The 371111-nt window shown below is 70.8% G+C and carries 375 protein-coding genes, 2 tRNA genes and 1 pseudogene (1 of these 378 only partly in view); 121 read left to right on the top strand and 257 right to left on the bottom strand.

All coding sequences use genetic code 11. The annotated features are described in order from the left end of the window. Nucleotides 1–411: 411 nt before the first annotated feature. Together AB0N80_RS13105 and rpsA are read right to left on the bottom strand one after the other, a co-directional pair. Nucleotides 412–588, bottom strand: coding sequence for a hypothetical protein (locus AB0N80_RS13105; protein ID WP_363578935.1), 177 nt, complete (start codon nucleotides 586–588; stop codon nucleotides 412–414). A 120-nt stretch (nucleotides 589–708) separates the two neighbouring features. Next, nucleotides 709–2163 (bottom strand): 30S ribosomal protein S1, encoded by a 1455-nt coding sequence (gene rpsA, locus AB0N80_RS13100; protein ID WP_315992894.1) that lies wholly within the window; start codon nucleotides 2161–2163, stop codon nucleotides 709–711. 537 nt (nucleotides 2164–2700) lie between these two features. Here rpsA and AB0N80_RS13095 point away from each other — a divergent pair. Continuing rightward, nucleotides 2701–3642 (top strand): lytic transglycosylase domain-containing protein, encoded by a 942-nt coding sequence (locus AB0N80_RS13095; protein WP_315992895.1) that lies wholly within the window; start codon nucleotides 2701–2703, stop codon nucleotides 3640–3642. Between the two features lie 28 nt (nucleotides 3643–3670). On the opposite strand, the gene AB0N80_RS13090 is transcribed toward AB0N80_RS13095, so the two are convergent. Continuing rightward, complete coding sequence (locus AB0N80_RS13090; protein WP_363578934.1) at nucleotides 3671–6631, bottom strand: DEAD/DEAH box helicase family protein; 2961 nt, start codon at nucleotides 6629–6631, stop codon at nucleotides 3671–3673. Nucleotides 6632–6695: 64 nt separating this feature from the next. On the opposite strand from AB0N80_RS13090, the gene AB0N80_RS13085 reads away from it, so the two are divergent. After that, nucleotides 6696–7814 (top strand): hypothetical protein, encoded by a 1119-nt coding sequence (locus tag AB0N80_RS13085; protein ID WP_363578933.1) that lies wholly within the window; start codon nucleotides 6696–6698, stop codon nucleotides 7812–7814. Nucleotides 7815–7823: 9 nt separating this feature from the next. Here the strand turns inward: AB0N80_RS13085 and AB0N80_RS13080 are convergent, their stop codons facing one another. The 10 genes from AB0N80_RS13080 to AB0N80_RS13035 all read right to left on the bottom strand — a co-directional run bounded on the left by AB0N80_RS13080 (nucleotide 7824) and on the right by AB0N80_RS13035 (nucleotide 17757). Then, nucleotides 7824–9521 carry an AarF/UbiB family protein gene (locus AB0N80_RS13080; protein ID WP_363578932.1) on the bottom strand — a complete coding sequence of 566 codons (1698 nt, stop codon included), beginning with the start codon at nucleotides 9519–9521 and terminating at the stop codon, nucleotides 7824–7826. Between the two features lie 53 nt (nucleotides 9522–9574). Beyond that, entirely contained in the window at nucleotides 9575–10153 is a 579-nt protein-coding gene (locus AB0N80_RS13075) for a PadR family transcriptional regulator (protein ID WP_315992899.1), read from the bottom strand. A gap of 90 nt (nucleotides 10154–10243) precedes the next feature. Continuing rightward, nucleotides 10244–11152, bottom strand: a complete 909-nt coding sequence (locus AB0N80_RS13070; protein ID WP_315992900.1) for a phospholipase — start codon at nucleotides 11150–11152, stop codon at nucleotides 10244–10246. Between the two features lie 413 nt (nucleotides 11153–11565). Next, complete coding sequence (pgi, locus tag AB0N80_RS13065) at nucleotides 11566–13245, bottom strand: glucose-6-phosphate isomerase (protein WP_363578931.1); 1680 nt, start codon at nucleotides 13243–13245, stop codon at nucleotides 11566–11568. A 63-nt stretch (nucleotides 13246–13308) separates the two neighbouring features. Continuing rightward, nucleotides 13309–14025 carry a CoA pyrophosphatase gene (locus AB0N80_RS13060; protein WP_315992902.1) on the bottom strand — a complete coding sequence of 239 codons (717 nt, stop codon included), beginning with the start codon at nucleotides 14023–14025 and terminating at the stop codon, nucleotides 13309–13311. Nucleotides 14026–14055: 30 nt separating this feature from the next. After that, nucleotides 14056–15075 (bottom strand): G5 domain-containing protein, encoded by a 1020-nt coding sequence (locus AB0N80_RS13055; RefSeq protein ID WP_315992903.1) that lies wholly within the window; start codon nucleotides 15073–15075, stop codon nucleotides 14056–14058. A gap of 48 nt (nucleotides 15076–15123) precedes the next feature. Continuing rightward, the gene (locus tag AB0N80_RS13050) at nucleotides 15124–15717 is read right to left on the bottom strand and encodes a hypothetical protein (RefSeq protein WP_315992904.1); all 594 of its coding nucleotides are present in this window, start codon (nucleotides 15715–15717) and stop codon (nucleotides 15124–15126) included. Then, nucleotides 15705–16523: a twin-arginine translocase subunit TatC gene (tatC, locus tag AB0N80_RS13045; protein ID WP_315992905.1), complete on the bottom strand. Its 819-nt coding sequence runs from the start codon at nucleotides 16521–16523 to the stop codon at nucleotides 15705–15707. The genes AB0N80_RS13050 and tatC overlap by 13 nt, the downstream gene beginning before the upstream one ends. After that, nucleotides 16520–16756, bottom strand: coding sequence for a twin-arginine translocase TatA/TatE family subunit (locus AB0N80_RS13040; RefSeq protein WP_315992906.1), 237 nt, complete (start codon nucleotides 16754–16756; stop codon nucleotides 16520–16522). The genes tatC and AB0N80_RS13040 overlap by 4 nt, the downstream gene beginning before the upstream one ends. A 17-nt stretch (nucleotides 16757–16773) precedes the next feature. Continuing rightward, complete coding sequence (locus tag AB0N80_RS13035; protein WP_315992907.1) at nucleotides 16774–17757, bottom strand: 3,4-dioxygenase subunit beta; 984 nt, start codon at nucleotides 17755–17757, stop codon at nucleotides 16774–16776. Nucleotides 17758–17924: 167 nt separating this feature from the next. Between AB0N80_RS13035 and AB0N80_RS13030 the strand changes: the two genes are divergently transcribed. Genes AB0N80_RS13030 through AB0N80_RS13020 form a run of 3 tightly spaced genes read left to right on the top strand, consistent with a single transcriptional unit; the run spans nucleotide 17925 to nucleotide 19878 of the window. Then, nucleotides 17925–18236, top strand: coding sequence for a hypothetical protein (locus AB0N80_RS13030; protein ID WP_315992908.1), 312 nt, complete (start codon nucleotides 17925–17927; stop codon nucleotides 18234–18236). Then, nucleotides 18200–18913, top strand: a complete 714-nt coding sequence (locus tag AB0N80_RS13025; protein ID WP_363578930.1) for a response regulator transcription factor — start codon at nucleotides 18200–18202, stop codon at nucleotides 18911–18913. The genes AB0N80_RS13030 and AB0N80_RS13025 overlap by 37 nt, the downstream gene beginning before the upstream one ends. Beyond that, a complete protein-coding gene (locus AB0N80_RS13020) occupies nucleotides 18910–19878 on the top strand; it encodes a HAMP domain-containing sensor histidine kinase (protein WP_363578929.1) in 969 nt (322 codons plus the stop codon). Before AB0N80_RS13025 ends, AB0N80_RS13020 begins: the two co-directional genes overlap by 4 nt. A gap of 9 nt (nucleotides 19879–19887) precedes the next feature. Here AB0N80_RS13020 and AB0N80_RS13015 read toward each other — a convergent pair whose 3' ends face one another. From AB0N80_RS13015 to AB0N80_RS12985, 7 genes are all read right to left on the bottom strand, one after another. Continuing rightward, a complete protein-coding gene (locus AB0N80_RS13015) occupies nucleotides 19888–20676 on the bottom strand; it encodes an FAD:protein FMN transferase (protein WP_363578928.1) in 789 nt (262 codons plus the stop codon). Beyond that, complete coding sequence (locus tag AB0N80_RS13010; protein WP_363578927.1) at nucleotides 20673–21191, bottom strand: FMN-binding protein; 519 nt, start codon at nucleotides 21189–21191, stop codon at nucleotides 20673–20675. Before AB0N80_RS13010 ends, AB0N80_RS13015 begins: the two co-directional genes overlap by 4 nt. Nucleotides 21192–21201: 10 nt before the next feature. Next, nucleotides 21202–22626, bottom strand: a complete 1425-nt coding sequence (locus AB0N80_RS13005; protein WP_363578926.1) for a ferric reductase-like transmembrane domain-containing protein — start codon at nucleotides 22624–22626, stop codon at nucleotides 21202–21204. A 201-nt stretch (nucleotides 22627–22827) separates the two neighbouring features. Next, a complete protein-coding gene (locus tag AB0N80_RS13000; protein WP_363392338.1) occupies nucleotides 22828–23487 on the bottom strand; it encodes an NAD(P)H-binding protein in 660 nt (219 codons plus the stop codon). Beyond that, nucleotides 23484–24188 (bottom strand): DsbA family oxidoreductase, encoded by a 705-nt coding sequence (locus AB0N80_RS12995; protein WP_363578925.1) that lies wholly within the window; start codon nucleotides 24186–24188, stop codon nucleotides 23484–23486. Before AB0N80_RS12995 ends, AB0N80_RS13000 begins: the two co-directional genes overlap by 4 nt. 128 nt (nucleotides 24189–24316) lie before the next feature. Beyond that, complete coding sequence (locus AB0N80_RS12990) at nucleotides 24317–24745, bottom strand: helix-turn-helix domain-containing protein (RefSeq protein WP_363578924.1); 429 nt, start codon at nucleotides 24743–24745, stop codon at nucleotides 24317–24319. 94 nt (nucleotides 24746–24839) lie between these two features. After that, a complete protein-coding gene (locus AB0N80_RS12985; RefSeq protein ID WP_363578923.1) occupies nucleotides 24840–25667 on the bottom strand; it encodes an SDR family NAD(P)-dependent oxidoreductase in 828 nt (275 codons plus the stop codon). A gap of 191 nt (nucleotides 25668–25858) precedes the next feature. Between AB0N80_RS12985 and msrB the strand changes: the two genes are divergently transcribed. From msrB to AB0N80_RS12970, 3 genes are all read left to right on the top strand, one after another. Beyond that, a complete protein-coding gene (gene msrB / locus AB0N80_RS12980) occupies nucleotides 25859–26317 on the top strand; it encodes a peptide-methionine (R)-S-oxide reductase MsrB (RefSeq protein ID WP_315992918.1) in 459 nt (152 codons plus the stop codon). A gap of 44 nt (nucleotides 26318–26361) precedes the next feature. Then, a complete protein-coding gene (gene msrA, locus AB0N80_RS12975; protein WP_315992919.1) occupies nucleotides 26362–26916 on the top strand; it encodes a peptide-methionine (S)-S-oxide reductase MsrA in 555 nt (184 codons plus the stop codon). Between the two features lie 190 nt (nucleotides 26917–27106). Further along, nucleotides 27107–28342 (top strand): NAD(P)/FAD-dependent oxidoreductase, encoded by a 1236-nt coding sequence (locus AB0N80_RS12970; RefSeq protein ID WP_315992920.1) that lies wholly within the window; start codon nucleotides 27107–27109, stop codon nucleotides 28340–28342. Nucleotides 28343–28391: 49 nt separating this feature from the next. On the opposite strand, the gene AB0N80_RS12965 is transcribed toward AB0N80_RS12970, so the two are convergent. Genes AB0N80_RS12965 through AB0N80_RS12955 form a run of 3 tightly spaced genes read right to left on the bottom strand, consistent with a single transcriptional unit; the run spans nucleotide 28392 to nucleotide 30587 of the window. Continuing rightward, nucleotides 28392–28892: a GNAT family N-acetyltransferase gene (locus AB0N80_RS12965; RefSeq protein ID WP_363578922.1), complete on the bottom strand. Its 501-nt coding sequence runs from the start codon at nucleotides 28890–28892 to the stop codon at nucleotides 28392–28394. Next, a complete protein-coding gene (locus tag AB0N80_RS12960; protein WP_363578921.1) occupies nucleotides 28889–29842 on the bottom strand; it encodes a membrane dipeptidase in 954 nt (317 codons plus the stop codon). The genes AB0N80_RS12965 and AB0N80_RS12960 overlap by 4 nt, the downstream gene beginning before the upstream one ends. Before the next feature lies 1 nt (nucleotide 29843). Next, nucleotides 29844–30587 carry a sulfurtransferase gene (locus tag AB0N80_RS12955; RefSeq protein ID WP_315992923.1) on the bottom strand — a complete coding sequence of 248 codons (744 nt, stop codon included), beginning with the start codon at nucleotides 30585–30587 and terminating at the stop codon, nucleotides 29844–29846. A 117-nt stretch (nucleotides 30588–30704) separates the two neighbouring features. Between AB0N80_RS12955 and AB0N80_RS12950 the strand changes: the two genes are divergently transcribed. Genes AB0N80_RS12950 through AB0N80_RS12940 form a run of 3 tightly spaced genes read left to right on the top strand, consistent with a single transcriptional unit; the run spans nucleotide 30705 to nucleotide 32937 of the window. Further along, nucleotides 30705–31478 (top strand): glycosyltransferase, encoded by a 774-nt coding sequence (locus tag AB0N80_RS12950; protein ID WP_315992924.1) that lies wholly within the window; start codon nucleotides 30705–30707, stop codon nucleotides 31476–31478. After that, complete coding sequence (locus tag AB0N80_RS12945; protein WP_363578920.1) at nucleotides 31478–32311, top strand: endonuclease/exonuclease/phosphatase family protein; 834 nt, start codon at nucleotides 31478–31480, stop codon at nucleotides 32309–32311. Before AB0N80_RS12950 ends, AB0N80_RS12945 begins: the two co-directional genes overlap by 1 nt. After that, nucleotides 32308–32937: a hypothetical protein gene (locus tag AB0N80_RS12940; RefSeq protein WP_363578919.1), complete on the top strand. Its 630-nt coding sequence runs from the start codon at nucleotides 32308–32310 to the stop codon at nucleotides 32935–32937. The genes AB0N80_RS12945 and AB0N80_RS12940 overlap by 4 nt, the downstream gene beginning before the upstream one ends. Nucleotides 32938–33031: 94 nt before the next feature. Here the strand turns inward: AB0N80_RS12940 and AB0N80_RS12935 are convergent, their stop codons facing one another. Further along, nucleotides 33032–34561, bottom strand: coding sequence for a catalase (locus AB0N80_RS12935; RefSeq protein WP_363392358.1), 1530 nt, complete (start codon nucleotides 34559–34561; stop codon nucleotides 33032–33034). 182 nt (nucleotides 34562–34743) lie between these two features. On the opposite strand from AB0N80_RS12935, the gene AB0N80_RS12930 reads away from it, so the two are divergent. After that, nucleotides 34744–34959: a DUF2945 domain-containing protein gene (locus AB0N80_RS12930; RefSeq protein ID WP_315992928.1), complete on the top strand. Its 216-nt coding sequence runs from the start codon at nucleotides 34744–34746 to the stop codon at nucleotides 34957–34959. Between the two features lie 178 nt (nucleotides 34960–35137). On the opposite strand, the gene AB0N80_RS12925 is transcribed toward AB0N80_RS12930, so the two are convergent. Then, on the bottom strand, nucleotides 35138–36577 hold the full coding sequence (locus tag AB0N80_RS12925; RefSeq protein WP_363578918.1) for a cryptochrome/photolyase family protein: 1440 nt from the start codon (nucleotides 36575–36577) through the stop codon (nucleotides 35138–35140). Further along, the gene (locus AB0N80_RS12920) at nucleotides 36574–36729 is read right to left on the bottom strand and encodes a DUF2256 domain-containing protein (protein ID WP_315992930.1); all 156 of its coding nucleotides are present in this window, start codon (nucleotides 36727–36729) and stop codon (nucleotides 36574–36576) included. Before AB0N80_RS12920 ends, AB0N80_RS12925 begins: the two co-directional genes overlap by 4 nt. Nucleotides 36730–36840: 111 nt before the next feature. Here AB0N80_RS12920 and AB0N80_RS12915 point away from each other — a divergent pair, with 111 nt between their 5' ends. Then, nucleotides 36841–36969 (top strand): hypothetical protein, encoded by a 129-nt coding sequence (locus tag AB0N80_RS12915; protein WP_315992931.1) that lies wholly within the window; start codon nucleotides 36841–36843, stop codon nucleotides 36967–36969. 67 nt (nucleotides 36970–37036) lie between these two features. Here the strand turns inward: AB0N80_RS12915 and AB0N80_RS12910 are convergent, their stop codons facing one another. Further along, nucleotides 37037–37528, bottom strand: coding sequence for a pyridoxamine 5'-phosphate oxidase family protein (locus AB0N80_RS12910; protein WP_363392363.1), 492 nt, complete (start codon nucleotides 37526–37528; stop codon nucleotides 37037–37039). A 52-nt stretch (nucleotides 37529–37580) separates the two neighbouring features. Continuing rightward, on the bottom strand, nucleotides 37581–37931 hold the full coding sequence (locus AB0N80_RS12905) for a biopolymer transporter Tol (protein WP_363578917.1): 351 nt from the start codon (nucleotides 37929–37931) through the stop codon (nucleotides 37581–37583). Between the two features lie 229 nt (nucleotides 37932–38160). Between AB0N80_RS12905 and AB0N80_RS12900 the strand changes: the two genes are divergently transcribed. From AB0N80_RS12900 to AB0N80_RS12890, 3 genes are all read left to right on the top strand, one after another. Then, nucleotides 38161–38445, top strand: a complete 285-nt coding sequence (locus AB0N80_RS12900; RefSeq protein ID WP_315992934.1) for a hypothetical protein — start codon at nucleotides 38161–38163, stop codon at nucleotides 38443–38445. Between the two features lie 16 nt (nucleotides 38446–38461). Next, entirely contained in the window at nucleotides 38462–38665 is a 204-nt protein-coding gene (locus tag AB0N80_RS12895) for a cold-shock protein (protein WP_013583139.1), read from the top strand. A gap of 244 nt (nucleotides 38666–38909) precedes the next feature. Then, nucleotides 38910–40025 (top strand): acyl-CoA desaturase, encoded by a 1116-nt coding sequence (locus AB0N80_RS12890; protein WP_315994568.1) that lies wholly within the window; start codon nucleotides 38910–38912, stop codon nucleotides 40023–40025. A gap of 142 nt (nucleotides 40026–40167) precedes the next feature. On the opposite strand, the gene AB0N80_RS12885 is transcribed toward AB0N80_RS12890, so the two are convergent. After that, nucleotides 40168–40770 carry a M15 family metallopeptidase gene (locus tag AB0N80_RS12885; protein ID WP_315992935.1) on the bottom strand — a complete coding sequence of 201 codons (603 nt, stop codon included), beginning with the start codon at nucleotides 40768–40770 and terminating at the stop codon, nucleotides 40168–40170. An 84-nt stretch (nucleotides 40771–40854) separates the two neighbouring features. Then, nucleotides 40855–41358, bottom strand: a complete 504-nt coding sequence (locus AB0N80_RS12880) for a metallophosphoesterase family protein (RefSeq protein WP_363578916.1) — start codon at nucleotides 41356–41358, stop codon at nucleotides 40855–40857. A gap of 57 nt (nucleotides 41359–41415) precedes the next feature. Between AB0N80_RS12880 and AB0N80_RS12875 the strand changes: the two genes are divergently transcribed. Both AB0N80_RS12875 and AB0N80_RS12870 read left to right on the top strand, forming a co-directional pair. Continuing rightward, the gene (locus AB0N80_RS12875; RefSeq protein WP_315992937.1) at nucleotides 41416–42084 is read left to right on the top strand and encodes a response regulator transcription factor; all 669 of its coding nucleotides are present in this window, start codon (nucleotides 41416–41418) and stop codon (nucleotides 42082–42084) included. After that, a complete protein-coding gene (locus AB0N80_RS12870; protein ID WP_363578915.1) occupies nucleotides 42077–43159 on the top strand; it encodes a HAMP domain-containing sensor histidine kinase in 1083 nt (360 codons plus the stop codon). The genes AB0N80_RS12875 and AB0N80_RS12870 overlap by 8 nt, the downstream gene beginning before the upstream one ends. Before the next feature lie 23 nt (nucleotides 43160–43182). Here AB0N80_RS12870 and AB0N80_RS12865 read toward each other — a convergent pair whose 3' ends face one another. After that, a complete protein-coding gene (locus tag AB0N80_RS12865; protein WP_315992939.1) occupies nucleotides 43183–43608 on the bottom strand; it encodes a VanZ family protein in 426 nt (141 codons plus the stop codon). Between the two features lie 113 nt (nucleotides 43609–43721). Between AB0N80_RS12865 and AB0N80_RS12860 the strand changes: the two genes are divergently transcribed. Beyond that, nucleotides 43722–44123, top strand: a complete 402-nt coding sequence (locus AB0N80_RS12860; RefSeq protein ID WP_315992940.1) for a DUF3054 domain-containing protein — start codon at nucleotides 43722–43724, stop codon at nucleotides 44121–44123. A gap of 87 nt (nucleotides 44124–44210) precedes the next feature. Here AB0N80_RS12860 and AB0N80_RS12855 read toward each other — a convergent pair whose 3' ends face one another. After that, the gene (locus AB0N80_RS12855; protein ID WP_315992941.1) at nucleotides 44211–44732 is read right to left on the bottom strand and encodes an ACT domain-containing protein; all 522 of its coding nucleotides are present in this window, start codon (nucleotides 44730–44732) and stop codon (nucleotides 44211–44213) included. A gap of 63 nt (nucleotides 44733–44795) precedes the next feature. Between AB0N80_RS12855 and AB0N80_RS12850 the strand changes: the two genes are divergently transcribed. After that, the gene (locus tag AB0N80_RS12850; RefSeq protein WP_315992942.1) at nucleotides 44796–45074 is read left to right on the top strand and encodes a DUF6412 domain-containing protein; all 279 of its coding nucleotides are present in this window, start codon (nucleotides 44796–44798) and stop codon (nucleotides 45072–45074) included. Nucleotides 45075–45261: 187 nt separating this feature from the next. Continuing rightward, nucleotides 45262–45951, top strand: a complete 690-nt coding sequence (yidC, locus tag AB0N80_RS12845; RefSeq protein ID WP_363578914.1) for a membrane protein insertase YidC — start codon at nucleotides 45262–45264, stop codon at nucleotides 45949–45951. Nucleotides 45952–45970: 19 nt separating this feature from the next. Here the strand turns inward: yidC and AB0N80_RS12840 are convergent, their stop codons facing one another. The 3 genes from AB0N80_RS12840 to AB0N80_RS12830 form a co-directional block, all read right to left on the bottom strand. After that, a complete protein-coding gene (locus tag AB0N80_RS12840; protein ID WP_315992944.1) occupies nucleotides 45971–47209 on the bottom strand; it encodes an MFS transporter in 1239 nt (412 codons plus the stop codon). A gap of 115 nt (nucleotides 47210–47324) precedes the next feature. Continuing rightward, the gene (locus AB0N80_RS12835) at nucleotides 47325–47540 is read right to left on the bottom strand and encodes an SCO4848 family membrane protein (RefSeq protein WP_315992945.1); all 216 of its coding nucleotides are present in this window, start codon (nucleotides 47538–47540) and stop codon (nucleotides 47325–47327) included. 43 nt (nucleotides 47541–47583) lie between these two features. Continuing rightward, nucleotides 47584–47925 (bottom strand): TraR/DksA C4-type zinc finger protein, encoded by a 342-nt coding sequence (locus AB0N80_RS12830; protein ID WP_315992946.1) that lies wholly within the window; start codon nucleotides 47923–47925, stop codon nucleotides 47584–47586. Between the two features lie 52 nt (nucleotides 47926–47977). Here AB0N80_RS12830 and AB0N80_RS12825 point away from each other — a divergent pair, with 52 nt between their 5' ends. Next, nucleotides 47978–48322, top strand: a complete 345-nt coding sequence (locus AB0N80_RS12825) for a DUF2834 domain-containing protein (protein ID WP_363578913.1) — start codon at nucleotides 47978–47980, stop codon at nucleotides 48320–48322. A gap of 71 nt (nucleotides 48323–48393) precedes the next feature. Here AB0N80_RS12825 and AB0N80_RS12820 read toward each other — a convergent pair whose 3' ends face one another. Beyond that, nucleotides 48394–49254, bottom strand: coding sequence for an SDR family oxidoreductase (locus tag AB0N80_RS12820; protein WP_363578912.1), 861 nt, complete (start codon nucleotides 49252–49254; stop codon nucleotides 48394–48396). Nucleotides 49255–49347: 93 nt separating this feature from the next. Here AB0N80_RS12820 and AB0N80_RS12815 point away from each other — a divergent pair, with 93 nt between their 5' ends. The 3 genes from AB0N80_RS12815 (at nucleotide 49348) to AB0N80_RS12805 (ending at nucleotide 51513) form a co-directional block, all read left to right on the top strand. Beyond that, nucleotides 49348–49716, top strand: a complete 369-nt coding sequence (locus AB0N80_RS12815; RefSeq protein ID WP_363578911.1) for a helix-turn-helix domain-containing protein — start codon at nucleotides 49348–49350, stop codon at nucleotides 49714–49716. A 3-nt stretch (nucleotides 49717–49719) separates the two neighbouring features. After that, nucleotides 49720–50775, top strand: a complete 1056-nt coding sequence (locus AB0N80_RS12810) for an FUSC family protein (protein WP_315992950.1) — start codon at nucleotides 49720–49722, stop codon at nucleotides 50773–50775. A gap of 90 nt (nucleotides 50776–50865) precedes the next feature. Continuing rightward, nucleotides 50866–51513: an LON peptidase substrate-binding domain-containing protein gene (locus AB0N80_RS12805; protein ID WP_315992951.1), complete on the top strand. Its 648-nt coding sequence runs from the start codon at nucleotides 50866–50868 to the stop codon at nucleotides 51511–51513. An 87-nt stretch (nucleotides 51514–51600) separates the two neighbouring features. Here AB0N80_RS12805 and AB0N80_RS12800 read toward each other — a convergent pair whose 3' ends face one another. From AB0N80_RS12800 to AB0N80_RS12785, 4 genes are all read right to left on the bottom strand, one after another. Next, a complete protein-coding gene (locus AB0N80_RS12800) occupies nucleotides 51601–52377 on the bottom strand; it encodes an isocitrate lyase/phosphoenolpyruvate mutase family protein (RefSeq protein WP_363392384.1) in 777 nt (258 codons plus the stop codon). Next, nucleotides 52374–53039, bottom strand: a complete 666-nt coding sequence (locus AB0N80_RS12795) for an SDR family oxidoreductase (RefSeq protein ID WP_315992953.1) — start codon at nucleotides 53037–53039, stop codon at nucleotides 52374–52376. The genes AB0N80_RS12800 and AB0N80_RS12795 overlap by 4 nt, the downstream gene beginning before the upstream one ends. A 1-nt stretch (nucleotide 53040) precedes the next feature. After that, nucleotides 53041–53424, bottom strand: coding sequence for a PPOX class F420-dependent oxidoreductase (locus AB0N80_RS12790; RefSeq protein WP_315992954.1), 384 nt, complete (start codon nucleotides 53422–53424; stop codon nucleotides 53041–53043). 86 nt (nucleotides 53425–53510) lie between these two features. Beyond that, nucleotides 53511–53909 carry a YchJ family metal-binding protein gene (locus AB0N80_RS12785; RefSeq protein WP_315992955.1) on the bottom strand — a complete coding sequence of 133 codons (399 nt, stop codon included), beginning with the start codon at nucleotides 53907–53909 and terminating at the stop codon, nucleotides 53511–53513. Nucleotides 53910–54003: 94 nt separating this feature from the next. On the opposite strand from AB0N80_RS12785, the gene AB0N80_RS12780 reads away from it, so the two are divergent. Beyond that, nucleotides 54004–54915 (top strand): 5'-3' exonuclease, encoded by a 912-nt coding sequence (locus AB0N80_RS12780; RefSeq protein ID WP_315992956.1) that lies wholly within the window; start codon nucleotides 54004–54006, stop codon nucleotides 54913–54915. Nucleotide 54916: 1 nt separating this feature from the next. On the opposite strand, the gene AB0N80_RS12775 is transcribed toward AB0N80_RS12780, so the two are convergent. Continuing rightward, nucleotides 54917–55909 carry a PHP domain-containing protein gene (locus AB0N80_RS12775; RefSeq protein WP_363578910.1) on the bottom strand — a complete coding sequence of 331 codons (993 nt, stop codon included), beginning with the start codon at nucleotides 55907–55909 and terminating at the stop codon, nucleotides 54917–54919. 3 nt (nucleotides 55910–55912) lie between these two features. Then, nucleotides 55913–56974, bottom strand: coding sequence for an anthranilate phosphoribosyltransferase (gene trpD / locus AB0N80_RS12770; protein WP_315992958.1), 1062 nt, complete (start codon nucleotides 56972–56974; stop codon nucleotides 55913–55915). A 133-nt stretch (nucleotides 56975–57107) separates the two neighbouring features. Between trpD and AB0N80_RS12765 the strand changes: the two genes are divergently transcribed. The 6 genes from AB0N80_RS12765 (at nucleotide 57108) to AB0N80_RS12740 (ending at nucleotide 63376) form a co-directional block, all read left to right on the top strand. Then, nucleotides 57108–57779 carry a heme-copper oxidase subunit III gene (locus AB0N80_RS12765; RefSeq protein WP_315992959.1) on the top strand — a complete coding sequence of 224 codons (672 nt, stop codon included), beginning with the start codon at nucleotides 57108–57110 and terminating at the stop codon, nucleotides 57777–57779. A gap of 14 nt (nucleotides 57780–57793) precedes the next feature. Further along, complete coding sequence (locus AB0N80_RS12760) at nucleotides 57794–58606, top strand: cytochrome c (RefSeq protein WP_363578909.1); 813 nt, start codon at nucleotides 57794–57796, stop codon at nucleotides 58604–58606. A 44-nt stretch (nucleotides 58607–58650) separates the two neighbouring features. Beyond that, nucleotides 58651–59709 carry a Rieske 2Fe-2S domain-containing protein gene (locus tag AB0N80_RS12755; RefSeq protein WP_363578908.1) on the top strand — a complete coding sequence of 353 codons (1059 nt, stop codon included), beginning with the start codon at nucleotides 58651–58653 and terminating at the stop codon, nucleotides 59707–59709. After that, on the top strand, nucleotides 59706–61550 hold the full coding sequence (locus AB0N80_RS12750; RefSeq protein WP_363578907.1) for a cytochrome bc complex cytochrome b subunit: 1845 nt from the start codon (nucleotides 59706–59708) through the stop codon (nucleotides 61548–61550). Before AB0N80_RS12755 ends, AB0N80_RS12750 begins: the two co-directional genes overlap by 4 nt. A gap of 254 nt (nucleotides 61551–61804) precedes the next feature. Then, entirely contained in the window at nucleotides 61805–62212 is a 408-nt protein-coding gene (locus AB0N80_RS12745; protein WP_315992962.1) for a rhodanese-like domain-containing protein, read from the top strand. Between the two features lie 195 nt (nucleotides 62213–62407). Further along, nucleotides 62408–63376, top strand: a complete 969-nt coding sequence (locus tag AB0N80_RS12740; protein WP_363578906.1) for an alpha/beta fold hydrolase — start codon at nucleotides 62408–62410, stop codon at nucleotides 63374–63376. Between the two features lie 51 nt (nucleotides 63377–63427). Here the strand turns inward: AB0N80_RS12740 and AB0N80_RS12735 are convergent, their stop codons facing one another. The 6 genes from AB0N80_RS12735 to AB0N80_RS12710 form a co-directional block, all read right to left on the bottom strand. Further along, nucleotides 63428–64219, bottom strand: coding sequence for a protein phosphatase 2C domain-containing protein (locus tag AB0N80_RS12735; RefSeq protein ID WP_315992964.1), 792 nt, complete (start codon nucleotides 64217–64219; stop codon nucleotides 63428–63430). Nucleotides 64220–64223: 4 nt separating this feature from the next. After that, a complete protein-coding gene (locus AB0N80_RS12730) occupies nucleotides 64224–64640 on the bottom strand; it encodes a cytochrome c oxidase subunit 4 (protein ID WP_315992965.1) in 417 nt (138 codons plus the stop codon). A 3-nt stretch (nucleotides 64641–64643) separates the two neighbouring features. Further along, a complete protein-coding gene (ctaD, locus tag AB0N80_RS12725; RefSeq protein ID WP_315992966.1) occupies nucleotides 64644–66407 on the bottom strand; it encodes a cytochrome c oxidase subunit I in 1764 nt (587 codons plus the stop codon). A 2-nt stretch (nucleotides 66408–66409) separates the two neighbouring features. Continuing rightward, nucleotides 66410–67288: a cytochrome c oxidase subunit II gene (coxB, locus tag AB0N80_RS12720; RefSeq protein ID WP_315992967.1), complete on the bottom strand. Its 879-nt coding sequence runs from the start codon at nucleotides 67286–67288 to the stop codon at nucleotides 66410–66412. Nucleotides 67289–67454: 166 nt separating this feature from the next. After that, the gene (erpA, locus tag AB0N80_RS12715; RefSeq protein ID WP_056227791.1) at nucleotides 67455–67820 is read right to left on the bottom strand and encodes an iron-sulfur cluster insertion protein ErpA; all 366 of its coding nucleotides are present in this window, start codon (nucleotides 67818–67820) and stop codon (nucleotides 67455–67457) included. A 72-nt stretch (nucleotides 67821–67892) separates the two neighbouring features. Further along, nucleotides 67893–69287 (bottom strand): dipeptidase, encoded by a 1395-nt coding sequence (locus tag AB0N80_RS12710; RefSeq protein ID WP_363578905.1) that lies wholly within the window; start codon nucleotides 69285–69287, stop codon nucleotides 67893–67895. A 46-nt stretch (nucleotides 69288–69333) separates the two neighbouring features. On the opposite strand from AB0N80_RS12710, the gene AB0N80_RS12705 reads away from it, so the two are divergent. Further along, nucleotides 69334–69906, top strand: a complete 573-nt coding sequence (locus tag AB0N80_RS12705; protein WP_315992969.1) for a DUF3043 domain-containing protein — start codon at nucleotides 69334–69336, stop codon at nucleotides 69904–69906. 403 nt (nucleotides 69907–70309) lie between these two features. Here AB0N80_RS12705 and AB0N80_RS12700 read toward each other — a convergent pair whose 3' ends face one another. The 24 genes from AB0N80_RS12700 to AB0N80_RS12585 form a co-directional block, all read right to left on the bottom strand. Continuing rightward, nucleotides 70310–71335 (bottom strand): quinone-dependent dihydroorotate dehydrogenase, encoded by a 1026-nt coding sequence (locus AB0N80_RS12700; RefSeq protein WP_363578904.1) that lies wholly within the window; start codon nucleotides 71333–71335, stop codon nucleotides 70310–70312. A 10-nt stretch (nucleotides 71336–71345) separates the two neighbouring features. Beyond that, nucleotides 71346–71831: a transcriptional regulator NrdR gene (nrdR, locus tag AB0N80_RS12695; protein ID WP_076674915.1), complete on the bottom strand. Its 486-nt coding sequence runs from the start codon at nucleotides 71829–71831 to the stop codon at nucleotides 71346–71348. 10 nt (nucleotides 71832–71841) lie between these two features. Further along, a complete protein-coding gene (hisD, locus tag AB0N80_RS12690) occupies nucleotides 71842–73143 on the bottom strand; it encodes a histidinol dehydrogenase (RefSeq protein ID WP_363392402.1) in 1302 nt (433 codons plus the stop codon). Between the two features lie 166 nt (nucleotides 73144–73309). Continuing rightward, nucleotides 73310–74551, bottom strand: a complete 1242-nt coding sequence (locus AB0N80_RS12685; protein WP_363578903.1) for a hypothetical protein — start codon at nucleotides 74549–74551, stop codon at nucleotides 73310–73312. A 108-nt stretch (nucleotides 74552–74659) separates the two neighbouring features. Continuing rightward, nucleotides 74660–78172 (bottom strand): DNA polymerase III subunit alpha, encoded by a 3513-nt coding sequence (dnaE, locus tag AB0N80_RS12680; protein WP_363578902.1) that lies wholly within the window; start codon nucleotides 78170–78172, stop codon nucleotides 74660–74662. A 235-nt stretch (nucleotides 78173–78407) separates the two neighbouring features. Then, nucleotides 78408–79331 carry an RluA family pseudouridine synthase gene (locus AB0N80_RS12675; RefSeq protein ID WP_315992974.1) on the bottom strand — a complete coding sequence of 308 codons (924 nt, stop codon included), beginning with the start codon at nucleotides 79329–79331 and terminating at the stop codon, nucleotides 78408–78410. Nucleotide 79332: 1 nt separating this feature from the next. Next, nucleotides 79333–79917 carry a signal peptidase II gene (gene lspA, locus AB0N80_RS12670; RefSeq protein ID WP_315992975.1) on the bottom strand — a complete coding sequence of 195 codons (585 nt, stop codon included), beginning with the start codon at nucleotides 79915–79917 and terminating at the stop codon, nucleotides 79333–79335. A 13-nt stretch (nucleotides 79918–79930) separates the two neighbouring features. Further along, on the bottom strand, nucleotides 79931–80551 hold the full coding sequence (locus tag AB0N80_RS12665; protein ID WP_315992976.1) for a DivIVA domain-containing protein: 621 nt from the start codon (nucleotides 80549–80551) through the stop codon (nucleotides 79931–79933). A gap of 133 nt (nucleotides 80552–80684) precedes the next feature. Continuing rightward, nucleotides 80685–80987: a YggT family protein gene (locus AB0N80_RS12660; protein ID WP_298875518.1), complete on the bottom strand. Its 303-nt coding sequence runs from the start codon at nucleotides 80985–80987 to the stop codon at nucleotides 80685–80687. 6 nt (nucleotides 80988–80993) lie between these two features. Further along, nucleotides 80994–81467, bottom strand: a complete 474-nt coding sequence (gene sepF, locus AB0N80_RS12655; protein ID WP_363392409.1) for a cell division protein SepF — start codon at nucleotides 81465–81467, stop codon at nucleotides 80994–80996. A 31-nt stretch (nucleotides 81468–81498) separates the two neighbouring features. After that, nucleotides 81499–82182, bottom strand: coding sequence for a YggS family pyridoxal phosphate-dependent enzyme (locus AB0N80_RS12650; RefSeq protein ID WP_315992978.1), 684 nt, complete (start codon nucleotides 82180–82182; stop codon nucleotides 81499–81501). 67 nt (nucleotides 82183–82249) lie between these two features. Beyond that, nucleotides 82250–83437, bottom strand: coding sequence for a cell division protein FtsZ (ftsZ, locus tag AB0N80_RS12645; RefSeq protein ID WP_076674902.1), 1188 nt, complete (start codon nucleotides 83435–83437; stop codon nucleotides 82250–82252). Between the two features lie 151 nt (nucleotides 83438–83588). Next, nucleotides 83589–84623 carry an FtsQ-type POTRA domain-containing protein gene (locus AB0N80_RS12640; RefSeq protein WP_363578901.1) on the bottom strand — a complete coding sequence of 345 codons (1035 nt, stop codon included), beginning with the start codon at nucleotides 84621–84623 and terminating at the stop codon, nucleotides 83589–83591. A gap of 2 nt (nucleotides 84624–84625) precedes the next feature. Further along, complete coding sequence (gene murC, locus AB0N80_RS12635; protein ID WP_315992980.1) at nucleotides 84626–86038, bottom strand: UDP-N-acetylmuramate--L-alanine ligase; 1413 nt, start codon at nucleotides 86036–86038, stop codon at nucleotides 84626–84628. 157 nt (nucleotides 86039–86195) lie between these two features. Then, complete coding sequence (locus tag AB0N80_RS12630) at nucleotides 86196–87269, bottom strand: UDP-N-acetylglucosamine--N-acetylmuramyl-(pentapeptide) pyrophosphoryl-undecaprenol N-acetylglucosamine transferase (protein WP_363392416.1); 1074 nt, start codon at nucleotides 87267–87269, stop codon at nucleotides 86196–86198. Nucleotides 87270–87365: 96 nt separating this feature from the next. Beyond that, on the bottom strand, nucleotides 87366–88622 hold the full coding sequence (gene ftsW, locus AB0N80_RS12625) for a putative lipid II flippase FtsW (RefSeq protein WP_315992982.1): 1257 nt from the start codon (nucleotides 88620–88622) through the stop codon (nucleotides 87366–87368). A gap of 11 nt (nucleotides 88623–88633) precedes the next feature. Next, entirely contained in the window at nucleotides 88634–90154 is a 1521-nt protein-coding gene (murD, locus tag AB0N80_RS12620) for a UDP-N-acetylmuramoyl-L-alanine--D-glutamate ligase (protein ID WP_363578947.1), read from the bottom strand. Beyond that, nucleotides 90151–91257 carry a phospho-N-acetylmuramoyl-pentapeptide-transferase gene (gene mraY / locus AB0N80_RS12615; RefSeq protein ID WP_315992983.1) on the bottom strand — a complete coding sequence of 369 codons (1107 nt, stop codon included), beginning with the start codon at nucleotides 91255–91257 and terminating at the stop codon, nucleotides 90151–90153. Before mraY ends, murD begins: the two co-directional genes overlap by 4 nt. Continuing rightward, on the bottom strand, nucleotides 91254–92666 hold the full coding sequence (gene murF / locus AB0N80_RS12610) for a UDP-N-acetylmuramoyl-tripeptide--D-alanyl-D-alanine ligase (protein WP_363578900.1): 1413 nt from the start codon (nucleotides 92664–92666) through the stop codon (nucleotides 91254–91256). The genes mraY and murF overlap by 4 nt, the downstream gene beginning before the upstream one ends. 64 nt (nucleotides 92667–92730) lie before the next feature. Next, the gene (locus tag AB0N80_RS12605; protein WP_315992985.1) at nucleotides 92731–94533 is read right to left on the bottom strand and encodes a penicillin-binding protein 2; all 1803 of its coding nucleotides are present in this window, start codon (nucleotides 94531–94533) and stop codon (nucleotides 92731–92733) included. Nucleotides 94534–94538: 5 nt separating this feature from the next. Next, entirely contained in the window at nucleotides 94539–95156 is a 618-nt protein-coding gene (locus tag AB0N80_RS12600) for a hypothetical protein (protein WP_363578899.1), read from the bottom strand. Then, complete coding sequence (gene rsmH / locus AB0N80_RS12595; RefSeq protein ID WP_363578898.1) at nucleotides 95153–96106, bottom strand: 16S rRNA (cytosine(1402)-N(4))-methyltransferase RsmH; 954 nt, start codon at nucleotides 96104–96106, stop codon at nucleotides 95153–95155. The genes AB0N80_RS12600 and rsmH overlap by 4 nt, the downstream gene beginning before the upstream one ends. A gap of 99 nt (nucleotides 96107–96205) precedes the next feature. Beyond that, entirely contained in the window at nucleotides 96206–96637 is a 432-nt protein-coding gene (gene mraZ, locus AB0N80_RS12590; protein ID WP_056227713.1) for a division/cell wall cluster transcriptional repressor MraZ, read from the bottom strand. A 345-nt stretch (nucleotides 96638–96982) separates the two neighbouring features. Then, nucleotides 96983–97363, bottom strand: coding sequence for a DUF3040 domain-containing protein (locus AB0N80_RS12585; protein ID WP_363578897.1), 381 nt, complete (start codon nucleotides 97361–97363; stop codon nucleotides 96983–96985). Nucleotides 97364–97427: 64 nt separating this feature from the next. Here AB0N80_RS12585 and AB0N80_RS12580 point away from each other — a divergent pair, with 64 nt between their 5' ends. Then, nucleotides 97428–98507: a polyprenyl synthetase family protein gene (locus tag AB0N80_RS12580; RefSeq protein WP_363578896.1), complete on the top strand. Its 1080-nt coding sequence runs from the start codon at nucleotides 97428–97430 to the stop codon at nucleotides 98505–98507. A 140-nt stretch (nucleotides 98508–98647) separates the two neighbouring features. On the opposite strand, the gene AB0N80_RS12575 is transcribed toward AB0N80_RS12580, so the two are convergent. Continuing rightward, the gene (locus AB0N80_RS12575) at nucleotides 98648–98992 is read right to left on the bottom strand and encodes an Rv2175c family DNA-binding protein (RefSeq protein ID WP_315992990.1); all 345 of its coding nucleotides are present in this window, start codon (nucleotides 98990–98992) and stop codon (nucleotides 98648–98650) included. Between the two features lie 147 nt (nucleotides 98993–99139). Between AB0N80_RS12575 and AB0N80_RS12570 the strand changes: the two genes are divergently transcribed. Then, nucleotides 99140–100162: a LysM peptidoglycan-binding domain-containing protein gene (locus AB0N80_RS12570; RefSeq protein WP_315992991.1), complete on the top strand. Its 1023-nt coding sequence runs from the start codon at nucleotides 99140–99142 to the stop codon at nucleotides 100160–100162. 54 nt (nucleotides 100163–100216) lie between these two features. Beyond that, a complete protein-coding gene (gene pknB, locus AB0N80_RS12565) occupies nucleotides 100217–102169 on the top strand; it encodes a Stk1 family PASTA domain-containing Ser/Thr kinase (RefSeq protein ID WP_363392431.1) in 1953 nt (650 codons plus the stop codon). Between the two features lie 218 nt (nucleotides 102170–102387). On the opposite strand, the gene AB0N80_RS12560 is transcribed toward pknB, so the two are convergent. From AB0N80_RS12560 to AB0N80_RS12550, 3 genes are read right to left on the bottom strand one after another with little or no spacing between them, the layout of a single operon-like run. Beyond that, nucleotides 102388–103725, bottom strand: a complete 1338-nt coding sequence (locus AB0N80_RS12560) for a class II 3-deoxy-7-phosphoheptulonate synthase (RefSeq protein ID WP_298875462.1) — start codon at nucleotides 103723–103725, stop codon at nucleotides 102388–102390. A gap of 9 nt (nucleotides 103726–103734) precedes the next feature. Then, the gene (locus AB0N80_RS12555; protein ID WP_076674869.1) at nucleotides 103735–104448 is read right to left on the bottom strand and encodes a lysophospholipid acyltransferase family protein; all 714 of its coding nucleotides are present in this window, start codon (nucleotides 104446–104448) and stop codon (nucleotides 103735–103737) included. A gap of 2 nt (nucleotides 104449–104450) precedes the next feature. Continuing rightward, nucleotides 104451–105386: an ROK family glucokinase gene (locus AB0N80_RS12550; protein ID WP_315992993.1), complete on the bottom strand. Its 936-nt coding sequence runs from the start codon at nucleotides 105384–105386 to the stop codon at nucleotides 104451–104453. A gap of 153 nt (nucleotides 105387–105539) precedes the next feature. On the opposite strand from AB0N80_RS12550, the gene AB0N80_RS12545 reads away from it, so the two are divergent. After that, the gene (locus AB0N80_RS12545) at nucleotides 105540–107366 is read left to right on the top strand and encodes an AMP-dependent synthetase/ligase (protein ID WP_363578895.1); all 1827 of its coding nucleotides are present in this window, start codon (nucleotides 105540–105542) and stop codon (nucleotides 107364–107366) included. A gap of 147 nt (nucleotides 107367–107513) precedes the next feature. Here AB0N80_RS12545 and def read toward each other — a convergent pair whose 3' ends face one another. Genes def through AB0N80_RS12530 form a run of 3 tightly spaced genes read right to left on the bottom strand, consistent with a single transcriptional unit; the run spans nucleotide 107514 to nucleotide 114014 of the window. After that, nucleotides 107514–108005 (bottom strand): peptide deformylase, encoded by a 492-nt coding sequence (def, locus tag AB0N80_RS12540; protein WP_315992995.1) that lies wholly within the window; start codon nucleotides 108003–108005, stop codon nucleotides 107514–107516. Further along, nucleotides 108002–110560, bottom strand: a complete 2559-nt coding sequence (locus AB0N80_RS12535) for a MinD/ParA family protein (protein ID WP_363578894.1) — start codon at nucleotides 110558–110560, stop codon at nucleotides 108002–108004. Before AB0N80_RS12535 ends, def begins: the two co-directional genes overlap by 4 nt. Before the next feature lie 46 nt (nucleotides 110561–110606). Next, nucleotides 110607–114014: a pyruvate carboxylase gene (locus AB0N80_RS12530; protein ID WP_363578893.1), complete on the bottom strand. Its 3408-nt coding sequence runs from the start codon at nucleotides 114012–114014 to the stop codon at nucleotides 110607–110609. Between the two features lie 68 nt (nucleotides 114015–114082). Between AB0N80_RS12530 and AB0N80_RS12525 the strand changes: the two genes are divergently transcribed. Further along, nucleotides 114083–114895 carry a ParA family protein gene (locus AB0N80_RS12525; RefSeq protein WP_298875452.1) on the top strand — a complete coding sequence of 271 codons (813 nt, stop codon included), beginning with the start codon at nucleotides 114083–114085 and terminating at the stop codon, nucleotides 114893–114895. Between the two features lie 277 nt (nucleotides 114896–115172). Here AB0N80_RS12525 and AB0N80_RS12520 read toward each other — a convergent pair whose 3' ends face one another. The 3 genes from AB0N80_RS12520 to AB0N80_RS12510 all read right to left on the bottom strand — a co-directional run bounded on the left by AB0N80_RS12520 (nucleotide 115173) and on the right by AB0N80_RS12510 (nucleotide 116956). Next, nucleotides 115173–115718 (bottom strand): MerR family transcriptional regulator, encoded by a 546-nt coding sequence (locus AB0N80_RS12520; protein WP_315992998.1) that lies wholly within the window; start codon nucleotides 115716–115718, stop codon nucleotides 115173–115175. Between the two features lie 96 nt (nucleotides 115719–115814). After that, nucleotides 115815–116501 (bottom strand): MerR family transcriptional regulator, encoded by a 687-nt coding sequence (locus AB0N80_RS12515; protein WP_315992999.1) that lies wholly within the window; start codon nucleotides 116499–116501, stop codon nucleotides 115815–115817. After that, nucleotides 116501–116956 carry an FHA domain-containing protein gene (locus tag AB0N80_RS12510; protein ID WP_315994570.1) on the bottom strand — a complete coding sequence of 152 codons (456 nt, stop codon included), beginning with the start codon at nucleotides 116954–116956 and terminating at the stop codon, nucleotides 116501–116503. The genes AB0N80_RS12515 and AB0N80_RS12510 overlap by 1 nt, the downstream gene beginning before the upstream one ends. Before the next feature lie 546 nt (nucleotides 116957–117502). Between AB0N80_RS12510 and AB0N80_RS12505 the strand changes: the two genes are divergently transcribed. Next, complete coding sequence (locus AB0N80_RS12505) at nucleotides 117503–118150, top strand: copper resistance CopC family protein (RefSeq protein ID WP_363578892.1); 648 nt, start codon at nucleotides 117503–117505, stop codon at nucleotides 118148–118150. 9 nt (nucleotides 118151–118159) lie between these two features. Further along, on the top strand, nucleotides 118160–119557 hold the full coding sequence (gene lpdA / locus AB0N80_RS12500) for a dihydrolipoyl dehydrogenase (protein WP_363578891.1): 1398 nt from the start codon (nucleotides 118160–118162) through the stop codon (nucleotides 119555–119557). Between the two features lie 188 nt (nucleotides 119558–119745). On the opposite strand, the gene AB0N80_RS12495 is transcribed toward lpdA, so the two are convergent. Together AB0N80_RS12495 and AB0N80_RS12490 are read right to left on the bottom strand one after the other, a co-directional pair. Then, the gene (locus AB0N80_RS12495; RefSeq protein WP_363578890.1) at nucleotides 119746–120393 is read right to left on the bottom strand and encodes a CYTH domain-containing protein; all 648 of its coding nucleotides are present in this window, start codon (nucleotides 120391–120393) and stop codon (nucleotides 119746–119748) included. Beyond that, entirely contained in the window at nucleotides 120390–120617 is a 228-nt protein-coding gene (locus AB0N80_RS12490; protein ID WP_315993003.1) for a response regulator, read from the bottom strand. Before AB0N80_RS12490 ends, AB0N80_RS12495 begins: the two co-directional genes overlap by 4 nt. A 236-nt stretch (nucleotides 120618–120853) precedes the next feature. Between AB0N80_RS12490 and AB0N80_RS12485 the strand changes: the two genes are divergently transcribed. Next, entirely contained in the window at nucleotides 120854–121609 is a 756-nt protein-coding gene (locus tag AB0N80_RS12485; protein WP_363578889.1) for a glutamine amidotransferase, read from the top strand. A gap of 24 nt (nucleotides 121610–121633) precedes the next feature. On the opposite strand, the gene AB0N80_RS12480 is transcribed toward AB0N80_RS12485, so the two are convergent. The 6 genes from AB0N80_RS12480 to AB0N80_RS12455 all read right to left on the bottom strand — a co-directional run bounded on the left by AB0N80_RS12480 (nucleotide 121634) and on the right by AB0N80_RS12455 (nucleotide 125402). Further along, the gene (locus tag AB0N80_RS12480) at nucleotides 121634–122371 is read right to left on the bottom strand and encodes an NAD(P)H-hydrate epimerase (protein ID WP_363578888.1); all 738 of its coding nucleotides are present in this window, start codon (nucleotides 122369–122371) and stop codon (nucleotides 121634–121636) included. After that, nucleotides 122364–123425 carry a YhjD/YihY/BrkB family envelope integrity protein gene (locus AB0N80_RS12475; protein WP_363578887.1) on the bottom strand — a complete coding sequence of 354 codons (1062 nt, stop codon included), beginning with the start codon at nucleotides 123423–123425 and terminating at the stop codon, nucleotides 122364–122366. The genes AB0N80_RS12480 and AB0N80_RS12475 overlap by 8 nt, the downstream gene beginning before the upstream one ends. 82 nt (nucleotides 123426–123507) lie before the next feature. Beyond that, nucleotides 123508–123996, bottom strand: coding sequence for an A24 family peptidase (locus AB0N80_RS12470; RefSeq protein WP_363578886.1), 489 nt, complete (start codon nucleotides 123994–123996; stop codon nucleotides 123508–123510). A gap of 13 nt (nucleotides 123997–124009) precedes the next feature. After that, entirely contained in the window at nucleotides 124010–124306 is a 297-nt protein-coding gene (locus AB0N80_RS12465) for a DUF1905 domain-containing protein (RefSeq protein ID WP_315993008.1), read from the bottom strand. Nucleotides 124307–124446: 140 nt separating this feature from the next. Continuing rightward, entirely contained in the window at nucleotides 124447–124839 is a 393-nt protein-coding gene (locus AB0N80_RS12460) for a DUF2809 domain-containing protein (protein ID WP_363578885.1), read from the bottom strand. Then, nucleotides 124836–125402, bottom strand: a complete 567-nt coding sequence (locus AB0N80_RS12455; RefSeq protein ID WP_363578884.1) for a mismatch-specific DNA-glycosylase — start codon at nucleotides 125400–125402, stop codon at nucleotides 124836–124838. The genes AB0N80_RS12460 and AB0N80_RS12455 overlap by 4 nt, the downstream gene beginning before the upstream one ends. Nucleotides 125403–125458: 56 nt before the next feature. Here AB0N80_RS12455 and AB0N80_RS12450 point away from each other — a divergent pair, with 56 nt between their 5' ends. Continuing rightward, nucleotides 125459–126253 carry an alpha/beta hydrolase gene (locus AB0N80_RS12450; protein WP_315993011.1) on the top strand — a complete coding sequence of 265 codons (795 nt, stop codon included), beginning with the start codon at nucleotides 125459–125461 and terminating at the stop codon, nucleotides 126251–126253. Nucleotides 126254–126465: 212 nt separating this feature from the next. On the opposite strand, the gene AB0N80_RS12445 is transcribed toward AB0N80_RS12450, so the two are convergent. Continuing rightward, nucleotides 126466–128499 (bottom strand): glycosyltransferase family 39 protein, encoded by a 2034-nt coding sequence (locus AB0N80_RS12445; protein WP_363578883.1) that lies wholly within the window; start codon nucleotides 128497–128499, stop codon nucleotides 126466–126468. A 175-nt stretch (nucleotides 128500–128674) separates the two neighbouring features. Beyond that, a complete protein-coding gene (locus AB0N80_RS12440) occupies nucleotides 128675–130387 on the bottom strand; it encodes a cellulase family glycosylhydrolase (RefSeq protein WP_363578882.1) in 1713 nt (570 codons plus the stop codon). A gap of 168 nt (nucleotides 130388–130555) precedes the next feature. On the opposite strand from AB0N80_RS12440, the gene AB0N80_RS12435 reads away from it, so the two are divergent. From AB0N80_RS12435 to AB0N80_RS12420, 4 genes are all read left to right on the top strand, one after another. Further along, nucleotides 130556–131026, top strand: a complete 471-nt coding sequence (locus AB0N80_RS12435; RefSeq protein ID WP_076674833.1) for an Lrp/AsnC family transcriptional regulator — start codon at nucleotides 130556–130558, stop codon at nucleotides 131024–131026. Beyond that, nucleotides 131023–132417 carry an aspartate aminotransferase family protein gene (locus AB0N80_RS12430; RefSeq protein WP_363578881.1) on the top strand — a complete coding sequence of 465 codons (1395 nt, stop codon included), beginning with the start codon at nucleotides 131023–131025 and terminating at the stop codon, nucleotides 132415–132417. The genes AB0N80_RS12435 and AB0N80_RS12430 overlap by 4 nt, the downstream gene beginning before the upstream one ends. A gap of 254 nt (nucleotides 132418–132671) precedes the next feature. Continuing rightward, a complete protein-coding gene (locus AB0N80_RS12425; protein WP_363578946.1) occupies nucleotides 132672–134033 on the top strand; it encodes an APC family permease in 1362 nt (453 codons plus the stop codon). Nucleotides 134034–134203: 170 nt separating this feature from the next. Then, complete coding sequence (locus AB0N80_RS12420; RefSeq protein ID WP_363578880.1) at nucleotides 134204–136219, top strand: glycosyltransferase family 39 protein; 2016 nt, start codon at nucleotides 134204–134206, stop codon at nucleotides 136217–136219. Between the two features lie 33 nt (nucleotides 136220–136252). On the opposite strand, the gene AB0N80_RS12415 is transcribed toward AB0N80_RS12420, so the two are convergent. Continuing rightward, entirely contained in the window at nucleotides 136253–137809 is a 1557-nt protein-coding gene (locus tag AB0N80_RS12415) for a S8 family peptidase (RefSeq protein WP_363578879.1), read from the bottom strand. A gap of 23 nt (nucleotides 137810–137832) precedes the next feature. Continuing rightward, nucleotides 137833–139176 carry a hypothetical protein gene (locus tag AB0N80_RS12410; RefSeq protein ID WP_363578878.1) on the bottom strand — a complete coding sequence of 448 codons (1344 nt, stop codon included), beginning with the start codon at nucleotides 139174–139176 and terminating at the stop codon, nucleotides 137833–137835. A gap of 279 nt (nucleotides 139177–139455) precedes the next feature. Between AB0N80_RS12410 and AB0N80_RS12405 the strand changes: the two genes are divergently transcribed. From AB0N80_RS12405 to AB0N80_RS12395, 3 genes are read left to right on the top strand one after another with little or no spacing between them, the layout of a single operon-like run. After that, complete coding sequence (locus AB0N80_RS12405) at nucleotides 139456–140937, top strand: DUF3375 domain-containing protein (protein ID WP_363578877.1); 1482 nt, start codon at nucleotides 139456–139458, stop codon at nucleotides 140935–140937. Then, a complete protein-coding gene (locus AB0N80_RS12400) occupies nucleotides 140930–141688 on the top strand; it encodes a DUF4194 domain-containing protein (protein ID WP_363578876.1) in 759 nt (252 codons plus the stop codon). The genes AB0N80_RS12405 and AB0N80_RS12400 overlap by 8 nt, the downstream gene beginning before the upstream one ends. Beyond that, nucleotides 141685–145029 carry an SbcC/MukB-like Walker B domain-containing protein gene (locus AB0N80_RS12395; protein ID WP_363578875.1) on the top strand — a complete coding sequence of 1115 codons (3345 nt, stop codon included), beginning with the start codon at nucleotides 141685–141687 and terminating at the stop codon, nucleotides 145027–145029. Before AB0N80_RS12400 ends, AB0N80_RS12395 begins: the two co-directional genes overlap by 4 nt. 42 nt (nucleotides 145030–145071) lie before the next feature. Here AB0N80_RS12395 and AB0N80_RS12390 read toward each other — a convergent pair whose 3' ends face one another. Continuing rightward, the gene (locus tag AB0N80_RS12390) at nucleotides 145072–145803 is read right to left on the bottom strand and encodes a hypothetical protein (protein ID WP_363544015.1); all 732 of its coding nucleotides are present in this window, start codon (nucleotides 145801–145803) and stop codon (nucleotides 145072–145074) included. Between the two features lie 308 nt (nucleotides 145804–146111). Here AB0N80_RS12390 and AB0N80_RS12385 point away from each other — a divergent pair, with 308 nt between their 5' ends. Beyond that, nucleotides 146112–147887, top strand: a complete 1776-nt coding sequence (locus tag AB0N80_RS12385; protein ID WP_363578874.1) for a Na+/H+ antiporter — start codon at nucleotides 146112–146114, stop codon at nucleotides 147885–147887. Between the two features lie 122 nt (nucleotides 147888–148009). On the opposite strand, the gene AB0N80_RS12380 is transcribed toward AB0N80_RS12385, so the two are convergent. The 3 genes from AB0N80_RS12380 to AB0N80_RS12370 form a co-directional block, all read right to left on the bottom strand. Next, nucleotides 148010–149035 (bottom strand): hypothetical protein, encoded by a 1026-nt coding sequence (locus tag AB0N80_RS12380; protein WP_363578873.1) that lies wholly within the window; start codon nucleotides 149033–149035, stop codon nucleotides 148010–148012. 155 nt (nucleotides 149036–149190) lie between these two features. Further along, nucleotides 149191–149859 (bottom strand): response regulator transcription factor, encoded by a 669-nt coding sequence (locus AB0N80_RS12375; protein WP_363578872.1) that lies wholly within the window; start codon nucleotides 149857–149859, stop codon nucleotides 149191–149193. Beyond that, entirely contained in the window at nucleotides 149856–151061 is a 1206-nt protein-coding gene (locus AB0N80_RS12370) for a sensor histidine kinase (RefSeq protein ID WP_363578871.1), read from the bottom strand. Before AB0N80_RS12370 ends, AB0N80_RS12375 begins: the two co-directional genes overlap by 4 nt. Before the next feature lie 133 nt (nucleotides 151062–151194). On the opposite strand from AB0N80_RS12370, the gene AB0N80_RS12365 reads away from it, so the two are divergent. Both AB0N80_RS12365 and AB0N80_RS12360 read left to right on the top strand, forming a co-directional pair. Continuing rightward, complete coding sequence (locus AB0N80_RS12365; RefSeq protein WP_363392478.1) at nucleotides 151195–151902, top strand: ABC transporter ATP-binding protein; 708 nt, start codon at nucleotides 151195–151197, stop codon at nucleotides 151900–151902. Beyond that, entirely contained in the window at nucleotides 151899–153200 is a 1302-nt protein-coding gene (locus AB0N80_RS12360) for an ABC transporter permease (RefSeq protein WP_363578870.1), read from the top strand. Before AB0N80_RS12365 ends, AB0N80_RS12360 begins: the two co-directional genes overlap by 4 nt. 93 nt (nucleotides 153201–153293) lie before the next feature. Here AB0N80_RS12360 and AB0N80_RS12355 read toward each other — a convergent pair whose 3' ends face one another. Both AB0N80_RS12355 and AB0N80_RS12350 read right to left on the bottom strand, forming a co-directional pair. Further along, entirely contained in the window at nucleotides 153294–153689 is a 396-nt protein-coding gene (locus AB0N80_RS12355) for a ribonuclease inhibitor (RefSeq protein WP_363578869.1), read from the bottom strand. 328 nt (nucleotides 153690–154017) lie between these two features. Beyond that, entirely contained in the window at nucleotides 154018–154365 is a 348-nt protein-coding gene (locus AB0N80_RS12350; protein WP_363578868.1) for a YnfA family protein, read from the bottom strand. A 161-nt stretch (nucleotides 154366–154526) separates the two neighbouring features. On the opposite strand from AB0N80_RS12350, the gene AB0N80_RS12345 reads away from it, so the two are divergent. The 5 genes from AB0N80_RS12345 (at nucleotide 154527) to AB0N80_RS12325 (ending at nucleotide 156446) form a co-directional block, all read left to right on the top strand. Continuing rightward, nucleotides 154527–154715 carry an alternative tryptophan synthase beta-subunit gene (locus AB0N80_RS12345; RefSeq protein ID WP_363578867.1) on the top strand — a complete coding sequence of 63 codons (189 nt, stop codon included), beginning with the start codon at nucleotides 154527–154529 and terminating at the stop codon, nucleotides 154713–154715. Between the two features lie 102 nt (nucleotides 154716–154817). Next, the gene (locus AB0N80_RS12340) at nucleotides 154818–155063 is read left to right on the top strand and encodes an alternative tryptophan synthase beta-subunit (RefSeq protein WP_315993028.1); all 246 of its coding nucleotides are present in this window, start codon (nucleotides 154818–154820) and stop codon (nucleotides 155061–155063) included. Nucleotides 155064–155384: 321 nt separating this feature from the next. Next, nucleotides 155385–155531, top strand: a complete 147-nt coding sequence (locus tag AB0N80_RS12335) for a hypothetical protein (protein ID WP_315993029.1) — start codon at nucleotides 155385–155387, stop codon at nucleotides 155529–155531. 91 nt (nucleotides 155532–155622) lie between these two features. Further along, on the top strand, nucleotides 155623–155964 hold the full coding sequence (locus AB0N80_RS12330; protein ID WP_363578866.1) for a hypothetical protein: 342 nt from the start codon (nucleotides 155623–155625) through the stop codon (nucleotides 155962–155964). A 107-nt stretch (nucleotides 155965–156071) separates the two neighbouring features. Then, a complete protein-coding gene (locus tag AB0N80_RS12325; RefSeq protein WP_315993031.1) occupies nucleotides 156072–156446 on the top strand; it encodes a hypothetical protein in 375 nt (124 codons plus the stop codon). Between the two features lie 228 nt (nucleotides 156447–156674). On the opposite strand, the gene AB0N80_RS12320 is transcribed toward AB0N80_RS12325, so the two are convergent. Then, on the bottom strand, nucleotides 156675–157193 hold the full coding sequence (locus AB0N80_RS12320) for a hypothetical protein (RefSeq protein ID WP_363578865.1): 519 nt from the start codon (nucleotides 157191–157193) through the stop codon (nucleotides 156675–156677). Between the two features lie 187 nt (nucleotides 157194–157380). Here AB0N80_RS12320 and AB0N80_RS12315 point away from each other — a divergent pair, with 187 nt between their 5' ends. Together AB0N80_RS12315 and AB0N80_RS12310 are read left to right on the top strand one after the other, a co-directional pair. Next, nucleotides 157381–157860, top strand: coding sequence for a hypothetical protein (locus AB0N80_RS12315; RefSeq protein ID WP_363578864.1), 480 nt, complete (start codon nucleotides 157381–157383; stop codon nucleotides 157858–157860). A gap of 111 nt (nucleotides 157861–157971) precedes the next feature. Beyond that, entirely contained in the window at nucleotides 157972–158595 is a 624-nt protein-coding gene (locus AB0N80_RS12310; protein ID WP_363578863.1) for a hypothetical protein, read from the top strand. A gap of 473 nt (nucleotides 158596–159068) precedes the next feature. Here the strand turns inward: AB0N80_RS12310 and AB0N80_RS12305 are convergent, their stop codons facing one another. The 3 genes from AB0N80_RS12305 to AB0N80_RS12295 all read right to left on the bottom strand — a co-directional run bounded on the left by AB0N80_RS12305 (nucleotide 159069) and on the right by AB0N80_RS12295 (nucleotide 161309). Next, on the bottom strand, nucleotides 159069–159362 hold the full coding sequence (locus AB0N80_RS12305; protein WP_363578862.1) for a hypothetical protein: 294 nt from the start codon (nucleotides 159360–159362) through the stop codon (nucleotides 159069–159071). Between the two features lie 16 nt (nucleotides 159363–159378). Next, nucleotides 159379–160509, bottom strand: a complete 1131-nt coding sequence (locus tag AB0N80_RS12300) for a hypothetical protein (protein WP_363578861.1) — start codon at nucleotides 160507–160509, stop codon at nucleotides 159379–159381. Nucleotides 160510–160952: 443 nt separating this feature from the next. Then, entirely contained in the window at nucleotides 160953–161309 is a 357-nt protein-coding gene (locus tag AB0N80_RS12295) for a hypothetical protein (protein ID WP_363578860.1), read from the bottom strand. Between the two features lie 276 nt (nucleotides 161310–161585). Between AB0N80_RS12295 and AB0N80_RS12290 the strand changes: the two genes are divergently transcribed. Next, a complete protein-coding gene (locus AB0N80_RS12290) occupies nucleotides 161586–162353 on the top strand; it encodes a hypothetical protein (protein WP_363578859.1) in 768 nt (255 codons plus the stop codon). Between the two features lie 38 nt (nucleotides 162354–162391). Here AB0N80_RS12290 and AB0N80_RS12285 read toward each other — a convergent pair whose 3' ends face one another. Both AB0N80_RS12285 and AB0N80_RS12280 read right to left on the bottom strand, forming a co-directional pair. After that, a complete protein-coding gene (locus AB0N80_RS12285) occupies nucleotides 162392–162688 on the bottom strand; it encodes a hypothetical protein (RefSeq protein ID WP_363578858.1) in 297 nt (98 codons plus the stop codon). 121 nt (nucleotides 162689–162809) lie between these two features. Next, nucleotides 162810–163193 carry a hypothetical protein gene (locus tag AB0N80_RS12280; RefSeq protein ID WP_363578857.1) on the bottom strand — a complete coding sequence of 128 codons (384 nt, stop codon included), beginning with the start codon at nucleotides 163191–163193 and terminating at the stop codon, nucleotides 162810–162812. Nucleotides 163194–163500: 307 nt separating this feature from the next. Between AB0N80_RS12280 and AB0N80_RS12275 the strand changes: the two genes are divergently transcribed. Continuing rightward, the gene (locus AB0N80_RS12275; RefSeq protein ID WP_363578856.1) at nucleotides 163501–163869 is read left to right on the top strand and encodes a hypothetical protein; all 369 of its coding nucleotides are present in this window, start codon (nucleotides 163501–163503) and stop codon (nucleotides 163867–163869) included. 303 nt (nucleotides 163870–164172) lie between these two features. After that, nucleotides 164173–165069, top strand: coding sequence for a hypothetical protein (locus AB0N80_RS12270; RefSeq protein ID WP_363578855.1), 897 nt, complete (start codon nucleotides 164173–164175; stop codon nucleotides 165067–165069). 11 nt (nucleotides 165070–165080) lie between these two features. Here the strand turns inward: AB0N80_RS12270 and AB0N80_RS12265 are convergent, their stop codons facing one another. Further along, complete coding sequence (locus AB0N80_RS12265; RefSeq protein WP_363578854.1) at nucleotides 165081–165851, bottom strand: tyrosine-type recombinase/integrase; 771 nt, start codon at nucleotides 165849–165851, stop codon at nucleotides 165081–165083. Nucleotides 165852–165945: 94 nt separating this feature from the next. Then, nucleotides 165946–166080: pseudogene (locus AB0N80_RS12260) on the bottom strand (site-specific integrase); the annotation flags it as partial. Nucleotides 166081–166277: 197 nt separating this feature from the next. Here AB0N80_RS12260 and AB0N80_RS12255 point away from each other — a divergent pair. The 8 genes from AB0N80_RS12255 to AB0N80_RS12220 all read left to right on the top strand — a co-directional run bounded on the left by AB0N80_RS12255 (nucleotide 166278) and on the right by AB0N80_RS12220 (nucleotide 170207). Continuing rightward, the gene (locus tag AB0N80_RS12255) at nucleotides 166278–166454 is read left to right on the top strand and encodes a helix-turn-helix domain-containing protein (protein ID WP_363578853.1); all 177 of its coding nucleotides are present in this window, start codon (nucleotides 166278–166280) and stop codon (nucleotides 166452–166454) included. Continuing rightward, nucleotides 166451–166684 carry a hypothetical protein gene (locus AB0N80_RS12250; RefSeq protein WP_363578852.1) on the top strand — a complete coding sequence of 78 codons (234 nt, stop codon included), beginning with the start codon at nucleotides 166451–166453 and terminating at the stop codon, nucleotides 166682–166684. The genes AB0N80_RS12255 and AB0N80_RS12250 overlap by 4 nt, the downstream gene beginning before the upstream one ends. A 66-nt stretch (nucleotides 166685–166750) precedes the next feature. Further along, nucleotides 166751–166948, top strand: coding sequence for a hypothetical protein (locus tag AB0N80_RS12245; protein ID WP_363578851.1), 198 nt, complete (start codon nucleotides 166751–166753; stop codon nucleotides 166946–166948). Then, complete coding sequence (locus AB0N80_RS12240) at nucleotides 166945–167460, top strand: hypothetical protein (protein WP_363578850.1); 516 nt, start codon at nucleotides 166945–166947, stop codon at nucleotides 167458–167460. The genes AB0N80_RS12245 and AB0N80_RS12240 overlap by 4 nt, the downstream gene beginning before the upstream one ends. Nucleotides 167461–167465: 5 nt before the next feature. Further along, a complete protein-coding gene (locus AB0N80_RS12235) occupies nucleotides 167466–167840 on the top strand; it encodes a hypothetical protein (protein WP_363578849.1) in 375 nt (124 codons plus the stop codon). Nucleotides 167841–167908: 68 nt separating this feature from the next. Continuing rightward, nucleotides 167909–168334: a hypothetical protein gene (locus tag AB0N80_RS12230; RefSeq protein ID WP_363578848.1), complete on the top strand. Its 426-nt coding sequence runs from the start codon at nucleotides 167909–167911 to the stop codon at nucleotides 168332–168334. Continuing rightward, entirely contained in the window at nucleotides 168331–169467 is a 1137-nt protein-coding gene (locus AB0N80_RS12225; protein ID WP_363578847.1) for a hypothetical protein, read from the top strand. Before AB0N80_RS12230 ends, AB0N80_RS12225 begins: the two co-directional genes overlap by 4 nt. A gap of 26 nt (nucleotides 169468–169493) precedes the next feature. Next, the gene (locus AB0N80_RS12220; protein WP_363578846.1) at nucleotides 169494–170207 is read left to right on the top strand and encodes a hypothetical protein; all 714 of its coding nucleotides are present in this window, start codon (nucleotides 169494–169496) and stop codon (nucleotides 170205–170207) included. Between the two features lie 99 nt (nucleotides 170208–170306). Here the strand turns inward: AB0N80_RS12220 and AB0N80_RS12215 are convergent, their stop codons facing one another. After that, nucleotides 170307–170960: a hypothetical protein gene (locus tag AB0N80_RS12215; RefSeq protein ID WP_363578845.1), complete on the bottom strand. Its 654-nt coding sequence runs from the start codon at nucleotides 170958–170960 to the stop codon at nucleotides 170307–170309. 26 nt (nucleotides 170961–170986) lie between these two features. Here AB0N80_RS12215 and AB0N80_RS12210 point away from each other — a divergent pair, with 26 nt between their 5' ends. From AB0N80_RS12210 to AB0N80_RS12195, 4 genes are read left to right on the top strand one after another with little or no spacing between them, the layout of a single operon-like run. Further along, nucleotides 170987–173446, top strand: a complete 2460-nt coding sequence (locus AB0N80_RS12210; protein WP_363578844.1) for a phage/plasmid primase, P4 family — start codon at nucleotides 170987–170989, stop codon at nucleotides 173444–173446. Further along, nucleotides 173443–173787 carry a hypothetical protein gene (locus AB0N80_RS12205; protein ID WP_363578843.1) on the top strand — a complete coding sequence of 115 codons (345 nt, stop codon included), beginning with the start codon at nucleotides 173443–173445 and terminating at the stop codon, nucleotides 173785–173787. Before AB0N80_RS12210 ends, AB0N80_RS12205 begins: the two co-directional genes overlap by 4 nt. Before the next feature lie 11 nt (nucleotides 173788–173798). Further along, entirely contained in the window at nucleotides 173799–174128 is a 330-nt protein-coding gene (locus AB0N80_RS12200; protein ID WP_363578842.1) for a hypothetical protein, read from the top strand. Next, a complete protein-coding gene (locus AB0N80_RS12195; RefSeq protein WP_363578841.1) occupies nucleotides 174128–174841 on the top strand; it encodes a hypothetical protein in 714 nt (237 codons plus the stop codon). The genes AB0N80_RS12200 and AB0N80_RS12195 overlap by 1 nt, the downstream gene beginning before the upstream one ends. Before the next feature lie 115 nt (nucleotides 174842–174956). On the opposite strand, the gene AB0N80_RS12190 is transcribed toward AB0N80_RS12195, so the two are convergent. Beyond that, nucleotides 174957–175355: a hypothetical protein gene (locus tag AB0N80_RS12190; RefSeq protein WP_363578840.1), complete on the bottom strand. Its 399-nt coding sequence runs from the start codon at nucleotides 175353–175355 to the stop codon at nucleotides 174957–174959. Between the two features lie 27 nt (nucleotides 175356–175382). On the opposite strand from AB0N80_RS12190, the gene AB0N80_RS12185 reads away from it, so the two are divergent. After that, the gene (locus AB0N80_RS12185) at nucleotides 175383–175994 is read left to right on the top strand and encodes a hypothetical protein (RefSeq protein ID WP_363578839.1); all 612 of its coding nucleotides are present in this window, start codon (nucleotides 175383–175385) and stop codon (nucleotides 175992–175994) included. Between the two features lie 32 nt (nucleotides 175995–176026). Here the strand turns inward: AB0N80_RS12185 and AB0N80_RS12180 are convergent, their stop codons facing one another. Continuing rightward, nucleotides 176027–176590, bottom strand: coding sequence for a hypothetical protein (locus AB0N80_RS12180; protein ID WP_363578838.1), 564 nt, complete (start codon nucleotides 176588–176590; stop codon nucleotides 176027–176029). 135 nt (nucleotides 176591–176725) lie between these two features. On the opposite strand from AB0N80_RS12180, the gene AB0N80_RS12175 reads away from it, so the two are divergent. Continuing rightward, nucleotides 176726–176968 (top strand): hypothetical protein, encoded by a 243-nt coding sequence (locus AB0N80_RS12175; RefSeq protein WP_363578837.1) that lies wholly within the window; start codon nucleotides 176726–176728, stop codon nucleotides 176966–176968. Nucleotides 176969–177074: 106 nt separating this feature from the next. Here the strand turns inward: AB0N80_RS12175 and AB0N80_RS12170 are convergent. Continuing rightward, nucleotides 177075–177148 (bottom strand) — tRNA-Pro (locus tag AB0N80_RS12170). Between the two features lie 139 nt (nucleotides 177149–177287). On the opposite strand from AB0N80_RS12170, the gene AB0N80_RS12165 reads away from it, so the two are divergent. Together AB0N80_RS12165 and AB0N80_RS12160 are read left to right on the top strand one after the other, a co-directional pair. Continuing rightward, entirely contained in the window at nucleotides 177288–177866 is a 579-nt protein-coding gene (locus tag AB0N80_RS12165) for a GNAT family N-acetyltransferase (RefSeq protein WP_363578836.1), read from the top strand. A gap of 42 nt (nucleotides 177867–177908) precedes the next feature. Next, on the top strand, nucleotides 177909–178292 hold the full coding sequence (locus AB0N80_RS12160) for a S4 domain-containing protein (RefSeq protein WP_076674808.1): 384 nt from the start codon (nucleotides 177909–177911) through the stop codon (nucleotides 178290–178292). 240 nt (nucleotides 178293–178532) lie between these two features. Here the strand turns inward: AB0N80_RS12160 and AB0N80_RS12155 are convergent, their stop codons facing one another. Continuing rightward, on the bottom strand, nucleotides 178533–179435 hold the full coding sequence (locus AB0N80_RS12155) for an NUDIX hydrolase (RefSeq protein WP_363578835.1): 903 nt from the start codon (nucleotides 179433–179435) through the stop codon (nucleotides 178533–178535). 80 nt (nucleotides 179436–179515) lie between these two features. Here AB0N80_RS12155 and AB0N80_RS12150 point away from each other — a divergent pair, with 80 nt between their 5' ends. Beyond that, nucleotides 179516–179929 carry a GNAT family N-acetyltransferase gene (locus tag AB0N80_RS12150; RefSeq protein ID WP_363578834.1) on the top strand — a complete coding sequence of 138 codons (414 nt, stop codon included), beginning with the start codon at nucleotides 179516–179518 and terminating at the stop codon, nucleotides 179927–179929. A 157-nt stretch (nucleotides 179930–180086) separates the two neighbouring features. Here AB0N80_RS12150 and AB0N80_RS12145 read toward each other — a convergent pair whose 3' ends face one another. The 31 genes from AB0N80_RS12145 to infC form a co-directional block, all read right to left on the bottom strand. Beyond that, nucleotides 180087–180530, bottom strand: a complete 444-nt coding sequence (locus AB0N80_RS12145; protein ID WP_315993045.1) for a DUF805 domain-containing protein — start codon at nucleotides 180528–180530, stop codon at nucleotides 180087–180089. A 116-nt stretch (nucleotides 180531–180646) separates the two neighbouring features. Then, nucleotides 180647–181084, bottom strand: a complete 438-nt coding sequence (locus tag AB0N80_RS12140; RefSeq protein WP_315993046.1) for a DUF805 domain-containing protein — start codon at nucleotides 181082–181084, stop codon at nucleotides 180647–180649. Nucleotides 181085–181378: 294 nt separating this feature from the next. Further along, nucleotides 181379–182905 carry a ribosome biogenesis GTPase Der gene (der, locus tag AB0N80_RS12135; protein WP_315993047.1) on the bottom strand — a complete coding sequence of 509 codons (1527 nt, stop codon included), beginning with the start codon at nucleotides 182903–182905 and terminating at the stop codon, nucleotides 181379–181381. After that, a complete protein-coding gene (gene cmk / locus AB0N80_RS12130; RefSeq protein WP_363578833.1) occupies nucleotides 182895–183632 on the bottom strand; it encodes a (d)CMP kinase in 738 nt (245 codons plus the stop codon). The genes der and cmk overlap by 11 nt, the downstream gene beginning before the upstream one ends. After that, the gene (locus tag AB0N80_RS12125; RefSeq protein WP_315993049.1) at nucleotides 183625–184758 is read right to left on the bottom strand and encodes a prephenate dehydrogenase; all 1134 of its coding nucleotides are present in this window, start codon (nucleotides 184756–184758) and stop codon (nucleotides 183625–183627) included. The genes cmk and AB0N80_RS12125 overlap by 8 nt, the downstream gene beginning before the upstream one ends. A gap of 55 nt (nucleotides 184759–184813) precedes the next feature. Then, the gene (locus AB0N80_RS12120; protein WP_315993050.1) at nucleotides 184814–185611 is read right to left on the bottom strand and encodes a pseudouridine synthase; all 798 of its coding nucleotides are present in this window, start codon (nucleotides 185609–185611) and stop codon (nucleotides 184814–184816) included. Then, entirely contained in the window at nucleotides 185608–186270 is a 663-nt protein-coding gene (scpB, locus tag AB0N80_RS12115) for an SMC-Scp complex subunit ScpB (protein WP_363578832.1), read from the bottom strand. The genes AB0N80_RS12120 and scpB overlap by 4 nt, the downstream gene beginning before the upstream one ends. After that, nucleotides 186260–187021 (bottom strand): segregation/condensation protein A, encoded by a 762-nt coding sequence (locus tag AB0N80_RS12110; RefSeq protein WP_315994572.1) that lies wholly within the window; start codon nucleotides 187019–187021, stop codon nucleotides 186260–186262. Before AB0N80_RS12110 ends, scpB begins: the two co-directional genes overlap by 11 nt. A 184-nt stretch (nucleotides 187022–187205) precedes the next feature. Continuing rightward, the gene (locus AB0N80_RS12105) at nucleotides 187206–188108 is read right to left on the bottom strand and encodes a ParA family protein (RefSeq protein WP_315993052.1); all 903 of its coding nucleotides are present in this window, start codon (nucleotides 188106–188108) and stop codon (nucleotides 187206–187208) included. Between the two features lie 228 nt (nucleotides 188109–188336). Further along, nucleotides 188337–189128: a DUF4184 family protein gene (locus AB0N80_RS12100; protein ID WP_363578831.1), complete on the bottom strand. Its 792-nt coding sequence runs from the start codon at nucleotides 189126–189128 to the stop codon at nucleotides 188337–188339. 1 nt (nucleotide 189129) lies between these two features. Further along, complete coding sequence (tyrS, locus tag AB0N80_RS12095) at nucleotides 189130–190443, bottom strand: tyrosine--tRNA ligase (protein ID WP_315993054.1); 1314 nt, start codon at nucleotides 190441–190443, stop codon at nucleotides 189130–189132. A gap of 162 nt (nucleotides 190444–190605) precedes the next feature. After that, entirely contained in the window at nucleotides 190606–191514 is a 909-nt protein-coding gene (locus AB0N80_RS12090) for a DUF2510 domain-containing protein (protein WP_363578830.1), read from the bottom strand. A 60-nt stretch (nucleotides 191515–191574) separates the two neighbouring features. After that, entirely contained in the window at nucleotides 191575–192282 is a 708-nt protein-coding gene (locus tag AB0N80_RS12085; protein ID WP_363578829.1) for a hypothetical protein, read from the bottom strand. Then, complete coding sequence (locus tag AB0N80_RS12080) at nucleotides 192279–192926, bottom strand: SatD family protein (RefSeq protein WP_315993057.1); 648 nt, start codon at nucleotides 192924–192926, stop codon at nucleotides 192279–192281. Before AB0N80_RS12080 ends, AB0N80_RS12085 begins: the two co-directional genes overlap by 4 nt. A 51-nt stretch (nucleotides 192927–192977) precedes the next feature. Next, complete coding sequence (gene argH / locus AB0N80_RS12075) at nucleotides 192978–194408, bottom strand: argininosuccinate lyase (protein WP_363578828.1); 1431 nt, start codon at nucleotides 194406–194408, stop codon at nucleotides 192978–192980. Nucleotides 194409–194467: 59 nt separating this feature from the next. Further along, the gene (locus AB0N80_RS12070) at nucleotides 194468–195517 is read right to left on the bottom strand and encodes a heparan-alpha-glucosaminide N-acetyltransferase domain-containing protein (RefSeq protein WP_363578827.1); all 1050 of its coding nucleotides are present in this window, start codon (nucleotides 195515–195517) and stop codon (nucleotides 194468–194470) included. Nucleotides 195518–195573: 56 nt separating this feature from the next. Further along, the gene (gene argF, locus AB0N80_RS12065) at nucleotides 195574–196497 is read right to left on the bottom strand and encodes an ornithine carbamoyltransferase (RefSeq protein ID WP_315993060.1); all 924 of its coding nucleotides are present in this window, start codon (nucleotides 196495–196497) and stop codon (nucleotides 195574–195576) included. After that, complete coding sequence (locus AB0N80_RS12060) at nucleotides 196494–197645, bottom strand: acetylornithine transaminase (RefSeq protein WP_363578945.1); 1152 nt, start codon at nucleotides 197643–197645, stop codon at nucleotides 196494–196496. The genes argF and AB0N80_RS12060 overlap by 4 nt, the downstream gene beginning before the upstream one ends. Before the next feature lie 89 nt (nucleotides 197646–197734). After that, entirely contained in the window at nucleotides 197735–198637 is a 903-nt protein-coding gene (gene argB, locus AB0N80_RS12055) for an acetylglutamate kinase (RefSeq protein WP_315993061.1), read from the bottom strand. After that, nucleotides 198634–199791: a bifunctional glutamate N-acetyltransferase/amino-acid acetyltransferase ArgJ gene (argJ, locus tag AB0N80_RS12050; RefSeq protein WP_363578826.1), complete on the bottom strand. Its 1158-nt coding sequence runs from the start codon at nucleotides 199789–199791 to the stop codon at nucleotides 198634–198636. Before argJ ends, argB begins: the two co-directional genes overlap by 4 nt. Further along, complete coding sequence (gene argC, locus AB0N80_RS12045) at nucleotides 199788–200837, bottom strand: N-acetyl-gamma-glutamyl-phosphate reductase (protein ID WP_363578825.1); 1050 nt, start codon at nucleotides 200835–200837, stop codon at nucleotides 199788–199790. The genes argJ and argC overlap by 4 nt, the downstream gene beginning before the upstream one ends. A gap of 471 nt (nucleotides 200838–201308) precedes the next feature. Next, complete coding sequence (pheT, locus tag AB0N80_RS12040; protein ID WP_363578824.1) at nucleotides 201309–203819, bottom strand: phenylalanine--tRNA ligase subunit beta; 2511 nt, start codon at nucleotides 203817–203819, stop codon at nucleotides 201309–201311. Beyond that, nucleotides 203819–204859: a phenylalanine--tRNA ligase subunit alpha gene (pheS, locus tag AB0N80_RS12035; RefSeq protein ID WP_363578823.1), complete on the bottom strand. Its 1041-nt coding sequence runs from the start codon at nucleotides 204857–204859 to the stop codon at nucleotides 203819–203821. Before pheS ends, pheT begins: the two co-directional genes overlap by 1 nt. 55 nt (nucleotides 204860–204914) lie before the next feature. Then, nucleotides 204915–205811 carry an amino acid ABC transporter permease gene (locus tag AB0N80_RS12030; RefSeq protein ID WP_315993066.1) on the bottom strand — a complete coding sequence of 299 codons (897 nt, stop codon included), beginning with the start codon at nucleotides 205809–205811 and terminating at the stop codon, nucleotides 204915–204917. Beyond that, nucleotides 205808–206464 carry an amino acid ABC transporter permease gene (locus AB0N80_RS12025; RefSeq protein ID WP_315993067.1) on the bottom strand — a complete coding sequence of 219 codons (657 nt, stop codon included), beginning with the start codon at nucleotides 206462–206464 and terminating at the stop codon, nucleotides 205808–205810. The genes AB0N80_RS12030 and AB0N80_RS12025 overlap by 4 nt, the downstream gene beginning before the upstream one ends. Nucleotides 206465–206535: 71 nt before the next feature. Beyond that, on the bottom strand, nucleotides 206536–207435 hold the full coding sequence (locus tag AB0N80_RS12020; protein ID WP_315993068.1) for a glutamate ABC transporter substrate-binding protein: 900 nt from the start codon (nucleotides 207433–207435) through the stop codon (nucleotides 206536–206538). A gap of 136 nt (nucleotides 207436–207571) precedes the next feature. Beyond that, a complete protein-coding gene (locus tag AB0N80_RS12015) occupies nucleotides 207572–208333 on the bottom strand; it encodes an amino acid ABC transporter ATP-binding protein (RefSeq protein ID WP_315993069.1) in 762 nt (253 codons plus the stop codon). Between the two features lie 96 nt (nucleotides 208334–208429). After that, on the bottom strand, nucleotides 208430–209227 hold the full coding sequence (locus AB0N80_RS12010; protein ID WP_315993070.1) for an RNA methyltransferase: 798 nt from the start codon (nucleotides 209225–209227) through the stop codon (nucleotides 208430–208432). 104 nt (nucleotides 209228–209331) lie between these two features. Further along, entirely contained in the window at nucleotides 209332–209715 is a 384-nt protein-coding gene (gene rplT, locus AB0N80_RS12005) for a 50S ribosomal protein L20 (protein ID WP_013583374.1), read from the bottom strand. A 29-nt stretch (nucleotides 209716–209744) separates the two neighbouring features. Beyond that, nucleotides 209745–209939: a 50S ribosomal protein L35 gene (gene rpmI, locus AB0N80_RS12000; protein WP_013583375.1), complete on the bottom strand. Its 195-nt coding sequence runs from the start codon at nucleotides 209937–209939 to the stop codon at nucleotides 209745–209747. Between the two features lie 48 nt (nucleotides 209940–209987). Continuing rightward, the gene (gene infC, locus AB0N80_RS11995; RefSeq protein WP_363578944.1) at nucleotides 209988–210653 is read right to left on the bottom strand and encodes a translation initiation factor IF-3; all 666 of its coding nucleotides are present in this window, start codon (nucleotides 210651–210653) and stop codon (nucleotides 209988–209990) included. 216 nt (nucleotides 210654–210869) lie between these two features. Between infC and AB0N80_RS11990 the strand changes: the two genes are divergently transcribed. Beyond that, nucleotides 210870–211286 carry a DUF1844 domain-containing protein gene (locus AB0N80_RS11990; protein WP_315994574.1) on the top strand — a complete coding sequence of 139 codons (417 nt, stop codon included), beginning with the start codon at nucleotides 210870–210872 and terminating at the stop codon, nucleotides 211284–211286. Between the two features lie 420 nt (nucleotides 211287–211706). Here AB0N80_RS11990 and AB0N80_RS11985 read toward each other — a convergent pair whose 3' ends face one another. From AB0N80_RS11985 to AB0N80_RS11960, 6 genes are all read right to left on the bottom strand, one after another. Next, the gene (locus AB0N80_RS11985) at nucleotides 211707–212516 is read right to left on the bottom strand and encodes an SseB family protein (RefSeq protein WP_363578822.1); all 810 of its coding nucleotides are present in this window, start codon (nucleotides 212514–212516) and stop codon (nucleotides 211707–211709) included. Further along, nucleotides 212500–213246 carry a bifunctional 1-(5-phosphoribosyl)-5-((5-phosphoribosylamino)methylideneamino)imidazole-4-carboxamide isomerase/phosphoribosylanthranilate isomerase PriA gene (priA, locus tag AB0N80_RS11980; protein ID WP_363392548.1) on the bottom strand — a complete coding sequence of 249 codons (747 nt, stop codon included), beginning with the start codon at nucleotides 213244–213246 and terminating at the stop codon, nucleotides 212500–212502. Before priA ends, AB0N80_RS11985 begins: the two co-directional genes overlap by 17 nt. Nucleotides 213247–213292: 46 nt before the next feature. Next, nucleotides 213293–213943, bottom strand: coding sequence for an imidazole glycerol phosphate synthase subunit HisH (gene hisH, locus AB0N80_RS11975; RefSeq protein WP_315993073.1), 651 nt, complete (start codon nucleotides 213941–213943; stop codon nucleotides 213293–213295). Beyond that, a complete protein-coding gene (hisB, locus tag AB0N80_RS11970) occupies nucleotides 213940–214554 on the bottom strand; it encodes an imidazoleglycerol-phosphate dehydratase HisB (protein ID WP_315993074.1) in 615 nt (204 codons plus the stop codon). The genes hisH and hisB overlap by 4 nt, the downstream gene beginning before the upstream one ends. Next, entirely contained in the window at nucleotides 214551–215645 is a 1095-nt protein-coding gene (locus tag AB0N80_RS11965; protein ID WP_315994575.1) for a histidinol-phosphate transaminase, read from the bottom strand. Before AB0N80_RS11965 ends, hisB begins: the two co-directional genes overlap by 4 nt. Before the next feature lie 83 nt (nucleotides 215646–215728). Further along, nucleotides 215729–216079, bottom strand: a complete 351-nt coding sequence (locus AB0N80_RS11960) for a LysM peptidoglycan-binding domain-containing protein (protein ID WP_315993075.1) — start codon at nucleotides 216077–216079, stop codon at nucleotides 215729–215731. Nucleotides 216080–216337: 258 nt separating this feature from the next. Between AB0N80_RS11960 and lexA the strand changes: the two genes are divergently transcribed. After that, entirely contained in the window at nucleotides 216338–217027 is a 690-nt protein-coding gene (gene lexA / locus AB0N80_RS11955) for a transcriptional repressor LexA (protein ID WP_013583385.1), read from the top strand. Nucleotides 217028–217144: 117 nt separating this feature from the next. Then, nucleotides 217145–219031 carry a prolyl oligopeptidase family serine peptidase gene (locus tag AB0N80_RS11950; RefSeq protein WP_363578821.1) on the top strand — a complete coding sequence of 629 codons (1887 nt, stop codon included), beginning with the start codon at nucleotides 217145–217147 and terminating at the stop codon, nucleotides 219029–219031. Nucleotides 219032–219139: 108 nt separating this feature from the next. Here the strand turns inward: AB0N80_RS11950 and hflX are convergent, their stop codons facing one another. Next, a complete protein-coding gene (gene hflX / locus AB0N80_RS11945) occupies nucleotides 219140–220657 on the bottom strand; it encodes a GTPase HflX (protein ID WP_363392558.1) in 1518 nt (505 codons plus the stop codon). A 97-nt stretch (nucleotides 220658–220754) separates the two neighbouring features. Here hflX and AB0N80_RS11940 point away from each other — a divergent pair, with 97 nt between their 5' ends. Then, entirely contained in the window at nucleotides 220755–221399 is a 645-nt protein-coding gene (locus AB0N80_RS11940; protein WP_363392561.1) for a methyltransferase, read from the top strand. Nucleotides 221400–221582: 183 nt separating this feature from the next. Here the strand turns inward: AB0N80_RS11940 and dapF are convergent, their stop codons facing one another. The 4 genes from dapF to miaB are packed head-to-tail and all read right to left on the bottom strand — an operon-like array spanning nucleotide 221583 to nucleotide 225409. After that, entirely contained in the window at nucleotides 221583–222437 is an 855-nt protein-coding gene (dapF, locus tag AB0N80_RS11935; RefSeq protein WP_315993080.1) for a diaminopimelate epimerase, read from the bottom strand. A 58-nt stretch (nucleotides 222438–222495) separates the two neighbouring features. After that, a complete protein-coding gene (locus AB0N80_RS11930; RefSeq protein ID WP_315993081.1) occupies nucleotides 222496–222936 on the bottom strand; it encodes a GNAT family acetyltransferase in 441 nt (146 codons plus the stop codon). Continuing rightward, complete coding sequence (miaA, locus tag AB0N80_RS11925; protein ID WP_315993082.1) at nucleotides 222933–223865, bottom strand: tRNA (adenosine(37)-N6)-dimethylallyltransferase MiaA; 933 nt, start codon at nucleotides 223863–223865, stop codon at nucleotides 222933–222935. The genes AB0N80_RS11930 and miaA overlap by 4 nt, the downstream gene beginning before the upstream one ends. After that, nucleotides 223862–225409 carry a tRNA (N6-isopentenyl adenosine(37)-C2)-methylthiotransferase MiaB gene (miaB, locus tag AB0N80_RS11920; RefSeq protein WP_315993083.1) on the bottom strand — a complete coding sequence of 516 codons (1548 nt, stop codon included), beginning with the start codon at nucleotides 225407–225409 and terminating at the stop codon, nucleotides 223862–223864. The genes miaA and miaB overlap by 4 nt, the downstream gene beginning before the upstream one ends. 171 nt (nucleotides 225410–225580) lie before the next feature. On the opposite strand from miaB, the gene AB0N80_RS11915 reads away from it, so the two are divergent. Continuing rightward, nucleotides 225581–228175, top strand: coding sequence for a LuxR C-terminal-related transcriptional regulator (locus AB0N80_RS11915; RefSeq protein ID WP_363578820.1), 2595 nt, complete (start codon nucleotides 225581–225583; stop codon nucleotides 228173–228175). Between the two features lie 112 nt (nucleotides 228176–228287). Here AB0N80_RS11915 and AB0N80_RS11910 read toward each other — a convergent pair whose 3' ends face one another. The 10 genes from AB0N80_RS11910 to dapA all read right to left on the bottom strand — a co-directional run bounded on the left by AB0N80_RS11910 (nucleotide 228288) and on the right by dapA (nucleotide 238810). Then, nucleotides 228288–229409, bottom strand: coding sequence for a regulatory protein RecX (locus AB0N80_RS11910; RefSeq protein ID WP_363578819.1), 1122 nt, complete (start codon nucleotides 229407–229409; stop codon nucleotides 228288–228290). Continuing rightward, a complete protein-coding gene (recA, locus tag AB0N80_RS11905) occupies nucleotides 229409–230461 on the bottom strand; it encodes a recombinase RecA (protein ID WP_315993086.1) in 1053 nt (350 codons plus the stop codon). The genes AB0N80_RS11910 and recA overlap by 1 nt, the downstream gene beginning before the upstream one ends. A 372-nt stretch (nucleotides 230462–230833) precedes the next feature. Further along, on the bottom strand, nucleotides 230834–231058 hold the full coding sequence (locus AB0N80_RS11900) for a DUF3046 domain-containing protein (protein ID WP_108319447.1): 225 nt from the start codon (nucleotides 231056–231058) through the stop codon (nucleotides 230834–230836). 12 nt (nucleotides 231059–231070) lie between these two features. Then, the gene (locus AB0N80_RS11895) at nucleotides 231071–231379 is read right to left on the bottom strand and encodes a helix-turn-helix transcriptional regulator (protein WP_108319449.1); all 309 of its coding nucleotides are present in this window, start codon (nucleotides 231377–231379) and stop codon (nucleotides 231071–231073) included. 172 nt (nucleotides 231380–231551) lie between these two features. Then, entirely contained in the window at nucleotides 231552–232079 is a 528-nt protein-coding gene (locus AB0N80_RS11890) for a CinA family protein (RefSeq protein WP_315993087.1), read from the bottom strand. Beyond that, nucleotides 232076–232663, bottom strand: a complete 588-nt coding sequence (gene pgsA / locus AB0N80_RS11885; RefSeq protein ID WP_363578818.1) for a CDP-diacylglycerol--glycerol-3-phosphate 3-phosphatidyltransferase — start codon at nucleotides 232661–232663, stop codon at nucleotides 232076–232078. The genes AB0N80_RS11890 and pgsA overlap by 4 nt, the downstream gene beginning before the upstream one ends. Beyond that, on the bottom strand, nucleotides 232663–235377 hold the full coding sequence (locus AB0N80_RS11880; protein ID WP_363578817.1) for a DNA translocase FtsK 4TM domain-containing protein: 2715 nt from the start codon (nucleotides 235375–235377) through the stop codon (nucleotides 232663–232665). Before AB0N80_RS11880 ends, pgsA begins: the two co-directional genes overlap by 1 nt. 50 nt (nucleotides 235378–235427) lie before the next feature. After that, on the bottom strand, nucleotides 235428–235919 hold the full coding sequence (locus tag AB0N80_RS11875) for a GNAT family N-acetyltransferase (protein ID WP_315993090.1): 492 nt from the start codon (nucleotides 235917–235919) through the stop codon (nucleotides 235428–235430). Nucleotides 235920–236079: 160 nt separating this feature from the next. Continuing rightward, the gene (locus tag AB0N80_RS11870; RefSeq protein WP_315993091.1) at nucleotides 236080–237756 is read right to left on the bottom strand and encodes a ribonuclease J; all 1677 of its coding nucleotides are present in this window, start codon (nucleotides 237754–237756) and stop codon (nucleotides 236080–236082) included. A 76-nt stretch (nucleotides 237757–237832) separates the two neighbouring features. After that, nucleotides 237833–238810 carry a 4-hydroxy-tetrahydrodipicolinate synthase gene (gene dapA / locus AB0N80_RS11865; RefSeq protein ID WP_315993092.1) on the bottom strand — a complete coding sequence of 326 codons (978 nt, stop codon included), beginning with the start codon at nucleotides 238808–238810 and terminating at the stop codon, nucleotides 237833–237835. Nucleotides 238811–238905: 95 nt separating this feature from the next. Between dapA and AB0N80_RS11860 the strand changes: the two genes are divergently transcribed. Next, nucleotides 238906–239442, top strand: coding sequence for an NUDIX hydrolase (locus AB0N80_RS11860; protein ID WP_315993093.1), 537 nt, complete (start codon nucleotides 238906–238908; stop codon nucleotides 239440–239442). A 13-nt stretch (nucleotides 239443–239455) separates the two neighbouring features. Here AB0N80_RS11860 and AB0N80_RS11855 read toward each other — a convergent pair whose 3' ends face one another. Genes AB0N80_RS11855 through AB0N80_RS11845 form a run of 3 tightly spaced genes read right to left on the bottom strand, consistent with a single transcriptional unit; the run spans nucleotide 239456 to nucleotide 241519 of the window. Beyond that, entirely contained in the window at nucleotides 239456–240214 is a 759-nt protein-coding gene (locus AB0N80_RS11855; RefSeq protein WP_363578816.1) for an SDR family oxidoreductase, read from the bottom strand. 1 nt (nucleotide 240215) lies between these two features. Next, nucleotides 240216–240713, bottom strand: coding sequence for a dihydrofolate reductase (locus AB0N80_RS11850; protein WP_363578815.1), 498 nt, complete (start codon nucleotides 240711–240713; stop codon nucleotides 240216–240218). Next, nucleotides 240710–241519 (bottom strand): thymidylate synthase, encoded by an 810-nt coding sequence (locus AB0N80_RS11845; RefSeq protein WP_363578814.1) that lies wholly within the window; start codon nucleotides 241517–241519, stop codon nucleotides 240710–240712. The genes AB0N80_RS11850 and AB0N80_RS11845 overlap by 4 nt, the downstream gene beginning before the upstream one ends. A gap of 179 nt (nucleotides 241520–241698) precedes the next feature. Here AB0N80_RS11845 and AB0N80_RS11840 point away from each other — a divergent pair, with 179 nt between their 5' ends. From AB0N80_RS11840 to AB0N80_RS11825, 4 genes are all read left to right on the top strand, one after another. Continuing rightward, entirely contained in the window at nucleotides 241699–242136 is a 438-nt protein-coding gene (locus tag AB0N80_RS11840) for a thioredoxin family protein (protein ID WP_363578813.1), read from the top strand. Then, complete coding sequence (locus AB0N80_RS11835) at nucleotides 242129–242698, top strand: DUF4395 domain-containing protein (protein ID WP_363578812.1); 570 nt, start codon at nucleotides 242129–242131, stop codon at nucleotides 242696–242698. Before AB0N80_RS11840 ends, AB0N80_RS11835 begins: the two co-directional genes overlap by 8 nt. 107 nt (nucleotides 242699–242805) lie before the next feature. Next, entirely contained in the window at nucleotides 242806–243231 is a 426-nt protein-coding gene (locus tag AB0N80_RS11830) for an OsmC family peroxiredoxin (protein ID WP_315993099.1), read from the top strand. Then, nucleotides 243224–244138 (top strand): TIGR01777 family oxidoreductase, encoded by a 915-nt coding sequence (locus tag AB0N80_RS11825; RefSeq protein ID WP_363578811.1) that lies wholly within the window; start codon nucleotides 243224–243226, stop codon nucleotides 244136–244138. The genes AB0N80_RS11830 and AB0N80_RS11825 overlap by 8 nt, the downstream gene beginning before the upstream one ends. A gap of 31 nt (nucleotides 244139–244169) precedes the next feature. Here the strand turns inward: AB0N80_RS11825 and AB0N80_RS11820 are convergent, their stop codons facing one another. The 5 genes from AB0N80_RS11820 to AB0N80_RS11800 all read right to left on the bottom strand — a co-directional run bounded on the left by AB0N80_RS11820 (nucleotide 244170) and on the right by AB0N80_RS11800 (nucleotide 249882). Next, nucleotides 244170–244622 (bottom strand): hypothetical protein, encoded by a 453-nt coding sequence (locus tag AB0N80_RS11820; protein ID WP_363578810.1) that lies wholly within the window; start codon nucleotides 244620–244622, stop codon nucleotides 244170–244172. Then, entirely contained in the window at nucleotides 244619–245431 is an 813-nt protein-coding gene (gene dapB, locus AB0N80_RS11815; RefSeq protein ID WP_363578809.1) for a 4-hydroxy-tetrahydrodipicolinate reductase, read from the bottom strand. The genes AB0N80_RS11820 and dapB overlap by 4 nt, the downstream gene beginning before the upstream one ends. 211 nt (nucleotides 245432–245642) lie before the next feature. Beyond that, complete coding sequence (locus tag AB0N80_RS11810; protein WP_315993103.1) at nucleotides 245643–246245, bottom strand: histidine phosphatase family protein; 603 nt, start codon at nucleotides 246243–246245, stop codon at nucleotides 245643–245645. Nucleotides 246246–246323: 78 nt separating this feature from the next. Continuing rightward, on the bottom strand, nucleotides 246324–247349 hold the full coding sequence (locus tag AB0N80_RS11805) for an aldo/keto reductase (protein WP_363578808.1): 1026 nt from the start codon (nucleotides 247347–247349) through the stop codon (nucleotides 246324–246326). A gap of 235 nt (nucleotides 247350–247584) precedes the next feature. Beyond that, complete coding sequence (locus AB0N80_RS11800) at nucleotides 247585–249882, bottom strand: polyribonucleotide nucleotidyltransferase (RefSeq protein ID WP_315993105.1); 2298 nt, start codon at nucleotides 249880–249882, stop codon at nucleotides 247585–247587. Between the two features lie 305 nt (nucleotides 249883–250187). Between AB0N80_RS11800 and AB0N80_RS11795 the strand changes: the two genes are divergently transcribed. Continuing rightward, complete coding sequence (locus AB0N80_RS11795) at nucleotides 250188–251510, top strand: hypothetical protein (protein WP_315993106.1); 1323 nt, start codon at nucleotides 250188–250190, stop codon at nucleotides 251508–251510. A gap of 148 nt (nucleotides 251511–251658) precedes the next feature. On the opposite strand, the gene AB0N80_RS11790 is transcribed toward AB0N80_RS11795, so the two are convergent. Next, the gene (locus AB0N80_RS11790; protein WP_315993107.1) at nucleotides 251659–253623 is read right to left on the bottom strand and encodes a glycosyltransferase; all 1965 of its coding nucleotides are present in this window, start codon (nucleotides 253621–253623) and stop codon (nucleotides 251659–251661) included. 133 nt (nucleotides 253624–253756) lie between these two features. Here AB0N80_RS11790 and AB0N80_RS11785 point away from each other — a divergent pair, with 133 nt between their 5' ends. After that, entirely contained in the window at nucleotides 253757–254368 is a 612-nt protein-coding gene (locus AB0N80_RS11785; protein WP_363578807.1) for a VTT domain-containing protein, read from the top strand. A 109-nt stretch (nucleotides 254369–254477) separates the two neighbouring features. Here the strand turns inward: AB0N80_RS11785 and AB0N80_RS11780 are convergent, their stop codons facing one another. Beyond that, the gene (locus tag AB0N80_RS11780; RefSeq protein WP_363578806.1) at nucleotides 254478–255239 is read right to left on the bottom strand and encodes a fructosamine kinase family protein; all 762 of its coding nucleotides are present in this window, start codon (nucleotides 255237–255239) and stop codon (nucleotides 254478–254480) included. A 46-nt stretch (nucleotides 255240–255285) separates the two neighbouring features. On the opposite strand from AB0N80_RS11780, the gene AB0N80_RS11775 reads away from it, so the two are divergent. Continuing rightward, a complete protein-coding gene (locus tag AB0N80_RS11775) occupies nucleotides 255286–256068 on the top strand; it encodes a DNA/RNA non-specific endonuclease (protein ID WP_363578805.1) in 783 nt (260 codons plus the stop codon). Nucleotides 256069–256148: 80 nt separating this feature from the next. On the opposite strand, the gene AB0N80_RS11770 is transcribed toward AB0N80_RS11775, so the two are convergent. From AB0N80_RS11770 to AB0N80_RS11760, 3 genes are all read right to left on the bottom strand, one after another. Then, nucleotides 256149–256751 carry a methyltransferase domain-containing protein gene (locus AB0N80_RS11770; protein WP_315993111.1) on the bottom strand — a complete coding sequence of 201 codons (603 nt, stop codon included), beginning with the start codon at nucleotides 256749–256751 and terminating at the stop codon, nucleotides 256149–256151. 276 nt (nucleotides 256752–257027) lie between these two features. Next, nucleotides 257028–257672, bottom strand: coding sequence for an FMN reductase (locus AB0N80_RS11765; protein WP_363578943.1), 645 nt, complete (start codon nucleotides 257670–257672; stop codon nucleotides 257028–257030). A gap of 1 nt (nucleotide 257673) precedes the next feature. Beyond that, the gene (locus AB0N80_RS11760) at nucleotides 257674–258906 is read right to left on the bottom strand and encodes an LLM class flavin-dependent oxidoreductase (RefSeq protein WP_315993113.1); all 1233 of its coding nucleotides are present in this window, start codon (nucleotides 258904–258906) and stop codon (nucleotides 257674–257676) included. Between the two features lie 138 nt (nucleotides 258907–259044). Here AB0N80_RS11760 and AB0N80_RS11755 point away from each other — a divergent pair, with 138 nt between their 5' ends. Next, nucleotides 259045–260112, top strand: coding sequence for an acyltransferase family protein (locus AB0N80_RS11755; protein ID WP_363578804.1), 1068 nt, complete (start codon nucleotides 259045–259047; stop codon nucleotides 260110–260112). A gap of 181 nt (nucleotides 260113–260293) precedes the next feature. Here the strand turns inward: AB0N80_RS11755 and efeB are convergent, their stop codons facing one another. From efeB to efeU, 3 genes are all read right to left on the bottom strand, one after another. Beyond that, nucleotides 260294–261628 (bottom strand): iron uptake transporter deferrochelatase/peroxidase subunit, encoded by a 1335-nt coding sequence (gene efeB / locus AB0N80_RS11750; RefSeq protein ID WP_363578942.1) that lies wholly within the window; start codon nucleotides 261626–261628, stop codon nucleotides 260294–260296. A 2-nt stretch (nucleotides 261629–261630) separates the two neighbouring features. After that, nucleotides 261631–262860 carry an iron uptake system protein EfeO gene (gene efeO / locus AB0N80_RS11745; protein ID WP_363578803.1) on the bottom strand — a complete coding sequence of 410 codons (1230 nt, stop codon included), beginning with the start codon at nucleotides 262858–262860 and terminating at the stop codon, nucleotides 261631–261633. A 64-nt stretch (nucleotides 262861–262924) separates the two neighbouring features. Continuing rightward, the gene (gene efeU, locus AB0N80_RS11740; protein WP_363578802.1) at nucleotides 262925–263899 is read right to left on the bottom strand and encodes an iron uptake transporter permease EfeU; all 975 of its coding nucleotides are present in this window, start codon (nucleotides 263897–263899) and stop codon (nucleotides 262925–262927) included. Between the two features lie 203 nt (nucleotides 263900–264102). On the opposite strand from efeU, the gene AB0N80_RS11735 reads away from it, so the two are divergent. Further along, nucleotides 264103–265119, top strand: coding sequence for a 2-oxoglutarate and iron-dependent oxygenase domain-containing protein (locus AB0N80_RS11735; protein ID WP_363578801.1), 1017 nt, complete (start codon nucleotides 264103–264105; stop codon nucleotides 265117–265119). A 283-nt stretch (nucleotides 265120–265402) separates the two neighbouring features. Here AB0N80_RS11735 and rpsO read toward each other — a convergent pair whose 3' ends face one another. Beyond that, nucleotides 265403–265672, bottom strand: coding sequence for a 30S ribosomal protein S15 (rpsO, locus tag AB0N80_RS11730; protein ID WP_013583433.1), 270 nt, complete (start codon nucleotides 265670–265672; stop codon nucleotides 265403–265405). A 201-nt stretch (nucleotides 265673–265873) separates the two neighbouring features. Between rpsO and AB0N80_RS11725 the strand changes: the two genes are divergently transcribed. The 3 genes from AB0N80_RS11725 (at nucleotide 265874) to AB0N80_RS11715 (ending at nucleotide 268478) form a co-directional block, all read left to right on the top strand. Continuing rightward, a complete protein-coding gene (locus tag AB0N80_RS11725; RefSeq protein ID WP_363392637.1) occupies nucleotides 265874–266095 on the top strand; it encodes a DUF167 domain-containing protein in 222 nt (73 codons plus the stop codon). After that, the gene (locus AB0N80_RS11720; RefSeq protein WP_363578800.1) at nucleotides 266092–267396 is read left to right on the top strand and encodes an MFS transporter; all 1305 of its coding nucleotides are present in this window, start codon (nucleotides 266092–266094) and stop codon (nucleotides 267394–267396) included. Before AB0N80_RS11725 ends, AB0N80_RS11720 begins: the two co-directional genes overlap by 4 nt. 164 nt (nucleotides 267397–267560) lie before the next feature. Further along, the gene (locus AB0N80_RS11715) at nucleotides 267561–268478 is read left to right on the top strand and encodes a DMT family transporter (protein WP_363578799.1); all 918 of its coding nucleotides are present in this window, start codon (nucleotides 267561–267563) and stop codon (nucleotides 268476–268478) included. A gap of 112 nt (nucleotides 268479–268590) precedes the next feature. Here the strand turns inward: AB0N80_RS11715 and AB0N80_RS11710 are convergent, their stop codons facing one another. The 3 genes from AB0N80_RS11710 to AB0N80_RS11700 form a co-directional block, all read right to left on the bottom strand. Next, nucleotides 268591–269151: a YceI family protein gene (locus AB0N80_RS11710; protein ID WP_315993121.1), complete on the bottom strand. Its 561-nt coding sequence runs from the start codon at nucleotides 269149–269151 to the stop codon at nucleotides 268591–268593. 141 nt (nucleotides 269152–269292) lie between these two features. Further along, the gene (locus AB0N80_RS11705; RefSeq protein WP_013583439.1) at nucleotides 269293–269658 is read right to left on the bottom strand and encodes an FKBP-type peptidyl-prolyl cis-trans isomerase; all 366 of its coding nucleotides are present in this window, start codon (nucleotides 269656–269658) and stop codon (nucleotides 269293–269295) included. Between the two features lie 260 nt (nucleotides 269659–269918). After that, nucleotides 269919–271079: a PrsW family intramembrane metalloprotease gene (locus AB0N80_RS11700; RefSeq protein ID WP_363578798.1), complete on the bottom strand. Its 1161-nt coding sequence runs from the start codon at nucleotides 271077–271079 to the stop codon at nucleotides 269919–269921. Between the two features lie 83 nt (nucleotides 271080–271162). Here AB0N80_RS11700 and AB0N80_RS11695 point away from each other — a divergent pair, with 83 nt between their 5' ends. Next, nucleotides 271163–272029, top strand: a complete 867-nt coding sequence (locus AB0N80_RS11695; protein WP_315993123.1) for a fumarylacetoacetate hydrolase family protein — start codon at nucleotides 271163–271165, stop codon at nucleotides 272027–272029. A 244-nt stretch (nucleotides 272030–272273) separates the two neighbouring features. On the opposite strand, the gene AB0N80_RS11690 is transcribed toward AB0N80_RS11695, so the two are convergent. The 4 genes from AB0N80_RS11690 to AB0N80_RS11675 form a co-directional block, all read right to left on the bottom strand. Then, nucleotides 272274–273737, bottom strand: coding sequence for an aspartate ammonia-lyase (locus AB0N80_RS11690; RefSeq protein WP_315993124.1), 1464 nt, complete (start codon nucleotides 273735–273737; stop codon nucleotides 272274–272276). A gap of 114 nt (nucleotides 273738–273851) precedes the next feature. After that, nucleotides 273852–274763, bottom strand: coding sequence for a phosphodiesterase (locus tag AB0N80_RS11685; RefSeq protein WP_363578797.1), 912 nt, complete (start codon nucleotides 274761–274763; stop codon nucleotides 273852–273854). Nucleotides 274764–274929: 166 nt separating this feature from the next. Next, nucleotides 274930–275259 carry a peptidase gene (locus AB0N80_RS11680; RefSeq protein ID WP_315993126.1) on the bottom strand — a complete coding sequence of 110 codons (330 nt, stop codon included), beginning with the start codon at nucleotides 275257–275259 and terminating at the stop codon, nucleotides 274930–274932. Continuing rightward, on the bottom strand, nucleotides 275259–276476 hold the full coding sequence (locus AB0N80_RS11675) for an anion permease (protein ID WP_315993127.1): 1218 nt from the start codon (nucleotides 276474–276476) through the stop codon (nucleotides 275259–275261). Before AB0N80_RS11675 ends, AB0N80_RS11680 begins: the two co-directional genes overlap by 1 nt. Nucleotides 276477–276685: 209 nt before the next feature. On the opposite strand from AB0N80_RS11675, the gene AB0N80_RS11670 reads away from it, so the two are divergent. Further along, nucleotides 276686–278800, top strand: a complete 2115-nt coding sequence (locus tag AB0N80_RS11670) for a S9 family peptidase (protein ID WP_315993128.1) — start codon at nucleotides 276686–276688, stop codon at nucleotides 278798–278800. A gap of 176 nt (nucleotides 278801–278976) precedes the next feature. On the opposite strand, the gene AB0N80_RS11665 is transcribed toward AB0N80_RS11670, so the two are convergent. The 4 genes from AB0N80_RS11665 to AB0N80_RS11650 all read right to left on the bottom strand — a co-directional run bounded on the left by AB0N80_RS11665 (nucleotide 278977) and on the right by AB0N80_RS11650 (nucleotide 286488). After that, nucleotides 278977–279768, bottom strand: a complete 792-nt coding sequence (locus AB0N80_RS11665) for a hypothetical protein (RefSeq protein ID WP_363578796.1) — start codon at nucleotides 279766–279768, stop codon at nucleotides 278977–278979. A 470-nt stretch (nucleotides 279769–280238) separates the two neighbouring features. Then, nucleotides 280239–281267 carry a 6-phosphofructokinase gene (locus AB0N80_RS11660; RefSeq protein ID WP_298875050.1) on the bottom strand — a complete coding sequence of 343 codons (1029 nt, stop codon included), beginning with the start codon at nucleotides 281265–281267 and terminating at the stop codon, nucleotides 280239–280241. Between the two features lie 341 nt (nucleotides 281268–281608). Further along, nucleotides 281609–283768, bottom strand: coding sequence for a DEAD/DEAH box helicase (locus AB0N80_RS11655; RefSeq protein ID WP_363392660.1), 2160 nt, complete (start codon nucleotides 283766–283768; stop codon nucleotides 281609–281611). Nucleotides 283769–284022: 254 nt separating this feature from the next. After that, complete coding sequence (locus tag AB0N80_RS11650) at nucleotides 284023–286488, bottom strand: heavy metal translocating P-type ATPase (RefSeq protein ID WP_363578795.1); 2466 nt, start codon at nucleotides 286486–286488, stop codon at nucleotides 284023–284025. Nucleotides 286489–286668: 180 nt separating this feature from the next. Between AB0N80_RS11650 and AB0N80_RS11645 the strand changes: the two genes are divergently transcribed. Next, the gene (locus AB0N80_RS11645) at nucleotides 286669–288036 is read left to right on the top strand and encodes an MFS transporter (RefSeq protein WP_363578794.1); all 1368 of its coding nucleotides are present in this window, start codon (nucleotides 286669–286671) and stop codon (nucleotides 288034–288036) included. A gap of 153 nt (nucleotides 288037–288189) precedes the next feature. Here AB0N80_RS11645 and AB0N80_RS11640 read toward each other — a convergent pair whose 3' ends face one another. From AB0N80_RS11640 to AB0N80_RS11620, 5 genes are all read right to left on the bottom strand, one after another. Next, nucleotides 288190–289134, bottom strand: coding sequence for a bifunctional riboflavin kinase/FAD synthetase (locus tag AB0N80_RS11640; protein WP_363578793.1), 945 nt, complete (start codon nucleotides 289132–289134; stop codon nucleotides 288190–288192). Further along, complete coding sequence (locus tag AB0N80_RS11635) at nucleotides 289131–289550, bottom strand: hypothetical protein (protein WP_363578792.1); 420 nt, start codon at nucleotides 289548–289550, stop codon at nucleotides 289131–289133. The genes AB0N80_RS11640 and AB0N80_RS11635 overlap by 4 nt, the downstream gene beginning before the upstream one ends. 197 nt (nucleotides 289551–289747) lie before the next feature. Further along, nucleotides 289748–290116, bottom strand: a complete 369-nt coding sequence (locus AB0N80_RS11630) for a hypothetical protein (protein WP_315993135.1) — start codon at nucleotides 290114–290116, stop codon at nucleotides 289748–289750. After that, nucleotides 290113–291006 (bottom strand): tRNA pseudouridine(55) synthase TruB, encoded by an 894-nt coding sequence (gene truB, locus AB0N80_RS11625; protein WP_363578791.1) that lies wholly within the window; start codon nucleotides 291004–291006, stop codon nucleotides 290113–290115. Before truB ends, AB0N80_RS11630 begins: the two co-directional genes overlap by 4 nt. Continuing rightward, entirely contained in the window at nucleotides 291006–291512 is a 507-nt protein-coding gene (locus AB0N80_RS11620; RefSeq protein WP_315993137.1) for a hypothetical protein, read from the bottom strand. Before AB0N80_RS11620 ends, truB begins: the two co-directional genes overlap by 1 nt. A 148-nt stretch (nucleotides 291513–291660) precedes the next feature. Here AB0N80_RS11620 and AB0N80_RS11615 point away from each other — a divergent pair, with 148 nt between their 5' ends. Further along, nucleotides 291661–292539, top strand: coding sequence for an A/G-specific adenine glycosylase (locus AB0N80_RS11615; RefSeq protein WP_363578790.1), 879 nt, complete (start codon nucleotides 291661–291663; stop codon nucleotides 292537–292539). 85 nt (nucleotides 292540–292624) lie between these two features. On the opposite strand, the gene rbfA is transcribed toward AB0N80_RS11615, so the two are convergent. From rbfA to AB0N80_RS11580, 7 genes are all read right to left on the bottom strand, one after another. Then, complete coding sequence (gene rbfA / locus AB0N80_RS11610; RefSeq protein ID WP_315993139.1) at nucleotides 292625–293122, bottom strand: 30S ribosome-binding factor RbfA; 498 nt, start codon at nucleotides 293120–293122, stop codon at nucleotides 292625–292627. A 217-nt stretch (nucleotides 293123–293339) separates the two neighbouring features. Next, nucleotides 293340–296147, bottom strand: coding sequence for a translation initiation factor IF-2 (gene infB, locus AB0N80_RS11605; protein ID WP_363578789.1), 2808 nt, complete (start codon nucleotides 296145–296147; stop codon nucleotides 293340–293342). A 93-nt stretch (nucleotides 296148–296240) separates the two neighbouring features. Beyond that, nucleotides 296241–296492: a YlxR family protein gene (locus AB0N80_RS11600; RefSeq protein ID WP_363392689.1), complete on the bottom strand. Its 252-nt coding sequence runs from the start codon at nucleotides 296490–296492 to the stop codon at nucleotides 296241–296243. Nucleotides 296493–296526: 34 nt separating this feature from the next. Further along, complete coding sequence (gene nusA, locus AB0N80_RS11595; RefSeq protein ID WP_315993142.1) at nucleotides 296527–297516, bottom strand: transcription termination factor NusA; 990 nt, start codon at nucleotides 297514–297516, stop codon at nucleotides 296527–296529. Between the two features lie 120 nt (nucleotides 297517–297636). Beyond that, nucleotides 297637–298239 (bottom strand): cyanamide hydratase, encoded by a 603-nt coding sequence (locus AB0N80_RS11590; RefSeq protein ID WP_363578788.1) that lies wholly within the window; start codon nucleotides 298237–298239, stop codon nucleotides 297637–297639. A gap of 136 nt (nucleotides 298240–298375) precedes the next feature. After that, nucleotides 298376–300871 carry a glycogen/starch/alpha-glucan phosphorylase gene (locus tag AB0N80_RS11585; RefSeq protein ID WP_363578787.1) on the bottom strand — a complete coding sequence of 832 codons (2496 nt, stop codon included), beginning with the start codon at nucleotides 300869–300871 and terminating at the stop codon, nucleotides 298376–298378. 110 nt (nucleotides 300872–300981) lie between these two features. Then, nucleotides 300982–302820, bottom strand: coding sequence for an alpha/beta fold hydrolase (locus AB0N80_RS11580; protein WP_363392701.1), 1839 nt, complete (start codon nucleotides 302818–302820; stop codon nucleotides 300982–300984). Between the two features lie 97 nt (nucleotides 302821–302917). Between AB0N80_RS11580 and AB0N80_RS11575 the strand changes: the two genes are divergently transcribed. Next, nucleotides 302918–303727 carry a DUF1206 domain-containing protein gene (locus AB0N80_RS11575; RefSeq protein WP_363578786.1) on the top strand — a complete coding sequence of 270 codons (810 nt, stop codon included), beginning with the start codon at nucleotides 302918–302920 and terminating at the stop codon, nucleotides 303725–303727. Nucleotides 303728–303748: 21 nt separating this feature from the next. Here AB0N80_RS11575 and AB0N80_RS11570 read toward each other — a convergent pair whose 3' ends face one another. From AB0N80_RS11570 to ispG, 6 genes are all read right to left on the bottom strand, one after another. After that, the gene (locus AB0N80_RS11570; protein WP_363578785.1) at nucleotides 303749–304570 is read right to left on the bottom strand and encodes an aldo/keto reductase; all 822 of its coding nucleotides are present in this window, start codon (nucleotides 304568–304570) and stop codon (nucleotides 303749–303751) included. 165 nt (nucleotides 304571–304735) lie between these two features. Next, the gene (locus tag AB0N80_RS11565; RefSeq protein ID WP_363392710.1) at nucleotides 304736–306532 is read right to left on the bottom strand and encodes a proline--tRNA ligase; all 1797 of its coding nucleotides are present in this window, start codon (nucleotides 306530–306532) and stop codon (nucleotides 304736–304738) included. A gap of 49 nt (nucleotides 306533–306581) precedes the next feature. Further along, complete coding sequence (locus AB0N80_RS11560) at nucleotides 306582–307772, bottom strand: hypothetical protein (RefSeq protein ID WP_363578784.1); 1191 nt, start codon at nucleotides 307770–307772, stop codon at nucleotides 306582–306584. Next, nucleotides 307769–308299: a sigma-70 family RNA polymerase sigma factor gene (locus tag AB0N80_RS11555; RefSeq protein WP_363578783.1), complete on the bottom strand. Its 531-nt coding sequence runs from the start codon at nucleotides 308297–308299 to the stop codon at nucleotides 307769–307771. The genes AB0N80_RS11560 and AB0N80_RS11555 overlap by 4 nt, the downstream gene beginning before the upstream one ends. A gap of 74 nt (nucleotides 308300–308373) precedes the next feature. After that, nucleotides 308374–309558 (bottom strand): benzoate/H(+) symporter BenE family transporter, encoded by a 1185-nt coding sequence (locus AB0N80_RS11550; protein WP_363392713.1) that lies wholly within the window; start codon nucleotides 309556–309558, stop codon nucleotides 308374–308376. A 153-nt stretch (nucleotides 309559–309711) separates the two neighbouring features. Beyond that, on the bottom strand, nucleotides 309712–310863 hold the full coding sequence (gene ispG / locus AB0N80_RS11545) for a flavodoxin-dependent (E)-4-hydroxy-3-methylbut-2-enyl-diphosphate synthase (protein WP_176776587.1): 1152 nt from the start codon (nucleotides 310861–310863) through the stop codon (nucleotides 309712–309714). A 214-nt stretch (nucleotides 310864–311077) separates the two neighbouring features. Here ispG and AB0N80_RS11540 point away from each other — a divergent pair, with 214 nt between their 5' ends. Next, entirely contained in the window at nucleotides 311078–313039 is a 1962-nt protein-coding gene (locus AB0N80_RS11540; protein WP_363578782.1) for a chorismate-binding protein, read from the top strand. 16 nt (nucleotides 313040–313055) lie between these two features. Here AB0N80_RS11540 and AB0N80_RS11535 read toward each other — a convergent pair whose 3' ends face one another. Both AB0N80_RS11535 and AB0N80_RS11530 read right to left on the bottom strand, forming a co-directional pair. Then, the gene (locus tag AB0N80_RS11535; protein ID WP_315993153.1) at nucleotides 313056–313901 is read right to left on the bottom strand and encodes an endo alpha-1,4 polygalactosaminidase; all 846 of its coding nucleotides are present in this window, start codon (nucleotides 313899–313901) and stop codon (nucleotides 313056–313058) included. Further along, the gene (locus AB0N80_RS11530) at nucleotides 313898–315214 is read right to left on the bottom strand and encodes a site-2 protease family protein (RefSeq protein WP_315993154.1); all 1317 of its coding nucleotides are present in this window, start codon (nucleotides 315212–315214) and stop codon (nucleotides 313898–313900) included. Before AB0N80_RS11530 ends, AB0N80_RS11535 begins: the two co-directional genes overlap by 4 nt. An 88-nt stretch (nucleotides 315215–315302) precedes the next feature. On the opposite strand from AB0N80_RS11530, the gene AB0N80_RS11525 reads away from it, so the two are divergent. Beyond that, the gene (locus AB0N80_RS11525) at nucleotides 315303–316967 is read left to right on the top strand and encodes a UDP-N-acetylmuramoyl-L-alanyl-D-glutamate--2,6-diaminopimelate ligase (protein ID WP_315993155.1); all 1665 of its coding nucleotides are present in this window, start codon (nucleotides 315303–315305) and stop codon (nucleotides 316965–316967) included. Nucleotides 316968–317248: 281 nt separating this feature from the next. Here the strand turns inward: AB0N80_RS11525 and dxr are convergent, their stop codons facing one another. Then, nucleotides 317249–318331, bottom strand: a complete 1083-nt coding sequence (dxr, locus tag AB0N80_RS11520; RefSeq protein WP_363578781.1) for a 1-deoxy-D-xylulose-5-phosphate reductoisomerase — start codon at nucleotides 318329–318331, stop codon at nucleotides 317249–317251. A gap of 80 nt (nucleotides 318332–318411) precedes the next feature. Beyond that, nucleotides 318412–319371 carry an FKBP-type peptidyl-prolyl cis-trans isomerase gene (locus tag AB0N80_RS11515; protein ID WP_363392727.1) on the bottom strand — a complete coding sequence of 320 codons (960 nt, stop codon included), beginning with the start codon at nucleotides 319369–319371 and terminating at the stop codon, nucleotides 318412–318414. A gap of 210 nt (nucleotides 319372–319581) precedes the next feature. Between AB0N80_RS11515 and AB0N80_RS11510 the strand changes: the two genes are divergently transcribed. The 4 genes from AB0N80_RS11510 to dhaM all read left to right on the top strand — a co-directional run bounded on the left by AB0N80_RS11510 (nucleotide 319582) and on the right by dhaM (nucleotide 322767). Continuing rightward, nucleotides 319582–320283, top strand: a complete 702-nt coding sequence (locus AB0N80_RS11510; protein ID WP_315994577.1) for a lysophospholipid acyltransferase family protein — start codon at nucleotides 319582–319584, stop codon at nucleotides 320281–320283. Between the two features lie 89 nt (nucleotides 320284–320372). After that, a complete protein-coding gene (dhaK, locus tag AB0N80_RS11505; RefSeq protein WP_363578780.1) occupies nucleotides 320373–321368 on the top strand; it encodes a dihydroxyacetone kinase subunit DhaK in 996 nt (331 codons plus the stop codon). Next, the gene (dhaL, locus tag AB0N80_RS11500) at nucleotides 321365–322009 is read left to right on the top strand and encodes a dihydroxyacetone kinase subunit DhaL (protein WP_315993159.1); all 645 of its coding nucleotides are present in this window, start codon (nucleotides 321365–321367) and stop codon (nucleotides 322007–322009) included. The genes dhaK and dhaL overlap by 4 nt, the downstream gene beginning before the upstream one ends. Further along, complete coding sequence (dhaM, locus tag AB0N80_RS11495; protein WP_363578779.1) at nucleotides 322006–322767, top strand: dihydroxyacetone kinase phosphoryl donor subunit DhaM; 762 nt, start codon at nucleotides 322006–322008, stop codon at nucleotides 322765–322767. The genes dhaL and dhaM overlap by 4 nt, the downstream gene beginning before the upstream one ends. A gap of 40 nt (nucleotides 322768–322807) precedes the next feature. On the opposite strand, the gene AB0N80_RS11490 is transcribed toward dhaM, so the two are convergent. Beyond that, nucleotides 322808–323773: a sugar-binding domain-containing protein gene (locus AB0N80_RS11490; protein ID WP_315993161.1), complete on the bottom strand. Its 966-nt coding sequence runs from the start codon at nucleotides 323771–323773 to the stop codon at nucleotides 322808–322810. 112 nt (nucleotides 323774–323885) lie between these two features. Between AB0N80_RS11490 and AB0N80_RS11485 the strand changes: the two genes are divergently transcribed. The 3 genes from AB0N80_RS11485 (at nucleotide 323886) to glpK (ending at nucleotide 328099) form a co-directional block, all read left to right on the top strand. Continuing rightward, nucleotides 323886–325625 (top strand): glycerol-3-phosphate dehydrogenase/oxidase, encoded by a 1740-nt coding sequence (locus AB0N80_RS11485; RefSeq protein WP_315993162.1) that lies wholly within the window; start codon nucleotides 323886–323888, stop codon nucleotides 325623–325625. 121 nt (nucleotides 325626–325746) lie between these two features. Beyond that, nucleotides 325747–326502, top strand: a complete 756-nt coding sequence (locus AB0N80_RS11480) for an MIP/aquaporin family protein (RefSeq protein WP_315993163.1) — start codon at nucleotides 325747–325749, stop codon at nucleotides 326500–326502. An 85-nt stretch (nucleotides 326503–326587) separates the two neighbouring features. Beyond that, nucleotides 326588–328099 carry a glycerol kinase GlpK gene (glpK, locus tag AB0N80_RS11475; RefSeq protein ID WP_363392738.1) on the top strand — a complete coding sequence of 504 codons (1512 nt, stop codon included), beginning with the start codon at nucleotides 326588–326590 and terminating at the stop codon, nucleotides 328097–328099. Nucleotides 328100–328288: 189 nt separating this feature from the next. Here the strand turns inward: glpK and AB0N80_RS11470 are convergent, their stop codons facing one another. Both AB0N80_RS11470 and AB0N80_RS11465 read right to left on the bottom strand, forming a co-directional pair. Further along, nucleotides 328289–328768 (bottom strand): hypothetical protein, encoded by a 480-nt coding sequence (locus AB0N80_RS11470; protein WP_315993165.1) that lies wholly within the window; start codon nucleotides 328766–328768, stop codon nucleotides 328289–328291. A gap of 46 nt (nucleotides 328769–328814) precedes the next feature. Beyond that, nucleotides 328815–329285 carry an OsmC family protein gene (locus AB0N80_RS11465; protein ID WP_363578778.1) on the bottom strand — a complete coding sequence of 157 codons (471 nt, stop codon included), beginning with the start codon at nucleotides 329283–329285 and terminating at the stop codon, nucleotides 328815–328817. Nucleotides 329286–329421: 136 nt separating this feature from the next. Here AB0N80_RS11465 and AB0N80_RS11460 point away from each other — a divergent pair, with 136 nt between their 5' ends. Beyond that, nucleotides 329422–330405 (top strand): asparaginase, encoded by a 984-nt coding sequence (locus tag AB0N80_RS11460; protein WP_363392744.1) that lies wholly within the window; start codon nucleotides 329422–329424, stop codon nucleotides 330403–330405. A 70-nt stretch (nucleotides 330406–330475) separates the two neighbouring features. Here AB0N80_RS11460 and AB0N80_RS11455 read toward each other — a convergent pair whose 3' ends face one another. The 17 genes from AB0N80_RS11455 to prmC form a co-directional block, all read right to left on the bottom strand. Next, the gene (locus tag AB0N80_RS11455; protein ID WP_363578777.1) at nucleotides 330476–332008 is read right to left on the bottom strand and encodes an APC family permease; all 1533 of its coding nucleotides are present in this window, start codon (nucleotides 332006–332008) and stop codon (nucleotides 330476–330478) included. Nucleotides 332009–332053: 45 nt separating this feature from the next. After that, the gene (locus tag AB0N80_RS11450; RefSeq protein ID WP_315993169.1) at nucleotides 332054–332827 is read right to left on the bottom strand and encodes a protein phosphatase 2C domain-containing protein; all 774 of its coding nucleotides are present in this window, start codon (nucleotides 332825–332827) and stop codon (nucleotides 332054–332056) included. A 118-nt stretch (nucleotides 332828–332945) separates the two neighbouring features. Next, nucleotides 332946–333926 carry an aldo/keto reductase gene (locus AB0N80_RS11445; RefSeq protein WP_363578776.1) on the bottom strand — a complete coding sequence of 327 codons (981 nt, stop codon included), beginning with the start codon at nucleotides 333924–333926 and terminating at the stop codon, nucleotides 332946–332948. A 77-nt stretch (nucleotides 333927–334003) separates the two neighbouring features. Further along, nucleotides 334004–334693: a DUF5684 domain-containing protein gene (locus AB0N80_RS11440; RefSeq protein WP_363578775.1), complete on the bottom strand. Its 690-nt coding sequence runs from the start codon at nucleotides 334691–334693 to the stop codon at nucleotides 334004–334006. A 110-nt stretch (nucleotides 334694–334803) separates the two neighbouring features. Continuing rightward, nucleotides 334804–335553, bottom strand: a complete 750-nt coding sequence (locus AB0N80_RS11435; protein WP_363578774.1) for a peroxide stress protein YaaA — start codon at nucleotides 335551–335553, stop codon at nucleotides 334804–334806. 68 nt (nucleotides 335554–335621) lie between these two features. Further along, nucleotides 335622–335882: a F0F1 ATP synthase subunit epsilon gene (locus AB0N80_RS11430; RefSeq protein ID WP_363578773.1), complete on the bottom strand. Its 261-nt coding sequence runs from the start codon at nucleotides 335880–335882 to the stop codon at nucleotides 335622–335624. Between the two features lies 1 nt (nucleotide 335883). Next, on the bottom strand, nucleotides 335884–337332 hold the full coding sequence (gene atpD, locus AB0N80_RS11425) for a F0F1 ATP synthase subunit beta (RefSeq protein ID WP_315993174.1): 1449 nt from the start codon (nucleotides 337330–337332) through the stop codon (nucleotides 335884–335886). A gap of 22 nt (nucleotides 337333–337354) precedes the next feature. After that, entirely contained in the window at nucleotides 337355–338257 is a 903-nt protein-coding gene (locus AB0N80_RS11420) for a F0F1 ATP synthase subunit gamma (RefSeq protein ID WP_298874924.1), read from the bottom strand. Nucleotides 338258–338281: 24 nt separating this feature from the next. After that, nucleotides 338282–339913: a F0F1 ATP synthase subunit alpha gene (gene atpA, locus AB0N80_RS11415; RefSeq protein ID WP_315993175.1), complete on the bottom strand. Its 1632-nt coding sequence runs from the start codon at nucleotides 339911–339913 to the stop codon at nucleotides 338282–338284. Between the two features lie 62 nt (nucleotides 339914–339975). Further along, nucleotides 339976–340764 (bottom strand): F0F1 ATP synthase subunit delta, encoded by a 789-nt coding sequence (locus AB0N80_RS11410; RefSeq protein ID WP_315993176.1) that lies wholly within the window; start codon nucleotides 340762–340764, stop codon nucleotides 339976–339978. Beyond that, nucleotides 340764–341321 carry a F0F1 ATP synthase subunit B gene (locus AB0N80_RS11405; RefSeq protein ID WP_315993177.1) on the bottom strand — a complete coding sequence of 186 codons (558 nt, stop codon included), beginning with the start codon at nucleotides 341319–341321 and terminating at the stop codon, nucleotides 340764–340766. The genes AB0N80_RS11410 and AB0N80_RS11405 overlap by 1 nt, the downstream gene beginning before the upstream one ends. Nucleotides 341322–341355: 34 nt before the next feature. After that, on the bottom strand, nucleotides 341356–341589 hold the full coding sequence (gene atpE / locus AB0N80_RS11400; RefSeq protein ID WP_043360904.1) for a F0F1 ATP synthase subunit C: 234 nt from the start codon (nucleotides 341587–341589) through the stop codon (nucleotides 341356–341358). A gap of 44 nt (nucleotides 341590–341633) precedes the next feature. Further along, entirely contained in the window at nucleotides 341634–342425 is a 792-nt protein-coding gene (gene atpB / locus AB0N80_RS11395) for a F0F1 ATP synthase subunit A (RefSeq protein WP_315994578.1), read from the bottom strand. Between the two features lie 233 nt (nucleotides 342426–342658). Next, the gene (locus AB0N80_RS11390) at nucleotides 342659–343147 is read right to left on the bottom strand and encodes a hypothetical protein (RefSeq protein WP_315993178.1); all 489 of its coding nucleotides are present in this window, start codon (nucleotides 343145–343147) and stop codon (nucleotides 342659–342661) included. Next, entirely contained in the window at nucleotides 343144–344319 is a 1176-nt protein-coding gene (locus tag AB0N80_RS11385; protein WP_363578772.1) for an MraY family glycosyltransferase, read from the bottom strand. The genes AB0N80_RS11390 and AB0N80_RS11385 overlap by 4 nt, the downstream gene beginning before the upstream one ends. Continuing rightward, the gene (locus AB0N80_RS11380; RefSeq protein ID WP_315993180.1) at nucleotides 344316–345074 is read right to left on the bottom strand and encodes an L-threonylcarbamoyladenylate synthase; all 759 of its coding nucleotides are present in this window, start codon (nucleotides 345072–345074) and stop codon (nucleotides 344316–344318) included. The genes AB0N80_RS11385 and AB0N80_RS11380 overlap by 4 nt, the downstream gene beginning before the upstream one ends. Nucleotides 345075–345125: 51 nt before the next feature. Beyond that, a complete protein-coding gene (gene prmC, locus AB0N80_RS11375) occupies nucleotides 345126–346019 on the bottom strand; it encodes a peptide chain release factor N(5)-glutamine methyltransferase (protein ID WP_315993181.1) in 894 nt (297 codons plus the stop codon). A gap of 162 nt (nucleotides 346020–346181) precedes the next feature. Here prmC and cysK point away from each other — a divergent pair, with 162 nt between their 5' ends. From cysK to AB0N80_RS11360, 3 genes are all read left to right on the top strand, one after another. Then, complete coding sequence (cysK, locus tag AB0N80_RS11370) at nucleotides 346182–347120, top strand: cysteine synthase A (protein WP_315993182.1); 939 nt, start codon at nucleotides 346182–346184, stop codon at nucleotides 347118–347120. A gap of 1 nt (nucleotide 347121) precedes the next feature. Next, nucleotides 347122–347691: a serine O-acetyltransferase EpsC gene (gene epsC / locus AB0N80_RS11365; protein ID WP_363578771.1), complete on the top strand. Its 570-nt coding sequence runs from the start codon at nucleotides 347122–347124 to the stop codon at nucleotides 347689–347691. Between the two features lie 191 nt (nucleotides 347692–347882). Further along, nucleotides 347883–349283 (top strand): amidase, encoded by a 1401-nt coding sequence (locus tag AB0N80_RS11360; protein ID WP_363578770.1) that lies wholly within the window; start codon nucleotides 347883–347885, stop codon nucleotides 349281–349283. Nucleotides 349284–349286: 3 nt separating this feature from the next. Here the strand turns inward: AB0N80_RS11360 and AB0N80_RS11355 are convergent, their stop codons facing one another. The 14 genes from AB0N80_RS11355 to AB0N80_RS11290 form a co-directional block, all read right to left on the bottom strand. Beyond that, nucleotides 349287–349883 (bottom strand): GrpB family protein, encoded by a 597-nt coding sequence (locus tag AB0N80_RS11355; protein WP_363578769.1) that lies wholly within the window; start codon nucleotides 349881–349883, stop codon nucleotides 349287–349289. 64 nt (nucleotides 349884–349947) lie between these two features. Further along, on the bottom strand, nucleotides 349948–351024 hold the full coding sequence (prfA, locus tag AB0N80_RS11350) for a peptide chain release factor 1 (RefSeq protein ID WP_363578941.1): 1077 nt from the start codon (nucleotides 351022–351024) through the stop codon (nucleotides 349948–349950). Between the two features lie 32 nt (nucleotides 351025–351056). Beyond that, on the bottom strand, nucleotides 351057–353246 hold the full coding sequence (rho, locus tag AB0N80_RS11345; protein WP_363578768.1) for a transcription termination factor Rho: 2190 nt from the start codon (nucleotides 353244–353246) through the stop codon (nucleotides 351057–351059). A 153-nt stretch (nucleotides 353247–353399) separates the two neighbouring features. Continuing rightward, nucleotides 353400–354332, bottom strand: coding sequence for a homoserine kinase (thrB, locus tag AB0N80_RS11340; RefSeq protein WP_315993187.1), 933 nt, complete (start codon nucleotides 354330–354332; stop codon nucleotides 353400–353402). After that, complete coding sequence (gene thrC / locus AB0N80_RS11335; RefSeq protein ID WP_315993188.1) at nucleotides 354329–355411, bottom strand: threonine synthase; 1083 nt, start codon at nucleotides 355409–355411, stop codon at nucleotides 354329–354331. The genes thrB and thrC overlap by 4 nt, the downstream gene beginning before the upstream one ends. Nucleotide 355412: 1 nt before the next feature. Beyond that, on the bottom strand, nucleotides 355413–356735 hold the full coding sequence (locus tag AB0N80_RS11330) for a homoserine dehydrogenase (RefSeq protein WP_363392777.1): 1323 nt from the start codon (nucleotides 356733–356735) through the stop codon (nucleotides 355413–355415). After that, nucleotides 356732–358162, bottom strand: a complete 1431-nt coding sequence (gene lysA, locus AB0N80_RS11325) for a diaminopimelate decarboxylase (protein ID WP_363578767.1) — start codon at nucleotides 358160–358162, stop codon at nucleotides 356732–356734. The genes AB0N80_RS11330 and lysA overlap by 4 nt, the downstream gene beginning before the upstream one ends. An 87-nt stretch (nucleotides 358163–358249) precedes the next feature. Continuing rightward, nucleotides 358250–358936 carry a putative mucin/carbohydrate-binding domain-containing protein gene (locus tag AB0N80_RS11320; RefSeq protein ID WP_363578766.1) on the bottom strand — a complete coding sequence of 229 codons (687 nt, stop codon included), beginning with the start codon at nucleotides 358934–358936 and terminating at the stop codon, nucleotides 358250–358252. Nucleotides 358937–359390: 454 nt separating this feature from the next. Then, nucleotides 359391–360167 (bottom strand): DUF2993 domain-containing protein, encoded by a 777-nt coding sequence (locus tag AB0N80_RS11315; protein ID WP_363392786.1) that lies wholly within the window; start codon nucleotides 360165–360167, stop codon nucleotides 359391–359393. A 2-nt stretch (nucleotides 360168–360169) separates the two neighbouring features. After that, nucleotides 360170–361834, bottom strand: coding sequence for an arginine--tRNA ligase (locus AB0N80_RS11310; RefSeq protein WP_315993193.1), 1665 nt, complete (start codon nucleotides 361832–361834; stop codon nucleotides 360170–360172). A gap of 76 nt (nucleotides 361835–361910) precedes the next feature. Further along, nucleotides 361911–362720 carry a transglutaminase family protein gene (locus tag AB0N80_RS11305; RefSeq protein WP_363392789.1) on the bottom strand — a complete coding sequence of 270 codons (810 nt, stop codon included), beginning with the start codon at nucleotides 362718–362720 and terminating at the stop codon, nucleotides 361911–361913. A gap of 78 nt (nucleotides 362721–362798) precedes the next feature. After that, nucleotides 362799–363272 (bottom strand): hypothetical protein, encoded by a 474-nt coding sequence (locus AB0N80_RS11300; protein WP_315993195.1) that lies wholly within the window; start codon nucleotides 363270–363272, stop codon nucleotides 362799–362801. Further along, complete coding sequence (locus tag AB0N80_RS11295; RefSeq protein ID WP_363392793.1) at nucleotides 363269–364417, bottom strand: serine/threonine-protein kinase; 1149 nt, start codon at nucleotides 364415–364417, stop codon at nucleotides 363269–363271. The genes AB0N80_RS11300 and AB0N80_RS11295 overlap by 4 nt, the downstream gene beginning before the upstream one ends. 33 nt (nucleotides 364418–364450) lie before the next feature. Continuing rightward, a complete protein-coding gene (locus AB0N80_RS11290) occupies nucleotides 364451–364705 on the bottom strand; it encodes a DUF6458 family protein (RefSeq protein WP_108319361.1) in 255 nt (84 codons plus the stop codon). Between the two features lie 172 nt (nucleotides 364706–364877). On the opposite strand from AB0N80_RS11290, the gene AB0N80_RS11285 reads away from it, so the two are divergent. Together AB0N80_RS11285 and AB0N80_RS11280 are read left to right on the top strand one after the other, a co-directional pair. Further along, nucleotides 364878–365987 carry a hypothetical protein gene (locus AB0N80_RS11285; protein ID WP_363392796.1) on the top strand — a complete coding sequence of 370 codons (1110 nt, stop codon included), beginning with the start codon at nucleotides 364878–364880 and terminating at the stop codon, nucleotides 365985–365987. A 170-nt stretch (nucleotides 365988–366157) separates the two neighbouring features. Further along, nucleotides 366158–366355 carry a DUF2188 domain-containing protein gene (locus AB0N80_RS11280; protein ID WP_315993198.1) on the top strand — a complete coding sequence of 66 codons (198 nt, stop codon included), beginning with the start codon at nucleotides 366158–366160 and terminating at the stop codon, nucleotides 366353–366355. 53 nt (nucleotides 366356–366408) lie between these two features. Here AB0N80_RS11280 and AB0N80_RS11275 read toward each other — a convergent pair. The 3 genes from AB0N80_RS11275 to AB0N80_RS11265 all read right to left on the bottom strand — a co-directional run bounded on the left by AB0N80_RS11275 (nucleotide 366409) and on the right by AB0N80_RS11265 (nucleotide 367308). After that, nucleotides 366409–366481, bottom strand: a tRNA-Arg gene (locus AB0N80_RS11275). Nucleotides 366482–366607: 126 nt separating this feature from the next. Continuing rightward, nucleotides 366608–366778 carry a hypothetical protein gene (locus AB0N80_RS11270; protein WP_315993199.1) on the bottom strand — a complete coding sequence of 57 codons (171 nt, stop codon included), beginning with the start codon at nucleotides 366776–366778 and terminating at the stop codon, nucleotides 366608–366610. Between the two features lie 80 nt (nucleotides 366779–366858). Then, nucleotides 366859–367308 (bottom strand): hypothetical protein, encoded by a 450-nt coding sequence (locus AB0N80_RS11265; protein ID WP_315993200.1) that lies wholly within the window; start codon nucleotides 367306–367308, stop codon nucleotides 366859–366861. Between the two features lie 100 nt (nucleotides 367309–367408). On the opposite strand from AB0N80_RS11265, the gene AB0N80_RS11260 reads away from it, so the two are divergent. Beyond that, nucleotides 367409–367804, top strand: coding sequence for a DUF5684 domain-containing protein (locus AB0N80_RS11260; protein WP_363578765.1), 396 nt, complete (start codon nucleotides 367409–367411; stop codon nucleotides 367802–367804). Between the two features lie 55 nt (nucleotides 367805–367859). On the opposite strand, the gene AB0N80_RS11255 is transcribed toward AB0N80_RS11260, so the two are convergent. From AB0N80_RS11255 to AB0N80_RS11240, 4 genes are all read right to left on the bottom strand, one after another. Then, nucleotides 367860–368162, bottom strand: coding sequence for a hypothetical protein (locus AB0N80_RS11255; protein WP_315993202.1), 303 nt, complete (start codon nucleotides 368160–368162; stop codon nucleotides 367860–367862). A gap of 266 nt (nucleotides 368163–368428) precedes the next feature. Next, a complete protein-coding gene (locus AB0N80_RS11250) occupies nucleotides 368429–368785 on the bottom strand; it encodes a hypothetical protein (RefSeq protein WP_315993203.1) in 357 nt (118 codons plus the stop codon). Nucleotides 368786–368854: 69 nt separating this feature from the next. Continuing rightward, nucleotides 368855–368992, bottom strand: coding sequence for a hypothetical protein (locus AB0N80_RS11245; protein ID WP_315993204.1), 138 nt, complete (start codon nucleotides 368990–368992; stop codon nucleotides 368855–368857). 38 nt (nucleotides 368993–369030) lie between these two features. Next, nucleotides 369031–369585 carry a MarR family transcriptional regulator gene (locus tag AB0N80_RS11240; RefSeq protein ID WP_315993205.1) on the bottom strand — a complete coding sequence of 185 codons (555 nt, stop codon included), beginning with the start codon at nucleotides 369583–369585 and terminating at the stop codon, nucleotides 369031–369033. 114 nt (nucleotides 369586–369699) lie between these two features. Here AB0N80_RS11240 and AB0N80_RS11235 point away from each other — a divergent pair, with 114 nt between their 5' ends. The 3 genes from AB0N80_RS11235 to AB0N80_RS11225 all read left to right on the top strand — a co-directional run bounded on the left by AB0N80_RS11235 (nucleotide 369700) and on the right by AB0N80_RS11225 (nucleotide 370755). Then, nucleotides 369700–370077 carry a hypothetical protein gene (locus AB0N80_RS11235; protein WP_315993206.1) on the top strand — a complete coding sequence of 126 codons (378 nt, stop codon included), beginning with the start codon at nucleotides 369700–369702 and terminating at the stop codon, nucleotides 370075–370077. Between the two features lies 1 nt (nucleotide 370078). After that, a complete protein-coding gene (locus AB0N80_RS11230) occupies nucleotides 370079–370420 on the top strand; it encodes a hypothetical protein (RefSeq protein WP_315993207.1) in 342 nt (113 codons plus the stop codon). A gap of 170 nt (nucleotides 370421–370590) precedes the next feature. After that, nucleotides 370591–370755 carry a hypothetical protein gene (locus tag AB0N80_RS11225; protein WP_315993208.1) on the top strand — a complete coding sequence of 55 codons (165 nt, stop codon included), beginning with the start codon at nucleotides 370591–370593 and terminating at the stop codon, nucleotides 370753–370755. Between the two features lie 60 nt (nucleotides 370756–370815). On the opposite strand, the gene AB0N80_RS11220 is transcribed toward AB0N80_RS11225, so the two are convergent. Then, on the bottom strand, nucleotides 370816–371111 hold the final stretch of the coding sequence (locus tag AB0N80_RS11220) for a spore photoproduct lyase family protein (RefSeq protein ID WP_363578764.1). The gene runs 775 nt beyond the window's last position; only the last 296 of its 1071 coding nucleotides appear in the window; its start codon lies beyond the right edge, outside the window; it ends in the stop codon at nucleotides 370816–370818.

Raw genomic sequence — 371111 nt, 5'->3', positions numbered from 1 at the left:
ATTTGACAAGTGCACGCTGTTGAGTTCTCAAGGAACGGACGCACCCACAGAAACAGTCACCTAGACCTACCCGTGAGGCAGTTCACTACCTTCACTGACCCCGAACTCCGGAACCACAGTGGGACCTCACGAAGAGATCAACCTCGGATGCCGGCTCGCTGGCCAGAACCAAAACCCTACACCATCCGGTGGAGGATTTGGGATGTTCACCACTTGAGAGGACGCGGGGCCTTTCGGCCGCTCCGCTCTCCCCTGTGGGGCGAACAAGTAATAAGTTACGCCGGATCGACCACGCCGTCGAATCGACACCCCGCCCCGGGCGTGTCGTTGCCGCTTTTTCCCTCGATCATCAGGAAAAACCCGGAGATACGCCGGGACTTCGGTCCGGACGGGATCGAGGGTATCCCGCGATCACGCAGCGAGGTGCAGGACGGCCGGCGCGCCGGCGGCGGCATCCATCGAACCGCCGGTGAACTCGATGCCGCCGAAGAACATCGCGCCGATGACGAGAGCGAAGACGAACAGGATCGCGAGGAAGATCACGGCGACGCCGGCGAGGGTGATCAAGAGCGGAAGTCGAGAAGCCATGACCCCATCCTGCCGTCGGCGGGACCATCGGGCCCGGGGCTTGCGGACGGCCCGGGAAGGTCCCCGCAACGACCGAAGGCCGGCACCCCAGAGGGGTACCGGCCTTCGATGCGGGACGGATCAGCGACCGGAGAGCTTCTCGCGAAGCGCAGCCAGCGACTCGTCGTCGGCGAGGGTGCCCTGGGCGGGCGACTCCGACGAGAAGGACCCACCGAACGAACCGGAGTCCGTCGGGTTGGCCGCCTCGGCCTCGATGGCCTTCGCGACAGCGGCCTTGTGGGCCTCCCAGCGACCCTGGGCAGCGGCGTACTCCTGCTCCCACTGCTCGCGCTGAGCGTCGAAGCCCTCGAGCCAGGCACCCGACTCGGGGTCGAAGCCCTCGGGGTACTTGTACTCGCCGCGCTCGTCGTACTCGGTAGCCATGCCGTACAGCGCGGGGTCGAACTCGGTGCCGTTGGGGTCGACCGACTCGTTGGCCTGCTTGAGCGACAGCGAGATGCGGCGACGCTCGAGGTCGATGTCGATGATCTTGACGAAGACCTCTTCGCCGACCGACACAACCTGCTCGGCGAGCTCGACGTGCTTGCCCGACAGCTCGGAGATGTGCACGAGGCCCTCGATGCCGTCGGCCACGCGGACGAACGCACCGAACGGAACGAGCTTGGTGACCTTGCCCGGCGCGATCTGACCGATCGCGTGGGTACGGGCGAACACCTGCCACGGGTCTTCCTGCGTCGCCTTGAGCGAGAGCGACACGCGCTCACGGTCGAGGTCGACCTCGAGGATCTCGACGGTGACCTCCTGGCCCACCTCGACGACCTCGGAGGCGTGCTCGATGTGCTTCCAGGAGAGCTCGGAGACGTGGACGAGACCGTCGACGCCGCCGAGGTCGACGAACGCACCGAAGTTGACGATCGACGAGACCGTGCCCTTGCGGACCTGGCCCTTGTGGAGGTTGTTGAGGAACGTGGTGCGCGACTCGGACTGCGTCTGCTCGAGCAGGGCGCGGCGCGAGAGCACGACGTTGTTGCGGTTCTTGTCGAGCTCGAGGATCTTGGCCTCGATCTCCTGGCCGAGGTACGGCGTCAGGTCGCGGACGCGACGCAGCTCGATGAGCGACGCCGGGAGGAAGCCGCGGAGGCCGATGTCGACGATGAGACCACCCTTGACGACCTCGATCACGGAACCGGTGACGACACCGTCGTTCTCCTTGATCTTCTCGACGTCGCCCCACGCGCGCTCGTACTGCGCGCGCTTCTTGGACAGGATGAGGCGGCCTTCCTTGTCCTCCTTCTGGAGGACGAGGGCCTCGACGTGGTCGCCGACGTTGACGACCTCGTTGGGGTCGACGTCGTGCTTGATCGAGAGCTCGCGGGAGGGGATGACGCCTTCGGTCTTGTATCCGACGTCGAGGAGGACCTCGTCGCGGTCGATCTTGACCACGGTGCCCTCGATGAGGTCGCCGTCGTTGAAGAACTTGAGCGTCTTCTCGACAGCGGCCAGGAAGTCTTCGGCCGAGCCGATGTCGTTGATCGCGACCTGCTTGGTAGCGGGAGCGGTCGTTGCGGTAGTCATGTAGTGGGTTGTCCTAGTTGGGTGGGTGTCGGGCTCCGACTCCTGCGCCCGTCGGTCCGGCGGACCGGGGCCGTCGGCATCCGCACGCCCGAGGGCGAACGCATGCCACGAGTCGAAGCGAAGCGGATTTGTTCGTGCGATGTCACGGGCCCGCCCGACGAATCGGGTGAAGCCCCACGAGTGACACTCCAGTCTAGCGCACGCTCCCGCCACCGCGGAGACGGCCTCGGCGCCGCACGTATTCGACGTCGCCCATCGAGGCTTCCGGAGCGCCGCGTGACGACTCGGCGGAGGGGAAGCACATCGGCGATTCGCCTCGGATCGGCGCTTTTCGCGGGGGCATCGGAGGGTTTGCGCCCAGGTGCCGTCCAGATTGGCGTGCCAGGCTCCCGGTTTCGTGCCCGCCGAACGCGGGTCGGACGGTGACACCCGCACCGCCCTCCCTCACGTGAAACCGGTTCTATGCGCTCTGATTCGACGTCCCTCACCAATCGTCGCTCCCGTCGCCAAGCCGCCCGCCGCTCCCGCCGTCGTCCTGTGACGACCGCGGGCGCTCTGGTGCTCGGCGTCGTCGCGGCCGCGGCCCTCACCGGCACGGTGCCCGCCGCCACGGCCTCTCCGGCCGATCTGTCGACCGCGACCTTCTCGCTCGCATCGACCACCACCCCCACCGCTCTCTCCGCCGCCCGAGGACCGGAAGCCCAGGAGGCACGCGCCGCGACCACCGCCGCGACCGCCTCGATGCAGGCCGTCACGTCGGTGCAGAACGACATCGCCGCGTCGGGTCTGGACATCGGCCAGCCCGCCGACGTCGACACCGCTGCGCTCGAGAAGGCGACCGAGCGTCTCGAGGCGGCATCCGCTCTTCCCGACACCTTCCTTCCGAACCTCTCCGACGACGTGACAGCGGCGACCACCGCCGTCGACCAGCGCGTCGCCGAGCTGCGCGGCGGCCTCGACGCCGCCGTGGCGAAGAAGGCCGAAGAGGAGGCCGCCGAGAAGGCTCGCCAGGAGGCCGAGGCGGCTGCTGCGGCGAAGGCCGCCGCAGAGAAGGCCGCGGCCGAGGAGGCCGCCTCGAACAGCGGCAGCGGCTCCGGCGGCTCCGGCAGTGGGAGCAGCGGCGGCGGCTCGTCGTGGACTCCCCCGGCGTCCGGCGGCGGCTCGGGCGACAACAGCCCGGGCGGTGCTCAGGCGACCGCGCGCGGCATGCTCGCCGGCTACGGCTGGGGTGACGACCAGTTCTCGTGCCTCGTCTCGCTGTGGAACAAGGAGTCGGGCTGGAACTACCAGGCCTACAACTCCGGCAGCGGCGCCTTCGGCATCCCCCAGGCTCTGCCCGGAAGCAAGATGTCGTCCGCCGGTGCCGACTGGGCCTCCAACGCGGGTACGCAGATCGCGTGGGGTCTCGGCTACATCTCGGGTCGCTACGGCAGCCCGTGCGGCGCCTGGGGCCACTCGCAGTCGGTCGGCTGGTACTGAGCTGAGCGGTGACCGGCTCGCGAACCGGTCACCGCCATTGCCACATCGAGCGCGTCGCGCCGGAGAACCCTCCGGCGCGGCGCGCTTCGCTCATCAGCGCGAGGTTCTCGGGGCCGGAGAACTCGTGCAGCACCGCCGGTCCGACGTGCACCTGCCAGGCACCGTGGAACCGCACGGCGTCGTCGCGACGGCGGCCGATGGCATCCGGGACCGAGAGGAACTGGCGCGCTCGGCCCCGGCCCGCGTGCTCCAGGACCCGGCGCACCCACCACGGCCCTCCCCCGCGGTCGATCTCCAGAACGAATCGGGGCGAGCGGACGGGTCCGCACAACTGCTCGACGGCGTGGGCGAAGGTGCGCTGATCATCGAGTCCGGCCTGCGGCATCCGGACCTCGACGCGGATCCCGTCGCCGCCTGCACCCGTGACCTCGACCGTCGGTGAGGTGGGGCGGGCGGCGACCCTGCCGCTCTCGGACAGCGCGGTCCACACCACCCTCGCGATGCGCATGAGGGTGGCCGGGGCGTCGCGGCTCTGCCGTCGCGTGCGACGCCAGGCACGGCCGAACGAGACGGACAGGAGCACCCCCGTCACGGCCGCGACCGCGGCGAGCGGAGCACCCACCGCCGTCGGCAGGAAGAACGCCAGCACGACGACGGCGGCCGGCAGCGCCACGGAGCCTCCGAGCCAGCGGCCCAGCACGCGAGTGGCGTCGACGGAGGTCGAGAAGGCCGGAGCGCGATGCGGGCGTTCGACGACCACAGCGGCCTCCTCCGTGTCCGCGTAGGGGGTGCCGACGCGCCACGCGGCGCGGGTGTCGGCGCGTGGAGGGACGCCGACGAGGGCATCGACGGCACGCACGGACGAGCCGGGGTCCTTCGCGAGGACGGCGTCGAGAGCCACGCGACGATCGCGATCGAGCGCCGCACCGAGACCGCGCACGACGGAGCCGGGACGATCGGCGTCGAGACCCCAGAGACGGGCGTGCTTGCGACGGAGGCGGGCGGCATCCGGTTGCGCGGAAAGAGAGGACGTGGGCGGCAGGATCGCGGTGACGGTCCAGTTGTGGGCCACTTTTTCCGGCCACTGCGGGTCGAGGCGCAAGGTGCGTCCGCGCAGCTGCTGCGTCGCGGACGCCGTCGCCACCGCGGTGAGGTCGACGAGCGTGTTGACCGCGGGGCAGTCCCAGCCTTCGCCGAAGAGTCCGCGCGTTCCCACCACCACCTCGATCTCTCCCGCGGCGAGCAGGCGCGACGCCGCGCCGGTGACCCCGGTTCCCGTCGTCCCGCGCACCTCGACGGCGGACGGGTCGTCGGCGCAGGGGATGGTCTCGAGCTCGGCGCCGAGCTCGCGGGTGAGGGCCGGAAGGATGACGGGCGCGTGGCGGGTGGAGACGCGCACGGTCGAGGACGTGATGAGGACCGCCCGCAACGCGGCGGTGGCGGCATCCGTCGAGAGGACGGAGAAGGTGCGCACCGCTCCGGCGGACCCGAGCAGGCCGCCGTGCACGTTCCCGTGCGAGACGAAGTCGGTCACGACGAGGGCGCGCAGACGGTCGCCGAGCTGCGCACGCTCGACGGCGAGGATGTCGCAGGCGCCGCGATCCTTGGCGAGAGACGAGGCCAGCACGGTGTCGATGGGGTCGCGGGTGCGCCGCACGCCGCGGTCGGTGAGGGCGTAACCGAAATCGGCGAGGAGGCGGCGCAGACGTCTCCAGTCGGCCTGACGATCGGGGTCGGGAAGCACCCGATCGAGGGCGTAGCGGCCGAGCAGACGCACGGTCTCGTCGGTGGTGGGTGCCCGACGGGCCACCGCGGGGAGCCTCGCCACCAGGGGATCGTCGGGGGCGATCTCCGAGAACATCGCCGCGGCGGCTTCGGCTCGCGCGAAGTCCGCCGAGAACGCCTCGGCCAAGCCCCGGTCGATCCGAGCGAGGTCGGCGCCCACGGACGTCGAGGTGCGGACATCGCGCGGTGCGGACGGCGGAGCGAGCGGATCGGCGATGGGGGCGGTGGCACCGGCGGGCGGCTGCAGCGCGTCGCGGAGGTATTCGCGTCCCGCTCCGACCGCGAACGTCGTGCGCAGCGCCTCGTCGAGGGCCGCGGCGTGCGCGGAGAGGAAGGCGCGTTCCTCGTCGGTCGGCTCGACCGCGTGCACCAGCTCGCGATAGGGAGCGAGATCGCCCTCGCGCACGACCGCGGGCACGGGCACCTCGAGGTCGACCTCGCCGAGGAGGGACACGTAGTTGTCGTACTCGTTCGCGTCGTCGGGGGACGGCAGCGTCGCCGTCAGGCCCACCACGAGCGGCTCCCGGCCCTCCGCGCGGATCCGGGCGACGAGAGCCGCCACGACGAGAGCCCAGTGGTCGAGGAGGTGGTGGCACTCGTCGAGCACGATCGTCTCGACACCGGCCTCGACGAGGCGGTCCATGAGGTCACGGGCGCGCGGGTGCAGCGCCGACGTGAGGGCGGCGGCATCCTGCCGGGCGAGCGTGCGCCGCACGGACCGTGACCGGGAGCGGATGCCACGCCGGTACGCCGCGGGATTCTTCTCGTTCAGGGTGTCGAGCCAGTCGTGCGCCTGATCGGGCGTGCGCTCGTCGCCGACGAGTTCGTCGGCCCACCGGGCGCGGGCGAGGGCGGTGAACGGCTGGGCGGTGTCGATCACGCTCACCGCCTGATACGTCAGGGCAGTGAGGTCGGCGGGCTGGAACGGGTCGTCGGAGACGGTCGCCTCGTCGTGGGCGAGTCCCCGGGCGGCCGCGACCCACTGGGCGCGGATGGCCGTGGTGGGCGCGAACACCACCGCGGGGCGACCGCGACGTGCGGCGAGAAGGAGCCCCAGAAGCGTCTTCCCGGCTCCGGGAGGGGCGATCAGATGGACGGGCCCGCCGGAATCCACGTCCACACGGTCGAGGGCGTCCGCCTGGTAGGCGCGCAGCGTACCGTCGAAGCGCCACGCCGACAGAGGACGGCGCGGTTCGGTCGACACCGCGCCAGTCTAGGGAGGCGTCCGGCGCTCACCGGCGGACCGACACCCCCGGAAAGGACGACGCGTGGATCTTCGCTGGCTGGACGCGCCCGCCGAGGAGGTCGCCGCCGCGCTCGCGGTCGCGGGCGACCGCCCTCGTCCGTCGTGGGTGCCGACGCGCCGTCAGGTGCTGCTGCATGTCAACAACGCCCTCGTGCTGTGGTTCGCCTCGATCGCGCTCGTCGGCATCGGCGTGCAGGTGGACGGCGTGCAGGACGGCCGGGTCACCGGGAACGACGTCGTCGCCTTCGTCGTGGTGCTCGGCGTGCTCGCGGTATGGCTCGTCGGGACGTTCTTGCTCTGGCGCTGGGCGCAGCGGCCGGTCGCGACGCGCACGCGACTGCGCCATGCGCGGCGGGACCTCACCGCCCTCGCGAACGGCTTCTTCCCCCGCCCGAGCGCGGCCGCCACGTTCTCGTCGCTCGTCACGGACCACAGCGTGGGTGTGCGCGAACATCCGCGTTTCGCCAGCGGCGACACCGAGTTCGGGACCGTGCGCGCCCGCGCGTCCCGTGCCCGGGCCTGGCAGTACGTGAGTGTGCGCCTCGCCTCGGCCGTGCCCCACCTCGTCCTCGATTCCCGGACGAACGGTCGCGGCGGTGAGCTGCCGGCATCCATCGACCGCGGCCAGCGTCTGCGACTTGAGGGGGACTTCGACCGCTCGTTCCACACCTACGCCCCGTCGGGGTACGGACCCGATGCGCTCTATGTGCTGACGCCGGACGTGATGGCGGCACTGGTGGACCACTCCCCCGGGTTCGATGTCGAGATGCGCGACGACCGCCTCGTCTTCTTCCGCGGGGCCGACGCCGACTACACGACCGCCGCGGACTGGGAACGGGTGGATGCCGTGCTCCGCCACGTCGTTCCGCGGATCGCCGCGCACGCCGAAAGCTACGTCGACGAGCGCGTGAGCGGCCAGGGGGCCGTGGAGCGCGTCGCCCGCACGCGGGATGCCGACGCATGGCGCCCGCCGCATCCGCTCATCGCCGCGGACGGTCGGAGACTGCAGGCCCGGACCCCGCAGACGGGACTCGGCCCCGTCGTGGCGCGGATCGCCTGGTTCGTCTTCCGCGGCGCGCTCTACCTGGTTCCGCTGGTCTTCGCCTTCGCCGGATTCATGTCGATCGTCGACGGTCGATGACCGCCCGGCTCACAGGCCGTTGCGACGGGCGATGACGCCGGCGAGCAGCGCGTGCGAGAGCGGGGCGATCGAGGCGATCATCAGGAGCGTGCCGAACACGGCCTGCTCGGCCTGCAACAGGATGCCGCCGATCAGCAGGCCGGTGAACAGCACGGCCGACACCACCCGGCGCACCATGCGTTCGAGCTCGAGCACACGACGTTCGATGCGGGGCGTCTGCACCGACACCGACCCGTCCTCGAAACGCTCGATGAGGTTGTCGACACGGCGCGGGAGACGCGCGGTGACTCCGGCGACCGCTCCCATCTCGCGCACGAACGCCTGCACGGTGTTCCCGCTCTCCTCGCGGATCAGGCGCTGGGCGTAGGGCTCGACGGCGTCCCAGATGTTGAAGGCGGGGTCGAGGGCGCTGCACATGCCGCTGGTGAGCGACATGGCGCGCACGATCAGCAGGAAATTCTCGGGGAGCTGGAAGGGCAGCGCGCGCACGACATCGCCGAACTCGATCGCGAAAGCGCGGAACTCCCGGGGGTCGACCTCCTGCAGTTCGGCGAAGCCCATGCCGCCGAACCGCGAGAACAGCTGCGTCATCGCGCGCTCGAGCTGCACGGTGTCGGCGGACGGCAGCAGCACGCCGACGTCGCGGATGCCGTCGACCAGCCCCTTGCCGTCGCGCGAGGCCGCGGCGATGAGCACGCGACGAAGGCCGCGGCGCAGACCCGGGGGCACCTCCCCCATCATCCCGAAATCGATGAAGGTGAAGCGCCAGGCCGGTGTGCCGGCGGCGGTCGTACCCCCGGTCGGGGTGACGAACACGTTGCCCGGGTGGGGGTCGGCGTGGAAGAAACCGTCGTCGAAGAGCTGGTCGAACATGACGGCGGCGAAGCGGGCGGCGACCTCGACGGGGTCGATCCCCGCGGCGCGGAGCGCATCGACGTCGTTGATCTTGATGGCGGTGACGTCCTGCAGGGTGAGGACGCGCCGCGTCGTGCGCTCCCACACGACCTCCGGCACCGCCACCCCCTCTTCGCCACCGAAATCCGCGGCGAAGCGCTCGGAGTTGGCCGCCTCGTGCAGGTAGTCGATCTCCTCGAGGCTCGTCACCGCGAACTCCTCGACGAGCGAGGGCATGTCGACGCGGTCCCGCACGAGGGAGACTTTGCTGAGCCACACGCCGACCTTGCGCAGGGCACGCAGGTCGACGTCGACGATGCGGTCGATCCCGGGCCGCTGGATCTTCAGGACCACGGCTCGCAGGCCGGTCTCGTCCGCGAGGGAGTCGGTCAGGACAGCACGATGGGCCTGACCGAGCGACGCCGCCGCGAGGGGACGCTCGTCGACCGAGGTGAAGGCGCGCTCCAGCGGCATCCCGAGTTCTGCTTCGGCGCGAGCGCGCATCTGCGCGAACGGGACCGCGGGCACCTCGTCTTGCAGCCCCTCGAGCTCCTTCGTGATCTCGGGGGGCAGGACGTCGAGGCGCGACGACATGAACTGGCCGACCTTGATCATGAGGCCGCCGAGGTCGACCGCGAGCACGTGGAAGCGCTGCGCGATGCGCTGGAGCCGACGGGTGCGGCCCCGGGCGGAGATCCACCCGAGGCCGAACCGCGGCAGGAACAGCTCGTACCACCACGCCTGGACGAGATAGCGCGCAGCGAACCGCGTGATGCGGCGGTAGCGGGCCTTCATGAGGGCGTCGTCGGTCATCGATCCTCCTGGATGCCGACGTGCGCCCCGCACGCGTCGAGCTCGGGCAAGCCTCAGCCCTGGGCGAGGATGGAGTAGAGCTTACGACGGGCCTCGTCGAGGATCTCGACCGCTTGCGCGACCTGCTCCTTGTCGCCCGTGCGCGCGACCTGCGCCGCTGCCTGGGCGAGCTCGACGCCCGCCTTGGGCAGCGCCGTCATGCGACCGCTGTCGCGCGAGGTCGCGGACTCCCAGGGCGCGGTGCGCTCGGTCGTCTCATCTCCCGCGGCCGCGCGGCCCTCGGGCGTGAGCGAGTAGGTCTTGCGCCCGTTCGACTCCTCGGACTGCACGAGGCCCTCGTCGGTGAGCAGCTGCAGGGTGGGGTACACCGAGCCGGGGCTCGGCTTCCACGATCCGCCGCTGCGGTCCTCGATCTCGCGGATGATCTGGTAGCCGTGCATCGGCTGCTCGAGCAGCAACGACAGCACCGCGGAGCGCACGTCGCCCTTGTTCATGCGCGGCGACGAGCTGGTCTTCTGCTCGAACTGCGTCCGCAGCTGCTCGAGACCCTCGAGGATGTTGGACATCGGCCACCCGGGGGTGTTGTTGCCGCCGCGTCCGCCGAACGCGTCTCCCAGGAATGAACCACTCATGACGACCTCCTTCGCGCGGACCCGATCTGAGTCAGCGATACATAACGATATATCGCTGAGTGGCCTCGCGGACGGTCGTGCGGGGAATTCTCAGTACCAGTTCACGGCCTGCGAGTGGCTCCACGCGCTGCAGGGAGTGCCGTAGCCGCGCGAGATGTAATCGAGCCCCCACGCGATCTGCGTCGCCGCATTGGTCTGCCAATCGGCGCCGAAGCTCGCCATCTTGCTCCCCGGCAGGGCCTGCGGGATACCGGTGGCCCCACCGTCGTTGTTGTAGGCCTGGTAGTTCCAGCCCGACTCCTTGGTCCACAGCGACGCCAGGCACGAGAACTGGTCACTCCCCCACCCGTACTTCTCCGCGGCGAGCTGCGCGGCGTACGCCTTGGCGCCGTCCGGCGTGTTCACGCGGGCGAGGGCCTCGGCGGCCTCCTGCTGCCGCTGCGCCTCCGCGGCGGCAGCGGCTTCGGCCTGGCGCTGCGCCTCGGCAGCCGCGTCGGCGGCGGCCTTCTCGGCCTTGGCCTGGTCGAGGCTCGTGCGCACCTCGGCGACTCGCGCGGTGACACGGTCGGCCTCGGTCTGGGCGTTCTGACTGAGCGCGGGCACGAGGAGCACGGGGAGGAGGTCGCGGGAACCGAGGCGGTCGACGGCGTCGCTGAGCGCTGCGGTGTCGACGGTGGCGTCACCGATCGACAGGGGCAGACCGGTTGCGGCGACGTCGGCCTGCACGGCGTCGGCGTCGGTCAGGGCCGCCTGCGCGTCGCCGAGAGCCGTGTCGGCGCCGACGGTCACGGCATCCAGCGTCGGGGCCGACGAGACCGGCAGAGCGGAACCGGGCGACGCGAAGGATGCGGCCGAGGCATCCGGCAGCGACACGGGAGCGGCGACCGCGAGTCCGGTCGTGGCGACGAGGCCGAGAGCCAGACCGGCGCAGGTGGCGGCGGTGACGAGGGTGCGACGGGCGCGGTTGACGTGGACGAGCTTCAAATCGGAACGCAGCAAAGAAGGAACTTTCGTCGGGGGCACGCTCGTCGGGATCGAGCGCGGGCTCGTGTCGTCGGGTCGACACAAGTCCCCGAGTGTGGGGGCCGGTTCTGAGCGTTATCTCTTCGTTACCTGAATGGACCGTGGGAGCGCGGGTTCTCCCGATGCGCCGACGGTGCCCGCGGACGCAGCGCGGTGAACCCCGGTGGAGCGGAGGCGCGCCGGTGCCCGCTTCCTGCCTCTGATCGGGTGTATCTCTGAAAGCCTCCAGCCGCCGAGCGCGAAGAGGCGCGACGCCGCCGATGGGCCTGCATCAATCCGCCAGCGGGCCGCCGGAAAAGTCGCGAAAAACTTCCCGAACGGCCCGCTGTAGCGGAGCGAACCGCTGCCGTCGGCCGGGCGCGGGCCCGCACGGCCGCGCCGGGCGCGCGTCAGCTGCGGTGGACGCGGTAGTAGTCGAGCAGCGAGCGCGTCGATGCGTCCTGTGCGGCGAGGGCGTCGTCGTCGCCCTCGATCGCCGGTGCGATCTGCAGGGCGAGCTGCTTGCCGAGCTCGACGCCCCACTGGTCGAACGAATTGATGCCCCAGATCGTGCCCTGCGTGAAGACGATGTGCTCGTACAGCGCGATCAGCTGCCCCAGCACGGAGGGCGTCAGGGCGGGGGCGAAGATCGAGGTCGTGGGCCGGTTGCCCGGGAAGGTGCGTGCGGCCACGAGCGCACCGGTGGTGCCCTCGGCCTCGACCTCCTCGGCCGTCTTGCCGAAGGCCAAGGCCTTGGTCTGGGCCAGGAAGTTCGCGAGGAACAGCCCGTGCACGTCGCGTCCGTCGTCGGCGAGGGGGTACGCCGGGTTGACGAAGGCGATGAAGTCGGCGGGGATCAGACGCGTTCCCTGGTGGATCAACTGATAGAACGCGTGCTGACCGTTGGTACCCGGCTCACCCCAGAACACCTCGCCGGTGTCGGTGGTGACCGGCGAGCCGTCCCAGCGCACGGACTTGCCGTTCGACTCCATCGTGAGCTGCTGCAGGTACGCCGCGAAGCGGTGGAGCTGCTGCGCGTAGGGAAGCACGGCGTGCGACTGCGCGCCGAGGAAGTTGGTGTACCAGACGTTGAGCAGACCCATGAGGACCGGCACGTTCTCGGCGAGGGGCGTGGATGCCACGTGCTCGTCGACGAGGTGGAACCCCGCGAGGAGCTCGCGGAAGGTGTCGGGGCCGAGGGCGATCGCGAGCGACAGACCGATGGCCGAATCGACGGAGTAGCGTCCGCCCACCCAGTCCCAGAATCCGAAGGCGTTGGCGGGGTCGATGCCGAAGGCGGCGACCTTGTCGAGAGCGGTGGACACCGCGACGAAGTGGTGCGCCACGGCCTCGGTGCGGGCGGTATCCGTGTCGTCGATCGCGCCGGCCGCCGCGAGCGTCTCCCAGAGCCAGTCGCGCGCCAGGCGCGCGTTGGTGAGCGTCTCGAGGGTGGTGAACGTCTTGCTCGCCACGATGAACAGCGTCGTCTCGGGGTCGAGGTCGGCGGTCTTCTGGGCGATGTCGGTGGGGTCGATGTTGGACACGAATCGGGCGTGGATGCCGGCGTCGGCGTACGGAAGCAGGGCCTCGTAGACCATGACCGGGCCGAGGTCGCTGCCACCGATGCCGATGTTGACCACGTGCGTGACCTTCTTGCCGGTGACGCCGCGCCACTGGCCCGAGCGGACGCGGTCGGCGAAGGCGCCGAGGCGGTCGAGCACCTCGTGCACGTCGTGGTCGACCTGCTGGCCGTCGACGACCAGGGCGGGCTCGGCCCCTGCAGGGCGGCGGAGGGCCGTGTGCAGCACGGCGCGGTCTTCGCTGGTGTTGAGGTGCGCCCCGCGCAGCATGTCGGCGAAGCGCTCGCGCACGCCGGTCTCGTCGGCCAGCGACAGGAGGGCGTCGAGCACCTCGGCGGTGACGAGGTTCTTCGACAGGTCGACGTGCAGATCACCCATCGTGCGCGACAGGGTACGGGCCCGGTCGTCGTCAGCGGCGAACCAGCCGCGCAGGTCGGGCTGGAACTCGTCGCGCAGGGCGGAGAGGCGGGACCAGGCGGCGGTGGTGGTGGGGTCGATAGGCGCAGTCACGGATCCCACGCTAGCGACCCGCGCGGCCCCGCACAGCGAGGATGACGAATGCAGGGGAAAGCGCTACGACGCGGCGGGGTGGGGAGGAGGGGTGAGGCTCACGGTCGGCAGCGCGATCTCGCGCCCGGCATCCCAGGTCTCGGTCCATCCGAGACGGTCGAACAGCCCGTCCAGCAGCATCGCGGTGAACCCCCACACGATCTGCGGGCCCCCCGCGGTGTCGACGGCGAATGCGGGGCCGCGCCATTCCCGCCCGTCACGACGGATCACCGTCGAGCCCCGCCGCGCCGGGTCGAGGAGATCGGCGACGGGAGCACGGAAGACAGCCGCGGATTCCGCCCGATCGACCGCGTGCACGGGAGTCGGCCGCGCCCACCAGGCGAGCACCGGGGTCACCTCGTGCTGGGAGAACGCCAGAGGGACGGGCGCAAGCGTGCCCAGCACCTGCACGCCCGCCGGGTCGAGTCCGGTCTCCTCGCGCGCTTCGCGCAGCGCCGCGCTCACGGCATCCTCGTCGTCCGGGTCGACGCGGCCTCCGGGGAAGGCGACCTGGCCCGGGTGGGCACGAAGGGTGCTCGCACGGGCGAGGAGGAGCACGTCCAGGTCGCTCGGCACGTGAGCGGCCCGACGTCTGCTCGGGATGCCGTCGAGCACCCCGAACAGGATGAGCACGGCGGCGGCCCGGGCCTCCCCCTCGACCGGCGACGCGCGCAGAGCCGGGGAGATGTCGCCGAGGCCACGCGCGAGGAGGTCTTCGAGCTGGGCGCGGGGCGAGGGCATACGTCGAGGCTACCGAGCGTGACTCCCCCCTCAGCCGTTACAGGCCCAGCCGTCTCCGTCGCGGTCGAGGTCGTACACGTCCGGCCCGACCACGCGAGCGATCCCGTCGAAGTACGACGGGCCGTTGCCCTTCCCTCCCGCGCAGTCGACGTCGGAGTCGATCGGCACACAGGCGTCCGCATAGCTCGGGTGGCATCCGTCGGACCCGGGCAGCTCGGCGGCGGGCGGGGGCGGGTCGTAGGTGCCGACGACGGAGACCTCGGTGACCGCCTCCCGGGTCACGGACTCCCGCAGGAGGGAGCGGGAGGTCTCGACTCCGTCCACCGTCGTCACCCGGAAGACCGACACCTTCTCGCCATCCGCACCGGCGACGTCGATGCGCGATTGCCCACGCGGCAGACCGTTGTCCTCGACCGACGTCCGGCCGAAAGGGATCGCGGATGCCACCGCCACCTCGGAGACGCGCGTCACCGGAGTCGGTGTCGGCTTCGGGGTCGGAGTCGGCGTCGGAGTCGGAGTCGGCTTCGCAGTCGCTCGGGGGGTTGCGGAGGCCTGCGCCGGAGGGACGGAGGACGTCGGCTCTGCGATCGGTGCCGAGGACGAGCGCGGTTCATCGACCGGCTGAAGAAGCGGGGCGGGTTCCGCGACAGTGACCGTCATCGGGGCGGACGTCAGGGCGACGACTGCCAGACCTCCCGTCCCCGCGACGACGAAGGCCGCCACGACGATGGCGGCGACCGCCGCTCCTGTCGAGCCGAAGCGCAGCCACGTCCGAGACCGGGTAGCGATCGCGACCACCCCGGTCACGACGACCGCCAGGGCCGCGACTCCCAGGAGCGGCCACAGCGCGAGGAGGACGGGGAAGGCCAGAACGACGACCAGGACCCAGACCCAGGTCGGGACGCGGCGCTTCCTCGGCGCGGCGGCGAGGGGCGACGTCTGCTGCCGCCCTCCCTCGCCGACCTGGTCCGTCCAGACGACGCCATCCCACCAGCGCCATCGCCGCTGGTCGGTAGGGTCCGGATACCAGCCGGGCTGCGGTTCGCTCATCGTCTCTCCCCCGCCGGCCCGCGCATCGTCGCGCGACCGGTTCCGGGCTCAGTAGAGCAGAGCGGGGGGCCGCGGTCCAGTGTCCATCGCGTCCGCGCCCGTCCAGCCTGTCGGCGGCGTCAACGGGACGGTCGGCACGCCGCCGTTCGCACTCGTGTCCGGGTCCTCGAGGGGCGCATCCACGGGGACGACCATCCACCGAGGGTGCGCCGTGGTCCCCCCGCGGATACGGCGCATCCCGTGGGCGGGCGCTTCGGGCGCGGGAGTCGGCGCGGCGCCGTCGGAGGCGACACCGACCTCCCCCGGCGAGGTGTTCGTCGGAGGGCGTACCGTCGCCTGCTCCTCGATCTTTCTCCTCGTCGCCGCCGTGGCATTCATCCCTTCGACCGACGGCGCCGCGAGCGCCTCGGCGACGATGCGGCGGGGGTCGTACCGACGCGGATCCAGGGCGCGCCACTGCGGGGCGTCGACGGGGACGCCGATCTCCTCGGCCGCGCGCACCCGGGCGGCATCCACCGTTCGACGCAGGTCCCTCACCAGGGCCGCCGCGCGGCCGACGACGACGGGGAGGCGCTGCGGGCCCAGGACGACCGCGGCGATGAGGCCCACGAGCAGGAGCTTCTCGAACGTCAGACCGAACACGTCGGTTCCTCTTGCCTCGTGGAGGCCGTCCCGCGGGCGAGCCTCCGGTCGTGCAGGGCGGCGATGAGCAGCGCGGTCGCGTACAGCGCGGACATCGGGACGGCGACGAGGAACATCGACAGCACGTCGGCGGATGGCGTGGCCATCGCGCTGAACAGCACGATCGCGACCAGGGCGTACCGCCAGCTGCGGACCAGGGTGACGGCGGACAGGAGGCCGGCGAGGTTCAGTACCACCAGCACGACGGGCAGCACGAAGGCGACGCCGGTGGCGACCATGATCTTCAGGACGAAGTCGACGTAGGCGCCGGCGTCGAGGATCGTGGAGTCCTCGCTCGCGGCGAATCCCGTGAGCACCGACACCATGTGCGGGAACAGCAGCACCCCCGTGGCGCACCCGGCCGCGAACAGCGGCACCGCGGCTCCGACCGATCCGAGCACGTAGCGCCGCTCGCGACGGGTGAGCCCCGGCAGCACGAACGCGAACACCTGGTACAGCCAGACGGGGCTGGCGAGCACGACGCCCGTCACCAGCGCGGACCGCAGGCGCAGGTCGAACGCCCCCGTGACGCTGTCGAAGTTGAGGCTCGCGTCACGCTCGGCGGCGATCTGCGCGATCGGGGCACGGAGCAGCTCCATCAGGGGGTCGTAGAGGAACCAGCCGACGAGGGCCCCGATCGCGACGGCGAGCGCCGCCCGCATCGCGCGGCGGGTGGCCTCGTCGAGGTGGGCGGCGACGGGCATGGGGGCCGACCGCGGCGCCTCGGGTCGAGGCGCCGCAGCGGTGGGGGCGGCGACGGTGGTCATGTCGTGCTCGGCGGGGAGGTGACGGGCACGGCCGTGGTCAGCGGGATACGGTCGTCGGTCCGGTCGGCCGGGACGGCACCGGTGTCGGCCCCGGAGTCGCCGACCTCGGTCTTGAGGATGCGCACGGACTGCCCGAGGCTGCGGGCGAGGGCCGGCAGCTTCGCAGCGCCGAAGACGAGCACGATGACGGCGAGCACGATGAGGGCGTGCCAGCCGGTGAGGTTCTGCAGCATGGGAGGGTCCTTCCGGGTCAGCGGCCGCCGGGCATGGCGCCCGCGGTCGGGGTGGTGGTGGTGTCGACGCGGACGCCGAGCGAGACGGTCCAGCCGGTCGCGTTGTCGCCCGAGGTCGTGGCGAGCTCGAGCACTCCCCCGTCGTCGCCGAAGACGTTGTCGCTGTCGAGCGAGACGCGGGAGAGGTTGGACGCCGAGGACGGGTACGTGGCGGTGTCGGCGTAGACCGTCTCGCAGGTGGCCTGCGGCAGGGCGACCTGCGAGGTGGCGATGGCGTTGGATGAATCGGTGATGGCATCCACGTTCGGATACACCTCGAAGTGGATGTGGGGCCAGCGACCGTCGTAGCAGCCGGGGAAGATCGAGGTGAAAGAGACGACGCCGTCGTCACCGACCACCTGCACCCCACGGAGATAGGTCTCGTTCTCGATGCCGGAGGAGTACATCGAGTAGTTCCCCTCGGTGTCGCAGTGCCAGACGTACACGGCGGCCCCGGCGAAGGGCACATCGCCGCCCGCGGTGTCGAAGATCGTGAGGTTCAGCGTCATGGGGACGCCCGTGGCCGTGGCTCCGCCGTCGAGGCTGGAGCGCAGATCGCTGCGCACGATCCCGGACTGCTCGAGCACATCGACGCCGTTCGAGCCGTCGCCGGGGTAGGGCCCGGCGGTCTCGTCGGGGATCTCTCCCGCGGGCAGAGCCGCAGCGGTCGTCGTCGCGGATGCGGAGGGCGTGGGGGTCGCCGAGGGGGTCGTGGTCGCCGTCGGCGTCGCCGTGGGCGTCGCGGTCGTCGCCGTGGACCCGGTCGCCGCCGGCGTGCACGCGGCGAGGGTCGCCGCCCCCGCGCCCAGCACGACCAACCCCAGGATGCCGCGCCGGGAGACGAGCGTGCGGATGTCGAACGGCGCTCCCTGGTCGACGACGGGCTCGTCGGCCCGGTCGAGCAACCGCCCCTCGTAGGTCGGGCCCTCGGGGGTCATCTGGGTCTCGGGGATCCTGCTCACGGTCGCCTCCCGGCTCTCGGTGGGTGTGTCGTCGGATCGAGGATGCGCGGGGCACCCTGCGCGGGCCCTGCGCATTCCTATGAGCCTGCTTTGCGTCAATCGACGCCCTCGATCCACCGGCCCGCCGCTCGCGACGGCGTGTCAGGATGAAGGTCGGGAGGACCGTGATGACGCCGCAGCTGCACGCCGTGACCCTCGTCGTGAACATGCCGATCACCAAGATCGACGCCCTCGACGCCATCGCCTTCGCGGCGGACGGGAACGTCGAGGATGCCGGTACCGCACGGCCGCGCGTGTGGCTCGCCCCGCACGCGTGGGCCGAGGTCGAGATCCCCAAGTTCGCCGACCCGCCGCCGTTCGCGATCGACGTCTACTCCGACACCTCGGGCGCGATCGCGTGGGCGCAGGCTCGCCGACTGCACGCGGCGCTCGAGCGCTTCGGATGGACCGTGCACCCGCCCGTGGCCGGGGCGCGGTGACCACGGCTGCTCCCGCGCCGCGCGCGCGGCTGCTCTACGTCGAGGACGACGCTGAGATCGCGGCCATGACGCTCGAGGTGCTGCGCGAGGTCTACGACGTCACCCACGAGCGCGACGGGCTCGCCGGCCGCGAGCGCGCGCTGCGCGACCGTTTCGACGTCGTCGTGCTCGACCGGCGCCTTCCCGGCTGCGACGGGGCCGAGATCGTGCGCTCCCTGCGCGCCGCGCACATCACGACGCCGGTGCTCATGCTGACGGCCCTGGGCGCGGTGTCCGACCGGGTGGACGGCCTGGATGCCGGCGCGAACGACTACCTGCTCAAGCCCTTCGACTTCGACGAACTGCTCGCGCGGCTCCGCGCACTCCTTCGCGCCTTCCGGGCGGAGGGACGTCGGCGCGAGATGTCCGACTGGACCTACCTCCCCGACACCGGCGTCGCCTACGGCCCGAGCGGGGCGCGCGTGGCCCTGACGGCGACCGAGAACGCCGTCCTCGACCTGCTCAGCCGCAGCCCCGATCACGTCTTCTCGCGCGAGGAGATCGCGGGCGCCGTGTTCAGTTCGCCCGATGCGGTGACCACCGTCGACACCTACGTCCATTACGTGCGCCGCAAGACCGCCACGGAGGTCATCGAGACGGTGCGCGGACGCGGCTACCGCGCGGGGGCCGCTAGGTGAGCGCCGAGGACGACCGTCGGGTCGTCCGACGCGCCGCCCTGCGCGTCGGGGCGCTCGTGGCGGGGGCCTCCGCCGTCGCGATCGCGGGGGGCGTCGGCATCCTGGTCTGGGTGCTCGTGTCGGGCGCGCGCGAGGAGGGGGGTGGGCACCGCCCGGGGTTCGGGCCCCCCGGCGGCGACCGCTTCGTCGTCGATCTCGACGACGTGCTGCCGTGGGTCATCGGGCTCGGACTGGTGGGGGTCGTGGTGCTCGGGCTCGTGGGCTGGGCCGCCGCGCGCTGGTCGGTGGGTCCGCTCGACGACGCGCTCCGCCGCCAGCGCGCCTTCGTGTCGGACGCGAGTCACGAGTTGCGCACCCCGCTCACGGCGTTGACCAGTCGTATCCAGATCGTCCAGCGGCGCCTGCAGCGCGCCGAACCCGCCGACGAGCCGGTCGCGCAGCTGCGTCGTGACGCGCAGGTGCTCGACGACGTGCTCACCGACATGCTGCTCACCGCCGAAGGGGCGGCCCAGACCGGCACCTCCTCGACCGCGGACAGCGTGCGCGCGGCCGTCGCCGGCCTCGACGCGCTCGCCGACGACGCGGGGGTGAATGTGCGCACCGGCGCCCTCGCCGATGTCGTCGTCGCCGTCCCCGCGGTCACGGTGGTGCGCATGTGCACCGCGCTGCTCGACAACGCCGTCGGTCACACGCCCGCCGCCGGGACGGTGACGGTCACGGCCCGCGACGAGGGGGACGACGTCGTGATCCGGGTGGCCGACGAGGGGCACGGGATCGCGGATGCCGACCTCCCCCGCATCTTCGAACGCTTCGCGCGCGGCGCCGAGTCGGGCCGGCGTCGCGGCTTCGGTCTCGGGCTCTCGCTGGTGCGCGAGGCCGCGACGCGCGCCGGCGGACGGATCGAGGTGGAAAGCACGTCACCGGCGGGCACGGTGTTCGCGCTGCGTCTGCCGCGCGCCCGCTGAGAAGCGCGGTCAGCCCGCCACGGCGGAGCGGAACGCCGTCACCTCGACGCCGCCCGCGAAGCGTCTGACGTCACCGTGCTCCCACACCACCCCGGATGCCACGGGTGCCGCCGGCATCCATGCGAAGTCGTCGAGGCCGGCGATCGCCGCGACCGTCGCCCACGCGTCGGCGGTGGCGAGGTCGTCCGCCAGCACCGTCGCGCTGACCGGGCCCGCGCGGCGATCGCCGGTGCGCGGATCGACGAGGTGGGCGCCGCGCTCGGCGGTGCCCGAGGTCGCGACGGCCCCGTCGACGATCTCGACCGTCGCGAGCAGGACGCCCGCGTGCACGGGGTGGGCGATTCCGACCGTCCACGCGTGCTCGCTCCCCGGGGCCGTGCGCAGACGCATGTCTCCCCCGACGTTGAGGCCGACCGCTTCGACGACCCCGTCCGCGAGCAGTTCGTCGAACGCCGCGGCCGCGGCATCCACCGACCACCCCTTCACATACCCGGTCGGATCGAACCAGCCCTGCCAGTGCGCGTCGAAACGACCGCCCGACGCGAGGCGCAGATCGCGGCATCGCACCGCGACCTCGGCGACCCGCGCATCGAGCTCGCCGAGTTCGAGGCCCTCGTCGCGCAGGCGCGAGACGTCGGAGTCCACGCGGTAGGTCGAGAACACGCGCTCGTCGTCGCGCAGGCGGGCGAGGGCCGCGGCGATCGCCGTCTCGACGGCGACGGTGCGGGCGCCCTTGACCGTCAGCGAGGCGACGGTCCCCATCACGGGCTCGGTCACCGTGAACGTCGGCGCCGTCACGATCGGGCCTGGTCGAGGGCGGACTGCAGCGAGGTGCGGTACCCGGTGCTCGTATACGTGGCACCGGAGACCATGTCGACCTGCGCGCTCTGCGCCTGGATCGTCTCCTGCATCAAGGTGGGCAGCGCGCGCGAGTTGATCTGCTGGTCGCGTCCGTTCGACGAGGGGTACTCGGGCACCTGCACGTCGGTGATCGAGCCGCCCGACACCGTGATCTGCACCTGCACCGGTCCGTACCGGGTGTTCGCGGACGAGCCGGTGTACGTGCCGTCGCGGAGTCCGCGGGAGGTGGTCTGGCCGGCCGCGCCGGACGACGAGGACCCGGATGCCGAGGAGCTCGACGACGACGACGACGCGGACGGGGTCGGGGCGGGGGCGGCCGCCGTCGTTCCCGTGGACACGGAAGCGACGTCCGACAGCGCGCCGGCGGAATCCGGGGCGACCGAGGTGCGGTAGCTGAAGAGCAGCACGAGGCCCGTCACCGTGGCCATGACGGCGTAGACGATTCGTTTCATCGGGTCCTCCTCAGACGGTGAAGGCTTCGAGATGGATCTGAGCCGACGGGACGCCGGCACGGCGGAGGTCTGTGCGCACGGCGTCCATCCAGGGACGGGGGCCGCAGAGATAGACGTCGGTGTCGGCGGGACGAGGAGCCACATACCGCACGAGATCGGCACCCGCCCACGCAGCGTGCGACTGCGGGAGCCACGGCGAGGCGGTGGCCGCGCGCGGGCCGGGCAGCGCCGCGTGCCGCAGGCCCCGCTCCCGCTCGAGGCGCTGGATCGCGTCGACGCGGAGCGCGTCGCCCGCGGTGTGGTCGCGCACGAGCAGCGTCGCCTCGCCGGGGGCCCAGCGGGCCTCCTGGAGCAGGGCGACGAGCGGGGCGACGCCGGCCCCGGCGCCGATCATCAGCAGCTCGCGCCCGCGCCGCTCGTCGGTCGTGAGCGTGCCGTAGGGCCCCTCGATCAGCACGCGCGTGCCGGGATGCAGGGCGGCGAGCCGGTGCGTGCCGTCGCCCACCAGACGGGCGGAGATCACGAGCTCGCGGCCGTCGGGGGCCGCGGCGAGTGAGAAGGGGTGCCCGCGCGTCCAGCCGGATCCGTCGAGGAAGCGCCAGACGAAGAACTGCCCGCCCCGGGCGTTCAACGCCCCGAGCCGGCGGCCCGTCAGGCGCACCGACACCCCGCGGTCGCCGTCGCGTTCGACGGCGCTCACCCGGATGCCGTGACGGAGCGACCGGGTCAACGGCATCCCGAGCCGGAACACGATCACCGCGGCGGCCGTGAGAGCCCACATCGTCCACCAGTACACGGTCGCGGCGGGGTTGGCGGTGAAGTCGGCGCCCGTCCACAGCATGTGCGGGATCGCGAGGCCGACCCCGAGATAGCCGTAGAGGTGCAGCAGATGCCACGACTCGTACCGCAGACGACGGCGGGCCCTGCGCACCGAGGTGACCACAACGAGCAGCAGCAGGCCGGTGCCCGCGGTCGCCAGCAGCATGCCCGGGTAGTCCCACACGAACTCCCACGCCTGCACCAGCGGGTTGAGCCCCGCCGAGACCGCATACCCGAGGATCTGCAGGGCGATGTGCGCGGCGAAAAGAGCGAACGACCAGAAGCCGACGATCCGGTGCATGCGGGTGATCCCGTCACGACCGAAGCCGCGCTCGAACAGCGGCACGCGCGCCATGAGCAGCACCTGGTAGAAGAGGAGGTCGGCGGATGCCAGGCCCGCTGCCCGGCCGAGGGCGTTGAGGGTGTCGCCTCCCCCCGCGAGCAGCGCCTGGAGCTCGCCGCCGGAGACCCACACCGCCACCACGATCAGGCTCGTCGCCCACACGACCGTGACGGCTGCGAGGTTCCAGGCGGCCCGGTTGCTCGTGCGCGGCCGTACCGCGCGGCGCGTGGGCACGGCTGCGGGCGGGGCGGTGAGGACGGGTGCTGCGGTCATGCGCTCAGCGTGCCCGCGCGCTCCCCAGACGGCTCCAAGAAAGCGGGCGGGTGGGCGGATGCATAGGGATTACGTAGGTTCAGCGTCGGTACCCGGCGCCAGGGCGCGGCGGGCTCTGTCGTGAGAGGGGCGCGCGGGAGGCTCCCACCCGAGGCGCGACGGGGACGGCCGGGCGGAGAAGCAGCGCCGAGGAGAGCAGGATCAGCGGTCGTTCCAGATCAGCGGCGCCTGTCGGAGCCAGGTGTCGTCTTCGAGGGAGTCGAGGAGGAAGCGGGCGACGTCGGCGCGGCTGATGCTGAACCCCGGCTTCTCCGTGCCCACGAGCGCGGCGCGCGCGGCTCCGCGGGAGGGCGCGTCGGAGAGGGCGACCGAGCGGGCCATCACCCATTCCACGTCGGACGCGCGGATGACCGCATCGACGCCGTGATGATCGGTGTACCCGTGGCGGATTCCGGAGGTCTTGATGAGCCCCTTCATCAGGGGGTTCAACGCGGGCCAGGAATCGCCGGCGCCCTGCGTGGAGGCGACGGCGATCCGGCGGATGCCGTTCTCCGTCATGACCGTGAGGGTGTCGCGGGTCGCGTCGGTCATGAACGCGGGCGGGCTGACGGGTGTGGCCCAGGGGTTGTCGCTGGCGCGCGAGTTGTTCAACGCGCTGACCACCGCGTCGACGCCTTCCGCGGCGCGGCGGATGTCGTCGATGCGAGCGGGGGTTCCGGCGACGAGCTCGACGCCATCGGGTGCCACGAGGGCGTCGGGGTTGCGAACGAGCGCGCGAACGCGATGACCGCGTTCGACTGCCTGGGACAGGACATGGACGCCGGTGCGTCCGCTGCCGCCGAGAACGAGGAGGGTGGTCATGGGCGTTCCGTTTCCGTCGGCGGCGTCGGTTCTGAAGGGGCGGAGGCGATGGTCTGGGCGAGCGCGTGCGCGTAGCCATTCACGGACTGGGCCCCGGACGCGGCCAGTCGACGGTCGAAGACCGCGAACGGCACACCCTGCACGCCCAGACGCCGGCCCTCCTCGATGTCTTCACGGACCGCATCGGCGTACTCGTCTCCGGCGAGCACCTCGCGGACCCGGTCTGCGGAGAGGCCCACCTCGGCGCCGGCCGCCGAGAGAGAATCCGCGGCGAACGGGTTGAGGTCGCCCGCGAAGAACCGGTCCTGCACGAGCGAGAAGAACTCGAGACCGACGCCCTGGTCCTGCGCGAACTGGAAGACGCGGTGGAAGTCGGAGGTGTTCGCGTTCAATCGGTCGACCGAGAACGGCAGTCCCTCGCTCTGTGCGAGAGCCTGGATGCGCCGCTCCGCGTGGACGACGATCTGCGCGTCGCCGCCGTGCGAGCGGATGAAGGCGCTCTCGATCGTCTCAGGGGTCGTCGGGGCACCCGGGTTCAGTTCGAAGGAGCGCAGACGCAGCTCGAATCGGTCTCCGTCGGTGCGCCCGGCGATCGCCTCCTGGAGCCGGTGCTTGCCGACGTAGCACCAGGGGCACCCCAGGTCGCTCCAGACCTCGATCACGACGGGTCGGGACGTCTCAGACGGGTTGTCATCAGTCATGTCGCTTACCTCACTTGTAGTGCGTAGCAACATCATCCGACTGTGGAAGATCGTTCACAAAAGGCACTCCCGTGTGCCCGACGAAGGCGCAGGTGCGCGTGCGAAACCGGCGTGGCCCCGCCGCCGCCTCAGCCGACGGAGGCTGACGTCTCGGCGCGAGAGCCGGCTCGGCCCACACCGATCCGCTCGTGCAGGGCTCTGTTCGCCGCCACCGTCGCGTGGTTCTCCACCGCCCACTGCGAGAGTTGCAGGACGGCTTGCTGCAAAGACTTGCCCAGAGGGGTCACCCGATACTCGACCCTCGGCGGGACTTCCGCGTACGCCCGTCGCTCCACGAGCCCGTCGCGCTCGAGCGCCTTCAGGGTGACCGTCAGCATGCGCTGCGAGACGCCCGGGATGCTCGCCATCAGGTCGGAGTAGCGCAGCGTCCGTTCACCGAGGGTGCTGAGCACCAGGACGGTCCACTTGTCGCCGATGCGATCCAGTACTTCCCTGATGAAGGCGCTGTCCTCGGGCCACATGGCGCAGGGACCCACCGCTTTCCTCTCCGTGGCCATCTCCCGCCTCCTCGACCGACTCACCGTAGCAAGCGGGTGCCCACGCAGGCTTCCGCTTCCCGATCCCCCCGGCACTCTGGCCCGGGTTCTCGCGTCAGTCGGCGAGGTCCGCGAGCGCCGCGCTGCGCTCCCACAGCTGCTTCGCGACGGCGGGGTCGTCGGCGAGCTTGTTGGTCTTCGCGGGCTTGTTGTTCGCGTAGAAGCCGCCCGGCTCCCAATCGACGCCGGGCTTGCCGAGTGCGAGCCAGGTCAATCGCGCCCCGCCCACCGACGTCGAGGTCATCAGGCGCTGCGCCAACGGGCCGCCGTACAGGAACTTCCACGGGCCATTGCTGGAGGCCCCGAAGTTCGACGCGATCACCCCGGGGTGGAAGGCCACCGCCGACAGGCCCTGGTCGCCGAACCGGCGGTTCAGCTCCTTGGTGAACAGGACGTTCGCGAGCTTGGCATTGCCGTAGGCGTTCGTGGAGGAGTAGCGGCGAGCGCCCTGCAGGTCGTCGATGTCGAAGCGCGGGAAGAGCTTCGCCGCGGCGCTGGAGGTCTGGATCACCGAGGCGTCGGAGTCGATGAGGCGCTCGAGCAGCAGGTTCGTCAGCAGGAACGGCGCGAGGTGGTTCACCTGGAACGTCGTCTCGTATCCGTCCGTGGTGAGCGTGCGCTCGCCGAACACGCCCCCGGCGTTGTTGGCGAGCACGTCGATGCGCGGGTACCGCTCGAGGAGGGATGCCGCGAGCTCGCGCACCTGGGCCAGATCGCTGAAGTCGGCGACGAACGAGTCCACGCCGAGCGTCCGCGCGACGCGCGCGGTCTTGTCGGGATTGCGCCCCACCACCACGACCTCCTCGCCGAGCTGCGCGAGCTGCTTCGCGGAGGCGGCGCCGATGCCGTCGCTCGCGCCGGTGATGACGATGGTGCGGGTCATGGGTGCCTCCTGGGTCGTGATGCAGCCACGCTAACGGCGGCCTCGACGTCGACGGCGGGGCTTGCCCCCGGCATCCGGAGTCGTCACAGAACTCACAGGCCGCTCCCAGCCCGGCGGGACCAAATCCGGCACGGTCGACGTTCTCTTCTGTGACGGCCGACACCGGTCGCCATGACGAAGGGACACGAACCGTGAGCACGGAGTACCGGAAGACGTCGGAGGCGCTGAGCCGCCTCACCGACCGCCAGTTCGCCGTCACGCAGGACGACGCGACCGAACCGCCGTTCCGCAACGAGTACTGGGACAACCACGAGGACGGCATCTACGTCGACGTCGTGTCGGGGCAGCCCCTGTTCTCCTCGACCGACAAGTTCGAGAGCGGCTCGGGCTGGCCGAGCTTCACCAAGCCCATCGACGACGTCGCCGTCGTGGAGAAGACCGATCGGACGCTGTGGATGACGCGCACCGAGGTGCGCTCGGCCGGGGCGGACAGCCACCTCGGACACGTCTTCGACGACGGCCCGCGCCAGGCCGGCGGCCTGAGATACTGCATGAACTCGGCCGCTCTGCGCTTCGTCCCCGTCGCGGAGCTCGAGGCGCAGGGCTACGGCGCCTACCTCCCCCTGTTCCGCGAGAGCCGGGCCTCATGAACCTCTCCACCCTCTTCACCCGTGACCGCAAAAGGAGCACCAGCATGACCAGCGGACCTTCCGACACCGGCGAGATCACCCGCCGCCCCGGCACCGAGACCGCCGTCCTCGCGGGCGGCTGCTTCTGGGGCGTCGAAGACCTCATCCGTCGCCAGCCGGGCGTTCTCGACACGCGCGTCGGCTACACCGGCGGGCAGAACGACCACGCGACCTATCGCAACCACCCCGGCCACGCCGAGGCGGTCGAGATCGTCTTCGACCCCGCGAAGACCACGTACCGCGACATCCTGGCGTTCTTCTTCCAGATCCACGACCCGTCGACACTGAACCGCCAGGGCAACGACATCGGCACGAGCTACCGCTCGGCGATCTTCCCGCTCTCGTCCGAGCAGGAGAAGGTCGCGCGCGACACGATCGCCGATGTCGACGCATCGGGGATCTGGCCGGCGAAGGTCGTCACCACGATCGAGCCGGAGGCGCCCTTCTGGGAGGCCGAGCCCGAGCACCAGGACTACCTGATCCGCATCCCGAACGGCTACACGTGCCACTTCGTGCGCCCCGGCTGGGTGCTGCCCAAGCGTGAGGAAGCCTCCGCGTAACGAATCGAGAGGGCCCGGATGCCACGGCATCCGGGCCCTTTCGCGTCCCCCGCGATGGCCTGCAGGCCGTCGAGCGTCCCGGACACGCCGGACGCCCTCGCGCGATGCGGCGTGTTCCGGACACTCGAGGATCCGACGCCGCGCGCGCAAGCCCGACGGCCGGGACGACGGCGCTTCGTAGGCTCTCGGCATGAGCGAGTACGACGTCATCGTGGTCGGTGCGGGCCTCGCGGGGCTGCGCGCGGCGACCCGCCTCGCGGAGGCCGGACGCGACGTCGTCGTCCTCGAGGCCGGGGACGCCGTGGGAGGGCGGGAGCGCACCGACGTCGTCGACGGATTCCGCCTCGATCTCGGCTTCCATGTGCTGAACCCGGCCTATCCCGCGATCCGGCGCTGGGTCGACGTCGACGCGCTGGCGCTGCGGCGTTTCCCCGTGGCGGTCGGCGTGCGACTCGACGACCGGGTGGCGCGGCTCGCGCACCCGCTGCGGCATCCGTCGTCGCTGGCCGAGACGCTGGCGAGCGGACTCGTGCGGCCGACGGATGTCCTCGCCCTCGCTCGGTGGGCGGGTCCGACCGTCCTGACCGCCCGGGCGGCGAAGACCGGCGACGACCGCGCTCTCGCCGAGGCGTGGGACCGGGCGGGCCTGCGCGGACCCCTGCGGGAGGCCGTGCTCGAACCCTTCCTGGCCGGCGTGCTCGCCGACGACCGACAGGAGACCTCCGACGCGTTCGTCCGCCTGCTCATCCGCAGCTTCGCGCTCGGGCGCCCGGGCGTTCCCGCCGCGGGCATCGGCGCCCTCCCCGCGCAGCTCGCCGACGCCGCCCGGCGAGCGGGAGCCGGCATCCGCCTGTCGCACCGGGTGGTCTCGACCCGGCGGCGAGCGCACGGCTGGCATGTGGGCATCGAGGGTCAGGATGCCGTGACCGCCCGCGCCGTGATCCTCGCCACCGGTCTCGACCCGGCCTTGGACGTGTCGCTCGCCGCGCCGCGGGGCCTGCAGACGTGGTGGTTCGCCGCCGACGAGGCACCGACGGACGACGGCGCGCTCCGGGTCGACGGCCGTCGTCGCGGCCCGGTGGTGAACACCGCGGTGATGACGAACACCGCCCCGACCTACGCGCCGCGGGGGCAGCACCTCATCCAGGCGACGTGCGTGTTGCCCTCGGACGCGTCGGAGAGCGGCATCCGTCGCCAGCTCGCCGAGATCTGGGATGCCGACACCCGCCCCTGGCGCCTGCTGCGTCGCGACGACATCGCCCGAGCCCTCCCCGTGCAGGATCCACCGCTGCGACGGCGGCGTCCCGTGCGGCTCGGCGACGGCCGTTACGTCGCCGGGGATCACCGCGACACGGCGTCGATCCAGGGCGCGCTCGTGTCGGGTCAGCGGGCCGCGGAGGCGGTACGGGCCGACCTCGGGCGGTGAACCGGCGTGGCCCCGGTCAGCCGGGGCGCGGTTCGACGTGGACGCTGCGTCATCCCCGCTGAGCCAGCGCCTGCAGCGCTTCGCCGGTCACCCGGCGCGTCGTCCACTCCTCCATCGCCTCGGCTCCGAGGGCACGGTAGAAGCCGATGGCCGGCTCGTTCCAGTCCAGCACCGTCCATTCCAGGCGCGAATACCCGCGCCGCACGCACTCCTCGGCGAGCGCCGAGAGCAGAGCGACCCCGTAGCCGTGCGAGCGGTACTGCTCGTGCACGTAGAGGTCCTCGAGCCAGATGCCGTGCGTGCCCGTCCACGTGGAGTAGGTGAGGAACCAGATCGCGATCGCGCGAATATCGTCGTCGGGGCCGGCCACGACGATCGCGAACGCGCGCGGCTCGTCGCCGAACAGCGTCGCGGTGATCATCGCCGCGGTGTTCTCGACGGCATCCGGCTCCTTCTCGTAGTCGGCGAGGGCCTGGATGCAGGCGAGGATGCCGTCCTCGTCACCGGGTCGGGCACGGCGCAGCACGGCGTCGTCGGGGAATGCGGTCATGCGTGAGCCTCCCAGCTCTCGAGGGCGACGCGGCGGAAGTTCCCGCCGAGCACCGCGGCGATGTCGGCGTCGGCCCAGCCCCGCGCCGCGAGGGCGCCGCCGAGCTGAACGAAGGTCTCCGGCGGCATCCATTCGACCGGTCCCCACGCGGTGTAGCTGGCGTCGTAGAGCTCGGGGCTCGTCGCCAGCACGTCGCGGAAGGTCTCCCAGTCGAAGGAGAAGTCCGTGCTCACGCCCACGTGCGCGATGCCGACGACTCCGACGGCGTGCTCGATGTGGCGCACCATCGCCTCGAGCGTCGGGGTGTTGGGCCCGAGGAAGATGCCGACGCCGGTCACGCCCACCACTCCCCCGGTGTCGGCGACGGCGCGGGCCTGATCGTCGGTGATGTTGCGCGGGTGATCCCACACGGCGCGCAGGTTGGAGTGGCTGAAGACGACCGGTCGGGTCGACACCGCGCACATGTCGAAGGTGGTGCGCGCCCCCACGTGCGAGCCGTCGGGCACCATGCCGCGAACGTTCATCTCGGCGACGAGATCGCGACCCCACGCGGTGAGGCCGTCGTCGATCGCGTCGAGGCACCCGCCGCCGGCGGCGTTGGCGTGGTTGTAGACCGGCCCGAGGGTGCGCACACCCAGGGCCGTGAGAGCGGCCACCGCGCCGAGGTCTCCCCCGAGGGGGGCGACGTCTTCGAGGTCGAACACCACCGCGGTGTCCCCGGCGGCGGCGATGCGGTCGACGTCCTCGACGGATGCCGCCAGCGCGAGCCCCTCGATCGCCTCGACCTGCGCACGGAAGGAGTGAAGGACGGATGCCGCGACCTCGGGGCCGTGCGGGGCGAAGCCGACGTTCAGCGACACCAGGCCGCCCCCGCCGCCGCGATAGCGGTGCAGCTCGGTCAGGTCGGCGGTCTCGACGAGCTCGGCGCACGCGTGCTGGTCCCAGATCACGTCAGGCCCCCACCCGCGCGGCGAGCGCGGGGTCGAGCGCCTCGCGCTCGTCGAACACGAAGCAGTCGCCGCTCCAGTGCGCCGCGCCCTGCGCGTCGAACCACCCGAGGATGCCGCCGTCGAGCTGGTACGCCTCGACGCCCTCGTCCCGCAGGTACAGCGCCGCCTTCTCGCAGCGGATGCCGCCGGTGCAGAAGCTCACGACCGTCTTGCCGACGAGCTCGTCGCGGTGCGCGCTCGCAGCAGCCGGGAACTGGGTGAACCGGTCGATGCGCCAGTCCAGCGCCCCGGCGAAGGTGCCGTAGTCGACCTCGAAAGCGTTGCGCGTGTCGACGAGCACCACCTCGCGACCGTCGTCGTCGCTGCCACGGTCGAGCCACCGGCGCAGGGTCTCCGGGCTCACGGCGGGTGCCCGGCCGTCCTGCGGACGCACCTCGGGGCGATCCATGCGGATGATCTCGCGCTTCACCTTCACCCGCAGTGCGCCGAAGGGCACGGCGTCCGACCAGCTCTCCTTCGTCTGCAGGGCCGCGAAACGCGCATCGGTCCGGAGATCGTCGACGAAACCGCGCACCTCGTCGGCGGACCCCGCCAGGAAGAGGTTGATCCCCTCCTCGGCCAGCAGGATCGTCCCGCGCAGCCCCCGCGCCCCGGCCTGCTCGCGCAGTGCGTCCCGGAGGGCTGCCGGGTCGTCGAGCGGCGTGAACAGGTACGCCGACACGTTCAGGGTGGATGCGGATGCCATGACCTCCACCCTACGAAAGCCCGCACGTGCGCGTGTCATCGTGCGACGCCGGCGTCAAGCCGGGAAACGCCCCGCGTCGATCGCCTAGCGTGGGAAGACTCGTCCCCGGGAGGAAGCGTGCCCCTTGGCCCCGTGCCGTCGACCGTGACCGTCTCCGTGGTCATCCCCGTCCGCGACGATTCCGCGCACCTTCGGCGGTGCCTGGGAGCGCTCGCCGCGCAGACCCTCGCCCCCGACGAGATCGTCGTCGTCGACAACGACTCCCGCGACGACAGCGCCGCCGTCGCGCGCGGCGCGGGGACGCGCGTGGTCTTCTGCGGCGAGCGCGGCATCCCTGCCGCTGCGGCCGCGGGCTACGACGCCGCGCGGGGCGACCTCATCCTCCGGCTCGACGCCGACAGCATCCCCGCGGCGACCTGGGTGGCGAGCATGGTCGAGGCGCTGAAGGACACGGACGTGGATGCCGTCACCGGCGGTGCCGTGTTCCATGACGGCCCGGCGGCCGGGCGCGTGGCGATGGCCCGGGCCTTCCTCGGCACCTACACCGCCTTCGCCGTCCCCGCCCTCGGTCACACGCCCCTCTGGGGGTCGAACATGGCGTTCCGGCGGCGGGCGTGGGAGGACGTGCGTGCCGAGGTGCACCTCGACCCCGAGCTGCACGACGACCTCGACCTGGCCTACCACCTCGGCGAGCGGCACCGCATCCGCCACGTCCCGGGGCACCACATGCGCGTGTCATCGCGGACCGTCGAGCCGGGGCGGTTCGCGCGGTGCTTCCGCCGCGGCGCGGGCACGGTGTTCGCGCACTGGCCGCGGGACTTCCCGGTCGCCCGGTGGGTGCGTGTGGCCCGCCGGCGTGCCGTGCGCCCCCTCAGCGAGGGGGCGCGCTGATGGCCGGCATCCTGTTCCCCGACGTCGAGGCTCCCGACCTGCACGTGATGAGCTTCAACATCCGCCGACGCTTCGACCGCATCACCTGGCCGCCCGCCGACCGCTGGCCGATGCGCAAGCAACGGTTGCGCACGTTCCTCGGCGCGAACCGTCCGCACCTCCTCGGCTCGCAGGAGGCGATGCCCGACCAGGCGCAGTGGGTGCAGGACTCCCTGGGCTCGAGCTACGGGCGCCTCGGTCTCGGGCGCGGCAAGGACCGCGGCGGCGAGGGCACTCCCCTGTTCTACGACCGCGACCGCATCGAGGTGGAGGATTGGCGCCAGGTCGCCCTCTCCGACACCCCCGAGGTGCCCGGATCGACCGGGTGGGGCAACACGATCCCACGTATCGCCGTGATCGCGCACCTGCGCGACCTCGCCACCGGCGCGGGCTTCACCTTCGTCAACACGCACTTCGACGCCTTCTCGCGGCGCGCGCGGCGGCGGTCGGCCACCTGGCTGCACGATCTGGTCGCCGCCGAGGCGGGACCGCTGCTGTTCACCGCCGACGTGAACGCGCACGTGCGCTCGGGCGAGCTCGCCGGCATGTTCGCCGACGCACTACTCGTCGACACCTGGTCGTACGCCCACGCGCGGCGGTCGGCCGAGTGGGGCACATTCAACAACTACGCGACCCCGCGGGTCGGCGCTCGGCGCATCGACGCGCTGCTGGCCACCCCCGAGGTCGGGGTGCGCGCCGTGGGCATCGACCCCCGCCCCACCGGGACGCAGTGGCCGAGCGACCACCTCCCCGTGCAGGCCGTGGTACGCATCCCCGTCGGGAGCCCACGGTGACCGCTCACCGCGCGCCGTCCGAAGAGCAGCGGATGCCGTTGCTCTCGGCGATGTACGCCAACCTCAAGCGCCCGCCGCGCAGCGTCACCGATTGGCTCGCCGACGCGGTGCGCGCGGCGGCGATCGTGATCGTGATCGTCTCGCTGTTCGCCCTGCCGTTCACGGACTTCGCCGTGCTGTCGATGTCACTGCCGGCGGTGATGCTCTCGCGCATGATCGGCCTGCGCTCCGGACTCGACCTCGTCACGTGCGTCACCGTGTTCATCGCGGCCGGCAGCAACGTCATCGACCTGTACCGCGCGTGGACGGGGTGGGATCTGATCGTCCACGCCGTATGCACGGGAGTGTTGGCCGCCGTCGCGCTCGTGCTCCTCGACGACGCTCGGGTGATCGAGCCGACCGGCCGACGCCGAACGCCGATCCTCGTCGCCACGACGGCGGGGCTCGCGCTCAGCGCCGTGTGGGAGATGGTCGAGTGGTTCGGCTACCGCTTCATCACCGACGCCATCTTCGTCACGTACGACGACACCATCGGCGACATGATCGCGGGGGGCGCGGGAGCGCTGATCGCCGGAGTGCTGGCCTCCCGCTGGCGCCTGACGCGCACGGATCGCGCCGCTCTCTGACGCCCCGCCCCGGCGGGACCGCACGGACGCGAACGCGCCGGCCCCGAGGGGACCGGCGCGTTCGCCGTCGACGGTGCCGACTCAGATGGCCGACTCAGATGGTGCCGGCGACGTCCGTTCCCACGAGGTCGCCGTCGGGGTTCGGCTCGCTCAGCTGCTCGCCGGGAGCGGTCGAGTCCTCGAGCGGCGGGAGGCCCGCCTCGACACGCGATCCGGTCTCGGCATCCACGTTCTTCCAGTACTGCACGGCACGATCGCGGACGTCCTTCCGGGTCACTCCCCCGACGTGCCCGACGATCGTCTCGACGAGACGGTCGCGCTCCTCGGCCGACATGACCTCGCGCACGAGGGCACCCGCCTGACCCCAGTCGTCGTCCTCGGGGTGCAGCGTCGCCGCCGACCGCACGAGTTCGCCGTCGCTGTGCCAGCCGCCGTCGCCGGCGCGTCGCGGGTCGGCCGCGGGTCCGCCCACCGAGTTCGGCGCGTAGACGGGCACCTCGGGCGGGTTGTACTCGTAGCGCATCGCGCCCTCCTTCGAGTACGAGTGCACCTCGGCGTGCGGACGGTTCACCGGCAGCTGCTGGTAGTTGGTGCCGACGCGGTAGCGGTGCGCGTCGGCGTAGCTGAAGATGCGCGCCTGCAGCATCTTGTCGGGGCTGCCGTCGATGCCGGGCACGAAGTTCGACGGCTCGAAGGCCGCCTGCTCGATCTCGGCGAAGTAGTTGCCCGGGTTGCGGTTCAGCTCCATCGTGCCGACCTCGATCTCGGGGTAGTCGCTGTGCGGCCACACCTTGGTCAGGTCGAACGGGTTGAAGCGGTAGGTCTTGGCATCCTCGTAAGGCATGATCTGCACCTTCAGCGTCCACGTGGGGAACTCGCCCCGCTCGATCGCCGCGTACAGGTCGCGGATGTGGAAGTCGGCGTCCTGGCCCGCGATCTGATCCGCCTCGTCTTGCGTGAGCGTCTTGTGGCCGAGGTCGGTGTGGAAGTGGTACTTCACCCAGAACCGTTCGCCGTCGGCATTGATCCACTGGTAGGTGTGCGAGCCGTAGCCGTTCATGTGCCGCCAGGACGCCGGGATGCCGCGGTCGCCCATGAGCCACGTGACCTGGTGGGCGCTCTCGGGCGAGAGCGTCCAGAAATCCCACTGCATGGTGTTGTCGCGCAGGTGGCTGCCGGGGAGGCGCTTCTGCGACCGGATGAAGTCGGGGAACTTGATGCCGTCCTTGACGAAGAAGACGGGGGTGTTGTTGCCGACGAGGTCGTAATTGCCCTCGGTCGTGTAGAACTTCAGCGAGAACCCGCGGGGGTCGCGCCACGTGTCGGGGCTGCCCTGCTCGCCGGCGACCGACGAGAAGCGCGCCAGCATCTCGGTCTCGACGCCGGGCTGGAACAACGCGGCCCGGGTGTAGGCCGAGACGTCGCCGGTCGTGCGGAAGGTGCCGAACGCTCCGCCGCCCTTCGCGTGCACGACGCGCTCGGGGACGCGCTCGCGATTGAACTGCGCGAGCTTCTCGATCAGGTAGTGGTCGGTCAGCGCGATCGAGCCGTCGGCTCCGACGCTCTGCGAATGCTCGTCACTGGCGACGGGTGCGCCGCCGTTCGTGGTGGTCGGCTCGGTCATGGCTCTCCTCACGTCGTGGGCCGCGAAACGAAAGGCCCACGCCGACGCTACGCACCCCCTCCGACATCGAGGGGGTGTTGCGCTTCGCGCGCGAAGCACCTACTGTCCGGGGGCTGTCAATCCCCCGCGGACGTCCCCGCGGCCTCGAAACCATGGCCCCACACGAACCGAAGGGACATGACATGTCGAAGGATCTGTCGAAGGGCGATCGCGTCAGTTGGGACACCCCGCAGGGCAAGACGCAGGGCGAGGTCGTGGAGAAGAAGACGAAGGACTTCCAGCACGACGGCCAGAAGTTCACGGCGTCCGAGGACGACCCGGCCTACATCGTGAAGTCGGAGAAGTCGGGCTCGACCGCGGCGCACAAGGGCTCGTCGCTGAACAAGCTCAAGAGCTGACCGCGCGGTCGCGCCGGCGGGCTCAGCGACCACCCCGGTCCTGAGCCCGCCGAAGGACCCGGGCCGCCGCAGAGGCCCCTGAGCCTGTCGAAGGGACCGGGCCCCACACGTCACCCGGTGACGTCGACAGGCTCAGGCACCTCCGCTCCGCGAGACCGTCGAGGACCGGCACCCATCGCTACTCCTTCGCGTCGCGCCGCTTCCTCATCTGCGCCAGCGCGAGCCCCAGCCGGTGGTTGCCCGCCAGCACGTCCTCGTGCCGCTCGAGGAACTCCCAGTACGCCTCGGTGAACGCCGAGTCCTTGGCATCCTGCGCCGACGGCCACCACGAGCCCATCTTCTGCAGATACGCCCCGCCCGAGACGTAGGGCTTGGTGGCGACGAACCCGCCGTCGGCGAACTGGCTCATGCCCATGACGTTGGGCACCATCACCCAGTCGTACGCGTCGACGAACAGCGCGAGGAACCACGCGTTCACCTGCCGCGGCGCGTAGCCCTGCAGGAGGAACCAGTTGCCGAGCACCATCAGCCGCTCGATGTGGTGCGCGTACCCCCACCGGTGCACGCGCTCCAGCACCGTGCGCACCGGGATCGGCAGGTCCTTCGGCATCCGCTCCCCCGAATACCAGTACTTCTGGATCCGCTGCTCGAGGTGCAGCGCGTTCACGTGCTCGAGCTTCGGGTGTGCCCGGTACATGCCGCGCATGTACTCGCGCCATCCGATCACCTGGCGGACGAACCCCTCGACGGATGCCAGCGGGGCGTCCGTGCGGGTGGCTGCGGCGACCACCTCCTCGACGGTCAGAAGCCCGATGTTCAGCATCGGCGAGATGATCGCGTGGAAGAGGAACGGCTCGTCGGCCTTCATCGCGTCCTCGTAGCGGCCGAAGTCGTGCAGGCGCTCCGCGACGAAGACGTCGAGCCAGTCGCGGGAGTCCTCGGGGGTCACCGGGAGCCAGAACTCCTCCGCCGCGCCCGGGTGCCCGGGGAACAGCTCATCGACCTCCGCGATCACCCCGCGCGTGATCTCGTCGTGCGCGAGCTGCGGCAGGGGCGGGATCTCGACGCCCTTCTTCGGCAGGGCCTTACGGTTGTCGGCATCGAAGTTCCAGCGACGCCCCGCGGGCTTGCCGCCGTCCATCAGGATGCCGGTGCGCCGGCGCTGCCAGTGGTAGAAGTCCTCCATGAGCGGCGTGGGGTGTTCCGCGAACCAGCCGTCCACGTCCTCCTCGGGCGTGAGGAAGAGCCCGTCCGAGAGCACGTCCGTGTCGACGTCGTGGTCGGCGCAGATCCGCGCGATGCGCTCGTCGACGGGACGGTTCGGGTCGCTCATCCAGGTCAACCGCGACACGTGGTGCTTCTTCAGCAGGCGTTCGAGGCCCGCCTTGAACGTCAGGTCGTCGTCGAGGGTGATGCGCCGCACGGTCCGGCCCTCGGCCTCCAGCCGCGCCGCCGTGTGCCGCATGGCCGACACCAGCAGCACGATCTTGTGCCGGTGGTACGGCAGCTTCGCGAACCGCGGTGCCGACTCGATGAAGAAGAATTCCTCGACCTCGTCGTCGACGTACGCGGGGTGCTCGGCGAACTGCTGGGTGGCCAGGATCAGCGCGGCCTTCATGCGCTGCGCCTCTGAGCCGCGGCCTTCGACCGGCATCCGCGCGAGCAGTACAGCACCTGGTCCCACTGATCGCGTCCGCTCCAGCGCTTGCGGTCGCTGAACGGGCGGCCGCAATACGCGCAGGGCTTGGAGCGCACTTCGGGTCGTGACATGCCGTCATCGTCGCAAAGCGCCGGGGCCCGACTCGGGGGCTTGCGCTCTCACGACGAACCGTTGCGCGCAAGGCCCGTGCGCCTGGATCGGACGAGTGGTCGGGTGCCGTCATGGACACCTTCGCCGAACGCACCCCCGACACCGCCGACGAGCCCGACGAGCTCGAGACCGCCGACGCACCGTCGGTTCCCACGACCGACGACGACGACACCCCCGTCGACAACCCCTCCGGCGGCTGAGGCCGCCTCTCCCCGCACCCGCGGGTCGGGGCGGTGCCGGTGGATCGGCACCGCCCCGGTCGGGTCGTCAGTCGGTCAGGTCGAACGTCTCGTTCTCGCCGCCTCGCGGGCGATCACCCGTCACCTTCGACGTCACGAGCGCGATCGCCGTCGCGATGCGTCCACCCGCGCTGCCCCAGTACTCCCCCGTCAAGGTCGAGACCTTCAGCAGCGTCACGCCCGGCGCCTCGGGGCCGTCCGGAAACCACGCCTCGACGCTCGTCGACCACAGCTCCTTGAGCTTGGCGAGGTCGTCGACGACCTCGGCCTCCCCCGCGAGCGACAGCCACGTGCCGTCGGTGCTGAACGACAACCCCACCTTCGGGTCCCGACGCACGTGCTCGACGGCGGAGGCGTGCGTCCCGACGATGAACCAGAGATCTCCGTCGGACTCGGTCTCCTGCACGGTGAGGGGGTGAGCGTGCAGGTCGCCGTTCTCGGCCCGCGTGGTGACCATGGCGAAGCGGAACTTCTTCAGCAGTTCGTTGAGCTTCTCCAGCTCGGAAACAGTGGATGACATGACTCTCCCTCGATCGTGGAGGTCCCAGCCCAGCGGTTCGATCCTCGACGCGCTACGTGTTGACGGCGGGCGCACCGTCTGCTCTCGGAGGGGCGAGGCGGTCGAGCTCGGCCAGCGCCTCGCGCGCCCGCGACAGCCGCGCCGCGACCTCGTCGTCCCACCACTTCGGCCCTCGTTCGCCCAACCCGGCCTTGGCCAGCCCCACGCGAGACCGGGCGTCGGCCGTGGCGTCGTCATCCCCGTCGCGTTTCGCCACGCGCACCGCCGCACGCGCCCTCCCCAGGTGGGAGCACAGGGCCGTGGCGAGATCCTCCGGAAGCAACGGGTCCGTCCGACGCCACCGCCTGCCGTCGATGACCAGCCAGCGCTCGTCGTCGGACGCGGCCGGATCGGTGGATGCCATGCGCCCAGTCCAGCGCACCGCGCCGGCCGTCGAAAGTTCCCGGGCGGCGTTCGGGCATCCGTGCTAGCGTGGAGGTATTCGTTCTGGGACTTGCTTCATCGACGCCCGCCTCATCGCTGAGATGCCGGGCGCACGGCGCCGAGCCGTTTCCGACAGCATTCCCTCCCTCACCCATCGCGTGCCTCGCTCGACGGCCTCGGTCCTCGCGTCGCACTCGCGGAAAGTTCTTGTGTCTTTGCTTCACCCTTCGCCACTGTCGTGGCGCCAGGCCGATCTCGACGTCTACGTCGCGACGGCCGGATCCGACTACGCCGGTTTCGTCGGCGCGGCCACCTCGGGCTACGAAGCCCAAGGTCCGCTCGGCGAGAACCTCGGCGTCCATGCGTCCGTCGTCGCGGCTCAGGCCGCGGTCGACGGGCACCGCGTCCGTGTCACCGATTCGGTGCCGCGGCGTCCCCGTCCGCTCCGCACGCGTCGGAGCGGCACCCACGGTCGCATCTGCGGCCCAACATGAATAAAGGAAGAACACGATGGCCACTGGCACCGTGAAATGGTTCAACTCCGAAAAGGGCTACGGCTTCATCGCTCCCGATGACGGCTCGGCCGACCTGTTCGCGCACTTCAGCGCGATCCAGGGCAACGGCTTCAAGGAGCTCACCGAGGCCCAGAAGGTCGAGTTCGACGCTGAGCAGGGCCCCAAGGGCATGCAGGCGGCGAACATCCGCCCCCTCTGAGCTCCGCTCCTCTGCACGAGAGCCGGGCGCGTCGCCGACGCGACGCCCCGGCTTTCGTCGTTCCCGGGCGGCGGCGGCCCGGCCGTCGCGGGGGCGCTCGCACGCGCGGATGTTTCCGTTTCCCGTGAGGCTCCTGCACATGTGGATGTATTCCGGGGCCTTTATACGGCGACCCGTAATGTGAACCTCGGGTCGGGAAGCCGTCGGCCCGACCTCCGCAGAACGCACACCCGAGGAGCAGCAGATCGCTACCCCCGTCGCCGAGTCCCGCCTCGGCCCCGTACGTCAGACCTATTCCGGAACCAAGGAATTCCCCCCGATCACCAAGGCCTACACGGAGCTGTCGCAGGTGGTCCGCGAGAGCGGGCTGCTCGTACGCACCCCGCGGTTCTACGCGGGTGTCGCCGTGGCGATCGTGCTCGGGTTCGCCGGGTGCATCACCGGCTTCATCCTCCTCGGCGACAGCTGGTTCCAACTGATCATCGCCGCGGTCCTCGGCATCCTGTTCACGCAGGTCGCCTTCCTCGCGCACGAGGCGGCCCACCGGCAGATCTTCGCCTCCGGCCCCGCCAACGACCGCCTCGGCCTCTTCATCGGCAACGGCATCGTCGGCATGAGCCGCTCGTGGTGGGCATCGAAGCACACCCGGCATCACGCCAACCCGAACCGCGTCGGCAAAGACCCCGACATCGAGATCGACACGATCTCGTTCCTCGACGTCGACGCCGCCAAGGCGCGCGGCGTGCAGCGCTGGATCACGCAGCGCCAGGGCTATCTCTTCTTCCCACTGCTGGCCTTCGAGGGCATCAACCTCTACGTCCTGGCGCTCCGTCACCTGCTCTCGCGCGGCGAGAACAAGGACCGTTGGAAGGAGCTCGGCCTGCTCGCCCTGCGCCACACGATCTTCATCGCCCCGATCTTCGTCTTCCTGCCGGTGGGCCTCGCATTCGCGTTCTTCGGCGTCTCGGTCGCCGTTTTCGGCATCTACATGGGCGCGTCCTTCGCGCCCAACCACAAGGGGATGCCGGTCATCGAGCCCGGCGCGAAGCTCGACTTCTTCAGCAAGCAGGTGCGCACCTCGCGCAATGTCTCGGGCGGCTGGTGGGCCACGTGGCTCATGGGCGGGCTCAACTACCAGATCGAGCACCACCTGTTCCCGAACATGCCGCGCCCGCACCTCAGCCGCGCCCGCGTCATCGTGCGCGAGCACTGCGCGACGATGGACGTGCCCTACGTCGAGACGACGCTGTTCCAGTCCTACGGGATCGTCATCCGGTACCTCAACCGGGTGGGCCTCGCTGCCCGCGACCCGTTCGAGTGCCCGATGACCTCGGCGGCGCGCCACCTCAACGCGGAGTAATCCCCGTCGAACGACGGCGCCGTGCCCTCCGGGGCGCGGCGCCGTCGTGATCCGCGGCCGGGCTTGTTCGAGCGCGCGGTGAGCGAGGGCGGTGAGAACGCCACCCCTCGACGCACCCGGGTGCACCTTCGGGCGGGCGCCGTCACCCGCGCGCATCCGCGAGCGGCGGAGGACACTCGCCGCCGTCCGTCGTCGCCCGTTCGAAATGCCACCTCTCGTTCGCATAGGTCTGGCAGAGGCCCCATTCGCGGCCGTGCTCGATGATCCACAGCTGGGCGTCCAGCGATCCGATGTCGACGGCGTGCCCGGTCACGTGGCTGGACTGCTCGGGAGTCGCGACGAATTCGCGAGCCACCTCCTCGCTGCCGTAGGTGCGGATCGCCTCTTGCAGGAGCCAGCGCTGATAGGCCTCACTTCGCCATCCGCTGGTGATGTCGAACGAGATCCCGTCGTCGTCGGCCACCTCCGCCGCGGCCCGCAACGCCTCGAGCAGCTCGGCGTCGAGGCGTCCCAGTGCCGGATGCCCGTCATCGGCCGGCGTCAACGGCTCGGCATCCGGGATCATGCCGTCGGCCTCGGTCGGCGGGAACGGAACCGCAGCGCTGATCCCCGCGACGAACGACGACGCGGTCACCGTCGACAGGACGACGAGGGCGGCGATGAGCACGACGATCGCCCCGCCGGCGCCGACGAGCAGCACGAGGAGGCGACGACGGACGGGGCGTGGAGACCGGGACGAACGCATGCCACGAGTCGATCGCGACGACCGTTGCCGGAGCGTATGCCGCCGGGCATACGACGGCGATAGTCCCGTCCGGACCGGTCACGATCAGTCGCGCGAGACCTCGTGCAGGAGCACGTCGCGGACGGCGCCGTCCGACAGCGTCGCCGTCATGACCGTGCACGCCGGTTGGCGGCGCCGATCGGTGGGCGAGCCGGGGTTGAGCAGCCGCAGTCCCGCGGGGGTCAGCGAGTCCCACGGGATATGGCTGTGCCCGAACACGAGCACGTCCGTGTCGGGGTAGGCGGCATCCATGCGCTTCTCCCGCCCCGCGGCGGCGCCCGTCTCGTGCACCACGGCGAGGCGCACCCCGTCGATCTCGGCACGGGCCACCTCGGGCAGACGCGTCCGCAGGCCGTCCCCGTCGTTGTTGCCCCAGACCCCCCGCACGGGTCCGATCGCCGACAGATCGTCGAGCACGCTCTCCTCGACCCAGTCGCCGGCGTGCACGATGAGATCGGCCCGGGATGCCATCCGCCGCACCGCCGTGGGGAGAGCTCGGGCCCTCTTCGGCACGTGCGTGTCGGCGAGGAGCAGAAGTCGCGTCGGCATGCGTCCACGCTACCGACGCATACGTCGGCGATATCCCCGCCCGCCTACGATGACGGGATGCGCGTGCTGATCGTCGAGGACGAACCCTTCCTCGCCGAGGCGATCCGTGACGGCCTCCGGCTCGAGGCGATCGCCGCCGATATCGCCGGCGACGGCGACACCGCTCTCGAACTGCTCGGCTACACCGCGTACGACGTCGTGGTGCTCGACCGCGACATCCCGGGCCCGAACGGCGACGAGATCGCGCGGGACCTGGCTGCCCGTGCAACCGCGCCCCGCGTCCTGATGCTGACCGCGGCCGACCGCCTCGACGACAAGGCGTCGGGGTTCGAGAGCGGCGCCGACGACTACCTGACCAAACCCTTCGTGCTGCGCGAGCTCGTCCTGCGCCTCCGGGCTCTCGCCCGGCGCCCTGCGGCCTCCGCCCCACCGGTGCTCGACCAGGACGGCATCCGCCTCGACCCGTTCCGCCGCGAGGTCTACCGCGACGGTCGATACGTCTCGCTGACGCGGAAGCAGTTCGCGGTGCTGGAGGTGCTGATGACCGCGAGGGGCGGGGTCGTCAGCGCCGAGGCGCTGCTGGAGCGCGCGTGGGACGAGAACGCCGACCCGTTCACGAACGCCGTGCGCATCACCATCTCCACGCTCCGCAAGCGCCTCGGCGAGCCCTGGCTCATCCAGACGGTTCCGGGCGTCGGCTACCGCATGGGTCCGCTCGATGGATGAGCGCGCACCCGGCCTGTCGGTGCGCGTCAAGCTCACGTTGAGCTACGCCGCGTTCGTCGTGATCGTCGGTGTCGCCGTCTTCGCGCTCGGGTTCCTCGTGCTGCGCTTCCTGCCGGAGGGGAACCTCTTCTCCGACAGCGGCGCGTTCACCCCCGCGCGCGGAGACTTGACGGAGGCGTTCGTGCGATACGCCTGGTACACGGTGGCGGGCCTCGCGGTCGTCGGCCTCGGCGGCGGGTGGGTCGTGTCGGGCATCATGCTGCGGCCTCTCACCCGCATCACCGACACCGCCCGCGCCGTGCAGGGCGGCGATCTGGAACGGCGCGTCGCCCAGCCCGGCCGACGCGACGAGCTCACCGATCTGGCCGACACCTTCGACGCGATGCTCGAACGTGTCGGCGAGACCCTCCGCGAGCAGAAGCGGTTCGCCGCGAACGCGTCGCACGAGCTGCGCACGCCGCACGCGACGATGCGCACCATGCTGGAGGTGGCGCGTGCCGATCCGGCCGGGGTCGACATCGACACGCTCCTCGACCGGCTCGACACCACCAACGAACGTGCGATCCGACTCACCGAAGCGCTGCTCCTGCTGTCGCGCGCCGGCAGCACGACGCCTCTGCCGCGCGGCTCCGTCGATGTCGGCTCCGTCGTCCGGGCGGCCGTCGTCGAGGCGCAGTCAAGCGCTCACGACGCCGGTGTCGCGCTGACGGCGCAGACCGCCTCGGAGGTGACGGCCCATGGCGACGAGACGCTCCTCGCCCAAGCGGTGACCAACCTCGTGCGCAACGCCGTCGTGCACAACGTCCCGGGCGGCTGGGTGCGCGTGGGCGTGCACAGCGATGCCGCCGAGGTGTTCGTGGACGTCGCCAACACCGGGGCTCCGCTCACGGACGCCCTCGTCGCCACGCTCCCGGAGCCGTTCGTGCGCGGCGCCGGCCGGACGCGCGGGCGTGGGGACGGGACGGGGCTGGGCCTCGCGATCGTCGCCTCGGTCGCGCGCGCGCATGACGGAGTGCTCGAACTCTGGCCGCGCGAGGGCGGGGGCCTCCACGCGCGGCTTCGTCTGCCGCGCTGATCGCGGCGCGAGCGGCGCGCGCGTCATCGACGTGCGAGCAGCCTGCCCCCGACGACCACGACCGTTCCGATCAGTGCTCCGGCGGTGTTGGCCACGACATCGCTCGGGTCCGGCACACGCCCGGGGATGACGGTCTGCGCGATCTCGATCGTGGCCGACACCGCCGCCCCCAGGACCACGGATGCCGGCGCCCACCGCAGCGGGAGCAGCAGCGCGACCGCCGCACCGAGGGGGATGAAGAATCCGATGTTCACGGCCACATCGACACCCCAGCCGAACAGCACCTCGGTCCACACCGGCGGGAGCCGATCGAGCACATCGAGGGCGAGGGAGCGCGCCGGCCACGCGATCGAGCGCGGCGCGAGCGTGAGCGCGGCCGTCACGGCCAAGACCCCCGTGGCGCCCAGCACGCGGGCGGGGGTGAGCAGCGGTGCGCGGCGATCTGTCATGAGAACCTCCGGGTCGACGAATCACCAGCCCATCGCGCGGCGTGTTGCCCCGGCGTCTGCGGGAGTCGATACGTCGGCGATAGGCGGGCCCGCGAGAGGGCGAGAATGGAGGCGTGCCATCGACCCGCCGCTCCCCCGCCGCCCTCGCTCTCCTCGTGGACGCCGTCCTCGTGACCGTCTTCGCCGCCATCGGGCGGGCGACCCATGACGGCGACGTGCTCGGGCCGTTCGGTTCGGGGCTCGCGACGACGGCCTGGCCCTTCCTCGTCGCCCTCCTCGTCGGCTGGCTGGTGTCACGGGCGTGGCGCGGCCCGGTCGCGCTCGTCCGCACGGGGCTGCCCGTCTGGGCCGTCACGGTGATCCTCGGCATGGTGCTGCGTGCCGTCAGCGGTCAGGGCGTCGCGGTGGCGTTCGTCATCGTCGCGGCCGTCACGCTCGCGCTGTTCCTGCTCGGGTGGCGCGGGATCGCGCGCCTCATCGGACGGGGACGACGGACCGCGACGCGACCGCTCTGAGCCCCACCCGGTCGCTTCGCGTCGGCGCCCCGGTCCTGGCACCCGACGTCCGGAACGCACGCGCCACCGGGATGCCGGACCGAGAGGTCAGGCTTCGTCGGACAGGGTGACGTCGACCTGGATCTCCGTCGCCAACCTCTCCAACTCCGCCACCAGGTCGTCGACGACGACGGTCGCAGCGAGCGTCGCCGTGATCGAGGCCTCGAACAGTCGTCCGCCGGCCATCGCGGCATCCGTCGTCTGCGTCGACATGCGTTCGATACTCGCGCCCTGCGCGCTGAGTGCGGTCGACAGCTCGCGCACGATACCGGGGCGGTCGTTTCCGACCACGTCGAACGTCACCGTGCGCGCGGCAGCGGCAGCGGCGGCGGCAGCAGCTCCGGCGTGCACCGTGACGGCGAGCGTTCCGGCCAGCCCCTCGAGTGCGGCGCGCAGGGCGGCGGCGCCGTCGGCGGCGATCGAGACCTCGACGATGCCGGCGAAAGCTCCCGCCAGCTCGGCGAGCTCGCTGTTCTCCCAGTTGCCGCCGTGGGCGTCGACGATGTCGGCGACGGAGGACACGAGCCCGGCGCGATCGTCGCCGACGATGGTGAGGACGAGGGTGGTCATGGCGACAGCGTAGCGAGCGGCCCGCTGCTACCGTGGGACCACGAGACTCCCGGGGGTGAGCGTGTGATCGCATCGATGATCGCCGTGCTCAACCTCGTGCTCGCCTCCGCCGAGCTGGCCGTGACACCCGGAGGGGGGACACCGCTGCTGGCGGTCGTCCTGGCCGCGGCGGTCGTCGTCACCGCCGTGATCGTGCTCGTCGTCCTCCCGGCGCTCCTGGCCGCCACGGCGCCGCCGAGTCCCCGCCCCGCCGATCCCTCGGCACCGATCGCCCAGAGCGATCCCGATGCCGCCGGCCACCCGCGCCCGCGCGCGCCGGGCCGCACGATCCGCGTCGCCTGATCCCGACCGCCCTGCCGCGTCCCGCGGCATTCTCCGGCGTTCTCTGCGGACTGCGACGCCGGTCGCCCGCGCCCGCCCGGCTCCTGCCGTCGACCGCGCCCCGCGACCGATCCCCGCCGTGATCGACGCACCGATTGGACGCCCCGTGGACCTCTTCGCCCTTCCTCCCCTCGCTTTCCTCCTCGACATGACCACCCGCGCTCTGCTCGCGCTCGCCGCCGTCTTCGACCCGCTCGTGCCGGGCGCCGCCGCCGCCCTCGCGGTCGTCGCCGTGACCGTGATCGTGCGGATGCTCCTCATCCCCGTGGGCGTGTCGCAGGCGCGTGCCGAGCAGACACGCGCGCGCCTCGCCCCGCAGCTGCGCGCCCTGCAGGAGCGGTGGCGGAAGAACCCGGAACGTCTGCAGAGCGAGACGATGCAGCTCTACCGCGACGAAGGCGCCTCCCCCTTCGGCGGCTGCCTGCCCCTGCTCGCGCAGGCTCCGGTGGTGGGGCTGCTGTACGCGGTGTTCCTGCATCCCGTCGTCGGCGGACACGCGAACCTCCTCCTCGCGCACGACCTCTGGGGTGTCCCCCTCGGACGCAGCCTGGTCTCCGCCCTCTCGACGGGAACGGTGGATGCCGCCACCGCCGCCGTGATCGGCGGGATCGTCGTCGTGATCGCCGGGGTCGCCGAGCTCACCCGACGCCTGCTCCGGCCTGCGGTCGACCCCTCCGCGCCGGCCTGGACGGGCGCGATGGTCGGCGCGCTGCAGTTCACCACGGCCGTCGTGGCGGTGTTCGTGCCTCTGGCCGCCGGCCTCTATCTCGCGGTGACCACCGTGTGGACGCTCGCGCAGAGGCTGATCCTGCGCCGTCGCTACCCGCTCCCGGCGTGAGGTCCGGGCGGACGCGGGCTCACACGGTGAGCGGGGCGGCGTCCCACCGCGGCGCAGACGACGCATTGACCGCCGCCATGGCGAGCACGAGCAGCGCCGCGCCCGCGGGAAGAAGCATCGCCGTGGCCACCGACACATCCTCGGCGATCGCGCCGGTCACCGCCGACGACACCGCTTGGGCGAGGGTCAGCGCGGAGGCGAGCAGGGTCATGGTCGAGGCGGTTCGTCCGCGCGGGGCGCGGTGACCGGCGAGGCTGAACAGCGTCACGAGCGAGGGCCCGACGCCGATGCCCATGAGGCACAGCACGATCGTGACGGTGACCACGGATCCGCCGACCGTGTACGCCCCCGCGGACGCGGTGAGGATAGCCGCGAACAGCACCAGGCGCCAGCGCAGCGCGAAGCGCGCGGGCAGGGCCGCGACGGCCAGGGCCAGGACGGCCGAGCCGACGCCCATCACGCCGTAGAGCAGCGCCCCCGCCTCGGGTGCGCCCTGGGCCTCCATGAACGCGGTCAGCGAGGTCAGCGTCGAACCGAAGAACAGTCCGACGCCGAAGACGGCCGCGATCAGCACGAGCATGCGGGGGTGCAGCACGTCACGGAAGGGCGCCATCTCCTCGCGCTCCGACCGTTCGGGTACGGCCCGTCCGGTCGGGTGCAGCGCGAACGCGGTGACGAAGACGAAGCTCAGCACCGCGGCGCCGATGATGGGCGCCCAGGGGGCGACGAGCGCGGCGAGGACGCCGACGACGAAGGGGCCGATGACGAAGGCGGTCTCGTCTGCGGCCGACTCGTACGCCATCGCACGCGAGAAGGTGCGCTCACGGCGCTCGGGGCGCACCCGGTCGCCGATGAGGGCCATCACGCGGCTCCGCGACATCGCGGCGGTCTGCGGGCCGGTGAGACCGATCGCCGTCGCGACGATGAGCAGCAGCGCCTCACCGGGGGCCGATGCCACCACGAGCGGGAAGAGCGCGAGCAGGATGCCGTTGGCCACCCCCACCGGGACGAGCACGCGCCGCTGGCCGTGACGGTCGGCGAGGTCGCCGAGCACGGGGCCCGCGACGACGACGCCGAGGCCGACGGCGGCGGAGGTGAGCCCGCCGAGCGCCACGGAGCCGCGCAGGGCGACGACGATGGCGAGGACGCCGACGGTCATCATCGCGAACGGCAGACGAGCGACGAACGCGACCGGGAAGTACCAGAATCCGGTGTGATGGATCAACGGTCGGTCGACGACGGGGGCGGGGTGGTGCATGAGGATCTCCGGGGCGTGGGGCAGTGCCGCCTTGCCGGTCCGGTAGGTAGATGCACGAGGTGCGGCGGGCGAACCCGCGCGACCAGTCTACCGAAAGGCCTCGACCGGGGCCCGGTCAGCTCACGATCGCGGCGATGGCGGCGAGCACGGACGCGAGGGCGAGCACGAGGGCGACCGCGATGAGCACGGTGTGCACGATGAGGAACGCCGTCGGCTTTCCCGCGGCATCCCGCGCCCGGGGGTCCTTCGCGATGCGCGGGTAGAAGCGCGGCCAGACGACGGCGTTGAAGACGGCGTTGGCGAACAGCAGCACGATCAGCAGGGGTTCCACACGTCGAGCCTAGGCGCCCCCGTCCGCCCGTCGCGCCGCGCGACTACCGCGCGCAGTCGATGCACCGCCGCGCGAACGGCCGCGCCTCCAGGCGGGCGTCCGCGATTGGCCGGCCGCACCGCTCGCACACCCCGAAGGTCCCGGATGCCACGCGCTCGCGCGCAGCGCGGATCTCGGCGCGTTCGGCCTCGGCTCCGCGACGCAGCGCGTCGACCTGGGCCCACTCCCCCGACAGCGTCGATCCCTCGGGGTCGTGCTCGTCGTCGGCTGTTGCGTCGGCGCGGTCGTGACGAAGACTCTCCTCGTCGTCGTGCAGGCGGGAGAGGCGGTGAGCGATCTCCCGCTCCCGTTCCTCCAGCACGCGCCGTGCGGTGTCGGCATCCATGCCTCGACGCTAGCCCCCTCCGCCGACACCGGCGCTGGGGCAGGATCGCGGCATGAGCGAAATCCGACGCCACTGGTCGCCGACCGCGGTCGCGTTCCTCGTCCTGTCCGTCGCCGGCCTGGTCGGCACCTGGACCTTCAACGCCTTCGCCATCGTGCAGATGCGCGACTTCATCGGGGATCTCGTCACGAGCGGACCCGCGGTGTCGTCGATCACGATCGACCTGCTCGTCGTGGCGATCGCCGGGAGCGTCTTCGTGATCGTCGAGGCGCGGCGGCTCGGCATTCGCTTCGCGTGGCTGTACATCGTGCTCTCCGGCGTGACCGCGTTCGCCTTCACGTTCCCGCTCTTCCTGGCCATGCGCCAGCGCCGCCTGACCGCCCTCGAGAACGCGTGAGTCGCCGAGGATCGTCGCCTCCACAGGCGCAGAAGCGACGAATCCCGGCGACTCATGCGAGGGACGAGGGGTCAGCGGGCGGCGAGGCCCTCGCGGAGTCCGTCGACCAGCGGGGTTGTCGGGCGACCGATCAGCTCCGACAGCGTGCCGTCGGTCTGCGAGAGCGCACCGCGCGCGATGGCGTCGTCGATCCCCGCGACGAACGCCGCCGTCCCGGCATCCAGGCCCGCCGCCTGCAGGCCGGCCTCCAGCTGCTCGAGCGTCACCGCCGTGTACGACACCGGACGGCCGAGCACCTCGCCCGCGGCCGCGGCGAGGTCGTCGTAGGTCCACGCCACATCTCCGCCGACCTCGAGGGTGCGTCCGGCGAGCTCGTCGGTGGTCAGGGCGATCGCCGCCGCCGCCGCATAGTCGCGACGGCTCGCGCTGGCGACACGCGCATCCCCGACGGCCGCGACGATCTCGCCGGTGTCGGCCGCGCGGGCCACGGCATCCAGGTAGTTCTCGGTGTACCAGTTGTGACGAAGGACGGTCGCCGACAGGCCCGACGCGGCGATCGCCTCCTCGGTGGCCTTGTGATCGGCGCCGAGCGCGTAGTCGACCTGGTCGACGCGCGGGGCGCTGGTGTAGACGAGGCGCTCCACGCCGGCCGCGCGCGCCGCGTCGATGACATTGCGGTGCCCGGCCACGCGGTCGGCGTCGGTCCCGGAGATCAGCAGCACGCGGTCGACGCCCGCGAAGGCTGCGGCGAGGGTCTCGGGGCGGGAGTAGTCGAGCTCGACGACGCCGACCCCGCGCGCGGCGAGGTCGTCCACCTTCGCGGGCGTGCGGACGCCGGCGACGATGTCGGATGCCGCGACGCCGCGCTCGAGGAGAGCGTCGACGACGAGACGGCCGAGGTGTCCGGAGGCGGCGGTGACGAGGAGAGTCATGGGAGTGTCCTTTCGATCGGTACGCCTCGTGCAACGGCGGCCGCCCGCCCGCATTCCGGAATGCAGGTACCCACTTTCTGGTTAGGTACTCACATGAGCGTCAGTCTTGCCGATCTGCGCGGCCGCAACCCCGAGATCTTCACCGACGGCTGCCCCACCCGCACCGTGCTCGATCACGTGATGGGCAAGTGGGGCATCCTCGTGCTGCTGGCGCTGTCCGACGGCACGCAGCGCTGGTTCGTCCTCCGCCGCAACATCTCCGGGATCAGCGAGAAGATGCTGGCCAGCACCCTCAAGACGCTCGAGGGCGACGGACTCGTGCAACGCACGGCCTACCCCGAGGTCCCGCCCCGCGTCGAGTACGCCCTCACACCGCGCGGACGCGATCTCATGACGCGCGTGATCCCCCTCATGGAGTGGGTCGCCGACAACGCCGACGACATCGTGGCGCGGAAGGACTGACCCGTGCGCATCCCCGACCTGCGCACGGTGCGCGGCAGTCTCACCGTCCGCGCGCCGCGGCGTGTCCCCCTGCTCCAGGTGGCGAAGTCCGCGCTCGCCATCGTGGCGGCGTGGCTCCTGGCGGGCTGGCTCGTGCAGGGTCCGCCCCCGATCTTCGCCGCGATCGCGGCGCTCCTCGTCGTCCAGCCGAGCATCAACCAGTCGTTCACCCGCGCCGTCGAACGCAGCGTCGGCGTCATCGTCGGCGTCCTCATCGCCGCCCTCCTCGGCCTCGCCTTCGGGTCGCAGCCGTGGGTGGCGCTCCTCTCGGCGGGGGTGGCGCTGGCCGTCGCCTGGGCCGCCCGGATCTCGCCGGGCGCGACGAACCAGATCGCGATCAGTGCCCTCCTCGTGCTCGCCCTCGGCACCGCGACCCCGAACTACGCCCTCGACCGCGTCCTCGAGACCCTCATCGGCGCTGCCATCGGCATCGTCGTCAACACCGTCCTCGTCCCGCCCGTGCTCGTGCCCGCGGCCCGCGAGAAGGTCGACGTCCTCGGACGCGAGCTGGCCGCGGCCCTCGAGCGCCTCGCCGACGCCCTCGAGAGGCCGCAGACCCCGGCATCCCTCGAGGGGCTCCTGCTCGAGGCGCGGTTGCTGCGCCCCGTCCGGGATGCCGCCGCCGATGCGATCCGCGAGGGAGCCGACTCGCTGGCCTTGAACCCCCGCAGCAACCGGCACCGCGCGGAGCTCGCGCAGATGGGTGCGCTGCTGGATCGCTTCACCCCGGTGGTGACGCAGACCGTCGGCATGACGCGTGCCGTCTACGACGGTTACGAGAGCTCCATCGTCGACGAGCCGGCGGTGCGCGCGATCGCGGAGCAGTTGCACCGGGCCGCGCACGACGTGCGGTTGGCGTTCGCCCTCGACGCGGGGCCCGAGCGGGCGGTCGACACCGAGCCCGCGCTCACCCGCCCCCTGCAGATCCAGACGCCCTCGACCCTGCACTGGGTGCTCACGGGATCGCTCCTGATGGATCTGCACCGCGTCCACGAGACGCTCCGTGAGACCGAGGACTGAGCCGGACGGCATCCCTGTCCTCTCCGCAAGCCCCCTGAGGATCGGCGCTGTCGCGACCCCGTCGTCCCCCGGCGCTGGTTGACTGGGGCCATGGGTACCGCGATGTTCCCCCTCGGAGCCGTCCTCTTCCCGCACACGCCCCTCGCGCTGCGGATCTTCGAGGAGCGCTATCTCGTCATGCTGGGGCGCCTGCTCGACGAGACCGACCCCGCCTTCGGCGTGGTGCTCATCGAGCGCGGCTCCGAGACCGGCGGCGGCGACCAGCGTTTCGCCCTCGGCACCATGGCGCAGCTCAGTCACGTCGTCCCGCAGGCGGGGCAGATGCAGATCGTGGCGCGCGGGACCGAGCGCTTCGAGATCGTCGAGTGGCTCGACGACGCGCCCTATCCGCGCGCCGACGTCCGCGCCCTCCCCGACCTCGAGTGGAACGACGCACTGATGCCGCTGCTCGAGGAGGCCGAGCGCATCGTGCGGCGCGTGCTCGGCCGCGCCCAGCAGTACGGTGGCACGCGCTGGGATCCCGAGGTCGAGCTGTCGGAGGAGCCGCTCCCCCGCGCCTGGCAGGTCGCCGCGATCGCGCCGCTGGGTGAACTCGACCAGATGGAGCTCCTGCGCTCCGAGACCCTGGGCGGGCTGCTCCGGGCGACCATCGACCTCACCCTCGCGGCCGAGCCGCTACTGAACGACCCGGTGCCCGACGGGGTCATCGTCGTCGACGAGGACGACGACGAGGTCTGACATCGGCGGTCGCCCCGCGGATGCCGACCACGACGCACCGGAGTCCGGAACACCGCCGACGCGGCGTCCCGGACTCCGGTGCGGCGGTCAGTTCAGTTCGCGGACCGTCGACGGAATGACGCCGTCGGCGTAGAGGTCGATCGCGAGATCCTGGAGCGCCGTCAGCGCGACGCGTTGGGTCTGCGGGCCGTACGAGATGCGGGAGACCCCCAGCGCCTCGTACTCGGCGGCCGTGAGGTTGCCCGGGACGCCGATGACGCTCAGCTTCCGCTCCCCGAGACCCTCGACCAGGCGCCGGGTCGTGTCGGCATCGAGCTTCCCGGGCACGAACACCGAGGTGGCACCCGCCGCGAGGAACGCGCGGCCGCGCTCGACGGCATCCGCGATCTTGTCGTCGAGCGGCCGATCCGCACCCTTCAGGAACACGTCGGTGCGGGCGTTGAGCGCGAAGGGGACGCCCTCCGCCTCACCGGCGGCGATCACCGCTTCGACGGCGGCGATGGCCTCGGCGAGCGGCTTCACCCGGTCCTCGACGTTGGCGCCCACGACGCCGACGCCGATCGCCCGGCGCGTCGTCTCGCCCGGATCGCCGAAGCCGGCGTCGAGGTCCGCGCTGACGGGCACGTCGACGGCGGCGACGATGCGTCCGACCATGTCGAGCATGAGCTCGACGGGGATGTTCTCGCCGTCCTCGTAGCCGAAGGTCGCGGCGATCGAATGACCCGCTGTCGCGAGCGCCTTCGTCTCGGGAAGCGCCGCGACGGCCCGCGCCGACACGACGTCCCAGACGTTGACGACGCGGAGGATCTCGGGGGCGGCGTGCAGCCCGACGAGGGTCTGCGCGCGGTCGGCGACGGCGGTCATGCGTCGCTCCCCGCGTGCTCGGCGACGATGGCCTCGGCGATGAGCGTGTCCCCGGCGCCGAAGCGGATGAAGCGCCCGATGGTCGCCGGCTGCACGAGCACGGCGGCGGCCACGGCCGCGACGTCGGCGCGCGAGACCTCGCCCTTGCCCTGCGGTGCGGTGGTGATGCGTCCCGTCGGCGGGTCGAGGGTGAGCGTGCCCGGGCCGAGGATGGTCCAGTCCAGCTCGCTCGCCCGCAGGTGGTCGTCGGCCGCGAGCTTCGCGTCGGCGTAGGCGTAGAACGAGTCGTCGGGGTCGATCCCGTGATCGGGCGTCGAACCGATCCACGACACCATCACGAAGCGTCGCACGCCCACCTTCGCCGCGGCGTCGACCGCGCGCTGCGCGGCGTCGCGATCGACGGCGTAGGTGCGCTCGGCGCTGCCGCCGCCGGCCCCGGCGGACCACACGATCGCGTCGGCGCCCTCGAAGGCTGCGGCCATCTCGTCGGTGTCGGCATTCTCCACGTCGAGCACGAGGGGCGTCCCGCCCGCCTGTTCGATGTCGCCGGCCTGGTCGGGATTGCGGATGACGGAGGTGGCCTCGTCGCCGCGGTCGGCGAGCAGCCGTGCCAGGTGCAGGGCCACCTTCCCGTGCCCTCCGATGATCACGATGCGTTCCATGTCACTGTCCTCCTACGTTGTCGATCGACATCTTCAAGATCACGCGGTCGGCGCGATCGGGCGGCGCCTCCTGCTGCGCGTTGCCGTAGCGCATGCCGAGGAAGACGTAGAACGCGCCCTCGGGGTCGGGCTCCACCTCGATGAGGCGACCGCGCACCTCGATGTAGCGGTACGGGCGCTCGGGGTCGAAGACCATGAGGCTCATCGACGGATTGCGCTGCAGGTTGCGGTACTTCTGGCGCGTCACGGTGTGCGTGAACAGCAGGTGTTCACCGTCGTAGGCGAACCACATCGGGTTCACCTGCACCGTCCCGTCCGGACGGACGGTGCCGAGACTGCCGTAGTTCGGGTTCTCGAGCAGGTCGCGTTGCGCGTCGGGGATCATGCGTGTCCTTTCGCCGAGGATCCGGAATCGACCCTATTCAGCAGCACCGACACGCCCACGCGGGGTTGACGCCCCGCGTGACGCCGTCACGCCACATCGCCGTCGACGTACACCCACCGCCCGCCCCGCCGCACGAAGCGGCTCCGTTCGACCAGCTCTCCGTCCCGGCCGGCCTGCCGCCAGCGCGCGCGGAAGGCCACCACCGCGGCATCCCCGTCCTCCGCCGCGTCCTCGATGATCAGTCCGGTCCACACCGTGCCGTCGTCGACGTCGATGTGATCCGGACGGGTACGGGGATGCCACGACCGGGCGAGGTGCGCCTCGTCGCCGAGCGCGAAGGCGGAGTAGCGCGAGCGCATGAGCCGCTCCGCGCTCGGGGCGGGGGCACCGTCGAGGATCGGCGCACAGCAGTCGCCGAACACCCCGCCCCCGCACGGACACGGCGCCTGCGCCTGTGGACGAGTGGATGCCGACCCGAAAGACATCCCGCCACTCTAGGTCTCGTCCCCGTTCCCTCCCCGCCGTCGAGCCTCCCCGCGCCGATCGCCCCCGAGCACCTCCCGTGCCAGGATCGAGACCGTGACCGACCGCATCATGCTCCTCGACACCGCGTCGCTGTACTTCCGCGCCTTCTACGGCGTGCCCGACAAGGTGAAGGCCGCCGACGGCTCGTCGGTCAACGCCGTCCGGGGCCTGCTCGACATGATCGCCAAGCTCGTCACCACCTACCGCCCCACGCGCCTCGTCGCCTGCTGGGACGACGACTGGCGACCCGCTTGGCGCGTCGACCTGCTCCCGAGCTACAAGGCGCACCGCGTCGTCGAGGCGGTGCCGTCCGGGCCTGACGTGGAAGAGATCCCCGATCCGCTCGAGGCCCAGATCCCCCTCATCCGGGAAACGCTGGCCGCGCTCGGCATCCCCGTCGTCGGCGCTCCCGAGCACGAGGCCGACGACGTCATCGGAACCCTCGCCACCCGGGCCGACGCGCCCGTCGACGTCGTGACCGGCGATCGCGATCTCTTCCAGCTGATCGACGACGCCCGCGGCATCCGCATCATCTACACCGCCCGCGGCATGAGCAACCTCGAGATCGTCGACGACTCCGCGGTGCTCGGCAAGTACGGCGTGCACGCCGCGCAGTACGCCGACTTCGCGGTCCTCCGGGGCGACCCCTCCGACGGCCTTCCCGGCGTGGCCGGCATCGGCGAGAAGTCCGCCGCCTCGCTCCTCGAGGCCCACGGCTCCCTCGACGCCATCCGCGCCGCCGTAGAGGACGGAACCGCGGGCACCCCCGCGCAGCGCGCGAAGATCGCCGCTGCCGCCGACTACCTCGCCGTCGCCCCGACCGTCGTGCGCGTCGCGCGCGATCTGCCGCTCGCTCCCTTCGACGACGCACTCGGGCCCGTCGACGAGGACGCCGCGACGGCGCTCGCCGAGAAGTGGAACCTGGGCTCGTCGATGACTCGCGCCCTCGCCGCCCTACCGCGCTGAATCAGCGCTTCCTCACGAGCCACTCCCGCAGCCGCGGCAGCGGCCACGTCGTCACGATCCGCTCGACGGGCACCCCGAGGGCCTCGGCGCGCGCCGCCCCGTAGTCGAGCAGCGACAGCTGGCCGGGAGCATGGGCGTCGGAGTCGATCGAGAACAGGCACCCCGCCGCGATCGCCTGGGAAAGCATCTCGTCGGGCGGATCCTGCCGCTCGGGCCGCGAGTTGATCTCGACCGCGACGCCCGATTCCGCGCACGCCGCGAACACCGCCTCGGCGTCGAACTCCGATGGCGGGCGCGTCCCCCGCGCCCCCTCGACGAGCCTGCCGGTCACGTGCCCCAGCACGTCGACCCGAGGATCCCGCGCCGCCGCCACCAGACGCGTCGTCATGAGCCGACGCTCCATGCGCAGTTTGGAATGAGCGGATGCCACGACCACGTCGAGCGCGTGCAGCAGCTCGTCCTCCTGGTCGAGGCTCCCGTCGTCCAGGATGTCGACCTCGATCCCGGTGAGCAGCGTGAACCCCTCACCACGGTGACCCCGCACGATCTCCATCTGCGCCCGCAGGCGCTCCGGCGACAGACCGTTCGCGACGGTCAGCCGCGGAGAGTGGTCGGTGAGCGCGAGGTACTCGTGCCCCAACCCGCGGGCCGCGTCCACCATCGCCTCGATCGGGGTCAGCCCGTCCGACCACTCGCTGTGGCTGTGCAGATCGCCGCGCAGCAGCGGGCGCACCGTGTCGCCCCCTACCGCCGCCGTCTCCTCGCGCAGTCTCGACAGTCGCTCGGGCACCTCGCCGGCCAGGGCCTGCTGGATGACGGCGAACGTGGAGTCGCCGATGCCCGGGCGCCGCCGCAGTGCCGGGTCGCGCAGCTGCTCCACGGACAGACCCTCGATCGCGGCGGCCGCCGCGCGGAACGCCTTCGACTTGTACCGCGACGACCTCTCCCGCTCGAGCAGGTACGCGATCTCGGTGAGCGCGTCGAGCGGATCCATGCCCTACTCCGCCAGGTCCTTCGACGTCTGCACCCAGGCGTCGAGCTTCGCGGAGGCTCGACCGTCGTCGATCGCCGCCGCCGCATCGGCCATCGCCTCGGCGAGGCGCTCGAGGATCGGACGCTGCACCTGGGCCGCATCCTGGAACAGGCGGAACGACACGAGCCCCGCCGCGGCGTTCAACAGCACGATGTCGCGGACCGGTCCGGTCTCTCCGCCGAGCACCCGCCGCACCACCTCGGCGTTGTGATCGGGAGACCCGCCCAGCAGGTCGTCGATGTCGGCCAGAGGGATGCCGAGATCCCGCGGGTCGAGATCGTGCTCGTGCACGTCGCCGCGGCTGATCTCCCACACCCGGCTGTGGCCGGTGGTCGTCAGTTCGTCGAGGCCGTCGTCGCCGCGGAAGACGAGGGCGGTAGCCCCCCGAGTCCGGAAGACGCCGGTGATGAGCGGCACCCGGTCGAGGTGCGCGACGCCCACGGCATTGGCCTCGGCTCGGGCCGGGTTGCACAGGGGCCCCAGGAAGTTGAAGACCGTGGGCACGCCGAGCTCGGAGCGCGTCGCCGCGGCGTGACGGAAGCCGGGGTGGAAAGCCGAGGCGAACGCGAACGTGATGCCCGTGCGCTCCAGCGTCTCGGCCACCTTCTCGGGCGCGAGCGTCAGGGCGATGCCCAGCGACGACAGCACGTCGCTCGACCCCGACGCCGAACTCGCGGCACGGTTCCCGTGCTTCACGACGGGGACTCCGGATGCCGCCGCCACCACGGCCGCCATCGTCGACACGTTCACGGTGCCGTAGCGGTCTCCCCCGGTACCGACGATGTCGAGCACCTCGGCCCGTACCGGCAGCGGTACAGCGGCCTCCAGGATGGCGTCACGGAATCCGACGATCTCCTCGACCGTCTCGCCCTTCGCCCGCAGCGCCATCAGGAATCCCGCGAGCTGCGAGGGCGTCGCCTCTCCGGCCATGACCTGCCGCATGGCCCACGTGGACTCCGACACGCTGAGGTCGGTACCCGCGAGCAACGAGGAGAGCAGATCGGGCCAAGTGAAGCGTTCCGCCATGCCATGATCCTTTCACACGCGTGTCGCTCGCCCTCACGGAGGCCCACGGCCGTGGAACCGCCTCCGCACCGGGGATTCCTTGCGGATTCTGAGGCTTCCCTAAGTCTCGACGATGGAATATCCCAGGGTGGGGATGGGAATATCGGCCCTCGGGATCGCGCATAATGGAACGGTGACGACCTCAGCGACGTATTCCCAGGCTGTGCGTGCCGTGAAGCGGCCCGACCCGGTCGCCGTGGGCACGATCGTGTGGCTGGGCAGCGAGGTCATGTTCTTCGCCGGCCTGTTCGCGATCTACTTCACCCTGCGCAGCACCTCCGCGCCCCTCTGGGCCGAAGAGACGCAGCTGCTCAACGTCCCCTTCGCGACCGTCAACACGATCATCCTCGTGCTGTCCTCGGTCACGTGCCAGATGGGCGTGTTCGCTGCGGAGCGGTACCAGCCGTACCGCACGGGCAAGCCCACGGGCTTCCTCAAGTGGGGAATGGTGGAGTGGTTCTACCTCACCTTCATCCTCGGCGCGGTCTTCGTGTCGGGTCAGGTGTGGGAGTACGCGACGCTGGTGGCGGAGGGCATGCCCATCAGTGCCAACCCCTACGCCTCGGCCTTCTACCTCACCACCGGCTTCCACGCCCTCCACGTGACGGGTGGCCTCATCGCCTTCCTTCTCGTGATCGGTCGCGCATACGCCGTGAAGAACTTCGGCCGGAAAGAGATGACCACCTCGATCGTCGTGTCCTACTACTGGCACTTCGTCGACGTCGTCTGGATCGCCCTGTTCTTCGTCATCTACTTCCTCAAGTAAGAGAGCTGCACCACATGGCACGCGAGAAGAAGACTCGTCGGGCATCCGGTCGCCGGAGCCCCCTGGCCGCTGCCGCGCTGATCGGCATCGGCCTCCTCCTGACCGGAGTCGTCTACGCCGGCGCGTCGGCCGCCATGGCCGCGACGTCTACCGTCCCCGAGAGCGAGGTGAACTCGGCGACCGCGGTCGACGAGGGTCAGAAGCTCTTCCAGGCGAACTGCGCCACCTGTCACGGTCTCGACCTCCAGGGCAGCCAGCAGGGTCCTTCCCTGTTCGGCGTCGGCGAGCTGTCGGTCCACTTCCAGGTCTCGACCGGCCGCATGCCGCTGCAGGCCCAGGGCCCGCAGGCTCCCGTGAAGCCGCCGCAGTTCACCGAGGAGCAGATCAACGCGATCGCCGCCTACGTGCAGTCGGCCGCTCCCGGCCCCGAGTACCCCTCGGCCGACCTCGTCGACGGCGAGGGCGATCTGTCGCACGGTGCCGAACTGTTCCGCATCAACTGCGCCATGTGCCACAACGTCGCCGGCGCCGGTGGCGCGCTGACCGAAGGCAAGTGGGCGCCCGACCTCCACACGGTCACGCCCGTCAACATGTACGCCGCCATGGTCACCGGGCCGCAGAACATGCCGGTCTTCAACGACCTCAACCTCACCCCCGAAGACAAGCGCGACGTCATCTCCTACCTGATGTACCTCCAGAAGAACGACTCCCCGGGTGGCTACGCCCTCGGCTCGCTCGGTCCGGTCTCTGAGGGTCTGTTCATCTGGATCTTCGGTATCGGGGCGCTCATCGCCCTGACCGTGTGGATCACGGCGAAGTCCAACTGACCGTCGTCTTCGACATTACGTAAACGCACGAGGAGCACAGCACTATGGCACACGCGGACGACGCACTCGAGCACGAGAGGGCTTCCTGGAAGCCCGGCTCGGGGCTCGCCGTCGCGGTTCCCGACGCCGTACAGAACCCCGGCCTTCCCGGTCACCGTCAGCGCATGACGGACCAGGACCCGGCGACGATGAAGCGCGCGGTCCGCACGGTCTACACGCTGTTCTACTTCTCGGTCGCGGCGAGCATCTGGGCGAGCATCGCCTACATGATCTTCCCGATCGAGTCGGGCGCGCTGATCGACATCCGTTACAACAATCTCTTCATCGGACTCGGCATCGCCTTCGCGCTGCTGGCGATCGGCATCGGCACCATCCACTGGGGCAAGTCGGTGATGTCCGACAAGGAGTACATCGAAGACCGTCACGCCACGCGTGGGCGCGACCAGGTCCGCGAAGGTGCGATCAACGTCTTCGCCGAGGCCGACAAGGACTCCGGATTCGGCCGTCGCGAGATCATCCGCAACTCGATGTTCGCCGCCCTGGCCGCCTCGGTCATCCCGGGTATCACGCTGTTCCGTGGTCTGGCTCCGCAGGACGTCGACCCGGTGACCGCTCTGAGCCACACGATGTGGAAAGAGGGAATGCGCCTCTCGCACGACCCCTCGGGTCGTCCGATCCGCGCCGCCGACGTCACCCTCGGCTCCGCTTTCCATGTCATCCCCGAGGATCTCGCCGGCCTCGGCCACGACGAGGGCTACCTCGAAGAGAAGGCCAAGGCCATCGTCCTGCTCATGCGCATGCAGCCGGAGCAGCTGAACCCCGAGACCAACAACCTGGACTGGTCGTACGACGGCATCATCGCGTACTCCAAGGTCTGCACGCACGTCGGCTGCCCCGTGGCGCTGTACGAGCAGCAGACCCACCACCTCCTGTGCCCCTGCCACCAGTCGCAGTTCGACGTCGCCAACGGTGCGGCCGTCATCTTCGGCCCGGCCGCCCGTCCCCTGCCGCAGCTCCCCATCACCGTCGACGCCGAGGGCTACCTCGTCGCGCAGAGTGACTTCCACGAGCCCGTCGGCCCCAGCTTCTGGGAGCGCTCATGAGCACCGGTACCCACCCCACCGAGAACGTCACGACCGAACCGGCCGTGTACTCCGGGCCGCCTCAGGCCCCGGCCGGCCGCGACGGCAAGCCGCTCGGCGGCAAGTTCGTCGGCGCCGCCGCCAACTACCTCGACGAGCGCACGAGCATGTCGGGCATCGTCAAGGAGCTCGGCCGCAAGGTCTTCCCCGACCACTGGTCGTTCATGCTCGGTGAGATCGCGCTGTGGAGCTTCGTCGTCGTCCTGCTCTCGGGTACGTTCCTGACGTTCTTCTTCCAGGCTTCGATGGTCGAGACGCACTACAACGGTGCCTACGAGCCCATGCGCGGCATCGCGATGTCGGCCGCGATGGAGTCGGCGCTGCACATCTCGTTCGACCTGCGCGGTGGTCTCCTGGTCCGCCAGATCCACCACTGGGCGGCACTCGTGTTCGTGGCCGGTATCGGCGTGCACATGCTGCGCGTCTTCTTCACCGGTGCGTTCCGCAAGCCCCGCGAACTCAACTGGGTCGTCGGCTTCATCCTCTTCATCCTCGCGATGGCCGAGGGCTTCACCGGATACTCGCTCCCCGACGACCTGCTCTCGGGTAACGGCCTCCGCATCATCGACGGCATGATCAAGGGTCTGCCGATCATCGGAACCTGGACCTCGTTCCTGCTCTTCGGCGGCGAGTTCCCCGGAACCGCGATCGTCGGACGCCTGTACACGCTGCACATCCTGCTGCTGCCCGCGATCCTCGTGGCCCTGCTCGCCGTGCACCTGATGCTGATGATCATCAACAAGCACACGCAGTTCGCCGGCCCCGCCCGGACGAACAGCAATGTCGTGGGCTACCCGATGCTCCCGGTCTACGCCTCCAAGATGGGCGGATTCTTCTTCATCACGTTCGGTGTCATCGTCCTGATCGCCGCCCTCGTGACCATCAACCCCATCTGGAACTACGGTCCGTACGACCCGTCTCCCGTGTCCGCCGGTACCCAGCCCGACTGGTACATCGGCTTCGCCGACGGTGCCCTGCGTCTGGTCCCGCCGCACCTCGAGTTCGTGCTCTGGGGCCACACCTGGTCGTGGAACATCATCTTCCCGGTGGCCGTCCTCGGTCTGTTCATCGTTCTGGTCCTGATCTACCCCTTCATCGAGGCGTGGGTCACGGGCGACAAGCGTGAGCACCACATCGCCCAGCGCCCGCGCAACGCCGCGACGCGCACGGCGATCGGCGCCGCGGGTGTCACCTTCTACGCCGTGATGTGGGCGGCTGCCTCGTCCGACATCATCGCGACGCACTTCCACCTCACGATGGAGGGCGTCATCCACACCCTCCAGGCACTGCTGATCCTCGGACCGGTGCTCGCCTACTTCGTCACCAAGCGCATCTGCATCGCGCTCCAGAAGAAGGACCGCGAGATCGCGCTGCACGGCTACGAGTCGGGTCGCATCGTCCGCCTCCCCGGTGGCGAGTACATCGAGGTCCACCAGCCGGTCGACGAGTACGAGCGCTGGAAGCTGGTCGACAACGAGACCTACGAGCCTCTGGTGGTCCGCCCGAACGACAAGGGTCAGATCCCCTGGCACGAGAACGTGCGTGCGTCGGTGTCGCGGTGGTTCTTCGAGGACCGCCTCGCTCCCCTCACGCAGACCGAGATCGACGCGGCGGTGGCTCACCAGCACCACGAGCTCGACCACATCGCGCACGAGGAGGCCGACGAGATCGCCGGTGCCAACGCTCGCGCCGATGAAGACGGTCGCCCTCACAATGAGGTCGGCGGCCGCGTCGAGGTCGAGATCCCGGCCCCCAAGGGCCTCGAGGAGCGCAACCGTCCGAACGACGGCAAGAGCGAGTAACCACTCCTCCCTGACGGAACCCCCGGTGCTACGGCGCCGGGGGTTCCGTCTTTTGCTCCGTCGACCCTCCGCAGGAGGCTCGCGTCCGCGCGACAATCGAGAGGCGCTCCACCCGGGGATTCACCGGATGCCGCCGGCCCCGCCGCGTTCCTGGGTGCTTCGGGGATGAGCGATCGGTCTCCTGGCAGGAAGACGACGACGCCTGGCATCCGAACCTCTCCCCTACGGCGTGGACGCGGTCCTACCGTGGAGCCATGACCGACGCCCTCGACTATTTCCGTCACCGCCTCGCCCACGAAACGGACCCCTCGGATGTCTACGCCGCGCAGAAAGCCGGGGATCGCTTCGTTCTCGTCGACGTGCGCGGGGAAGACGCGTGGACCCAGGGTCGTATCGTCGGAGCCGTCCACATGCCCTACCGCGACATCGCCGCGCGAGCGCCCCGGGAGATCGACCCTGACGTCGAGGTCGTCGTCTATTGCTGGAGCCCGGGATGCAACGCCGGGCAGAAGGGCGCCCTCGCGTTCGCGGAGCTCGGCTACCGCGTCCGCGAGATGATCGGTGGCTACGAGTACTGGGTGCGCGAGGGACAGCCGGTCGAGAACGACCACGGACCGCTCGAGCGCGTCTTCGACCCCACGGTGATGGTTGTACGCACGTGACGCCGGGACGCTCCTGACGGCCGTACGCAGTTGTCGACCGCCCGACGTGGCCGCCGGAAGGACGGGACGGTCGCCGGCGGATCGCGAAATCGGTTACTCGCGACTCGCGCGTCGAGTCGCTGACGATCACGCGCTCCGCGGGGCGACGATGACTCCGACGGCACGACCGCAGGGGATCTCCCGTAGGCTGCGTCGATGCAGCATCCGCCTCTCGACCCGTTCACGTCCGGATACCTCGACAGACCCGACGGCGCACGCCTCTACTGGGAGGTGTCGGGCAACCCTACCGGTCGACCCGCGCTCTACCTGCACGGCGGTCCCGGCGGTGGTCTCGGCAAGGGTGGGTACCGCCGACGCTTCGACCCCCGACTCCACCTCATCATCGGACTGGATCAGCGCGGATGCGGACGCAGCACGCCCTGGGCGTCGGACGATCTCTCCACTCTCGAGACGCAGACGATGACGCACCTCCTCGACGATCTCGAAGCCCTGCGCGAGCACCTCGCCGTGGACCGCTGGCTGCTCCACGGCGTCTCATGGGGGTCGACGCTGGCGCTCGCCTACGCGCTCGAATATCCTCAGCGCGTCAGCGAAGTGGTCAACCTCGCGGTGACGAGCGGTGGCCGGTGGGAGATCGACTGGATCACCGACGGGATGCAACCCGTCTTCCCCGAGGCCCACGCTCGCCTGCGCGAGCCCCTTCGCGCCGACGAGCGCACGATCGAGGGGTACGCGCGTCTGCTGCGCGATCCCGACCCCGCGGTCCGCCGCGACGCCGGCGACCGGTGGGACCAATGGGAGGCGACCCACATGTCACTCGGCCCCCTGGCGGGCCCGGGCCCTTTCCTGCACGACGACCCCCATCAACGACGGAACTTCGCCACACTCGTCACGCACTATTGGGCGCGCGACTGCTTCCTGCCCGGTGATCGTGCCGTGCTCGTCCGCATCGGGGAGCTGGCCGGCATCCCCGGGGTCCTCGTGCACGGGCGGCGCGATATCAGCGGGCCGGCACTCACGGCATGGCGATTGCACCGATCGTGGCCGGGGAGCCGACTCGAAATCGTGGAGGAAGACGGCCACGGTGGCCCTCGCAGCGCGCAGATCGCCCAGGATGCGATAGATGCGTTCGCGCGCGAGGACTCGCGCTCAGACGGGCGCTGACGCGGAGGAGGCCACCTCCGCGGAGGAGACGATCGACAACCGCGTGAGGGGTCAGGCGGTTTCCACGTCTTCTGCGAACCAGCGAGCTGCCGACCCGAAGAAGATCGGTTCCCCGCCGTCGGTCTCATCGTCGTCCACGACGTCGCACACCACCACCGTGACGTTGTCGCGCGTCCCTGCCTCGAGCGCGAGGGCGACTGCCGCCGCCGCTGCGGAGCGGGCGTCGGGCGCCTCGGCGATGAGACGGGCGACATCGGCCTCCGGGACGTAGTCCGTGAGACCGTCGCTGCAGAGAACCCACCGGTCGCCGAGGATCGGGGGCCGTTCCGCCACCGATACGACATCACCCTCGGCGCCGCCGAGCGAGGCGGTGATGATGTTACGGCGCGGGTGCGCCGCGGCAGCCTCGGGAGGGATGATCCCATGGTCGACGAGCGCCTGAACGTAGGAGTCGTCGCGGGTCTCCCGAGTGAACTCTCCGTCGCGAAGGAGGTAAGCGCGGGAATCACCGGTGTGCGCCAGCAGCAACTCACCGCTGACGCTGAGGAAGATGCCGGTGAACGTCGTTGCCATCCCCTCGAGCGCGGGATCGCGTTCGACGTGGGCGCGGATGTCCCAATTGGCTTCACGGATGCGAACCAGGAGGCCGTCGGCATCCAGCCCGCCCCCGCTCGTCGCCACGAGGCGATGGACGAGGGCGGCGGATGCGAGGTCTCCGGACGGACCGCCGCCGACGCCATCGGCGACAGCCGCCCCCCAGGACGCCGCGAAGGCGGCGTCCTGGTTGGTGGGTCGATGGGCGCCGGCGTCGGAGACGGCAGCCGCTCTCAGACGGACGGGCACAGGATCAGCGCGCGAAGTACCCGCGGTAGTACTCGTACACCCAGCCGACGATCGCGACGACGAACACCGCGAAACCGACGGGGACGAGCCAGCTGCCCACGGCGAGGCCGATCACGGCGATCGCCGCAGAGGCCGCGAGGACGATGGGCCACCAGGACCACGGGCTGAACTCGCCCATCTCGGGGTCGCCGTCGTCGATGTCGGCCGTGAGGATGTCCTCCGGGAGGTCACCGCGCTGCGCCTTCATGACACGGCCGATGTAGAAGGCGATCATCGAAGACATGAGCCCGAGGAACGCCAGGGCGACCGTTCCCACCCACTCGACACCGCCGTGCTGAAGCAGGCTCCACACCGTGTAGACCGCCGCGATGACGAACGAGAACACCGCGATGATCCACCAGAGATTGACGTTGGTACGCATGTGTTACTTGACCTCTCCGGCAGCTGCGTCGACGACGGGCGTATCGGGAGCGTCCTTGACCGGACCGACACCAACCGGGATGCCGGCCTCGGGGTGGTTCAAGTCGAAGGCGGGACGCTCGCTGCGGATGCGCGGGATCGAGGTGAAGTTGTGTCGCGGCGGCGGGCACGACGTGGCCCACTCGAGCGATGCGCCGTAGCCCCAGGGGTCGTCGACGGTCACACGCGGCGCCTTGCGAGCCGTGATCCACACGTTGAGCAGGAACGGGATCATCGACGCGCCGAGGATCATCGATCCCACGGTCGACAGCTGGTTCTCCCACGTCCATCCGTCGGCCGCGGCATAGTCCGCGTAGCGACGAGCCATGCCGTCGACACCCAGCCAGTGCTGGATCAGGAAGGTCATGTGGAAGCCGACGAACAGCATCCAGAAGTGCACCATGCCGAGACGCTCGTTGAGCATCTTGCCGGTCCACTTCGGCCACCAGAAGTAGAAGCCGGCGAACATCGCGAACACGACCGTGCCGAAGACGACGTAGTGGAAGTGGGCGACCACGAAGTACGAGTCGGACAGGTGGAAGTCCAGCGGCGGCGAGGCGAGGATCACACCGGTGAGACCGCCGAAGACGAACGACACCAGGAAGCCGAGAGCGAAGACCATCGGTGTTTCGAAGGTGACCGAGCCGCGCCACAGCGTTCCGATCCAGTTGAAGATCTTCACGCCCGTCGGCACCGCGATGAGCATCGTCATCAGGGCGAAGAACGGCAGAAGCACACCGCCGGTGACGTACATGTGGTGCGCCCACACGGCGACAGACAGAGCGGCGATCGCGATGGTCGCGTACACGAGCGTCTTGTAACCGAAGATCGGCTTGCGGCTGAAGACCGGGAAGATCTCCGAGACGATGCCGAAGAACGGCAGCGCGATGATGTACACCTCGGGGTGACCGAAGAACCAGAACAGGTGCTGCCAGAGCAGGACGCCGCCGTTCTCGGGGCTGTAGATGTGCGCACCGAGCACGCGGTCGGCAGCCGCCGCGAAGATCGCCGCCGCGAGGACGGGGAACGCCAGCAGGATCAGGATGCTCGTGATCAGCGTGTTCCACGAGAAGATCGGCATGCGCCACATGGTCATGCCCGGGGCACGCATCGTGAGCACGGTCGTGATGAAGTTGACCGCTCCGAGGATCGTGCCGAAACCGCTGATGCCGAGGCCGAGCATCCAGAGATTGCCGCCGACACCGGGCGAGAAGCTCGCATTCGCGAGGGGCTGATAGGCGAACCAACCGAAGCCGGCCGCACCCTGCGGGGTGAGGAAGCCGGACACCGCGATGGTGGAGCCGAAGAGGAAGAGCCAGAACGCGAAGGCGTTCAGACGCGGGAACGCCACGTCGGGGGCGCCGATCTGCAGCGGCAACAGCGCATTCGCGAAGCCCGCGAACAGCGGCGTCGCGAACATCAGCAGCATGATCGTGCCGTGCATGGTGAAGAGCTGGTTGTACTGCTCTTTGGTCGGGATGATCTGCATCCCGGGCTCGAACAGCTCGGCGCGGATGATGAGCGCCATCACTCCACCGAGCATGAAGAAGATCACCGAGGCGATCAGATACATGTACCCGATGGTCTTGTGGTCGGTGGAGGTGATCCACTTGACGACCAGGTTGCCCTTCTGCTCCACACGCGTGGTGCTGAGCAGTGCGGCTTGACGCGGCGGGAGAGTCGTCGGGCGCGAGGGCCCGGTCCCCTGGAGCGGAAGCGTCGTGGCCATGATCACTCGTTCCCTTCGACGCCGGTGGTCAGGTTCTGCAGACGCGACAGGTCGCTGATGTCGCCCACGTCGCCGGCGCGGCGCAGGGAGTCCAGGTAGTCGGTGTACTCGGCCTCGCTGACGACCTTGACGTTGAAGAGCATCGCGGAGTGGTACTCACCGCAGAGCTCCGCGCACTTGCCTTCGTAGGTGCCTTCACGGGTGGGCGTGAACGACCACTCGTTGTCGCGGCCGATGTACATGTCTTTCTTGTAGAGGAAGTCGATGATCCAGAACGAGTGGATGACGTCGCGCGAGCGGAGGTCGATCTTGACCGTCTTGTTCACCGGCAGGTAGAGCGTCGGCACGTCGTCGAGGTCGTAGCCGTCGGAGGTGGCCTTCGCCTGGACACCCATCGAGTACACGGCGTCGGAGTTGTCTTCCTTCTCGCCGTTGTACTGGAAGTCCCACGCCCACTGCTTGCCGTAGGCCGTGATCGACACGTCGGGGTCGTCGTACTGCGTCTCGAGCGTGTTCTGGTCGCGCGCCGTGAAGGCGAAGAAGCCGACGACCAGGATGAGCGGGACGATCGTGTAGAAGATCTCGATCGGCATGTTGTACCGCAGCTGGACGGGCAGTCCCGACTGACCGCGACGACGGCGGTAGGCGATGACCGACCACAGCATCAGACCCCAGGTGACGACACCCACGGCGAGGAGCACGATCCACGAGTTGACCCACAGGCCGGCGACCATGTCGGTGTGGTTCGTCGCGGCCGGGCCGTCATCGACGAAGCCGGGCAGGAATCCGTGCAGCTGGGACGTGGTGCAGCCCGAGAGGAGTGCGACGGACGCGATCCCGAGAGGGAGCGCGGCCCAGCGAAGGCGACGTTTGGAGGGCACAATGCACCTTTCCGGGTCGTGGATGAAGCTTTGACAGTCTACGGCAACCTCTCACCGTTCTCTGGCCATTCGTCCAGTGCCGAGACATCGGAAACCCCCGGGTTCCACGGTGCGATCCGTGGCCCCGGGGGTCCGTGACGCCGATGTCGGAGGACGTCGACCGAGCTCAGTGGAAGCTGTCGCCGCAGGCGCAGGAGCCCTGCGCGTTGGGGTTGTCGATCGTGAAGCCCTGCTCCGAGATCGTGTCCTTGAAGTCGATGTTCGCGCCGTCGAGGTACGGCACGCTCATGTCGTCGACGATGACTTCGACGCCGTCGAAATCGACGACCTTGTCACCGTCGAGGTAGCGCTCGTCGAAATACAGCTGGTAGATGAGGCCGGAGCAGCCGCCGGGCTGGACGGCGACGCGCAGGCGCAGGTCGTCGCGACCCTCCTGCGACAGCAGGCTCTTCACCTTGTCGGAGGCGGCCGCGGTCAGGCCGACGCCGTGCTCGCGGGTCTCGGCGGAGGACGACAGAGTGGTGTCGGTCATGGCGATGCCCTTCGGGTTGATCGGTCGCGGGGACGAGACGAGTCTACGCCCGTCCCGTCCACGCGGCCCCGATCAGACGGTGCGTTCGTTCAGGCGCGCCAGCAGCAGCGCTTCCGAGACCAGTGCGTTGCGGAACGTGTCGAGGTGCAGCGACTCGTTCGGGCTGTGCGCGCGCGCGTGCGGGTCCTCGACGCCCGTGACGAGGATCTGCGCCGCGGGGAACTCGCGGACGAGATCGGAGATGAAGGGGATGGACCCCCCGATCCCGACATCGACCGACTCGACGCCGTAGCCGTCGGCGAACGCGGCGCGCGCCTCCTCGACGGCCCATCCCCCGGTGTCCACGAGGAAGGAGTCGCCGCAGTCGACGTCGCTGAACTCGAGCTGCGCGCCGAACGGCGCGTGAGCGCGGAGGTGCGCCTGGACCGCGGCGAAGGCCTTCCCGGCATCCTGACCGGGGGCGACCCGCGCGCTGATGACCACACTCGTCTGCGGCGCGAGGGTGTTCGAGGCCGCCTCGACGGGGGTCGCGTCCCACCCGGTGATCGTGATCGACGGCTTGTTCCAGATGCGGCTCAGGATCGAGTCGCGTCCGATGGGGCTGACGCCCTCCAGCAGGCCGGACTCGGCGCGCAGGGTGGCCTCGTCGTAGTCGGGTGTCGGGACGTCATGCGTCGCAAGGCCCTCGACGGCGACGGCGCCGTCGTCGTCCCACAGGGTGGCGAGCAGCTTCACGGTGGCGAGCATGGCGTCGGGGACCGCGCCGCCCATCATCCCGGAGTGGGAGGCGTGGGCGAGGGTGCGCACGGTCAAGGTGAAACGCGCGTTGCCGCGCAGCGACACCGTCAGGCCGGGCGTGCGCTCGTCCCAGTTCCCCGAGTCCGCGACCACGATGACGTCGGAGCGCAGGGTCTCGGCGTTGTCGGCGAGGAACTGGCCGAATGAGCGCGACCCGTACTCCTCTTCCCCCTCGATGAACACGGCGAGGCCGAGGTCGAGGTCGTCGCCGAGCACGTCGGAGACGGCGCGGATCGCGCCGACGTGCGCCATGATGCCGGCCTTGTCGTCGGCGGCACCGCGTCCGTACAGGCGCCCGTCGCGCAGCGTCGGCTCGAAGGGCGGCGAGTCCCACAGCGCCTCGTCGCCGGGAGGCTGTACATCGTGGTGGGCGTAGAGCAGAACCGTCGGTCGACCATTGCGGGCGGCGCGTGAGGCGAGCACGGCCGGCTGCCCCACTTCATCGGTACCGGGGATCGCGGCGCGGGTGACCGCAACCGAATCGAAGACTCCGGTGCCCTCGAGGAGGGCGGCGACCGCCTCGGCGCTCTTCACCAGAGCGCTCTGATCGAAGGCCGGCCAGGCGATCGACGGGATGCGGACGAGGGAGCCGAGATCGGCCAGGGCGGAGGGGATGCCGGCATCGGCTGCTTTTTGCACAGCCTCCTGCCGGGACAGGTCGAGGGTCATGCGGGTAATCTTAAGTCTCCCGACCAGCGAATCACCGAGGTTTCCCGTGGCCAAGTCCCCCGCCCCCGCCCCCAACGACACCCCCGTCGACTCGACGGCGCTCGGATCGGGCAAGGGCCGCGCGACACCCTCGCGCGCCGAGCAGGAGGCCGCGCGCAAGCGCCCCCTGGTCCCCGACACCAAAGAGGCGAAGGCCCGCGCTCGCGCAGAATTGGCTGCGCAGCGCGAGAAGGCCCGCATCGGCATGGCGGCGGGCGAGGAGCGCTACCTGCCGGTCCGCGACCGCGGACCACAGCGCCGGTTCGCACGAGACTTCGTGGATGCCGGCTGGCACCTCGGCGAGGGCGTCATGCCGTTCATGGTGCTCGTGATCGTCGCGACGCTGATCCCCGTGCAGTTCTTCCAGTACTGGTCGTTCGTCGCGCTGTGGATCTTCATCCTTTTCGTCATCGGCGACATGATCATCACCTCGGTCCGCGTCAAGCGCGCCGCGAAGGAGAAGTTCGGCGAGAGCCGCCTCGAGAAGGGCCTCGGGTGGTACGCGGCGATGCGCACCGTGCAGATGCGCTTCATGCGCCTGCCGAAGGCTCAGGTCAAGCGGGGCCAGTACCCCGCCTGATCCCCCGTTTCACGAAGCGGCGCGCCGGAAGGCGCGCCGCTTCGTCGTTGGTCGCGGAATCGCGGGTCATGCGCGGAAGGCGCACCCTCCCGCCGTCGAGTGTCCACGACACGCCGCCGGACGGGCGAGCATGCGGCGTGTCCTGGACACTCGACGGGCTGCGAAAGCGGGCGGAGGCGGCAGGCAGGTGGGCGCATGGCCGCCCCGGCGCGGCGTTGCGCCGTGCCGCGCGTTCAGGACGGCGTGCCGCGCCACGCGCGCGTTCGCACGCCACCGTCGGTCCGGGAGCGCGGCGCGATCCGGTCAGGGGCACCGAGGACGCGGCATCCGGCGAGGGTCAGCGGGCGCGGGGCCCCGGCGGCGACCCGGTCAGCCGCCCGGGAGCCGCGGCATCCGGTGAGGATCAGCGGGCGCGGGCGAGACCGCGATTGATCTGACGCGCCCAGAGGGGACCGCGGTAGAGGAACGCCGTGTACCCCTGCACGAGCGTGGCCCCCGCGGCGAGGCGCTCGCGCACATCGTCGGCGGTGCCCACTCCCCCGGCCGAGATCACGACGAAGTCCGCCGGGACCGCCTCGCGCACCAGGCGGAGCACCTCGAGTGCGCGGCGCTTCAGGGGCGCGCCGGAGAGCCCACCCGCGCCCGCAGCCTCGACCTTCGCGGCATCCGTCGTCAGTCCGGACCGCGCGATGGTGGTGTTGGTGGCGATGAGCCCCGCCAGTCCGGCATCGACGGCGAGACGGGCGATGTCGCTCACCTCGTCGTCGTCGAGGTCGGGGGCGATCTTGACGAGGAGCGGCGTGCCCCCCGCCGCCTCGCGCACGGCGGTCAGCAGCGGGCGGAGAGTCTCGACGGCTTGCAGCCCGCGGAGTCCGGGCGTGTTCGGCGACGAGACGTTGACGACGAGGTAATCGGCCAGCGGCGCGAGCAGACGGGCGCTGCGCACGTAATCGGTCGTGGCGTCCTCCACGGCCACGACCCGGCTCTTGCCGATGTTCACGCCGACGACCGGACGGCGACGGGACCGGCGGAGCCGACGCAGACGTGCGGCCGCAGCGGCTGCGCCGTCGTTGTTGAACCCCATCCGGTTGATGACGGCGCGGTCCGCGACGAGGCGGAACAGACGCGGCTTGGGGTTGCCCGGCTGCGGGAGCGCGGTGACCGTGCCGACCTCGACGTGGCCGAAGCCGAGCGCGCCGAGTCCGCGGCCCATCGTGACGTTCTTGTCGAAGCCCGCGGCCACGCCGAACGGCGAATCGAACGTCAGCCCCAGGGCCTGCACCCGCTGCTCGGGACTGGGCGCGGTGGCACGACGGACGACGGATGCCACGGGCTCCACCCCGGCGACGCGGATGACGAGCGCACCGAGATGGTGGGCGAACTCGGGATCGAGACGCGAGAGGACCGTACGGAAGAGAAGGGGATACATCCCCGCCAGGCTACTGGACGACGTCGCGATCGTCGTTCGCGGGTCGGCCCGCGTGATCGGCGCGCAGCTGGGCGATCGCCGCGTCGAAATCGTCGAGCGAGTCGAAGGCCTGGTACACGCTCGCGAAGCGCAGATAGGCCACTTCGTCGAGCTCGCGCAGCGGCCCGAGGATCGACAGACCGATCTCGTTCGCCTCGATCTGCGACGACCCCGTCTGACGGATCGCCTCCTCCACCTGCTGCGCCAGCACAGCGAGATCGGCGTCGGTCACGGGGCGCCCCTGGCAGGCTTTGCGCACGCCGGACATGACCTTCTCGCGACTGAAGGGCTCGACCACTCCCGACCGCTTGATGACGTTCAGGCTCGCCGTCTCCACCGTCGAGAACCGGCCCCCGCATTTCGGGCACTGACGCCGACGGCGGATGCTCAGTCCGTCGTCGCTCGTGCGCGAGTCGATGACGCGGGAGTCGGGGTTGCGGCAGAAGGGGCAGTGCATGGGGTCTCCCTCAGTCGTCGAACCGCGCGGTCACGGCCTCGCCGTGAGCGGGGAGCGCCTCGGCGTCGGCGAGGGTCACGATGGCATCCCGGACGAGCGAGAGCGCCGCACGGTCGTACTCGATCACCTGCTGCGGGCGGAGGAACGTCGCCGCGGAGAGGCCCGCGCTGTATCGCGCCTGTCCCCCCGTCGGCAGCACGTGATTGCTGCCGGCGAGGTAGTCGCCCAGGCTCACCGGCGTGTAGGGACCGACGAAGACGGCTCCCGCGTTGACGAAGTCCTCAGGGCGTGGATCAGCCAGGTGCAGCTCGAGGTGCTCGGGCGCGTAGGCGTTGCTGAAGGCGGTGGCCTGCGCGATGTCGTCGACGAGCACGACGGCCGACTGCGGCCCGTGGAACGCCGCCGTGACGCGCTCGGTGTGGCGCGTCGAGGCGACGCGGGCGGGCAGAGCGGCGCGCACCGCTTCGGCCAGCTCGGGCGAGTCGGTCACGAGCACGGCCGACGCCTGTTCGTCGTGCTCCGCCTGGCTGACGAGGTCGGCCGCGACGAGGGCCGGAATGGCCGTCTCGTCGGCGACGACGAGGATCTCGGTGGCACCCGCCTCGGAATCTGTGCCCACCCGGCCCGCGACAGCGCGCTTGGCCGAGGCGACGAAGTTGTTCCCCGGACCGGTCACGACGTCGACCGGGTCGAGGCCGATCTCGGCGACGCCGTGGGCGAACGCCCCGATGGCTCCCGCGCCGCCCATCGCGTAGACCTCGGTCACTCCGAGCAGACGGGCCGCGGCGAGGATGACGGGGTGAACGCGTCCGCCGAATTCGGCCTGCGGCGGGGAGGCGAGGGCGACCTCGCGCACGCCGGCGACCTGGGCCGGAACGGCATTCATGACGACGCTCGAGGGGTAGACCGCCTTGCCGCCCGGCACGTAGAGGCCCACGCGGCGCACCGGCTGCCAGCGCTGCGTGACACGGGCGCCGTCGCCGAGCTCGGTCACGACCGGCGCCGGGACCTGGGCGGCGGATGCCGTGCGCACGCGCGCGATCGCCTCGTCGAGGGCGGCGCGGATCTGCGGGTCGAGGTCGCGCAGGGCCTCGTCGAGGTGCGCCATGGGCACGCGGATCGCGTGGTCGCTGACACGGTCGAAGCGCGCGGCCTGCTCACGGAGAGCCTCCTCGCCCCGATGGGCCACGTCGGCGACCAGACGGGCGGCGGTGGCCAGGGCCTCGTCGCGCGCGGCGTCGGCGCGCGGGACGACGGCGAGGAGCTCGGCCGGCGAGAGGACGCGGCCGCGGAGATCGATCGTGCGGAGCATGGGCTCAAGGCTACCGGCCGACCCGGAGCCCTTTCGCGCAGTCCCCAGGGCTCGCAGCGCGCGCTCAGGCAGCCGGCCGGTGGGCCGGAAGAGGGATCCGATCCGCGAGCCGGGTCGCGGACACAGGAGAGGGCGAGGGCCCGGCGACCCCCACCCTCTCGCGACGTCAGCCTCGGGTCACGCCCGACACGTCGTGCAGATAGCCGATCCGGCCGTCATCGTGACGGACGACGAACGTCTCGCCGCGATCCTCGATCACGAGCGCCCACGCCGTCGGCCCGATCCGGAAGATCGGCGTGCCGTAGTCGTCGACGATCTCCCGCTCCTCGGGTGCCAGTGCCCAGAAGGCGTGCGCATGGTGGTGATCGTCGCCCTCGGACCCGTGTCCGGCATCGACGGGCGGCTCGTGGACGGCCTCGCGTCCCGTCTCGTGCGCGGGCACGGCCCCGGTGTCGGCGTGCAACGGCGCGAAGATGTCGGTCGCCGTGTCGTCGCCGCGCGTGGCGGGGAGCACGGAGGTCGCCGGCGCCGCATCGTGGTGCGGCAGGTCGGTGGACCCGGTGTAGCTGCCGGGAGTGGGCGCGTCGGCCTCGGCCTCGGCGGCGGCGGGTGCGGAGACGGGGCGCGGGGCCCGCGGCGCGCGCGGACGGGCGACCACCGGTCGGATGGGACGGGCGTTGCGGTGTGCGGCGATCTCTTCACGGCCGCGGAAATCCGCCGAGAACGGCGGGATCACCGGGGCGAAGACGGTGAGGACGACCCCGGCCAGGAGCACGATGGCCTCCACCCAGATCACCCAGGACCGCGTCCAGATCCCGGTCTGGTCGAAGACCGCCACGGTGTCCCATACCCACGAGACCCACACGAGGGCCGAAACCGTGAAAGCCACCGAGGCGAATTGATCGATGCCGAGCGAGCCGACCCGACGGATGCCCTGCGGAGAAAGTCGACGCAGCACGATCAGGCCGACCGCGACGGTGGGGAGGGCCACCGCGGGAATCCACCACAGCCCGGACAACCACACGTTGCCGCCCCCGATGAGGACGCCCGACGGCGAATCCAGGATGTTCGTGCGGAAGAACGAGACGAAGAAGGCCACCACCCAGACGCCCAGCAGGGCGACCTCACGCACGGAGAACGGCCCGACGCCGTACGACGCGGACTCGGCGCGAGCGGGTGCGACCTGATCGGTGTCCGGACGGACCGGCGCGGAGGAGTGCTCGGGTGCCGACGGGGCGACCGGCGGGTGCTCGGCGGACGAGTCGCGTGCGGAGGTCGTTTCTGCGCCGATCGAGGCGGGAGTCCCGGCCTCGTCGGACGCCGACGACGCGACGGATGCGGTCGTCGGGTCGACGTGATCGCGGTCGGGGTCGGGCTGGGAGGTGTCGTGGGGATACTGATCGTTCACGGGGGTCCTTTCACCCAGGGCGCCGCAGCGCCCGGACATCGTAACCGGCGGGTCTTCAGCGTCTGCTGGGGTTGCGACGCTCCGGTATCTCGACCGGTCGGCGGGGCGTCAGCCGAGGCAATTGGGCCCCAGGAGACCCTTGAGCTCGCCGAACAGGTCGGCGGTCACGCGAACCGGCATCGGCACTTCGAACACTTTCGCCGTGCCCCCCTTGTGCAGCTTCAGGAGCACCTCGGTCGAGCCGGAGTGGCGTCGGAGCATCTGCGCCAACTCACCCACCAGCGCCTCGTTGGCGCGCTGTTCGGGTACGACCAGCGTGAGCCCGCCCGACTCGTCGAGTCCCTCGAGATCGGGGGTGAAGGCGCTCTGGGCATGCAGGTTCAGGCCGTCGTCGCGTCGAGAGACGCGCCCGCGCACGACCAGGATCGAGTCGGCTTGGAGCACGGGGGCGAACTCGGCGTACGTCTTGCCCATGAACATCACGGTCACCTCGCCGTTGAAGTCCTCGACAGTGACCATGCCGTAAGGGTTTCCGCTCTGTTTCGCGACGCGGTGCTGGACGCTGGTGAGAAGACCCGCCACCGTGACCTGATCGCCGTCCTGCACGTCTTCGGACGCGAGGAGATCGTGGATCGATGTCGAGGCGTGCTTCGCGAGGGGCACCTCGAGGCCGGCAAGCGGGTGGTCGGAGACGTACAGACCGAGCATCTCGCGCTCGAAGGCGAGCTTGTCCTTCTTCGTCCACTCGGGCCTCTCGGGCACCTTGACGACCTGCTGGGGTTCGTCCCACAGCGAGTCGAAGTCGAAACCGACCTCGCCGTTGGCTTCCCGGCGCTTGTCGAGCACGGCGCCCTCGCAGGCGTCCTCGTGCACCTCGACCAGAGCGCGGCGCGTGGATCCGAGGGAGTCGAACGCGCCCGCTTTGATGAGCGACTCCACGGTGCGCTTGTTGGCGACGTGCATCGGGACCTTCGACAGGAAGTCGTGGAACGACGTGTACTTGGCATCCTGACGGGCGGCGACGATGCCGTCGACCACGTTGGTGCCGACGTTGCGCACCGCGCCGAGACCGAAGCGGATGTCCTCCCCGACGGCGGCGAAGAAGCGGATCGACTCGTTGACATCGGGCGGCAGGACCTTGATGCCCATGCGGCGGCACTCGTTGAGGTACACCGCCATCTTGTCCTTCGAGTCGCCGACGCTCGTCAACAGGGCGGCCATGTACTCGGCGGGATAGTGCGCCTTGAGGTAGGCCGTCCAGTACGACACGAGACCGTATGCCGCGGTGTGCGCCTTGTTGAAGGCGTAGTCGGCGAATGATTCGAGCACCTTCCACAGCGTCTGCTGCGCGACCTCGCCGAACCCGCGCTCGGTCATGCCGCCGAAGAAGATCTCTTTCTGCTTGTCGAGCTCGCTCTTCTTCTTCTTGCCCATCGCGCGGCGCAGCAGGTCGGCCTGACCGAGCGTGTACCCGGCGACGCGCTGGGCGACGGCCATCACCTGCTCCTGATAGACGATCAGACCGTAGGTGGTGTCGAGGATGTCGGCGAGGGGCTCTTCGAGCTCGGGGTGGATCGGCTCGATCTCCTGCTGCTTGTTCTTGCGCAGCGCGTAGTTGATGTGCGAGTTCACGCCCATCGGACCCGGGCGGTACAGGGCCAGCACGGCCGAGATGTCCTCGAAGTTGTCGGGCCGCATCAGACGCAGCAGCGAACGCATGGGCCCGCCGTCGAGTTGGAACACGCCCAGCGTGTCGCCGCGTGCGAGCAGTTCGTAGGATGCCGCATCGTCGAGATCGAGGTCTTCGAGCACGAGAGGATGCCCGCGGTTGGCTTCGATGTTGTCGAGGGCGTCGTTGATGATCGTGAGGTTGCGAAGCCCCAGGAAGTCCATCTTGATGAGGCCGAGCGACTCGCACGCCGGGTAATCGAACTGCGTGACGATCTGGCCGTCCTGCTCGCGGCGCATGATCGGGATGATGTCGATGAGCGGCTCGCTCGACATGATCACACCGGCCGCGTGCACGCCCCACTGGCGCTTCAGGTTCTCGAGTCCGAGCGCGGTGTCGAACACCGTCTTGGCCTCGGGATCCGTCTCGATGAGCGTGCGGAACTCGCCCGCCTCTTTGTAGCGCGGGTGCTCGGGATTGAACATGCCGTCGAGCGGCATGTCTTTGCCCATGACGGCCGGCGGCATGGCCTTGGTCAGCTTGTCGCCCATGCTGAACGGGAATCCGAGCACGCGCCCGGCGTCTTTCAGGGCCTGCTTCGCCTTGATCGTCCCGTAGGTCACGATCTGCGCGACGCGCTCGTCGCCGTACTTCTCGGTGACGTATTGGATGACCTCGCCGCGGCGGCGGTCGTCGAAGTCGACGTCGAAGTCGGGCATCGAGACGCGGTCGGGGTTGAGGAAGCGCTCGAAGATGAGACCGTGCTGGAGCGGGTCGAGGTCGGTGATCTTCATCGCGTAGGCCACCATCGAGCCGGCGCCCGAACCGCGGCCGGGTCCGACGCGGATGCCGTTGTTCTTGGCCCAGTTGATGAAGTCGGCGACCACGAGGAAGTAGCCCGGGAACCCCATCTGCAGGATGACGTCGGTCTCGTACTCGGCCTGCTTGCGCACCGCATCCGGGATGCCACCGGGGTAGCGATCGTGGAGGCCGTTCTCGACCTCCTTGATCATCCAGCTGCCCTCGGTCTCCCCGGCCGGCACCGGGAAACGCGGCATGTAGTTGGCGGAGGTGTCGAACTCGACCTCGCACCGTTCGGCGATGAGGAGCGTGTTGTCGCACGCCTCGGGGTTGTCGCGGAAGACCTGGCGCATCTCGGCGGCGGACTTGACGTAGTAGCCGTCGCCGTCGAACTTGAAGCGCTTGGGGTCGTCGAGCGTCGATCCCGACTGCACGCAGAGCAGGGCGGCGTGGCTCGTCGCATCGTGCTGGTGCGTGTAGTGGAGGTCGTTCGTCCCGACGAGCGGGATGTCGAGCTCCTTGGAGATCTTGAGCAGATCGGACATGACACGGCGCTCGATCGAGAGACCGTGGTCCATGATCTCGGCGAAGTAGTTGTCTTTGCCGAAGATGTCTTGGAATTCCGCCGCGGCGGCCTTCGCCGCGTCGTACTGACCGAGCCGGAGGCGCGTCTGCACCTCACCCGAGGGGCAGCCGGTCGTGGCGATGAGGCCCTTGCTGTAGGTCTGCAGCAGCTCGCGGTCCATGCGGGGCTTGAAGTAGTAGCCCTCCATGCTCGCCCGCGACGACAGCCGGAACAGATTGTGCATGCCCTCGGTGGTCTCGGACAGGAGGGTCATGTGCGTGTACGCGCCCGAGCCCGAGACGTCGTCGCTCTGCTGCTCGGGGGTGCCCCACCGCACACGGGACTTGTCGGAACGGTGGGTTCCGGGCGTGACGTACGCCTCGATGCCGATGATCGGCTTGATGCCGGCGTCTTTCGCGGTCTTGTAGAACTCGTAGGCCGCGAACGTGTTGCCGTGATCGGTGACCGCGATGGCCGGCATGCCCTGCTTGACGGCTTCTTGGACCATCGGGCCGATGCGCGCTGCGCCGTCGAGCATCGAGTACTCGCTGTGCACGTGAAGGTGAGCGAAGGAGTCAGCTGCCACGCGTCGAGTCTACGTTCGGCCTCCGACATCGGCCCGGGATGTTCGGGGCGGACGCCCAGTCGACGGAGCCCTCCCGGGCGCGTCGCCGGCCGCGTGCGAGCGTGGGCGGCCGAGCAGGGCGACCGACCGTGTCGACGCGGGGGCGCGCCCCGCGTCGGCCGGGAGGCGGCACGAATCTCGCGAACGACGCCGGTTCCACGTGCGGGAGGTCACCGCCGCGCGCCGTCGCGCCGGGTCAGATGCCGTCGCCGAGGATCTCGAGGGCCCGTGCCAGGTCGTCCGGGTAGGGCGACTCGAACTCGACCCACTCCCCCGTTCCGGGATGCGTGAAGGCCAGTCGGTGCGCGTGCAGCCACTGACGTGTGAGCCCCAGGCGGGCCGAGAGCGTCGGGTCGGCGCCGTACAGCGGGTCGCCGGCGCACGGATGCCGGTGGGCGGCCATGTGCACGCGGATCTGGTGCGTGCGTCCGGTCTCGAGGTGGATCTCGAGGAGCGAGGCCCGCGGGAAGGCCTCGAGCGTCTCGTAATGCGTGACCGAGTCCTTGCCGTCGGGGGTCACGGCGAATTTCCACGAGTGGTGCGGGTGACGACCGATGGGCGCGTCGATGGTTCCGGCCAGAGGATCAGGATGCCCCTGGACGACGGCGTGGTAGATCTTGTCGACCTCGCGCTCCTTGAACGCGCTCTTCAGCAGCGTGTAGGCGCGCTCGGCCTTGGCCACGACCATGAGACCGCTCGTGCCGGCGTCGAGACGGTGGACGATCCCCCGCCGCTCGGGCGGGCCGCTCGTGGCGATCCGGAAACCCGCCGCGGCGAGGGCCCCGAGCACGGTGGGCCCTTCCCACCCGAGGGAGGGGTGGGCCGCCACGCCGGCCGGCTTGTCGACCACGACGATGTCGTCGTCGTCGTGCACGATGCCGAGGTCGGGGACGGCGACCGGCACGATCTCGGGTTCGCGCTTGGGCTCCCACTCCACACTCAGCCATGAGCCGGCGCGGAGGCGGTCGGAGCGTCCGGCGGCGCGGCCGTCGACGCTCACGCCCCCGGCGTCGGCGACCTCGGCGGCGAAGGTGCGGGAGAATCCCAGCATCTTGGCGAGAGCCTGGTCGATGCGCGTTCCGTCGAGCCCGTCGGGGACGGGGAGGCTGCGGGACTCCATGTCAGCGCGCGCCGGGGCCGGACGAGGCGTCGACGTCACCGGCGGCCGCCGCGTCGGCGGCGCGTGACGCGCGCGTCTCACGCGTGCCGTCGAGGCGGAGCCCGAACAGCACGAGGATCGCGACGGAGATCATCATCGACACGATGAAGACATCGGCGACGTTGTAGATCGCCGGCATCATCCAGGGCGTCGAGATGAAGTCGACGACGTGTCCGACCGGGAAGCCCGGCTCGCGGAGCAGGCGGTCGGTGAGATTGCCCAGCACCCCGCCGAGCAGCAGGCCGAGGACGACGGCCCACAGCCGCGAGCGCACGCGGCGGAGGGCGAGGAAGACGATGACGGCCGCGACGACCGCGAGAGCGATCGTGAACAGCCAGGTGACCCCTTCGCCGAGCGAGAACGCGGCGCCGGGGTTTCGGACGAGATAGAACTGCAGGGCGTCACCGAGCACCGGGACGACGCGCTCCGGAGGGAGGTTGTCGATGGCGACGGTCTTCGCCAACTGGTCGGCGGCCAGCACCACCACCGCGAGGATCGCGATGACGATGCCGGCCGCCGCCGGTCGCAGAGGAGGTCGACTGCGCAAAGAGTCTGTCGACTTACAGGCCGATCGCCGACACGGGCGTGGAGCCCGACGACGACGCGCTGGTGTCGAGGTCGCGGAGCTGACCCTCGATGTACGAACGCAGCTGCGAGCGGTAGTCGCGCTCGAAGTTGCGGAGCTCGGTGATACGGCCCTCGAGCGTCACGCGCTCCTTCTCGAGACGAGCGCGCTCCTCACGGCCCTTCTGCTCGGCCTCGGCGACGATGGACGCCGCCTGCGCCTGCGCCTCGCCGATGAGCTGGTCGCGCTGGGCCTTACCCTCGGCGACGTGCTCGTCGTGCAGACGCTGCGCGAGCTCGATGATGCCGGCGCTCTGCGCTGCCGGCTCGGCGTCGGACGCCACCGGGGCGGCCGGGGCCGGAGCGGGGGTCTCGACCGGAGCGGGCTCCTCGGCCTTGGGCTCCTCGGCGACGGGAGCGGCGACCGTGGCCGGAGCGGCCTCGCCGGACTCGAACGCGGCGAGCTTGGCCTTCAGCTCCTCGTTCTCGGCGATGGTCTTGCGCCACTCGACGACGATCTCGTCGAGGAAGTCGTCGACCTCGTCGGGGTCGAAGCCCTCCTTGAAGCGCACGTGCTGGAACTGCTTGGTGACGACGTCATCGGGGGTCAGTGCCATGGTGTTTCCTCTTTCGAGAGCTCTGATTCGGAACTGTTGGGGGTGTCGCACCGGGGCGTACCGCTTCGGAACAGCATAGCCGCCGCCCTCCGTCAGTGTCGAAGGGCACTGTCGAGAGGACGGCGGCGGGAGGTCACGCGGCCGCGAGGGACCGCGTCACGCTCAGCAGCATGAAGCAGACGAACATGACGATCGCGAATCCGAAATCGATCGCGATCCCCCCGATGCGCAGGGGTGGGATGATGCGGCGGACCAGCTTGATGGGCGGATCCGTCACGGTGTAGACGATCTCAGCCAACACGAGGGTGGCACCGCGCGGACGCCACTCCCGGTTGAACATCGGGATGTACTCGAGCACGAGGCGCGCGAGCAGCAGCACGATGTAGATGAACAGCAGCGCGCTGAGGATGGAGCCGACCAGGCTCAGGACGGCCACGATCGCTTACTGGGACGCGAACGGCGCAGCCTCGGGGTCGGCCTGCGCGATCGCACCGTCGCCGGAGACGGCGATGTTCTCGGGCGAGAGCAGGAAGACCTTGCTCGTCACCCGCTCGATGCGACCGTACAGCCCGAGCGAGAGTCCGCTCGCGAAGTCGATCAGGCGACGCGCGTCGGCGTCGCTCATCTGCGACAGGTTGATGATGACCGGGATGCCCTCGCGGAAGTTCTCCGCGATCGTCTGGGCGTCGCGGTACTGCTTGGGGTGCACCGTCAGGATCTCGCTGACGGGACCGGCCGAGGGCTGACGCACCACGGCGGGGCGGTGCAGCGGGGTCACCGGAGCGGCCTTCTCGACGGGAGCGGCGGCGGGTGCCGTCTGCTTGCGCGCGATGGGCTGCGGCGCCGTCTCCTCGTAGGTCTCTTCCTCATCGGCGAGGCCCAGGTACACCATCGTCTTCTTCAGCGGGTTCGACATCGCATCCTCCGTTCGATCGTCTGGTCCGAGGCTAGTCGCGCACGGGCCTCGGCCCCGTGATTGCCGAGCCGATCCGCAGGTGTGTCGCGCCCATCGCGATCGCTTCCGGGAAATCGCCCGTCATCCCTGCCGAGATCCACGCGGCATCCGAGACGACGGTGCGGACCGCGTCGGCCGACCGACGGAGCCGCTCGAAAGCGCGCGCGGGCTCCTCGTCGAGCGGAGCGACCGCCATGACCCCGCGCAGACGCAGACTCGGCAGACCGGCCACGTGCGTCGCCAGCGCCTCCACCCCCGCGGGGGCGACCCCTCCCCGGCCGGTGTCGTCGGTGAGGTTCACCTGCAACAGCACGTCGAGCGGCGCGTCGCCGCCGGCCGCATCGAGCGCGTCGGCGATGCGGTCGCGATCGACCGAGTGCACGGCATCCGCCGCCGCCCGGACGGCGCGGGCCTTGTTCGTCTGTGCCTGCCCGATGAAGTGCCAGGTCAGATCGGGGATGCCGGACAGCTCCGCGCGCTTCGCGGTGAGCTCCTGCTGCCGGTTCTCGCCCACGTCGCGCACCCCCAGGTCGTACAGGTCGACGACGAGGGATGCCGGGTGGAACTTCGTCACCACGATGCGGGTGATGCCGGCGGGATCGCGGTTCGCGGCGCGGGCTGCGTCGTGGATGCGCGCATCGACGGCGGCGAGCCGGTCGGCGAGGGCGGTGTCCATGGTGCTCCTTCGACGACGCGAGCGGGCCCGGTGGGGACCGGACCCGCTCGCGTTCGGGGACTGTCTCTTACTTCAGGAAGTCGGGCACGTCGAGGTCGTCGTCGGCGTAGCCGTTGTCGTAGGAGGTCTCGGGCACGCGCGCGGTCACCGGCGCGGGCTCGGGGCGACGCTCGGGAGCGCGCTCCGTGGCGGCCTTCTGCTCTTCGGCGGCGTCGAGGTCGCGGGCGACGTCGTCGGCGGGGATCACCGGGACGACGGGCGCCGAGGCCGGTCGCTGAGCGCCGACGGCGTCGATGCGCAGGGAGGGCTCTCCCCCGTCGAAGCCGGCCGCGATCACCGTGACGCGCACCTCGTCGCCGAGGGTGTCGTCGATGACCGTACCGAAGATGATGTTGGCCTCGGGGTGCGCGGCCTCCTTCACCAGTTGCGCAGCGTCGTTGATCTCGAAGATGCCGAGGTTCGATCCACCCTGGATCGACAGCAGCACGCCGTGGGCGCCCTCGATCGAGGCCTCCAGCAGCGGCGATTCCACCGCGAGCTCGGCGGCCTTGATCGCGCGATCGGCCCCCCTCGACGAGCCGATGCCCATGAGCGCGGAGCCGGCCCCCTGCATCACCGACTTGACGTCGGCGAAGTCGAGGTTGATGAGACCCGGGGTCGTGATGAGGTCGGTGATGCCCTGCACACCGGCGAGGAGCACCTGGTCGGCCGTGGCGAAGGCCTCGATCATCGAGATGCCGCGGTCGCTGATCTCGAGGAGGCGGTCGTTGGGGACGACGATGAGGGTGTCGACCTCTTCCTTCAGACGCCCGACGCCGGCCTCGGCCTGGCTCTGACGACGACGACCCTCGAACGAGAAGGGCTTGGTGACGACACCGATGGTCAGGGCGCCGATCGACTTGGCGATCTTGGCGACGACGGGGGCGCCGCCCGTACCCGTACCACCGCCCTCGCCTGCCGTGACGAAGACCATGTCGGCACCGCGCAGGGCCTCTTCGATCTCTTCCGCGTGGTCCTCGGCGGCGCGACGACCCACCTCGGGATCCGCACCGGCACCCAGGCCGCGCGTGAGCTCACGGCCCACGTCGAGCTTGACGTCGGCGTCGCTCATGAGCAGCGCCTGCGCGTCGGTGTTGATCGCGATGAACTCCACCCCGCGCAGGCCGAGCTCGATCATGCGGTTGACGGCGTTGACGCCGCCCCCGCCCACACCGACGACCTTGATCACGGCGAGGTAGTTCTGGTTGTGGCTCATGCCGGCCTCCGTTTGTCCCCGAACCCGAAACTCTAAACCTCATGTTGAGGGTTAAAGAATTGCCCGGTATGCAATTCCTTAGCTTGAAGGTAGGTCGCGCCGGGGGCACCGTCGGGCCGACACGCGGCGTGTTCCGTTATCGCGTCGAATATCAGCGGACGACGCCGGCCTCGGGCGAGGTGACGTCGTACTCCTTGGCACGATCGGGCGGGCTCTGCGTCATCAGACGGTCGAGCACGATCGCCTTCTCGGCAGACCGGTCGGCGCTCCCCCACACCACACGCGACCCCGTCGCGCCGAGCGTGAGCGTGACGTCATCGGGGGTGGATGCCGAGACGCCGGTGACCTGTGCGCGCACGGCGTCCGGCAGCGCGCGCATGACGCGGCCGGCCGCGTGGAACGCCGCCGACCCGGTGCCGCCGCTGATCTCGAGCAGGGGCTGACCCCCCGGCGCGTCGGGTGTGGTCGACAGTGCCACGCCCGCGGCATCCACCACGGTGAAGCCGGCCGGGGTCTGCAGGGCGCCGATCGGCGTGCGCTCGACGACGTTGACGACGAGGTCGTGCGGCGGTCGCGCCTCGAGCGTGTACGACTCCACGAGCGGGAAGCGCACGAGGGCGGCCTTCACCGCACTGTCGTCGACCATCGCCAGCGGCGTTCCGACCTGGGCGTTCAGAGCCTCGGCGACTGTGGCGGCGTCGAGCTGCGAGGTACCGACGACGTCGATGCGCTCGACGGCGAACAGCGGGCTGTAGGCCGCCCCGGCGGTGCCGAGCACCATCACGAGGAAGGCCGCGCCCACGCCGATCCAGACGCGGCGACGACGACGCTGCCGGACGGTGAAGCGTTTGACCTCGGCCGCCAGGGCGCGGCGCCGGGCGCGCGAGGCCCGCCACACGTCGCGCAGGCTCGTGCCCTCGGCATCCGTCGCCGCTTCCTCGCGAGCGGGCTTGCGGCCCGCATCCGGGATGTCGGCGGGGCGCACGAGCGGCAGCACCGGGGCGGTCTCGGACGCGGGATCGGGATGCCGGGACTCCGGCGCGCGTTCCCCGACGACGGTCGACGGCGCACGGCGGTCGTCGCGAGCCCCCTCGATCGGTTCCCGCAGGGCCCCGCCGTGGTTCCGGGCCGTGGCCGCGGCGCGCTCGGACTCCGGGGGCGGAGGCAGGGGCGAGGGCCGGCGCACGCTCAGACCGCCGGTGCCGTCGTGGTCGTGCGCGACAGGGCGTCGAGCACCTGCGGGATGATCTGGTAGACGTTGCCGCAGCCGAGGGTGATGACGTAGTCGCCGGGCCGGGCGATCTCGGCGGTGTAGTCGGCGGCGGCCTGCCAGTCGGGCACGTAGTGCACGTGCGCGGGGTCGGCGAACGCGCCGCTGACGAGCTCCCCGGTCACCCCGGGTACGGGGTCCTCGCGCGCGCCGTACACGTCGAGCATGACCGTGTGGTCGGCGTGCGACTCCAGCACCTCGGCGAACTCGCGGAACATCTCCTGCGTGCGCGAGTACGTGTGGGGCTGCTGGATCGCGATCAGGCGTCCCTCCCCCACGACCGTGCGCGCGGCCGACAGCGCGGCCGCCACCTCGGTCGGGTGGTGGGCGTAATCGTCGTAGACGCTGACGCCGCGCTCGACGCCGTGGAGCTCGAAGCGACGGACCGTGCCACCGAAGGCCTCGACCGCGCGCGCCGCGTCGGCGAGGGGATGACCCAGCACGCGCAGCACGGCCACGGCGCCCGCGGCGTTCACGGCGTTGTGGGCGCCGGGGACGCGCAGGCGCACCTCGACGCTCTCGTCGCCGGCGGTCAGCGTGAAGGCGACGGGCCCGTCCGTCCGGATGCCGCTGAGCCGCACGTCGGCGCTCTCGTCCTCGCCGAAGGTGACGACGTTCGCGTGCGTGATGCGCTCGCGGACGGCGCGGGCTCCGGGGTCGTCGGCCGAGATCACCACGGCCTCGCTCGCGGCATCCGCGAAACGGGCGAATGCGGCGTCGAACGCGTCGCGCGAACCGTAGTGGTCGAGGTGGTCGGGATCGACGTTGGTGATGAGGGCGACGGAGGTGTCGTAGAGCTCGAACGTGCCGTCGGACTCGTCGGCCTCGATCACGACGAGGTCGTCGGAGCCGGTGCCGCTCGAGGCGCCGAGATCGGCGATCACGCCGCCGTTGACGAACGTCGGGTCGAGCTCGAGGGCGCGCAGGGCGGTCACGATCATGCCGGTCGAGGTGGTCTTGCCGTGGGCCCCGGCGACCGAGACGAGACGGCGCCCCCCGATCAGCCAGTGCAGCGCCTGGGACCGGTGGATGACGTGCAGGCCGCGCTGCTTCGCGGTGACGAACTCGGGGTTCTCCGGCCAGATCGCCCCGGTGTGCACGACCGTGTCGGCGTCGCCGAGGTGCGCGGCGTCGTGACCGACGTGGACGGTGGCGCCGCGGGCGGCGAGGTCGCGGAGGGCCGCGCTGTCGGCCCGGTCGGAGCCGGAGACCCGGATGCCGCGGTCGAGGAACATGCGGGCGAGGCCGGACATGCCCGATCCCCCCACGCCGATGAAGTGCGCGGAGGTGATGGTCTCGGGGATGGGGAGGCTCAGGTCGGGTCTGATCATGGCGCTTGCGAGTTTACGTCGCCCTCCCTGCGCAACGGCCTCGCCGCGCTGGCGCGGACCCCGCTTCCGCACGGCCGGGGCGCCGTTGCCGCGGGGAGGGATGCCTCGGACGAGCGGCATCCCTCGTTCCCGTCGCGCCCGGCGCGAGACGCCGGGCTCAGCGGGCCAGGGCCTCGTCGATCATGGCGATGACGTTCTCGGTTCCCGTGCGGATGCCGGTGCGCGCGGCCGCGTCGCGCATGGCGGTGCGCCGCGCGTCGTCGGCGAGCAGCGGCACGACCTCGGCGCGCACCCGGTCGGGGGTGAATTCCGCGTCGGGGATGAGCAGCGCCGCCCCGGCGCGCACGGACGCGGCGGCGTTGAGGCTCTGCTCGCCGTTGCCGACCGCGTAGGGCACGTAGACGGCGGGGATGCCGAGCGCGTTGATCTCGCTCACGGTCGCCGCACCCGAGCGCGACACGACGAGATCGGCGAGGGCGAACGCGAGGTCCATGCGGTCGACGTACCGGACCACGGCGTAGCCCTCGGCACCCGGGTCGGCAAGGTCGGAGTTCTGTCCGGTGACGTGGAGCAGCTGCCACCCGGCGTCGAGCACATCGCGCCACGCGCCCTCGAACGCGGTGTTCAGCCGCAGCGCGCCGAGGGAGCCGCCGAAGACCAGCAGGGTCGGGCGGTCGGCGTCGAGGCCGAAGTGGGCGGCCGCCTCCGCGCGGAGGGCGGGAGCGTCGAGCTCGACGACCTCGCGACGCAGCGGCATCCCGACCTCGCGCGCCCCGCGGAGCGGCGTGCCGGCGAAGGCGACGCCCACTCCTGCGGCGGTGCGGGCGCCCAGGACGTTGGCGAGTCCCGGCTTGGCGTTGGCTTCGTGCACGACGAAGGGCACCCGCTCGCGGCGCGCGGCGATGTACGCGGGCGCCGCCGCGTAGCCGCCGAAGCCGACGACCGCGTCGACGCCGCGCTGGCGGATCATGCGGCGCACGTCGGCGACCGCGCGGAGGAAGCGGGCGGGGAAGACCGCGGCAGCGCGGTCGGGCCGCCGCGGGAAGGGGACCTTCGCGATGGTGAGCAGCTCGTACCCGCGCAACGGGACCAGGCGCGACTCGAGGCCCTCGCGGGTTCCGAGCACGAGCACGTCCGAGGCGGCGTCGCGCGCGCGCAGACCGTCGGCGACCGCGAGGAGGGGGTTCACGTGCCCGGCGGTACCGCCGCCGGCGAGGAGGTAAGTCGTCACCGTACGACCCTAGTCAGGTCGGGGGCACCGCCTCGCCGCGACCACTCGGGCCGGGTAGCGACGGGGCCGGATCCTCGACGTGTCGCCGTGTGCCCCTCAGCCGCGGCGGCCGGAACGTCGCGCCGGGGCGGCGCGGCGGTTCGAGCGGGACTCCACGACCTCGCGGTGGTCGGGGAGCGTGCGCGCGCACGACAGCAGCACACCGCACGCGATGAGCACCGACAGCAGAGACGTGCCACCCTGCGACATGAACGGCAGCGGGACGCCCAGCACCGGGAAGATGCGCAGCACCACGCCGATGTTCACCAGCGCCTGACCGACGATCCACAGGGTGATCGCGCCGGCGACGATGCGCACGAAGCTGTCGTCGGTCCGTCGGATGATGCGGAAGGCGCCGACGGCGAAGACCGCGAACAGCACGAGCACCACGATGCAGCCGACCAGGCCCAGCTCCTCGCCGATGATGGCGAAGATGTAGTCGTTGGCGGCCGCCGGGAGCCAGTCGTACTTCTCCTTCGAGTTGCCCAGGCCCAGTCCCAGCAGTCCCCCGCTGGCGAGCCCCCAGATCCCGTGCAGCGACTGGTAGCACGAGGTGTAGTAGCAGGAGGCGTCGTCGGGGTTGAACAGGCTCATGATGCGGGCCATGCGGTTCTCGCTGCCGACGGCCGACAGCAGCACCACCGCGATGGCCAGCACCGCCGGGACGATGAACATGCGCAGCTTGATACCGGCGAAGAACAGCGCCCCCAGCACCACGAGCACGAGGATCATCACCGTACCGAGGTCCTTGCCGCCCAGCACGGTTCCGATCACGAGCACCGAGACGGGGACGACGGGGATGAAGACGTGCTTCCACGAGGTCAGCAATCGCCGCTTGCGGTACAGCACCGCGCCCATCCACAGCGCGAGGGTGAGCTTGAGGAACTCGGCGGGCTGGAACTGGAAACCGGCGATCTGCACCCAGTTGCGGTTGCCGTACGAGGCGATGCCGAGGCCCGGGACGTAGACGAGCAGCTGGAACATGGTCGCCAGGATCAGCGCGGGCCACGCGATCTTCTTCCAGAAGCTCATGCGCGCCCGGCTCAGCACGAACATCAGCGGGATGCCGACGACCGCGAACACGCCCTGCTTGATGACGTGGTCGAAGGGGCTCTGCCCGCCGTCGAGGGCGGAGGTGGCCGACAGGACCATCACCAGACCGAACCCCGTCAGCAGCAGGGCCGCGGAGGCGATCAACAGGAACTCGCTCGCGACCGGGCGGAACGCCCGTCCGAGGGAGACGCGCGCGATGAGACCGCTGCGCTCGGGCTGCTCGTCCGGCGTCTGCCGTGGAGGGGGTGCCGTCGTGGTCACGCGTGGTCCCCTCAGTCGGTCGGTCGAGATGCTCCGTCGTCCTGGCCGGCGATCCACGCCCGCACCGCGTCGGCGAACCGGTCGCCGCGGTCGGAGTAGGACACGAATTGGTCGAAGGATGCCGCCGCGGGAGCCAGGAGAACCGTGTCTCCATCCCGGGCCACACCCGCGGCCAGTTCGACGACCTGCGCCATGACGTCTTCAGTCTCGGCGTGGTCGACCTCGAACAGCGGCACCGCGGGGGCGTGTCGCGCGAACGCCGCGATGATGTCGCCGCGCTCGGTGCCGATCACGATCACAGCGCGCACGGAGGCTCCGCGCGCACGCACGAGATCGGACAGGTCGACGCCCTTCAGGAGCCCGCCGACGACCCACACGGCGCCGGGATAGGCGGCCAGCGACGACGCCGCCGCGTGCGGGTTGGTCGCCTTGGAGTCGTCGACCCACGTCACGCCGGCGTGCGCGCCGACGACCTGGATGCGATGCGGGTCGAGGCGGAAGCGTTCGAGGGTGTCGAAGATGTGCGCCGGGGTGACGCCGAGGGATCGGGCCAGGGCGGATGCCGCGAGGATGTTGGCGACCATGTGCGGTGCCGCGAGTCCCCGAGCCGCCAGGTCGGTGACGGTCGTGAGCTCGAGGGCCGAGGTCGCGCGCTCTTCGAGGAAGGCCCGGTCCACCAGGATGCCGTCGACGACCCCGAGATCACTCGGTCCCGGCACGCCGAGGTCGAAGCCGATCGCACGGGCGCCCTCGACCACTTCGGCGTCTTCGACCATGCCGCGGGTGGCGAGGTCGGCCTTGTTGTACACGCAGGCCACGCGGGTGCGGGCGTAGACGCCGGCCTTGGCGTCGCGGTACGCGTCGGCGCCGCCGTGCCATTCGAGATGGTCGTCGGCGAGATTGAGGCACACCGCCGCGTGGGGCGAGAGCGCATCGGGGCCGGTCTGGAGGTTGAGGTACCAGAGCTGGTGGCTGGAGAGCTCGACCACGAGCGCGTCGAAGCCGCCCGGGTCGCGCACGGCATCGAGCACCGGGGTGCCGATGTTGCCCACGGGAGCTGCGCGCAGACCCGCCGTGACCAGCATCTCGGCGGTCAGGCGCGTGGTGGTGGTCTTTCCGTTCGTGCCGGTGATGAGCACCCAGTCGGCCGGTCGCCCGTCGGCTCGGACGACCTTGTCGCGCACGCGCCACGCCAGCTCCACGTCGCCCCACAGGGCGATGCCCTGTTCCTGCGTCCAGCGGATCAGGGGGTGGTGCGGCGGGAAGCCCGGGGAGGCGATGACCACCTCGGGCGCGAAGGCGCTCAGCTCGGCCGGGACCGCGTCGAGCGGCCCCTCGTGCAGGCGCACGCCCAGGACCGGCAGGAGGCGACCGTACTCGGCATCCGCCCGTTCGGTCACCACGAGCACCTCGGCGCCCAACTCGGAGAGGGTGTCGGCGACGGAGAACCCCGTCACCGACAGGCCCAGCACGGCAACGCGCAGGCCCTTCCAGTCGGCGTGCCAGCTGGTGAGGGAGGAGAGGTCGGTCATACGCGTGCGAGCCATTCGACGTAGAAGAATCCGATGCCCGAGACGGCGAGCAGGCCCGCGATGATCCACATGCGCACGACGATGGTGACCTCGGGCCACCCCCGCATCTCGAGGTGATGGTGCAAGGGGCTCATGAGGAAGAGCCTCTTGCCCTTGGTGATCTTGAAGTAGGCCCGCTGGAGGATCACCGAGCCCGACGCGATCACGTAGACGCCCGCGATGAGCACGAGCAGCAGCTCGGTGCGGGTGAAGATCGCCAGCGCCGCGATGACGCCGCCGATGGCCATCGACCCGCAGTCGCCCATGAAGACCTTGGCCTTCGGGGCGTTCCACCACAGGAACCCGACGAGCGCCCCCACGAAGGAGGCCGACACGATGGCGAGGTCGAACGGGTCGCGCACGGCGTAGCATCCGGCCTGCACGGTCGGATCGAGCACGTCGGCGCACATCTGCTTGTTCTGCCAGAAGGCCATGAGGCTGTACGCGCCGACGACGAAGATGCCCGAGCCCGCGGCGAGGCCGTCGAGTCCATCGGCGACGTTGACCGAGTTGGATGCCGCGGTGCCGATGAGCGAGATCCACGCGAGGTAGAGCAGCCAGCCGAGGACCGGGCCCAGCGCGAACAGCGAGAGCACCTGGATGTCGCGGAAGACGGAGATGTACTCCGACGCGGCCGTCTGACCGAACGTGTTCGGGAAGTTCAACGCGACGATCGCGAAGGGCACCACGACCAGCACCTGGCCGAGGATCTTGCGCCACCCCGACAGGCCGAGGCTGTTCTGGTGGCGCACCTTCATGTAGTCGTCGATGAAGCCCACGACGCCGAAGCCGAGCATGAGCCACAGCACGAGAAGCCCGGAGACGGTGGGCGGGTTGTTGCCGGCGTAGGAGCCGATGAAGTAGCCCACGATCGTGCCGGAGATGAAGATCGTGCCACCCATGGTGGGCGTGCCGCGTTTGGCGCCGTGCGAGGGGTTGTGCACGTTCTCGGGCGTGCGGATGACCTGGCCCCAGCCCCACTTGCGGAACCACCGCAGGAACACCGGGGTGAGGAAGAGGGTGAAGGCGAGCGAGATCGCCGCCGACGTCAGAAGTGATCTCACGCGAACAGCTCCCCGAGTCGATCGCCGAGGTGGCGCAGCCCCGCCGAGTTGGACGACTTCACCAGGACGCGGTCGCCGTCGCGCAGCTCGGTCGAGAGGTAGTCGTACGCGGCGTCGGCGTCGGCGAAGAAGACGGCCTCGCCGTCCCACGACCCCTGCGCGATCGCCTCGAGGTACATGCGGCGCGCCTCGGGACCGATGACGACGATCCGCTGGATGCGCAGGCGCACGGCGAGAAGACCGACCCGGTCGTGCTCCTCGTCGGCGTACTCCCCCAGCTCGCTCATCGCGCCGAGGACGGCGACGGTGCGTTCGTCGGGGCCGGTGATCTGCGCGAGGGTGCGCAGCGCCGCGGACATCGAGTCGGGGCTGGCGTTGTAGGCGTCGTTGATGATGCGCACCCGGTCGGAGCCCATCGGCTGCATGCGCCAGCGCTCCGCGATCTCGAGCGTCTCCACGCGCGCGATCGCGTCGGCCGCCGAGACGCCCAGGGCGGTGGCGGCGGCGATCGCGGCGAGGGCGTTCATGACGTGGTGCTCGCCGAGCACCCGCAGGGTGAGGGTGTGCGCCTGTCCGTCGACCACGAGATCGGCCCGGGTCCCCGATGCCGTGACCTCGACGTCGAGGGCGCGCACGACGGCCCGCTCGCCGCGGCCGAACCACCGGACATCCTGCCCGCGCTCGCGCGCGATCGGCTCCATCGCCGCGACGCGCGGGTCGTCGGCGTTGAGCACGGCGAGCCCGCCCTCCCGGGTGGCCGTCACGAGCTCGCTCTTGGCGTGGAACGTCGACTCGATGCCGCCGAACCCGCCCGCGTGGGCCATGCCGACCATGAGGACGACGCCGATGTCGGGGGTCACCAGGCCCGCGAGCCGCGCGATCGCACCGGGGGCGCTCGCGCCGAACTCGCTGACGAGGAAACGGGTGTCGTCCTCGACGCGCAGCATCGTCAGCGGAGCGCCGACCTCGTTGTTGAACGACGCACGCGGGGCGACGGTGGGGCCCTCGTCCTCGAGGATGCGCGCGAGCATGTTCTTGGTCGTCGTCTTGCCGTTCGATCCGGTGATGCCCACGATCTTCAGAGCGCCGGCGGCGCGGACCCGGGCGACGTTGTCGCGCGCGAGGGCGGCGAGGGCCTCGATGACGTCGTCGACGACGACCTGGCTCACCTCCTCGGCGAGCTCGCGTTCCACGATCGCCAGAGCGGCGCCCCTCTCGATCGCCGTGCCGACGAAGAGGTGCCCGTCGGTCGTCTCCCCGGGCTTGGCGACGAAGATCCCGCCGGGCTCGATGAGGCGCGAATCGGTGTCGACCGGACCGGAGACGGTCGTGTCGGGGGTGTCGTCGCGGCGGAGCACGAGGCGCCCGCCGAGCACGCCGGCGAGGTGGGAGAGGCTGGTGGAGATCATTGCTGTGCGGACGCCCTTTCCGTGTCGCATTCGTTACCGAGACGAGACCGGCGTCGGCGGTGTCTCAGCCGAACTTGGGCAGTTCGGGGGTCGTGGTTCCCGACGGGATGACGCGGTAGGTCTTGAGAACCTGCGTCATCGCCTTCTGGAACGCGGGGGCGGTGGCCGCGGACGATTTTACCGTCCGCGGTTCGTCGAGGTTGACCGCGACGACGTACTGCGGGTCGTCGGCGGGGGCGAAACCGATCATCGTGGTGAAGTACGCATCGGGCTTGTAGGCACCGGTGTTCTCGTCGACCTTCTCGCCGGTTCCGGTCTTGATCGCGAGGCGATACCCCGGGATGGCGATCTTGCTCGCCAGCTCTCCCTGGGTGGCGACGTTCTCCAGCATGAGCCCGACCTCCTTCGCCGTCGCGGTGGAGATGACCTGCGTCCCCTCGGTGGAGGGGGTGTCGGTGACGGAGCCGTCGGCCGCGGTGCAGCCCTCCACCAGCGAGAGCGGGATCTTCACGCCGCCGTTCGCGATGGTCTGGTACGCCCCGACGAGCTGCGGAACGGTCACCGACAGACCCTGACCGAAGGCGGTGTTGTAGAAGGTCTGCGTGTCCCAGTCCCCGACCGGGTGCAGGATGCCGGCCGATTCGCCGGGGAAGTCGATCGCGCTGAGCGAGCCCATACCGAACTTCTGCAGGTAGTCGTAGCGCGTCTGCTTCGGGATCATCTCGGCGAACTTCGAGATGCCGACGTTCGAGGAGTCGATCAGCACCCCCGTCGGCGTGTAGGTGTTCGCGCCGTGCGAGAAGGCGTCGGACACGCGGGCGTCGCCGCCCAGCACCTCGCGCGAGGAAGCGGTGACGGTGGTCTCCGGAGTGTACGAGCCGCTGTCCAGGCCGATCGCCGTGGTGAGCGCCTTGAACGTCGACCCCGGCTCGAACGGGCTCGAGAACGCACGGCTCCCCCGGTCGTCCGCGGGGGTCGCGGTCGGGTCGTTGGGATCGACCGAGGGGTACTCGGCGAGGGCGCGGATCTTGCCCGTCTTCGCTTCGACGACGGTGATCGTCCCCCGCAGCGATCCGGTGTTCTGCACCTGCTCCGCGATGAGCTGGCCGAGGTACCACTGCAGGTCGCGGTCGATCGTGAGCTTCAGGGTGCCGCCGTCCACGGCGGGCTGGGTGACGACCTCGGTACCGGGCAGCACGACGCCGTCGCGGCTCTGCTGGAAGACGACCTTGCCGTCGGTGGAGGCGAGGCAGGCGTTGTCGGCGTTCTCCAGACCGGCGAGCGGTTGTCCGTCACTGCCGACGAAGCCCAGGAGATTCCCGCCCACGGCACCGTCCGGGTAGACGCGCCCCGACTGCGGGGGGAAGCTCAGGAACGGCAGCTTGAGATCCGCGAGGGCGCGGTACTGCTCGGTCGAGACGTTCTTCGCGATCATCGCGTAGCGGGAGTCGGGGTTCTCGGCCACGGCATCCGTGACGATCTTTTCGACCTCGGCGGCATCCTGTCCGGTGACGGCCGCGATCTGCGCGGCGAGCTCGGGCCAGCCGGTGGTGGTCCCCGAGTCGTCGTCGCTTCCCGCGTCGACGGTGGTGATGCCCTTCGCGGCGAGCATCGGGTCGACCTGCACGTCGTAGCGGTTGACCGCGGAGGCGAGCACGACGCCGTTCTCGTCGACGATCGACCCGCGGGAGGCGTACTCGACGCGCGAGTTCTCCAGTCCCATCGCGAGGGAGTCGCTCACGTGCGTCCGGGCGTTGACGACCTGGATGTCGACGAGGCGCACGACGAAGGCGACGAGCACGATCAGCACGATCGAAAGGGCGACGACGGTCCGACGCCGCGGGGACCGGGAGGTGGTGGTCGTCATGGCCTTCATCGTGTCGCGGGAGTCGGCAGACCGTCGCTGATCGACGGGGGTGTCGTCGATTCGGTCGTCGTGGTCGCCGCGCCCGAGGAGGAGGAGGCGGTCGCGGGCGTCGCCGCGGAGCCGGTCTCGGTCGTCGCCGCCGAGGGGTCGGTGACCAGCGGCACCCCGGCGATCAGGGCGTTGCGCACGGAGCCGCGGCCCATGGCATCCACCGAGGAGGTCGAGTCGGCCGGCTTGCCCGAGCCGATGACGGCACCGTCGCTCAGCCGCAGGTAGGTGGGCGATTCGTCGATGACCATGCCGAGCGCCGCCGCGTTGGCCGCGAGGTACTGGGGCGAGCTGAGTCCGGCGCTCTCGTCGTTCAGGATCTGCTTCTGGTACGTCAGGTCGCGCTGCTGCTGCGTGAGGGCGGCGATCTCGAACGAACTCTGCGTGGTGAGGATGCCGAGTCCCATCTGCACGAGCACGATGACCAGGGCGCCGGTCACCGCGATGACGCCGAACAGGCGGCGGGGCGCGCGCCGACGGGCCGTCGCGGGGACGACGGCGAGTCGCCTCTCACGGACGGGCGTCGGAAAGTCCGGATAGGCGGCCCGGGGGTCGATGGCCGGGGATGCGCTCATGCGTCCTCCTGGATCCTCTCGGCCGCGCGCAGGCGCACGGGGGTGGCACGGGGGTTGGCTTCGCGCTCGGCGTCGCCGGCGAGCTCGGCGCCGCGGACGAGCAGCCGGAACTTCGGGGCATGCTCGGGCAGCTCCACGGGCAGGCCATGCGGGGCGGTCGAGGTCGAGGCGTCGGCGAAGACGCGCTTGACGAGCCGGTCCTCGAGCGACTGGTACGACAGCACGACGATGCGCCCGCCGACCCCCAGCACGCTCAGGGCGGCCGGGATCGTGCGCTCGAGCACGGCGAGTTCGGCGTTGACCTCGATGCGCAGCGCCTGGAAGACGCGCTTCGCGGGGTGGCGCTCGCGCAGAACGGCCGCGGGGGTCGCCGCCTGCAGCACGTCGACGAGCTGGCCGGAGCGCTCGAGCGGGGCGACGGCGCGCGCCGCGATGATCGCCCGCGCGTAGCGTCCGGCGAGCTTCTCCTCGCCGTAGCGCTCGAAGATGCGGCGCAGATCGCCCTCGCCGTAGCTGGCGAGCACCTCGGCCGCGGTGACGCCCTGGGTCTGGTCCATGCGCATGTCGAGCGGTGCGTCCTGCGCGTAGGCGAAGCCGCGATCGGCCACGTCGAGCTGCAGCGACGACACCCCGAGGTCGAACAGGATGCCGTCGACCTTCTCGACGCCGGCGGAGGCCACGGCCTCGGCGATCCCGTCGTACACCGTGTGCACGAGGGTGACGCGGTCGCCGAAGCGCGCGAGCCGCTCCCCCGCGATGCGCAGGGCGTCGGTGTCGCGGTCGAGGCCGATCAGGCGTGCGTTCGGGAAGCGGTCGAGGAACGCCTCGGAGTGCCCGCCCATGCCGAGCGTTCCGTCGACGAAGACGGAGCCGGGCTTCTGCAGGGCGGGACCGAGCAGCTCGGCGCAGCGCTCGAGGAGGACGGGGGTGTGGATGTCGCGGATGTCCATGATGATCGGGGCCGATCCTTCGGCTCTGATCCCCACCCGCATCGACCTGGCACCGGGGAAGTGTGACAGGGCGTGCGGCTGGGCATCACAGCCGGAGGGTCAGAACAGTCCCGGGATCACCTCCTGCTCCATCTCGGCGTACGTCTCTTCGTTGCTCTCGGCGTAGGAGTTCCACGCCTCCGCGTCCCAGATCTCCGCGTGCGCTCCGACACCCGTGACGACGAGCTCGCGCCCGAGCCCGGCGTAGGTGCGCAGCGCCGGCGGGACGGTGATGCGGTTCTGGCTGTCGGGCTTCTCGGCGCTGGCCCCCGAGAGGAACATGCGCAGGAAGTCGCGGGCCTGCTTGTTGCTGAGCGGCGCCTCGCGGATCCGCTCGTGCACGCGCTCGAACTCCTCGGTGCTGAACACGTAGAGGCAGCGGTCCTGCCCCCGGGTGATCACCACTCCGGCCCCGAGATCGTCACGGAACTTCGCGGGCAGGATGACGCGCCCCTTGTCGTCGAGCTTGGGAGTGTGCGTGCCGAGCAGCATTCGGGCGTCCACCCCCTTCGTCCGGCCTGCGAAGTTTCCCCCACTTTACTCCACCGTCCTCCACTTTGCTATTGAAAAGAGGGGTCTTCTGGGCGAGGGCTCCCTTGTGTACTGTGTGCACCGCGCTTCACGACCCGGGTCGATGCCGCGTCTTTCCGCGCAAGACCCCGCGCGCGCGGCCCACGGTGGAGGAGAAGGGAGGAATTCCACCGCCTCCATCGCGACGAACGCGCGGCGTCCGGGGGCCTCCGTTCGGCGGGGCTGCGGAACAGGGCCGGGTGGCGCCGGGCGCACGAAAAAGCACCGGCTCCGAGGAGCCGGTGCTTTTACAAACGGTGCAGAAGTTTAGGGGCCTTCGCGACGGCGGTCCCACCGGTCGTTCATGCGATCCATGAACGACGATCCCGCGGCGCGAGGGGCGCGGGCCCTGGGCGCCGACTTCGAGAGGGGGGCGGAGCCTCGCGTCGGAGTGACGGCGAAGACGACACCGCCCGCCATCAGAAGGAAGCCGAGGACGCCGACCGCGATGCCGAGGAAGCCCGTGTTGAAGCCGATCGACACACCCACCACGAGGGCGCCGAGGCCGGCGAGGAGGAGGATCGAGCCGAGGACGATGTTGCGGTAGCTGAGGGCGCGACTGGGAGCGGAGACGACATCTGTGTCGTTACTCATGAGATGGCGCTCCATCTCATCAAGCAGGCGCTGCTCCTGTTCGGAGAGTGGCATGCATCCCCCTCTATGGTGTGGTGCGAACGATTCTACGTGCGGCGTGGATCACTAGGCTAGGCCCGTGACGACCTCCCTGGAACCGATCGAAGCTGTTTCCCAGCGACTCGACAAGTTCCTCTCCGAACAGCTATCGTACGCCTCCGCCCTGGGTCCGGAGGCCGAGACGCTCACCCGTTCCGGGGCGTCGGCGCTGCGGGGCGGCAAGCGGCTGCGGGCACGGTTCTGCCTGACCGGATGGCACTCCGTCGCGGGCGGCGAGCGACGCTTCGACGCCGCCGCGCTCGCGGTGGCGACGGCGCTCGAGATCTTCCACGCCGCCGCCCTCGTGCACGACGACCTGGTGGACAACTCCGACACGCGCCGCGGGCAGCCGGCCGCGCACCGCGCCCTGCAGAACAGCCACCGCGAAGCCGGGTGGACGGGCGACTCCGACGCCTTCGGTCGGTCCGGCGCGATCCTGCTGGGCGACCTGCTCGTCGCGTGGAGCGACGACCTGCTCGAAGAGGGCCTCGCCGCCGCCCCGACCGCCGCCGCGACCCGACGCGCCTACGCGCACATGCGTCGCGACGTCACGATCGGCCAGTTCCTCGACGTGGCCGAAGAATCCGCCTACACCGTCTACCCCGACGACACCCACGCCGACCGCGCGCTGCGGGTCGCCTCGTACAAGTCGGCGCGGTACAGCATCCAGCAACCCCTGCAGATCGGCGCGGCCCTCGCGGGTGCCGACGAGGCGCAGCTGAGCGCACTGGGCCGTTTCGGCCACGACGTGGGGATGGCCTTCCAGCTGCGCGACGACGTGCTCGGAGTGTTCGGTGACACCGCCGAGACCGGCAAGCCGGTCGGCGACGACCTGCGCGAGGGCAAGCGCACGGTCCTGGTCGCCTACGCCCGCGAACGCCTCTCGGCCGAGGACCGTCGAGACGTCGATGCACTGCTCGGAGATCCCGCCCTGGATGCCGAGCAGGTTCGCATCCTGCAGCGCACCATCGTCGACACCGGCGCACTCGCGCGCACCGAGGAGCTCATCGCCGACTACGCCAGACGAGCGGATGACGCCCTCGCCGACGCGCCGCTGGGCACCGAGGCGGTCGTGGAACTGCGCGCGCTCGCGACGGCCGCCACCCACCGCACGGCCTGAGCCGGGGCACGGACCGCGCGAGGACGCACGGCTCGACGGGGCGGCGCGAGGACGCACGGCTCGACGGGGCGGCGCGAGGACGCACGGCTCGACGGGGCGGTGCGAACCCGCCGGCCGGCTCAGCGCGCGCCCGGAGGCGATCAGGCGAGGGTCGCGGCGACCCGCCGCACCTCGCTCTTGCGACCGGCCAGGAGCGCCTCGATGGGCGCCATTCCGATGGTCTCCTCGGGGGTGAGGAGCCAGTCGATGGTCTCGTCGGGGTCGAAGCCCGCGTCGTGGAGGACGATGATCGTGCCGCGCAGAGCCGGCAGCGGACGCCCCTCGGCGATGAACACCGCGGGGACCTTGAACACGCCGTCGCGGCGCGAGCCCACGAGGTAGTCCTCGTCGAAGAGCCGGCGCACGCGCCCCAGGGACTCGTCGAGGAGTTCCACCAGATCGGGGATTGTCAGCCAGTCGGTCGGGTAACGGGAGGTGTCGGTCACCTTGCCATAATCTCATCCCGCGCGGTGGAACCCGCTCGGTGGGGCGTCACGCTGCCGGTTTCACATCTGTCACACGCACCACGCGCGTTGACATCCGTCACAGCCCGTGTCACCGTGGCGGGCAGTCGGAAGAACGGATCCCCAACCATGCGACGACTCACGCTGTCCTCCCTGCCCGCTCGACGCACGAACGCCTGGCCCACCGCCGCGGTGTGGCCCGCCGCCGTCGCCGGGACCATCGCCCTCACCCTGACGGGAGAGAACGCGGCGCACGCCGCTCCTCCCTCTCCGGCGCTCACCGTCGCCCCTCCCGCGCCGCGCGTCGTCGGACCGATCGTTCCGCTCGCCGCCGCGGTCAGCGCGTCGACGTACACGGTCCAGCCCGGCGACACCGTGTGGGCGATCGCCCGGGCGCACGGTCTCGACCCCGCCGCGGTGAGTTCGGTGAACGGCCTCGGCGCCGACGCGATGATCCGCCCCGGCCAGGTGCTCGCCCTCACCGCCGTACCTGCCCCGGCCGCGCCGGCCCCGCCCGCGGCACCGGCCGTGACGACGCACGAGGTGCGCCCCGGCGACACCGTGTCGGCCATCGCCCGCGCGGGCGGCGTGTCGGTCGACGCCGTCCTCTCGGCGAACGGCCTCACCCGCGCGTCGATCATCTACCCGGGCGACGTGCTGCAGGTCCCCTCCGCCGCGGCCGCTCCGACCGCGGCTCCGGCCCCCACCCCGGCCCCGGCCTCCGTCGCACCCGTGGCCGCTGCGGAGCTGGACGCCGAGCAGAGCGAGAACGCGCGCCTCATCATCCGCGTCGGACGGGAACTCGGGGTCTCCGACCGCGGCATCCTGATCGCCCTCGGCACCGCGATGCAGGAGTCCTGGCTGCGCAACCTCGATTGGGGCGACCGCGACTCCCTCGGTCTCTTCCAGCAGCGCCCTAGCACCGGGTGGGGCACCGCCGAGCAGATCCTCGACCGGGAGCGCTCGACACGGGTGTTCTACGGCGGCGCGAGCGACCCCAACGGCACGGCGACGCGGGGCCTGCTCGACATCCCGGGATGGGAGTCCCTGGCGTACGCCGATGCCGCGCAGGCGGTGCAGATCTCGGCCTACCCCGATCGCTACGCGCGATGGGAACAGCCGGCGACCGTCTGGCTCGCCGTTCTCGGATGAGGTCGGGGTGAGCCGCTCCCGGGGCTCACAGGGGGCCGTCCGTAGACTCGTCGTGTGAGCACGAGTCAGCAGGCAGACCCGCTGATCGGCCGTCTCGTCGACGGCCGGTACCGGGTGCGCGCGCGTATCGCGCGTGGCGGCATGGCAACCGTGTACGTCGCGACCGATCTGCGTCTGGAGCGGCGGGTCGCCCTGAAGGTCATGCACGGCCACCTCAGCGACGACACCGTGTTCCAGAGCCGGTTCATCCAGGAGGCCCGCTCGGCTGCGCGTCTGGCGGATCCCCACGTCGTCAACGTCTTCGACCAGGGCCAAGACGGCGAGATGGCCTACCTCGTCATGGAGTACCTGCCCGGCATCACACTGCGCGAGCTCCTGCGCGAGCACCGTCGCCTCACCGTGGATCAGACGCTGACCATCATGGATGCCATCCTGTCGGGGCTCGCGGCCGCTCACCGCGCCGGCATCGTCCACCGCGACGTCAAGCCCGAGAACGTGCTCCTCGCCGAAGACGGACGCATCAAGATCGGCGACTTCGGCCTCGCGCGTGCGACCACGGCCAACACCGCCAGCGGCGCCCAGCTCATGGGGACCATCGCGTACCTCGCTCCGGAGCTCGTCACGCGGGGCACCGCCGATGCCCGCAGCGACATCTACTCGCTCGGCATCATGCTGTACGAGATGCTCGCCGGAGAGCAGCCGTACAAGGGCGAGCAGCCGATGCAGATCGCGTACCAGCACGCCACCGACTCGGTGCCGCGCCCGAGCGCGAAGAACCCCGCGGTGCCGGAGCAGCTCGACGAACTCGTCCTGTGGGCGACCGAACGCGAGCCCGACGACCGTCCGCTCGATGCGGGGACGATGCTCGAGCGCCTGCGCGCCATCGAGAAGGACCTCGGCCTGGCCCCTCAAGTCGCCCGGGCCGTCTCGGTCGGCACGGCGGGCGCCGCCTCCCCCGCCGAGTCGCGGGAACTCACCAAGGTGCTTCCGCAGACGGCAGCCGTCCCGTCGGCCACGGTCGACGAGCCCGACAACGCCGCCCGCCTCCGCGCGCGCACGCGTCGCCGCACCGCGCGCGGCGTCTGGATCCTCCTCCTCGTCCTTTTCCTGGCCGGCGGGGCCGGGCTCACGGGCTGGTACTTCGGGTCCGGCCCCGGCTCGCTGGTCGGCGTTCCCGACGTCTCGGGACGCAGCTACGACGAGGCGCAGGCGCTCCTCGTCCAGGAGCAATTGCAGGCGCAGCGGCAGGACGTGAACGATCGCGAGATCCCGGCCGGAACCACCGTCGGGTCCGACCCCGCCCCCGGCGAGCGGCTCGACAAGAACACCGTCGTGACCGTGCTGGTCTCCATCGGACCCGCCACCCATCAGATCCCCGCGCTCGGCGGTCGCACCGCCGACGAGGTGCGCGCCGTCTTCGAGGCCGCCTTCGTCGGGGTCGGCGACGACCCCGCGCGCGAATTCACCGACTCGGCGGACGGCACCGTACTGAGCGCGTCGATCGTCCCCCGTTCCGGCGGCGACGCCTTCGCGTGCACCGACGGCTGCACGGTCTACGAAGGGGACGCCGCCACGCTCGTCGTCTCGCTCGGTCCGATCCCCGACGTCACGGGCGAGACGCAGTCCGCCGCCGAGCGCTCCCTCGACGGCGTGGGACTGTCGACCTCCGTCTCGGAGGAGTACAGCAACAGCGTGGCCTCCGGGGTCGTGATCGGCATCGGCGACCGCGACGGTGGCGGCAACTGGCGCCCCGGCGACACCGTGCCGTTGCGCGTGTCGATCGGCCCCAGGCCCGTCGAGATCCCCGGCAACATCGTCGGTATGTCCATCCGCGACGCGGTCGCCGCACTCGATGCGCTCGGGTTCGAGGTCAACGCCGGCATCGACGACGGCACCCTGCCCCTCGGCTTCAAGTACTGGGACATCTACAAGGTGCGGGCGACCAACCCCAAGGCCGGGACGACCGCACCGCAGGGCTCGACGATCACTCTGACGCCGACGCTCTAGGCCGCCCACCCGGGCCCCGCCGAGGGGGCGGAGGCGCGTGGGCCACGATCGCACACCTCGCGCGACCGTGCGGGCAGATCCGACGCCCACCCGCCGTGGGCTTCACCATCCCACCCGCCATCCGCCCCACCCCGCATCCGGCATCCGGCATCCGGCATCCGGAAACGACGATGCCCCCGACCGCACGGGTCGGGGGCATCTCGCAGGCGGCACGCGGGTCAGCGCTTCTCGAGCTCCTCCGCCACGAGGAAGGCCAGCTCCAGGCTCTGACGGTGGTTCAGACGCGGGTCGCACAGGCTCTCGTAGCGCGTCGCGAGGGTCGCCTCGTCGATCTGCTCGGAGCCGCCCAGGCATTCGGTGACGTCGTCACCGGTGAGTTCGACGTGGATGCCGCCGGGGTGCGTGCCCACCGAGCGGTGCGCCTCGAAGAACCCGCGCACCTCGTCGACGACGTCGTCGAAGCGACGCGTCTTGTAGCCGGTGGGCGTGGTGATGCCGTTGCCGTGCATGGGATCGGTGACCCACAGCGGGGTGGCGCCGGAGTCGCGGACGGCCTCCAGGAGCGGGGGCAGGGCATCGCGGATCTTGCCCGCACCCATGCGCGTGATGAACGTCAGGCGCCCCGGCTCGCGCTCGGGGTCGAGCTTGTCGATCAGCGCGAGCGCCGTCTCGGCCGTGGTGGTGGGGCCGAGCTTGACGCCGATGGGGTTGCGGATCTTCGAGAAGTAGTCGACGTGCGCGCCGTCGAGCTCGCGCGTGCGCTCGCCGATCCACTGGAAGTGCGACGAGGTGTTGTAGGGCAGGCCGGTGCGCGAGTCGATCCGGGTCATGGGGCGCTCGTAGTCCATGAGCAGGCCCTCGTGGCCGGTGTAGAACTCCACGCGCGTCAGCTCGTCGAAGTCGGCGCCGGCCGCCTCCATGAACTTGATCGCCCGGTCGATCTCGGTCGCCATGCTCTCGTACGCCTGGTTGGCAGGAGTGGAGGCGAAGCCCTTGTTCCAGCTGTGCACCTCGCGGAGGTCGGCGAACCCGCCCTGCGTGAAGGCCCGGATGAGGTTCAGGGTCGACGCGGCCGTGTGGTAGCCCTTGAGCAGGCGCGCGGGATCGGCCTTGCGGGACTCCTCGGTGAAGTCGTAGCCGTTGACGATGTCGCCGCGGTAGGCCGGCAGCGTCACGTCGCCGCGCGTCTCGGTGTCGCTCGAGCGGGGCTTGGCGAACTGCCCGGCCATGCGGCCCATCTTGACGACGGGCATCGACGCGCCGTAGGTGAGCACGACGGCCATCTGGAGCACGGTCTTGATGCGGTTGCGGATCTGCTCGGCGGTCGCGCCGGCGAACGTCTCGGCGCAGTCACCGCCCTGGAGCAGGAACGCCTGGCCTGCGGCGGCACGGGCGAGACGATCGCGCAGGATGTCGACCTCGCCGGCGAAGACCAGCGGCGGGAGGGTCGCCAGCTCTGCGGATGCCGCCGCCACCGCGCCCTCGTCATACCACTGGGGCTGCTGCTTGATGGGCAGGGATCGCCAGTGGTCGAGGTCGTGGAGCTGCTGATTCACCCCTGAAGTCTAGTGGCGCGACGACGGCGCCTTCGCCGCCTGTGCACTGGCCAGCCGGTCCTTCACGGTGGAGGCGTAGACGTCTTCGTAGCGCTGCTCGCCGAGGCGCTGCAGGGCCACCATGATCTCGTCGGTGACCGAGCGCAGGACGTAGCGGTCGCCCTCCATGCCCTCGAAACGGGAGAAGTCGAGCGGCTCGCCGATGACGATCCCCACACGTCCCACGCGCGGCAGTCGCTGACCGATCGGCATCACCGCGCCGGTGTCGACCATGACCACGGGGACCACCGGCACGCGCGCCTCGAGCGCCATGCGCGCGATGCCCGTGCGTCCGCGGTACAGCGTGCCGTCGGGGCTGCGGGTGCCCTCCGGGTAGATCCCGAGCAGCTCACCGCGCCCGAGGACGCCGAGGCCCGTGTTCAGCGACGCCTCCGACGCCTTCCCTCCCGACCGGTCGATGGGCAGCTGGCCGGTCGCTTGGAAGAACATCCGGGTGGCCCAGCCCTTGAGGCCCTTGCCGGTGAAGTAGTCGCTCTTGGCGAGGAACGCCATGCGGCGGTCGATCATGAGCGGCAGGAAGATCGAATCCGAGAACGACAGGTGGTTGCTGGCGAGGATCGCCGCACCCTCCGCCGGGATGTTGCGCCGGCCCACCATCCATGGGCGGAACACGGCCTTGATGACCGGTCCGATGACCACGTACTTCATGAGCCAGTAGAACATCGTCAGCGCTCCTTCCCGGCGAGGTCGGCGACCCCGATGAGACCGGCGTCGTTGCCCAGGCGCGCGATCGCGAACTCGGCGACCGGACGTTCACCGTACCCCGGCAACGACGTCTCGTACGCGAGCTTCACCGGTTCGAGCAGGTCGGCGCCCAGCTGCGCCACTCCCCCGCCGATCACGAAGACCTCGGGATCGAGCACGGCCTGGAAACCGCCGCACGCCTCGCCGAGAGCGGTCGCGACGCGGCGGAGCGCCTCGACCGCCCCGGGGTCGCCCGCCAGCACGAGGCGAGAGACGGCGGGTCCGGGAATGGCGCCCCTCTCCGCGCGGACGGCCGCCAACGCGGCACCGATACCGCCCTCGTCGGCGATCGTGTTGGCCTCGCGCTGCAGCGCGCGTCCCGAGGCGTACTGCTCGAGGCATCCGTTCTGTCCGCACCCGCACGGGTGACCGCCCCGGACGAAGCGCAGGTGACCGAGCTCGGCGCCGATGCCGTGACCACCGCGGAACAGCTCGCCGTCGGTGACGACGGCACCGCCGACGCCCGTGCCCATCGTCAGCATGACCATGTCGCGCACGCCCCGGCCCGCGCCGAAGCGGTACTCGCCCCAGCCGGCGGCGTTCGCGTCGTTCTCGATCGTCACGGGGGCGTCGAGGCGCTGCTCCAGGCGGGCGCGCAGGGGTTCGTCGCGCCAGTCGATGTTGGGGGCGTAGATGACGGTGCTGCGGTCGCGGCTGATGAACCCGGCGGCGGCGACGCCGATGGCGTGCACCTCGTGCGCGCGGCGCAGATGATCGGCCATGTCGACCACGGCATCCACGAGGGCCGAGGGGTCGATAGGGGTGTCGACGCGGAGCTTCTCGATGATGGTGCCGTCGTCGTCGACGACGCCTCCGGCGATCTTCGTTCCCCCGATATCGATGCCGACGTTGCGCACCGCGCTCCCTTCCGGGCCCACCGAGAGGGCGGCCCGGAGCAGTCTAGCCAAGGCGGGCGGCGCGCGAACGACGCCTCGCTCCAGGGGCGGCGCAGGCCGTGCGGATAGACTGATGGACCGCTCGACGTTCTTTCCGGTGCCGAAGGAGTTACCGTGATCCAGTTCGACCTCCCCCCTGTCGTCCCCGCCGATCCCGACGCCAACGCGTCGGATCTGCTCGCCGACCGCGTCCGCGCGACGCCCGACCGGCCCCTGTTCGCCGTGCCCGGGGCCGGAGGATGGCGCGACGTCTCGGCGGTCGAGTTCGAGCGCCAGGTCATCGCCCTGGCGAAGGGCTTCATCGCCGCCGGCGTCCAACCGGGAGAGAAGGTCGGCTTCATCGCCCGCACCACCTACGACTGGACGCTCGTCGACTTCGCGCTCTTCTATGCCGGGGCCGTCATGGTGCCGGTGTACGAGACGAGCTCCCCCTCGCAGATCTCGTGGATCCTGTCGGACTCCGGCGCCATCGCGGTCGTCGTGGAGTCCGCGGAGCACTCCGACCGCCTCGACGAGGTGCGCAGCGACCTTCCGCTCGTCCGCGAGGTGTGGGCGATGCACACGGGCGCCCTCGACGCACTCGTCGCGGGCGGCACGCACATCACCGACGAAGAGGTCGAGCGCCGCCGCCACCTCGCGAAGGCCTCCGACATCGCGACCCTCATCTACACGTCGGGGTCGACGGGACGCCCCAAGGGCTGCGTCCTCGTGCACAGCAACTTCGTCGAGCTCGCCCGCAACTCCGCCAAGGCCCTGCACGAGGTCGTCGAGACGCCGGGCGCCTCGACGCTGCTGTTCATCACCACGGCCCACGTCTTCGCGCGTTTCATCTCGCTGCTGAACGTGCACGCGGGGGTGAAGACCGGGCACCAGCCCGACACCAAGCAACTGCTGCCCGCCCTCGGCACCTTCCAGCCGACCTTCCTGCTCGCCGTGCCCCGGGTCTTCGAGAAGGTCTACAACTCCGCCGAGCAGAAGGCCGAGGCCGGCGGCAAGGGCAAGATCTTCCGCGCCGCGGCCGACGTCGCGATCGAGCACTCGCAACGGCTGCAGGAGGGGAAGAAGATCTCCCTCCCCTTCAAGCTGAAGTTCGCGCTCTTCGACAAGCTGGTCTACTCCAAGCTCCGGGATGCCATGGGCGGACGCGTGGTCTACGCGGTGTCGGGATCGGCCCCGCTCGGACCGCGACTGGGGCACTTCTTCCGCAGCCTCGGCGTTGTGATCCTCGAGGGCTACGGACTCACCGAGACGACGGCCCCGGCCACGGTCAACCTCGCGACGAAGTCGAAGATCGGCACGGTCGGTCCGGTGCTCCCCGGTGTCGGGGTGCGCCTGGCCGATGACGGCGAGATCCAGGTGCGCGGCATCAACGTCTTCCGCGAGTACTGGCAGAACCCGGATGCCACGGCCGAGGCCTTCGACGGCGAATGGTTCAAGACCGGCGACATCGGCGCCTTCGACGCCGACGGCTTCCTCGCGATCACGGGCCGCAAGAAGGAGATCATCGTCACGGCCGGCGGCAAGAACGTCGCTCCGGCCGCCCTCGAGGATCCCATCCGCGCGAACCCGATCGTGGGCCAGGTCGTGGTCGTCGGCGACCACAAGCCGTTCATCGCCGCCCTCGTCACCTTGGATCCCGAGATGCTGCCGACGTGGCTCGCCAACAACGGCCTGGCCGCCGACATGTCGCTGCAGGACGCGAGCACGAACGAGAAGGTGCGCGCCGAGGTGCAGGGCGCGATCGACCGCGCGAACACCCGTGTGTCGCGCGCGGAGTCGATCCGCAAGTTCACGATTTTGCCCACGGAGTGGACCGAGGCGAGCGGCCACCTGACGCCCAAGATGAGCATCAAACGCAACGTCATCGTCGCCGACTTCGCCGACGCGATCGAGGACATCTACGCCGTGCCGGTGAACACGACCAACGTCTCTCTCCCCTGAGACCCGGAATGCCGAACGGCCCGGCCCCCTCGGGGGTCGGGCCGTTCTGCTTTGCCGAGAACAGGGCGTGCCACGGGAACAGGGGAATCCGCGACGAAGGGGCCTGTCCTCGCGCCGTCCCCTGTTCTCGTGTCAGGGGCCAGCGGGTCAGAACCAGTCGCTCTCGCGCACCTGACGCATCGCCTCGCGGCGGGTCTCGGCGGGCAGCCGCGAGAGATAGAGCATTCCGTCGAGGTGGTCGGTCTCGTGCTGCAGCGCCTGTGCGAGCAGCCCTTCGCCCTCGAGCACGACCTCCCGGCCGTCGAGGTCGATGCCGACGACCTTCGCCCACGGGTAGCGGATGGCGTCGTGCCACAGACCGGGCACCGAGAGGCATCCCTCCCCCACCGGCTGGGGCTCGCCGCGCGTCTCCACGAGGACGGGATTGATGACGTACCCGATGTCGCCGTCGATGTTGTAGCTGAACGCGCGCAGACCGACCCCGATCTGCGGAGCCGCGACTCCCGCGCGCCCGGGCAGCTCGACCGTGTCGAGCAGGTCTTGGACGAGGGCGCGCACGCCGTCGTCGATCTCGTCGATGGGAGCGCTCGTGGCGCGCAGCACCGGGTCGCCGAACAGGCGGATCGGACGGACGCTCATGCGGAGGCCACCGGAGCGCGGAGGCCCTCGACGACGGCGGCGGCGAGCTCCCGCGCGGCCTGGCGCGTGCCGGGCTGCAGGTCGCGGAACGTGATCGCACTGCCCGCGGCGATGCGTGCGTCGTAGGGCATGCGGATGACGGTGCGCACGCGCGAGCGGAAGTGGGACTCCAACTCGCTCTCGCGCACCAGCGGCGCGCCCGGACGCGAGTTGTTCAACACCACGACGGCGTCGCGCACACGCGCCGCGTAGCCGTTGGTCTCGAGCCACGTCAGCGTCTCGGAAGCCAGCCGCGCCTCGTCGACGGAGAGTCCCGCCACGATCACGAGGGTGTCGGCGAGCTCGAGCGTGGCCCCCATGACGGAGTGGACGATGCCGGTCCCCGTGTCGGTGAGCACGATCGAGTAGTAATGCGCGGCGACGTCGGCGACCTGACGGTAGTCGTCGTCGCTGAAGGCCTCCGACTGACGCGGATCCGCATCGGATGCCAGCACGTCGAGGCGGGTGGCATCCCTGGCGACGATCGACGAGACGTCGTTGTAGCCGGCCATCTCGTCGTGCGCGCGCACGAGGTCGCGCACGGTGCGGCCGTTGGGGCGGCCGACACGGTCGGCGAGCGTCCCGCGGTCGGGGTTCGCGTCGACGGCGATGATGCGATCGTCGCGCGCGTCGGCGAGGGCCATGCCGAGCAGCGAGGTGACGGTGGTCTTGCCGACCCCGCCCTTGCGCGAAAGCACGGGCACGAAGCGCGCCCCGCCCGCGAGAGGGGCCGAGATGCGGCGGTCCAGCTCCTTGCGCTGCCGGGCGCGGCGCCCGTCGCCGAGGTTGATGCGGTGGCGCGACGCCGAGTACACCAGCTGCTGCCACAGGCCCTCGGGCTCCGGACGGCTGATCTGCTTCGGGTCGAGCAGGCGGTCGGCCGTGAGCAGGTCGGCGCTCTCACGGGAGTCGTCGATCTGACCGATGCGCTTGGACGTCAGCGCGACCTCGGGCGCCGGGGTGCGCACGCGCTCCATGGCGTGGGCGCGATCCACCCGCGCGGCCTCCTCGGCGGTGCGGGCGGCGTCATCGGCCTGATGCGCCTGACGACGGGTGAGCGGCACGGTGCCGATGACCCCCGTCGCGGCGCGCTCGGCGCGCGTGGTCGGGACGCTGCCGGTGGGGACGGCACGGGTCGCCGGCGAAGCCGCCGCCGCGGCCGCCGCCGCTGGGACCGTCGGAGCCGGCACGGTGGTCGCACCGGTCTGCGGCCGGGCGCCGTCGGTCGGAGCGGATGCCGGCTCCTCGGCGACGCGTGCGGTGAGCAGCACCGCGTCATCGGTCGCCCGCGCGTGGTCGTCGCTCTCGGAGGCGGAGCCCGCGTCCGATGCGTCCTCGTCGTCGTGGTCGTCGTCGATCGCGGCCTCCACGACCTCGTCGTCGGTCTCGTCGGCCGAGGCGGAGACACCGGTCTCCGGCACCCACGGAGCGTGGGTCAGCGGCTCGGCGGAGGCACCGATCGACCCCTCCTCGATCGGCTCCTCGTCGAAGGGTTCCTCGTCGAGGGGCTGCTCGTCGAAGGGCTCCTCATCGAAGGGCTCCGCGGCATCCGCCTCGTACAGCTCGACGTCGTCGACGACCTCGACGTCGTGCAGGTCGTCGGATGCGGCCGCGTCCTCCGGCGCCTCGTCGGGGGTCGCGCCGACCTCGGAGATCGCATCATCAGGCGCCGGAGCGTCGGGCCCCGGAACTGTCTCGAGCGACTCGTGCGTGGTGTCGGGGTGCTCGTCGAGCGACCGCTCGTCGGCGGAAGCCCGCGGCGTGGTCGCGTCGACGTCCCCTGCTTCGACACCGGCATCGTCCGTCACCGATGCCTGCGCGTCGACGTCCTCGACGTCGTCGTGCGCGGGGGCGCCACCGAGATCGTCCTGACGGTCGTCGCCGTACTCGGCCCGTTCGACGTCGCCCTCGTCGTCGGAGGCGTCGTCATGGGACGCCTCGCCGTCCGCCTCGTGCTCCACCGCGTCGCGCTCGGGTGCGCCCTCGTCGACGGGGCCCGCTCCCTCGTGCTCCGCGGGCGCGGCATCCTGATCGTCGTCGCGCGCATCGTCGCCCGACCCGTCGGCAGCCGGAGCCTCGTACGGACCTTCGGGGTCGTCGCCCACGACCTCGGCGTCGTGCACGTCGTCATCGGCGGATCCGGCGTCCTGGTGCGGTTCGTCTCCATGCGCGCCGTCGTGGTGCGCGTCGTCGGGGTGCGGTTCGAGGATGATCTCGTCCGTCGCGAGCTCGTCCACCTCGGCGGCGACCTCGTCGTCGTGGGTCTCGGAAGCGAGCTGGCGAGGTGCGGAGGAATCGTCCAGCGCGGCGAGGTCGGCGTCATCGAAGGGGATCTCGTCCTCGATCACGTCGTCGTCGAGATCGTCGTCGTCACTGGTCGCCGGCAGGTCGACACTGACCTGCGCGGTGTATCCACCGAGGATCGTGATGCTGGCCGTGTCGAGGTTCCCGCTCTCGTCGAGCACGCCGTGCTCGGCGTTCTCGTCGGGGTTCGCGTCGGTGCGGTCGGGGGTCACTGCAGTCTCCAAACGGGAAGAGGGCGCGAAAGCGCCCCCTCCCAGGCTACTGCGCGGGGCGGATCACCAGCAAAAGATCCCCCGCCTCCACCTGCTGCGTGGTACCGATCGCGACACGGTCGACCACTCCCTCGACCGGCGCCGTGATCGCCGCCTCCATCTTCATCGCCTCGATCGACGCGACCGCCTGACCCGCCTGCACCCGATCGCCGGGGGCGGCCTTCATCGTCACCACACCCGAGAAGGGCGCGGCCACCTGGCCGGGCTTCGACGTATCCGCCTTCTCCGCCTGCCGCGCCTCGACGTCGATCGATCGGTCGCGCACGAAGACCGGACGCAGTTGGCCGTTCAGCGTCGTCATGACGGTGCGCATGCCCTTGTCGTCGGCGTCGCCCACCGCCTCGAGCCCCACGAAGAGCTGCACCCCGCGCTCGATCTCGACGGTGTGCTCCCCGCCCGGGCGCAAGCCGTACAGATAATCGGCGGTGTCGAGCACGCTCAGGTCGCCGAAGCGCTCGCGCATCTCCAGGAAGGTGCGCGTCGGCGCGGGGAACAGCAGGTGGTTCAGGCGCGCACGCCGCTCGGCGGACTCCCCCGCCAGCGCCGCGGTGTCGCCGTCGGTGAGCGGGGTGACCCCCGTCTTGGCATCCCGCCCGGCCAGCACCTTCGACCGGAACGGCTCGGGCCACCCACCCGGAAGGTCGCCGAGCTCACCGGCCATGAACGACACGACCGAGTCGGGCACGTCGTACTTCTCCGGGTTGCGCTCGAAGTCGGCCGGGTCGGCCTTGACCGCGGCGAGGTGCAGGGCCAGGTCGCCCACGACTTTCGACGACGGCGTCACCTTGGGCACACGGCCCAGGATGCGATCGGCCGCCGCGTACATGTCCTCGATCAGCTCGAAGTCGTCCGCCAGGCCGAGCGCGATGGCCTGCTGACGGAGGTTCGACAACTGCCCTCCTGGGATCTCGTGCCGGTAGACCCGTCCGGTGGGGCCGGAGAGACCCGACTCGAACGGGCGGTACAGATGACGCACCGCCTCCCAGTACGGCTCGAGGTCGCTCACGGCTGCGAGATCGAGACCCGTGTCGCGCTCGGTGTGCGCGAGGGCTGCCACCAGAGCCGACAGCGACGGCTGGCTCGTCGTTCCCGCCATCGGCGCGGCGGCCGCGTCCACGGCATCCGCTCCGGCCGCCGAGGCGGCGAGCAGAGTCGCGAGCTGTCCGCCCGCGGTGTCGTGCGTGTGAACGTGCACCGGGAGGTCGAAGCGCTCGCGCAGAGCCGTGACGAGCTTCGTCGCGGCGGCGGGACGCAGCAGTCCCGCCATGTCCTTGATCGCGAGGATGTGCGCGCCCGCCTCGACGATCTGCTCGGCGAGGCCGAGGTAGTAGTCGAGCGTGTACAGACGCTCCGCGGGGTCGAGGAGGTCGCCCGTGTAGCAGAGCGCGACCTCGGCGACGGCGGTGCCGGTCGAGAGGACGGCGTCGATCGCGGGCCGCATCTGCGAGACGTCGTTGAGCGCGTCGAAGATCCGGAAGATGTCGACCCCGGATGCCGCCGCCTCGGCCACGAAGGCGTCGGTGACCTCCGTCGGGTACGGCGTGTAGCCCACCGTGTTGCGGCCGCGCAGCAGCATCTGGATCGCGACGTTCGGAAGAGCCTGACGCAGCGCGTCGAGGCGCTCCCAGGGGTCCTCGCCGAGGAACCGCAGCGCGACGTCGTAGGTCGCACCTCCCCAGGCCTCCACCGACAGCAGCTCAGGAGTCATGCGAGCGACGTAGGGCGCGACCCGGACGAGATCCCGCGTGCGGACCCGCGTGGCCAGCAGCGACTGGTGCGCGTCGCGGAAGGTCGTCTCCGTGACGGCGACGGCGGTCTGCTCGCGCAGGGCACGGGCGAAGCCCACCGGACCCAGCTCGCGCAGGCGCTGGCGCGAGCCCGCGGGTGCGGCATCCGTCAGATCGATCCGCGGGAGCTTGGCGCCGGGGTCGATCGAGAGGGGGTTGTCGCCGTGGGGGCGGTTCACCGTCGTGTCGACGAGCCACGACAGGATCTTCGTGCCGCGGTCCTTCGACTCCCGGCCCTTCAGCAACTCGGGGCGTTCGTCGATGAACGATGTGCTGAGATCCCCCGCAACGAACGCGGGGTCATCGAGCACGGCCTGCAGGAACGGGATGTTGGTGGAGACGCCACGGATGCGGAATTCGGCGAGGGCCCGGCGGGCACGCGCGACGGCCGCGGGGAAGTCACGTCCGCGGCAGGAGAGCTTCGACAGCATCGAGTCGAAGTGCGGGCTCACCTGCGACCCCGCCGCGGTCGTGCCTCCGTCGAGACGGATGCCGGCTCCGCCGGGCGAGCGGTAGGTGGTGATCTTGCCGGTGTCGGGGCGGAAGCCCTGCGTGGGATCCTCCGTGGTGATGCGGCACTGCAGCGCGGCGCCGCGCAACTGGATGTCGTCCTGCTGCAGGTGGAGCTCGGCGAGGGTCTGCCCCGCGGCGATGCGCATCTGCGACTGCACGAGGTCGACGTCGGTGACCTCCTCGGTCACGGTGTGCTCGACCTGGATGCGGGGGTTCATCTCGATGAAGACGACCTCGCCGGCGCGCGGTCCCGCGGTCTCGAGCAGGAACTCGACGGTGCCCGCGTTCTGGTATCCGATCGACCGGGCGAAGGCGACGGCGTAGCGGTGGAGATCCCGCCGCACGGCGTCGTCGAGGTTCGGCGCCGGGGCGATCTCGATGACCTTCTGGTGGCGGCGCTGCACCGAGCAGTCGCGCTCGAAGAGATGAACGGTCTCGCCCGTGGCATCCGCGAGGATCTGCACCTCGACGTGACGTGGACGCTGCACGGCCTGCTCGACGAACATCCGCGGGTCGCCGAACGCGCTCTGCGCCTCGCGCATCGCCTCGGCCAGAGCCGGCGCGAGCTCGCCCATGGCCTCAACGCGCCGCATGCCGCGTCCGCCGCCGCCGGCGACCGCCTTGGCGAAGAGGGGGAAGCCGATCTCCTCCGCCTGCGCCAGCAGGGCGTCGATGTCGTCGGACGCCGGGGTCGAGCGCAGCACCGGCACGCCGGCTGCGATCGCGTGCTCCTTGGCGGTGACCTTGTTGCCGGCCATCGACAACACCTCGGCGGGAGGGCCGATGAAGGTGATGCCGTTCGCCGCGGCCTTCTCGGCGAGCTCCGGGTTCTCCGAGAGGAAGCCGTACCCGGGGTAGATGGCATCCGCTCCGCACTCCCTGGCGACGCGGATGATCTCGTCGACATCGAGGTAGGCACGTACGGGGTGACCGCGCTCGCCGATCTGGTAGGCCTCGTCAGCCTTCAGCCGGTGCAGCGACGCCCGATCCTCATACGGGTAGACCGCGACGGTGCGCGCTCCGACCTCGTAGGCGGCACGGAAAGCGCGGATGGCGATCTCTCCGCGATTGGCGACCAGGATTTTCGAGAACATGCGCACCTCACGTCAAGCTGGCGGGGCTGAATGTGCTCACAGCCTAGGGGACGGTAACGTGGACTCTTGTGCACGTACTCTCCGTCAGCTCTCTCAAAGGCGGGGTCGGCAAGACGACCGTGACACTGGGGCTGGCTTCGGCCGCCTTCGCGCGTGGCGTTCGCACTCTCGTCGTCGACCTCGACCCCCAGTCCGACGTGTCGACCGGGATGGACATCCAGGTCGCCGGTCGGCTCAACATCGCCGATGTCCTGGCGAACCCGAAAGAGAAGGTCGTCCGCCAGGCGATCACCTCGAGCGGGTGGGCGAAGGTGCATCCCGGCACCATCGACGTGCTGATCGGCAGCCCGTCGGCCATCAACTTCGACGGGCCGCACCCGAGCGTCCGTGACGTCTGGAAGCTCGAAGAGGCCCTCGCGACGATCGAGAGCGAGTACGACCTCGTTCTCATCGACTGCGCCCCCTCGCTGAACGCCCTCACGCGCACCGCGTGGGCCGCGAGCGACCGCGTGGTCGTCGTGACCGAGCCGGGACTGTTCTCCGTCGCCGCCGCCGACCGCGCGCTGCGCGCGATCGAGGAGATCCGCCGCGGTCTCTCGCCTCGTCTGCAGCCCCTCGGCGTCGTGGTCAACCGCGTTCGCCCGCAGTCGATCGAGCACCAGTTCCGCATCAAAGAGCTGCGCGACATGTTCGGCCCCCTCGTGCTCAACCCGCAGCTGCCGGAGCGGACGTCGCTGCAGCAGGCCCAGGGAGCCGCGAAGCCGCTGCACGTGTGGCCGGGCGACTCGGCGCAGGAGCTGGCCGCCGATTTCGACGCGCTGCTCGACCGCATCGTGCGCACGGGCCGTATCCCGGTCGACAACGAGGCCCCGCAGGCCTGACCTCTTCTCGAGACGCCGTCCCGCTGCCGTGCAGCCGGGGCGGCGTTTCCTTTCGGCGCCGAGCCGTCGGAAGTCGGCACCCCCGCCGGCACCGGTGGCTTCGGCACGCTCAGCCACCTCCGACGCAAGAAAGCTAAGCCTCGTGACGAATCCGGGAAACAGCCGGTATGCACGCGAGGACCCTGAGCCTGTCGAAGGGTCCGGGCCGCGCGTCGGGTCGCTGCGCGCGGCCGCGCGACGAAGCCCCGGATGCCGAGGCGTCCGGGAAGGGCGTGCCTCAGGCGGTGCGGGCGGCGCGACGGGCGGCGAGCTCGTCGACGGCCTCGGGCGTCGCGGCTTCGAAGTCGACGAGCGTCGACTCGACCTCACGGAGCACCTTGCCGACCGCGATGCCGAAGACGCCCTGACCTCGGCTGACGAGGTCGATGACCTCGTCGTTCGAGGTGCAGAGGTACACCGACGCTCCATCGCTCATGAGGGTGGTGCCCGCGAGGTCGCGGATACCGGCGGCACGGAGCTGGTCGACGGCCGTGCGGATCTGCTGCAGCGAGATGCCGGTGTCGAGCAGACGCTTTACGAGCTTCAGGACGAGGATGTCGCGGAAGCCGTAGAGGCGCTGCGAGCCGGAGCCGCTGGCTCCACGGACGGTGGGGACGACCAGTTCGGTGCGGGCCCAGTAGTCGAGCTGGCGGTACGTGATGCCGGCGGCACGCGCGGCGACCGCGCCCCGGTAGCCGGTCTCGTCATCCATCTCGGGCAGACCGTCGGTGAAGAGGAGGTCGGCGGCGAACCGGGGTTCACCGAGTGCATCGCCAGCGTTCATGCTCGCGTCCCTCCTCATCGGCTCGTTGGTTCCACGCTAGATCAGCGCGGGTCCCCCGGCAATGACATCCGCTCCGAGGGCCGCGGCGTGTCGCGATCAGGACAGCATTCGCTCGATCGCGTCGCGCACGAACAGGGTGCGCACCTCGTCGAGACGGCCCGCGAGTTCGGGCGCGAGCTCGCTCGCGCGGGCCCGGGAGGCGGCGTCGGGACGACGCAGGAGCGCGGAGAGGGCGGATTCGACGAGCGACACCTCGCGTTCGGCACTCTGGCGCAGCGTGCGGACGTGCCGCGGCTCGATCCCGTGACGGTCGAGGGCGACGAGGGCGCGCAGCAGGGTCACGGTCTGCTCGGAGTAGGTGTCGGCCCCCGCGATCACGCCCGTGCTCACGGCGTCGTTCAAAAGCTGCGGGCGTGCTCCGGCGGCAGCGAGCAGCTCGTCGCGGCGGTACCGGCGCGGCGCGGAGGTCATCGACGGGATCGACGTCGGCGGGGCGGGGTTGCGCCCCGCGTCGAGGTCTTCGAGATACTCGCGGATGACGACGAGCGGCAGATAGTGATCGCGTTGCAGCGTCAACGCGAGGCGCAGCCGTTCGAGATCGGCCGGCGAGAACTTGCGGTACCCCGACTCGGTGCGGGTGGGCGAGACGATGCCCTGCACCTCGAGGAAGCGCAGCTTGCTCGAGGTCAACGCCGGGAAGTCGGGGGTCAGGCGCGCGAGCACCTGTCCGATGCTGAGCAGCCCCGCAGCCGCCTGACGACCACGGGAGGGGGCTGCCGCCATCAGTGCTCTGCCGCGGGCAGGTCGACCGGCGAACCGAAGAAGTTCAGGCGGAACTTGCCGATGCGCACCTCGGAGCCGTTCACGAGAGCGGAGCGGTCGACCCGCTCGCCGTTGACGTAGCTGCCGTTGAGCGAGCGCTGGTCGACGATCTCGAACGCCGAACCGGAGCGGATGATCTCGGCGTGGCGACGCGACACGGTCACGTCGTCGAAGAACAGGTCGGCCTCGGGATGACGCCCGACGGTGGTGACGTCGGTGTCGAGCAGGTACCGGGCACCGGTCGTGGGACCCGACCGCACGATCAGCAGCGCCGCCCCGGAGGGCAACGCACCGATCGCTTCGAGCTCGGCCTCGGTGAGGTCGGCTCCGAAGGGGACGAACGACAGGTCGGCGTCGTGGGTCTGGGTCGTGTCGTGCGAGCTGTCGCGGGCGACGGCGTCGGCCGCGCGTCGGATCTCGTCTCGATCGAATCGGCTGGTCTCGTCCACGGCTTCTCCTTCATATTCACCATAACCGATCGGTTCAGATCGAACGGGGGGAACCGACCGCGCGCGGGCCATGGTGATGCGTGATGTGTCTTCATTTCGTCGACACCGGACACCGCGGTTCGGGGCGCGGAAACGGCCGACGAGACACTCGAACCTATCGACCCGGGGTCCGTCGTGTCGAGTCCGGTGACGCCACGGGTGTGGCGGGTGAGGAGCGCGAAGACGCAGGTGACGAGAACCTGAGCCGGTGAGGCCGCCGCCGGAGGACCCTTCGAGGGGCTCGGAGTCCCGCGCGCCGGGTGGGCGGAACCGCCGCGGGGTCCCGGACCCATCGACAGGCTCAGGGTCCTGGGGCACCGAGGTCGGGGGCCTGTGCGGGAGGTGGCTGAGCCCGTCGAAGCACCGGAGCAGACGGGGCCCCAGACCGTTCGACCAGGCGCAGGGTCTGGGGCGGGGAGAAGGGCCGGTACCCGGGGCGGCCCGTCACGCCGACGCCCTCGTTAGGGTCGAAGGATGACGTCCCCCTCGGCGCCGCGTCGGCGCAGCCTCCCCGCCGTCCTGGTATCCCTCCTGTTGGCCGCCGCCGTGCTGTTCGTCCCCGCGACGCCGGCCTCCGCGCACGACGAGCTGGTGTCGACCGATCCCGCGGCCGATGCGGTGCTCGAGGCCGTGCCGCAGCGCATCACCCTCACGTTCAGTGCCGACGTCCTTACCGACCCGGGCGCGACGGTGGTCGAAGTGACCGATGCGAGCGGCGCGTCGCTCGCGGAGGGTGCCCCCGAGCCGTCGGGCACCGAGGTGACCCAGGCGCTGGCGGGGTCGGCATCCGGTGCCGTCACCGTGAAGTGGCGCGTCGTCTCCAGTGACGGACACCCGATCGACGGCTCTTTCGCGTTCACCGTCCCCGAGGCCGCCCCGACCCCGACGGCGACGCCCACGACCTCGGCGTCGGCATCCCCCTCCCCCACCGTCTCCGCCTCGGCCGCGCCCACGGAAGCGGAGACCCCCGCCGCGGCGCCGGTCGAGGAGTCGTCGGCGAGCTCTCCCCTGCCGTGGATCCTGCTGGCCGTGGCCCTGGTGATCGTTGCGGGCGTGCTCGTCTACGTCTTCGCCTCGCGCGGGCGTCGGAACGCCGCCGGTGGCGGCACGACCGGGCGATAGGCTGGAGCCATGCCTCATTACGATCTGGTCATTCTTGGTGCGGGTCCCGGCGGGTACGTCGCCGCGGTCCGCGGTGCGCAGCTGGGACTGTCGGTTGCGATCGTCGAAGAGAAGTACTGGGGCGGTGTCTGCCTCAACGTCGGCTGCATCCCCTCCAAGGCGCTGCTGCGCAACGCCGATCTCGCCCACACCTTCCACGCGAAGGCTGACCTGTTCGGCATCTCGGGCGACGTCACCTTCGACTTCGGCAAGGCGTTCGACCGCAGCCGCAGCGTGGCCGCCGGTCACGTCAAGGGCATCCACTACCTGATGAAGAAGAACAAGGTCACCGAGTACGAGGGTCGCGGATACTTCGCCGACGACCACACCATCGACGTGACCAAGACCGACGGCTCCAAGGAGCAGGTCACCTTCGACAACGTCATTATCGCCACGGGCTCGACAGTGCGCCTCCTCCCCGGCGTCACCCTGAGCGAGAACGTCGTCACCTACGAGGAGCAGATCCTCACCCGCGAGCTCCCCGAGTCGATCGTCATCGTCGGCGCCGGCGCCATCGGCATGGAGTTCGCCTACGTCATGACGAACTACGGCGTGAAGGTCACGATCATCGAGTTCCTCGACCGCGCCCTCCCGAACGAGGACGCCGAGGTCTCGAAGGAGATCCAGAAGCAGTACAAGGGCTACGGCGTCGACATCCTCACCTCGACGAAGGTCGACTCCGTCACCGACCACGGCGACAAGGTCACCGTCGCGTACACCGCGAAGGACGGCTCGACCGGCTCGATCGACGCCGACCGCGTGCTGATGTCGATCGGGTTCGCCCCCAAGGTCGACGGCTTCGGTCTCGAGAGCACGGGCGTGAAGCTCACCGAGCGCGGTGCCATCGACATCGACGACCACATGCGCACCAACGTGCCGCACATCTACGCCATCGGCGATGTCACCGCGAAGCTGCAGCTCGCGCACGTCGCCGAGGCGCAGGGCGTTGTCGCCGCCGAGACCATCGGCAACGCCGAGACCCAGACCCTGGGCGACTACCGCAACATGCCGCGCGCCACCTTCTGCAACCCGCAGGTCGCGTCGTTCGGCCTGACGGAGCAGCAGGCCCGCGACGCCGGCCACGACATCAAGGTCGCGAAGTTCCCCTTCTCGGCCAACGGCAAGGCCAACGGCCTCGGCGAGCCGGTCGGCTTCGTCAAGCTCGTCGCCGACGCCGAGACGCTCGAGCTCATCGGCGGCCACCTCATCGGTCCCGACGTCTCCGAGCTGCTGCCCGAGCTCACCCTCGCGCAGAAGTGGGACCTCACCGCGCTCGAGGCGGCCCGCAACGTCCACACGCACCCGACGCTGTCGGAGGGCCTGCAGGAGGCCTTCCACGGCCTCGCAGGGCACATGATCAACCTCTGATCGCTCCACGCAGAAGGCCCGCCCGGTTCGCCCGGGCGGGCCTTCTGCGTGGGTGTCGGGAAGCCGCTCCCGCCAGGACGCATCACCTCGCCGACATGCCGGTCGCCGGGTGTCCCGGAGTCGTCAGCGAGACGCTGTCTCGCGACGGGCGGGCTGTCGCGGCGGCGGGGAGACCCCGTCCAGGGCGATCAGTGGCCGAGGGCGCGGGCGAGCTTCGAACCGGATGCCGCGGGGCGGCCACCGGCGGCGAAGACGGCCGCATCGACGGCGGCGAAGAACGCCGCACGACCCTCGTCGTCGGTCGGACCGGCCGCGCCGAGCTCGACCTCCCATTCACGCCAGGACGACTCCACGCCCCGGCGCTCGTCGCGCGCACGGACCCGGTCGTCGACGAACTCGGCGACCTCGTTGCCCTCGGCATCCCGGAGCGCGTACGCCGTGCGGTGGTTGCGCAGGCGGGCGAGGGCGGCGAAGGGCGGTCGAGCGATCGCGAAGACGGCATCCTGAACCGCCGGAGGCACGATCGGGTCGGCCTCGGGGTCGACGTCATCGGCCTCGAGCGGCCACTGCGTCTCGGTGCGACCGGCGCCCTCGGCGGGCCCCTTCACGTGCCAGCCCGCGTCGGGACCGCCCAGACGGCGCCGCATCGCCACGCCCGCACGGGCCAGATCGGCCGCGGGGGTGTCGAGGTAGCGCGCGTCGAGATCTCGCGGCTCGGGGTCACCGACCGTCGCCACCCCTGGAAGGGTCGACCAGTCGGGCAGGGGCGTGTCGTCGTCGACGTCGTACTTCGTCTCGACCTCGACGTTCGACGACCCGTTCGGGCCTGCGCTCAATCGTCGCGCCCGTCGGCGTCGGGGTTGATGTCCTCGGTCTCTTCGGCGAAGGCGAAGACCGCCTGGGTGGGGCCGTCGGAGTCGCCCGTGTTCGTGGGCTCGCCCTCGCGGCGGTAGACGAGCTGTCCCTCGCTGTAGGGCATGATCAGCGTGTCGTCGGTCTCGTTCTCGAGCGGGATCACCTGCCCGTCGAGCGGGCCTCCGGTCAGTCGTGCAATAGCCATGCCGTCAGCGTAGACCGCACCCGCGACGAGGCGCCGCGCCTTGACACCGCGTCGCCGCGATCGCTCGCGCCGCTGCTCCGGGAAGCACTGCGCGCCTCGCCGCCGCTCCCGCGGGGACCACTCCGCGCCTCGCCGGCGGCGCTGCCCCGGGAACCACTGCGCGCCCCGCCGGCGGCGCTCCCCGCCCGGCGCGGGACCGCCCGACGGTCGCCGCCCGCTCGCCTAGACTCGCTCGGGTGAACGCGACGGACCTGCCCGGTGACCGCCCGTTCGTGCTGCTCGCGACGCGCGCCGAAGACGGCCCCGCCGACGAGGAGTACGCGCTGTTCCTGCGCTACACCGGGCTGCCGCCGCACCGTCTGCGCCGCGTGCGTCTCGAGCGCGAGACGATGCCCGCGATTGATCTCGACGAGATGTCGGGGGTCCTCGTCGGCGGAAGCCCGTTCAACGCGTCCGACCCCTTCGAGCGCAAGTCCGTCGTGCAGCGTCGCGTCGAGGCGGAGATGGCACAGCTCGTCGCCGAGGTGGTCGCACGCGATGCGCCCTTCCTGGGCGCGTGCTACGGCGTCGGCACCCTCGGGACGCACCTCGGTGCGCCGATCGACGGCACGTATGCGGAACCCATCAGCGTCGTCGAGGTGACGTTGACCCCGGAGGGGCGCACCGACCCCCTGTCGGCGGGCCTCCCCGATGCCTTCACCGCGTTCGTCGGTCACAAGGAGGCCATCAGCGTCCTGCCGCCGTCGGCGGTGCTGCTGGCGTCGTCGGCCGCGTGTCCGGTGCAGATGTTCCGCGTCGGGCGCAACGTCTACGCCACGCAGTTCCACCCCGAACTCGACGTCGACGGGATCGTCACCCGCATCCACGCCTACGCCGGGTACGGGTACTTCGCTTCCGGCGACCTCGACCTCACCCTGTCGGCGGTGCGGCGGGCACCCGTCACAGCACCGTCGCGCATGCTCCGCACCTTCGTCGAGCGCTACGCCCGCTGAGCGGCGGCCGGCACCACTCGGCCCCTACGCCTCGGCAAGGGATCCCGGCGAATCGACCCGCACGACCTCGATCGGCGCGGTGACCGCCGGGTGCGCCCGCCGCAGGTACGGCTCGAGTCCCAGGTCGACCAGGTGCACCCGCCCGGCGAGTTCCGGGCCCCGACCGCGCACGAGACCCGACTTGATCGCGCCGAACGTGACCGTGACATCGGCGGCGAGCACGGCGGCATCCGCGGATCCGTCATCGGGATCGAGTCCGCTCGGGAGGTCGACCGCGACGATGCGCGGACGGCGGGGGCGGGCGAGCAGGCACTCCACGATCGCGCGGGCGCTGCCCCGCATCCGCCGGTCGGCGAGACGGCCGATGCCCAGGATGCCGTCGAGCACGAGGCTGTAGTCGTCGATCGCGGCGCAGATCTCCGACGCCTGCCGCACGATCACGCCGGCGGCGACGGCAGCGTCGAGGGCGGCGCGATGCACGCGATCGCGCACGAGCACGATGTCGACGCGGGAATCGGCGGCACGCGCCAGTTCGGCGGCGGCGTACAGCGCGTCTCCCCCGTTGTCGCCCGCGCCGACGAGGACCAGCGTCGGTCCGGGTGCCGTGTCGCGCTCCGCTGCGGCGACGACGGCGAGAGCATGCGCCGCCCACCGCATCAGCGGTCTCCCCTCCGCGAGGAGAGGCGCCTCGGCCGCGCGGACGGCATCCGCGGTGTAGGCGGCGACGCGCGCCGCCCCCGCGGGGGTCGAACCGTCAGACACGCGCGTCCGCTTCCGCCTCGTCCGCACGCGTGGCGGCGGCGGGGTCGCTCTCGGCGAGGGTCTCGCGCTCCTTCTTCTCGGCCGCGCGCGCGGCGTCGAGCTCGCCCGCGGCGGCGCGGACGGCCTTCTCGGCGCGCCGCACCCGGAATTGGATCATCGTGGAGGCGCCGTACTTCGCGCGGACGCGATCGTGGTCCTCCTCCGTGGCGACGGTGATGTACGCGCCCGCGATCAGGATGACCTGGCTGGACAGGTTGAGCCACAGCAGCAGGGCGATGAGCGAGGCGAAGGTCGTCAGCAGCGGGTTGTTGCCCGCACCGCCCACGAACAGGCCCGACAACTGCTGCAGCACCACCAGACCGACGCCCCCGAGCAGCGCCCCGCGCCACAACGTGCGGCGACGGGTCTTCACGCCCGACAGCACGGCGAACGCCACCGCGACCGCCGCGGTGTCGAGGGCGAGGACGACGATCGTGGAGAGCGACCAGGTCAGCACGGCCGTGAGCCAGGAGTCCGCGGAGATGCCGAGCAGCCCCCGGACGAAAGTGAGACCCGCCGTCGCGAGGAAGGTCACCGCGGCCGCCCCCACCAGCGCGACGCCGATGCCGACGGCGACGGCGAGGTTGCGCACGATGACCAGGACGGGCAGGGTGTCGTCGGTCGTCACCCCCGCGATCTGGCGGAGGGCCGTCCGGAGGGAGCCGATCGCCCCGATCGCCGCGCCCAGCAGACCGATCGTTCCGATCACGCCCGCGATGGTGAACTCGGTCGGCGCTTTGATCTCGCTGACGTCGAGAAGACCATCGGGGCCCACCAGGCCGGGGACGACGTTGTTCACCGAGCGCTCGAGCGCCGCGAGGCCCTCGGGGTTGCCCGACATCCAGACCGCCGCCGCCGAGAAGCCGAGCAGCACCGCCGCGAACAGACTGAACAGCGTGCGATAGGTGACGCTGTCGGCGAGGACGGGGCCGCGTGCCCCCGAGTAGACGAGGAAGGCGCGCACGAGGCGGAGCGACAAGGCCCACGCGGTGACGCGACGGATGAGGTCGGCCATGGGGTCAGCGTATCGATGCGGCCGAGCCGGGCCGGACGGGCTTGACCCGCCGCCCGTCGAGCGACAAGCGGCCGGGCACCGGTCACGACGCCGGGGTCAGCAGGCGCACCCACGCACCGAGCAGCAGGAACGGGCCGAAGGGCAGGCTCGTTCCGCGCGCACCCGCCGCGAGTACGCCGACGGCGGCGACGCCGGCGGCCACGAAACCGAAGGCGACCCCGGATGCCACGGCCTCCGGGCCGAACCACCCGAGGTGCGCACCGACGAGGGCGGCGAGCTTGACGTCGCCTCCGCCGAACGCCTCGGGCCGCGACAGACGCACCACCAGGCACGCGCCGAACGCCCCGACGGCGCCGAAGGCGACTGCGGCCGCGAGTGCCGGTCGTCCGGCGGTCGCCGCCGCGACCGCCAGGATGAGAACCGCCGCCGCCGTCGCGGGCAGCACGACCACATCGGGCAGACGGCGTCGACGCACGTCGGTGATCACGAGCACGACGCTCACGACCGCGAACAGCGAGAGCGCGAGGGCGGGGAGCGACGACGGTGCGTCTGCCGACGACGGCCGCAGCACAGCGCCGTGCGTCTCAGGCGTCGAGCACCGCGAGGTCGACCACGACGGTACCGCCCGGCTCGATCCCCTCGGCGTCGCGGACCGCCCGCTTGAGCGGCAGGACGTACACGCCACCCGCCTGCGGGAAGATCGACGTGCGGAACGACGTGGAACCGATGGTGGCGTCGACACGCACCCCGCCGAACCCGCGGCGGAACGTCTGGGTCTCACGGATGTCGTCGCTCAGCTCGGCGGGGAGGGCGACGAAGTACCAGTCGCTGTCGCTGCGGGCCTCCCACCGGAACACGACGCCGTCGAACTGCACGAGCACCGGGCCCTCCTTTCGTCGCGGAACCGTCACGCTACCCCGCGACGTCCCCGGGGTGCGGCATCCCTCCCCGGGGAGGAGCCGTCGGGCGGACAAGCCGCGGATCCCCGCCGCGGCGCACGCACCGCGGGCGGTCAACCGGGTCAGCCCGTCTCCGCGCGCCGGGCACGCACCCTCGTCACCACGCCGTCGACGCCGAGAGCGCTCGCGACCGCGAGCACGTACACGACGAGGTCGCGCGCGTCGAACCCGGAGCCCAGCACGAGGGCCGCGACCGGCATCCGCTCCGCCAGCGCGATCGGCAACACGGTGAGCTGCAACAGCTCGACGGCGACGCACCACGCGGCCGCGCCGGCCGCGAGAACGAGCGGTCGTGCGCGCGGGAGCAGCAGGACGAGCCCCGTGTACACCGCCACGGCGTACAGCGCGTCACCGGCGACGTCGGATGCCACCGAGGAGGGCATCAGGCGGTGCACCGCGAGCCCCGCGGCGACGACGACGGCGAGGGCGAGGACCGCCGCGAGACGCCGTGTCATGAGATCACCCCGGCCGCGCGCGCGGGAGCAGCGTAGGCGGTCGCGAGCGACTCGACGGTGTCGTGCGCGTTCAGACCGCTCGGGTTGGGCAGGACCCATGTCTCGCATCCGGCGATCGCCTCGTCCTGTCGACCCGCGACGGCTTTCGCACGGTCGAACCCCTGCCGATACGCGGTCAGTCCGACGACCGCGACCACCCGTGGCCGCCAGGTCGCGACCCGCTCCGCGAGTGCGTGCGCGCCCGCGCGCAGCTCGTCGCGCGTGAGCTCGTCGGCCCGGGCCGTGGCGCGGGCGACGAGGTTGCTCACCCCGATCCCCGCATCGAACACGAGACGCCGGTCGGCCTCCCCCAGCGCCGACGAGTACGCGGGCGAACGCGGCAGGATCCCGGCTTTCACCAGAGCCGGCCAGAAGCGGTTGCCGGGTCGGGCGAACGGGGTGCCCGTGGCCGCCGTCCACAACCCGGGGTTGATCCCCACGAACAGCAGCCGCACCCCGGGCTCCACGAGGTCGGGCACCGTGGCATCCCGGAAGGACTCGAGCTCGGCACGCGTGAATCCCATGAGACCACTATGACCAGTACCGGGCCCGCACGCGGCGTTCTGCCAGGATCGGAGGAATGGATGCCGTGCCCGCCCTCACCGAGATCCCTCCCGCGCAGTTCGTCATCGTCGGCGACAACGTGCGCCTCGCCACCTACTCCTGGGGCGATCCCGAGGCGGAACCGGTGCTGTGCGTGCACGGTTTCGGCTCGAGCACGCGCGACAACTGGATCAACACCGGGTGGGTGCGCGATCTGCTGCGCGCGGGCTTCCGGGTGATCGCCGTGGACCAGCGCGGGCACGGGGCGAGCGAGAAGCCCCACGACGCCGCGTCGTACACGATGCCCACCCTCGTATCCGACCTCGTGGCCGTGCTCGACACCTACCTCGTCGACCAGGTGCGCTACCTCGGCTACTCGCTCGGCGGTCGCGTCGGCTGGCAGCTCGCCGTCGACGCGCCCGAGCACGTCGAGCGCGCCGTGCTGGGCGGCATCCCCGACGGCCGGCCGCTCGCCCGACTCAAGGTCGAGCAGGCGCGCGCGTTCCTCGATCACGGCGAGCCCGTCCAGGATGCCACCACCCTGCGCTACGTCTCGCTCGCCGAGCGGGTGCCCGGTAACGACCTGCGCGCGCTCGTGGCGATCGCCGAGGGGATGCGCCTCGGCGAGACCGACCCCGACCCGGCATCTCCCCCGCAGCAGCCCGTGCTGATCGCGACGGGGACCGAGGACCCCATCCACGACCAGTCCGCCCACCTGGCGAGCCTCCTCCCCCGCGGCGAGTTCGCCGACATCCCCGGCCGTCACCACGTCAACGCCCCCGGGGCACGCACGTTCCGCGAGGCGGGCCTGGAGTTCCTCGGCCGCGCCTAGCCCGGCCGCCGCTCCGCCGCGGCGTGCCCGCTCCCGCTCCCGCTCCCGCTCCCGCTCCCGCTCCCGCTCCCGCTCCCGCTCCCGCTCCCGCTCCCGCTCCCGCTCCCGCTCCCGGCGAGTGTCCACGACACCCGGACGGTTTTCGAGATCGACCGGGTGTTTCGGACAGTCGATCGCGCGGAGGGGCGGCGGCGATGCGCGCGGGGACGAGCTCAGCCGCAGGCGTACACCGTCGAGGGGGCGCTGCTGTCGATCGCGCAGTTCTGCCCGACCCAATCGCGGATCTGCGCCGACGTGCTCGACGTGTCCGCGGCCGACGACCCGACCCCTCCGCCGCCGCGCTCCTGCCCCTCGATGACGAAGCGCACCTGGCCCGACTCGACGAGTGCGACGAACTCGTCGAGGGTGGGCACGGCATCCGTCCCGTTGAATCCGCCGATGGGGAGGAACGAGCCGCCGTCGCTGGCGATGATGAGGGATGCCGCGGACTGGGCGCCGAAGGTCGCGGCCAGGTAGGTCGACCCGGCGGCGTTCTGCTCCAGCCAGGAGATGAGGGCCGTGTCGGCGGTTCCCGCGCCGGCGCCTCCGCCGGCGCCTGCGCCTCCGCCGCGGTTTGAGCCGCCGTCGTCGGCCCCGCCGGGCGCTTGCGCGCCGCCGTCGCGCGCCGAGGAGCCGCCCGCGGCCGAGCCCGGTGCACTCCCTCCCGGGGCTGCACCGCCCCGCGCCGAGCCCCCCGCAGCCGAACCGCCCGGCGCCGCACCGCCCCCGGGGAATGCGCCCGAGCCGCCCGCGCCGCGGCCGGCACCCGGCATCCCGCCACCGAAGCCTGCGCCCGACATCTCCGACACGCCCCCGGCGACCGGGTTGATCGAATTCGGGTGCGCGATCGTGACCGCCGACCAGACCGCGGGGGTCAGCAGCAGGCCGACCAGCATCGCCGCCGTGGTGACGGTGCGCGACCCGCGGCGAGCGAGCAGCAGGGAGATCGCCACGGCGGCCACCACGGCCTGCGCGAGGGAGACCGGGATGCTGTAGCCGCCCGAGGCGAGCCCTATCCCCAGCGCCGTCACCGCGGCCGTGCCGACGATCGCCACCTGCGGCCAGGTCCGCTCGGCGCGGTGCGCGACCGCCAGAGCCGTCGCCACGACAAGGCCGAGAGGCACGGCGAGGGCCGCGGTGTAGAACTGGTGCATCCCGGCCACCGTCGAGAACATGGCGACGAAAGTGGCCGTCCACACCGTGAGGAGCACCGTGAGCGGCCGCGGGAACCGCATCACCCACAGCACCGCGAGTGCCACGACCGCCGAGGGGATGAGCCACGCGACCTGTCCGGCGAGCTGCGCGTTGAACAGGCGCAGCACCCCCGGGTCGCCGGAGAACGGAGGGGTGAACGACTCGTACGCGCTGCTGTCGCTCGTCACCGTGAAGCGGCCCAGGCCGTTGTAGCCGAAGACCATCTCCCACGGGTCGTTCGACAGCGTGCTCCCGATGTACGGGCGGCTGCCGGCGGGGATCGCCGCGACGATCGCCACCCACCACAGCGAGGCGACGAGGCTCACGACACCCGCGACGAGCAGATGCCCCACACGGCGCCCCCACGACTGCCGCGTGCAGAGATATGCGGCCGCGAGAGCCGGCCACACCGCCCACGCCTCGAGCATGTAGAACTGGAACGACAGCCCCACCAGCGCGCCCGCGGCGATCAGCCACCCGGCGCTGCGCTGCTGGACGGCGCGCACGGCGGCGAAGGCGGTGAGAGCGAGGCCGAGGACGAAGAACGTCTCCGGCTGATTCGACCGGGCCACCGCGACGAGGATCGGGGTGACCGCCACGATCGCCCCGGCGACCAGACCCGCGCGGACGCCCGCGAGCCGACGCGCGGTGGCCGCCGTCACCAGCGCCGCCCCGACGGCCGCGAGGGCGTTAGGCAGGATCACCGCCCACGCCGAATAGCCGAAGACACGGACGAACAGCGCCGGGATCCAGAACGACCCGGGGATCTTGTCGAGCGTCACCGTGCCCGCGGGGTCGACGGCGCCGAAGAAGAAGTTCGACCACGACCGGCTCATCGACAGGGCGATCGAGGCGTAGTACTCGCTCGGCGCCCCCGCCCACACCTGCCACCCCGTCAGCACGAGGGCGAGCAGCCCGATCGCGACGAGCCCGACCGTCCAGCCCCCGGGCCGTCGTCGCGCGCGCGGAAAGGAGACGGAGGGGGTGGGAGCGGGGGTCAGGACGGCGGTCACCCGCGCAGCGTAGACAGCGATCCCCTCGACCAGCCCTCACGCTTGTTATGCGTGAGCGATGGATGCCGGTATCCCCGACCCGCCGTGTCCCTCCGCGCCACGGCGAGACCCACTGTCGCGGTCAGGGGTCGCGGTCGCACCGTGTGCGGGCGCTGCGCCCGCCGATCGACGGAGCTCAGGATGCCGAGACGCGCAGCGTCGGCGCGGTCGGCGCCGTGGTCGCGGCGGCCTGGAACCCCACCCGCACGCTCTGGCCGGGCGCGAGGGCGGCCGCCCAGTCGCTCCCGGTGCACGTCACGGTGATGCCGGCGACGCTGCACGACATGCCCCAGGCACTGGTCACCGCCGACGTTCCCGGCGCCTCGAACGACACCGACCAGCTCTTCACGGCCGCCCCCGCGGTGAGGGACAGCTCGGCGACGTACCCCTCCCCCCAGGCGCTCTGCGGCACCCACGTCGCGGAGAGGCTCGTCGCCGAGGGCTTCGGCGAGGTCGAGGGCGAGGGCTTCGGCGACGTCGACGTGGTCGGCTTGGGCGACGTGGACGGGCTCGAGCTCGGCTTCGGCGAGGTGGTGGGCTTCGGCGACGTCGACGGCTTGGGCGACGCGGACGGGCTCGAGCTCGGCTTCGGGGAGGCCGACGCGGTCGGCTTCGGGGATGCCGAGGCGCTCGGCCTCGGGGAGGTCGTGGGGCTCGACGTCGGCTTCGGAGTGGGCACCGTCACGGGGGTGAGGATCGGTCGCAGCGCCGCGAGCTTCGCCTTCTGAAGGGTGCGCCAGTCGTCGGCGACCAGGCCGCCGGTGTCGCCGCTGTTCGGATTGAACGACCAGTACGCGTAGCTGATCTTCGTCTTGGCGAGATAGGCGACGAGCGTGCTCATCCACTTCTTGTCGCTGTCGGTCTCGAGCTTCGTCCCGAATTCGCCCAGCAGCACGGGCGCGATGCCCTTGCGCACGAGGTAGCCCCAGTTGGCATCCCAGACCGCTTCGAGGTTGGTGGGGTAGCCCGGCGCCGTGAACCAGGACTGCTGGTGCACCGTGGCCGGGTAGTCGTGCGGGGAGTACACGACGCGGTTCTTCACCGACAGGGTCACGGGAGCCGCGCCGACGTCGCGCAGGCCGCCTCCCCACCACGTGCTCGAGCCGTCGTTCTGGCGCTCGACGCCCTCGACGACGATCAGCAGCTTCGGGTTGACCGACAGCACGGCGTTTCCGGCGCGCGTGGCTGCCGCGCGCCAGTCGCGGGCCGGATCGCCGCAGTTCCAGCAGGCCGGGCCGTGCGGTTCGTTGTGCAGATCGACACCGATCACGGCGGGCTCGTTCTTGTACCGCTGCGCGAGCATCTTCCAGTCGTCGATCCACCGCTTCTCGCTGTAGGCGCCGGTGTACCAGAGCTCGCTCTGCGCCGCGGAGTCGGGGCGATGACGGTCGAGGATGACCGACAAGCCATAGGCCTTCGCTCGGGCGATCACGGTGTCCATCAGCTTCAGGGGGCTGAGGGTGACGAGGTCGGCATTGACGGAGGCGTTGATCGAGTTCGACGACGAGGCGGCGAGGCACTCGTTCGAGAAGGGCAGGCGGATGGTGTTGAAGCCCATGCCCGCGATCGCCCGCAGACCCTCGTCGAGCGAGAGGGACCACAGGCCGTGCGGTGCGCAGTTGGAGGTCTCCATGCCGAACCAGGCGACGGCCTTGATGGTGTACGGCGTGCCGGCGGAGGTGACGATGCTCGCCCCGCGGGTCGAGAGCCAGCCGGGAAGAGTCGACGCTGCGGTCGCGCTCGGTGCGGCGACAGCACCGGTCACGGCGAGCGCGGCGACGGCGACCGCGGCCGCCGCGCGAAGGACGGTGCGGCGCGCAGACGACCACCGTTCGAGCCACCCCGACATCCGCACCTCCGCGGTCATCGTAGCGGCGCCGCGGACCATCGCGCGGACGCGCGGCGCACCGTCGGGGCCGCGGCATTGCGGCAACGACGGTTTCCGCGGTGTTACGCCTCCGTAAATGTCGAGATCATCATTGATTCAGCCAATGTTGCGCTGATACCGTCGCCCATCATGAGTCCCACGGCCGAACGCAGTCCCGCCCTCGATCGCGTCTCCAAGGCGATCGTCGAACAGCTGCAGGAAGACGGCCGCCGCTCCTACGCCGAGATCGGCAAAGCCGTCGGTCTCAGTGAGACCGCGACGCGCCAGCGGGTGCAGAAGCTGCAGGATGCCGGCATCCTGCAGATCGTCGCGGTCACCGACCCTCTGCAGCTGGGCTTCGCCCGGCAGGCGATGATCGGGGTTCGCGTATCGGGCGACACCCGCGTCGTCGCCGCGCAGATGACCGAACTGCCGGGCGTGATCTACGTGGTCTCGACGGCGGGCTCGTTCGACCTGCTCGTGGAGGTCGTCTGCGAGAGCGACGACGACCTCATCGATCTGCTCAACGATCGCATCCGGTCTCTCCCCGACGTCGTCTCGACCGAGACGTTCGTCTATCTCAAGCTCCACCGTCAGCTCTACAACTGGGGAACGCGATGACCCTCATCGAAACCGATCAGCACGCCGACCTGCAGGCGAAGGCCCGCGACCACCTCTGGATGCACTTCTCCCGTCAATCGACCATGACGGAGGGCCCGGGCGTGCCGATCATCGTCAAGGGCGAGGGGCACCACATCTTCGACGCCGCCGGGAAGCGCTACATCGACGGCCTCGCCGGTCTGTTCGTGGTCAACGCCGGCCACGGACGCCGCCGCATCGCCCAGGCCGCCGCGAAGCAGGCCGAGGAGCTCGCATTCTTCCCCCTCTGGTCGTACGCGCACCCCGCGGCGATCGAGCTCGCCGAGCGCCTCGCCGACCTCGCCCCCGGAGACCTCAACCACGTCTTCTTCTCCACGGGCGGCGGTGAAGCGGTCGAGACGGCGTTCAAGCTCGCCAAGCAGTACTGGAAGACGCAAGGCAAGCCCACCAAGCACAAGGTCATCTCGCGCGCGATCGCCTATCACGGCACCACCCAGGGGGCCCTGGCCATCACGGGACTCCCCGTGATGAAGCACATGTTCGAGCCGGTCACCCCCGGCGGTTTCCGCGTGCCCAACACGAACTATTACCGGGCCGAGGAGTCCGGCTTCGGGGGCGGCACCCCCGAGGAGTTCGGGCTGTGGGCGGCCGACCGCATCGAGCAGATGATCCAGTTCGAGGGCCCCGAGACGGTCGCCGCGGTGTTCCTGGAGCCCGTGCAGAACGCCGGCGGGTGCTTCCCCGCCCCGGCCGGGTACTTCCAGCGCGTGCGGGAGATCTGCGACAAGTACGACGTGCTGCTCGTCTCGGACGAGGTCATCTGCGCCTTCGGTCGTCTGGGCCACTACTTCGGCGCCTCGGCGTACGACTACCAGCCCGACATGATCACCTTCGCCAAGGCCGTCACCAGCGGCTACTCGCCGCTGGGCGGCACGATCGTGAGCGACCGCGTGTACGAGCCGTTCGCGCACGGCGACGCGACGTTCCCGCACGGCTACACCTTCGGCGGCCACCCGGTCTCGGCCGCCGTCGCGCTGGAGAACCTGGACGTGTTCGAGGAAGAGGGCCTGCTCCAGAACGTGCGGACCAACTCCCCCGTCTTCCGCTCCACCCTGGAACGGCTGCTCGACCTGCCGATCGTCGGCGACGTGCGCGGCGACGGGTACTTCTTCGGCATCGAGCTCGTCAAGGACAAGGCCACCAAGGAGACCTTCGACGACGACGAGTCGGAGCGACTGCTGCGCGGCTTCCTCTCGAAGGCGCTGTTCGACGCGGGCCTGTACTGCCGCGCCGACGACCGGGGCGACCCCGTCATCCAGCTCGCCCCGCCCCTGACCATCGGCCCGTCCGAGTTCACCGAGATCGAGCAGATCCTGCGCTCGACCCTCACCGAGGCGTGGTCGCGCCTCTGATCCCGCGGGATGCCGGCCCACACCCGCCGGCATCCCTCCCCCCATCGACGGTCGCACCTGGACCGCTCATCCGGCTCCACCCCTGCCGACACCCCCGCTCCCACCCCGAGCGGTGCTCCGACCGCTGTACCCCCGACATCAGCCCACGGACGCGACACCCGATCGCGCACCGCACCCCTCTAGGAGGAGCCACGAACGAGAACCTCGCCGCCGACGCGGCCACGTCACGCTCGGGAGCCAAACTCGCCCGCACACTGGGCCTCTGGTCGATCGTCGGCCTGGGACTGGGGTACATGACCCCCACCGTCGTGTTCGACACCTTCGGTCTCGTCGCCGAGAAGACCAACAACGTCGTCCCCGCCGCCTACGCGGTCGCCCTCGTCGTCCTCGTCTTCACCGCCATCAGCTACGGCAAGATGGTGCGCGTCATCCCCAGTGCCGGCTCCGCCTACACCTACGCGCGGGAGTCCATCCATCCCGGCGTCGGCTTCGTCGTCGGCTGGACGGCGCTCATCGACTACATGCTGCTGCCGATGGTCAACGCCCTCATCCTGCGCAGTTACATGGAGGCCCTCTTCCCCGATGTGCCCGGCTGGATCTGGGTCGTCGTCTTCACCGCCGGTGTGACCGGGGTGATCTACCTCACGATGCGCGGCACCTCGAACGTCAACATGGTGCTGCTGGTGTTCTCGATCCTCGTCATGACGGTGTTCGTGGTCATGGTCGTCGTGCAGCTGGTCGGCGGAGCGGGAGCCGGCACCGCCGTGTCGCTCGCTCCCTTCGCCCACAGCGACGTGCAGTTCGGCGCCGTGCTGGCCGGGGCCACGGTCGTGTGCTTCTCGTTCATCGGCTTCGACGCGGTGTCGATGTACTCCGAGGAGGCCAAGACCCCGAAGATCATGCCGCGCGCGATCGTGCTGACGCTCATCGTCGGCGGTCTCATCTTCCTCATCGCCTCGTACGTCACGCAGCTGCGCTTCCCCGACGCCACGGCGTTCCCGCAGGAGGCGATCGAGGACAGCACGCTGCCCGAGATCGGCGTGCAGGTCGGCGGCCCCGTGCTGCAGGCCGTCCTCACCGCCGCGGGCTTCGCGGCGACCCTGGCGTCGTGGCTCGCATCCCACGCCTCGGTCTCGCGCATGCTGATGGTGATGGGCCGCAACAACGTGTTGCCGCGCCGCATCTTCGGTTTCATCAACCCCAAGACGCACACCCCGACGTTCTCGATCGTCATCGTGGGCCTCGTGAGCCTCTTCGCGATCTCGTTCACCCTCGAGCAGATCGCGGCGTACATCAACTACGGCGCCCTCGTCGCGTTCACCTTCGTCAACATCTCGGTGATCGCCTGGTTCGCGGTGCGCAAGGGGCTGCGCAAGACGCCCGGCGACATCGCGCGGTACATCGTCATGCCCGCGATCGGCATGCTGCTGACGGGCCTGCTGTGGGTCAACCTCGACATGCACGCCCTCGTCGGCGGCCTCATCTGGACCACCCTCGGCGTCGTGTACCTCGTGATCCTCACCCGCGGCTTCCGCCGGCCGATCGCCTCGTTCGACGAGAACCAGCCGGTCACCGGGGTCAACAAGGTGGCACCGGGCCCGCGCTCGGAGATCTGACGCACCCCCGCACCGCGGCCGCGGCATCCCCCACCGGATGCCGCGGCCCTCGCGTGCACGCCGCACCCGCCGTCCGCGGCTCGGGGCGGACCGGACCGCCCGGAGCGGTCACAGCCCGCTGATAGTCCGGACATACGCGGTGCCGTTGCGGCGGGAGCACTCTTCTCGTCGTGACCTCTCCCGTCGTCCTCGCGCGCTGGTGGCGCGAACCCTGGTGGGCGCGCATCTCGCTGGCGCTCATCGTCGCGGCGTTCGTCGTCCTGACCGGCTGGAACCTCGCCCGTGGCGGCGACTTCTCCTTCTACGAGGCGTCGGCGCGGTCGATGGCGTCGTCATGGCACGCGATGCTCTTCGGCGCGTTCGACCCGGCGGCGACCGTGACCCTCGACAAGCTGAGCGGGTTCGCGGTGCCGCAGGCGCTCGGCATCCGGCTGTTCGGCATGTCGACCTCCGCGATCGCCCTGCCCCAGGTGATCGAGGGCGTGGTGACCATCGTCGCGTGCGCGGTGCTGGGGCTGCGATCCGGCGGGCGCGGGGTGGGCCTGGTCGCCGCCGCGGCCGCCGCGTCGACGCCCATCTTCGTCTCGATGTTCGCGCATCCGATGGAGGACGGGCTGTTGACGATGGCGCTGGCCGTCGCGGTGGTGTGGTGGCAGCGGGCCGTGATCACCTCCCGGTGGTGGCCGCTGCTGCTCTGCGCGGTGTTCATCGGCATCGGCTTCCAAGCCAAGATGATGTCGGCCTGGTTCGTGCTCCCGGCGCTCGTCGTCGCCACGGTCGTGGCCACGAGCGGTCGCCGCCGCGGCCTCGCACGGGCCGGCGTCGTGACGGGCGCCGCCGTCGCCGCCTCGGTGGCGTGGATCACCGCGATCGCCCTCGTCCCGACGGGTTCGCGCCCGTACATCGACGGCTCGACGGATGACGACGTCTTCGCCATGGTCTTCGGCTACAACGGTCTCGACCGCTTCGCCCCGGGCGCGGTGCCGGGCTCGGTCGGCTCCCCCGCGGCTTCGGGCGGGTGGGGGGCCACGCTCACCGCGCTCGTGCACGCCGTGACGGGGCACGGCGCCGCGGCCGGCGGCGGGGCGTCGTCGTCGCCGACGAAGCTGCTCGAGCTGCCGCTCGTCACGCAGATCGGGTGGCTCTATCCCGCGGCGATCGCCGGCATCGCCCTCGGACTGTGGCGCTGGTGGCCGCGTCGCGAGGAGGGGCGCGTCCGCGGGCGCCGAGCCGATGCCGCACGGCCCGGGGCCGAGGCGACGGCGATCGACGCGCGCGCCCGGTTCGCGCTGGTGGTTCTGGCGGCGGTCTGGCTCGTGACCGCGGCCGTCGTGCTGTCGCTGACGCGCGTCCCGCACACGGCCTATGTCGCCGCACTCGGCGTGCCGCTCGTGCTGCTGACGGCCGTCGCGTGGGGCGAGGGCGTGCAGCTGCTGCGCGAGAAGAGTCGGGGCCGACGCCTTGTGCTCCCGGGTATCGCGCTCGCGCAGGGGGCCTGGTGGGCGGTGCTCGTCACGCAGGCCCGGCTGCCCGGCATCCTTCTCCTCCCGGCGATGGTCGTCGGGGTCGCCGGTGTCGTCGTCGGGGTGGTCGCGGCTCTCTCGTCTGCACGAGGGCGTCGCGTGGCCCCCGCCGCCCTCGCTGCAGCCCTGCTGTGCGTGCCGATCGCGACGAGCCTGCAGGTGCTCGACGACGCGCGCGACGGCAGCGGCGGCGACGCGTACGTGGGCGTCACCGCCCAGAAGAGCGATCCGGACGAGACGTTCGCGGTGTCGAGCCCGGCGCCCTGGGGCGGAAGCGCGGGGCTCACCCCGGCGATGGCGCAGCTCGTCGACACGGCCCGCGCCCACGGCGGCGGGAGCAGCGGTCAGGCCCTGATGGTCACCCACTCGTGGGCGATCTCGGCGCAGATCATCGACGCCACCGGCGCCGACGTGCTCACCGACGGCGGCTACTCCGGCCACGTGCCGGTGTTCACGGTGCCCGCGCTCGAGCAGATGGTCCATTCCGGTCGGGCCCGCCTCCTGGCGGTGGCGAAGGGGGCGCCCGAGTCCGACCCCGTCCGCCACGTCGCGACGGAGCCCGGATGCCGGCAGGTGGGCGAGTGGTCCTTCTCGGCGGCGCACGAAGGCGGCGACGTGAACAAGGTGTCGGGCGTCACGCTGTACGACTGCGAAGGGGCGTGAGAAGAAGTCCGCCTGCGGCGGCGGCCGCCCGGATCAGGCCGGCGCGGTGAAAGAGGCCGTCACGGGATCGCTCGAGACGGCGACGCCAGACGGAAGGGTCCCGCTCGCCCCGACGCCCACGGTGTACGAGTGTCCGGGCAACACGTCGAGGAAGTCCGTCGACCGCGTCATCCCCGCGACATCGACGCGGTAGACCCGCCCCGTCGTGGAATCGGTCACGGTGACGACGAACGAGGTGATCGTGCCGATATCGTTGACGGTCCACGTCAGAGCCTCGCCGCTCGCCGCGCTCGCGGTGGTCACGGTGAGCACGCGGGGGACTCCGCGGATGGTCGCGAAGATATTCGGCGTGCCCGCCGGCAGCTTCAGGAGCTTGCCGGCCGCGCCCGGGGTCGAGGTGAGCGCCGCCTTGACCTGAGCCGGTTTCCAGGTCGGGTGCTCCTGCAGCAGGCGTGCGGCGAGACCGGCTACGTGCGGGGTGGCCATCGACGTCCCGCTGATGGTGTTGGTCTTCGACCCGATCCACGTCGATGTGATGTCGGACCCGGGGGCGAAGACCGTCACGCATGCGCCGAAGTTGCTGTACCACGCGATGGTACGCGACGAATCGATCGATCCGACCGTGATGCCGTTGGGGGCGTGCGCAGGCGACGACGTGCACGCATCGGCGCTGTCGTTGCCCGCCGCAGACGTCATGACGAATCCCCGGTCCACACCTTTCTGCACGTACCTGTCGATGGTGGAGTTGACAGGGGTCTCCAGGCTCATGGTGATCACCGACTGCGCGCCGACGGCATTGTTGTAGATCCAGATGAGGCCATAGAGGAAGCCGATGCCGGTGCCCTTGCCGTCGCATCCCATCACCCGCACGGGCACGAGGCGCGTCGCCTTGGCCACCCCGTAGGTGGTGCTCCCGACCGTGCCCGCGACGTGCGTGCCGTGGCCGTTGCAGTCCTCTGTGCCGTTGGTGTCGGATATCTCGGTGTGCCCGTGGGTGGCCTCCACGCGTCCGCCGAAATCGGGGTGTGTGGACTGGATGCCGGTGTCGACGACGTAGACGGTGGTCCCCGCGCCCGTGGTGTCGGCCAGGTAGTGCTGGTCCTGCGAGGCGTCGGGACTGTCGATGGCGTCGAGACCCCACGACGGCACGGGTGTCTGGTCGGCGGTGGCCGCGATCTCCTGGTTGGGGGTGACCGGGGCGTCGGGAAAGGTCGCGCGGACCGCGTCGACCTGATCGGCGGGGACGGCGACGAAGGTCGTCCCGTCGAGGGACTGCGCTCCGATCGCGCGATCTGCCACGGCGCGGAGGTCGTCCAGTCGGTCATCGGGGATCTCGACGAGGGAGTACGTGAGCTCGATGCGACGGCGCGCGGCGGCGGTGGCACCGGGGGGAACCGGGATCTGCTCGGCGAAGGTCGGCGCCTGCGGCGCGGCGGCTCCCGTCGTCGGTGCTGTCGCCGACGCGGCGGGAGCCCCCCGCGCGGGCGAGGACGCGGGCACCGACTGCGCTGCGCCGAGGGCGGCGAGCACGGCGACGACTGCGGTAGCTGCGACGAGCAGCCAGCGGCGAGGACGCGGAGCGTTCGACATGAGCAGGTCTCCGTTGGTCGGGGTCAGCAGGCGGGCATGGGGGCGACGACGGGCACGGCCACGCGCGAGGAGCCCGCCGCGGCGAGCACGGGCTGCCCGACCCGCCCGACATTGTCGGCCACGACGCCGACGTCGGCCTGGTACAGGGTGGCGACCGCGAGGAAGAGATCAGCCCCGACGGGTGTCGCGCCCGAGGGGATCTGCGCGACCGTGCGGACGTGGCCGGCGAGGACGTCGAGCAGTGCCGCACCCCCGTCCACCAGGCGCAGCGGCAGCAGTCGCTGCCCCGAGAAGTAGGGGTTCGGGGTCAGAGCACCCCACGAGGCGACCTGCGTCACCAGCGCACCGGTCTTCAGTGGCGTCGATCCGTCCCAGCTCGCACGGTAGAGAGCGCCGTCGGCGGCGAAGAGGTCGCCCGCGACGGGTGTCGCTCCTACCGGCACGCCCCCGGGCTGTCCGAATTCGTAGGCCGTGCGCACCTCGTCGGCGGGCGAGCGGTACAGGCGCGCCGTACCGTCGGCATCGCGGAACGGGAGTTCGAACTGCCCGGTGAGCCCGCTGCCCTGGTCGTGCTCGACGAGCTGACCATATGCGACGAGCCCGGATGCCACCGCGACCCCGCCCCGATACAGCGTCGCGCCGGAGAGGAACAGGTCGGCGGCCACGGGCGTCGCACCCGCAGGGGTACCGGTCGCGGGAGTGGCGGCATTGTTCGCGGAGTCGAGGACGACGGCGGAACCATCGGCGAGGCACAACGGCAGAAGGAACGAGCCGCTCTTCGCCGGGTTCTCTGCAAGAGCACCGGCGGCGGCGACCTCGCGCAGGACGATACCCACCCCCTGGCGGTAGAGCACGTCGTCACGGAGGAAGAAATCGCCGGCCACCGGCGTGGCTCCCGCGGGCACCTCCGGCGCGGCGATGCTTCCGCGGGGGGTGAAGAGCACACACGCGTCGGGAGAGGCAGAAAGAGCCGCCGAGGCCGGTACCGCCTCCTCCGCCGACGCGGTGAGGGTACCGACTGCGCCACCCGTAGGGACGCGGATGTCGCCGCACGGCGCCACGCCATCGGAACCGGTGGTCACCGTCGACGACGAGGCACCGTCGGCGAAGGTGAAGCCGCCGCTGAGCTGAAGGGTCACGAGCTTGCCCGAGGCGGCGACGCCTGCGGAGTCCGCCCGCACGGTGGCGTCGGAGATGGCCATGCACATGGGCGCTTGGTAGCCGGTCGCCGAGAACGACAGCGAAGTGCCCGACACGGCTGCGGCAGCGGGCGCCGTGGCAATGGCCGCGACGGCCGGCACCGCCCAGACCGCCGCTCCGATGAGCGTGCGGCGCGAGGGCAGCGCCCGAGGGGCCGATGAAGACACGAGCGGCGCGTTGCAGACGTCGTTCACAGGGGTCCTTCCAGCCGGGCCCGCGCGCGAACGGCACGTGGGTTACCCGCCACTCTCACAAGGCGGGAACGAGGACGAAGACACCGCGGTCAATTCCCCGTCGGGGTGAACCCCGCCCCCCTCACCGCTCGCCCCGACACGACTCCCGTCCGCGACGGTCCGCCGCGGTCGGCTCCTCCCGCGGGCCCAGTCCTGTTCACCCACCCCGTCATCCGCGCGGGCGCGCGGGCCCGCGCCGGTAGACTTCAGCCAGTGACCCGCACCCGAGCCGAAGCCGCCTACCTGCGCTCGGCGACGGCGTTCAAGAACCCCACCCTCGACCTGCTGCACGGGCGTTTCGCGCCCTTCGTGGTGGCCGCCCTGTCGGTGGTGTTCACGCCCGATCGCCCCGCCGTCGCGGTCGCGGACGCCCACGTGGAGGTCGCGGAGGTCATCGAGGAGCTGCGCGCCGCCGGCATCGACACCGACGACGAGCGCCGCATCCCCGCGGGCTCCGCGCGTGAGATCTGCCGCGGCTGGGTGCGCGTGGGCTGGCTCGGCCTGCAGATCGAGGACGACGTCGAGGTCTACCGCCTCTCGGCGCACGCGGTCGGCGCCCTCGAGATCGCCGGTCGTGCCGGCGGCGGCCGCGCCCGGGTCTCGCGCTCGCGCGTGCGCACGCTGCTCGACGCCGTCGAACGTCTCGCCCGCGACGCGGAGAGCGACCCCGGCCGCCGCCGCGAGGCGCTGCTGGCCGAACGCGCCGCCCTGGATGCCGAGATCGCGGCGCTCGACGAGGGCGTCGTCGAGCCGCTCGACGATGACCACCTGCTCGAGGAGGCCGAGAACGTCATCCACCTCGCCCGCGAGCTGCCCGCGGACTTCTCACGCGTCGCGGAGTCGATCACGGCGATGCAGCGCGACGTCGTGGCGGAGCTCCGCCGCGACGTGCGTCCGACGGGCGACGTGCTGCGGGAGTACCTCGAACGCGGGCGGCAGGTGATGCAGGCCACGCCGGAGGGCCGGGCGTTCCAGGGAGCACTGCGCCTCATCGGCGACCCCGAGCACATCGACGACCTCACCGAGCAGCTGCATGCGGTGCTCACCCAGCCGTTCTCGCGCCTCATGACCCCCGAGCAACGGGGCGAGCTCGACGCGATCGCCCGCCGCGTCGAGGCCGGCGTGCAAGAGGTGCTGACCGCCCAGCGGCGCGCGTCGCACGTGATCACCGCCCAGGTGCGCACGCACGATCCGATCCGCGACCGCCAGGTCGACGACCTCCTGCGCGGCGTCATGGCGGGGCTGCACCGCTGGAGTCAGACCCGCGCACCCGGCCGCGTCGAACCGGTGCGGACCCTCCCCCTCGCCGACATCGGCCACCTTCGCCGCTCGGTGAGCGACGTGCGGCCGCCCGGAGCGCCCGAGCCCCTGGCATCCGCATCCGAGACGGCCGACGTCGAGTTCGCCACGGTCGACACGCGTGCCTGGGGCGGACCGCACTACCCCGAGCTCGAGGCGTACGTCGCCGGCCTCGGCGGCGACTTCGATCTCGCCGCGGCCTTCGCGGGCGCCGACGCTCAGACACGGCGCCCCGTCGACCTGGTCGGCTTGCTCGAGATCGTGCACCGGGGCGGCCTCGTCGAGACCGACGAGGTCTCGATCGTGGAGGCCGTACGCCCCGACGGAACGACCCGGCGCTTCGCGTTCGGCGCGGTCCGCGCCCAGAGCCACACAGAAACGGATGCCGATGACTGACCTCGAGTCCTCCCTCGCCGACACCGGCACCGAGACGGACACCCCCGCGTTCATCGCGCCCGTGGCGATGGAGAACGACCCCGACGCGCTCTTCGCCGGCGATCGCGGCGTCCTCGACGCGGACGTGCGCCGCGTGCTCGTGCGGATCTTGCAGCGCCGGTTCCTGCTGGCGGAGTCCTCCCCGACGGAGTGGAAGCTGCTGCTCGCCCACCAGCAGACGATCGAGTCGCGGCTGAACGACCTGTTCGTGCGCCTCGTCGTCGACCACTCCCGCGGGGTGGCCTACAAGGAGCAGGTGCGCAGCGACGAGCTCGACGTGCCGATCCTGCTCAAGGACGAGGCCTACTCGCGCGCCGAGACCCTCGTGCTCGTCTATCTGCGCACGGTTTTCCAGCGGGAGACCACCGCCGGTACCGGGTCCGCCCGCGTCGACGTCGAAGAGGTCGAGCAGACCGTGCTGACCTACTTCTCCGAGAGCGACGGCACGCGCGCGAGCCAGCAGCGCGCCGTGCGCACCGCGATCGCCCGCCTCGACCGCGAGGGCATCATCGAGGAGGAGTCTGAGGGCCGCTACCGCATCGGTCCCCTCATCGAGATCGTGCTGAGCGCCGAGACGCTGCGCGAGCTGCAGCGCTGGCTGGACGAGCAGACGACGGATGCCGCGACGCCGGCGGTGCGCAACGCCGAAGCCGACGCCGAAGCCGAGGCGGAGCTCGTGGCATCCGGAACGACCGAGGGAGAGCTCCCATGACCATGCTCGAGACCCTCTTCGGGCTCATCCCCGCCGCCTCCCGCGGGCAGCAGTGGGTGGCGGAAGACCTGCAGCTGATCAACTGGGGCGGCTACGACGGGACGCACCGCGTGCGTTTCGCGCCGACCGCGACGCTTCTGTGCGGCGGGTCCGGCTCGGGGAAGTCGACGCTCATGGACGCGTACGTCGCGTTGATGATGCCGCACACCACCCCCTTCAACGGCGCCTCGAACGGCGCGGTCGTGGGGCGCCCGCGCGGACAGGAGCAGCGCAACATCCTGTCGTACGGGCGCGGCAAGCTCGACGAGTCGCGCACCGACGAGGGCACGAAGGTGCGGGTGCTGCGCGGCGACGGCGTCGACACCTGGACGGCGATCGGCATGACCTGGGCCGACCACGACGGCGCCCGCTTCACCGCGGTGCGGGCCTGGTACATCCCCGCGACGGCCCGCACGCTCGACGACGCGGTCAAGGTGCGCGCGACCGTGCACGGCGCGTTCGACCTCCGAGACCTCGAGCGAGCGGCGCAGAGCCACCTCTCCGACGCGGCGGTCCGGGCCACGGGCCTCGACACCCTCGCCACCGACCGCGAATTCTCGGCCCGCCTTCACGCGGTGCTCGGCATCGGCGCGGCGGGGTCCGGGGCGAAGGCGATGAGCCTGCTCGCGCGCATCCAGGCCGGGCAGCAGATCACCACGGTCGACGATCTGTACAAGCGCATGGTGCTCGAGGAGCCCGAGACGCTCGCCGTCGCCGACGCCGTCGTGTCGCACTTCGACGGTCTCGAGGGCACGCGGACGCGCATGCTGGAGGCCCGCCAGCAAGTGCGGGCGTTGCAGCCCATCCGCGCGATGAAGACCCGCATCGACGAGGCCGCGGAACGACTGCGCCTCATCGACGCGCTCGGACGCTTCGGCGACCCCGAGTCGCGTGCCTCGCTCTGGCGCGCCCAGCGCCGCGTCGATCTCCTGGCGGCGGTCGAGACCGAGCTGCGCGAGCGCACCCACGCCACCGACGCCCTCGTCCGCGAGCGACAGGCTCTGGCGGATGCCGCCGAAGCCGAGCGCGAGGGACTGGGCGACGTGCTGCGCGCGGCCGGAGGCGACCAGCTCGACGCCGCCCAGCGCGAACAGCGTGCGCTCGAGCGGCGGCTCGCCGGGATGCAGCGCGACCGCGAGAGGTTCGACGCCGCCCTGTCTGTTCTGCACACGGAGGCGACCTCGGAGAAGCAGTTCGGCGCGCTGCTCGCCGAAGCCCGCGCCACCCTCGGCGATACTCTCGGCAAGAGCGCCGTGCGCGACGCGTTCGTCGCCGCGAGCAGCCGGCACACCGACCTGCGCCAGCAGCTCTCCGCCCTCGAGGCCGAGCACCGCCGCACGCAGACGCGCGACGACAACATCCCCCCGCGCCTGCACGAGGCGCGCGAGGCGCTGGCCGAGGCCGCCGGTCTCACCGCCGCCGACCTGCCCTTCGTCGCCGAGCTCGTCGACGTCCGCACCGAGTTCGAGCCGTGGCGCGGGGCGTTCACCCTCGCCCTCGGGGGGTTCGCGACGACCCTCCTCGTGGATGCCGCGCACCTGGCATCCTTCCGTGCCGCCATCGACGGTGTGCGCCTGTCGGAGCGGCTGCGGTTCGAGGGCGTGTCGACCGACCTGCCCGAGCGCACCGGGCTCGACCCCGCGACCCTGCCCGGACGCCTCGAGTACCGCCGCTCCCCCTTCACCGGCTGGCTGCAGGACCGCCTCGAGCAGCAGTTCGCGTTCGTCTGCGTGGATGCCGCCGCCGACCTGGCGCAGCACCGCCTGGCGCTCACGATCTCGGGGCAGACGAGTCAGGGCTCCCGCGGTGCGCACGGTGGATCGGTCCGCCAGAGCGTCCTGGGCTTCTCGTCCCGCGTGCGTCTGACCGAGCTCGGCGAGCAGATCGTCACGGTGCGTCGCGACCTCGCCACCGCGAAGTCGGCGGTCGACGAGGCCGCTGCGGCCCTCGACGCGTTCGACGAGCGGCGCAGCGCCCTCGAGAAGATCGCCGATCTGTCGTGGGACCAGGTCGACACGGCATCCGTCGAGCACGACCTCGAGCGCTGGAACGAGACGATCGTCGAGGTGACCGCGGGCAACCCGCGCATCGCCGAGCTGCAGGAGCAGATCTCCGGCACGCGCGCCCGCGCGGCGCGGCTGCGCGAGGAGATCGGGGCCGCCAAGACCGAGCAGCAGGCGCTCGCCGCACGCTGGGCCGAGGTCACCGACGAGGTGGATGCCGCGAACGAGCGCCTGGAGCGGGCGGAAGACGCCGCGATGACGCTGACGGTCGACGAAGCCGCGTACCTGGACGGGCTGTTCGTCGCGCCCTCCGACGACGCCTCCCCCTCGCAGCTGCTCTCCCGCTTCGACGCCGCCCTCGAGTCCGCCTCGAAGCGTCTGCTCGAGGAGCAGCGCGCCGCCCAGGAGACCTGGAGCGATCAGCGCGAGAGCCTGCGCCGCACCCTCACCGCCTTCACCGACCGGTGGCCGAGCCCGAACCTGCTGGCCGACCCCGACGAGTCGCTCGGCGACTTCGAGCGCATCCTCGCCGACCTCGAGGCGAGCGGCCTGCACGAACTCGAGGCGGAGTGGCGCGACTCGCTGCTGCAGCTGTCGGGCAACGACCTCACGAACCTCGACTCGGCGCTCACGCGGGCCCTGCGCGAGATCCGCGAGCGCATCGCGCCGATCAACGACATCATGCAGGATCTGCCGTTCTACGACGACGACCACCGCCTGCAGATCGTGCCGCGCGAGAACCAGTCCGAGGTGCGGCGCCGTTTCCGTCGCGAGTTGCGCGACGTGCGGGCGGCGATCGACGCGGCATCCACCGACGACGAGCGCGAGGCCGTGTACGGCCGCATGGCGCGGCTGATCGGCCGGATCCGCCCCACCGCACCCGACTTCGCCGACCTCGTCGACGTGCGCAACCACGTGCGCGTGAGCGCCGAGCGTTTCCGCGCCGACACCGGCGAGCACGTCGCCCTCTACGACCACATCGGCGAGAAGTCCGGCGGCGAGTCGCAGGAGCTCATCGCGTTCATCGTCGGCGCGGCCCTGCGCTACCAGCTCGGGGATGCCGGATCGGAGCGTCCGCGGTACGCCCCGGTGTTCCTCGACGAGGCCCTCATCAAGGCCGACGCACACTTCACCAAGCGCGCGATCGGGGCGTGGCGCGGTCTCGGTTTCCAGCTCGTCATCGGCGCTCCGAACGACAAGTACAGCGCGATCGAGCCGCACGTCGACGTCGAGTACGACATCCTCAAGGACACCCGGGGGCGGTCGTGGGCGAAGGCGAAGGTGGGCGTCGCCGGCTGACGCGAGCGGCGGCGCCTCGGCTCGCGCGGGCGCAGCGCGCGCTCATCCCTCACGGGCGCGGAGCGCGTCGTCGACGCCGCGGAGGACGGCGGGTCCGGGGCCGTTCAGCTCCGCTCGCGCCGAAGGGACATCGCGGAAGTACCGCACCACCGTGGCGACCTGGTTCGGGTCCGAACCCAGCGCCAGCATGGGCGCTTCGATGCCGGGTCCCCCTGCGTCGGCGACGAGCCGGAGCTTCGCGACCGGTCCCGTGCCCACATCCACCTCGGCGAGCTCGTCCCAGGTCCAGTCGATGCGGCCGCGACCACGAATACCTGTGAGCCCCTCCACCGTCACGTGGAGGCCGGCCGCCTCGCGCAGCCGCACGGTGTTCACGACGATGATGCCGAGGCCGAGCAGTCCGAGCGCAGAGGGCGCGCGCGTGAGCAGGAACGACGGCATCGTCGCCAAGTCCGCCACATCGACAACGATCTGCGCGACCGCGGGGAGCAGCAGAAGGCTCCCGAGCACGAACGGCATCGCCGTCGCGGCCGGGGCAGGGCGGAACCAGATGCCGGATGCCGACTCGTCGATGCGCACCACCCTCTCCCGCATCGTGCGGAGGAGCAGGTTCAGGCAGCCCGCGACGCCGAGGAGGGTGACGGTCGACGCACCCGTCACGAGGCGCAGGCCGGGTCGGCCGTCGGCGACCGCCATGACACCGGGCAGCACGGCGAAGAGCACGACGACGACGACGAGCCACGCGGGGCGTCGGCCGTTCGGGAAGACGGGCACACGCGCCTCCGCGGACGCCAGTCGAGGCGAGGTCGTGACGACACCCATCACCACGCTCCCCCGTCTCGTCGGCGCGATCGCGCCATCGGCCGATCGCCCCGTTCCTCCGCCAGAGTATCGAAGACGAGAACTGCTGCCCCTTCGATGCTCCTCCGCACCCTCCACGGCATGCTCATTCGGGACCGGTCGCTGAACGCGGCTACGCCGTCGTCGCGAGCGAGCCGCCCCGACCGGCGCGAACACCCCCTCGGGAATGTCCGGGCCCTTCTCTACGCTGAGTCCTGAGGGCATTGCGAAAGGCGGCACGGATGCAGGGACTCGAGATCACGGTTCTGCTGGGCCTCGCGATGCTCGTGGGCACGGTGTTGGCGCCGCGACTGCGCGTCGCGACGCCCCTCGTCCTCCTCGTCATCGGCCTCGCCCTGGGCTTCATCCCCGAGCTCCGTCAGATCGAGCTCCCGCCCGAGACCGTGCTGCTGCTGTTCCTGCCGATCATGCTCTTCCGTGAGGCGTGGACCACGTCCCTCCGCTCGGTGCGCCGGTCGCTGCGCTACATCATCCCGATGAGCACGCTCCTCGTCGTGGCATCCGCGTTCGCCGTCGCCGGGGTCGCGACGCTGCTGGGCGTGCCGTGGGAGGCCGCCCTGGTGCTCGGCGCGGCGGTGGCACCGCCCGACGCCACGGCGGTCGCCGCGCTCGGGCGCCTGCTGCCCGCCAAGACCTTCATGAAGCTCAAGGCCGAGAGCCTGACGAACGACGGCACCGCCCTGGTCCTCTACGCGATCGCCGTCGCGCTGCTGCTGGGCGACCAGATCACGCCGCTGCAGATCACCGGCATGGTGCTGCTGTCATACCTGGGCGGAGCGGCCGCGGGGATCGCGGTGGCCGCTGCGGCGTTCTTCGCCCTGCGACGGATGCAGTCGACCCTGACGATCAACCTCACCATGGTGCTGGTCCCGTTCGTCTCCTTCCTCATCGCCGAGCTCATCGACGCCTCGGGGGTGCTGGCGGTCGTCTTCGCGGGCCTCATCATGGCCTGGGTGTCGCCGCGGATCACCACCGCGATGTCGCGGAGGGCGGCGGATGCCACGTGGCCCTTCGGCGTCTACCTCCTCAACGGCGCGCTCTTCGTGCTGATCGGCCTCGAGGTGCAGCTCGTGCTGCACGAGATCTCGGGGTCGGAGATCGGCATCCTGCTCATCGTCACGGTCGCCGCCTGGATCGCCCTGTTCGTGGTGCGCTATCTGTTCCAGTGGATGTTCTCGCCCTTCTCGCGACCCGCCGCGGGATCGTCGCGGTCGCTCCGGCACCGGTCGCGGGTCGTGAGCACCGTGGCCGGGTTCCGCGGAGCCGTGTCACTGGCCATCGCCCTGTCGGTTCCCGTCACCACGGCCGCGGGCGACCCGGTCGCGGGACGCGACGCGATCGTCTTCGTGACGGCGGGCGTCATCGTGCTCACCCTTCTCGTGCAGGGACCGCTCCTTCCCGCGGTCATCAAATGGGCGAAGCTCCCGAACGACGATGCGGCGATCGAGGAGTACGAGCTCGCCGAACGCGCCATCTCGGGAGCCGCCCTCGCCGCCCTCGACGACCTCGCGGTCGAACACGGCATCAGCGATCGGGTGCGCGACCGCGCTCGGCGTGAAGGCTACGAGCGTCTCGAGCTCGCGAACGCGCGGGCCGTCGCCCGGCAGCGCGCCATCGAGGAGCGCGACCTCGCCGAACTCGACGCCTCTCTCGACGACGACGGCTCGGCGACCGGACCCGTCCCGCCGGACGGTCACGAAACCGACCGGCGCGGCGACGATCGCCGGGTCGACGACGGGGACGCGGCGGGCACGGCCTTCACCGGGCCCCTCCAGATGATCGCCGTCAGCGAAGACATCGACGTCACGCAGCGCTCCCCGCTGCTGCGTCACAAGGAGGCGCAGAGGCTGCGGCTCGCGGTCCTCGACCGCAAACGCGAAGTGCTGCTCCGGCTGCGCCGCGAGGGCACGATCGACGACCTCGTCGCACGCAAGATCCTCGCCGGCCTCGACCTCGAAGAGATCCGCACCCGCGGTCTCGAGAAGGCGGGCGAGTAGCCGCGCCGAGGGGAAGCGGCCCTTCGGTGAACGGGCGGCAGCGCTCGTCAGCGCCCCCGCAGACGAGGGCGTGAGGGCATCGGTCTCCGGTCGCGCCTGACCGGTGTTCCGCTCCGTGGGGATCAGCGGCGAGGAACCCCGCCCGAGCGGAGCGCCGCGGACGCCGCCTGATCGCGCGCGAGCACATCGTCGCCGCCGCGACCGCGCGTCTCGCGCGCCGACAGCCCCGCGTCGGTCAGCCGCCGGCGCAGGCCCGACGGCAGCTCGGGCAGCGTCGCCGCCATCCCCGCGGGCCGATGGGAGAGACCGAACAGCAGCACGAGCCCGGGGCCGTCCACCGGCCGTAGCTCGACGCGGGTCGGCGCCTCGCTCGCCGCCCAACGGAGCGACCGGAGCTCGGCGAGACCGAGGTCGACGATCGGTGCGCCTCCCGGCATCCGTTCCACCACCATCCGATCGGCGGTCACCCGCACGCGCGCGTCGACGGTGCGGGAACGTGCGATCAGCAGCAGGCCGCCGTAGACGGGCAGGCCGACGAGCCAGCCCAGGACGATGACGATGAGCAGCGGGCTCATGCGCATCGCGACATCGGAGAACCCGACCACGAAAGCGATCAGCGCGCCCCCGCCGCCCCCGATCAGGATGCCGAGCACGAGCCGATACGTCGACAGCCGCAGCGGCACGACCGGCAGGCGCAGCTCCCACACGTCTCCGCTCCGCTCCCACTCGGGAGTCACCAGCCGTGCCGCGCGCCGAGCGGAGTCCGCGCGGACGAGACCGGACACCCGCCCGATCAGGGTCAGCCAGACCCATCCCGCGGCCGGGACGGCCGCGTAGGACGCCGCCGTGACGATCGCCGCATCGACCGGAGCCGGTGCCGCGTGCTGCGTCAGCGCGTACAGAGCCACTCCGGCGGCCGCCGCGAGGCCGATGTGCAGCGAGAACGAGAGGGCGAGCGAGCGCAGGGTCATCAGCGTGCGGACGACCGCGTGCGCGACGAGCCAGCCCGCGGCGAGACAGAGGAGGAACCCTCCGAAGTCGAACGCCGTGCCCAGCAGGGGCACGGCCGCGAGACCGCACACCACCGCCCAGACCAGCGGATGCCCGAGCGCACCACGAACCCCGATGAGGCGTCGCCCTCCGCTCATGCGATCCCCCGCTCGTCCACGCCGACCCACCCCGCCGGTGTCACGATCCTACGAGGACCCGTGCGCCGACCCCGGCGGACCCGTCGGAGAGCGATGAGCCGCCCCGCCGCGCGCCCCGACGACATCCGCGCGGGCGACGATCGTGACGGTGGCCGTCACTCCCCCGGGACCAGCAGCCCGCTCTCGTACGCCGCGATCACCAGCTGCGCGCGGTCGTGCGCACCGAGCTTCAGCATCGTGTTCTTCACGTGGGTCTTCGCCGTGTGGGGGGAGATGAAGAGGGATGCCGCGATCTCGTCGTTCGACCGCCCGCGGGCGATGTGGCGCAGGACTTCCCGTTCCCGGTCGGTCAGCACGTCGAGCGACGGCGCCTCCCCCGCGACCGGCGCTGCGCGCCGCACGTACTTCTCGATGAGACCGCGGGTCGCCGCGGGCGACAGGAGCGCGCCCCCGTCGTCGACGGCGAGCACGGCGTGGATGATCTCCTCCGGCTCGGCGCCCTTGCCGATGAAGCCGCTCGCTCCGGCGCGCAGCGCTGCGACGACGTAGTCGTCCTCCTCGAACGTGGTGAGGATCAGCACGCGGGTGTCGGCCAGCGCCGGGTCGGTGCAGATACGGCGGGTGGCCTCGATGCCGTCCAGGCGCGGCATCCGGATGTCGCACACCACGACATCGGGGCGAAGCGCCTGGGCGAGCGCGACGGCCTGCTCGCCGTCGGCGGCGTCGCCGATCACCTCGATGCCGTCGGCCGCGTCGAGGAGGTCGTGCACCGCGGCGCGGATGAGGACCTGATCGTCGACGACGATGACGCGTGTCGGGCTCATGCGGAACCTCCGGGTCGAGCAGTCGGGCGGGGGGCGGGCACCGGCAGACGCGCGGCGAGACGATAGCCGCCGGGCGCCGGTCCCGCGTCGAGGCGACCGCCCGCCGACTCGACGCGCTCGCGAAGGCCGATAAGGCCGAAGCCCGACGGGGAGGGCTCGGCGGCGGCCTCCTCGGGGCGGAAGGGGTTGGTGACCACGACCTCGAGATCGTCGCCGTCACGACGCAGCAGCACGTGCACGCGACGGGCCGTGCCGTGCTTGAGGGCGTTGGTCAGCCCCTCCTGCACGACGCGGTAGGCGACGATGTCGACGCCGAGGGGCAGCACCTCGTCGGGGTCGCGCTCGTCGCGGACGGCCGCATCCCACCCGGCGACGCGCACCGACTCCACGACCGCCCCGAGACGCGCGAGCCCCGGTTGGTCGCGGGCGTCCACGTCGTCAGGGGTGCGCAACACGGCCAGCATCGAACCGATCTCGGCGAGCACGTCGCGGGAAGCGGTGCGGATCGTGGCGAGCGCCTCGCGGGCCTTGTCCGGGCGGGTGTCCAGTGCCGAGCTCGCCACTCCCGCGTTCAGGCTGATGACCGAGATCTGATGGGCGACGGCGTCATGGAGGTCGCGGGCGATGCGCAGGCGTTCTTCGCTCACGCGGCGCCGCGCTTCGGCCTCGCGCGTCTGCTCGGCGCGCCGGGCGCGCTCGAGAACCGCCGCGACGTACGCGCGGCGGGAGCGCGCGGCATCTCCGATCGCTCCGGCGAGCGCGACGGCGAGGCCGACCTGCAGGAACCGCGTGTCGAGCCCTGTCATGAGGCCGACGACGATGCTGGCGCCGACGAGCCCCACCACCCCCGCGATGGCCACGGGCGCGGCCTCCCTGCGCCCGACGCGGTCGGCCATCCCGTAGGCCGCGATCGCCGTCGTCAGCGCCGCCCCCGGCGCGAGTGTCCCGAGCACGAGGGCTCCCACGAAGATGGCGATGCAGACGACGAAGACGAGACGCGGCCACCGGCGGCGCAGCGGCAGCAGCAGCGCCGGCAGCACGATGAGCACGTGCACCAGGGGGCTCGACGGCCGCAACTCGGGGAACGGGACCGGCGCGAACGAGGGCACGACGACCAGCACGGCGATGACCACGTCGACGAGCCAGGCGCGCCCCGCCGGCACCAGGCGCGGCGGCGTGTCCGTGGCCGGGTCGGGTCGCATCCTCCCAGTGTGGACTGCTCACTCCCCCGCGGGTATCGCCCGCACGGGGCATTCGCGGAATACCCCCGCGGGGGGAGTCGCCCACCCCGCGCGAGCGACGCGGAGCGGTGCGCTCGCGAGCGACAGTGAGGTCATGGCATCCGAACCTCCTCCTCCCCTGCTCTCCGTCACCGATCTGCACAAGTCGTACGGCCGCGGATCCGCGCGCTTCGACGCGCTGCGCGGTGTGAGCCTCGACATCCACCGCGGCGAGAGCATCGCGATCGTCGGCAAGAGCGGATCGGGCAAGTCGACCCTCATGCACCTGCTCGCTCTCATGGACGCCCCCTCGAGCGGAACCGTGCGTCTGGAGGGGAAGGATGCCGCGACCCTGCGCGGGCGCCACCTCAACCGCACGCGCAACAAGACGTTCGGCTTCGTGTTCCAGCAGTTCTTCCTCACCCCCAGCGCCTCGGTGCTCGAGAACGTGATCCTGCCGTTGAAGATCGCGGGCGTCGGACGCGCTGAACGCCGCCGGCGGGGACTCGCGGCGCTGGCCGAGCTCGACATGCAGGACAAGGCGAAGAACAAGGCCACGGCCCTCTCGGGCGGGCAGAAGCAGCGCGCGGTGATCGCCCGCGCTCTCGTGAACGACCCGCGGGTCATCTTCGCCGACGAGCCCACGGGCAACCTCGACTCCGCCACCGGCGCCGTGGTGGAGGACATCCTGTTCCGCCTCAACCGCGAGCACGGCATCACTCTCATCGTGGTGACCCACGACGACGAGCTGGCGGCGCGGTGCGACCGCCGGGTGCAGATCCGCGACGGCGTCATCGTCACCGAGGAACGGAGCGCCGCATGAAGACCACCGACCTGGTCGCCACGGCCGCCGCGAACACGTTCCGTTCCAAGACCCGCACGATCCTCACGGTGCTCGCGATCTTCGTGGGCGCCTTCACGCTGACGTTGACGAACGGTCTCGGCACCGGCATCAACCGCTTCATCGACGACACCGTCTCCTCCATCGGCGCTGCCGACGTGCTGACCGTGACGAAGACGGGAACGGGGGCCGCGGCATCCGCAGAACCGCAGAAGTACGACCCCGACGCGGTCTCCTCGGCGAACACGAACCCCGGTCGCCCCGGCGCCACCGCGACCGTCTCGGCACTGACGGATGCCGACATCCGGACGATCGAAGACCTTCCCGGTGTCGCGTCGGTGAGCCCCACCCGCGCCGTGCAGATCGACTACGTGCAGGTCGACGGCGGCGAGCGCTACGTCGCGAGCGCGGGCTCGCTCATCGGCGGCCAGACTCCGCAGCTGGCGGCGGGCGCCGCGCCCGACGAGTCCTCCGACGCGCTCGAGACCGCGATCCCCGAGTCGCTCGTGACGCCCCTCGGCTTCCCGGACGCCGCGGATGCCGTCGGGGCCACACTGACGATCGCCGTGTCCGACCCGGTGCGCACGCAGCACGTGGTCTCGGCGACCATCACGGGCGTGACCGAGGGCGCCTTCGCCTCCACGACCTCGTTGACCACCAACACCGCTCTGGAAGACGCGTTGTTCACCGCGCAGAACACCGGGGTCCCGGCCGATGAGCTCGATCGGTACGCGAGCGCGAGCGTGACCCTGTCGTCGGCGGCGGCGCAGGACGTCGACGACGCCAAGACCGCGCTGTCGGATGCCGGCTACTCCGGCCAGACCGTCTCGGATCAGCTCGGCACCTTCAAGGCGGTCATCGACGGGATCGTGCTCGTCCTCAACGCGTTCGCCGTCATCGCGCTGTTGGCGGCGAGCTTCGGCATCGTCAACACCCTGCTGATGTCGGTGCAGGAGCGCACGCGCGAGATCGGGCTGATGAAGGCGATGGGCATGGGCAGCGGCCGGGTCTTCTCGCTGTTCAGCCTCGAGGCGGTGATGCTGGGACTGTTGGGCAGTCTCATCGGCGCGGTCGTCGCGATCGGCGTCGGCACGGCCGTGAGCGCGCAGCTGGGGCAGACGCTCTTCAGCGATCTGCCGGGGCTGCAGCTCATCGCCTTCGACCCCGTGTCGATCCTGGTGACGACGGTGGCGATCATGGCGATCGCGTTCCTCGCGGGGAGCCTTCCGGCCGCGCGGGCGGCACGCGCCGATCCGGTGGAGTCGCTGCGGTACGAGTGACGCGGGACGGGCCCGGGGTGACGCATCCCGGGCCCCGAGCGCAGCGCTGCACACGGCACGGCGCTCGGTCCACCGGGACGTCGACGGGGGTCCTCAGGCGAACACGAGCTCGATGTTCGCGTGGTCGCGGAACACCCCGACGACGAGGTCGAAGTACGTCTCGCCGCGTCCGGCCTCGAGCTCGTCGAGGGCACGTCGCGCCGGTGCGACCGCATAGACGTCCGGGCGTTCGAGCTTGCGCCGCAGGTAGGCGAGGGTCGTCTCCACCCCGAGCGCCGCTCGCGCCGCCTCCGCGTCGCGCCACAGCACGCGCACCGGTTCCGAGCCGCGCAGGACCCCGAACCCGCCGTACAGCAGATCGTCCAACGCGTCGAGGCTCTCGCCGAGGGTCCAGGGCTCGTTCGGCATGAACACGCGGTTCAGCTCCGCGTACAGGGATGGGATGCCGTGCACCCGCGATCCGTCGATCTCGATGAGCCGCGCGGTCATGGCATCCGCCCTCCTTCCACGGGATCACGACGAAGGACCGGAGCCTGTCGGCATCCGGTCCTGTCGTGAGTGGCCCTGGCGGGCCGCGGGACGATCAGTCTCCGCCGTTGATCACCGAGAGGTACGAGCCGAAGGGGCGCGCGGTCTCGGAGGCGGAGAAGTCGTCGGCGAGGCCCTCGTGGGGCGTGGTTTCGAACTGCATGCATCGAGTGTGCCCGCACGGGCGCTTCACCACATGCCGCTTGACAATCCGCCGATATCTCGTCTAGCTAACTACTTGGCTCTCTAACTGAATGGTTCCGTCGGCCGGATCTCGAATCGGATGCCGTCACTCCGGCGCCCCGGCCGAGGCGGGCGCGAGCACGATGATCCCCGCCCCCACGAGAGCGACGGCCGAGCCGACGTAGTCCCACACCGTGGGACGGAAGCCGTCGACGACGACGCCCCAGGCGAGAGAACCCGCGACGAACACCCCGCCGTAGGCGGCGAGGACGCGCCCGAAGTGCGCGTCCGGCTGCAGCGCCGCGATGAAGCCGTACGCGCCGAGCGCGACGATCCCGAGCAGCGCCAGCCACCAGCCCCGGTTCTCGCGCACCGCCTGCCAGATGAGCCAGGCACCGCCGATCTCGGCGATGGCGGCGAGAGCGAAGAGCATGACGATGCGGGCGGTGACCATCGGGCCATTATGGCCGCGACCCACCCAGGGCACCCTGCCGCATCCGCCCGGAAGACGGTCTGGAGACGCCCGGGTTACGGTCGTCCACGCGCGCATTACGGAGAGGAAAATTCTCGGCCAGGACCTATCTCCGAGGGCTACATTCCCCGCAGGGGGTGATGATGACTCGACCTCGCACCTTGACACACATCTACACACTCGCGGGCGGCTGGCAGAAGGCCCCCCACGAGCCCCTCACGCCGGAACGAGCCGCCGCGTTGCGCGACCAGGGGATCATGCTGGTACGCGCGCGTCGCGGCTTGTTCGACACGCGTGAGATCTCGCTGCGGCAGTATCCGCCGACACGCTGACCCTCCGAAGAGGGGACAGACACCCCCACCGACGACGCGTAACGTCGTCCTCCCCCGCTCCAATGGCGCAGCGCCCTCGAAAGCTCGAGTTCTGGAGTGGAAATGACTCGCCCTCGCACCGTGACCCACGCCTATCGCATGCCCGGCGGATGGGAGACGCTCCCCCACCGCCCCCTCACCGCCGAGACCGCCCACGCGCTGCGTGACGAGGGGTACACCCTCGTCCGGGCTCGACGCGGGTGGGGCAACTCGAAAGAGCTGTCGCTCTCGCATTACACCCAGCAGCCGGCCGGCGCCGCCCCGTGGTCCGACGCCGACATCCGCCCGTCGGGGTCGTCCGCGGCCTGACCACACAGCCACCCCCTGGGGGGTGAGGACGCGGATGCCGTGCGTATCGTCCCGCGCGAATCGGGCGCGGCGGCCGGCCTCACGGCATCCGCGTCCTCGTCGTGAACCCCCAACTCCGCGCCCGGATTCCGGGGACGGCCCGACGGGGAAGGCCGATCGAACCGAAGCTCCGGCGAATCCCGGTAGTGCGAGCGGAAAGCGATTGCCCCACCGGCAGGTAAAGTCGCTTGAATCGGTCCGCTGCATTCAAGGGGGGCAATGCCGATGCCAGGGTCGCAGACGATCACGCACGCCTATCGACTGCCGGGAGGGTGGGAACCCGTGCCGAAGCAGCGATTGAGCGTCACGAACGCTCTCGCTCTCCGCGCTCAGGGCTACACGATGATCCGCGCGAAGCGGCGGTTCCGCAGCCCGTACAACCACTCGATGGTGCAGTTCCTCCAGGCGGCCGGTCACTCGGACCGGTGAGGCGCGACCTCTCCCGAGACGGTGCTCTCCCGGTGCCTGCGCATCCAGGAGACCCCGCCGACGCGCGTCGTATTCCGTATAGCCTTGGCGGATGACGTGCACTCGCCCCGCATTCGACGAGATCTCGCAGTGGGTCGCCGACTACGAGCAGCACGACAGCGTCGCCCACGCGACCGTTCACGTCCTCCCGCAGGACGACCCCGAGCACGCCGACTCGGGCATCGTCGCCGTCCATCTCAACCACGGTCCGGCGTCCATCTACCTCAACATCGACTGCGACCGCACCTGGACCGCGACCCTTACCGAGCGTTCCGGGGAGTTCCCGCTCACCGGAACGCACCTGATCTCCCTCGGCGAGGAGCTGTTCACGACGGGCAAGCTCTGCGAATACCTGCAGAAGCGAACGGATGCCGCGACGGTGGACGCCGCCTGATCTCCCCCGCCGCGGACGTGCCACCGTAGCTCGGAGCCCCGCGTCCGACGCCGAGACACCTGCGCAAGGTGTGCGCGCCGCTCGACAACGGGTGCGAGACTGCCGGTATGGAATCGCTCGAGGACTCGCCGCCCCGCCGCTCCCGCGAACAGCTCGAAGCATGGGTCGCGGAGTTCGAAAGCGAGGAGCACTGCATCGCGGGTTCGATCTCGGTCGCCCCTCAGGAGGACGACGGCGAGGACGACACGGGGCTCGTCATCCTGCGCCTGCGCAACGCGTCGGCATCCATCCACATGCGACCGCGCAGCTACGACGACCCGATGTGGGAACTGACCCTCAGCGAGCAGCCCGAGAGTCTGTCTCTGTCGATCCACGACATCACGAGCCTCGCCGCCGAATACGTGATCGCCAGCAACCTCTGCACCTTCCTCCAGTGGAAGTCGCTCGAGTGGGACCGCAACAGCGGGCGGCACGCGGACTGACTCGGCGGGCGCGCCCGATCGGATCGACACGGGAGGGCACCGGATCACTCCGACGCGTTCCGAATGGTCACCGGATCGTGTCCGTCCGCGTGCGCATCGACGGCGTGCAGTCTCGCCCGCCGCAGAAGCATCCCGAATGCGGCGCAGTCGACGCACGAGCAGGGGCCGCGCGTCGGGCGCATCGCTGACCCGGACCGGAAGCCCGCCTGACGCACGCGGCGAGCATTCTCAGCTCGTCGAGCATCCGGTGAGCGAGGAGGTGACAACGGCGTCCGACTTCGCCCCTGTTGCGGTGTAGCCCTCGGGCAGCGTCGTGAGAGCGTTCAAAGTCCACCTCGCGCTCGTCGACAGAGTCGTGCGGAACGAGATGGCTGTTCCCGCCGGAAGGTCTGCGGTCAGCGTGAATTGGGTAGCCGTGCCGCTGAGCCGAGTCTGCGTTGTCATCCCCGAAGGGGTCGAGGAGAAGACTCCGATACTGGAAACTCCTGTGCCGGAGATGAGCACCGTCGTCCCTGTCGGTAACGGCGCGGTGGCGCTGGCGACGAGAACGAACCCCGGCCCCTGAATACCCGGAGCTCCGCAGGAGCCGGAGAGCGAATACGCGCCGACATCGGACGTGGACGCCGCCGCGCGGGGTGCCGCGACGGCGATGGCGATTGCGGGAACTGTCCACGCAGCCGCTTTGATAACGGTGCGGCGATCCATTCCAGCGTTCGCGGTGGAATGGTCGGTGATGAGCTCGGTCACGAAGTCCCCCGTCGTTGCGGGGGTGCTGCCTCGATCGACTGGTGCCGCCCCGTGCAGTCCCATTGCCACCCCGTGCCGCCGAGTATGCATGAATCACATGACGTCTGTGTAACTGAGCCAAGAAATCAGCTCGGCAATTCCGACATCGCGTGTCCGCGGCACTTCAACAGCCGATAGCATCCGTGGCATGAGCGATCTCGAGCGCGGTGTCATCAGTCGCCGCGCCCTCGTCGGGGCTGCCGCATGGAGCGCGCCCGTGATCGCGTTGGCCGTCGCTGCGCCCCTCGCATCAGCGAGCACCACACCTCAGCTCACCTACCGGGTGAGCGGCCCCACTGACAACAACGGCATCACGTCCTACGTGATCTGGATCACCAACGACGGCACCACTGCCCTTGCCGCCGGCGACCTCATCGCTGCCCTTCCGGCGACCGAACCGGATTACTTCTACTCGGGATACAGCGGCGATGTCGCTTGGCGGTACGGCGACGGAGGCGAGTCCGTCGTGTGGTTTTTTGCAGCACCCATCGAACCCGGCGCCGAGAGCGGGGCTTTCATCATCTACCTCGGCCGCCAGGGGCCGGAGCAGAGTTCCCCGCCGACGGCTGTCATCACTTTCTCGGCGCCGGGTCGAGGTTCGGTGTCAATTCCCCTCACGCTTCTCTGAGTAAAAGGACGCCGGGCCAATGAGTGCTGGCGTCAGTCAGGCCGAACACAATCGCTTCCGCCGGGACTGCTCCTCCCCGGAATGTGGTGCTGACCCATCGGAATGAGTCACATGCGATCACGCACCCCAGGGGCCTTTGCTGCCGGCCTGCTCACCCTCTCCCTCGTCACAGCCCCCACCGCCGCCAGCGCCGACCCGGCACCCGACTGCCTCACGGTGCCAGGCAAGGCCGGTGCCGCCATTGACGCGAACATCGCCGGCTACCCGGTCGAGAAGCCGAGCGAGTACCGGACTGTCGACGGGCAGAAGGAGCCGGTGTACCGCGTCAAGATCGGGCAGACACTGCACATCCCCACCCGTATAACCAATTCGGGCACCTGCCACTACTGGACGTTCGGCGGCGACCTCACCGCCATCGGCCACGATGCCTTCAAGACGCCCGGCAGCAGCACCTACGTCGAAGGAATCGGAAACCGAATCTGGGCCGCGTCCATCGGCGTGCCCACCTGGGACCCCGACCCAGACGGAAATCACCCGTACACACGACGCTCCGAGCGCCTCTACGTAGAGGTCTCTCCCGGCGACACCGCGAAACGACTGTGGCCGATCACGGTGGACAATCTTCCCCGAGCAGGAGTCCTCTACGGCGTCCGGTTCCGTTACGACACCGACGTGTCCGACCCGCCTGTATCCGACAACGCCACCAGCAAACGTATCTGGCTCGTCCGAGACTGATGTCAGTGCCAGGTCCAGACGATTCTGTTAGAGCCGCTGATCGAACCGCACTCGGCGCTCACGTGCCCGCTCATGAGACGCACGCCCGTCGCCGGAAACGACAAGAGGCCCGAACCCCCGCAATCCTGCGGAAGTTCGGGCCTCAACTGTCGGGATGACAGGATTTGAACCTACGACCCCTTGACGACCTCACCGGTCGCGACGCTCAACGACACGGGCGCGCATAGACCCGCAGTTTACCAGTCTGACCGGGCATAATCCGATGCATCGGAGCGACATTGGACGACACCGTGACACGCTGACGCGTTCCGACATGTTGTCCCAGTGTTGTCCGGGACGGGGGCAACTGGGACGGTGGCGGCGTGCCCGTCCCCGCGGCCGCGGCGTCCCGGAAGCGGCGCAATCGACGCACGAGCAGGGGCCGCACCTCCCAGCACAAGATGCGGGAGGAGCGTTTCGTGCGGGGGTGAGGCTCACGCGCCGTCGAGGAAGATGAACGCGCTGGGGTCGATGTAGGAGGAGACGCGCCAGACGCCGCCCTGCACTGCATCGGCGGGGACGGCGACGCAGGAGTCGAAGCTCGCCGTCGCACCGGGGTACATGGTCCCGACTGCCCAGATCTCTGTCCCAGCGATCACGCCGCAGGGGGCGTTGCTCGCGTTGAAAGTGTTCCCCTTCGCACTGACGTAGTCGATGCCGAGGCTCGCTGCGGGGTCTCCCCCGTTCTCGTCGGCGGCCGGCTTCACTGCCAATTGAAAAGTCGCCATGATGAACACCGTCCCCTCAGCGGGCGGAGTGTTGTACGGGTTCGCATCGAGCACGAGCTGCGTCGCGTCCGTGTTCGTCGCACCGACGGAGAAGTTCCACATCGACGCGGGGTCGTACTCGGTTGAGCGGGCCCTGCGATCGGTGTCGGACCTTGTCCTCTCGCAGACGGTCGGCCATCCGGCCAGCCGCGGTGAGGAGGGTGGACGCGGAGATGTCGACGATGGTGAACCCCGCGTCGCTGAGCAGCGCGACCAGGTCGGCGGCGTCGCAGCCCTTCGTCTGCAGTGCGACCTGCGTGATGCCGGTCTTGGCGCGGACCGCAACCGCGTGCTTCACGACCCAGGTCATGCCAGTGCGTTGAGCGACGACCTCGAGGTGCACGCGACCGTCGGAGCGGTATCCGGCGACGACCATGCTCGTACGGGTGACGCGCTTCTCACGGAAGACGTCGATGCCGAGCACCATGCGGGAGTCCGCGGCGATCGTGGACCCGGCGTCGACGATGGCGCCGTCCCCATCGAGCAGAGCAGGGTCTGCGGCCTTCTCCCAGTCGGTGGCGTCGAGGTAGGGCTCGATGCGGGACGTCACCCACTGGCACAGCACCTCCGTGCGGTATCCAGCGTCGGTCATCCCGCGAATGTCGGCGAGGCAGATCTCGATCGTCATCGACCCGTGCCCGATGGACGGGTTCGACTGAAGGATCGCTTCGACGTCGTTCTTCGCACACCCCGGCGCCGCCGACCACTCGAAGATGCCAAGCGACTGGTCCACCAGCGCTGACTCGGCGGTCTCGCCGTTGGCGTACGCCTCGGCGTCAGCAATCCCCTCTTCGACGTAGTCGGGCACCTGGATGCCTGCGGCGATGAGGTCAAGGAGCGCCGCGTTGCGCTGATGCCACAACACCACCGAGCCCGCGTCTCCCGCGTTCGAGAAGCCGACGAGCATCCCGTTCCAGAAGGACTTCGTCGTCTGCGACACCGCGTTCCACGCAGACCAGTCGCGCTGCTCGCGCATCTCGTCCATGAGGACCTTGGCGGCGGGCTTCGCACGAGCGTTCTTCGCCGCGCGGATCTCGTAGTGCGCCCGCGACCGGGCAGTGATAGCGATCGACCCGTTCGCGTCGCGCACCTTGGCCGTCGCCTGCACGAGCGCCTCGATGCCGAGCTCCGCCTCCTCCGCCGTCTCCGGGTCCGGGTCGCACCAGCTTGACGGCCGACCACGGCTCCTTCGCGATGTCGAGGTTCTGCGCGACGCCGACCACTTTGAACTTGAACGGCGGGATCCTGTCGGGGTTACGAGCCGAGTCGACGTACAGCCACCAGGCAGCGAGAACCGACGCGAGCGTCGTCTTCCCGTTCTGGCGGCCGACGAGGACGATCACTCGACGGAAGCGATACGTGCCGTCCTCGCGCAGTTCGAGCGCGTGGATCAGCAGCCACTTCTGCCACGGATACAGGTCGACGCCGAGCACGAAGAGCGCGAACTCGATGACCTCGAAACCGAGCGATGTCTCCGGCGTCAGCGGGCGCAGGGGGCGCGTCCACAGGCGCGGTGCCTCGCGCCCGTAAAGCTTCGCCATGCGACCTCCATCAGCCTGCGCCGATCCCCCGCGCGTCCTTGAACGCCTGCAGGCTGCTCACCGGCGCGCTCTTCTCGCCCGCGGCGTCCGGCTGCGGCAACGGTCCGGCCGCCGGCGGAGAAGCAGGGCGGGCCGCGCGATCGAGCACACGACGCACGTCGGCCAGCGCGGCGCGGTACCGGGACGACGTCGACGCGCTCGGAGCCTCGTCCATCTCCACCGCCAGGGACTTCACCAGCTCCACCAGCGGAGCTTCCTCGGGCGCGTGAGCAAGCCCGGTCGCGCGGAGCATCCGCGTCACAGCAGCGCGGTGCACACCGGCCCGCTTCCGGCCCGACGAGGGTGACATCACATCGTCATCCGTCACACCACCCTGCTCGACAGCCTCAGCAGCCTTCCGAGCACGGCGCAGTCGCTGATACTCGCGGTCCTGCTCCTTTGTCCGCGGCATCGACGACCTCCAACCCGGGGCTCAGGCTCAGCGCGAGCGGGGTGACGAAACGGGGCGAGCCGAGACCCGGGGGAGAGAGGAAGCCCTCCCCGGTGGTGGTCCGCCCCTCCGTTGTGATGCGGCATTTTTGGTGGGGTGGGGTCGGGCAATCACGTACGCATGCGACGATGTTGACATGACGGATGAGGCCAAGTGATCGACTGGGACGTTCTCGGCCGCTACGCGGAGATTGCCACAACTTTTCTCTCCACTATCTCCGGACAGATATTGTCGTGGCCGGTCGCTGTACTCCTCTTAGGAGTCATCTTCTACAGGCCGATCTCGGAGCTAATCGGCCGCATTGAAAGCGGTGAGGCGCCCGGGGTCAAGTTCAAGGTCCGGGCCGCTATTCACAAGGCTGAGGTAGCGGCCATCGAATCGACAATCGAAGGGCAAATCGAAGCTGCAGAGACTGGCGAGGAGCCATCGCTGCTCCCGGACGTGCAATCCCCGCCCTCGGAGACCGGAGCAGACGTATCGAGCGACGCGGAAGAGGGGTTGGACGAGACGTCCTCTAGCGATGTCCGTGAGTCGAAGCTGGTCGAGCGCCTGGAAGCGGCGGGACGCGTTCTCAACGCGTACGCGGCGCTCCTGTCAGAGGTGGATTCGCTTTGGGCCCTCGTCGGCTCACAATCGATCTCGTTTGGCAATTCGTGGAAATACCGAGTTCGACGCCTGGCCGCGACGGGACATCTCAACCAGTCATTCGTCGTGTCTTTCGACGAGTTGACTTCTGTCAGGGCATCGGTAGCGCATGGAGCTAAAGTGTCGCCGCAAGACGCCCGTGACTTCGAGCGCACCGCGAAGCGTCTCCAGTGGATAGTCCGAAAGAAAAAGAAGTCACTCTCCGGTGGGAGGCCCGCCGCCGCATCGCCGTCTGGTCGTGAAGATCCGGCGCAGACCACCTCGGCTGCAGAGTGAACGACGCCTTCTGAGGTAGGTCGACCAAGATCTTGATCTCACGCCCAATCCCGTGAGGGGGTGCCGAGGTCGACGACGGGGGCGCCGTTGCCGCGGTCTCGGTTGCAGCCGGCGTGGGAGGGGCGCTTGTTGGTGGGGTCGTCTTGCAGTTCGGGGTGGGTGGAGACGGGCCAGTAGTGGTCTTCTTGGAACCGGTCGTCGTTAGCCCAGTCGTCCCACGAGGCGGTGTAGTCGATCGAGAGACCGCAGATCCAGCAGGGGGCGTGTTCGGCTTCGCATTGGGCGCGGAAGTCGGCTCGTTGCTTGTGCTGGCGGCGAGTGTTGGTGCGGGCCATCAAAGGTCGGCGTCGAGCTCGACGTCGCAGCAGAGGGAGGCGGCCAGGTGACTCGGGTAGCGGCTCCGCAGGAGGTGCATTCGGGCATGTCGGTGGGGAGCATGCGGCACCTCCTGAAGGTCTAGACGTCGGAGTTGGTGCCCCTATAGGCCGCCTGAGCTCGACGCAATTGCGCGTCCCTCTTCGCGAGCTGTTGTTCGCGGATCGCGAGGATGTCGCCCGCGGTCAGGTCGAGATCGTTGACCACGTAGACGGATTCGCCGATGAGCCACCAGGCTTTGTTGACTTGCCTCGAATGTGTGAGCTTGACGGGGTTCTTTTCGGAAGCTTCGACGTCCTCGGCGCGGAGGATGTGAAGGTCTGTGGTGCCTCGTGCTCCGCGTCCGGGGGTGATGGAGATCTTGAAGTACTCGCCTGAGCGGTGTTTTCTCTTGATCCACCAGAGCTTGCTGAGCTCGTCGAGACGGGTTACTTGTGCTGCCGCGGGCTTGAGGATGATGGCCACGCTGCGAGCGTAGCGAGGAGTGGCAGGGCGCGATATTCGGCTTCTGGTAGCTGGTGCTGCCCTGCGCGCGTATAACAAGGTTCCTTAGTAACTATTCAAAGAGCTGTGACGATTCCCAACAACGCGCCCTTCGCGCCCTATTTGCTAAGAAAGCCCGGAATCACGCGGCTAGATCAGGGTCCGATCGTATTTCCGGATGCGCCCTTTTCGCGCCCTGGCGGTGAATAACGCGCCCTGGTCGCCAATGCGACAGGGCGCGTTGCGACGCAGGGTGGAGAAGGGCCCGGTAGGGCGGTAAAGTGTTCGGATGACGACTACTGCTATCCACTGCCCTGCCTGCGGTCACCATGTCTTCGACGCCGATGTCTCCGCGCTCGTGACGAGCACCGCTCCCCCGGAGCGTCACGTCGCACTGCTCGGCTCGCAGACCGCGATCGCGCTCGCTCTGCTTGAGGACTTCTTCGCGGATCGGGGCGACGTCGTTCGGGATCCGACCGGCCGCATCCAGCAGTCGGAGTTCATCGACGCGTTCAACGCCTGGGCGATTGGTCGAGGTTCAACCCCGCAGACGCCGGTCGCGATCGGGCGCGCGTTGCGTGAGCTCGGCGCTGTGCAGGGAAAGTCGAATGGTCAGCGCTTCTACCTGGGCATCACCCGGACCGCTTCGCGCGGCTAACTGCTGACGTTTCTCGAGAGGCGCCGGCGCGGTGTGGCGGGGCGCCTCTCGAGGCGGTGCAGGTGCTCCTCGCCGGTGAGTCTGTGGCGGCGATTGCGTGTGCGGGAGCCCTTCGCGGCCATGGGCAGGTTCCGCGTTGACACCGGTCTGGGGGCCGGTGGTGGTGAGCACGAGACCCCCGGGGCACGTGTGCTCGTCCGGGGGTCTTGACGCCTGGTGCCGTGTGCGACACCGTTCCAACCATCAAGGTAGGGGGTGACAGAACTAGCCTGCCAAGCTCGGCTCACCGGTAGGGTCGTCACCATGCCCGCCGCCGACGAGAAGCCAACCTGCTTCATCGCCATGCCCATCACTACTCACGAGCACGAGGCGGAGCGCTACGGCGGCGATCTCGACCACTGGATTCACGTAATGGAAACCATCTTCGTCCCCGCTATCGAACGCGCTGGGTTCGAGGCCATACGCCCCGCGGCGAAGGGCAGCCACATGATCCACGGTCAGATCATCAAGCATCTGTCTAGTGCCGACATGGTTCTCTGCGATCTGAGCAGCCATAACCCCAACGTCTTCTTTGAGCTGGGCGTTCGCACTTCGCTCAACCTTCCGATCGCATTGGTCAAAGATGAGCACTTGAACATTCCATTCGACACGTCTGGGATCAATACTCACTCGTACGACTCCGCCCTGAACGGCTGGGATATCCAGTCCGAGGTAGTAAAACTGGCGGCACATCTCGAGGACAGTGTCGAGAGTTGCGACGGGCGCAACCCGATGTGGCGACACTTTGGACTGACCATCGCCGCAGACGGCCCGTCCGGGCCAGCGAATGCTTCCGACGCGCAGTTGGCGCTCATGTTCGAGGACATGAGCGAGATGCGACGCGAAATGCAGCTCCTCAGCAAGAGAACGTCGGTCCGCGACGAAACCGCGCCGGAAGCGTCTAACCCTCATACGTCGTCTCGCGTGAAAGATCTCGCCGAACTAGGTGTCGACCTCAGTCTCGTTCTTGGACTGCCCTACAGCTCCGGCAGGCGTAAGACCGCGAAGACCTACAGCCTCACTTTCGACAACCCCACGAAGGCAGTGATCTCGCCCTCTCATGCGGATGAGATCGAAACCGCCCTCAGGAGGAGGGGCTTTGCCCTCTTGCAAGCACACTCAGGGGTCGACGAGCTCGAAATCACCATCAGATCCTCCTGACATACGACGCGTTACGCGGCATTGACGCCAGCGGCGGTGAGGGCTTCGGTGCGACATTGTTCGACGGCGGCGATAACTTCGGCGACGCGGTCGGGCCAGAGGTGGGCGTAGGTGTTGAGGGTCTCGGTGGCGTCCTTGTGGCCGAGCATCTGTTGCACGAGTTTGACGTCGGCGCCGGCGGCGATCGCGTTGGTGGCGGCGACGTGGCGGAGGTCGTGGACGGACATAGTCGTGGCTAGGCCGGCGTTGGCGCGGGTCTTGCGCCAGACGCGGTTGTACCAGTTGGTGCCGTCGATGGCGCCGCCTCGGACTGCGGTGAAGATGAAGTCGTCGGGGGCGCGGCCGGCGGTGAGCTGCTCGAGCTGCGCCATGAGCGAGGGCATGATCGGCAGCCAACGCTTCTCCCACGTCTTGACGGGTCCGAGCTTGCGGCGGCCTTCTCTGTCGACGGTCCAGGTACGGTGCACGCGCGCACGGTTGCCGCCGGTGTCGAGGTCCTTCACTTTGAGGGCGGTGGCTTCGCCGATGCGGGGGCCGCTGAAGGTGAGCAGCTGCAGCAGGAGCGGGTCGTCTCGGCGGCCGGTGAGCTCGTGCGCGGTGTCAGCGAGGGCTTCGATGTCGAGGTAGGACAGGTGCGGTAGGTCGTTCTCGATGTCGCCTTCGTCGCGTGGCAGTTCGACGTTGGTGAGCGGGTTGCGGCCGATGATGCGCTCGGCGACGGCGTAGCGGATGGCGCCGCCGAAGGTGGAGCGCACGATGTGGCCGAGGTAGGCGGGTGCCATCTTGGCGGGGTGTGCGGGCGGTGGTCTTGATGCGCTGGTTGACGTCGAATACGTGGGGGGCGGTCCCGTCGCGAAGCTGCAGCACCCAGGCGTCGATCTGTGGGCGGGTGATGGATCCGATGGGGGTGCTCCCCCATTTTGGGAGGACGTAGTTGTCGAGCTCGCGGCGGTAGCGGCGCCAAGTGGAATCTTTGATGCGGCCTTTGGAGGCGAGCCAGGCTTCGGCGATCGCGACGTAGGTGCGTTCGCGGGCGGCGGGGTCGATGTACCGGTCGGAGCGGATGTCGTCCTCAAGTGAGGCGATGAACGCCTCGGCGTCGACGAGCGGGCGGCGGTGCCCGTATGAGCCTCGTTGCCTTCCCCTCCCCCGCCGCGGATGCGGATAGCTCCGGCCTTCCCGCTGGTTACGCGGATGTTCCCGCGGTTATGTCGCCGAAGACGCTCGGTGATCTGCTCGAAGTCAGTTCGCGCACGCTCGAGCGTTGGCGCGCCGAGAAGGTCGGCCCCGCGTACTTCTCGCTTCCTGGGTCAAGCCTCATCCGCTACAGCCGGGCCGACGTCGTCGCCTGGCTCACCGCCGCCCGTGTCGAGGTGACCCCGTGAGCGTCTGGCGGGTCCTCGCCGCCGTCGCTGTCGTAATCATCGCGCTGATGGTCGCGCCGGCCGCGATCGCCCCCGGCTTCAACGGCGCCGACCTGATCGTTGTGCTCGCCCCCTTCGCGCTGCTGCGCATCTGCTTGCCGCGTGCGCGTCCCGAAACTCCCGCCGGGGGCGCGACCGCCCCCACTGATGTCCCCCACATGGCCGAGCCCCCGGCGGGCACCCACACCTGAGCCCCGCTCCACCGCCCGCCCGGGCACTCACACCCGTTCTCGAAGTCCCTCTGGCAGGAGTCCTTGATGTCTCGCGTCCTCATTCGCCCCCCGAAGCCCCTCACGCGTCGTCCGTATCGTGCGCGCCGTGCACCTCAGCATGACAACGCGGTCACCGCGGTGCTCGATGTGACGCCAGTCCCCCGCGGCATCGTTGCCCTTGTCGGTGTGATGGGCGGCGCAGTGGTCGTCGAGCTGATCGTCGGCCTGGCGGTGATCCTGTGATCGCGGTCGGCCTGGACCCGTCACTCACCTGCACGGGCCTCGCGATCTTCGACACCGACGGAGGCGTGACGACGCGTCGTGTGCGGACGCCGAACCTCGGCACAAGCCTGCTCGCCCGCCGGCAGCGGATGCGCCGCGCGATCGACCGTGTCCTGTCGAATGTCCCCGCCCGTGTCGACGTGACGTTGATCGAGGTGCCGAACGCGGCGAAGCAGCACGGCGCGCACCAGTACACGCTGACCGTCGTCGACCAGCCCGCCGGGAAGTTCGCGGTCAAGCTGCGCGCCCCGTCCGGTGCGCTCGCCCTCACCCGCAGCGCACTCCCCGCCGACGACTACGACACCCCGTTCCTGGGCACGTATCAGGTGGGGCAGCTCGGCGGCCCGCTGGGCGAGCTCGCGCGCCTGCTCGTGCAGGAGTTCGAGCAGGGCTTCACCACCGACCCCGAAGACGTCGTCGACGCCGAGCTCGTCGACGACACCACCCCCACCACCGACGCCGAGGAGGCCTGAACACCATGAGCACGCCCGCACCCATCACCCCCATCCGCCAGCCCGAGCAGAAGCACCAGTCGACCGAGCATCTCGTCGGCGAGCGCGCATCGCTCAAGGCCGACGCCGAGCACATCGCGGACCGCATCGCGCAGATCGACGCGCAGCTGGTCGAGCGGCTCCCCGTCGGCACGCACGACATCGACGGCACGAAGGTGCAGGTGCGGGAGTACTCGCGCCTCGATACCGAATGGGTCGCCGCGGAGTACCCGCAGGCGGACTACCCGCAGCTCTACATGACGACGACCGGTGTCGATCTGGCCGCGGTGAAGAAGCAGTTCGCGCCGGCCGTGCTCGAGGAGCACCAGGTTCGCGGCGCGAAATCCGTCGTCGTCAGGTAAGCGCGACCGCCGCGACGGCATACACGCCGGGTTCGAGTCCCGGGGCGGCACAGAAAGGAGCGATCACCATGCCGATCCTCAACTACACGACCACCATCGACGTCGAGAAGACGATGGGCGAGATCAACCGTGCGCTCGCCCGCCGCGGCGTCACCCGCATCTCCACCCTGTACGACGAGCACGGCGTCGCCGCCGGCCTCGCCTTCACCATGAAGACCGACTACGGCGTGCGCGACTTCGAGCTGCCTGTGCGCACGGGCGGCGTGCTCGCCGCGATGAAGGCCGACCCGGCTGTGAAGCCCGCGCAGAAGAGCGCCGCCCAGGCCGCGCGCGTCGCGTGGCGTATCGCGAAGGACTGGCTCGAGGCGCAGTCCGCGCTCATCGACGCGCAGCTCGCAACGCTCGACGAAGTGATGATGCCGTACATGGTCGGCGACACCGGCCAGACGATGTACGCCGTCTACCGCTCTTCGCAGAAGGCGATCGGCGTATGACCACCGTCGAGGACCTGTACCTCGGAGTCATCCGCGACAGCATCACTCGGCACCCGCGGTCGCTGCAGAAGCGCATCGGCCCGTCCGAGATTGGCAAGCCCTGCGACCGGTGGATCCTGCACAAGCTGCATGGCGACGGCGAGCCCGACCGCGGCCCCGCGTGGAAGCCTGCGATCGGCACGGCGGTGCACGACCAGCTCGAGCGCTGGTTCGACGCCGCGAACGTCCCGAACGAGACCGGTGACGTGACGAACTGGGAGTGGGTGACCGAGCAGCAGGTCGTGGTCGGCACCATCGGCGGCCAGGACATCCCGGGGCACTCCGACCTGTTCCACGTGCCTACCGGCACCGTCATCGACCACAAGATCGTCGGCCCGAAGCAGCTCACGAAGTACCGCATCCATGGGCCCAGCCAGCAGTACCGCGTGCAGGCACATCTCTACGGCAAGGGCTTCACCGACGACGGCGGGTGGGGCCCGTGCCGCACCGTCGCGATCGCGTTCCTCCCCCGCGACGGGGAGCTGCAGAACGCCGTGTTCTGGTCCGAGCCGTACAACCCGCACCTCGCCGGCGAGGCGATGCTCCGCGCGAATCGCCTCAACCTGCTGCTGCAGGTCGCCGGGCTCGAGGGGGCGCTCGCGGCGTCGCCGCTGTGCGACGACGAGTGGTGCACCTGGTGCCGCACGGAAAAGCGCGCGCAGCACCGCGCCGCCGGCGGATCCCTCTTCGACGTGCCGCCCGCCGAGCCGACCCCCGCCGCAGCGGGGAACGCGATCCCGCCCCTCGCCGAGCTCATTCCGGAGCGCACGTGCGAGCACTGCGGGTGGCAGAACCACGAGAAGCGCGAGAACGCGGCCGAGTGGGAGCGGTCGTGGCAGGTGCACGAGCAGCTCCTCTGCCCGGCGCGTGCCGCGGCGCCCGTGACGCCCATCCGCCCGGCGGCACCGCCTGTCGCGATCGCGCAGCTGTGCGACGACTTCGGCTTGCCCCTGCACCCCGAGGCCGCAGCCGACGGCAGCACCGTTCACCCGACCTGCATCACGCCGTTCCCGCCCGCCCCACGACCCATCCCGTCGACGCCGCAGCCAGCGGCGGCGGCACCCGCCCCCATCCGCAACCTGTTCGACCGCTGACAAGACCAACCACCAAGGAGAACCCCATGTCCCTCTTCGAATCCTCCAGCAAGGGCGTCAAATGCGACGCCGTCGGCGCCACCGTCACCGGCGTCGTGCAGTCCGCTCCGCGTGAGCGGCAGCAGACGAAGTTCGGCACCCAGGAGCCCGACTTCTGGCCCAACGGCGACCCGAAGATGCAGATCCTCGTCGACCTCAAAACCGACCAGCGTGCCGACGCGAGCGACGACGGCGAGCGCACCCTGTACGTCGCGTCGAAGAACATGAAGCGCGCGATCGGTGAGGCGATCCGCGCGGCCGGGGCGTCGGACATCGCGCCTGGCGGGACGTTGACGGTGCAGTACCTCGGGAACGACCCGGCGTCGAAGAACCCGGCGAACCCGGCGAAGATGTATGCCGCGACGTACACGGCGCCGACGTCGGCGTTCGCGCAGCAGCCGGTAGCCGCGGCGCCCGTCCCCGTCGCCGCGCCTCAGCAGCCCGTCGCCGCGCAGCCCGTCGCGCCGCAGCCGCAGCAGCAGTACGTGCAGCCCGTCGCGCCTGCCGCCGTTGCGCAGCCGCAGGCGCCCGTGCAGCAGCCGTTCCAACAGCAGCCCACCGTGCACGCCGGCGGCCTCACCGACCAGCAGGTCGCGCAGCTGCAGCAGCTCCGCGGCGCGGGCATCCCCGACGCGCAGATCGCCACCGCCCTCGGCCTCACCACCGAGCAGATCAGCGCGCTCGACTCCACGCCGTTCTGACCACGACTGCCCGCGCCACGACAGCGTGCGGCCCTCTCGCGAGGGGCCGCGGGCACCCGACCCACAAACTGACCACCGTGCGCTTGAGGCTCGAAGCGGTCAGGCCAACACTTTCGACAACGGTCCGAGGTCCCCCTGATGCCATGCCAAAACCACTTCCACTGTTGTCTCGACAACGTGGAGCGCAGCTCGCACCCTCGCGCCGGGCTTGCCGGATGCTATTTCCCCCATGGCGGCATCGATATGCCCCTGCACCTGCGCCCTCTGCATCCGCACCCATTCGCAGACTTCTTTGCCGTTATCTGCATCAGCGAGCAGCGCACGTGCACGGACGAAGTGCTTGTCGATGCGAACGCGGGTGAGCGCACGCCTACCCCAGACCGTCGTATCCACGGCGATATCCATCTCGGTGTACAGAAGCTCGATGATCTCCTCTACACCCCGCGTGTGCCGATCCACGGACCAGTTGTAGTCGGTGGAGTCTGCGGCCTGCTCAGCCGCCGTAGCCTGGCGCTCCGCCGCTGCACGCGACCCGTCAGCTGCGAGCGCCTGTCGTTCTGCAGCCACACGCGACCCATCCGCAGCCGTGGCTTGGCGCTCGGCGGCTTTGCGCGACCCGTCAGCAGCCTCCGCCGCTTTGGAGGCAATCTTCTCCGCACCCCCTGCAGCGATCGCTTGATACCAGGCGATCGCCGTGGCGCAAGCGGTCGCGACGAAAGCTCCGATACTCACGATGAGAACAGCCAATTCCATAGCCGGAGCCTAGCGGGGTGCGCCCGATGACCCTTCTTGCCACCGCCCTCGACCTGCACCACGCGGGCCTGTCCGTCGTGCCCGTCGCCGCCGATGGCACGAAGCGCCCCCGCATCGCGTGGAAGAAGTACACCGACGCCGCCGCCGATGAGGCGCAGCTGCGCGCCTGGTTCGACAACGACCTCGACCAGGGCATCGGCATCGTCACCGGCCGCGGCGACGTCGAGCTCCTCGAGGTCGAAGGCGCAGCGATGGGTCAGATGGGTGACGTGCTCGAGCTGTTCGACGGCACCGGCCTCCGCCCCGTCTACGACCGCCTCATCGCCGGGTGGTCCGAGCAGTCACCGTCCGGCGGCCTGCACCTGCTGTACCGCGTCGACGGCGGCGCGGTCCCTGGGAATACGAAGGTCGCGCAGCGCCCGACCGACGGCGCGACCGGGCGCGAAACCCTCGCGGAGACCCGCGGGACCGGGGGGTTCGTCGTGCTCGCCCCGTCCGCCGGCGCCGTGCACCCAACCGGACGCCCCTGGGTGCGGCTCATCGGCGGGCCCGCCACCATCCCCACGATCACCCGCGAGGAGCGCGACCAGCTCCACGCGATCGTGCACGCTGCGCTCGACACCATGCCGGATGAGACCCCGGTCAGCGTGGGCGGCCCGGTCGACGCGAAGTGGTCGACCACGTTCCACGCCGCTGAGGGCGACATCACCCCGGGCGACGACTACCAAGCCCGCACAGACTGGGCCGACATCCTCGTCGGGTGGGTGCACGTGTTCACCCGCGGCGCGACGAAGTACTGGCGCCGCCCCGGCAAGAACGACGGCATCAGCGCCACCACCGGCCACGCCGGCGACCGCGACCGCCTCTACGTCTTCACCTCGTCGACCGACTTCGAACCCGAGGTGCCGTACACGAAGTTCGGTGCGTACGCCCTGCTCAACCACCGCGGTGACCACGCCGCCGCCGCGAAGGCCCTCGCCGAGGCGGAGTACGGGCACCGCGCGCCCCGCGCGCTCGCCCCCGCCGCTGCCGCGTCGCGCACGACGTCGACCGGCACACATATCAGCGCCGTCGGCGCGCCCGCCACGGCGACAGCACCCGCCGCGTCCATCGGCGGGGACAGTGCCGACCTTACCGACGACGGCAACGCGCGCCTCCTCGTTGCCGAGTACTCCGGCACCATGCGGTACGTGCCCGACGCGGGCCGCTGGGTCACGTGGGACGGCACCCGGTGGGCGTGGCACCCCGACGACGGGCCCGCCATCGAAGCCGCGCGCGACGTCATCCGCCGCATCCCCACCGACAACACCGCGCTCAAGGCATGGCGGCTCAAGTCGATGCGGGCCCGCGCGATCGGCGACGCCGTCCGCCTCGCCCGCGCCGCCCCCGCGATGCGCGTCGCCGCGGCCGAGTTTGATCGCCACCCGTGGCAGCTCAACACCCCCGGCGGTGTTGTCGACCTCCGCAGCGGCAGCATCGCCGCGGCCACCGCCGCCCTGTTCCACTCGAAGCAGACGACCGTCACCCCCGATCCGACCATGCCGACCCCGCTGTGGGACAGGTTCCTCAAGACCACGTTCCAGTCGAACGCCGCCGTCGAACGGTACATGCAGCGCCTCGTCGGGCTCATGTTCATCGGCGAGGTGCGCGAGCACATCCTCCCCTTCGCGCACGGCGCCGGCGGCAACGGCAAGGGCGTCTTCGCCGAGGTGCTGTCCGCGATCGCCGGGGACTACGCCACCTCCGCGCCGCAGGGCTTTCTCGTCGTCGGCCGCGAGAAGCACCCCACCGAGCTCGCCATGCTGCAGGGCCGCCGCCTCGTCATCACGTCCGAGATCAACGAGGACACGAAGTTCGACGAGGCCAAGATGAAGGCACTCACCGGTGGCGACACGATCACCGCCCGCTTCATGGGCAAGGACTTCTTCGACTTCGCCCCGTCGCACACGTTCCTTCTCCTCGGCAACAGCCAACCGAAGGTCGAGACCGGCGGGGACAGCGTCTGGCGGCGCATGCGCCTCATTCCTTTCACCCACTCGGTGCCCGAGGAAGAGCGCATCGAGAACCTGCAGCAGCGTCTCGTCGACGAGGAAGGCCCTGGCATCCTCGCCTGGGTCATCAAGGGCGCCGTCGAGTACTCGCGCGACGGGCTCGACACCCCCAAGGAGGTTCTTGCCGCGACCGACGCGTACCGCGCCGAGGAGGACCACCTTGGCCGGTTCATCGAGGACCGCTGCTCGACCGGCGGCGGCGAGTACGCACGCGTCGAGATGGCAGAGCTGCGGAAGGCGTACGACGCGTGGTGCCGGGAGCAGCGCGAAGATGCCGTGACTGCGCAGAGCTTCGGTCGGCAGCTCAAGCAGCGGTTCGACATCGGCACGGCCAAGTCGAACGGGCGCCGGTTCTACACGAACGTCACGCTCTACGCCCCGGAGACCGAGGCGGAGTCTGACGACCCGCGCGACATCCCCTGGCACGAACGATGAGCGCCACCGCCCCGCTCGCCGCGCGCTGCGCACGATGCCGACGCCGCGTGCTCGAGGTGCGCCGCGACTTCCAACTCGGCGTTCTCATCGGCGCACCCCGTCTCGACCCCGTGCGCCTTGACCGTGACCAGGTCCTCGCGTGTGTGCTCGTCGGGATCCGCCTATGGCAGATCCGGGAGCACGCCGGCACGACGACGACGAGCAGCCGGTCGCGGTGGTGGCCGCGGCAGCCCGTCGACGGGCACACCGCCCCCGAGCATGCCTGCGCCCGCGTGTGGGACGCCCCTGCCCTCGACCTTGCGCCCGACGAGGTCACCTACCCCGAACAGCCCCCCTTCTGAGAGGAACCGCCATGACTGAGATCACCCGCACCGTCGAGCAGCTCGTCGCTGACATCGACGTCGACGACGACGGCCTCGTCCGCATCCACGTCGCCCACCCGCTCACCCCCGACGAGGCGCGCGACGCCGCCGCCGCAATCATCGTCGCCGCGAAAGCGGGCGAGGAGTACGTCGCCGAGCAGTCCGCGCGCGATCAGCAGACGGCCGACGAACCCCACTGCGCTCTGTGCACGGGCGTTGTCGAGCGCGACCCCCTCAGCTCCTCGGGCTGGCGGCACGTCGCGCCCCTTCGCGCGACGCATGCGTTCCACGTCGCCCGTATCGCCGAGGCGGCCGTCTGATGCGCACCGCCGACATCATCAGCGACACCATCCCCCACGGCACGCCCGACGGCCACCGCGCCGGATGCCGCACCAGCGCCTGCCCCGCCGCGCTCCCCTGCCGCGACGTGTACCGCCGGTACGCCGGCGACTACTCGTTCCGCCGACTCTTCGACGCGGGCGTGCCCCTCGCCGACATCGTCGCCGCCGACGACGCCGCACGCGAAGACGTCGCGAAACGGGACCGCGCAGCGAATCGGGCCGCGCGGAAGCGCGTCGCGCAGATCCCCGCACCCGCGCCCAAACGCCCTCGCCGCGCCGAGCCCGCGCCGGCGCCCCTTGAGCCGGCAGAGCCCATCGCCCCGGCGCTCACCGTGACGCCGACCGACATCGAGCGCGCCGCCGCCGTATGGCGGGTGCAGAAGCTCGCGCTGGATCTCGCGCTGCGCAACGCCGAGCGCGCCGTCGGCGAGGCGATCGCCGCCCGCGACCGGGCGTTCGACGAGCACGTCGCCACAGGGGAGCCCACCGCGCCCGCCGAGGGTCCGCGCAACGGCCGCCGACGACGCCGTGACGAGATCAAAGCCGGGGTGCGTGCCCTGCACGCCGCTGGCAAGTCGGACGCGGCCATGGGCGTCGCGCTCAAGGCCACCCGCGCGTACGTCAGCATGGTGCGCCGTGACCTCGGCCTCGCATCTAACGTGCCCGCCGGCGGCCAGAAGGTCGTGGCATGAGCAGTCAGCCCCTGGGCCGCAGCGGTATTGGGTGCCGCCACACCAGCTCAACGTCCGACCCTGGGCGTTTCCACATGACGACTACGTCGCGCTCGAACCCGGTTGCGAGCGTGGCCTAGAACATGAACTTGAAGGCGCTCTTCGCCCCGACGAACCGCGGGGACGTATCACTCACCGAGATTGCGATGTCGTCCGGCTGTCCGTCGATCGTCACCTCAAGCGCGTCGACGGCGCTGTTGTTTGTGAGGAGGTACGTGTCACCGCCAAACCACGACACGGACCACGGAGGCCCCTCGAAGATAGTCGATTGGATGAGCGCCAAGCGTTCGGTCGCCGCCGCCGACCGTCCTTCGGAACGCGCCGCCTCAGCCTGCGCCTCAGCGGCTCGTTCCTGTGCCGCAGCCGCCTGCTTCTGTGCCGCGAGTGCGTCCCCGCGCGCGAACCAAGCGATCACAGCGGAAGCAATTCCAGCGGCAGTCGCGGCAAAGGACACCCACAAAGCGGCAAGTTCCACGGTGCGCACTCTAGCGAAGGATGCAGCATGACCATTCCGGCCGACGCGATCGACCCGACCGTCGTGCGCGAGCAGTGGGTCGCCGAGTACCTCTGGCACGTCGACCAGCTGCCCTACGTCGTCGAAACCACCGGGACCATCGTCGTCGCCGCGCGCGGCGTCCGCGCCGCCCCGCTCACCGAGCGCGTGTCCGGCGGCGGGTACATCGACAACGTGCCCCTCGTCGACGGGCCCGAGGCGCGGAACGCGCGCGCCGTGTGGGACGCGATGCGCGGCTACCTCGTGGTCGCGGCATCCCGCCTCGGCGTCGAAGCACCTCAGCTCCCGCCCGGGCTGCCCGACGACGTCGAGCTCGCCCGCGAGTGGGCGTACGCCGCGAGCGCGTGGCTGTCCGACGCCGTCGAACACATCGAGTCCTGGGAGGACCTCGACGCGCTGCAGGACCAGCTGTTCCGCCTCGTGCGCCGCGCCATGCACCGCCTCGAGCTGACCGCCACCCGCCGCGCCCGCCCCGAGCTGTGCCTGCGGTGCGGCCAGCACGGCGTCCTCGTCGACTGGATCGACGGGCCCGACGGCAACTCCGTCCTCTCGAAGGTGTGCATCGTCTGCCGCACCGACTACAGCCCCAGCCCGGCATGAATACGACGCGTCCTCGAGTTCGCCCTACTGCCCTACTTCTTGAAGCCGAGATGTTTCCTCACGCTCTCCACCAGATCGTCTTCGAGATGTCCAAGATCCGCAGGGGGGCGCCCATTCTCCTCGTCGTCGGGGTTATAGACCATCTTGACGACAGGGTTGGCGAAGGCCTTTGCCGCGTCCCGCACCGAACGAGTAGCTACCAGGTCGAGGCTGGCCCGCGCAGTCATTATCTGTTCGGCCTGCGTGCGGAGCGCTTCATCGGTTTCACGCACCATGGGGTTTTGAAGAGCATCTGTCGCGGCGAGCCTTCGGGCAAACGCATCGCGATCTTCGTCTGTCAGCAGACGCTCCCGCCGCTCCTCGTCCGTCATATTGTCGTACGCCTGCCCAGCTACGTGCCGAGTCCCTGCGACGAAGCCCGCGCGCCACGCAAGACGACGCCGTATCTCAGCAGCAGCGGTCAGGAGCACGGAGACGTACTCGCGAATATCCGAGTCCCACCGAGTCGCCTCACTTCGGCTTGCCTTTCGCGCTTCGAGTTGCCAATTGAAAATGAAGCCGAGCACAGCACCGACGACGAGGAAGCCGCCCGCCACCGCGGGGACCCCCCACCACGGAGGAGCGTCCCCGGAACTCAACACTTGGACGATGAGGGGGCTTGGCGTCGGAGATGGTTCCACACCTGCAAGTTAGCGCCTCGATCGTCCTACGACGCGGGACGTGGCTGATTGGTGGCCACCCTGACGTACCGCGAGGCGGCGCGCGAGGTGCGCCGCTCCGTGCGCACTATCAAGCGGTGGCGACGCGCCGGCATGACCATGACCTGGGAGCAGCGCGACGGCCAACGCGTCCGCGTCGTCGACGAAGACCTGCTCTTCGCGACCCTCCGCGACCGCCTCGACGCGTGGCCCTCGCACCAGTACCGGCTGCGCCGCCTGCAGGCCGCAGCGGCACTCGACCCGCCCGCGAGGTGAGCACCGTGCAGGTGTCATGTTGTCCGAGTGTTGTCCGAGCGCCCGCCCCCGGAAACGATAAGAGGCCCGAACCCCCGCAATTCTGCGGAGGTTCGGGCCTCAACTGTCGGGATGACAGGATTTGAACCTGCGACCCCTTGACCCCCAGTCAAGTGCGCTACCAAGCTGCGCCACATCCCGTTACCCGCGAGCGGGCAACTCCCCTATATTAGCCCCTCCCCGACACCGTCGCGAACCAGCGCCCACCCCGGGCGTGTGGCGCCGCGTCGAACGACGTGATGCCCTTGTCGATGTCGGACCCCCTCGCTAGCGTCGCGACATGACGATCGAGATCCTGCCCGCCACCGGTGACCGCTTCGACGACGCCGAGACGGCCCTCGACAGCGGCGACGGCCCCGGCTGTCAGTGCCAGTGGTGGCTGCTCACCAACGCGCAGTTCAACGACGAATCGCGCAGCCAGTTGACGGAGCGGTTCCGCGCCGAGACGCGGAGCGAAAGGGCGCCCGGCCTCATCGCCTACGTCGACGGCGAGCCGGCCGGGTGGGTCCGGGTCGGTCCACGTCTCGCGCAGCCGCGCCTCGCCCGCACGCGCGACGTCAAGACCGCGACCGTGCAGCCTCTCGACGCCGACGACGTGTGGGCCGTGTCGTGCTTCGTGGTGCGGGAGCAGCACCGGGGCACCGGCCTCACCCGTGCCCTCCTGGATGCCGCGGTGACCTTCGCCCGTGAGGGCGGTGCCCGCGTCGTCGAGGGCTACCCCCTCGATCCGTCGGTCCAGAAGCGTTCGGCTGATCAGCTGTTCCGCGGCACGGTGGCGGTCTTCCAGGATGCCGGCTTCGACATCGTCGACCGCCCCAAGCCCGACCGCGCCCTGGTCTCCCTCACTCTCCGCGATTGATCGCCCGTCTTACGATGGAGGTTCGCCGACGAAGGACCTGAGATGACGGATGCCACGACCACCGCTCGCGTCGACGCGTGGCTGTGGGCGGTGCGCGTCTACAAGACGCGTTCGGCTGCGACCACGGCGTGCCGCGCCGGACACGTGCGCGTCAACGGCGAACGGGCGAAGGCGGCTCAGCCGGTGCGTCCCGGCGACGAGCTCCGCGTGCGCATCCAGGGGTTCGATCGCATCCTGGTCGTGAAGAAGACCATCGCGAAGCGCGTCGGTGCCGCTCTGGTGGCCGAGTCGGTGGACGATCGCACTCCCCCGCCCCCGTCGAAGGAGAGCATGCCGTTCGTGCCCGTCCGCGACCGCGGCGCGGGACGCCCCACGAAGCGCGACCGCCGCGAGATCGAGAAGCTGCGCGGCCGCGAGCTCGACTGAGCCCGTCGGCGTCGCACCACGCGGGGCTGCGTCCGGTCGTTGCGCCGGTCGCGGGGACCGATGGCTTCGACAGGCTCAGCCACCTTCCGCGCTACGCCAGGTCCCTCAGCATGTCGAAGGGACCGGTGGCCCCGAGAAGCTGAGCTCCCTCACGCGGCCCGATGTTCGGGTCCAGACCGGTGGCTTCGACAAGCTCAGCCACCTCGCCGGGAAGGGAATCGCCGCCGGTCGGAAGCGCCGTCAGCCCAGCTGATCCAGCGCCCAGCGTGCGCCGCGCACGGTCGCGCCGAGAGCCTCGACGCGGGCCGCGAGCTCACGGTCGCCGGTCACCACCACGACGGGATCGAACGCCCCCACGAGCCCGCGCACGGCCTCGACGATCTCGTCATCACCCTCACCCGGGGCGCGGCGCACCTCGAGGGCCGGAGCCACCGGCTCCGCCGCCCGAGACTGTCCCTCCAGCACGGCGACCACCCGCGGGAACCAACGCGTGGCGGAGAGGCCGAGGAGGTCGGCATCCACCCCCTGCTCGGCGAGACGGGAGAGCTTCGTGACGAGGCGGGTCGCGGCTCCCGCGCGATCCTTCCACCAGCAGTCGGGAACCGACCCCATGACGTTGGCCACGTCGACCACGATCGCCGGACGAGAGCCCAGCGCTGCGCGCAGCGCCGGCCAGGCCGCGGCGAATCCGGGATGCAGGGGAAGGTCCGTCACCCGATCGACCGCGACCCACTCGAGGGCCACGCTCTCGGGGTCGCTGATGACCGGATCGAAGGGCGTCGTGACGTCGGCGACGAGCGTGGAGTACGACCAGATACCCAGATCGAGGACGCTCTCGAAGCGCGCGCGCACGGCATCCACGGGCACACCGGCCTCTTCCGTCGACTCGCGCAGGGCACCGTCGCGAGCGGACTCCCCCTCGTGACGCGCTCCGCCGGGCAGCGCCCAGGTGCCGCCGAAGTGGCTCCACGAGACCCGGTGCTGCAGCAGCACGCCGCGCTCGGGGTCGAGGGCGAGCAGGCCCGCCGCGCCGAAACGTCCCCAGTACTTCTCGCCCGTGGGCGCGACGACCCACGCGTCGCCGGGGTCGCGCGGCCCGTGCGGTCGCCGCGGTTCGCCCGGGGCGGGAGGCTCGATCGTCATCCCGTCCAGCCTGGCACAGCCGTCGGGTGGGAGCGCCGCCGTGCGTCATATCCCGCCGCGGAACGCGCCACACTTGACGGGTGGAGTACGAATTCGACGACGACCCCCGGCGCATCGACCGTGACGCGGTCTGGCAGTGGCTGAGCACCGAGGCCTACTGGGCCCGGTGGCGCACCCGCGCCGACGTAGAGGCTCAGCTCGACAGCGCGTGGCGCCTCGTCGCCGCCTATCGCCGCGACACCGGCGAGCTCGTCGGCTTCGCACGGGCGATCTCCGACGGGGTCGCCTTCGGCTACCTCGCCGACGTCTTCGTCGTCGAGGGGCACCGCGGTCGCGGCATCGGCCAGGGTCTCGTGTCGCTGATGATCGACGAGGGTCCGGGCCCGCATTTCCGCTGGACGCTCTTCACCAGCGACGCGCACGGCCTGTACCGGAAGTACGGATTCGTCGAGCCCGACCGGACCGCCCTCGTGCGTCCGGCGGCGTCCGTCTGACAGCCGCCCCGAGACGGCGTGGTGGACGGGCAGGGCCCCCGGTACCGCCACCGACGCCGCTCGCGAGCGGATGCCGAGCGCAGGGCCGGCGGCATCCATCCTCCCCGCACACGCGAACGTCCCGACCCCATGGGGGCCGGGACGTTCGGTATCGAGATCAGGCGTCGAATCGCGCTCCGCGCGGATCGCTGGGCAGCAGCTCGAAGACGAAGAGGATGATGCCGCCGACGAGCGGAACGAACCCGATGAAGATCCAGAACCCGCTGCGGTTGGTGTCGTGCAGACGGCGCACGATGAGCGCGAGATGCGGCACGAACGTCGCGAGGCCCCACAGCAACAGGATCACGTAGAACACGAAGCCGAGACCCGACGGCACGGCGGTCTGTCCGAATTCGTCGACCCCCGGTCCGCCGGTGAGCAGCGCCAGAACGCTGAGCACGATGGAGACCAGCGCGTTCGCGAGGACCCACCACCAGAATTCGCTGCGGCTGGCGCGACCGCGGAAGGTCGCGTACTTCTTGAAGAAGCGCTGCACGGCGGCGCCGAACGAGGCGCCGTAGAGCGGCTGAGAAAGCGGAGTAGTGCTCTGCGTGTACGACATGTGTGTCCCCCTGACACGATGACGGATGATGCCCGACGCGGCGGCTGATCGCCCCCCGCTCGTGCACTGTATCGAGACTGCACGCCCGCCGTACGAGAACGACGCTCCATGACGACTCACACGTCGAAGCGCGCACCCTCCGGCCGCGGCCCCTGAACCGTGAAGACGAGGAGCACCAGGACGCCGATGAGGGGCACGATCCCGACGAGCACCCACAGGCCGCTCCGCCCGGTGTCGTGGAGGCGCCGCACCAGCACGGCCAGTGTCGGCACGATCGTGCCGAGGGCCCAGACGATCCAGATCAGCGAGAGGATCACCCCGTGCGGTCCCGTGATGGTCGTCGAGCCGTCGGCCTCGATCCGCACGCCGTCGGTCAGTGTCGGCAGCGCGTTCAGCACGGTGCCCACGACGGTCCCGGTCAGGACCCACCACCAGTACTCGCTGCGACTCGCCCGTCCGCGGAAGGTCGCGTACTTCGCGAAGAACCGCCTGACGGCAGCGCGAAGCGGCGCGCCGTAGTAGGGCTGGTCGAGGGGTGGTGCGATCGCGGTCATGGCGCGCCTCCGGGAGGGATCAGGGATGCCACGGCCCCCGCCGTCGCCCGTGCACTGTATCGGCACCCGGCTCGCGGCCGCGGACCCTTGCATCCGGCCCCGCACGGGACTCGCCACGAGCAGCCGGCCGGCATCCCGGCGGGATGACGCCGAGACGACAGGCACCCACCATCTTGCGCCCCCGGCGCCTCGCCGGACATCGCCCCGCGACCCCGGCACGCGTCGCAGTGACCGCCCGCGGCGACGCGAACGCCCCGACCCCCAGAGGAGGGACCGGGGCGTCGGACGCGCGGCTCAGCGCTGGCGCTTCTCGCGGATACGCATGTTCAGCACGATCGGCGTGCCCTCGAAGCCGTAGATCTCGCGCAGGCGCCGCTGGATGAACCGGCGGTAGCCCGGGTCGAGGAACCCGGTCGTGAACAGCACGAATGTCGGCGGACGCGTCGCCGCCTGCGTCCCGAACAGGATGCGGGGCTGCTTGCCGCCGCGGAGCGGATGCGGGTGCTCCGCGACGAGCTCCGAGAGGAAGGCGTTGAACTTGCCGGTGGGGATGCGGGTGTCCCACGACTCCAGCGCCGTCTCGAGCGCCGGCACGAGCTTGTCGAGGTGACGGCCGGTGCGGGCCGAGATGTTCACGCGCGGAGCCCACGCCACGTGCGCGAGGTCCTGCTCGATCTCGCGCTCGAGGTAGCGCCGACGGTCCTGGTTCTCCATGTCGTCGTCGTTCAAGCGGTCCCACTTGTTGAACGCCAGCACGAGAGCGCGACCCGACTCCAGGACGAGGTCGATGATGTTGAGGTCCTGCACGCTGATGGGCTGCGACACATCGAGCACGACGACCGCGACCTCGGACTTCTCCAGCGCGGTCGAGGTGCGCAGCGACGCGTAGAAGTCGGCCCCCTGCGACAGGTGCACGCGGCGCCGGATGCCGGCGGTGTCCACCAGCGTCCAGAGCTTGCCGCCGAGCTCGACGACCTCGTCGACGGGGTCGCGGGTGGTGCCCGCGAGCTCGTTGACGACGACGCGCTCCTCGCCCGCGGCCTTGTTCAGCAGCGACGACTTGCCGACGTTCGGGCGACCGAGGATCGCGACGCGGCGCGGTCCGCCGATCTCGTACTTCGCGACCGCCGAGACCTCGGGCAGCACCTTCATGAGCTCGTCGAGCAGGTCGGCGACGCCGCGACCGTGGATGGCCGAGACCGGGTGCGGCTCGCCGAGGCCGAGGTTCCACAGGGCCGTGGCCTCGGGCTCCTGGCGGGCGTCGTCGACCTTGTTGGCGATGAGGAAGACGGGCTTCTTGCTCTTGCGCAGGAGCTTCACGACGTGCTCGTCGGTCGAGGTCGCCCCCACCGTGGCATCCACCACGAACAGCACGACGTCGGCGAGGTCGATCGCGACCTCGGCCTGGGCGGCGACGGAGCGGTCGATGCCCTTCGCGTCGGGCTCCCACCCGCCGGTGTCGACCAGCGAGAAGCGGCGGTCGAGCCACTCGGCCTTGTACGTGACGCGGTCGCGCGTGACACCGGGGGTGTCTTCGACGACCGCCTCACGGCGACCGAGGATGCGGTTCACGAGCGCCGACTTGCCGACGTTCGGCCGACCGACGATCGCGACGACCGGCAGTGCGGGCAGGAACTCGATCTCGCCGTCGCCCGACGCCAGCCCCGCGAGCAGTTCGGCGTCGTCCTCGTCGAGGTCGAAGTCGGCGAGGCCCGCACGCAGTGCTTCGGCTCGCTGCTCGGCGAGCGCCTCGTCGAGGTTCTGCATCTTCTCGGCGAGCTGGTCGGGCCCGCCTTCGTATTCGTCTTCTTCAACGCCCATCGCGGGCTCCCATCGTGTTCTCGACGACGCTCAACACGGCGTCGACGGTCTGTGCGAAATCGAGGTGGGTCGAGTCGACGACCTCGACGCCGGGCGCGGCGGTGAGGAAGTCGACGACCGTGGAATCAGCGGCATCCCGCTTGTGCAGAGCCGCGGCGACGGCCGCAGCGTCCTGCGAGGTGAGTTCTTTGCTGCGTCGGGCCGCCCGCACCTCGGGGGCCGCGGTCAGCAGGATGCGCACGGGCGCGTCGGGGTACACGACCGTCGTGATGTCGCGCCCCTCCACCACCACGCCGGGAAGACCCGCGGATGCCACGAGCCGACGGAACAGCTCGTTCACCGCGTGCCGCACGGGGGCGACGCGCGCCACCCCGCTCACCGCGTCGGTGACCCGGGGCTCCCGAATCGCGGCCGTGACGTCGGTGGACCCGACGCGCACCCACCGGTCGATGGTGTCGAGCGAGATGGCGTAGTCGAAGTCGCCGAACACCTCGAGCACCGCGGTGGCGTCGGAGGTGTCGACCCCGTGTTCGAGCGCGTGCCACGCGAGGGCGCGGTAGGCGGCGCCGGTGTCGAGGAAGCCGTAGCGGAGGCGCGCGGCCGCAGCCTTCGACACGCTCGACTTGCCGCTGCCGGCGGGGCCGTCGATCGCGACGACGACGGGAGCCGCGGATGCCGACCCCTCGGCCGGGGCGCCGAAGGCGGGCTTGAGGAGGGATTCAGTCATGGGTGGTGCTCGCAATCCGCCATCCGCGCTGCTGGAGTCCGTCGACGGCTCGACGGACCGCGTCGGGCACGACGCTGATCTCGGCGAGGCCGAACGGGGCGCCGGGCGAGTGCTCGAGGCGCAGGTCTTCGACGTTGACGTCGAGGTCTCCGAGCTCGCCGAAGAGGCGGCCCAGCTGTCCGGAGGTGTCGTCGACCATGACGACGAAGGTATCGAAGCGGCGGTTCTGTCCGTGCTTGCCCGGCAGGCGTTCGACGCCCTCGTTGCCGCGGCGGATGGTGTCGGCCACCGTCCGGCGGGCACCGGGCACATCGGGATCGCGCAGGGCGTCGGCCACGTCGGTGAGATCGGAGGCGAGCCGATCGAGCACGTCGACCACGGGGGCGGCGTTCGCGCCGAGGATCTGCACCCAGAGTTCGGGAGCGGATGCCGCGATGCGCGTGGTGTCGCGCACGCCCTGGCCGGCGAGACGGAGGGAGCCGTCGGGCGCCTCCACGAAGCGTCCGGCGAGCAGGCTCGCGACGAGCTGCGGCACGTGCGACATGAGCGCGACGGACTCGTCGTGCTCCTCGGGCGTCATCTCGATGAGCGTCGCGCCGAGGTCGAGAGCCAGCCCCTCGACGAGCGACAGATCGTGCGCCGAGGTCTCGCCGTCGCGGCAGACCACCCACGGGCGGCCCACGAAGATGTCGGCGCGCGCAGAGATGGCTCCCCCGCGCTCTCGCCCCGCCATGGGGTGGGAGCCGATGTAGTGGGTCAGGTCGACCCCGCGTGCCCGCAGAGTGCGCAGGGGCTCGAGCTTCACGCTCGCGACGTCGGTGACCACGGCATCCGGGTATCGGGCGAGCTCGCGCTCGACGACGTCGGCCGTGACGTCGGGCGGTACCGCCACGACGATCAGCGAGGGGGCGTCGTCGGGGCGCTCCGCGCGACCGGCGCCGTAATCGATCGCCAGCCGCAGCTGGGAGGGCGACGCGTCGACGAGCACCACGTCGACCCCGCGGGCGGTCAGTGCGTGGCCGATGCTCGCGCCGAGGAGCCCGGAGCCCACGACACGGACCGTGCCGCTCGTGCGGGTCGCCAAAGGCCCCGCCGCGCGCGCGGACGCCTCGTTCGATTCGCTCATCGGGTCTCCTGCTGCCCTGGGCGGTGCCGCACGCACCGCGAGACGCCCGGGAGGCTCACTCCACCGGAGCGTCGCCGTCTCGACGAGACAGCGTGAGCAGGGCACCACGTTCTACTGTAGTCAACTCGCGCGCCTTGCCCACCGGGAGTGTTCCCAGGTGAAGGGGTCCGAACTGCCGCCGCACCAGTTCGACGACCGGATGACCGACCTCGGCCATCATGCGGCGCACGATGCGGTTCTTGCCCGAGTGGAGGGTCAGCTCCACCAGGCTCTCCCCCCGCGAGGCGTCCAGGAGGCGCGCCTTGTCGGCGGCGATGCGTCCGTCTTCGAGCTCCACGCCCTTCAGCAGGCGCTGGATGGTCTGCGGCAGCACCTGCCCCTCGACCTTCGCGATGTAGACCTTGGTCACCCCGAACGAAGGGTGCGCGAGCACGTGGGCGAGGTCGCCGTCGTTGGTCAGTACGAGCAGGCCGCTCGTGTCGGCATCCAGTCGTCCGACGTTGTACAGCCGCTCGTCCCAGTCCTTCGTGTACCGACGCAGGTCGGGGCGGCCGCGGTCGTCGCTCATCGAGCTCACGACCCCGGTGGGCTTGTTGAGGATGACGTAGCGCTTCGACTCGTCGAGCTGGATGGCGGTCCCGTCCACGTCGACGAGGTCGGTCTCGGGGTGGATGCGGCGGCCCAGCTCGGTGACGACGAGGCCGTTCACGCGCACGCGCCCCTCGACGATCATCTGCTCGGCGACGCGGCGTGACGCCACTCCCCGGTTGGCCAGCACCTTCTGCAGGCGCACGCCCTCTTCACTCGCCGAGCCTGCGCCCCCGGTCGTCGAGCCTGTCGAAGCGTCGCTCATTTCAGTACCTCTCCGTCGAATCCGTCCGAGCCGTCGTCGAGCAACGGCGAGATGTGCGGCAGCTCGTCGAGCGAGTTGATGCCGAGGTTGATCAGCAGCTGATCGGTCGTGCCGTAGTGGATCGCCCCCGTGTCGGGGTCGGTGAACACCTCGGTGATCAGTCCGCGGGCGAGCAGGGTGCGCACGACCGAGTCGACGTTGACGGCGCGGATGGATGCCACCTGTCCGCGCGTGACGGGCTGCTTGTACGCGATGACGGCCAGGGTCTCCAACGCGGCCTGCGACAGTCGCGAGGGCGCTTGCGTGTTGACGTACTCCCCCACGACGACGTCGTACTCCTCGCGCACGTACAGGCGCCATCCGCCCCCGACTTCGCGCAGCTCGAACCCGCGGCGCGGTCCCCCGGTCTCGCCGTCGTAGTCGGCGACGAGCGCCTCGACCGCCTGGCGGACGGCCGAAACCGGAGCGCCGACCGCGGCGGCGAGGCTCACGAGACTCTGCGGCTCCTCGAGCACGAGCAGAATCGCCTCGAGGCGACGAGCGACGGATGCCGGGTCGGCCGAACGCGGCGCGGGAGATGGCGCGGGCGCGGTCTCGGCGGTCGGGGGCCCCGCAGGCGCTTCCTGCGCCGCGGGCGAAGTCATGGGATCAGCGGTCATAGTCGGCTCCGAGGGCGGCGAGGTTCTCTTCGGACCACCGTTCGGCGGTCCAGCGCAGCGTCAGCTCACCGAGGGGCTCCAGCTGCTCGAACGACAGGGCGGCGTGGCGGTAGAGCTCGAGGATCGACAGGAAGCGCGCGACGACGACCCCCGTCTCGGTGACACCTGCGACGAGATCCCGGAAGTTCAGCGTGCCCGCCGAGCGCAGCAGCGTGACGACGATCGCGGCCTGCTCACGGATGCTGACGAGCGGGGCGTGCAGGTGATCGAGTCCCACGGTCGGGATCTGCTTCGGGGCGAGGGCGACGACGGCCAGCGCCGCGAAGTCGGCGGCGGTGAGGGTCCACTTCAGCTCGGGGACCGCGCTGCGATACTTCTCGTCGAGGCGCACGGCGCGCGTGTGCCTCTTGTCTTCGCGCTGGAGGCAGCGCGCGAACCAGGCCGAGACCTCTTTGAACGCGCGATACTGCAGCAGACGCGCGAAGAGCAGGTCGCGGGCCTCCAGCAGCGCCACCGATTCGGCATCCACGAGCTCTCCCTGCGGGAGCAGTCCGGCGATCTTCATGTCGAGCAGGGTGGCGGCGACGACGAGGAACTCCGATGCCTCGTCGAGGTCGGCGTCGGGGCCGAGGGCGCGCAGATAGGCGATGAATTCGTCGGTCACCCGACTGAGGGCCACCTCGGTCACGTCGAGCTCAGCGCGCGAGATGAGCGTCAGCAGCAGGTCGAAGGGTCCGTCGAAGTCGGGCAGGGAAACGCGGAAACCGCCAGCGTCGGTCCCGGTCCCATCGACAGGCTCAGGGACCTCAGCAGGGAGGGGGTCGCCGGTCGCGAGGTGGCTGAGCCCGTCGAAGCCACCGGGACTCGCCGCGTCAGTGCCTTCCGCAGGCTCGGGACCCGGCGGCGCCGCGACGGGGCTGCCCGTGGGGGTGTCGTCAGGCGACGGCGCCACGGGCGACCAGCTCCCGCGCCAGCCGCAGGTAGGCCTGAGCGGCGGCATGTTCGGGGGCGAACTCCGTGATCGGCATGCCCGAGACCGACGCGTCGGGGAACTTCACCGTGCGACCGATCACCGTCTCGAGCACGTCGTCGCCGAACGCCTCGACCACCCGCTCGAGCACCTCGCGCGAGTGGAGGGTGCGGGGGTCGTACATCGTCGCGAGCACCCCGTCGAGCTCGATCGCCGGGTTGAGGCGGTCACGCACCTTGTCGATGGTCTCGACCAGCAGTGCGACACCGCGCAGGGCGAAGAACTCGCACTCGAGCGGGATGAGCACGCCGTGCGCCGCGGTGAGGGCGTTGACGGTGAGCAGACCGAGCGAGGGCTGGCAGTCGACGAGGATCACGTCGTAGTCGGCCGCGACCTTGCGCAGCACGCGGGCCAGGATCGTCTCGCGGGCGACCTCGTTGACCAGGTGCACCTCGGCCGCCGACAGGTCGATGTTGGCCGGGATCACGTCGAGACCCTCGACGCGGGTGTGCACGATGACCTCGCGCGGGTCGCGCTTGGTGTCCAGCAGCAGGTCGTAGATGGTCGGCACGTCGTGCGTCTGGATGCCGAGACCCGCCGACAGCGCGCCCTGCGGGTCGAAGTCGATCGCGAGGACGCGACGGCCGTAGCCTGCGAGGGAGGCCGCGAGGTTGATGGTCGTCGTCGTCTTGCCGACGCCGCCCTTCTGGTTGCAGAGCGCGATGATGCGGGCGGGACCGTGTCCGTCGAGCGGCTTCGGGGTGGGGAACCCCTGGTAGGGGCGTCCGGTGGGTCCGAGGATGACCTCGTCCGCGCCCGTCTTCGTGCCCTTCGTGCTCGCCGACACCGAGTCTCCCGCCTTCGTCATAACGGTTCCGAGTCTAACCGCCGCCCGCTCTCCCGCCCGGTGTGACCCGCGGGCGGCGCCCCCGAACCGTGCAACCGAGGTCCCGAGCCACGCAACCGAGGTCCCTGAGCCCGTCGAAGGGACCGGGCCCCGCTGCCCATCGCTCCCCGAGGCGCCACCACCCCGCGCACGATCGCCCGGTGACTCCGACGAGCTCAGCCGCCTCCTCACCGAGGGCTCCGGGCGCCCCTACCCCGCGCGGACAGCCACCCGCGCGCGACGCGCCTGCACGAACAGCGCCAGGGCCACCGTCAGCGCGGCCCACGCGGCGGCGACCTTCGTCAGCACACCGTAGATGAGGTGGGTGGTGGTGTACTCCTCGCCGAACCCGCCGTTGGCCCCCAGCGCCACGAGGGATGCCACGACCAGCAGAACCGGGAGCGAGAGCCACCACGCCCAGCGGGCGGCCTCCGGAAGCACCCTCCGTACGGGCTGGGGCGCATGCCGTGACAGCCACACCAGCGCGAAGATCCCCAGCACGGCCAGCCCGAACACCCCCGACCCGTACTGCAGCCACTTCGTCACCGAGAAGGGGCCCCAGCGCTCCGCGAGGGCGGGGAGCAGTTCCTCCCCCGTGCGCCCCTCGTGGGTGAAGAGGTCCCAGGCGATGTGCGAGGCGACGCCGAGCGCGAGCGAGAGGACGAGCCACAGGATGCCGAGGGCTCCCCCGCCGACGCTCTCGCGCACCCCCGCGCGGGCATCCGTGTCCCACTGCGCCGGCAACCGCTCGGCCACCGGCCGCGGCAGCAGCTCGCGCGTCGCGGGGCGCAGCGCGCACCGCCACACGAGCAGTAGGACGAAGGCGACGACGACCGTCACCGGCAGCCATGCGAAGTCGTGGGTGAGGCCGTAGTCGGGCCACATCCCGCGCACGAACAGCGGCAGGTCGGGGGTCATCGCCCCGATCGCGATCGCCGCCGGGACCAGCCGCGTGCGCACGAACGGCAGTGCGACGACGGCGTGGCTCGGCGTGAACGGCATGTCAGCTGAGGAAGAGTCCCGCGAGGGTCTTCTTGCCGCGCCGCAGCACCGACACCCCGCCCGGGAGCGTCCCTTCCACGACCGCGTCGTCGCTCGCGACCTTCGCGCCGTCGAGCGAGACACCCCCCTGTGCGATCGCGCGCCGCGCGTCGCTCAGGCTCGACGACAGGCCCGTGGCCGTGAGCGCCTCCACGACGCTCGAGCCGGCGGCGACGGTCGCGTGCGGCAGCTCCTGCAGCGCCGTGCGGAGCACCGTGGCGTCCAGTCCGGTCAGGTCGCCCTGGCCGAAGAGGGCCTCGGTCGCGGCGATCACGCTGTCGGTCGTGTCGGCGCCGTGCACCGTCGTGACGACCTCGCGCGCGAGACGCTTCTGCGCGGCGCGACGGAAGGGCTCGTCCTCGACCAGACGGGCGTACTCGTCGATCTCGGCGCGCGAGAGGAAGGTGAACACCTTGAGCCGCTCGATCACGTCGCGATCGTCGGTGTTGAGCCAGAACTGGTACATCACCCACGGGCTGCACATCTCGGCATCCAGCCAGATGGCGTTGCCCTCGCTCTTGCCGAACTTCGTGCCGTCGCTGTTGGTGATGAGCGGCGTGCCGATGGCGTGCACGGAGACGCCCTCGACCTTGCGCACGAGATCGGTGCCGCTGGTGAGGTTGCCCCACTGGTCGCTGCCACCGGTCTGCAGCACGCAGCCGTACTGCCGGTGCAGCTCGAGGTAATCCATGCCCTGGAGGATCTGGTAGCTGAACTCGGTGTAGCTGATGCCCGCCTCGGAGTTAAGGCGCGCGCTCACGGCGTCCTTCTTCAGCATCGTGCCGACGCGGAAGTGCTTGCCGATCTCACGCAGGAAATCGATCGCGCTGAGGGGGGCGGTCCAGTCGAGGTTGTTGACGATGCGCGCGGCATTGTCGCCCTCGAAGCTCAAGAATCGCTCGACCTGGGCGCGCAGGATCGCCACCCACTCGGCGACGGTCTCGCGCGTGTTGAGCGTGCGCTCGGCCGTGGGCCGCGGGTCGCCGACGAGACCGGTGGAGCCGCCCACGAGTCCGAGCGGGCGGTGTCCGGCCAGTTGCAGGCGACGCATGAGCAGCAGCTGCACGAGGTTTCCGAGGTGCAGGCTCGGTGCGGTCGGGTCGAACCCGCAGTAGTAGACGATCGGGTCCCCCGACAGCAGTTCGCGCAGCTCGTCCTGGTCGGTGGAGACGTGGACCAGGCCGCGCCACAGCAACTCATCCCAGACGTTGTCGAACGTCGGATCGTTGGCGGGTGCGAGGGCGCTCACGGGCGCCGCATCGGTGGAGGCAGACACCGGTTCAGGCTACCAGCGGGCTCGCCGGGCGCCGGATGCCGGGGTCCGGTTCCACCGACGGACACGCACGCCGGGGGCGCGGATGGCTGTCGACGGCGTCCTCGGGCAGCGGGCGCCGGCGCGCGGGCGGGGCGCCGCGATACGCGCGACACCCGGGAACGCTCAGCCCTGAAGCGGAGACGTCGCGACGGACGGCGGCTCGCTCGGCAGCAGGAGCAGGCGCGTCTGCGTGCGGGTCATCGCCAGGATGACGCCCACCAGAGCGGCGAAGACGACCCCGCCCCCGGCGAGCATCCACCCCCGGACGATCGCGGTGATGTCGCTTCCGCCCGCGGCGAGCACCAGCGTCACGATCCCCGCGATCACGGCCGCGACCGCGAGGACGGCGACGAGGATGGCGACGATCACGAGCGTCTGCAGGGCCGCTTCCGCGTGGAACGTCGGACGGATGCCCCACCGGGTCAGCGTGTACGCGGTCCACCGCGTCCCCGTCCACCACCGGCTCATCGTGCGGGAGATCGGATACCACCCCGCTCCGGGGCCCTCCACCGCCCCGGGCAGCGGCCGCACGGCATCCGGGTCGAGGGGGTCGCCCTGAGGTGCGGGGGTGCGCCGCACCGCCGTGGTCTGCGCGGCCATCGCGAGGAACAGCGCACCGAGCAGCAGCGTCGTCACCGCGGAGAACGGCCAGCTGCCGGCCGTCGCGGCGAACGTCCCCTGCAGGAACGCGAGCGAGAGGAAGACCGCTCCCATCGTCCACGCGACAGCGGGCGATTCGGTGACGGCCCAGTCGACGCCGACCTGGCCTCTCCGGATGCGCGAGCCGGACCAGACTCTCCCGTCCCACCAGCGCACGAGCTCCGAACGGGTCGCGTACCACCCGGGCCGCGGCCCGTCCGCCTCGCCGGCGGAGGAGTGCGGATGCCGATCCTCGGCCACCATGGACGGCCGCGCCTCCTCGGGAGCCCGGCCCTCGGGAACGGGAGCCTCGTGCGCCGTCCACTGCGCCCCGTCCCACCAGCGCAGCTTCCCCGGCGTCCCGGCGTCGTACCATCCCGGTTCAGCGGTCATCGCGTCCCCCCTCGCATCGCTCGACCCTAACCGCACGCCATCGCCTGCGCGAGCGGTTGCTCACCCGGGGTTCACACCCCACCAGACGAGGAAGGCCGCGGCGAGCGAGGTCACCCAGCTGACGAGGCTGCCGATCAGGAAGTACTCGGCGCGGTCGCCGTCGTCTCGATCGCGCGAGATCTCGGGGAAGCGCACGATGCCCTTCGCGGCCAGCACGGCCGCCAGCAGCGTGTAGGCGCCCGCGAGGGTGAGCACGAACACGAGGATGCGTTCGAGGGGGCCGATGAGACGTCCGCCCTTGAGGGTGGGAGGGGACTGCTCGTCGCCTGCCGCCCCGCCCATCTCGGAGCGCAGCGCGATGCGCACGACGGCGTTACCCGACTCGAGAAGGAAGACGAGGCAGCCCACCACGAGCAGCACCACGTCGATCGAGACCGCCTCACCGGGGCGGTAGTCGGACCAGGCGGCGCCGATGAGACCCGGGCGCGCGCGGCCGGGAGCGATCACGACGCACGCGGCGGCCGCCAGCCCCAGCAGCGCGACCGGCCAGAGACCCGCGCGCGCGGCGCCCGTCTCAGGCAGCACCCGCGTCCAGATGGCCGCGACGGCGACGGCGAGGACACCGGCGACCACGGCGTCGAGCCCGGCCGAGACGACGACGAGCAGCACCGCGGCCACGGAGAAGACGATCCAGCGACGGGAGTGGATCATCCGCCGCAGCAGGTCGACCCCGCCCACCGCGAGCAGCAGGAGCCCGGCGGCGATCATGCGCGCGCCCCCGCGACCAGCACGTCGTACCCCTCGACGATGGCGGCCGACCCCGCTGAGGCGAGCGCCTGCGACACCGCCGACTGGCTGATCCCCTCCTGCTCGGCGAGCTCGCGCTGCGATCGTCCGAGACAGCGGCCGTAGGTGAGGCGGCGGGCGCGCTCGCTCATGGCCGAGACGGACTGGTCGCGACTCAGGGCGTACGCGGTGGCCAGAGCGATGGTCTCGGTCATGGCGGCATCCTCTCCCTCCGCCGGCTCGATCCACGTGCGCGCGAGCGGCGCGGCGCGCTGCTGCAGCCGCTCGACCTGCTCGATCGCGGCGCGGGCCGCCCACCAGGCCGGCCCCTCGGGAACCTCCCGGCCCTGCAGGGCGATGGGTCGCACCTCGCCGACCCCGACCCCGAATCGGCAGTCGACGCCCTCGGGAAGGGCGAGACGCAGCAACAGGAGCGATGCGAGGGCCGCCGACAGCGAGGGGTACTCCCCCTGCAGTTCGTCTCCGACCACCGCGGCGAGAGGTGCCGTTGCGACCGGGAGCACCTTCTCGACCCCGGCGACGGCGTCGGCGATCGCGCGCTGCGCTCCCGCGCGGTCAGCCAGTCGTCGCGAGGCGACGATGTCCGCGATGACGGCAACGCTCATGCGATAAGCCTAACGCTTATAAACCGCTTTTGATAAGCGAAAAGCTGATATTCACGACACGAGAGAGCGCGCGGCGGACTGGGCGCGCGTGACGAGCTCTTCGCGCTGCTCGCCCACGCGCACCGGTGAGGTGCCGCCGACGCCGGTGCGGCTGGCCACCGACCCGTCGATGGTCAGGACCTCGCGGACGGCCGGGGTCAGGGCCGGAGACACCGAGGCCAACAGCTCGTCGTCGGCGTCTTCCAGGCCGATCTCGCGCTCCTCGCACGCACGGACGAGGGCGCCGGAGATCTCGTGGGCATCGCGGAACGCCACGCCCTGGCGCACGAGCCACTCGGCCACATCGGTCGCGAGGGAGAACCCCTGCGGGGCGAGCTCGGCCATCCGGTCGGCGTGGAAGCGCAACGTCGCGATCATGCCCGAGAACGCCGGGAGCACGAGCTCGAGGGTGCGCACCGAGTCGAAGACAGGCTCTTTGTCTTCCTGCAGGTCGCGGTTGTAGGCCAGCGGAAGACCCTTGAGGGTCGCGAGCAGGCCCGACAGGTTGCCGATCAGACGCCCCGCCTTGCCGCGCGCGAGCTCGGCGATGTCGGGGTTCTTCTTCTGCGGCATGATGCTCGAGCCGGTCGAATACGCGTCATCGAGTGTGACGAAGCCGAACTCCCGCGTATTCCACAGGATGACGTCTTCGGACAGACGCGACAGGTCGACGCCGATCATCGCGGTGATGAAGGCGAACTCGGCCACGACGTCGCGCGACGCGGTGCCGTCGAGGGAGTTCTCCGACGGGCGGGCCAGGCCCAGATGGTCGGCGACGAGCTGCGGGTCGAGCCCCAGAGTGGCCCCGGCGAGCGCCCCTCCGCCGTACGGCGAGACCGACGCGCGCACCGACCAGTCGCGCAGCCGCTCGATGCCGCGGACGAAGGCCCAGCCGTAGGCCTGCAGGTGGTGGGCGAGCAGGACGGGCTGCGCGTGCTGCAGGTGCGTGCGCCCGGGCATGATCGCGGAGCCGTTGGCCTCGGCCTGAGCGACGAGGGCGTCGATGAGACGGAGCAGTTCGCGGGTCAGGGTGCGGGAGTGGTCGAGCAGGTAGAGCCGGACGAGGGTCGCGATCTGATCGTTGCGGCTGCGACCGGCCCGCAGCTTGCCGCCCAGGGCGGGTCCGACCGTCTCGATCAGCACCCGCTCGAGCGCCCCGTGCACGTCTTCATCACCGGGCGATGCGACGAGGGAGCCGTCTTTCACGCGGGCGGCGAGATCGTCGAGGCCGTCGTGCATGGCCCGCGCCTCGTCGGCGTCGAGGTAGCCGGCCGCCTCGAGCGCCGCCGTGTGGGCGTGCGAACCCTGGATGTCGTAGAGGGCGAGATCCCAGTCGAAATGGGTGGAGCGGCTCAGCGCCGCCAGTTCGGGAGACGGTCCGCCCGAGAAACGGGCACCCCACAGGGCCCCCTCGTTCGTCGCCTGACCGGTCTCGCTGCTCATCCCCCCAGCCTACCGAGGGCGACCGACATCCCCCGAGCCGGAGGACGGCGCCCGCCCGTTCAGCGCAGCTGCGCCGACGGTCTCACGACGTCCCCGCCGACGACCGCACGCACCGCCCTGTCGATGAGCGCCTCGAGCGGTCCCCGCCCGATCACGAGCACCCAGACCGTGCAGAGCACCACGAGACCCGCCACGAGCGGAGCGAACAGTCCCGCCTCCCGGATGCCGTACAGATCCGACGTGTCGCCCAGCAACGCCAGGGCCACGATCGCCCACACCACCAGCTGCAGCACGTAGGCGGTGAGCGGCATCGACCCCACGGCGCGCAGAGGCACCGCCACCCAGCGCAGCGGGGTGCGGCACAGCAGCAGACACGCGCCGATGACGGCGATCGCGAACCCGCCCGACCCGATGACCTCCCACAGCCCCGCCGAGTGGTCCTCGGCGGTCAGGACGACCGCGAGATAGGCGTTCCCCCGCACCGCGGGAGCCGTGAGCAGCGCCGCTCCGTACCCGGCGAGCGCGAGCGACCCGCCCACGGTGACGAGCAGGCCCTGCGGCGCGGGCGCCCGCAGGTCGAGGCGGCCCAGCCCCATCCCGGCCAGGAGAAACGCGATCCAGGTCGTGAACGGGTAGTTCCACCCGATCAACGCCGCCAGCTCGTCGCCGCCGGGCCCCGACCAGATGGGCGCGGCATCCAGGACGGGCTGGACCCACGGCATGACGAGGGCGAAGACCGCGGCCGCCGTGAACAGACCTCGCGCGCGCAGGCCGAGGAACGGCAGCGCGAGCACGAAGAGCACCGCGTACGCGGGCAGGATGACGTACACGGGTACGCCGGTCATCACCAGCAGCACCCCGATGACCCAGAGCATCGCCCCGCGCATCGCCAGGCGTGCCGCCGCGCGGGGACGCCGCTCGGCCGGCAGCGGACGCGTGCCCCCCGTGACGAGCGCGATCGACAGCCCCGCGAGCACGGCGAAGAGGATCGACGACCGGCCGTTGACCAGCGTGATCCACGACTCCGGGTCGGGGGTCAGCACGCGCTCGGTGTCGAGGAGGTGCGCCGCGAGCATGCCCAGCACGGCGAGCCCGCGCGCCAGATCCACGCCGCTCAGCCGGCTCGGCCCGTCGAAGCGGGACCAGAGCCGGCCGAGTCGCGACGTCAGCCCTGGCGCAGAAGCCACACCAGCAGCGCCTTCTGGGCGTGGAGACGGTTCTCGGCCTCGTCCCACACGACGCTCTGCGGGCCGTCGATGACCTCGGCGTCGACTTCGTACCCGCGGTCGGCGGGCAGGCAGTGGATGAAGATCGCGTCGTCGGCCGCGCTCGTCATGAGCTCGCTCGTGACCTTGAAGCCGCCGAGGTCGCGGATGCGCGCGATCTTCTCCTCCTCCTTGCCCATCGACACCCACGTGTCGGTGACGACGACGTCGGCTCCGGATGCCGCGACCTCGGGGTCGGCCACCAGTGTCACCGACCCGCCGGTCTCGGCGGCGATGCGCTCGGCATCCGCGATCACATCGGCGCGGGGGGCGTAGTCGTCGGGAGCGGCGACGCGCACGTGCATGCCCGCGGTGACGCCGGCGAGCACGTAGGAGTGGGCCATGTTGCTGCGCCCGTCGCCGAAGAACGACAGCGTCAGCCCCTTCAGCTCGCCCTTGTGCTCGCGGATGGTGAGGAGGTCGGCGAGCAGCTGGCACGGGTGGAAGTCGTCGCTGAGGGCGTTCACCACGGGCACGCGGGTGCCGCGGGCCATCTCCTCGAGGCCCGCCTGCGCGTAGGTGCGCCACACGATCGCGGCCACCTGACGCTCGAGCACGCGAGCGGTGTCGGAGGGGGTCTCCTTGCCGCCGAGCTGGCTGTTGGCCGTCGAGATGATCAGCGGTGACCCGCCCAGATCCGCGATGCCGACGGCGAACGAGACGCGCGTGCGGGTCGAGGACTTGTCGAAGATGACCGCGACGGTCTGGGGTCCTTCGAGCGGCTTCTGGGCCCAGCGGTCCTTCTTCAGCTCGATCGCGAGGTCGAGGATCTCGGCCTGCTCGGCCGGGGTGAGGTCGTCGTCGCGCAGCAGGTGGCGGGTCATGCGGGTACTCCTACGATGAGGGCGTCGTTCACGGTGGCGAGCGCGGCGCCGAAGAGGTCGAGGAACTCGGCGACCTCGGCATCCCCGATCGTCAGCGGCGGCGCGATGCGGATCGTGTCGTCGTTCGCGGCGTTCACGACGAGACCGTGCTGCTGGGCGGCGGCCACAACGGCCTTGGCGACGGGGCTGGTGAGGCCGATGCCGAGGAGCAGGCCCTTTCCGCGCACACCCGCGACGAGCGGCGAGCCGAGCGCGGCGATGCCCTCGCGCAGCTGCGTCTCGCGCCGGGCGGCGTTGTCGACGAGCCCGGCCGACTCGATCTCGTTCAGCACGGCGCCGCCGACGGCTGTGCCCAGGGCGTTGCCGCCGAAGGTGGAGCCGTGCGTGCCGGGGAAGAACAGCTCGCTCGCGGCCCCGAAGGTGATGAGCGCCCCGATGGGGAAGCCGCCGCCGATGCCCTTCGCCACGGTGATGGCATCGGGGACGATACCGGCGTGCTGGAAGCCGAACCACGCGCCGGTGCGGCCGGCGCCGGTCTGGATCTCGTCGACGATGAGCAGGGCGCCGTGGCGCTGGGTGAGTTCGCGCGCCGCCCGGAGGTAGCCCTCCGGCAGCTCGACGACGCCCGCCTCGCCCTGGATGGGCTCGACGAGGAGCGCCGCGACGCGATCGTCCATGGCGGCCTCGAGAGCCTCGATGGTGGCGTCGATGTGTTCGACCCCGGGCACCATGGGCAGGAAGTCGGCCTGCAGAGCGGGCTTGCCGGTCAGTGCCAGCGCGCCCATCGTCCGCCCGTGGAAGCCGCCCTTGAGCGTGAGGATGCGCGTGCGGTCTGTGCCGCGGCCGTGCAGACGAGCCAGCTTGAGCGCGGCCTCGTTGGCCTCGGCACCGGAGTTGCCGAAGTAGACGCGGCCCGACTCCCCCGTGCCGGCGAGGCGCTTGAGCCGTGCGGCCATGGCCAGCTGCGGCGGCGTGGCGAAGTAGTTCGAGACGTGAGCGAGGGTCGAGGCCTGCGCGGTGATCGCCTCGACGAACACCGGGTGGGCGTGGCCCAGGGCGTTGACGGCAATGCCGGCGAGGAAATCGAGGTACTTCTTCCCGTCGCCGTCCCACACGTACGCGCCCTCGCCGCGCACGAACAGCGCCATGCGGTCGCCGAAGCTGCGCACGAGGTCGCGTCCGGCGTCGTCCTGCCAGGCGGCGCGGGGCGTCGCGGGTTCCTGAGTCGTGTCCGCGTTCACGCGACCACCTCCGTTCCGATTCCTTTGTTGGTGAACAGCTCCACGAGCACCGAGTGCGGCACACGTCCGTCGATGATGGCCGCCGTGGGCACTCCCCCGTCGACGGCGTCCAGGCACGCCTGCATCTTGGGGATCATGCCCGACTCGAGCTTCGGCACCATCGCGCGCAACTCCGTCGAGGTCAGGTGCGACACCAGCGAGTCGCGGTTGGGCCAATCGGCGTACAGGCCCGGCACATCGGTCAGCACGACGAGCTTCTTCGCGTTCAGCGCGATGGCCAGGGCCGCCGCCGCGGCATCCGCGTTGACGTTCAGCGACGCACCGGGGTGGTCGAGGTCGGGGGCGATGCTCGAGACGATCGGCACGCGACCGGCGGCGAGGTGGTCGAGCACCGGCTGAGGGTCGACGGTGACGACGTCGCCCACGCGCCCGAGATCGTGCTCGACGCCGTCGACGACGACACCGCGTCGACGACCGCCGAACAGGCCCGCGTCCTCGCCGCTCAGGCCGGTCGCCAGCGGCCCGTGCGCGTTGACCTTGGCCACGAGCTGCGGGTTGATCTGACCGGTGAGCACCATGCGCACGACCCCGATGGCCTCGGTCGAGGTCACCCGATACCCGCCGCGGAACTCGCTGGGGATGTCGAGACGGTCGAGCATCGACGAGATCTGCGGACCGCCGCCGTGCACGACGACGGGCTTCACGCCGACGTAGCGCAGGTACGCGATGTCGGCGGCGAAGGCGTCCTGAAGCTCGTCGCTGACCATGGCGTTGCCGCCGTACTTCACCACCACGACCTGATCGCGGTACTTGCGCACCCACGGCAGCGACTCGACGAGCGTGACGGCCCGTTCGCTGGCGGCGGCGGGATCGGTGTCTTGAAGATCGACGTGGGTCATGAGGAGTAGGCGCTGTTCTCGTGGACGTAATCGTGCGTGAGGTCGTTGGTGCGGATCGTGGCCGAGGCCTCGCCGACGCGGAGGTCGACGACGAGGTCGGTGGCGCGCGGCGTGAGGTCGACGTCCTCGCGAGGGCGATCGGGGCCGCCCGCCGTGCACACGCGCACGCCGTTCATCCACACGTCGACGTCGTACGGGTCGAAGGCGGCGTCGGTCGTGCCGATCGCGGCGAGGACGCGGCCCCAGTTGGGGTCGTTGCCGAAGATGGCGGCCTTGAAGAGATTGTTGCGGGCGATGGAGCGGCCCACTTCGACCGCGTCCTCTTCACTGGCCGCGTTCGTCACGCGGATCGTGATGTCGTGGCTCGCGCCCTCGGCGTCGCCCTGCAGCTGCGCGGCGAGGTCATCGCAGACGGCGGCGAGGGCTGCGGCGAATTCCTCGGCATCCACCCGGATGCCACTGGCCCCGCTCGCCAGGAGCGTCACCTGGTCGTTGGTCGACATGCAGCCGTCGGAGTCGAGTCGGTCGAAGCTGACATGCGTCGCCGCACGAAGCGCCGCGTCGGCGCCGGCCGCGTCGAGCACGACGTCGGTGGTCAGCACGACGAGCATCGTCGCGAGCCCCGGCGCGAGCATCCCGGCGCCCTTGGCCATGCCGCCGATGCTCCACCCCTGCCCCCGGTGCGCGGCGCGCTTCGGCTTCGAGTCGGTGGTCATGATGGCGAGCGAAGCGTCTTCTCCCCCGTCGGTCGAGAGCGCGGCGACGCCCTTCTCGACGCCGTCGAGGACCTTGGACCGGAAGACCTCGTCGCCCGTGCCGATCAGCCCCGTCGAGCACACGACGACATCGCCCGCGCTCGCACCGAGCAGCTCCGCCGCGCGCTCCGCGGTCTGGTGCGTGGTCTGGAATCCGAAGGATCCCGTGAAGCAATTCGCTCCGCCGGAGTTGAGCACGACGGCCTCGATCACCCCGTCCTTCACGACCTGCTCCGACCACAGGATGGGGTTGGCCTTGGCGCGGTTCGAGGTGAACACCGCCGCACCCACCTTGAGCGGTCCGCGGTTGACGACGACGGCCACGTCGCGCGCACCGGACGACTTCAGACCGACGGCGACGCCGGCGGCTTCGAAACCAGCGGGGATCGTCACACTCACGGGGCGACTCCGTTCACGGGAAGGGCGGTGGTCTCGGCGAGGCCCAGCGCGATGTTGAGGGACTGCACGGCGGCTCCCGCCGTGCCCTTGACGAGATTGTCGACCGCGGCGACGACGGTCACGCGATTGGCCGCGCGATCGATCGCCAGGCCCATCGACGCGATGTTGGCGCCGAGCACGTCGGCCGTGCGCGGGAAGACGCCCGCGGGGAGCAGCTCGACGAAGGTCTCGTCGGCGTAGGCGTTCTTCCATGCGTCGCGGATCTCGGCATCCGTCGCGCCATCGACGATCGGTGCCGAAGAGGTGGCCAGGATGCCGCGCGCCATCGGCACGAGGACCGGCGTGAACGACAGTCGGATGCCGTCGCGCGGCGCCCCCGCGGCGGCCAGAGCCTGGCGGATCTCGGGGATGTGGCGATGTGTACCGCCGACGGCATATGGGTTCGCGGTGCCGAGGATCTCGCTGGCGAGGAGGTTCGTCTTGGCGGACTTGCCGGCTCCACTCGGGCCTACGGCGAGGACCGAGACGATGTCGCCCGGGTCGATGACCCCCGCTGCGACACCCGGCGCGAGGGAGAGGGCGACGGTGGACGCGTTGCACCCGGGCGCGGCGATCCGGGTGGCCCCGCGGAGGTGCTCGCGCTGCTTCACGCCGCCGACGACGAGCTCGGGCACGCCGTACGCCCACGGCTCGGGGTGCTCTCCGCCGTAGAACGCGGCCCAATCGTCCGCCGATGTCAGACGGTGGTCGGCGCCCGCGTCGATGACGAGCGGGGTGCCGGTGAGGGCGTCGGTGTACTGCGCCGACTGCCCGTGGGGCAGGGCGAGCACGACGATGTCGTGACCTGCGAGCACCTCGGGCGTGGTCGGCTGCAGCTCGAGGTGCGCGAGGGAGCGCAAGTGCGGTTGATGGGCGACGAGCCGCTGGCCGGCGCTGGAATGCGCGGTGACCGTGCGGATCTCGACGTCGGGATGGTCGGCGAGGAGGCGGAGGATCTCGCCACCCGCGTAGCCGGAAGCGCCGGAGACGGCGACCGAGAGGGTCATGTATCCACCTTACGAGTCGGGGCTGATGCTGCACGCAGCGGTAAGCGGGGCGGCGACGCCCGTATGCCCGACCGATGGCGGGTTACGAGGTCGCCGAGAATCGGCGCGCGACCCGACGTCGACGCTCGTCACCGGTGCTCACGAAGAGCTCCTCGGTGCGCGCGGTGGTCGACGACATAGTGGCGAGGGTATCCGCCACGGGGCGGACGGGGCAAATCGGGGCCCCACCGCTTCTTTCGCAGGACCCGCCGTCGAACGTTCGAACGCCCTCGTCGTTGTCCCCCAAATGGGGGACAGAAAAAGGGTATGCTGTCACCCTGCCCTCATCGCCGGGCACTTCCGACTGCCCCCTTACCGGCGATGAGGGCAGTTCTCCGCCTGCTCGGCATCCGACCACGGACCGTCCACGCCCCCCGAACGCACGGGAGCGCCGCGCGGCGTGAGCCGGGCGGCGCTCCAGGAGCGGCGTCGTCAGTCGCGGATCGCCGCGCCGAATCGTTCGGCGGCCACCGCGACGCCCGCGAGCTTGGCATCGGTCGCCTCCGCCGCCGTCAGCGTGCGGTCGGCGGCGCGGAAGCGCAGCGCGAACGTGAGGCTCTTCGTGCCCTGGGCGAGCCCCGGGCCGCGGTAGTCGTCGACGAGGCGGGCGCCCTCGAGGAGTGGCGCTCCTCCCTCGACGAGCGCGGCGCGCACCTCCCCCGCAGCGACGTCCGAGGCCACGGTCAGCGACACGTCCTGGGTCGCGGCCGGGAATGCCGACAGGGATGCCGCGACCACGCGCGACTGCGCGAGCTCGAGCATCGCGTCGAGGTCGAGCTCGGCCACCAGCACGCGTCCCGGCAGATCGGCCTCGGCCGACACGGTCGGCAGCAACTCGCCGACGTAGCCGATGTCCTGGCCTGCGGCGAGCACGCGGGCGGTGCGCCCGGGGTGCAGAGCCGCGCGCTGGGCCTGCAAGAGCTCGATGTCGAGCCCCGCGGCCGCGGCGAGCACGCGCACCGCGTCGACGGCATCCGCGAGATCGGCGGCCAGAGCGGGCTGCCCGGGCTGCTTGGCGACGGAGTGTCCGGCCAGCAGGATCGCGACGTGTCGGCGCTGCGGCGGGATCGACGCGTCGAGCGCGGCGAGGGTGGCGGCGTCGGGCCGCACGGCCAGCGGCGGAACCGAGGGCGTGCCGTACTGCACCCCGGGCTTCGGAAGGAACACCGTCCCCGTCTCGAAGAGCGCGAGGTCGACGATGCCGCGCGAGACGTTGCGGTGCGCCACCTGCAACAGCGCCGGGATCAGCGAGCGGCGCAGGAACGGCGCGAGACCGTCGAGCGGGTTCGCGAGCTTGACGCTGGGCAGCGGGTCGCCGGAGGGCGAGCCGTGAAGGGCGTTCTGCTCCTCGGTGGTGAAGGGGAACGACGGCGTCTCGACGAAACCGGCCGCGGCCAGGGCGTTCGCCACGCGACGACGCCCCTGCTGGGCGGAGGTCAGACCCCGGCCCGACGGCGGCGTGGGGAGCACCGAGGGGATGCGGTCGTAGCCCTCGATGCGGGCGACCTCCTCGGCGAGCGTCCACTTGTCGGTCAGATCGGGGCGCCACGACGGAGGCGTCACCGCCCATCCGCCGTCGTGCTCGTCGACGCTGCATCCGATCAGCCGGAGAGCCGAGACGGTCTCGTCGTCGGTGTAGTCCACGCCGATCAGACCCGAGACGAAGCCGGCGGGCAGGGTGAGGGACTCGCGGCGGTGCGACGACGACAGCGATCCACCGAGGTCGGTGTCGAGCGTGCCGCCGGCGAGCTCCACCATCAGCGAGGCGACGCGCTCGGCCGCCACGTACGGCACCAGCGGGTCGACGCCGCGCTCGAAGCGGCGCGAGGCCTCCGACGGCAGCTTGTGGCGCCGCGCGGTCCGCGCGATCGTGACCTGGTCGAAGGTCGCGGCCTCGATCAGGACGTTGCGCGTCGCATCGCTCATCTCGGTCGGCCCGCCGCCCATGACGCCCGCGAGACCGATCGGTCCCGACTCGTCGGTGATGAGCAGGTCTTCCGCGCTGAGGGTGCGCACCTGACCGTCGAGGGTCTCGAGCTTCTCGCCCTCCTCGGCGCGGCGGACCGTGATGCCGCCCTGCAGGCGGTCGAGGTCGTAGCCGTGGATCGGCTGGCCGAGCTCGAGCATGACGTAGTTGGTGATGTCGATCAGCACACCGAGCGAACGGATGCCGGCCAGCGACAGCCGCGTGATCATCCACGGCGGCGTCGGGCGCGAGGGGTCGACGTCGCGCACGATGCGCGCGACGAATTCGCTCGCCCCGGCGCGTCCGCGGATGGGCGCGCGGTCGTCGACGGCGATCGGGAAGCCCGACGGCGTGCGCGAGACGGCCTCGTCGTGCCCCGTCCCGGGGTCGCGGAACGCCGCGCCCGTCGCGTGCGAGTACTCGCGCGCCACGCCGCGCAGCGACAGGGCGTAGCCGCGGTCGGGGGTGACGTTGATCTCGACGGCGACGTCGTCGAGACCCAGCAGCGCGATGGCGTCCGTCCCCACCGGCGCATCGATCCCGAGGTCGACCAGACGCAGGATGCCGCTGTGCTCGCTGCCGAGCCCGAGCTCCTTGGCCGAGGCGATCATGCCGTCGGACACGTGCCCGTACGTCTTCCGCGACGCGATCGGGAACGGCCCCGGCAGCACGGAGCCGGGAAGTGTCACCACGACCTTGTCGCCGGGGAAGAAGTTGCCCGCCCCGCACACGATGCCGCGGACTCCCCCGTGGGCCTCGCCCACGTCGACCTGGCACCAGCGGATGGTCTTGCCGTTGGACTGCGGCTCGGGGGTGAATTCCTGCACCTGTCCGACGACGATGGGACCGCTGAGCTCGAAGCGGTGCACGTCTTCTTCTTCGAAGCCGACCGAGACGAGCGCCGCCAGGACGTCGTCGGGCGTGGCCTCGGCGGGCACGTCGACGTACTCGCGCAACCAGGAGAGAGGGACGCGCATCAGACCACCATTCCGAACTGCTCACTGAAGCGCACATCGCCCTCGGCCATGTCGCGCATGTCCTGCACGTCGCTGCGGAACATGAGCGTGCGCTCGATGCCCATGCCGAAGGCGAAGCCCGAGTACTCCTCGGGGTCGATGCCGGCCGCCCGCAGGACGTTGGGGTTCACCATTCCGCAACCGCCCCACTCGATCCACCGCGCCCCGCCCTTGAAGGTGGGATGCCACAGATCGAGCTCTGCGCTCGGCTCGGTGAACGGGAAGAAGTTGGCGCGGAAGCGCGTCTTGGCCTCGGGCCCGAACAGCACGCGCGCGGCGTGGTCGAGGGTGCCCTTGAGGTGAGCCATGGTGATGCCCTTGTCGACCACGAGCCCCTCGAACTGCGTGAACACCGGCAGGTGCGTCGCGTCGAACTCGTCGGTGCGGTACACCCGGCCCGGGCACAGCACGTAGATGGGCAGGTCGCGCTCCAGCATCGAACGCACCTGGACGGGGCTCGTGTGCGTGCGCAGCACCAGGTGACGGGCGACCGGATCCACGAAGAACGTGTCCTGCATCTGGCGCGCGGGGTGGTCGACGTCGAAGTTCAAGGCATCGAAATTGAACCACTCGTGCTCGAGCTCCGGCCCCTCTGCGATCTCCCATCCCATGCCGACGAAGATGTCGGACACCTGCTCCTGCAGGAGGGAGATGGGATGCCGCGCACCGACGCGGCCGCGCTGCGGCAGCGCCGTGACGTCGATGCGCTCGGCCTCGAGCTGCGCAGCCGTCTCGGCGGCGGCGAGTTCGGCCTCGCGAGCGGCGAGCGCCTGATTGACCTGGCCGCGCGCCTGGCCGACGAGCTTGCCGACCGCGGCCTTCTGCTCGGGGGCCACGTGGCGCATCTGGGCGTTCAGGCGCGCGAGGGAGGACTGCTCCCCGGTGTGCGCGGAGCGGGCGGCTTTCAACTCGGCCGTGGTCGCGGCCGCGGCGATGGCCGCGAGAGCGGCTTCGACGGCGGAGGCGACGGCCTCGGGGGTGATCTCGGGTGCGTCGGACACGAGATGAGAGTCTACCGACGGGCGGGGACACTCCCCCGCCCGTCGGTGCGATGACTCAGATCGTTGACCCGCCGCGCTGGGCGACGATCAGCGAGGTGTCGGTCGCTCCCTGCTGCAGGGGCTGCACGGGCGCGGCGACGTCGCCGCGCGACGAGCGACGGAGCCGCTTCTCGACGAGGGTCGCCACGAACGACAGCAGAAGGCACAGCGCGATGTAGATCGCGCCGACCACGATCGTCGCCGGGACGATCGGCGAACCGACGACGGGCTGCGCGCCGATGTACTTCGCGTAGAACAGCAGCTCGGGGTAGGTGATGACGAAGCCGAGGGCGGTGTCCTTCAGGGTCACCACGAGCTGCGCGATGATGACGGGCATCATGGCGCGGATCGCCTGGGGCAGCAGCACGAGGCGCATCACGCCGGCCTTGCGCAGACCGATCGCGTATCCCGCCTCCGACTGCCCCTTCGGCAGCGACTCGACGCCGGCGCGGATGACCTCCGCGAGGACCGATCCGTTGTAGCAGACGAGGGCGATGACCACCGCCCAGTACGGCTCCATGCGGATCCCGATGACGGGGAACCCGTAGTAGAGCAGGAACATGAAGACGAGCACCGGAATCGCGCGGAAGACCTCGATCACCGCGGTGAAGGGCCAGCGCACCCACGCGTGATCAGAGAGACGCCCGATCGCGAGGACGAAACCGAGCACGAGAGCACCGACGGCGGCGGCGGCGAAGGCGGCGAGCGTGGCCAGCGTGGCATCCAGGATGCTCGCCCACACGTTCGTGTAGGTGAACGCCGACCATTTCTTGGCCGTGAACTGGCCCGTGTCGGCGAGTCGCCACACGAAGAAGCCCACGATGGCGAGCACGACCAGGATCGTGAGCACGCCCAGGATGCGATTGCGCAGGACGGCCTTGGGGCCGGGGACGTCGTACAGGACGCTGCTCATCGGGCGACCCTCCATCGGTTCTCGAGCGTTCGTTGCACCCATGACAGCAGGAGCACGAGCGCGACGAACACGATCATGATCCACAGGATCACGACGAACGCGTTCTCTCCCCGCTCGCTGAGGTAGTTGCGGACCGATCCCAGGTTCACGATGGAGAAGCCCGCGGCGACGGTGGTGTTCTTCAGCAGGGCGATGAAGACGCTCACCATCGGGGGGATGACCGAGCGGAACGCCTGGGGCAGCACGACCAGTGACATGACCTGCCCGAAGGTCAGGCCCAGGGCGCGCGCGGCCTCGGCTTGACCGACCGGGACCGTGTTCACACCCGATCGGATCGCTTCGGCGACGTAGGTGGCGGTGTAGATGCCCAGGGCGCAGATGCCCAGCACCAGCGACACCTCACCGGTCAGGCGGAGTCCGAGAAGAGGGGGCAGAGCGAACACGAAGGCGAAGAACACCAGCGTGAGGGGGGTGTTGCGGATGGCACTGACGTAGAACGTCCCGACTCCGCGCGCGATCGGCACGGGCGACACGCGCATCGCGCCGACGATGATCCCGAGGACGAGCGCGAGCGCGCCGCCGGCGAAGAACAGCACGAGCGTGCCGACGAGCGCTTGGCTCCAGATGTCGAGGTTGTCGGTGATGACACCCATGCAGGGTCCTTATCTCGAAGGAGGGAATCGGGGGCGGGCGGGCGCGGACAGCCGCACCGCCCCCGATCGGATCACTCGTCGGCGGTGGGCTGCTCGCCCTTGATGCCGGCCGGCGCGAGGTTCTTCTCGAACAGCGCGGTCCAGACGTCGCCGCCGTCGTTGAACAGGGTGTTGATGTGGTCCTTCAGCACCGTGTCGCCCTTGGGGAGGCCGACGCCGTAGCGCTCCTCGCTGAAGGTGTCGCCGGCGATCTTGAAGGTCTCGGGCTCCTGGGCCACGTAGCCGGCGAGGATCGCCTGGTCGGTGGTGACCGCGTCGACCGAGCCCGCGCGCAGCTGCTCGAGGCACTGCGTGTAGGTGTCGTACTCGACCGTGTCGCCCGGGTTGTACTCGTCGCGGATGCGCTGCAGCGGCGTCGAACCGGTCACCGAGCAGACGATCTTGCCGGCCAGGTCGTCCGGTCCGGTGATGTCCTCGTTGTCGGCTGCGACGAGCAGGCCCTGACCCGTGATGAGGTACGGACCCGCGAAGTCGATCTGCGCCTTCCGCTTGTCGGTGATCGAGTAGGTGCCGACGTAGTAGTCGATGTTGCCGTTGACCAGCTCCTGCTCGCGGTTCGCGGAGGGGATGGTCTTGTACTCGATCTTGTCGGCGTCGAAGCCGAGCGAAGCCGCGATCCACTGGGCGATCTCGACGTCGAAACCGCCCCGGTCGCCGCTGATCGGGTCCTTGAACCCGAGACCGGGCTGGTCCTCCTTGACGCCGACGACGACCTTGTCGGCCGAGACCATGCGGTCGTAGGTGGGGCTGCCGTCGAGCGAGACGTCGGACGCGACCTCCCACAGCTGGGTGGTGTCGGCGCCGTCGCCCTCGGCGGGGGCGGCGCCCGGGGCGCCGCTGTTGCAGGCGGTCAGTGCCAGCAGGCCGGCGGCGACGATGCTCGCGCCGGCCAGAAAACGTGTCTTACGCATGTGATGTCTCCTTGGTAACGAATGTGTGCTGTGCGAATAAGGGTCAACGGGGACGGCGCGCGTCATCGGAACGAGGTGGAGCGAGGCTCGAATCTCGGCCAGAACCTCCTCGTCCTCTGCCGTCCGGGGTCACGCGTCAGTGCGTGATGAGCTTCGAGAGGAAGTCCTTCGCCCGGTCGGACTCCGGCTGCGTGAAAAACTGCTCGGGGGCCGCCTGCTCGACGATCTGCCCGTCGGCCATGAAGACCACGCGGTTCGCGGCCTTGCGGGCGAAGCCCATCTCGTGGGTGACGACGATCATCGTCATCCCGTCCTTGGCGAGGCCGACCATGACGTCGAGCACCTCGTTGATCATCTCGGGGTCGAGCGCCGAGGTGGGCTCGTCGAACAGCATGACCTTGGGCTTCATCGCCAGGGCACGGGCGATCGCGACGCGCTGCTGCTGACCTCCCGAGAGCTGGGCGGGGAGCTTGTCGGCCTGGTGGCCGACGCCCACGCGCTCCAGGAGCGCCCGCGCCTCCTTCTCGGCATCCGCCTTCTTCATCTTGCGGACCTTGAGGGGACCGAGCATGACGTTCTCGAGGATCGTCAGGTGGGCGAACAGGTTGAACGACTGGAAGACCATGCCGACATCGGCACGCAGCTCGGCCAGGCCCTTCCCCTCTTTGGGAAGTTCCTTGCCGTCGATGGTGATCGAGCCGCTCGTGATGGTCTCGAGACGGTTGATGGTGCGGCACAGCGTCGACTTGCCCGACCCGGACGGGCCGATCACGACGACCACCTCGCCGCGGTCGACAGTGAGGTCGATGTCCTTCAGCGCCTGGAACTGGCCGTAGTGCTTCTGCACATCGGAGACGACGACGAGGGGCGCAGAGCCCGCCGGGGGAACGGATGCCATGCCTTCACCCTATGAGGATGTTGTGCGTCGGACCACATTCCGGCGCGCGCCTTAACCGTTCTGTAACAGCCGGGAGCGCAGCGATCTCTGCCGCACTCAGACGGCCCGCTGGGCGAAAGCGGTCTCGTAGAGGCAGACGCTCGCGGCGGTCGCGAGGTTCAGCGACTCCGCACGACCGTAGATCGGCAGGCGGAGGGCGAGGTCGGCGTGAGCCAGGGCATCGTCGTCGAGTCCGCGTGCCTCGTTGCCGAACAACCAGGCCGTGGGCTCGGCCAGGCGATCGCGGGATGCCAGGAAGTCGTCGCCGTCGACGTCGGCCGCGACGACGCGCAGCCCCGCCTCGTGCATCCGAGCGACGACGTCGGGGAGCTCGAGGTCGACGGCCACGGCGACGTGGAACAAGGATCCGGTGGTCGAGCGGACGACCTTCGGGTTGTACGGATCGACGGTGCGACCGGTCAGGATCACGGCGTCGGCCCCGGCGGCATCCGCGGCGCGGATGATCGTGCCGAGGTTGCCGGGATCGCGCACCTCTTCGCAGATCGCGACGAGACGGGGGCCGGCTGCGAGCACGTCCTTCAACGCCGTCGGCGACTGCCGGGCGACCGCGATGATCCCCTGCGGCGTCACGGTGTCGGCCATGGCGTCCAGCACCGCTTCGGTCGTGTACTGCACCTCGACGTCGGCGCGCTCCGCGGCCTCGCGCACGTCGGTGTGCTTCTCCATCGCCGTCGGCGTCGCGTAGAGCTCCAGAACGGTCTCGGGCGCGTAGGCGAGCGCCTCTCTGGCAGCCTGCGGACCCTCGAGAAGGAACAGGCCGGTCTCCTGGCGGGCAGCGCGTTTGCTGAGCTTGGCCACGGCGCGCACCCGCGGCGAACGGGGGTTCTCCAGCACGTGACCAGTGTATGGCGCTGATGGCATGGGGCCCGGGATGCCGCGCGCGGACGACGAAACGGGCGCCCTCCGAGGAGGACGCCCGTTTCGGGAGAAGATGCGACTTACGCGGTCTTCGGAGCGTTGACGTCGCTGGGCAGCGCAGCCTTGGCGGTCTGCACGAGCGAGGCGAACACGGCGGGCTCGTTCACCGCGAGCTCGGCGAGCATGCGGCGGTCGACCTGCACACCCGCGAGGCCGAGGCCCTGGATGAAGCGGTTGTAGGTGAGGCCGTTCTGACGGGATGCGGCGTTGATGCGCTGGATCCACAGACGGCGGAAGTCGCCCTTGCGCTTGCGGCGGTCGCGGTACGCGTAGACCAGGGAGTGGGTGACCTGCTCCTTGGCCTTGCGGTACAGGCGCGAACGCTGTCCGCGGTAACCGGAGGCGCGCTCGAGGATGACGCGACGCTTCTTGTGGGCGTTTACTGCCCGCTTGACTCTAGCCATTTCTGTTTCTTCCTAACGTGCGTCGGCGCTCAGAGACCGAGGAGCTTCTTGGCGACCTTCGAGTCACCCTTGGCCAGGACCTGCTCCTGGTTGAGGCGGCGGGTGCGCTTCGAGGCCTTGCCTTCGAGGTTGTGGCGCATACCGGCCTGCTGCTTCATGAGCTTGCCGCTACCGGTGAGCTTGAAGCGCTTCTTGGCACCCGAGTGGGTCTTCTGCTTCGGCATCTGTCTTCCTTCGTTGGTGTTCCCGGCGGAGCGGGAGTCTGGGGAGCTTTACTCGGCGGGGGCCGAGGTCGGCGTTTCTTCCGGGGCCGAATCGCCGCGGGCCGCGCTGCGCGCCGCCTCGCGGTTCGCCGCGCGCTGCGCGTTCTGCTCGGTCTTGACCTCGGACTTGTTCTTGTGAGGAGCGACCACCATCACCATGTTGCGGCCGTCGATCGTGGGGTTCGATTCGACCGTGCCGAACTCGGCGACGTCTTCGGCGAACTTGCGGAGCAGGCGCACACCCTGCTCGGGACGCGACTGCTCACGACCACGGAACAGGATCATGGCCTTCACCTTGTCGCCCGCCTGCAGGAACCCCTCGGCGCGCTTGAGCTTGGTGATGTAGTCGTGGGCTTCGATCTTCAGACGGAAACGAACCTCTTTGAGGACCGTGTTCGCCTGGTTACGACGCGTTTCCTTGGCCTTCTGAGCGGCCTCGTATTTGAACTTGCCGTAATCCATGATCTTGACCACGGGCGGCTTCGAGCTCGGCGCAACCTCGACCAGGTCGAGGTCCGCTTCCTGGGCCAGGCGCAACGCAGCTTCGATTCGGACGATGCCGACCTGCTCGCCGTTGGGTCCGACGAGACGGACCTCCGGGACTCGGATGCGCTCGTTGGTGCGGGGATCGCTGATGCGGAACTCCTCATGTGTGCGGGTGGTGGCCGCCGCGATCCGATCGAATCGCGGGCGAAGAGGAGTACACACGCCACCCGGCACGGTGCTGTCAGCACCGGCTTCTGCACCCTGGCGACCCCGTGCGAAACGGAGCGGAGTGCGGGAACCCGGTAGCCTGGAGCGGCAAGCGCGGGTGGGATGTGATCCTCTTTCGTACGGAGTGAGACACTCCGAAGCCCGCCATAGTCTAGCAGAGAGATTCACGTGGACACGATCCCCTCCGACCAGCCCGCCGACGACCAGGCCGCGCACCGCCACGGCGCAGAAGACGAGCGGCTCGCGCGCTGGGAGGAGCAGGAGCGCGCCTCGGCCTCCGCCACGCGCGACATCGCCGACGTGCCCGCGGTCGAGGTCATCACCACCGCGGCGGTCCACCTCATGAGCGCCGCCGCCGTCAAGACCGGCCTGGCCGACAACCCCGCCGAACAGCTCGACCTCGACGAGGCCCGCAAGCTCATCAACTCCCTCGCCGGCCTCATCACCGCGGGCGCCCCGGAGATCAGCGACATGCACGCGCGCTCACTGCGCGACGGGCTGCGTTCGCTGCAGCTGGCGTTCCGCGAGGCCTCTGTCATCCCCGACCCGATCGGCAAGGGGCCGGGCGAGAAGTGGACGGGTCCCGTCACGTAAGTCGTTCGTTCTGGGGTACCGGGCTCCGTGATGCCCCCTCCCCCAGGCAAGAGCAGGGCCCCTACCCCGATTGCCTGGGGAAGGGGGCATCACTGCGCCCTGTGCCGCAGGCCGGCTCCGCCGTGACACCCGCGGGCGTATGGGACCCTGCCCCGATTGCCCAGCGAAGCGGCATCCCTCCGCCCTTTCCCGCAGGCCGGCTCCGCCGTGACACCCGCGGGCGTATAGGGCCCCTACCCCGATTGCCTGGGGAAGGGGCATCACTGCGCCCTGTGCCGCAGGCCGGCTCCGCCGTGACACCCGCGGGGGCCTGGCCTGTCGTGAGAACAGGGGATGCCACGAGAACAGGTCGACCGCGTCGAAAACGGCCTGTTGCCGTGGCATCCCCTGTTCTGGTGACGTCCGGCGGGAACGTGTTCCTCAGACGTCCTTGCTGCGGTGCAGCTTCACCGTCAGGGAATCCACCAGCACCGCGATGCGGTCGTCGGCCGACCATCGGCGTGCGATGCGGGCGAGCACGGCATCCAGTTCCTCCTGCTCGAGGCCCGACATGAGCTGGAGGTGCACCACCAGTTCGGGACCACGCAGGCGGCCGGTGGGGTCGCCCGACTCGACGGCGAGGTCGAGCACCGCGAGTTCGCCCGAGATGCTCTCCTGCAGGCCGGTGAAGATCGCGGGAGACGTGTGGGCCGGTTCCCACGACTCCCCCTGCGCGATCGCCCAGACGGCGGGGCGCCGGATGACGAACTCCGTCTCCGACGCCGGGTCGATGACGATGAGCTCGGTGTCCTCGGACGCTGCAGCCAGGGCCGTGCGACGCCCGTCGGCCGGCACGGGGCGGGCTGCGGCATCCCAGGTCTGCAGGGCGGTCACCGAGGTGAACACGGGGAGCACCTTGCGACCGTCGGGGGCGGCGACCGTCACGATCGACAACTCCTGCGTCTTGTCGACCTCGAGGCCGTGAGCACCGATACCGTGGTCGCCCTTCTCGGCGACCAGCGGGATCAGCAGTCGCGCGTCGCGATAGGCGTCGACGACGGCGCGCGCGTCGCCGTCGCCCGCGCGGAACGCGACGAGAGCAGCGAGCAGCGCCGGGTCGGCCGAGCCGTCGTCACCGGAGTGCGGGTTCGACTCGAAACGACGCCCCTCCCAGGGAACGCCCGCGGAATCGGCGCGGTGCCCGTGGTCGTGGGGACCGCCGGCGCGAGGACCGTCAGTGTCCGGCGACATCCAGCGCCTCAGCGAGGGTGAACTGTCCCGCGTAGAGGGCCTTGCCCACGATGGCGCCCTCGACGCCCAGCGGCACGAGCTCGCGGAGCGCCGCGATGTCGTCGAGGCTCGACACGCCGCCGGAGGCGACGATGGGCTTGGGGGTGCGCTGGGTCATCTCGCGCAGAAGCTCGATGTTGGGACCGCGCAGCGTGCCGTCCTTCGTCACGTCGGTCACGACGTAGCGGCTGCAGCCCGCGTCTTCCAGGCGCTGCAGGACGGTCCACAGGTCACCGCCGTCGCGGGTCCAACCGCGCGCCGCGAGGGTCGTGCCGCGCACGTCGAGCCCGACGGCGATCGCCTCGCCGTAGCGGTTGATGACGTCGGCGGCCCACTCGGGGTTCTCGAGCGCGGCCGTGCCGAGGTTGATGCGGGTCGCACCGCTTTCGAGGGCGGCTTCGAGGGAGCGGTCGTCGCGGATGCCGCCCGACAGCTCGACCTGCACGCCCTTGACCTGCTTGATGACCTTGCGCATGACATTCGCGTTGCTGCCGCGTCCGAAGGCGGCATCGAGGTCCACGAGGTGGATCCACTGCGCGCCCTGACGCGCGAAGTCGGCCGCGGCGTCGACGGGGTCGCCGTAGCTGGTCTCGGTGCCCGCCTCCCCCTGGGTAAGACGGACGGCCTTCCCATCGGCCACGTCGACCGCGGGAAGAAGGACAAGCTCGGGCGTGGACGCGAAATCGTTCATGGCTCCTCGTGCCGGTAGGCGCCTCTCGCCAGCCCCGGGCACGAGGTCACACAGTAGTCGTGCGCAGGCCGTCGATCCAATTGGCGAGAAGACGGATGCCGGCATCTCCCGACTTCTCGGGGTGGAACTGCGTCGCGGCCAGTGGACCGTTCTCGACCGCGGCGATGAAGGGGGCACCGTACGTGCACCACGTCACGGCGGGCTGCGGGAACGGCGGCGTGACCTCGAGCGACCACTCCTGCGCCGCGTACGAGTGGACGAAGTAGAAGCGCTCCCGTTCGATGCCCTCGAAAAGACGCGATCCCTCCCCCGCGGCGACCGTGTTCCAACCCATGTGCGGCAGCACGGGGGCGGCGAGCTCGTCGACGGTGCCCGGCCACTCACCGAGTCCGGGCGTGTCTGTGCCGCGCTCGATGCCGCGCTCGAACATCACCTGCATGCCGACGCAGATGCCGAGCACCGGACGACCGCCCGCGAGCCGCCGATCGATGATCTCGCCCCCACGACTGGCGTTCAGGGCGCCCATGACGGCGCTGAACGCGCCGACGCCGGGGACGAGGAGGCCGTCGGCGTCCATCAGCAACGAGCGGTCGGATGTCAGCCGCGCGTCGGCTCCGGCTTCGACGAGCGCCTTGACCGCGGAGTGGACGTTGCCCGAGCCGTAATCGAGGACGGCGACGACCGGCTTGGCCGTCACAGCGCGCCCTTCGTGCTCGGGATGCCGTCGACGAACGGGTCGAGGGCCTTGGCCTGACGGAAGGCACGCGCGAACGCCTTGTACTCCGCCTCGGCGATGTGGTGCGGATCGCGTCCCCCGACGACGCGCACGTGCACGGTGAGGCCGCCGTGGATCGAGATGGCCTCGAACGAGTGGCGCACGAGCGAGCCGGTGAAGTGCCCGCCGATCAGGTGGTGCTCGAAGCCCGCGGGCTCCCCCGTGTGCACGAGGTAGGGGCGTCCGCTGATGTCGACGACCGCCTGCGCCAGAGCTTCGTCGAGCGGAACGAGCGCGTCGCCGTACCGCGCGATGCCGGACTTGTCTCCGAGCGCCTGGCGGATCGCCTGGCCCAGGACGATGGAGGTGTCTTCGACGGTGTGGTGCGCGTCGATGTGGGTGTCGCCCGTCGCGCGCACGCGCAGGTCGGTCAGGGAGTGCTTCGCGAACGCCGTCAGCATGTGATCGAAGAACGGGACGCTCGTGGAGATGTCGCTGACGCCGCGACCGTCGAGGTCGAGCTCGAGCTCGACGCGGGACTCGCTCGTCTCGCGCGTGATCGAGGCGGTGCGGGGGGTGGCGGGGGCGGTCATGCTCGGGATCCTATCGAGGCGAGGGCGTCCAGGAACGCGGTGGTCTCGTCGGCCGTTCCGGCCGAGACGCGGAGGTGGTGGGGGATGCCGACGTCGCGGATCAGCACGCCCCGGTCGTAGAGCGCCTTCCACGTCGCGGCGGGATCGTCGACGCCCCCGAAGAGGACGAAGTTCGTCCAGGACTCGTGCGCCGTGTACCCCAGCGCCGACACGGTCGCCGAGATGCGGTCGCGCTGCGCGACGATCTCGTCGACCATCGAGAGCATGGTGTCGGCGTGCCCGAGAGCGGCCGTCGCGGCGGCCTGCGTCAGCGCGCTGAGGTGGTACGGCAGCCGTACCAGGCGGAGCGCGTCGACGAACGCCGGGTCGGCGGCGAGGTAGCCGACGCGGGCTCCCGCAAAGGCGAACGCCTTGCTCATGGTGCGCGAGACGACCAGCCGCGGGCGCCCGGGCAGCAGCGAGATGGCCGACGGCTCATCGCGCGGGGCGAACTCCTCGTAGGCCTCGTCGACGATGACGACCCCCTCGAAGGCGTCGTACACGGCCTCGATGACGTCGAGGCGCAGGGGGGTGCCCGTGGGGTTGTTGGGGGCGCAGAGGAAGACGATGTCGGGACGCTGCTCGCGCACCTGCGTCGCCGCGGACTCGGCGGAGAGGGTGAAGTCGTGCGCGCGCTCCCCGGCGATCCACCGGGCGCCCGTGGCGCGGGTGAGGATCGGGTACATCGAGTAGGTGGGGGCGAATCCCATCGCCGTGCGGCCAGGACCGCCGAACGCCTGGAGGATGTGTTGGAGGACCTCGTTCGAGCCGTTGGCCGCCCAGATCTGATCGGGGTTCAGTCCGTGCCCGAGGTACTGCGCGAAGGCCTCACGGAGAGTGGTGAATTCGCGGTCGGGATACCGGTTGACATCGCGGAGGGCGCGAGCCACGGCATCCAGGATGTCGTCGGCGACTTCGGACGGAACGGGGTGCGTGTTCTCGTTCACGTTCAGCGCCACGGGCAGCGCGGCCTGCGGTGCCCCATAGGGCGTCATGCCCCGGAGATCGTCGCGAAGCGGGAGGTCGTCGAGGCGTACGTTCACCTCACCCATCGTAGGCGGCGGTGACACCGACGGATCACGCTCGCGGGTCGGGCGGATCGCCCCTGCCGTCGGCGTCGATCCCGTGCGGACGGTCAGTTCGCGGGAGCGTATTCGGCGGGGATGGCGATGCGCTGACCCGCCGTGACGGAACCGCCGGACAGGGCGTTGAGACGCGAGATCTCGGCGACCACATCGCGCGGGTCGGCCGCGGGCGCGAGCTCCTCGGCGATCGACCACAACGTCTCGCCGCTCATGACGGTGATCTCGGTGAACGACCCGACGGGCGCCCCGGCCTCGTTCGAGGCGAGCGCGGCTCCCCCGCCGACGACGGCGAAACCCAGGGCGATGGCGAGGGGAAGGGCGACCAGGAACGCGACGACACGGCGTCCGCGCGCGGTGATGCGCAGGCGGGTGGTCGGGGCGGTGATGGCGATGCTGCTCATGATGTGCTCCTCGGTGGGGAGAGATTCGCACCCCGCCCTCGGCCGGGAGGGCGGGGGTGCGAATCTGTATTCCGAATCTATCTTCGATACTTTCGATGTGTCAAGACCGCGGATATCGCAGACGGATCGAACGCGACACGCGCGCCGTTCCCTGCCTTCCGGCTCGTTCACCGGATACGGTTTCGACACGGAGACCTCATCACCAACCTCCGACATTCGAATTTCCGCCGCATCGACAGCGGCGCGAGGGGAGCACAGATGACCGACGCGACGACCGCCGCCGGCCGCGAACGTCCGCAGACTCGGCGACGCAAGAACCTGAGCGACAAGCAGCTCGCCATCCTCGAGGTCATCCAGCGATCGATCGCCCGGCACGGCTACCCGCCGAGCATGCGCGAGATCGGCGACGCGGTCGGCCTGAAGTCGCTGTCGAGCGTGACCCACCAGCTCAACCAGCTGGAACTGAGCGGCTACCTGCGGCGCGACCCGGGCAAGACGCGCGCCATGGAGGTCCTCATCGACCTCCCCGGTGCCGCCGCCGAGAACCCGGCCGACACGGCTCCCGCGCTGGGCGACGCCGCCCTCGTGCCCCTCGTCGGCCGCATCGCCGCCGGCGTGCCCATCACCGCCGACCAGCAGGTGGAGGAGATCTTCCCCCTCCCCCGCCAACTGGTGGGCAAGGGCGAGCTCTTCATGCTCAAGGTGTCGGGCGACTCGATGATCGACGCCGCCATCTGCGACGGCGACTGGGTCGTCGTGCGATCGCAGGCGACGGCCGAGAACGGCGAGATCGTCGCCGCGATGCTCGACGGCGAGGCGACCGTGAAGACGTTCCGCCGCCGCGACGGCCACACCTGGCTGCTCCCCCGCAACAGCGCGTTCGAGCCGATCCTGGGCGACGAGGCCGTCGTGCTCGGCCGCGTCGTCGCCGTCCTGCGCGCCGTCTGACCTTCCCCGCCCCGGGGCCGGATGCGCGCTCGGGCGTGGCATCCGCCCCTCTCGGCTCGCTCGTCGCGAGTACCGGGGATCTCCGTCGATGTCGGATGCCCTGCCTAGGCTGGAGTCATGGCTGACACCCTCCCCTACGGTTCCTGGCCCTCCCCGATCACGCCCGCGTCCGTCGCCCAGGCCTCGCCGCGCGTCGACGGCGCACGACTGGTGGGAGACGAGGTGTGGTGGGGCGAGTCCGTCCCCCACGAGGCCGGTCGCGTCGCCGTGAAGCGTCGCCGCGGCGACGGCTCCGTCGAGACGGTGCTTCCCGCACCCGCCGACGCGCGCTCCGCGGTGCACGAGTACGGTGGCGGCGCCTGGACGGCGTCCGACGACGGGGAGCTGTACTACGTCGAGAAGGCCGACCAGCGGGTCTACGCGCTCCGCCCGGGCGAGACCTCGCGCCCGCTGACCCCCGCCGACGACGCCGTGCGACACGGCGGACTGCGCTGGGAGCACGGGGTCCTCCTCGCCGTGCGCGAGACCCACGGGTCGTCGCGGGTCCCGGCCCGGGCCATCGTCCGCATCCCCCTCGACGGGCCGGCGGAGGTCCTCGCCGAGGGCAGTGACTTCCTGGCCCAGCCGGCCCTCTCGCCCGACGGTCGCCGCCTGGCCTGGGTGGCCTGGGATCACCCCGACATGCCGTGGGATGCCACCGTCCTCCGCGTCGCCGACCTCGAGACGGGCGAGGTCCACGACGTCGCGGGCGGTGCGCACCGCGCGCCCGTGCAACCCGTGTGGATCGCGGACGACGAGCTCCTCTACGCGGACGATCCCGAAGGCCGATGGAACCTCTTCCGTCGCCCCCTCGACGGCGATGCGCAGCCGCTCGCCCCGGCGGACGCCGACACCGGCGGGGGCCTGTGGGTACTCGGAACCCGGTGGTTCGGAGCGGCCGACGACGGGCGCGTCGTCGCCGTCCGGACGAACGGGGCCGATGAGGTCGTCGAGATCGCACCGAGCGGCGTCCGTCCCCTCGACGTCCCCGTCGTCGCCGGCGCCGCGATCGACGACGCCCGCGGGTCGCAGGTGCTCGTCTCGGGTTCGGACGCCGGCGGGCGATCGGGCCTCTGGATCGTCGACCTCGATTCCGGCGCTGTCGACCTCGTGACGGGAGGCGCCGGCCCGTGGGGAGACGAATGGATGCCGACGGCCCGCGCGCTGTCGACGGACGGACCGCACGGTCCGGTGCACGCTTTCGCCTACGCCCCCACCAACCCCGACGTCGCCCCCGTGACAGGCGAGCGCCCGCCGTACGTCGTGCTCGTCCACGGCGGACCCACCTCGCACGTCGGCCCCGCTCCGTCGGCGAAGACGGCGTTCTTCACGAGCCGGGGTATCGGCGTCCTCGACGTCAACTACGGCGGTTCCACCGGCTACGGGCGCGCCTATCGGGACCGCCTGAAGGGACAGTGGGGCGCGGTCGACGTCGATGACGTCGCCGCCGCGGCATCCGCCCTCGCGGAAGCGGGACTCGCCGACCCCGAGCGCCTCGCCATCGCGGGAGGCTCGGCCGGGGGCTGGACGGTGCTCGCCGCCGTCACGCGCACCGACGTGTTCGCAGCCGGCATCTCCCGCTACGGGGTGGGCGACGCACGCGCCCTCGCGGAAGACACCCACGACTTCGAGGCGCGCTACCTCGACGGGCTCATCGGGCCTCTGCCCGATGCCGAGGCCGTGTACGTCGAGCGCTCACCCCTGAGCCGCCCGGAGCTCTTCCGTGTGCCGCTGCTGATCCTGCAGGGATCGGAAGACCGGGTGGTCCCCCCGTCGCAGGCGGAGGCCATCCGCGACGCCCTGACGGCGCACGGCGTCCCGCACGCGTACGTCCTGTACGAGGGCGAGGGGCACGGGTTCCGCCGGTCGGAGACGGTGATCGACTCCCTCGAGCGCGAACTCGGCTTCCTCGGCGCGGTGTTCGGCTTCGAGACCCCGGGTATCCCCGCGCTCGAGCTCGACTGAGCCGACGCCTTCCGGGCGACTCACCCGCGGCGCCGACGCGCCGAAGAGCGCCCCCACGGCGATGGGCCCCCGCGCGTACGCGCAGGGGCCCATCGTGCCGCGCGGGCCTCAGCCGTCGAACGCCGCCAGCTCGGCGGCGAGCCGGGCGCCGACGTGAGCGTGCAGATAGGTGCCGTTCTCGCGGTGCTCCTGCGCCACGATGAGGCCGCTCTCGTGCACCGCCGACACGAGGTCGCCGCGGTCGTACGGAACGACCGCCTGCACCTCGACCGCCGGCAACGGCAGCGCCTCTTCGATCGCGGCACGCAGTTCGGCGATGCCCTCACCGGTGCGCGACGACACGAATTTCGCGTTCGGAGCGAGACCCCGCAGCACGAGCCGGTCGTCTTCGCTCACGAGATCGGACTTGTTGAAGACGACGATCTCCTGCCCGAAGTTCGCGTCGACATCGCCCATCACGTCGCGCACCGTCATGAGCTGGGCGGCCGGGTCGGGATGCGACGCGTCGACCACGTGCAGGATGACGTCCGCGTCGCCGACCTCTTCGAGCGTGGAGCGGAAGGCTTCGACCAGCTGATGCGGGAGGTTGCGCACGAAGCCCACGGTGTCGGTCAGCGTGTACACGCGCCCGTCGGTGGTCTCGGAGCGGCGGACCGTGGCATCCAGGGTCGCGAAGAGGGCGTTCTCCACGAGCACTCCGGCGCTCGTGAGGCGGTTGAGCAGGCTCGACTTGCCCGCGTTGGTGTACCCGGCGATCGCCACCGACGGGATCGTGTGGCGCTTGCGCTCGGCGCGCTTGGCCTCACGGGCGGGGGCGAAGTCGCGCAGCTGCTTGCGCAGCTGGGCCATACGCGTACGGATGCGGCGACGGTCGAGCTCGATCTTCGTCTCACCGGGTCCGCGGGATCCCATGCCCGCTCCGCCTGCACCGACCTGTCCGCCGGCCTGGCGCGACATCGAGTCACCCCATCCGCGCAGTCGCGGGAGAAGGTATTCGAGCTGCGCGAGTTCGACCTGGGCCTTGCCCTCACGGCTCTTCGCGTGCTGGCTGAAGATGTCGAGGATGACCGTCGTGCGGTCGATCACCTTCACCTTCACGACGTCTTCGAGCGCACGCCGCTGGCTGGGCGCGAGCTCCGTGTCGGCGATGACGGTGTCGGCGCCGACGGCGGCGACGATGTCGCGAAGCTCCGCGGCCTTGCCCCGGCCGACGTAGGTCGCCGGATCGGGGTGGGGCCGACGCTGCAGGACGCCGTCGAGCACGACCGCTCCGGCCGTTTCGGCGAGCGCCGACAACTCGCGCAGGGAGTTCTCCGCATCCGTCTGCTCCCCCTGGGGGTGCACGCCGACGAGCACGACGTTCTCGAGGCGCAACTGGCGGTACTCGACCTCGGTGACGTCTTCGAGCTCGGTCGACAGGCCGACGACACGGCGCAGCGCCGCGCGTTCCTCGCGGTCCCACTGGTCGCCGTCGCTGTCGCCGCCGTACGCGGTGGTGCTGTCTTGAAGGGCCTGAGCGGCACCGAAGACCCGGACCCCGCGGTGCGCTTCGGCGCGCGCGAGCACACGGTCGACCGGATCCACGGCTGACGCGTCGATGCTCGGGGGTGTGGTCTGTTCGGTCATGTGTTCCTTTCGTCGCGGGCGGGGCCCGCGGTGGTACTGATGTTCTGGCACTTTATCCGGCCCGGCGCCCGAGGCTCCGGTCGGATATCCTGTGCGGATGGGGAGCGAGCACTACTTCAGCGCGTCGCCGTCGAGTCCCGAGCAGCTCCGCCGCATCCGCGTGACGCTGGCCGGTCGCGAACTCGAGGTGGTCACGGCGGGCGGCGTCTTCAGCCCCGAGCACGTGGATGCCGGCACCTCGGTGCTGCTGGCCAACACGCCTCCCCCGCCCGCCGGTGGGAACTTCCTCGACCTGGGGTGCGGGTGGGGTCCGATCTCGTTGTCGCTGGCGCTCGCGTCACCGCACGCGACCGTGTGGGCGGTCGACGTCAACGAACGTGCTCTCGATCTCGTGAGGCGCAATGCCGAGTCGCTCGGCCTCACCAACATCAACGCCGTGCGCCCGGAAGATGTTCCCGACGACGTGACGTTCCGCACCATCCGGTCGAACCCGCCGATCCGGGTCGGCAAGAACGAGCTGCACAGCATGCTCCAGCACTGGATCCCGCGCCTGCAGGAGCGCAGCGACGGCTGGTTCGTCGTCCAGCGCAACCTCGGCTCCGATTCCCTGCAGCGCTGGCTCGCGGCGACCTTCCCCGAGGGCTACGGCGTCCAGCGCGCCGCCACCGGCCGCGGGTACCGCGTCCTGCGGGTGCGCCGCCACGGCTCGCCCCCGAGCGAACTCATCGACGTCGTCCGCTGAGCCGACGGCATCCGCCGCGCCGTCGCCGGAGGGGGCGCGGACGGGAGCGGAGCCCCGTCCGCGGTGGAATCATCCGCTCGCGCCCGCGAGCCGGCATCCGGCTGCCACGGCTCGAGCGCGCACGCGCCGTCTCCCCGCGACGTTTGACGTCACGCGATTCCGCTCCGACGCCCCGTTCCGGTGTCAGGCGAGAGCGACCTCGCCCGTGAACACCAGCGATGCGGGACCCGACAGGAAGACCCGCCCCTCGGCGACGCGCACGCCGAGCGTGCCGCCCGGGGTGTCGACGACCCAGTGATCGGGAGCGGCGGCGCCCGCCCAGTGCCGCACGGCGAGCGCGGCGGCGGCGACGCCCGTTCCGCAGCTGAGGGTCTCGCCGACCCCGCGCTCGAACACGCGCAAGCGGATCGCCCCGACGCCGTCGCGCACGAGCGGGTCGGCCGGGACGACGAATTCGACGTTGGCGCCGTGTCGCGGCGCGGGGTCGAGTACGGGCTGGAAGGTCAGATCGAGCCCCTCGAGCTCGGCATCCGACGACAGGGCGACGACCACGTGCGGGTTGCCGACGTCGATGCCCACCCCCGGGCGCGCGACGCTCAGGCCCTTCGCGCGCACGAGCGTCTCGTCGGCCTCGACCGCGTACGCTCCCAGGTCGACCTCGAACCCGCGGTCGCTGCGCGTGAGGGTCTTCACGCCCGCTCGCGTGCCGATCCGCAGTCCCTCGTCGATGGAGGCGAGACCCGTGTCGGTGAGGTACCGGGCGAAGACGCGCGTGCCGTTGCCGCACATCTCGGCCGCGGATCCGTCGGCGTTGCGGTAATCCATGAACCACTCGGCCCCGGATGCCGCCGCCTCGGCGCCGTCGCGGATCGCGGCGGAGCGCACGACCCGCAGCAACCCGTCGGCGCCGATGCCGAAGTGACGGTCGCACAGCGCGGCGACCTGCGCGTCGGAGAGGTCGAGCTCGCCGTCGGGGTCGGCGACCACCACGAAATCGTTGCCGGTGCCGTGGCCCTTGGTGAACGCGAGAGAGGACATGCGCCCAGTCTACGGACGACCCGCAGCCGGCCATCCGCCGTGCCAGGGCCGGGCGGCCTCAGTCGGGTCGTCCGGGACCGTCGACGATCAGTCGCCGGCCGGTGGCCCAGGTCTCGAACGGCTCGTAGCCGAGCGCGTCGTAGAAGCCCCGCGCTCCGGTGTTGTCGGGGCGCACCATGAGCTGCACCTTGGGGCAGCCCATCTCCTCCAGCAGCCGCTCTGCCTCGGCCACGAGCGTCCGCCCCACTCCCCGCCCGCGGTGCGAGGCCGCGGCGGCCAGGTAGTAGAGCCACCCGCGGTGTCCGTCGTAGCCCGCCATCACGCTGCCGACGAGCGCGTCCCCGTCGACGGCGACGAGGAAGAGCTCGGGCTGCACGGTCAGCTTCCGGCGGATGTCGGCGCGCGGGTCGTTCCAGGGCCTGGTCAGCCCCGCGTCCTCCCACAGGGCGACGACGGCGTCCTCGTCGGACGGCACGAATGCGCGGATCGCGATGGTCATCGATCATCTCCCACTGTCGCGCGCACGAGGTGCGCGGCATCCGTCGTCCGGGCGTCGACGACGCGGGCATCGGCGTAACGGCGGAACCACGACACCTGTCGGCGCGCGTACCGCCGGGTGAGGGCCTGCGTCTGCGCGATGGCCTCCGCGCGCGTCAGGTCGCCGCGCAGCTGGGCGAGCGCCTGCGCGTACCCGATCGCTCGTGACGCCGTGACGCCTCGCTCGAGTCCTTCGCCGCGCAGCCTCTCGACCTCGTCGACGAGGCCCGCGGCCCACATCCCCTCGACGCGCTCGTCGAGCATCGACACGAGCTGCTCGCGTTCCACGTGCGTCGTCACGATACGCGTCGACGGATGCCACGGTTCCGGCGCATCCGGAAGGGCACCGCCGTGCGTCTGGCCGCCCTGGGCCAGCACCTCGAGCGCGCGCACCACGCGTCGCCCGTTGCGCGGGTCGATGTTCGCCGCCGCACGGGGATCGGCCTCGCGGAGCCGCGCGAAGAGCGCACCCGGGCCCTCGCGCCCGAGCTCCGCCTCGAGGCGGGCGCGCAATGCCTCATCCCGCGGGGGGAAACGGAAGTCCCACAGCACGCTCGAGACGTAGAGCCCCGAGCCGCCGACGAGGATCGCCTCGGCGCCCCGGGAGTGGATCTCGGAGATCGCCGCGCGGGCGGCATCCTGGTACCAGGCCACCGCGGCCTCGTCGGTCACCGTGAGATCGTCGAAGAGGTGATGCGGGATGCCGCGGCGCTCGGCGACCGGGATCTTCGCGGTTCCGATGTCCATGCCGCGGTACAGCTGCATCGCGTCGGCGTTCACGATCTCGGCCGGCCGCCCCTCGGCCGCGAGAGCCTCCGCGAGGGCGAGGGAGAGACCGGTCTTGCCGGTGCCGGTGGCTCCGACGACCGCCCAGAGGGACGGGCTCGTCACACGCCCACGCGCAGCGTGGGGAGTCCGAGCGACACCGCGCGCGGCGCGCTGGCTTCGCCGGCGGGCGCCGGCACTGCGCACGACTCGGCCTGCGACCGGTCCCACGCGTCGCCGGCGCGGGTGCGACGGATGCGCAGCGGCGCGCCGTCGACGGCGTCGGCGAGCAGGTGGAAGGGCGCCGCGTGGGTCACCGTGACCGACACGACGTCGCCCGGACGCGGCACGGCCGAGCCCGCCGGCAGCTCGAAGTGCACGAGGCGGTTGTCTTCGGCGCGGCCGGTCAGGCGGTGGGTCTCGGCATCCTTCTTGCCCTCCCCCGCCGAGACGAGGACCTCGAGGGTGCGGCCGAGCTGCTTCTGGTTCTCCTCGGCCGAGATCCGGTCCTGCAGGGCGATCAGCCGCTCGAAGCGCTCCTGCACGACGGCCTTCGGCACCTGATCGGCCATGGTCGCGGCCGGTGTGCCCTCGCGGATCGAGTACTGGAACGTGAAGGCGCTCGAGAACCGCGAGGCCTCGACCACGCGCATGGTCTCTTCGAAGTCTTCGTCGGTCTCGCCCGGGAATCCCACGATGATGTCGGTCGTGATCGCCGCGTGCGGGATGCGCTCGCGCACGCGGTCCAGGATGCCGAGGAACTTCTCGCTGCGGTACGACCGACGCATCGCCTTGAGGATGCGGTCGGAACCGGACTGCAGGGGCATGTGCAGCTGCGGCATGACCGCCGGGGTCTCGGCCATCGCCGCGATGACGTCGTCGGTGAAGGCCGCCGGATGGGGGCTGGTGAACCGGATGCGCTCCAGGCCCTCGATCTCGCCCGCCGCGCGCAGCAGCTTGCCGAACGCGAGACGGTCGCCGAACTCGACGCCGTACGAATTGACATTCTGGCCGAGCAGGGTGACCTCGATCGCGCCGTCGTCGACGAGCAGGCGGATCTCGTTCAGGATGTCGCCCGGGCGGCGGTCCTTCTCCTTGCCGCGCAGGCTCGGCACGATGCAGAACGTGCAGGTGTTGTTGCAACCGACCGAGATCGAGACCCACCCGCTGTGCACCGAGTCGCGCTTGGTGGGCAGCGTGGACGGGAAGATCTCGAGCGACTCGAGGATCTCCAGCTCCGCTTCGCCGTTGTGGCGGGCACGCTCGAGCATGCCGGGGAGCGAGCCCATGTTGTGTGTTCCGAAGACGACGTCGACCCACGGCGCTTTCTGCTGGACGGCTTCTTTGTCCATCTGCGCGAGGCAGCCGCCGACGGCGATCTGCATGCCCGCTCGCGCGTCCTTGCGCGACTTCAGGTGACCCAGTGTTCCGTAGAGCTTTCCCGCGGCGTTGTCGCGCACCGCGCACGTGTTGATGACCACGACGTCGGCCTCGGTGCCCGCCTCGGCGCGCACGTAGCCGGCGCTCTCGAGTGACCCGCTGAGGCGCTCGGAGTCGTGCACGTTCATCTGGCATCCGAACGTGCGGACTTCATAGGTGCGCGCACCGGCGTCGCCCTGGGCGGCGGCGGAGGGCGCGATGAGCGTCGGAGAGGAGACGGGGGTGGTCATGATGCGAGCAATTCTAAAGCCCGTGCCCCCAGACCTCGACGCGTACCGCCGGACGACGCTGATCGCGAAACGCCCACGTTCCTTCGTTCACCGGCCTAGCGGCGCGCATAGCTGATCGATAGTGTGTGCCCACGCTGACCCGTCCGCCTGCGGGTATCCGGGGGGAGAAGTATGCGGACAGAACAGGCGACCTCGTGGTCGCGCGCAGTGATCGGTTCCGATCGGGATGTGATCGACCTGGCATCCCGTGTGCAGGCCGGCGTCTCCATGGTGGTGGCGGGGCCACGTGGAAGCGGCCGTAGCTACGTCCTCCGGGCCATCACGGCGGAGGTCGAGAAGCGCGGACGCGAGGTCATCATCGTCCGGCCGGCCTCAGCGCTGAGGGCCGTCCCATTCGGAGCCCTGGTCGCTACCGGCCACCCCGCCCTGCGCAATCTGAGCGAAGGATCACCGACGCGGATCGAGGGCGTGGTCGTCATCGACGACGTCGACGCCCTCGATCCCGCCTCAGCGCGTGCGCTCGCCCATGCGGTGGCCGCAGGCCGGGCGACCGCTGTCGTCGGGCTGCGCACCGCTCGCCCTCGGTCGCGGTACCGCCCCGATGACGCCGACAAGGTGCGCCGCACGTTCCTCGACCTCTGGATGGACGGCTTCGCTCGACGCATCGACCTGTCGGAGCTCACCGACGACGACGCACGGCGCATGATCGCGCTCTTCCCTGACGCGGATCTGCTCGACGTGCCGACGCGGGCGGGCCTCATCTGGCGCGCGGACGGCTCCCGCACACTGCTGCGTCAGCTCGTGCTGGAGGCGCTCCGGGCTGCCCGCGACGGCCGCGATCCGCTCCGGGCGGTCCGCTCCGTCGCCCCCGACAGCCGACTCGCCGTCGCGGTGGAACGCCACGTCGCCGGCTTTCTGCGGCAGGACCTCGAGTGCCTCGCCGGTGTGCGCCGCCTGGCCCACCTCGAGTTCGCGGTCGCCACACGCCTGTTCGACCCCGAGGCCGTCGGCGCGCTTCTCGGCAGCGGCCTCCTCCACGCCGATTCCTCGGCGGAACAGCGCCTCACGGCCAACGATCTCTTCGCGCTCCAGGCGCACCGGCAACTCGGCGACGATGTCGTCGATGCGATCATCGACGGCGCCGGCAGACGCATGCTCGCCGAGGCCGACCGCTGGTGGAGCTCCACCATCGCGGTCGCCGTCTCCGAACGATGGCACCGTCTCGGTTTCGACGCCTCGGGCGAAACGGCCTATGACCCGGCGCTTCGCGCCCGGGTGGCACTCGACGCGGCGCGAGAGGCGAATGACCGCGGGGACCCCGCCCATGCGGCCGCCCACGCCGCGCGCGGCCTCGCTGCCGTCGATGACCCCGCGCTGCACATCGAAACCGCTCTCGCGCGGCACGACGTGGTCGACCCGGACGGCGTCGTCGCCGACGGTTCCGCCCGCCGCCGGATCGCTCGTCTGCAGGCGTACAGAGCGGCGGCGGGGATGCCGCTCTCCACCGATGCGGCGCGGATCTCGCCCGAGCAGGCCGAGGCGGACGCCCAGGTGGAGCGCCTGCTCGGCGAGGCGGCGCGGGCGGGTGACCGGCTCGACTCCGCGAAGGCGAGCGAACTCGCCGAGCTGGCGATCTCGATCCCCGGCGCCTCGCCCCTGGGGCGACTGCGGGCTCTCGTGACGGCGGGCACCATGGAGACTCTTCGGGGCCGCTGGGCCGTCGCTCGAACCCACTACCGCGACGCGCAACGTCTGCTCGACGCGGACCCACGCCCACCCGGGATCACCACCCGAGATCGGCTGGCGACGTTGCTCTCGCTCCTCGTGGGGCACCAGATCGCCGGGGCCGACGGCACTGCGGCTCAGCACCGCCTCGAACGCGAGCTCGGTCCGGCCGCGCGTGAGGGCGGCTCTTCCGAACTGACCGTCGCGGGCGTCGCCGCGGCCATCGCGTTCGCTGCGTCCGGGCGACCCGTGCAGGCGTATCGCGAGGTGGTCTCGGCCATGCGCCGGGACCCGGCCGCGGTGGGCGACTCCACGGCCGCGATGCTGAGACTGGATGTCGCGGAGGAGTTGGCTCTTGCGCAGCGGCTGGAGGAGGCGCGCGCCATCCTCGCGCATGTCGATGAGGACGGGCCGCTCATCGTGCGTCGCAGCCGCCTCTACGTCGAGACGACCGTCCTGGTCGCGGAGGCGCGGGTCGCCGAGGCGCGTGCCGCCGCGCGCGCCGCCGCCGATCTCAGCCGCGGTTGCACGGCAGCGGCCCTGCGGATTCGCGACCTGTACCGGCTCGTGAGTCTCGACATCGCCGTGCAGGACGAGATCGACGAGCTCGTGCAGCTGGCCGCCACGACGGACCTCCCCCTCGCGACGGACGCGGTTCGCCGGGCGTCGGCTCGGTCAGTCGGAGCCGACGACGCGCGACCCGTCGATGAGCTTCGGCTTCACGCGCTGTGGTCGGCGCCCGCCGCCGAAGCGGTGATCCCCGCTCCCGCACCCGCTCCGGCGCCCGTTGCCTCCCCGCCGCCCGAGGAGCTCACAGCCCGAGAACGTGAGATCGCTCTCCTCGCGAACGAAGGGCTCACCAACCGGGCGATCGCCGCTCGTCTGTTCCTCTCCGTCCGGACCGTGGAGTCCCACGTGTACCAGGCGCGCTCGAAAGTCGGAGCACCGTCGCGGCGCGAGCTCGCGCGCATGGTGGCGCAGGGTGTCGTCGCGCGTCTGCCTGACCCGCAGGATGCCGACGGGAACAGTCGTCAGGGCTGAACGCTCCCCTCACGCCGGTCAGGGATGAACACCGGTCAGGGGCGGACGCACGCCGGTCAGCGGCGAACCCACGCCCCATACGGGTCGAGGGCGAACGCACGCCTCACCCCGGTCAGTCGTCAGGAGTGAAACGCACGCCTGACGTCGGCCGGCTGAAAGACCGCGACCGTCCGATCCCCGCCTCGCTCAGAGCCGTCTTCGCGGCCGACAGAGCCACCGACGACGGATATCCCCGCCGCGCCAGCTGACCGGCCAGCCGCCGGAGCGACGCATCGTAGTCTTTGCCGTCCACGCCGCGGACTTTGGTGCGGGCGAATTCCAGCGCGCGCTCCGCGTCGTCGTCGGGAAGCTCTGCGAGTGCGGCTTCCGCGACGTCTCGGGGGATGCCGCGCTTGCGCAACGTCTCGGCCACAGCCCGACGACCTTCGCCGCGCTTCTCGATCGCCGACATCGCGAGTTGTTCCGCGAACGCCGCGTCGTCGAGATAGCCGAGATCCACGAACTTGACGATCAGCTCTTCGATGACGACCTCGTCCGCGCCGTCGACGCCGCGGAGGGCCGTTCGCGCTTCCGCCAGTGACAACGAGCGCGAACGAAGTTTGCGAAGCAAAAGCGCTTCGGCACGTTCGAGCGCATCGTCGACGTCGGCGTCTGCACCGGTTCCGCGTGAGTCTGTCGCACGGAGCGAAAGCGAATCACCCCCCGGGAGGTTCCACGCCGCGGCGGGGGAATCGTGAGCGGACTCGCCGGACGATGCGTCGCTTCTCAGCGCCCTCAGTCGCGGACGCGACCGAGGGACCGCGACATCACCCGCCGCCGTGGCATCCGCGGCAGCGGCACGACCGCGCGACGGGTGGGCGCCCTCGGAGGCGCGGCCGGAGCGCGTCGCCGCCGACGCCCCGAACAGGGGAATGACCGGTGCGAGATCGGTGTCGACAGCACGCAGGGAAGCCGTCCGGCCCGCGCGCGCGTCGGCGCCGTGACGCGAGGCGGTCGAATCTGTGGGCGCGTCGGCGTCTTCACTCGAGGCGGTCGAGCCTGTGCGCGCGCCGGTGTCGTCGTGACGCGAAGCGGGTGGATCCGCTGGCGCGCTGCCGTCATCGCTCGCGGTTGCGACCCCTGTATCGGTGACATGGGCCCACGGCGAATCCGGCAAATCCGACGCCGAGGAACCCCGCCCGTCTTCGCCGCCTGACGAACGCGGACGGACGGGGCCCTTGGTGTCGTCGCTCATCACGCCGGGCGGCGCTGGGCGAGCTCGTCGTCGGCGGGTGCCGCCACAGCAGGCGCTCCACCGATGCCGAGCTTGGTCTTGATCTTCGACTCGATCTCGGCCGCGACATCCGGGTTCTTGATGAGGAAGTTGCGGGCGTTCTCCTTGCCCTGCCCGAGCTGCTCTCCCTCGTACGTGTACCACGCGCCGGACTTCTTCACGATGGCGTGCTCGACGCCGAAGTCGATCAGGCTGCCCTCGCGTGAGATCCCCACGCCGTAGAGGATGTCGAACTCGGCCTGCTTGAAGGGCGGCGCCATCTTGTTCTTGACGACCTTGACGCGGGTGCGGTTTCCGACTGCTTCGGTGCCGTCTTTCAAGGTCTCGATACGACGGATGTCGAGGCGCACGGAGGCGTAGAACTTCAGCGCCTTTCCACCCGCCGTCGTCTCGGGAGAACCGAAGAAGACACCGATCTTCTCGCGCAGCTGGTTGATGAAGATCGCCGTGGTCTTGGTCGTGTTCAGACCACCCGTCAGCTTGCGGAGCGCCTGCGACATGAGGCGCGCCTGGAGACCGACGTGGGAGTCGCCCATTTCGCCCTTGATCTCGGCCTCGGGCACGAGAGCGGCGACGGAGTCGATGACGACGAGGTCGATCGCGCCGGAGCGGATCAGCATGTCGGCGATCTCGAGGGCCTGCTCACCGGTGTCGGGCTGAGACACGAGCAGAGCGTCGATGTCGACGCCGAGCTTCTTGGCGTACTCGGGGTCGAGCGCGTGCTCGGCGTCGATGAACGCGGCGATGCCGCCGGCACGCTGCGCGTTGGCGATGGCGTGGAGCGTCAGCGTCGTCTTACCCGACGACTCCGGTCCGTAGATCTCGATGATGCGACCGCGCGGCAGGCCGCCGATACCGAGGGCCACGTCGAGGGCGACGGAGCCGGTGGGGATGGTCTCGATCGGGGCGCGGTCGTCGCTGCCCAGTCGCATGACCGAGCCCTTTCCGAACTGCCGGTCGATCTGCGCCAGGGCGGATTCGAGGGCCTTTTCGCGCTCTGCGGGTGAGGGCATGACGTCTTCTTTCTGCTCGCGTTCCGGTCGCCTATAGGCTGTCGCGTCCCCCATCGACGATGGGGGCACCCGACAAGGCGTTCAGAGTGTCGTTCGACGTTCCTCACGTTAGAGAGGGCCTCCGACATTGGTGTCGGGAGACGGCCTTCCTGTGGATGAACGGGGCACGAAGCTCGTTGTGAAGGAGCCTACGCCCGAATCGAACGTAGATTCGATGACACGCCGGGATCTCGTCTGCGAGTCCCGAAAGCCCGGCGGCGCGCTGCCCTGCGGGGCGCGTGCATCAGCCCGCACCCGTTCGGCCCCGATCCGCGCTGTCGAAGGGAGCCGGCCTCACGGGTGGCCGACCGAGGCGATACCGAGATCGACGTCTCAGGACCGACGCGGTTCGAGCCGCCCGACGCCGTACCGACGGTTCTCCGGTACGTCGGTCTCAGCGCAGAGCGCGAGCCACACGTCGCGAGGATCGACGCCGGCCGCGAGAGCATCGGCACTGGTGCGTCCCCCCACCGCCGACAACACGAGATCGGTCAGCAGGGAGCCACCGCGGGCGCCGAACTCATCGGCGACAGCGCGATCGAATTCGCTACGACGCATGCGGACGCGACGTCAGCGCAGCGACAGCTCGGGCTCGACCGCGGCGACGAGTTCGTCGGGGACGACGTCGGGGAAGGTCTGGAGGCCCTCGAGCACGGAGAGCCGGTCGCCCACCTGGCGCATGATGGTCGAGATGGGGACGTCGAGCGCTTCGGCTACCGAAGCGAGGATCTCGCTCGAGGCTTCTTTCTGACCGCGTTCGACCTCGCTGAGATAGCCGAGGGCGACGCTCGCGCGACTGGCGACCTGGCGGAGGGTACGGCCCTTCTGCTGGCGGAGGTCACGCAGGACTTCGCCGATCTCTTGACGAACCAGGATCATTTGGGGCCCTCCTCACTGCTGATTCCGTCGCTGCCCGGATGAGCAACTGTAAAACACCATCTGTGGTCACCCTAATGCCGCGCGCTGTGCACCGGATGGGAATCGCTGGACGAAACCGGAGTGTGCGATCATTTGTTCCCGCACTCGGCGTCGATGCTCCACGGACGAGGATTCACAGGGCCGCGAGGACCCGCCGGATGGCCAGATGGGCGGTCTCCCGGCGGATACGGTCGCGGTCCCCCGCGATCACCAGCGAGTCGACGCGGGTGCCCAGCGGCGTCGAGACCGCGATGTGCACCGTGCCGACGGGCTGTCCGTCCTGCTCGTCAGGACCCGCCACTCCCGTCGTCGCGACGCCGACATCGGCGGGGACGCCGTCCGCACCGAGGACATCTCTGACCCCGCGCGCCATCTGGCGTGCCACGCGAGGATGAACGGCGCCGTGCGCGTCGAGCAGGGCGTGATCGACTCCGAGCACGCTGTGTTTGAGGTCGGTCGCGTAAGCGACCACTCCCCCGCGCACCACCCGCGAAGCGCCCGGCACATCGACGAGAGATGCGACGACGAGACCTCCGGTGAGGGATTCCGCAACGGCGATCGTCCACCCGAGCTCGGCGAGACGGTCCAGCAGCACCGCCGCGCTCTCGCGCGGGTCGCGGACGAGCGTCTCGTCGAGGTCGTCGGGAACGCCGTCGATCACCGGCGCCCTCGGCTCCGCCGTGCAGCACGGACCTCGGTCACGACGTAGTCGATGCCCGAGGCGATGGTCAGGATGACGGCGATCGTCATGGTCACGACCGAGACCCACCACACGGTGCCCTGCCATGCTCCCGCGTCGGAGAGGCCGGCGAACGGGATGAGGGCGATCGAGAGCGCGACGGCCTGGAAGACGGTCTTGAGCTTGCCCATCCACGCCGCGGCGAGCACGTGGTTGCTGACGACGATGAACCGGTAGATCGTGATGCCGATCTCACGGACGAGCACGATGATGGTCACCCACCACGGCAGCTCGCCGAGGATGGACAGCCCGACGAAGGCCACTCCGGTGAGGGCCTTGTCGGCGATCGGGTCGAGCAGCTTGCCGAGATCGCTCACGATCTCGTATCGCCGGGCGATGTACCCGTCGACCCCGTCCGTCGCGATGGCGACGATGAACAGGATGGCGGCGGCCCAGCGGAGTGCACCGCCCTCCCCCGCGTCGGCCAGAAGCAGCCAGAGGAAGACCGGTGCGCACAGGATGCGCACGATCGTGATCGCGTTGGGGAGCTGCGGGTGCACGGCCATCAGTCGCGTCCCGTCAGCTGCCAGGCGTCTTCGGAGCCCTCGTCGTCTTCCACGACAGGCAGCCCTTCGTATTGCGCGTCGATCGGGTCCTCGCCGTACCGGTCGTCGTCGCCGACGGCCGCGGGGGCCTCGGGCGCCTCATCGCCGCGCAGACGCGCAAGGACGGCAGGAAGCTGCTCGTTGGTGACGAGCACGTCGCGGGCCTTCGATCCCTCGGAGGGACCGACGATCTCGCGCGACTCGAGCAGGTCCATCAGGCGCCCCGCTTTCGCGAAACCGACGCGCAGCTTGCGCTGGAGCATCGAGGTCGACCCGAACTGCGTCGAGACCACCAGCTCCGCGGCCGCGAGCAGGAGCTCGAGATCGTCACCGATGTCGGCGTCGATCTCCTTCTTCTCGGCGGCCGCCTGCACGTCGGCGCGGTACTCGGGCCGAGCCTGCTGCGTGACGTGAGCGACGACCTTCTCGATCTCCTGCTCGCTCACCCACGCTCCCTGCACGCGGACGGCCTTGGACGCCCCCATGGGCAGGAAGAGACCGTCGCCCTGACCGATCAACCGGTCGGCACCGGGCTGATCCAGGATGACGCGGGAGTCGGTGACGCTCGTCACGGCGAAGGCGAGGCGCGAGGGCACGTTCGCCTTGATGAGGCCGGTCACGACATCGACCGACGGACGCTGCGTCGCCAGGACGAGGTGGATGCCGCTCGCGCGGGCGAGCTGGGTGATGCGGACGATCGAGTCCTCGACGTCGCGGGGGGCGACCATCATGAGGTCGGCCAGCTCGTCGACGACGACCAGAAGATACGGATAGGGCTTGAGCACCCGCTCGCTCCCGGCCGGCAGCTGGATCTCCCCCGCGACGACCGCCTTGTTGAAGTCGTCGATGTGACGGAAGCCGAACGACGCGAGGTCGTCGTACCGCATGTCCATCTCCTTCACGACCCACTGCAGCGCTTCGGCGGCCTTCTTGGGGTTCGTGATGATCGGCGTGATGAGGTGGGGCACCCCCGCGTAGGACGTCAACTCGACGCGCTTGGGGTCGATGAGCACCATGCGCACGTCGGACGGCTTGGCGCGCATCAGGAGGCTGGTGATCATCGAGTTGACGAAGCTCGACTTGCCCGAACCCGTCGATCCGGCGACCAGAAGGTGGGGCATCTTGGCCAGGTTGGCCACGACGAAGCCGCCGCCGACGTCTTTGCCCACGCCGATGGTCATGGGATGCGTCGACGAGGTCGCGGCATCCGATCGGAGGATGTCGCCGAGCGTCACGATCTCGCGGTCGGCGTTCGGGATCTCGACGCCGATCGCGCTCTTGCCGGGGATCGGGGCGAGGATGCGGACCTCGTTGGAGGCGACGGCGTAGGCGATGTTGTTGGTCAGCGCGGTGATGCGCTCGACCTTCACCCCGGGCCCGACCTCGATCTCGTACTGCGTGACGGTCGGACCGCGCGAGAACCCGGTCACCCGCGCGTCGACCTTGAACTGCTCCATCACGCTCTCGATGGCGGCGACCACCGCGTCGTTCGCCGCGGAGCGGGCCTTGGGGGGCGTCCCGGTCGCGAGCGCCGTCACGGCGGGCAGACGGTAGTTCGCGGCGGGCGGGGCACCGGCACTGTCGCCGCCGAGCCCCGAGATGCCCGGCAGATCGTCGTCGTCGCCCAGATCGATCGACGAGTCGTCGTGCAGACCGCGGCCGGATACGGCACCGGCGAGAGCGCTCGCGTCGAAGACCTCGGTGAGGGCATCGGGCGCGGGCGGGACCGGCGGCGGGGTCGGCGCCTTCGCACGGGGCGCGACGGGCTCCGGCTCGACCATCGCCGACTCGAATCCACCCTGCGTCGTTCCGGGCGAGAGCAGGGTCGTGAGGTCGTCGGAGCCGAGGGATCCGTCGGCGTCCTCTTCGCGGCCAGACCTGTTGCGTCGCCACCAGGGCAGCGACTTCTCGGCGGGCTCGTCGTCGGCGTCGTCGACGGCGAGGACCTTCGTGGTGGCATCGCTCTGCTCGGAGCGCTCGACCCCGAACATCCAGGCGTAGAGATCGCCGAGCCGACGTCCGATGCGGTTGGGGGGCGTCTTGGTGAGGATCAGCACGCTGAGCACTGCCACCAGGGAGAGCGCGATGTAGGCGCCCACGTCGGTGAGCGCGAAGGCCAGGGGCTCCCCCACGATCCAGCCCGCGATGCCGCCCGCCGGGCTGAGGGCGGGCAGTCCGCCTTCGCTCGGCACGGGACGACCACCGGCGACGTGACAGAAGCCGGCGAGCGTGACGATGAAGAGCCCGAATCCGATGCCGACGCGGCCGTTGTCGTGGACGGATGCGGGATGCCGGAAGAGCCAGCCCGCCAGCAGCAGGAGCAGGACGGGGAGCACGAACGCGACGCGGCCGAAGAGCGCGCCGAAGCTGTAGGCGCTGATGAGGGCAGCGGCCTCCGTGCCGATGAAGAACCACTCGACGACCGCACCGAGGACGGCGAGCACGACCAGGAAGAACGGGAAGCCGTCGCGTCGCTGATCGCGCTCCAGGTTCTCGGGGCCGAACGCCCGGAACATCCCGCCGACGCCGTGGGCGACCGCCATCCACGCGCGGGCGGCGACGGGAGGCTTCTCGGGCTCGTCGACGTAGCGCTTCGGCGCGGGCGCCGAGGCTTTCGATCGCGACGACCCCTTCGCGGGGGCGCGACCGCCGGACGGGGACGAGGTACGAGCCATGCCTCCACGGTAGGCGCGACCCCTGACATTCGCAGGTACCGACGCGGGGTTCAGCGCAGGCGCTTGACCATGACGTCGCGGCCGATCCCCCGCCGCACGACGGCGAACGCCTCCGAGCGGTACAACGACACGGCGAAGTTGTCGCGCTCCACGCTGAGGCTGAGGCGCGCATACCCCTCGCCGCGAGCGTGGTCCACGAGGTGCTGCAGCAGGGCTCGTCCCGTTCCGTGAGACCGCCAGACGGGCCGCACGCCGATGATCAGCTCGGGCACGCCCGTTCCGATCCAGGCGAATCCGGGCTCGTCGCGCGGGAACATCCGATACCAGGCGGCGCCGATCGGCTCCCCCGTCGGCGACTCGGCGACGAAGCCCGCGTCGCCCGGCCGCAGCCACCCGGCGATGTATCGGCGATGGTCCGGACTGCTCAGCACCTCGTGACGAGGGCGGGCACCACCGGCGCGCCAGTTGGCGGCCTCGACGGTCATATCGGCGAGGAAGGCGCCGTCGGAACGGACAGCCGCACGGATCGGGAGACCGGGCATGCCCGCATGATAGCGAGCGAGGGCATACCCGCGTGACCACGCCGACCGCCCGGGCGCCCCGAACAGGCCCGCCTCGCCTCACGGCGTGATCGCAGGCGGAACCCGGGAACGACGGAGCGCCGCGGGGGGATCCCCGCGGCGCTCCGCTCTGCTCGGCTGCTCAGGCCTCGATGACCATCGGTACGATCATGGGCCGACGACGAAGCGACTGGTTGACCCAGCGTCCGATCGTGCGACGCACGACCTGGGACAACGCGTGGTTGTCGCGGACCCCCGACTTCGCCGCCTCGGCCAGTGCCGCCGCGATCTTCGGTTTCACGCTGTCGAAGACCTTGTCGTCCTCCGCGACGCCGCGGGCATGGATCTCGGGTCCCGACACGATCTTGCCGGTCGCGGAGTCGACGACGACGATGACCGAGATGAAGCCCTCCTCGCCGAGGATGCGTCGGTCCTTCAGGTCGGCATCCGTGATCTCGCCCACCGATGACCCGTCGACGTACACGAAGCCGATGTCGACCTGGCCCACGACCTCGGCCACGCCGTCGCGCAGATCGACGACCGTGCCGTTCTCGCCGAGGATGGTGTTCTTCTCGGGGATGCCGGTCTCGCGAGCGAGCTTGGCGTTCGCCATCAGGTGGCGGTACTCGCCGTGCACGGGGAGGACGTTCTTGGGCTTGAGGATGTTGTAGCAGTACAGCAGCTCGCCCGCCGCGGCGTGACCCGAGACGTGCACCTTGGCATTGCCCTTGTGCACCACGGTCGCACCGAGCTTCGTCAGCCCGTCGATGACGCGGTAGATCGCGTTCTCGTTCCCGGGGATCTGGCTGGATGCCAGGATGATCGTGTCGCCCTCGCCGGGTTCGATCGCGTGATCCAGGTTGGCCATGCGGCTGAGGACGGCCATCGGCTCGCCCTGCGACCCGGTCGACATGTAGACGATCTTGTCGTCGGGCAGGTCGCGCGCCTTCTTGTAGTCGATGAGCACGCCGTCCGGCACGTTCAGGTAGCCGAGGTCGGCCGCGATCCCCATGTTGCGCACCATGCTGCGCCCGAGCAGCGCCACACGGCGACCGTTCGCGTGGGCGGCGTCGAGCACCTGCTGCACCCGGTGCACGTGGCTGGAGAAGCTCGCGACGACGACACGGCGAGGCGCCTTGGCGATCACCTGGTCGAGCACGGGGCCGATGCCGCGCTCCGTGGGCGTGAACCCGGGCACGTCGGCGTTGGTGGAGTCGACGAGGAACAGGTCGACGCCCTCCTCGCCGAGACGCGCGAACGCACGGAGATCGGTGATGCGACCGTCGAGCGGCAGCTGATCCATCTTGAAGTCGCCCGTGGCGAGAACGAGACCCGCAGGGGTGCGGATCGCGACGGCGAGGGCGTCGGGGATCGAGTGGTTGACCGCGACGAACTCGAGATCGAACGGACCGACCTGCTCGCGCTGCCCCTCCGCCACCGTGAGGGTGTACGGGCGGATGCGGTGCTCTTTCAACTTCGCCTCGATGAGAGCGAGGGTGAGCCCCGAGCCGATGAGGGGGATGTCGCCCTTGAGCTTGAGCAGGTAGGGGACGGCGCCGATGTGGTCCTCGTGGCCGTGGGTCAGCACGACGCCGACGATGTCGTCGAGACGGTGCCGGATGGGCTCGAAATCGGGCAGGATCAGGTCGACGCCGGGCTGGTGCTCCTCGGGGAAGAGCACGCCACAGTCGACGACGAGCAGCTTGCCGTCGTACTCGAAAACGGTCATGTTGCGACCGACTTCGCCGAGGCCGCCGAGCGGGATGACGCGGAGGGTGCCCGCGGCGAGCGCGGGCGGATCGAACGGGGTAGTGGGCATATGTGCCTCCTCGGATGCCGCCGTGCGGCATCCCTCTGTGTGGCGTCCCTGGCCGCGGTTCGGCGGACGCCGATGCTTATCTCGTGGTGCCGTGCACCTTCGGCAGCGCGCCGCCGGCGGCCGCGTTGCGGTCGGGGCGGAAGTTGGAGAAGTCGGCGCCGGCCACGTTCTTCACGAGGGCCAACTCGTCTTCGATGACGGCGGCTTCCCACTCCTCCGGCCCGACGAGGGGCAGGCGGACCCGGGGGCTGCCGATGCGGCCGAGGCCGTGCAGGATGTACTTCGCCGCGACCGTGCCCGGTACGTGCGTCATGACGGCGCGGACGAGCGGTTCGAGGCCTTTGTGCGCAGCGGTGGCGGACGCCAGATCGCCCGCGTTCACGGCATCCACGATCGTCCGGTAGGGCGCGGCGGCGATGTTCGCCGTGACGCCGATGAGGCCGGACGCGCCGATCGAGAGGTGCGGGAGGACATTGGCGTCGTCGCCCGAGAAGTACATCAGGTCGGTCTGGTTGAGCACCCGGCTGACCTCGCTGAAGTCGCCCTTGGCGTCTTTGATCGCGAGGATGTTGGGGTGCTTCGCGAGGCGCAGGATCGTCTCGTACGTGATGGGCACACCCGTGCGGCCGGGGATGTCGTAGAGGATGACCGGCAGGTCGGTCGCGTCGGCGACGAGACGGAAGTGCGTCAGGATGCCGGCCTGCGTGGGCTTGTTGTAGTACGGCGTGACGATCATGATGCCGTCGGCGCCGGCCTTCTCGCTGGCCTTGTAGAGCTCTATCGCGTGCGCGGTCTCGTTCGAGCCGCCGCCCGTGATGATCTTGGCGCGACCGGCCGACACGCTCTTGCCGACCTCGACCAGACGCAGCTTCTCAGGGTCGGTGAGCGTCGAGGTCTCGCCCGTGGTGCCGGTGACGACGATGCCGTCGGCCCCGGCGGTGATGACGTCGTCGATGTGCTTCTCGGTGGCGGGCCAATCGACTTCGCCGTCGGCGGTCATCGGAGTGATGAGCGCGACGAGCACCTGACCGAAGGGATTGCCGGAGTGCGTCATGATCCCAGGTTATCGGTTCGGCGGCGTCCTCCCCCGGCCTCCCCCGCAGTCGGTGTGAACAATGCGTGACGGCGAGGGCGTCCTAGGGTGAGCGCATGGCCTGGACGACCCGCGCGACGCGCACCGTGTACGAGAATCCCTGGATCAACGTCCGCGAGGATGACGTGACCGGCCCGCACGGCGACGGCATCTACGGGGTGGTGCGCATGCAGAACCCCGCGGTGTTCGTCGTCGCGCTGGATGACGACGAGCGCGTCTGCTTCGTCGAGCTCGAGAGGTACACGACGGGTCGTTCGCTCGAGATCCCCGCGGGCGGGTCCGACGGGGAGGATCCGCTCCTCGCGGCGCGACGCGAGCTGCTCGAGGAGGCCGGGGTGACGGCATCCGAGTGGCACGATCTGGGAGCGATGAACGCCCTGAACGGCATCGCCGAGGCCCCCGAGCACGTCTTCCTCGCGCGCGGCCTGTCGATGACGGATGCCACGGCCTCGCAGAGCGAGGAGGGCATCGACGCCGTGCGGTGGATCCCGTTCGCCGAGGCGCTCGCGCTGATCGCGGGCGGCGGCATCACCGACGGGGAGACGATCGCCGCCCTCGCCTTCGCCGGGATCCGGTTGGGTCGGTTCCGCTGAGACGCGAAGGGGATCAGCGCCCGCGTGACGCCGCGCGCACGACCACCGCGTCGGGCAGCAGGCGCGACCCGGCGACCAGGAGCTTGTACCGCCACGACGGCACCGACACCGAGCGCCCCCGTGCGGCGTCGCGCAGTCCCTCGCGCACCACGGTGGCCGCGTCGAGCCACATGCGATCGGGCACGCCCTCCTGCCCCGGAGGGAGGCCGAGGCGCTCGTGGAAGTTCGTGTGCACGAAGCCCGGACAGACCGCCGTCACCGTCACGCCCCGTGGACGGTAGACGACGTTCGCCCAGCGGCTGAACGAGATGAGCCACCCTTTCGCGGCGCCATAGGTTCCGCGCGGCACGAACCCGGCGACGGAGGCCACGTTGACGATGCGGCCGCTCCCCCGCGAGAGCATCGGGGTCAGCGCTGCGTGCGTGAGCCGCATGGCGGCTTCCACGTGCAGTCGCAAGTGGCGAACCTCGGCGTCGACGTCGTTCTCTTCGAAGGCGAGGTCGAGCCCGAATCCCGCGTTGTTCACGAGCACGGCCACATCGCCGACCTGGAGGCGCTCCTCGATGCGCGAAAGAGCGTCGGGCTCGAGGAGGTCGGCGCTGAGGACCTCGACCGCGACGCCGTGACGATCGCGCACCTCGGAGGCGACGGCCTCCAGGGCGGCTGCGTCGCGGGCGACGAGAACGAGGTCGGCGCCGCGCGCGGCGAGCTGCCGGGCGAACTCGGCGCCGAGGCCCGAACTCGCCCCCGTGACCACCGCGGTGCGCGTCATCTCAGTCTCCCCGGTGGTACGTCTCGAAGCGATACCGGATGCCGCTGCGCGAGGTGTGCCATCCCTCGGCGGGGTCGGCGGCGACCCGCGACCAGCCCCGCGTCGACGGAGCGCGGGTGTCGCCGTCGACCGCGAGGTCGAGGCGCGTCACCTCGAGGACGTCGGCGCGGTCGACGGCTTCGGCGTACAGCATGCCTCCGCCGATCACCCAGACCTCGGCTCCGCGGGCCGACGCGAGGGCCTCGTCGAGCGATCCTGCTCGCTCGGCCCCCTCAGCGGTCCACGCGTCGGAGCGGGTCACCACGATGTTGCGCCGCCCCGGGAGGGGGCGGAATCGCGGCGGGAGGGACTCCCACGTGCGACGCCCCATGATCACGTCGCGCGAGCCCGTGACCTCGCGGAAGTGCGCCATGTCTTCGGGGACGTGCCACGGCATCCCGCCCTCGGCGCCGATGATGCCGTCATGGGCTTCGGCCCAGACGAGACCGACCGAGGTCATACGGCGACGGCCGCGCGGATGGCGGGGTGGTGCTGATACCCCTCGACGACGATGTCGTCGTAGGTGTAGTCGAAGATCGAGTCGGGGGTGCGCGCGAAGCGCAGCATCGGGGCGGGGTACGCCTCGCGCGTGAGCTGCTCGGCGACCTGCGCGCGGTGGTTGTCGTAGACGTGGCAGTCACCGCCGGTCCACACGAACTCGCCCGGCTCGAGGCCTGTCTGCTGCGCGATCATCAGCGTCAGCAGCGCGTAGGACGCGATGTTGAAGGGGACACCGAGGAACATGTCGGCGCTGCGCTGGTACAGCTGGCACGACAGCTTGCCGTCGGCCACGTAGAACTGGAAGAGCGCGTGGCACGGCGCGAGCGCCATGTCGGGGATGTCGGCGGGGTTCCACGCCGACACGATCAGGCGACGCGAGTCGGGATCGCGACGGATCTGCTCGACGACCTGGGCGATCTGGTCGATGGTGCCACCGTCGGCGGTCGGCCAGGAGCGCCACTGCACGCCGTAGACGGGCCCCAGCTCGCCGTCGGCGTCGGCCCACTCGTCCCAGATCGTGACGCCGTTCTCCCGCAGCCACGACACGTTCGACTCACCACGGAGGAACCACAGCAGCTCGTAGACGATCGACTTGAGATGCACGCGCTTGGTCGTCACCAGAGGGAACCCCTCGGCGAGGTCGAACCGGATCTGCCGGCCGAACACGCTCGTGGTGCCCGTACCGGTGCGATCGGACTTGTGCACGCCCTGCTCGAGGACGTCGCGGAGCAGGTCTTCGTAGGGCGTCGAGGTGTCGGCGGTCACGAGCTTCACGATACCCGCGTGCGCCCCCGTCACGCCGATCGTCCACACCCGCCCCGCGGCGGCCGGGCCTGGGGAGGAGGGGGATGCCGCAAAGGCCCGGCCGTGAGAACGCTGAGCGGGTGCGTCATGCGAGGACTCATCGGCCCGCGGCCCGTCACGGCGCACTACCGTTGTCCGTCGTGGACCTGACCATCGCCCTGATCTCTGTCGCGGCTCTCGTCGTCGTGGCGACGGCCGCGGGACTCCTCTGGCGCCGCCGCGACGGCCGCGCCCGCGCCATCGACTCGGCCGAGGTCATCGACCCGCGCCGTCTCGGCGCCGACGGCCTGGGCGAGGAGGCGACCCTCCTGCAGTTCAGCACCGAGATGTGCGCGCGCTGCCCCGGGGTCCACCGGATGCTCAGCGAGGTCGCCGATGCCCGCGACGGCGTCCGTCATCTCGACGTCGACCTCACGCACCGCCCCGACATCGCGCAGCACTTCCGGGTGCTGCAGACGCCCACGACGCTCGTGCTCGATCGTCGCGGGGTCGTGCGCACGCGCTTCGGCGGAACGCCCGGCCGGTCGGTCGTCGAGCTCGAACTCGACACCCTGAAGAAGGAGACGGCCCGTGCCTGACATCTCGCGCATCGATGCCCGCGGCCCGCGGTTCGCGGCATCCGTCACCGCCGTTCTGCTGCTGGTCGCGACGCTGCTGAGCCTCGTCGGTATCTCCACGCGCGCCGCCCCGGGGTTCACCGCGTATCAGCCCCTGACGGGAGACAGCTTCTCCCCCTCGTACCCCGCGGTTGGGCAGGCGTCGGTGCTCGAGCGTGCGTCCGACCCCGGCTTCCTGCTCCTGCTCGTGGTCGCCCTCCTGTTCGTGTGGGGCGTCGCCGCTCCGCGCACGGCGCCGTGGAGCGTGCTGTACCGCCGGGTCGTTCAGCCGCGCCTCACTCCCCCCACCGAGTTCGAGGACCCGCGCCCGCCGCGCTTCGCGCAGGGCGTGGGACTGTTCGTGACGGCCGTGGGTCTGCTGCTGCACCTGGCCGGAGTGCCCTGGGCGCTGCCGGTCGCGGCGGCGATGGCCTTCGTCGCCGCGTTCCTGAACGCCGTCTTCGGACTGTGCCTCGGCTGTCAGCTCTACCTCGTCCTGCAGCGCGCGGGACTGCTCGGCCGCCGCGGACCCACCACTGCCTGAGCGGTCCGTGAGACGGGGCTGTCAAGTCCCGCGCAGCGTCGGAACCCCTCGTTAGGCTGGCCGCGTCGCGGTCACCCCCGATCGCGCCGGATCAACGGAGGTTCCCCATGGCCGTCACGAGCGAAGCCACCACCGCCTGGAAAGGCAGCCTGTTCGAGGGATCGGGCGAGGTCACGTTCACCTCGTCAGGCATCGGTACGTTCGACGTGAACTGGAAGGCGCGCAGCGAAGGCTCGAGCTCGGTCACCACGCCCGAGGAGCTGCTCGCGGGCGCCCACTCTGCATGCTTCAGCATGGCGTTGTCGAACGCCCTCGCCGACAACGGCACCCCGCCGACGTCGGTCGACACCACGGCATCCATCACCTTCAAGCCCGGCACCGGTATCACCGGCAGCCACCTCAACGTCAACGCCGTCGTGCCCGACCTCGACGACGCCACGTTCCAGAAGATCGCGGCCGACGCGAAGGCGAACTGCCCCGTGTCGCAGGCCCTCGCCGGTATCGACATCACCCTCGAGGCGACGCTTGCCTGAGACCCCGGCCCGACGCGTCGTCATCGCCGGCGCGTCGGGCCTCATCGGCTCGGCGCTTCTCGACTCCCTGCGAAGCGACGGCGTCGAGGTCACCTCGCTGGTGCGCCACGCCCCCTCGGCCCCGCACGAGCGGCAGTGGCTTCACGATGCCACTCCTCTCGACCCCGAGGTCATCGCCGGGGCCGACGCGGTGGTGTGTCTGAACGGTGCCTCGATCGGCCGTTTCCCGTGGACCCCGTCGTACAAGTCGACGCTGCTGTGGTCGCGGGTGACGCCGACGCGCACGCTGGCCGCTGCCGTCCGCGCTCTCGGCGATGATGCCCCGGCGCTCGTGAACGCGAGCGCGACCGGCTTCTACGGCTCGCAGCCGCGCGTCGAGCTCACCGAGGGCTCGCCCCGCGGCACGGGCCTTCTCGCCGACATCTGCGTGGAGTGGGAGTCCGCCGCCCGGGACGCGGGTGACAAGGCGCGCGTCGCGCTCCTGCGCACGGCCCCCGTCGTGCACGAGCAGGGCGTCCTGAAGCCCCTGCTGCTCCTCACCAAGCTCGGCATCTCAGGGCCCATCGGACGCGGGACCCAGGTGTGGCCGTGGATCTCGCTCGACGACGAGGTGCGCGCCATCCGTCACGTGATCGACTCCGAGATCGACGGCCCCGTCAACCTGACGGGCCCGACCCGGGCGACGGCGAACGACCTCGGATTCGCCCTGGCGCGGCGCATGAACCGCCCGTACGTGCTGCGCGCGCCGATCTGGGGCGTCAAGCTCGCTCTCGGGACGGATGCCACCGAGGCCCTCCTCACCTCCGACGCCGACGTGAAACCGACGGTCCTGAACGACACGGGCTTCTCTTTCACGCACCGAACGGTCGAGGACGCGGTCGCCTCCGCCGTCCCCGCGGCCGACTGACGAGCGACGGCGGAGCGGCGACCGCGCGGACTCAGCGCCCGCGTCGCTCCGCCGCCTCGAGACGGATCGCGGTGCGCACGGCCTCGCGCGCACGCCGACGGTCACCCGCGGCGTCGTAAGCCAGAGCGAGACGGTAGCGCGCGCGCCAGTCGGCGGGATCAGCCTCGACCTCGGCGCGATAGCGCGGAAACAGGGCGTCGCCGTCGGCGCGTTCGACGCGCCCGCTCGGCCGCACGGGCAGGTCTTCGTCGGGGAGTCCGCCCTCGGCGTCGAGCCTCTCGCCGATCTGCTGCGCGCGCACACCGAACCACAGCTCGCGCCCGATGGCCCAGAGGGCGAGCGACGGCAGGACGAGAAGGGCGATGCCCATGACCACGCCGACGGTCTCGCCGCTGGCGAGCAGGACGAGCGCCCGTTGCCCCGCCAGGACGACGTAGAGCAGAAGCAGCACCGTCATGACGGCGACGGCGATGCGGACCCTCATGCGCTCGTCGCGCTCGCGACCTGACCCGACACGTCGCCGTCCGACACCGGGGCGCCGGTCTCGACCGGCCGCGTGCGCACGCCGATGTCGATGAAGCTGTCGAGACCGATGGTCACGCCGCGCGCCTCGCGAGCCGCCGCGAGGGCGATGCGGACCCCCGGCGCGTATGCCGTGGTCGGGTCGATCGTGTCGTGCACGATGGTGAGCGACTCTCCCGCGCCCGAGAGCACAGTCTCCTGGCGGGCGATCACGCCGGGACGTCGAAGCGAGTGGATCGGAACGGATGCCACGCGCTGGCCCCGAGCACGCTGGTCGACGTGCGGTGACTCGACGGGACCGACGTCGGCGCGGGCCGAGGCGATGAGCTCGGCCGTGCGCACCGCGGTGCCGCTGGGCGAATCGACCTTCGTGTCGCGGTGGGCCTCGACGATCTCGATCGACGGGAAGAACGGGGCCGCGGCAGCGGCCAGGGCACTGCCGATGACCGACCCGAGCGAGAAGTTGGGGATGAAGACGACACCCGTCCCGGCCGCCTCCGCGAGGGGGCGGACGAGGGCGATGCGCTCGTTCGACCACCCCGAGGTGCCCACGAGCACGTTGAGTCCGCGGTCGATGGCGGCGCGGACGACGTCGATGGACACCGCGGGCGTCGAGGCGTCGACCACGAGGTCGGCTCCGTCGAGCTCGGCGAGATCGGACTGGGAGCCGAGCACGGCGGCGACCTCGTATCCGTCCTCGGCCTCGACGACCTCGCGGATGACTCCGCCGAGCTTGCCTGTTCCGCCCACGATGGCAACGCGTGTGGTCATGCCACCAGCCTAGGCGTCGGCGCCGTCGCGGGTCGGGCACTGTCCACAGACGCGCCGCGCGAGCGGCATCCGGAGCGGAGTGCCGCCGGCAGCGCACAAGCCGGCGGCGGGGTGGACCGGCAGCCGGATCGCACCACCAGCCGGATCAGACCGGCCGTCTCGTCCGCGGCAGCCCGATCGGATGGGCGGCCCGATCGGACCGGCAGCCCGGTCAGACCGGCAGCGGGTCGACCAGTCCCGTGCGCAGTTCGACCGGCAGGTGCGCCAGGTCGTTGTGCGACAGCAGCGTCCAGGGGCGGCCCTTCTTCTGCGCGATGACCGTGAGTCCGCAGTACGCCTGGTTGATCGTCATCCAACGCCAATCGGGAGCCTGCAGCACCTCGCGGACGAACCACGAGATGACGAAGTTGTGGGTGATCACCAGCTCGTGCACCTCCCCCGCCTTGCGGGCGAGGAACTCGGCGGTCGCGTCGGCCATCTGCGCGCGTCCCGCGTCGATCTCGGCCTCGGTCACCGAGCCGAAGAACGGCTCGTACGCGGCCGGGGTCTCGGGCGTCATTCCGGTGGGGACGCAGTCGAACAGCAGCGCCGACGACTCCGGCGAGACCGACGGGAGGCGGTCGGCGACGGCGCGCGCGGTCTGCGCGGCGCGCTCGAGGGGCGAGTGCCACACCGCGTCGAGGGGAAGACCCGACAGCCGATCGGCGAGCAACGCCGCCTGACGCTGGCCGCGCGGCGACAGGGGGCCGTCGGAGAGGCCGTGCTCGGCATCCTGGTGCTCGCCATGGCGCACCAGGTAGATGTAGTGCGTCACGTCAGCTCACCCCGTTGTCGATCTGCCGTCCCCCGGCCGGTCCTCCCAGCCTACGTCACGCCCCGGTGGGGGCGGCCCTCACTCGGCGGCGCGCGCGATGTCCGACAGCTGGGAGCGGCTGAGCCGCACGCCCACGGCGCGCATGCATTCCACCACGTGGCGCGGAGCGAAGGCGTTGACGATGGGCGCGGTGATGATCTTCTGCGCGAGCAGCCATGCCACCGCCACCGCCGCATCCGGGATGCCGAGTTCGTTGCCGACGGTGTCGAGCGCGCGCAGGACCCGCGAGCCGCGCCGGTTCAGGTGGGCCGCGACCTGGGAGCCGCGCACCGACTGCGTCGACTGACCGCGCGTGCGCGTCTCGCCCGCGAGGAAACCGTGAGCGAGAGGATGCGACGGGGTCACCGCCATGTTCTGGGCGGACGCGATCAGACGCACATCTCCGTCGAATTCCGAGCGCCGCAGCACGTTGTACGGCACGTCGAGCACCGTGATGCGGGGATACCCCGCCGACGACAGGATGCGCGCCTCCACGAGCTGGGCGGCGGTGTATCCGTGGGCGCCGATCGCGCGCACCTTGCCGGAGTCGACCAGCCACTCGCTCGTGGCGAGGGTGTCCTCCAGCATCGCCGTATCGCCACGGGCGGCGTCGAGCGAGAGGACGTCGATGCGATCGGTGCCCAGGCGCGTGAGCGACGCCTCGACCGCCCGCACGAGGTTCACGGAGTCGAGACCGGGGTTGTCGGGATGACCGCCCACCCGCACGGTCAGGACGGTGTCATCGCGAAGGCGGCGCGACCGCATCCACGCGCCGATGATGTACTCGCTGCGGCCGGCCGCGTAGCTGTCGGCGGTGTGCACGGCGTTGCCACCGAGCTCGACGTAGGCGTCGAGGATCTCGTGGCTGGCGCCGGCGTCGACGTTCCAGCCGAACTCCCCGCCGCCGAGGAAGAGCGGGAAGACGTCGAAGCCGGTCTCGCCGAGGGGGACGCGCACGTGGGAGCCGAGGCCCGGCCCCTGCAGGGTGATGGGGGCGGACGGGTGCGGAGCGCGATCCCGACGCAGGCGCGGCGAGGCCGTCTCGTCGACGCCCGAGCCGCCCATGGTGAGATCCCCTCTCGCGCCGGGAACCGGTGCGGATATGCCGCACGCCCTCGCCCCCCGACGTTCTTCGAGCGTATGCGTTCGCCCTGACGAGGCTGCGGTTTCACCCGGCCCGGCGATAAACATTGCGTAACGCTTGCGCGCGGCGCTGTCACATGAGCCCCGCTGACCACTTGCGTCACACGACGGATGCCCGCCCCGCATCGAGCGGGACGGGCATTCGGTGATCGCGCGATCAGCCTTCGGCGGGAGCCTCGGGGCCCTCGCTCGCGGCGGCCGAGCTCTGCGTGTCGGCGGGCTCGGGCGTGGTGGCCTCCTCGTCGAGCACGGGCTCGAGCGAGAGCTTGCCGCGGTCGTCGATCTTCGTGATGCGCACGAGGATCTTGCGGCCGACCGAGAGCACGTCTTCGACGTTCTCGACGCGCTTGCCACCGGCGAGCTTGCGGACCTCGCTGACGTGCAGCAGGCCGTCCTTGCCGGGGAGCAGCGAGACGAACGCACCGAAGGTCGCGATCTTCACGACCGTTCCGAGGAACTGCTCGCCCACCTCGGGGTTGGTCGGGTTGGCGATCGCGTTCACCTGGGCACGGGCAGCCTCGGCCGAGGGTCCGTCGGTCGCGCCGATGTAGACGGTGCCGTCCTCCTCGATGGAGATCTGCGCGCCGGTCTCATCCTGGATGGCGTTGATCGTCTTGCCCTTGGGGCCGATGAGCTCACCGATCTTGTCGACCGGGATCTGCACGCTGATGACGCGGGGCGCGGTGGGCGCCATCTCGTCGGGAGCGTCGATCGCGGCGTTCAGGACGTTGAGGATCGTCAGACGAGCCTCCTTCGCCTGGGTGAGGGCGGCGGCCAGCACCGACGACGGGATGCCGTCGAGCTTGGTGTCGAGCTGGATCGCGGTGATGAACTCGGAGGTACCTGCGACCTTGAAGTCCATGTCGCCGAGGGCGTCTTCGGCGCCGAGGATGTCGGTCAGCGCGGCGTAGCGGGTCTGTCCGTCGACCTCGTCGGTCACCAGACCCATGGCGATACCGGCGACGGGAGCGCGAAGGGGCACACCCGCGTTCAGCAGCGACAGGGTCGAGGCGCAGACAGAGCCCATCGACGTCGAACCGTTCGAGCCGAGGGCCTCGGACACCTGACGGATCGCGTAGGGGAACTCCTCGCGGCTGGGCAGCACCGGCACGAGCGCGCGCTCGGCCAGGAAGCCGTGGCCGATCTCGCGACGCTTCGGCGACCCCACGCGACCGGTCTCACCGGTCGAGTACGGCGGGAAGTTGTAGTGGTGCAGGTAGCGCTTGCTCGTGATGGGCGAGAGCGAGTCGATCTGCTGCTCCATCTTGAGCATGTTCAGCGTGGTGACGCCCAGGATCTGGGTCTCGCCGCGCTGGAAGATCGCCGAGCCGTGCACGCGCGGGATGACCTGCACCTCGGCGTCGAGCGGGCGGATGTCGGCCAGGCCACGGCCGTCCATACGGACGCCCTCGGCGAGGATGCGACCGCGGACGATCGTCTTGGTGACCGACTTGTACGCGGCGTTGAACTCCAGCGTCGCGACAGCGGGCAGCTCGCCCGACTCGACGGCGGCGAGCAGCTGCTCCTTGACCGAGGTCTTGACCTCGTCGTCGGCGTTCTGACGCTCCTGCTTGTCGGCGATCTGGTATACCGGCACCAGACGGTCGTAGGCGCGACCGGCGACGAAGTCGTAGGTCTCCTGGCTGTAGGCCGGGAAGACGGGGAACGACTGGATCTCCTTCGACGCGGTGCGAGCGACCTCGTTCTGCGCGTCGACGAGCTGGCGCAGGAACGGCTTCGCGGCCTCGAGACCCTCGGCGACGACCTGCTCGTTGGGCTTGGTCGCACCGCCCTTGATCATGTTCCAGCTGCCCTCGGTGGCCTCGGCCTCCACCATCATGATGGCGACGTCGCCGTCGTCGAGCACGCGGCCCGCGACGATGAGGTCGAACACGGCGTCCTCGAGCTGGGTGACGGTGGGGAATGCGACCCACTGGTCGGCGTGCTCGCCCTGGCCGGGGATGAGCGCCAGGCGCACACCCGCGATGGGGCCCGAGAACGGCAGACCCGAGATCTGGGTCGACATGGATGCCGCGTTGATGGCGAGGGCGTCGTAGAACTCGCCGGGTGCGATCGACAGCACGGTGACGACGATCTGGACCTCGTTGCGCAGGCCGTCGACGAACGACGGGCGCAGCGGGCGGTCGATGAGGCGGCACACGAGGATGGCCTCGGTCGAGGGGCGACCCTCGCGACGGAAGAACGAGCCGGGGATCTTGCCCGCGGCGTACGAACGCTCTTCGACGTCGACGGTCAGCGGGAAGAAGTCGAAGCCCTCACGGGGGTGCTTGCCGGCGCTGGTGGCCGACAGGAGCATCGTCTCCTCGTCGAGGTAGGCGGCGACGGCGCCCTGGGCCTGCTGGGCGAGGCGTCCGGTCTCGAAACGGATGGTACGGGTGCCGAAGCGGCCGTTGTCGAGAACGGCCTCGGCGGCGGTGATTTCTGGACCTTCCAAGAGGTCCCTCCTTCTTTGTTTAGGCTCGCCGCCCCGTGTGGGCGACGAGCTGACATGCGAAGGAGCAGGAACAGGCAGAAAGGGCGCGCCGACGAATCGACCCGGAAGTCCCGGCGACTGGCCACCAGTAGACGACCACCCGGCGTTCCGACGGGGAGTCCACCACAGGGGACCAGCGTCTGCCGGCCTGCTCCGTGAGCTCATATGTAGTTGAGCGGATGCCAAGACGGCATTCGGGCTTCACCCTACCAGCGACGACCGCTTCGGGGTGGTCGCGCCACGCCTTCGTGCTCTAGCGTGACCTCATGGGTCTCACGCGTCTCACCAGTCACACGCTCGCCGCGTGCCTGGTCGTCGGCGCGACCTTCCTGCCGATTTCCGCCTCCGCCTCGGTCGCGTCGACCGCGACGAGCACACGTCCCGCCGCTGTCGACGAGTCGGCCGTGGCGGCGCTGAAGGACCAGCTGGATGCCGCGGAGGCGGCGGCAGCGTCCGCGTCCCGTCGCGCGCTGGACGCGTCCGCCGCCGCCGAGCGCACGCGCCGTCTCGCGGACACGACGTCCGCGCGCGCTCAGACCCTGACCGAGCAGAGTACGGCGGCCGATGCCGCCCTGTCGCAGGCGAGCAGCCGCGCGGGGGCCAGCGCCGCCCGCCTCTATCGGACGGTCGGCGCCGGGCCTCTGGTCGCTCAGCTGCTCACCGAGGCGGATCCCGATTCGCTGCTGCAGCGGCTCGGTCTCCTCGACCACGTCACCTCCGTCAGCGCGCGCACCGCGGGCGACGCCCGATCGGCCGCCGACGTCGCGACGTCACTCCGCACGCAGGCCGAGGCGGCGCGCACCGAAGCGGCTCGGCTCGCGGCCGAAGCGGAGACCACGGCGGCCGCGGCCCGCGGGGAAGCGGATGCCGAAGCGGCCGGTGTCGCGGCGGCGCAGTCGCGACTGGACGAGCTGTACGCGCAACTCGCCGCCCTGAAAGAGACCACCGCAGCCCAGGAGCGCGCAGCCCGTGAACGCGAGAAGGCCGCACGCGACGCCGCCGAGGCCGGCGGCGCGACCGGTGGCGGCTCCGGATCGAGCGGATCCGGCGGCTCGGGAACGGGCGGCTCCGGCGGCAGCGGGTCCGGTGGCGGGTCGGGAGGAGCAGGCGGCGGGTCCGGCAACTCCGGCGGGGGCGGGTCGGGCGGCAGCGGCTCGGGCGGCGGGTCCGGCGGCAGCGGCGGAGGCTCGGGCGGCGGGAGCGGCTCCGGCGGAGGCGGTTCGAATGGCGGCGGGTCGGGCGGCTCCGGCGGCGGCTCGACGGCACCCGCGGGCCCGATCATGAGCCCGGGCGAGGCCCGCGATCATGCGCGCGGCGCGATCCGTTCCTACGGGTGGGGCGACGATCAGTTCTCCTGCCTCGTCTCGCTGTGGAATCGCGAGTCGGGCTGGCGCGCCGACGCCCTCAATCCGTGGAGCGGCGCGTACGGCATCCCGCAGGCGCTCCCGGGCGAGAAGATGGCATCCGCCGGTCTGGATTGGCGCACGAACGCGGCGACGCAGATCTCGTGGGGACTGTCGTACATCAGCGCGCGTTACGGCTCTCCCTGCGGAGCATGGGCGCACTCGGAGCAGACCGGCTGGTACTGAGCGCCGGCTCGGCGCGGGGCGCCGATCACGGACCCTCCGACGAGCTCAGAGTCCTCCGCGCGCGAGGTGGTTGAACCTGTCGAAGCCACCGGACCCCTCGACGAACCCAGGGTCCTTCCCGGGCAGCCGCCCCGGGCATCGGCGTGCGTCACGACGCGGGGGTGCGCTCCCGATCGCCGCGGGTGGGGAGCTCGACGTATCCCTCGTGCTTCGCGTGGATGCCGTCACCCGCGGTGCGACCGCGGACTCGGCGCCACACCCAGGGCAGCGCGTCACGGGTCAGCCATCCGCCGCGCGGGGCATCGTCGTCGGCGTGGAGCGCCTCATCGAGGCCCAGCAGGGCTCGTGCGTCGGGAACGCCGAGCGCCTCCGCCGCGCGGTAGGCGACGAGCCGGTGCCCCGACGAGCGTAGGTGCACCAGATCGTCGGCCCACAGCGGCAGCTCCCCGATCTCGGCGGCGGCCTCCAGGTCGAGCAGGATCGCGCCCTGGTCCGCGGCGATGCGGCGCAGATGCACGTTGTAGGCCGCGAAGCGGCGGGCGAAGATGCGAGCCGCCGGCCGTCGAGGGAGGAACGTCGTGACGAGCAGGACGTCGGCGCCCGTGCGACGTACCGCGCGCACCGCCGACTCGACCTCCGCCACGAGGGCGGGAATCACCGGGGCCGGCCCGACGAGGTCGTTGGCACCGATGAGGATCGACACGAGGTCGGGCTGCAGGGCCAGGGCCGCGGGGATCTGCTCGTCGATCAGGTGCCGCACGCGGCGGCTGCGCACGGCGAGGTTCGCGTAACGGAAAGGCCCCTCGTCGCTCGTGTGCGCGAGGAGCTCCGCGAGGCGGTCCGCCCACCCGCGGAACTGGCCCGAGGGCATGCGCGACGCGTCGCACAGCCCCTCGGTCAACGAGTCGCCGAGGGCGACGAAGCGGGTCCAGCGACCCCGTGTGCGCGTGGCCTCGACGGCCGCCGGGCGCGGCCCGCCGCGCAGGAGGAGGTTGTCGTCGATGCGGCGGAGGGCGATGGCATCCGCGTAGTGTCCGACGAGGTCGCCCGTCAGGGCCGCCCACGTGCGCCCCTGCACGGCGCCGCGCGCGGCGCGCGCGAAGGCGCGGCGCTTCGCCTCGTCGCCGACGAGATCGGCGACGCGCGCGCGCAGGTCGCCGAGGTCGCCGGGCTTGTAGAGCCAGCCGTCGACGCTCGAGCGCACGAGATCCAGCGGACCGCCGACTCCCGTCGCGACCACCGGGACGCCGCTGGCCAGGGCCTCCTGGATGGTCTGCCCGAAGGTCTCGCTCTCGCCCGGGTGCACGAAGACGTCGAACCCGGCCATGACCGATGACAGGGCCGTTCCGGACAGGTGGCCCGTGAAGACGGCATCCGGGAGGGCTTTCTCGAGCGCGGGGCGCGAGGGACCATCGCCGACGATCACCACGCGGGTGTCCGGCAGGCCGGCGAGGACGCGGAGGTCGTCGACCTGCTTCTCGGGCGCGAGGCGACCGACGTACCCGATGATGCGCTCGCCGTGCGGCGCCACCTCGGCGCGCCACGCGTCGTCGCGGTGCTCGGGGGCGAAGCGCACGGCATCCACTCCCCGACTCCAGCGGCGGATGCGATCCACGCCGAGCTCCTCGAGCTGACGTGTCGACGCCGACGAGGGAGCGAGGGTGAGCGTGGCCCGACGGTGAAGGCGGGCGACGTGAGCGGCGACGAGGGCCGTGGCGTGCGGCAGGCCGTACTTCTGCGAGTAGGCGACGACGTCGGTCTGGTAGACGGCGACGGAGGGGATCTTCAGGGCGTCCGCCGCGGCGAGCCCCTGCCACCCGAGGACGAACGGGGATGCCAGGTGCACGACATCGGGGTCGAAGTCGCGCAGCAGGGCGCCCAGGCGTGCCGCTCGGGCGAACACCACCCGCACCTCGGGGTAGGACGGCAGCGGCACCGAGCGCAGGAGCTCGGTGCGGGCGCCGTGCAGGTCGGCGGTGACGTCTCCCGACCTGGGGGCGATGACCAGCGTCTCGTGCCCCGCGTCGGCCAGGTGGCGCAGGACGTGGAGGACGGAACCGGTGACCCCGTTCATGTGCGGGAGGAAGGATTCGGCCAGCAGCGCGACTCTCACGACACCAGGGTGCGACCTCGGCGGCCCTCGCGGGGCGCGTGATGGGTCGACGTTCGCGATGTTCACCGGATGCTCCGCGGGGCGTCACCGCCGCGTGGGCGGGGCGTCTCGATCGGCGGCGGAGAGTGACGGGATGGACGGGGTCGACGCGTGGCTGCAGGCGATCGCGGCGAGCCCGTGGGCCCTGCCGGCGATGGCGGTACTGGTGTTCGCGGACGCGTTCCTCGTCGTCGTTCCGGGCGAGGCGGCGGTCACGGCCTTCGGCGCCCTCGCCGTCGCGCACGGCACCCCGCCGCTGGGCGGTGTGATCCTCGTCGCCGGGGCCGCCGCGTTCGCCGGCGACCTGTGCTGCTACCTCGTGGGGCGCGCGGTGGGGGTCGAACGGTGGCCGTGGATGCGCGGGCCTCGCGTGTCGGCCGCGTTGGAGTGGGCACGCCGGCGCCTCGACCGAAACGCCGCACTCGTGCTGTTCACGGCGCGGTTCGTCCCGTTCGCGCGTCTCGCGGTGAACCTCGCCGCCGGGGCTGCGCGCGTGAACCCGGCGAGGTACCTGGGCGTCGCCGCTCTGGCGGCGCTGGCCTGGGCGGCGTACCAGGCGGTCATCGGCGCGGTGGTGGCCGCCGTCGTGCCCGGCGGTCCGGTGGTGGCGGTGGTGGTCTCGATCCTCGTCGCGGTGGGGATCGGCGTGGGCGTCGACCTCGTCCTCGCCCACCGGGCGAAGCGGCGGACGGCCGCGCGGGGCTGACGCGGGGCCGCGACGGCGCCCTCGCGTGGACCCGCCGATGCCGCGCGCCTCGGGCTTCTCCGCCCGATCCTTTCGAGGGTCCCGAGATTCCAGATGCCGAGACCGGCGCTCAGACCAGCGCGAGCGTCTCCTCCGCCGCCTCGACCAGCGCTCGACCGTACGACGGACCGTGACCCGCGGCGTGCACCGCAAGCGGGTGCAGCTGATGGACCGGCACGCGGTCGCGCCATCCCCCGCGAAGCGGATGCGCGCGGTCGTAGGCGGCGATGATGCGGTCGAGGAACGGAGCGCCGAAGAGGGCGAGCATCGCGAGGTCGGTTTCGCGGTGGCCGCCGTGCGCCGCGGGATCGATGAGCACCACGCCGTCGGCGGCCCACAGCACGTTCCCGGCCCAGAGGTCGCCGTGCAGGCGCGCGGGCGTCTCCTCGTCGTCGAAGGCCCCCTCCGCGACGAGGGCGCACGCGCGCCGGACCACCTCGGCTCCGGATGACGACAGAGCCCCCGCGGCGAGCGCGACCGGCAGGAAGGGCTCGACGCGCTGCGCGGCGTAGAACGCGCCCCACGTCGCCGTCGGGCGGGCGGGTTGGGAGCGGCGTCCGATGAAGATGTCGCCCTCCCACCCGGGCGGCGGCGAGCCGAAGGCCGGGGCGCCGGCGTCGTGGGTCGCGGCGAGCGCGGCACCGAAGGCTTCCGCGGCCTCGGCCGTCGCGCCCGTCTCGGCGATGCGCTCGATGCAGATGCGATCGTCGGCGACCTCGGCGACACGCGCGATGCGCGCTCCCCGCGCCTCCGCGAGCCAGCGGAGTCCGGCCGCCTCCGCGGCGAAGAAGCCCGCGGGCGCGTCGGAACGGGTCTTCACGTGCTGTTCCATCGCCTCAGTCTGTCGCGATGTCGGAAGGCCCGGGCACCATGGGCGTATGAGCGACGGCTACGACCCGGACTTCCTCGGCATCCCCCTGCCCCTCCCCTCGCCCGCACGGGCGACCACGCGGCTCGACTACCCGCGCTTCTCGGTGCTGCTCGACGAGGGGCGACGGTTCGCGGCCGTCACCGCCGTGGTGATCGACGGCGCGACGCTGCGCGACCTCCCCCGCACCGGCGAATGGCGTCTCGACCCGCGCGTCGATGCCGACGCGCAGGCGGGGGCCGAGATCTACAGCCGCAACGACCTCGACCGCGGGCACCTCGTGCGACGCCGGGACCCGGGTTGGGGCACGACCGACCAGGCGCAGGATGCCACCGAGGCCACGTTCTTCTACACGAACGCCGCACCGCAGGCGGCCGGCTTCAATCAGTCGAAGGAGCTCTGGCTCGGGCTCGAGGACCATGTGCTCGCGTACGCGGAGACGACCGATCAGCGCATGGCGGTGTTCACCGCGCCGGTGCTCGCCGACGACGATCCGCCGTACCGCGGTATTCGGGTGCCGCTTCGCTTCTGGAAGATCGCGGCGTGGCGCGAGGGCGACGCCCTGGCGGCCGCCGGTTTCGTGCTCGATCAGACCGACCTGGTCGATACGCGGCAGGGGCTGGTGGTGCCCCCGCTGGGGGCGTTCCGCACGTTCCAGGTGCCGATCGCCGAGATCGCGGCCGAGACGGGGATAGACGTGGGGCCGCTCGTCGCGGCGGATACCCTCGTCCGCCGCGGACTCCGCCCGGTAGCCGCGCGCGAGCTCCGCGGCGCGGACGACATCGTGCTCTGAGGCATCCGCTTCCCGGACGGGTCGCTCCGTGCGCCGCTGCGGTCGCGGATCGCCGGGCGCTCACCGCCGGGCCGCGCGCGTCAGCGCACGCGCACCGCGTGCAGGAGCGAGTCGACCGCCGCCGCGGGGTGGCCCTCGCGGAGTTCCGCATCGGCGCTCGTTCGCACGATCCGTTCGCACCGCGCGATGCGGAACCGGTCGTCGAGCGCGCCGCGCAGCACCTCCGGGGTGTAGAGGATCGCGGGGTCGGAGGGCCCGTGACCTCCCGCGGCGATGTTCTCGACGTCGTGACCGACGACGACGAGCGTGCCGCCGGGCGTCACCCATTGCGCGATCCTCGCGATCGCCGCCGCGCTGTCGGGAAGGTGGAGGTAGCACGACACGACGAGATCCACGGGGGCGTCGGGCTCCCATTCGTGCACGTCGGCCTGGACCCACTCGACGGCGTCACCACCGGGCCGAGCCGCGGCGAGCGCGAGTCCTGCGCTCGAGAAGTCGAGACCGGTACACGCCCAGCCCCGCTCCGCGAGCCACAGCGCGGTGCGTCCGTCGCCGGTGGCCACGTCGATCGCGGTTCCCGACGGCAGCGGGGTCACGATCTCCCGCACGACCGCGGGCGGTTGGGTGGCCCACACTCCCCCGGCCGAGGCGCGGTATCGCTCGTCCCACTGCGCGGCATCCATCCCGACTCCTTCTGCTCGCCCCCACCCTAGGCGGAGCGTTGCTTCGTCGCCCGCGCACGAGCTCTCCGTGGTGCGTACACCTTCCGCTCGGACGCCCCAGAAACGACGGAGGTCACGCGCATCACCGAGTTCGCGCCCCCGCACCCTCGAACCGGCCCGTGCACACCCTCCGCGACGCGCATACCCGCACCCCGAATCCCGCGGAGATCACGCCCATCACGCCCCACGCACGACGACGCCCCGCCACCCACGAGGGCGACGGGGCGTCGAGACGGGTCACTCCCCCGACAAGCCGCCGAGGAGGTGACCGAACGAGCGGCCCTCGCCGAGGTACGAGGAGGGGTCGAACGGGTCGGCGTCGCGCACGGGCTCGCGGGCTGCGATCGCGTCGGCGAACTCGCGGGCGCCGCGGTCGACGCGCGAGCCCAGCGGGGCGACCTCGTCGGCGTTGGAGCCCCAGTCACTGGATGCCGCGAACACCCCGGTCGGTACGGGATTCGCGTGCAGGTAGGTGAACAGCGGACGGATCGCGTAGTCGATGGCGAGCGAGTGACGGGCAGTGCCGGCGTTGGCGCCGATCAGCACCGGAGTGCCGGAGAGGGCCTGCGGGTCGAGCACGTCGATGAACGACTTGAACAGGCCCGAGTAGCTCGTCGAGAAGATCGGCGTGACAGCGATCAGGCCGTCGGCCGAGACGACCGTGTTGATCATCTGCTCGAGCGCCGGCGGGGCGAAGCCCGTCAGCAGGTTGTCGGTGAGGTCGTGCGCGTAGTCGCGCAGTTCGAAGACGTCGGCCGTGGCCTCGATCCCCCGCTCGCGCAGTTCGGCGAGCGCCGCGTGGGCGAGGCGGTCACCGAGCATCCGCGTCGACGAGGGCGTCGACAGTCCCGCGGTCACGACCGCGATGCGACGGGCGGCCATCTCAGGCACCCACCTTCGTCGCCGCGGCGCCGAACGCGCTGCCCGAGCGCGGCGCGGCATCCTGGTAGGGGCTTCCCGAGACCATGTTGTCGCCGCGGTTCGCGCCGGGGACGGCCTGGCGCGGGGCGGCACCGGCGTAGATCTTCTCGACGAGGTTGGCGTGCGTGGGCGCGTCGGGCACCTCTGCCGGGCGGTTCTTCTGCAGCTCCTTGCGCAGCACCGGCACGACCTCACCGCCCAGGATGTCGAGCTGCTCGAGCACCGTCTTGGTGGGCAGCCCTGCGTGGTCGATGAGGAAGAGCTGACGCTGGTAGTCGCCGAAGGTCTCGCGCATCGCGGCGTAGCGGTCGATGATCTGCTGCGGCGATCCGACGGTCAGCGGGGTCATCTCGCTGAAGTCCTCGAGGCTCGGGCCGTGGCCGTAGACGGGGGCGTTGTCGAAGTAGGGGCGGAACTCCCGCACCGCGTCCTGCGAGTTGGCGCGCATGAAGACCTGACCGCCGAGACCGACGATCGCCTGCTGGGGCGTGCCGTGGCCGTAGTGGGCGAAGCGCTCGCGGTAGAGGGTGATGAGGCGCTGGTAGTGCTCCTTGGGCCAGAAGATGTTGTTCGCGAAGAAACCGTTGCCGTAGTACGCGGCCTGCTCGGCGATCTCGGGCGTGCGGATCGAGCCGTGCCAGACGAACGGGGGCACGCCGTCGAGGGGACGCGGGGTCGAGGTGAAGCCCTGCAGCGGCGTGCGGAACTTCCCCTCCCAATCGACGACGTCCTCGCGCCACAACTTGTGCAGCAGGTCGTAGTTCTCGATCGTCAGCGGCAGGCCCTGACGGATGTCCTTCCCGAACCAGGGGTACACCGGACCGGTGTTGCCGCGGCCGAGCATGAGGTCGGCGCGGCCGCCCGACACGTGCTGCAGCATCGCGAAATCCTCGGCGATCTTCACCGGGTCGTTCGTGGTGATCAGCGTCGTCGACGTCGTGAGGATGAGGCGCTCGGTCTGCGCGGCGATGTACGCCAGCGTCGTCGTGGGCGACGACGACCAGAACGGCGGGTTGTGGTGCTCGCCGAGGGCGAAGACGTCGAGGCCCACCTCTTCGGTGTGCTTCGCGATCGTCAGGGTGTCCGTGATGCGCTGAGCTTCGCTGGGCGTCTTGCCCGTGGTCGGGTCCTGGGTGATGTCGCTCACCGTCATGACACCGAACTGCATGCCCGGCCAGTTGTTCGTCTCACCCATGATGCGCCTCCTGTTTTGTATGCATCTGAATATACATGGTGGAACGCACCACGCCGGGGTTTATTCCGCCGTACCCCATCGGCATCCGGAATCCACCCCCGTGGACCCCTCTTCCCGACGCGATTATCGTCGCCCGGGATGACGGATGCCACGACCTCGCCCCCGAAGACACGCACGGCGTTCTGGGACAACGCCCGGTTCGCCGCGATCACCCTGGTCGTGTTCGGCCACGCGATCCAACGCCTGACCTACGACTCGGATGCCGCGGAGGCGCTGTACCTGCTCGTGTACGCGTTCCATATGCCGCTGTTCGCGCTGGTCGCGGGGTTCTTCTCATCGTCCGCCGAGCCGACGCGGCGCCGGATGGCTCGCCTGTTCACCGACCTCATCGCGCCCTACCTGATTCTCGAGACCCTGTGGACGATCACGCAGTTCCTCGTCACGGGGAGGACGAACCTCGACCCCGCGCAACCGTCATGGACGCTGTGGTTCCTGCTCGCCCTCGCGCTGTTCCGGCTCGTGCTGCCGTATCTCGCGCTGCTGCGCGCGCCGGTGGTGTGGGCCCTGGCGATCTCGATCGTGGCCGGATACCTGCCGAGCATCGACTCGACGTTCTCGCTCTCGCGCTTCCTCGGCCTGCTGCCCTTCTTCACCCTCGGATGGTGGCTGCGCGAGCACGACGTCGTCGCGCGCGCGGGGCTGCTCGCGGCGCGGCCCGTGTGGCTCCGGGCGGCCGCCGCGACCGTTCTGGTCACCGCCGCGGCGCTCGCCTTCGTCTTCGTCGACACCTGGCGCGACGTGCGGCTGGGAACCTGGTTCTTCTTCGTCGATGCCTATGCCGACCTCGACGCGCCGCAGTGGTGGGCGGGCGGGGTGCGGCTCGCGATCATCGCGCTCGCGCTCGTGCTGATGGCCGCGTTCCTGGTGCTGATCCCCCGCCACGAAACCCGCTGGACGCACCTCGGTCGGTACACGATGTACGTCTACCTGCTGCACACGTTCGTGCTCTACCCGTTCCGCCAGTCGGGAGTGCTGCGGGGCCTCGAGCCGATGGGGCTGTGGATCCCTGTCGTCGTCGTCGCGAGCGTCGGCATCGCCGTGGCGCTGTCGAGCCGCCCGGTCCGGCGTCTGACGCGCCCGCTGGTGGAGCCCCGGATGCCGTGGCTCTTCCGCGACCGCGAGCTCGGCGCGGGTCGCGGGAGCTGACGCACCCCCGCGGCCCGCGACCCGCGACATCACACGATCGGCCCGAGAGCGCAGCTTCGACGACGCCGCACGTCGTGATCTCGCGCGGAACGTGTGACCTCGCGCCCGCGGCCGCGCACCGACGCGCCCGCGCACCGACGCCGTGCGGGCCCACGCCGCGCAGGCCCACACCGCCCGCTCCCTACGCGCCCAACAGCCCCGCCCCGATCGACGCACCCGAGGCGGGAGCCGGGGGCACCGCCCACAGCCCCGAGCCGACATGGCGGAGGTACTCGCCCATGGCATCCGTCGACAGCGCCTTCTGGAGCGTGATGAAGCGATCCGGGCTCTTCTGGAACGACAGGAAGAACAGCCCGGCGTTCAGCCGACCGAGGTCGGTCGTGCCGTCGACGAAGTTGTAGCCGCGGCGAAGGATGCGGATGCCGCCGTTGTTGTCGGGGTGCGCGAGGCTCACGTGGCTGCGCCGGTCGATGCGGGGCATGCCCGTGGCATCCGTCGCTCCGAAGTCGGGCGCGGTGAACTCGTCGCCGCCCGACAGCGGCGCCCCCGCGGCCTTGTCGCGACCGACGACGCGGTCCTGCTCAGCGAGGCGGGTGCGATCCCACGTCTCGATGAGCATCGCGATGCGCCGCGCCACGAGATACGACCCTCCCGCGAGCCACGCCGGACCCTCGGATGCCGAGACCCACACGTTCTCGTCGAGCGCGGCCGTGTCGTCGGCGAGGATGTTGGCGGTGCCGTCCTTGTACCCGAAGAGGTTGCGCGGCGTCGTCTGCGCGGCGGTGGTCTTGGAGGTCCGGCCGAAACCGAGCTGCGACCAGCGGATCGTCGCACGGCCGAAGGCGATCCGGCTGAGGTTGCGGATCGCGTGGACGGCCACCTGCGGATCGTCGGCGCAGGCCTGGATGCACAGGTCGCCGTCGGAGCGCAGCGGGTCGAGGTCGTCGCCCAGGAACGCCGGCAGCCGTTCGAGGCCCGGCGGGCGCTGCCCCTCGAGCCCGAAGCGGGCGTCGAAGAGCGACGGCCCGAAGCCGAACGTGATCGTGAGGTTGCTCGCCGGAAGACCTACGGCCTCCCCCGTGTCGTCCGGCGGGGCCTCGGGCGAACCACCCAGGGCACCCGTCGCGCTCACGTCGAGGCCCTGCATCAGGCGGTTCGCGGCGTAGGTCCAGTCCGCGAGCAGCTCCGCGAGGTCGTCGCGGGTCGTCCGCGCCATCATGTCGTACGCGGCGAAATGCAGGTGCTCCTGCACCGGGGTCGTGATGCCGGGCTGATGGATGCCGGATGCCGGGGCCACGGCATCCATCACCCGTCGCGCCTGATCCTGGCCGTACGCCGCTCCCCCCACGAGACCAGCGCCCGCGCCGACGACGAGGCTGGTCGCGCTCGCACCGATGGCCAGGCCCATCAGGTCGCGGCGGGACACTCCCGCCGACGCGTCGCGGCCGGACGGCGACGCGGCTGCCGCCGAACCCGAGGGTCCGGCGGCAGCGGAGGTCTGTTCGTCGTGGCTCACGCTCACTCCAGCACCGTGACCGTCAGCTGCGACAGCGGCTCGGCGAGGGCGTTGATGAGGTCGGTCAGCTGACGCTTGTCCGCCTCGGTGAGCTGCGAGTACGGCACGAAGCCGGCGTCCGCGGAGCCGTGCGCGGCGAGGGCCGCCTCGAGGTCGGCGTAGCCCTTGTCGATGCGCGTCACCAGCTCGGCGCCCTTGTCGCCCTTCGATTCGGCGAAGTCGCGGACGAGCGAGAAGGCCATCTTGGAGCCCTCGACGTTCGCCGCGAAGTCGTACAGATCGGTCCCCGACCACCAGTCCTCTTCGCCGCTGATCTTGCCCGTGGCGACCTCGTCGAGCAGCGCCATGGCGCCGTTCGAGATGCCGGCCACGCCCTGCGCGTCGAGCGCCTGGGTGAAGGCGTCGGAGTGGACGTAGTCGTACAGCTCCTGCGTGTCGGCGATGAGCTTGTCGCCGTAGGTGGCGCGCTCGGCGGGGGTGGAGGGCGCCCAGTCCTTCCAGGCGGGCGTCTCACCGTCCGCGTTCAGCGCGTCCTGTGCGGGGACCCAGAGGTCCTTCTCGATGCGGTGGAACCCGGTCCAGTCCAGGCCCTCGGCCACGGCGTCGACCTCGCGGTAGTCGATGCGGGGGTCGAGGTCGCCGAGCGCCTCGGCGATGGGCTCGATGCGCTCGTAGTACGCGCGGACGCGCGGGAACTGCTCGCGCGCCGTCGCGTCGTCGCCGCTCTCATAGGCGGCGGCGAGGGTCTGCACCGCGGGGATGAGCTGCCCGACCTGGTCCTTCACGAAGGCCGCGTACAGATCGACGGCCTGCTGCTTCTGCTCGGCATCCGGTCCCTCGACGGCCACGGCGTCACCGGTCACCGTGAAGGCGGCTTTGCCGACGCCGTCGCCGACCATCCCCGGCTTGCACAGGGTGAAGTAGTCACCCGGCTGCGCGACGACGGTGAGATCACGCGAGGCGCCCGGGGCGATGTTCTCGACCTCGCCCACGATGCGCAGGCCGTCGGATGCCAGCAGGTAGAACTCCGTGGTCTGGTCGCTCTTGTTGTCGACCGTGAAAGCCACGGTGCCGCTCGGGGAGCTCCCGGCCGAGACGGCGCAGCCGTCGACGGTCGAGGTCACCGTGAGGGCGCCGGAGGCCGCCGCGTCGGTCTTGGCGACGCAGCCCGAGAGGACGAGGACGGCGGCGCCGGCCGCGGCACCGGCCGCGAGGAGGCGTGTCGGATTCATGGTGCTGTGCTCCGTTCGAGGAAGGGATGCCGCGGCGTCGGGTGCGCGCGGAAGGAAAGGGGTCTCAGGGGGCGGTGGAGGTGGCGACCGTCGCCGGCGCGGCGTCGGGCCGGGACTCCGCCAGAGGAGTGAGCGGCGACGCCGAAGGGCGCGGACGGCGGCCCGCACGCACCCCGCGCACGAAGAGCGGAGCGACGACGGCGACGTAGACGACCCATGCGATGACCTGGATCCAGGTCATCTGGGGCAGGAAGCCCACGGTCGCCTGCAGAAGCACCGCCAGGGCGCTGTCGGGGGCGACGGTGGCCGACACGTCGAACGCCCAGCCGAAGGGGAAGCCCGCCCAGCCGGTGGCGACCAGACCGGTCGCGGCGTCGATCGGCGCGCCGGCGCCGAACGGACCGGGGAGCACGCCCGCCTCCTGCAGATCGTGGAAGGCGTAGGCCAGCACGCCCGCGGCGACGACGACGAGGAACCCGCCCGTCCAGGTGAAGAAGCGGCCGAGGTTCAGGCGCAGCATGCCGCGCGCGATGAACCAGCCGAGGACGACGGCGGTGGCGAGCCCCAGGAGCGCGCCGAGCAGCGCCACGGGCGACTCGCCGAACGACTGCACCATCGACCACAGCAGCAGGGTCGTCTCCACACCCTCGCGGGCCACCGATACGAACCCGATCGCGACGAGCGCCCACACGCCGCCGCGCAGTGCCTTGTCGATGCCGCCCTCGAGGCCCGCCTTCAGGGTGCGGCCGGCCTTCTGCATCCAGAAGATCATCCACGTGACCATCGCGACCGCGAGCAGGGAGAGTCCCCCGCCCAGCAGTTCCTGCGCCTCGAACGTGAGCATGTAGGCCCCGAACGTGAAGATCGCCCCGACGCCGAGCGCCAGGGCCACGGCGAGCCCCACGCCGGTCCACAGCTTCGGCAGGGCGTCGCGGCGATCGAGGCGCGTGAGGTAGGCGACGAGGATGCCGACGACGAGTGCGGCCTCGAGGCCTTCGCGAAGGCCGATGAGGAAGGTGGCGAAGAAGCTGGCAAGCACGGGCGGGAGTTCCGACTTTCACGAGGAGGAAGGACCGCGACGCTGCGGATCAGGTAAGGACAGCCTCACCTGACTGTGACAGATTACGCACTTTCGCCGGTTCGCGCATCCCCGATGTCGACCGGATGCGGACGCCGCGGGCATCCCCGGTAACGCTCGGCAACATTCGCCCACCAGGGCGCGCCCCGACCTAGCCTCGATCCATGTCCGAGTTGAACCTCCCGATCCTCGACCTCTCGCTCCTCGATCAGGGGCCCGAGGCCGCGTCCCGCTTCCGCGACGACCTGCGCTCCGCCACTCACGACGTCGGCTTCTTCTACCTCACCGGCACGGGCGTCACGCCCGCGCTCGAAGAGCGCCTGCTGCAGGCCGCCCACGACTTATTCGCCCTCCCCGAGGCCGAGAAGCTCGCGATCGAGAACGTCACCAGCCCCCACTTCCGGGGCTACACCCGTGTTGGCGGCGAGCGCACGCAGGGGCGCGTGGACTGGCGCGAGCAGATCGACATCGGGCCCGAGCGCGACGCGATCCCGGATGCCGACGGCCCCGGTTACAACCGGCTCATCGGGCCGAACCTCTGGCCGGCCGCCCAGCCCGAGCTGCGCGAGGTCGTGACCGAGTGGCACGACCACCTCACCGGCGTCGCCCGGAAGCTGCTGCGCGCGTGGGCTCTCGCCCTCGGCGCCGAGGAGCAGTACTTCGACCGGCACTTCGGCGACCCGCAGACGCTCATCAAGATCGTCCGCTACCCCGGCAAAGACGACCCGACGCCTCAACAGGGGGTCGGGGCGCACAAGGACTCCGGCGTCCTCACGCTCCTGTGGGTCGAGCCCGGCAAGGGCGGCCTGCAGGTCGAGCGCGACGGCGAGTGGGTCGATGCTCCCCCGGTGCCCGGTGCGTTCGTGGTGAACATCGGCGAGCTGCTCGAGTACGCCACTCAGGGCTACCTGACCGCGACGAACCACCGCGTGATCTCGCCGAGGTACCCCGACGAGCGCATCTCTGTGCCGTTCTTCTTCAACCCGGCGCTCGACGCGCGCCTGCCGATCATCGACCTGCCCGCCGATCTCGCCGCCGAGGCACGCGGCGTCTCGCAGGACCCGACCAACCCCATCCACGCCACCTACGGCGAGAACGCGTTGAAGTCCCGCCTGCGGGCCCACCCCGACGTCGCGGAGCGGTGGCACTCCGACCTGCTGGCCGCGCGCACGGCGTCCTGACCCGCTCGACGAACGCCCGCTGTCCGGCCGACCCGGCGGCGGGCGTTCGCCATTCGCCGCTCGCCGTTCGCACGCCGGAGGTGGCCGGTTCTCGGCGCCGAGGCGGCCGGTTCTCGGCGCCGCGGTGGCTGAGCTTGTCGAAGCCACCGGGGTGCGCGTGGGCTCCGGCCCCTTCGACAGGATCAGGGACCTCCGACGACGATGTACGTGGGAACGCCGAAGGCCGCCCCACACCGTGGGGCGGCCTTCCAAGAATGTTTTGCGCGATAGAACGCTGGTGCGATTAGCGACGCAGACCGAGACGCTCGATGAGCGAGCGGTAACGGTTGATGTCGACGTCCTGCAGGTAACCCAGCAGGCGACGGCGCTGACCGACGAGCAGGAAGAGTCCACGGCGCGAGTGGTGGTCGTGCTTGTGGATCTTGAGGTGCTCGGTGAGGTCCTTGATGCGCTGCGTCATCATCGCGACCTGCACCTCGGGGGATCCGGTGTCACCGGGGTGCGTCGCGTACTCTTCGATGATCGCCTTCTTGACGTCTGCTTCGAGTGCCATAGATGGGATCCCCTTCCTTCTCATTGCGCGGCGCCCGTCACACGATGTGCGAGCTCTCTTTATCCGCGGCCGATCGAACGGCAACCGCATGAGTCTACCAGCATCCGGATGCCGCGAACGAACCGCTGCGCCCCGGCGGTCCCGCGGCCCCCGCGCGCTCCGGCGAGCGGGGGCGTCGGAGGGCTGGCGTAGCCTCGATCCGTGCAGCTCACCGTCCGCGTCAAGCCCGGCAGCCGCCGCGGCCCCCTCGTCGAAGACACCGCCGACGGCCTCGTCGTGCACGTGCGCGAACGCGCCGTCGACGGCGCCGCGAACAGCGGCGTGGTCCGCGCCCTCGCCGCGCACTTCGGCGTGGCCCCGCGCGACGTCGACATCGTCCGCGGCCACACGGCCCGCGTGAAGCGCGTGGACGTCGACGCATGAGCACACGGCAGAGCGCCCTGATCGACGTGCGCCCCCTCACCACCTCCCCCGCCTTCGCGCGCCTGTGGATCGGGTCGACCCTCGCGGGCCTCGGCGGCCAGCTCACGGTCGTGGCGGTCATGCTGCACGTCTTCGAGCTCACGCAGAGCACCTTCGCGGTGTCGATGATCGCCGTGGCGGGCCTCCTGCCGATGGTGGCTGCGGGGCTCTACGGCGGCATGCTCGCCGACGCATTCGACCGCCGCACGGTCGCCCTCCTGGCGGCGGTGGTGACCTTCGCCTCCACCGCCCTGCTCGCGACCCTCGCGTGGACGGGCCTCGAGACGGTCGGGTGGCTCTTCGTCCTCAGCGTCGTGAACTCGGCGGCGAACTCCATCGTGATGGCCACGAAGTCCGCCATCACTCCGCGCCTGCTTCCCCGCGACCTGCTCCCCGCGGCGGCCGCCCTCCAGGGGGTCACCGTCGGCATCATGGTCATGGCCGGCCCCGCCCTCGCGGGCGTGCTCGTCGCCTTCGCCGGATACGCCTGGACCTACTCGCTCGACGTGCTGCTGATGACCTCGCTGTTCCTCGGCCTGTGGTCGTTGCCGCGGCTGCGGCCCGAGGGCGAGGTCGTGCGCCCCGGCCTCGCGTCGCTGCGCGACGGCGCACGGTTCCTGCGCCGCGCCCCGAACATCCGTTTGCAGTACATCCTCGACATCGTCGCGATGACCTTCGGCCAGCCGGTCGCCCTGTTCCCCGCGATCGGTGCGGTGCTCCTCGGCGGCGGCGCGATCACGACCGGCGTTCTCACGGCGGCGGTGGCGGCGGGAGCGTTCCTGTCGAGTCTGTTCTCCGGTCCGGTCGGGCGGGTGCGCCGCCAGGGGCTGGGCATCGAGCGGTCGATCCAGGTCTACGGCCTGTCCATCGGGCTCTTCGGCCTCGTGCTGCTCGCGGCCGCGGTGGGGTGGGGTCGCCCCACCGACACGGGCGAAGACCGGGGCGCCGTGCTCCTCATCGTTCTCGCGGCCCTCGTCCTGGCCGTCTCGGGCGCCGCCGACAACATCAGCGCCATCTACCGCTCGACCATGATGCAGGCGGCGGTCCCGGATGCCATGCGCGGGCGTCTGCAGGGGATCTTCATCGTCGTGGTGGCCGGCGGCCCCCGCGTGGGGGCGCTCTACGCCGGCACCCTCGCCACCCTCGCGGCACTGTGGGTCCCGCCCCTGCTCGGTGGCATCGTCATCCTGGCCCTGGTCGGCACCCTCGTGCGTCTGTCCCCGCGCTTCCGCGACTACGACGCACTCGACCCGCAGCCCTGAGTCCCGCGGCACCTCGCGGGGGCGCGTCGCCCCCGTCGGGCAGCACGGCAGCCCTCCTGAGCGGGACGGGCCGAACACGACCGGACTGCCGATCGTCGGCGGATTCCGGACGTCGCATCCCGGCGACACGATCGATGTCGGAACATCGCCCTATCGTCGGGAGCGTGGCATCCGCTCCCTCCCCCTCCCCCGTCTCGATCGCCGTGCAATTCGTGCTCACCGGCATCGTGTGGGGGTCGAGCTTCCTCTTCATCGCGATCGCCCTCACCGGCATCACGCCCGCGCAGGTCGCGGGCGGCCGGTTGCTGTTCGGCGCTCTCGCCCTCGGTGCCATCGTCGCGATCCGGCGGGAGCGCCTGCCCCGCGACCGGCGCGTCTGGGCCCACCTGTGCGTGCTGGCCTTCAGCTTCTGCGTCGTGCCGTTCCTGCTGTTCGCGTGGGCCGAGCAGCACGTGTCGTCGGGACTGGCGAGCATCTTCAACGCCACCACGCCGATCATGACAGCGATCATGGCGTGGGCGGTGTTCCGCGTCGAGCGCCTCGAGCTCGGTCAACTGCTCGGCGTCGCCGTGGGTATCGCCGGTGTCGTCGTGATCATCGCCCCCGGCGCCGTGTCCGAGGTCGGCGACAGCATCGTCGCCCAGCTCGCCCTGCTCGGCGCGACGGCCTGCTACGGCTTCAGCCTCGCCTACATGCGCCGCTTCCTCGGCGACACGGGCCTGTCGGGGATCGCGTTCGCGTTCGGCTACATCGGTCCGGCTGCGGCCTTCATGGTCGTGCTCTCCCCGCTGATCCTCGCGGAGCCGATGGACCTCTCGCTCCCCGTCGTCGGCAGCATCATCGCCTTGGGCGTGCTCGGCACGGGCATCGCCTACGTCTGGAACCAGAACACCCTGCGCGCCTGGGGCCCCACCCGTGCGTCCACCGTGACGTACATCACCCCCGTCGTCGGGGTGGCCCTCGGCATCCTCGTCCTCGGCGAGAGAATCTCCTGGAATGAGCCGGTGGGGGCCGCCGTCGTCTTCCTCGGCATCCTGCTCGTGCAGCAGCGCCTGCGCCTGCCGCGCCGCACGCGGGCCTGAGTCGACGCGGCGGACCCCGCGTCGCGCCCGGACGGATGAAGACCCCGCATGCCGAGGTGTGGCATCCGGGGTCTTCGTGGGGATCACGACCGCAGCGAGCGCTGCGGAGCGATCACGCCTGGTGCGCGAACTGCAGGTCGAGCTCGATAGTGACGTCCTTGCCGACGAGGACGCCGCCGGTCTCGAGGGCGGCGTTCCAGGTGAGGCCGTAGTCCTCGCGGTTGATGACGGTCTTCGCGGTGGCGCCGACCTTGTAGTTGCCCCACGGGTCGGTGCCGAAGCCGCCGAAGTCGATCGAGAAGGTGGCGGGCTTGCTGACGCCGCGGATGGTCAGCTCGCCATCGACGAGGTAGTCGCCGTCCTCGACACGGACGCCGGTCGAACGGAAGTCCATCGTGGGGTAGGTCTCGACGTCGAAGAACTCGGCCGAGCGGAGGTGCTGGTCGCGGCCCTCGTCCTTGGTGTCGACCGAGGTGACGTCGACGGACGCTTCGACGGTGGCCGCGAGGGGGTTCTCGGGCGCGACGAGCGTGGCGCTCTTCATGCCGAAGGTGCCGCGCACCTTCGAGATCATCATGTGACGGACGGTGAAGGTCACCTCGCTGTGCGAGGGGTCAAGGACCCAGGTGCCCGCCTTGTAGCCGGGGATGTCGAGGGTGGTGGTGTCGGTCATGTCACTCCTAGAGGTCTGGGGAGCCGCGTCGGCGTCCTGGGGAGGTCTAACTCCCATTCACACGAATGTATTCCACGATCGTGGAAAAAAACGAACCCGAGGGTGCCGCAGCCCCCTCGGGTTCGTGAACATCGGGTGTCGTCAGCCGACCTTGAGCAGATCGATGATGAAGATGAGGGTCTTGCCGCCGAGGAAGTGCCCACCGGCGGGGCCGTAGGCGAGGTGCGGCGGGATCACGAGCTCGCGGCGTCCGCCGACCTTCATGCCCGGGATGCCGTCCTGCCAGCCCTGGATGAGGCCGCGCAGGGGGAACTGGATGCTCTCGCCGCGACCCCACGACGAGTCGAACTCTTCGCCCGACTCGTACTCGACACCGGCGTAGTGCACGGTGACCGTGTCGCCGGGCTTGGCCTCGTCGCCGTCGCCGACGATGATGTCGCGGATGACGAGGTCGGAGGGGGCGGGGCCGCTGGGAGCGTCGAACTCCGGCTTGGTGCGATCAGTCATGCATCCATCCAAGCACGCCCGCGCGTGCGCGGCAGCCTCTGGACACCGCCGGAGGAAAGACTCAGCGCCCGGTGCCGCGGCGATGCCTGCGTGTCTCCCGGGCGCTGAGTTGGCCTGTATCGATGGTGCTCCCACCCCACGGCGGTGTCAAGACCCCCGTCGACGAGAACCAGTGGCGCCCGGCCCGTGACGAAGGGACGGCGGCGGCGCGCAGGTGCTCGCGGCGATGCGCCCGCCCGGGCACACGCAGCCGCGGTCCGTCACCGCGACAGCAGGGCCGCCCGCGCCGCCGTCGTGCGCTCGAGCAGGTAGCGCTCGGTCGCCGGAGCCTGGGGATCGCGCCCCGACAGCGTGCGCTGGCGCGCGGCGGCGAGCGCCGTGGCATCCACGATGAACGTCTTCATCACCGGCGAGCGGTCGCCCGGCAGCGTGCGCGCCCAGGCGATGGCGGACCGCCGCCCCGGCCCCGTGGCGAGCATGTCGACCTCCTGCGGGGTGAACCATCCGGCGGCGGCGTATTCGCCCAGGCGGGCGCGGGTGAGGCGCGACTCCTCACGGCGCAGGGCCAGGATGCCGAGGATGAACAGCACGAACAGCGGAACCTGCAGCGCCGCGTAGACCTCGAAGAAGTTCGCGAACGTGGCCGACCCGTTCCAGAGGCCGTGCAGCACGATCGCCCCGACGAGGCCCGGGATGCCGTAGGCGAGGGCCGCGCCCGTGCGCAGGCCGCGACGCGCGGCGAGGCCGAACGCGAACCCGGTGAGACTGGTGAACATCACGTGGGCGAAGGGCGAGAGGACGGCCCTCAGGAAGAAGGTGCTCGCCACTTGAGCCGGGCCGCCCTCGAGGTAGCTGATCGCGAAGTACTGCACGTTCTCGGTGAGCGCGAAGCCCGCTCCGATGAGCGCTCCATACACGATGCCGTCGACGGGGCCGTCGAACGCCCGGCGGGCGAAAGCGAAGATGAGCAGGACGCCGAGACCCTTCGCGATCTCCTCGACGATGGGCGCCTGGACGACGGCGCTGAACGCCTCCGGCAGTCGGCCGACCACGAGCGTGAGCAGCAGGTCGACGCCCAGGGCGATGACGACCGCGGCGATCGCCCCCCAGGCCACCGCGAACACGAGCAGGCGGCGCGGCTCCGGCTCCCACCGGTCGATGTAGCGCACGGCGAACCACACGATCACGAAGGGGATCGCGGCGAGCACGAGCCCGAGGAACGTCGCCGCTGTGCCCAGGAACCCGGTGAAGTACCGCACGAGCAGCGCCAGGAGCGGAACGAGCAGCACGGCCACCACCCACAGCGCCACGCCCCCGCCGCGCGACCGCGGCGGGGCGGCCGATGCCGTTACCTGCGGAGCCGTCGTGATGCGAGTCGGTTCGACCGAACCGGGCCGGGACAACGGCGAGGGGGAGCTCATGGGCTCAGCCTAGAGCGGGCCGGGGACGGCGCATCCGGGGCTTGCGGCCTCCGCTGCGGGGCGCGGGCCGGTAGCGTGGAGGCATGCGTTTCGCCCACGTCCGGTCTCAGGAAGGGGCGGAAGCCCCCCGTCTCGTCAGCGTCCACGGTGAGGAGTTCTCGTTCGTCGACGAGCTCTTCGACGGCGCCCCTGCCACGCTCGAGCAGCTGATCGCCGGCGGTGACGCCCTCCTCGACCGCGTGCGCGAGGCCAGTGCGACCGCCCCGCGGCAGCCCCTCGCCGGCATCCGCTTCGCCTCGGCCGTGCTCGCTCCCCCGTCGATCCTCGCGGTGGGACTGAACTACGCCGCGCACTCGGGCGAGTTGGGACTGAAGACCGACGCGGGCCCGACGGTGTTCGTCCTGTGGCCGAACTCGCTCACCGCGCACGAGGCGACCACGTCGTGGCCCCGGGCGCTCAGCGAAGCCGTCGACTACGAGGCCGAACTCGGGGTCATCATCGGCCGGCCCGGCCGCGACATCCCCGAGTCCGACGCCCTCGACCACGTGTGGGGCTACACGGTCGTCAACGACATCACCGCGCGCAACATCCAGTTCTCCGAGGCGCAGTGGTCGCGGTGCAAGTCGTTCGACGGCTTCACCCCGACCGGTCCGTTCGTGGTCACGGCCGACGAGATCCCCGACCCGCAGGACCTGCACATCTGGACCGTGGTCGATGGACACACCGTGCAGGATGCCAGCACCGGCCAGATGGTGCGCTCGGTGAAGACGCTGATCAACAAGCTGTCGGAGTCGGTGACCCTGCTGCCGGGCACCCTCATCTCCACCGGGAGCCCGGGCGGTGCCGGCTACTCCCGCGACCCGCAGATCTTCCTGCGCGACCGCTCCACGGTGACCGTCGGCATCGACGGCATCGGCGAGTTGACCACGCACTGCCGCATCCTCGACTGACCCGCGCCCGCGCCGAAGCGACCTCGCGCCTTACGGGGCGATGCAGGTGGCCCCGGGGCGATGCCCGTTCACGCCATCGCCACGCGACACGGCCGCAGGTGGCCCCGGGGCGACGGAAGTGGCCCCGGGGCCACCTCGACGCGAGAACGATCGGGATGCCGCGGCACGGCAGACCGCCGACGAGCCGCCCTGAGGGATAGCGCGACGAGGAGTCGGAACGACGAGCACGTCGTTGTACCCGGCCTCAGTCCTCCACGACGCTGTCGGCGGCGCGCACGATCGGGATCGCCGCGGTCACGGCCTGCAGGCCCGACAGACGGGCCGGCGAGATCTGCTTCGTGACCTCTTCGCGGGTCATCAGGCCCGCCTCCACCACGAGGTCGGCGACGTTGCGGTGCGTCAGCAGCGCGGTCTTGGCCAGAGCCGCGGCCGCCGCATACCCGATGAAGGGCGTCAGGGCGGTCACGACGCCGACCGACGAGCCGACCATCGCGCCCAGGCGTTCGCGGTTGGCCGTGATGCCGTCGACGCAGTTCACGCGCAGGGTCCACATCGCCTGGCGCATCCACGTGATCGACTGGTAGATCGAGTGGGCGATGACCGGTTCGAAGGCGTTGAGCTGCAGCTGGCCGCCCTCCACCGCCATGGTGACCGTCATGTCGGCCCCCACGACCGAGAAGGCGACCTGGTTCACGACCTCCGGGATGACCGGGTTGACCTTGCCGGGCATGATGCTCGAGCCCGCCTGGCGCGGCGGGAGGTTGATCTCCCCGAGGCCCGCCTGCGGACCCGACGAGAGCAGGCGCAGGTCGTTGCAGATCTTCGATAGCTTCACGGCGTTGCGCTTGAGCGATGACGAGAACGACATGAAGGCGCCCGTGTCGCTCGTGGACTCCACGAGGTCGGTGGCGGTCTCGAGGTCGAGGCCGGTGATCTCCCGCAGGTGCCGCAGCACCGCCCCCGCGTAGCCGGAGTGGGCGGTGATGCCCGTGCCGATCGCGGTGGCGCCCATGTTGATCTCGAAGAGCAGGTAGGCGTTCTCGGTGAGGCGGTTGTAGTCCTCGCCGAGCGTGGTGGCGAACCCGTGGAACTCCTGCCCGAGCGTCATGGGCACGGCATCCTGCAGCTGGGTGCGGCCGACCTTGAGCACGTCGTGGAACTCTTCCGACTTCGCCAGGAACGACTGGCGCAGCAGCGCGAGCTCCTCGAGCAGGCTCTGGAGTGTGAGCGACAGGCCGATCTTGATCGCGGTCGGGTAGACGTCGTTCGTCGACTGGCTGCGGTTGGTGTCGTCGATGGGCGAGAGGAACGCGTAGTCGCCCTTCTCGCGACCGGCCATCTCGAGCGCGATGTTGGTGATGACCTCGTTCGCGTTCATGTTGGTCGACGTGCCCGCGCCGCCCTGGATGACGCCGACGGTGAACTCGTCGTGGAACTCGCCGTCGATGACGCGCTGCGCCGCGCGGTCGATGAGGTCGGCCTTCGCGTGATCGAGCACGCCGATCTCACGGTTGGCCCGGGCCGAGGCCTGCTTGACCATCGCGAGGGCCCTCACGAGGTCGGGGTAGACCGAGATCGGGCGCTTCGCGATGGGGAAGTTCTCGAGGGCCCGAGCCGTGTGGATCCCCCAATACGCATCGGCGGGGATCTCCATCGATCCCAGGGAGTCGGTCTCGATACGGGTGCGCGTCATTGCGTCCAAAGCCATGTGGGGGTCCTCGTGGGTGTCACGGCGAGCAGGGATGCCACGAGCCTAACCACGGCGGGCGGAGCGGTCGCTGGACACGGCGGCCGGTCGTCGGATCGGTACCGTCCGCCGCGTCTATTGCCCGGTCGCACGCTTGCGCGAGAACGCCTCGAGTCGCTCCTCCGGACTGAGCGCCGCCATCTCGGCCGTCCACTCGGGCGTGAAGTACCCCGTCGCCTCCGCGTCGACCACCGGGACGACGGCGTGGGTGATCGTGTCGTCCCATACGTGGACGAGATGGAACGAACGCCCGGCATCCATCCCGTTGACGGCGTCGGCCGGTCGGGCGAGGTCCATCGTGTAGCAGGATGCCGCGGCGACGCTCACGGGCACCCCCGCGAACGTGCCCGACGTGGAGTAGTGCAGATGGCCCGCGAGGATCGCGCGCACATCGCTGCCCGCAATCGCCTCGGCCAAGCCCGCCTGATCGCGCAGCTCGAGGATGTCGAAGAAGGGGATGTGGGTGGGAAGCGGCGGATGGTGCAGCGCGAGGATCGTCCCCCGCGGGGCGGGCGTTGCCAGTTCGGCCCGCAGCCATGCGAGCTGCGCCGGGTCGAGGTCGCCGTGGTGCCAGCCGGGCACGGTGGAATCCAGCGCGATCAGCCGCAAGCCGTCGAGGTCGTGCACGCTCGTGATCGGATCCTCGGTGGCCTCGGCGTCGAGGAGCTCGGCGCGCATCGCGGGCCGCTCGTCGTGATTGCCCGCCACCCACGCCACCGGCGCCCCCAAGCGCTCCGCCCAGGGCTCCACCGCCTCCCGCAGAGCACGGTACGCCTCGGGCTCGCCGAGGTCGGTGAGGTCGCCGGTGAAGACCACGGCATCCGGTCGGACCCCCGTCGCCTCGGCCGCCGCGAGCGTGCGACGGAGGTGCACGGCCGTGTCGTAACGGCCGCCGAGGAGGCGCTCCCCACCGAGCAGGTGCGTATCGCTGAGGTGGAGGATGACGCGCGCGGCGGGCGCATGCTGACCGAACTGCACGGATGCCATGCCCACAGCCTAGGAGGGGGTTCCGACATCGGCAGGCCGGGCGGGGTGTCCCGTACGCCACCGCGCGGGACGACCGGCGACCCCGGCGTACGGGATCGCGTCCGACCGCGCCGAGGGTCCGGCATCCGGAACCGACCCCCCGCGGAGTCGGACCGGGTTGCGGGCGTCAGTGGTTGAAGAGGATAAGCAGCAGCGCACCCAGCACGGCCGCCGCGCACACGGCGAAGCACACGTAGGCGCCGACGAGCGACAGGCGCTTCTGCCCGTCGCTGAGCGGGTTCTTCTTCGCGGCCTTGGCGACGGCCTTCTCGGCGCGGCGACGCTGCTTGTCGGTGAGCACCGTGATGGCGTCGGTGAACTCCGCGGGCGCGACCAGCGGCGGTCGACCGCCGCGCACGAGCAGGCGCAGCCCGAGGGCGTAGAAGGTGACGACGACCGACGCCCCGATGAGGGCGGCGGCGAAGACCTGCAGGAAGGCTCCCCAGTTGATGAGCATCAGGCGTCCTTCCCGGCCTTCTCGCGCTCGAGGCGGCGCTGGCGGCGCGTGGGTCCGGGCTTGCGCGGCACCTTCACGGCGGCGCCGGAATCGGCGACCTCGCTCATCGCGTTCGCGGAGGTGACGGAGTCACGGCGCGAGCGCAGGAACAGGCCCAGCACGATCACGACGGCGATGACGGCGTCGACGGCGACGCCCCACCCACCGAGCCACACGACGATGAGGGCGGCGGCGGCGCCCACTGCGCCGGCCGCGGGCAGCGTCAGCACCCAGCCGATCATGATGCGGCCGACGGTGTTCCAGCGCACGGTCGAGCCGCGGCGTCCCAGGCCCGACCCGATGACCGACCCGGATGCCACCTGCGTCGTCGACAGGGCGAAACCGAGGGCGCTCGAGGCGAGGATCGTCGCCGCCGTCGAGGTCTCGGCCGAGAAGCCCTGGGCGGGCTTGACGTCGGTGAGGCCCTTGCCGAGCGTGCGGATGATGCGCCACCCGCCCATGTAGGTGCCCAGGGCGATCGTGATCGCGCAGGCGAAGACGACCCACAGCTGCGGGTCGGGGTTGGCGGTGGACTGCCACCCGACGGTGATGAGGGCGAGGGTGATGACGCCCATCGTCTTCTGCGCGTCGTTCGTGCCGTGGGCCAGGGCCACGAGCGACGACGTGAAGATCTGGCCCCAGCGGAAGCCGTCGCGGCCGTCGGCCTTCGCGTCGTAGCGACGCGTGACGCCGTAGGCGATCTTCGTCACGACGAAGGCGATCAGGCCGGCCGTGAGCGGGGCGATGAGGGCCGGGAGGATCACCTTGCTCAGCACGACCCCGGTGTCGATGGCCGAGGCGCCGACGCCGACGAGCGTCGCGCCGATCAGGCCGCCGAAGAGCGCGTGCGAGGAGCTGGAGGGGAGGCCCAGCAGCCACGTGAGCATGTTCCACGTGATCGCGCCGATGAGACCCGCGAAGATGATGGGCGGGAAGATGTCGGGACTCAACTGATCCTCGCGGATCATGCCGCCCGAGATCGTCTTGGCGACCTCGGTCGACAGGAACGCGCCCACCAGATTGAGGCTGGCGGCGAGAAGGACGGCCACCTTCGGCTTCAGCGCACCGGTGGCGATGGGCGTGGCCATCGCGTTCGCGGTGTCGTGGAACCCGTTGGTGAAATCGAAGAACAGTGCCAGCGCGATGACCAGCACGATGATGAGGGCTGCGCTCTCCACCGTTCGCTTTCCGTGAGAAGGAGGAAGGGATGCCGACGGGATCGGCGTGACGAACGAAGAGTTCACCTGGCGTTGATCTTTCGTTCACCGAAAGACGCGACGACATCCTTTCATTCGGACCTGTGAGGGTCAAACGCGCAGCGGCGCGGGAGGTCGGCATCCGTCGGCGTCTTCGGCCGGATGCCGCGGCGGCGCACTAGCGTGGAACGGTGACCGACCTCGACCCGCAGCCCACCCCTCCCGTCGCCGACCGCCGTCCGATCGCCCGCACCCACCACGGCGACACCTTCGACGATCCCTACGAATGGCTGCGCGCGAAGGACGACGCCGAGGTCGTCGCCCACCTCGAGGCCGAGAACGCGTATACCTCCGCGCGCACCGCTCACCTCTCGCGTCTGCGCGACACGATCTTCGGCGAGATCAAGGGCCGCACGCTCGAGACCGACCTCTCGGTCCCCGCCCGCCGCGGTGACTGGTGGTACTACGGACGCACCGTCGCGGGCGCGCAGTACGGCATCCAGTGCCGCGCCCCGCTGGACTCCCCCGATGACTGGACGCCGCCCACCCTCTCCCCCGACCGCCCTGTCCCGGGCGAGCAGGTGCTGTTCGACGGCAACGTCGAGGCCGAGGGCACCGACTTCTTCTCGCTCGGGAGCTTCGAGATCTCGAACGACGGCACGCGCATGCTGTACGGCATCGACGTCGCCGGAGACGAGCGCTACACGGTCCGCGTGCGCGACCTGACGACCGGCGAGACGCTCGCCGACGAGATCCCCGGCACCTTCTCGGGCGCGACCTTCTCGCCCGACGGCCGTTTCATCGTCTACACCACCGTCGACGACGCGTGGCGCCCCGACACCGTGTGGCTGCACGAGATCGGGACGGGTGTGGATGCCGATGTGAAGCTGTTCCACGAGCCGGACGACCGCTACTGGGTCGGCGCCGACTTCACCCGCAGCGACAAATACCTCGTCATCGAGATGGGCTCCTCCATCACGAGCGAGGAGTGGCTGGTGGACGCCGACGACCTCCGTGGCGAGCCGCGCGTGGTGTGGCCGCGCACGGAAGGCGTGGAGTACTCCAGCTCGCACGCCGTGGTCGACGGCGAGGACGTGCTCTACATCCTCCACAACGACGGCGCCCTCGACTTCGAACTGGTGCGGGTGCCGGCATCCGCACCGCAGGGGCCGCGCGAGACGGTCATCGCGCACCGCACGGGGCAGCGTCTGCTGGGCGTCGACACGTTCCGCGACTGGGGTGTCGTGGCGTACCGCCGCGACGGGCTCGCGCGCCTGGGCATGCTGTCGTACGCCGACGGGGCCGTCACCGAGATCGCGTTCGACGAGCCGCTCTACAGCGTCGGCACGGGTGGCAACCCGGAGTGGGCGCCGCCGATGCTGCGCCTCGGGTACGGCTCGTTCGTGACGCCCGGCACCGTCTTCGACTACGTGATCGATACCGGCGAACTGCTTCTGCGCAAGCGCCAGCCCGTGCTCGGCGGCTTCGACCCCTCCGACTACGGACAGGCGCGCGTCTGGGCACCCGCCGAGGACGGGACGCAGGTGCCCGTGTCGCTCGTCTGGAAGCGCTCGTTCGGCGAGCCCGGTACGGCGGCGCGCCCTGTGCACCTGTACGGCTACGGCTCCTACGAGCACTCGATCGAACCCGGCTTCTCGGTTCCGCGACTGTCGCTGCTCGACCGTGGAGTCGTCTTCGCCGTGGCGCACGTGCGCGGCGGTGGCGAGATGGGTCGCCAGTGGTACGAGGACGGCAAGCTGCAGGCCAAGCGCAACACGTTCACCGACTTCGTCGCCGCCGCCCGCCACCTCGTGGCGGAGGGCTACACGACACCCGACCGCATCGTCGCCGAGGGCGGGAGCGCCGGCGGCCTGCTCATGGGCGCGGTGGCCAACCTCGCACCCGAGATGTTCGCCGGCATCCTGGCCGACGTGCCCTTCGTCGATGCGCTGACCACGATCCTCGACCCGTCGCTGCCGCTCACGGTGATCGAGTGGGACGAGTGGGGCGACCCGCTGCACGACGCCGACGTGTACGCCTACATGAAGTCGTACTCGCCGTACGAGAACGTGCGCGACGGTGTCGCCTACCCCCGCATCCTCGCGGTCACGTCCTTGAACGACACGCGCGTGCTCTACGTCGAGCCGGCCAAGTGGGTGCAACGCCTGCGCGAGGTCGGAGCCGACGCGATGCTGAAGTGCGAGATGGTCGCCGGCCACGGCGGCGTCAGCGGCCGCTACAACGCCTGGCGCGAGCGCGCGTTCGAGCTCGCGTGGCTGCTGGATGTGCTGGGACTGGCGGAGTAAGAGCGGCGGCGCGGCCACGGTAGGCGAGCGGTCGTGGCGGCTGTGCGGTCGCGGCGGCTGCGCGGTCGCGGCGGCTGCGCGGTTGCGGCGGCTGCGGCATGTCCCACTCGTGACGGTGCTCGTCCCACTTGTGGCCGGTTGCGAGCCCCTCAACCAGCGATGAGTGGGACAAGGGGTCACTGACCGGGCCGCCAGCCCGCTCTGAGCAGCGCGGCGCGCACGAGGGATGCCGCGGCTGCGCCGTCTCCGCGGAGGTGGTGGCTCAGGATGCGGACGTGATCCCACCCCGCGTCGCGAATTGCGGCCCAGCGATCCGCGTCGTGAGCAAACTGCCGCGGATCCTCCGCGTGCACGCGGCCGTCATACTCGACGGCGACGCGCCACGCCTCGAAGGTGAGGTCGATCTCCGCGACGAATTCTCCCCGAGTCGAGAAGATGTCCTCGTTGACGCCGGGCTCCGGAAGTCCGTGGCGCGCGAGGAGGAGCCGCAGGTGGGTCTCGCGTGGTGACCTCACGCCCGGGCGGGCGAGAGCGAGCGCCCTCCGGAGGATGCCGCCCCGGACATCCCCCATGCGGGCGATCTCGACATCCAGGTCGGCGGCGGTGGCGAGCGGCCTTCGCCCGGCGAGGAGCGCGTCGGCGCCCGCGACCAGGTCGTCGAGACGCCACAGCCGGCCGCACTGCCGCCATGCGCGAACGGCGTTCTCGATCGGCATCCCCTCGGGTCCGGTTTCGATGGCCGGCTCTCGGGTCTGCAATCGATGACCGACGACACCACGGGTGCGGGGCTCGCGCGCGGGGCGGTGCGCCGACACGTGCAGGCGCGGCGTGTAGGGCCAATCCGGTGTGCTGAGACCGCGCAGGACGAACACCGTCTCGTGACTGAAGAACTGCCCGTCGGCGAGGCGGGGCGCATAGGCCCGGCACCTCTCGAGGATGCTCTGGTCGCCGGTCGGGCGAGACCGCACGCCATGAAAGGGCGTGACGAGGTCGGATGCGCGGAGGCGGGTCCTGCTCGCACCCCGTTCCAGGGCCTCCGCTACGTGGAATCGGTCGGGCGGGTCGTCCGGCAGGGGCTGGCGGCGGGTCATGCTCCAGGATCCCGACCGTTGACCCGTGCGTCAGCCTTCTCCACAGCCCTTCCGCCTGCTCTGCACCTGTGGAGGACGCCTCTCAGCCGCCACCGCCCCGACCATGTCCCACTTATGACCGGTTCAGCGCACCTGGACCGGCCATAAGTGGGACACGCACCGCCATATGTGGGACGAGGCCGCGGGGACACGGCGCACGCTCGCCACGCCTGCTCGCGCATCCCACGCTGCGCGTGCGTCCCTCACACTGCCCGCCTCATACGCTGCACACGCTCACCGCGCCCACTCGCCGCGCACGCGAACGCCCCGCCCCGCGCGAGGCGGGACGGGGCGTCGGAGCGACGAACTCAGCCGAACAGCGCCGCGGCCTCTTCGTAGCGGTACAGCGGAACGCTGTTCAACTCGCCGAGGGCGTCGGCGAAGGGCACGCGCACGATGTCGGTGCCGCGCATCGCGACCATCTGACCCCAGGCGCCCTCGTTCAGGGCGTCGGCGGCGTGCAGACCGAGGCGCGTCGCGAGCACGCGGTCGAACGCCGACGGCGAACCACCGCGCTGGATGTGACCGAGCACGGTGGCGCGGGTCTCGATGCCGGTGAGGCGCTCGATCTCGGGGGCGAGCAGCTCGCCGATGCCGCCGAGGCGGGGACGGTTGAAGGCGTCGAGACCCTTGTCGCTGAACGCCTCGTCCATGCCCTTGAGCTTGAAACCCTCGGAAACGACGACGAGCGGGGCACGACCGCGGTCGTGGGCGCGAGTGACCTGCTCGACGATCTCGTCGATCGACATCGGCACCTCGGGGATGCAGATGACGTGAGCGCCCGCCGCGATACCCGCGTGCAGCGCGATCCAGCCCACGTGGCGGCCCATGACCTCGGCCACCATGCAGCGCTGGTGCGAGTCGCCGGTGGTGCGGAGGCGGTCCATGGCATCCGTCGCGATGTTGACGGCGGTGTCGAAGCCGAACGAGTAATCGGTCGCGCGCAGGTCGTTGTCGATCGTCTTCGGCACGCCGAGGACGTTGATGCCGTCCTTCGACAGACGGTCGGCCGCGGCTAGAGTTCCTTCGCCGCCGATGGCCAGGATGCCGTCGAGCCGGTGCCCGTACATCGTCTTGGAGATGTTCTCGGCGCCGCCGCGCACGCCCTCGTACGGGTTGGTGCGGCTCGTGCCGAGGATGGTGCCGCCGACCTTGGACAGTCCCTTCACCTCGTGACGCGTCAGGGGGAAGAAGTCGCCGTCGACGACTCCGCGCCACCCGTCGCGGATGCCGACGAACTCGATGTCGTAGTTGGTCGTGCCCTTCAGCACGACGCCACGGATGACCGCGTTGAGACCGGGGCAGTCGCCGCCGCTGGTCAGGATGCCGATCTTCATGGGCAGAGTCCTCTGGTGCTGTGATTCGGGTGGAGGGTCGGCGCCGTTGCCGTCTTCGACCCTATCGCCGCGGGCGGGAACGCTGCCACACGGTGACGGAGGGGCGAAGGATGCCGGAACCCCGACGCCGTGGTCCGCCTGACGGTCCGCCATACCCGGCGAGACGAGCACACTGGACGCCAGGGGCCCCACCCGTTCCGCGGAGCCGACGTCACGGAAGCAGGGCGTGCGACGGGAACAGGCTGCTTCAGCCGGTGACGGCCTGTTCTCGTCGAACTGCCTGTTCTCGTGACGACACGCGAACGCCCCGGCACAGGGCCGGGGCGTTCGAGGGCGACGGATCAGGCCGTGCCGAGCGCCTGACGCAGCAGGTGCATGAGCGCCGAGAGCTGCACGGAGTCGCTCGAACCCGGCTCGACCGACTGTCCGTCGAGGGCGCGCTGGGCGAGGCCCTCCTTGGAGTCGATGAGCTCCGCGATCTTCGTGTCGATCGTGTGCGCGGCGATGATGCGCCACGCGGTCACGGGCTCCTCCTGGCCGATGCGGTGCACGCGGTCGATCGCCTGCGTCTGCTCGGCCGCGGTCCACGACAGCTCGGCGAGCACGACGTTGGAGGCGGCCTGCATGTTGAGGCCGACACCGGCGGCGGTGAGCGAACACACCGCGATGCCGACGTCGGGGTCGCTGTTGAAGGCGTCGATCGCGGCCTGACGGGCGGTCGAGGTCTGCTCGCCGCGCACCGAGACGGCCTTGAGACCGGAGGCCTTGAAGTGGGCCTCGGCGGCATCCATCACGTCGATGTGCTTGGCGAAGAACACGACCTTGCCCACCGAGCGCTGCAGCTGAACGGCGTAGTCGGCGGCGAGGTGGGCCTTGGCCTGACCGATGCGGCGCACCATCGTGAAGACGTTCTCGCTGCCCGATCCCGCGGCCTTCGACTCCTCGAGCTCGCCGTGCGCGACCAGACGTACGATGTCGTCGTCGATCTCGCCGGCGGCGAGGCCGCGGTCGCCGCGCGCCTCGATGATGCGGCGGTACTTCGCGGCCAGTCGGGCGCCGAGCTCGCGCTCGGCCTGACGGATCGACCGGCCGTACTCGTCGTCCAGCTCGACGGGCAGGTCGGCGACCAGCTTGTCGGGCAGATCGGCGGCGACGTCCTTCTTCTTGCGTCGCACGATGCCCATCGAGATGACGGCCTCGCGCGCCTCGGGGTAGAACGCCTTGTCGGCGGGCGTCAGGCCCGTGGCATCCAGCTTCTCCATCAGCTCGGGACCGGGCTTCTCGCCGTTGGTCCAGCCGAGGAAGCGCCAGATCGCGTCGAAGTCCTCGACGTCGTTGATCAGCGGGGTCCCGGTCAGAGCGAGCATGAGCGGGTCGCGCGTCTGCTCGCGCACCCGGGATGCCAGGGCCAGCACGTTCTGCGAACGCTGCGACGTGAGGTTCTTGATGAAGTGCGCCTCGTCGACGACGACGCCCTTGAGACCGATCGACGACAGCCACGAGAGGTGGCGGTCGAGGATCTCGTAGTTGACGATGAACACGTCGGCGAAAGCGTCGATGTCGGCGCCGCCGCCGGAGATGACGGTCGCGCGGCGCTGCGGGGTCCACCGCTGCACCTCGCGCGCCCAGTTCATCTTCACGACGTTGGGGACGACGACCAGCAGGGGGTAGGCGTCGGCGACGGATGCCGCCAGCACCGACTCCGCGGTCTTGCCCAGGCCGGGCTCGTCGGCGAGGAGGAACTCGCGGTGGCCGAGGCGCACGGCCTCGAGGAAGCGCGACTGATGCGGCATGACCTCGAGCCCGCGCGGCGAGAGCCGGTCGAACTCGGGCACGGGCGGCAGCTCCATGCTCGCGGCCGACCCGCCGGCGCCGGTCTCGAACGCCTTGTAGAGCGGGCCCATGAGCTCCCACCCGTCGAGGCGGCGGCGCGGGGCGTCTCCGCTGGGGCGCGGCGTGAGGTCGGGGGCGCGGAACGGGTTCGCCATCTGGCGCGCTTCGATGGATGCCGGCACGACCTGCTTGTCGGCGAGAGCCGCGGAGACGACCGGGGTGATCTTCGGCGTGTTGTCGGTGATGATCAGCTCGTCCGGCGGCAGCTCGGCGCCGGACTCGAGCAGCCAGTCGCGACGCATGCGGCGGGCGACCGGCGAGGTGGCCGCGTCGACCTCGAGCAGCTGGATCAGCGAGGTGTCGCGCGCGGCGGTCTTCGCGAGGATCGTCGCCACGCCGTCGAGGCGCTTGAGCAGCTCGGCGCGCGCGGCGTCGGTGATCTCGGTGTCGGCCTTCACCCGCGCACGCTCCTCGCGCACGAGGAACGCGATCACCTGGAACTTGACGCGGTTGGTGGGCCCGAGCTTGCCGCGCTGCGCCTTCGCCTCGACCTCGCGCACCTTGCGCGCGAGGATCGGGATGACGGGTGCTTCGTCGTCGCGTCGGGATGACGTGGTCTTCCTGCGCCGCTGGCTCGAGCTACGGGCGGCGGTTGCCGTGGTCGGCATGCTCCTCCTGAGCGTGTCGTCCGGAAGTAGTCCGGAACGTTCCGGCGCGAGGCCGGTGGATCAGTGACCCCGGGGAACATCACCCGGCACGCCGCCGAAGCGGCGGTGCCTGTGGCCCGAGAGCGCGTCGACCGGAACGGTTCACGACTGGGGCGGATGGCGGGATCGAGATCATTCTAGCGGCTTTCGCCCCCGGACCGACGGCGAAGACGCGCGGTCGTGGACGATCCGCGCACTTCCCCGGTCGGCGCCGCTCAGGCCGCGTGCCGCAACCGCAGACTGTTGAGGACGACGAAGACGCTCGAGAACGCCATCGCGGCTCCGGCGAGCATCGGGTTCAGCAGCCCCAGGGCCGCCAGCGGCAGAGCCGCCACGTTGTACGCGAAGGCCCAGAAGAGGTTGCCGCGGATCACGCGCATCGTGCGCCTGCTCAGGGCCACCGCGGTGACGATGCCGCGCGGGTCGTCGCGCATGAGGGCGACGTCGCTCGCGTGGAGCGCGGCATCCGTCCCCCCTCCCATGGCGATGCCCAGATCGGCGGATGCCAGGGCGGCGGCGTCGTTGACCCCGTCGCCGACCATTGCGACGGTGCGCCCCGCGGCCCGGAGCGTGGCGATCTCGTCGACTTTGCCCTCGGGCAGGACGCCCGCGCGCACCGTCTCGATGCCGAGCTCGTCGGCGACGGCGCGCGCGATGTGCGCATTGTCGCCGGTGAGCAGGACCGGCTCGAGACCCATCTCGCGCAGGCGGGCGACGGTGGAGGCGCTCTCGGGGCGCACCGTGTCGGCCACCTCGACCACGACGCGTGCACGCATCGCGCCGTCGGCGTCGGCCCATCCCGCCACCACGACGGTTCCGCGCTGCTCCCCCTCCTCGACGGCCGCGGCGAGCGCCACCGGCAGCGGCGCCGCCAGGTCGGCGGCGAGGGCGGGACGCCCCGCGAACACGCGGATGCCGTCGACGAGACCGACGATCCCGCGGCCGGGCAGCGCCTCCACGTCACGGGCCACCGGTCCATCGGCCGCCGCCGCCACGATCGCGTGCGCCACGGGATGCTCCGACGCGCGCTCGAGCGCGGCCAGCCGACGCAGGGCCTCCTCGGCGTCCTGATCGTCGGCGGCGGTGATGTTCACGACGCTCATGCGTCCGGCGGTCAGAGTGCCGGTCTTGTCGAGGACGATCGTGTCGATGCGCTCCGCGGATTCCAGGGCCGAGGGTCCCGTCACCAGGATGCCGAGCTGGGCCGCGCGGCCGGTACCGACGAGGATCGCGATCGGGGTGGCCAGGCCCAGCGCGCACGGGCAGGCGATGATGAGCACCGCGACAGCGGCGGTGAAGCCGGCCGACAGCGGCTGCCCGGCGAGGAGCCAGCCGAGGAGGGTCAGCGCGGCCAGCACGATCACGACCGGGACGAAGACGCCCGAGATGCGGTCGGCGAGGCGCTGCACGCGGCTCTTGCCGAGCTGCGCGTCCTCGACGAGACGGGCGATGCGCGCGAGACGCGTCTGCTCGCCCACCCCCGTCGCACGCACGACGAGCCGTCCGCCCGAGGCGATGGTGCCGCCGGTCACCGTCGATCCGGGACCCACGTCGACCGGGACTGACTCCCCGGTCAGCATGCTCTCGTCCACCGAGGCGCTCCCCTCGAGCACGTCTCCGTCCGTGGCGACGGTGGACCCGGGGCGCACGACGAACTCGTCACCGACGGCGAGCTGCGCGATGTCGATGCGACGCCCGTCGACGAGCTCCGCCTCCCGCGCGCCGAGGTCGAGCAGTGACCGCAGCGCCGCCCCGGCTCGACGGGTGGAGCGCTGCTCGATGACGCGTCCGAGCAGCAGGAAGACGGTGACCGCGGCGGCGACCTCGAAGTAGACCACGGAGGTCGCGTCGTGCACCGGCCCGAAGAGCATCACCTCGTGACGGATGCCGATCCGCCCGGCCGATCCGAAGACGAGCGCCCAGACGCTCCAGAGGTAGGCGGCGAAGGTGCCCAGCGTGATGAGCGTGTCCATCGTGGCGGCGCCGTGCCGCGCGTTGCGCAGCGTGGCGCGGTGGAAGGGCCACCCGCCCCACAGGACGATCGGAGTCGCGAGCACCAGCGACACCCACTGCCACGCGGGGAACTGCCAGGCCGGGACCATGCCGAGCGCCACCACGGGAACCGCCAGGCCGAGCGACACCCAGAGGCGCACGCGCAGGGGGGTCGAGCCGGGCGCATCGGTCGTGTCGTGCACGTGCCCGGAGGGCGCGTTCGCGGAGTCGGCGTGCGCGTCGGGGGCTGGCGCGTCGGGGGCGTGCGCATCGGCAGCCTGGGCGGCGGAGGCGTGCGCGGGAGTACCCGCCGGCGCGGGCGCGGAGGCGCCCGGCGCGTTCGAGGCGGCACCGTCGGGCTGCGCGGCGGTCGCGGCGAGATCGCGCCCGGTCACGGCATCCACCGCTCCCCCGGGGGCGGGCACGGGCACCGGGGGCGGCTGGGTGGAGGTGCGGGTGCGGACGCGGGCGTCGTAGCCGGCGGCGCGCACGGCATCCACCAGGGCCGTCGTGTCGAGGTCGGCGGGGTAGCGCACCCGCGCGGTCTCCGTCGCGAGGTTGACCGCCGCTTCCACGCCCTCGACCCGCCCCAGGCGCTTTTCAACGCGCGCGACGCAGCTCGCGCACGTCATCCCGTCGATGTCGAGCACCGCCTCGGCGGTCGGTGCGGCATCCGTCTGGTCGCTCATGGCTCCTCCTCCGGTCACCCCGTCCTCAACAGGATACCCCCAGGGGGTATTCCTGCACCACGTCCGGGGCCGTGATCGCCTCCCCGGGTCGATGTCCCGCGGACGCGCCCGCAGGGTCGCGGCGCAAGCGGCTCCTCGCAAGCCGCCCCGCCCCCGAGCGACCGACCCTACGCTGGGGGAATGGCCGAGACGATGACGCGCGAGCAGCGCACGGTGCTCGCGGTCGCGGTCCTCGCCTCGTTCGTGTCGTTCCTCGACGGCACGGTGGTGAACGTCGCCCTCCCGGCCATCGCCGCCGACCTGGGCGGCGGGCTGAGCACGCAGCAGTGGGTCGTCGACGCCTACCTCGTCACGCTGGGGGCGTTCATCCTGGTCGCCGGTTCGCTCAGCGACGTCCTGGGGCGGGTCGTCGTCCTGCGCATCGGCCTCATCGGCTTCGGCGTCACCTCCCTCGCGATCTCCGCCGCCCCCACCGCGGAGTTCCTCATCGTGGCCCGCGCGCTCCAGGGCGTGGCCGGCGCCCTCCTCGTGCCCAGCTCGCTCGCCCTCATCACCTCGACCTTCCGCGGTGCCGCGCAGGCGCGCGCGATCGGCATCTGGACCGGCGCGACCACCGTCGCCATGCTCGCGGGCCCCCTGATCGGCGGGGTCTTCGTCGACACCCTGTCGTGGCGGCTCGTCTTCCTCGTCAACGTCCTCCCCATCGGAGTCACGATGTGGCTGCTGACCCGGCTCGGCCATCGCGACCACCGCCGCCCCGGCGCTCGCGTCGACATCCTCGGCGCCGTCCTGTGCGCGGCAGGCCTCGGCGGCATCGTGTTCGCCCTCATCGAGCAGCCCAACCTCGGGTGGGCCTCCCCCGTCATCTGGCTCCCGGGGATCATCGGCATCCTGGCCTTCTCGGGTTTCCTCGTGCGTCAGAAGACGGCGCGCGAACCGATGATGCCGTTGGACCTCTTCCGGGCGCGCAACTTCTGGGCGGGCAATCTCGCCACCGTGTTCGTCTATGCGGCGCTGTCGCTCAACGGCTTCGTGCTCAGCGTGTACCTGCAGCAGGGGGCCGGGCTGCCGGCGACCCTCGCGGGGCTCGCATCGCTGCCGAGCACCGTCCTCATGATCGTCCTGAGCTCTCGCATGGGGGCGTTGTCGGGGCGTCTCGGGCCGCGACTCTTCATGACGGTCGGCCCCCTCGTGATGGCCGCCGGCGCGCTGCTCCTGTTGCTCGTCGGCGACGACTTCGACTACTGGACGCAGGTGCTCCCCGGCGTCATCGTGTTCGGCCTGGGCCTGACCGCCACGGTCTCCCCTCTGACCGCCGCGGTGCTCGGCGCGATCGACTCCGAGCGCTCCGGCATCGCCTCCGCGGTCAACAACGCCGTCTCGCGCGTCGCCGGTCTTCTCGCGATCGCCGCCGTCTCCGCCGTGGTCGGCGGATCGCTGGATCTCGACGGATTCCACCGGGCCGCGATCTTCACCGCCGCGTTGATGGCGCTCGGGGCGGCGGCGTCGTTCCTCGGCATCCGCAACCGCCTGTCGCGGCAGGACTGACCTCCGCGGCGGTCGGGGCGCCGCGGCGCGGACGCGGGGCGCCTCGGGGCCGCGATCACCGCCCCGCGATGGCCCGCGACGCGTGGCGACGTCAGTGCCGCGTGGCGACGCCTACCCCCACGTGGCGACGCCTGTGCCTTGCGCCCCTGCTGCTCAGCGCAGGATCGCGCGCGAGCGCTCGACGTCGTCGGCCATCTGGACGATGAGCGCGTCGATGCCGTCGAACGCCGTCATCCCGCGCACGCGTTCGACGAAGCGCACCTCGACGTGATGGCCGTAGAGGTCGAGCCCGGTCTCGTCGATGACGTACGCCTCGACCTGCCGCGCGTTCACGTCGTCGAAGGTCGGATTGGTGCCGACGCTGATCGCGGCGGGATAGCTCGTGCGCCGCGCCCCGTCGACGTCGACCAGCCACCCGGCGTAGACGCCGTCGGCGGGCACGAAGCCCTCGAGGTCGGGCGACAGGTTCGCGGTGGGATACCCCAGCTCGCGCCCGCGCTTGAGTCCGTGCACGACCTCGCCCCACACCGAGGGAGCACGACCCAGCAGGCGCGCGGCCGTCGAGATGTCGCCCGCCGACAGCGCCTCGCGGATCCACGTGGACGACACGCGCCGGTCGGCGTGCACGGCGCGGACGTCGTCGACGACGTCGACGCGGAAACCGTGCTCCGCTCCCATGCGCTCGAGAAGCGCTGGATCTCCCACTCCCCCGGCGCCGAAGCGGAAGTCTCGCCCGACCAGCACGGTGCGGGCGTCGAGGGCGTCGACGAGGATGCCGCGCACGAAGTCCTCCGCCGGGATCGCCGCCAGGGCGTCGTCGAAGGTCAGCAGCAGCGTGGCATCCACTCCGGCCCGCTCCAGCAGGTCGAGCTTCTGGTGCGGGCCGATGACGTCGGCGGGGCACTTCTCCGGACGCAGCACGCTCAGGGGATTGCGGTCGAAGGTCACGGCGACCACGCGCGCACCGTCGGACGCGTCGACCCGCGCGCGGTCGATCACCGCGCGGTGGCCGGTGTGCACGCCGTCGAACTTGCCGATCGCCACCACGGTCGGACCGAAGCCGGCGGGGACCTCAGCGGGGTCGCGGAAGACGATCACGACGTGGTCCGGCGGTGCCGCACGAGCCACCACAGTCCGAGGAAGGGCAGCACGAGCGGGATGAAGAGGTAGCCGTATCCGTACACCGACCACACGGTCGGGTGCTGGAACAGCGCCGGCAGCACCAGGCTCAGCGTGCCGACCACCAGCACGCCGACCAACTCGAATACAATCGCGATCCAGGCGACGCGGTACCAGGCGGGGCGCCCGGAGAAGACCAACGCGAGGGTCGCGAGGATGTAGACGACCGCGGCGAGGGCGGACAGCGAATACGCCAGCGGGGCATCGTCGAACTCGCGCACGATCTGCACGAAGGAGCGACCCGTGGCGGCGAGCGCCATGATGCCGTAGACGACGACGAGGACACGGCCGATGCCGGTCATCCCCCGGGAACGGGTAGGAGTGGTGGATGCCATGACACCTCGATTCTAGTTCGCCCCGGCCGCGACCGAGCGGCGCGGCGGCGACCGTGGGCGCCGGATCCGGCCGGTGGCTTCGACAGGCTCAGCCCCCTCCCGCCCAGGTGCGTGAGTCCCTGCCCGCTCAGGTCCCTGAGCCTGTCGAAGCGACCGGGACCACCGCGCCGCCTCAAGCCGCGGCATCCCCTGACCCCTCAGGCCAGCTGCACCGTCCAGATGACGTGCATGCGCCACACCATCACGGCGACCGCGAGGGCGGCGACACCCATGACCACGGTGCTCCATCGACTGCGTTCGAGCAGCGCCCACGCGACGCCCGCGATCGGCACGAGCGCCGCCGACACGAGGTAGGTCCAGAACTCCAGCAGACTCCCCGAGGGCGGGTTGCCCGCGAACGGCGCGATGATCGCCACGACGATCTGCACGATCAGCAGCAGCTCGATGAGGGCGAGCGATCCGACCGTGACGTCTCCCGGCCGCCGGCCGATCAGACCGGCCCCGACGGCGACGACGCCCGCGAGCACCGCGATCCCCACCTGCACGAGCGTGAACCACAGGATCATCGGACGCTCTCCTCGGGCATGTTCATGACGCTCTTCAGCTGCGTACCGCGCTTCTCGACCACGCCGATGAGGCGCCCGTCGGGATCGATCGCGGCGGCGACGGCGCCGGTCAGCCGCCCCCCGCCGTCGATGCGCTTGCCGTGGCGCAGGTCGCGCGCCTCGTCGGGGCCCACCGCGATCGCTCCCATGACGACCGCGGCGGCGGTGGCGGGCTCGATCAGGGCGTCTTCGGCGAGGTCGTCGACCGACGCCGCGCCGGCGACGTCGAACGCCCCGATGCGCGTGCGACGCAGGGCGGTCAGGTGGCCGCCCACGCCGAGGGCCCGGCCGAGGTCGCGCGCGAGGGCGCGGATGTACGTGCCGCTCGTGCAGTCCACGACCACGTCGAGCTCGATGGACCCCTGCCCGCGGCGCGTGGCGTGTACGTCGAAGCGCGAGACGATGACCCGGCGCGACTTCAGCTCCACCTGCTCCCCCGCGCGCGCGAGGTCGTACGCGCGGCGCCCGTCGACCTTGATCGCCGACACGGTGCTCGGCACCTGGTCGATCTCGCCGGTGAGAGCGGCGATGCCCTCGTGGATCGCGGAATCCGTCACGGCCGCGACCGCGTCGGCATCCGCCCGTTCGGTCTCGACCCCGTCGGCGTCGTCGCTGTCGGTCGACACCCCGAGGAGGATCGTCGCCTCGTAGGTCTTGTCGGCGCCCACGATGTAGGTGAGCAGACGGGTCGCGCCCTCGACGCCGAGCACGAGCAGCCCCGTCGCCATCGGGTCGAGCGTGCCGGCGTGACCGATCTTGCGCGTGCCCAGCGCGCGTCGCGCGCGCGACACGACGTCATGACTGGTGATGCCTCCCGGCTTGTCGACCAGGAGGATGCCGGGGCGCACCATCAGCAGAAATCTCCGAAGACCTGGACGGGGTGGGCGGGGTCGGAGTTCTCGACGATGACCGAGGCCGCCGCCTTCGGCCGGACCGTGCGCAGGTAGTGCTTCTCGGCATCGGGCAGTTCCGGTCGCGGGGCGCCGATCGGCGGGTTGCTCTCGAGCCAGATCGAGAAGTTCCACAGCCCGCGCACCTCGGGAGCGTGCAGGAAGCGCCCGGAGACGACGAGCACCGCGTCGGCCGGTGCCCCCGCGGAGTCGCCGACCGGCTCACCGGCGCGGAAGGGCGCGACGACACTCTCGCGGACGTCGTCGGCGTGGTCGGCGAGCGACGCGCGGACCACCGCGGTACCGTCCTCACCGACGGCCGCGGCGAAGGCGTCGGCGAACGATCCGGCCGCGTCGGCGTCGAGTGCGTCGACCGCCACCACCACTCGACCCGCGCGGCTGTTCTGCCGCATCAGGTCGCGGAGGCTCCGCTGCAGTTCGGGGACGGTGTTCTCGGTCGAGGCCATGCCTCCAGCCTACTTTCGCCCACCGACACCCGCCCTCCTCGTCGCCGCCCGCCCCGCGAGATCGCCGTCCGCGCCGCGTCCCTGTCCCGCCCGCGACCGAGGTCCGCATCGGGGCACCGCGGCGTTCCCGCGACCGTAGGCTGGAGGGATGCCAGGACTCGCCGCGCCGCTCATCGACTGGTACCGCGGCGCGGCGCGCGACCTGCCATGGAGGCGCGCGGGCTTCGGCGCCTGGGGAACCCTCGTGAGCGAGTTCATGCTCCAGCAGACCCCCGTGGCGCGCGTCATCCCGCACCTCGAGGCCTGGCTGACCCGCTGGCCCACCCCGGCCGATCTCGCCGCCTCTCCCCCGGGCGACGCGGTGACCCAGTGGGCGAACCTCGGCTACCCGCGGCGCGCGCTGTGGCTGCACCGCGCCGCGGTGGAGATCCGCGACCGTCACGACGGGGTCGTCCCCCGCGACGTCGAGGCTCTGCTCGCCCTCACCGGCATCGGCGACTACACCGCGCGCGCGGTCGCGGTCTTCGCGTACGGGGACCGGCATCCGGTCGTCGACACGAACACGCGTCGCGTGCTCGCCCGCGCGGTCGAGGGACGCGCGCAACCCGGCCCGCCGCACCGTCGCGACCTGGAGCGGATGGATGCCGAACTCCCCGACGACATCGCGGAAGCCGCGATCGTGAACGCCGCCGCCATGGAGCTCGGTGCGATCGTGTGCACGGCGCGATCACCGCGGTGCGACGCGTGCCCCCTGGCCGCGCGGTGCGCGTGGCGGGCGGCGGGATACCCCGAGTCCGAGGACCGCCGCCGCAGACAGGCGAGCTACGAGGGCAGCGACCGACAGGCGCGCGGTGCCGTGCTCAAGACCCTTCGCGAGGCCGCGCCGGCGTCGGTGCCGCTGTTCGCCGTGCTTCCGACGTGGCCGGACGCCGCACAGCGCGACCGCGCGATCGATTCGCTCATCGCCGACGGCCTGGCCGAAGCGATCGACGAACACCTGCGCCTGCCGGGCCACCCGACATCCTGATCGGGGGCTCGCGGCCCACCCGGAATGACGAAGAGGCCGGATGCGACCCGCTCGGGGTGGCATCCGGCCTCTTCAACACGCGGCATCAGATCCGCGCGGCTTCTCCGTCCTCGTCGAGATCGCCCTCGTCGGGGTCGTCGTCCTCGTCGAGATCGTCGTCGTCGAGGTCGCGCGGCTTGACGTACGGGTCGGCCTCGCCGGCATAGGCGGCCGACGCGGCGAGACCCGCCACCGACTCGTCGCGCTCGCGCGCCTCGCGCAGCAGCGCCGAGATGTGGTCGGCGTTCTCGGGGATGCCGTCGAGGATGAACTCCAACGACGGGGTGAGCCGCGTGTTGAGGTGCTTGCCGACCTCGCTGCGCAGCATGCCGGTCGCGGACTTCAGCGCCGCGGCGGTGTCGGCGCGGTGCGCCTCGTCGCCCATGACCGTGTAGAACACCGAGGCGCGCTGGAGGTCACCCGTGACCCGCACGTCGGTGATGGTGACGAATCCGAGCCGCGGGTCGCGCAGCCCCTTCTCGAGGCGTTCGGCGAGCACCACGCGGATGCGGTCCGCCACTCGAGCCTGTCGTTCCCCTGCCACTGCCTTCTCCTTCTTTCACATACCGCCGCGAGTACGAGTGCCCCCGTGGCTCATCGCCGGGCGGGAGTCCCGTCACGGGCAGCCGCACCAGCGTAGGCCGGAGGGGGTGTGCATCTCCCCGAGCATCGGGGTAAGGGCCCCGCTCTGCTCGGGGAGATGCACACCCCCGCAGGCCGAAGCGGGAGCCGCGCCACATGGCGCGACCCCCGCACGACGATCAGCCTCGCGGCTTCTCGACCATTTCCGTGGTTTCGATTTCGTCACCGATCTGGATGTCGTTGAACTTGCCCAGGCCGATACCGCACTCGAAGTCCGTGCGGACCTCGGTGACGTCGTCCTTGAAGCGGCGCAGCGACTCGATGGCCAGGCCGTCGGCCAGCACGACACCGTCGCGGATGACGCGGGCCTTGGCGTTGCGCGTGATCGTTCCCGACCGCACGATGACACCGGCGATGTTGCCGAACTTCGAGGAGCGGAACACCTCGCGGATCTCGGCGACACCCGACTGCACCTCTTCGAACTCCGGCTTGAGCAGGCCCTTGAGCGACTGCTCGACGTCGTCGATCGCGTTGTAGATGACCGAGTAGAACCGCACGTCGACACCCTCGCGGGCGGCACGCTCGCGGGCCTTCGTGTCGGGACGCACGTTGAAGCCGATCACGATCGCGTTGTCGATCGTGGCCAGGTTGATGTCCGACTCGGTGATCGCACCCACACCGCGGTGGATGATGCGCAGCTGGACGCTGTCGTCGACCTCGATCTTGAGCAGCGATTCCTCGAGCGCCTCGACGGCACCCGACACGTCACCCTTGATGATGAGGTTGAGCGACTCGACCTTGCCCTCTTCGAGAGCGCGGGTGAAGTCCTCGAGCGAGATGCGCTTGCGGGCCTTGGCCAGCTGGGCGTTGCGCTCGGCGGCCTCGCGCTTCTCGGCGATCTGACGCGCGGTGCGGTCTTCCTCGGTGACGATGAAGACGTCGCCGGCGCGGGGAACCGAGTTGAGACCCTGCACCTGCACGGGACGCGACGGGTAGGCCTCTTCGACCGCTTCGCCGTTCTCGTCCATCATCGCGCGGACGCGGCCGTAGGCCGTGCCGGCGACGATCGCGTCACCGACGCGCAGCGTTCCGGACTGGATGAGCACCGTGGCGACCGAACCGCGACCCTTGTCGAGCTTCGCTTCGATCGCGACACCGCGGGCCGCCTTGTTCGGGTTGGCCGTGAGATCGAGACCGGCGTCGGCGGTGAGCAGGACCGCATCCAGGAGGGCCTGGATGTTGAGGTTCTGTCGGGCCGAGACGTCGACGAACATGACGTCTCCGCCGTACTCCTCGGCGACCAGACCGTACTCGGTGAGCTGCTGGCGCACCTTGGCCGGGTTGGCGTCGGGCTTGTCGACCTTGTTGACCGCGACCACGATCGGCACGTTCGCCGCCTGGGCGTGGTTCAGCGCCTCGACCGTCTGGGGCATGATGCCGTCGTCGGCCGCGACCACGAGGATCGCGATGTCGGTCACCTGCGCACCGCGGGCACGCATGGCGGTGAACGCCTCGTGACCCGGGGTGTCGATGAAGGTGATCGCGCGCTCGATGCCCTCGTGCTCGGTCCAGATCTGGTACGCACCGATGTGCTGCGTGATGCCGCCGGCCTCGCCCGCGACCACGTTCGTCTGGCGGATGGCGTCGAGCAGTCGCGTCTTACCGTGGTCGACGTGGCCCATGACGGTGACCACGGGAGGACGGATCTCGAGATCGTCCTCGCTCTCGGCCTCGAGCTCGGCGTCGAGGTCGAGACCGAAGCCCTCGAGGAGCTCCTTGTCCTCGTCCTCGGGCGAGACCATCTGGATCTTGTAGCCGAGCTCGGCGCCGAGGACCTCGAAGGTCGCCTCGTCGAGCGACTCGGTCGCAGTGGCCATCTCACCCAGGTTGAACAGGATGGTCACGAGCGTGCCGGGCTGCACGGTGTAACCGCGCAGGGCCTCGAGCTTGTCCGCGAAGTCGGCGATGGAGGCACCGCGGCGCAGGCGGATGATCTCGCCGTTGCCCTTCGAGACGTTGACGCCGCCGACGACCGGCGCCGACCGCATCTCGAATTCCTGCCGCTTCGCCCGACGCGACTTACGCTGCTTGGACTTGCCGCCGCCCTTACCGAAGGCACCCGCGGTACCACCGCCGGGACCACGGCCACGGCCACCGCCGCCACCGGGACGACCGGCGAAACCGCCACCGGGAGCACCGCCACCGGGGCGCTGGAAGCCGCCACCGGCGCCGCCGGGACGACCGGGACCGCCGGGACGCTGCTGGAACGGAGCGCCGGGACGACCGGCACCACCGGGACGACCGGCACCGCCGGGGCGCGGGGCACCGGGACGCGGGGCGCCGGGGCGCGGAGCCTGCGGACGCGGGATGTTACCCGGGGTCGGGCGCTGGCCCATGCCCTGCGCCGACGCGAACGGGTTGTTGCCCGGGCGGGGACCGGCGGGACGCTGGCCCATGCCCTGCGAGGAGGCGAACGGGTTGTTGCCCGGACGCGCACCACCGGGACGCGGGGGCGAGCTGGGACCGGGCTTGGGCGCACCGGCACCGGGGGTGGGGGCCGACGACGGAGCCGCGGGCTTCGCACCGGGCTTGGCCGGGGCGGAGGGGGCGGGCGCCGACGCTGCGGGAGCCGGAGCGGCCGGGGCGGATGCCGCGGGAGCCGGGGCGGCAGCGGGAGCCGCCGGAGCGGCGGGCTTGGCCGGTCCGGGGGTGGGGCCCGAGGGACGGGCACCGGGGGTGGCCGCCGGACGGGCGGGGCCCGGGCGGGCGCCGGCGCCGGGGCGCGCCGCGGGGGCGGCCGACGTGGCGCTCGACGAACCGGACGAGCCCTCGGCCGCGAGGGCGGCGCGGAGCTTACGAGCCACGGGGGGCTCGATGGTGGATGAGGGGCTCTTGACGAACTCGCCGAGCTCCTTCAGCTTCGCAAGCGCGACCTTGCTGTCGACGCCGAGCTCGGAAGCGATCTCGTGCACGCGTGGTTTTGCCACAATTCTCCTGTCTGAGGGCCTACCCCGGACAGGGCAGACCGCTAGTTGCGGACGGGTCTCATTTCGAGCCGTTCACTTCGTGTCCATAGCCGTTCAGCCTTTTCGCTGGAGGGTTGATTCGAAGGTCTGCGTGTCAAGCGGGCCTGACACACGCAATGCTCGTACGAAGGCGCGACGCGTGAGGGCTTTGCTCACGCACGCGTCCGTCTCGTGCACCCACGCTCCCCGGCCCGGCAGCACCGCTCGCTCGTCTGCGACGAGGACCGATCCGTCGGCGACCACACGCAGAAGCGATGATCGGGGGGCGCGTGCGCGGCATCCGACGCACGTTCGTACGGGTTCCATCTTACACCTCGCGGTCGCCCGGACGATCTGACCCTCAGTTGTCTTCGAGGATGCTGTCCGGCTGGATGTCGATCTTGGCGCCGGTGAGCTTCGCGGCGAGGCGGGCGTTCTGGCCCTCCTTGCCGATCGCGAGCGAGAGCTGGTAGTCGGGGACGAGGGCGCGGACGGCCTTGGTCGAGGCGTCGAGCACGAACGACGAGGTGACCTTCGCCGGCGACAGCGCGTTCGCGACGAAGCGCGGCAGCTCGGCGTCGTAGTCGATGATGTCGATCTTCTCGCCGGCGAGCTCCTCGGTCACCGCGCGCACGCGGCGTCCGAGCTCGCCGATGCAGGCGCCCTTGGCGTTCACCGTCGGATCGTTCGCCTTGACGGCGATCTTGGACCGGTGCCCGGCTTCGCGAGCGAGCGAGACGATCTCGACCAGGCCCGCGGCGATCTCGGGCACCTCGAGGGCGAAGAGCTTGCGCACCAGACCCGGGTGCGTGCGCGAGACGGTGATCTGCGGGCCTTTGTTGCCCTTGGCGACACTGGTCACGTACACGCGCAGACGCGAGCCGTGCGGGTAGGTCTCGCCCGGGACCTGCTCCTCGGGCGGGAGGATCGCCTCGACCGTGCCGAGATCGACGTGCACCATGCGGGGGTTCGGGCCCTGCTGCACGACGCCGGCGACGATGTCGCCCTCCTTGCCGCGGAACTCCCCCAGCACGGCGTCGTCGGCGATGTCGCGCAGACGCTGGCTGATGACCTGCTTCGCGGCGAAGGCGGCGATGCGGCCGAAGTCGTCGGGCGCCTGCTCCTCTTCGCCGATGACGGCGCCCTCGTCGTCGATGACCGGGGTGAAGATGCCCACGTGACCGGTCTTGCGGTCGAGCGAGGCCCTCGCACCGGCCGGGATCTCGCCGGAGGGCGAGATGTGCTTGGCGTAGGCGGTGAGGATCGCCTGCTCGATGATGCGCGCGAGTTCGTCGAAGGGGATCTCCTTCTCGCGTTCGATCGTCTTCAGAAGTGCGAGATCGATGTCCACAAGGCCCTCCGTTATTCAGCTCTCGTCGACGCGACCGGCGCCGACAACCCTCCTACGATACCCGGGATGCCATCCGCCTCGCGACTCGGGACCGATGACGGAGGCCGATGCACAGTCGTTTCAGAGACGCTCGAGCGGGTTGGCCGCGAGCTTCGCGACCACTCCCCCATCGACGAGCCGCCGAGCGGCGGTGTCGGGCTTGCGCGCGGCCTGGTCGCGGACGCAGGCGCCGAACTCGGCGGCCAGGTCGCCGCGGGGATGCGCCGCCAGGACCTCGCGGAGGAATCCCTCCGGCAGCACGTCGGCGCGTGCGCCCGAGATGTCGAGGCCCGTGGCGATCTCGAGCAGATGGCCCTCGGCATCCATCGTCGGGTCGACGCTCGTCCAGTTGTGCCGCACGATGACCTCGAGCGCGCGCCGACGACGCTCCCGCGCCCAGCCCGCTCCCGCGGTGACGGCGATGGCGACGTGTCCCCCGGCGTCCTCGTACGACAGCGTGTGGTTGTCGAACTCGGCCATCGTGCCGATGTCGTGCAGCACAGCCGACACGTACAGCAGCTCGTGGTCGATGCCGTCGAATCCGCCGGCGCGCGCGAAGCCCTCCGCCCACAGCCACGACCTCAGGCCGTGGGCGGTGATCGCCGCCGACTGGTACTCCCGCGCGAGCGTCAGGGCCGCACGCGCGGCGGCGGTGTCGGGCACGGGGAAATCGGCGGGTCGCACGGAGCCTCCAGGATCGGGTCCCCCCAGCATCGCGCGCGACGCCCCGCTCCGCCGTGTCGCGACGGCCAGCCGCCGTCGTCTTCCTGCCAGAGCGTTCCGGATGCCGTGACGGCGGGGCCGCGGCATCCGGAACGGCTCAGCCGATCGGGGCGGCGTGCCAGATGCGGTCGAGGTAGTCGCGCATCGCCCGGTCGGAGGAGAAGTACCCGCTGCGCGCGACGTTGAGGATCGCCGAGCGCACCCATCCGTCCTGGTCGGCGTACGCGGCGTCGACGCGCTCCTGCGCGTCGAGGTACGACGAGAAGTCGGCGAGCGCCATGAAGCGGTCTTCGTAGAGGAGGTTCGACACGAGGGGCTCGAAGACCGTGCGGTCGCCGTCGGAGAACGCACCCGAGGCGATCAGGTCGATGGCGCTGCGCAGCCGCTCGTCGCGCTGGTAGAAGTCCGCGGGACGGTAGCCGTCGGCCCAGAGCGCCTCGACCTCGGGCTCGCTCATGCCGAAGAGGAAGAAGTTGTCGTCGCCGACCAGCTGCCGGATCTCGACGTTCGCGCCGTCGTCGGTGCCGATGGTCAGCGCACCGTTCAGGGCCAGCTTCATGTTGCCCGTGCCCGAGGCCTCCTTGCCGGCGAGCGAGATCTGCTCCGACAGGTCGGCGGCGGGGATGATGCTCTCCGCCAGCGTCACGTTGTAGTTCGCCGGGTAGAGCACCTTGAGCTTGCCCTGGACGCGCTCGTCGGCGCTGACGACGTCGCCGACCGCGTTGATCAGGTGGATGATGCGCTTGGCCATGCCGTAGCCGGGGGCGGCCTTCGCGCCGAAGAGGAACGTGCGCGGTTGCACGGCATCCACATCGAGGCGCCCGGAGACGATGCCCTCGTACGTGCTGACGATGTGCAGGACCTTGAGCGTCTGCCGCTTGTACTCGTGCAGGCGCTTGATCATGACGTCGATGAGGTGGTCGTCCGACAGCGCCGGCTCCCCGCGGGCGTCGAGCACGCGGCTGAGCCGGCGCTTGTTCGACGCCTTCACCGCGGCGAACCGCTCGCGGAAGTCGGCGTCGTCGGCGAGCGCCTCGAGTCCCCGGAGGCGTTCGAGATCGACCGTCCAACCCGCGCCGAGCGCCTCGGTGATCAGCGCCGACAGCTCGGGGTTGGCCAGGCGCAGGAACCGGCGGGGCGTGACGCCGTTGGTGACGTTGGTGAACTTGTCGGGCCACATCGTGGCGAAGTCCTTCAGCACGTTGTCGCGCAGCAGCTGCGAGTGCAGTTCGGCGACGCCGTTGACCTTGGATCCCGCGACCGTGGCGAGATAGGCCATGCGCACCGAACGGAACGGGTGCTCACCGATGATCGACATGTTGCGGATGAGCAGTTCGTCGTCGCCGAAGCGCTCGCGAACCTCGAGCAGGAAGGCGTCGTTGATCTTGTAGATGATCTCGAGGTGGCGCGGCAGCAGACGACCGAGCAGATCGACCGACCACACCTCGAGCGCCTCGGGCAGCAGCGTGTGGCACGTGTACGCGAAGCACTTCTGCGTGATCGCCCACGCGGCATCCCACTCGATCTTCTTCTCGTCGACGAGCACGCGCATGAGCTCGGGGACGCCGATGACGGGGTGCGTGTCGTTGAGCTGGAAGATCACGCGCTCAGGGAGCTTCTCGAGGTCGAAGTCGTCGGGGAGGACGTTCTCGATGAAGTCCGCGATGGAAGCCGCGACGAAGAAGTACTGCTGCTGCAGGCGCAGCTCCTTGCCCTGGGGCGTGGAGTCCTCGGGGTAGAGCACCTTGGAGATGTTCTCGGCGAAGGTCTGTGCGCGGACCGACTGCACGTAGTCGCCGGAGTTGAAGGTGTGCAGGTCGAAGGCGTTCGTCGCGACCGCGCGCCACAGGCGCAGGGTGTTGACCCGGCCGTTGTGGTAGCCGGGAACCATCATGTTGTACGGCACCGCGAGCACGTTCCACTCCGGCACCCAGCGCGTGCGCTCGACGCCCTCGTCGTCGTAGGTCTCGGTGGTGCCGGCGAACGAGATCGTCTGCGCGGCCTCGGGGTGGGCGAAGTCCCACGGCGAGCCCATGCGCAGCCAGGCGTCGGGCTGCTCCACCTGCTGGCCGTCGGCGAAGGCCTGGCGGAAGATGCCGTACTCGTAGCGGATGCCGTAGCCGATGGCCGGGACGCTCATGGTCGCCAGCGAGTCGACGAAGCACGCGGCCAGGCGGCCGAGGCCGCCGTTGCCGAGCCCCGGCTCGATCTCGACCGCGCGGAGATCCTCGATGTCGATGCCGCACTGTGCGAGCGCCTCGGTGGCGATGTCGGTCAGGCGCGCGGCGAGCAGGTTGTTGTCGAGCTGGCGACCGAGCAGGTACTCGGCCGAGAGGTAGCAGACGGTCTTGTTCTGCTGCGCCTTCTGCTGCGCGCGGTCGTCGAACCACCGCGCCATGAGGTAGTCGCGCACCGTGTACGCGAGCGCCAGGTACTGGTCGTTGACGTCGGAGTTCGACAGCGTCACGCCCTGGTCGAAGTTCAGGTTCTGCAGGAACTGTTTCGCGAAGCCGTCGACGGATGCCGCCGGGGCGACGACGGGCGCGAGGGCCAGGGGGTGGGTCGGGCGCAGCTCAGGAGTGTTCTCGGGCACCCTCCGACCGTAATCAGAACCGTCATCACTGCCAAGACGGCATCCGCCACGACACACGATCTTCACCCGTTCGCCGCACGGGCGGAACCGCCCGGGTGCACCGGAGCGGATCAGCGCAGGCCGCACCCGTCGACGACCTGGTCGCGGCCCTCGATGAGGTTCTTCGTCCAGCTGTAGAGCACGGGGAGGAAGCGCGATTTCGGCAGGATCGGTCGCAGATGGTCGTAGCCGGCGTAGGTCGCCCACCGCACCGGCTGGCCCTCGGCGCACAGCTCCTGCACGTAGTCGCGCTGCAGCTGCGGCGGGATGACCTCGTCATCGGCGCCCCACGCGACCAGCATCGGGGTGCCGAGCGGCGCGGTCATCGCGTTCTCGGCGAGGCGGCGTCCGAGTGCGCCGTCGGTGAGGTCGGCGTTGTAGAGCGGGCGGTCCTCGCTCACCCCGAGGGCCGTGAGCACCGACACGACCACACCCGGCTCGCTGGGGCACCGCTGGGTCATCTCGAGCACGATCGACCGGGAGCCCTCGGCGATGTAGTCGTCGAGGTGCACGTCGGCATAGGTCTCGGAGTACGGCACGAGCACCCACGACGTGATCACCGACAGCATGGCGTTCGGAGGGCCCGACAGCAGCTCGCGCGCCAGCGCGGGCGGATCGGCGACGGGGGCCACCACTGCGGTGCCCAGCACGTCGATGCCCGGGGCGTAGTCCTTCGCGATCGCGGTGGTCCACAGCGCCGCATGGCCGCCCTGCGAGTGCCCCCACACCACCGTGTCGGGCGAGAGCGTGAGGTCGGTGCGCAGCTCGCTCGCGGCCAGCACGGCGTCGAGGGACGACCGGGCCTCCCCCGCGCCGATCAGGTAGGGATAGGCGCCGGGAGCGCCCTGGCCCGAGAAGTCGGAGGCGACGACGACCCACCCGGCCTTGAGCGCCTGCTCGAGAGCGGGGATCGACCACTTCGTCGCCGACGCGTCGCGCAGGCTCGGTGCGCACCCCTGGGCCACGCCCGTCGTCCCGTGGTTCCAGACGATGACGGGACGCGGGCCCGGCGGCAGATCCGTGGGCACGATGACCAGGGCGCTGGCCACGGCGGGCCGGTTCGCGGCATCCCGGGTCGTGTAGAGCATCCGCGTGACCGCGCCGTTCTCGGGGAGGCGGCCGAGGTAGGCGTCGGAGCGGATGAGCCGGCCGTGGCCGCTCGGCACCTGCGCGGGCGGGTCGTAGAACGCATCCACCACCGGGGCCCCGGCGTCGAGCCAGTCGTTCAGCCACCACCCGCCCGCGGCCGTCGCGACGAGCACGAGCGACAGGGCGTACCGACCCGCGGCGGCCCATCCGGCGCGGATGCGCCGGCGTCGCAGCGCACGCTGCGCGTCGAACGGCGTCTTCCGCACGCGAGGACGACGGATGCCGGCCACCCCGCGCGCGAGGACTCCCAGGCCGAACACGATCGTGCGCACACCGAAGACGACGGCGAGCACGAGCACCGTCACGTCGGGCCAGGTGAAGGACAGCACCCCGAAGGCGATCTGCGCGACGCCCCACGACAGCGAGAGGATGCGCGCGCTCGCGCCGCCACGACTCACGGCCCGGCCGATCGAGGCCAGTCCACCGATCACCAGCAGCACGGCGAGCACCGGCGGCAGCAGTTCGAGACTGCGGCCGAGCCAGACGAGGACGGCGAGGCCCGCGACGATCCAGGCGGCCGACACCGATCGCGCCCACCAGTTCGCCGGTCGTCCGACGAGCTCGACGATCCCCATGACCACCGCGCTCGCACCGACGTAGATGCCCAGCAGCACGAGAGAGGTCAGCGGACGCGAGACGATCAGCACGCCGAGCGCCACCACCACCGCACCGATCACGAGCAGCACCCGCGGCGGGGCGTTGCGCACGAGTGCGGGAAGGGCGTTCCACCGGCTCGGGCGCGATCGGCGGGTGGCGGGCATCAGGCCATGATAGGCACCGTCATCCGGCGCGACGGTCCGGTGGACGCCCCCGCGCAAGCGAGTGGCGGCGACGGCCCGAACGGCATACGGTGCCCGAATGCCCTCGACCGCTCGTACCGCAGCCCGGGAGGCCGAGGCGAACCCCGCCTTCCGGCTCGCCGCCCGCGCGGGCTACGCCGCCAACGGCGCGCTGCACCTGCTGATCGGCGCGCTCGTGATCGCCGTGGGCCTGGGAGCGACGGAGGACAGCGACCAGACGGGCGCCTTCCGCGCCCTCGCGGCGGTGCCGCTCGGCGCCGTCGCGCTGTGGGCCCTGGCGGTGGGGCTCGTCACCCTCGGCGCATGGCATCTGCTGCAGGCCTTCGCTCCACGGCACCTCACCGTGTGGCGCCGTCTCGCGCGCATCGCGGCGGAAGCACCGCAGGGCCTGGTGTTCGTCTTCATCGGTCTCGTCGCGGCATCCGTCGCCCTCGGCGCCCGTCCCCGAGCCGAACAGACCACCGAGGACCTCAGCCGCGGCGTCCTGATGTGGCCGATCGGCGGCTTCCTGCTGGGTGTCGTCGGTCTCGCCGTGGCGGGTGTGGGCATCGGCTTCGTGTGGATGGGGATCCGACGCTCGTTCCACTCCAAGGTCCGCGTGCCCCGGGGGCGACGCGGCCTCGCCCTCACGGCACTCGGGGTTATCGGATTCCTCGCCAAGGGCGTCGCCCTGGTGATCGTCGGAGTCCTTCTGACGGTCGCCGCCATCACGGTCGAACCCGACACCGCGGGCGGACTCGATGGCGCGGTCGCGGCCGTCATCGCCCTGCCCGCGGGGCCGTTCCTCGCGTGCCTCGTCGGCCTCGGATTCCTCTCCTACGGGGTGTTCACGATCTTCCGCGCGCGCTACGCCCGTCTCGACGCGTGAGAGGTTCCGCCCGAGCGGCGCTCAGTCCAGGCTGGGGTCACGACCGGTGCGCTCCCCCGTCTCCAACGTCGCGATCCGCGCGTGGTCGTCGGCGTCGAGGGTGAAGTCGAACACGTCGCCGTTCTCGCGGATGCGATCGAGGGAGACCGACTTGGGGAACACCACGAGGGTGCGATCGAGGTGCCAGCGGATGACGACCTGAGCGGGGGTCTTGCCGTACTTCTCGGCGATCTGCGCCAACACGGGTTCGTCGAGCAAGCCACCGCGGGCGAGCGGCGCCCACGACTCGGTGACGATGCCGTTCGCGGCATCCCAGTCGACCAGCTCGTTCTGCGGGAACCGGGGGTGCAGCTCGACCTGGTTGATCGACGGCAGCACGCCGGTCTCGTCGCGCAGGCGCGCGAGGTGAGGGATCGCGAAGTTGCTCACGCCGATCGAGGTCGCACGTCCCTCCTGTTGCAGGCGCACCAGCGCCTTCCACGTCTCGACGTAGCGGTCGGCGCTGGGAATGGGCCAGTGGATGAGGTACAGGTCGACCCGGTCAAGACCGAGCTTCGCGGCGCTCGCGTCGAACGCGCGCAGCGTCTGGTCGAACCCCTGGTCGTCGTTCCACACCTTGGTGGTGACGAAGACCTCGTCGCGGTCGAGCCCCGAGGCGCGCAGTCCCTCGCCGACCTCGGTCTCGTTGCCGTACAGGGCGGCCGTGTCCACGTGGCGATACCCCGCGGCGAGCGCCCCCGCCACGAGACCGGCGGTGACGTCGGCGGGCACCTTGTAGGTGCCGATGCCGAGCTGCGGGATCGTGGAGCCGTCGGACAGAGACAGGCGGGGTGCCGAGATCATGGCATCCACGCTACCGAGTCCTCCTCGTCCGTCGGAGTCTCTTGACCGCCCGCCGCGGCCGGTAGCCCGAGAGACCGCGAGACGACATCCCGCTGATGATCCGGCTGCACTCTGCAACCGTGTGGTCAGCGAGATGCCGTCTCGCGAGGAGAGGCGGGACGAGCGTCAGCGGGTCAGCGCCGCAACGGCGTCGGCGACGGCGAGCGTCTCGCGCTCGCCCGTGCGGCGGTCCCACAGCTCGACCTGCCCCTCGGCGGCGCCACGGCCGACGATGAGGATGCGCGGGATGCCGACGAGCTCGGCGTCGCCGAACTTCACGCCGGGCGAGACCTTGGGGCGGTCGTCGTACAGGACGTCGAGGCCGGCAGCCTCGAGCTGGTCGGAGACGGATGCAGCGAGCTCGAACGCGGCGGCGTCGCGGCCGGTGGCCACCACGTGCACGTCGAACGGGGCGACCGACTCCGGCCAGATCAGGCCCTTGTCGTCGTTGTTCAGCTCGGCGATGATCGCGAGGATGCGGGTCACGCCGATGCCGTAGGAGCCCATCGTGACGGTCGCGAGCTTGCCGTTCTCGTCGAGCACCTTCAGTCCGAGCGCCTCGGCGTACTTGCGGCCGAGCTGGAAGACGTGGCCGATCTCCATGCCGCGGGCCAGCTCCACGGGGCCCGAGCCGTCGGGGGCAGGGTCGCCGGCGCGCACGGTCGAGACCTCGACGAAGCCGTCGCCGACGAAGTCGCGGCCGGCAACGAGGGAGTGCACGTGCTTCTGGTCGATGTTCGCGCCGGTGATCCACGCGGTGCCGTCGACCACGCGGGGGTCGAGCACGTAGCGGATCTTCGTCGCCGACTCCTCGCCGAGCACGGGACCGGTGGGCGACCAGGGGCCGATGTAGCCCTTGACCAGCAGCGGGTTCTTCGCGAAGTCGTCTTCGGTGGCCGCTTCGACCTCGGCGGGGGCGAAGGCGACCTCGACGCGCTTGTCGTCGACGTCGCGGTCACCGGGAAGCCCCACGACGACGAGCTCGCGCGTGCCGTCGAGGTGGGTCAGTGCCAGCACGACGTTCTTCAGCGTGTGCGCCGCGGTCCACGCGGTGGCCCCGTCCGTCGCGGGGCCGGCGATGCCGGGCGCGGGAGCGTCGAGGTGCGCGTTCGCGTGGTCGACGAGGGTCGCGATCGTGGGGGTGTCCGGGGAGTCGAAGACCACCGCATCCGGCTGTCCCTCGATCGGGAGCGCCTCGGGCGCGACCGTCGTGAAGGCCTCGACGTTGGCGGCGTACCCGCCGGCGGAGCGCACGAAGGTGTCTTCGCCGATCGGGGTCGGGTGCAGGAACTCCTCCGACTTCGAGCCACCCATCGCCCCCGCGTCGGCGGCGACGATGACGTACTCCAGCCCGAGGCGGGTGAAGATGCGCTCGTAGGCGTCGCGCTGGGCCTGGTACGACGCGTCGAGCCCGGCATCCGTCGCGTCGAACGAGTACGCGTCCTTCATCGTGAACTCGCGGCCGCGCAGGAGACCGGCGCGGGGACGCGCCTCGTCGCGGTACTTGTCCTGGATCTGGTAGATCGTCAGCGGAAGGTCCTTGTACGACGAGTAGAGGTCCTTCACCAGGAGCGTGAACATCTCCTCGTGCGTGGGAGCGAGGAGGTAGTCGGCGCCCTTGCGGTCCTGCAGGCGGAACAGCGCGTCGCCGTACTCCTCCCAGCGGCCGGTGACCTCGTACGGCTCGCGCGGCAGCAGCGCCGGGAAGTGCACCTCGAAGGCTCCGGCGTTCGCCATCTCTTCGCGCACGACCGTCTCGATCTTGGCCTTGACCTTCAGACCGAGAGGGAGCCAGGCGAAGATGCCCGGGGCGTTGCGACGGATGTATCCGGCGCGCACGAGCAGGCGGTGGCTCGTGACCTCGGCATCCGAGGGGTCTTCGCGAAGCGTGCGGAGGAAGTAGTTCGACAGACGGGTGACCACGAGAGTCGAGTCTAGGCCGCGCGGACCGGGAGGACGGATGCCGGGCGCCTCACGCCGCCAGGTCCGGATCGGCCGCGAGCCGCGAGACGAGGTCGACCCACTCGCCGGTGTCCCTTCCGTTCCCGTAGACGGTGAGCCGGGTCTCCCCGACGACGGCGATGATCGTGGTCGACACACCGTTCGGTGCGCCGTCCTCGATCCAGGCGGCCGACGTCCCCGGGATGTCGATCGGTCGCATGGAGCGCTCCTCGAGGTCGGCGGCGGTGGGCTCGCCCAGGAGCGGCTGCGTGTAGAAGCCGAGGGCGAGGGCCCGACCGGAGCCGTCGGTCGGATACGACGACCACCCGCAGAAGCGGGCGACCCCCGCGGCCACGGCGATGTCCCAGACCGGCCCGGACGCGACGTTGTCGCTGGGGTATCCGGTCTCGACGTCGGCACCCGCCCAGTCCGACACCAGCGCGTCGAGCTCTGCGCACGCGGGAAGGGGCGCTCCGGCCACCTCGTCACGGGAGACGCCGACGGCGCCCGCGAGGCGCGGTTCGACGGTGGAGAGCACGTCCTGGGCCGCCGCGCGCACGCGCTCCACCGCGGCGGTGACCTCCGGCGACGGGTCGCGGTTGTACGCCGGGTCCCACCAGTTCACCCCGACCCACAGGTCGCCGATCGTCTTCTCGGCGAGGCAGAGCTCGCCCGGCCCGCAACGCTCGTCGGCGCGCCAGGCATCGACGGTGCCGTCGGGAAGCGCCGCGCTCGGAACGACCGTGACGCTGAACCCGTCCTGGTCCGTGGACCATGCGCACGAGAGCCCGCCGAGCAGTCCCAGCATGTCGTTCTGCCGCGGCGGAGTCGACTGGCTGCTGTTCGCGAACGGCGATGCGACCGCCTCCGGAATGAATCCGCCCGCCTCATCGGCGTCGAGCAGAGCCTCGCACCGACCGCCGAGCACGACGGCGGGTTCCGGCCGCTCCGGGGGCGAGACCGACGACGCGCTCGGGGTCGGGGTGGGCGCGGGCTCGACGATCGAGGCCGTCGGGGTCGGTGAGGGCGACGTGGCGACCTGCGGCGCGCCCAGGGTCGAGGTCACCGCCACTCCCCCGGCGATGCCGACGACCAGCACCGCCGCGATGGATCCGGCGATCCAGGCCCCCCGGTGCGCGCCGACCGGGGTGATCTCGCGAGCAGCGCCCACGATCCGCGCGCGCAGAGCGGCGCGCTCCTCGGGCGTCAGTTCGTCGTTCATGCCCGTGCCCCTTCCAGCGCGACCTCGTCGCGCAGCTTCGCCTTGGCGCGGGCCAGCCGCGATTTGACCGTCCCGGCCGGGATGCCGAGGGCCTGCGCCACCTCGCGCTCGGCATAGCCCTCCAGCACGGCCAGGACCACGACGGCCTGCTCGCGCTCCGGCAGCCTCTTCAACGCCGCGAGCACGCCGCTGTCGTCCTGCCCGTGCATCGCCCGCGGCTCGGGGACCGGCGCCCGGTCGAGCAGCGCCCGATACCGCCGGCCCGACCGCTCGAGATTCCGCGCGCAGTGCGCGACCGTCGTCAGCAACCACGGCAGGGGCGACCCCTCGACCAGGCGGACCGAGGCGCGCTTGCGCCACAGCTCGAAGAACGCCACGGTCACGGCATCCTTCGCATCCTCCCGTGCGGTCAGCAGTCGCGAGGCGTGCCGGAACAGGCGCGCCTCGTAGCGGTCGAACAGCGCGGCGAGCGCGAGCTCGTCCCCTTGGCGAACCCGGCCCCACAGTCCGGCGTCGTCGTCATCCACACTCAGTAGTGTCCGTGAGACTCCGTTCGGTTCCCGCACGAGCAACGCGGACGATAACGAAACGGTGACGGCTGTCAGCCGGCCCGCCGGCCGAGATGCAGCGCCGTGCGCACCACGAGACCGGCCAGCAGCGCCCAGAACGCCGCACTGACCCCGAACACGGCGATCCCGGATGCCGCGACGAGGAACGTCACGACCGCCGGCAACCGCTCGCCCGGGTCGTCGATGGCCTGCTGCACCGCGGATCCGAACGCGCCGAAGAGAGCGACGCCCGCGACGGCGGGGATGACGCCCGCCGGGGCCAGGAGGACGATCGCCGCGAAGGCCGCCGACAGGGCGCCCAGCACGAGATAGGTGCCGCCGGCCGACACGCCCGCCACCCACCGGCGTCGCGGGTCGGGGTGCGCGTCCGGTCCCGCGGCGATGGCCGCGCTGATCGCCCCGAGGTTCATCGCGTGCCCGCCGAAGCCGGCCGCGGCCGCCGACCCCAGGCCGGTGACGAGCATCGCCGGCCGCCACGGGATCGTGTAGCCGAGGCTCTTCATGACCGCGACGCCGGGCACGTTCTGCGACGCCATCGTCACCACGAAGAGCGGCAGGGCGATGCCCACCACCGCGCCGACCGTGAGCGTCGGGGCGGTGACCTCCAGGCGGGGCAGCAGGGATGCGGCATCCGTGTCGACCCCGGTGCGCGCGAGCTCGACCGCGACCACGACGATCGCCGCCACGAACGCGAGCGGCACCGCCCAGCGGGGCAGCAGGCGGGATGCCACGAGCCAGACGATCAGCACCGGGGCGACGCCCCACGGGTCGTCGACGAGGCCGACGAACGGCGCCACGCACAGCGGCAGCAGGACGCCGGCGAGCATGGCCTGCGCGATGGAGGGAGGGATGCGGGCGATCAGGGCGCCCAGGGGAGGGAAGAGCGCGGTGCAGAGGATGAGCGCGGCGCACACGAGGAACCCGCCGACGACCGCGGGCCACCCGCCGTCGACGGCGCCCGTCGCCGCGAGCAGCGCGACGCCCGGTGTGGACCACGCCACGGTGATCGGGATGCGGTACCGCGCCGCGAGGACGATGCAGCCGACGCCCACGACCAGCGTGATGGCGAGCAGCCCGCTCGCCGCCTGCGCGGGAGACGCGCCCACGGCGCCGAGACCCGTCAGCACGACGGCGAAGGTGCTGGTGAAGCCGACGAGAGCGGTCACGACCCCCGCGACGAGCGGACGGGCGAGCGAGGGCGCGGGAGTCTCGGTCATGGGACTCCCGACGCTATCGGACGTCGGCCCGCGGGTCGGTGCGGCGCGGGTGAGCCGTGCCGGATCGAGCGGCGTGCGATTCTCCGCGGCAGCTCATGCGTCGCCGGTCACGCCCATCGGTCGGGGCGCACCGCGCGTGGGAGGGCGGTCGGCTCAGGCCGTGATGACCTGCGCCGTTCCGGTCGCGGCATCCGGACCCATTTCGTCGGCGAGGCGGTTGGCCTCTTCGATGAGGGTCTGCACGATCTCGGCCTCGGGCACGGTCTTGATGACCTGGCCCTTGACGAAGATCTGGCCCTTGCCGTTGCCCGACGCCACGCCGAGGTCGGCGTCGCGCGCCTCACCGGGTCCGTTCACGACACAGCCCATGACGGCCACGCGCAGCGGAACGGTCATGTCCTTCAAACCCTCGGTCACGTCGTCGGCGAGCGTGTACACGTCGACCTGCGCGCGACCGCACGAGGGGCACGAGACGATCTCGAGCTTGCGCTCGCGCAGATTCAGCGACTGCAGGATCTGGTGCCCGACCTTGACTTCTTCGGCCGGAGGTGCCGACAGCGAGACGCGGATCGTGTCGCCGATCCCCTCCGAGAGCAGGATGCCGAACGCCGTGGCGCTCTTGATCGTGCCCTGGAACGCGGGGCCGGCCTCGGTCACGCCGAGGTGCAGCGGCCAGTCGCCCCGCTCGGCGAGCAGGCGGTAGGCCTTGACCATGACGATCGGGTCATTGTGCTTGACCGAGATCTTGAAGTCGTGGAAGTCGTGCTCCTCGAACAGCGAGGCCTCCCACACGGCGCTCTCGACGAGCGCCTCGGGGGTGGCCTTGCCGTACTTCTCGAGCAGGCGGCGGTCGAGCGACCCGGCGTTGACGCCGATGCGCAGGGAGACGCCGGCATCCTTGGCGGCCTTGGCGATGGCGCCGACCTGGTCGTCGAACTTGCGGATGTTGCCGGGGTTCACGCGCACGGCGCCGCACCCGGCGTCGATCGCCTGGAAGACGTACTTCGGCTGGAAGTGGATGTCGGCGATGACGGGGATCTGGCTCTTCTTCGCGATGATGTGCAGCACATCGGCGTCGTCCTGCGACGGCACGGCGACGCGCACGATCTCGCAACCGGATGCCGTGAGCTCGGCGATCTGCTGGAGGGTGGCGTTGATGTTGGTCGTCGGCGTCGTGGTCATCGACTGGACGCTCACGGGGGCGTCGCCGCCGACGAGCACCTTCCCGACCCGGATCTGACGGGTCTTGCGACGGGGAGCGAGGGTCTCCGGCACGCGGGGCATTCCGAGATTCACAGCAGGCACGCGCTCAGCCTACGCCGCCGTCGCTGGACGGAGCCGGAACAGGCTGCGAATGCTCCCTGTGGTAGGTTCGGCGCCATGCGCGCGCAACTCAGCTGGTGGCCCACCGTCTAGGCGGTGAGCACGCGTGCGACAGACCGCCCTCCCTCGGGATCCGGGCGGTCTTCGTGTTTTCGGCGGCCGCGTAGGACCCTCGCTCACAGACGGAAGTACTTCGATGACCGGGCCCGACCCCTCCTCTCTGATCCACGATCTGCTCGCAGGTTCCGCGCCGTTCGCGCTCATCGCGCGCGGCCCCGCCACGGGTGACGACGCCACCGTCGAGGTGCTCACCGGCGACGTCGTCGACGTGGACCTCCTCGCCGACATCCCGCTGACCGACGTCGACGGCGTCGCCCGCGAGGTACTGGCGCTCGTGCCGTTCCGTCAGGTGCGCGAGCGCGGGTTCGTCTGTCACGACGACGGCGCTCCGCTTCGCTGCCTCGTCATCGGCGAGCGCGTCGTCCTCCCCCGTGCCGGGGTCATGGCATCCCTCCCCTCCGCCCCCGTGGACCTCGCGGACGCCGGGTTCGACATCGCCGACGAGGAGTACGCCGACATCGTGCGGCGCGTGATCGCCGAGGAGATCGGTCGCGGCGAGGGGGCGAACTTCGTCATCCGGCGGGACTTCGTCGCGGGCGTCGACGCCGATCCCCGCGCCGCGGCGCTGACCTGGTTCCGCGCGCTGCTCGAGCACGAGAAGGGCGCGTACTGGACCTTCGCGATCGTCACCGAGGGGCACATCGCCGTCGGGGCGAGCCCGGAGGCGCACGTGAGCGCCCAGGACGGCATCGTCACGATGAACCCCATCTCGGGCACGTTCCGCCACCCCGCGGGCGGCGCCACAGCGGACACGCTCGCGGAGTTCCTGCGCTCGACGAAGGAGACCGAGGAGCTCTTCATGGTCGTCGACGAGGAGCTCAAGATGATGAGCGCCGTGTGCAGCGACGGGGGGCGCATCACGGGCCCGCACCTGAAGGAGATGTCGCGCCTCACCCACACCGAGTACATGCTGCGCGGGCGCAGCGACCTCGACCCCCGCGACATCCTGCGCGAGACGATGTTCGCCCCCACGGTCACCGGCTCCCCCATGCAGAACGCCTGCACCGTGATCGCCCGCCACGAGACGACCCCGCGCGGGTACTACTCGGGCGTCGCGGCACTGTTCACACCCAACGGCAACGCCGAGGGACCCACGCACGACCTCGACGCGCCCATCCTGATCCGCACGGCGTACCTCGTCGACGGACGCCTGCGCGTACCCGTGGGTGCGACGCTCGTGCGCCACTCCGACCCCTACGGCGAGGTCGGCGAGACGCACGGCAAGGCCGCGGGCGTCCTCGGGGCGATCGGCGCGATCCCCCGTGACGTCCCCGTCGTCCCCGCCGATGCGGATCCCGACGCCCCGGTGGCCGAGCGCCGACCGCTCGCGGAGGATCCCGCGATCGCCGAGCTCCTGGCATCCCGCAACGACCGTCTCGCACCGTTCTGGATGAACCCGCAGGACCCCGACGGATCGGGCCCGTTCGCGGGCCGCACGGCCCTGGTCGTGGATGCCGAGGACCGCTTCACCACGATGCTCGCCCACCAGCTGCGCCACCTCGGGCTCGACACCCGCATCGTGCACTGGGCGGACGTCTCGGACACCGAGGTGGATGCCGCGGACCTCGTGGTGTCGGGACCCGGACCCGGCGACCCGCGCGACGACACCCCGCGCATGGAGGCCATGCGCGGCGTCGTCGGACGCCGGACCGCTCGGCGCGACCCCCTTCTCGCCGTGTGCCTGAGCCACCAGATCCTGGCCGACTCCCTCGGTATCGAGCTCACGCCGCTCGATCGCCCGCATCAGGGACTGCAGAAGAGCGTCGACGTGTTCGGCGAGGACGCCTCGATCGGCTTCTACAACACCTTCACCGCGCGCGTGCACCCGGGCGACAGTCGGAGCATCGCGTACGACCGGGGCGAGGTCGTGGCCCCCCTCGACGTCGACGTCGCCGCCGACCCCCTGACCGGAGACGTCTACGCCCTGCAGGGTCCCGGTTTCGCGAGCGTGCAGGGGCACCTGGAGTCGATCCTGTCGCGCGACGGCATGCGGACGCTCGAGCGGCTCATCGCGCATGCGCTGACCGACGCGTCCTGACGCCGGGGCGGCGCGCTCAGGAGGCGCAGGCCTCGAAGACGTGGCCGGATGCCGGCGGCGCGACCAGCTGCAGGTCGCGCCGGATCATCGACACGCGCGGATCGGCGTCGCCGCAGGCCGCGAGGAAGTCGTCGCGCGACGTCTCGTCGACGTACTCGACGTCGAGCACCGCCGGATAGACGGCGCTGTAGTCGTCGCACTCCGCGAAGGCCGCGCACGACTCCGCGACGGCGAAATCGAACCCTGCGGCCGCCAGCTCCTCGGCGTGCTCCGCGGTGTTCTTCTGGGCGACGGCGAGCCCTGCGTCGTGGGCGATGCGCACGTACGCCTCGGCGAGGGACCGGTTGTCGCCCCAGGTGAGTGCGCCATCGCTGCGCGTGTACGAGTCGAGGTTGTCGATCTCGACGGCCGCGTAGCCGTCGGCGGCGCAGCCGCGGATCTGCTCCCCCACGAGGTCGACCAGCTGTGATCGGCTTGCCTCGCTCGACGTGTCGAAGAGGTACTCGTCGGGCCATCCGGCATCCACGAGGGGGCCGTCGACTCCGGCGACGAGCAGCTCGGGCCGATCCCGGGCGACAGCCGCCGAATCCTCGGGCTGCGTCTGGAACCCGTTGACGTAGCAGACGTCGTATCCGGCGCCCGCGGGTGGGGCCGTGCGATCGCGGACGACGATGTCGACCCCGTCCGACGGCGGGTAGGCACCGCCGAGCTGGTAGTCGAAGCCCGCCCCCTGCGGGGGGAGGCGCACCGCGCCCCCGGTCGACGGCGGGCCGGATGCCGGGGCGCAGCCGGTCGACACGGCGAGGGCCGCCACGACGACGACGCCGAGAGCCCCCACCCGTGCGAACCGGCCCCGCGTCACAGCAGCTGTATCGGATTGAACACGTCGGCGAGGAACAGCACGCCGCCCATGCCCACCAGCAGCACGACGACGACGAAGGTCACGGGCACGAGCTTCGTGGCATCCACCGGGCGTGCGACCGTGCCGCGCAGACGCGCGATCCGTCGCTTGAGGCCGTCCCACAGGGCGACGACGACGTGCCCGCCGTCCAGGGGCAGCAGCGGGATCAGGTTGAAGACGAACAGGGCGATGTTCAGGGCGGCGAGCAGGCCGATGATCGACTGCACGCGCGCGGCGATCGGCGCGTCCACGGCGGCGTACTCGCCCGCGAGGCGTCCGGCGCCGACGACGCTCAGGGGGCCGTTCGGGTCGCGGGGCTGACCGGTGACGAGGTCGACCGCGGTGTCGTAGACGCGGACCGGCAACTGCGTCATGATCTGCGCGACCGCGCCGACCTGCTGGATCGTCGCCTCGGGCCCTGCCCAGAGGGGCTGCGGCACGAGCGCGGACTGCGGGGTGAGTCCCGCGAAACCCACGCTCTGGTACTCGGGCTGCCCGGCCGCATCGAGCACGGGTCGTCCGTCGGCGCCGGTGACCGCCCGGTCGGTCTGCACGGGCGTGATCGTGAGCGTCTGCTCGGAGCCGTCGCGCTCGATCACGACGGGCAGGGCCCGACCCGGCGAGCGCTGGATGACGGCGGCGGCCTCGTCGAAGGTGGACACCGCGGTGCCGTCGATCGAGACGATGGTGTCGCCCGGCAGCAGTCCGGCGGCGGCCGCGGGGGCGACGGGGTCGCTCGCCTCGCAGGCCGAGCGATCGGCGGTGGCCGGGATGACGCACTGCGACACCGAGGCGACCGTCGTCGTCCCCTGCGCGATGCCGATGCCGCTCACGGCGACGGCCGACAGCACGAACGCCAGCAGGAGGTTCATGATCGGTCCGCCGAGCATGACGATGATGCGCTTGTACACGGGCAGTTTGTAGAAGACGCGGTCGTCGGCGGCGATGAGGGTCTCGGCGTTGGCGTCGCGGGCGTCCTGCACCATGGTGGCGAAGAAGCGCGAGCGCTTGGTTCCGGGCTCGGCGTCGTCGGGCGCCGGCGGATACATGCCGGCCATCGAGATGAACCCGCCGAGCGGCAGCAGTTTGAAGCCGTACTCGGTCTCGCCGACCCGCTTGGACCACAGTGTCGGTCCGAACCCGATCATGTACTGCCCGACGCGTACGCCGAAGAGCTTGGCGGGCAGCAGATGCCCGATCTCGTGCAGGGCGATCGAGATCGCGAGGCCGATCACGAGCACGAGCACGCCGATGAGGAAGGCGATCGCGGTCACCTTCGTGACGATACCGCCGGGAGGCTTTGAACGGCCCGTGCGGCCGCGATGCGGTGTCTCTGCGGCACCGGATGCGACAATGGACGCGATGCCCAGCGACGCCCCCTCGAACCTGCCCCCCGTCCTCCGTCCGGAGCGTCCGCCCCGCCGCGACCTCGCGGAACTGGCCCGCCGCTGGGGCGTGCGCACGGTCGGAGACGTCGACGGAACCGTCCTGACCGGCATCACGCTGGCCACCGCCGATCTGCGTGCGGGAGAGGCCTTCGTCGCGATCCGCGGAGTGAACCGGCACGGCGCCGAATTCGCGGCCACCGCGGCCGAGCGCGGCGCGGTCGCGGTCATCACCGACGACGCGGGCGCCGACATCGCCGCCCCCACCGGGTTGCCGATCGTCGTGGTCGACGACCCCCGCGCCCTGTTGGGCGACCTCTCGGCATGGGTCTACGGCACCGGCCCCGACGACGACCTCCCCCGCCTGCTGGCGACCACGGGGACCAACGGCAAGACGAGCGTCTCGCACCTGCTCGAGGGCATCCTCGGTCAGCTCGGCGTGGTGACGGGCCTGTCCTCCACCGCCGAGCGCCACATCGCGGGAGACGTGATCGTCTCGCGCCTGACCACCCCCGAGGCCTCGGAGTTCCACGCCCTGCTCGCGCTCATGCGCGAGCGCGGGGTCGAGGCGGTCGCCGTCGAGGTGAGCGCGCAGGCCCTCACCCGACACCGCGTCGACGGGCTGGTGTTCGACGTCGCCGGGTTCACCAACCTCACGCACGACCACCTCGACGACTACGCCGACATGCGCGAGTACTTCGAGGCCAAGCTGCCGCTGTTCCGCCCCGACCGCGCGCGACGCGGCGTGGTGTGCCTCGACTCCCCCGCGGGTGCGGAGATCGCGGCGCGCGCCGAGATCCCGGTCGTGACCATCGCGACGCCCGCGATCGCGCACGACCCCGCGGCGGTGGCATCCGCCGACTGGACGGTCGACATCGTCGACGAGCGCCAGGAGGGCACCGAGTTCACACTGTCCGACGGCAAGGGACGCTCGCTCACCACGGTCGTGCCCGTGATCGGTCGCCACATGGCCGCCAACGCCGGCCTCGCGATCGTCATGCTGCTCGAGACCGGCTACACGTGGGAGCACCTGTTCAGCACCCTCGACGGCGAGCACATCGACGCCGCCCTCCCGGGCCGCACGCAGCTGGTCTCGGGGGCGGAGGGCCCCGCCGTCTACGTCGACTTCGGTCACTCCCCCGACGCGTTCGAGAAGACGCTCGCCGCGGTGCGACGCGTCACGCCGGGAAAGGTCGTCATGCTCTTCGGCGCCGACGGCGACCGCGACGCGACCAAGCGCCACGACATGGGACGCACGGCCGTCGAAGGCAGCGACATCCTCGTCGTCACCGACCACCACCCCCGACACGAGAACCCGGATGCCATCCGCGCGGTGCTCGTCGAGGGCGCGCGGCGCGCGCGGCCCGACGCCGAGATCCACGAGTTCACCCCTCCGGAGCGGGCGATCCTCGAGGCCGTGAAGCTCGTCGGCGAGGGCGACGCGATCCTGTGGGCAGGGCCCGGACACCAGGACTACCGCGACGTCCGCGGCGTCCGCACGCCCTATTCGGCCCGCGAGCTGTCACGACGCGCCCTGCGCGCGGCCGGCTGGGCCGTGCCCGACCCGCAGTGGCCTGTCCCCTACCCGGCCGACAGCACGCCGTCGTCCGACCCCGAGCGCCCGGTCGACTTCCCCGCCTGACCGGGCGACGGCAGCTCATCGCCTCCCACCTGCCCCGAGGGGGCCGAGCCCGTCGAAGTCACCGCAACCCGCGCAACACCCTGCACCCGAGGTGGCTGAGCTCGTCGAAGCCACCGGCGCCCGCGCGCGCACGCCCGGTCCCCTCGACAGGCTCAGGGACCCCCGACCATCGCTGCACCCAAACCCCGACGCCAGGTGGCTGAGCCCGCCGAAGCCACCGCAACCCGCGTCACCCCGGTCCCTTCGACAGGCTCAGGGACCTCCGCATCCGGCGAGGGACGTCAGCGCGACGCGATGATCTCGTCGGCCGTACGGCGCGCCCACGTCTCCGCCTCGGCGAGGCTCTCGCGGGTGAGGGTCGCCGGGGGCTCGTGCCGATCGACCACGCGCTCGATGAGATCGACGATGCCGAGGAAGCTCAGCCGGCCCTCATGGAAGGCGTCGACGGCCTGCTCGTTCGCCGCGTTGAAGACCGCCGGGAACGTCGCCCCCGCGCGCCCCACGCGCTTGGCCAGAGCGACGGAGCCGAAGGCCTTCTCGTCGAGCGGTTCGAACGTCCACTGCGACGCCGTGGTCCAATCCAGCGGCGCCCCGACGCCGCCCACACGGTGCGGCCAGTCGAGGCCGAGCGAGATCGGCAGCCGCATGTCGGGCGGAGACGCCTGGGCGATCGTCGAGCCGTCCACGAACTCGACCATCGAGTGCACGATCGACTGCGGGTGCACGGTCACCGCGATGCGGTCGTAGGCGACGTCGAAGAGCAGGTGCGCCTCGATGACCTCCAGGCCCTTGTTGACGAGCGTCGCCGAGTTGGTGGTCACCACCCGGCCCATGTCCCAGGTGGGGTGGGCGAGCGCTTCGGCCGGGGTGACGGCGCCGAGCTCGTCGCGCGAACGCCCGCGGAACGGACCCCCGGATGCCGTGAGCACGAGACGGCGCACCTCGTTCGACGCTCCCGCGCGCAGCGCCTGGGCGATGGCGGAGTGCTCCGAGTCGACGGGGACGATCTGGCCCGGCGCGGCGAGCGCGGTGACGAGTTCACCGCCGACGATCAGCGATTCCTTGTTCGCCAGCGCCAGGGTGCGGCCCTCCTCGAGGGCCGCGAGGGTGGGCCCGAGACCCACCGATCCGGTGATGCCGTTCAGCACGACATCGGCGTCGACGTCGCGGACGAGCTGCTCCGCTTCGACGGCACCGAGAGCGGTGTGCTCGACGCCGAAGGCCCCGGCCTGCGCCTCGACGCCGGCGCGGTCGGTACCGGCCGCGAGACCGACGACCTCGAAGCGGTCGGCGTTGGCGCGGATGACGTCGAGCGCCTGGGTGCCGATCGAACCGGTGGAACCGAGGATGAGGACGCGGCGCATCCCGTCAGCCTACTGAGCCGCCACCCCGGGGCGTCGCGCGCCGCACGCATTCGTGCGAGGCGCGACGCCCCGGACGTCGCTCACTGCGCGGCGGGAGCGTGCTGCACGCCGAGGATGTCGACGACGAACACGAGCGTCGAGTTCGCCGGGATCGAGCCCTGCTCCTGGTCGCCGTACCCGTCGGCGGGCGGGATGACGGCGACGACCTGCGAACCGACCGTCTGTCCCTCGAGCGCCTTCTTGAAGCCGGGGACGACCGCGGTGGTCGCGAACTGGGTCGGCGCGCCCTTGTCCCAGCTCGAGTCGAAGACGGTGCCGCCGTCGTAGAGCACGCCCGTGTACTGCACGATGACGGTGTCGCCGGGGTTGACCACGTCGCCCGAGCCCTGGCGCAGGTTCTCGATGCGCGTCTCGGTGGGCGCGGGGGTGCTCGGGACGGTGACCGTGGGGGCACCGTTGTCGGCGAAGGTCACGGTCGGCATGCCGTCGGCCGGGGCGACCTCGGTGCCGTCCGCGCGCGTCGGGAGCTCCGCGATTGCGTCCGCCACCAGAACGTAGGCGGGAGAGCCTTCGCCGAGGATGCCGGCGGGGAAGGTCGAGACGGTGCGCGAGCCGACCGGCACGCACGACACGGCCGCGCCGAAGATCTGCTGGGAGTTGACGATCATGTCCATCCCGGACGGATCGGACGACAGCGAGTCCAGGACGACGTCACCCGTGCTGGCGTCGATCACCGTGTAATTGGCCTTGACGATGTCGCCGGCCTGGATCTCCTCGCCGCTGCCCTCGATCAAGGTGCTGCGCTGGATGTCGCTGGGGGCGAAACCATCGGGGCGCGTCACGGTGACAGGGCCCTGGAAGTCGCCCGACACCTCGAGCCCCGCGGGGACGTCGCCGGTGAACGGCGTCTGGCAGGCTCCGGCATCCGGGGTCGCCGTGGCATCGGGCGTCTGCGCGTCGGTGGACGAGCCGGAGCATCCGGCCAGCAGCAGCACTGCGACGGCGGCGACGGACAGGGAAGCGATCGGGCGAAAACGCACGGGAGACCTCTCGGAAGAAGAACGGCAAGCTCCCATCCTCGCGCATCCGGCTTTGGCGCGGCTGGGAGAGCGCGGCGGAAGGAGGCCGGCGGAGAGGCCGTCCGCGACGCACGCCGCCCCATGCACGCCCCGGCATGCGGCGGCTAGTAGCCTCGTCGAGTGAGTTCCGACCTGCCCGCCGAGCCCCCCGCCGCCGCTCCGCCGCAGCAGATGGGCGCGGCCTACGGACTCGGACGGTTCCTCATCGCGCCCCTCGCCCGCGCCGTCTACCGCCCGCACGTCGAGGGGCGAGAGAACGTCCCGCGCACGGGTCCGGTGATCTTCGCCAGCAACCACCTGTCGTTCATCGACTCGATCGCCATCCCGGTCGCCGCTCCCCGCCCCGTGCACTTCATGGCGAAGTCGGCGTATTTCGAGAAGTGGGCCTCGCGGCAGTTCTTCACCGCCATCGGGGCGATCGCGGTCGAGCGCGGGGCCGGGCAGAAGGCCCTCGACGCCCTCGACCAGCAGCGCGTGCTCCTCGAAGACGGTCGCGCCGTCGCGCTCTACCCCGAGGGCACGCGCTCCCTCGACGGCCGGCTCTACAAGGGCCGCACGGGAGTGGCGTTCCTGGCGTTGCAGACCGGTGCACCGGTGGTCCCGGTCGGCCTCATCGGCACCGACAAGGCGATGCCCGTCGGGGCGAAGTTCCCCAGCACGAGCGAGCGCATCACGGTGCGCTTCGGCGAGCCCCTCGACCTCTCGCCGCACGGTCCCGCGACCTCGGGGCGCGCGCGACGCGGCGCCACCGACGAGATCATGGCCGCCATCCACGCCCTGAGCGGGCAGGAGCTCGCGAACGCCTACAACGAGGCCCCGGCGCAGAACCCCATCGAACGCATCAAGCAGGTCCTGCCGCACGAACGCCTCTGACGCGCCTCCTCGCCCTTGACGCGACGCCCCCCGACGACCAGGGTCGAAACCGACGGCCCGAACCGTCGGAGCCACAACGAGGAGGCATCGTGAAGAAGTTCGTCAACGACCCGGCTGATGTGCTGGCCGAGGCCCTGCGTGGTATTCAGGCGGCTCATCCCGATCTTCGCGTGGATGCCGAGAACCGCGTCATCCTGCGCGCGGAACCGACCCGCGCGGGCAAGGTGGCCCTCGTCTCGGGCGGGGGCTCCGGGCACGAGCCGATGCACGGCGGGTTCGTCGGACGCGGCATGCTCGACGCCGCCGCCGCGGGCGAGGTGTTCACCTCCCCCACCCCCGACCAGGTGCTCGCCGCCACGCAGGCCGCCGACTCGGGCGCGGGCGTCCTGCACATCGTGAAGAACTACACCGGCGACGTGCTCAACTTCGAGATGGCCGCCGAGCTCGCCGCCGCCGAGGGCGTGCAGGTCGAGTCCGTCGTCGTCGCCGACGACGTCGCCGTGCAGGACTCGACGTGGACCGCCGGCCGCCGCGGCACGGGAACCACCGTCGTCCTCGAGAAGATCGTCGGCGCCCTCGCCGAGGAAGGCGCCGATCTCGCCGCCGTCGCCGCGCTCGCGCGCCGCGTCTCGTCCGCCGGGCGCTCGATGGGCGTCGCGCTGACCAGCTGCACCGTGCCCGCGGCCGGTCGCCCCACCTTCGACCTCCCCGACGACGAGATGGAGGTCGGTGTCGGCATCCACGGCGAACCCGGCCGCTCGCGCGTGAAGCTGGCATCCGCTCACGAGGTCGCGAAGCTCATGGTCGAGCCGATCGTGCACGACTTCGGCGACGCGGTGGGGCCGGCGATCGTGCTGCTGTCGGGATTGGGCGGAACGCCGCTCATCGAGCAGTACCTCTTGTACGGCGAGATCGCGCCGCTCCTCGCCGAGGCGAGGGTCGACGTGCAGCGCGTGCTCATCGGCGACTACATCACCAGCCTCGACATGGCGGGCGCCTCGCTCACGGTCGTCAAGGCCGACGACGAGATGCTGCGCCTGTGGGACGCCCCCGTCGTCACCCCCGGCCTGCGGTGGGGCGCATGAGCGCCGCCTCCGTCACGACCGGCGACCTCGTCGCGTGGATCCGCGCCTTCCGCGACGCGGTGCAGCAGCACAAGGACGAACTGACGCGCCTCGACTCCGAGATCGGAGACGCCGACCACGGCTCGAATATGGCCCGCGGTCTCGACGCGGTCGTCGCCAAGCTCGACCCCGAGCCGTCCACTCCGACCGATCTGTTCAAGACGGTGGGCATGACACTCGTCTCCACGGTCGGCGGGGCCAGCGGCCCGCTCTACGGCACCCTCTTCCTGCGCATGGGACCCGCCCTGGCCGAGGCCGACCCCGTGGATGCCGCAGCCCTCGGTGCGGCGCTCCGGGCCGGTGTCGAGGGCGTCATCGCCCGCGGCAAGGCCGAGGTCGGCGACAAGACCATGATCGACGCCCTCTCCCCCGCCCTCGAGGCCTGGGACTCCGCGGCGCGGGACGACGCGTCACCTGCCGCCGCCTCGCGCGCCGCCGCCGAGGCCGCCGCGCGCGGACGTGATGCGACAGAGCCGCTCGTGGCCCGCAAGGGCCGCGCGAGCTACCTCGGCGAGCGCAGTGCCGGACACCTCGACCCGGGCGCCGCCTCGGCGACGCTGCTGCTCGAGGCCCTGAGCGACACCCTGGCGGCCGCCGAGTGATCGGCATCGTCGCGGTCTCGCACAGTCGCGCCCTGGCGGAGGCCGCGGTCGAGCTCGCGCTGCAGATGGGCGGGACCGAACCCCCCGTCGTGCGCGTGGCCGCGGGCGGACCCGACGGCGACCTCGGAACGGATGCCGTGGCCATCGCCGCCGCGATCGACGAGGCGGATTCGAGCGACGGCGTGCTCGTGCTGATGGACCTGGGCTCGGCCATCCTGAGCGCCGAGACGGCGCTCGAATTCGTCTCCGCCCCCGACCGTGTGCGGCTCAGCCCCGCTCCGTTCGTCGAGGGTCTGGTGGCGGCGGTGGTCACGGCCGCCGGCGGGGCCGGTCTGGACGCGGTGGCCGCCGAAGTGCGCGGGGCGGGCGACGCGAAGCGGCGCCAGCTCGGCGACGACGACGCCTCGGCATCCCCTCCGACCCCGGGGAGTTCCGCGCCGTCGACCGATGCGGGGCCTGTCGAGGATGACGCTCCCCCCGACACCGCGTCGTTCGAGGCGCAGATCGTCAACCCGTCGGGACTGCACGCCCGGCCGGCCGCGACCTTCGTGAAGGCGGCGTCGCGCTACGACGCCGACGTGCGCATCATCGATCTCGACACCGGCGGCGACGAGGTCTCGGGGCGCAGTCTGCTCGCTCTCATGGCGCTGGGCGTGCGGCAGGGGGCGCGCGTGCGCGTGAGCGCCTCCGGGCCGCAGGCGCAGCGGGCCCTCGATGAGCTGCGCGCTCTCATCGACGACGGCTTCGGCGAGCGCTGAGGCTCCGTCCGCGCCGGGGGCGGCCTGGCATTCCGACCGGTCAGCGCGTGACGCTGAGCAGGCGTCGCGCGAGCGACTCCTCCACGACGAGCTCCGTCACCAGGCCCGCAGCGAGCGCCCCGCGCAGCCCGTCGAGCTTCGACAGGCTCGACACGACGCAGAAGCGCCGGGGGATGCGACGGACCGTGTCGAGATCGGGCCCGCTGGAGCGCGCGTTGAGCTCGGGGATGTCGCTCGAGCCGTCGGCACGGTAGAACACCGTCGCGCAGTCGCCGACGACGCCCTCGCGCTCGATCACCGCGCGGTCGCGCTCGTCGAAGTAGTCACCGCTGTACACGTGCGAGGGCACGTCCGCGTGGGGCGAGCCGAGTCCGAAGACGAACAGACCGACGCGCTGCTGGATCTCCAGGACCGAGCGCACGGAGCGCTCGCGCCACATGGCCTGCTTCGTGCGCGGATCGTCGAAGAGCGCCGGCACCGGGAATTGGTGCACCGACGACGACCACGCCGCACCGAACTTCGACAGGATCTCCCCCGCATAGGGGATGCCGGAGGTGCGCACGTTCGCGGCGCCGTTCATCTGCACGATGTGGGTGTCGTGCACGTCCTTCTGCGGCACGTGGCGCGCCATGGCGGAGAGGGTGGATCCCCAGGCCACCCCGACCGTCATCGACGACTCGACCCGCTCGGCGAGGATGCGTGCCGCGGTGAGGGCGGTCCGCTCCAGACGCTCGGCCTCGGACGTGCGCGGGGGTGTGGGGACGATGTGCGCGGTGATGCCGAAGCGGTCCGCGATGCGCTGAGCCATCTGGCCGCGCGCGTCGTCGGGCGGACTGATCGAGATCGTGACGAGCCCCACGTCGCGGGCGTGCTGCAGCAACCGCGACACCGAGGACCGCGAGACGCGCATCTCGTGCGCGATGGCATCCATCGTGAGGTCCTGCATGTAGTACAGCTGAGCCGCGCGCAGCGCGTCTCGGGAGCGCTCCTCCGCCTGCGTCGTCACTGTCTCGACACCTTCATGAACACCATTCTGCACGTTTGTTCAAGGGGCTTGCAACAACGTGCAGACGAGCGCATCCTGATCGTCGTACCAACAACGAAAGGTCGCAGTCGACATGTCGTCCCCCACTTCTTCGCCCCGCGCGGATGTCCCGGCGCTCCGCCCCGACGTCCAGGCGCTCCGCGACGCCGAAGACCTCGACGTCCTGATCATCGGTGGAGGCATCAACGGCCTCGCCACCCTGCGCGACCTGGCCCTGCAGGGCGTCAGCGTCGCCCTCGTCGAGCGCGGCGACTTCGTATCGGGTGCGTCCTCCGCCTCCAGCCACATGGTGCACGGTGGCATCCGGTACCTCGAGAACGGCGAGTTCCGTCTCGTCAAGGAAGCCGTCACCGAGCGCAACGACCTGCTCAAGACGGCCCCCCACTACGTCAAGCCGCTCGAGACGACGATCCCGATCTACAAGACGTTCTCCGGCATCCTGTCCGCCCCGTTCCGCCTGCTGGTGACGCACGGACGCGGCAAGCCCAACGAGCGCGGCGCCCTGCTGATCAAGGTCGGCCTCATCATGTACGACACCTTCTCGCGCGACGGCGGATCGGTCCCCCGGCACAAGTTCCTCGGCAAGAAGAAGTCGCTCGCCGAGCTGCCCAAGCTCAACAACGATCTCGCCTACACGGCCACCTACTTCGACGCCTCGATGCACGACCCCGAGCGCATCGCCCTCGACGTGCTGCGCGACGGCATCGAGGCGGGCGCCGGGCGCACGCAGGCGGTCAACTACGTCTCGGCCGTCGGCGCCGACGCGAACGGCGTGCGCGTGCGCGACGAGGTGTCCGGTGAGGAGTTCACCGTGAAGTCCAAGGTGATCCTGAACACCGCGGGCCCCTGGACCGACCTGGCCAACGAGGCCATGGGACTGAAGACCCAGTTCATGGGTGGCACCAAGGGCTCGCACATCGTGCTCGACAACCCCGAACTGCTCGCCGCGACCGGGGGACGCGAGATCTTCTTCGAGCACTCCGACGGCCGCATCGTCCTCATCTACCCGCTCAAGGACCGCGTCCTCGTCGGCACCACCGACATCGACGCCGACCCGTCGAAGCCCGTCGTGTGCACCGACGACGAGATCGAGTACTTCTTCGACCTCATCGGCCACGTCTTCCCGACCGTCGGCGTCGACCGCTCTCAGATCGTCTACACGTTCTCCGGCATCCGTCCGCTCCCCCGCCACGACGACACCGCACCCGGCTTCGTCTCGCGCGACTACCGCATCGTCGAGGACGAGATCGCCGGAACCCCCGCGATGAGCCTCGTGGGCGGCAAGTGGACCACCTTCCGCGCCCTCGCCGAGCACCTCAGCATGAAGACACTGCAGAAGCTCCGTCGCCCGCACCGCGTGAGCACGCAGGGCCTGTCGATCGGCGGCGGCGCCGGCTTCCCCGCGACGCCCGAGCAGCGTCGCCGGTGGATCTCGGCGCGCACGAATGCTCACTCGGCGGAACTCGTGGATGCCATGCTCGAGCGCTACGGCACGCGGGCCGACGCGATCCTCGACGTGCTGCCGGCCGATCCGACCCCGGTCGAGGACGCCCCCGGGTACTACCGCGAAGAGCTCGAGTGGATCGCGGCGAACGAGCAGGTCGTGCACCTGATCGACGTCCTGCTGCGCCGTACCCACCTGGCCTTCGTCGGCGGCATGACCGAGCGCACGCTCCGCGAGGTCGCCGAGGCCGTGGCGGGTCCCCTCGGCTGGGACGCCGATCGCGTCGACGACGAGATCAGCCGCACCACCGAGATCCTGCGCTCCGCGCACCGGGTCGACCTGGCTCAGGCCGGGGTCGCGCGAATCTGAGAGAACGTGCGGGCGCGCCACCTGTCGCGCGCCCGCACGACGCGCATAGGTTCGGAACACCGAGCCGCATCACCGCTCGAGCCGAAGGTGGCCGGGCGAGAAAAGAAAGGTCGATGACGACATGCAAGAAGTGAACCTGGGGCTGTACTTCCTCTCGGAGGTGGTCGGAACCGCGATGCTCATCCTCTTGGGCTGCGGCGTGGTCGCCAACGTGGCCCTCGCCAAGACCAAGGGCAACGCCGGTGGCTTCCTGATGGTGAACTGGGGGTGGGGCCTCGCCGTGTTCGCCGGTGTGATCGTCTCCGCCTACTCCGGCGCGCAGCTGAACCCGGCCGTCTCGATCGGTCTGCTCGTCGCGGGCAAGATCGCTTTCGTCCAGTTCCTCGTGGCCGTGGCGGCCCAGATGGTCGGTGCGATCATCGGCGCCGTGCTCGCATGGGCGTCGTACAAGCAGCACTTCGACGACGAGCCCGACCCGGCCAACAAGTTGGGCGTGTTCTCGACCGGCCCCGCGATCCGCTCCTACGGCTTCAACTTCCTCACCGAGGTCATCGCGACCTTCGTGCTGGTCTTCGTGATCTTCGGCTTCAGCGACTACGGCGTGGCCGACATCGGCGTCCCCGGTGGTATCGGCGGACTCGCCGCTGTCCCGGTCGCCCTGCTCGTCGTCGGTATCGGCGCCTCGCTCGGTGGCCCCACCGGCTACGCGATCAACCCGGCACGTGACCTCGGCCCCCGTATCGCCCACGCCATCCTCCCCATCAAGGGCAAGGGTTCCAGCGACTGGGGCTACGCGTGGGTTCCGGTCGCCGGCCCCCTCGTGGGTGGCCTGCTCGCGGGTCTGCTGGCCCCCGTGCTCCTCAGCCTCGGCAAGTAACACCGTCGCGGGGGCGTCGCCCGGCGCCCCCGCCTCCCCTTTCCTCTCTTCACCCGTTCACTGAACAAGACAAAGGAGTCCATCCATGGCCGACTACGTCCTCGCCATCGACCAGGGCACGACCTCGACGCGCGCGATGATCTTCGACAAGTCCGGGAGCGTCGTCTCCGTCGGACAGAAGGAGCACGAGCAGATCTTCCCGCGCGCGGGGTGGGTCGAGCACGACCCCCTCGAGATCTGGCGCAACACCCAGGAGGTGATCGGCCTCGCCCTGAGCCGCGCCGACATCACCCGCCACGACATCGCCGCCGTCGGCATCACGAACCAGCGCGAGACCGCGGTGGTCTGGGACAAGAACACCGGCAAGCCCGTCTACAACGCGATCGTGTGGCAGGACACCCGCACGCAGTCGATCGTCGACCGCCTGGCCGACGGTGACCCCGAGCGCTACAAGAGCATCGTCGGCCTTCCGCTGGCGACCTACTTCTCGGGCACCAAGATCGTCTGGATCCTCGAGAACGTCGACGGAGCCCGCGAGAAGGCGGAAGCCGGAGACCTCGTCTTCGGCACCACCGACACCTGGGTGCTGTGGAACCTCACCGGCGGCATCGACGGCGGCGTGCACGCCACCGACGTCACCAACGCCAGCCGCACCCTGTTCATGGACCTCGAGACGCTCGAGTGGCGCGACGACATCCTGTCGGACTTCGGCGTGCCCCGCTCGATGATGCCCGAGATCCGCTCCTCCTCGGAGGTCTACGGCACCGTCGAGTCGTCGTCGTTGCTGCGCGAGACCCCGATCGCCGGCATCCTGGGCGACCAGCAGGCCGCGACCTTCGGTCAGGCCGCCTTCGACCCGGGCGAGAGCAAGAACACCTACGGCACCGGCAACTTCCTCATCTTCCAGACGGGCGAGGAGATCGTCCACTCGAAGAACGGTCTGCTGACGACCCTCGGCTACAAGCTCGGCGACCAGCCCGCCCGCTACGCGCTCGAGGGATCGATCGCCGTGACCGGCTCGCTCATCCAGTGGCTGCGCGACCAACTCGGCATCATCTCCTCGGCCCCCGAGGTCGAGAAGCTGGCCGAGAGCGTCGACGACAACGGCGGCGTGTACTTCGTGCCGGCGTTCTCGGGCCTGTTCGCCCCGTACTGGCGTCCCGACGCCCGCGGCGCGATCGTCGGCATGACCCGCTACGTCAACCGGGGCCACATCGCCCGCGCGGCACTGGAGGCCACCGCCTTCCAGTCGCGCGAGGTGCTGGATGCCGTCAACGCGGATTCGGGCGTCGACCTCGCCGAGCTCAAGGTCGACGGCGGCATGACCGCCAACGACGCGCTCATGCAGTTCCAGGCCGACATCCTCGGTGTTCCGGTCGTGCGTCCGGTCGTGGCCGAGACCACCGCCCTCGGTGCCGCGTACGCCGCGGGTCTGGCCGTGGGCTTCTGGAACAACCTCGACGACCTGCGCGCCAACTGGCAGGAAGACAAGCGCTGGGAGCCGAGCATGGACGACGCGGAGCGCGAGCGCGAGCTGCGCCTGTGGAAGAAGGCCGTCACCAAGTCGATGGACTGGATCGACGACGACGTGCGCTGATCCCGCCCCCACGAACGGAACCCCGTCGGCCCCGTGCCGGCGGGGTTCCGTCGTTCCCGCCCGCCTCCCGCACGGCCCTCAGCCCAGCCCCCGAAGTCCCTGAGCCCGCACCCCGAGGTCCCTGAGTCCGTCGAAGGGACCGGTCCCCTTCCCGCACGCCGGCTCCCACGGCATCCGGACGCCGAGACCTCAGCGCCGAGGCTTGGGGTAGGCCGCGCGCATCGCGTCCGACTGCAGGTAATCCGACACCCCGATGAGCAGGAGGGCGAACAGGATCTGCTCCGTCACCACCCAGAACGGGTACAGCCCGGGGATGGCCGCGAGCACGAGCGCCACCACCGGGAAGATGCGGCTGAACAGCTGCAGGCGCCGGAAGGCCCAGTACCACCCCGCGTGTGCACGCCAGAGGAAGTAGAACAGCGTCGTCGTGATGCCCAGCACCACCAAACAGCGCATCCACACCGCGAATCCGACGTCCTGACCGCTCAGGCTCATCCACAGCGCCACGACGACCGTCGCGACCCCGAGGACGAACCCCGCGGCGAGCAGCACCGTCATCGCGCGGAAGGCCCGGCGCACTTTCGGATCGTCGGACGCCGCGACACGATGATCGGCCTGCCGGCCCCCGGCGATCCGATCGAGACGGCGCAGGGCGGGTTCGAGCTGCATGCGCTCACTGTACGACGAGTCGCCCCGCCGCCGTCCACGGCGCCGCTCAGCCGACGGTGACCACCGGTTCGTGACGCACCGGGAAGTTGACCGAGTTCGCGATGAAACACCACTCACGGGCCTGACGGTGGGCGGCGGTGGCCGCCTCGACCATCGACTCCTCGGCGACCGTGACGCGCGGGCGCAGCACGACGTCGGTGAACGCTCCCCCGCTGTTGCCGTCCTCCTTCATCGTCCCTTCGGCGTCGTCCTCGTAGGACGTGACGACCACGCCGGTCGTGACGCACGCGTGCAGGTACGACAGCAGATGGCATTCGCTCAGCGCGGCCAGCAGCAGCTCCTCCGGGTTCCACTTCGCCGGATCGCCCCGGAAGGGCGTGTCCGCGGATGCCGCGATCGCGGGCTTGCCGTCGACCTGCACGGTCACGGACCGGTCGTAGTCGCGGTATCCGCTCGTCCCGGTCCCTCGGTCGCCGGTCCAGGTCGCGCGCAGGCGATAGTGATGCTCTCCGTACATACCCCCAGTCTGCCCCGTACCCGCGCGCGAGTCGCCGGAATCCGTCGCCGGAAACGCGTCGGAGGTGACATATCCTGGCGACTCGCACGGGCGGCTCGACCGGGGCGGAAGGGGGTCGGCGGGATACGATCAAGGGATGCCCACCACGCCCCCCGCCTCCGTCGAACTCGCCGTCGTCGACCGCAACGGCTTCGTCGAATCACGCCACGTCGGCGTCGCCGTCGTGCTCGCTCCCGACGGCACCGAGAAGCTCGCCCTGGGCGACGTGACGGCGGCATTCCTGCCGCGCTCGAGCATGAAGCCCCTGCAGGCCCTCGCGTGCCTGTCCGCGGGAGCCGATCTCGCCGACGAGCGCCTCGCGATCTCCATGGCCAGCCACTGCGGCACCGACCGCCACGCCCAGCTGGCGCGCGACATCCTGCAGTCGGCCGGGCTCACCGAAGACGACCTGGGCTGCCCCGCGGCCTGGCCCACCGACACGGCGTCGCGTGATGAGCTCGTCCGCGATCACGGCGCCCCCTCCCCGCTGCGCATGAACTGCTCGGGAAAGCACGCCGCGATGCTGCTGACGTGCGTGGCCAACGGGTGGTCGACGGCCGACTACCTCGACCCGCAGCACCCTCTGCAGGTGCACATCCGCGAGGTGCTCGAGCGCCTCGTCGGCGAGCGCATGACCACGACGGCGATCGACGGCTGCGGCGCCCCCGTCTACGCGATGAGCCTGGTGGGTCTCGCGCGCGCCATCCAGCGCATCGCCACCTCCTCGGAGCGCTCGCCCTTCGCCCTGCACCGCAGCGCGGGAGCGCTCGTCCGCGCCGTCAAGGAGCACCCCTGGACCGTCGACGGCCCGGGTCGTCCCGACACCATCGTGATCGAACGACTCGGCGTGTTCTCCAAGATGGGCGCGGAAGGCGTCCAGGTCATGACGGCGCCCGATGGAACGACCGTCGCCCTGAAGATGCTCGACGGCTCCAACCGTGCGGGCTGGGCGGTGGCCCTGCGCCTGCTGGAGCGGGCCGGGGCCCTGTCCACCGAGGCCGTCGATGAGACGCTGGCGCTCCTGCCCCTCACGGTGTCGGGCGGCGCGGGTGTCGTCGGCTCGATCCGCGCCGTGGTCTGATCCATCGGCGCGCCGGGCGGCCATGCCCTTCGCCGCCCGACCGCCCGCGTGAGCGGCCCGGCTGCGCGCCTCAGATCCCGCCGTCGACCGACCGCGGATAGGCGATCGGCTCGTCCGGGACAAGCACCTCGGTCTCTCGGTTGAGACTCTCGCCACGGAAGAACGGCTTCGAGCCGGGGAACGCGAACCACACCACCATGAGCACCACGCCAACGGCGAGGGCCCCGATGCCGACGACGAAGGTGCCCCCGACGCCGAACAGCACCGTGTAGCCGTACTCGGGGTCGTACATGTCGATGGCCGACTGGACGAATGCGTATGTCAGCATCAGGGCCCCGAGCAGCGGCAGGATGCCGCGATAGACGAGGTTCTTGCCCGACGAGAACAGTTCACGACGGTAGTACCAGACGCAGGCGTACCCGGTCATGGCGTAGTAGAACGCGATCGCGAGTCCGAGCGACAGGATCGAGTCCTGCAGGATGTTGTCACTGATGAGCGTCATCCCCACGTAATAGACGCTCGCCACGATCCCCATGACCAGGGTCGAGAACGACGGCGTCTTGTAGCGCGGGTGCACCGACCGGAACCGCGCCGGCAGCGCCTTGTAGGCCGCCATCGCGAGCGTCCCGCGAGCGGTGGGGAGGATGGTCGTCTGCGTCGATGACACCGCCGAGATGAGCACGGCGACGATGAGCACCCACCCGAACGGTCCGAACAGCCCGTCCTTCAGCGCCAGGAACACGTCGTCCGCGTTCTCGGGGTTCGCAAGCCCCGAGCCGTCCTCCCCCACTCCGGCGTACATCATCGCGGCGACGGTCACGGTGACGTAGGTTCCGAGCAGGATGACGGTGGTCAGCAGCGCCGCGCGGCCCGGAATGCGCTTCGGGTCCTTCGTCTCCTCGTTCAGCGCGAGGCAGGTGTCCCACCCCCAGTAGATGAACAGCGCCAGCAGCACCGCCTCGGTGAAGCCGCTCCAGTCGGTGAAGCCCAGCGGGTTGAACCACGCGATGTCGAAGGGGGTGGGGTTCGGCGCCGTGCCGTCGAAGAACTTCCACAGCGCGAGCACGACGAACAGGGCGAGCACGAGGTACTGCACGCCGAGCAGGATGTTCTGGATCCGTTCGCCGATCTCGACGCCCCGGTAGCTGATGTAGGTCATCGCGGCGATGAACGCGACACCGGTCGCGGTCACGAGCGGCACGTTCTCGGCGAGCGAGCCGTCGCCGATGAGCGACCAGAGGTAGATGCCGGCGATCTGCGAGAGATTGGCGAGCACGACCATGCCGGCCACGGCCACTCCCCAGCCGCCCATCCACCCGATCCACGGGCCGAAGGCCTTGGTCCCCCAGGTGAAGGTCGTTCCGCAATCCGGGATCTCGTTGTTCAGCTCACGGTAGGCGAAGGCGATGAACAGCATCGGCACGAATGCGATGACGAAGGCGATGGGCGCCTGCGCACCGACGGCCAGGACGACGAAACCGAGGGTGGCGACGAGGGAATAGACGGGGGCGGTGGATGCCAGACCGATCACGGTCGAGCCCCACAGGCCCAGCGTTCCGGAGGCGAGGCCCTTACCGGCCGTCCGTTCGGGTGCGGAGGTCATATGCCGAACGTAGAATCCGCGCCCAGGCGCGGTCAAGAGCGGATCTCAGGCGGAGCGGCGCGCGACGTCGAGGACGACGATGGTCACGTTGTCTCGGCCGCCGTTCTCGAGCGCGGCGGCCATCATGGCGTCGACCGCTGCCGCGGGGTCGGCGTTGGCCGCGAGGAAGTGACGGATGCCGAAATCGGTGAGCTCCTTCGTCAGACCGTCGGAGCAGACCACGAATCGGTCGCCGTCGAGCACGTCGAGACGCAGGTAGTCGGGCTTGACGCTGTCGCTCGGTCCGACGGCGCGCGTGATGACGTTGCCGTAGGGGTGGTTCTCGGCCTCTTCGGGGCTGAGTCGGCCGGCCGCGATGAGCTCCTGCACCACCGAGTGGTCGGTGGTCACCTGGACGATCTCCTCATCTCGCACCAGGTACACGCGGGAGTCCCCGATGTTGAGGGTCACCCAGTGCGGTTCCTCGGTGTGCGTCTCGAGATAGAGGCCCGTGAGGGTCGTCCCCGTCCCCTCGTCCGTCGTCTCGGGATGCGCCACGATGTCCTTCACGGCGCGGGAAAGGGCCTTCTCGATGTTCTTCGTCGAGACCGCACCCGACTCGACGACGGCGCGCAGACGGTCGACGGTACTGGCACTGGCGATCTCGCCGCCGAGGTGGCCTCCCATTCCGTCGGCGACGATGAAGAGAGGGTATTCCGCGAGGAACGCGTCTTGATTGACTTCGCGGCGACGCCCCGTGTCGGTGCTCGCCGCCCAGCGCAGTTCGAGAGAGCCGTCGCCGAGAGGGACGGTACGCGTGTGGGTGGTCACCTCGGGCACGAACGATCCTCCGGTTGGCCGACAGCTGCGCCGGCGGAACCGCGCGGCCCTGTCATCCTAGTCGACACGCGAGCATCGCCAGCGGACGCGCCGGAGCGCCCCCTCCCCCGTGCCGCGTTCATCCCGCGGCGGGATCGGCCGGCAGCCCCAGGATGCCGTCGAGCTCGGCGAGATCATCGACGCTCGGCGACCACGCCGTGGCGGCGGCGGCGTTTGAGCGCACCTGCGCCGCGCTGGTGGCTCCGGCGATGACGCTGGAGACGAGCGGGTTCGCGAGGAACCACCCGAACGTCGCCTCGAGCATCGAGATCCCCCGCGCGTCGCAGTATGCCTGGTACCGCTCGAGGGCGTCCCACGGCGCGTCGCGCCAGAGGTGCGGGCGCTGGCGCATGATGCGGCTGTCGTCCGGACCGCCCTCGCGCGTGAACTTCCCGGTGAGCAGGCCGTTGTGCAGCGGGAAGAAGGGGAGGAAGCCGAGGCCGAAGCGGCGGGCGGCGGGGAGCACCTCGCGCTCGGCCGCTCGCGCGAGGAGGCTGTACTGGTTCTGCGCCGATACGAACCGGACGCCCGCCGCCGCGGCATCCGCCTCGGCGATCTGCCAACCCGAGAAGTTCGAATGACCGATGTATCGGATCTTGCCTTCGCGGACGAGATCCGCGAGCGCGTCCAGCGTCTCGTCGACGGGCGTCTCGGGATCGGGCGTGTGCATCTGGTAGAGGTCGATCCAGTCGGTGCGCAGGCGCCGCAGCGAATCCTCGACGGCGCGCCGGATGTGCGCCCGTGAGCCCTTCGCGCCGCCGACGATCGCCGGCGCGAGGTCCGCGTGGCCGAATTTGGTCGCGAGGACGACCCGGTCGCGGCGCCCCTCCAGCGCCTCGCCCATGAGCGTCTCGGACAGGCCGAAGGAGCGGCCGTAGATGTCGGCCGTGTCGAGGAACGTGACGCCCGCATCGAGGGCGGCGTCGAGGACGTTCCGCGTCCCCTCGAGCGTTTCGGTGGGCGTACCCACACGACCGAAGTTGTTGCACCCGAGGCCGACGGCGGACACCCGAAGTCCTGAGCGGCCGACGGGGCGAAGGGGCAGATCGGTGGGGGTCATGACTCCACGCTATCCCCGTGACGACACGAGGGGCTCCCCGCACACGGCGGAGAGCCCCTCGACGATCCGGTCGGAGATCAGACCTGCGGACCGGCCGGGGGTGCCTGCGGCGGCGGCGTGCTGCCCGAGGCGGGCGGCGCCTGCGGCGGCGCGTACCCGGGGGCCGCCGGCGGGGCGTAGCCCTGCGCGGGAGGAGCGACCGGCGCCCCGTATCCGCCGCCGTTCTGACCCTGGACGTTCTGCGCGGGCTGCGCGGGGATGCCGTTCCAGAACGTCTTGTCGGCGAGGAACGACGAGCCCCACGGCGACGGCGAGGCGGCGGCGGGGTTCCACCGGTTGCTGCTGAAGCCCAGGATGCCGAGGAAGATCCACTGACCGAGAGGGCCGAGCAGGAACAGCAGCAGAATGGGCCAGTCGCGTCCGAACTTGGCGGCCACCCGGTACGAGATCATGATCAGCGCGACGACGATCGCGAGACCGGCGAGGAAGTTCAGGATCGGAATGGCGGAGGCCACGGCGAGACCCAGAAGGATCCACGGCGAGAAGTCACCCAGCTTGGCGTAGACGAGGGCGTTGTAGACGGGGACCCAGGCGCGCCACTTGCCCTGGACACCGGCCTTCTCGAAGACCTTCATGAGCAGGAACGAGCTGATGAGGTAGCCCAAGATGCTGAACAGGAAGATGAAGAGGTACACCACGGCCAGAACCGCCGCCTCGCCGGCACTGGTCGTCCCGTAGTCGGAGTAAGCGAGATTTGAGATGTTCACGTCGATCCTCTCGAGCGGCCCCCGCGGTCACGAGAGCCGGCGGGCGTCTCCCGCGCGTGTCATGCTAGCGAACCTGAGTGTTCGCTGACATCCCCTCGTCGACATCCGTCTCAGACTGCTAGGAGCAACTCCCGTTCACCGGACGGCCGCACCGTCCACCCGTTCTTCCTCGCCCACCCGAGGAAGTCCTCGCGGCTGGACAGCTCCGCCCCGCTCGACGCCAACGCGCGGACGAGCTCGCCTTTCGCGTGCTTGTTGAAGTGGTTCAGAGCGCGGACGGCGCCTCCCTCCCCCTCCGTGACCACGCGTACGTACGCCGACGACATGCCCTCGGGTACAGGCCCCAGCGCCACGTACGCCTCCGAACGAAGGTCGAGGACGAACGACGCACCGGCGTCGGCGAGAGCCTCGCCGACGGCGCCGGCCCAAACACGGCGCGGTGCCGGCAGAGCGGGAATCGAGGTCCCCGCCGCGAGGCGATAGGCGGGGATGCCGTCGAGAGCACCCACCGGACCGAAGGGCGCGGAATGGATGACGACGTGCTCCGCGAGCCAGCCGCGGGCATCGTCGTCGAGACTCCCGGCATCCAGGGCGTCGAAGAGCACCCCGGTGTAGCGGTCGACGGCGGGCAGGGTGGGCGCCGACCGGAGCGCGGCATTGTCGGCGATCTCGTGCCGACGCTTCGGGCTGAGCTTCAGCACGCGCGCCGCCGTGTCTTCGTCGGCGCTCAGAGCGACGAGGGCGTCGAGCACGCTCTCGCGCTGCGGCAGGAGCGACGGTGCCCACAGCGACGCGAGCGACAACGGAGCACCGTCGCCGCCCGGTTTCTTGGTCTCGGACGGCGGCAGCAGGACGAGCATGGATCCTCCCGGAAAAGGCGACGCGCGCCGCCCGATATCGGGCGACGCGCGTCAGCGATGAAGCGGTGTCAGGAGACGAGGGCTGCGTTCCCGGCGACGATCGTCACTTCGTCGTTCGCCATCGAGAGGAAGCCGTCCTCGGCGTTGGCCAGGATCTTCGTGCCGTCGGCGCGGGTGATGCGCACCTCGCCCTGGGCGAGGATCGCGAGCACCGGCTCATGCCCCTGCATGAAGCCGATCTCACCCTCGACGGTCTTGGCCACGACGAGCGTGGCCTCCCCCGCCCACACCTCGGCGTCTGCCGACACCAGGCTCACGCGCAACGACATGTCAGCCGTTCTCCTTCTGGATCTGCGCCCACTTGGCCTCGACGTCGGAGATGCCACCGACGTTGAAGAACGCCTGCTCGGCGACGTGGTCGAAGTCGCCCTTGACGATCGCGTCGAACGACTCGATGGTCTCCTTGATCGGGACCGTGGAGCCCTCGACGCCGGTGAACTTCTTCGCCATGTAGGTGTTCTGCGAGAGGAACTGCTGGATGCGACGTGCACGCGACACGACGATCTTGTCTTCCTCGGAGAGCTCATCGACACCGAGGATGGCGATGATCTCCTGCAGTTCCTTGTTCTTCTGCAGGATCTGCTTCACGGCGGTGGCCACGCGGTAGTGGTCGGCACCGATGTAGCGCGGATCGAGGATGCGGCTCGTCGACGTCAGGGGGTCGATGGCCGGGTACAGACCCTTCGACGCGATCTCACGCGAAAGCTCGGTGGTGGCGTCGAGGTGGGCGAACGTGGTCGCCGGAGCCGGGTCGGTGTAGTCGTCGGCGGGGACGTAGATCGCCTGCAGCGAGGTGATCGAGTGACCGCGCGTCGAGGTGATGCGCTCCTGGAGCACACCCATCTCGTCAGCCAGGTTCGGCTGGTATCCCACGGCAGAAGGCATGCGACCCAGCAGGGTCGAGACCTCGGAGCCGGCCTGCGTGAAGCGGAAGATGTTGTCGATGAAGAGCAGCACGTCCTGCTTCTGCACGTCGCGGAAGTACTCCGCCATCGTCAGCGCCGACAGGGCGACGCGCAGACGCGTCCCCGGCGGCTCGTCCATCTGGCCGAACACGAGGGCGGTCTTGTCGAAGACGCCCGCCTCTTCCATCTCGCCGATCAGGTCGTTGCCCTCACGGGTGCGCTCGCCGACACCGGCGAACACCGAGACACCACCGTGGTCCTGCGCGACGCGCTGGATCATCTCCTGGATGAGGACCGTCTTGCCGACGCCCGCACCACCGAAGAGACCGATCTTTCCACCCTGCACGTAGGGGGTCAGGAGGTCGATCGACTTGATGCCGGTCTCGAACATCTCGGTCTTGGACTCGAGCTGGTCGAAGCTCGGCGCCTTGCGGTGGATGCCCCAGCGCTCGGTGACCTCGATGGTCTCGCCCGGAGCGGCGTTCAGCACCTGACCGGTGACGTCGAACACCTTGCCCTTGGTCACGTCTCCGACGGGCACCGAGATGGGGCCGCCGGTGTCGCGGACGTCCTGACCGCGGACCATGCCGTCGGTGGGCTTGAGCGAGATGGCGCGGACGAGGTCGTCACCGAGGTGCTGAGCGACCTCGAGGGTGATCTCGGTCGACTCGTCACCGATGGTGATCGTGGTCTTCAACGCGTTGTAGATCTCGGGGATCGCGTCATGCGGGAACTCGATGTCGACGACCGGGCCGGTGACGCGCGCGACGCGTCCGACGACGGCCGCGTCGGTCTTCTCGGCGGTGAGGCTCATGGCTTCTTCTCTCCTTGGGGACTTACTTGCCGGATGCCAGGGCATCGGCGCCGCCGACGATCTCGGCGATCTGCTGCGTGATCTCCGCCTGACGCGCGTTGTTGCGCAGGCGGGTGTAGTCGGTGATGAGCTTGTCGGCGTTGTCACTGGCCGACTTCATGGCCTTCTGTGTCGCGGCGTGCTTGGCGGCCGACGACTGCAGCAGGGCGTTGAAGATACGGCTCTGGACGTACGTCGGCAGGAGCGCGTCGAGAACGGTCTCGGCGTCCGGCTCGAACTCGTAGAGCGGGTAGACCTCGGACTGCGCAGGAGCCTCATCGGCCTCGAGCACCTCGAGCGGGAGCAGGCGCACGGACTCCGGCGACTGCGTCATCATGCTGACGAAGCGGTTGTAGACGAGGTGGATCTCGTCGACGCCGCCCTCGTTCTCCCCGCCTGCGCGGTACGCCTCGATCACGGCATCCGAGATCTCTTCGGCGGTCGAGAACTGCGGGGTGTCGGTGTCGCCGACCCACTGGGCGACGCTCGGCATGCGACGGAACTGGAAGTATCCGACGGCCTTGCGTCCGACCAGGTAGTAGACGACCTCTTTGCCCTGCGAGCGGAGCAGCTCGGCCAGCTCGAGACCCTCACGGAGGATCTGCGAGTTGAACGCCCCGGCGAGGCCGCGGTCGGACGTGAAGATGACGACGGCCGACCGACGGATGTTCTCGCGCTCGGTCGTCAGCGGGTGATCGACGGAGGAGTGCGTGGCGACCGCCGAGACGGCGCTCGTGACGGCCCGCGCGAAGGGCGATGCCGCGCGCACACGCGCCATCGCCTTCTGGATGCGCGAAGCCGCGATGAGCTCCATCGCCTTGGTGATCTTCTTGGTCGTCTGAGCAGAACTGATCTTCTGCTTATAGACCCGCAGTTGTGCGCCCATGATTCCGTTCTCGTGTCGTCGCTATCAGCGACGGCCCTTGACGATCCGCTCCTGGTTGACGTCCTCCGCCTCGGCGGCGTCGACCTTCTCGGCGCCGACGACGCTCTGGTCCTTGCCGGGCTGGAATTCCTTGGAGAACGCGTCGATCTTCTGCTCCAGCTCCGCGAGCGTGTCGTCACCGAGCACGTTGGTCTCGCGCAGAGTGTCGAGCACGGTCGAGTTGCGGCGCAGGTAGTCGAGCAGTTCGCGCTCGAAGCGCAGCACGTCGGAGACCTCGACCGCGTCGAGTTTGCCGTTGGTGCCGGCCCAGATCGACACGACCTGCTCCTCGACGGGGTACGGCGAGTACTGCGGCTGCTTGAGCAGCTCGGTGAGGCGCGCACCGCGCGCGAGCTGACGACGCGAGGCCGCGTCGAGGTCGCTCGCGAACATCGCGAAAGCCTCGAGCGAGCGGTACTGCGCGAGCTCCAGCTTCAGCGTTCCGGAGACCTTCTTGATCGACTTGACCTGAGCGTCACCGCCGACGCGCGAGACCGAGATACCCACGTCGACCGCGGGGCGCTGGTTGGCGTTGAAGAGGTCGGACTGCAGGAAGATCTGGCCGTCGGTGATCGAGATCACGTTGGTCGGGATGTACGCCGAGACGTCGTTGGCCTTGGTCTCGATGATGGGCAGACCCGTCATCGAGCCGGCGCCGAGCTCGTCGGAGAGCTTCGCGCAACGCTCGAGCAGACGCGAGTGCAGGTAGAAGACGTCGCCGGGGTACGCCTCGCGGCCCGGCGGGCGACGCAGCAGGAGCGACACGGCGCGGTAGGCCTCGGCCTGCTTCGACAGGTCGTCGAAGATGATCAGGACGTGCTTGCCCTCGTACATCCAGTGCTGGCCGATGGCCGAACCGGTGTAGGGCGCGAGGTACTTGAAGCCGGCGGGGTCGGACGCGGGGGCCGCGACGATGGTGGTGTAGTCCATCGCACCGGCGTCCTCGAGCGCGCCCTTCACCGAAGCGATGGTCGAGCCCTTCTGGCCGATGGCGACGTAGATGCAGCGAACCTGCTTGTTGACGTCGCCCGACTCCCAGTTGGCCTTCTGGTTGATGATCGTGTCGATCGCGATGGCCGTCTTGCCGGTCTGACGGTCGCCGATGATGAGCTGACGCTGGCCGCGGCCGACGGGGATCATGGCGTCGATGGCCTTGATGCCGGTCTGCAGGGGCTCGTGCACGCTCTTGCGCTGCATCACGCCGGGAGCCTGGAGCTCGAGCGCGCGACGACCCGAGGTCGCGATCTCACCGAGACCGTCGATCGGGTTGCCGAGCGGGTCGACCACGCGACCGAGGTAGCCCTCGCCCACGCCGACCGAGAGCACCTCACCCGTGCGGGTGACGCTCTGGCCCTCTTCGATGCCGGAGAACTCGCCGAGCACGACGACACCGACCTCGTTCTCGTCGAGGTTCTGGGCGAGGCCGAGCGTGCCGTCCGCGAAGCGGATGAGCTCGTTGGCCATGACGCCGGGGAGTCCCTCGACGTGGGCGATGCCGTCGGCCGCGTCGACGACGGCGCCGACCTCGGTCGCCGCGGCGCCGGTGGGCTCGTAGGCGTTGACGAAGTCCTTCAGCGCGTCACGAATGACGTCGGGGCTGATAGAGAGATCTGCCATTGTCTTCCTTCGTTCGTGGGGCCCTCGGCCCCCAAGATCACGCCCGCTCGGGCGGAAAGTCTTCAGCCGGCGATCCGCTGGCGGAGGTCGGCGAGACGTGCGGACACGCTCGCGTCGATGACGTCGTCGGCGACCTGCACGCGCAGACCACCCAGCACGGTCGGGTCGATCACGGTGTTCAGCGTGACAGCCGAGCCGTAACGTGCGCTGAGAGCGTTCTGCAGACGGGTCTGCTGGTCGGCGCTCAGCGGTGCGGCGGCGGACACGGTGGCCACGATGCGCGATCGCTGATCGGCCACGATGCGCTCCGCGCGGCGGAGCAGGGCACGGACCCGACGACCGCGCGCGTGCTCGACGAGCGACGACACGATCAGGGCGGTGCCGGCGCTCGCGCGCCCACCGAGGAGGGTCGAGACGAGCGTGCCCTTCGCCGACGCGTCGCCGAGACGACCGCCGAGCGCGAGCTCCAGTTCGCCGTTGGAGGCGACGGTGCGCGAGAACGAGAAGAGCTCGGCCTCGATGTCACCGGTCTCGGCGACCGAGGTGGCCCGCACAGCGAGCTCCTCGAGTCCCTCCACGAACTCCGCGGCGCTGGACCAGCGCTGCTGAGCGGCGCGCGAGAGCAGCTCCACCGTGGCAGGCCGGTACGACGGACCGAACACGGCGGAGACGAGCCCCGCCCGGGCTTCCGCCGGCACCGACGAGTCGGACAGCGCGCCGCTCAGCTGCGCCGATCCGCTCACGGCGGCCACGGCAGCGAACAGCTCGCGTGCGACGTCGAGATCGACACCCGACGCGGAGGCCAGGGCCTCCGACGTCGCGGTCCGGGCCTGAGTGGTCGCGCTGCCCATTACTTGGCCGCCTTCTCGGAGGCCTCGAGCTCGGCGAGGAAGCGGTCGACCACGGCGTTGGCGCGCGCGTCGTCCGACAGGGTCTCACCGATCACGTTGCCGGCGAGGTCGACCGCGAGGGTACCGACCTCGGAGCGCAGCTGCACGAGGGCCGTCTGACGCTCGGCCTCGATCTGCGCGTGCGCGCTGGCGGTGATGCGGGCTGCCTCGGACGCAGCGGTCTCCTTGGCCTCGGCGACGATCTTACGACCGTCCTGGGTTGCGGACTCGCGGATCTCACCGGCTTCGCGGCGCGCCTCGGCGAGCTGCGCGGTGTACTCCTCGAGTGCGGCCTCGGCCTGTCGCTGAGCCTCGTCGGCCTTGGCGATGTTGCCCTCGATGGCAGCACTGCGCTCGTCGAGCAGCTTCGCCATCCGCGGCAGGGCCACACGCCACACCACGAAGATGATGACGACGAAGCACACGGCCGACCAGATGATGTCGTACCACGCCGGGATCAGCGGGTTGTGCGCCTCTCCCGCGGGCTCCGCGGCGAGTGTGACAAGAGCGTTCAGCATCCTGTCTCCTTACAGTGAGTCGAGAGCGGCCGGTTCAGGTGAAGATGAAGCCGGTCGCGATACCGATGAAGGCGAGCGCCTCGGTGAAGGCGATACCGATGAACATCAGGACCTGCAGGCGGCCCGCGAGCTCGGGCTGACGGGCGACGCCCTCGATCGTCTTGCCGACGACGATGCCCACGCCGATGGCGGGGCCGATGGCGGCGAGGCCGTAGCCGATCGTGGCGACGTTACCGGTGACCTGGGCGAGAACCGTAGTTGCGTCCACGGGTTTTTTCCTTTCGTTGGGTGGCTCGGCGTGCGCCGGGCCGCTCAGTGCTCTTCTGCGACCGCGAGCTGGATGTAGACCGCGGTGAGGATCGCGAAGACGTACGCCTGGAGGAAGGCGACGAAGATTTCGAACAGGGTGAAGGCGAAGCCGAAGGCGAGGGAGCCGGCGCCGAGCGCCGTCCACCAGCCGCTGAGCCCGACCACGAAGAACTGGGTGGCCGAGAAGAACAGCACCAGCATGAGGTGGCCGACGACCATGTTCATCAGAAGACGCAGCGTCAGGGTGACGGGGCGGATGATGAAGGTCGAGAGGAACTCGAGCGGGACGATGATGATGTACAGCGGCCACGGCACGCCCGAGGGCAGCAGCGCGTTCTTGAAGAAGCCGCCGGGGCTCTTCTTGATGCCGGCGTAGATGAAGGTGACGTACGCGACGATCGCGAGCAGCAGCGGCACGGCGATGACGCTCGTACCGGCGATGTTCAGGAACGGGATGACACCCGTGATGTTCATGAACAGCACCATGAAGAAGATCGTGGTGAGGATCGGCAGGAACCGCTTGCCGTCCTTGCGACCCAGGATGTCTTCGGCGATGTTGACGCGGACGAAGTCGAGGCCCATCTCGGCGATGCTCTGGAAGCGGCCGGGGACGACCTTCATGCGGCGGGTGCCCAGCACGAGGAAGAGGACCAGCGCGAGCGTCGCCAGCATCTGCGTGAGGTTGATGCGGGTGATCGCGAAGATCGTGCCCTCGAACAGGACCGCGTCGGGGAAGAACTCGGAGATGGAGGGCGGGTGGAACTCCGCACCCGCAGACGCGAAGTTCGTGATCAGGGTCGCAGCTTGAGTGGACAGCGCTGGCTCCAGCTTCGGGGCATCGGTGTGAACCGTTGCGACGATGGTCGGTGATGGTACCCGAAGTGCGAACCTGGAGAAGATTTCCCATCGCGGGCGGGTACTTATGCCACCCTATCAAACTCCCGGCGAATCCATGAGTCCGCGGGAGGTGATCGTCTCGCCGCCGGACTAACGTGCGCGACGGGGCGTGCGGGTGGGTTATGGACCGGTCAGGCGCGCCGGTCGCCCGCTTCGGGGTCGGTGGGGAGCGTGATGTCGCTGACGCTGGGGATCCGCATGCGCAGGAGGACCACCACGTCGACGGCGAGGGACGCGATCACGCTGACGACCAGCGCGACGTAGAACACCACCGGATCGACCCAGTCCTGTCCGCGCAGCACGACGATCGCCACGATGAACAGGATGAGCTTGAGCAGCCACCCCCCGAGCACGATGCCGAAGAAGATGGGCACGTAGAGCGGGTCGCCGAACCACCGGTTCGCGACGAGGATGCTCGTCGCGGTGACGGCGAGGAAGATCGCGCTCACGGCCACCCCCGCGAGGGCGCTGCCGAGGCCGCCCGCTCCCCCGACGAGGAAGCCGACGACGCCGCCCACGACCAGGAGCACCGCGGTGACGACACCGCCCCACACCAGCGCGGTGCGCAGCACGGGCGTACTGGAGAGAGGTCGACGGGGGGCGGGAGAGACGCTGCTCATGAAGGGGACTCCGGTCGGGTGGGTCGGACGCGACGGGAGAGCCGCCGCAGACGGTGCGATGAAGGAAGGAGGGTCAGGACGGCGCAGGCGAGCACCCCGGTGACGCCGAAGGCGACCCCGATGGCGTAGTCGCCCGGCCAGCTCTGCTGGGTGCCGATGTACATCAGCAGGAACGCGAGGCTGACCACCGCCGTCCAGCTGTAGAAGATCAGGACGGCGTCGCGGTCGGAGTGCCCCATGTCGAGCATCCGATGATGAAGGTGCTTGCGGTCGGGCGAGAACGGGGACTTCCCCGCCCACTGCCGCCGGGCGACGGCAAGACCGAAGTCGAGCAGGGGCAGCAGCACGATGACCACCGGCAGCAGGATGGGGATGAAGGCACCCAGAAGCTGCGAGCGACCGATCTTCTCGGGGTCGAGCACCGCCGGGTCGAGCTGACCGGTGATGGCGACCGCCGAGCTGGCCATCAGCAGGCCGAGCATGAGGGCACCGGCGTCGCCCATGAAGAGCTTCGCGGGCGTCCAATTCATCGGCAGGAAGCCGAGGCAGGCGCCGACCAGGACCGCCGCGATGAACGAGGCGAGGTTGAAGTACGTGCTCGCCCCGGTGTCGCGTACCAGCAGGTAGGAGTAGGCGAAGAAGACGCCGTTGGCGATGAGGCAGACACCGGCGACGAGGCCGTTGAGTCCGTCGATGAAGTTGACGGCGTTCATGACGACGACCAGCGCGAAGACGGTGAGCAGGAAGCTCACCCAGCTCGATCCGACCGTGAGGGCGCCGATGGGCAGCGAGAGGATCTGCAGCTGCCCGAACCACGCGATGATCCCGGCGGCGACGAACTGCGCACCGAGCTTGATCATCCAGTCGAGGTCCCAGAGATCGTCGGCCACTCCGACCAGGACGATGAGCAGCACCGCGCCCAGGAGCGAGAGCACCGGGACGGGATCGGTCCAGAAGATCGAGAAGTAGGGGTTCCGGCTCGACAGGGCGAAGGCGGCGACCACGCCGAGGAACATGGCGACCCCGCCCAAGCGGGGCGTGGGTGTCTTGTGCACATCCCGATCCCGGATGCCGGGATACAGCTTGAAGCGCAGGGCGAGCTTCCACACCACCCACGACAGCGCGAGCGTGACCGCCGCCGTGAAGAGGATGGTGAGGAGGTACTGGGTCACGGACCCGGAGCCTCGTCATCCGGGGCTGCGTCGTCCGGGGAGACGTCGGAGGGCGCGCCCGCCGGGGTCGGGGCGTCGCGGTCGTCGACCGGGTCGGGCTCGAGCAGATCGCCGAGCACCTCGCGGAGGCGTTCGCGGGAGACGGCGCCCTCGCGGAGGACGCGCACCACCGGCTCGGAGCCGCCGACGAGCAGCGTGGCGTCGACGATGGTCGACGCCACCCCCGTCTCGCTCACACCGGCGTCGAGGTAGGCCGAGACGCTGTCGCCGAGCATGTCGCGCGCGGCGTCGATGTCGACGGCGGCGGGCATGCCGGTCAGGTTGGCGCTCGACACCGCGAGGGGGCCGGTCTCTTCGAGCAGTTCGAGGGTGAGCTTCTGCGCCGGCATGCGCACCGCGACCGTGCCGTGTGTGTCGCCCAGGTCCCACGACAGCGACGGCTGCGCGGGGAGCACGATCGTGAGGCCGCCGGGCCAGAACTCGCGGACGAGGTCGTCGACCGCGGGAGGGATCTCCGCGACCAGGGCGCGCAGCGTGCTCACGCCCGCGACCAGGACGGGCGGCGGTTGCTGACGTCCGCGCCCCTTCGCTTCGAGGAGCCCCGCGACGGCGCGCGTGTTGAACGCGTCGGCGGCGATTCCGTAGACGGTGTCGGTGGGGAGCACGACGAGTTCGCCTCGGCCGATCGCCTGACGCGCGTGGCGCATCCCGGACAGCAGCTGCGACTCGTCACGGCAGTCGTAGACGGGTGACATGTCGCGCGCCAGTCTAGTCGCGCCGTGCGCGGCGCGTCGTCACCCGGTGCGTCAGGGGCGGATCGCGGTCGTCGCGCGGTCGCGCGTGGTCAGGTCGGGATGAGTGGATGCCGAGCGCCACCCATCGGCGGTGAGGAGGGCGCGGATCGCCTCCCCCTGCCATTCCCCGTGCTCGATGACGATCGTGCCGCCGGGGTGGGCGAGTCGGAGACCCACCCGGCTGAGCTCGCGAACGGCGTCCAGGCCGTCGGGGCCGCCGTAGAGGGCGGCGGGCGGGTCGAACAGACGCACCTCGGGATCGCGGGGGATGGCGTCGTCGGGCACGTACGGCGGGTTGGACGCGACCACCGACACCGTCCCGTCGAGTTCGGGGAACGCGTGAGCGAGGTCGATGAACGCGAGCGAGAGGTTGTCGGCGCCGATGAGGGCGTGGTTCTGCTTCGTCCAGATGAAGGCGTCCACGCTGTTCTCCGCCGCGTAGACGCGCGCGTGCGGCACCTCGGTCGCCATCGCGAGCGCGATCGCGCCGCTGCCGGTGCCGAGGTCGACGGCGACGGGGGCGTCGGAGGCCGCCGCTCGCAGGGCGTCGATCGCGAGCTGAGCCACCATCTCGGTCTCGGGGCGCGGGACGAACACGCCGGGGCCGACGGCGAGCTCCATCGACCGGAAGGGGGCGCGTCCGGTGAGGTGCTGGAGGGGCTCGCGCGCGCAGCGGCGGTCGACGAGGGGCGCGAGGGCGGTGGCCGCCGAGTCGGGCATGCGGTCGCCGCGGATCGCCGCGGCCTGCACACCGCCTCGCGAGGACTCCAGCACATGGGCGACGAGCAGTTCGGCATCCACGTGGGGGTCGGGGACGCCCGCTGTGCGGAGGCGGGCTGCCGTGTCGCGGACGACGTCGGCGACCGATGCGGCCGTGGGGGCGGGGAGAGGGGCGGTCTCAGGCATGACGGGAGCCCAGCCTAGTCGGGCGGTGTGCCCGGTCCGGGCTCGCGTGGGGCCGACGGGTGGACGGGGGCGGGTCGTGTCGTCAAGCGGCGTCACACGAGCCGGCCCGTCGGAAGGCTCGCCTAAAATAATCGCGTCCCGACCGACGGCGAAAGGCGAGCCATGCCCGGCATCCACTCCGACATCACCTCTGCATTCGGCGACACGCCGCTCGTGCGGCTGAACCGCGTGGCGGAGGGCGCCGGGGGGCAGATCCTCGCGAAGCTCGAGTTCTACAATCCCGCTTCCAGCGTCAAGGACCGCCTCGGCATCGCGATCGTCGACGCGGCGGAGGCCTCGGGCGAGCTCAAGCCCGGCGGGACGCTCGTGGAGTCCACCAGCGGCAACACCGGCATCGCTCTGGCCATGGTCGGTGCCGCGCGCGGCTACAAGGTCATCCTGACCATGCCCGCCTCGATGTCGAAGGAGCGTCGCATCCTGCTCAAGGCGTTCGGCGCCGAACTCGTGCTGACCGACCCCACCAAGGGCATGTCGCACGCGGTCGACGAGGCCAAGCGCATCGTCGCCGAGACCCCGGGCGCCGTGTGGGCCCGCCAGTTCGAGAACGAGGCCAACCCCGCCATCCACCGCAAGACCACCGCCGAGGAGATCCTGCGCGACACCGAGGGCGAGGTCGACTACTTCGTGGCCGGCATCGGCACGGGCGGCACCATCACCGGCGTCGGCCAGGTGCTCAAGGAGCGCAACCCCGACGTGAAGATCGTCGCCGTCGAGCCCGCCGACTCCCCCGTGCTCACCAAGGGGCACCCGGGGCCCCACAAGATCCAGGGCATCGGCCCGAACTTTGTGCCCGCCATCCTCGATCGCGACATCATCGACGAGGTGATCGACGTCGAGTTCGACGACGCGATCCGCCTGGCACGGGAGACGGCCGCGAAGGACGGCATCCTGGTCGGGATGTCGTCGGGTGCCGCCATCTGGGCGGCTCTCGAGGTGGCGCGCCGTCCCGAAGCGGCGGGCAAGAACATCGTCGTCATCATTCCCTCGTACGGCGAGCGGTACCTCTCGACCGCTCTGTACGAGCACCTGCGCGAAGACTGACGTGGGGGTCCTCTCCCGCATCCGAGAAGACATCGCCTCCGCCAAGCTCCGCGACCCCGCGGCGCGCGGCGGTCTCGAGATCGCGTTGCTGTACCCCGGGTTGCACGCCGTCTGGGCGCACCGCGTCGCGCATCGCCTGTGGTCGCGTGGGCTGCGCTTCCCCGCGCGCGCTCTCTCACAGGTCACCCGCTGGCTCACCGGCATCGAGATCCACCCGGGAGCGACGATCGGTCGACGCTTCTTCATCGACCACGGCATGGGTGTCGTCGTGGGCGAGACGGCGGAGGTGGGCGACGACGTCATGCTTTATCACGGCGTGACGCTCGGGGGTCGGCAGCGCGAGGGCGGCAAGCGTCATCCCACGCTGCACGACGGCGTCGCGATCGGCGCGGGAGCGAAGGTCCTGGGGCCGATCACCCTCGGCGCGCGCACCGTCGTGGGCGCGAACGCGGTCGTCACCCGAGACGCCCCGGCCGACAGCGTGCTGGTGGGCGTGCCCGCGAAAGCGCGCACGCGGCGCAGCGGCGAAGACACCCGCGCTCTGCTCACGACCCCGGAGTACTGGATCTGAGCCGCATCCTCGAGCGCGGCGCGAGACCGGTGAACGGCCGGTTCCGCGCCGCCCCACGCCGCGTGGCGCGCGGCCGGCGAAGGGTCGGTTCCGCGACGCTCGGCGCCGGCGCCGCCCGCTCGTTCGCACGCCGACGCGTCGGTGCACCTCCCGCCCGCTGCGGTGACCGGGTCTCGCCCTAGGCTCGAGACATGACCCGTCTGCACGATCTGTCGCTCGCCGCCCAGGTCGACGCCCTTCGACGCGGCGAGCTCGCGCCGGCCGACCTCACCGCTCACTACCTCGACCGAGCAGAGCGCTTCGCCGACCTCGGCGCGTTCGCCGAGATCTCCCCCGACGCAGCGCGGCAGCGTATCTCCGAGCTGCCGCCGTCGCCGCGCGGAGCGCTCTGGGGCGTCCCCCTCGCCGACAAGGACCTCGTGGCGCGGGCGGGGGTGCCCACCCGTTACGGCTCGCGCTCGCGCGCCGATCACGTGCCCACGGCGTCCGACCCCCTCGCCGCCGCCCTCGACGCCGCCGGCGCCGTGAACATCGGCAAGACCTCCACGTCGGAGTTCGGACTCACCGGTTTCACCGAACCCCTCATCCACGCCCCGGCGCGCGACCCCTGGCGCCTCTCCGCCGGAGCCGGCGGTTCGAGCGGAGGAGCGGCCGTCGCGGTGGCCGCGGGCCTGCTGCCCGCCGCCGTGGGATCGGACGGCGGGGGGTCCATCCGCATCCCCTCGGCGACGGTCGGCCTACTGGGCCTGAAGCCGTCGCGCGGGCGCCTGCCGCTCGGTTCCGGTTTCGATTCGCCGGACGGGTTGTCGGTGACCGGGCCGATCGCGCGCAGCGCGGAAGACGCTGGCCTCCTCCTCGATGCTCTGATCGATCTCGCGCCCTTCTCGTACGCCACGACGGCGCCGGGCGGCGGACCCTTCGTCGACGCGGCCCGGCGCGAGCCCCGGGAGCTGCGCATCGGCGTCACGACCGTTTCACCGTGGGACGACGACGAGGACATCGCGCTCGATCCGGACGCCCGCGGGGCGGTCGAGGTGACGAGCGCCTGGCTGAGCGACGCCGGACACGCGGTGACGGATGCCGACTGGCATCCGTGGGGCTACGCGGAGCTGTTCCACGTGCTCTGGCGCGCCAGTGCCGCTCGCGTGCCGCTCACCGACGACGACATGGACCTCGTCGAGCCGCTCACCGCGTGGCTGGTGCGGGAGGGCCGACGGATGTCGGCGCTCGACCTCCTGAACGGGCTCGCCGCCGCGCGGGCGTTCGAGCGCCGCACGATCGCCGACTTCTCGGCTTTCGACGCCGTGCTGACCCCGGCCCTCGCCCAGCCTCCGCAGCCCGTGGGGTCCTACGCCGGGCACTCTCCCCAACGCACCTTCGCGATGCAGGTCGAGTACGCGCCGTACTCGAGCTTCGTCAACGTCGCGGGCCTCCCGGCGCTGACGATGCCGGTGACCGCGGATGCCGAGGGCCATCCCGTGTCGGCGCAGCTCGTCGGCCGGCCCGGTGGCGAGGCGGTGCTGCTGTCGCTCGCGTCGCAGCTGGAGGCGCGACGCGGGCCTCTCCCCCACCCGCCCGCGTGGATCGACTGAGACCTATCGGGAGATCAGCCCCGCGGCGACGAACGCACGGGCGTAGATCGCCCGGACGGTGGCCTGCTTGCGCTCGTTGTAGGCGCTCATGAGACCGTCCTCGGCGACCTCGCGCTTCACGCGCGCGTAGAGCGCCCGGTCGTCGGCATCCGCCCGCAGATGGTCGCGGAAGATCAGGTGGCGGGCGGCCTCGGGGCTGTCGGGCGGCCAGACGTGCAGGTGGACGGCGGGCTCGCTCGCGACCAGGAGCCGGTGCCCGAGCCACCACGGCTCGCGCACGCGCAGGGCGAAGCCCGCGGCCTCGAGGGCCGGCACGTACGCATCCTCGTCGTCGGTGTCGGCGACGGTGAGATCGACGTCGATCACCGGCTTGGCCGCCAGCCCGGGCACCGCGGTGGAGCCGACGTGGTCGACGCGGATCGCCCGCTGCCCGAGAGCGTCGTGGATGCGATCGCGCACCGTCGCGAAGGTCAGGGGCCAGGTGGCATCCGCGTCGACGATCTCGATCCGCCGTGCCTGTGCGGGCTCCCCCACCCACGGCGAGGCACCGGGAGGCGGGGGCGTGTCGTCGAACGCGACGATGCGGGCAGCGGAGGGCACCCACCGACCCTACGACAGGCGAGGCGAAGCATCCGGTCGGCCGCCGGCGAGGGGGTTCGGCAGGTCAGCCGTCGGCGAGGGCGACGAGACGCGCCTCTTCGTCGGCGATGATCGCCGATTCGATGATCGGGCCGAGCGCGCCGTCCATCACCTGGTCGAGGTTGTAGGCCTTGTACCCGGTGCGATGATCCGCGATGCGGTTCTCGGGGAAGTTGTATGTGCGGATGCGCTCGGAGCGATCCATTCCGCGGATCTGCGAGCGCCGCGCGTCGGCGGCGACGGCGTCGCGCTCCTCCTGCTGCTTGGCGAGCAACCGGGCGCGCAGCACACGCATGCCGGCCTCGCGGTTCTGCAGCTGCGACTTCTCGTTCTGCATCGACACCACGATGCCCGTGGGCACGTGGGTGATGCGCACCGCGGAGTCGGTCGTGTTGACCGACTGCCCACCCGGTCCCGAGGAGCGGAAGACGTCGATCTTCAGGTCGTTGGGGTCGATCGCGACCTCTTCGGGCTCGTCGACCTCGGGGAAGACGAGAACACCCGTCGTCGACGTGTGGATGCGGCCCTGCGACTCGGTCGCGGGCACGCGCTGCACGCGGTGCACGCCGCCCTCGTACTTCAGGTGCGCCCAGACGCCCTGCGCGGGATCGCTCGAGGAGCCCTTGATGGCGACCTGGACGTCTTTGTACCCGCCCAGGTCGGATTCGGTGCGCTCGAGCAGTTCCGTCTTCCACCCCATGGATGCCGCGTACTGCAGGTACATACGCAGCAGATCGGCCGCGAAGAGGGCGCTCTCCGCTCCCCCCTCGCCGCCTTTGATCTCCATGATGACGTCACGCGCGTCGTCGGGGTCGCGCGGGATGAGCAGGCGCCTCAAGCGTTCCTGCGTCTGCGCCACGCGCTCCTCGAGGGCGGGGACCTCCTCGGCGAAGGCCTCGTCTTCACGGGCGAGTTCGCGTGCCGCGTCGAGGTCGTCGGACGCCGCGGTCCACGCTTCGTGGGCCGCGACGATCCGCGACAGTTCGGCATAGCGCCGGTTGACGCGCTTGGCGCGCGCGGCGTCCGCGTGCACGGCCGGGTCGGAGAGCTCCTCCTGAACGGCCTTGTGCTCCTCGAGCAGGCCGCGGACCGACTCGAACATCGCGGGCTCCGCCATCGCGCCAGCTCCCCCGATCAGCGGATGCTGTTGTCGTCACCGCCGCGCGCGGGCGCCGGGATCGACTTCTGCATCTGCACGAGGAACTCGACGTTGGACTGCGTCTCCTTGAGCTTGCCGAGCACGACCTCGAGAGCCTGCTGCGGCTCGAGACCGGCCAGGGCGCGGCGGAGCTTCCAGGTGATCTTGACCTCGTCGGGCGAGAGCAGCATCTCTTCGCGGCGGGTGCTCGACGCGTTGACGTCGACGGCCGGGAAGATGCGCTTGTCAGCGAGCTGGCGGTTCAGACGCAGCTCACTGTTGCCCGTGCCCTTGAACTCCTCGAAGATGACGTCGTCCATCTTCGACCCGGTCTCCACGAGCGCGGTCGCGAGGATCGTGAGCGATCCGCCGTTCTCGATGTTGCGCGCGGCGCCGAAGAAGCGCTTCGGCGGGTACAGCGCCGACGCGTCGACGCCACCGCTGAGGACGCGGCCGGAGGTGGGGGCGGCGAGGTTGTACGCGCGGCCGAGACGGGTGATCGAGTCGAGCAGCACGACGACGTCGCGACCGAGCTCCACGAGACGCTTCGCGCGCTCGATGGCGAGCTCGGCGACGGTGGTGTGGTCTTCCGCCGGACGGTCGAACGTCGAGGCGATGACCTCGCCGCGCACCGTGCGCTGCATGTCGGTGACCTCTTCGGGGCGCTCGTCGACGAGCACGACCATGAGGTGGACCTCGGGGTTGTTGTGCGCGATCGCGTTGGCGATCTGCTGCAGCACGATCGTCTTGCCCGCCTTCGGGGGCGCGACGATGAGACCGCGCTGACCCTTGCCCACCGGGGCGACCAGGTCGATGATGCGCTGCGTGAGCTTCTCGGGACCGGTCTCGAGGCGCAGGCGCTCCTGCGGGTAGAGCGGCGTGAGGTTGTTGAACTCGACCCGGGCGGCTGCGTCGTCGACCGACAGCCCGTTGATCGAGTCGACCTGCACGAGGGCGTTGTACTTCTGGCGGCCCTGCTGCTCGCCCTCGCGGGGCTGCTTGATGGCGCCGACGACGGCGTCGCCCTTGCGCAGGTTGTACTTCTTCACCTGGCCGAGCGAGACGTAGACGTCGCTCGGACCGGGCAGGTAGCCGGTGGTGCGCACGAAGGCGTAGTTGTCGAGCACGTCGAGGACGCCGGCGATCGGGACGAGGACGTCGTCCTCGCCGATCTCGGTCTCGAACTCGTCGCCCGTCGTGTTCTGCCCGCGGCGCTTGTTGCGCTGGCGGTTGCGGCTGTTCGCCGGACCCTGCTGCTGCTGGGCCTGCTGACCGTTCTGGCCGCTGTTCTCGCGCTGACCGCTCTGCGAGCCCGCGTCGCGCTGACCGCTCTGCGTCGGCGCCTCGGCCTCGTCGGCGGACGTGGAGGCCGCGGCGTCGTTCTTCTCGGCGGCGTCGGCCTTGTTGCGGTTGCGGTTGCGCGACCGGCTCCGACCGCGACCGCGAGCGGGGGTCTCGTCGGTCTGCTCGGCGGAGTCGCTCGCGTCGGCGGCCTGCTCCGACTGCTCGGTCGCGTTCTCGGCGTCGGCATCGGGCGCCGCGTCGGCGGCGACGTCGGCGGCGGTCGTGACGGGCGTGGTGGGCTCCTCGGCCGGAGCCTCGGATGCCGGAGCCTCGGATGCCGGAGCCTCGGATGCCGTGGCCTCCGCGGCGGCCTCGTCGGAGGGCGCGGTGGTCTCGGTGTCGGCGGGCGCGCTGGCGGCCTCGGCCGCGGCAGCCTCGGCAGCGGCGGCCTCGGCGGCGGCCTTCTCCTCGGCGGTCGCGCTCTTGGCGCGGCGCGGCGCGCGCTTGCGGGGGGCGCGGGCGGGCTTCTCGGCCGGGGCCGACTCCTCCGTGGCGGGCGCGTCGGCGGCGGCGTCGTCCGCAGCCGCAGCCGCGGCGGTGTCAGCAGCCGGCGCATCCGCGGTCGGCTCGTCCGCGGCCGGCGCGTCAGCCGCCGGCTCCTCGGCGGGCGTCTCGACGGCGTCGGCCGGGAACAGCGCCTCGGGCTGCGCGTCGGCGGCGGCGTCGTCGGCCGGGGCGTCAGCGCCCTCGCCGTCGGCGGCCTCCGCCTCGGGTGCGTCGGCGGCGGGCGCGTCGACCGTCGCGGTGTCGGTGCCGTCCGCCGCAGCCGTGGGCTGCTCCTCGGCGGGGTTCTCCGCGCTCTCGGGCGCGTCGACGGGCTGGGTCTCGGAGATGGACTCCACGAGTGCTCCTCAGAAAATGAAACGTGATCAGATCGCGCTTCGCCATGCAGAACGCAGACGAAGAGACACCAGCGGTTCGGAAGACTGCAGCCGATACCGGGTTCGCGATGTGTTGCGGATTTCGCAGGTGTGCAGAGGCTCAGATTCGCGAATTTACGCGGAACCCTCTGCGTTTTTCACTGTACCACCCTTGACGTCGACGGCGAGCATGAGGGCCTGCCACGGGGTGTCGACGACGGATGCCATAAGATCCGCCGCCGCGAGTCGCTGTCCGGGCCCGTCCGCGAGCACGAGCACGCTGGGGCCCGCCCCCGACACGACCGCCGCATACCCCTCGGCCCGCAGCGCCCGCACGAGCCTGTCGGTCTCGGGCATCGCCTGGGCGCGGTAGTTCTGATGCAGCTTGTCCTCGGTGGCCGCCATCAGCAGCTCGGGGCTCTGCGTCATCGCCGCGATCAGCAGGGCGGAACGCGAGACGTTGAACACGGCGTCCTCGCGGGGCACCTGCAGCGGCTGCAGGCTGCGCGCGACGGCGGTCGACATCGTGAAGCTCGGCACGAAGACCAGCGGCGAGACACCGCGGTGCACGATGAGCTGCTTGTGCTGCGGGCCCTCGGCATCCATCCAGGCGATGGTCAGACCGCCGAACAGTCCGGGGGCCACGTTGTCGGGGTGGCCCTCCATCTCCGTGGCCAGGCGCAGGAGGTCGACGTCGCTGAAGGCGACCTCCCCCTCGAGCAGGCCCGTGGCGGCCAGGATGCCGGCCACCACGGCGGCACCGGACGAGCCCATGCCGCGCCCGTGCGGGATGACGTTGCGTGCGCTCAGCCGCAGACCGGGGAGGGTGCGGCCGACCGAGGCGTAGGTGTGCGCCATCGCGCGCACGACGAGGTGCGACGCGTCGCGGGGGACGTCGGCCGTCCCCTCCCCCTCGACCTCGATCTCGAGGCGGTCACCGTCGAGCTGCTCGACGACGAGTTCGTCGTAGACGCTGAGGGCCAGGCCCAGGGTGTCGAAGCCGGGACCGAGGTTCGCGCTGGTGGCGGGAACGCGGACGGCGACCCGGCGACCGGGGCCTGAGCTCACGCGGTCACCGGCTGCAGGTCGAGCACGGAGGCGACCTCCGAGGTGGCGGCGTCGACCACGGTCGGCTCGACCGTCGTGCCGTCGGCCTTGCGCAGAGCCCACTGCGGGTCCTTCAGGCCGTGCCCGGTGACGGTCAGCACGACCTTCGCACCCGACGGGACGACGCCCGCCTCGGCACGGCTGAGCAGACCCGCGACGCTGATAGCCGACGCGGGCTCGACGAAGACGCCGACCTCGCCCGCGAGGATCTTCTGCGCCTCGAGGATGCCCTCGTCGTCGATCGCGCCGAACCAGCCGTCGGTGGCCTCGCGGGCCTCGAGAGCGAGCTCCCACGACGCCGGGTTGCCGATGCGGATCGCGCTGGCGATCGTCTCGGGGTTCTTCACGACCTCGCCGCGCACGAGGGGCGCGGACCCGGCTGCCTGCAGACCGAACATGCGGGGCACCTTCGTCGCGACGCCGCGAGCTGCTTCCTCGCGGTAGCCGCGCGAGTAGGCGGTGTAGTTGCCGGCGTTGCCGACGGGGATGAAGTGGAAGTCGGGGGCGTCGCCCAGCTGCTCGACGACCTCGTAGGCCGCGGTCTTCTGGCCTTCGATGCGGTCGGGGTTGACCGAGTTCACGAGGTGCACCGGGTAGTGATCGGCGAGTTCCCGCGCGATCTCGAGGCAGTCGTCGAAGTTGCCGCGGATCTGGATGAGACGGCCGTTGTGCGCCACCGCCTGGCTCAGCTTGCCCATGGCGATCTTGCCCTCGGGCACGAGCACCGCGGCGGTGATACCGGCGTGCGCGGCGTAGGCGGCGGCGGAGGCCGAGGTGTTACCGGTGGAGGCGCAGATGACGGCCTTGGCGCCGTGCTCGACGGCGCGCGAGAGCGCCACGGTCATGCCGCGGTCCTTGAACGACCCGGTGGGGTTCATGCCCTCGAACTTGACCCACACGTCGGCGCCGGTTCGGCGCGAGAGCGCCGGGGCGGGGATGAGGGGTGTGCCGCCCTCGCCGAGCGTGACCACGGTGGAGGCGTCGGTGACACCCAGACGGTCGGCGTATTCGCGGAGGACTCCGCGCCAGAGGTGAGCCATGTCAGTTCCCTTCCACGCGCAGCACGGAGACCACGCGCTCGACGACGCCGCTCGCGGCGAGACGCTCGACGGTCTCGCTCAGGTCCTGCTCGCGGGCCTTGTGTGTTCCGATGACCAGCCGGGCGGAACCGCCGGTCTGGGTGTTCTCGTCCGCCTCGATGACGGTCTGCTCGACGGTCGCGATCGACACGCGGCCCTCGCTCAGGATGCCGGCGACGGTCGCCAGCACGCCCGGCTGATCGTCGACCTCGAGCGTGATCTGGTAACGCGTGATGACGTGCCCGATCGGCACGGCCGGCAGGTTCGCGCGCGTGGACTCGCCCACCCCGACGCCTCCGGCGATGTGCCGGCGCGCCGCCGAGACGACGTCGCCGAGCACGGCGGAAGCCGTCTGCACGCCGCCGGCGCCCGCGCCGTAGAACATGAGGTCGCCGGCCGCCTCGGCCTGGACGAAGACGGCGTTGTTGGCGCCGTGGACGCTGGCGAGCGGGTGCGACCGATCGACGAGAGCGGGGTAGACGCGCACGGAGATGGACTCCGAGCCGTCGGCGGCCGTCAGACGCTCGCACACGGCGAGCAGCTTGATGACGTACCCGGCGTGACGAGCGGACTCGATCATCGCGGCGTCGACCGAGGTGATGCCCTCTCGGTGCACGGCATCCAGGGGAACCGTCGTGTGGAAGGCCAGGCTCGCGAGGATCGCGGCCTTCTGCGCGGCGTCGTAGCCCTCGACGTCGGCGGTGGGGTCGGCCTCGGCGTACCCGAGCTGCTGCGCCTGGGCCAGGACATCGGCGAAGTCGGCGCCCTCGGTGTCCATGCGGTCGAGGATGTAGTTCGTCGTGCCGTTGACGATGCCCATGATGCGCACGACGCGGTCGCCGGCGAGCGAGTCGCGCAGCGGGCGGATGATCGGGATGGCACCGGCGGCGGCGGCCTCGTAGTACACCTCGGCGCCGACCTGGTCGGCGGCCTCGAAGACCTCGGAGCCGTGGGTCGCGAGCAGCGCCTTGTTGGCGGTGACGACGTCGGCGCCCGAGGCGATCGCGTGCAGCACCTGCGTGCGGGCCGGCTCGATCCCGCCCATGAGTTCGATCACGATGTCGCTGCCGACGATGAGGGTCTCGGCATCCGTCGTGAAGAGCTCGCGCGGGAGGTCGGCGTCGCGCTTGGAGTCGACGTTGCGCACGGCGATGCCGGCGAGTTCGAGCTTGGCGCCCGCGCGGTCGGCGAGCTCGTCGCCGTGCTTGAGCAGCAGGTCGGCGACCTGCGAGCCGACGGCGCCGGCGCCGAGGAGCGCCACGCGGAGCGTGCGGTAGTCGGTCATGCGGTGTCTCCGTGGGGTGTTGCGGTGTGGGCGGATGCCGGGATGCCGGCGTCGCGCGAGAGCAGATCGTCGATGGTCTCGCCGCGCACGATCACGCGGGCCTGTCCCCCGCGCACCGCGACGACGGGCGGGCGGGGCGTGTAGTTGTAATTGCTCGCGAGCGAGAAGCAGTAGGCGCCGGTAGCGGGCACGGCCAGCAGGTCGCCCGGTGTGACGTCGGCGGGGAGGTACTCGGCATCCACGACGATGTCACCCGACTCGCAGTGGTGGCCGACGACGCGCGAGAGCGCCGGGGTCTCGGAGCTCGTGCGCGAGACGATGCGCGCGGAGAAATCGGCGCCGTAGAGAGCGGGGCGGGCGTTGTCGCTCATTCCGCCGTCGACGCTGACGTAGGTGCGCTCGAGGTCCTCGGCGGCCGTGACCGTCTTGACCGTCCCGACCTCGTACAGCGTCACCCCGGCCTGGCCGACGATGACCCGACCGGGCTCGGTGGCGACGTCGGGCATCGGGATTCCGCGCACGGCGCACTCGTCGGCGATGGCGTCCAGGATGCCGTCGGCAATCTCCTCGATGGGCTTCGGGTCGTCGACCGAGGTGTAGGAGATGCCGAAGCCGCCGCCGACGTTGAGGAGGGGGATCTCTCCCCCGGCCAGCAGGTCGGCGTGCAGGTCGACAAGGCGTGCGGCCGATTCGCGGAATCCGGACGAGTCGAAGATCTGCGAGCCGATGTGGGCGTGCAGGCCGACGAAGCGCAGGCTGGTGAGCTCGCGGATGCGCGCGACGGCTTCGGCCGCGCCGTCGAGCGAGAAGCCGAACTTCTGGTCTTCGTGCGCGGTCGCGAGGAACGCGTGGGTCTCGGCGTGCACGCCGGTGCGAACGCGCACGAGCACGGACTGCACGGCGCCGCGGCGCTCGGCGATCGCGGCCAGGCGCTCGATCTCGATGGGGCTGTCGACAACGACCGAGCCGATGCCGACCTCGACCGCGCGCTCCAGCTCGCGCACGCTCTTGTTGTTGCCGTGGAAGCCGAGACGCGCGGGGTCTGCTCCCCCGGCGAGGGCGACCTCGAGCTCGCCGCGCGTGCACACGTCGACGGAGAGTCCCTCGTCGACGACCCACCGCACGACCTCGGTTGACAGGAACGCCTTTCCGGCGTAGTAGACGCGAGCCCGGATCCCGTGACGCGCCGCCGCCGAGTCGAATGCGGCGCGGGCGCGGCGGGCGTGCTCGCGCACCTCGTCCTCGTCGAGGACGTACAGCGGGGTGCCGAAGCGGTCACGCAGATCGAAGACGGAGACGCCTCCGATCTCGACGGAGCCGTCGTCGACGCGACGAGCGGACGCGGGCCAGACGGGGGCGACGAGCTCGTTCGCTTCGGCCGGAGTGGTGAGCCACTCGGGCACGAGCGCGGAGTGCGAGGCGGACACAGAGGGACCAATCGGGTTTTGCGGCGACGCGACGGCCGCGGATCACGGCTGCCACCCCCGCGGAGAGTCACGCGGCGGGCAGCCCGATCAGTCTAGGGCACCGCGTATGCCGCTCCCTTCCCGTGTCCGGTGGCGCCGCCCTGCGTCCGCAGCCGCCGGGCTCCGGGCGGCCGTCAGACCACGAACCGCCCCCCCGCGGATGGTCAGCGTCTGAGGCGTCATGGACAGGGACCCGGTCTGCACGCTGTCCGCGTAGACGCGCACCCGGGAGGGCTCCGCGGCGGTGACGAGGAGCCGGTACCCGTTCGACACCGACATGCCGTCGAGCGCCGTCACGACCTTGTCGTGGGTGTCGTCTCCGTTCACGGTCACCGTGACGAGCGTCCGGCCCCGCGCGTTCTGCAGAGCGACCTGGTAGTACAGCTTCCCCGTGAAGGAGTAGTCGTGCGGGGCGACACCGGTCGAGGTGACCACGAGGCGCTTCCCGTCTCGGCTCATGCCGATCCATCCGGAACGGACGTCGTAGATGCCCACGAATCCGAGCGCCGAGGTGGCGGTGACAGGAACCGTCCGCGTCAGCGCCTCCTGCGTGGCACCCGATGACTGGAGGATCGCGAGAAGCCGCCCTTCCATCGAACCGACGTTGATCGCGAGGACGCGGGTCGAGGCGCCCGTCTCGTCGTGCCGGATGACGGTCGCCTCCCGCACCTCGAGCGCCGTGCTGGTCGCCCCGAGGACGTGGATGCCGTGATGCCGAGGCTCCGGGGGCGGCATCGGTGCGCACGCGCACCGACGTCGTGTACGCGCCCGAGGAGTCCGTGACGCCCGTCGGTCGTTCGATGATCGCGCGGGCGGGGTCGTCCAGCGAGAGGGACACGGCGTCGCCGGCGCGAGGCCGTCCATCGGCTTCGATACTCGTGACCCTCACGGTCGCCGTCTCATCGGGGTAGGCGGCCGCGCGGGACGACGTCAGCGTCACGCGGTCGGTCCGGCTCGCCGCCGCGTGCGCAGGCAGTGCCGCGCTCACGCTCAGAACGGGAATCGTCCACGCGCCTGCGGTGAGAACCCTGCGACGTGACACCGCGGACATGCCGACCTCCCGATGACGCGCCGCGGTCGCGGCATCCGTCCGTCGACCCCGACCATAGGCAGGCTCACGCCGGTCGGCGGTCGCGCTCACCGACGCGGAGGACGGGTGACGCGGTCGGTGATCGCGATGCGCGGCCGGTCAGCTGCAGGAGCCGTCGGCCTGCAGCGCGGGGTCGTCGAGGATGCCGCCCGCGAGGTCGAAGGCGGCCACGAGGCTCTGACCCTGCACCGTCGCGGAGGTCAGCGTGAGGCCGGCCGGGAGGCGATCGGCGATGCACAGGCTCTGCGGGCCGAGGACCGCGTCGGCCACGCCGCCGAACTGCGCGCGCAGCGTGTCGGCGTCGATGGTGTTGCCGCCGAGTTCGAACGACGTCGGGGTGAGGGTCAGGTCACCGGACGCTGCGCCCGGGGTGACCGAGACGCCCACGGGGATGCCGACGCCGAAGAGCGACAGCTCGTTCGTGAAGGTGAGATCGGGGGCGGCCATCGCCACCGTGCCCGACGGGAAATCGGGGATCTGCGCGAGCAGCGCCCGCAACTGCTCCTCATTGAGACGCACCGAGGCCGATCCTCCGTCGGCAGGACCCTCACCCGACACCGGCACGCCCTGCATCTCCACGAGGACGTCACCGGTGATGGGGCCCAAGGTCACGTCGTCCGAGCTGACCGTGACGTCGTCGAGGCGCCCTGCGATCAGCTGCGGGAGCACGATTCCGCTCACCGACACGTCGAGGTTCTGGTCGTCGGCCAGGCCGACGTTCTTCACGACCAGCGAGCGGACCGTGTTCGTCACGAGGGAGCGTGCGATGAACTCGGCGGCCACCACGGCACCCGCCAGCAGCACGACGACCACGAGGAGGATCGCGATCCATCGACCTGAACGGCGGCGGGGGGCCACGGCATCCGCGTCCGTCATGACTACATCCGCTCCGGAGCGCCGACGCCGAGCAGCGTGAGGCCGTTGCGGAGCACCTGACCGGTGGCGTCGTTGAGCCACAGGCGCGTGCGGTGCACCGACTCGACCGGGGCGTCACCGAGCGGGATGACGCGGCAGTTGTCGTACCACCGGTGGTACAGGCCGGCGAGCTCTTCGAGGTAGCGCGCGACGCGGTGCGGCTCGCGCACCTCGGCGGCGAACGCGACGACCCGGGGATACTCCTGCAGGGCACCGAGAAGCGCCGACTCGGTCTCGTGATCGAGAAGCTCCGGGGCGAACTCCGAGCGGTCGACACCCGAGTCGGCGGCGTTGCGTGCGACGTTGTGCGTGCGCGCGTGGGCGTACTGCACGTAGAAGACCGGGTTGTCGTTGGTGCGCTTCTGCAGGATCTCGGGGTCGAGCGTCAGCGGCGAGTCGGCCGGATACCGTGCGAGCGAGTAGCGCAGCGCGTCGGTGCCGAGCCACTGCTGCAGGTCGTCGAGCTCGATGATGTTGCCCGCGCGCTTGGACAGCTTGGCACCGTTGATCGACACGAGCTGTCCGATGAGCACCTCGATGTCCTTCTCGGGGTCGTCGCCCGCGGCGCCGGCGAGAGCCTTGAGACGGTGGACGTAGCCGTGGTGATCGGCGCCGAGGAGGTAGATCTTGTGCGCGAAGCCGCGGTCGCCCTTGTTGAGGTAGTAGGCGGCATCGGCGGCGAAGTACGTGTACTCCCCGTTGGAGCGACGGATGACGCGGTCTTTGTCGTCGCCGAAATCGGTGGTGCGCACCCAGACGGCGCCCTCGTCGTCGAAGACATGGCCCTGTTCGCGCAGACGGTCGACCGCCTCGTCGACGAGACTCGGCTGCGCATCGACGTGCGCGTGCAGCGTGCGCTCGGAGAACCAGACGTCGAAGTGGACGTTGAAGCGCTCGAGAGAGGCCTGGATCTCGCCCAGCTGGAAGCGATAGGCCAGTTCGGTGGCGACGGCCACCTGCTCGGCGCGATCGAGATCGCGCAGGTCGGGGCGCTCCGCCAGCACCCGCTCGGCGAGCGCTCCGATGTACGCGCCCCCGTATCCGTCGTCGGGGGTCGGCTCGCCGTGCGCCGCGGCCACGACGGAGCGGCCGAAGCGCTCCATCTGGGCGCCGGCGTCGTTGATGTAGAACTCGCGGACGAGCGTCGCACCGCTCGCGAGCAGCACGCGGGCGATGGCATCGCCGAGAGCCGCCCACCGGGTGTGGCCGATGTGCAGGGGTCCGGTCGGGTTCGCGCTGACGAACTCGAGGTTGATGGTGTTCCCGCGCTGGGAGTCGTTCGTTCCGAACGCGGCGCCCTGCTCGACGATGACCTTCGCGAGCGCGCCGGCGGCAGCGGCATCCAGTCGGATGTTGATGAAGCCGGGGCCGGCGACCTCGACGCTCGCGACGCCGTCGACCGCCTCGAGACCGGCGGCGATCTCCGCGGCGAACTCGCGCGGGTTCGCTCCGACGACCTTCGACAGCTTGAGCGCCGCGTTGGACGCCCAGTCGCCGTGGTCGCGGTTCTTCGGCCGCTCCAGCGGGAGGTCGGCGGCGGTGATCCCCGCCGAGGAGCCCTCTCGTCGCGCCTCGGCGAGCGGGGCGATGACGGCGAGGAGGGCTGCGGAGAGGGCTGCGGGATCCATAACCCTGCAAGTCTAGGCGGAGCGGGGCGGGACCCCCTCCGTGACGACGAACCGCCGGAGGCGACCGCGGAGCGCGTCAGCCGATCTGCACCAGCGCGGCGTGGTCGTCGGGGGTCGTGGCATCCGGGGTCTCGTCGTCGAAGACCGCGTCGACGTGCAGGCGTTCCAGCCCCACGTATCCCCCGTGGTAGCTGAGGAAGGCGCAGTCGGCGGCGTCGCGCCCCGTCGCGATGCGGACGAGCGAGCGGCGATCCGCGAGACGGGTCGCGTCGACGACGTACCAGGCGCCGTCGATGTAGGCCTCGGCGACGGCGTGGAAGTCCATCGGCTCGAGGCCGGGGGCGTAGCACGCGGCATACCGCGCCGGCATGTCCATCGCCCGCAGGAGCGCGATGACGACGTGGGCGTAGTCGCGGCACACGCCCTGGCCGGTCATGAGCGTCGTGACCGCGCTGTCGGTGCCGAGGCTCAGGCCCGGGGTGTAGGTGACGGTGGATGCCACGAACGACGACACCGCGGTCAGCAGCTCTTCACCGGAGAGCCCGCGGAACTGGCGACGTGCCTGCGAGAACACCTCGTCGGACTGGCAGTAGCGGCTCGGGCGCAGGTAGGTGATGGTCTCGAGGTCGCTCGTGCGGGGGCTCTGCGCGGGACCGGCGACGACGGCGTCGTACCGCACCGTCAGGGGGCCCTGCTCGCCGGTGACGCGGTGAAGGCGGCTGCCGGACTGGTCGACGATCTCGGTGGGCGTGTACACGCGATCACCCTGCGAGAACGTCAGGTCCTCGCTCAGCAGAGGGACCCCCTGGGCGGCGGAGATCTGGAAGATGAGGTCGACGGATGCCCCGAGATCGAGGTCCAGTTCAGCGGTCACGCGGCGCGGCACCGGGCAATCCTCGCACGGCGCGCGGGCGTGGGGGCCATCCCCGCGCACCTGTTCCGCGACACGCCGCCGCCGGCATGCTCACCCGTCCTTCTTGCCCGGCCCCTTGCCGTTCCCCGGCCCCTTCTCGTCGCCCGGCTTCTTGTCGGACGGGCCCCCGCCGTTCCCGCCTCCGCCGGTGTCATCCGTGCCGTCGTCGACGACGTCCTGCTGGTCGTCGGGTGCGGGCTCGGTCGTCTGCGCAGGCTCGGGCTCGGGCGTGGGTGTGGGGGTGGGGACCAGACCGGTGAGATCGGCACGGACCGTCGCGATGCGCGTCAGGATGGCGTCCGCCTCCTCGGCCGTGATCTCCCCCGCGTCGCGGCGGGCGGTGACCTCGGCCTCGAGCGCGTCGAGGCTCGCGAGCGCCGAGGCGTAGTCGCCGGCCGACGCCTGCTCCGCGATCGTCTGCACGTTCTGCTGCCACGCGGTGGGCGCGGCGGGCGGGGTGCAGCCGGCGAGGGCCAGGGCTGCGGCCACGGCCACGACGCCGGCGAGGGAAGCGCGACGGATCATTCCCCGACCTCCTTCCACAGGTCGTCGACGTGCTGATCGAGCGGCTGGGGCAGTGCGGGCAGATCGGGCTCGGGGGCTCCCCCGGCTCCGGCTGCCACGGCGGCGGTCACTCCCCCCGTGGCGAGGACGGCGGCGACGACGGATGCCACCACCACAGCACGTCGAGACGGACGACGCCGCGAACGGGGCACCGGGGATCCCCCCGGCGTCGAGGCGTCGAAGACGCGCGTCGGGGCGGTGGCTCCGGACACCGCCGGCATACGCGCGGTCGTTCCCCCTCCCGGGGCGGGCACCGCCACGTTCGACAACGTGCGCAGCGCGACGATGACGCCCGCGGCATCCGGTCGTTCGGCGGGGTCGATGGCCGTCATCCGCTCGAGCACGTCCCGCCACCCGGAGGGGATGTGCGCGGGGATCTCAGGCGGGGAGACGAGCCGGGCGGCGAGCGCTTCATGCGGGGTGCGGGAGCCGAACGGGCGTGAACCGGTCAGGGCCTCCAGCAGCACGAGTCCGAGCGCGTACACGTCGCTCGGGGGTGCGGCCGGCATCCCGCGCGCCTGTTCGGGGCTCAGGTAAGCGGCCGTTCCGATCACGGTGTCGGCCCGTGTCACGCGGGTGGCCCCGACGAGCGAGGCGATGCCGAAGTCGGCGAGAGTCGCCCGCGGGGTCTCCCCCGTGTGCGCGGCGGGTCGCATCAGGATGTTCGACGGCTTCACGTCGCGGTGCACGATCCCTCGGCCGTGGATCACGGCGAACGCCTCCGCGACCTCGCGCCCCACGCGCGCGGCCTCGGGCCCGCCGAGACGACCCCGCGCGATGAGGTCGGTGAGCGTCGGGCCCGCGATCAGCTCCATCGCCAGATAGGCGGGCGTCGCGTCGAGCCGTGCGTCATAGAGGGTGACGAGCGACGGATGCGAGAGCGAGGCGAGCAGGCGGATCTCCGACCGGACGCGGGCGACGTCGGAGGGATCGGCACCGTCCCCGTCGATGACCTTGATGGCGAGGGTGCGCTCGAGAGCGGTATCGACCGCCTCGTACACGCGCGCGTAACCGCCCCGGCCGAGCAGACGGCCGAGGCGGTAGCGTCCGTCGAACAGGTCGCCCGCGGGCGAGTCGTCGGCGACGGTGCGCGTCGGTTCGGTCATGGGTGTACCTCCGGGGTGGCGACCCCGGTGGACTCAGACGAGGTCGTCGTTGGACGAGCGCGTGGTCGAGCGGGTGACCTGGGCGCCCCCCACTCCTTCGGTGCGGGTGACCGTATCGGTTTGCCGACGACGCACGAGCAGCACGACGCCGATCAGGAACACGACGACGCCGGCTCCCATCATGATGTAGCCGACCATGCTCAAGCTGACGTAGTCGTTGGGCAGGTTCACGGCGAAGGCGAGGATGGCGCCGATGACGAACAGCGCGATGCCGGCTCCGATGCTCATGGCAGATCCTTTCGACGGAAGGTCTCAGCATCCCAACCGTCCGCGAAAGAGCGGCAGGTCTTGACAAGAGGTCGGAACGGGCGATGCCCGATCCGGTGGACGCGTCTTTCACCCGCCCCCGACGCGGTGCCGCGACCCGCGACCATCCCGCGCCCCGGGAGACTGACCGACGATGTCCCGCGAACAGCCCCTCCCGAGTCGTACCGGCGAAGCCGATCATCTGCATGTCGACGCCCTCGGGGTGACCGTGCGCATCGACCTCGACGGCGTGCCCCCCGCCGACCGCGTCTCGATCGGAGAAGCCTGGTCCGGGGCCCGGCACGACGAAGCCACGCTCGCTGCGGCGATCGTCTCCCCGCGCCCGCGCTTCCTCTCCGACGAGACCATGTCCGACCTGTCGACCCAGGTGACGCTCTCCGCCCTCTCCGCGCGGCGTGGAGACCTGTGGCTCGTCCATGCCGGCGCCATCGCCGACGACGACGGACGCGTCGTGCTGTTCTCGGGTCGGTCGGGGATGGGCAAGACCACCCTCATGTCGAGCCTCGCGCGCGACTACGCCTACGTGAGCGACGAGAGCGTCGGCGTCGCACCGGACGGGAGCGTCCTGCCCTACCGCAAACCTCTGTCGATCGTCGACGGCGCCGGCCGCGCCAAGAAGCAGGTGTCGCCCCGCGGTCTCGGTCTGCGCGATCTTCCGCCCACCCCGCTCCGCCTGCACGCCGTCGTGGTGCTCGATCGTCAGCCGCGGAGCACCCAGGCCGCCCTCGAGCCCCTCGACATCGCGGATGCCGTGGCAGCGATCGCGCCGCAGTGCAGTTATCTCGCCGATTTGCCGCGTCCCTTGGAGACGCTGATCGGCCACGTCAGCGCGGTCGGCGGAGCGCTGCGTCTGCGCTACGCGGAAGCCGCGGACGTGCTTCCCCTCATCCGCGATCTGTTCGCCGCGCCACGGCCGGCGTCACGCGAGCCGATCGTCTCGCAACGCGCCGAGGCCACCCGAGGCGCGAGCGGCTTCACCCGCACGCCCGTGGTGGATGCCGTGGCTCTCTCGGGCGCGCGTCTCGCGCTGCTGCGCCGCGCACCGGACGACGAGACGACGATCCACCTCGTCGACGGGATCGGACCGGTGCTCTGGCGGGCAGCCGACGGCGCCTCGTTCGACGACCTCGTGGCTGCCGCGGTGCACGCGCACGGCGAACCGCGCGGCGGAGACGCCGGAGATGCCGTCCGTGCCGCCCTGACGGCGCTGTGCGACGCCGGGCTGATCGCCGAGCGCCCCTGACGACGACGCCGCGACGCCGTGCCGGGCCTCCGCCGCCCGGGCATGGCCGCATCCGCGGACACCGCCTCGGGAGGTGACGTGAGGGGTGAAAGACCCTGTCGCCCGCCCGCCCGCCCCTTCACGTGTCAACCCCGCACCGCGCGAAGAACGACCGGTGTCTGCTGGATGCCATGAGCCAGAACGACGTGACGACCAGATCGAACCGGGGCCAGTGGGAGAACGCGGTGGAGGGCCGACCCGAGCTGTCGGCGAGCTTCTCCAGCAAGGAGGAAGCCGTCGACCAGGGGCGCGCCACCGCCGACGAACTCGGCTCGCGGCACCTCGTCGAGGACGCCGAGCCGACCGGCGCGCCGACCGACGAGGGCTGACGGCCCCGGAAATCAGAAAGGCCGCGGTCATCGACCGCGGCCTTCGTCACATGTGCCCCCGGCAGGAATCGAACCTGCGACCTTTGGTACCGGAAACCAACGCTCTATCCCCTGAGCTACGGAGGCGGACCGGTCCAGGCTATCACCGCACCGGCGGCGGTCCCGACGGCCGGGCGTCGCTGCAGCCACGGCTCCGCGGGCACGGCCACGGACCGACGACGCGGAGCACGACGCCGATCCGTGGCATCCGGATCACTCGTCGCCGATGACGCCGATGCCGCTCGCCTGGTGATCGGCGTTCGGGTCGTCGGCGGACGGTGCCTTGGAGGCCTCGTCGACGTCGTTCTCCTGGCTCGGCTTGACCGTGGGGTCGTCTCCGAGGTCGGACGCGTCGTCGGCCGGGGTGTGCTGCGGGTCGCTCATGGTGTTCCCTTCGTCGAGATCACCAGCGTCGCAACCCGCCCCGGCCCGGCGCACCGGGTTGACCGGGGTGGCGCGTCGGCCTAGTGCCGGAACATCCCCCGGACCCGTCGGGAGATCGGAAGGTGCAGCAGCACCTCGCGCCCGTCGACATCGACGGTGACGACCGACCCGCCCAGCCCTCGACCCGGCACGGGGGCGACGTCGGAGCGCACGTAGGCCTCCGCCACGTCCACGTAGACGGCGAGCAACTGCGCGCTCTGGTCCTTCGACGACGACGCGTCGACGAGCTGCATGCGGTGACCCGTGTCGGTCTCGACCGAGAACCACCGCGAGCCGGGGGTCGATACGAGCGCCCACCGCGGCCCGCGCGAGAAGCGGGCCCATGCGGCGCCGTCGCGCAACTCGGTGGCGACCTCGAGATCGGCCTGGGCCACGACGAGGACCTCCAGCATCGCGAGCGCCTCGGCGGCCGTGACGTAATCGGCGCGGTCGGCGCTCAGCCCGCCCCACTCGAACTTGCGCTCGCCCATTCGGCCGCCTCCTCGTTGAGAGCGTAAACCCGCCCGACCATGGCGTGCCGTGCGGGCGGCCAACCTGAGCGTCGGCTGGGAGAACCCCTACGATGAGCGCATGCTGACCTCCTCGCCCTCGTCTATCACCGACCAGACGTCGATCTTCGCGCTGAGCGCCACGAACTCTCTGATCGCCTTCGCGATCTACGTCCTCATGGTGGTCGCGCTGTGGCGCGTCTTCGCCAAAGCCGGGCACGCCGGGTGGCTCGCGATCATCCCGATCGTCAACCTCGTCGTCATGGTGCGCATCGCCGGCTTCTCGGGGTGGTTGACCCTGCTCTACCTCGTGCCGATCGTGAACCTCGTCTTCCACGTGATCGTGCACATCCGCGTGGGCCGGGCATTCGGCCACGGGTGGGTGTTCTCGCTGTTCCTGCTGGTGATCTTCTACGTCATCGGATATCTCGTCATCGGCTTCAGCGAGGACAAGTACCGTCCCGAGCGCCTGGCCTGACAGGACCGGCCTCCGCGGACCGGCCCGAGCCGAACGGCTCGACCGGCGCGCAGGCTCAGGCGAAGCGCAGGCGGTCGTCGGGGTGGAGGCTGCGCAACGGCACCGATCCATCGGCGATCGCTCGCAGAGCGCGAGGACTGACCTCCAGCTCCGCCGACACCCGTTCCACTCCCGCCCCCGACGACAGTGCGCTGCGCAGCGCCGCTTCGGCGGCATGGGCGGCCTCGGCGACGTCGTCGGCTGAGCTGCGCACGAAGGCGGCGAGCTGCGCCTGCGCATGACGGATACTCCGGCGCTGACGTTCTCGGCCGTCGGTGGCGTCGGTCGTCGGGGCGATTCGCAGCTGGTCGGGCGACATGGTCTCCACTCCGAGGGGAAGCGTCCGGCTCGCGCGGCTGCGAGCACTCCTCCAGCCTCACCGACGGCCGGTCGTCGCACATCATCCCTGAGGACTATTTCCCGACGGTGAACGGAGGATGCCACAATCGCACGGTCGGGATCGTGGCATCCGGTGCCGTCGCCGTCCACGGCGACGATCCGGCGCAACGTGTGCAGCACGATCGCCGGCTCGGCGGCATCCGCCGTCTTTCGCTCGACCGGCTCGTGGGCTGAATCGGGTGGCGATCAGGCCTGCGTGGGCTGGTCGAAGTCCCAGTCGATGGGCTCGTCGTCATCCACGTCGGACGTGGGCTCGACCGCCCGCAGGTGAGGGCGCGGGAACAGGCGGTGGTTCTTCAACTCGGCGGCCGCGTGAGCGAAGTCCGGTTCCTCGTCGTGCCAGTCGACGGGCGCGGACAGCACATCATTGCCCACGCCGATCACCAGCTCCGCCTGGGCGACCTTCTTGTCGCCGGTGACGATGGGGATGCTGACCGCCTCGGCCTGCCCCTCTTTCGCCACTGCCGCGGTCAGCTCCACGAGTGACGCGGCCACGTCGTCGGTGGTCGTCACGGTTTCGCCGGCATAGGTCACGCATCGCATGCCCCCACTCTGCGGTCCCACCCGGCAAGGGTGGGGCGGGTTGCCCCGGCCGCGCGCGTGGGATACGCGTCAGTCGCGGCGTTGCGCCGAACGGAACATCGACTCGTCGAGTTCGAACCAGACCGCGCGAACGGTGTCGAACTCGGCGAACGGTTCCGGCTGAGGATCGGTCAGAGAGAGGCGGTAACCGCGAGGAAGGTCATCCACGTGCTGTCCGTCGCGCGGTCCGCCGACGAGCACGTAGATCACGGGGAATCGACCGCCCGCTTGTCGACCGCCACTCCGTCGACGGCGTCGCTCATGCGGTGCAGGAAGGCGACGACGGCCGCGGACTCCTCGGGCGACATGTCGATCACGGCCGCGAGCATGCGGTCGTGCATGTTGCCGAGGGTCTGTCGCACCTCCTCGTCGGCGCGCGGGGTGGCCTGGATGAAGATGCTGCGACGATCCTCGGGGTTCGCCGCACGCGTGATGTGGCCCGATCGCTCCAGGCGGTCCAGGATCGCCGTGGTCGACGCGGTCGAGAGCCCGAGGTACCGGGTCAGTTCCCCCGGGCGCACCCGCCGAGTGGGGTCGCGGAGCAGATAGCGCAGGACGAGGAGCTCGTTCTCCCCCATCGCCATGGAGTCGCGGGTGCGGCGTCGCATGGCGACCTCGGCCGCCCGGTAGATGCGCAGCGCTTCGAGGACGGCTTTGCTCCGCCGTCGGCGATCGGTCGGCTCGTCGCCGTACCAGTAGGTGACCTCTTCGGTGGGTCCCGTGCTCGTGAGTCCGCGGGACGTGGTTTCGACGTCGGTCATGACACACTCCTCCCCGCTCGTCCGCCGACTATACCTCGTTAATAATAGTTAGACAAACTAGTTACTAAGCGAGTATGTTCTACACACAGCTAATCGCTCACGAAGGGAGTTCCCATGGGCCACTTGTTCTACGGCACGTCGACCGAACCGATCCGCATCCCGGACCGTCTCCTCTCGCACCTCAAGGTCGTGACCACGACCAAGCTCCGCCGCAGCGAGAGCTTCACCCTGAGCTGGACGCACGTCGACGGCACCCCCGGCCGCTCCACCCTCTGGCTGCAGCCGGCCATCCCCCTGCGATTCGTGTTCGATTCGGCGGAGCCCGAGACCCTCGACGCGACGACGCTGAAGAGCATGGCCGAGATGGCGAACTCCTCGGCGGGACTCGTCGTCGACCTGCGGGTCGAGATCCCCGAGGCTCACCCGAACCGTGTGGCACCCGCGCGCACCCCCGCTGCGACCCGCCGCCGTTCGCTCTCGGTCGCCGCCTGACATGAGCGCTCCCACTCTTCCCGTCGTGCCGACGCTCGCCCCTGCCCGGGTGCTGTGGGCGAAGGTCGACACCGGCTTCTGGGTCGCCCACCGCGGCGGCGAATACGACGGCTGCGTCGACGCGGTCGCCGGCGGGTTCGTGTCGCGCGACGCGCACGGCATCCCCATCGGCCGCTACGACAGCCTCGATGCCGCGAAGGCGTCGCTGCGCTCGACGATGCACCCCGCCAACGTGTCGCGTCGCCGGCGCGCCGAGCGCGTTTCGGTCGTTGCGGCAACCGCCGTCGGAGGCACCGCCCTCGCCTTCGCTCTCACCGCGGGCGCCCTGGCGCCGTACCTGTGAACGACGTGAACGATGTCGAGCTGCGCGACGACGCCGACGACTTCGAGGACGCGGCGAGCGCCGAGTTCGCCGCTCGCTACGGCGTCACTCCCCTCTGATCGCCGTCGACCCCCTGGACGTCACGGTTCGGACGTGACACCGTCGGCGCTTCACCAACGGATGGAGACCCCATGACGATCGACAACGGACACCCCGGAAGCGGAGACTCCGGCGCCGCTCCCGACGAGCAGTCGAACGGCGCTGGCAGCGAGTCGCCCGAGGAGGGTGCGGCCGCGCAGCGCGACGCCGACGAGGCCGCGACCACGAGCGACTCCCCCACCGGCGACATCGGCTGAGACCGCCTGGACGGCCGGCGCGGCTCCCGACGGGAGCGCGCCGGCTGCTGCGTCTGCGCGTCAGAAGGCGTAGCGCACCCGGCAGTACGGAAGCTTCCGGGCGATGAGATCGGTGAGAGCCGCAACACTCTGCGCCTTGAGGGGATGCCGATAGCGGACGTTGACCGCGCCGTTCTGCGAGCGCTTCTCCTCTTGCGCGGCGGGTGTCCACAGCAGCTCCTCCCCCTTGGGGTGCCAGCCGAGGTTCACCTCGTGCAGGCCCTCGTTGTGCGTGAGGAAGATGACCTCGCAGGCCAGCTGGGCCTTGGCCCGCGCATGCAGTGCCGCGTCGAGCTGCTCGAAGAGCTCTTCCCAGT

Origin of the sequence: Microbacterium sp. NPDC089188 (genome assembly GCF_040685155.1) — a bacterium.
Lineage (GTDB): Bacteria > Actinomycetota > Actinomycetes > Actinomycetales > Microbacteriaceae > Microbacterium > Microbacterium galbum.
Note: the sequence above shows the minus strand (reverse complement) of the source record. Positions and strands in the feature narration are given on the sequence as shown.

What these genes read in the sequence shown, in the direction of transcription:
- AB0N80_RS13105 (WP_363578935.1), bottom strand. Translation starts at nt 588, where the DNA reads ATGGCTTCTCGACTTCCGCTCTTGATCACCCTCGCCGGCGTCGCCGTG.
- rpsA (WP_315992894.1), bottom strand. Translation starts at nt 2,163, where the DNA reads ATGACTACCGCAACGACCGCTCCCGCTACCAAGCAGGTCGCGATCAAC.
- AB0N80_RS13080 (WP_363578932.1), bottom strand. Translation starts at nt 9,521, where the DNA reads ATGACCGACGACGCCCTCATGAAGGCCCGCTACCGCCGCATCACGCGG.
- AB0N80_RS13075 (WP_315992899.1), bottom strand. Translation starts at nt 10,153, where the DNA reads ATGAGTGGTTCATTCCTGGGAGACGCGTTCGGCGGACGCGGCGGCAAC.
- AB0N80_RS13060 (WP_315992902.1), bottom strand. Translation starts at nt 14,025, where the DNA reads ATGCCCTCGCCCCGCGCCCAGCTCGAAGACCTCCTCGCGCGTGGCCTC.
- AB0N80_RS13055 (WP_315992903.1), bottom strand. Translation starts at nt 15,075, where the DNA reads ATGAGCGAACCGCAGCCCGGCTGGTATCCGGACCCTACCGACCAGCGG.
- tatC (WP_315992905.1), bottom strand. Translation starts at nt 16,523, where the DNA reads ATGACCACCGTCGCCGCCCCCACCGCTGCGGCGCCTCGACCCGAGGCG.
- AB0N80_RS13040 (WP_315992906.1), bottom strand. Translation starts at nt 16,756, where the DNA reads ATGCTGCAGAACCTCACCGGCTGGCACGCCCTCATCGTGCTCGCCGTC.
- AB0N80_RS13030 (WP_315992908.1), top strand. Translation starts at nt 17,925, where the DNA reads ATGACGCCGCAGCTGCACGCCGTGACCCTCGTCGTGAACATGCCGATC.
- AB0N80_RS13025 (WP_363578930.1), top strand. Translation starts at nt 18,200, where the DNA reads ATGGACCGTGCACCCGCCCGTGGCCGGGGCGCGGTGACCACGGCTGCT.
- AB0N80_RS13010 (WP_363578927.1), bottom strand. Translation starts at nt 21,191, where the DNA reads ATGAAACGAATCGTCTACGCCGTCATGGCCACGGTGACGGGCCTCGTG.
- AB0N80_RS13005 (WP_363578926.1), bottom strand. Translation starts at nt 22,626, where the DNA reads ATGACCGCAGCACCCGTCCTCACCGCCCCGCCCGCAGCCGTGCCCACG.
- AB0N80_RS13000 (WP_363392338.1), bottom strand. Translation starts at nt 23,487, where the DNA reads ATGACCACCCTCCTCGTTCTCGGCGGCAGCGGACGCACCGGCGTCCAT.
- AB0N80_RS12995 (WP_363578925.1), bottom strand. Translation starts at nt 24,188, where the DNA reads ATGACTGATGACAACCCGTCTGAGACGTCCCGACCCGTCGTGATCGAG.
- AB0N80_RS12990 (WP_363578924.1), bottom strand. Translation starts at nt 24,745, where the DNA reads ATGGCCACGGAGAGGAAAGCGGTGGGTCCCTGCGCCATGTGGCCCGAG.
- AB0N80_RS12985 (WP_363578923.1), bottom strand. Translation starts at nt 25,667, where the DNA reads ATGACCCGCACCATCGTCATCACCGGCGCGAGCGACGGCATCGGCGCC.
- msrA (WP_315992919.1), top strand. Translation starts at nt 26,362, where the DNA reads ATGACCAGCGGACCTTCCGACACCGGCGAGATCACCCGCCGCCCCGGC.
- AB0N80_RS12970 (WP_315992920.1), top strand. Translation starts at nt 27,107, where the DNA reads ATGAGCGAGTACGACGTCATCGTGGTCGGTGCGGGCCTCGCGGGGCTG.
- AB0N80_RS12965 (WP_363578922.1), bottom strand. Translation starts at nt 28,892, where the DNA reads ATGACCGCATTCCCCGACGACGCCGTGCTGCGCCGTGCCCGACCCGGT.
- AB0N80_RS12955 (WP_315992923.1), bottom strand. Translation starts at nt 30,587, where the DNA reads ATGGCATCCGCATCCACCCTGAACGTGTCGGCGTACCTGTTCACGCCG.
- AB0N80_RS12945 (WP_363578920.1), top strand. Translation starts at nt 31,478, where the DNA reads ATGGCCGGCATCCTGTTCCCCGACGTCGAGGCTCCCGACCTGCACGTG.
- AB0N80_RS12935 (WP_363392358.1), bottom strand. Translation starts at nt 34,561, where the DNA reads ATGACCGAGCCGACCACCACGAACGGCGGCGCACCCGTCGCCAGTGAC.
- AB0N80_RS12930 (WP_315992928.1), top strand. Translation starts at nt 34,744, where the DNA reads ATGTCGAAGGATCTGTCGAAGGGCGATCGCGTCAGTTGGGACACCCCG.
- AB0N80_RS12925 (WP_363578918.1), bottom strand. Translation starts at nt 36,577, where the DNA reads ATGAAGGCCGCGCTGATCCTGGCCACCCAGCAGTTCGCCGAGCACCCC.
- AB0N80_RS12920 (WP_315992930.1), bottom strand. Translation starts at nt 36,729, where the DNA reads ATGTCACGACCCGAAGTGCGCTCCAAGCCCTGCGCGTATTGCGGCCGC.
- AB0N80_RS12915 (WP_315992931.1), top strand. Translation starts at nt 36,841, where the DNA reads ATGGACACCTTCGCCGAACGCACCCCCGACACCGCCGACGAGCCCGAC.
- AB0N80_RS12910 (WP_363392363.1), bottom strand. Translation starts at nt 37,528, where the DNA reads ATGTCATCCACTGTTTCCGAGCTGGAGAAGCTCAACGAACTGCTGAAG.
- AB0N80_RS12905 (WP_363578917.1), bottom strand. Translation starts at nt 37,931, where the DNA reads ATGGCATCCACCGATCCGGCCGCGTCCGACGACGAGCGCTGGCTGGTC.
- AB0N80_RS12895 (WP_013583139.1), top strand. Translation starts at nt 38,462, where the DNA reads ATGGCCACTGGCACCGTGAAATGGTTCAACTCCGAAAAGGGCTACGGC.
- AB0N80_RS12885 (WP_315992935.1), bottom strand. Translation starts at nt 40,770, where the DNA reads ATGCGTTCGTCCCGGTCTCCACGCCCCGTCCGTCGTCGCCTCCTCGTG.
- AB0N80_RS12880 (WP_363578916.1), bottom strand. Translation starts at nt 41,358, where the DNA reads ATGCCGACGCGACTTCTGCTCCTCGCCGACACGCACGTGCCGAAGAGG.
- AB0N80_RS12875 (WP_315992937.1), top strand. Translation starts at nt 41,416, where the DNA reads ATGCGCGTGCTGATCGTCGAGGACGAACCCTTCCTCGCCGAGGCGATC.
- AB0N80_RS12870 (WP_363578915.1), top strand. Translation starts at nt 42,077, where the DNA reads ATGGATGAGCGCGCACCCGGCCTGTCGGTGCGCGTCAAGCTCACGTTG.
- AB0N80_RS12865 (WP_315992939.1), bottom strand. Translation starts at nt 43,608, where the DNA reads ATGACAGATCGCCGCGCACCGCTGCTCACCCCCGCCCGCGTGCTGGGC.
- AB0N80_RS12855 (WP_315992941.1), bottom strand. Translation starts at nt 44,732, where the DNA reads ATGACCACCCTCGTCCTCACCATCGTCGGCGACGATCGCGCCGGGCTC.
- yidC (WP_363578914.1), top strand. Translation starts at nt 45,262, where the DNA reads ATGACCACCCGCGCTCTGCTCGCGCTCGCCGCCGTCTTCGACCCGCTC.
- AB0N80_RS12840 (WP_315992944.1), bottom strand. Translation starts at nt 47,209, where the DNA reads ATGCACCACCCCGCCCCCGTCGTCGACCGACCGTTGATCCATCACACC.
- AB0N80_RS12830 (WP_315992946.1), bottom strand. Translation starts at nt 47,925, where the DNA reads ATGGATGCCGACACCGCACGGCGCGTGCTGGAGGAACGGGAGCGGGAG.
- AB0N80_RS12825 (WP_363578913.1), top strand. Translation starts at nt 47,978, where the DNA reads ATGAGCGAAATCCGACGCCACTGGTCGCCGACCGCGGTCGCGTTCCTC.
- AB0N80_RS12820 (WP_363578912.1), bottom strand. Translation starts at nt 49,254, where the DNA reads ATGACTCTCCTCGTCACCGCCGCCTCCGGACACCTCGGCCGTCTCGTC.
- AB0N80_RS12815 (WP_363578911.1), top strand. Translation starts at nt 49,348, where the DNA reads ATGAGCGTCAGTCTTGCCGATCTGCGCGGCCGCAACCCCGAGATCTTC.
- AB0N80_RS12805 (WP_315992951.1), top strand. Translation starts at nt 50,866, where the DNA reads ATGGGTACCGCGATGTTCCCCCTCGGAGCCGTCCTCTTCCCGCACACG.
- AB0N80_RS12800 (WP_363392384.1), bottom strand. Translation starts at nt 52,377, where the DNA reads ATGACCGCCGTCGCCGACCGCGCGCAGACCCTCGTCGGGCTGCACGCC.
- AB0N80_RS12795 (WP_315992953.1), bottom strand. Translation starts at nt 53,039, where the DNA reads ATGGAACGCATCGTGATCATCGGAGGGCACGGGAAGGTGGCCCTGCAC.
- AB0N80_RS12790 (WP_315992954.1), bottom strand. Translation starts at nt 53,424, where the DNA reads ATGATCCCCGACGCGCAACGCGACCTGCTCGAGAACCCGAACTACGGC.
- AB0N80_RS12785 (WP_315992955.1), bottom strand. Translation starts at nt 53,909, where the DNA reads ATGTCTTTCGGGTCGGCATCCACTCGTCCACAGGCGCAGGCGCCGTGT.
- AB0N80_RS12775 (WP_363578910.1), bottom strand. Translation starts at nt 55,909, where the DNA reads ATGGATCCGCTCGACGCGCTCACCGAGATCGCGTACCTGCTCGAGCGG.
- trpD (WP_315992958.1), bottom strand. Translation starts at nt 56,974, where the DNA reads ATGGCGGAACGCTTCACTTGGCCCGATCTGCTCTCCTCGTTGCTCGCG.
- AB0N80_RS12765 (WP_315992959.1), top strand. Translation starts at nt 57,108, where the DNA reads ATGGGAATATCGGCCCTCGGGATCGCGCATAATGGAACGGTGACGACC.
- AB0N80_RS12760 (WP_363578909.1), top strand. Translation starts at nt 57,794, where the DNA reads ATGGCACGCGAGAAGAAGACTCGTCGGGCATCCGGTCGCCGGAGCCCC.
- AB0N80_RS12755 (WP_363578908.1), top strand. Translation starts at nt 58,651, where the DNA reads ATGGCACACGCGGACGACGCACTCGAGCACGAGAGGGCTTCCTGGAAG.
- AB0N80_RS12750 (WP_363578907.1), top strand. Translation starts at nt 59,706, where the DNA reads ATGAGCACCGGTACCCACCCCACCGAGAACGTCACGACCGAACCGGCC.
- AB0N80_RS12745 (WP_315992962.1), top strand. Translation starts at nt 61,805, where the DNA reads ATGACCGACGCCCTCGACTATTTCCGTCACCGCCTCGCCCACGAAACG.
- AB0N80_RS12740 (WP_363578906.1), top strand. Translation starts at nt 62,408, where the DNA reads ATGCAGCATCCGCCTCTCGACCCGTTCACGTCCGGATACCTCGACAGA.
- AB0N80_RS12730 (WP_315992965.1), bottom strand. Translation starts at nt 64,640, where the DNA reads ATGCGTACCAACGTCAATCTCTGGTGGATCATCGCGGTGTTCTCGTTC.
- ctaD (WP_315992966.1), bottom strand. Translation starts at nt 66,407, where the DNA reads ATGGCCACGACGCTTCCGCTCCAGGGGACCGGGCCCTCGCGCCCGACG.
- erpA (WP_056227791.1), bottom strand. Translation starts at nt 67,820, where the DNA reads ATGACCGACACCACTCTGTCGTCCTCCGCCGAGACCCGCGAGCACGGC.
- AB0N80_RS12710 (WP_363578905.1), bottom strand. Translation starts at nt 69,287, where the DNA reads ATGACCCTCGACCTGTCCCGGCAGGAGGCTGTGCAAAAAGCAGCCGAT.
- AB0N80_RS12700 (WP_363578904.1), bottom strand. Translation starts at nt 71,335, where the DNA reads ATGTATCCCCTTCTCTTCCGTACGGTCCTCTCGCGTCTCGATCCCGAG.
- nrdR (WP_076674915.1), bottom strand. Translation starts at nt 71,831, where the DNA reads ATGCACTGCCCCTTCTGCCGCAACCCCGACTCCCGCGTCATCGACTCG.
- hisD (WP_363392402.1), bottom strand. Translation starts at nt 73,143, where the DNA reads ATGCTCCGCACGATCGATCTCCGCGGCCGCGTCCTCTCGCCGGCCGAG.
- AB0N80_RS12675 (WP_315992974.1), bottom strand. Translation starts at nt 79,331, where the DNA reads ATGGAGTCCCGCAGCCTCCCCGTCCCCGACGGGCTCGACGGAACGCGC.
- AB0N80_RS12665 (WP_315992976.1), bottom strand. Translation starts at nt 80,551, where the DNA reads ATGGCACTGACCCCCGATGACGTCGTCACCAAGCAGTTCCAGCACGTG.
- sepF (WP_363392409.1), bottom strand. Translation starts at nt 81,467, where the DNA reads ATGTCGAACCCGCTGAAGAAGACGATGGTGTACCTGGGCCTCGCCGAT.
- AB0N80_RS12650 (WP_315992978.1), bottom strand. Translation starts at nt 82,182, where the DNA reads ATGGACACCGCCCTCGCCGACCGGCTCGCCGCCGTCGATGCGCGCATC.
- ftsZ (WP_076674902.1), bottom strand. Translation starts at nt 83,437, where the DNA reads ATGAGCCACAACCAGAACTACCTCGCCGTGATCAAGGTCGTCGGTGTG.
- murC (WP_315992980.1), bottom strand. Translation starts at nt 86,038, where the DNA reads ATGATCAGACCCGACCTGAGCCTCCCCATCCCCGAGACCATCACCTCC.
- murD (WP_363578947.1), bottom strand. Translation starts at nt 90,154, where the DNA reads ATGACCGACCTCTCCTCCCTCACCAGCTGGCACGCCGACTGGAAGGGC.
- murF (WP_363578900.1), bottom strand. Translation starts at nt 92,666, where the DNA reads ATGATCTCCACCAGCCTCTCCCACCTCGCCGGCGTGCTCGGCGGGCGC.
- AB0N80_RS12605 (WP_315992985.1), bottom strand. Translation starts at nt 94,533, where the DNA reads ATGACGACCACCACCTCCCGGTCCCCGCGGCGTCGGACCGTCGTCGCC.
- AB0N80_RS12600 (WP_363578899.1), bottom strand. Translation starts at nt 95,156, where the DNA reads ATGAGCGCATCCCCGGCCATCGACCCCCGGGCCGCCTATCCGGACTTT.
- rsmH (WP_363578898.1), bottom strand. Translation starts at nt 96,106, where the DNA reads ATGGACATCCGCGACATCCACACCCCCGTCCTCCTCGAGCGCTGCGCC.
- mraZ (WP_056227713.1), bottom strand. Translation starts at nt 96,637, where the DNA reads ATGCTGCTCGGCACGCACACTCCCAAGCTCGACGACAAGGGGCGCGTC.
- AB0N80_RS12585 (WP_363578897.1), bottom strand. Translation starts at nt 97,363, where the DNA reads ATGCCACTCTCCGAACAGGAGCAGCGCCTGCTTGATGAGATGGAGCGC.
- AB0N80_RS12570 (WP_315992991.1), top strand. Translation starts at nt 99,140, where the DNA reads ATGCGACGACTCACGCTGTCCTCCCTGCCCGCTCGACGCACGAACGCC.
- AB0N80_RS12555 (WP_076674869.1), bottom strand. Translation starts at nt 104,448, where the DNA reads ATGTTCTACTGGCTCATGAAGTACGTGGTCATCGGACCGGTCATCAAG.
- def (WP_315992995.1), bottom strand. Translation starts at nt 108,005, where the DNA reads ATGAGCGTCCGTCCGATCCGCCTGTTCGGCGACCCGGTGCTGCGCGCC.
- AB0N80_RS12530 (WP_363578893.1), bottom strand. Translation starts at nt 114,014, where the DNA reads ATGTTCTCGAAAATCCTGGTCGCCAATCGCGGAGAGATCGCCATCCGC.
- AB0N80_RS12520 (WP_315992998.1), bottom strand. Translation starts at nt 115,718, where the DNA reads ATGAACGCTGGCGATGCACTCGGTGAACCCCGGTTCGCCGCCGACCTC.
- AB0N80_RS12515 (WP_315992999.1), bottom strand. Translation starts at nt 116,501, where the DNA reads ATGGCGGCAGCCCCCTCCCGTGGTCGTCAGGCGGCTGCGGGGCTGCTC.
- AB0N80_RS12505 (WP_363578892.1), top strand. Translation starts at nt 117,503, where the DNA reads ATGACGTCCCCCTCGGCGCCGCGTCGGCGCAGCCTCCCCGCCGTCCTG.
- lpdA (WP_363578891.1), top strand. Translation starts at nt 118,160, where the DNA reads ATGCCTCATTACGATCTGGTCATTCTTGGTGCGGGTCCCGGCGGGTAC.
- AB0N80_RS12490 (WP_315993003.1), bottom strand. Translation starts at nt 120,617, where the DNA reads ATGGCTATTGCACGACTGACCGGAGGCCCGCTCGACGGGCAGGTGATC.
- AB0N80_RS12475 (WP_363578887.1), bottom strand. Translation starts at nt 123,425, where the DNA reads ATGGCCGACCTCATCCGTCGCGTCACCGCGTGGGCCTTGTCGCTCCGC.
- AB0N80_RS12460 (WP_363578885.1), bottom strand. Translation starts at nt 124,839, where the DNA reads ATGACACGGCGTCTCGCGGCGGTCCTCGCCCTCGCCGTCGTCGTCGCC.
- AB0N80_RS12455 (WP_363578884.1), bottom strand. Translation starts at nt 125,402, where the DNA reads ATGGGATTCACGCGTGCCGAGCTCGAGTCCTTCCGGGATGCCACGGTG.
- AB0N80_RS12450 (WP_315993011.1), top strand. Translation starts at nt 125,459, where the DNA reads ATGGATGCCGTGCCCGCCCTCACCGAGATCCCTCCCGCGCAGTTCGTC.
- AB0N80_RS12440 (WP_363578882.1), bottom strand. Translation starts at nt 130,387, where the DNA reads ATGTCGGGGTGGCTCGAACGGTGGTCGTCTGCGCGCCGCACCGTCCTT.
- AB0N80_RS12435 (WP_076674833.1), top strand. Translation starts at nt 130,556, where the DNA reads ATGAGTCCCACGGCCGAACGCAGTCCCGCCCTCGATCGCGTCTCCAAG.
- AB0N80_RS12430 (WP_363578881.1), top strand. Translation starts at nt 131,023, where the DNA reads ATGACCCTCATCGAAACCGATCAGCACGCCGACCTGCAGGCGAAGGCC.
- AB0N80_RS12415 (WP_363578879.1), bottom strand. Translation starts at nt 137,809, where the DNA reads ATGTCGAACGCTCCGCGTCCTCGCCGCTGGCTGCTCGTCGCAGCTACC.
- AB0N80_RS12400 (WP_363578876.1), top strand. Translation starts at nt 140,930, where the DNA reads ATGACTGACCTCGAGTCCTCCCTCGCCGACACCGGCACCGAGACGGAC.
- AB0N80_RS12395 (WP_363578875.1), top strand. Translation starts at nt 141,685, where the DNA reads ATGACCATGCTCGAGACCCTCTTCGGGCTCATCCCCGCCGCCTCCCGC.
- AB0N80_RS12385 (WP_363578874.1), top strand. Translation starts at nt 146,112, where the DNA reads ATGCAGGGACTCGAGATCACGGTTCTGCTGGGCCTCGCGATGCTCGTG.
- AB0N80_RS12380 (WP_363578873.1), bottom strand. Translation starts at nt 149,035, where the DNA reads ATGAGCGGAGGGCGACGCCTCATCGGGGTTCGTGGTGCGCTCGGGCAT.
- AB0N80_RS12375 (WP_363578872.1), bottom strand. Translation starts at nt 149,859, where the DNA reads ATGAGCCCGACACGCGTCATCGTCGTCGACGATCAGGTCCTCATCCGC.
- AB0N80_RS12370 (WP_363578871.1), bottom strand. Translation starts at nt 151,061, where the DNA reads ATGCGACCCGACCCGGCCACGGACACGCCGCCGCGCCTGGTGCCGGCG.
- AB0N80_RS12365 (WP_363392478.1), top strand. Translation starts at nt 151,195, where the DNA reads ATGGCATCCGAACCTCCTCCTCCCCTGCTCTCCGTCACCGATCTGCAC.
- AB0N80_RS12360 (WP_363578870.1), top strand. Translation starts at nt 151,899, where the DNA reads ATGAAGACCACCGACCTGGTCGCCACGGCCGCCGCGAACACGTTCCGT.
- AB0N80_RS12355 (WP_363578869.1), bottom strand. Translation starts at nt 153,689, where the DNA reads ATGACCGCGCGGCTCATCGAGATCGACGGATCGCGGGTGCACGGCATC.
- AB0N80_RS12350 (WP_363578868.1), bottom strand. Translation starts at nt 154,365, where the DNA reads ATGGTCACCGCCCGCATCGTCATGCTCTTCGCTCTCGCCGCCATCGCC.
- AB0N80_RS12345 (WP_363578867.1), top strand. Translation starts at nt 154,527, where the DNA reads ATGACTCGACCTCGCACCTTGACACACATCTACACACTCGCGGGCGGC.
- AB0N80_RS12340 (WP_315993028.1), top strand. Translation starts at nt 154,818, where the DNA reads ATGACTCGCCCTCGCACCGTGACCCACGCCTATCGCATGCCCGGCGGA.
- AB0N80_RS12330 (WP_363578866.1), top strand. Translation starts at nt 155,623, where the DNA reads ATGACGTGCACTCGCCCCGCATTCGACGAGATCTCGCAGTGGGTCGCC.
- AB0N80_RS12325 (WP_315993031.1), top strand. Translation starts at nt 156,072, where the DNA reads ATGGAATCGCTCGAGGACTCGCCGCCCCGCCGCTCCCGCGAACAGCTC.
- AB0N80_RS12315 (WP_363578864.1), top strand. Translation starts at nt 157,381, where the DNA reads ATGAGCGATCTCGAGCGCGGTGTCATCAGTCGCCGCGCCCTCGTCGGG.
- AB0N80_RS12310 (WP_363578863.1), top strand. Translation starts at nt 157,972, where the DNA reads ATGCGATCACGCACCCCAGGGGCCTTTGCTGCCGGCCTGCTCACCCTC.
- AB0N80_RS12305 (WP_363578862.1), bottom strand. Translation starts at nt 159,362, where the DNA reads ATGGCGACTTTTCAATTGGCAGTGAAGCCGGCCGCCGACGAGAACGGG.
- AB0N80_RS12285 (WP_363578858.1), bottom strand. Translation starts at nt 162,688, where the DNA reads ATGGCCCGCACCAACACTCGCCGCCAGCACAAGCAACGAGCCGACTTC.
- AB0N80_RS12275 (WP_363578856.1), top strand. Translation starts at nt 163,501, where the DNA reads ATGACGACTACTGCTATCCACTGCCCTGCCTGCGGTCACCATGTCTTC.
- AB0N80_RS12270 (WP_363578855.1), top strand. Translation starts at nt 164,173, where the DNA reads ATGCCCGCCGCCGACGAGAAGCCAACCTGCTTCATCGCCATGCCCATC.
- AB0N80_RS12265 (WP_363578854.1), bottom strand. Translation starts at nt 165,851, where the DNA reads ATGGCACCCGCCTACCTCGGCCACATCGTGCGCTCCACCTTCGGCGGC.
- AB0N80_RS12255 (WP_363578853.1), top strand. Translation starts at nt 166,278, where the DNA reads ATGTCGCCGAAGACGCTCGGTGATCTGCTCGAAGTCAGTTCGCGCACG.
- AB0N80_RS12245 (WP_363578851.1), top strand. Translation starts at nt 166,751, where the DNA reads ATGTCTCGCGTCCTCATTCGCCCCCCGAAGCCCCTCACGCGTCGTCCG.
- AB0N80_RS12235 (WP_363578849.1), top strand. Translation starts at nt 167,466, where the DNA reads ATGAGCACGCCCGCACCCATCACCCCCATCCGCCAGCCCGAGCAGAAG.
- AB0N80_RS12230 (WP_363578848.1), top strand. Translation starts at nt 167,909, where the DNA reads ATGCCGATCCTCAACTACACGACCACCATCGACGTCGAGAAGACGATG.
- AB0N80_RS12225 (WP_363578847.1), top strand. Translation starts at nt 168,331, where the DNA reads ATGACCACCGTCGAGGACCTGTACCTCGGAGTCATCCGCGACAGCATC.
- AB0N80_RS12220 (WP_363578846.1), top strand. Translation starts at nt 169,494, where the DNA reads ATGTCCCTCTTCGAATCCTCCAGCAAGGGCGTCAAATGCGACGCCGTC.
- AB0N80_RS12215 (WP_363578845.1), bottom strand. Translation starts at nt 170,960, where the DNA reads ATGGAATTGGCTGTTCTCATCGTGAGTATCGGAGCTTTCGTCGCGACC.
- AB0N80_RS12210 (WP_363578844.1), top strand. Translation starts at nt 170,987, where the DNA reads ATGACCCTTCTTGCCACCGCCCTCGACCTGCACCACGCGGGCCTGTCC.
- AB0N80_RS12205 (WP_363578843.1), top strand. Translation starts at nt 173,443, where the DNA reads ATGAGCGCCACCGCCCCGCTCGCCGCGCGCTGCGCACGATGCCGACGC.
- AB0N80_RS12200 (WP_363578842.1), top strand. Translation starts at nt 173,799, where the DNA reads ATGACTGAGATCACCCGCACCGTCGAGCAGCTCGTCGCTGACATCGAC.
- AB0N80_RS12195 (WP_363578841.1), top strand. Translation starts at nt 174,128, where the DNA reads ATGCGCACCGCCGACATCATCAGCGACACCATCCCCCACGGCACGCCC.
- AB0N80_RS12185 (WP_363578839.1), top strand. Translation starts at nt 175,383, where the DNA reads ATGACCATTCCGGCCGACGCGATCGACCCGACCGTCGTGCGCGAGCAG.
- AB0N80_RS12165 (WP_363578836.1), top strand. Translation starts at nt 177,288, where the DNA reads ATGACGATCGAGATCCTGCCCGCCACCGGTGACCGCTTCGACGACGCC.
- AB0N80_RS12160 (WP_076674808.1), top strand. Translation starts at nt 177,909, where the DNA reads ATGACGGATGCCACGACCACCGCTCGCGTCGACGCGTGGCTGTGGGCG.
- AB0N80_RS12155 (WP_363578835.1), bottom strand. Translation starts at nt 179,435, where the DNA reads ATGACGATCGAGCCTCCCGCCCCGGGCGAACCGCGGCGACCGCACGGG.
- AB0N80_RS12145 (WP_315993045.1), bottom strand. Translation starts at nt 180,530, where the DNA reads ATGTCGTACACGCAGAGCACTACTCCGCTTTCTCAGCCGCTCTACGGC.
- AB0N80_RS12140 (WP_315993046.1), bottom strand. Translation starts at nt 181,084, where the DNA reads ATGACCGCGATCGCACCACCCCTCGACCAGCCCTACTACGGCGCGCCG.
- der (WP_315993047.1), bottom strand. Translation starts at nt 182,905, where the DNA reads ATGGGCGTTGAAGAAGACGAATACGAAGGCGGGCCCGACCAGCTCGCC.
- cmk (WP_363578833.1), bottom strand. Translation starts at nt 183,632, where the DNA reads ATGACTGAATCCCTCCTCAAGCCCGCCTTCGGCGCCCCGGCCGAGGGG.
- AB0N80_RS12125 (WP_315993049.1), bottom strand. Translation starts at nt 184,758, where the DNA reads ATGAGCGAATCGAACGAGGCGTCCGCGCGCGCGGCGGGGCCTTTGGCG.
- AB0N80_RS12120 (WP_315993050.1), bottom strand. Translation starts at nt 185,611, where the DNA reads ATGAGCGACGCTTCGACAGGCTCGACGACCGGGGGCGCAGGCTCGGCG.
- scpB (WP_363578832.1), bottom strand. Translation starts at nt 186,270, where the DNA reads ATGACCGCTGATCCCATGACTTCGCCCGCGGCGCAGGAAGCGCCTGCG.
- AB0N80_RS12105 (WP_315993052.1), bottom strand. Translation starts at nt 188,108, where the DNA reads ATGACGAAGGCGGGAGACTCGGTGTCGGCGAGCACGAAGGGCACGAAG.
- AB0N80_RS12100 (WP_363578831.1), bottom strand. Translation starts at nt 189,128, where the DNA reads ATGCCGTTCACGCCGAGCCACGCCGTCGTCGCACTGCCGTTCGTGCGC.
- AB0N80_RS12090 (WP_363578830.1), bottom strand. Translation starts at nt 191,514, where the DNA reads ATGACCGCTGAACCGGGATGGTACGACGCCGGGACGCCGGGGAAGCTG.
- AB0N80_RS12085 (WP_363578829.1), bottom strand. Translation starts at nt 192,282, where the DNA reads ATGATCGCCGCCGGGCTCCTGCTGCTCGCGGTGGGCGGGGTCGACCTG.
- AB0N80_RS12080 (WP_315993057.1), bottom strand. Translation starts at nt 192,926, where the DNA reads ATGAGCGTTGCCGTCATCGCGGACATCGTCGCCTCGCGACGACTGGCT.
- argH (WP_363578828.1), bottom strand. Translation starts at nt 194,408, where the DNA reads ATGAGCAGCGAGACCGGTCAGGCGACGAACGAGGGGGCCCTGTGGGGT.
- argF (WP_315993060.1), bottom strand. Translation starts at nt 196,497, where the DNA reads ATGACCCGCCACCTGCTGCGCGACGACGACCTCACCCCGGCCGAGCAG.
- AB0N80_RS12060 (WP_363578945.1), bottom strand. Translation starts at nt 197,645, where the DNA reads ATGGCGCTGTTCGTGCGCGGCGAGGGCGCGTACGTGTGGGACGGCGAC.
- argB (WP_315993061.1), bottom strand. Translation starts at nt 198,637, where the DNA reads ATGACCCACGTCGATCTTCAAGACACCGATCCCGCCGCCGCCAGCGAA.
- argC (WP_363578825.1), bottom strand. Translation starts at nt 200,837, where the DNA reads ATGACCCTCTCGGTCGCCGTCTCCGGCGCTTCCGGCTACGCGGGTGGC.
- pheT (WP_363578824.1), bottom strand. Translation starts at nt 203,819, where the DNA reads ATGCGCGTCCCTCTCTCCTGGTTGCGCGAGTACGTCGACGTGCCCGCC.
- AB0N80_RS12030 (WP_315993066.1), bottom strand. Translation starts at nt 205,811, where the DNA reads ATGAGCAGCGTCCTGTACGACGTCCCCGGCCCCAAGGCCGTCCTGCGC.
- AB0N80_RS12025 (WP_315993067.1), bottom strand. Translation starts at nt 206,464, where the DNA reads ATGGGTGTCATCACCGACAACCTCGACATCTGGAGCCAAGCGCTCGTC.
- AB0N80_RS12020 (WP_315993068.1), bottom strand. Translation starts at nt 207,435, where the DNA reads ATGCGTAAGACACGTTTTCTGGCCGGCGCGAGCATCGTCGCCGCCGGC.
- AB0N80_RS12015 (WP_315993069.1), bottom strand. Translation starts at nt 208,333, where the DNA reads ATGGCATCCGTTCCCCCGGCGGGCTCTGCGCCCCTCGTCGTCGTCTCC.
- rplT (WP_013583374.1), bottom strand. Translation starts at nt 209,715, where the DNA reads ATGGCTAGAGTCAAGCGGGCAGTAAACGCCCACAAGAAGCGTCGCGTC.
- rpmI (WP_013583375.1), bottom strand. Translation starts at nt 209,939, where the DNA reads ATGCCGAAGCAGAAGACCCACTCGGGTGCCAAGAAGCGCTTCAAGCTC.
- AB0N80_RS11985 (WP_363578822.1), bottom strand. Translation starts at nt 212,516, where the DNA reads ATGTCGCCGGACACTGACGGTCCTCGCGCCGGCGGTCCCCACGACCAC.
- priA (WP_363392548.1), bottom strand. Translation starts at nt 213,246, where the DNA reads ATGAACGATTTCGCGTCCACGCCCGAGCTTGTCCTTCTTCCCGCGGTC.
- hisB (WP_315993074.1), bottom strand. Translation starts at nt 214,554, where the DNA reads ATGACCGCCCCCGCCACCCCCCGCACCGCCTCGATCACGCGCGAGACG.
- AB0N80_RS11965 (WP_315994575.1), bottom strand. Translation starts at nt 215,645, where the DNA reads ATGGGTGAGGTGAACGTACGCCTCGACGACCTCCCGCTTCGCGACGAT.
- AB0N80_RS11960 (WP_315993075.1), bottom strand. Translation starts at nt 216,079, where the DNA reads ATGAGCAGCATCGCCATCACCGCCCCGACCACCCGCCTGCGCATCACC.
- lexA (WP_013583385.1), top strand. Translation starts at nt 216,338, where the DNA reads ATGACCGACGCGACGACCGCCGCCGGCCGCGAACGTCCGCAGACTCGG.
- AB0N80_RS11950 (WP_363578821.1), top strand. Translation starts at nt 217,145, where the DNA reads ATGGCTGACACCCTCCCCTACGGTTCCTGGCCCTCCCCGATCACGCCC.
- hflX (WP_363392558.1), bottom strand. Translation starts at nt 220,657, where the DNA reads ATGACCGAACAGACCACACCCCCGAGCATCGACGCGTCAGCCGTGGAT.
- AB0N80_RS11940 (WP_363392561.1), top strand. Translation starts at nt 220,755, where the DNA reads ATGGGGAGCGAGCACTACTTCAGCGCGTCGCCGTCGAGTCCCGAGCAG.
- dapF (WP_315993080.1), bottom strand. Translation starts at nt 222,437, where the DNA reads ATGTCCTCTCTCGCGTTCACCAAGGGCCACGGCACCGGCAACGATTTC.
- AB0N80_RS11930 (WP_315993081.1), bottom strand. Translation starts at nt 222,936, where the DNA reads ATGACCATCGCGATCCGCGCATTCGTGCCGTCCGACGAGGACGCCGTC.
- miaB (WP_315993083.1), bottom strand. Translation starts at nt 225,409, where the DNA reads ATGACCACCCCCGTCTCCTCTCCGACGCTCATCGCGCCCTCCGCCGCC.
- AB0N80_RS11915 (WP_363578820.1), top strand. Translation starts at nt 225,581, where the DNA reads ATGCGGACAGAACAGGCGACCTCGTGGTCGCGCGCAGTGATCGGTTCC.
- AB0N80_RS11910 (WP_363578819.1), bottom strand. Translation starts at nt 229,409, where the DNA reads ATGAGCGACGACACCAAGGGCCCCGTCCGTCCGCGTTCGTCAGGCGGC.
- recA (WP_315993086.1), bottom strand. Translation starts at nt 230,461, where the DNA reads ATGCCCTCACCCGCAGAGCGCGAAAAGGCCCTCGAATCCGCCCTGGCG.
- AB0N80_RS11900 (WP_108319447.1), bottom strand. Translation starts at nt 231,058, where the DNA reads ATGCGTCGTAGCGAATTCGATCGCGCTGTCGCCGATGAGTTCGGCGCC.
- AB0N80_RS11895 (WP_108319449.1), bottom strand. Translation starts at nt 231,379, where the DNA reads ATGATCCTGGTTCGTCAAGAGATCGGCGAAGTCCTGCGTGACCTCCGC.
- pgsA (WP_363578818.1), bottom strand. Translation starts at nt 232,663, where the DNA reads ATGGCCGTGCACCCGCAGCTCCCCAACGCGATCACGATCGTGCGCATC.
- AB0N80_RS11880 (WP_363578817.1), bottom strand. Translation starts at nt 235,377, where the DNA reads ATGGCTCGTACCTCGTCCCCGTCCGGCGGTCGCGCCCCCGCGAAGGGG.
- AB0N80_RS11875 (WP_315993090.1), bottom strand. Translation starts at nt 235,919, where the DNA reads ATGCCCGGTCTCCCGATCCGTGCGGCTGTCCGTTCCGACGGCGCCTTC.
- AB0N80_RS11870 (WP_315993091.1), bottom strand. Translation starts at nt 237,756, where the DNA reads ATGCCCACTACCCCGTTCGATCCGCCCGCGCTCGCCGCGGGCACCCTC.
- dapA (WP_315993092.1), bottom strand. Translation starts at nt 238,810, where the DNA reads ATGACGCACTCCGGCAATCCCTTCGGTCAGGTGCTCGTCGCGCTCATC.
- AB0N80_RS11860 (WP_315993093.1), top strand. Translation starts at nt 238,906, where the DNA reads ATGGCCTGGACGACCCGCGCGACGCGCACCGTGTACGAGAATCCCTGG.
- AB0N80_RS11855 (WP_363578816.1), bottom strand. Translation starts at nt 240,214, where the DNA reads ATGACGCGCACCGCGGTGGTCACGGGGGCGAGTTCGGGCCTCGGCGCC.
- AB0N80_RS11850 (WP_363578815.1), bottom strand. Translation starts at nt 240,713, where the DNA reads ATGACCTCGGTCGGTCTCGTCTGGGCCGAAGCCCATGACGGCATCATC.
- AB0N80_RS11830 (WP_315993099.1), top strand. Translation starts at nt 242,806, where the DNA reads ATGGCCGTCACGAGCGAAGCCACCACCGCCTGGAAAGGCAGCCTGTTC.
- AB0N80_RS11820 (WP_363578810.1), bottom strand. Translation starts at nt 244,622, where the DNA reads ATGAGGGTCCGCATCGCCGTCGCCGTCATGACGGTGCTGCTTCTGCTC.
- dapB (WP_363578809.1), bottom strand. Translation starts at nt 245,431, where the DNA reads ATGACCACACGCGTTGCCATCGTGGGCGGAACAGGCAAGCTCGGCGGA.
- AB0N80_RS11805 (WP_363578808.1), bottom strand. Translation starts at nt 247,349, where the DNA reads ATGGGCGGCTCGGGCGTCGACGAGACGGCCTCGCCGCGCCTGCGTCGG.
- AB0N80_RS11795 (WP_315993106.1), top strand. Translation starts at nt 250,188, where the DNA reads ATGGGTCTCACGCGTCTCACCAGTCACACGCTCGCCGCGTGCCTGGTC.
- AB0N80_RS11785 (WP_363578807.1), top strand. Translation starts at nt 253,757, where the DNA reads ATGGACGGGGTCGACGCGTGGCTGCAGGCGATCGCGGCGAGCCCGTGG.
- AB0N80_RS11780 (WP_363578806.1), bottom strand. Translation starts at nt 255,239, where the DNA reads ATGGAACAGCACGTGAAGACCCGTTCCGACGCGCCCGCGGGCTTCTTC.
- AB0N80_RS11775 (WP_363578805.1), top strand. Translation starts at nt 255,286, where the DNA reads ATGAGCGACGGCTACGACCCGGACTTCCTCGGCATCCCCCTGCCCCTC.
- AB0N80_RS11770 (WP_315993111.1), bottom strand. Translation starts at nt 256,751, where the DNA reads ATGGATGCCGCGCAGTGGGACGAGCGATACCGCGCCTCGGCCGGGGGA.
- AB0N80_RS11765 (WP_363578943.1), bottom strand. Translation starts at nt 257,672, where the DNA reads ATGGCCGCCCGTCGCATCGCGGTCGTGACCGCGGGACTGTCGACGCCC.
- AB0N80_RS11760 (WP_315993113.1), bottom strand. Translation starts at nt 258,906, where the DNA reads ATGGGTGAGACGAACAACTGGCCGGGCATGCAGTTCGGTGTCATGACG.
- AB0N80_RS11755 (WP_363578804.1), top strand. Translation starts at nt 259,045, where the DNA reads ATGACGGATGCCACGACCTCGCCCCCGAAGACACGCACGGCGTTCTGG.
- efeO (WP_363578803.1), bottom strand. Translation starts at nt 262,860, where the DNA reads ATGAATCCGACACGCCTCCTCGCGGCCGGTGCCGCGGCCGGCGCCGCC.
- AB0N80_RS11735 (WP_363578801.1), top strand. Translation starts at nt 264,103, where the DNA reads ATGTCCGAGTTGAACCTCCCGATCCTCGACCTCTCGCTCCTCGATCAG.
- rpsO (WP_013583433.1), bottom strand. Translation starts at nt 265,672, where the DNA reads ATGGCACTCGAAGCAGACGTCAAGAAGGCGATCATCGAAGAGTACGCG.
- AB0N80_RS11720 (WP_363578800.1), top strand. Translation starts at nt 266,092, where the DNA reads ATGAGCACACGGCAGAGCGCCCTGATCGACGTGCGCCCCCTCACCACC.
- AB0N80_RS11710 (WP_315993121.1), bottom strand. Translation starts at nt 269,151, where the DNA reads ATGACCGACACCACCACCCTCGACATCCCCGGCTACAAGGCGGGCACC.
- AB0N80_RS11705 (WP_013583439.1), bottom strand. Translation starts at nt 269,658, where the DNA reads ATGACTGATCGCACCAAGCCGGAGTTCGACGCTCCCAGCGGCCCCGCC.
- AB0N80_RS11700 (WP_363578798.1), bottom strand. Translation starts at nt 271,079, where the DNA reads ATGAGCTCCCCCTCGCCGTTGTCCCGGCCCGGTTCGGTCGAACCGACT.
- AB0N80_RS11695 (WP_315993123.1), top strand. Translation starts at nt 271,163, where the DNA reads ATGCGTTTCGCCCACGTCCGGTCTCAGGAAGGGGCGGAAGCCCCCCGT.
- AB0N80_RS11690 (WP_315993124.1), bottom strand. Translation starts at nt 273,737, where the DNA reads ATGGCTTTGGACGCAATGACGCGCACCCGTATCGAGACCGACTCCCTG.
- AB0N80_RS11685 (WP_363578797.1), bottom strand. Translation starts at nt 274,763, where the DNA reads ATGGCATCCGTGCAGTTCGGTCAGCATGCGCCCGCCGCGCGCGTCATC.
- AB0N80_RS11680 (WP_315993126.1), bottom strand. Translation starts at nt 275,259, where the DNA reads ATGCTCATCAACTGGGGAGCCTTCCTGCAGGTCTTCGCCGCCGCCCTC.
- AB0N80_RS11660 (WP_298875050.1), bottom strand. Translation starts at nt 281,267, where the DNA reads ATGAAGATCGGCATCCTGACCAGCGGCGGCGACTGCCCCGGTCTCAAC.
- AB0N80_RS11655 (WP_363392660.1), bottom strand. Translation starts at nt 283,768, where the DNA reads ATGCCGACCACGGCAACCGCCGCCCGTAGCTCGAGCCAGCGGCGCAGG.
- AB0N80_RS11650 (WP_363578795.1), bottom strand. Translation starts at nt 286,488, where the DNA reads ATGAGCGACCAGACGGATGCCGCACCGACCGCCGAGGCGGTGCTCGAC.
- AB0N80_RS11645 (WP_363578794.1), top strand. Translation starts at nt 286,669, where the DNA reads ATGGCCGAGACGATGACGCGCGAGCAGCGCACGGTGCTCGCGGTCGCG.
- AB0N80_RS11635 (WP_363578792.1), bottom strand. Translation starts at nt 289,550, where the DNA reads ATGGCATCCACCACTCCTACCCGTTCCCGGGGGATGACCGGCATCGGC.
- AB0N80_RS11630 (WP_315993135.1), bottom strand. Translation starts at nt 290,116, where the DNA reads ATGATCCTGTGGTTCACGCTCGTGCAGGTGGGGATCGCGGTGCTCGCG.
- truB (WP_363578791.1), bottom strand. Translation starts at nt 291,006, where the DNA reads ATGGTGCGCCCCGGCATCCTCCTGGTCGACAAGCCGGGAGGCATCACC.
- AB0N80_RS11620 (WP_315993137.1), bottom strand. Translation starts at nt 291,512, where the DNA reads ATGGCCTCGACCGAGAACACCGTCCCCGAACTGCAGCGGAGCCTCCGC.
- AB0N80_RS11615 (WP_363578790.1), top strand. Translation starts at nt 291,661, where the DNA reads ATGCCAGGACTCGCCGCGCCGCTCATCGACTGGTACCGCGGCGCGGCG.
- AB0N80_RS11600 (WP_363392689.1), bottom strand. Translation starts at nt 296,492, where the DNA reads ATGGAACCCGTACGAACGTGCGTCGGATGCCGCGCACGCGCCCCCCGA.
- AB0N80_RS11580 (WP_363392701.1), bottom strand. Translation starts at nt 302,820, where the DNA reads ATGCCCGCCACCCGCCGATCGCGCCCGAGCCGGTGGAACGCCCTTCCC.
- AB0N80_RS11575 (WP_363578786.1), top strand. Translation starts at nt 302,918, where the DNA reads ATGCCCTCGACCGCTCGTACCGCAGCCCGGGAGGCCGAGGCGAACCCC.
- AB0N80_RS11570 (WP_363578785.1), bottom strand. Translation starts at nt 304,570, where the DNA reads ATGATCTCGGCACCCCGCCTGTCTCTGTCCGACGGCTCCACGATCCCG.
- AB0N80_RS11560 (WP_363578784.1), bottom strand. Translation starts at nt 307,772, where the DNA reads ATGAACGACGAACTGACGCCCGAGGAGCGCGCCGCTCTGCGCGCGCGG.
- AB0N80_RS11550 (WP_363392713.1), bottom strand. Translation starts at nt 309,558, where the DNA reads ATGACCGAGACTCCCGCGCCCTCGCTCGCCCGTCCGCTCGTCGCGGGG.
- AB0N80_RS11540 (WP_363578782.1), top strand. Translation starts at nt 311,078, where the DNA reads ATGACCGGGCCCGACCCCTCCTCTCTGATCCACGATCTGCTCGCAGGT.
- AB0N80_RS11525 (WP_315993155.1), top strand. Translation starts at nt 315,303, where the DNA reads ATGCCCAGCGACGCCCCCTCGAACCTGCCCCCCGTCCTCCGTCCGGAG.
- dxr (WP_363578781.1), bottom strand. Translation starts at nt 318,331, where the DNA reads ATGCGCCGCGTCCTCATCCTCGGTTCCACCGGTTCGATCGGCACCCAG.
- AB0N80_RS11510 (WP_315994577.1), top strand. Translation starts at nt 319,582, where the DNA reads ATGGGCGCGGCCTACGGACTCGGACGGTTCCTCATCGCGCCCCTCGCC.
- dhaL (WP_315993159.1), top strand. Translation starts at nt 321,365, where the DNA reads ATGAGCGCCGCCTCCGTCACGACCGGCGACCTCGTCGCGTGGATCCGC.
- AB0N80_RS11485 (WP_315993162.1), top strand. Translation starts at nt 323,886, where the DNA reads ATGTCGTCCCCCACTTCTTCGCCCCGCGCGGATGTCCCGGCGCTCCGC.
- AB0N80_RS11480 (WP_315993163.1), top strand. Translation starts at nt 325,747, where the DNA reads ATGCAAGAAGTGAACCTGGGGCTGTACTTCCTCTCGGAGGTGGTCGGA.
- glpK (WP_363392738.1), top strand. Translation starts at nt 326,588, where the DNA reads ATGGCCGACTACGTCCTCGCCATCGACCAGGGCACGACCTCGACGCGC.
- AB0N80_RS11470 (WP_315993165.1), bottom strand. Translation starts at nt 328,768, where the DNA reads ATGCAGCTCGAACCCGCCCTGCGCCGTCTCGATCGGATCGCCGGGGGC.
- AB0N80_RS11465 (WP_363578778.1), bottom strand. Translation starts at nt 329,285, where the DNA reads ATGTACGGAGAGCATCACTATCGCCTGCGCGCGACCTGGACCGGCGAC.
- AB0N80_RS11460 (WP_363392744.1), top strand. Translation starts at nt 329,422, where the DNA reads ATGCCCACCACGCCCCCCGCCTCCGTCGAACTCGCCGTCGTCGACCGC.
- AB0N80_RS11455 (WP_363578777.1), bottom strand. Translation starts at nt 332,008, where the DNA reads ATGACCTCCGCACCCGAACGGACGGCCGGTAAGGGCCTCGCCTCCGGA.
- AB0N80_RS11445 (WP_363578776.1), bottom strand. Translation starts at nt 333,926, where the DNA reads ATGACCCCCACCGATCTGCCCCTTCGCCCCGTCGGCCGCTCAGGACTT.
- AB0N80_RS11435 (WP_363578774.1), bottom strand. Translation starts at nt 335,553, where the DNA reads ATGCTCGTCCTGCTGCCGCCGTCCGAGACCAAGAAACCGGGCGGCGAC.
- AB0N80_RS11430 (WP_363578773.1), bottom strand. Translation starts at nt 335,882, where the DNA reads ATGTCGTTGCGCGTGAGCCTGGTGTCGGCAGACGCCGAGGTGTGGGCG.
- atpD (WP_315993174.1), bottom strand. Translation starts at nt 337,332, where the DNA reads ATGAGCCTCACCGCCGAGAAGACCGACGCGGCCGTCGTCGGACGCGTC.
- AB0N80_RS11420 (WP_298874924.1), bottom strand. Translation starts at nt 338,257, where the DNA reads ATGGGCGCACAACTGCGGGTCTATAAGCAGAAGATCAGTTCTGCTCAG.
- atpA (WP_315993175.1), bottom strand. Translation starts at nt 339,913, where the DNA reads ATGGCAGATCTCTCTATCAGCCCCGACGTCATTCGTGACGCGCTGAAG.
- AB0N80_RS11410 (WP_315993176.1), bottom strand. Translation starts at nt 340,764, where the DNA reads ATGGGCAGCGCGACCACTCAGGCCCGGACCGCGACGTCGGAGGCCCTG.
- AB0N80_RS11405 (WP_315993177.1), bottom strand. Translation starts at nt 341,321, where the DNA reads ATGCTGAACGCTCTTGTCACACTCGCCGCGGAGCCCGCGGGAGAGGCG.
- AB0N80_RS11390 (WP_315993178.1), bottom strand. Translation starts at nt 343,147, where the DNA reads ATGAGCAGCGTCTCTCCCGCCCCCCGTCGACCTCTCTCCAGTACGCCC.
- AB0N80_RS11380 (WP_315993180.1), bottom strand. Translation starts at nt 345,074, where the DNA reads ATGTCACCCGTCTACGACTGCCGTGACGAGTCGCAGCTGCTGTCCGGG.
- prmC (WP_315993181.1), bottom strand. Translation starts at nt 346,019, where the DNA reads ATGCCTGAGACCGCCCCTCTCCCCGCCCCCACGGCCGCATCGGTCGCC.
- cysK (WP_315993182.1), top strand. Translation starts at nt 346,182, where the DNA reads ATGCCCGGCATCCACTCCGACATCACCTCTGCATTCGGCGACACGCCG.
- AB0N80_RS11360 (WP_363578770.1), top strand. Translation starts at nt 347,883, where the DNA reads ATGACCCGTCTGCACGATCTGTCGCTCGCCGCCCAGGTCGACGCCCTT.
- prfA (WP_363578941.1), bottom strand. Translation starts at nt 351,024, where the DNA reads ATGTTCGAGTCGGTCCGCGGCCTGCTCGAGGAGCACAAGGCCGTTCAG.
- thrC (WP_315993188.1), bottom strand. Translation starts at nt 355,411, where the DNA reads ATGGCTCACCTCTGGCGCGGAGTCCTCCGCGAATACGCCGACCGTCTG.
- AB0N80_RS11330 (WP_363392777.1), bottom strand. Translation starts at nt 356,735, where the DNA reads ATGACCGACTACCGCACGCTCCGCGTGGCGCTCCTCGGCGCCGGCGCC.
- AB0N80_RS11320 (WP_363578766.1), bottom strand. Translation starts at nt 358,936, where the DNA reads ATGCCGCCCCCGGAGCCTCGGCATCACGGCATCCACGTCCTCGGGGCG.
- AB0N80_RS11315 (WP_363392786.1), bottom strand. Translation starts at nt 360,167, where the DNA reads ATGACGGACGCGGATGCCGTGGCCCCCCGCCGCCGTTCAGGTCGATGG.
- AB0N80_RS11310 (WP_315993193.1), bottom strand. Translation starts at nt 361,834, where the DNA reads ATGGATCCCGCAGCCCTCTCCGCAGCCCTCCTCGCCGTCATCGCCCCG.
- AB0N80_RS11300 (WP_315993195.1), bottom strand. Translation starts at nt 363,272, where the DNA reads ATGATCCGTCGCGCTTCCCTCGCCGGCGTCGTGGCCGTGGCCGCAGCC.
- AB0N80_RS11295 (WP_363392793.1), bottom strand. Translation starts at nt 364,417, where the DNA reads ATGACCGAACCGACGCGCACCGTCGCCGACGACTCGCCCGCGGGCGAC.
- AB0N80_RS11290 (WP_108319361.1), bottom strand. Translation starts at nt 364,705, where the DNA reads ATGAGCATCGGAGCCGGCATCGCGCTGTTCGTCATCGGCGCCATCCTC.
- AB0N80_RS11285 (WP_363392796.1), top strand. Translation starts at nt 364,878, where the DNA reads ATGTCCCGCGAACAGCCCCTCCCGAGTCGTACCGGCGAAGCCGATCAT.
- AB0N80_RS11280 (WP_315993198.1), top strand. Translation starts at nt 366,158, where the DNA reads ATGAGCCAGAACGACGTGACGACCAGATCGAACCGGGGCCAGTGGGAG.
- AB0N80_RS11270 (WP_315993199.1), bottom strand. Translation starts at nt 366,778, where the DNA reads ATGAGCGACCCGCAGCACACCCCGGCCGACGACGCGTCCGACCTCGGA.
- AB0N80_RS11265 (WP_315993200.1), bottom strand. Translation starts at nt 367,308, where the DNA reads ATGGGCGAGCGCAAGTTCGAGTGGGGCGGGCTGAGCGCCGACCGCGCC.
- AB0N80_RS11260 (WP_363578765.1), top strand. Translation starts at nt 367,409, where the DNA reads ATGCTGACCTCCTCGCCCTCGTCTATCACCGACCAGACGTCGATCTTC.
- AB0N80_RS11255 (WP_315993202.1), bottom strand. Translation starts at nt 368,162, where the DNA reads ATGTCGCCCGACCAGCTGCGAATCGCCCCGACGACCGACGCCACCGAC.
- AB0N80_RS11250 (WP_315993203.1), bottom strand. Translation starts at nt 368,785, where the DNA reads ATGCGATGCGTGACCTATGCCGGCGAAACCGTGACGACCACCGACGAC.
- AB0N80_RS11240 (WP_315993205.1), bottom strand. Translation starts at nt 369,585, where the DNA reads ATGACCGACGTCGAAACCACGTCCCGCGGACTCACGAGCACGGGACCC.
- AB0N80_RS11235 (WP_315993206.1), top strand. Translation starts at nt 369,700, where the DNA reads ATGGGCCACTTGTTCTACGGCACGTCGACCGAACCGATCCGCATCCCG.
- AB0N80_RS11230 (WP_315993207.1), top strand. Translation starts at nt 370,079, where the DNA reads ATGAGCGCTCCCACTCTTCCCGTCGTGCCGACGCTCGCCCCTGCCCGG.
- AB0N80_RS11225 (WP_315993208.1), top strand. Translation starts at nt 370,591, where the DNA reads ATGACGATCGACAACGGACACCCCGGAAGCGGAGACTCCGGCGCCGCT.